This window comes from Gloeobacter violaceus PCC 7421, from assembly GCF_000011385.1.
GTDB classification, from domain to species: Bacteria; Cyanobacteriota; Cyanobacteriia; order Gloeobacterales; family Gloeobacteraceae; genus Gloeobacter; species Gloeobacter violaceus.
This window is the reverse complement of record NC_005125.1, coordinates 4118179-4576669: the sequence shown is the minus strand read 5'-3', so window position 1 is coordinate 4576669 and position 458491 is coordinate 4118179. Positions and strand designations below refer to the sequence as shown.

The window sequence follows — 458491 nt, the reverse complement described above, 5'->3', positions numbered from 1 at the left end:
AGGCGGTCAGGGCCGCGCACGGCCAGAACCAGCGGCGGTTCAGCCGCGCGAAGATCTCGGCTGAACCGGCCCACACTCCCACTGCAAACAGCAGGATGTACTGGGAGAAGTAGGCCAGTTGCAGATGCCAGAATTCGGCCCCAATCGGGTACATCAGCCGGGTGCAAAAGGACAGGACCGCCAGCAAAACGGCGAAGCCCGCCACCTGCCTGGCCGTCACCTCCTGCAGCAACGAACTGAGCCTTGGCCGCAAGCGCCGGACAAGCAGGTAGACCAGACTGAATACCAGCAATGTCTCTACAAACCACAGCGGACCGGGGGCGAAGTCCTTGACCAGCGGCGGTTCAAGCGCGAGATACTCAACGAAGCTGCCCTTGAAATCACCCTGGTAGACCCAGGCGACGTAATCAAGGGGTGGGCTGAGGAAGAGCGCGAAGAGCACCAGGGGAATACCCAGCCGTACACAGCGCTCCCGCAGGAAGGCGGCTTCCCCCTTGCGGGCCAGGGCAGCAGGCGTAAAGACGGCGGCCAACAGGAAGAACAGCCCCATAAAATAGAACTGATCGAGCGCGACGAACGTGGTCAGCAGCAGATTCACCCAGGCTTCGCCGGTGTGCTCTGTGTAGTACCACCCGCCGACGGCCCCGTAGGTGATCGCCACGTGATGGAGGATGACCAGCAGGCTCAGGCATCCCCGGACGCCGTCGAGGTAGCCGATACGCCCGGGCGGTGAGGCGGAGACGACGGTTGCAACGTTTTGCCTGTGCGCTTCCATCAATATTCAAGAAACATGCCATTTGAGACTAGCGCATACCGGGGTCTTGCCTTTGTGCAGGGAACAGCGTATTCAAGCGAGTGGGTTACCTGGGCCTCCCTGTTCAAAGATCCAGCCAGTTCTCGACGCTCAGCCCCGGTACGCGGGCGAATTCACGTAGATTGCCGGTCACCAGAATCAATCCGAGGGACAGCGCATGGGCGGCGATAAACATGTCATTGGAGCCAATCGGCGCTCCTGTCCTTTCGATAGCTGCTCGCAGGGTCGCGTAGTGTTGAGCGCCGGGAGACTCGAAGGGCAATATATCGAGCCCCGACAATACTGTCTCAAGCTGCGCAGACAGCCGTGTCGAGCCTTTCTTGACCGCGCCGAAGCGCAGTTCACCGGCGACAATAATGCTGGTACATACTTTATCTTCCCCAACTCGGGCGATGTGGGGAGCTACTGCGCCACCTGGATACCGGATCAAATTGGAAATGATATTGGTGTCTAGCAGATAGCGGTGAGTGTCCATCTCACAGATTCACGTCGTTGAGAGGCGGAAAATCGTCGATGTCGGGAAATTCCTCATCGAGGGGTTTTAAGGTTGCAAGGATAGCCAGCAGGGAGCGTCGTCTGACCGGCTCGACAATCAGCCGGTCGCCTTCTTTGCGAATGATGGCTTCGTCGCCGGGCAATTCAAACTCACGAGGAATTCGCAGAGCCTGATTGCGCCCATTTCTGAAAAGACGAACGTGACGTTCTGCATGCATGACGACCTCCTGGCCTTCCTGGCTGGCCTATGCCTGGACCTAGGCTAACATGGGCGTTCGCGGGCAAAGGTACAGGTAGGTATGAACCGAAAGCGCTTATCGCACCTGCACAAGCAATTGCAGAAATTGGCAGCTTACGGCCCCGACTGGGATGGGTACGGGGCGGCGCCCGTTTCGGGTCTTGCCCTTGCCGCCGCGGAGCAGTTTTTGCAAAGCGAATGGCTCGACGGCATCGCATCGGTCTATCGCCCTGCCATTGAGCCGCTGCACAGCGGCGGCCTTCGCATCGACTGGGCCACCACCGATCCCGAGGCCGAGGACGATGCGTACGTCGAGGTGACTATTGACGCACAGGGCCAGATCCACTGGCTTGCAGTGCTGGGCGAGGACACCCTCCAACTCGATGCCACAGTCGAGGAAGCGGCCGTTCGTACCGCCGAAACCCTCAAAACCTGAAAATAACGAAGCCACCGCCCGCAATCGCAAAATGCGCTCAGTACGGCCGCGCCGTCAAGTTAGCCTTCAGGCCGCACAGGAAGTTGAACCTCACTGCGCTTGCGCTCGGCTGGAACATAAGGCGAATCGTAGAGCAAGCGGCGGGCTGAGCCGGACACCTCGTAGCCGGGGTGGTGCATCAGCCACTCCCGCAATTGTTGCAGGCCCGCCCGAAAGCGTTCCCAGGAATACTCGCCCCGCAGACCCAGGCTGAGCACGGTCATCGCCGGATGATCCTCGACGGCAACGCCCTGGGCTGTCCGGCCGGGAGCAATCGCCAGACTACCGTACAGAAAAGAAACTTCGGCTTGGCCGTGTTCCCTCGGCTCGTCGAGGGCAATGGCTGGATAGCGTGCCTCCACGGGGGAGGTCATGGCGATCTCATTGGTGCTGATGTGCGCGAAAAGTGGGGCGAAGGCAGCCGATGTCGCCCCGGCGAGCGCCCCTTCGATACGGACGGTCGCAGACCGGTAGGGCGGGTAGTGTTTAATCTCGATCACCCCGGGCAGGGTGGGCGCCGGAAAACCCTCGGGCAGTTCGGCCATGGCATTCTTTCTCCAGTGGGTCGTTTGGCAGCGCTAGCTTTTTACCTGCGGAACGAACTCCAACGCGGCCGAGTTCAGACAGTACCGCAGTCTCGTGGGTGGCGGACCGTCCGTAAAGACATGACCGAGGTGGGCATCGCACCGCGCACAAAGCACCTCCACCCGGCTCATGCCATGGCTGAAATCCTTCTGGGTCGCGACGTTTTCTGCGTTTATTGGTGCGAGAAAACTCGGCCAGCCGGTGCCGGAGTCGAACTTGGCCTCAGCGGTGAAAAGGGGCAATTCACAGCAGACGCAGGTGTATTCCCCAGGTTGTTTGTGGTCGTAGAAAACGCCGCAAAACGGCCGCTCCGTCCCTTTTTGGCGCGTGATCTTATATTGCTCGGGCGTCAGTTGCTGCCGCCATTCTTGGTCACTTTTTAATACTTTTTGCATCGGTGTAACTCCTTGTTATGTTCACCGTTATCTGTCAATTCTAAAGCTCTAAGCGTAGGTTCGAATCCCGCACTGGATAGAATATTGCGAAAAGCTTCACTCAGAGACTGAGGGCTACGCCATTCATCCGCAGCCACTCTTTCGCTCGTAGTAATCGGGTATCATTTTGTCTACCTCATTCCGGAAAGCGACGAGCTGGTCGAGAAATAGTTTTTCATCAAGCTGATATTCTGACGATATTTTTCAAACCAAAGCGACTTACCGGTGACCCTGCCTAGACCGATGTCCTCAGGATAAGAGCGCACCTTTGTCTTCAAGCAATTTCTCCAGTCATCAAGAGCTAAGCGCATCTCCTCCACTTTTCAGCCGTTCTACATACTCAGCAAAGTGCGTATCAAGATTTAGGCCGGCACTTACTTCATCCTGTTGCAGATCGGATTCGGCTTGGCCGACCCTACGTACCCAATCATCATCAAGCAATTGTTCCATGTCAGCGTTCCTGTACTGGTGCGATGCTATGTTCGGCCTCAGCCAAACAGAACCCTTTCAAGTTTTAGTATCGCTTGTCGACGCTTGGTTTTGTCCATGCGCTTTAGATTGTGCAGCTTCCACTGTACAGCGGGAAGGCGCTCCGCCTCTGGCAGGGCAAATCTACTCCAATCGGCATCATCCCGCTTCACCGCCAGCAGGAAATGTTTATCCTCGTCAGTCAGCATCCGCCGTATCTGGCCGACCAGTTGGCGGCGCGCTTCCTCCAGTTCCTCAAGCTTTACTGGTTCCAGCGCCATACCGGCAAATTCCGCTGCGTAGGCCGGTTGTATGTTTTGCATCACAGGAGCGAGCAGTTCCACCATCGGCCGGTTGTGGCCCAGCAGGTAGACCAAAAAGGCATCTTTGAGTCTGGGGCTGATCCCCTCGTTCGCCAATAGAATCCGCACATCGAACAGATCCCGCGGGTGCTGGCGGTCAAGGGCAGCGCACAGCTTACCGGCGTACAGATCCTCGAAGCTCAGCAACTGTATCTTCGCGTACCCGAATTCTGAGCGTACCCGGTCAGCCACTTCACGCGCCTGGGATGGGTAGACACTGCCGCGCAGCACCGGTGTCACCTCGATTTTTACGGTGACTTCTGCCTGAGTCACCAAAAGCTTGATACGTTTATCGGTGCCCTTGAGCCTCTGTGCCCGCCCTGCACAACCTGGAACAGCCTTTTCTATTGCTGCCCTTATTTTCTCCAACGCCTGATCGATGGCTGCCAGACTGGTGTCACGATCCTGTACCGGCAGGTAGGCAAGGTCGATATCCACCGACAGGCGCGGCATGTCGCGCACGAACAGATTCAGTGCCGTGCCTCCCTTAAGCGCAAAACACTCCTGCTTTGCCACTTGGGGCAATAAGCTCACCAGTAGACGGACTTGCCTAGAAAAAGGGTTGTTCGGCTCCATCCGCCATCTCTCTCGGCACCGTGATTTCAAAGCACTTGTCGAATGCACCGCCTTTGACAATCATGCGCTTGCCGCTTCCCAGGTCCACACCCTGGGTATCGAGCGCTTGCTGCCAGGCATGGCTGTGACGGGCAGCGAACCAGAGAAAGAGCCGTTTGGCCTTTACATTGGTGCAGGCCAGCAACAATGCCCGGATCAAGTCGGGCCGCAGGGTAGCCGCCGACTCGAAGAATTTGTCCGCCACCTGAAAGTCCGCCTCATCGCTTACCTCGGCCAGCAGCTCCAACAACGCCAGTTCCGGTGTGCTGTAGCGGACAGGCCAGTCCCAGTGCCCAAAGGATCGGGTAGTCACGGCGTGCTCAGGTATCTTGGCAAACAGCTTCGGCCGGTGGTGCTCGAACCGATATGGAGCATCCAGCTTCTCCAGCCAGGTGGGTACCTTGTCCCCGTATAATGCGATCCGTTGCACGCCCCGCATGGGTAGGTAATGGGCCAGCCCTTGCAGTTCCAGTGCGCTACGCCCACCCACGTGCACCGCGTACCCCAACCCCTGCAGGGAGTAGACGATATGCTCCCACTTGAGCGGTGGCCCGGGCCTTCGATAGGCTCCCTGCGCCACCCTCTGCAATGCCTCGGATCGCAAATAACTATCCACCCGTGGGCGGTCGAATCCCCTTGCCTCCAGCCAGGCGCGATCGACAACCTGCCCCTCCGGTAGGCAGCTTTCAAGGGATTTACAGGACTTGACACTGTTCATTAGTTTAGAAAATGAGGATTTTGCATAATTTAATTATGCAGTTTCTCCAATTACTAAACCAGCAGAGGGTTCAAGTCCTGCTTGATTTATATATCAGAATTTTGCAAATCAAGCAGGACTTGAACTTTTACTCCGTGCGGCCGTCCAACTTCCGAAAGTAATTGACGTAGCCGACACGAGTAAGCCGTCAGGATTACACCGTTGGCCAGATGCGTTTGAATTCAAGCTCTTGCAGTGTGTTTTTGATGGATTTGTCTGGGTCGAAGACGGTGATCAGGCTATGGTCAGCGTGCTGGCGGACAGAATAGCCTGATGGTCGATGTTGAGAATCCCCACACCAAGCTGGACGACCCTCTGCGTTGGAACTGCAGACACCGTGTACAAGATCCCACCACTGGTTCGCTTCGCCCCTCCAGATCGACACAAAACTGCCAAGGTCATGCTGGGTTGTGGGCTTGAGTGACAATTGGTATTCGTGGGCCAACTGTCGGATTTGCTCGTGGAGCCTGTCGATCAAGGCATGCAGGCCAAGCTCGGGCGTGCTTGGCTGAACGGAGAATTGGCTCCCCCGGTAGCCATTGAAGCTGTTCATGGGGTGGGGTGGTCTGCGCCAGCCGGGGCCAAGGCCACCGATACGGCTGGCCAGTTCGAGCAGGTCGGTGATCAGCGGTTTGAGGGTATTGGCTTGCAGGCGGATCGTCCAGGTCTCAAAAACGCTCTCTGCTGAAACATTGGTATAGATGCCGCTTGGATGAACACTCATATAGCGACGGGTGAGAAAACTTGCCAGTGTCAATCTGGCGGGGCAGCCAAGTCCACCAAAGATGTAAACGGTCAATTTTTCGGCATCGTTGCGAGTCAGCCAATTGAGGGCAAGACGAGTAAAGTGTCCGCGCAGGTTGGCCCGTAGAACCTGAGGGCTCCATCGATAGAGGCCCTTCTGGCTGACTTCGGAATGTGTCAATAGGTTAGAGACGACTTTCTGAATCTGGCACAGAGCAGCTCGGCTGAGTTTCCGCTGAGGAAGCTGTACTGCTATCTTTGGGCTTGTTGATCCACACCGCCTCGGGCAGGGCCGGCGGCTCGGGGATCTTGCGGACGAAGCGGTCTGGATGCTGGGTATAGGCCGCCGCCAACACCTGCCGTCGTCGTTCTTGTCGTTGGTGCGCTTCGCCCGTGTGCAGGCTCGCAGGTGGCATCAGCCCGATCCCCGAATGGCAATGCTCATGGTTGTACCAGGCGAAAAAGCGCTGACAAAAAGCACGGGCATCTTCCAGCGAACCGAAGCGCTCAGGAAATTGCGGCTGGGGGTCGTTGGGGCAACGACCCTGGTACTTCATGGTCTTGAACTGGGATTCACTGTAGGGGTTGTCGTTGCTGACGTGCGGACGCGAATGGCTTTTGGTAATACCCAGGTCCGACAACAACACCGCCACAGTGCGACTGGTCATCGCCGCTCCTCGCTCGGAGTGAATCGTCAGCTGGTCACGGGCTATTCCTTCCCTGGTAGAGCTTTGGGCAATCAACTGTTCAGCAAGCTCTGCCGATTCCTGCGCTGCCACCAGCCAGCCGACCACGCAGCGACTGTAGACATCCAGCAACACATACAGATGATAATGCTGAGCTTTTTGTGGTCCTTTGAGCTTGGTGATATCCCAACTCCACAGTTGATTGGGAGCCGTCGCCAGTAACTCGGGCTTGCTGTAGAGCGGCTGGCGACGTTGGTGGCGCCGTTCGCGCACCTCGCCCGCTTCAGCTAATAGGCGATACATAGTGCGATAGGAACATAGATAAGTGCCCTCGTCGAGCAGCGTGGCGTAGATCTGCCGGGGGCTCTGGTCCACAAACCGCTCTGAACGCAGCACAGAAAGCACCTGTTGTTTCTCCTGTGCCTGCAAAGACCGTGGGGGAGCTGGGTGGGGCTTTTTCGGCTTTGGCTTATCGGCAGGCTTGGCGAAACGGTAGACCGAGGCGCGGTTGAGGTCAAGGGCCTCGGCAACCGCCTGGGGGTGATACTGGTCTACCAGTTGCTTGGCGACGGCGTTCAGCGGGTTCCAGGTGCGTCGCTGCTGGGGGTCTGGCTCAGGTCGAGACCCAGCAGCTCGGACGCTTTTTTTTGGATCTCCAGGAGCAACTCGGCTCGCTTGAGTTGGTTGTGCAATTGCTGGACGTGCTTTTGGAGTCGGGCGTTCTCGGCTTTGAGCCCGGTGTCGGCCGAGGACTTGGGACCGGCAGGCTGGTCTTTGAGGGCCTGGAGGGTGGCCTGTTTGCGCTGCTTGCGCCATTCGGCTATCAGAGAAGAATAGAGCCCTTCGCGGCGGCGGATGCTGCCCATCTGCCCAGGCTGGGAGGCTTTGTCGGTTTCTTCGAGGATCTTCAGTTTGTATTCGGCGCTGAAGTGTCTGCGTTCGGGTTGAGGCCGGACTTCGGTATCGGTCTTGCCAAAGCCGTTGGCGGTCGGAGAATCTGAGGATGGCATAGGCATGAGTAGGACTGCTGTGGTGGTTGTTCTTTTTCAGGAGTCATCTCTTTCTATATTGACACCCAGGGCACCGCCGAAGTCCTGAATGTCTATCAGCTGCGAGACTTGAGGAGCTTTCAAGCGCCGCTGCCAGTGCGAACCACTGTGAGCAGTGCTCTTACTACCGCCTTCTTCCTGGGCAAGATAGATAAATTCAACATTCTGATTTGTAAGGCGCTGCTCAATGCCCCACAGGTACAGAGCACTGCTTAACGCGGCGGTACCACTGCTGTGCTGAATAAGAATCTTATCGAAGATCGATCCGAAGGCGGCAAACGTAGCTGTCTCATTTTTATACTGAATATGTGTTTTCAAAACGCCATGTACCAGCTCCGCCATAGCCTCCCAATCTGCTACGCCATGACTAATTTCGGGTTTCACAGTTACTTCTACGGGCTGACAAATAAGCCCTTCTCGATGGCACCATTCCAGCAGTAGTTCACGCCACCAGTGACCATCTGAGATCGCAATACGCTGCCAGTCTTCCGGCGCTTGTCTGTTGCAATTTAACCACTGTGTCTGATCGGTCAGAAGAACGCAGAACGTATACTCTGCCTCTCCTGTCAGTTGCCTGTGCAATTCGCTCAGAAATCGAAAATTTACGGCATGGCGGCCTTCCGCGTACTTAGTCTTGCATTTTTGCGCCGCTTCGTTTATCTCTTCGTTCGAGTAGCAATTTCCGAGCCTATCTCTTGCATTGTTGCTGTCAATTTGTATATCGCTGTTGCCCAAAACCTGGACAATTAAACACTTTTGCATTTGGATATACCTTCAAGCGGCTCGTCCTGCTGCCGCTTATTTAGGAATTCTATGACATCTCGATAGGCTGCACACTTATCTTCGACTCAGCATCAACTGTGAGAACGCTTCCAGGCGGTACGCACTGCCACCCTCTAGAGGCAAACAGCGGTTCGGAAGCAATGATCGTCGCTTCCGGGAAAGTAGGGTCGTCTGCCAGCCAGTACAACGTGGGTGCCTCCGGGCGATTGGCGTAACGCGAAGCTACCAGCCGCTCGCCATCGGCGAAGATCAAATTCAAAGATACCGACACGGACTCTTTGGCGGCCCAAACAGCCAGGGTGCGGATCGATTCGGTAAGGGCGTCTTCGAGGGTGCCGCCTTGACGCTCCCAGGTGTTGAGCACAAAGGCAAAGACATGTTCGGAGTCGGTGCTGCCGTCGATCGCTTTGTAGAATGGATCGTCCAGGCTGTCGCGGATGGGGCGGTAAAGGGTCTGGCGAAAGTTCTGAATGAATCCGTTGTGCAGGCCCAGGATGCGCTCGAAGGCGAAGGGCTGGCAGTTGCTCAAGTCGACGGCCAGGCCGGGGGTGGCGCTTCTGACGTTGGCGAGCACACAGCTCGAGTGGACGTAGCGGCCGAGCGATCCCAGGTTGGCGTCGGCCCAGATGGGCTGGGTGCTGCGAAAACGAAACGGCCGACTGTCGCGCGCCGGGTCGTACCAGCCGAAACCAAAACCGTCGGCGTTGAGCAGGCCGGAGGTCATTTCCTTGGGCTGGTAGCTCTGCACGCAAAGCGAATGTTCGGGTTTTTCGATCAGATCGGCGAGGGCGACGGGTGCTCCCTGGTAGGCAAGTAGGCGGCACATAGTGGGTAGGTTCCGGTGTCGGGTGGTCAGCAGCGCACGGTCACTTTAAGTTGGCGCTGAATAGGGCCAGGCAGATCCAGCCTACGATCAACGCGCCGCCGCCGAAGGGGGTGACCGCCCCCAAAACGCGGATGCCGCTCCAGCTCAAAGCATACAAGCTGCCGGAGAATATCAAGATCCCGGCAATGAAAGCCGCACCGCTTGCGACCAACAGCGCCGGGGGTGGGTCGAAGCGGTTCACCAGCACCGCCACCAACGCCAGCGCCAGGGCGTGGAGGATCTGGTAACGCGCGGCGGTCTCGAAAATTTCGATGGCCCGCGCATCGAGCCGATCGCGCAGGGCGTGGGTGCCAAAGGCTCCGAGGGCGACCGCCAGACCCGCAAGCACGGCGGCGGTGGTCAAAAAGAGGCGAAACATCGGCAATTCAATCCACCACGACGGCACCGGCCAGATAATGTTCGATTTGCTCGCGGCAATCGCCGGTCAACCCTTCGGGCAGCGCTTCGAGGGCAAAAGCTGCCGCCCTTTCGATTTCCATCACGTCGCGAGGACGCATCTCACCTTCAACGAACACTTCCATGACGATACACAGACTATGAAAGCGCGGGTCGCGCTTCGGGTCCGAGTAGACCCCCGTGAGACGTCCAAAGCCGCGTACCCGAAGGCCGCACTCTTCGAGCACCTCGCGCACAAGCGCCGTCTGCACTTTTTCGTTGGTGTCGATCAGTCCCCCGGGCAGAACCCAACCGCCCCGGTGCTGCTTGACCAGCACCAACCGCCCGTCGGGCAAACGGGGAATGGCGCGCACGCCGACCAGCGGCCGGCTGAACAACAGACCGAGTACGGTGCGGGCGATGTACCAGAACGTCGAGATTCGGCCCGGTTTTGCGGCAGTCCCAACCAAATGACCCCCACAGAAGCTTTTCGGGCTCCAGTCTAACAACTCCCGAAGTCTGCCCTGGGAGGGAAGCTCAAAGAGAATTTCCCAAGCTATTCTCAAGTCAAGTCGGCGCCGATATCCATCGATTCGCGTTCGACAGCGTGACTCCGAAAATCAAGGGGACAAGTAATGCTTTTCATCAGAGCCGATGATAGTACATACGGCGATTCGGCCATCGCCGAGCGTTTTGATAATCAAAGCCTGATCAACGCCGACGACGAGAAGCTCGGCAGCGTCGACAAGGTCTTCGTCAACGTCAACGATGCCAACGACATCTACATTGAAGCCAACCTCGGCGGCGGCTTCCTGGGATTGGGCAGCAAAGAATTTCTGGTGCCCGTAGGCAAACTCACCGCCCGCAGCGACGGTCGCTTCTTTCTGGACATGCCCAAAGACGAGACGAAAATGCAGGGTCGCCTCGTCCCCGGCGACGGCCAAGCCTTTCTCGAAGGCATCCTTGCTCCTCCCTACGGCTACGCCGAGGGTCCGGGTACGGGCATCAAAGAAGCGATTGGCGGCGGTACCGGTCTGCCGGGCGGCAATTTCGCCGGCAACGTGGGCGACTACGGCGGGCGCCGGGTGACCAGCAACACCGTCGATGCGCACCAGGGCAAGATCACGGACCTCAAGGGTCACCGCCTGTACGAACCGGGTAACAACGAACAGTTCGGCACCATCGAAGAGGTCTACTGTGATCTGTCCACCGGTGAGCCGAAGCTGCTGAAGATCCGCTACGGCGGCGATGCCCAGCCCGGTGGCTTCTTCAGTTTGTTCGGCGGCGGCCACGATGTGCTGGTGTCGCTTGACGCGCTTGTCAGAACCGGTGAGGAGTACTACCTGCGCGATCAGCAGGTGGCGCGAGTCATGCACAGCGCGGACGCTGAGCGGCCCGACGAAGGCACCCCCGCGTTGGGGCTCTAGCGTACTGGTACAGAAGTACAGACCGGCTGCCTAGAAGTCAGCCGGTCTGCTTGCGTTTTGGGACTACTGCTACCTCTACCCACACTTGCCGGGGAGTGGCGACTTGTGCTGTGGCAGAATGCCTTCACGCATCGCAAACAAGAGTCGAGAAGACATTTCTCAAAATATAAAGTAAGGAGTGAATCTAGGATTAGCTTTTTAGAGTAGCATCATACCAAAGTGACAATAGATTCAGTCGGCGATTCAAGTTTGAAGAGTGAGCAATATGTCCTCCAGTCTTCCCGTTGATCCAGGCGGCGCGCTTACCAGGATATCTGAAGTGCCAGATTGGATTTTGCCGACCGCATCAGAACTCTACAAACGTCGCAAAGATATTCAAACTGTTTTCAAAAAAGTTTCTGAACTTTTTGGGAGAAAAACGATTGTCTTTTTGGGCATGAAGGGAGTTGGGAAAACAGTCCTTCTGGATTATGTGACTGGTAAAGCTTACGACAGGGGCTACTCTCCTCCGATGACCTCTACGAAAATTGAGGAAGGCAGGGAAGGGAGACTGGTATTGCGAGTGATACCAGGCAAAGAGACCCGCTATATGTTGGAAAGTGAGCTTTTTTTGGAGGAAACAAAGGTAGATGGAGTAGTCTATGTGGTCGCAAACGGTTTTGCTTCAATCCGAAATGAGCTCGCCAAAGCTTCTTTAATAGAAGACCAAAATGTAGACACCCTTGAGAGATATCGCGAACTCCAATTATCTTCTGAACTTCATGATTTAAAGGGAGTTTGCGAGCTTCTTCGTTCCTCCATTAGGCGCAATCAAAAACCAACATGGATGGTAGTAGCTGTAACAAAAGTCGACCTATTCTATAACTTTGCTGTTGAGGCAGCAAAATATTACTCACCCTATGGCAATAGCCAATTCGTAAAAACTCTACACGAACTTCAGCATCGAGTCGGGAGTGATAATTTCACGTGGAGTGCCTTGCCAGTATGCGGTTGGCTGGAAGATTTCACTTGGAACAATCAAACACAAGGCTCCGTGCTCAAGGGAGAACAGCGCGATCATTTTGAAGCTGCATTTGTATACCTTCCATCAATGTGCTGCTCAAGCCGTTCAATAAATGAATAAATTTACAGAGGGAGGCAATGCACCAGATAAAGAGTTTTACGAGCGCAGCGAAGTAGGACAACTTTTAGATCTGGTTGAAAAAATACAGAAAGATTTGCGTGAAAACAGCAGGAAGCTATCGAACAGTACGGCGTTACTCAACGGCCTCTATTGGCTGGTAATTATATCTGCTTTTTTGCTAGTGAAGGAGCTCGATCCAAAAGCGCTAAGTTTACAAGCGTTAAGCTCACCATCTGAGCAACTGACTTTATTTCTAGTTTTCATCGCTGCAACAGCTGTAGCAGAAATTGGTAAGCAATTGCTTCGCGGGGCTATGGGGCTTGATTCCTTGAAAAGACAGATATACATGGATCGCCGTGCTATGGGTGAAGTACTAGAGCTTTTACGCGAAATTGAACATGCAGTAGCAAAGCAAGAGGAATGGTCTGCGCTGAATCGTGCGTGGTTCAGATTAAGCGTTTCAAGATATGAAACTGATGCCTATGGGGAACTAGCCACTGGGGATTTAACACTTAGTGCTTTGTTCGGATGGATAATTGCTGCATTCGTTGGACGCAGTTCTCAAACAAGCAACTCAAGGGAAAAAAGCTGGAAGAACTAATAGGTTTTCCTAGCGCAATCACAAAGCAAAATATTGATGTTCACTGGGTCGTCTTTGGCTCCATACCCAATTTTTCAAGCAGCTTCTGATCGTGGGAGTGCTCGGGGTTGGGGGTGGTGAGCAGTTTCGGGCCGGTAAATATCGAATTGGCCCCGGCCAGGAAGCAAAGGGCCTGCAGTTCCTCGCTCATCTGCAGGCGCCCTGCCGAAAGGCGCACCATGGCATCTGGAAAAAGAATACGGGTCGTGGCAACCATCCGCACCAGGTCGAGCGGTTCGACGGGCGACGAGTCGGCCAGAGGGGTGCCCGCCACCGGTACTAGGCAGTTGATCGGGATCGACTCGGGAGTTGGGTCGAGGCTGCCGAGCGATTCGAGTAGCTCGAAGCGGTCTGTGAGCGATTCACCCATGCCCAGGATGCCGCCGCAGCACACAGAAATACCCGCCGCACCCACCGCCCGGATCGTTTCGAGCCGGTCCTTGTAGGTGCGGGTGGTCACCACCTGCGGGTAGTAGCCGGGGCCGGTGTCGAGATTGTGGTTGTAGGCGGTGAGTCCTGCCTGCTTCAGGCGTTCGGCCTGATGCGGTTTGACCATACCGAGGGTGCAGCAGACTTCCATGTCCAGTGCCGCCACCGAGCGCACCATCTCCAACACCCGCTCGAACGGCGGACCGTCTTTGATTTCTCGCCAGGCAGCCCCCATGCAAAATCGAGTCGAACCCGCCGCCTTGGCTGCCTGCGCCTCGGCCATTACCGCGTCGAGGGAACTGAGTTCCTGGGCTGCCAGGCCGCTTTTGTGGTGAACGCTCTGGGAGCAGTAGCCACAATTTTCGGGGCACAGACCGGTTTTGATGTTGCTGAGGGTACAAAGCTGCACTTCGCGCGGATCATGGTGGGCACGGTGGACGCGCTGGGCTTCGAAGAGCAAATCGGGCAGCGGCTGGTGATAGATCCGCGAAATCTCGGAGACGGTCGAGGGCATCGGCGCACGGCACATCGGAGCAGCAACAGCCTACCCGATCGCACGTCCCTATCCAAAGCAAACGACCCGCCGCCGCCCAGGATTGGGTGGTTGCGGGCCGCGTGAAAAATGCTCAAGGCGATCAACCCGCGAAGACGCGCTCCAGGTTCTTCTCGGCAAACTCCCAATTGATCAGATTGTCGGCGAAGGCGTTCTCGTAGTCGGGGCGCAGGTTCTGGTAGTCGAGGTAGTAGGCGTGCTCCCAGACGTCCATGTTGAGCAGCGGCAGCTTGCTCTCGTCGGTGATGGGGGTCTCGGCGTTGGGGGTCTTGGTGACCACCAGCTTCTCACCGTCTTTGACCAACCAGGCGTAGCCGCTGCCGAACTGGGTGGTACCGGCGGTGACGAACTGCTTCTTGAATTCGTCGTAGCTGCCGAAGGCATCTTTGATCATCTCGCCCAGCGTCCCGCCCGGCTCGCCGCCGCCGCCGGGGCGCATGCTGTTCCAGTAGAACGTATGGTTCCAGACCTGGGCGGCGTTGTTGAACAACGTCTTTTGTTCGGCATTTTTGGCGGCGGTACGGATGAGGTCCACCAGCGACAGCGACTCCAGCTCGGTGCCGGCGATCGCCTTGTTCATGTTGTTGAGATAGCCGGTGTGGTGCTTGCCGTAATGGAAGCTCAAAGTCTGAGCCGAAACGTACGGAGCGAGAGCGTTCTCGTCGTAGGGCAGCGGCGGGAGTGTATGAGCCATGGGGTCCTCTCTAATTGCCAATGGGTTCGGCATTCCTCCTAAGATCTAATAACACGCCGGTTCCGCTTTGGTCAGTGCTGTGCACGGCTGGCCGGACCCGCTTCTCAACCGTCCGGGTAGAAGCGCTATGCTGGTTCACGGTAGCCATACGGCGGTACCTTGCACGGGACTTTATGAGAATTTTGCAGACCCACGCCCTCAGAGGGCCGAACTACTGGAGCATCCGGCGCCACAATCTGATCGTCATGCAGCTGGATCTGGAGGAGTTGGAAGAAAAACCGACCAACTTGATCCCCGGCTTTGACGACCGGTTGCTCGCCCTGATGCCCAGCCTGATGCAGCATGGCTGCTCGGAAGGTCGCGACGGCGCCTTCATGGAGCGGGTGACCGAGGGTACCTGGATGGGCCACGTCATCGAGCACGTCGCCCTCGAATTGCAGACTTTGGCCGGCATGGACGTCGCCTTTGGCCGCACCCGCCAGACGAGCACCTATGGCGTCTACAACGTCGTGTTCTCCTACGTCGAGGAGGCGGCCGGGCGCTACGCGGCCCGCGCGGCGGTGCGCATCTGCCGCACCCTGGTGGCGGGGGAGCCCTATACCGAACTGGAGCAGGATATCCAGGAACTCAAAGAAATCCGCGAAGAAGTGCGCTTTGGACCGAGCACCGCCTCGATTGTCGAAGAAGCCCAGACCCGCGGCATCCCGCACATTCGCCTATCCGAGAAGTCGCTGGTGCAGTTGGGCTACGGCATCCATCAGAAGCGTATCCAGGCGACCACCACCACCAACACCAGCATCATCGCCACCGAGCTTGCCTCCGACAAAACCGCCACCAAGGGCATGCTCGCCTCGGTGGGCATCCCGGTCCCCAGGGGCACCACCGTTCGCCGTCTGGCCGACCTCGAAGAGGCCATCGAGGAGCTGGGCGGCTATCCGGTGGTGCTCAAGCCGCTTGATGCCAACCACGGCAAGGGCATCACCGTCGACGTCCGCGATCTGAAGACTGCCCAATCGGCCTACGACGCGGCGCGCGAATTTTCCAAAGAAGTGATCGTCGAGCAGTACATCACCGGCAAGGATTACCGGATCCTTGTGATCAACCACCAGGTGGTGGCCGTGGCCGAGCGCGTCCCTGCCCACATCACCGGCGACGGCCGCCAGAGCATCCATGAACTGATCGATCAGGTCAACCGCGATCCGCGCCGGGGCTTTGGCCACGAGAACGTGCTCACGCTCATCACCATCGACGAGATGACCCAGCGGATTCTGGATCTGCGCGGCCATACCCTCGACACGGTGCTGGCGGAGGGCGAAATCTGCTATCTCAAATCCACCGCCAACCTCAGCACCGGCGGCACCGCCATCGACCGCACCGACCTGCTGCACCCCAACAACGCCTTTTTGGCCGAGCGCGTCTCGCGCAACATCGGGCTGGATATCTGCGGCATCGACTTGATTTGCCCCGATATCTCCCAGCCCATCAACGAGGTGGGAGGGGCGGTGATCGAGGTCAACGCCGCACCGGGTTTTCGTATGCACATCGCTCCCAGCGAAGGGCTGCCGCGCAACGTGGCCGAACCGGTGGTCGACATGCTCTTTCCCCCGGGTGCCAAGACGCGCATCCCGATCATTGCCGTTACCGGCACCAACGGCAAAACCACGACCACGCGGCTGATTGCCCACATCCTGCGCGGTATCGGCCTGCGGGTCGGTTTCACGACCACCGACGGCGTCTACATCCAGAACCAGATGGTCATGAAGGGCGACATGACCGGCCCCTTTAGCGCCAAGCTGGTGCTCAAAGACCCGACCGTCGAAGCGGCCGTGATGGAGACCGCCCGCGGCGGCATCCTGCGCGAAGGGCTGGGCTTTCCGGTGTGCGACATCGCCGTGGTGCTCAACGTCACCGCGGATCACCTGGGGCTCAAGGGCGTCGAGACCCTCGAAGATCTGGCCCGCGTCAAGTCGGTGGTGCCCGAATCGGTCCACCCGGACGGCTTTGTGGTGCTCAACGCCGACGACGAGCTGGTGGCGGACATGGCCCACGACGCCAAAGCACCGGTGTCGTACTTCAGCCTCGACCCCCAGAGTCCGCTTATCCAGGATCATGTCTCCCGCGGCGGCATCGCAGCGGTATTCGAAGAAGGCCACGTCTCGATTCTCAAGGGCGCCTGGAAACTGCGCGTCGAGCGGGTGGTCAATATCCCGCTCACCCTATCGGGCCGGGCGGTCTTCATGATCCAGAACGTGCTTGCGGCCACCCTGGCGGCCTTTTTGCACGGTATCAAAATCGACGACATCCGCGCCGGGTTGGGCAGCTTCGTGCCCTCCCCGGCCCAGACGCCGGGGAGGCTCAACGTTTTCGACGTCAACGGTTTTGAGGTAATTGTCGATTACGCCCACAACCCGGCGGGCTACGAGGCCATCCAGCAGGTACTCGAGCGCATGGACAACCCCCGCAAAATCGGCGTCATCGGCGGCCCCGGCGACCGGCGCGACGAGGACCTGCGCAAATTGGGCTACCTGGCCGCGGGCATGTTCGATGCCGCCATCGTCAAAGAGGACGACGACCGGCGCGGCCGGGCTCCCGACGAGGCGGCGTCGCTGATTGTCGAAGGCATCAAGCAGCGCAACCCCGAATTTCCGTTCCAGACGATTCTCGATGAGGCGGAAGCGGTGGAGCATGCCCTGCGTAATGCCGCTTGCAGCGATCTGGTGGTGATCTTCCCGGCGGATGTGCAGCGGACGATTCAGATCATCAGTCGCGTCAAAGAAGAGTCTGACCCGGTGCGTCTGCCCTGAGCCGGACGGCCCGATAACGGCTGCGGGTCGATGCCCATCGCCCGCAGCCGTTCGGCCATGGCCTCCGCCCGGCGCTCCGCTTCGAGCCGCAAGCGATGCTCCCGCTCGGCCCGTTGCTCCGCCTCCAGTTGCCCTCGCTGCGCCTGCTCGACCAGCTCGCGCACCCGCTCGGGCGGGCTCGGTGAGGCGCCAGTAGATGCCGCAGTCCTGGCCGTCCGGATGGATTTGCCTCAGGCGTGGCTCGATCGAATCGGTGAGCAGCAGGCTCTGGAGGTGCTCCTGAAAATTTTTCACAAACGTGCCGTCCGACTCCGGCAACTGATTGTGAGCCGGCCGTGGTGGAATAGGAGAGTGCATAGGTCAAAGGCGAACTGCGCCGCGATCGTACTTTGGTGCAGGACACTCGTCCATGCACACGCGCATCCGGGCGATTTCGGCTATCATGCTTGTGCTTTTGCCGCCGGATTGTCCGGCACCCGACACCGCGATGTCCCCTGCCACCCGCACCCTACTCATTTCCTGCCCCGACCGCCGGGGAATCGTGGCCGCCGTCTCGCAGTGCGTGTTGGAGGCGGGGGGCAACATCTTGCGCTCCGACCAGCACACCACCGACCCGCTCGGGGGCATCTTCTTCATGCGCCTCGAATTTCTCTACGCGAACGCGCCTGCCGACGACGACGGCTTCGCCCGCTGCTTCGCGCCCGTGGCCGAGCGCTTTGCGATGGACTGGCGGCTGGTGCGCACGGGCGAACCCAAGCGCATGGCGCTATTCGTCTCGCGGCTGGACCATTGCTTTGTCGATTTGCTGTGGCGCCGGCAGTCGGGAGAACTGCCTGTCAAGATCCCGCTGGTGGTGAGCAACCACCCCGATCTCGAACCGGTGGCCGCCCAGTACGGTCTGCCGTACCATTACCTCGCGATTGACAAAACCAACCAGCCCGCCCGCGAAGCCCAGATGCTCAACTTGCTCGAAGGTGAGGTCGATTTCATCGTTCTGGCCCGCTACATGCGCGTACTGAGCCCACAGTTTGTGGAACGTTACGCCGGGCGGATTATTAATATCCACCACAGCTTCCTGCCTGCCTTCGTGGGCGCTTCGCCATACGAGCGAGCCTGCGAGCGGGGAGTGAAAGTGATCGGCGCCACCGCCCACTACGTCACCGAAGAGTTGGACGCGGGGCCGATTATCGAGCAGGACGTGGTGCGGGTCAACCATCGAGACCAGGTAGCCGATCTCAAACTCAAAGGCCGCGACATCGAGCGCGTCGTGCTCGCCCGCGCGGTCAAATGGCATGTTGAAGATCGCGTTTTGATCTATGGAAATAGGACCGTAGTTTTTGTTTGAGTTTATCTTGGCACTGAATCCTGTACTTTAAACATTTTCGCAGGCGGCAAATTGGCAGGAAATTTGGCTCCGTATCGGATGACCTGTCTTGCCGCATTGCGACAGTTACGGAGATTGATAAGTTGGAGCAGTTGGCCGGTGCCATTATCGATGCCGAAAATATCGAGGGCTTTACCGCCTACCTGGATTGCAACGCCTGAGATTTTGAGGAGCGGCTCAGATAGATCAATATCAGAGGCGGCCGCCGCCCGAAAGATTCAAGACGAGCACGCCAACGATGATGAGGGCGATGCCGATCAGGCGGGGCGCGTCGAGTACTTCGCGGAAGAGAACGACGCCGATGAAGGCGGTGGCCGCCGTGCCCACCCCGGACCAGATGGCGTAAACCACGCTCAGCGGCATCGCCTTGAGGGTCAGACCCAGCAAGTAAAACGCTGCGCCGTAGCCCAGTACTACCAGCAAACTTGGCAGGGGACGGCTGAAACCTTCCGACAATTTGAGCGCGCTGGAGCCGATCACCTCGCTGGCGATGGCGACAGCCAGCAGGATTAACGGATGCAAAGTCACCTCCCCCCAAAAAGCCCCTGACGGGCCAGACCAAACCATACCGCTTTCGGCGATGGAACGGGTGAAAATACCGCACCGGTCACTCCCAGCCACGGCTGCAATAGCCGTACCGGTTCTACCGGCCTCCCAAACCAGAGGCTAGACTATTCACGGCCGGCCTTGCCCCTGGGCGGTGAACGTTGTCACTCGCAGGGCTGGGCGGCTGTTGCTGTCAAGATACTTCCCGTGCTTCATCTGATTCGTCCAATTTGCGCATCGAGCGTCTTCGGCCTCGCCTGGGTCGAGGAGCGGTTGCTCGCGGTCGATCCCCACACCGGCTATCTGCTCGCTATCGATCCGTGCAGCGGCCTGGAGGTGATTGCCAATTCTCTGGCGGTGGGCGACTGGCTCGATGTCACCGGCATCGCCGCCGAAAACGGCGAACTGTGGGCTCTGCGCCAGGATGAGTTGATGCGGGTGGACCGCGAGGCGATGCGCCTCGAAATCGTCATGGATCTGCGCTACCGCGGCGAAGGGCTGGCGATCAGCGCCGATGAATGGTTTGTGAGCGTGTGCTCCGTTCAGCAGATTAGAGTGTACAGCCGCCTCACAGGCGATTGCGTGCGCACCTTCGACGCCCCCGGCACCGGCGAGGAGAGCCTCGTCTACGCGGAGGACCGCCTGTGGGTGTCCGACGCCGCCGAGCAAACGGTCTATTGCCTTGATCCCGAAAGCGGACAAGTACTCTCTAGCGCGCTGACGCCCTACGAGCAGCCCACCGGCCTGGCATTTGTGGCGGGATCGCTTTATGTCGCCTACTCCCAGGTTGAAGATTTCATCAAGCAGGAGCCCAACCGCTACAACCGCCTGGCGATCGACAGCCGCAGCAAGACCCTCATCCACCGGCTGCACATTTTTACCGAACCGGAAGGCCGCTATACTCTCTCCAACGGCTACCTGATGGAGGTGGTCTACTGCGAGGAGACCGCCGCCCTCGAACCGGCGGATCTCGAAAACGTCGTCTGGAAAATTGCCCTGCCCGCCGAATCGGACCGCCAAAAGCTTATCCGCGTCGAAGCCATCGGCCGGCCTTTTCGCGAGGAGGTCGAAGACGGCCAGCGCATCGCCGTCTTCGAGTTCGACAAGCTCGCTGCGAGCGAAGTGCAACTGTTTGGTTGGCGGGCGCTTTTAGAAGTGCGCGGCATCCGCTACCACGTCCCCGAAGCCTCGGACAACCCGTTTCCCGAGGAGTTCAAGGCCCACTATCTGGTAGATGACGGTTTTTTGACCATGGACGCGCGCCGGGTGCAGGAAGCCGCCCGCGAGGCGGTGGGAGATCGCACCGGGCCGCTTGCCAAGATGCTCGCCATCCGCGATTACGTCTACGACCGGCTCGACTACCGCATCCAGCGGGTCTCAGATAGTCCCGATGCGGTACTCGCCCGGGGCAAGGGTTCCTGCGGCGAGTACGTGGGGGTGCTCTTGGCCCTTGCCCGCCTCAACGGCATTCCCTGCCGGACGGTGGGCCGCTACAAGTGCCCGCCGCTGCCCGACTGCCGCCACTACCCGCTGATGCCCGAGTACAACCACGTCTGGCTCGAATTTTATCTAAACGGCCTAGGCTGGGTGCCGTGCGAATCGAATGTAGACGACACCGGCAGCCGCCCTTACCCGCGGCGCTACTTCATGGCTCTGCCGTGGTACCACATTGAACTAGGCAAAGGTGTCACCTTCGAAGCCACCAATGTGCGGGGCTATTCGCTGGCGGACCTGTCGCTCAACCACGTCCAGTGCACCATCCTCGAAGAGTTGCCCGCCCCATAGAACCGCCTAGAGCATCGGTCCAGAACCTAAGCCGCCTGTGAACGCCCAGCGGCTTCCTGTCGGGCTAGCACATGCAGATTGTGCACCACCGCCACCCGACGCAAATCGAATAGATTCTTGCGCACGCCCAGGTAACGGGCTCGGCGTCCCTGCCACTGACCGATGTGCGCCAAACTGTGCTCGACACTCACGCGCTCACGCAACTTCGCTCGACCCTCCTTTGTCTGCTGGCGTTCGCGCAACTCGACCAGCAGAAGTTCGTCCGGATGGATCGAGACACTGCGACCTTTGGGGCTGGTCGTGCAGCGTTCCTGTAGGGGACAGCGCCGACAGCGCGCGGCCGGAAACCGCACTTTCCCACCCACCTCAAAAGGCTGGGTGACGCCCTGTGGACAACGAATCCGCATCGCCTCCCAGTCGAGCACGAAGGCCGTCTTCTGGAAGTACGGCCCATTTCTAACCGGCCAGGCTTTGCAGTAAATACGCAAGTCTTCTGGACGAAGTCTGACCCACTCGCTGCTCAGATACGCCCGGTCGATGTGCAGTTCAATCAACTTCACCCGCTGAGGCTCCAGGTCCGCCTCGATGTCCCTTGTCACCGCCGCTTCCGGTCGGTTGGCCGCAGTAATGCCCACTGCGCGCACCAGGCCGCTGTCGATGTCTTTGAGCACGTGGCGCTTGTAGCCATCGATGCGCACCGCCCGGCTTTTGCGGCCGTGGCGCATCGCGGGGTCTTCGATGCTGATGCGCCGCTCGCGGCTGACTCCACGCCGAAGGACAAACTGTCCGCGCGAGTTGAGTTGTACGTCCTGCTGGTGGACTTGCTCGGCCGCTTGCAGACACCGTGCGACCCCAGCCTGAGGGGGTTGAGTTTGCCCGTCCAAGTAACTTTCCAGCGATTCGAGCGCCCCGAGCAGCCTTCCCAGAGCTTCGGCACATTCGTCCGGTTGACTCCAATCGATGTCCAGGGCAGCCTTCAAACTGCTGCCCGCGACGAGTGTGGTGCCTGTCTGCTCAGCCCATTGCGCCAGTCCCACCCCCGTCTGGCACACCATGATCCTCAATGCCTTGCGCATTGCATGGCCCAACAAATTAAAAGAATCCTCGACTCTCCCGGCTCCCCACAAAGGGCTCGAATCGAGGGCCGCCCGCAACGCCCGTGAGCCGAACCCGCCGTCGCTGGTGGCCAACTCGATGGTCCGCTCAATCAGGCGACGGTCGAGGCCGTGGGCGATGAGCGCTTGGCGGAAGCGTATCAGGGTGGCTTTGCCGAAGGGGGCTTCCTCGCAATCGAGGCAGTCGAGCACCATCTGCCACCGGCGGTCCATGGTGAGCACTTCAATGGTCTCGTCGTCGGAGATACCGGTGTAGGCCTGCAAGACAGTGGCCAGGGCCAGTTGAGCCGGTGGGATGGGCGGCTGACCGCAAGGGCTGTCTTTGTAGATGCCGGCCAGTTCGCTCTGGAAGGCGGCGTCGAAGAGTTGATGGCGGATGCGGCGCAGGAAAACGAACAGCTTGGCGCGACGGATACGCTTGAGGATAGCCTGCTCAGCGGGTGAGGGTTCCACTGGCGGCTGCCAGACAGAAGGCTGCATAGGCGAAGGAGGTAGAGGTCGTCTCCAGAAAAGAGGATGCGGCTTCTACCGTCAACTGCTGGTTCTGGACCGATGCTCTAGTCATCGGGTTCGGGCAACCTTGTGAATACTATGGACGTTTTTGGTCTGCTGCGCCTGCCACTGTCCACCTCGAGTTCCTTGGCATTGCTTTTACTGGTGCAAGGAGCAGTGCTCGCCCAGTCGCCATGCGAGCACCAGGTGGCTGCGCAAATCCAGTTGTTCCGCAGCAACGATGGAGAGGCTATTCGTGCGGCTGTGCGAACCCTCGGAAAACTCGGTGCTGCTGCTGTACCGGCACTGATGGAAACCTTGACCGACCAGCAAGAGGACAGAGGCGTCCGCCTTTCGGCTGCCCAGACACTTGGAAAGGTCGGCTCCGCTGCGGTGCCGCCCCTTATCGCGGCTTTAGAAGACCCGAGGGAGCAAGTTCGCATCGACGCGGCTTTTGCCCTGGGCCAAGTCGGTCCGGTTGCAGCTACAGCCCTTACCGAGGCTCTGCAGGCACAAAGCGTTATTCTGCGCCATTTTGCCGCCTTTGCCTTCCATCAAAATCCGCATCTGGCAGCCGCCGGTTCGCAAGATTTATTCGAGGCCACAAAAGACGAGCAGCCGCTGGTTCGGGCCAACGCTCTGAGGGCTCTATCGTCGATCCGACCCGTGGTGCCGCAGGTGGTGTCTGTGCTGTTGAAGGCACTCGAAGAGCGGGATGCGCAAGTTCGCACAGTAGCCGTACAGGCACTGGGCGAAATCCGCCTTGCTACCCCGGAAATCCTTACAGCTGTGAACGAGATGCTTCTTGATACAGACGAACGGGTCAGTCAAAGCGCGGTACGAACGCTGCTCACTCTGTCCAACTTGCCTTGATAATGTCGAGTACCCAAACCAAAAAAATCCCCCGGTCTACCACCTGGCAAGGGTGAAGAACCGGGGGAAGGCGGTACTCGATGCACTGGACACTTTAAAAATCGACACCTCGCTTGAGGTCGACGCCCTGCTCGGCGTAGTGCTTGTGGCAGACCATCTCGGAGTGGATGGTGGCAAGCTCGAAGTAGGCGGGCGGCTTGTAGCAGCGGCCGGTGATGATGATCTCGGTGTCGCGGGGCTTGCGCAGCAGCGCCTTGACGATCGGTTCGACCGGCAATAGTTCGAGATCCACCGTCGGATTCAGTTCGTCCAAAATGATCGTCTTGTAAAGCCCCGAGGCGATGGCCGCCTGGGCAATCTCCCAGCCGCGCTCGGCCTCGACGTAATCAATTTCCTGCTGTTTGCCGCGCCAGACAATCGCGTCGCGGCCGGAGCGGTGGTGGTCGATAAGATGCGGATAGCTCTGGTGCAAAGCGCGGATGGCCGCGTCTTCGGTGTAGCCTGTGCCGCCCTTGAGCCACTGCATGATGAGCACCCGGTGCGACAGGTCGCGGGAAATGCCCTGGCCAATCGCCTGCAAGGCCCGGCCCAAAGCTGAGGTCGATTTGCCCTTGCCGGCGCCGGTATAAATTTCAATCCCCGAGTCGCGGCCGTTGCCGTTGTGCTCGGGACGGCGGTGGGCGCGCATCTCCGAGTGCAAATTGGCCACTTCGAGAATCTCTTTGGGGGCGCCGCGGCCGGTAATGATTACCTCCAGATCCTGGGGCTTGTTGGAGAGGGCGCTCACCACCTCCGCTACCGGCAACAGACCCAGATCGAGCACCGGGTTGAGTTCATCGAGCACCAGCACCGAGTAGAAGCCCGAGGCAATCGCTCCCTTCGCGATGTCCCAACCCCGGCGCGCTTCTTTTTTGTCAAACGGAATCACCTGGTCCGGGCCGAAAAATTCGGCCCGGCCGGTGCGGACTTGATCAATCAGATGAGGGAAAGCACGACGGAGCGCCTCGATGGCGGCGTCCTCGGAATACTCGCGCCCCGGACCCTTGAGAAAACGCAGAAGCAGCACGCGGTTGTCGCGCTTTTCGGCGATCCCAAGACCGATCGAACGCAGCACCACCCCCAAAGCCGCCTGGGACTTACCCTTGCCCAGCCCGTCGTAGACGTGGATCTGGCCAATGGTGCGATCGGGAATGACCTGGGCTGTGAGAATGCCAATCTCCGCCATGGGTGTCTCTCTAGAAGTGTTGCGCCTGGCTGAACGGCCCCACTCTACCACGCCTGGGGCACATTTAGTATCCCAGCTTTGAATTTCTCCACATCTAGCGTCTCAAGGAAAAACCGTGCCGCAGCCTTCCCCAATGTAGCCCAGGGGCAGCCCGATGGGCGGCTCCCAAGCTCTAGCGCCCACCATCCACGCATCCCTTGACATATGCAACAATTTGCCTATAAAGTATCGATATGCAAATTGTTGCATCAGCCCAGTGGTTGGGCGATCGGGAGGGGTCATGGACAAGTCGACTTTGCGTGTACTGATTGCCCTGGAGCGGCGCTGGCTTTCTTTGAAGGCGGCGCTGTTGGGGACCACGGCCCTTGCCTTGCTGAATACCGATTGGTCGCAGTGGCTTCCCGCCGCCGAACCGGCCCGCGCGTTGCTCTCGGCGGTCCTGGGGATGGCGGCCCTGGCGCTGGTGACCATCGAAAGCAAGTAGCTGCGGCGTTCTTGCCGGGCTCAAGCCGCTCACATCCGCGCAGGTCCGGCAGTCGCCGATTTAGATCGCTGACCCGCGCATCGCCGGAGCGGCTGTAGAGCGCTCCTCAAGCTTGAACCGAGGCAGTGAGCGCGTCCATGCGCTCGATATCCTCAGGCCCCGGCTCCGGCGGCAGGAAATGCTTGAGCACCAGGATATGCTCCCAGAGCGCCTGGTAGAGATGGTGGAAGACCCAGGGCGGCAAGCCTCCCTCCGGCACCAGCAGCGTGTAGACCTGGGTGTAGTCGTCGTCGACGACCAAGTCGAGTGTTGCCGCCATCGTCGGCACCAGACCCACCCGCGGCAGCGGGTACGGCGCCTGCAGCGGGTGGGCGAAGTCGGCCTTGCCCGCCCGGTCAAAAGGGTACCAGGCGATCGTCATCGCCCCTTGAGCATCGCACTGAACGCGCACCAACCGCATCGCACACCTCCAAAGCGCTCGCCTGCCACCAGTCTGACAGAGCCCACGCCCGGCGGCGCATCCGAAGCTCGCGATCCCCCATGCCATAATGAAGTGTTTGCAAGCATTCACCATTTCTATGCCAGCCACGATCGCCGTCACCCACTTGGGCTGCGAGAAAAACCGCATCGACACCGAACACATGCTGGGGCTTCTGGCCCAGGCCGGTTACCAGATTGATTCCGACGAGGACAAAGCCGAGTACGTCCTGGTCAACACCTGCAGCTTCATCGGCCCGGCGCGCACCGAGTCGGTGCGCACCCTCGTCAACCTGGCGGAGCAGGGCAAGAAGATTATCATCGCCGGCTGCCTGCCCCAGATGTTCCGCGACGAATTGCTCAAAGAGATTCCCGAAGCGGTGGCTATCGTCGGCACCGGCGACTACCACCGCATCGTCGAGGTGGTCGAGCGCAGCCGTACAGGGGAACGGGTCAGCCTGGTGAGCGCCACACCGACGTACATCGCCGACGAGCATCTACCGCGCTACCGCACCACCACCGAGGCGGTGGCCTACCTCAAGATTGCCGAAGGCTGCGACTACCGCTGCGCGTTTTGCATAATTCCCCACCTGCGGGGCGACCAGCGCAGCCGCCCGATCGAATCGATCGTGGCCGAAGCGAAGCAACTGGCGAGCGAAGGGGTCAAAGAACTGATCTTGATTTCCCAAATCTCGACCAACTACGGCCTCGACCTCTACGGCAAACCCCGCCTCGCGGACCTGCTGCGCGCCCTTGGGGAAGTGGACATCCCCTGGGTACGGGTGCACTACGCCTACCCGACCGGCCTCACCGACGAATTGCTTACTGCCGTCGAGCAGACCGCCAACGTGCTGCCCTACTTCGATGTGCCCCTCCAGCACAGCCACCCGGAGGTGCTGAGGGCGATGAATCGCCCCTGGCAGGCCGACCTTAACACCCGGCTGTTGGAGCGTATCCGCGAGCGCCTTCCCGAAGCGACCCTGCGCACGACGCTCATCGTCGGCTTTCCCGGCGAGAGCGAGGCGCACTTTGCCCATCTGTGCGCCTTTGTCGAGCGCTCCGAGTTCGATCACGTGGGCGTGTTCGCCTACTCGCGCGAAGAGAACACCGCCGCCGCCAACCTGGAGGGCCAGATCCCCGAAGCGATCAAAAAGCGCCGCCGCCGCGATCTGATGCGCCTGCAGCAGACGATTTCCCAGCGCCGCAACGCCTCGCAGGTGGGCCGGGTGGTGCCGGTGCTCATCGAGCAGGAGAATACCCAGAAAAAAGTATGGCTCGGCCGTTCGGCACGCTTTTCCCCGGAGATCGACGGTCAGGTGATCGTCTGCGGCGGGGCCGCCCTCAACCAGTTGATCCCCGTGCGCATCACCGCCGCCACGCCCTACGATCTCTGCGGCGAAGTGTTCCAAGCCTGATACAAAAAGTTCTCCAAGAACACCCGGGATCGCTAGGGCGTGCTCTGATGGAGACTAAGGCGAGCACTATCGCCTGGATAAGTTGTCCTTATTCGAACCCTTCGCTATGCAACAGTCCCTGGACGGCCTGCCACCCGCAGGTACGCATCTCACCTGCTCCTACGCAAATCGCACCGGCGGTTTGCAGATTGTCCGCGTCACCAACGTTCCCGGCTGGTACTTTGAACGGGTCGTCTTCCCTGCCCAGACGATTCTGTTTTGCGCCCTGCCGGAGGCCCAGCTCGAAGTGTACACAGGCAGTCATGCGACGTGCCTGCTGGCGGATACGATCCCCTGCACCCAGCTGGAGATCCGCGAGATGGTCAGTTCGATCGCGGTTGCGGCGGATTGATAGGTGTCAGGTGTCAGAACGCGCCCTGACACCTGACCACTTAAGCATTCGCGCCGCTGACCACTTCCAAGATTTCCTGGGTGATGGAGGCCTGGCGCGCCTTGTTATAGACGATGGTGAGCGTGCTCAAAAGCTTTTTGGCGTTGTCGGAAGCAGCACTCATCGCCGTCATGCGGGCGGCCAACTCGCTTGCCGAAGATTCCTGCAAGGCGTGTAAAACTTCGCTGGTCAGATACAGAGGCAACAGCGCATCGAGCAACTGGGTAGGGTCTTGCTCGAAGATGGTATCGGCGGCAAATTCGGGTTCGGTGCGCACCTGTTGCTTTTCGCGGAGTACCTCGAAGCCGCCGCCTTTGGTGATGAGCTTGAAAGTCTCGTCCTCCTGGCCCAGGGCATCGGGGTCGAGGGGCAGCAGGGTCTGGACGGTCGGACGCGAAGAAATCAGCGAGACAAAGCGGGTGTAGACCAGTTCGACCTGGTCGTATTCGCCCGAGAGAAACGGCGCCAGGATGTCGTCGGTAATGAGCTGGTTGGCCCCTTCGAGGGGGGTATTGGGGTCGACGTTAGTGAGGGTCTTGGCGATCGGGAAGTTGGAGCGCCGGAAAAACGAGATGGCCTTGTTGCCCACCAGGTAGAGGGCGAACTGCTTGCCCTGCTGCTGCAACTCGCGCAAGTACTGCACGGTGCGGCGGATGATGTTGGAATTGTAGGCGCCGCACAGACCGCGGTCGCCGGCAATCACCAGCACCAGCACCTTCTGCACGTCGCGGCGCTCCATCAGCGGCGACTGGACGTCCTCAAAGCGCAACCGCGAGCGCAGCCGGAACAACAGACCCACCAGGCGGTCGGCAAAGGGCCGGCCGGCGAGCACCTGCTCCTGGGCGCGGCGGACCCGGGCGGCAGCCACCAGGCGCATGGCCTTGGTGATCTTCTGGGTATTTTTGACGGATTTGATGCGATCGCGTATACCACGTAGGTTCGGCACGGCCCGGCTCCTGGACGAAAATCTTCAAATTTTTTCATAATGGTACCATTACCGGGCACATTCAGGCCGCGCATCCATGCTGGCAAAACGCATCGTTCCCTGCCTCGACGTCAAGGCGGGCAGGGTGGTCAAGGGGGTCAACTTCGTCGGGCTGCGCGACGCGGGCGACCCGGTGGAACTGGCGAAGCTCTACAACGACCAGGGCGCAGACGAACTGGTGTTCCTGGATATTGCCGCCACCCACGAAGAGCGGGCAATCCTCATCGACGTGGTCTACCGGACCGCCGAGCAGGTGTTCATCCCCCTGACCGTGGGCGGCGGCATCGGCGATCTGGACACGATTCAGGCCTTGCTCGACGCCGGGGCCGACAAAGTGAGCATCAATTCCGCCGCCGTGCGCGACCCCGAACTGATTGCGCGCGCCGGCGAGCGCTTTGGTGCGCAGTGCATCGTGCTTGCCATCGACGCGCGCGCCCGCGCAGGCGGCGCGGGCTGGGAGGTCTACGTGCGCGGCGGCCGTACCCCCACCGGCCTCGACGCGGTGGCCTGGGCCGTCGAGGGCGAGCGGCGGGGGGCGGGGGAGATTTTGCTCACCAGCATGGACGCGGACGGCACCCGGGCCGGTTACGACCTGGCCCTCACCCGGGCGGTGGCCGAGGCGGTGCAGCTGCCGGTGATCGCCTCGGGGGGGGCGGGCAACTGCGAACACATCCGCACCGCCCTCACCGAGGGGGCGGCGCAGGCGGCATTGCTCGCTTCGCTGTTGCACTACGGCGAACTCACCGTGGAGCAGATCAAAGCGCACCTCGCCGCGCACGGCGTGCCCGTGCGACGGGGTTGATGTCGTCGGTGCTGCTGCGCAATCTGCCCATCGCCGTGGGCCTCCTGGGGGGCAGTCTGGTGGTGCTCAACCGGCTGTTGGGTACCGCGAACCTCGCCCCCGAGCAGACCCGCTCCGACGCACTGGGGCTTGCCATGGCGGCGGTGCTGGTGCTGGTGGGGCTTTTTTGGCAGCAGGTCCAGCCGGTGCCCCCGGAGGAAGTGCAACTGGTGGGTCAGCCTGTCGATGAGCGGTCGGAGCGCCTGGCCTATGCGGAAGCGGCACTGATGCTGATTCGGCGGTTGCTGCTGGAACACACCCGCGCCCGGGTGCTGCTCGTGTGGTGGCAGGGGGAGACGGCAATGCGCGCGGGCGTCTTTGAAGGACCATCCCCCTTCAAAGCCGGACCGATCGTCGAGCGGGTGCTGCGCACCGGCCAGCCGGTCTATCTGGTCGATTTGCGGCTGTTTCCGGGGCGGATCGAATTTGCGTATTTGCCTTCGAACCTGCAGGCGGTCGTCTGCCAACCGCTCGGCAATCGGGGCGTGTTGCTGGTGGGAAGTGCGGCACCCCGCAGTTTCTCCGAGCAGGAACTGGCCTGGATAGAAACCCTTGCGCAATTTCTCGATGAGCGATTGCGCGCAGCCGGATGAGCACTCAAAGCAGAAAGCTTTGCCCGGGCTGATCCCGAAATCTACTTACCGCATGCCGAGATTTACGCCAAAAGATGGAAGTGGCGTATTCGTACAGATTCGTACACTGGCACTGTGCAAGGTTTGAAGCCCATGGAGAGCCAGACAAGCATGACTGAAAGTACGCAAGATCGCATCAAGAGCGCTCTGCGCGAACTGGAGAGTGCCGGCCACCTGCCGATGAATGCCGGGCAACTGGTGGAGGAGTTGATGAAAGTAACCCACCTTGCCCGCAGCACGGTTTACCGTTATCAACGGCAGTGGCGCAAGCACGCCCGTCCGCCCCGCACGTCGCTCGATGAAGATCTGACCACGGCCAATCCACAGCAGCGGTTTTTGATCAGCATCCGCATGCCGGCGGATCTGCTGCGTTGGCTTAAAGCCGAGGGCGAAGTGCGCAACATCGGTTATCAGTCCCTGATTGTCGCTCTGCTCTACTGGAACAAAGAAAATCCACTGCTCACCGAGCAGTTCTGGGGCAGCGACGACGAGGAAGCAGAAGAGGACTCGTTGTGCACGACGGCCTGATTGCCAAGGTGTAGACGGATAGGTGAGGCCGAGAAGTCGCTTCCTGGCATTGCCGCCACATTTAGCCGTAGGCTGCCAGCACCTGGGCTGTGCGCTCGGCCGTCCGCTGCCAGCTGAACTGGCGTGCCCGCTCCAGGCCCTTGCGGCTGTAAGCGAGTCTGAGGGAGGGGCGCTCCAGGATATAGCAAATTTTCTCAGCCAGGCCACGGTAATCGTGCGCTGCAAAGCGCAACTCCGGCTCGGTGGTCATTTCCTCCAGGGCCGATCCCTGGGAGACCAGGGCTACCACCCCGGCCGCCATTGCCTCCAAAGGTGGCAACCCGAATCCTTCGCACAGCGACGGATAAACGAACAATTCGGCGTTGGCGTAGAGGAACGGCAGGTCGGCGTCGTCGACGTAGCCCAAAAATCGCACGTCCGGCCAGGGGGAAGCCCCCAACCCGGCAGCAGCGAAGATCGGGTGACCGCTACCTGCCACCAGCAGTTCGTAGCCCTCCAGGCCCAGGTGTTCGCGGGCAAAGGCAAAAGCTTTGAGCAGGGCAACGACGTTTTTGCGCGGTTCGAGCGACCCGGTGTAGAGGATGTAGGGGCGCACGATACCGTATCGTGCGCACAGCTCCGAACCCGGTGAGCGCAGGGCGGGGTGGAAGCGGTGGCTGACACCGTTGGGGATCACGGTAATTTTTTTTTCGCTGATGCCTGTGAAGCGGGTAATCTGCCGCCGGGAGTACTCGGAGACGGTGATCACATGGACGGCCCGGCGCGCCAGTGTCGGTATGAGCGCCCGGTAGTACAGCCTGAAAGCCGGTCGGTAGAACTGGGGGTAGGCCAGAGGAATCGCGTCGTGCAGCGTGATCACATTGGCCGGATGGCACAGCGGTGCCAGGTTGCAGGGATTGAACAGCAGCGTGCCCTTACCCAGGTGCGAGGGCAAAATCGCCTGCTCCCAGAGGTGGTGGTAGGCGAGCGTACCATGGGCCGGCTGCCGGACGTTGAGCGGCACGTACTCCGGCAGCCGGGCAACCACCTCCCGGCCGTAGCGCTCGACGCCACAGATGCGCGCTTTGTGCAGGAACCGGCCGTTGACGGCGATGGCAGACATCTTCAGGAGCGGGGCTTGCTGGAGCGCCGGGTGGAGAGGGATTGGAACCAACGGCGGGCGGTGCCGTTGCCGTTGGTGTGGGCCGCAGCTTCGGGCTGCCCTGGGACGGGGTCGGCCCCGTAGCGGTTGTAGTAGTAGTACTCGTCGTGGCCTTCGTTGGCGGCGATTGTGCCATTGACGATATGACCCAACAGCTCGATGCCGGGCCGCTTGAGGCTGTCGCGCACCTTGGCGAGCACGCGCTTGTTGGTGACGCCGGGACGCACCACCAGCACCAGTCCGCCACCGAGCGCCCCCAGTACCAGTGCATCGGAGGCGGCGGTGAGCGGCGGGGCGTCGAAGATGACGAGGTCGAACTGCTCGCTCCACAGGCCAAGCAGTTCGCCCAATCGCCTCGATTCGAGCAGGACTACCGGGTTGGGCGGTGGCGGTCCGGCGGTGAGCACCACGAGACCGGGTTGGGGGGTGGGGCGGACTGCCGTTTGCCAGTCGGCTTCACCCACCAGCAGCGTCGAGAGCCCCTGGCGGTTGTCGAGATCCCAGAGGGCGTGCTGGCGGGGTTTGCGCAGGTCGCCGTCCACCAGCAACACCCGCGCCCCTGCCTGGGCGCTCACCGCCGCAAGATTGGCGGCGGTGGTCGATTTTCCCTCCTGGGGGCTGGCGCTGGTGAGCACGAAGGCGCGCAGACCCCGCTCGCTACTTAAAAATTTGAGGTGGGTGCGGATCGAACGGTAGGCCTCGCTCACCGGCGAGAGCGGGTCGCGAAGCGCCATGAGCGGACCCCGGACGCTCTGGGCGTTCCAGCGCGGCACGCTTCCCAGAAGCGATGTGCCCAGAAGCCCCCGCGCTTCCTCGACGCTGCGCAGCGAGTCGTCAAAAAATTCGCGCGTGTAGGCGGCTAGCGCTGCGAGAATCAGGGCGAGCACTCCGCCCGCAGCCAGATTGAGCAGCGGCTTCGGCCAGGCTGGTATCTCCGGCACCTCGGCCGGTTCGATGAGCGTGGCGTTGCCGATGTTCTGCGCTTCGAGAATCCGGTATTCGTAGAATTTTTTCTGAAGTAGCCGGTAGGCTTCCTGGTCGGCCTCCACCTGCCGGGCCAGCCGGCGCTGGGACTCCTCCAGCCGGGGCAAAGCGGCCACCCGCGCGTCGTACTCGGCACTCACCCGGGCGAGCGCCTCGGTGCGGGTGCGGGCGGCCAGTTCTTCGACCCGGGCGGCGATCAGATCTTTGAGCAGTTGCTGGCGCACCGCGTCGAGGCGCGGCAGATCGTCGGGGACCGCCGCTGGCTCGGTCCTCCCGGTCCCCAGATTCGCATCGAGCAGCGAATCGGGCAGTCCCCGGCGGCCCAAAAGCCGGTCCGCCTCGCTCGCCAGCAGCGCCCGCAAGGCACCCCGCCGCTTGATAAGTTGCTCGACTTCGGGATAGCTGTCCTGGTACTGGGCGCGGGCCACCGCCAGCTTCGATTCGATCTCAAGCAAGGTCTTGCGCAAATCGCGCATCCCGTCGCTGCCGCTCAGGGCGCCGGCCACGAGCGCCTCTGGTTCAGAAAGACCGCCCATACGGGCGTCGATCGCCCGCACCCGCGCCCCGGCCTCCGAAAGGGCGACATCGGCCTGGGCCTGCTGGCTTCTAAATTCGGACAAAAGACGCACCGCCGCCTGCTGCTCCTCGGCGAGGGCGACGCTGCCGTACTGTTCTTTGAAAGAACGCAGTTTGCGCTCCGAGGCGCGCAGGCGCTGCTCCATCGCCGGCAGCTGCGCTTCGACGAAGCCGCGGGTCGAGGCGGCCTCCGCCCGATTTTGCTGCATGTTGAGGTCGATGTAATGGCGGGCGAGGGTGTTGACCACCCTTGTCGCCACCGCCGGGTCGCGGTCGCGGTATTTGATGACCAATAAGTCGGTGCGGCGCAATGCCTCCACTTTGAGGGCGCGCAAAAAGTCGGTGGTGGCGAGCAACTCCCCCGGCCGACGCGGATCGCCCAGTTGCAGATCGCGGATCACCCCGGCTGCCACCGGCCGCGATTGGAGGATCTCCGCCTGGGTGTCGAGGGGATTGCCGTAGGCGACCGAGCCCATCTGTCCAAGAGCACCGCGCAAGCCCACGGCCGTAGGGTTGTCAATCGCCGTGTCTTTCTGTTTGAACAATAAACGGCCCTGGGCTTCCCAGACCGGTGGCAGCGCAAAAGTCCAGACGGTAACAACCGTCACCACCGCCAGGGCCGTCCCCGCGGCGTAGGGCCAGTGGCGGTTCAAAATCCGCAAGTACTCGCGCAGTCCCACGCACTCTCCTCATCCATGCACCTGCAACCAAGAATTTACACCATGCGCAATGTATGCAGTCAAACACGCGACCTATCCGTATAACTTGCTGCAGTTGACTATGCAGCCTCAGAGGCTGCTTCCAGCTAGTTATGGGGGCATTTTTACGCCCGATCCGGTGCCGTTCCCCAGCCTTTGAAGTGGGTGATCGACAGCAGCGCACTGCACCACCGCCGCGCCTGCCAGTAAGTTTCGTGCTCGGCAAAGAAAAAGGCGTACCCCCAGGTTCCCGGCACGCTCGCCGCACTGTTGCAATAAAAAGAAACCTGTCCGCTCTCCAGACGGTAGAGCACCAGATGCCACGGATAGCCGCCCCGCCGCATCCGCCCCACCAGTTCCCCAAGAACCGGACCACCGGGGACGCCGGGGGCCAACGCCGCCGAGATCACTGCGAAGCGCTGCCCTTCGAGCGCTTCGAGCACATCGAAGAGCGTGCTGCCTGTGTCGATGTGCACCAGGGACGTCTGTCGGGGTACACCGCCCTCGTGCTGCAGAGCGGCGCGACCGGGAAGGGCGGCGGGATAGGCGTGTCGTTCGCTCTGCCGCGGTGCGAGGACGGCCGTCACCTCCGGCGCACCGGAACAGGCGGTGACGGCAAAGCCTGCCTCCTGCAACCAGTCGAGCACCTCGCCGCGCGGAGTGCCCACGGCCACCGCGCGGCGATCGGGCAGCATCCCGGCCAGGTGGGCAAAAAAACCGGCCTCCGGGGTGGCGGGGGCGTCCGCGTCCCAGACGACGATCGGCACCGGCAGATCGCCAGGTTGGGTTGGGCTTCGTCCTCGCCCACAGACCTCGCCCAGAGCGGCCATCTGTCCGTTCAGCTCGGTACGCCCATCTAGAAAGACGCGGTTTTGCAGCTGGAGCACCTCGATGATGTAGGCGGTGGCGTCCAACAGCGCCAGATGGTTGCGGTTGCTCAACTCCAGATACGCCAGGAAGGTATCTTTGAGTCGCTTTACCCGACCGGCCAACGCAGAGAGCACCTGTCAGTTCCTCCCATCGGTGGATGGACGGGCGGGCGGTGCTTTTCTGAGGAAGAGAATATCTTTTTGCAGCAACCGGCCGTCCGCGGGCGCGCGCCACTCCCCAGCGTCGTCGGCGTAGGCGAACCCCAACTGCGCGACGATTTGCAGCATCTCGCCCAGGGCCTTGCCGCCCGCGGCCCCCGCTTCGAGCGAAGTTTCGATTACCAGGGCGTCCACCCGCCGGAGCAGTTCGGTCGCCCCCTCCAGCACCAGGTGCTCGGCCCCTTGCACATCAAGCTTCACCAGGCCGCGGCCGGTGAGTTGCTTGGCGCGGGCGACGGCATCGAGGGTCGTGACCGCAACGGTGCGGCGGGTCTGCTGCTCCCCTGCATCCAAAAGCGAGCTGCCGTAAAGCGCACCGTCCACCAGCAGGGTCGTCTGGCCCTCCCGCTCGGCCGCGGCGGCTTTGACCCATTCAAATTCGGGGTGGGCTTTGATGTGCCGATCGCGCCCGGCCCGGACGTACTCGTCCAAAAGCGGCTCCACCAGCACGAAGCGCGCCTTCGGAAACAGCGGCTGCATGGTGTGGGACCAGATCCCCGAGGAACCGCCCACGTCCAGGACAAAATCGGGCACAAAGCGCGATCCGAGGCGGCGCAGCGCTTCGAAGGCGGCGCGCAGCTCCAGTTGCACCCCCTCGGGCACCGCCGGCCCGATATAAGGCGTCAGGTCCTCGGGAGCGCTGGGCAGGGCGCGCTCGAAGCGATCGTCGGCGGGTTCGCCGCGCTCGAGCGACTCGAACAGCCACGCGCCGACATCCCGGGCGGCAAAGGCGGGGGCGGCGGCGGCGGCCCGCTCGCGCACGGCGCGCTGGGTGGCGGGGTCGCACAACCGCTCGGCGGCGCGGCGAAAACTCGCCGCCTCATAGTCGGCCACCTCTCCGATACCGGTGCGCAGCACGAAGCCCGCCGCCGCGGTGCGGCGGCTGCCCAGCACCAGAATCGGAATCCCGGAGGCGGCCATCAAAAACAGCACCCGCGTAGGCAAGCTCAACCGGGCAATCGCCTGCTGGTCGTCATCCGCATCGAGGGTGCCCGAGGGCAGCACCGCGAACGGGTAGTTGGACAGTTGCGGCGCCAGTTCTTGTTCCGGCACGAAGCCGCGCAAGCGCAGTCCGTCGCGCTCCAGTTCGGTCGCACTCAGGTTGCGCCACGGGGGCAGACTCGCAAACCAGTCGAGCTTGAGCCCGGAGCCTGCCACCGTCCGCCGCAGCCGCTCCAGCCAGTGCTCGCCCCAGATGTTGCCGATGAGCACACCGGTCTTTGAGCCCAGGACGCTCGCCTCGGGCAGTTCCGGCCGGGTGCGCACCCGGCCCGGCTCCACCACCGGCGGCAGTACCCAGAACTTGAGGCCGTAGCGCTGGACGTAGGCGGCGCGCATCTCGGGGGAGATAGCCAGGCGCAAAGACGACTTGGCGAGCAACTCCGACATCAACCCGTCGGGGATGCCGTCGCCGTAGAGGGTGTGGTCGTCCATGATGTAGGTGCAAAGCGGCACGCCGAACAACTCTTTGATGGCGATGGCGGTGAGCGCGTCGCTCGCGTAGTAGGGAATGCACACCACCCGGCCGGCGGTACTGCCGCGCAGGGCCTGGATGACGTTGTAGAACACCAGATGGCGGCGGGCGTCTCTGTGGGCGATCAGGGTGCTGACCGCCCCGAATGCGTGCTCGCCGCCGTAGTCGTTGCGCGAGCGCACCGAGAGGATATTCGGGCAGCCGGCGAAGATGCGCCGCACCAGCACTCCGGTGCCGTGGCGCTCGTTGACTTCGTTGCCGGTGATCACCACATCGGCCGCGCGCAACAGCGCCAGATCGCGGGTGATGAGGGCGCGCAACTGCTCGGGGGGCGGATCTTCCGGCAGCACCATCTGGCTGCCCAACAGTTCGCGCAGGCGCTCGCGCGCCGTCGCCGTCTCGCCGGTGAGTTCGACAAATCTACTGAGCGGGTCCGATGCAGTCATCGCGGCACAACCATCGTCTGTCCGAGCTTAATCGATCAGCCATCGGAGTTCCCCGACACCTGGACACGCGAACCCGGCCGCGGCAATCCGGCCGCCTGCTGCAGGCGGTCCGCCAGCACCGCGTGCACCCCTTCGACGGTGCACTGACCGGCGGCAAAGGCGTGGGCGGTGCCGCTCGCGGCGCGCCACACCGCGGGCTGATCCGCGTAGTGGGTCACCGCTTCAATCAGGGCGGCCGGGTGCATCGCCCGGCGCACCGCCTCGGGCATCAGCGGGTTGAGAAACTGCTCGGTGGCCGAACCGTCCGCCAGGTAGGCCACGATCGGCAAGCCCGCCATCAGGTAGTCGGTCAGGCGCGAAGGAATCGAGTATTTGCTGTATTTGTCCTTTTCGGCGGGCCAGCAGGGACCGGGCAGGTAGGCGAGGTGACACTCGAGCAGGATCGATTCGACCTTTTCGTTGGGCACGTAGCCGCGGTAGACCAAGACCTCCTTGAGGCGGGCGGGCAGGTAGTTGCGGATCTGCGCCTCGGGGCCGGCGTAGACCAGTTCCAGTCGTGGATAGCGCCGGGACAACTCGTCCCAGGCCGCCGCCAGGCACTTGAGGCCCTCAGTGTAGTAGAGCGAACCGACCATGGCGATGCGCAGCGGCCCGCCGGATTGGGGCGGGCTTTGCACCGCTCGGCCGAGGCTGCGCACAATCGGAAAAATCTCGCAGGGAGGACTGGGGAACTTGCGCACCTCCCGGCGAATATTTTCGCTGAGGGCCAGCACCCGGCTCGCCCCGGCGAACAGGCGTCCAAAGCCCGTCATCGCAGCGGGGTCGAGGCCGCGCGGGTGCATCAGGTCCATGATATGCACGACGTAGGGGCAACCCAGTACGCCCAGCAGCGAAACGGCTTTGCGCGCGCTCGTCTCGTCGATGGCCACGACGTGGGCGACGTCGCAGCGGTAGTCCCGCTCAAGCAACCGCCGGTACTTGGCGCTGATTAGTTCGTTATGACGCCAGACCGAACTCATCCCCAAAAGCCCCATCACCTGCTCAAGCCGGCCCTTGCCGCGCGAGAGGGGCCACCAGTCGAATTGTTCTTCGAGCAGCAAAGACTTATCCGTCTCGCTAAACCCCGAGGCAGAGGACCAGTAAAGGTGGGTGTAATCTTCAAAGGCGAACAATCTGAGTAGTTGAACGCCGGTTCCGTGGCTGTTGGAAAGGGCAAAGGGTGTGACGATACAGATCTTCATGTGGTTTTGCCTGAGCCCCTCACCCCGCGCAACGTCTCCCCTGTCGCACACAATACCACTATTGAACCGGGAAGTTTAACCCAGCCGCCTCAAATTGGTTTGTGCAATTGGAGTCCGCTTGCCGTCCACCCACCAGCGTAGGGAGCCTCATCCATCGGAGTCGGCAAATCCCAAAGCCTGCTTCAGCTGAAACCAGCGACGGCGCAGCTTCCAGAACTTACTGCTTTTCATGCTGTCTACAGTTGCCCGAGTCTGCCGAAGTTCAGTCTGGACTTGTTTCAAATTAGCTTGGGTTTGCTCCAGGACAGCCTGGGTTTGTTCCAATGCGGCCTGGGTCTTCCGCAGTCCGGCCTGGAAATCTTCCAACTCCGTCCGGGCTGTTTGCAGGTGTGTTTTCCAAGTATCTTTTTCGACCTGGAACTGTTCTTGTAGGTTGAGAAGCCGGTGGCCAGTCGCCTGAATATCGGATCTCAATCTGCTATTTTCGGTGCTCGAATAGTGCTGACTTTTAACGACGACTTCGTAAGCATCTTGTGAAACACTGATATGATTCTCGATTAGCTCCGGCTCGACGCCAACCACGGCCAAATATCCTTCAGATCCCTCGATGGGTGAGAGCCGGTCGATATACTGGATTCCCAGGCCACTCTCAGGCAAAGGAGAACGGTAGGAGTCGAACTGAGAAAAACAACTTTTAGATTGAACCGGCTTGAGCAAGCAACTGGCTAAAACATTGTGTTGTCCCAAAAATACCGTTTCTCCAAAAACGTTGATCACGAGATCGCGAAACTGCTGAAACTTAAACTTGTGAAGATGAAATTCGCTAATCCAAGGAGAATCACGGTAGTCATTTGGGCAGGAAAGAAACAGTTGGCCACCGGGCTTGAGCAGTCGGCGCAGTTCCAGAAGAAAGTCTCTTGGCCGCAGCAGATGTTCAATTGTCTCAAAAGAAACAATCACATCGAAGGCGGCGTTCTCCAACTGGGGAACCGCGTGCGCATCGGACTGCACGAAGCGGACGGCCGGATGGCTATGGTGCTTTTGGGCATACTTGATTGCCTCGCTGTCGATCTCAACCGCCACAACCTCGGTTGCTCCCTGCAGTGCTAGATATTGCGAGCCGTAGCCACTGCCGCTGGCGATGTCGAGCACCTTTTTTCCCAAAGCAAATGGCGCCACAAAAGCGTAACGCACCATATGCTCTATCTGACCAAGAGCGAGTTCCTGGTCCAGTTGCTCGGTCATATGCCGCTCTCCAGTAAATGGGAGATCGGTGTTTTGGTCCTGCTTGGCAATCTCTGGCTCGAACATAGTGGTTCTTGTGGTCCTTCTGTACGGTGGAGTGCCCACAACCCCTGCCGACGCTCCCGCGAAAGCAGGCCGTCAATTTATCCATGCTTTTTCTGGCTGTTCCTGCCATTGTAAGCCCAGGTCTTTGGAGAGTACAGGCTTTTTGAGCACACAGGTAACCGTCACAGTCCGCAATTCTTCCAGGGACATTTGTGCGAAGCGGCCCTGCACTTGGCCCTCGAAGCCGTCGGGCAAGTCTTGCTTTACACATTCAAGCTCAAGAATTTCGAAACCCGCCTGCTCAAAGCACACTTTGAACTCCTGTGCCCTCAGTCTATTGACCAGACCGTCCGTCCAGGTTTCATCTTCCGCCAGCATCGACCATTCGTGGTACCGATGCGGCTCGGAGTATACGCGGTGGTCCCTGAGGTCGATCAAGTGAAAAGCGATACCCCCTTCGGCCATGAGCGCGAACATTTGCCTTGCAGCCATGGGAAAGTCCAGAAAATGTTCGAGCACAGCCCAAGAGGACATCAGTTGAATGCTTTTCTGCGGCACAGTCGGCTGTTGGATATCCATAACGGCATGCCGGAGTGCTACTTTCGACAGGCCGGCAGCCAGGTCGCCCCGCTTCAACGCAGCCAGTTCAAAGTGGTAGATCCGCTCCAGAAATGCGGAGCGTTCGATACCGGACCAGTGCCAGTCCGAAGGCCGTGCCAGAACATCGGTGAGCAATTCGTAGATCGCCTCGGCCGCTCGACCTATGTCTGCTTCAGAAATATCTACTGCAACATTGTCAACCGTGCCATTGATGTACATCGCAGCCGAAACACCGAAGGGATGGTGCACGCCACAGCCCATTTCACAATAAGATTTGCCGACAATAGAGGTATACTTCAGCAATGTAGTGCACACATTTTGGGCGACGATCCGGATATATTCTGGACCGTAACGCCAGAATGTATCCTCCATCAGGCTGCGTTTGGTCCGGGTATACACCTTGTCTAGATAAAAGTTTGTATCGACGTAGGCAAAAGCAGACAAGCCTTCGAGTGCTAGGCGCTTGGGCTCACGGTTTAATTTACGGAGAATGCCGTCAATTATGTTGTAAGGAATGTAAAGTGAATCCATATCAATTGGCGTTTGATTGATAACTGCTTGAATAGCGTTGTAGCGCTCTGATACAGAAATTTCAACCGCCTCCAGGTGTTCGGGAAGAGCATCAACGAGTCTTTTGGGAGTCGACCGAGCTCGGTGGCAACTCGACAAATAATCCAGCAACTGTTGGACGGCTCTGTGATAGTCCTCCGGCACTACTTGTGCTGTTTTTAGATAATCTAGGCTGGTCCTGGACAGGCTAAAGACTTCCGCTGCAATTTGTGCTGTGGATGCGTCGGTCGGCTTGAAGTTGTCTAAACAAACCTGAATAATTGCCGCTTGAGCATGTTCAGAGTCCGGGTGGCGCAAGCATACTTCAACAATCTCGAGAATTTCTGCTGAGGCGAGCGGGGCCAGTTTCAAATACATCAGTAAAATCTCAACCACCTGCCGAACCTCACCCTGGCGATCGGCCGCTGTTGCCCGACTTAAAAGTAGATTGATGATTCTCAGAATCTCAGAAAAGTTATCTTTAACGGTCAAATTTTGCAGCAGCGTTGAAGCTATTCTGTATCCCTCGCTGCTCGCAGAGCTTGAGCTTTGCAAGCGCCGTATTAAAATGTCGGCGATCCTCGATTCTTCGGTAGGCGAGTAATCGCTGAGTTTGAGGTTGCTCATCAGCGTCTCGATCGCTCTGTAAGCAAAACGAGGATAGCGCAACGCAAGCTTTCTCAGAAACGGTTGAATGCCTTGGGTTATCCGCTCTTTCAGCGTTTTTCGGGCTTCGTTCATAAATTCCCCTATCGGCAACCTTTTCTCCTTGGAAGCATATCACCCGCCGCTGCAGCCGGGCTTACCGCAAAAAGGGTACACGACGAAACGCTCTGTTGGGTCACTCGTCGTTCGGCAAACCGAGGCGCTGTTTTAGACTGAACCAGACTTTTCTGAACTTCCAAAATTTGCTGCTCTCCATCGCTGCGATCCGGAGCTGGGCCTGCCGCCACTGCGATTGCCAGTAGTCTGCCGCCGCAGCCGCTGCGGCACTTCCCTCGGCGGCTGCGGGAGCGGGCGGGTCCACAGAGGGAGTGGCAGGCGGTTCGGGCGCCGGCTCCGCGTGCGAATAAGCGGCCGGAGGCGCTATTTCCTGATAGAGCAATTGTTGCGCAGCAGAAAGCAGTACATAAAGCTGACGCCTGCTCCACTGGCCGGCATCGCCCCGGGCAAGGTAGTGGCGCAGGGCATACTGCTCTCGTAGGTGTTCCTTCGCAGTCAGAGCCGGCTCGGTTCGGGACTGGCGCTGGCAAAGCGGGTAGGGGTAGTAGGCAATCTTTCGTCCGTGAGCGAGCGCAGATGCAAGCATGCGACCGGTGTGTAGACCGTCTGGCCGAGTCAAGTTTGGTGCGTAATCGTCCAGCGCACCGACAGGAAGCAGCACACAGGCAGGCGCCTGTCCGCTTGTCTTCAGCAGTGCAGGAAGCGGGATCTGGGTCAGGTTCACAGCCCGATCGGGATTCCTCGAATCCAACACAGAGCAAGTAGCCATTTCAGCCTGGGCAGTCTGCAGAGTTTGAAGCAGTTGTTCTATTGCGAACGGCATCGCTACACTACTTGCCTCAAAAACAACCACGAACTTGCCGTTGATCATTTCTTTGAGACGCTTCCAGGTGACATCCACTTCGAGGGCATGGCTGGTTCTAAGCAACCCGATCCGTGGGAAAATCGCTCCGGCCTGCTGGAAGATAGAACTGTCCGCTTCGCAGCGAGAGAAGTTGCACAAGACCACAACTTCTAGATCCATGTGACTCTGGACACTGAGGCTGTGCAGACAATTCAACAATTGCTTGTCGGCTTGAGCGCAGCAGACGACAACGGTTACCTGCGGACAACCCACGCTGGGCGACGACAGAGGCTGTCGGGGAAAAGCCTGCTGAATGTAGGTGAGTTTCTGGGTTAAAAGACGCCGATTAATTTGCTCCAACTTTTCGTGCGTCGGTACGTTATGGGGCTGCGGGGGTTGGCACAGTACTTGTAGTATGGCATCCATCAGACCAGTGACATCCCTCGGCGCAAACCAATAGACGCCTTCTGTGCGTTCGAGCAGTTGCAGGGTTTCGCGAAAACCACCGGTGTCCGAAACAATCAGGCTGATGGGCAACTGTCCCATCTCCAAAGCTGTGTTGGGGAAGTTTTCTTGATTGCTGGTAAGACAAACAACTGGCGACGATAGTCCGCGAGTAAATGCAATAGCCTCCGCACTGGAGAAACCAGAGTAAACTGTATAGTGAATCTCGTCAGCCAGTTCCTGTGCGATGTACTGCCGGCTGTCGATGTTCTGGGGTCTGAAGGTTTCCAGGGCGACCACTCTGCCGACAAAATAAACCTCTATGCGCTCCTTCCAGTAGTCCGTCAGTTGTTTGAGCGCTTCGACGAAAGTGCATAATCCTTTTCGCTCTTCAAGACGACCAAAAAAGACGAGGGATCTTTTCTGAGTTCTAGGGGGCGTTTGCCGCTCGGATTCTATCTCGGAAATCGCAGGCTCTACGATGGGCACAAAATAAGGTTGATGTCGAGCGTGGGCCGTCGACCAGCCGTAGGATTCCACACGCTTCTTGAGTGCGTGCGATGGGAAAAATGCTAGGTCCGCACTTTCAAAGGCGGTTTGCTCAAGGTGGGATGCCTGCCAGTAGTAATCCAAATACTGAAGAACAAACTTGTCGTGGCTCTCATAAACCCACTCCAGGCAGCCGTGCATAGTGATTGCGACCAGACAATTCCGTCCGAGCAGACCGGCTTCTTTGGCTTGGATGGTCCGAAAAGCCGTTCCAAACAGTTCATGATGCTCCACGTAAATATGGGCCTCATCGAATGTGTGAACGATGGCCTGCGTAAACATCATGTGCAGGAAGCTTTCGTAGTCAAGCAACTGCGAATCGATCCTGGCATCGCCAAGGATGGACCTGTGTGACGACTGCAGATCGAGTACTTCCTCCGCTTCACTAGCAGAAAAGATGTGCTTGATTTCGGGTATTTTTGATTCGCCTCTAAATCGATGTTCACAGACCGAAATTAGCAGGATAATGTACCATCCATCCTCGGCTAGTTTGCGGCTCAAGGTTCGATAATAGGTCCCGATACCACCATTTCTTGACAATCCTTCTTGCTCTTTTCCTTCGAATTCCCTGGTGACCAGCAGAGCTACTTTCGCTGCGTTGCGATTCTCGAAGATCCCAGCAAACTCCGGTTTGAAGTAAATATCGCAGTATCGACCCAACCTCGGCCCTGTCATCTATTTATCTCCATTTCCCTCAACCGCCGCTGTGGCATCCAGTCCTCCTGCGGCGGATAGGTTGTCAGTATGTACAAGTAAGCCGCATACGTTGGACTTGCCGTGCTTGCGCAATCTTCTTGCATCGCTGCAGGAAGCCAGCCGGCAGCCAAGCGCCACAATGGCACAGTGCCTTGGATATCCTTCGCCTTCATACCCACATAGGTACCCGCTCCTGCTCTGAGAGCCTGCTGGACACCGCTTTCTTGGGCGCAGTCAGAGTGCATCGTAACTTGCAACGTCCCTGGAGTAAAGCCGTTTTTGCTTGCCGGAGCGCCGAAACAACTTGACGCCGCAGTCTGCTGGGACTAACCTGTGCAATGATGAATTCCTGTTGAAGAGTGACTGTACATAATACAATGGACGGTATGGGGCTTAAAGTGCATAGCTTACCGGACGATTTGCACCGCCCGCCAGGCAAAAATTTCTCCGTCCGCTTTCGGCACAATATCGTCCAATTATTGGGTGATCCCCAGGCTTCAAAAGTGGCAGTGCTCGTCACCAGTGAGTACGAAGGCATCTTTAAAAATGGCGGCATCGGTACATACTATAAAGTTCTAAGCGAGATGCTCGCCGCCGAAGGCTGGTATGTCATTTTAGTACTGTGCTTTACCGAAAAACACTTTGTCGGCACATCGGATCTTGTTGCTGTTAAGCATATTTTTTCTGCCGACGCCCTTGAGCAGGTGGTCCGCCTGCAACCTATGCACCATGAAATCCTGCATGATCTGCGCTACAACGAAACGGATCGGCAGGGTTTTGGTTGTTTGCTGCTGCTACAGGCTGTTATCGCCCACTTCCAAGGCGCTGTGGTTTATGTCGAATTTCCGGAGATGCTGGGTTTCGGTTTCTACACGGTTCAAGCCAAGCGGGCGGGTTTGCTCGGACCTAATTGCATCGTTGCCATCACACTCCACAGCGGATGTGAGTGGTTGTACGAAGCCCAGGACAAGCACCTTGAAGAAAATATCGACTGGTTCTGGTCCGTCTGCTGCCGAGAACAGGTCTCCTTCGAGCAGGCTGACCTCGCATTTTTTCCTTCACAGTTTCTAAAAATGAAATTGGAAAGTTACGGCTGGATGGTCGAGCGCGCTGTGCACATGCCCAACTTTGTCCCGGTTGTGCAGTTGCCGGTTCGGCAGGAAAGCCGTGGACCGGAAATTCCCAAAGGGAAGGTACCGTTAGTCTTTTTCGGTCGCCTGGAGGACCGCAAAGGTTTGTTTGTTTTTGTCCATTCGATCAAGCTCTTACCCTCTGTTTTGAGGGATACCCTTCACATTCTGTTCGTGGGCAAAGTTGTGCAGTTGCAATCCTCCCAACTCAGCCATCTCGACAGCCGCGAGTACATAGAGCAGGAACTGGCAGGCGTGGCCTCCTTTGGTATTTACACAGATCTCTACAGTCGAGAGGCCATCCAGTTCGTCTATTCTCTGCCGGAACCGCTCGTCTGCTTGGCGAGCCCCCAGGAAAACTTTCCCAATAGCAGCCTGGAGATGGGGCAGTTGCCTATCCGATTGGTCGTCTCCGATACGGGCGGTTTTCGGGAGACTTTGCAACTGATTGGCCGTTCGGCATCTGTCTACTGGTTCAAACCGAAAAACGCCCAATCACTGTGCCAAACACTCGTGCAGGCCCTGACCGATGCGCCGCAAACCATCGAATCCGCCGACGCAGCGCGTCTGAAGCAAATCAATCGTGAGTTGCTCGACCGCAAGGTCGGGTGTATCGACCGGGCGCTGCGGGCAGTCGAACACTCGATTGACGATGGACAGCCTATCGTCACCATCGCCATCGTCCCTCGACAATCCGGTGTCTATCTGTTGGATTGCCTTGCCGGTATCGAGGCCCAGACCTATTCCAACAGGCAGGTTGTCGTGCTTTGCACTACCCAGGCTACCCAACCGCTGCCGCAACTTTTGGAGCAGGCTGGAAGCTTGTATCCCAACTGTAAATTTGTCTATCTCGACTGCGACGATGCCATTTTGGAGGTCTGCAAATCCTTGCTGAAGGCCGAGCAGAACGGTTATTTCCTTGCCCTCGATGCGGACGACATTCTCAAGCCCTTCGCCATCGAGAGCCTGATTCTGGCTGCCAAGCGGGTGGACGCCGCGGTAGTTGCAAGCCCCGTCCCGCAGGGCAGCCACACCACCAGTGCCAGTTTTGCCGGCGGTTCGTTGCCGGGTATTCTCAATATGCCGGCCTCCGGCCCCGGCCGATGTCTGGCTTCTGTCCAGTTTCTCAAACGCCTTGGTCGGACCCAGGGCACGGACATCCAGGCCTGCAGCCGGGAGCTCATCGCTGCAGCCGCAGCCACCGGAGAAGTTGGCCTCTACTTTCCCTTTGCCCTGTGCGAACGCAAGCAGCCGCTGGTTGCGCCGCCGCAGTGGTACTTGTCGGGGCAGGCGCAATTTCAGCTGGAGCAATTGCTGGCGCAGGTGCCTGCCTCCGCCTGGCCCAAGCGCCAGATCCATCTGCTGGTCTCCGCTGTGCGCCAGCTGCTGCAGCTTTCAGCCAGCTTGCGCTTGCAGCTGCAGCAGGCGAAGGAGCAGGCGCAGCTGCAGAGCGAACAATTCCAATCAAAAGTTCAACAGCTGCAAGCTGATGTCCCTGCCCAACCGACACCCCAGCTGCCGCCGCCCGACAACAGCCTTCACCTGGCCAAGATCGAACAACTGGAGATCGAGATTGCCGCCATGCAGAGCAGCAAGTTCTGGAAGCTGCGCTCCCGGTGGTTCAAATTGAAAAAGCGCCTGGGACTGGCCATGGACGAATAGTGCCCGGCTCACTGCGGCCCGCGCGCCGGGCGATACCGAGATTGAATTGGCTTTTGCACAACTTTGATCAACGTCTTATAATGCTTACGCCCCCGCAAACCACACAGAAAAGCCTGAAATGTATGGCCGATAGCGACTACCCGATCATCTGGCCTGCGATCGAAGAGGAAATTGCCCCATTCTTGAAGTATTGCCGAGGAATCGTGCTCAATGCCGGCTCCGGCTGGCGGGCGGTCCAGTTGGGCCAGAAGCACCTCAGCATTGACATTGTTCCTGACAGCTGTCCGAATGTGATCGCCGATCTGCACGGCTTACCCCTACGCGACGATTGTGTCGATACGGTTGTGAGCATCGCCGTGCTGGAGCACACCCGCTTTCCATGGGTGGTGGCCCAGGAGTTTTACCGGGTACTGCGCCCGGGCGGGATGGGAGTGATTGCCGTTCCTTTTTTGCAACCTCAGCACAGTTCTCCGCACGACTACGTCCGCTTTACAGAAAGCGGATTGGTGGAATTGATGAGGTACGCCGGGTTCGAGGTGGTTGAGACCGCCCATGTCCATCATTTTGGCCAGACGATTGCCTGGCTTTTGTGGGAGTACCTGGAAGCCAACCGGCCCCACGGCTTTCTGCGTCCCCTGTGGCTGCGGTTCATCCGCGCACTCTCACAAGGCAAGTTGCTTAGGGGTAACAGCCCCAATACCCACAACACCCACTACGCAGTTGTGGTGAAGCCGGGGGGAGAAAGTACACCGCAAAGCTGCTATCGACAGGCCATCGAAAGTACCGAAGCGGATTGGTTCTATCCACTTCTGGCCTGTCCGCGGAGCCACCAGCCGCTTCTTGGCGATGGCCAAGCGCTCGTCTCGGCAGATCGCCAGTGGCTTTACCCCTTTCAAGAGGGCCGCCCCCAAGTGCTCCACGCTGAGGAAGCGGCTCCTACGATCTGTCAGGAAAGACATTGATGAACACGAGTGGATGGGCGGCCGGCGTGGGCTGCAGCGAATGGACCCCGACCTTCCAAGCGTCCTGGGACGAGGCCGGCAACGGCAGCAGGCCGGCGAAGATCGCTGTACTCGCCACCAGCGAGTACGAAGGCATCTATAAAAATGGCGGCGTCGGAACGTATTACAAAACCCTGAGCGAACAGCTGGCCGCCCAGGGCTGGCATGTCGTTCTGCTGCTTTGCGGGGGTTCGCAGACGTTTGGCGGCGGGTCTACTCTGCCTGCCGTCCGGCGCATCTACTCCACCCGGGAGGCCGAGCAGGTGCTGGTTCTCCAGCCGGTGCACGAAGCGCTCCTGGCGGCTTTCAAACCAGATGTCGTGCGCGAAGAGAGCTTTCGCTGCCTGCTGTTTGTCCAGGCAATTGCCCATTGCTTTGCGGACACGCCGATATTCGTCGAGTTCCCGGAGATGATGGCCCTCGGGTTTGACACCATCCAGGCGAAGCGGGCGCGGTTGTTGCCCAAGACCTGCACAGTGGCCGTTACCCTGCACGGTGGGCACGAATGGGTCTGCGAAGCGAACGAGCGATTCGACGATCAGAACCTGGATTATTTCTGGCAGGTAAGTGCCTGCCAGCAGTACACGTTCGAGAATGCGGACCTGCCCTACTTTCCTTCGTACTACCTGCGCGACCGGGTCGCCAGTTACGGTTGGCGAACGGAGCGCGGTATTCATCTGCCCTACTGCGCTCCGATCGTTCATTTGAGCGGCCCGCCCGTGTCGGCCGGGGAGCCCGTGGGGATCGGCCGCAGACCGCTGGTCTTTTTTGGGCGGCTAGAAGAGCGAAAAGGGCTCTGTACGTTCGTCGAGGCGCTCAAAATGCTCGACGAGCCAATCCGGCGGCAGCTGCACGTTTTATTTGTCGGCAAATCGGTCTTTTTGAACTCCCCGGAGCTGGTCAACCGCACAAGCGATGAGTACATCCAGGACCAACTTGCCGGTGTTGTCAGTTTTTCTATCCACTCCGATTTTTTCAGTAATCAGGCCATCCGCTTCATCCACGCGCTGGAACACCCGCTCGTCGTTCTGGCAAGCCACCAAGAAAACTTTCCCAACACGGCTTTGGAGATGGGACAGTTGCCCGTGCAACTCATCGTCTCAGATACCGGCGGTTTTCGAGAAACCCTGGGGCTTTTGGGGCGCTCGCAGGGAGTGCACTGGTTTTCACCCAAAGACTCGCGCTCGCTGGCTCGAGCCGCCAAGCTGGCGCTGGCCGAAACGGCACCGGTGCAGGATATCCCGGATGCGGTCAGATTGCAGGAACTCAACAAGAGCCTGACACAGCAAAAATTGCAGCACATTGCGCAGGTTGGTGCGCGACCGGCCGCCCTGAACCAGGATCGCGATGCCACCGTCAGTGCGCTCGTCCTCTGCCGGGAGGGCAGCTCGGCTCTGTCCACCTGCCTCCGGAGCCTGGATATCCAAACCCGGAAGCTGCAGGCGGTGGCCGTTCTGCTTGCCTGTCCAGTGGACAAAGATTTTCAAGCCCAGCTTGACACCCTGCCCCGGGACCGGTACACCTTCTTGCACTCGCCGGTGATGACAGCAACCGGGATACAGTGCCGCGACTGGTTCGCGCGCACCGGCAGCACCCATCTGCTGGTACTCGCGGCTTCAGACCAACTGTTGCCCGGCGCCCTCGAGGTGCTGCTGAGCGCGGCCGTCTCCGCTCAGGCGGTCTTCAGCCCGGCGCTCGCTCAAGCGAGGGCCGAGCGCGCCGTCAATGTGATTCCCGTTTCTCTAAACGGTCTGTTGCGGGCGGTGGAGCTTGCCTATCCCTGCGGCCTCTACGAGCGCCGTCTGGTCGAATCGCTCGCGCCGCTGGTGGCAGAAGGCCCCGCCGCCGGTCTGGAATGGCTGGCAGGAGCCGTTGCCGGCGGCGCGCAGATCGCCCATTATCCCTACCCGCTCTACACCTGCGGCCGGGCACCCGCAGCGCAGCCGGGGGCGGTTCTTGCGGTGAGGGAGCAGTTTTTTCTGCGCACCTGCCTTGCCCGCCTGCCTGTTCAAACATGGTCGCCTCGCGAATTCTTCTTGTTGTTGACGGCTTGGCAGCAGTTGGTGACTTCTCAAAAATCGGCGGCAGAGCAGTTGCAAAGCAACTATCGCGAGCTGGAGAGAGCCTGGAAGTACGTGCACAGCCTGCAGGAGTTCTACGCCGACTTGAAGCAGCAGTCCCAGGTCGAACGCGAAGGACTGCAGACAGAAATTGCCGCCATGGAAAGCAGCAAGTTCTGGAAGCTGCGCGGGCAATGGTTGCGGCTCAAGAAACTTTTGAGACCGACATGGCAAACACCCCCCCGCAGATAATCGCGGGCGACACCCTGCGCGTCGCGTCGCTGAGCACCTGGGATCTCCAGGGAGGAGCCGCCCGGGCCGCCTACCGGCTGCATCGGGGATTGCTGCAGCTGGGCCAGGATGCGACGCTCCACGTCCGCATTCGCCACTCCGACGACCCGAGCACGCGGGCTGTCTTGCCGATAGAAGCTTCTGCGCAACTGGAGACGCTCGACGATTTGGCCCGGGTGCAGGCGTACTACATCGATCACAACCGGACGGATCTGTCCAATACGATCTTTACGCTGCCCTATCCCGCCGTCGATCTCAGCAGCGTGGCCGCAATAACCTCCGCCGATATCCTGCACCTGCACTGGGTGGCTCGCTGGCAGTCGCCTGTGACCCTGAGCAAGCTTGTCGAAGCACACCGCAAGCCGGTGTTCTGGACTCTCCACGACATGTGGGCTTTCACCGGCGGCTGTCATTTCTCGGCAGGGTGCGAGGGCTATCGCGAGTATTGCCGCAACTGCCCGCAACTGCAGGACGATCCTTACCAGTTGCCGGCCATGCTGCTGCAGGACAAAATCGACTTTTTAGACGGCAAAAATTTTGTCGTGGTCGCCCCCAGCCGGTGGCTGGCCGATTGTGCAAGAGCAAGTACATTTTTTGCCCACAGCCGTATCGAGGTCATCCCCTACGCCCTCGATACGGCTATCTTCGCTCCCGTCGCCAAGCCGGAGGCAAAACTCGCCCTCGGCCTGGAGGCGCACTCTCAAGTGATTCTCTTTGGCGCCCACAACTGCACCGAGCGCCGCAAGGGTTTCTCCGAGATGATCGCCGCTTTGCGTCTATTTTTGAAGCAGCCGCAATTCCACGAACGCATCAAAAACCAGACCCTTCGGCTTTGGTGTTTTGGCTACATCGGCTCTTTGGATCTGGCGGATCTGCCGGTGGTGCACCTGGGCGAAATCCGCTCCGACGAGGAACTGCGGCGCATTTATGCTGCCGCCGACTTGTTCTGTTTGCCGTCGCTGGAAGATAACCTGCCAAACACGCTGCTAGAAGCGATGGCCTGCGCCACGGCAGTGATTGCCTTTGCTGCGGGAGGCACCCTCGACGTGCTGCAAGATCGCGTGCACGGTCGGTTGGTGCCGGTGGGCGATGTGCAGGCCCTGGCCAGGACGATCGGCGAGTGCCTGCAAGATCCCCAACTGGCCGAGTACGGCCGGCAGGGCCGCCGACTGATCGAGGCGCACTACGCGGGGACGACGGAGGCGGCCCGGTATCTGGAGCTGTACCGCGACGTGCTCTTGGATCAGCCGCGGTCGGTTTTACAGACCGCTACAGCCGCGCGGGATGCAGCAATCCAGGCGGCGGTGGAGACAACCAGCGGCCCGACTTTTGCCGCGATGGCCAAGCAGGTGCAGTCCGCATGCCTGAGGCTGGAGGTGCAGGATCTGCGCTCGCAGCTCGAGAAGACCCGGCAGCAACTGCATGAGACCTGGCAGGAACTAGAGGCGACCCGGAAGGATTACTGGGACTCGCAAGGTCTGCTGTGGCAGACGCGGGGAGAGCTCGACCGGAGCCACTATGCCCGGCAGGCGTTGCAACAACAAATCGCAGGCATGGAAAGCAGTAAATTCTGGCAGCTGCGCAACTCCTGGTTTGAGCTGAAAAATAAGTTGGGGATAGACACCGATATGTCTCCAGGCATTGAGGAGCAAAAGAAAGAACCGTGAGACGCCCTGGGCTGCCCGGCCGCTGAGCGACATCGGCAGATGGGGCACCCGGTGCGCCATGGCTTGCCGATGGACGCAGGTGATAAAGTGTTACCGCCCATAGGCGCACGCCATGCTGGATGAGCGACTCGTCAAGATTATCGAAGACAACGCCGAGGCGCGCTTGAAGCTCACCTCGCTGCTCGAACGGGTCACCGCCGAGCCGCCCAAGGCGCACGGCAGCGCCATGGATGTGATTATCACCCCCAACGAGGTGAACGGCCGCCACGGCACCGGGGTGCTCATCGACCGGCTGTTCGGCCATTGCCCGGATGTCCTTTCGATCCGTTCGCGCAATATCTATGGCGGCGAACAACGCTTTGGGGCGGTGGATCTGTGCCTTTCCCACCCGGAAGGGACGCGCCTGCAGGCGTTTTACAATGTCATGCGCGTCCTGGCGGGTATCGAACCGCGGCGCATCCTGTGCGTTCCTTATTATGTCGAAGATGTGATGACGGCCCTGGCGATCAAAGAATTGTTCGACGTGCCGCTCGCGGTCTGGGTGATGGACGACCAGAACATCTCGGTGCAGACGATCCCGGACGGACTGATGGGAGAGCTGTTGCGCAAGTCCGGTCTGCGGCTGGCCATCTCGCCCGAACTGCAGCGGGCCTACCAGGCCAAATACGACCTGCCCATGCACTTTGTGCCCCCCGTCGTCCCCGACGCCCTGCTGTCGCGCGAGGCGCGGCCACCCGCGCCGGATAGCACCGAGGCCCGCATCGGGGCAATCATCGGCAACATCTGGAGCGATCGCTGGCTTGCGATGTTGCGCGAGACGGTGCGCGGCACCGGGATCCAAGTCCACTGGTACTGGACGGGCGGCTCCTGGCTCGACCGGGAGCAGACCGACCGCGCCACCCTCGAACGCGACGGCATCTTGCTCAAGCCGCCCATCCCGACCGAGGCGGGCCTGGTGGCCGATCTGCGCGGCCGGATGTTTACGGTGGTCCCCTCCGGGACGCTCGATGCGTTCGACGACAACCCGGCCATCTCCCGGTTGAGCCTTCCCAGCCGCATTGTGTTCATTCTGGCCACGACCAACACCCCGATTATCGTGCTGGGCAGTCCCGAGACCGCCGCCGCCCGCTTTGTCACCCAGTGCGGCATCGGGACTGTGAGCGCCTACGAACCGGCGAGTTTTCGCCAGGCGGTCGAGTGGGTCACAGAGCCCGCCACCCAGCGCAGCTTGCGCGAGAACGCCGCGAGGCTTGCCCCCGCCTTTGCCGCCCGGGGCACCGACGAGTGGATCTGGGGGTCGCTCGCCGCGGGCCGTCCCATCGACGATCGCTTTGCCCGTCTGGGCGGGGCGGCCGGACGATGAACGGGGCGTCGGGGCCAGGCGTGAAACAGGAGCGTGGAATGGTTTCGTTTCTGGGCAGAATCAAAACGATCAAAGATCTGTTCTTAGATAAGCTCGACAGCATCCTCGAACGGGTCGAGGCCATCGAAGCCGCGGCAAACACGACGCTCAAGAGCGTGACGACTTCGCTGGAGGCAAGCACCTATCTAGTCGACAGCCAGAGCCGCGAGAGTCTCGATCAAGAGATGTTCCTTCAAAAAATTTCGGCCTTCCAGGCCTTTCAGGCCGAGGCGCAGCACAAGCAAGCCGAGCGTCTGACCGCCTCGCTGGAGAAACTGGCTGCGGGCCAGAACCCACTGCCGGGAGCGCCGGCCGAGCGGCTGAAACCGGGGGACACCCCCATCATCGTCCGTCTGACGGATTCGCCCCGGCCGGTGCTGGCGCTTGTTGCCCATCTGTACAGTTTTTTGCCTGCGCGCACGGCGGCGGTGACCGCCAAAGCCGACGACGATGCGGCGGCGTTTTTGCAGGAGGCGGGTTTCGCCCTCGAAGTTCTCGCCGCACCGCCGCGGGCGACGACCGCCGTGGGTCTGGTGCGGGTGGCTCCGGAGGCGAGTGCCCTGCCGCTGCTGCAGGATTTTGGCGAACTGGGTTGTGCTGTGGTGGCCTGCGAGTACGGCGACAAACCGGTTTTGAACTGGGAAGCGGGCGAGCAGGTGGCCCAGATGCGCAGGCGGGGTTACCACTGGCACATCGTGCTGTACACCACCGGCACCGATGGCGAAACTTCTTTTTATTGCAACCGGAATCTGGCGATCGAAAAGGGGCGCGGAGCGGTGCTGTTTTTTCGGGAGCACCCACTGTTCGCGCAGGCCCACGATTGGTGTCGGGCGGTGCTGCCTGCCACTTACTTGCGCTGAGTGGTCACTGGGCGATTTCGTCCCAGCGCTCGGTGTGCAGCACCACGCGGTAGTAAGGGAGCGTACCGGGGATCTCGATGCGCTCGGCGCTCTGGATCACCTGTTGGGCCTTGTCCGGGTCCGCCGACACCTCGACGCGCAGGCGATGATCCCCGCGAAAGATTCGCTTTTTGAGCAGGCTGCGGCCGTAGGTCCGGTCGATGTCGAAGGTGCGCTCGTTCAGATGCTGCCCCGCAAGGTGGCGGTCGATGATCCGCCTGTGCTCTTCGGCCAAGGGCAGGCTTTCCAGCCAGTCTTCGAGGTCGATGGTGCTCTGGCGCACCGCCGCGTCGACGGCCTGGCGCAGTTGTTCGCCCTGCCCGGATGGCAGTACCGACTTGAGATCGTTGTAGGCGCCCATCAGTCCCTTGAAGAGCCGGTCGGTGCGCGCACGGGCATCCAGGGCGAGCTTCGCCCCGAGCAGACCTTCGACAAAGAACTTCGCCACCGGCACCTCGGTGGGCACGCGCGTCTGGCGGTCGAGCAGGAGCATGTCGTACTCGGCGTGGCGCGGCTCCAGGGGCTGCACGAAGGCGCATTTTTGCAGCTTTTCGCGCTCGCTGGGCAACACGTCGCTTTCGAGGGCAAGCCGCACGTAGCGTCTACCGGTGGTCGCCTCGCGCTCGACGACGTGGCGAAACACTTGGGAAGGGTCCATCTTCAGCAGGGCCAGAAACCGGGGGACTTCGGGCCGCCCGCTGTCGGTATAAAACCCCGCCACCAGCACCCCCGGCGAGATGCTGCGGTTGCGCCGGATAATTTCGGCCAGTTGCCCGGCCAGTTTGCCCGAGCCGCCAATCAGATCGAGACCCTCGTGCAGCATCGCCCGGCACAGGGCGAAGGTCGCACAGCCGTTATCCGCTTCGAAGCGGCCCGCCCCGGCCACCGGGTCCTGCAGCGAGTTGCGGATGTGGTGGCCGAAGTATTCGACCAGACGGTCAGCGCCGTCGAGGGGCACATCTCGCTCGGAGAAAACGACGTTGTCGCGGTGCGGGTCCACCACATGAATGACCAGTTGCTGAACGCGAACCTCACCCGGGTAGCGCATCGAAGCTGGCCCCCTGTCCACAGCAATTAGAACGATTATCCCCCGTGCTTCCAAAAAAAGTAGCCGCGCACCGAAGTGGGCGGCTAGGGCAAGGAGTGGACTGCAGCAAACTCATGAGCGTCGCTACTTTTATTGACGCTGCGGGATCAATTCGCCCCTACCCACCGATGTCGAAGCGTCCGCCGATCCGAAAGGTGGTGCCGGGGGCGGGGTTGGCATCCAGGTATTCGTACTGGGTATCGGTGAGGTTGAAGACGCTGCCGGTGAGCGTAAAGAGCGGCGTGATCGGAATTTCGACGTTGAGGTCGAGGGTGAACCACGAGGGTACCCGGGTGCTGTTGTCCCCGCGAAAGCGGTACTTGCCGTCGTCGTAGCGGGCCAAAAGCGTGGCGGTCAGCCCCTTGTTGGCATAGGTGAGGGCGCCAATTGCGCTGTTGTAGGGGATGTTGTAATCCTGGTACTCCTTGAAGTTGGGATAGGTGAAACTATCGATGTCGTCGGAATAGTTGCCGTAGGGGCGCGCGTCGACATTCGTCCAGATCGCCCGAAGCTGCCACTGATCCGCAAAGCGCCAGTCGGCCGAAAATTCGATGCCGTTACCCCGGCGGCTGCCCAGGTTGATCGTCTGATCGATGATGATCGATTCGGTGGTGCTGCCCGGCGTAAAGTTCGGGTTCAGGAAAATTCGGCGCTGGAAAGTGTTGTCGACGTAGGTGCTGAAGTAGGTAAGCTTCACAAACAGGTTGCGCAGCGGGCTGTAGTCGACCCCCACGTCGAAGGTGATCCCCGTCTCGGGCTTGAGGTTCGGGTTGGGAATGCCGGTGTTCTGGCCGTAGGTGCCGGTGCTGATATACAGGTTGTTAAGGCTCGGGGCGTTGAAGACCTGGGAGTAGTTGCCCCGCAGCGACAGGTTATTGGCCAGGTTCACCCGCACCCCCGCCGCCGGGGTGAGAATCTGGCCGAACTGGTCGCTGTAGGTGTATCGCACTCCGAAGTTGGTCTTGAGCAGGTCGCTGAAGCTGATGTCATCGACGATAAAGATCGAAGTACGGCTGGTGGCGACGTCTTGATACGAAACCGTAAGCACATTAAAGTCGTCCCGGTCGGTGTTGGTCTGCACATAAATCCGGTCTTGCACGAAGTTGGCGCCGACGCTCAGGATCTGCCCAGGCGAGAGCTGGACATTGTAGGTGCTCTGGACTTCGAAGCGCTGGCCTTCGATATAAGGGCGAAACACCGGACCGACCTGCAGTTCGCCCACGCCGCTCGCGGTGGGACCGTTCGCTGCCTGACCGCCTAAGACGTCCGTGTTGTAGTAGTACAGGTTGGGCCGGAAAAAGTTCAGCGATTGCTTGTAGTACGCGAGGTAGCTGTTGACCGACTGCGAAGGCGAAATATCCCAATCCCAGGTCAGGGATGCCTCCGTTTCACTCAGGCTACGCTGCCTGAAAAACGAGTCGTCGCCCTGGGCTCTTTCTGCCTGCGGGAAGGCGGTGCCCGTTGGAACGGAAAGATTGCCGGCGTAATTTCGGGAGTAGTTGAACGGAAAAGCGAGGGTGGAGGAAGGGGTGACCGGCAGATAAGTCTGCACTGGACAGCGCACCTCCTGGCCCTGGGCGTTGAGGGGCAAAAAGCGCGCCGCCACGCCGAAATCGTTGTTGAAGTAGGTGCCGTTGGAGGTGGTGGTGGGGCCGGTAAAAAAGCCGCAGATGTTGTAGTCGAAGTAGCCGGGGCTGCGATCGCCGATGCTCAGGTTGTGCTGATTGAGGCGCAGGGTCAGTTTGTTGTCGGTGTCGGGTTTGAAGGTGAACTTGCCCATATAGTTGTCGTTGCCGACGTGGGAGAGATCGTTGATCCCCTGCACCTTGGTGGGTGGACCGACCTCGGGCTTGAGAAAACCGTAGAGATTCGTGCCGTTGGGCAAACTGCCGTCCCCGCAGGCTCGACCCAGGGGACCGACACAACTGGAACCAGTCACCACGTCGTTGGGGCCGTAAAACTGGGGCGAGGTGGGCAGCGTGAAGCCGAACGGGTAATTGTTGCCCGCGGCGATGCCGGTAAAGATCAAGTTGTAGGAAAACGTATCGTCGCCGCCCGAGTACTTGCCCACGAAGCGGTTGAACGAGTAGCTGCCGTACTGGTAGCTGAGGCTGAGTTTGGGCGGTCCCTTGGGCGTCTCGGTGATCAAGTTGATGACGCCGCCCACCGAACCGGAACCGTAGCGCAGCGTCGAACCGCCGGTGATCACCTCAATGCGCTCCAGGTCGTCGAGTACCAGCGCGGAGACATCCGAGCGGCCGTTAAAGGGCGATCCGAGGCGCACGCCGTCGCGCAACACCACATACTGGGTGTCGCCGAAACCGCGCAGGAAGTTGGCGCTCAAATTACTCTGGCCACCCAATGCCGGGGTGGAGTTGTTGAAGCCCGGAATCAATAGCAGCGCGTCGGAGACGGTCACCGCCCCTTGGGCCTGAAAATCTTCGCGCTTGATGACATTGACCGATTGGGTGGAATCGCGCGCCCGGGTGGGGCGCCGGGTCGCCGTCACCGCCACCTCGTCGAGAAAGTCGCCTTCGTCGGTCTGCTGGGCGGTGGCAGGCTCCTCCGCAGTAGCGGCCGGCGCAGGAGTTGGAGCGGCGGGGGGCGCCTGGCCCACCTGCGGTTCAATGACCGGCTGTGTCCAATCCCACGCGGACGGCACCGCCTTCAAATCGATCGCCTGGCGGCCGGTGTGCTCGCGCAGCAAATCCTGCGCGCGGATAGGCTCCGGTGCGCTCGCCCGCGCCAGTACCGGGGGGGGCACTTCGGCAGACACCGCGCTCGTCCACCCCACGGTGAACGAACCCGCAAGCAATACCAGCGCGCTTACAAACCGACTCTCCATTCCACTCCCGATTCTCTTGTTCATCCCGATTGCTCCTCACAAATCAATCAACCAATCTTGCTCGCGGACAGGCACACCAATTGGAAGCCGGGCAAACAGCTCTGCCATCGGCATATTCTGATGAAAGATTCCAAAATGGAATCGCTTTATCAACCTTCAAAGCACTAACGGGTGGGGGGACAGGAAGATAATTGCACCTGCAGTTAAACCGCTGTCGGCGCAAAAATCACACAGCCTGAGAGTTTGGCCTCTCAGGACGCGACCTACCTTCTCTTTAGTGGTTAACGATACCCATCACCCCTATGCGGTATTGTAGCCAAGACCACTGAGTAGCCAATTTGTGCAGCATCTCTGACATAAAAGGCGCCTGCCTGCAATGCTGGAATCGACTGGATAACCATTTGGAATTACAGATCTAAGTAACAGAAACCGGCCGCTTCCCGATCCGCCAGACTGCGGCGAGCATAAAGTACTGCAATACGGCTTCCAATTTCTGACCCCGCATGTACCCGGGCTGGGGAGCCGCGCCGGGTGCCGGGGCCGGTGGGATTGTGATAGCCTGCTACGGTTGGCGGAGGACCATGGCAACCCCCTTGCGTCTGGCACTCATCGGGCTGGGTACGGTCGGCAGCGGCGTCCTGCGTATTTTGCACGACACGGCCGGGCGCGACGCGCGGCTGGGCACGGTACAGGTAGTGGGTGTGGCCGTGCGCGATCTCGAAAGACCCAGAGACCTGCCGGTGTTGCCCCCGCTCACCGACGACCCGTTCTCACTGGTGCGCGATCCGGAGGTGGATGTGGTAGCCGAGGTGATGGGGGGAGTGGATCTGCCTTACCGGCTGTTGACCGCGGCGCTCAAGGCGGGCAAGCACGTGATCACCGCGAACAAAGCCTTGCTTGCCCGCCACGGCCAGGAGTTGTTCGCCCTGGCGCGCGCCCAAAATCGCCAGTTGCGCTACGAGGCGGCGGTGGGCGGCGGCATCCCGCTCATTCAACCGCTGGAGCAGTGCCTGGGGGCCAACCGCATCCACTCGGTGACGGCCATCATCAACGGCACGACCAATTACATCCTCACCCAGATGGCCACCCGCCAGATGGCCTACACCCAGGCCCTCGCCGAAGCCCAGGCCCTGGGTTACGCCGAGGCCGACCCGGCGGCGGACGTCGAGGGGGCCGACGCCCAGGAGAAGCTCACGATCCTGGCCAGCATCGCCTTTCGCATCCCGCTGCCGCCTCTGGAGGCGATTTACCGCGAGGGGATCACCGCAATCGATCTGCCCGATGTGATCAACGCCCAGCAGTTGGGTTTTGGGATCAAACTGCTGGCCCTGGCGGAGCGCTGCCCGGACGGACGGCTCGATCTGCGGGTGCACCCGACGCTGGTGCCGGTCGATCATCCCCTCAGCCGGGTGGACGGTGCCTACAACGCGGTGCTCATCGAGGCGGAACCGGTGGGGTCGATCATGTTCTTTGGTCCCGGGGCCGGGGGCGGTCCCACCGCAAGCGCGGTGATTTCCGATCTGATCAATATCCTCGCCGACCGGCCCGCCGGACCCACCCCCGCCGACTTTGCCCAACCGCCGCCTGGTTATCTATCCATCGACGAAGTCCAGACCCGCTTTTATATCCGCCTGCGCGCCCTCGACCGGCCGGGGGTGGTCGGCCATATCGGCCAGATCTTCGGTCGCCACTCGGTGAGCCTTGCCTCGATCGTCCAGAAGAACCCGCGCGGGGCCGCCGCCGAACTGGTGATCATCACCCACGACGTGGCGGAAGCGCGCCTGCGGGCGGCCCTGGCCGAGTTGCGCGCCAGCAGCGAGGTGCAGGATTTTTGCACCGCCATCCGGGTTCTGCCCGAGGGCTGAGCGATATCCCCCCGCCTGCAACGTCTATAAAGAACTGACTTGCCCCGAGGAGGTCTACGAGAAGATCTCCAGCTACCACGAACAGAAGGCCCGTTCGTAGCACAACGTGAATCGGCCGCTATCCTGAAGGGAGTATTCGCTCAGGCGACGGCAATGAACAGAAACAAATTTCCCTGGCGCGGCGCTCCCGACGCCGGCGTAGTACTCGGGACCATGGCAATTTTGTGGGCCATCAGCGTCGTGGTAGCGGGCTTCGTTGCCCAGTAGCTGCCCAGGAGAAGGGCTCAGCTTTGCGAATAGGAAGGGCCGTCCCAGTGGACGTTGCGCAGGATGGCCCGGCGCAGGTCCGTGTGGGTGACATCGGCTCCAGCCAGGTTCGCTCCGCTCAGGTCCGTGTCCACCAGGACGGCCCGCGACAGATCCGCCGCCCGCAGGCTGGCGCCGCTTAGATCCGCGCCGGTGCAGGTGGCGTCGATCAGGTGCGCCCCCTGCAAATCCGCCCCCGTCAGTCTCGCTCCGTGCAGATTGGCGTCGATGAGGACCGCGTGCTGCAGGCTGGCGCCCGTCAGCACAGCGCCGCTCAAATCTGCCCTTTCAAGTTTGCAATCGTCCAGGATCGCCCCGGCGAGGTCCGCTCCCTGCAGGGCGGCATCGGTGAGATCCGCTGCACTGAGATCCGCATGGGCCAGATTCGCCCCCTGCAGATTTGCCCCCCGCAGGTCGGCCTGCCGCAAGTTGGCCCGCGCCAGACGCGCCTCGGCAAGCATCGCCCCGGCCAGGTGGGTGTGCCGCAAATCGGCCATGCGCAGATCCGTCTTCCAGAAGCGCGCCTGCTCCAGGTCGGCCTGCTGTAGCTGTACCCCGCTCAGGTCCGCAAGCGAAAAATTGGCCCGCGATAGATCCAATCCTCCCGACAGATCGAGACCGGCGAGGTTGAGGCCCCGAAAGCGCAACGTTGCGCCCGCCGGGGTGTTGATGATGCTCAGGACAATCTGATGTCTTGCCAGTTCTGCCATCGTGCAACCTCTCAAGGGAACCGTGGGGTTCCGCCTGCCTCCGGCATCCCCACCTGGATTTGCTCATCGACTGTGCGCACTGGGTAAATGCGCAGGGGACGGACATGGTCGCCGAGGCGGGCAGCCAATTGCGCCGGATAGACCCGGCGCGGATAGAGATTCTCCCCGGTGCGCACGTCGTACTGGAAGTGGTGCCAGGGGCATTCGAGCACTCCCTTCCAGACCTCGGCCCCCGCCAGGGGCAGGTGCCGGTGGGGACAGAGGCCGTCCAGGGCGTATACATTGTCCTGCCCGTCGCGGACAAGAATCAGCTCCCGTCCCCCCACCAGCACCGGGTATACCCGGCCGGCCGGGATATCCCGGGTGTAGGCCACGGCGAGGTACTGCACCGGCCGCCTAGTTGTGGCCGTTCGGCACGACCAGGAAGCGGCTGGTGTAGGGCGATTCGCCTGGGGTGCCGCGCCGGAAGTGGCCGGAAGGCCCTTCGCCCAAAAATTCACTGAACCACGCTTCGTGCTCAATTTCCTCGTTCAAGATAGCCAGGGCCAACTCGTAGGTGCGGTGATCTTTGCCGAAGGTCATGTCGCAAATTTCGGTGTAGACGCGGATAGCGCACCGCTCCGCTTCGACTAAGACCCCCAGGAGCTGTCGGGCATCGTTTGGGTTGTCAGGCAGATACGCATCGGCGCAGGCCGCCATATCAGAAAAATCGCGGATGTCGCGGGGCAGATCTCCACCCAACTCGTAGATGCGCGGGAAAAGCGCTTCGAAGTGGTTGCGGTCCTCCAGGCGGGCATCCTCGATGATCTCCTTGAGTCCCTCACCTTCAAAGCCGATCGCGTGGGCGCGCAGCAGCGTGTAGTAATAGTAGGTTGTAAACTCCGCAGAAGCGGCGCGTACTAGCTTTGCGACGAGTTCATCGACGTTGACGCCGGATTTTTCTACCATCTCGCGTGCTACTTTGGCCATGATTTCAACTCCTTATTGGGCAATTGGAACTTGCCAATTCACAGATGCGATCCACCGACAGCGCTCCCAGGAACAATGCCCCAGAAGTCAATGGCTCTCTCGGCAAGAAATCAGACAGTTGTTATCGAATACAACCAGTCCATAGCTACCGGTCGTCATCGCGAAAAAGCAGGACACACAAAATGCCGGTGAACAACAGCGATGCGTTCGGTGGACAGGCTGCAGTTGAAGACACAACCTAATCTTGAATGAGTCTAATCAAACCGGCGCCGAAGTTGCAAAAAACTTAACCGAAGCGGGCAGCCTTCCGGCAAGGTCCGCCGAGTTCGCCCAAGGCGGGAGATCAAGCACGAAGTGTTCGGCGGTAGGTTTTGACCGCCTGGGTCTGGTTGTTGGGATCGACAAATGGGTTCAGGTTTGGCAAATCTAGTTGCGGCAAAAATCGGCTGCTTGCAATCGGCAGATACTCGGAGCCTTCGAGGTGATACAGCGAAAAAACGCCGTCCTGCCAGAACCACACCTCCGGCACCCGCAGTCCCGCGTAGACCCGCAGCTTGTCGATGCCGCCGCTGGTAATGACCACTTCGAGGGCAATATCCGGAATGTCGCCCATGGCGCCGACACAGTAGCATTCGTCCGGCTCCAGACCCCGCTGTCTGGCCGCTTTTTTGAAGGTCATCGAGCCGTACCCATTGAGATCGATATCCATTTCTTCCGCATAAGCTTCGATAAGACGCGCAATGGTAGTCTTCAGCGCCTCGTGCTCACGGGAGGTGGTCATGATCTCCAGTGTTCCTTCCAGATAGGTCATCCGCAATCCCGGGCGATCGGACAGGGTTGCTCCCAAGATCTCGTACTCCTGCCAGCTCACTCCGTAGAGGGTGAGTCGTTGCTCCGGCATGGCCGCTGTGGGATCGCGCAGTTCTGGGTGCATCATGTGGGGCCGGTCGTTTACTCCCAATCCTAGTGCCTGGCCGCCCAGAACCGCATGGCCGAACGTCGCCTCGGTGTCTCGACGGTCAAAAGTTCGCAGATCACCATCCGCTTTCTCTAATGCAGCCAATAAAAAAGCGGGCCACAGGCCCGCTTTGGGAACGCGATTGAAGAAGGGTTAGCGGCCAATCGTCAGCCTGTAGGAGCCGTCGGCGCCAACGCTCTGGGAGACCACGGAGTGGCCCGTGCGCTTGACTTCCGCCAGGGTCTTGTTGACGGCGTACTTCTGGTTGATCGAGTTGATGAGCTCGGTCTGGTTGTGCTTTTTGGCGACGCCCCAGAGATCGGCGATCAGATCGAAGGAGCCGTCGGAGTTGCGCGACCAGCCCAGGTCGTATTCGCCGTCAAGGGTGGCGACGATGTCGGCGCGCACGCGCTGGCCGTTGTAGCCGCGCACATCGGCGACGGTCTTGACGGTGATGCCGAGGTCGCGCAGCGAAGACTTGAGGATCTCAGCGTCGGTGATCTTGGTGCGGAGAGTGCTGAAATGAGACATGGTTTCCTCCTGAAGGAATGAAAGGTAAGCGTTGAAATGGAACCGGATGGTTAGCAATCGGATTGCTCAACAAGCGGGGCGACCACCTCCTGAATCAGTACCTCTGGGCATGTTTAGAACTCCATGCGCTGGTATTCAGCGACCATGGACGCGGCCGGGCGTGCCCGATGCCTGGCCCACTCCCTGAGCGCCGTCACCTGCTCGGTCGCCGTCCGAGACAGGGGCAGCGTCGACTTGAGCGCCGCGAGGATGTCGAACTGGGTAAATTCGCGATCCTGGGCGAAGGCGTCGTACATCGCAGCCACCATGCCTTGCTCGATCTCGGCTCCCGAGTAGCCCTCGCAGGCCCCCGCCAGCGAATCGATGTCGAAGCGGGCGATGTCCTCGCGCCGCTTGCCAAGGTGGATGCGGAAGATTTCTTTGCGTTCCTCGAAGTTGGGCAAGTCGACGAAGAAGATTTCATCGAAGCGGCCCTTGCGCAAAAACTCGCTCGGCAACCGCTCCACCCGGTTCGCCGTCGCCATCACGAACACCGGAGAGGTCTTCTCCTGCATCCACGTCAAAAACGAACCGAAAATCCGCATCGACGTCCCGCCGTCTGAGTCCGACGAACCCCCCGCCCCCGCGAACGCCTTGTCCACTTCGTCGATAAACAAAATCACCGGCGAAATCGATTCGGCCACCCGCAGAGCGTTGCGCAGGTTCGCCTCCGAACGGCCCACCATCGAACCGTCGTAGACCCGGCCGATGTCGAGGCGCAGCAGCGGCAGACCCCACAGCCGCGCGGTGGTCTTGGCGATCAGCGACTTGCCGCAGCCGGGCACCCCCAGGATCAGCATGCCCTTGGGTTGGGGCAGGCCGTACTGGCGGGCGCGCTCGGTGAAGGCGTCGGAGCGCTGGGTGAGCCAGCGCTTTAGCTCGGCGAGTCCGCCGACCGAGTCGATGGTGTCGTCGAATTCGAGGTATTCGAGGATGCCGTTGCGCTTGATGATCTGCTTTTTTTCGGAGAGGACGATGTCGACTTCGGCTTCGGTGAGTCGTCCGGAGACGACTTCGGCCTTGCGGTAGACCTTGTCGGCCTCGTCTTTGGTGAGCCCGAGGGCGGCTTTAAGCAGTTTCTCGCGCCCCTCGGTGCTCAGCCGCCGGGTGCGGGTGAAGCTGCCGTTTTTGAGGTGGGTGTTGAGCACTTCGTCGAGTTCGCCCATGGTCGGGAGCGGAAACTCGACCACCACCACGTCCTTTTCGAGTTCGACCGGGATGCGCTGCACCGGCGACATCAAGACGATCGCCTTGTTCATCCCCTTGAAGCCTGCAATCGCATCGCGCAGCCAGCGGGTCACCGAGGCCGACTCGATAAACGCATGGAGATCTTTGAAGATGAAGATGCCCGGCTCGCGCTGACGGGTGACCCACTCGATGGCCGCCTCGGGCGATACCGTGTTGTGCTGGGTGAGCGTGCGGGGACGGCCGTACTCGATGATGCCGTGGGTTACCGTCCACAAGAAGATCTTGCGCGGCGGCCTCAGCTGGGAGATGGCGGCGATAGCCTGCTCTGCGCGCTCCTCTTCCGGAGTCAGCAGATAGATAAGAGGGTAGTGAGCCTGGATGAGAACTTCTAACTCTTGCATGGCGATTCACCGCGTGGCCGGGAGGATCTCAGTGCACCAGGGACAACTCTTCGCGCTCCTGAACAGTGCCGCTTTCGGGAACGCCTGCCGCGGCTTCGGCGATGGACGCGTCGGCCAGAATCGCCTTGGTGCGCGGCAGGGCTTCAAGGTTGTCGGAGCGCAACACCACGGCGGTGCGACATTCCGGACATTGGTAGACCCGGTGGGCGCGGCCGTGGGTCGCCTCGACCGCCTCCGGGTGGGCCAGCATAAATTGCAAAGCGCGCTCGGCGAGCACCGACATCGGCTGCTCCTCGACGGCGGCTTTGATCTTGAGTTGGCGATGCAACTGCGGCGGCAGGTAGAGCGTGACTTTGTGCTTGCTGTCGTCCATTTCAAATCCCTTCATCGGGATGCAACTGACTGGGATGCCGCCCATACTACAGGCCGCAAACAGTATGACAGCACGAAGTTTATCAAACTTTACAAAGAAGTCGGTGAACGGGGATCGCCTGCGCCGGTAGCCTGTCAGGCGTTGGGGGTCTGCAGTAACCAGAAGCCTGCGATCTGGGGGCTGCCCTCCGCCGGTTGGACCGCCAGAAAGTGCAACCCGCGGCTTCCCGCGAGCCGCTCGGCGAACTGGCGTCCCCGCTCGCGCATGCCGGGGTCGTCGAAGGTGGCGAGGATCCAACGCTCGTCGAGGCCCGCCTCCAGTATCAGCCCGTCGATTTCCGCCCGGGTGTACTGCAGGCTCACCGGTTCGCGGGCGGCGAGCCAGGAGGCAAGGTCGCGGTCGCGCCTGGAAAACAAAAACACCCCGGGCACCGGCGCGTCGATACCGGCGAGGAGGGGCACTTCGAGGTAAGCAATCGGCAGTTGCCGCAGCTGACCCAGTTCGGCTCCCGGCAGGGCGCTAAATCCCCAGCGATCCGGAAGCCGGGCGTCGGGGATGGGGGCGGGAACGGCCTTTTGCTGAGGTACGCCGGGGGGCAGTGGGCGGTAGTCCGGCATCTGCGGGTACAGCGACTCCTCGCGTTCGGCGCGCCGGCGCTGCACCGCGATGGCCCGGCGGCTATGGCGCAGGGGAATGCCCAACCGGCGGCAGGCCGGTCCCGCCAGGTTGAAGGCGGCGGTGCGAAAGGCACGCATCTGCAAAGGCGGCCCGCCCCGGCTCGCCACCAGTTCTGCCAGTTGCGCTTCAAGCCACACCACGTTCGCTGCGTCTGCCGGACAAAATTGCGCGCGTAGCAGGCCGCCCTCGGCGGTGCAGACGAGCAGTTCCCAGCGCACCTGTCCATCGGCTCCCACCAGCGGACAGCGATAAAAATCCAGCTCCCACAGCTCCACGGTGCAACCATTTTTCGCGGGGGACCGCCGCGCTCCGTGCCACAATTTTAGGTGTCGGCGCGTCGCCGACGCTCAGCACCCCAAGGCCATGGAAACGATCACCCGCCCGCAACCGGCCATTCCCGAACCGCCGGTCTTTACCCATCCGGCCGAGGAGCGTCGCCACCTCAAGGAACGTCTGGCGGCCGCATTCCGGCTGTTTGCCCGCTACGGCTTCGACGACGGCATCGCCGGGCACATCACCGCCCGCGACCCCGGGCGGCCGGACCACTTCTGGGTCAATCCTTTCGGGATGTACTTCGGCCACATCCGCGTGCGCGACCTGCTGCTGGTCGACGCTGGAGGTGCGGTGGTCGAGGGGGACCGCCCGCTCAACACCGCCGCCTTCGCCATCCACTCGCAAATCCACGCCCATCGCCCCGACGTGGTGGCCTCGGCCCATTCCCATTCGATGTACGGCAAAGCCTGGTCCACCCTCGGCCGCAAACTCGACCCGCTCACCCAGGACGCCTGTGCGTTCTACGAGGACCACGGTCTGTTTGAAGACTACACCGGGCTCGTCCTCGACCCTGCCGAAGGGCGGCGCATCGCGGCGGCCCTCGGTCCCCACAAGGCGGTCATCCTGCGCAACCATGGCCTTTTGACCGTCGGCCGCAGCGTCGATGAGGCAGCCTGGTGGTTCATCGCCATGGACCGCTCCTGCCAGGTGCAGCTGTTGGCCGAAGCGGCGGGCGAGCCGGCGCTGATCGATCCGCACCAGGCCCGCCTCGCCTGCGGCCAGGTGGGCAGCCACCACCAGGGTTGGTTCAGCTTCCAGCCGCTCTTTGATCGCATCGTCCGCGAACAGCCGGATCTGCTCGAAAGTTGAGCGGCGCCGCCGGGCTGGGCCTGCACACTTCCACTGACACCCTGGGCCTTGCCCTCTGGGATGGGGCGAACTTGCGAACGCAATTGTTCGCGGAGGGACGCGCCCTTTCCGAGACGTTGCAGGTGCGGCTGCAGGATTTTCTAGTTCCCCGGAGTTTTAGTGAGCTGGGTTGGATCGCTGTCTGCATCGGCCCCGGCAGCTTTACGGCCACCCGGTTGGGGGTGGTGACGGCGCGCACCCTTGCCCAGGCTCTCGCTATTCCGCTTCTGGGCGTCAATGCGCTCGAAGCTCTGGCGGCGGCCCACCCAGGCCACGGTTCGGTGGCCGTCTGGCTGGATGCCCGCCGCGGCGACCGCTACGCCGCCCTTTACGAGCGCGCCGACAGTGTCTTGATAACTCTGCGGGAAGTAGAACTGGTCCTCGAAGCACACTGGGAAGCCTGGCAGGGCATCTTGCCGCCCGGTTGCCGGGTGATCGCGGGCGATGCTGTGCCCGAGCCGCCCATCGCCGCCTTGATGCATCTGGCACGCGCACGCTTCGAGGGCGGCCTGCGCCCCGGTTGGTTCGAGGTGGAACCTTTGTACGGGCGGGCAGCCCCCATCCACCCCGGAGCCATTGTTCCTGGACCTGATTGAGGAACGTTGCGTCCATGGCGGGTGTCGGGCGACGATGGACCGGAAAGTCTTGCGCAGGAGCAGGCGATGGCGATCCGGATCAGCGGGCGCAACCAGTTGCCGGGCAAAGTAATCGAATTGCTCCTGGGGGACATCATGGCCCAGGTCGTTGTGCAGGTGGGCGAATTTGTCGTCGAAGCGGTGATCACCCGCCGCAGCGCCGAGCAGATGGGGCTCAAAGTCGGCGACGAGGTGAGCGTGCTGGTCAAAGCCACAGAAGCGATGGTGATCAAGGAGATGCCTTAGATGCACTTTAGACTTCTGGTGGGATTTGTCTCGCTTGCGCTGGCGTGCTGGGGCCTGGGTGCTGCTGCCCAAGCGGCGGAACTCACGGTCTCGGCGGCCATCAGCCTCAAAGAAGCCTTCGGCGAGATTGCCGTTCAGTTTGAAAAAGGCCGTCCGGGCGACAAAATCAACTTCAATTTTGCCGCCTCCGGCGAGTTGTCCCAGCAAATTGAGCGCGGAGCGCCGGTGGATGTGTTCGCCTCCGCCGCCCTCAAGCAGATGAACGACCTGGACAAAAAAGGGCTGCTTCTGGCGGGCACCAACCAGCCTTTCGCCCGCAACCGGTTGGTGGTGGTGGTGCCGAAGGGGCAGACGAAGGTGGCTTCCTTCGAGCAACTGTCCAAAGTCGGCCGTCTGACCATCGGCAACCCCAAGACGGTGCCGGCGGGACAGTACGCCGCCGAGGCGCTCACCAAAGCAGGAATTTATGATACTTTACTTGCGTCTCAGAAGATCGTCTTCTCTGAAAACGTCCGCCAGGCCCTCGCCTACGTCGAGGACGGCAACGTCGATGCGGGGATCGTCTACGTCACCGACGCGCGCGCCAGCCAGAAAGCGGACGTTGGTTTTCTGGTGCCCGCGAACTACAGCGAGCCTGTGGTCTATCCGATCGCAGTCGTCAAAGACAGCAAACAGCCGGATCCGGCACGGGCATTTGTGACTTTTGTACTCAGCGCGCGGGGGCAGGAGATATTACTGAGCAAAGGCTTTTTGGGCGCAAACAAGTAGAGACAACGGTGGCCAAAAATGACAGACCCCTGGTTTTCGCTGCGGCTGTCGCTTGCCGTCGCCACCCTTGCCACCCTCATCGTCGGGGTGATCGGCACCGCCGCCGGTTATTTTCTGGCCAAATCCCGTTTCTGGGGCAAAGATTTGCTTGATGCCCTGTTCACCCTGCCGCTGGTGCTGCCGCCCACCGTCGTCGGCTTCTACCTGTTGGGCCTACTGGGCAAGCGCGGTTGGTTCGGACAGTTTCTGTTTGCCTGGACGGGTTGGGAGATTTTGTTTACGTTTCAGGCGGCGGTGATCGCAGCCACGGTGATGGCGATGCCCCTGATGGTCAAGACGGCGCGCGCCGCCATCGAGAGCGTCGATCCCGCCTACGAGCAGGCCGCCCATACCCTCGGCAAGGGCCGCTGGCGCACCTTTTTTCAAGTCACCCTGCCGCTCGCCTGGAAAGGGATCGCAGCCGGGCTGGTGCTCAGTTTCGCCCGCGCCCTCGGCGAATTTGGCGCCACACTGATGGTGGCGGGCAACATCCCCGGCAAAACCCAGACCATGCCCCTGGCCATCTACCAGACCACCCAGACGGGCGAAGACACTACCGCCCTGGTGCTGGTGGCGGTCCTGACCGCCACCTCCCTCGTGGTACTGGTGGCCACCAACCGCCTCGCCCAGGGGCGTCCATGGTAAAGCTCGCGGTGTCGATTCAAAAGCACCTGGGCGAATTTCGGCTGTCGGTCGATTTCGCCGTCGAGTGCGGATTGACGATCTTGTTCGGGCCGAGCGGCTGCGGCAAGTCGAGCATACTGTCGACCATCGCCGGACTGCTGCGGCCCGACAGCGGCCGGATTGCCCTGGGCGAGGAGGTATTTTTCGACAGTGCGTGCGGCATCCACGTCTCACCCCAGCGGCGCCGCGTCGGGCTCGTCTTCCAGAACTACGCCCTGTTTCCGCACCTCAACGTCGAGCGCAACATCTGCTTTGCGATCGACCGCGAGAGTCAAGATTTTCAGCGCAAACGTCTTCGAGAATTGCTGGCGCTGTTGCGCCTCGAAAGCCTGGCCCATCGCTATCCGGCGGAACTGTCCGGCGGACAGCAGCAGCGCGTGGCCGTGGCCCGCGCCCTGGCGCCCCACCCGCACCTGTTGCTGCTCGATGAGCCCTTCAGCGCCCTTGACCCCGAACTACGCGAGGAGTTGCGCGACGAATTGAAGCGGCTGCAAATCCAGCTTGCTCTGCCCATCGTGATGGTCACCCACACCCGCTCAGAAGCGCTCCAGTTGGCCGATACCGTCGTGCGCCTGGAGTTTGGGCAGGTGATGGCCCTGGGCAGCGCAGCGGCGGTACTCAGTCCCCCCCCCCGCACCGGCAACAACGCCCGATTTAGCTGGTAAGTTTTTTAGCTGCCCAGGGCAATATCGAGAAACATCATTACCACAAATCCCACCATCACCCCCACCGTCCCTTCGAGGTCAAAGCCCTGACGATGCGACTCCGGGATAATTTCGTCGCTGATCACAAACAGCATCGCCCCGGCGGCAAAGGCCATCCCCCAGGGCAAGATCGCCTGGGAAACACTCACCACGCTCGCCCCCAGTAGACCGCCAATCGGTTCGACCAGACCCGAAAGCAACGTCACCCACAGCGCGTAGCCCACCGAATAGCCCTGGCCCAACAGGGCGACGGCCACCACCAGCCCCTCGGGCATGTTCTGCAGACCGATGCCCACCGCCACCGGCAAACCTTCGGCGATGCTGCCGCCCCCGAAGCTGACGCCGACCGCCATCCCCTCCGGAAAGTTGTGCAGGGCGATAGCCCCCACGAATAACCAGATGCGCTTGAGACGCTCAGGACTGGGGTTGGCGCCCTCCGGGCCTTTGATGAAGTGCTCGTGGGGAAAGTAGCGGTTGGCCAGCCACAAAAATAGGCCGCCCAGCAGAATGCCGACCGCCATGATCAGAGCCGCGACGGGCCGGGAGTAACCCTGCTTGACGGCAATATCCGTGCCCGGCACGATCAGCGAAAAAGCGGAAGCGGCGAGCATTACCCCGCCGCCGAAACCCAGCAAAATCGACTGGGTCTTCTGGGAGAGCTTGCGGGCAAAGAGCACCGGCAAGGCCCCTACAGCCGTGGCGAGGCCGGCGATCAGACTGGCGAAGGTTCCGAGGAAGACTGGGTGCATGGCCTACATCGATTCGCGCGGCTCGATGCCGAGCAGGGTGAGGGTAGTGGCCAGCACCTGCCGCGTGGCGACAACGAGGCCGAGCCGAGCGTAACGCAAAGCAGGCTCCAGGTTCTCCGCCAGAGGTGGCAAAATCGGGCAGTGCTCGTAGAACTGGCTCACGTCGCTGGCCAGATCGTAGGCGTACTGGGTGAGCCGCTGGGGAGTCCGGTCGACGGCCGCAAAACGATACTCGTCCGGGGCGGCAAGCAACCGTAGCGCAAGAGTACGCTCCTGCGGGGTTTCGAGCCACAGTCCGCCGTCGGGCTTGAGAAACTCGAAGCGCTCAAGGATGGGCATCCCCCGCTCGGGGGCCTTGCGCAGAATGCTGCAGCAGCGGGCGTGGTTGTACTGGACATAGAAGACGGGGTTGTCGAATTTTTCGGACTGGGCCAGGTCGAGGTCGAAATTGACCGTGGTATTGAGCGATTGGCTGAGCAAGAACCACCGCCCGGCATCGACCCCCACTTCTTCGATCAGATCGTCGACGCTCACCAGTTCACCCCGGCGCTTCGACATGCGCATTTCTTCTTTTTGGCCGGTCTCGGGGTTGGTCTTGAACAGCCGCACCATCTGGCCGATCAAGATCTCCAGGGAGTCGGCCGGGTGTCCGAGCGCCTGGGCGACCGCCTTCATCCGCGGCACGTAGCCGTGGTGATCGGCGCCCCAGATGTTGATGAGCCGCCCGTAGCCGCGCTGGTACTTGTCCCAGTGGTAGGCGATGTCGGCGGCGAGGTAGGTGGTGTTGCCGTCGGCGCGCTTGACCACCCGGTCCATCTCGTCGCCAAAATCCGCCGCCTTGAAAAACAGCGCCTCGCCACCGCCGTCTTCTTCCTCGAAGGCGGCCGGGGCCTGCACCTTTTTGGAGCGGCCGGTAATTTCGCCGCTTTGCTCCTGGCGCGAGCGGGCCGCCCGGTAGAGCATCCCCCGCGCCTCCAGATCGGCAAGAGCCGCTTCGATGGCCCCCGCACAGTGCAGCGAGCGCTCGGAATACCAGCGGTCGAACTCGGTGCGAAATTGCTGCAAGGTGATCTTCTGCTGCTCCAACAGCCGGCCCTCGGCGTAAGCGCTGAACCACTCGACGGGTTCGCCGCCCAGGCTGTCGCCCTTGTCGGCCACCAGTTGCTCCGCCAGCTCCTTCAGATAGCTGCCCTTGTAGCCGCCGTCGGGCAACTCGACCGCCTCACCTAGAACCTGCAAATAGCGCTGCTTGAGCGAGAGGCCCAACAGCTGCATCTGGTTGCCCGCATCGTTGATATAAAATTCGCTATCGACTGTATAGCCTGCGAACTGCAAGATCCGCTCCAGGCTGGAGCCGAGCGCCGCCCAGCGCCCGTGGCCCAGGTGCAGCGGCCCGGTCGGATTGGCCGAGACAAATTCGAGCAGGATGCGCTCGGGCTGCTGCGGCACCGTCCGGCCGTAGTCACCCTTGAGTTCTAAGATGTTCTGCAATTCGACGGCCACGAACCGGTGGCCGAGGCGCAAATTGATAAAGCCCGGTTTTGCCACCTCGACGCCGATCTCGTCGCTTGCCAGGTAGGAAGCGATAGCCTCGGCAATGGCAAGGGGCGCCAGGCGACAGGGCTTGGCCAGGCTCATCGCCACCGGTGTCGCGTAGTCGCCGTGCTCGGGGACTTTCGGCTTTTCGACGACGACGGATTGGCGCGGGGGCAACTGGGTGAGTTGTCCCAGTTGCCCGGCCTCAAAAGCGGTGCCGAGAGCGGTGTAAATGCTCTCGGCGAGTTGTTGCTGCAGTGATAGGGCTGTCATACTCTTCCCGCCGATCGTGTAGATGGTGTGCGAGGACGCCTATGCGGGGGAAGGGCCACAGCAGCGGGTCCGGCCAGGGGGCTTAGCCCCCCGCAGTGCCGGTGTCAGTCTTCGTCTTCCTCTTCGACGAAGTCGTCGTCCCCGGCAAAGGCCACCCCCACCGTTCGCAGGCCAAGAGTGTCGTCGATGAGCTCGTCGTCTTCGATCACTTCTTCGGCTTCCTCGTAGGCGTTGAAGCCCGTGCCGGCCGGGATGAGCCGTCCGATGATCACGTTTTCTTTGAGGCCGCGCAGCCAGTCGGACTTGCCCTCGATGGCCGCCTCGGTGAGCACGCGGGTGGTCTCCTGGAACGAAGCGGCGGAGATGAACGAGTCGGTGTTGAGCGACGCCTTGGTGATCCCCAACAGCACCGGGGTGCAGTCGGCCGGGGCGCCGCCGGTCACCGCCATCGCCTCGTTGACCTGCTCGATTTGCCGCAGTTCCACCAGTTCGCCCGGCAGGAAGGTGGTGTCGCCGCCGTCCTCGACGCGCACTTTCGAGGTCATCTGGCGCACGATGATCTCGATGTGCTTGTCGTGGATCTCGACGCCCTGGGAGCGGTAGACCTGCTGGACTTCGTTGACCAGATAGCGCTGGACCGATTCGATGCCCTTTTGCAGACCCTCGCGCGCCGTGAAGATGCGCAGGATGTCGTGGGGGTTGGACGGGCCGTCGGTAATCGACTCGCCCGTCTGTACCTGCTGGCCGTCTACCACCACCAGACTCTGGCCGATGATCGGATAGTTGGTCACCCCGCCGTCGTCCTCGACGACGCTCACCTGATAAGACTCGTCGGGCATCTGGGTGATCTGCACCTTGCCGGGGCGCTCCACCAGCACACACATCTCCTTGGGTTTACGGCCTTCGAGCAGCTCCTCGACGCGCGGCAGACCCTGGATGATGTCGCCGGTCTTGGCCCGCTCGAACACCAACAGCGCCAGGTTGTCGCCGCGCTGGATGAGATCGCCGTCGACCACCAGCAAAATCGCACCGCCGGAGACCAGGTAGGGTCGGCCGATGCGCACGACGACCCGCCCGGATTCCGCCAGCACCACCTGGCCGGATTCGGGAGAGGCAAAATCCTTTGCCAGTTTGTCGCCGGCGCGCAACAGATCGCCGGGTTTGACCGTGAGTGTGCCCTCGACCGGCACATTCACCAGATCGCTCTGGGTGACCAGCAAAATGCGGCGCACGGTCTGGCCGACCCGGGAGATGCCGCGCACGGTACCGGCCTGCTTGGCGAGGATTTCGGTGCGGGCGATGATTGCCCCCGGTCCGATGCGCTCGCCGTCTTTGACCAGGATGTGGGTCAAAGTGGAGCCGTGCAGCAAGTCGGCCGCCACGTCGCGGCGGATGAGCAGCGTCTCCAAAATCACCAGTTGCAGCCGCACCATCGACGGGTCTTTTTCGTCGGGGACAAACTCGATATCGGCGGCCAGCTGTGCCGCCTGGTCGGTGATCTCAAGCACCAGCTGGGTCTTGAGCAGCTCGATGCCGTCGATCGCCTTGACCCGGTCGCCGTCGCGGTAAGGGATGCGCTGCATCCCGCGCAGGCGAATCGAGCTGCCCGCCTGCTGCGAAGCCTCCTGGCTGGGGGCATCCGGCTCGTCGGGCACCGGGAACTCCTCGACCGGCCTGAGCAGCACCGCGAGGCCCTCGGGCGTCTCCACCTGCTCGACGTAGCGCAAGTCGGTGGTCACCACCCCGGGGATCACCTCGGTACCCGGATAGGCAAAGGACTCGTGGGCAACTTTGAGGTCGCTGGGCGCATCGAGCAGGTGCAATTCACCGGGCTTGATCACCACCTCGCGCAGGATGTCGTTGCGCTGGGCAATCGCGACTACGCCGGAGGTGAGGCAGTAGATGTCCTTGACCACCTGCACACCGGCTTCGACGTACTGGCCGTCTTCGACTTCAAGCAGCGAGATGTCCTTGTTGACCTCGTGGGTCTCCTCCGGAATCCACAGCAGCGTACCGCCTTTGAGTACCTCGTAGCCCTGCTTGCCCCGGGCCTTGGCTACCTCCACCCCTTCGGAGTACTTGATGAGGCCGCCGGATTTGGTCATGTAGCGGTCGTCGACCCGCTCGGCCACCACCTGGCCATTGTTGACCTTGGTGCCGGGCGAGACTTTGAGGGCAAAGACCTGGCCGTTGTCGGTCTCCAGGCTGTAGTGCTCGCGGCCCTGGGACTTCTCCTCGTGGACGATGGCCTTGTCGAGCATCACCGAGGCGGTGATGATCTCGACCTCGCGCCCGCCCTTGGCATCCTGTTCTTTGAGGCGTACACCGCCGCCGTGCTCGGTGACCAGCCGCGTCTCGGCAATCACCCCCCCCTGCTCGACTTTTCCGCCGCGCTCCAGGGACGTCTCCGCCCCCGGCGGCAGGTTGTAGACTTCGCCGGAGAGCACCCACAAAAGGCCCAGTCGGCTTGCGTACTGGGTCTCGTTGCCTTGGCGGTCGGTTTTGACCTCAGGCACCAGGTCGGCAAACTTGATCTCCCCGGCCAGATCCGAGAAGACTTCTTTTTGGGCTTTTTCGGTGCTCTTGCGGGCGGTCTTGCCGACCAGGGCCAGTTCCGCGTACATCGTGCCCGCCTCGATGCGCTGGCCGTCACGCACCAGCAAAAGGGAGCCGGGGGTAATCGTGACGGTCTCTTTTTTGCCGTCGGACCCTTCGAGGGACATCGTGCCGGCCTGGTCCGCCTGATAGGCGTCGTCGCCGTGGCGGGTGCGCATCGGCCGGGCCTTGAGGGCGCTCGAGAACTTGATTTTGCCGTCGAAGGGCGCCTTGAGAGGCTTGGCTACCTCGCCTGTGAACACGCCGCCGGTGTGGAAGGTGCGCATGGTCAGCTGGGTGCCGGGTTCCCCGATCGACTGGGCGGCAATGATTCCCACCGCCTCGCCGATGTCGACCAGGTGGGAGTGGGCGAGCGACCAGCCATAGCACATGCGGCAGACCGAGCGGTTGGCTTCGCAGGTCAAGGGCGAGCGGACCATCACCGCATCGACCCCCGAGCGGGCGATGCGCGCGGCCGAATCGTAGTCGAACTGGGTGTTGCGCGGGGCGAGCACTTCGCCTGTGACTGGATGGACGACGTCGCGGCCGGCGACGCGGCCCACCAGCCGTTCCTCCAGCGAAACGATCATCTTGTCGCCGTCTCTGAGGCTGCCCAGGAAAATGCCCCGCTGGGTGGTGCAGTCTTCCTCGCGCACGATCACATCCTGGGAGACGTCCACCAGGCGGCGGGTGAGGTAGCCCGAGTCGGCGGTGCGCAGGGCCGTGTCGACCAGACCCTTGCGCGCACCGTAGGAGGAGATGATGTACTCGGTGACGTTCAGGCCCTCGCGGAAGTTGGCCTTGATGGGCAGGTCGATGATTTCGCCTTGCGGATTGGCCATCAGACCGCGCATCCCCACCAGCTGGCGCACCTGCGAGAGATTGCCGCGCGCCCCTGAGAAGGCCATCATGCCCACCGAGTTGAGGGGGTTGCGCTCTTGGAAGTTTTCTTTGACCCCCTCGGTGAGTTCTTGGGTGGCCCCCGCCCAGGTGTCGATCACTTTTTGAAAGCGCTCCACCTCGGTGATCTCACCGCGGGTGAAGCGTTCCTCGGCGCGCTGAATCTCGCGCTCGGCGGTCTCGAGAATATTGACTTTGCTGTCGGGCACCTGCAGGTCTTCGACAGAAATCGACACCGCCCCGCGCGTGGCGAAGCGGAAGCCGAGGTTTTTGAGGTTGTCCGCCAAAAGCGCCGTGCGCGCCGTGCCGTAATGGGAGAAAGCCCAGGAGATGAGCTTGCCCAGACCCTTCTTGTCGATTTTGCGGTTGATGAACTTGGGTTGCGGTTCTTGCGTCATGGCTTTTCCCTTCGCTAGCTGGCGACAAGCGTTTCTTGAATGACCTGGTTGAAGATGATGCGCCCGACGGTGGTGCGCACGAACTGCGAGAGCGCGTTGCCCTGCTCGTCACGGCGCACGCGCAAATCCTCGGGGTTGTCGGTTTCGACCTCGCCCTCAAAGCGCAGCCAGATCTTGGCGTGCAGGTCGATCATGCCCTGGTTGTAGGCGATCACGGCGTCTTCGCTGCTGCCGAAGTATTTACCGGAGCCTTTGGTGGCGTCGGGGTTGTCGACCGTCAGGTAGTAGCACCCGAGCACCATGTCCTGGGTAGGGGTGATGATCGGCCGACCGGTGGCAGGCGAAAGCACGTTGTTGGAAGCGAGCATCAACAGGCGCGCCTCCGCCTGCGACTCCAGCGACAGCGGCACGTGCACCGCCATCTGATCGCCGTCGAAGTCGGCGTTGAAGGCCGTGCACACCAGCGGATGGAGCTGAATGGCACGACCGGAGACCAGGATCGGTTCGAACGCCTGGATACCCAGGCGGTGGAGCGTGGGCGCGCGGTTGAGGAGCACCGGGTGGCCGGTGATCACCTCGTCGAGCACGCTCCAGATGCGCGCGTCGTTGCGCTGGATCATCTTTTTGGCGGCTTTGATGTTGTTGACCAGTCCGCGCTGGATGAGCTTGTGGATGACAAACGGCTGAAACAGCTCGATGGCCATCTCCTTGGGCAGGCCGCACTGGTGGAGCTTGAGCTTGGGGCCGACCACGATCACCGAGCGGCCCGAGTAGTCGACGCGCTTACCGAGCAGGTTCTGGCGAAAGCGCCCCTGCTTGCCCTCGATGATGTCCGAGAGCGACTTGAGGGGCCGGTTGTTGGCGCCGACCACCGTCCGGCCGCGCCGGCCGTTGTCGATGAGCGCGTCCACCGCCTCCTGGAGCATACGCTTTTCGTTGCGCACGATGATCTCGGGCGCCAGGATCTCCTGCAGACGCGCGAGGCGGTTGTTGCGGTTGATCACCCGGCGGTAGAGGTCGTTGAGGTCGCTGGTGGCAAAACGGCCGCCGTCGAGCTGCACCATCGGTCTCAGATCCGGCGGGATGACCGGGATGGCGGTCAGTACCATCCACTCCGGCCGCGAACCGGTGGCGATGAAGTTGTCGAGCACCCGCAGGCGCTTGATCAGTTTGGTGCGCTTCTGCCCCTTCGACTCGCCCAGATCTGCGCGCAGCCGCTCGGCTTCGGACTCCATTTCGATGGCCGCGAGCAGTTCGTGGATCGCTTCGGCCCCCATCTTCGCCCAACCTTCGGGCAGTTCCAGGCTCGAATCCTCGGCGAAGATCTGATCTTCGACCTCGATATACTGGTCCTCGGTGAGCAGCTGTTTGTAGTAGAGGTTCTCGGCGTTGCCCGGGTTGAGCACCACGTAGGCGTTGAAATAGACCACCTGCTCGACGTCGCGCAGGGGCATGTCGAGCAGCGTCGAAATATAAGAAGGAATGCCCTTCAGGTACCAGACGTGGGTGACCGGGGCGGCGAGCTTGATATAGCCCATGCGGTGGCGGCGCACCTTCGATTCGGTGACTTCGACGCCGCAGCGCTCGCAGACGATGCCCCGGTGGCGCACGCGTTTGTATTTGCCGCAGTAGCACTCCCAATCTTTGGAAGGCCCGAAGATGCGCTCACAAAAAAGCCCGTCCATCTCGGGCTTGAGGGTGCGGTAGTTGATCGTCTCGGGCTTGGTCACCTCCCCGACGACCTGGCCGTTGGGGAGGGTGCGCTGCCCCCAGGCCATGACCCGCTCCGGGGAGGCAATAGAGATCTTGATGTAGTCGAAACGCTGTTCCATCCTGGGCATGAGCTTCTACTCCCGAATCAATGCGCTGCCGGAGGCAAGGAGCCCAGCCAAAAGCAAAAGGCACCCCACACCGGCTTTGGATCAAACCTTATGCACGAACGCCAATCACCGAACCCCGTCGCCGGCGCCTGCGAAGCTTACTCTCGACCGATTTACTCTGAGACTCATGGCAGGTAGAGTAAGCACAAGGCGAAGGATGGCCGAGCAAACAGGGCATACGTTCCCTTCTATTAGGAAAGCTGGATATCTAATGTAAGTCGCGCAACGGCCAAGTGTCAACAGCTGTTACGCTGGATGCGCCTTGTTTCGTGATTTGCACGCCGATGTCCTCGCCCCTCGACTGGGATCTGGCCAGACAGCGCAGCGAGCTGCTGGAGTTGATGCGCACGCTCTGCTACCGCGAGGGCGACTTCAAGCTCTCCTCCGGCCAGAGCAGCAGTTACTACATCGACAGCAAAAAAGCGACGCTCCATCCGCTAGGTGCCCTGCTCGCGGGCTCGCTGCTCTACGAAAGGCTGCCCGAAGGCACGGCGGCGATCGGCGGGCTGACCCTCGGGGCCGATCCGATCGTGACGGCGGTGGCCGTGGTCTCGGCCCTGCGCCATCCCGCAGGCGGTGTGGGAGCCTTTATCGTGCGCAAGGAAGTCAAAAAACACGGCTCCCAGCAGTGGATTGAAGGGCCGAGCCTTGCTGTGGGCACACCGGTAGTGATTGTGGACGATGTAGTGACCACCGGCGCGAGCGGCTTGCAGGCAGCCGAAAAAGCTGAGGAGGCAGGCTTGAAAGTCGTCAAGATCCTGGCCCTTGTCGACCGCCACCAGGGCGGCGGAGCACTCTACGCCGGGCGCGGCTATCCATTCGAGGCGTTGTATTCGATCGAAGAATTTCGCAGCCGTTAGGCCGGTGTGCTACGTGTATTCTGCAAAGCGGTGCACCGAGTGCCATGCCCAAAGGCCGACCTTTCGACACATTGAGCGCCTGGCTGTACCTTTTGCCGGCCCTGCTGCTGTTGGGCTTGTTCGTGCTCTGGCCTGTGACCTACCTGGTCGGCCTCAGCTTCACCGACGGCTCGCTGCGCGACCCCCTATTCGTGGGCACCGCCAACTTTGAGCGGCTGTTGGGCAGTGAGAGCTTCCTGCAGGTGCTCGTCAATACGCTCGTATTTACTGCCGGTTCGGCGATTCCGAGTGTGGTGCTGGCGCTTCTGGTGGCGGTGGTGCTCTCGCGGTCGGTGCCTTTGCAGGGATTGCTGCGTTCCGCTTACTTTCTGCCCACGATTATCTCGCTGGTAGCGGCGGGGGTAGCATTCCGCTGGCTCTTCCACCCGCAAGGCTGGGTGAACGCGCTCGTCGCTTGGCTGGGAGCTTCGCCGGTCAGTTGGCTTTCCAGTCCCACCTGGGCGATGCCGGTGCTCATCTTCGTCGCCACCTGGAAGCAAATCGGCTTCAATGTCGTGATTTTTCTGGCGGGCCTGGGCGCGGTGCCCAAGAACCGCTACGAAGCGGCCGAACTCGATGGGGCCAACGGCTGGCAGCAATTGTGGTTTATTACCGTGCCGGGCATCCGGCCAACCCTCGTGTTCGCCACGATCACCACGGTCATTTTTACTTTTAGGAGCTTTGAGCCGGTCTACGTGATGACCGGCGGCGGTCCGCTCGGCACCACGAACATTCTGGTCTACTACGTTTGGGAGCAAGCCTTCGGTCTGTTCAACTTCGGCCTATCGGCCGCCGCCGCCACCTTGCTGCTGGTGGGAGTGCTGCTGGTGACCGCTATCCAGCTCTGGGCGGCAAGCGGCGAAGATTGACGAAACGCTCTTCGCGGGCCGCCAGAATGCACAACATGTTTGAACGCCGCTGTGTCTCACCGGCGAGGCTCTTGCGCACTAGTCCCGATTGACCGAGAATGCTACACATGCATTCCAGCCGTCGTTTTTCGCTTATCAGACTTTATTTGTCTTTTTAGGCTTGTTTGCCGGACGCCCAACACCGGCATAACTATCATTACAGATCCGCAGTAAGACAGCGTGCTCACAATATATTGACTACCACGACGAGAAGACAGGTGAAATCGATGCTGAGCAAAGTTCGCGTAGGAGTCTATGCCGCGTTTGACTACGCCAACGGTTTGCGCGTTGACCCCAAGGAAGGGCTTGTCGTAAACGGCTTCTGGCGTAGCGGTACAACCTGGGTTCTGGAGACCGCGATGAGTATGCTGGAGGCCAAAACGGTGTTCGAACCCTTCAGAATCCAGCACCTCCGTCAGTGCCTACGGGAAATCCATCCTCCCCGCAAAGATGTTCAATTTATCAGTTCCCTGATGCCCTACGCCTCCGATCGTCTGGTGGCCGGAACTGCCCTTTATGCCGTTGTAGAACAAGCTCTACTTGGCCAACTGGCCTACTCCCATGTCTCCAAGAGAAGTCAGGAGCAACGGCGCCTAAAGGAGTGCTTGCGCACGCGCGTGGTCACCAAGTTTACACGGGGTGCTCTGTGCTTGCGCGCTATCGCCAATACTTTTTCTGTTCCGATCCTGCACATCACGCGCGATCCACGGGCGGTAATCGCCTCAATTAAGACGCTCGGCAACGACTTCGCGAGAGGGGCGTTCCAGAATTTTGCCTTGCGTGCCCACCTATTGGAGGTCGACGACGGCCGTCGGGAGTACTTTAAGCGCTGGGCAAGCGATATCGAAGCGATCGACAAAACCAACGATTTCGGCCGTATCGCAGCCTATTACTGTTTGACTGAACGCCATGTCCTCGACAGTTTTCAAGGGGTGACTTCCGAGTTTGCCCACGTCCAGTACGAAAAACTGATTGGCGGCGGGCCACAGGCTTTGGCTGCGCTCCTCGAAAGCCTTGGGCTGGAAGCGCAGGCGTTGGGGGCCACCGCCCTGCTTCGCCCTTCCTCCACCGACTGGAGCTGGTCCCAGGGGAGCAAAAAGGTTTCCGGTGAACAACGGGTGTCGAGTTGGAAAAACAAACTCAGCGAGAGCGAACGCGGCCTCATCGAAGCGGTGGTTACCGCGTTCGGCATGCAGGAGCGGTTGCTCGTGTCCAGCTGAAGCGGACGCAGCTGTCTATTTAGGAATGGACGGGACGGGCGTCACAGACGGCACCGGCGGTACGGAGGGCACCGGCTTCATCATCTGCTGGCGCTTGCGAATGTCGACCATGACGGCTTCGGGTACCAACACCTTGTCGATTTTGTGAATGACGCCGTTGGTGGCCGTGATGTCCGCCTGCAGCACCCGGGCGTCATTGACGTACAAGCCGCCGTCGCGGGCGGTAAACTTCAATTCTGAGCGCTCCAGGGTGCGCAGGGGTTTCGAGTCGCGCAGTTGGGCCGCCAGAAACGGTGCGGTATCGGAGACGACGTGGTAGGTGAGTACCCTGGCGAGTAGGGCACTGTCGCTTTTGAGAATCTGGAGCACATCGGGAGGCACAGCGGCAAAGGCATTGTCGTCCGGTGCGAAGACCGTAAACCGTCCGAAGCCTCGCAAGTCTTCGACGATACCGACCTGTTTGACCAACTGCACCAGCGTCGTGAACGAACCATTGGCCACCAATGTATCGACAATGTCTATTTTAGCCTGGACGAGTCGCTGGGCAGAGACGGAATCGGCCTGGGGCGCCGGGACTGCATAGGCAAAGGTCGTACCGGAAGCGAGGGCGCCAAAGGGGGCCAACAGCGCCAGACCCATCCCCAGCTGGGCACAAAGACCGGTGACTTGCGATTGTGAAAACGGATGGATTCGCATGGATAGACTCCTCACTACGTAGAGCAACTCAGACTATCCAAGCATACCTAGAGCGATTGCCATCAGCCCTGCGATACAGGTCATCGCGAGCGCCCACATCCCGGAGCGCAACCAGGGCAAATTGGCAATGTAGAAAAGTCCGTGTCCGGCCCGAAAGGCTAGATAGGCCACGGCCAGCGTGTTGGCCAATTCACCGGTTTGTCCGCTTACCAGTACCATCAGCACCGCAGCGGTATAAAGTGCGAATCCCTCAAAAGCGTTCTGGTGCGCCCAAGTGGCGCGCTGGGCGTAAGGAGGAAGCTTGTCGAACGTCGCGCGCGGGGCAGCGTAATCGTACCCCACCTGCAGACGGCCAAGGGCGACCAGGACAAAGGGAACGTAGATGAGAGCCGCCGCTGCCGCCAGGCAGCCATAAAGCAAGAGGGGGCCGGACATGGTTGGTTTTGTAAAGAAATTCAACGCTCCTCATCAGTGTATCCAGACCGGACGTTTGTGGCTGATCCCCTTGTGGGTGGATCCGCTATGCTGGGAGGCTGATCGCCCGAAAGCGTCACGCGCGTGTCCCACGCCCTATGCCACCGCTTTATTGAGCACCGTCTGCTTGCCATCGTGCGCGCCGACTCGGCCCCGGCCGCCCTGGCCATCGGCCGGGCGGTGGTCACTGGCGGCTTCCGGTTGGTGGAGGTGACCCTCACCACCCCCGGCGCCGAGCAGGTGGTGGGCGAGTTGCGCGGCTCGGGCGGCGAGGTGTTGGTCGGCTGCGGCACAGTCCTGACCCCCGAGGCAGCCCGCCGGGCGATCGGATGGGGGGCACACTTTGTGGTCAGTCCCCACACGGACCCGGAAATTATCGCCACCGCCCATCAACTGGGCGCGCTCGCCATCGGCGGCGCCCTCACCCCGAATGAGATCGTGGCGGCCTGGCAGGCAGGAGCGGATCTGATCAAGGTGTTTCCGGTCGCCCAGGTGGGAGGGCTTGCCTACTTAAAGGCTCTGCGCGGGCCGTTTCCCGACCTGCCGCTCTTGCCCACCGGGGGCATCGGCGAGGATGACTATCTGGACTACCTGGCCGCCGGGGCGACCGCCGTCGGGGTCGGCCAGGCCCTCGCCCCCCAGGGTGAAGTGCGCGAGGGACGCTGGGGAACCGTCGCCGGTCGGGCCAGCGACTGGGTGATGCGTTTGGCCGAGGGCAACGGCTGTCTGGTTCCGGGGGAGCGCCGGTAAAATGGCGTTGGACACCTCGGCGGACTGGACATGCTTGGCAAGTTTTTCAAAAAGCCCGACGCGGAGCGCAACGACCGCGTGCCCCCCGGACAGTATCTGACCAACGGATTTCCGGTGCTGACCTACGGCCGCACGCCGGACATGGCCTCGTTTGTGTGGCGCTTCAAAGTCTGGGGACTGGCAAAAGAAAAAGTCTTCAGTTGGGACGACTTTGTGGCCACGCCCAAAAGCCAGTTCACCGCCGATTTTCACTGTGTGACGCGCTGGAGCAAGCTCGACGTGCAGTGGACCGGTATCCGGGTCACCGATTTTCTCAAACTCGTCGAAATCGATCCCAAAGCCAAGCATGTCCTCGCCCATTGCTACGGCGGCTACACCACCAACATCGCCTTCGAAGATTTTGCGCGCGAAGAAAATTTCTTTGCCTACGAGCTATTTGGCGAACCGCTACCGACCGAGCACGGCGGGCCGATGCGGCTGGTGGTGCCCCACCTGTACGCCTGGAAAAGCGCCAAGTGGATCAACGGCCTGGAATTTACCGAGCAGGAGCAACTGGGCTTCTGGGAAGTGAACGGCTACCACCGCCGGGGCGAACCGTTTGCCGAGGAGCGCTACAGCGGAATATAGGTGAAGTCAGCACTTATCGCCCACTCAATCCAAGTCATCTAAATTATTAAGTCCTCTCAAGAAGGAGGACTGCTTTTCAAAGCATCTTGAGCCCATTGTTGAGCTTTACTTAAATCAATGCTGGCATTCGTGGAGTAACATCGAGCATATGCTTTTTGCAGCAATGGAATGATGCTTGCCTTTGTTACTCTTGAACAAATATCGTCCTTGCATATTACATTTGATTTTAGCCTGTCTAGGATGACGTTTACTAGCTTTGTTCTGACCGATTGGTCTTCCAAATGCAAACAATAATGCATATTTGCAATACAGGAAAAAGTGTTCTGATCTGGCTCGTGCTTAATCATAACGCCTGCATCTTTCAAAGTATCTTGATGCAGCCTTAAACAAATCAATGTTTGTTGCTTTTCCCGTCGAGCAGCGAAACCGGCTTGAATATTTTCTTCTTCTGAATCAAACTGAGCTTTCCAAACAGATAGCCACCCTCTATCTACTGAGCGCGGCTCAAACTCTAGAGAAGCAGCCTCAACAGCAGTTGAATAAGCCTCGGGATCATCTGGAATCTGGAAAAGAGAGGGCTCTCTGCTCGGAAACCGTAAATAACTAATTGCTTTACATCGCCTCATCAAGCAATTCCCTTGCTCGCTCTGCCACCGTGGGATGGGCATCTCCTGAAAAGTTCTCTACCTGCTCCCAAGCGCCTGCATCGGCCAGACCAAGTACAACCCCCAGACGGATAAGAGGACTATCGTGTTTTTCAAGAGCCTTGTGTAAACTATCGATTTTCTGACTATTTGGATAAGATGCGGGGTTTGCGAAAAACAAGCGAGCAGCCATCGCACGAACATTGATGAATTCCGCTTTGCTCATCGCAATAATACCCAAAATATCGTCACGGCCACTTAACAAAGTATACAGCGCATTCTCTGCATGCAAAGCATCCTCTACGTCACTGCTTCGGATAATATCTTTAATCAAGTTTACTGCCTGTGCACGCAGCTCCTCAGCTACACGTACGCTTTGCGCAGCTCTGATTTGCTGATCAATTGCTTCTCTTTTTTCATCAAGCTCTCGGGCCGCCGAGGCTTGAGTTTGATAGCGCCCAGAGTGAGCTACTAATCCAGTAAAAGGCTGGTTGCTGCTCACAAGGAGAAATGACGCTGTAGAGATTCCCTTATGCTCGGTTTCTGAGTCGATTGTTGTAGGCATTAGTGGAATAGCCCTCTTGTGCGGTTGGTAATAGAAGCTTCAAATACTTGATTCTCTAGAGAATGCAGATTTTCCAATATGTCCCAAGGTATATCTGTATTTGCTATCTTGCTTGCAATCTCAATATCCAACAATACTGAAATAACATCAGGAATATTTTGCTGCATTAAAGCTTGATTAAGTGTGATAATCGGCGGCTGAGCTTGCGTTGGAAGTTGATAAGGCACTTGAATCTGCATTAAGTACCCGCTAAGCCCAACAGGCATGTCTGACGAGAGTTCTGGATACGTCCGAAAATAATCTCTAAAGTCTCTTATAGGTAACGGCAGATCAATTTTGTTGATGTACCTTACAGCAACTTGACTGACGTCTACTGCATCAACTGTTTTTAAGTAAATTCCCCACAAACGATGAGCCTCATCTCTCAGGTTTTCCCAAGAAATATAAGGCTCAAGTCGACTAAAGGTAAAGCTACTTACTTGAGCTTGAAGAATTTGCTTGTTGTCTGAACTTGCAAAGCGGTACCCAATGTGCTCTCTCTCAGCTTTTATCGGCTCTCTACTTAGCGTGACGTTGTCTCGGAACATGTCATCTTTTATCGGATAAGAATCAGCAATGTATTTACGTATTTCAAAAATACTTCCCATAGAGGGTTGCTTAGCAAGCTCAAACTGAAGATTAATGAGAGCTTCAATGATGGGTGGCTTAGGATATTGCCTGCGTTCAGACTGTTCCATCATTTTACCTCTATGAAATATTAAATTACCGTCAAAGCACTCTCGCGATCAACATAAATTGCTTCGCTGAAATTTTCGATTGGGTAGGGTTCTCTATTCTCGAAATGGGATCATGGTTTTCTGCCAATCGGTCGGCATTGTTAATCCGCTTCCTCTGCGTCCGTTTCGTCCCATTGGCCGAGTCGCTGGCGGGCGGTGCGCCGCGAGGTCTCGCGCAACTGCTCCTCCAGGCGCGGTACCGCGACGGCCTTGTCGCGGCGCAGCCCGCCGCGCAGGCGGATCGCCTCCTCCGGTTCGGCCGTTCGCCGCTGCTTCTGGGCGCTTACGAGCACCTCGGCGAGAAAATCCCGATACATCCCATAGCGCTCCAGGTTGGCCTCGCGCACCGCACAACCCGGCTCGTCGCGGTGCAGACAGTTGCGAAACTGGCAGCGGCCCAGGTACGGCCGAAATTCTGGAAAGTAACCGGCAAGTAACTCCGGAGCCAGGGTCAATTCAAGCTGATTGAATCCGGGCGCGTCCGCCACCAACGCCTCCGCGTTCAGGGCAAACAGCTCGACATGGCGGGTGGTGTGCCGCCCGCGGCCGAGGCGGGCGGAGATGTCCCCCACGCGCAACGCAAGACCGGGGTGCAGGTGGTTGAGCAAACTCGATTTGCCGGCACCGGAGGGGCCTGCAAGCACGTACGTACCCGCCAGTTCGGCCCGCAGCGCTGCTAGGCCCGCCCCGGTGCGCGCGCTCACCGGACGCACGGTGTACCCCCAACCGCCCACAGCGGCAGCGACACCGTCCACCGCCTCGGGGGGCACTTCGTCGATTTTGTTGAGGCAGACGATGACCCCCAGATCTTCCGCTTCGATATGGACCAAAAAGCGGCTCAGCAAAGCCGGATCGTAAGCCGGCTCCGACAAGGCAAAGACCACCAGCACGCCTGTGCAGTTGGCGATCGGCGGCTTGGAGAGCACCGAACGGCGCGCGCAGGTGGCGGCGATCACCCCCCGGCCGCTCGCGGAGTCGATCTCGGCCACCTCCACCCGGTCGCCCACCAGCACCGATTGGCCGGTTTTTTTGAGCCGGGCGCGGCGGGTGCACAGCACCATCCCCAGACCGTCGTCGAGCCGGACACGGTAGAAGTTGGCTTCCTGGGCCAGGACCGTGCCGGTGGTACCCATCGGTGCGCCTTAGTGAAATAGGTTGCCGATGCTGTCGATCAGGCCTTCGAGCCCCTCTTTTTTGGAGACTTTTTCGCCGCGGGCCTTGGCGAGCTTGGTGAGCAGTTCGCGCTCCTCGGCGCCCAGTTTGGTGGGAATGACCACCTTGAGCTGCAGGTAGTGGTTGCCGCGGCGGGTGGGATTGCCGATGCGCGGCACGCCTTTGCCGTCGAGGGTGAGTACCGTCTCGGGCTGCGTACCGGGGGGCACCACCACCGTCTGCGGACCGTCGACGGTCTCCACCGACATCTGCGAGCCCAAAATCGCTTGCAGATAAGAAATTTCGGCGATCGAATAGATGTCTTGCCCTTCGCGACGGAAGACCGGGTGGTTGCGCACGCTCACGTAGATGAACAGGTCCCCCGGCGGGCCACCGCGCATCCCGGCGTCGCCCTCGCCCTGCACCCGCAGGCGCGATCCGGCGTCCACCCCGGCGGGGATGGTGATCTTGATGGTGGTCTGCTTCTGGTTGCGCCCGCGCCCGCTGCAGGTTGGGCAGGGGCTTTCGATCACCTCGCCGGTGCCCTGGCAGTTGGGGCAGGCCGCCACCTGGGTAAACAGCCCAAAGGGGGTCCGCCGCGCCTGGCGGATCTGGCCCTGGCCGCCGCAGTTGCGGCAAGTCATAGGACCGGAGCCGGGTTTGGAGCCGGAGCCGCGGCAGGTCTCGCAGGTGATCAGGTGGTTGATGGTGATCTCTTTTTCGCCGCCGAAGATGGCCTCCTGAAATTCGAGCACCATGTCGTAGCGCAGATCGTCGCCGCGGGTGGGTCCGCCCGGCCGGGTGGCGCGCCGGCCGCCGGTACCCGCCCCGGCGAAGCCGCCAAAGAAACTCTCGAAAATATCGCTGATGTCGCCGAAGCCCGCCGCCCCTGCAAAATCCCCCGGGCCGCCGCCCACGCCGCCGTTGAGACCGGCCTCTCCGAAGCGGTCGTAGCGCGCCCGCTGATCGTCGTCGGAGAGCACTTCGTAGGCGCGCGAGAGCTCTTTGAACGTGTCCTCTGCCCCGGCGTCTTTGTTGACATCCGGGTGGTACTGGCGGGCCAGCTTGCGGTAGGCCCGCTTGATGTCCTCTTTGGAGGCGTCGCGGCTGACGTTGAGGGTTTCGTATAAATCTCTGGCCATGCTGGTTGGGCGGACCCCGGTTGCTTAGGAAATCCTTACATAGTCTAGTATCTCTACCGCCCGGAGGACCCGCAAGCCTGCCCAGGACAGCCACACCAACCCGTAAAGCTTGCTAGGACCGCTTTTCGAGCTGGCGGACATCGACAATACTGCCGCGCAGGATGTATTTGAAACCTTCGATTTCGATGGGGGTACCGATCTTGGCCTTCACCCGACCGATCACCAGACCGTCGCCGGTGGCGCTGGCATCGCCCGCGAGGGTGACCACGTAGTCCCGGCCGTAGGGATCGCCGGGATCTTGAATATTGCGGATTTCGGAGCCCACCACCACCGGCACCAGATGGGGGATCACCCGCACCCGCCGGATCGTCAGTTCCCCGGCCGGTTGGTTGCGGATAATCACCGAGGTCGGCTTACCCACCGGGAAGACATTCGGATCGCCGATGCTCAGCGAGCGGATGAGCATGTCCACCTCCACCGGCTGGTCGCCACCCTGGGTGGCAATTTGCGCCTGGCTGCCGCCGCGCGAGAGCAAAAACGCAAACAGCGCCAGGATCACAGCAGCCACCACCACCGCGTCGATGACGTTGATCTTGCCAAAAAGCCTGCCCTGCGGGTCGATAAGTGCCATGCCGCCGATATGCACCCTGCCTTTCGTGGCGCATCGTAGCACACCGGGCCATCGGTGCGGCTCCGGGGGCGCACCGGTCAATTTCGGCGCACACTGGCTGCACCCAATCTGGAAGTGATTCCACGTAAAAGGGATATACCCACATCATTGAATGCTAAAAGTATCGTAATCCTTCTCAATAGGAACGCATTCGTATGAGACGATACCTTGCGCTGAAGTTGCTGCCGGTCTGCGGGTCATGTTGTCTGCTGATCTCCCCGCAAACGGCATTGGGCGTGGAGCTTGCGGCAGCGCCGCCGGCACCTCAAGCTGCCGAATCGAGCAATGTTTACTTTGTAGGTGACTTTGAGAGCGGCGATTTGACTGGCTTCGACACCGAAATTTGTTGTAGCGATGCTGTTCTGGTGATCTCCGCTCCCAAAAAAGTCGGCACCACCGTCCCCCCGGTCAGGGCCGGGCGCTACGCCGCCCAGTTCAATCTGCGCAAGTCCGATCCGGACGTCTCCAGCAGCAGGCGGGCGGAGCTGCGTCTAGGCACCGTCAAGGCCGACTCCTCCCGCTGGTACGCCTTCAGCGTCTACTTGCCGGTCGATTGGGAGACGGACGAGGACTCCTACGACATCATTGCCCAGTGGCACGATTCTCCCGACTTCGACCTCGGCGAAACCTGGCGCTCCCCGGCGTTGAATCTGCAGGTGGCGGCGGGCAACTGGAAAATCAATCGGCGCTGGGATCCCAATCCCGTCACTTACGACAACACCCCCGGCCCGGGCGGCGGCACGGAGTCGATCGGCCTCGGTCCCTACAGCAAAGGGGTCTGGACCGACTGGGTGCTCCACGTCAACTGGTCCTACGAGGACAACGGCGTGCTGGAAGTCTGGAAAAACGGGGTATTGGTCCTGGCGCGCGAGGGTCCCAACACCTACAACGATCAAACAGGCCCCTATTTGAAGCTGGGCATTTACAAGCCCGATTGGAAATACGATCCTGCCGAATCGACAACCAGCAGTCGCACGCTGTATATCGACGAGGTGCGCATCGGCAACTCCAAAGCCACCTACGAGGAAGTTTCCCCCTAAGCAAGGACAGGTGCACAAAAAGCCCGCGGGAAGACGCGCCCCCCGCGGGTTACCTACAAGAAGTTTCGGTTACTTGGTCTCGGTGAATTCGGCGTCGATCACATCGTCGCCGCCGCGGGTGCCGGAGGTGCCGCCGCTGCCGGAGGGAGCGCCTTCGTCAGGACCCGCCGCCGCGCCGCTCGGGGCCGACTGCTGGTAGAGCTTGCTGCTCAGGTCGTAGACGGCCTGCTGCAGGTCGGCTTTGAGGCTTGCGACTTTGTCCATGTCCTCGCGGCTGAGCGCCTCGCGCAGATCCTTGATCAGCCCTTCAATCTTGCTCTTGTCACTGCTGTCGACTTTGTCGCCGAACTCGGTGAGTTGGCGCTCGGCCTGGTAGGCGAGCGAATCGGCCTCGTTTTTGAGGTCGACCGCTTCGCGGCGCTTCTTGTCTTCGCCTGCGAAGGACTCGGCCTCGTTGACCATCTTGGCGACGTCGTCTTTTGAAAGGGTCGAAGCACCGGTGATGCTGATGGTCTGGGCTTTGCCGCTCGCCTTGTCTTTGGCGGTGACGCTCAAGATGCCGTTGGCGTCGATGTCGAAGGTGACTTCGACTTGGGGAACGCCCCGGGGCGCGGGCGGGATGCCGTCGAGGCGGAAGCGGCCGAGGCTCTTGTTGTCGCCGGCCATCGAGCGCTCGCCCTGGATGACGTGGATCTCGACGGAAGTCTGGCCGTCGGCGGCAGTTGAGAAGGTCTCGGACTTGCGCGTCGGGATCGTGGTATTGCGGGGGATGATCGGTGTCGCCACACCACCCAGGGTCTCGACGCCCAGCGAGAGCGGGGTGACATCGAGCAGCACGACGTCGCGCACTTCACCGGACAGCACGCCCGCCTGGATGGCGGCCCCGACGGCCACCACCTCGTCCGGGTTGACGCTCTGGTTGGGGTCTTTGCCGATGATGCGCTTGACCAGTTCCTGCACCGCCGGGATGCGGGTGGAACCGCCCACCAGCACCACCTCGTCGATGTTCTCTTTGCTGAGTTTGGCGTCGCGCAGGGCCTGCTCGACGGGCTTCTCGACCCGGCGCAGCAAGTCGGCGCACAGGCTCTCAAACTTGGCGCGGGTGAGGCTCATGTCGAGGTGCTTCGCCCCGTCGGCCCCGGCGGTGATGAAGGGCAGATTGATCTGGGTCTGGGTGACGCCCGACAGTTCGATCTTGGCCTTTTCCGCCGCCTCGGTGAGGCGTTGGAGGGCCTGGCGGTCGGTGCGCAGGTCCACCCCTTCGAGCTTCTTGAATTCGTCGGCCAGATAATCGACGATCCGCCTGTCGAAGTCGTCGCCGCCCAGGTGGGTGTCGCCGGAGGTCGATTTGACCTCGAAGACGCCATCGCCCACTTCGAGGATCGACACATCGAAGGTGCCGCCGCCCAGGTCGAAGACCAGGATGGTCTCGTTCGCTTTTTTATCGAGACCGTAGGCGAGGGCGGCTGCCGTCGGTTCGTTGATGATGCGCAGCACCTCGATGCCGGCGATGCGGCCGGCGTCCTTGGTGGCCTGGCGCTGGGAGTCGTTGAAGTACGCCGGAACGGTGATCACCGCCTGGGTGATCTTTTCGCCCAGGTACTTGCTCGCATCGTCGACCAGTTTGCGCAGGACGAGGGCCGAAATTTCTTCGGGGGCAAAATCTTTGTCTTCGTTGGTGCTGTGCAGTTTGACGTTGCTGCCGTCGCGCACCACCCGGTAGGCCACCTGCTTGGCCTCATCGGTGATCTCGTCGTACTTGCGGCCGATGAAGCGCTTGACCGAATAGAACGTGTTCTCGGGGTTGAGAACGGCCTGACGGCGGGCCAACTGCCCGACCAACCGGTCGTGGTTCTTGGTGAAGGCCACCACCGACGGCGTGGTGCGCGAGCCTTCCGCGTTGGCGATCACGGTGGGCTGCCCCCCCTCGAGGACGGCCACCACCGAGTTGGTGGTGCCCAAGTCAATGCCTACAACTTTTCCCATGACTTCTCCTTACGGGCATCTCGCGCCTTGAATCTCTTCTTACCGTACCCGCCGCCGCCGGGCGGCCGGGTGCGGTCCTCCCCCGGGAAGGTGGCGTAATTCCCGCACCTCCCCTGGCGGATGCGGCGATTTTCGGGTGGGCGGTAGAATACAGCCAGCTCTATCGCTGCGGGTGCCATGGTCCCACTGTGGGATGAAAATCGGGGGTACCGCATCCCCTGGGTCAACTACGGCTTGATCGTTACCTGTATCGCAGTTTTTATCTACGAAATTTCGCTGGGCGAAAAGCAGCTTGAAATTTTTATCAACCAGTACGCAGCGGTGCCGGCGGTGATCGTGCCGGCCCTGGGCGCCATCTTTCAAGGCGATTTGGGGGCAGTCGGCCTGCTGGCGCCGCTGGTGACGGCGATGTTCCTGCACGGCGGCATTTTGCACCTGGCGGGCAACATGCTCTATCTGTGGATCTTCGGCGACAACGTCGAGGAGCGCATGGGCCACTTTGGTTATCTGGCGTTCTATTTGATTTGCGGCGTGGTCTCGATTCTGGCGCAGACCTTTCTAGAATCCGGCTCCAAGATCGCTTCACTCGGGGCGAGCGGGGCGATCGCCGGGGTGCTCGGAGCCTACATCGTCATGTTTCCGCGCGCCCCGGTACAAGGAATTTTTCCGCTCGGATTTATTCCTATCCCTTTCAAACTGCCGGCCGTCTGGTTCATCGGCATCTGGTTTTTGCAGCAGTTTTTGAGCACCCTCGCCACGGTCAACACCAGCAACGTCCCGGACATGGAAGAAGGCGGGGTCGCCTACTTCGCCCACGCCGCCGGGTTTGTGGCGGGCCTGGTGCTGGTGCGCGTCTTCGCGCGCGAAACGGACCCTTACAAGCGGCGCTAGGGTGCCTGGGGGGCAGCTTTGTCGGGCTTGGCCGCCGGGGCGAATGGTTTTGTTTCGGGTTTGGCACCAGGAGGGGGAGCGGGTGGCTTGGGCGGATTGAGGCGATTTTTGACGTACTCGCGCACCCGCTCTTTGCCCTCTTCGGGGGCGGCTTTTTCGGCCTGGGTGTAGAGCTTCTGGGCGTCGGCTTTGTTGCCCTTGGCCAGCAGCAGGTCGCCTTTGCCAATCAGGGCGCCGACATTATTTTTGTCGGTGGCCAGCACTTTGTCGTAGGTTTGCCCGGCTTTGTCGGCCTTGCCGGTCACCTGGTAGAGCTGGGCCAGTTGCAGGCGGACGTTCGGATTCTCCGGCTGCGCATCGGCGAGCCGCTCCACCAGCGGAATCGCCTTGTCGAACTGGAACTGCTGCAAATAGAGAGAGGCGAGATTGCTGAGGGCGTTGGGATTGTTCGGTTCGCGCTCGAGAATCTTTTGATAACCGGCAATTTCCTGGGCGGTGCGGGCCGGATCGGGCTGGTTCTGAGAGGTTGCGGCCGGGGCCGGGGCCTGCTCGGTCCCTGAAAAAATCGAAATGAGCGTAAAAAGGAGGGGGCCTACGAAGCCCAAGGTGCCCACGATCGCGATACCCAGAAGCAAAATTTTGCGGTTGTTGCTGGCCATGGTCCGCTCAAATCCTCGGAGGTGCGTGTGCAGGAATGGCGCCTGCTGGGAGGTATGCTACTTTTGGCCGCGGCCCTCTCCGTCCTGGTCAAGTATGTCCTGCCCGTCTGGATCCGGCAACCGGACCCACTCACAGTGTGGCTGCCCATCGCAGCCCCGGCGGCCCTCGTGGCGCTGTGGCTTTGGGCGGCAGGCCGCAAGCGTTAATTGATGTCCTATAGTCCCACCGGCCGGTTTACTCTAATAGGTGACGCGGCAGGGAGGCGGGAGATCATGCGGCAGGTGACGGCGATCATATTGGGGGGTGGGCGCGGCACCCGCCTGTATCCACTGACCAAACGCCGGGCCAAACCGGCGGTGCCCATCGGCGGCAAGTACCGCCTCATCGACATTCCGGTCAGTAACTGCATCAATTCGGGCATCCAGCACATCTACATCCTCACGCAGTTCAATTCCGCCTCCCTGAACCGCCACGTCTCCCAGACCTACCAGTTCTCGCGCTTCAGCGACGGCTTCTGTGAGATCCTGGCCGCCGAGCAGACCGACGAGAACCCCAACTGGTTTCAAGGCACCGCCGACGCGGTGCGCCAGTACCTGTGGCTGCTTGAACCCAGCGGTTCGACCGAGTATTTGATTCTTTCGGGCGATCACCTCTACCGGATGGATTACAGCAAGTTCGTCCGCCGCCACCGCGAGACCAACGCCGATGTGACGATTGCCGTGCTGCCCTGCGACCTTGAGCGCGCGAGCGACTTCGGCCTGATCAAAACCGACGCCGACGGCCGGGTGGTGCAGTTTACCGAAAAACCGAAAGGGGCCGAGCTTGAGCGCATGCGCGTCGACACCACCACCCTGGGGCTCACCCTCGAAGAAGCCGAGCGCCGCCCCTTCGTCGCCTCGATGGGGATCTACGTCTTTCGCCACGATGTGATGCTCAAGCTGTTGCGCGACGACCCAAGCCGCACCGACTTCGGCAAAGAAATCCTGCCCGCCTGCCTCGACGATTACAACGTGCAGGCGTACCTGTTCGACGATTACTGGGAAGATATCGGGACCATCGAGGCGTTCTACAAGGCGAATCTGGCCCTCACCAGCCAGAACGCGCCGCCCTTCAGTTTCTACCACCCGGCGCCGATTTATACCCGGCCGCGCTATTTGCCCCCCAGCAAGCTCATCGACTGCCAGATAGCCGAATCGATCATCACCGAGGGCTGCATCATCAAGCAGGCGCGCATCTTCCACTCGGTATTGGGTCTGCGCTCGCGCATCGAGTCGGGGGTGCGCATCGAAGATTCGCTATTGATGGGAGCCGATTTTTACGAGACGCCCATCCAGCGCGAGGAGTCGCTGCGCCGCGGCCTGCCGCCGGTGGGCATCGGCGAGCGCTGCGTGCTGCAAAAGGCGATCATCGACAAGAACGCCCGCATCGGCAACGACGTGCGCATCCTCAACAAGGAGCGGCCCGACTCGGCGGACCACCCCGAGCGGGGCTTCTACATCCGCCACGGCATCGTCATCGTCCCCAAGGACACCGTCATCCCCGACGGCACCGTGATCTAGTTCGACCCATGCGCCACGCTTTTCTCGAAGCCAACGACCTGCGCTTCCACTACGCGGAGCAGGGCATGCCCGACGCCCCCCTGGTGCTCTTGCTGCACGGGTTTCCCGACTTCTGGTACTCCTGGCGCCACCAGATCCCGGTCCTCGGCGAGCACTTTCGGGTGGTGGCCCCCGACCTGCGCGGTTATCACCTCACCGACAAACCCGCAGGCGGCTACGACCTGCTGACCCTCAGCGACGACGTGCGGGAGTTGATCCTGGCCTTGGGAGCCCGTGAAGCGATCGTGGTGGGCCACGACTGGGGCGGGGCGATCGCCTGGGTTTTTGCCCACCGCTGCCCGGCCATGTGCACCAAGCTCGTGATCCTCAACGCTCCCCACCCGCTGCGTTTTGCCGAAGAGTTGCGTTCTAACCCCCAGCAGCTGCTCAAAAGCTGGTACATTCTGTTTTTTCAGCTGCCCTGGCTGCCGGAGCGACTCATCGAATGGAACGATTACGACTTTATCGAGGCGGCCTTTCGCCACGCCGAGGTGCGCCCCGGCAGCTTCAGCGACGCGGAGATCCGCCGCTACAAGCAGGCGGCGGCGATGCCCGGGGCGATGACCTGCGCCCTCCAGTACTACCGCAGCGCCCTCAGCGCCCCGCCACCCCCTGAAACCTACAACCAACCGGTCGCCTGCCCGACTTTGCTCATCTGGGGAGAGCGCGATTTTGCCCTCGAGACCCGTCTCACCCGCAACCTGGAGCGCTTCGTGAGCGGTCCGTTGCAGGTCGAACGGTTGCCCGATTGCAGCCACTGGGTGCACCAGGAAGATCCGACCGGCGTCAATCAGCTATTGGTGCCCTTTCTCACCCAACCCGGTCGTCAGGCTATCTTCGATTGAGTCCAGCCGTTTGGGGAGGCCCCGCGTGACCGTTTCACCCGCCGCCGGATCGTTGCCCACCCAGGTGCCCGGCGCCCGGGGGCCGCTCGCCGTCTACTACGAGCACCCCCGCTGGTTCGAGCCGCTGTTTGCCGAACTGGAGCGCCGCGGAACCCCCTATCTCAAAATGCCCGCCGAGGGCCGTTTTTACGATCCGACTAATCTGGCGGCGGAGCGGGGGGTGGGCCTGCTCTTCAACCGGATGAGCCCGTCGGCCTACCGCCGCGGCGGCGGCCGCCACATCCACTACACCCTGGGCTGGCTGGCCCACCTCGAAGGGCAGGGTTTGCGGGTAGTCAACGGCGAGCGCGCCTTCAGACATGAAATTTCCAAGGCGCTGCAACTGTCGCTGCTGCGCGCTCTGGGCCTGCCTTTTCCCCGCGCCCACGTCTTCTGCCGGGCCGCGGACGCCCCCCGGGCGGCGGTGGGCCTGCGCTTTCCGGTGGTGGTCAAGCCTAACGTCGGCGGCAGCGGCGCCGGGGTGACCCGCTTCGACACGCCCGAGCAACTGGCCGAGGCGGCTTGCGGGGACGCCCTCGATCTGGGTCTCGATAGCGTCGCGCTGGTGCAGGAATTTCTTCCGGCCCGGGGCGACTTTATTACCCGGGTGGAGGTGGTGGGAGGCAAGTTTCTTTACGCCATTCGCGTGCATCTCACGGGCGAAACTTTTGATCTCTGCCCGGCGGACATCTGCCGGACCATCGGCGGGGAGTCCCTTGACATTGCCTGCCCGGTGGAAGCGCCCAAGGCGGGTTTGCGGGTAGAAGGCTACGAACCGCCGCAAAGTGTGATTGCCGATGTCGAGCGGATTGTGGCCGCGGCGGGAATCGAAGTGGGGGGAGTCGAGTACCTCGTGGACGACCGGGACGGACGGATTTATTACTACGACATCAACGCCCTGTCGAACTTTGTTTCTGACGGTGAGCGGGTGGTCGGTTTCGACCCGTTTGTCCGGCTGGTCGATTTTCTGGAGCGGGAGGGGGGCTTTGGGCACTAAGAAGATGCGCTTCGGCTACTGGCTGCCGGTCTTCGGCGGCTGGCTGCGCAACGTCGAGGATGAGAACATGACAGCCGACTGGCCCTACGTGCGGGATCTGGCCTGCCGCAGCGAGGGACTCGGCTTCGATCTGACCCTGGTGGCCGAACTGAACCTCAACGACATCAAGGGCATCCAGGCCCCGGCCCTGGACGCCTGGTCAACGGCGGCAGCCCTCGCGGCGGTGACCGAGCGGCTGGAGATCATGGTGGCGGTGCGGCCGACTTTTCACCTGCCGGCTTTGCTTGCCAAACAGGCCGCCAACATCGACCAGATTGCGGGCGGGCGTTTATCGCTCAACGTCGTCTCCTCCTGGTGGGCCGACGAAGCGAAAATGTACGGCGTGCACTTCGAGCAGCACGACGACCGCTACGCGCGCACCTCCGAGTGGCTGGAGGTGCTCGACGGCGTCTGGAGCCGGGATCACTTTTCTTATGCAGGCCGCTACTACCGGGTGGACGACAACGTTCTGCAACCGAAGCCCGCAAGCCGCCCTCGCCCGACGATCTATGCCGGGGGCGAATCGGAGGCGGCCAAGGATTTGATTGCCCGCAAGTGCGACGCCTACCTGATGCACGGCGATCCGCCCGAGCGGGTGGCAGCCAAGATCGCCGATATGACTGTCCGGCGCGAAAAGTTGGGGCTGCCGCCCATGACTTTCGGGGCAGCCGGTTACGCAATCGTGCGGGACTCTGAGCGCGAAGCGCAGGCAGAACTGGCCCGGATCACCGATGTACGCCAATCGGCCGCAGGCTTTGCCAACTACCGGCAGTGGCTATCCGGCACCCAGCTGGAACAGAATATGTCGATCGAAGAATATTCAGTCTCCAACCGCGGCCTGCGCACCGGCTTGGTCGGCACTCCCGAGCAGGTGGCAGAGCAGATTGAACGCTTCTTAGAAGCCGGGGTGGATCTGTTGCTGTTGCAGATGAGTCCTCAGCGCGAGGAGATGGAGCGCTTCAGCGCTCAGGTGATTCGCCCTCGGCTTCCGCGGACGACGGCCCAAGTAGTGCTCTGAAGCTGGTGATTTTGAGCTTGAAACGATGGTTTGCGGCCCAATCGGCGAGCATTCCGTCCGCTTGTGCAATCGAAAGCGCACCCGTTTGGATGAGAGTAACAACGATGTCCTGGGTGCGGAGGATCCGAAGCCGGGTAGAAGCGATGCCCGCTTCGCGCAGAGCGCGGTTTATTGCCTTGCGATCGTCTATGGCAAGGGCATATTTCCGGGATAGCGCAACGGCGATGGCCGCCCGCTCGCCCGCTCCTAGCCGATTGCCGATGGCCAGAAGCAAAAACACATGGACCTCGGTGGGATCAGTAACCCTCTCAAGCCCGATGTATCCGGCGGCAAGGGAAGCCTCGAAGCGTTTGTACTGCTGGGGATAGTCTTCAGAAATCTCCTCCGCAACATGATCGAGCACCAGGAAGCGAGAGGGATGGGTACCAATGAGGTCCATCCGGTCAACCTTCAGAAAATTGATGAGAACAGAGGTGTCGGCGACGATGGGCGTGTTGCCGGGTGAAGGCGGCTCCAGCTCACTCGGCACGGGTCGCTTCAGCAAGGTCGAGAAGTTCCTCCGAAGCTACGCCGAGTTTCCGGGCCAGTTCCCGCAGGCGGCCCCGGGAAATTTCCTCCTGACGGTACGCTTCGATGGCAAGCCGAGCCAGGTGGTGGCGCAGTTGTTCGTCGGCGGGTGGCTTACTCGGCGTTCCCGACTCGTGGGACAGGCTTTCGGTTGGTTCTTCAGACGCTCCGAGTAAGCGCATGTAGCGCCTGCCGTGATCCTTTTGTTCGATAAGCGCACTGCACTCGGAAGCACCAATGTGGCCCAGGCTCCTGAGCCTCCAGACGGCAGCCTCGTAGCTGACCTGAAAGTGACGGGCGATGGCGGCGATGTCTTGAAAGGTGATGGCCTGCGTACCTGGACGGGGCCGAATCTCTGCTTCCATCACCCCACCGGTTGCCGCGTCGAAGACCGTCTGAGTCGAACGGCTGGGATGCCCTTTGTGCAACCTGTGCAGCATGTCGGTCACTCCGTCTGCGGGCATCAAGAAGGCTGCGGCAAAGGCATTTGCCCGCTTTTCCACCAGTTCGGAGCTATTTTCTTTGCGCGTCGGCTGAACGGTCAAGGAGCGGTCCAACAATGCATGAGCGTACTCGTGCGCATAGGAAAAGCGACGACGGGTGAAGGGGTGAGCGCCGTTGACCAGGATGGCAAGACCGATGGAGGCGTGATGAAGATACAGGCCCGATAGCCATTCGGGCAATTCGGCAGCGGCAACCCACACACCCTGCTCGGCAATCAACTTGGCAATGTCGGCGACCGGCGCGTTGCCCAATCCCAGCCGTTGCCGCTCCACCTGGGCCACCCACACGCCTTGAGAGACAGCCTCACCGGCGGTATGCATCCGCAAGCTGTAGTTGGGCAAGGTGTCCTCTTGCTCGTAGCGAAGCAGGCGCCGCAAGCCGACGCCCTCCTGGCAAAGATCGAGGGTGCGTTCGACGGCCTGTCTGAGAAGGCTATCCTCAGCAAATTCCGGCACGATACGGAACAGGACAGTGGCAAGATCTTCCTCATCCGTCCGATCCATCAAGAAAAAAGTTACTGGCTGGTCGTACATCTGGGCTAGTCGCGTGAGTTCCAGTGTAGAGACTGCCCGCTTGCCGCTCTCCATATTAGTCACAGCCGTGCGCTTCAGCCCCAGGGCATCCCCGATCGTCTGTTGACTCAGGCCCCGTCTTTCGCGCGCAGCCCGCAAGCGCTCACCCAACTGCACAGCGTTCAATTTCATGTTGTGCCTTTTGTTGCACATAAGCTGGTGAATTCATCCATTAAAGTTCGTTTTTTGTACTATAGCGCGATTGGAGATTCACAGTGAGCTTCTTGAGCTGGAGCTACTCCTTATCTCTTGAGGGCGCAATTAATTGCTTGAGCGTATCGCTCGACCCAGGCACACTGGAATCGACTGCACGCCATTGATTCCGAGGTTGTGAGGCGCGTGTATGGAGGCAACGTTGTCCAGAATCGATAAGTACACTACCAGCATCTCCTTCGACGACTGGGGTCAGGGTGAACCGGCGGTGCTGCTGCTGCCCGGCTGGTGCGTCAGCCGCTCCGCCTTCGACGCCCTCGGCCAGGAAATCAGTCAGCACAGGCGCGTTCTCAACCTGGAGCTGCGAAGCCACGGCGAGTCAGAATCACTCAACAGTGATTTTTCCACAGCGGACCTGGTGGCCGACGCCCTCGCCCTGGTGGAGGCCGGCGGTGCGCGGCAGGTGATTCCTTTGAGCCTTTCGCACGCTGGTTGGGTGGCCATCGAGCAGTGCCGACAGCAGAACCAGGACCGGCAGGCCGTCCGCTCCTGCCTCCAGCAGAAAATGGGCGACAACTTCTGACGCCTGTCCGCGATTTGTCCACACCTGCAAAAGCTTGCCCCCGAGGCCATCCGGCCCCGGGTTTTTTCATCGCTACTTCGGTGAGGTGCGCACTTGCCAGAAACGCTCCACCGTCACAAACCGATAGCCGCGCGCCAGGAGCGTTGCCACGATGCGGTCGGTCGCGCGGGCGACATCGTCACCGGCCCCGTCGTTGCCGTCGTGGAGCACAATCAGCGAGCCGTTGCGCACCTGGGCGAGGGTGCGCCGCACGACAGTCTCGACGCCGGGCCGCTGCGAATCGTCCGAGAGCACCTGCCACATCACCGGACGGTATCCCCACCGGCCCAGAGCGGTGAGGACCGCCGGGGCGGCGATCCCGTAGGGCGGACGCACGTCGCGCAGGTGCCCCGGCTCCAGAGCGCAGGCTGCAGCGACCAGCGTGCGCGATTGCTCCAAACTTTCGCGCAGACCGGCGGTGCGCAAAAAAGGGCGGTGGTCGTACCCGTGCAGGCCGAGCCAATGCCCCGCTTCGTAGATGTCCCTGACAATCCCGGCGGACGCCGCCACCCGGTTGCCCAACAAAAAGAAACTCGCCTGCACCCGGTGGTGGGCCAGAACATTCAACAGCGGCGGTGTGTAGCGCGGATCCGGGCCGTCGTCGAAGCTGAGCGCCACCTCCGGCACACCCGGATCGCCTTGCCAGAGGCAATCTGGAAAAATGCCGCTCAAGAGCTGGTGTGCTGCCGTATAAAAGCCTGAGTACAGGTCCACTGGGATGCTTGCCACAAGAGTTACCCCCGCTCAGCCCAGGCCCAGTTCGCGCTTGAGCGCCGCGACGGAGGCCGGTTGCAGATAATCGCCGCAGCTGACCAGTTGCGGCGGGCGGACCAGATCGGCGCGCAGCTTCTCGATGAGTCGGGCGACCGGCCCGTAGCTTGCCTGATCGGTGACGATGAGCTGAGCGGAGCGGACGATCGCCCGCAGGCGAGGGGTGTCCTCCAGTTGCGTGGTCAACACCAGGACATCGTCGCCGTGCTGGCTGTGCAGAAACATCTCCACCGCATTCAACAAATCGGAACTGAGGCTTACCAGACCCAGGCAGCTGTCCTTGGGTAGAGCCGCCACCAACGCCAGTTCGCGGCTGAAGTCGGTGATGTCGAGGGGCAACACCCGGATCCCCCGCGGCTCGGCTGCCGCAGCGGCCCGGGCCAGGTGATAGCGGCTGGTGACCACGGTGCCGGCCCGGGTCTGTTCCAGCACCGCGTCGAGTTCTTCGAGGGCCACGCGCTGCACCGGGATACCGAGCGCCCGGTTCAACTCCCAACTCATCAACTCCCCCAACCCCAGATCCCGCGCCGGGGCTGCCACCAGCAGCACCGCCCCGCACCGCAGGCGCCAATCAATTTCCGCCAGAAACAAGCCCCGCGCCTGCTCCAGCGAACAGCCGCAGGCCAAAAGCGCATCGAGGCTCTTTTGCACCAGCGCACGCGCTTCGGGAAAACGCTCCAAGGCCGTGGCGCGTGCGCCCACTCCGCCCAGAGCCTTCACATAGATCCCGGAACCGGCCTGGGCTTCGACCAGACCCATTTCCTCCAACAAGTGATAGACCTTGCTGATCGTGTTGCGGTGCAGGCCGGTGATCATGGCGAGTTGACGGGTGCTGGGCAGCTGGTAGCCCGGCGGAAACTGGCGTGAGGCGATGGCAAAACTGATCTGATTGAGCAACTGGGTCGATGCCGGCACGTCGCTGTCGCTTTGGAGCTGAAATCGGAATTTCATTTGAATCTGCACAGGGCGGGCTTCCCTATTATCTGATCACAAAGTCGAATCCATGGCCGATTATCCAGCGAGCCGGCTCAAGAATAATATGTTGATAATCGGGTGTTTTCCGGCCTGACCCCTCGCCGCCGTCGACGGGGTATGGTGCAGAACAATCAGTGTTTTTACTGCTATAGGAACTGCGAATAATTCAGCTTTCAGAGGGTCGAAAGCCGAGTAAGCACTGCCGGTGGTTGGCACATTTTTGTACGAAATCCACGGAAATTTGCTCAAAATCGCCTTTTCTAACTCGCCCCGGCCAATTGCAGCTGATAAATTTGCGACGAATTCCTCCCCTTAGTCCGAAGAATTTATGCGTAAATCTCCTTCCAGCCTCGTGGTTCAAGCGATTGCATTTTTGACGGGCGTTTCGGCTTTTTCTGTGGGCCTTGGCACTGCTGTCGTGCAAAGCAGTCGTGCCCAGTCTGCAGATCCGGATATACTCGGCCATTGGAGCGCGACCAAAGATTGGGGTTTTGTCGCCATCCACGCCCACGTACTGCCCGACGGCAAGGTTCTCACCTGGGGTCGCGATTGGGACGAGAATCAAGTCGATGGCAAGACCACACAAGCGCGCGTTTGGGATCCGGTAAGCGACACTTTCGTCAACAACAACATCCTCAACAGCACCACCAACGTCTTTTGCTCCGGGCATGCCTTTTTGCCCGACGGGCGGTTGCTGGTCACCGGCGGCCATTTAGATGACGACCGCGGCCTGGTGGACACGACCATTTACGACCACATCACCCAGGGTTGGACCAAAGTCCAGGACATGATCGCCCGGCGGTGGTATCCGACGACCACCACTTTGGGCAACGGCGAGGTGCTCGTGATCGCCGGAACCTACGCGGGTTACCAGAACATCAATCAGATGCCCCAGATCTGGAAGACGACGGGGGGGTGGCGGGATCTTGTCGACGCCCAAAAGCTGCCGGACGGCACCAACTCGCTGAAGTACGGCTACTACCCGTATATGTTTGCCGCTCCCAACGGCCAGGTCTTCTACGCCGGTCCGGAGCCGGACACCCGCTACCTCGACACCACCGGTACCGGCCGCTGGATCCCGGTGGCGCACACGAACTTTAACGATACGCGCGACTACGGTTCGGCGGCGAGTTACGCTCCCGGCAAAGTACTCATCTCGGGGGGGGCCGGCGGCGACCTGTACGGCCCGCCCCCCACCGCCACCACCGAGATCATCGATCTGAACGCCGCCTCCCCGCTCTGGCAGCAGGTCGAATCGATGGCTTACCCGCGCCGCCACCACAACCTCACGGTGCTGCCGGACGGCACGATCCTCGCCACCGGCGGCAACAGTTCGCCCGGCAGGTACGAGGAGACCGCCCCCGCTCTGCCCGCCGAACTGTGGGACCCGGCCACCCAAAGCTGGAGCACCCTCGCAAGCATGCCCACTCCCCGCATTTATCACTCGATAGCGGCGCTATTGCCGGACGGCCGGGTACTCTCGGCAGGCGGCGGCCAGGGTGGCGAATCGGCCTACCGCCCGAGTGCAGAAATTTATTCGCCGCCCTATCTGTTTCGTGGGCCGCGCCCCACAGTGAGCGCCGCGCCGATTTCTGTGGGCTACGGCCAGGCGTTTACCGTCCAGAGCCCCGAGGCGGCCGATATCCGGCGCGTCACCTGGGTGCGTCTCTCCTCGGTGACCCACGCCTTCAATGAAAATCAGCGCTTCAACGAATTGACCTTCACCCGCTCGGGCAACACCCTCACCGTCACCGCCCCGGCAAACGGCAATCTTGCCCCCCCCGGGCACTACCTGCTCTATGTCCTCAACGCCGACGGCGTCCCCTCGGTGGGGCGGGTGGTACGTGTCGGCACCCTGGCGCCTGCCGGGGATTTTAGCGGCGACCGCAAATCCGAACTGGTCTGGCGCAACGGCGCCACCGGTCAAAACAGCCTCTGGCTGATGAACAACACGACCTTCACCCAGAGTGTGGCCCTGCCCGCTGTCTCCGATCCCAACTGGCTCATCACCGGCAGCGGCGATTTTGACAACGACGGCCGGCCGGACCTGCTCTGGCGCAATCGGGCCACCGGCGAAAACAACCTCTGGCTGATGAACGGCACCGTCTACCGCACCAAAGTCACCCTGCCGCTGGTGGGCACCGCCTGGCAGGTGGGTGGGGTGGGCGATTTCGACGGCGACGGGCGCCCGGACATTTTCTGGCGCAATCCGAGCACCGGCCAGGTGAGCGCCTGGCTGATGAACGGCACCCAGTACCTCGTCTCGCGGGCCCTACCGTCGGTAATCGACCCCAACTGGCAACTGGTGGCAGCAGGACAGTTCAACAACGACGCCCAGGCGGACCTGCTCTGGCGGCACAAGCAGACCGGGGCCAACAGCGTCTGGCTGATGAGTGGCACGGCACTGGCGCAGTCGGTAGCCTTACCGGCGGTCTCGACCGCCTGGCAGATTGGGGCGGCGGGCGATTACAACGGCGACGGCAAAGCGGACATCGTCTGGCGCGACACGACCACCGGCGCCAACGCCGTCTGGCTGATGAACGGCACGGCTTTTGTCCAGTCGGTGGGGCTGTCGGCGGTCGCGGCCGGCTGGCAACTGAGCGGACCGCGCTAGGGCGCTCCCTGTGCCAGTGGTCCGGGCGGCGCAGCGATCGGGCGCTCCCGGCGGCCCGGCACGCGCCCGGGTGGGGGACAGCTCGGTCAATGTCCAGGATGGGGTACCGCCGCGACCCACCTGTGGGATCGTGGCAGTATCGCCCGAGGAACCTCTGCTGTGCCCCCTAAGCCCGAACGCCTGAATCTGGCCCAGAAGCTCGCCTACGGGGCGGGGGACTTTGGTCCTGCCGTCACCGCCAATTTACTGGTCTTCTTCTGGCTGCCGTTTTTGACCGACGCCGCGGGCCTTGCCGCCGGTGCGGCGGGCAGCATTCTGGCCATCAGCAAAATCTGGGATGCGATCAACGACCCGATCGTGGGCGTGCTCACCGACCGCACGCGCAGCCGCTGGGGCAGGCGCCGCCCCTGGATTTTGCTGGGGGCCATTCCCTTTGGCTTCACCTTCTTTGCCCAGTGGCTGGTGCCCTTCGCGGGCAACGCGGGGGCCGCCTTCTGGTACTACCTGGCGATGGCGCTGCTGTTCAACAGCCTCTACACCGCCGTCAATTTGCCTTACACCGCCCTCACACCGGAGTTGACCGACGATTACGACGAGCGCACCGGTTTGTCGAAATTTCGCTTTGCTTTTTCAATCGGCGGCAGCCTGCTGTCGGGGGTGACCTTCCCGCTCATCCTCGCGGCCTTTCCCACCCGCCCCGCCTTCGGCAACGCTCTGGGGGCCGGGATCTGGGCGGTGCTCGCGGTGTTGCCGCTATTTTGGTGTTTCTTCGGAACGCGCGAGCGCTTCGCGACTCCTGCCAGCGAGCGCCTCCCGCTTGCCCGGCAATTGCGCATCGCCTTGGCCAACCGGCCCTATCTGGATGTAGTGGGAATTTATCTGTGTTCGTGGTTTGCGGTGCAACTGATCGCCACGGTGGTTCCCTACTACGTCCGCTACTGGATGAACCTGCCGGACAGCTGGTTGGCCGCAACGATCTTCGCCATCCAGGGCACGGCTCTAGCGATGCTGTTCGTCTGGAGCGCCCTCAGCGCCCGCCTGGGCAAGAAGCGGGTCTTTTATCTGGGGACAGGGTTTTTCTTGCTGGCGATGCTCGGCTTGATGTTGCTCAGCCCCGGCCAGGCGGTCTGGATGCTGGTTCTGGCGGTGGTGGCCGGGGTCGGCGTCTCGACGGTCTATTTGATTCCCTGGTCGATGCTGCCGGATGTGATCGACCTGGATGAACTGCAGACCGGCGAGCGCCGCGAGGGCGTCTTCTACGCGCTGTTGGTGCTGCTGCAGAAAGTCTGTCTGGCCGCCAGCCTGCTGCTGGTGGGGCAACTGCTCGAAGCGGCGGGCTTCGACGGCAAGGCCGCCGTCCAACCCGACAGCGCCCTGGTGGTGCTGCGGCTGGTCATTGGGCCGATTCCGGCGGCGGCGGCGGCGCTGGGTTTGTGGTTTGCCTGGCGCTATCCGATTACCCGCGAGCGGCACCGGCAAATTCTCGAAGCGCTGGCGGCGCGCCGCCCTGCCGCCTGAAGGTGCAAAAGTACCGCCGCCGGGCCGCACCATCCGGCGGCGGCATCGGTGTTAAGGTGTTCTCCATGGATGAGCTGGAGCGATCGTATTGGGTGCTTGGGCTGGAGTCTGGCGCTTCCCCGGAGGAAGTGAGCCAGGCTTACAAAGATCTGGTGTTCGTCTGGCATCCCGACCGCGTTCCGACCGAGAACACCCGCCTGCACCAGAAGGCTGTCGAGAAGCTCAAAGAGATCAATCGCGCCTACGAGCACCTGCGCTCGCACCGTCCGTCACCGCGCAAAGTCCATCAGGCCCACCAGACTCAGCCCGCCTCCAACTTCCGGCCGGTGTACCGGCCGAGCGCTTCGGCGACCCCTGCAAACGCCTACCGGCCGCGCCCTGCCCCACCGCCGCCGCCCCCGCCGCCCCCACCACCGCCCCCATCCCGTCCGGACATGAGCGGTGCGGATCTGCGCGGCGCCAATCTCAAAGAAAAAGATTTTGAAGGGCGCAACCTCAGTAACGCCAACTTGAGCGGCGCGGACCTCAGCGACGCGTTTTTGCACAAGATCAACTTGAGCGGCGCGGATCTATCCGGAGCCAACCTCTTTCGGGCGAATTTGCTGCGGGCGAATCTGCGCGGTGCCAACCTCCAGGACGCCCATCTGATTGGCGCGGACTTTAGCGGAGCGGACTTGAGCGGCGCCAACCTGCGCGGTGCCCAGATGAGTGCTGCCGGTCGATTGATGGTCAAGCTTACCGCCGCCATCCTCACCGGTGCAGTCATGCCCGACGGCCAGGTGCACGCCTGAGAAGCGCCGGGCCGGGAGTCGAGCTCGATCGACAATTCTGAAGATCTTCGGTCAAAATCTTTGATTCGCGCAGCCCATGGTATGGTGCGTTCTGAAAAACCGGTGAAATGTTGAGCCTGGCTCCGCCATGTCCGTGCCGCTCGATCAGCTGGGCTATGTATATTGCCGACGAAACCGGTCGATCTTCCCCGTGAGCTACTTTGCCGGACGAAGCAGTGTATATTGGCTGCGAAACCGGTTTACTCCCTCGAAAACATACTTACGGAAATGGCCATGATACCGAGACCTTTTCATAAACGAACCCTCTCAGGGTTGTCGGCGGTTGCGCTGCTGGCGACGTTGCTGCTTATCGGTGCCCACATCACCCAGGCCAGGACAGCGGCCGAGCGACCTGCTCCCAATACGCAGGCGCGCATCGGCGAAACTTTCGGCAAGCTGCCCATGCGCTTCGAGCCGAATGTCGGCCAGACCGATTCGCGGGTGCAGTACGTCTCCCGCGGTCCCGGATACAGTCTGTTGCTCGGCCCTACCGAGGCGGTTGTGCTCCTGGGCAGAGCGGATCGCTCCAAAAGCAAGCTGCGCTCCTCAATGACCGCCGCTGAGCAATCCGAGCCCAAGACGGCGGCCATCCGCATGCGCCTGGTGGGCGCCAATCCCAAGGCCCGGCTGACCGGCAAAGACGTTTTGCCCGGTAAGGTCAACTATCTGGCGGGCAAGGATGCCGGCAAATGGCACACCGATGTGGACACTTTCGAGCGGGTTGAGGCCCGGGGGGTCTGGCCGGGGATCGATATGGTCTATTACGGAAACGGCCGGCAACTGGAGTACGACTTTGTAGCGGCGCCGGGGGCGGACCCGGGACGGATCGCACTGGACATCTCCGGTGCCCGCAGCCTGCGTCTCGACGGCAACGGCGATCTGATTATTGCCACTGCCCTGGGTGAGATGCGTCAGCATCGGCCTGTCGTCTATCAGCAGATTGGTGGTCAAAAGCGCCAGGTGGCCGGTCGGTATGTGCTGAACGGCCGCAAAGTCGGCTTTGCCGTGGGCGAGTACGACCGCAGCCTGCCGCTGGTCATCGATCCGATCCTCAGCTACTCGACGTTTGCGGGTGGTTCCAACCAGGATGTCGGAAACGATGTGGTGCTCGGCAGCGACGGCAGCGTCTACATTGCCGGCTACACGCTTTCCACCAACTACCCTGTGGCGAGTGCCTACGACGGCGGCTTCAACGGCGGCTTCGACTTTGGGGATGCCTTTGTGACCAAGCTCGACGCCAATGGTGCAACGGTGGTCTATTCCACTTACGTAGGCGGCTCGGGTGACGATTTTGCTTCCGATCTGGCGGTGCTCAACAACGAAGCCATTGTCGTCGGCTCCACCGGTTTATCGGATTTTCCCACCACCGCGAACGCCTTCGACACGTCATTTAACGGCGGCCCCTACGACGGGTTCATTTTCAAGTTGAACGCTGCGGGCAACGGTCTGGTGTTCTCGACGTTTCTGGGAGGCACCCTTGAGGACAACGCCAACGGTGTCGCAGTAGGTAGCGGTGGCGGCATCTACGTGACCGGCAACACCGGCTCCTTCGATTTTCCGGTCACCGACGGCGTGGCCGACACCAGTTTCAACGGCGGTTCCGACTTATTTGTGACCCGCCTTGAGGCCGCAGGCAATGCTATTCGTTATTCGACCTTCACTGGGGGCACCCTGGCCGATTCCGGCAATGATATCGTCCTAGGGGCAAGTGAAAATGTCTACGTAGTCGGCACCACCAGCGGCGCCGGTTACCCGGTGATTCCCAATCCAGGCGTCTACGACGTCTCGTTCAACGGCGGCTTTGACGTGGTGGTAACCCGCTTCAACGATGTGGGCGTGCGCGTCTACTCGACCTATCTGGGCGGCACGGGCCAGGATTCCGGCAACGCCATCGCCCTGGGAAGCGACGGCAGCGTCTACGTAACCGGGTCAACGGCTTCTCCGGATTTTCCGACCACCAGCGGCGCTTACGACACCAGCTTCAACCTGCTGCCCGATGCATTTGTCACCCGCCTGAATGCCGGGGCCACCGCTTTGATCTATTCGACCTTTCTCGGTGGCACCCTCGGTGACGTCGGCCTCGGTATCACCCTCGACAGCGCCGGAAGCGCCTATCTCACCGGCTCGACGCTTTCGACCAATTTTCCGGTGACCTTCGGCGCCTACGACACCAGCTACAACGGCGGCACCTCCTTTGGCGACGTGTTCGTCTCCAAGCTCAACGTTCTGGGCGACCGGCTGCTCTACTCGACGTTTATCGGCGGCGCCACCGACGACTACGGCTCCAGCGTCGTCGTGGGCAGCGGCGGCCGGATCTTTATTGCCGGTGCCACCGCTTCGACCAAGTATCCCACCACCAGCGGCGCCTACGACACCAGCTTCGACGCCGTCACCGACGTGTTTGTCAGCAGATTTCTTGTTCCTGTAGATGGCGACTTTGGTGCCAACGACAACGCCGACATTGTCTGGCGCAACTTCGGCAGCGGGGCCAACACGGTCTGGGGTATGAACGGCACCGCTTTTTCCGCCAGTGTTCCGCTCGAAACCGTCGGCGATCTCAACTGGCGCATCGGCGGTACTGACGATTTCAATGCCGACGGCAAACTGGACATTCTCTGGCGCAACCAGGCTACCGGCCAAAATTCGGTCTGGTTGATGGACGGTACTACGCGCACCAGCACTGCAACGCTCACGGCGGTGGCCGACCTCAACTGGCAAATTCAAGGCTCCGGCGACTACACCGGCGACGGCAAGCCGGATATTCTCTGGCGCAACTTTACCACCGGCGCCAACACCATCTGGAAGATGAACGGCACCGACTTTGTCGAGAGCATCGCCCTACCGGCAGTGAGCGATCCCAACTGGCGCATCGGGGGGTCCGCCGATTTTACCGGCGACAGCAAGCCGGATATTCTCTGGCGCAACCAGGCCACCGGCGCCAACACCGTCTGGACGATGGACGGCACCGCTTTTGTCGCCAGCGTCACGCTCTCGGCTGTGGCCGATCTCAACTGGCGCATCGGCGGCACCGCCGACTACAACCGCGACGGCAAGCCGGACATTCTCTGGCGCAACTATGCCACCGGCGCCAACTCGATCTGGATCATGAACGGCACCACCTTCGTCTCCTCCGTCGCGCTGCAGGCAGTGAGCGACCTCAAGTGGGAGATTCAGGCGCCGCGCTGAGTGCTGAGCCGAATTTAACTGCTGCGAACGGCAGGGTATCCGCCCTGCCGTTCGAGCTTTAAAAAGCCCCGGATTTCCTGCCACATCGGCTCCAGGACATCGATCATGGCGTGATCGGTATCGTAGGGGCGCAAAGCGACGTTGGGCCGGGAGGCGGCAAAGGCGCGGCTGAGTTCGAAGTCCACCACTTCGTCGCGCCGACCGTGCAAGATCAGGGTCGGCACCGGTCGGCGCGGTTGCACTTCGTCGTATCCGAGGGCGTCGGTGAGCATCTCGAAGCCGAGCCGGCACTCGCGGCGGTAGGCATAGTGATAAACCGCGAGCTTGCCGCTGCGGCGCCATTCGGCCACCGCCGCCGCCCCGAGCCGCTCCTGCCACCGCCGGGCAAAACCGAAAGCCGGGGCCATCAAAACCAGCCGTTCGATGCGCGGATCGCGCGTCGCCTGCAGCACTGCCAGCAGTCCCCCCATGCTTGAACCCAACAAGGTGACCGGTCCTGTCAGACCTTCGAGGGTGCGCGCAATCACCGCCAGTTGTGAACTGATGGTCATCGCCTCAAAGGCGGGGGCGTTGAGATCCGGTTGGTGCAGATCGTATCCAAATTCGGCAAGCCGCCGCTTCAGGAAGCTGCCCTTGGTGGAATTGGGGCCGGAGGCGAAGCCGTGCAGGTAGACCAGGTGCATGGCGCGCCTACTCGATGGTGATGGCCCAGGTGCCCACGTAGCGGTAGATCGGGTTGGGTTCGGTGCCCAGAACGCGGGCGTTGAGTTTGTAGATGCCTTCGCTGCTCGGGTTGACCACCTGGCTCAGCACGAGTTGGATTTCTTCGGAGGCGGGAATCGGGCCGGCCAGCACCACGGTCAAGGCGCGCAGATCCCGATCCCAGTTCACATCCTCGACCGTGTAGGACTTGCCGGAGGTGCGAGAGGCCACTTCGACAAACTTGGTGTTGAACTGGCCATCGAAATCAGGACCGGCAATAACCTGCACCTCGCGCACGGCGATTTTTTGGGGTTTGATCCACAGGAAATAGCGGTCGGAGGTGTAATCGTGGGAGCGGTCCTCGACTTTGTAGTTGAGGATGAGGTCGGCGTCCTGCGCGCAGCCCACCAGGCAGAAGCCCGACTGCGCCTGTCCTGGTGACACCCCTGCCGCCAGAACCAAACTTGCCGCCACCAACCAGCGGAGCAAACGCTTCAGCACGGGATGCTTCTCCTTACTTTGTCCGAGGGCTATTTTAGCTGGTTTTAGCGAGAAGCCTCAGGCTGCTGCACAGGTTCAACACCGTCCGCAGCGGCCAAAACCCTCTGCCTAATCCGCGCTGAGCGCCCGCTCGTGGTTGGCAAACGAATAGAGTTTATGGCCTGTGAAGCTCAAGAGTGCCACACAGGCGGCGCTGATCAGCCGGGCCAAGGTCGCGTCCATCTGCACGTCGTTGATGAGCAGTTGCAACAGCCCCAGGTTGGCCAGCAGGCTGTTGAGGGCGACGGTGGCGAAGACCACGAATTGCCAGCGCCAGTTGTTCCAGTAGACACCGAACACGAAGCGCCGGCTCAGAACGAAGTTGGTGGTAAGCCCCCCGAAGAAACTGACGCACAGCGCCGCCACGTACCAGAGGCCGATTTGGGTGAGGGCCGAAAACACCGCCACGTCCACCACCGTTGCCAGACCGCCCGTGATCAGGTATCCCCCCATCTGGGAGCCGAGTTTGGCGATGGGCTCGGGTAGTTTCGGCCCCTGGGTCACCGGCCCCTGGGGGGCCGGGGTCGTTTTCTCGCCGGATTTGGCTTCTTCTTGATATTCGCTGTCGGAGTTGACCGACCAGAGATCGTGCTTGCCGGGATTTGCGACATTCTCAGCGGCGAGGATACCCATCAGCAAACTGTGATCCTGGTTGTTGTACTTGAAGGCTCCGTAGCGGCCCACCGCCTGCAAATTGGCAAACCGGCCCAGATAGTCCTGGATGGTGGCCAGGGCCTGCTTGTAATTGCCGGCGTAGATCGGATAGGTGCGCGGCAAGCGAACGACAAAACCGTCCGCGACCTTTTGTTTGCCCATCAAGCCGATCCGGCGCAAGTCGCGCTCGGCACGGGCGAGCAATTCGTGATCGGCCATCTTCCAAGTGCCGTCGAACTGGCACCAATATTCGCAACACAGCGGTGTCAAAGTCCGATCGCCCAGCATATCCTGCGACCAGTTGGCAAAATTGGTCACCCGCCCCAACTCGACGGTCGGATCGTTGATGTAGAGCCAGTTGTCCGGAAAGAGATTGCCGCCCTCGACGAACAAATACACCAGCACCGTGTTGCGAAATTTCAGCGAACGGGCCGCCGAGAGCACCTCCGGGGGGGCGGCCGGTTCCAGCTGCTGGACAAGCAACGACAGCGGAATCGAAGATATGACGGCGGAGCACTCGACCACCGCCTCCCGGCCGCTGTGGCGGTCCTTGAGGGTAAGGGCGGTAACCTGTTCGCCGGACCGGTGCAAGCCGACTACCTCGGTGTCGAGCAAAACTGTCTGACCGTGACCGGTCAGGTAGTCGGCGGTGCGCTCGTAAAGCTGCCCCGAACCCAGGCGCGGGAATTGAAACTGATCGATGAGGCTTTTGACCTTGCCGTCGTTGCCCAAAAGGGCGTTACGGACGGCCTTCAGCAGCGAAAGTCCCTTGATGCGCTGGGCCGCCCAGTCTGCCGAAATCTCGGTGCATTTGATGCCCCAGAGCTTTTCGGTATAACCCTCGAAGAAAATTTCAAACAGCCGCCTGCCGAAGCGGGCGCTCACCCACTCGGCAAAATGCTTGGGCCGGCGGTTCGGAAACAGTTGGGCCAGGGCGTAGGACAACACGATGCGGGCGCTTTCGACAAACCCCAGCGAGAAAAGCGCCTCGAAAGCCTTGAGCGGATAAGAAAAATATTTGCCGCCGTAGTAAATGCGTGTCAGCCGGTTGACGGTTACCTGCTCGGATCCGAGCACCTCATCCCAGAAAGCGAGCACAGGGGCGAGCTTGGTGAAAAAGCGGTGCGGACCGTAATCGAGAATAAAGCCTTTGTGTTCGATACTCCGGGCCAATCCGCCCACGCAGTGGTCGCGCTCGACGACCACGACGGGGTAGCCCAATTTGGTGAGCGTATAGGCGGCGGCAAGGCCCGCCGGCCCGCCCCCCAGGACATAAACGGGTGCGGAACCCTGGTCGAATTGGGACATGGCGGCTAATCTCAAAGCGGCAAAGGGTGCGGCGCGGCAGGTGGTAGGCTGCAATGCGCCCGACGGATTTGCAGGTGCGCACAAGTTTCCAACCACGCTAACGCGATCGCCCCGGAGCGGCCACCGGCCTCCCCTGCATTGATGAGCCTGTAGACTTTTCGGAAACGGCACAGGTGCAAGCGTGGCTCGGACAATCCTCCCCAGCTGGAAAGACGTTGCGGCAATCGTCGGGCTCGCCCTCGTCTGGTGCCTCCTCGCTCTGCTGGTCAATCCCGTGGGGAACTTTCCCCTCAACGACGACTGGGCCTACGCCAAGGCCGTGCAGTCGATTCTGGACCAAGGGGATTTGCAGCTTACCGACTGGGCACCCGCCAGCCAGATCGCCCAGGTGCTGTGGGGGTCGCTATTTTGCCTGCCCGGCGGTTTTTCCTTCACGGCGCTGCGCTTATCGACGCTCGTGCTCGCCTGGGTGGGGGCAGCCTCTACCTACGCCCTGGGGCGTGAACTGGGAGCCGGGCCGCCGCTCGCCTTGCTCGGGGCGCTGCTGCTGACGGTCAACCCAATTTACGTAGATCTGGCCTTCACGTTCATGACCGACGTGCCCTTCTACGCCTTCTGCACCCCCGCCATCTGGCTGTTCATCCGGGGGATCCGCACAGGTTCGAGCCTGAGCGTTGTCCTAGGAACGTTATTCGCCTGCGCCGCGGTGCTGACGCGCCAGTTTGCCCTGGCGTTGCCGCTTGCTTTTGCCGCGGGCTACCTGGTCAAGCACGGTCTGCGGGTAGGTTCGCTGCTCAAGGCGGCATGGCCTGCGGCGGCTGTAATGATAACTCTGGCAATCTACCAGGGTTGGCTTGCCGCTACCGGGCGGTTGCCCCAGACCTATAGCGAGCAGGCGGGCGAACTGGTGCGGATGCTCCTGAGTGCGGAGGGTCTGGGCCGCTCGGTCCGTTCGCTGGCGCAAGCGGCGCTCTACGTGGGGCTGTTTCTGGTGCCCTGGCTCATCCCGGTCGCCGCCGGCCGCTGGCGGCAACTGGCGGGGCGGGAAAAATGCTGGGCCGCCGGGGCGGGAGGATTGTTTGCAGCGGCGATGGTGGCCATCGCCGCCGCCGGCAAGACTTCGCTGCGCGACGCCCTGATTCCCCAGATTTTTGGTGGGGTGCTCTACGATTGCGGTGCCGGCTTTCCGATTCTCAAGGACACTTTTACCCTCTGGCTACCCCACATCCCGACGGCCCCGGTGGGTCTCTGGCTCGCCGTCACGACGCTCGGCGCACTCGGGGCAGGACTGATTGCCTTTGTGGCCGCCGGCTGCGACCGGAGCGAGCGATGGCGCCTTGTCTTCGCCTGGGTGGGCATCGCGCTCTACTTCGTGCTGATTGCCCCGCGCACCGCTTCCTACGATCGCTATTTGCTGTACTTTTTCCCGCTTGTCATGATCTTCGCCCGCGTACCGCCGCCGCGGGCTGTGCCCGGTGCCCTCTTCAGGGTCGCCCTGGCGCTGATTTTGGGCTACGGGGTGTTTGCCGCTGCGACCACCCACGACTACCTGGCCTGGAACCGGGTGCGCTGGCAGGTGTTGCGCTCGGCGATGGCGGAGGGTCGGCTCAGTCCCACCAATACCGACGGCGGCTTCGAGTTCAACGGCTGGTATCTGTACGACTCGAAGTACCGTGCCCAGCCGGGAAAGAGCTGGTGGTGGGTGGACCGTGACGAATTTGTCTTTGCTTTCGGACCCATCGACGGCTACACCATCTACGAGCGGCACCGTGTCGAGCGCTGGATGCCCGTCGGCGTCCAGGAAGTCTTTATTTTGCGCCGCTCAGGCCGTTGAGGCTGATGGGCTGGCGCGCCTTGCGCACCAGGTTGCTGTAGTTGTGGGCCTGGCGGGTCGGCTCCGGCAAACGGTACCCGCGGCAGCAGCGCAGCACCCATTCGACGGCACTGTCCAGACCCAGGCGGTGTCCGGGGGAGACATAGACCGGCTGCACGCGGCTGCGGGTGCGCACGGCTCGCCCCACCACTTCGCCGCGCCAGAGCAGGTCCGTGAGCGAACCGGCCGCTTCGGCCAGATCCCCATCCGCACGGCCCACCAGGATCGATTTGGCGCAGCCGATCGTGGGCAAATCGAGAAACAGACCCAGGTGGGAAGCGATCCCCAGACGGCGCGGGTGGGCGTAGCCGTGGCCATCCACGATCACCAGGTCCGGCTTCTGGGACAGTTGGCCGATGGCGGCAAGAATCGGTGGCGCCTCCCGAAAGCTCAACAATCCCGGAATGTAGGGAAAATCGACCGCCGCACTCACCGCCTGCCGGTCGACCACCTCCAGGCCCGGATAGCTCAGCACCACCACCACCGCGTGCACTAGAGCTTTCGGCTCGCGGGGGTTAAAGCTCACATCCACACCGGCGACGCGTTGCACCCCCTCGGGGTTGCCCGTGCGGACGGTCTGGACGGCCAGTTGTTTTTGCACTTCGATCGCCTGTTGAGGCGTAAGATTCCAGGAATGCATGGCTAAACTCGAGTCGGGTTCGTTCGGGACAGACACTTGGAAACTTTCAAAGAAGAGGCGACCGACATCCGCCGGTTCGGCTGCGTGGGCGACGGCAAGTTCGACAACTGGCAGGTGTTGCAAAAAGCACTCGCAGACGGCTGGACGAACCTTTGTATACCCGGAGGATACTGGCGGATCACCCGGCCGCTGGTCGTCCCGGCTTCGCTAACGCGCGGAAGCACCGTGCGCATCGCTGGGCCGAGCAACGCCTACTCCATTATCCTGTGCGACCTGCCCGACACTTACGCCGATCGCGGCGCCCTCGAATACTTCGCCAATGCAGAGGGCTTCTCCTGGGGGATCGTGCTCGAACACCTCCAGTTGCAGGGGAGCCACCGGGGCGGCCCCGCCCGCTGCCACGGCATCCACCTCAAGCAGATCGCCTATGCGCTCTGCACCGATGTCGCTGTCAACCGCTTCGACGGCGCCGGGCTGCTCATCGACAAGTGCCAGGACGGCGAATTTCGCAACCTGAATATTCAAGATTGCGGTCGCAGCGCGGGCGATCCCGCCGATCCGGCCCAGACGCTCTATTCGGCATTGCACCTGACCAACAGTGCGGTCCCGGGCGACGCCTGCAATATGCTGCGCTTCAACGCGCTGCAGTGCGAAAACAACCGCGTCTCGCCCTATATCTCGGTGCGTCTGGGGGTGGGCAACGGCCCGATCGGGATTTTTTTTTCCCAGGTGCACGGGGAGGTGCGCGAAGCCAAACAACAAGGCCAATTTGAATTTCTGCGCGCCGAGGGGGGCGACTTTCAGTTCGAGGGTATGGCGCTGGTAGGTTTCAAGACAGGCTTTGTCTTCACCGGCTACGGGGTCGCCACCTTTGCCAACTCCCGCAGCCTCTGCGGGATCCGCCACCCGACCCCCAATATCGTGGCAGGTTCGCTTATCTCCAATTGCGCCGGCGTGGGCAACCTCTACAGCAACGCCGTGCGGCCCGGCTTCAAAGTCGTCAACTCAGTGGTCGGCGATGTGCGCCTCGATTATCCGGGAGCAGCCAATCAGCGCTTCAGCCACTGCGATCTGGGCCGTGTCGCAGTCAACCAGCAGGGCGGCACGGGTCTCGGGGTGTACATCACCAGTTGCACCCTGGCCTCACTGGCTATCGATGCTGCCACCCACGGCCATTACGCCTTCAACGTGATTACGGGCGATCTCAGTTGCCGGGGCCAAAACGGCGACAACCATTTCTTGGACAACCGCGTGCTGGGCAAAACCTCGATCGCTCCGGGTAATACCGTTTACTCCCCGGCGGTCCGGCAGGCGGCCTCGCCGGTAGCGCTCGATCCGGATTGGGGTCCCCTGCAACCGGTCTTTGATCCGCCCGCCCGCTACAGCGCCCGCGAAGCCCAAAAACTTGCCCAATTGGTCAATCGTCTGCAGGTGTTGCTGAGGGCCGAAATCGCCCGCCGCCGCGATCTCGAAGCCCGCCTGATCGCCGCGCGACTGCTGGAGGGGCCGACAGCCGACTGAACCCATCTCGGATCAATCGATGCGAACTGCATGTCTGTATTTAACGCTTCTAACCCCAATCACGCGCGAAGGAAGCTGATAAAAACCGCATTTTTGCATTGCTCCCTTCCCCTCTATAGAGAGTATCAGCCCATTCAGACAGTATATCCAATCCATTGTCTGATATACTGTTACCCATTCTTGCAGCCCGGTTAGTCATGAACGTGCTTTTGTTCTCGCCCATTTTTCCCAAAACCTTCTGGTCCTTCGAGCGAGTGCTCAAGCTGATCGGTCGCAAGGTGTTGTTGCCGCCTTTGGGGTTGGTGACGGTGGCGGCGATGCTGCCGCAGGAGTGGAACTTTCGTCTGGTAGATCGCAACGTTCGCTTTGAGAGCGAGGCGGATTGGGCCTGGGCGGACCTGGCGATCATCTCGGCGATGATGGTGCAGAAGGACGATTTTTTGCACCTGATCCGCGAAGCGGTGCGCCGGGGAGTCAAGGTGGCGGTGGGCGGTCCCTACCCGACCTCGATTCCCGAGGATGCGCTCGAAGCGGGAGCCGACTATCTGGTGCTTGACGAAGGCGAGTTGACCATTCCGAAGTTTCTGGCGGCCCTGGCCGGGGGCGAGGGGAGCGGGGTGTTCCGGGCCGCCGAGAAGCCCGATGTCACCCTCACCCCGGTGCCGCGCTTCGATTTATTGGAACTGGACGCTTACGATTCGATGTCGGTGCAGTTCTCGCGTGGCTGTCCGTTTCAGTGCGAATTTTGCGACATTATCGTGCTCTACGGCCGCAAGCCGCGCACCAAGACCCCCGAGCAGCTGCTCGCCGAACTGCAGGCGCTGGTCGATCTCGGATGGAACCGCTCGGTGTTCGTCGTCGACGACAACTTCATCGGCAACCAGCGCAACGTCAAGCTCATGCTCAAGCAACTTGCCCCCTGGATGCAGGAGCGCGGATTTCCTTTTCGCTTTACCACCGAGGCCTCGATCAATCTGGCCGAAGACGACGAGTTGCTCGAACTGATGGTCGAGGCGGGCTTCGACTCGGTGTTTTTGGGCATTGAGACCCCCGACGAGGAGAGCCTCACCCTCACCCAAAAATTCCAAAACAACCGCAAACCCCTCGGCGAATCGTGCCTGAAGATCACCCGGGCGGGGCTGAGACTTTTGGCCGGGTTCATCATCGGCTTCGACAACGAAAAAGCCGGGGCGGGCGGCCGGATCATCCGCTTTGTCGAGCAGACCGCCATTCCCGACGCGATGTTCAGCATGCTGCAGGCCCTGCCCGGTACTGCGCTTTGGAGCCGCCTTGAAAAGGAAAACCGGCTGGTGGCCATGGGCACCGGCATGAACCAGAGCACTTTGATGAATTTCCGGCCCACCCGCCCGATCGAGCAAATTGCCGAAGAATACGTGGAAGCCTTTTGGGAGTTGTACGAACCGGCGCGCTTCATGCGCCGCTGCTACCGCCACGCTCTCGACCTGGGCATGCCCAAGGGCAAACGCCCCTTCAAAATGCCCGATTTACCCGAACTGCGCGGCCTGCTCAAGATCATCTGGCTGCAGGGAGTGCAGCGCCCCGAGACGCGCGTATTGTTTTGGTCGCAGTTGTGGAGCCTCCTGCAGCGCAACCCCCAGGCGTTGGGGCCGTACCTGACGGTGTGCGCCCACGGCGAGCACTTTTTCGAGTTCCGCGAGGAAATTCGCGGCCAGATCCGCACCCAGATGGATCGCACCCTGGCCACGGCAGGGCGCTGAGGATTTTTTTGGACCCAAGTTATTGCGCTTGCGGGTCCATCCGTCCGTCGCGGACGGCAAGGACGACCAGGCGTTGCGGCTCCCGCCTGTAGACAAGGACAAAGGGAGTACCGGAGATGGCGAACTCTCTGGTGCCTTCTATGCTCCCGGGCCTGCCCATGTCGGGAAAGACGGCGAGGTTGCCGAGCACGGCTTCCAACCGAGAGAGGGCTTTGGACTTGACTTCGGGGTACGACGCGGGGTAGTTGGCCCGCAGTGCCGCAAGATCCTCAAGAGCCGTGGGAGCCCAAAAAATGGCTACTCCCGCCATTTGTCGAACTCGGCCTGGACTTGTTCGGGCGTGGCAAACTCGCCACGATCCGCAGCGGCCATGGCCTCGCGGATGCGTCGCTCCCAATGGCGCTCCCGCGCCAGGTAATCTTCGATCAGCCGATTGATGATGAAGGAGCGGTCCCGCTCCTCACGCCTGGCGATGGCATCAAGCTCGACAAGTTTGTCGTCGTCGATGCGAAAAGAAATGTGCTTCGACACGCCAGCTCTCCGTGCTACGACGTATTTTTTGTTCGCACACGATAGCACAGAATGCAGTCTTTCCCAGTCGTTTGGATGACTGGCCTGCAGCGCAAACCCCCGAAAATAGTTCTCTAGATTTTGATCCAAACGCACCCCGGTTTGCACAGTCCCTTGTGAAAGCGTTGTACAAGGAGTTCAAGCCATGCAGCTTACCACCTCCAAATTGGCCTTGTCGGTGTTTGCTCGGCCCTCGCCCTTGGGCTCGGTATCTTGTCCATCTCTTCAGCAACAGCCGGCTGGTGCTGGTCAGCAGCGAGGAGCTGCCGAAACTGCGTGGCTTGACGGCCATCGGCCATAAAACCGCCGGCCGGTGAAATCTGCTCTGCTGCTGCCGGTTCGTCTTCACAGGCCTTCAGGACTCCTGTGCCCGCACCCGCGCCCTAGCAGGACGGTTGGACATGGGATGTCTCCAGTATTTTGGGTGAAGTGCGCACCGTGGGACTTCATTACTGCCTGCGCAATATCTGGAGAAAATGGATCAGGCAAGACGCGCAATCGCATCTCTCAAAGCCGCCGAATCTCATCCGGCTTACAAAGCCTGGCTTCTGTTATTGCCGTTTTGGTGCCCATGGTTATGGCGAGCAGCAGGTGTTGGACGACAAAGCGGCGATTACCTTGGGATTGGTATCGATCGAGATTGCTCGGTTCTTTGCGCCGCAAGCCAATAAACCGGACCCTCAGACGCGGTAGGCACCCACGGCATTCGGCTCGACCCCGCTCGGGTCTTTCGTTGCGGGCTCGGTCGATTCGAACGCCCTTTCAGCCAGGAACATCAAAAAGCCGATGTTCACCCAGAAGAAGACGTGCAGAAATTCGTAGCCGATGAACATATTGAGCACAATCCCGATAGCGCCCAACAGCAGAGCAAGCAGGCGCTCCCGCTGCTCGTCGTCCATAAGCGCCAGTGCCCGGAAAAAGTTGCCGAACAAGCGCGCAAGCATTGCCACGACCAGCCCGAAGCCGATCAAGCCGGTCTCTGCAAAAATCTTCAGAAAATCGAAGTTGGGATAGTAAGTCTTCGGCAGAAAATCCTTGTTGCCCATGGCCACATAACCGACGAACGGTCCGTACTGCCCGGCACCGATCCCCGTGAACAAATTCGCAAGAATAATCGACACCAGATTGCCTGCGTTCGAGGCACGCTCGACGACCGCGCCGCTCACCAATAGATCGTCAAAGGTATCGCTAAAGGTAGGAAGTGTAGCGATGTAGTAGCCCAGAGGCGGAAGCAGCACCGCGGCCCCCAAGACAATGCCCACCCGAAAGCGCTGGTAGACCCAGAACAGATAGAGTAACACCAGCAAAATTGAGACGATCGAAAATTTGGATTGAGAGATGGCCAGGGCCGCCGCTCCCAACAGAGCAATCGGCCAAAAACGCCCGATATAGCGTCTTGTAAGCATCAATAGCAGCGGCGTCAAAAAGACGATTGCAAACTGCTGCGGTTCGGCAGTAGTCCCCGCCAACCGGGGCAGCGCACCGCCGGTTTCCCATACTCCCAGGTAACCGCCGAAGGGGTGGGCAAGCACTTCGTTGTCCGTCGTAAAACCCTGGAAATAGAGAAATAGGAAACCATAGGCCGCCGCGATTGAAAGACCTCCTGAAAGCAACAGCAGCCGAATGAGCGTATTCTCAATTTGCGAATGGCGGCGCAGGGTGAAATAGACCACATAGGCCGAGGCAAACGAGGCAAGATATTTTGCTATATCCGAAGCGAACAGGGGCAGATCGAAGTAGGCGTTGAACACGTCCGGATTGCCCAAAAATCGCAACAAAAAGTCCACGCCCAGATAGACCACAAACAACACCACAGCCCCCAGGTATCCCCGGGCGAGCCGCCCCGGCCCGGGAGCGACATTGAACAGCAGTGCCGCAAGCACAACCACCAGCCCGAGCCAGCCCACCAGGCGCTGAATCGGCAGCACCACCCCCAACACGTCCTCGGGAATCCGCAGCCACACGAAGCAGTAGAGTGCCGCCAGCAGACAGCCAACCGTTCTGAGCATCCGAATCATCTTCAAGCTGGGCTCAGAATAGCAAATATCTCGCTGCTGGCTGCGTCCTATTGCTGGGCCGCCTCCGAGCCGACCAGAATCCCTGGCGCGTGCTCCAGCACGCGGCGCAGAAATTGGCCGGTGTAGGAATCTTCAACCCCCGCCACCTGCTCCGGGGTGCCGGTGGCCACGATCTGGCCGCCCTTGCGGCCCCCTTCCGGACCGAGGTCGATAATCCAGTCGCACACGCGCAGCATATCCAGATTGTGTTCGATGACGACCACGGTATTGCCGGTATCCACCAGCTTCACGAGCACGTCGAGCAATTTGTGCACGTCGTAAAATGATAGACCCGTGCTCGGTTCGTCGAGCAGATACAGCGTCTTGCCCGTCGAGCGGCGCGACAGTTCGGTGGCCAGTTTGATGCGCTGCGCTTCGCCCCCCGAGAGGGTCGGGGCGGGCTGTCCGAGGCGAATGTAGTCGAGCCCCACCTGCCGGAGCGTCTCCAGCTTGTTGATCGCCTTGGGGATGTTCTCAAAAAACTGGCAGGCTTCCTCGACGGTCATCTCCAAGACATCGGCGATCGTTTTGTTTTTGTATTTGACCTGGAGGGTCTCGCGGTTGTAGCGCTTGCCCTTGCAGACATCGCACTGCACATAGACATCGGGCAGAAAGTTCATGGCGATGACGTTGACGCCTTCGCCCTTGCACGCCTCGCACCGCCCGCCCTTGACGTTAAAGGAGAAGCGGCCCGGCTCGTAGCCGCGAGCCTTCGCTTCGATGGTCATCGAAAAGATTTCGCGAATGGCGTCGAAAGCCCCGGTGTAGGTGGCCGGATTCGAGCGCGGCGTGCGGCCGATGGGCGACTGGTCGATGACGATCACCTTGTCGAGGTGGGCGACGCCCTCGACCGCTTCGACGCCCACCGGCCGGGGGCTGGTGCGGCCGAAGTGGTGCTTGAGGTAGGGGTAGAGAATTTCGTTGATGAGCGTCGATTTGCCGGAGCCGGACACACCGGTGACACAGACGAATTTGCCCAACGGAATTTCGACGTCGACCGAGCGCAAATTGTTGCGCGACGCGCCCCGCATGGAAAGGCTCAGACCGTTGCCGCAGCGGCGGGCGGCGGGGGTCTCGATGCGCCGCCTGCCCGAGAGGTACGCGCCGGTGATCGACTCGGGGCAAGTCACGATGTCCTCGACGGTTCCCTGGGCCACCACCCGGCCGCCATGGACTCCGGCACCGGGGCCGATGTCGATTAAATGATCGGCGGCGCGCATCGTATCCTCGTCGTGCTCGACGACCAGAAGCGTGTTGTCCAGGGAGCGCAGCCTGAATAGCGTGCGCAACAGCCGCTCGTTGTCGCGCTGGTGCAGGCCGATCGACGGTTCGTCCAGCACGTAGAGCACCCCGGTAAGCCCCGAGCCGATCTGGGTGGCGAGGCGGATGCGCTGGGCTTCGCCCCCCGAAAGCGTGTTGGCCGAGCGATCGAGGGTGAGGTATTCGAGGCCGACATCGACCAGAAACTGCAGCCGGGCGCGAATTTCCCGCAATACCTCGTGGGCGATGCGCGCCTGCCGCTCGCTGAGGGTGAGCGTGTCGAGCATTCCCAGACAGGTGTCGATGGGCACCGAGGTAAATTCCAGAATCGAACGGCCCGCAATTTTGACTGCCGTCACCTGGGGCTTGAGGCGGGTGCCTTTGCACTCGGCGCAGGGCTGGGAGACGATGTACTGCTCAAGCTTGAGCTTGACCCGGTCGGAGGTGGCCTCCGCCAGACGGCGCTTGAGCCCCGGGATCACCCCTTCAAACTTGGTGAAGTAGCCGCGGGTGTTGTTGTAGAACGACTCGGCGTCCACGAACACCCGCTCCTCCGATCCGTAGAGGATCGTCTGCCGCTGGGTGCGGGTCAGCAGATGCCACGGGGAGGCGGGGGAGAAACCGAGTTGCTTGCCCAGGCTCTTGAGCAATTCGCCGTAGTAGGGATTGCTCGACTCCGCCCAGGGCAAAACGGCCTCGCTCACCGGTTTGGCCGGGTCGGGCACCACCAGATCCGGGGAGAATTCTTGGATGGCTCCCAAGCCGTGACAACTCGGGCAGGCGCCGTAGGGCGAGTTGAACGAGAACATCCGCGGCGAGAGTTCCTCCATCACCGAGCCGTGTACCGGGCAGGCGTAGTTGGCGGAGAAGACCATTTCGATGCCCACTTCGCTCTCGCTGTCGTGCAGGCCGTGGTGTCGGGAAATTTCCACCAGGCGCGCACGCTCCTCGTCGTCGCGCGGCAACAGTTCGACGACGACCGTCCCCTCGGCACGCTCGAGGGCGGTGGCGAGCGAATCGGCCAGCCGCTCGGCGATCCCCTCGCGCCGCACCAGCCGATCGACGACGATCTCGACGGTGTGGCTTTGATTTTTTTCAAGCTCGATCTTTTCGCCCAGTTCGTGGACGCGCCCGTCGACGCGCACCCGCACAAAACCCTCCGAAGCGAGGGCCGAAAGCAGCTTGGCGTGGGTGCCTTTTTTGCCGCGCACGACCGGAGCGAGCAATTGAAAGCGCGTGCCCTCCGGCAACTCGAGCACCTGATCGACAATCTGCTCAATGGTCTGCGGCTCGATGGGCAGACCGCACACCGGACAAAAGGGCTTGCCAGCCCGCCCGAACAAGAGGCGCAAATAATCGTAAATCTCGGTGACCGTGCCCACCGTCGAGCGTGGGTTGTGGGAGGTCGATTTTTGGTCGATGGAGATGGCGGGGCTCAGCCCGTCGATGTGATCGACGTCGGGCTTGTCGAGTTGGCCCAAAAACTGGCGGGCGTAGGCCGAGAGCGATTCGACATAGCGGCGCTGCCCCTCGGCGAAGATCGTGTCGAAAGCCAGCGAAGACTTGCCTGAGCCTGATACCCCTGTTATCACCACCAGCTGGTTGCGGGGAATCTTTAGGGAAATGTTTTTGAGGTTGTGCTGGCGTGCCCCCTGGACGTGAATGCAGTCTCTGCCGCCGTTGCCGTTCATCATCCCTTGCGCCCTGGTTGCAAAAATCTGAACAACGCTACCCAATGGTATCCGCCGCCGAAGCCGATGACAGAACCGGGCGTGCCGTCCAATGTACCACGGACATGGACGGATATTCACGAGCGCTGCTGTGCTTTCGATCGGCCGTTTCCGAGTAAAGGCGCGCGGGGCTCCCGATGGCCTGCCAAGGGCAGATTCGGCAGCCAATCCCACCGCCGCGGACCGCACCGTGCATCAAAAGCGCCGATTATCTCGGCGAATTCGGCAAGTTAGCCGAGCTACTTTGCTTGACTTCTTTGCCAGATGTCCTAGACTATCAAGGCGTTAGTAGTTTTACGAAGTTCACATATGCCTATAAAACACGCACCCTCTTGGCTCGACACGCACCTTGCGAAAACCTGGTTGAAGTGGTCCCTTGGCGTGTGCATCCCGCTGGCGGCAGCGGCCCTAATTCCGGCGACATCGGCGCTTTGGTCCCAGCCGGTTGCCGGACAGACCACCGAAGAAGACGTGATCGTCTCCGGCCCCGATAGCCGTCTGTTTGATCCGGAGTTCGACCAGGACGAAAACCGCTTCGTTTGGTCTGGCAACGACGGCAAAGTTTGGATTGGCAAAATCGATCCGGTAACGGGCAACTTCGATCCGCCCTCGGGCAAGTTTCGCCTCGTGGCAGAGGACGCCGCGCGTACTCTCGAGGTCGGCAATGGTCCAGAATGGGTCTACTCCAGTGTCGGCGATCAAATCACCTACACGGCCCTCGATGCCAACGATGTGCGCTTTCTGGCCAAGGCCAAGTGGGACGGCAGCAAGTGGGTGCCGTCTTTTCTGGAGGATGGCAAAAATGGCTTTGGACCGATCGGCAGCCTCGATAAGGGTGACCCGAAGCCGCGGATTTCTTTTCCCAAAGTAGTCAACAACGGTTCGGCCCTGATTCTTAAGTGGCGCGATCTTGACAATGCCGAGACCGAGGAGCGGGTGCCGGGCGAGCAGGTGCAGGGGTTGCGCTGGGTGCCCGGCAAGCGCCAGCTGACGGTCAACGCCGTGGTCAACGGCGTGCGCCAGGCGTTTTTGTACGATGTCGACACCAAAGTGTTCGAACAACTCACCTTCGATGCCGGCCCCAAAGAAAGCGTCTTTATGTGGCAGGCGCCGGAATTCGACAACGAATATATCTTCTTTGCCCTCACCAACGAGAGCAGCCTCGGGGTCTACCGCAAAATCGACGGGGTGTGGACCAAGATAGCCACGGTCAAACCGCCCTCTAAGGGCAAATTTGTTCAATCTCCAGAGCCGTTTGTGTACAACGGCAAGTCGTACTTGATTATGGCTTCCTCCAATAGCCCGCAATCGACAACCCGCACGGCCCTGACCGACATCTGGCTGGCGGGCATCGACTCGGCGGCACCCTTTTATTACCAGTGCAGCGACCCGTCGGAGAAGACCCGCAAAGACCCCGAGGTCTTTATCACCCAAAGCGGACCGTATCTTTACTACTCCGCGGTGCCCGCCCCCGGTGAAAGTGCAGTGATCTACCGCTGCGACACCAAACTCGGCCCCCCTCTTCCGTAGCTGTGCTGTCAAACGGCTTGCCCTGGAGCACGAAGGCACCGGGGCGCTCTGTTATTGGGACGGTCCAAGCCCGGTGTCGGTCCGCAAAATTGCCGGAGTCTCAGGGTCCAGAAAGACCAAAAAGTAAATATAGGGCCCGTTATCGGTGACAAACACTTCCGGATCGGTGCGCACCCGAGCCGTCGCATCGCTCAATTGCCGATAGAAGGGTGCGGTCGGGTCGATGCCCGCCAGCCAGATGTCGGTAGGAACGGTGCGGCTTTGCGAGTCTGAGGACGTGGAAGTGACCATGAACACATAGGATTTGCCGTTGTGGACCAGAGGCTCCGGCGACCAGAGATAATCGCCCGTCGAGGGGGGTTTGAGGGTTGCAAAGCGCGTCCAGCGCCCTTGAATCCGGCGGTAGAGCCCGAGGTGCGTCTCGTCGACAAGGGCCAGCAGCACCAGCGCGCCGCCAAATTCCGGCGCCTGCCAGAGAAAGGGAGCCTTTTTGAGGCCCGGATCGAAGGTGAGTTGCTCGGAGATCTGCCGGTCGATGTCGTAGGTAAACACCTGTCGCACACCGCCCGCTTCCTGAACAAAGACAACGGCGCGCCGGCCGGGGACCCAGCGGCTGCCCGGGTAGGTCGCTCCCGGCACCACCGTCTCGCTCGCCGGATTGGCCAGTTCGCGCCAGAAGCTCACCAGTCGGCCGCTAAGATCGCGACCGACGTAGGAGATGCGCGGGGCCGGGTCGGCGCGGTCGAGGCTGCCGAAAGGGCCGAAGCGGTCGGTACCGTTTTCCAGAATGTCCCCCGACCAGGTCTTGCCGCTGAAGCGGGCGCGGCCGAGGGCATAGCCCCCATCTTCGTCGTACTTGGTGTAGACGATCTGGGCGCCGGCCTGACCGTAGACCCACTCCGGACCATTGCCGACCACGTCGGCGGGCACTGCTCCGGTGTCGACGAGGACCGCTTTGCCGGAGGGGGGGATAAAATTGCCGCTCGCCCGGTCCACCCGCCCAATCCAGACACTGCCCTGGGCGTCGACCCAGGTAAAACGGCCGCTGGGTTGGTCGAATTCCGGGTCGATCACGCCGGGTTCGGAGACTTGCACGTCCTGCGTCGCGGACTGGGCTGTTGCCGATGTCTGGGTACAGGCGTTGCAGGCGATGACGGCCGGTAGAAGGGCCACGGCGAACCGCTGGGGGATACCGAGTGATACAAGCATCGGATCTATCCTCTTGCAGGTGCAAAACAGGTGGCGCTACCGGAGAACACCCAGACCGGCATTGCAGCGGAAGATTGCCGTAGTCTCGGGGTCGAGGTAGGCCAGGTAAAAAACAACTGGACCTTGTGCAGTCAGAAAAAATTCCGGATCTTTGCGGACCCTTGGCGTTGCATCGCTCAGTTGCCGGTAGAAGGGTGCCGCCGGCTCGATCCCCGCCAGCCAGATGTCCGTGGGAACCGTTTTGCTCGCCTGGTCCCGGCTGGTGGAGGTAGCCATGAAGATATAAGATTTGCCGCCGTAGACGAACACCTCGGGTGAAAAGAGATAGTTGCCTACCGCAGGTGGCTTGAGTGTGGCGATGCGGCTCCAAGCTTCCCCAAGTTTGCGGTAGACCCCGATGCTGCTCTGGTCTACCAGGGCAAACAGTAAATACTCACTGTTGTATTCCGGCGCCTGCCACAGGTAAACGGCTTTTTTCGCCCCGGCGTCGAAGGTGAGTTGTTCGCGCACTTGGGTGTCGATATCGTACAAAAACGCCTGGCGCCCGCCGTCCACCACGGCGCTGTAGGTCATCGCCCGCCGCCCGGGAACCCAGCGGATGCCGGGATCGGCGTCGGGGACCACCGTCTCGCTGGCCGGATCATCCAGTTGCCGCCAGAGGACTTGCTGCTGTGGTCCGGTGTAGGCAATGCGGGGTTGGGGATCACTTCTGTCGAGGCTGCCGATGGGCTGAAAACGGTTGCTGCCACCCTGGAGCACTTCGCTGCGCCAGCCCTCTGCACCGGCTCGGGCTCGGGCGATCGCCCTGCGCCGGGCCTGATCATATTTTGTAAAGACGATTTGTGGCCCGGAAGCGCTGTAGACCCATTCCGGACCGTTGACGACCGCGCCGAGGGGTACCGCCCCGGTATCCACCAGCACGCTTTGACCCGAGCGGGGAACGAAGTCACCCGTAGCCGGGTCCACATGGCCGATCCAGACGCTTCCGAAGGTGTCCACCCAGGTGAAGCGGGCCGCAAGCGAATCAAACTCCGGGTCGATCACGCCGAGTTCAGAGACCTGAACGTCGAGCGGTGCGGGCAGGGCGGCGGGTGCCCACGCCAGGGTTGCCAGGAAAAGCGCCAGAGCAGTTCCGACGCATTGCCGAGTGCACATTGAGGAATTCCTCCCATCGCAAAAAGGTTGTCAACCCAACGGATTGCAGGCGCAAAGCGGTGCCAGTGGGGTCAAAGCCCGGTCTCGCACCGGTAGATAGCCGAGGTGAGCGGCGTGAGAAAGGCTAGGTAGTAAATCATCGGACCATCGTCGGTGACGAAGACCTCCGGATCTTTGCGCACCCGGCTGGTCGCATCGCTCAGTTGCCGGTAGAAGGGGGCCTCCGGATCGATCCCCGCCAGCCAGATGTCCGTGGGAACCGTCTTACTTGCCTGATCCCGGCTGGTCGAAGCGACCATAAAGATGTAGGATTTTCCCTCGTACACCAGCAGTTCCGGCGACCAGAGAAAATTGCCTGTCGACGGCGGCTTCACCGTGTTGATCTTCGTCCAAACTCCGTCGATCTTGCGATAGATGCCAATCTCTTTTTCGTCAATCAGTGTAAAGAAGAGGTACTCGTTGCCGTACTCGGGTGCCTGCCACATGAAGATGGCTTTTTTGATGCCGGCATCAAAGGTGAGCTGTTCGAGCACACCGGCATCGACGTCGTACATAAACCCCTGCCGCCCGCTGCCGACTCTTTCGGTGAGCACCAGAGCCCGCTTGCCGTCGACCCAGCGCCCGCCCGGCGGTTGGGAACCGGGGATTACCTCTTCGGTGGACGGTTCGTCGAGCCCTCGCCAAAAAGTCACCTGTTTGCGGTTCTCATCGCGGCCGATATAGGAGATGCGCGGGGCCGGATCGCTGCGATCAAGACTGCCTATCGGTCCGAAGCGACCCTGGCCGTTCTCCAAAAACCCCCCGATCCAGACACCGTTCTGCTGAAGGGCGCGGCCGAGGGCGTAGCGGCTATTGTCGAACTTGGTGTAGACAATCTGCGGACCGGCACTGGTAAAGACCCACTCCGGGCCGTTGCCGATCACTTCAACGGGTACTGCCCCGGTGTCCACTGCGATGCTTTTACCGTCGAGGGGGTCGAAGTTGCCCGTCTGCGCATCAACATTGCCGATCCAAACGTCGCCTGCGCTGTCGACCCAGGTGAAGCGGGCGTTGGCCTGGTCGAATTCCGGGTCGATAATCGGTGCTTCGGTAATTAATATGTCGGTCGGTACGAACTGGGCAAATGCAGTTTTGTGTAGGCTAGTACCGCAGAAGATCGCGAAAGATAGTGACACAATAGCCGGCAATTTGTAGAAAGTATTCAGCATCGAGAAGGTGCCGTAGGGTTGACAAATACGGTGAATCGTGAGGGCGTAGTTTCTCCAGGCAATGGTGAACGGGTTGTCGGCGAGCTCAGGAAATTCAGTGCATGAGACGCCCGGTTTCCCGCCGATGGACAACCAAAGTGAGTATATTACAGACGCGCAAAATTCCTCACGGGGTCAGGAAAGTCCTGCCGCTTCACGGCGAGCCGCTGTTTGCATCCGCCGCAAGATCTTTACAAGATTTTTCTTCGCCCTTGCCGAGCGACGGTTTATGTTGATGAAATACAGACTTTCAACGAGAACGGTCAAGCATGTATCAGGGCACACAGAATCGTTGCTTTCCGACGTTCCCGGGCCGTTTATCCAATCGCGGACTGCGCTGGTCCCCCCGTCGGATCCCGGCGGTACTCGCCGCGGTGTGGGGCGTTTTGTCATGGCTGTCCACGGGTTACGCCCAGGAACTGGTCGAAGATGTGATTGTCTCCGATCCAACTGTGCGGCTGTTTGATCCGGAGTTCGATCAGGCGGGCGACCGCTTCACCTGGATCGCTCAGGACGGCCGCGTCTTCATCGGCTACGTCGATCGGGCAACGGGCAATTTTGTGCCTCCCAACGGAGCGGCGGTACTGGTGGGCGAAGGTGCGCTGACGGTGCCCAACGAGGTGGGCAACGGCCCGGAGTGGGTGTTCGAGAAGGAGTACGGGCCTCAGATCGTGTACACGGTGGCGACCGCCACATCCGGGCGGGTGCTGGCCCGCGCCCGCAAAGAGGGCGAGGTGTGGGTCTCCAGCGTGCTCCCGTTCGGCAACAACCGCTTTGCGCCCATCGGCAGCCTGGATCGGGGTGATAGCGTCCCGCGCATCTCTTACTTGCAACGAACGACCCAGCAGGCTACCACCGACATTCTCACCAAATGGCGCAATCTTGACGATTCCGGCAGCGAAGGGTTGGTCCCCGGCGACGACGTGCAGGGCCTGCGCTGGGTGGAAGGGCGGCGGGCGTTGACCTACAGCGCTGTAGTGGACGGCGTGCGTCAGGCGTTTTTGTACGATGTCGACACCAAAGTGCGCGAACAGTTGACCTTTGACAACGGTCCCAAAGAAAGCATCTTTATGTGGCAGGCGCCCGAATACGCAGAAGAGTATCTTTTTTTCACTCTCATCAATGAGAGCAGCCTTGGGGTCTACCGCAAGGTAAACGGGGCCTGGAGCAAGGTTTACTCGGTGAAGCCGCCGTCGAAGGGCAAGTTTATCCAGTCGCCTGAATTTCTCAAGCACAACGGCAAATCGTACCTGTTCATGGTCACCTCGGACAATCCGCTGTCCACCAACAAGGATCTGCCTTCCGACATTTGGCTTTCCGGAATCGACCCTGCTGCGCCCAATTTTCGCCAGTGCAGCGACCCGAGCGAAAAGGTGCGCAAAGATCCAGAGGTCTACGTCACCGACCTCGGTCCTTTTCTTTACTACGCGGCAAAGCCGGAGGGCGGCTCTTTTCCACTGATCTACCGCTGCGACACCGGGCTCGGTCCGAAGCAGTAAAAGCTACTTGCGGCGCAATTCGACCGCCCCGTTGCTAAATTCCGCCAGCCCGTCGGACTGCAGATAGGCACGGGCGCGCTCGTCGCCTTTGAGATAAGCGTCCCAAAAGGCGGCAGTAGCCACTTTGACATAGCCGAAGATGGCCGTCTGGTCGCCGCCGCGGGCGCGCGGGCCGCCGCCCATGCGTCCTCCTTCCATGCCGCCACCCCCTTGCCCGCCGCGCAGCCTCTCGCGCAGTCTTTCGCGCATCTGCGGGGGGAGATTGCCCATCCCGCCCGCCCCCTGGGCCGGCTCACCCTCCTCACCGGCGAAGCGGCCGGTGTAGGAGCCGTGGTTCGCCCCTTCGATCAGCAGGCCGTACTTGTCGCCGCGCGGGGCGAAAGTAAACGGTTCGAGCTTCTCCTGCGGCCCCTGGCCTGTGATCCCCCGGTCGAGCGAGCCGGTCACCGTCATCGTCGGGCGGTTCATCGCCTCCCACGAGCGCTCGGTGAGACCTTGCTGGCCGCTGCCCTGGGCGGAGAGCAACAGAATCGCCCGCACCCGGTTGTCTGCAAAGCTCACGGCCCGCCCGCCACCGGGAATATCGATGCGTGCGCCACCGATGAGCATGGCGCTAAAAGCCCCCAGCGAGTGGCCGCCCACTCCGATGCTGCGCGCATCGGGTTTGCCCTTGAGGTCGGGGATCTGCCTTTCGAGTTCTCCCAGGGAGCTGATCACAAAAGAAATGTCCCGGGCGCGGTTTTGCCAGGCCCCCGGATCATTGGCCAGGCGCTTTGCCGACTGGAGCATGCCGCCCGTTTGGGCCTGACCTGTGGCCCGCTGCAGGGCGATCGAATCGGCGTGGGTCGGATTGAGGCACACGTAGCCGCGGCTGGCCCAGAAGCGGGCGATCAGCGCTTTTTCTTTGCCGGAACCGCCCGAGCCGTGGGAGAAGACAATCACCGGGTAGCGCCCCGGTTGCTGCGGATAGGCCGCGTACACGGGCAGTTCCTTGCCCCGTTCGCGGTCGAAGAGCACCACCTGCTCAGCCTCAGCGACGGCGTAAGAGCCGTCGGCCAGCAAGGCTTCGCTTTGCAAAGCGAGGGCGACAGGGGCCGCCGCCGCCGGGATCGGCGGCAAAGCCGAACCGGCCAGCAAGCCCGACAGTGCCAGAAGGACAAAAAAGCGCATGTTATCTCTCCGATTGAATCTACAGGTGCGGACGCTGCGATGGGAATCGCGGTTCAGAGCCGACGTGTCTGGGGCGCGCTTGCGGCCAGGGCCTGCGTCCCGTCGCTCTGCCGGGTGGGGCGAAGATGCTGCCACAGTCCGAGGCCCCCCACGTAAGCGTATCCGAGCACGTAGAGCAACAAAAACGGCAGCATACCCCAGGCGCGCCCGTGGAAAGCCAGGAGTATTCCCCAACCGGCGTAGAGGCTCAGGGCGAGTTCCGCGAAACTTCCCCAATCGAGGGGGAGCCGGTAGCGCTTGTGCTCCCAGCGATCGCCCCTGGCCACCACGGCAAATTTGGGGGTGCGCCGAAAAGCGCCTCCCCGGTCAAAAAGGCCCGCGAGTACAGCGCGGCTATTCGAAAGCGACAACCCGGTCCCAAGAACCGCAAGCAGCGCTACCGCCGCGAGTGAGCGGCGCCAACCGCGCGGATCGAGATCGCGCCGGGCCGCCAGGTAGAGCGTCGGCGGCCCGAAGGTGGCAGGCACCATCAGCGTTCCCCAGACCAGGCTGAGCGGGTGCTGCCCCACCCAACTGACCGTCAACAGCGGCACTGAACACAGCACAATCCAGACCATCAGCGGATGGACCGCGTAGCCGGTCAGGTGCAACGCCGCCTGCAACTTCTGCATCGGGCTGCCCCCGCAGTCCATCACCCGGCCGAGCAATTTGCGGGCGCATTGGATGCTGCCTTTGGCCCAACGGTACTGCTGCATTTTGTAGGCGGCCATCGAGACCGGCAACTCGGCCGGGGCGACGATCCGCCCGTCGTATACCGCTTTCCAACCGGCCAACTGGCTGCGGTAGCTGAGGTCGAGGTCTTCTGCGAGGGTGTCGGCCTGCCAGCCGCCACCGGCCTCGATCGCCCGCTTGCGCCACACACCGGCGGTGCCGTTGAAATTGAAGTAGTAGCCGTTGGCGCAGCGCGCCTGCTGTTCGACGGCGAAGTGGCCGTCGATACCGAGCGCCTGCAACCTGGTCAACAGCGAATAGCCCGGATTGGTGTGTCCCCAGCGCGTCTGCACCAGCCCGACGCGCCCATCGGCAAAGTGCACCAGGGCGCGCTTCAACCAGTCCGGGGGCGGCAAAAAGTCCGCATCGAAGATGGCGATGTATTCACCGTTCGCTAGGGGTGTGGCGGCGGCCAGGGCGCCGGCTTTAAAGCCGTGGCGCTCTTTGCGATGCAAATGTTCGATACTGAAGCCGAGCCGCCGTTGCTCCTCGATGGCGGCGGCCAGCAGTTGGACCGTCTCGTCGGTGGAATCGTCGAGCACCTGGATGTGCAGGGCCTCGCGCGGGTAGTCGAGGGCGCAGGTCGCAGCGAGCAGGCGGCGACAGACGTACAGTTCATTGAAAACCGGCAGCTGCACCGTCACCAGCGGCCACCGCCCAGGAGAAGGCGGCACAGGCGGCGGCGCCCCGCGCCGGGCAGTCAGCCAGTAGGCATTGATCCCGTAGGTAAAAAGCCACAGGGCTGCCAGGCTGTTGAGCACCAACAGCGCAAAGGCCCAGATCTCAACCAGCGTGTTCGACGCTCCTGTGGACCGAGACGATGCGGTTCTGAGCATCGACGTACACCACCTGGGGTTGGTGGTGCTCCAGTTCAACGGCCGTGCCCTGGCCGTAGGCAAGGACAATCACCTGATCGCCGGCTGCTGCCAAGCGGGCCGCTGCACCGTTGAGGACCACCGCCCCGGAACCTTCGCTGGCCTCGATGGCGTAGGTGACCAGGCGCGCGCCGTTGTTGAGGTTGACGACGTGCACCTGTTCGTGGGGCAGGATACCCGCCGCCGCGAGCAAACGGCTGTCGACGCTGATCGAACCCACATACTCCAGACAGGCTCCAGTCACAGTGGCGCGGTGGATTTTGCCGAGTAGTACGGTGCGTAGCATTGGCTCCTGCCCCCTTTGTTGGTTTACGGCGTGTAGGCTGCGATGGCCTTATCCACCAGTTGTTGAGCCACCTCCACCCCCTGCCAGCCGGTGATCTCGGTCACCTTTTTTTCGAGGCGTTTGTAGGTGGCAAAAAATTCGGCAATCTCGTCGAGGCGGTGCTGGGCAATGTCCGAAAGATCCTTGACCCCTGCGTAGCGCGGATCTTTGACGGGCACACAGAGAATCTTCTCGTCCCCCTCGCCGCTGTCGATCATCCCGAGCACCCCGATCGGCCGCGCAGCGATAAGACATCCTGTAAAAGTCGGCTCGTCCATCAATACCAGCCCATCGAGCGGATCGCCGTCGTCCGCCAGCGTATTCGGGACAAAACCGTAATCGCCCGGATAGTACACTGCAGCATAGAGCACACGGTCGAGGGTAAAAATCCCCAGGTCCTTGTCGAACTCAAACTTGTTATGGGAACGTCCGGGAATTTCCACCAGAACGTTGATTAGGCCCTCCTTCGGGCGGGCGGGAATCTTACTCAAGTCGATCACGATACCCCCTTCGGATGCGTCCGATAGCCATTTTAGGGCATCGTACCAGGGGAGACGGACAAACTAAAGGAAGTTGCAATACGACGGAGCAGCCGCACTTTTCCCCAACTTGCCCACCAAAGATCACCGAATCGATGCGACCCATCAACAAGCCCAATTTGTGGAATTTCAGCAATTCAGTTTGCACAAGACGTCTTTATTACAACCCATCTTGATAAATCCAGTAAACACTAAGATTTACTGTAAATTTTGCTTCTTTAGTGCTTTAAAACACACATTCCAGCGAAACGGTGAAACAGGCATGATTGTGCCTCTTGTTGGGCTTGACAAAGCCGGGATACGCAACCAAAGTGAGTTCAAGAGCTTGCATAATGCGATGAAAGTATGATACCTATGCATCGGCGAGCGGCGGGGTTGCGGGGGCCTGCCCGTCCGAGTTGAAGGTTTGAGCTTGAAATTGGTGCCGAACGTACCTACCGGAACGCTGGGCAACGGTGTAAGTGGCTACAACCTGTTCTATTCGGGGGTGATTGAATTGTGTCCACCAAATAGCTCGTCAGGTAGCCCGACAAGCGCGTTGCCTTGCTTTGGTAGGTCGCATTTATTTGCTGGTCGTAGGTTGTTCCGGGGTTTGCCTTGAACTGTTTCTCAGAAAGATCGGACATTTTTTGGCACCCTCACCCAATCGACGCATATCACAGAGGATTTAGAGAAGATGAACTTTGCCTGCTTAGCGATAAGTCCTATTGAATTTACCTATCCCGGTATTGCCATTGCCACGGTGCGCGCGGGCGGAGTCGGCATTCTGGACAGGGAGTTCTGTCCGGACGGTGCGCTGCCGGTAGCCGCGGCCAGTCTTCGCAAGTTGCGCGAGGCGGCTGGAGCGGCGGGCGGCGTGTGCGGCCTGCGGCTTGCGGCAGGCCAGGTGGGTACGAGTGTCGAATTGCTGCGGGAGCTTCAAGGTCAACCCCACTGGCTGGTGATCAGCGCCTGGGAAGCGGAGGAACTTGCCGCCATCCTGGCGGGTCTGGGCGCGGTCGAGGGGCGCCGGGTGCTGCTGGAGGTCATCGATATCGAGCAAGCCGAGCGGCTTGCGCACGCCGCGGTGGCGGTGGACGGGCTGGTGGCCCGCGGCCACGAGTGCGGCGGCTGGGTGGGCGAGGATTCGGCGTTCGTGCTTGCGCAGAAGTTGTTGCAGGCGGGGTTCGGTCCGCTGTACGTGCAGGGCGGCATCGGGGTGCACACGGCGGCGGCCTGCCGGGTGGCGGGAGCGGCCGGGGTGGTGCTCGACGACCAGATGTGGCTGATGCCCGAATCGCCCCTTGATCCCGAGCGGCAGCGCCACCTGAACGAACTCAACGGCCAGGAAGCCGTTGCGTTGGGGGAGCGGCTCGACACGCCCTGCCGGGTGCTCTCGCGGCCCGGCTTTACGGCGATCTCTGCTTTGCAGGTGCTCGCCGAGCGCCTTGATCTGGGCGAGGATCGCGCCCAGTGCCTGCGCCAGTGGCGCATCGAGGCTGCAGAGCATATCGGCTGGGGCGATCCGGCTGCGACGGCCTGGCCGCTGGGGCAGGCAATCGGCCTAGCAGCAAGTCTGCGCGATCGCTTCCGCACCACCGGCCGCCTGGTGCAGGCCATCCTCAAGGAGAGTGCCAGGATCATCGAGACGGCTCGCCGCCTGCAGCCGCTCAAGGCCGCCTCGCCGCTTGCCGAATCGCACCGCACCGAGTACCCGATCGTCCAGGGGCCGATGACCCGGGTGAGCGACACGGCCGAATTTGCCGAAGCGGTCGCACGGGGTGGCGGCCTGCCGCTGCTGGCTCTGGCGCTGATGCGCGGCGAGCAGGTGCATGCGCTGCTCAGCAAGACCCGCTCCCTGCTCGGGGATCGCAGCTGGGGAGTGGGCATTTTGGGCTTTGTCTCCCACGCGCTGCGCGAAGAGCAACTCAAGGCCGTCAAAGAAATCAAGCCGCCCTTCGCCCTGATCGCCGGAGGGCGGCCCGACCAGGCAGCCCACCTCGAATCGATCGGCATCGCCACCTATATCCACGTGCCGGTGCCCCGCTTGCTCAAGATGTTCCTGGAGCAGGGCGCCTGCCGTTTCGTCTTCGAGGGGCGCGAGTGCGGCGGCCACGTCGGCCCGCTCAGCAGCTTCCTGCTCTGGGAAAGCATGGTGCAGATGCTGCTTGCCGAAGTCGGCCCCGACAAGGCTGGGCGCATGCACATTCTGTTTGCCGGCGGCATCCACGACGCGGCTTCGGCGGCGATGGTGAGCGCTCTGGCCGCTCCTCTGGCCGAGCGGGGCATGAAAGTAGGGGTGCTAATGGGCAGCGCCTATCTGTTCACCGAAGAGGCCGTCTCCTGCGGTGCTATCGTCCCGCAGTTCCAGCAGCAGGCCATCGCCTGCCGACGCACGATCAACCTGGAGACCGGTCCGGGCCATGCCAGCCGCTGTGCGGTGACGCCTTTTGCCCACGAGTTCTACCAGACGCGCCGCCGGATGCTCCAGGCGGGCAATTCGGCGGAAGAAGTCAAAAACGGCCTCGAAGATCTGACCCTGGGCCGCCTGCGCACCGCCTCGAAGGGTATGGTGCGCGGCCCCGCGGGCATCGAGGTGGTCGATGAACCAACCCAGATCAAAGACGGCATGTACATGATCGGCCAGGTGGCCACGATGCGCGACCGGGTCTGCACCGTGCGCAACCTGCACGCCACGGTGAGTGAAATCGGCAGCGAGCAGCTGGCCGGTTTTGCCGAGTCCGCAGTCGAAGCTGGCCAGGACGCCCACGCCAACTGCCCCTGCGACATCGCCGTGGTCGGCATCGGCACACTGCTGCCGGGAGCGCTCGACGGCCAGACTTACTGGGAAAACATCCTCAAAAAAGTGAGCACGATCAGCGAGATCCCGGCCCACCGCTGGGACTGGCGGCTCTACTTCGACAGCGACCGCAACAAGCGCGACAAGGTCTACTCGCGCTGGGGCAGTTTCCTGGAGGACGTGCCCTTTGACCCGGTGCGCTTCGGCATCCCGCCCAAATCGCTGCGCTCGATCGAACCGATGCAGCTATTGGCCCTGGAGGCGGTGCGCCAGGCGATTGCCGACGCCGGTTACGAGACGGGCGAGTTCGATCGCGAGCACACTTCGGTGATTTTCGGCATCGGCGGCAGCGTCGGCGACCTGGGTCAACAGTACGCGGCGCGCTCCGAGATTCCCCGCATTGTGGGCCACACCGATCCCGAGGTCTACGATCGCCTGCCCGAGTGGACCGAGGAGTCCTTCCCGGGTCTGCTGGCCAACGTCGTCGCCGGCCGGGTGGCCAACCGCTTCAACTTCGGCGGCTCCAACTTCACTGTCGATGCCGCCTGCGCCTCGTCGCTCGCCGCCATCCACCTGGCGGTGCGCGACTTGGAAACGGGCCACAGCGCAATGGTCATCGCCGGGGGCGTCGATACCAGCCAGGGGCCGTTCCCGTACTTTTGCTTCAGCAAGACCCAGGCGCTTACCCCGGGCGGCAAGCCGCGGCCCTTTGATCAGGCGGCCGACGGCATCGTGATCGGCGAAGGGCTGGCGATGGTCGTCCTCAAGCGCCTGGCTGACGCCGAGCGCGACGGCGACCGCATCTACGCGGTGATCAAATCGACCGCCGGTTCTAGCGACGGCAAGGCGCTCGGCATGACCGCCCCCCTGCCGGCGGGCCAGAAGCGCGCCGTGCAGCGGGCCTACCGCAAGGCCGGTTTCTCGCCCAAGACACTGGGGCTTTACGAAGCCCACGGCACCGGCACCGCCCTCGGGGATCGCTCGGAGCTGACCACCCTCACCGAGACGCTGGTGGCCGAGCAGGCGCAGAGCAAGTCCTGCGCCATCGGCTCAGTGAAGGTGCTCATCGGTCACACCAAGAGCACCGCCGGGGTGGCGGCTCTCATCAAAGCCTCACTGGCACTGCACCGGCGGGTGCTGCCCGCCCATCCGATCGACACGCCCCTGGCAGCGATCTCCGATCCGCAAAGCCCGGTCTATCTCCTCTCGGATGCACGCCCCTGGTTTGCCGAGGCGGGGCATCCGCGCCGGGCCGGGGTGAGTGCGTTTGGTTTTGGCGGCACCAACTTCCACGCCGTGCTCGAAGAGTACACCGGTGGCGGGCGCGCGTGCGCCCCCGGCGCCGACGGCTGGCCGCTGGAGCTGTTCGTCTGGCAGGCGGGCGGCAAGGACGCCTTGCTCAAGGACTTGCGCGCTATTCGGCAGGCGGCAACTTCTGGGGTGGACCATGCCCTGCGCGATCTGGCCTATACCTGCGCGCGCCAGGCCCAAACTCGCGGCGTTCAGCCGTTTCGCCTCGCTATCGTCGCAGGCAACCTCAAGGAGCTGTCCGAGGCTATCGAGCAGGCGGAGGCTGCCCTCGCTTCCTCCCAGCCGGTGGAGTTACCCGACCACATCCGCCTGGGCTTCGGTCCCGCCGTTCCGGCCGAGCGCGTCGCCTTCGTCTTTCCCGGCCAGGGTTCACAGTACCCGAACATGGGTCGAGAAGCCGCCCTCTATCGGCCGGAGTTGCGCGACAGCATCGAAGCGGCCGATGCGCTCCTGGCGGGCCGATTGCCACGGGCGCTGAGTGCCTTTATTTATCCGCCCGCCGCCCACGGCGAAGCCGACGAGACCCGCCAGCGGCAGGAACTCACCCGCACCCAGGTGGCCCAACCGGCGCTCGGGGCTATCGCAGCGGGTTTTCTCGATTTGGCGGCGAGTTTGGGTCTTGCACCGGCGGTGGTCTGCGGCCACAGCTACGGCGAGTACGCGGCGCTGCATGCGGCGGGCGTGCTCACGCGCGAGGATTTTCTGCGCCTGTCGGAGGTGAGAGGCCGGGTGATGGCCACCGCCTGCGGCGAAGGGGACGGAGCGATGGCGGCGGTGATGGCCGGCCGCGCGCGGGTCGAGGCGATCCTGGCCGAACTCGGCTGCAGCGGCGAGGTGATCGTGGCCAACCACAACGCCCCGAATCAGATTGTCCTCTCCGGAGACAGATCGAAGCTCCTCCAGATCGTCGAGCATCTTGTCGAGCAGGGCGGTAACGCCCGGATGCTCGACGTGGCGGGTGCGTTCCATTCGCCCCGGGTGCAGGCTGCCCAGGCTCCGATGGCGGAGGCGATTGAGCAGGCGGCGGTCCAACCGCCGACGCTGCCGGTGTACGCCAACGCCAACGCTCGCCCGTACCCGTCGGATCCCCAGGCCATCCGCGAACAGCTGGGCGACCATTTGCTCAATTCCGTCGAATTCGTCGAGCAGATCCGCGCGATGCATACCGCTGGGGCGCGGGTCTTTATCGAAATTGGTCCGAAGATGGTGCTCACCCGCCTCATCGGCCAGATTCTCACAGATAGCGAGCACACGGCTGTGTCCCTGGACGGTCAGGGCGGCGGTTTGCGGGGATTGCTGCTGGCCCTGGGAACGCTTGCGGCCAACGGTGTCAGTATGCGCTGGTCGGCGCTGTTCGACGGGCGCCCGGCCCAACTGATCAGCCCGGCCCAACTGGCTGCTTCCCAGCCGCCCAGATCCGCCACCGCCTGGCTGATCAACGGCGGTGTGGCGCGGCCCGCAGGCGAACCGATAGCCTACACCGGCATCAAACCCCCTTTGACACTGGAAACCGCCCCGCGGGTCACCGCCGTCGTCGCGCCCCGGGAGCAACCCGCTACCCCGCCGCCCCCGGCACCGGCAAAGCCTGCCGCCCCGGTTCAAGCCGCCACTACCCCGGCGCCGCCGTCCGCCCCGGCGATCACCGTCGTCAGCCACGCTGCCAACGGCACGGCGTCGGCCCCGGCTTCCGCCTCCCCCAATGGACGCACCAACGGTCACATGCCGGTTGCTCCCGCCGCCGCCCCTGTTTCTTCGGTTCCTGTTTCACCCGTCGCCCCCTCCGGCGCGTCGGCTGGACCGTCCAAGCTACCCACCACGCAAGGCAACTCCATGTCGAACGACCTCGCCCTGCAGGCCTACATGGCCTACCAGCAGACCATGCGCCAGTTCCTGGCGACCGAGGAGCAAGTGATGCGCCACTTCCTGCAGTTTGCCGCCGGCAGACCGCTAAGTGCGCCACCGGCTCCCGCCGCCCCACCCATGCTGAGCGCCATGGCCCCGGCGGCACCGGCGCTGCCTGCGCCCGCGCCCGTTGTGTTACCAACGGCTTCGCCTCCGGCCGCTCCAATGGCTCCACCGCCACCCACTCCCACTGCTCCGCTTACGGTTTACCCGCCTGTCCTCCCGGTTATGCCCGTGGCCAACGGTTCTGCAGCCCACGGCGCCCCGGCACCGGCAAAGAGTGCAAACGGTGCGGCCACTCTGGCCCCGGCCGCCCCGGCTGCAGTCGCCGCCGCCCCCGCCGTCCGGTTCGACCGCGAGGGATTGACGCGGATGATTCTGGAGTTGGTGAGCGAGCGCACCGGTTACCCGGCGGAGGTGCTCGGCCTCGATCAAGACGTCGAAGCGGAACTGGGTATCGATTCGATCAAGCGCGTCGAGATTATGGGGGCACTGCAAAAAGCGCTGCCCGTCGAGTGGACGGCGCCCTTGCAAAGCCAGATGGAGTCGCTGACCCGCGCCAAAACGCTCAACATCCTCATCGAGCAATTGCTCGCCCTGGGTGGTGCGGGCGCGTCGCCTGCCGTTGCTGCCCCGGCTGCAGTCGCCGCCGCCCCCGCCGTCCGGTTCGACCGCGAGGGATTGACGCGGATGATTCTGGAGTTGGTGAGCGAGCGCACCGGTTACCCGGCGGAGGTGCTCGGCCTCGATCAAGACGTCGAAGCGGAACTGGGTATCGATTCGATCAAGCGCGTCGAGATTATGGGGGCACTGCAAAAAGCGCTGCCCGTCGAGTGGACGGCGCCCTTGCAAAGCCAGATGGAGTCGCTGACCCGCGCCAAAACGCTCAACATCCTCATCGAGCAATTGCTCGCCCTGGGTGGTGCGGGCGCGTCGCCTGCCGTTGCTGCCCCGGCTGCAGTCGCCGCCGCCCCCGCCGTCCGGTTCGACCGCGAGGGATTGACGCGGATGATTCTGGAGTTGGTGAGCGAGCGCACCGGTTACCCGGCGGAGGTGCTCGGCCTCGATCAAGACGTCGAAGCGGAACTGGGTATCGATTCGATCAAGCGCGTCGAGATTATGGGGGCACTGCAAAAAGCGCTGCCCGTCGAGTGGACGGCGCCCTTGCAAAGCCAGATGGAGTCGCTGACCCGCGCCAAAACGCTCAACATCCTCATCGAGCAATTGCTCGCCCTGGGTGCTATCCCCTCCACGGCCGCCGAGGGGGGCCAAAGCCCAAAAAAATCCTCGTCCGCGGCTGAGGCCGCGCCGCGCTACCTGATGGAAGCGCGGACCCTGCCTCTACCGCGGACTGAGGGCCGCACCCTGAGCGGCCTGTTTTTGATTGCCGAGGACGAACTGGGAGTAGCGGGTGCCCTGGTGCCCGCTCTCCAGGCCGCCGGCGCGCGCAGCGCCTTGATCCCCGCCGCCGTGCTGCAATCGCCCGAGTTGCTCGGTGCCTGCGTGCGCGAGTTGCGCGAGCGCTTCGGCCCGGCGTCGGGTGTAGTGCACCTGACGGCCCTCGCCCGGCCGGGCTCGCCCCAGAGCCTCGCCGAGTGGCGAGTGCATACCCAGGTGCAGGCCAAGAGTTTCTTTCAAATGCTTCACGACTGCAGCGCCGATTTGCTCGCGGCTGGGGCGAACGCCCATGTCGTGGCCGCTTCCTACCTCGGGGGGCAACTGGGCCGGGGGGGTACCATCGGCCCCGGTCTTGCCGTCGGCGGAGCCGCCTGTGGATTTGTAAAAACCGTCGCCCAGGAATGGCCCGAGGCCCACGCCAAGGCCCTCGACTTCGACGAGAGCCAGAATCCGGCTCAGATGGCCGCGTGTATCGTAGCCGAACTGCTGGCGGCCGACAGCCGCCAGGAGGTGGGCTACCCGGGCGGACGGCGCACCGTTTTCCAGGCCACCCCGGCGCCCTTTACCGGCGATGGGCCACCCCGGCTGGTCCCGGGCCGCGACTGGGTGACGCTGGTCGTGGGCGGCGCGCGCGGGATCACCGCTGAGATCGCGGCGGACCTGGCGGCGACCGGCATGACCCTCATCGTCTGCGCGCGCTCCCCGGTTCCCACCCCCGAATCGGTAGAGACGGCGGGCATCGAAAATATCGCCACCCTGCGCAAGATCTTTATGACCCGGCTGCAGGCGTCCGGCCGCACCCCCACCCCCGCCGCCATCGAGCAGCAGGTGCAAAACCTGCTCAAGGAGCGGGCCATCTCCCGGAACCTGGCGCGCTTTGAGCAGTTGGGCGCCCGGGTGGGTTACCACAGCGTCGGCAGTGAGGCGGAGCTGATCGCGCTGGTCGAGGACATCTACGCGCGCTACGGTCGCCTCGACGCGGTGATCAACGGAGCGGGAATCATCGAGGATAAGCTGATTGCCGACAAGAGCTTCGAGTCTTTTAGCCGCGTCTTCGACACCAAAGTCGATCTCGCTTTTACTTTGACCCGCTGCCTGCGGCCGGAGACCCTCAAACTGGTGGTCTTGTTCAGCTCGGTGGCCGGCCGCTTCGGCAACCGCGGCCAGGTGGATTATGCCGCCGCCAACGAAGTGCTCAACCGCATGGCTTTTGAGATGCGCCGCCAGTGGCCCGCCGCCCGTGTGATCTCCTTTAACTGGGGACCGTGGGACTCGGGCATGGCGACCGAGGCCATCAAAGCCCAGTTCCGCAAGCGCAACGTCGTGCCGATTTCGCTACCGGCGGGCCGGCAGGCGTTCCTTGAGGAGTTGACCTATGGCCCGCTCGAAGATGTCGAGGTGGTAGTCGGCGAAGGTCCCTGGGAGACCGCCGAAGCCACCCGCGGCAACTTCAAGCCCGAGGCCGCGTCTACCACCCCGGTGCGGCCCTTCGCCCTGATTCGCACACCTTTTGTACTGCAACCCAACACCAGCGTCACCCTCGATCACACTTTCACCCTGGCAAGCGACCCCTACCTGCGCGATCACTCCATGGACGGCAAAGCGGTGCTGCCTGCGACGGTCGCCCTCGAATGGCTGGCCGAGTTCGTCCAGCACGCCTGGCCCGATCAGATCGTCTCGGAGGTGCGCGACTTGCGCGTGCTGCGCGGCGTCGTTCTCGATGCCGACAGCGGTGCAGGGGCGAGCAAGCGGGTGACATTGAGTGCCCGTGCCTCCGTCCACGCTGACGCCGACGCCCTTGAGGTGAGCGCCGAAATTTTCGATCCCGAGAAAAAAGCGCCGTTTTACCGGGCATTGGTGGTCATGCGCCCTCGGCTTGAAGGGGCCTCTGTTGGGGTGCCTGCGCCACTTGCGGTCGCGGGCAGTGCCCTCGACATCGCCACCGCCTACCGGGAGCACACGTTCCACGGCCCGCACTTCCAGTTGCTCACCGCCCTCGACCGCCTGGGCGAACAGGGCATCGACGCGCGGGTGCGACCGAGCGAGCCCGCCCGTTTCTTCGAGACCGCCGAGACCTTGCCGGCCTGGTTCTTCGATCCGGGTCTACTCGATACGATCCCGCAACTGGCGCTGTTTTGGGCGCGCACACACCAGGGATCTTTTGCGCTTCCCAGCCGTATCGGCCGGGTGGTCCGCTTCGACAGCGAGCCGCTGGTAGGCCCCATGCGCATTGCTTTTCGCCTCACCAGCGTCCACGATCACCAGATTGTTTACGACGCGACGGTGATCGACTCCCAGGGCCGGGTGCGTCTGCTGCTCGAAGATGGCGAGAGCAACTGCTCGCGCGCGCTCAACCGGTTGGCGAGGTGCCCATGAACCCCATCGAGCCCGTCGCCATCGTCGGCATGGCCGCGCTGTTTCCAAAGGCGGCCACCGTCGGCGATTTCTGGCAGAATATCGTCGACAAAGTCGACGCGGTGAGCGAAGCGCCTGCCTCCTGGGCACGGCACTACTTCGACCCGAATTCAAAAGAGCAAGACCGGATCTACACCTCCAAGGGCGGTTTTCTGGGTGAACTGGCCGAATTCGATCCGACCGAATTCGGGATCATGCCCAACACCCTCGATGCCGCCGAGCCCGACCACTTCATCGCCCTCAAACTTGCCCGCGACGCCTTGGCCGACGCGGGCTACCTCGATCGGCCCTTCAACCGCAAAAAAGCGGGGATCATCCTTGGCCACGGCGTCTACGTCAACCGGGGCCACATGGCGATGCTCCAGCAGACCCTGGTGCTGGACCAGACCATGGACACCCTGCGGCGGGTCTGTCCGGAACTGGGCGAGGAAGCCCTGGCCGCTGTGCACAGGGCTCTGCGCAAGAGTGCCCCGGCTTTTAACGCCGAGGTGGTGCCGGGCATGGTACCGAACGTGATCACCGGCCGGATCGCCAACCGTCTCGATCTGATGGGACCCAACTATCTGGTGGATGCCGCCTGCGCCTCGGGGCTCATCGTCGTCGAACTGGCCATGAAAGAACTGGCGAGCGGCCGGTGCGACCTGGTTTTGGCCGGTGGGGTGCAAGCTTCGCTGCCGCCGCAGTACAACATGGCCTTTTGCCAGTTGGGGGCGCTCTCGCGCACCAACATCCGGCCCTTCGATCGGGCGGCCGACGGCAACGTCATGGGCGAAGGCTGCGGCATTCTCGTGCTCAAGCGTCTGGCCGACGCCGAGCTGGATGGCGACCGCATCTACGCGGTGGTGCGCGGTGTCGGCAGCTCCAGCAACGGTAAAGCCCTCGGCATGCTCGCCCCGCGCCTGGAAGGCGAGGTGCTGGCTCTCGAAGAGGCGTACTCGCTTACCGGCATCGACCCGGCCTCGGTGGATTTGGTCGAAGCCCACGGCACCGGCATCCCGGTGGGTGATCGCACCGAGATGGAAGCACTCGCCCAGGTCTATGGAGCGCGCGAGGGAGACTTGCCCCGCGTCGGTATGGGTTCGGTCAAATCGATGATCGGCCACTGCATCCCGGCTTCAGGGGCAGCAAGCTTCATCAAAATGGCACTTGCTCTCTACCACAAAGTGCTGCCGCCGACGCTGCTCGATGCGGTCAATCCGGAACTGGGGGTCGAGAAGACACCCTTTTACCTGAACAATGCTACCCGGCCCTGGGTGAGCGCCAACCAGCGCCCCCGCCGCGCCGGGATCAACGCCTTCGGCTTCGGCGGGATCAACGCCCACGCCATCCTCGAAGAGCACACTCCCACCGGTCCCGATACGGTTTTGCACCGGCGCTGGCCCTCCGAGCTGGTAGTCTTCGCCGCGGACGATCGCCCGGGGTTAATCGCCAAGATCGAGCGCACTCTGGTTGTGCACCCCACCCTCCCGCTCGCCCAGATCGCCTGCAACCAGGCGGCCGGGACCGCCGGAGACTACCGTCTGGCCGTTGTCGCCAAGGACCGGGCGGATCTCCATAAAAAACTCAGGCAAGCCGTCGAGAAGCTCAAAGAACCCGGCCGCGTCCGTCTGCGCGGCGGTGTGATGTACGGCGAGGTCACCTCCGAAATGGCAGACGCGCAGACGGCGATGATCTTCCCGGGCGAAGGTTGCCAGTACCCGAACATGCTCGCGGATCTGTGTCTGCACTTTCCGGTGGTGCGCGAGTGGTTCGATTTTCTCGATTCGGCCCTGGGCGCAGATAGGCCGCACCCGCCCAGCCGCTACATCTTCCCGCCGCCCACGGCCATCGACGAGCAAGTCCAGGAGCAAACCCATCGGGCGATCTATCAGATGGAACTGGCCGTTGCCTCGGTGGCCACCGCCAGCATGGCCCTCTACGAACTGCTCCAGCAATTTGAGATCAAAGCGGATGTGATGGTCGGCCACAGCACCGGCGAACTCACCAGCCTCGTGGCCTCGGGCGTGGTACGCCTCACGGACCGCTCCCAGATGATGGAAAAGTTGCTGTTGCTCAATGGGCTCTACCAGCGGCTCGAACAGATGAATATCGTGCCGCGCGGGGCGCTGCTGGCCGTGGGGGCGGTCAAAAGCGACGATCTGCAGCAGGTACTGGCGGATCTCGAAGGCCGGTTGCATTTGGCGATGGACAACTGCCCGAACCAGGTGGTGCTTTTTGGGGACGAGCAGGCCGTCACCCAAGCCAGTGAGCGACTACAGGCTTCCGGGGCCATCTGCAGCCGCCTGCCCTTCGACCGCGCCTACCACACGCCGCTCTTCGAAGAGGCGGGCAAGGTATTGCGGGGCTTCTACGACGCCCTCGATGTCGGTCCCGGCCACACGCCGCTGTTCAGCTGCGCCAGCGTCGGGCTCTTTCCGGACGATCCGGAGGGCATCCGCACCCTCGGCGAGCGGCAGTGGCCCTCGCGGGTGCGCTTTCGCGAGACCCTCGAAACGCTCTACAGCCAGGGGGTGCGCCACTTCGTCGAGGTGGGACCGAGCGGCAACCTGACGGGTTTCGTGGACGATGTGCTCAAAGGCCGCGACTACAAAGCCGTGCCGGTCAACAGCCAGCGCAAGAGCGGCCTGGAACAACTTCAGCATCTGGTGGGTCAACTGTTCGTTTCGGGCAAGCACGTCAGCTTCGCGCCCTTTTATAGCCGCCGCGGGCTGCTTCCCCAGCCTCCGGCGCCGGGAGAAGCCCAACCGAAGCGCCGGGGCCGCGTTCTGGATCTGACGCTGCCGCACATGGAGTTGCCGCCGGATTTTGTGCTGCCCGAGCGGCAGGCTCCCGCAGTTCCCGTCCCTGCGCCCAAAGCAACCACCAACGGCTCGCATCCGCCGAGTCTGACGAGTCTAACCGCCGCGCCCGCGCCCGTATCCACACTCGCCCCGTCCCAGGAGCCGCCGGTAGCAGCCCTGGCCACACTCGAACGGTCAGTCCCGATTGCGGAGGATCCCCCTAATGTCCCCGCACCCATCCAGGCACCCGCCAACGGCCACGATCTGGGTGCCGCCGCGGTCATCGTCGACCACTTCGCCTTGATGCAGGAGTTTCTGGCAAGCCAGGACCGTATGCTCAGCGCACTACTGACCGGTGCGCCCGCCCAGACCGCAGAAATGGCCGTCAGCGTCGATCCCTGGCCGCTCTTGGGTCAGGTGATCCATCTGGACGTGCAGTCACTGGTTTGTCGCCGCCGCTTCACCATCGGCGAGGACATCTTCCTACGCGACCACACCCTGGGGGGAAACCCCTCGTCGCTGCAGCCCGCGCTGTTGCCCCTGCCGATTCTGCCTTTCACTACGAGCATGGAGCTTCTGGCGGAGGCGGCGGTGTATCTGGCCGGTGGAAACGGTGTGGTCACCGCCATGAGCGAGGTGCGCGGCTTTCGCTGGCTCGCCCTGGACCGCGGTGTCCTTACCGTCGAAGCGGTACTGCGGCGGCTTCCGGACGGCCGCTATCAGGCCCAGCTTTTTCAGTTGAGCGACGAAGATGCGAGCGTGCGGCTGCCGGCCTTCGAGGCGGTGATCGCAGTCGCCGCCGCCTACACAAGCTCCCCCGCCCCCCGCGACCTCGATCCCGGCGCGCTGTGGCCGCTCAGCGCAGAGTTGGCGGACGACCGGCTCTACAGCACCGGCATGTTCCACGGGCCGCGCTTCCAGAGCCTCAAGCACATCCACTGCTGCGGCGAACGGGGCATCCAGGCGGATCTGGGCGTCTGGGGCACCGGGGACTTTTTTGCCGACGGCCGCCCGGGCGTCTTTCAGCTCGAGCAGAGCCTGATCGACGCGGCGGGGCAGCTTGCAGCCTTCTGGCTCTCGCAGGATATCGACAGCCCCGATTTCAGCATGTTTCCGTTCCAGGTGCGCTCCTTCGAGCAGTTCGGAGCGTCCCCCCCGGCCGGTACAAGGCTGCTGTGCCGTTGCACTTCGCGCTACTTGAGCGAGAATGCCACCGAATCGCACCTCGATTACATCGATGGCGAAGGGCGCGTGCTCTACCGCCTCACCGGCTGGCAGAGCCGTTTCTTCCTCTCGCCGCCGCGCTACCAGGATTTTCGGGTGGCGCCGCAGGTGAACTATCTGTCCGAGCCCTGGATGCAGGCCGAGACCGGGCTATTTGTCCGGCGCTACGAGAATCCCGACGACTACCTCGAAGAGAGCTGGGAAATCTGGAAGCGGGTCACCGCGCACCTGATCTTGAACGAGGCGGAGCGCACCTACTGGTATGCCCTGCCCGAGCAAGGCCCCCGGCGGCGCGACTGGCTTTTGGGGCGCCTCGCAGCCAAAGAGGCGCTCAGGCAGTGGACCGAAGCCGCCTACGGTCTGCAACTCGCCCCCGCCGATTTCGAGATCCTGAGCAACGAACTGGGCAAACCCATGGTCTCCTGCCCGGCCCTGGCGGCCTTCGGTCCGCTGCCGGAAATCTCGATTGCCCACAGCGAGGGGCACGCGGTCGCGGCAGTCGCCTACGGCATGGCCCTGGGCATCGATTTGCAGCGCCTGGAGCGGCTCGGCTCCACCGACTGGCTCACCGCCGCCTTTGATCCGTCCGAACTGGCCCTGGTGAGTTCGCCTACGGAGCTGGCCCTCATCGGCCTCTGGTCTGCCAAAGAAGCCGCCGCCAAAGCCTTCGGCACGGGCCTGGAGGGGGAACCCCGGCGGTGGCAGGTGGTGGCGCGCAACCCGGAGGGTACCGAGATGACCGTCGTCCACGGCGAGCACCGCTTTAGTGTGCGGCTCTGGTACGCCCCCGACGAAGTTTTTGCCGTCTGCGGTTGGCAACCTTAACCATTCATTAGAGAGAGCTGATGACCGTCACACTCCAGAAAGTCGAAACCGAAATCATCGAAATATTGATGGAGATGACCGCGGATTGGGATCTCGATGTCGAGCAGATCCAGCCCCAGACCAGCCTGGTCGAAGAACTCGAATTTGCTTCGATCGACTACGTGCATCTGGTGGTGGAAATCGAGGAACACTTTCAGCGCAAACTCGATTTCAGCGAATTGATTTTGCGCGACGGCAAGTACGTCAGCGATATCTCCGTCCAGGAACTGGTCAACTTTGTAACCCGTAAACTCAATCAGGATTAGCCATGACTCGAACTTTAGCAATCGGTTTGGATGGGGCCACTTTTACGGTACTCGACCAGATGGTCGAAGAACTGCCCGGCCTCGGTCTGGCCATGCCCTTTATGAAAAAAATCTTCGAGCAGGGCTCCCGCTCCAAATTGCTCTCGACGCCCAACCCGCTCACCCCGCCCGCCTGGGTCTCGTTTATGACCGGGCGCACCCCCGGCAACCATGGCGTCTACGATTTCATCCGCATGGAAGAAAAGGGCGACGACGTCTTCTACACGCTCTACGACGCCCGCGACGTGCAGACCGAGATGATCTGGTCGATTGCCACCCGGGCAGGCAAAAAAGTGGTTGCCCTCAACTATCCGTTTACCGCCCCGCCCCGGCCCAACACCGGTTCGCTGGTGCCCGGTTTTACCCACTGGAAGCACCTGCGGCGCAGCACTTCGCCTCCTGAACTGTACGAACGCCTCAAAGAACTGCCCGACTTCAGCCCCAAAAACCTCGCCTGGGACTTCGAGCACGAAAAGCAGATCATGGAAGCGCTCAACCAGGGGGATCTGGCCGATTGGATCCGCTACCATATCCGCCGCGACGAAAACTGGTTCGCGGTGGCCAAGAAGCTGCTGGTCGAAGATAAGCCGGATCTGATGGCGGTCCTGTTTGACGGCACCGACAAACTCCAACACCAAATCTATTACTACCTCGATCCGAACTTGATCCCAGAGGAGCCGAGCGAAGGGTACCTCACCCTGCGCGCCCTCTCGTTCGAATATTTCCGCAAGCTGGATAGCTGGATTGAGCAACTGGTGGAACTGGCCGGTCCCGACTGTCAGGTGTTCCTCAACTCCGATCATGGCTTTACGGCCTCTTTTGAGGTCGTGCGCATCAACGCCTACCTCGCCCAAAAAGGCTACCTGGTGCTCAAGGCGGGCGATGGCAACGACGACGGCCGTCCCACCGCCTCCTGGTTTGCCAATGTCGATTTCACCAAGACGAGCGCCTACTGCCCGACCCCGTCGAGCAACGGCATCGTCATCCGCGTCGCCGCCAAACCCGGCGATCCTGGTATCGCGCCTGCGGAGTACGAAGCGTTTCGCGACCGGCTGATTGCCGATCTCGAAGCGCTCGTCGACCCGGTCACCGGCGAGCGGATCATCACCGCCGTGCGCAAGCGCGAGGACATCTACAACGGAGCGGCCTTGCCCGAAGCCCCGGATCTGACCCTCACCCTGCGCGATCACGGCTTCGTGTCGATCCGCGACGTGTACCCGGTGGTCGAGAAGCGGCCCGAACCGCTGGGTACCCACCACCCCGACGGGGTGTTTCTGGCCTACGGCCCCGGCATTCGCTCGGGCTTTGTGGGCGAGCGCCACAACATCCACGACGCGCCCGCCACGCTGCTCTACAGCCTCGGCCTGCCCATCCCCGACAACTTCGAGGGCAAGGTCACCGTCGACTTTTTCAACGACGATTACCTGATGGTGAACCCCGTGCGCACCGGCGAGGCGGCCCTGGCAGGCCAGGGTAAAACCGACGAAGCCAGCATCAGCGAAGCCGAAAAAGCGAAGCTGCTGGAGCAGCTGCAGATGCTCGGCTACGTCGAGTAATACCCCATGGGCAACCCCGAACCGCGGCCCGGCCTGCGCCTGGAAGATCTGCGCAAGACCTGCCGCAACGGCCTTGGAGACGGCTTCAACAGCTACGCCCACGCGATGGGCTGGTTTGAGGGCCGTCTCTACGTGGGCACCACCCGCGCCGTGCTGCAGAAGCTCAAGACGATGATTCCCCTGCAGACCGAATTCTGGCCCGTGGACGCCTCGGATCTGACGGCAACGGACTTCGAGGAGCGCGTCGCCCCCGCCGAGATCTGGCGCTTCGACCCGGTGAGCGACCACTGGGAGCGGGTCTTCCGCTCGCCACTCATCTTGGGATCCCACGGTCAGTACATCGCCCGCGAGATGGGCTTTCGCTCGCTCACCCTGTTTCAGGGCACCTCGGACAGCAAACCGGCGCTCTACCTGGGCAACTTCTCCCGCGCCCAGGGACCGGGGGCGCAGATCGTCCGCTCAGAAGACGGCGTCCACTTCGAGGCGGTCTCCGAGGGCGGCCTGATGGGGCTTGCCTTCACGAGCATCCGCCTGCTGGTGCCCTTCAAGGGCAAGCTCTTTACCGCCCCCACCGGCGCCAAGGGCGGCAACCAGAACGCGAGCGGCGTCTGCATGATCTTCGAGAGCGACGATCCGGCCAGCGGCATCTGGCGGGCGGTCAACGAACCCGGCTTTGGCGATCCGGGCAACCTGACGGTGTTTATCATGAACACCTTCGAGGATCACCTCTACGCGGGCACCTTCAACAACGCCGGTTTTCAACTGTGGCGCACCGACGCGGAGGGCACACCGCCCTACCGCTGGCAGTGCGTGATCGAGGGCGGAGCGGGCCGCGGTGCCCTCAACCAGGTGGCGGTGAGCTTGATTCCCTTCAAAGGCGCTCTGTACTTAGGAACGGGTATCCAGAACGGCGGCTGCGATCTCAAGAACAACATCGGCCCAGCCGGGGCTGAAATTTTGCGGGTGCACCCGGACGGCTCCTGGGATTTACTGGTTGGCGAGCGGCGCGCCGACGGCCGCTTTCCGGCCAGCGGCTTTACCGACGGCTTCAACAACGTCCGCAACGGCTACATCTGGCGGATGGGCGCCCACGATGGCTGGCTGTACGCCGGCACGATGAACTGGAGTTCGATATTGCGCTACATGAGCCCCGACATTGCCACCAGCGCTAAAGTCCGCCGGATTATCGAACTGATTGGCCTCGACAACCTGGTGGATGAAGAAGGCGGCTCGGAACTCTGGCGCAGCTGCGACGGCGAGAACTGGCTGCCGGTAGACCGGCGCGGTTTCGGCAATGTCTACAACTATGGCATCCGCAACATCGTCTCGACCCCCGCGGGCCTGTTCATCGGCACCGCCAACCCCTTCGGCCCCCGGGTCGCCGTCAAAGAAGACGGTCAGTGGACTTACACCGACAATTCCCTAGGCGGCTTGGAAGTCTGGCTCGGCAACCGTGTGCCTGTCCAACCGGCTGCGGGCATCCCCAAGGCGCTCGCTTCGAGCTTTAACGGTCGGAACGGACCTCTCACACAGCCGCTTTCTCAGGGGTAGAAGGCAACTGCAAACCTTCGCCGTCCTGTGAAGGAGCGGTCTTGACTCCACCTTTTGATACCAGCGGCAATTTGCCGCCGGGCATTCACCGAGCTGATTGGCCGGAGTTCGTGAACCGTTATACCTACAACGAAAGACGTCGCACTCTGGCCGGAGGATTGCTGGAGGCGCTGATACTGTTAAAACTGGCTGGTTGTAAAGCTGTCTACGTAGATGGCAGCTTTGTCGCCAGCAAAGCAATCCCCGGTGATTTCGACGCCTGTTGGGAACTGGACGGGGTTAATCTGGAAGTGCTCGATCCGGTTTTCCTGCGTTTTGAGGCCGGGGCGGCAAGCCTCACAGAGCGCTTCAGCGGCCAACTGTTCCCGGTTCTGGCGTCTAGCATTCTGCGCAGCGAGGACTTTTTCGATTTTTTCAGCCGCGACAGACAGACGCGCAAGCCCAAAGGCATCATCTCAGTCAACCTGGAGAGCCTGCCATGATCACCAATCGCCAGCAATACGAAAATACCCTGTACTGGATCAGCCAATTCGAAAAGGCCCTAGAGGAGTTGCCCGAAAAAGCGGCCCATTCCGGGCTGCTCCGACCGGCCGTCGAAGCGCAGGCCGGAGCCTACCGCTGCCAAATCGAGGATCTGCGACGCCAAATGCAGGAGTACGACCGTTTGCAGAGGGCGCCGGGATTCGCTCTGGAAAGTCCATCGCTTGGCGAATTACCGCACCGCCGCTTGAAGCCGACTCGGCGTCGGACAACCTCAGTCTCGCGTGTGCCCCACCGCCAGCGTATAGGCCGCCACACCGTCTACTACATCCGCCTGCTCTGCCGTTACCGCCCGGAGAGATCATCCTGAGGTGCCAGCTCCGACACCTGAAACCTGCTCTAGTATGAGTCCAAACGAAAGTGAATGGATATGTTGCTACTCGATGACTTATCCAGGTGGTTGAACATCGATGACCCGGAAGAACAACGCATCTTCGCCAATGTCACTTGGTCACAGTACGAAGCCCTGTTGGCAGAACTGGACGATAGTCTGGCGTATCGAGTGAATTACTTGGATGGAGTATTGGAAATTGTGGCACCGAGTCGGCGGCATGAAACCGGAAAAACACGCATCGGAACATTGCTGGAAATCTACTTTCTAGAAACCGATACCGAATATTTCCCCACAGGTTCCACCACCTTTCGCAACCCGGAGCAGCAGGTCGGCGCGGAGCCCGATGAAAGCTACTGCATTGGCACCGACAAAGAGTTTCCTGATCTGGTCATTGAAGTAATCGTCACCAGCGGCGGCATCGCTCGACTGGAACGTTTTCGTCGTCTCGGTGTGCGGGAAGTTTGGTTCTGGCAACATCAACGCTTCTTGATCTACCATCTGCGTGAGGATTGGACTCCATTTGCTCAGACTTTTGGCTACGAAGCCATCCATCACAGTGAGCTGCTCCCTGATTTGGATTTGGAATTGTTGGGTGAATGTATTCAGAATCCAAATCCGCTGGCAGCAGCGAAGGCATTTCGTCAGAGAGTAGAAAATAAACGAAATCAGGTATAGAAGCCAATCGCAACCTGAAAGTTGCAACCACCAACAGCCATTACGAATACATCACATCAACCCGCTCGGCGGCAAAACCCGGCAGCACCCGCTGCACCCGGCGTCCATCGAGAAGCAGATGGCGTTCCAGGACCGCAGCAATCACCGAGCGAAAGTCCGTGGTCACCGGCAGATCGCGCCCCTCAAAAAGTCGGTCGGCGGCAAGCCCCGGCCACCCGCCATAAATTTTGCCCCCTTTAACGGCCCCGCCGGCCAGCCACAGCACGTTGCCGTAGCCGTGGTCGGTGCCGCCGTTGCCGTTCTCGCGCACGGTGCGCCCGAATTCGGAGATCACCGCGATCGCCGTGCGTTCAAAAAGCGGTCCCAGTTCGGTGGCGAAGGCGGCGAGCCCCTGACCGAGCGCCCGCAACCTGAGGGCCAACTGGCCCTGATTGGTACCCTGGTTGATGTGGGTGTCCCAGCCGCCCAGGGCCATAAAGCCCAATTGCACATCCGGGTTGTGCACCATCAGCTGCGCCAGGCGCCGCGCATCCCCCGCAAAAGCACCCCCCGGCAGTGGTGCGCCGTTGCTCGCCGCGTCGTCCTCACCGGTGGCGGACAGACTTTCCTGGATCACCCGCCGGGCGTTGCGGCCCTCGCGGTAGGCGTGGCTGAGCGGATCGGAGCCGCTGTAGAGCGCGTCGAAAGCCGCCGCCACCTGCGGCCTGTCGAGGGGCTGAGCGCGGGTGGCGGCGCGGCCGGGAGCGAGGCTTGCCACCGGCTCCTCTCCCGCCAGGATGCGCGGCAGGGTCGAACCGAGATGGACCGCCCGCACCGAGGCGGTCGAAGCGGGCAAAACGGAGAGCAACCGGTTCATCCAGCCGTCGGCAGCACCTTTGAAGCCGGGGGCAGCGCTTTCCATCACTTCCTGTGCGTCGAAGTGGGAACGGTTGGGTGCAGGTAGACCGCAGGCGTGTACAAAAGCGAGACTGCCCCGCCGCCACAGAGGCAGCAAGGCTTCCAAAGCCGGGTGCAGACCGAAGTGGCCGTCTAAATCGATAGCTCCGTCCGGCTTACCGGGCCGGGGCACCGCCAGCCGCGGTCGCGCCCGATAGTAATCCCCATCGCCGTGGGGAACAACGACGCTCAGACCATCGAGCGCCCCGCGCAAAAAGACGACCACCAGCCGTCGGTCCCGGTCGGGAGCGGCCTGCACCCGGACGGCCCAGCCGGTAGTCCCGAGGGAGATAAGCGAGCCGAGGCCCGCCTGGATCAATGCGCGTCTGGGGAGGATCATCGCCGGCACCTAATAGGACATCATCTCGGGGCTACCCAGAATCAAAGCCGAGCGCAGCGCCGACGGACTTCTGGCGAGGATTTGCCGGGTTTTGGCTGAAAAGGGAGTGCCCAGTACAAGAGCGAGGGCATCCGGGTCGAGGGGTACACCCAATTGCGGCCACTCAGCAGCCACAGCCAGGTCCGCCGGTGCTGCGTCAACAGCAGCGACAGCCGGCAGCCGACCTGCAGCCAGGATGGTTGCAAAGCTCAAGCGGCGGGTCATCGCCTCCGGACTCAACCAGGCGGTGCGGGTGTTTTTGTAGCCGTCTGGAGTCTGACAACCAAATAGCGGCATTCCCAGTTGCGTCAGTGGACCCGTTAAGGCGAGGGGTTGCTCCAGGGGCATCCCGGTGGCCCGCACCGCCGAAATCACATAGCGGTAGGGCGTTTTGAATTTGGCGCCGAATAACTCGCGGCTGTTCCAGAATTCGAGGCTCTCGAAAAGAGTGGCAAGCACCGCCCGAATATCGCCCCCACTTTCGTCGAAGCGCACAGCCAGACGGCCTACCAACGCCGGGGGCGGCTCGTCGGCCACAAACGCCTGGGCGAGCTTAAAGGCGATGCGGCGGGCGGTGGCGGGGTGGCGGGCCAGCAGGTCGAGCGCCTGCAGACCCTCCTCGAATCCGCCGCCGCGGATGGTGAGTCCAAGCAACACCTTGTTCCCAGGATCGTGGCGGCTCGCGTCGAAGCAAAAGGCACCGCTGGAGGCGATGCGCTGCGCCGGGCACAGTCCCCAGCCGGTAAAAACCCGCGCCAGTTCGGTGACGTCGTTCTGGCTATAACCGCCATTGACGCCGAGGGTGTGCAGTTCCAACAGCTCGCGGGCATAGTTCTCGTTGAGACCCAACCGGCGGCCCCGCGCCCCCGGTGTGCCGGGACCGGTGTTCTGCCAGTTGTCGAGGTAGAACAGCATCGCCGGGTGGCGGGCGGTCGCGGCAAGCAAATCCGAAAAACGTCCCAAGGCGTCGGGGCGGATCGCCTCCTGCTCGTAGGAACCTACCCACAGGCGCGTAAGGCCCTTGTTGGCGTAGACGTTAAAGTGATTGAACCAAAAATCGGTCATCACCTCCTGCAACTGCCGGGGGCTCTCCACAGCCCGCAATAGCCGCGCCTCCATCGCCTGGCGGGCGACGCCGCCCAGCCGCCGACGGTAAGCTTCTCTGGCTTGCTCCAGTTCACCAGACGCGGGAGCGGCCGAGCGGCGGCCGAGCGCTGAATTGCTGCCCGGCGGCGGACCGAAGGTGCGGGCCAGATCGGCGCTGCTCATGCGCTGCGACTCCAGGCCCGCCAGACGCGACAGCAGCGAAGCGGGTTCGGGGATGGTTTCGGGCCACAGCTGCTGCTGGATGTAGCGCTCGACTCCCAGGGCGCTCACCCGCTCGATGTCCCCGGGCCGCGGCCCGTACCCGAGCCGGTTGAGCACGTGCAGCACCTGTGTATTGGAAGCGGTCTGCGCAGCGACAGCCGGGGCGTATGTCGCCCCACTCAGCACCGCCGCCGCCAAGATTGTACTGCCCAAAAATCGCCAGCCTTTCATCGCCCTTTGTCGTCCGGGTTTGTACCGTCCAATCCCGCCCGTTGGACGCTGGGCGCTGCTTACGGGTTCAATCCCGCCAACCGGTCCGGGGTGTTGTTGTGTTGCCTCGGCTACAAGTACGCTGCAAGCGTTGGCTGTACTGTACAAAAAGTGTCCTTTGAGACTTTTCCGATGTCTTTATTCGCGCGCCGGTCGCCTTTGATTTCAAGAAGACACGCCGCCGGTGCATTCTCGATCCGGACCGGGCTGTTGGGCCTGGGGCTTGCCGCTACTCTGGCGCTGGGCGCACTGCCCGCTGTTGCCCAGGCCGATTTTGCCACTCCCCGGGTCTTCCCGGCGGCCAATGAACCCTACGCCCTTGCCGCAGGCGACCTCGACAAGGATGGCGACCTCGACGTGGTCACCGCCAACGGCGCCACGGGCAACGTCACAGTTCTCAAAAACAACGGCAATGCCACTTTCAGCGCCGCCGACTTCGCCACCGGCGGGCCACCGGTTGCCGTCGCCCTGGGCGATGTCGATGGCGACGGCGACCTGGACATCGTCGCCGCCAAAGAGAGCAGCTACCCGAATTACACCAGCGGCGCGGTGGTGCTTAAGAACAACGGCAACGCCACCTTTGCCGCCCCGGTGACCATCGGCGTGAGCAACGCTCCCGCAGGTATCGCCCTGGGCGATCTGGACGGTGACGGCGACCTGGACATGGTCACCGCCAACCGGGGCGGTTACCCGGATTACAACGGCAGTGCCTCGGTGCTCAAAAACAACGGCAGCGGCAGTTTTGCCGCTCCGGTCAACTTCGGGGTCGGCAAGAACGCCAACTCCGTCGCCCTGGGCGACCTTGACAAAGACGGCGATCTCGACGTGGTCACCGCCAACGGCGGCTCCAGCAACGTCTCGATTCTCAAAAACAACGGCACCGGCAGCTTCGCCGCCGCTGTGGGCGTCGCAACGGGTAGCGCGCCCTACGCGATTGCCGCGGCCGACTTCGACAAGGACGGCGATCTCGACCTGGTGAGTGCCAACTTTGGTTCCGACAATCTCTCGGTGCTCAAAAACAACGGCAACGCCACCTTCGCCCGCACCGACCTCACCGTGGCCGACCAGCCCTACGCCGTCTCCGTGGGCGATCTCGACGGCGACGGCGACCTGGACATTGCCGCCGCCACCTTCGGCACCGACAATGTCGTCTCGATTCTCAAAAACAACGGCACCGGCACCTTTGCCGCCGCCACCGCCGTGCCCACCGGCGGCTTTACCACCCGCGTGCTCACAGGCGATCTCGACAAAGACGGCGATCTCGACCTGACGCTGGCCAATCAGTTTACCGTCTACGTGTCGGTGATCAAAAACACGGGCAACGCCACTTTCGCCAGCACCCCCAACTTTGCGGTGGCCGGTTTTCCGGCCGCTGTCGCCGTGGGCGATCTCGACAAGGATAAGGACCTGGACTTGATTGCCGCCAATCGGTTTTTGGCGAATGTGACAGTCCTCAAGAACAACAGCGGCACCTTCAGCGACGGCGGCGACTTCGGCGTCGGTGGCTCACCCTACGCCGTCACCACGGGCGATCTCGATAAAGACGGCGATATTGACGTCGTGGTAGCCAGGCGCTTTCCCGATGGTGTCGCCGTGTTGTTGGGAAATGGTACAGGCAGCCTCGCCGCTCCCGTCGGCCTGACTGTCGGCGCCACTCCCAGTGCCGTCACCGTGGGCGACCTCGACAAAGACGGCGACCTCGACATCGTCGCCGCCAATTTCGGCACCGACAATATCTCGATTCTCAAAAACAACGGCAACGGCAGCTTCAGCACCGCTACCAATTTTGCGGCGGGCGACAGCCCGATCGCGGTGGTCCTGGGCGATCTCGACAAAGATGGCGACCTCGATGTCGCCACTGCCAACTTCAATGCCAACAGTGTGGCGATTCTCAAAAACACCGGCAGCGGCAGCTTTGCCGCCCCGGTCAGCTTTGCGCTCAACCCGGACTCCAGCACGCCGACCGTTCCCTATAGTTTGGCTGCGGGCGACTTCGACGGCGACGGCGACCTGGATATCGCTACTGCAAACGTCTCCGGCAACGTGTCGATTCTGAAAAACAACGGCGACGGCAACTTTGCTCCGGCGGTGCTGCTGGCCCTCGGAGGCACCCCCAACGGTGCAGTGGTGGGCGATCTGGACGGCGACGGCGATCTCGACTTGGCGGTAACCAACGGCAGCAACCTGACGGCCTTGCTGGGCAGCAGCGGCACCTTCACCGCAGTGCCCAACTTCGCGACCGGCGACAACCCGATTGCTGTGGCCGCGGGGGATTTCGACGGCGACGGCGATCTTGATGTGGCGACGGCGAACTACTTCTCCGACAACGTTTCGGTGCTCTCGAACACGACCTCGCGGCTCACACCGGAAGACATACTCTGGCGCAACACCACCACCGGACAGAACACCGTCTGGTTGATGAAGGGCACGACTTTGCTGACTACCCTTGCCTTACCGACGGTGGGCGATCCGAACTGGCGCATCGGCGGCAGCGCTGATTTCAACGGTGACGGTCAGCGGGACATCCTCTGGCGCAACGCCGTTCTCGGCATCAACCGGGTCTGGATCCTCAACAACGGCGTCTACACCAGCTTTATCGACCTGTCGGGGGTGAGCGATCCCAACTGGCAGGTGCAGGGGGTGCGCGATTTCACCGGTGACGGCAAAGCGGATATTCTCTGGCGCAACGGAGCTACCGGGGCGAACACCATCTGGCGGATGGACAGAACCACGTTTGTAGCGAGTGTCGCACTGCCGACGGTGGCCGATCCCAGCTGGGTGATGGGCGGCACGGGGGATCTGACCGGCGACGGCAAGACGGACATTCTCTGGCGCAACGGCGCCACCGGAGCGAACACCGTCTGGCAGATGAACGGCACCGCCTTTGTGGCCAGCATCGCCCTTACAAGCGTCACAGATCTCAACTGGCGCATCGGCGGCAGCGGCGACTACAACGGCGACGGCAAGGCGGATATTCTCTGGCGCAACGGCGCCACCGGGGCGAATACCGTCTGGCTGATGGATAGAACCACCTTTGTATCGAGCGCTCCGCTCACGTCGGTGGCTCCCACCGGCTGGCAGATTCAGGGACCGCGCTGAGGGGTTTGTGACTTGCCGCGTGCGAATCAGCGGGCTTGCCGACGGCGCAACAGCCACTTTTCAGCCTCGACAGCCAGGAGCAGCGTGCCGCCCAGCCCGACGCACAACAAAAAGTCGACGGGCGACAGCGGGGTAAGTCTGAGAAATATGTCGCGCAGCGGCGGCACGGTGAGGGCAGCCACCTGCAATAGGACAATCAGGAAGATGACCAGCACCATCAGCCGGTTGGTGAACAGTCCCAAGCGCCAGAGCGATTCGTGGCTCGAACGGGTCGCAAGGGCCTGAAAAATCTGCAGGAAGGCCAGGGTTGTGAAGATCATCGTCTGCCACTGGGGCAGTCCCTGCAGGTAGTACCCGTAGCCGACCGCGAGGGTGACGGCGGCGATGAATCCGCCGACCCAAGCCACCTGCCAGCCCATGCCGTCGCTGAAGACGCCGTCGGCGGGCGAGCGGGGCGGGCGCTGCATGACGCGCTTTTCTGCCTGTTCCACTCCCATGCTGAGGCCCAAAAGCCCGTCGGTCATCAAATTGAGCCACAGAAGCTGCAGCGGCAAGATGGCGACGGTGCTTTCGAGCGGTTGACCCGTCAGAAAAAATGGCATTGGCCACAGGAGCATCACGCCCACCTTGCCGACGTTGCCCGCAACGGCGAACTTGATAAACCGCCGCAGGTTGTCGTAAATCATGCGGCCTTCTTCGACCGCCGCCACGATCGTGGCGAAATCGTCGTCGAGGAGCACCATATCCGCCGCTTCCTTGGCGACGTCGGTGCCGGTGACGCCCATCGCCACACCGATGTCGGCTTTTTTGAGCGCCGGGGCGTCGTTGATCCCATCGCCGGTCATCGCGACGATGTGCCCCTTGCGCTGCAGGGCTTCGACAATTTTGAGCTTGTGTTCGGGCGTCACCCGGGCGTAGACCGAGACCGTCTCGACATCGGCGGCGAGTTGCTCGGCGGACATGCGGCTCAACTGCTCACCGCTGAGCACCACGCCCCCGTCGGAGATGCCCAGTTCGCGGGCGATACTGCAGGCGGTCAGCGGGTGATCGCCGGTGATCATCACCGGGCGGATGCCCGCGCGCAGGCAAGTCTGCACCGCCTGGCGCACCACCGGCCGCGGCGGATCGATGAGCCCCACCAGCCCGACAAAGACCAATTGCTCTTCGAGGGCGTTGGCGCTCACCGGTTCGGCCAGCGGCCGAAAGGCCACCCCCAGCACGCGCATCCCGTCCCGGGCCAGGGCTTCCTGCTGCGAGCGGATGTGGGCGGCCCTCGCTTCGTCCATCGGCACCGGCCGCTCGCCGTCCCACAGGTTGGTGGCCAGGGGCAGCAGGCTGTCCGGGGCTCCTTTGGTGAAGACGACGTAGGGAGTACCGGCCATCGCCGCGAGCCGAGCGGCCGCCTGAGGCGGACCATCCGCCATCGAGCGGGCAAACCGGTGCAGGGTGCTCATCCGCTTGCGCTCCGAATCGAAGGGCAATTCCGCCACCCGCGGCAGTGCCCGGCGCAACTCGGCCATCGCCAGTCCGGCCTCGACCGCCGCCGCCAAGAGCGCCCCCTCGGTCGGGTCGCCCACCGGGCCGTCCGGCTGCCAGACGGCGTCGTTGCACAGGGCTCCTGCCGCCAACAGCAATTCGAGGGCGGCGGGGGAGTCCCCAAAACCACCGCTCTCCCCTCGCCGGAGGCAGCGGCCCGCAACGCAGGCCGCAGTGGCGCTCATGCGGTTTTCGGTGAGCGTACCGGTTTTGTCGGAACAGATGGTCGTCACCGAGCCCAGGGTCTCGACCGCCGGCAGTTTGCGGATGAGCGCCCGGCGGGCCAGCATCCGTTGAGCCCCCAGAGCGAGGGTGAAGGTGACGACGGCGGGCAATCCCTCGGGAATAAAAGCAACCGCCACGCTGATGGCCGTCAGGATCATCCCATCGAGCGGCTCGCCCGCGCTCAGACCGACGGTCATGATCAGCCCCGCCACGGCGATTCCGGCGGCGGCCAGTTGCTTGCCGACCGCGTCGAGGCGCTGCTGCAAAGGCGTCAGTTCCGCCTTTACTTCCTGAATGAGCGTGGCAATCTTGCCCAGTTCGGTGCCCATGCCGGTCTCGACCACGACAGCCCTGCCCCGGCCGTAGGTGACGACGGTGCCCATGTAGCCCATATTCAGCCGGTCCCCCAGGGGCACATCGGCGCGGGCCAAGGGGGCGGTGTCTTTTTCGACCGCCTCGGATTCACCGGTGAGGGCCGCCTCCTGCACGCGCAAATTGGTGCACTCGATGAAGCGCACATCCGCGGGCACCAGGTTGCCCGCCTCCAGCACAATCACATCGCCCGGCACCAGTTCGCGGGCACCGACGGTGCGCAAAGCGCCGTCGCGCCGAACGCGCACATCGGGGACCGCCAGCTTTCTGAGGGCGGCAATCGCCTTTTCGGCCCGGTAATCCTGCAGGAAACCCAACACGACGAACAGGACCACGATGGCGAGGATAGCCCCTGCCTCCAGCCATTTGCCCAGCACCAGGGACAATCCCGCTGCCCCCAATAAAATCAGTACCATCACAGCGCTGAGCTGCTCCCAGAGGATTATCCACGGCGAGCGTGCTCCGCGATCCACCAGTTCGTTGGCACCACCTTCAGCCAACCGCCGGGCCGCCTCGGCACCCGGCAGGCCGCGCTCGGCCTCCGTGGCCAGTGCAGCGAGCACCTGCTCCACCGGCAGGCAGTGCCAACCGTCCGGCCGGCAGACCGGGGTGCTAGGTTCCATCGGAGTGTTGCGCATCGCATCGTCTCCCGAAGTCACGGCAGTGGACGAGCGGCTGGGGTCCGTACCGCTCAGGCGCTCGCCTTGAACTGCGCGCGCGGGGCGGCGACCAGTTGCTGCAGCACCAATACCGCGCAGGATAGCGCAGGATTTGGCTAAGATCGATTTGCCTCGGTGGCGACCAGTTGCTGCAGCACCAAGACCGCGCAGGGGGCGTGGTGGACGACGTGGTTGCTGACGCTGCCCAGGAACAGTTCGCTCAGGCCCGAGCGGCCCCGCCGACCCAGCACGATCAGATCCGCGCTCCACTCCTTGGCCATTTTGCAAATCGCGTGCTCGGGGCTACCCGCATACTGGGCATGGTTTGCCTCGACACCGGCGGTCCTCGCCTCCTCCACCAGGGCGGTGAGTTTCTCGAGGCTCTCTTTTTGCATCGTCTCGCGCAATTCTAGATACCGCTCGAAGGCGGTCGCGCCGATGAGTGCATAAAAATCGCCCGGGGCGGGGGTGGGATTGGCCAGATAGTTGTCGTCTTCGTAGGTGAGCACGTGCAAAATCAGCAACTGCGCCCCATGCAGGCGGGCGACTTCGAGCGCGTCTTCAAAAACCTTGCGGCCTGCCGGGGAACTGTCGATGGCTGCCAGTACTTTGCGAAACATGGTGCGCTCCTTTCGATGCAATGCAATCGGCCCTTGTGTCTCCACCGTAGGCAGCAATGGTGAAAAACCGGAGAAGGCTGCCTGCAACCCGCCTGGGGCAAGCCGTGCGGCGCAATGAGTCATATCGGCTCCGCAAACCTGAAGCTTGCTCTAGCCTTCGCGTCGGGCATTCCAACCCAAAAGCGCTTCGAGCTGATCGGTGAGGCCCATCGGATCAAAGGGTTTGGCAATCACCCCAGCCACCCCCAGTTCGGCGAAGCGACGCCTGTCGGCGCTCTGCACTTTGGCGGTGAGCAGCACCACCGGGATCGAACGGGTGGCAGCTTCGGCCTGCAGCCCGGCAAAAGTCGACACCCCGTCCATCTCCGGCATCATCACATCGAGCAAGATGGCATCCGGATTGCGGCTTGTCGCCAAGGCGATCCCTTCTGATCCCGACTCGGCAGCAACAATTTCCCAACCGCGGGTCAATTCCAGAGTCAGCTGAATCACTTCGCGGATATCCGCCTCGTCGTCGATGACCAGGATGCGCTTCATCCGGCCTCCCCGGCCTGCTCGCGGGCGATACGCGCCAGCAACCTTAAAACCTGATGCTCGAACTCGACAGGCGGGATGCGGCTTTTGGTAAAAAACAGGGTCGGCCCGAGTTTGAGCCGTTCGCGCTGGGCTTCATCGATTTCCTGGACGGTATAAACCACCAGCGGCATCAACCGCAGACGGTCGTGCTGCCTAAGGCGATTGACGACCGCGAAGCCGTCGCCGTCGGTCAGGAGCAGACCGAGCACCAACAAGTCGGGGTGGTGGTCCAAACAAAAAGCGAACGCCTCGGATGCGGTGCGGGCGTGGAGAGTCTGCACGCCATAGCGGGCGAACATCACGGTAAGGACGTGGGCCAGTTCGAGATCGTCCTCGACCACCAAAACCTTCAAAGCACTCTCATCCGTATTGGGGATGTCGGCAGAAGCGGAGGTATCCGGAAGGGCGGGCGTTTCGCCGACGGCCAACGGCAGGGTGAGCACAAAGGTGCTGCCTTTGCCGGGGGCACTTTCCGCCCAGAGCCGACCGCCGTGCTGCAAGACGATGCTGCGGCAGATCGCCAGACCCAGGCCGGTGCCGCCTTTTTTGCGCGAATCGCTCGCGTCGACCTGCTGGAATCGCTCGAAGATGCTTTCGAGTTTTTCCGCCGGGATGCCGCGCCCTTGGTCGACGACCCGCACCTGCACCTGCGGCCCATCGCACGCGGCGCTCACCCGCACCGTCGAACCCGCGGGAGAGAACTTGATGGCATTGCTGATCAAATTGGTAAATGTCTGGATAAGGCGGTCGGGATCGGCCCAGAGCGGTGCGGATTTGCTCTCACAGAGCAGCATTACCCCGCCTTGCTGGGCCATTGACTGCATCAGGTCCGCCGATTGGGTGAGCAATTCGGCCAGATCGCAGCGCCGGCGCACCAGAATCACCTTGCCCGATTCCATGCGCTCGACGTCGAGGATGTCGTTGATAAGCCGCACCAGCCGGTCGGTGTTGGCAATGGCAATATCGAGCATGCGCCGGCCTTTTTCGGACAGCGGCCCCAACAACCCGCCGGTGAGCAACCCGAGTGCCCCGCGGATAGAGGTGAGCGGGGTGCGCAGTTCGTGGCTCACCACCGAGACAAATTCGGCTTTGAGCCGCTCGACGGCCTGCCTTTCGGTAATGTCGCGAAAGGTGATCACCGCCCCCAGGGTTTGCCCCTGCTCGAGAATCGGGGTGCTCACGTACTCGACCGGAAATGACGAGCCGTCCCGGCGGCCGAAGCAAATACTGCCCACCCGGTGCACAGAGGCGTCGATAAGCGACGCGTAAAGCGGGATGTCGCTCATCCGATAGGCGGGTGGCGCAGTCCACCCACCGGGCAACCGCTCGTGAAAGGGTTGGCCCAGCAGTTCGTGCACCTCGCAGCCCAGCATGCGCGCCCCGGCCGGGTTGACGAACGCCACCCGCCCCTGCAGATCGAGGCCCACGATCCCCTCGCCCGCCGAATTCAAGATCAGTTCGTTTTGGTGGCTCAACAGTTCGATCGCTTTTTCGGCGCGGCGGCGCTCGGCCAGTTCACCATGCAGCCGGGCGTTGGCGGTGCTGAGGTCGTCGGTACGCTCGGCGACGCGCCTTTCAAGTTCGTCTTTGGCCTGGCGCAGGGCTTCCTCGACGCGCTTGCGCTCGGTGATGTCGTTGCGGATGGACACGTACTGGTAGGAGTGACCGCGGTGGTCTAGAAACGGCACGATCGTCGTGTCCACCCAGTAGATTGAGCCGTCCTTGGCCCGATTGCGGATTTCGCCTCTCCAGACTTTGCCCCCCGCGATCGTCTGCCAGAGGTTCTCGAAAAATGCCGACGGATGGAAGCCGGAGTTGACAATCCGGTGGTTCTGGCCCAAAAGCTCGGCGCGGCTGTACTGTGAGATTTCGCAGAATTTGTCGTTGACATAGACGATCAGCCCCGCCGCGTCGGTGATCGCCACAATCGACGATTGATCGAGAGCAAACTTGATGTCCGCCAGCTCCTTGAGCAGCGTGGCGTGCAGGTTGGCGGGCGAGGGGGAGGATTCGTTCATTACAGGGAGCGTCTGCGTTCAAGACGGTTGAGAATGCGCATAGCCAGATTCGGACCGGAGACGGGTTTGGCCACAAAGTCGTCGGCTCCGCCGGCCCAGGCGCGCTCGACGGTCTCTTCGTCGGTATGGGCGGAAAGAAACAGCACCGGCAGCCACTGCCACTGCGGGTCGCCGCGCACGATCCGGCATAATTCGATGCCGCTCAGGTGGGGCATCTCGACGTCGAGCACCAGCAAATCGGGTCGAAAGGATTCAAGCTGCCGCCAAAATTGCAGCGGGTCGGCCAGGGTGAGCAGCTGCAATCCCCAGGGAGCAAGCAGAGCGCGCAGGGCGGCGAGCAGCGGCGCATCGTCATCGACGATCATCACCTTGGCGGTGCGGCGGCGGGCGCGCTCGAGCACCCGTTCGACGGTGCCGACCACCCGCTCCGGTCCGACCGGTTTTTCGAGAAATGCACGGCTGCCGAGCCGGGTGGCCTCGATGCGCTCCTCAAAAGAATGGCGATCGCTGAGCACCAGCGCCGGGATGGGCGGCCGGCGGGCGGCGAGTTCCCCCAAAAGCGACCAGCGCGCCGCTTCGTCCGCCGCCGGCAATCGCTCCGCCAAGGCCGGGTGCAAGTCGAGCACGACCAGATCTGGGCGATGGTGCTCCATCCAAACGTGCGCCGCCTCCACGCCGCAGACGACATCGAGCAGGAACACCTCCCGCGCGGCGGCCTGCAGTGCCTGGGCAAGCGGTTGGTCCGGGTCGACGGCGAGCACGCGCGGATGATTCTCGGGGGAGCGCTCAGGGGCGGGGGCGGCGCGTTCCAGTTCGCGCTGCAGGGCGACGAGCCCCTCGGCAAAGCGCAGCGCCCGCTCGCGGGTGAGGGACAGCCCCGGCTGCAAAGCTTGCTCCATCGAGCGCGCCAGGCGCGAACCCTCGCTAAAACCAAAAGTCCCCAGCGAGCCTGCAAGCTTGTGGGCTTCGTGCTCGGCCTGCTGCCTGAGCGCATCGTCGAGGCGTGCTTCGAGCATGGCGAGGCTCGCGCGCTCCAGCACCGCCACGCGGGCCAGTACATTGGCTTTGCTGCGCTCCCAGACCCCGGCCAGGGCCGAATGCAGTTTCTGGCGCATCGAAGCGGGCGAGACGGCCACTGTGAGCGCTTCGGCGTCGGCGCCTGCCTGGGGTTTGAGGCGGTATCCCAGGCCGTAGACCGTTTCGATGAGGTCCGCGGGGGCGCCCACGGCGCGCAATTTGTGGCGCAGTCCCTTGACATGGGCTTTGACGGTATCTTCCTCGGGGGGTTCTTCAAAAGGCCAGAGGTGATCGACGATGGCACGGCGGCTGTAGACCCGCCGCCCACCGCGCAAAAACAGCTCCAGCAAGTTGTACTCCTTGGGGGTCAGGTGCAGCGGCTGTCCCTGATAACTCACCTCGCAGGTGTTCGGATCGAGGCGCAACGGTCCCCACTCGAGTACCGGCGGCAAAGCCGCTCCCCCCCGGCGCAACAGCGCCCGGATGCGCGCCGCCAGTTCAGAAAGATCGCAGGGTTTGACGACATAATCGTCCGCTCCGGCATCGAGGCCCGCCACCTTGTCGGTGCTCGCATCGAGTCCGGTCAAAAGCAGCACCGGCATACGGTGCCCCTTCGAGCGCAACCGGCGGCACAGGCTGATCCCATCCAGCTTGGGCAGCAGCACATCGAGCAAAATCAAGTCGTAGTTGCCCAGTTCGATCAAGTTCCAGGCCGTCTCCCCGTCGCCCGCGACGTCCACCAGGTGGCGCTGGTGCACCAGAAACTCCCGCAGCGCCTCGGCTACGGATTCGTCGTCTTCCGCCAACAGCACTTTCATACCAACCTGGCGCGCTCGAACCTCTTCCACGCTACCCCGGCGGCACGTGCTCTGCGCTCGCGCAACAAAGCCTCAGCCCGCCGTCTATTTTCTACTGCGCTCCGGTTCGCGATCGGCGAAGCTTTGCGCAAAATTTCACAATTCGCGCTTCGGGCTAAGATCAGCTCGTTACGCCCTGGGCATTCTAGTAGCGAAGCGTGCCCGTCGAACGATGCAACCTGCTGCCACCACGGCCGAGCCTGGCCGGCAATCCCCTTTACCCGCCCTCGCCGTCGAAGGATTGAGTAAATCCTTTCGCACCGGTTTCTGGCTCAACCGGGTCGTCTCGCCGTTGCGCGGCTGCACTTTAGAGGTGTTTGCCGGCGAGACTTTTGGGTTGCTCGGTCCCAACGGTGCCGGCAAGACCACGCTGCTGAAGGTGCTTTTGGGCATCGTGCGCCCGAGTGCCGGAAAGGCCACACTATTGGGTCAGCCGCTGGGCGACGCAGCCGTCAAAGCGCGCCTCGGCTATCTGCCGGAGAACCCCTATTTTTATGAGTACCTGACGGGCGAGGAGACGCTGCGCTTTGTGGGCGAGCTCTTCGGGCTGTCCGGGGGCGTGCTCGCCGGGCGCATCTCTGGGTTGCTCGACCGGGTGGGTCTTTCGCGTGAGGCCGCCAGGCGCCCCCTGCGCAAATATTCCAAGGGCATGCTTCAACGCATCGGCCTTGCCCAGGCGCTCATCAACGACCCGCAACTGGTCTTTCTCGACGAGCCGATGTCGGGGCTCGACCCCGCCGGCCGCCGCCAGATCCGCGAGATCATCCTGCAGTTGCGCGCCGAGGGCAAAACGGTTTTTTTCAACAGCCATATCCTTACCGATGTCGAAGTGCTCTGCGACCGCATCGGGCTGTTGGTGCAGGGCGCACTAGTCAGCTGCGGCAGCCTGGGTGAGCTATTGGGCACCGAGCAGACCTACAGCGCCGAAGTGGCGGGTGCCAGTATTGCCCAGCTCTCCCACCTGCTCAGCCATAGCGAGCAGTGCGGCGAGCGGGTGCGGGGACGGCTGAAGGTGCCGGTGGCCCAATTTACGGCCCAACTGCCGCCCCAGGCAGTGTTGATCGACCTCAAACTGGAGCGACGCTCGCTGGAAGAATTTTTTCAGGCCAAAGTCGCCGAGCACCAGGGCCGTGTTCTCGATACCTGACGGTGCGACACTGGAACATGTGCGTCGTGACTGGCGGCAAAGCGATGATACGGCTTGATTTTGAAGTTTCAGAGGATGTGGCGGAGCGGCTGCGTTCCCAGGCGGAGCGCAAAGGTCTCAGCCTGTCCCAATACCTCATCGAACTGGTTACCGACGCCGTTGAAGCCGAAAAGGACTGGCCCGCAGGGTATTTCGTGCGCCTGGCCGGTGTTTGGGCAGACGCACGCTTCGAGGAACCGGAAGAACTGCCCTACGAAAAACGCTCCTGGAAAGACTTTTAAGCTTCCCGGGTAAAACGCGGATGAGCCGAGTCGTATCTTTCGAGCACTTCGCCAATCTCGACGGTCCAGGAGGCCATCGTGCGCTGCCCGTCGCGCAGTTTTGCCAGTATATGTTCGGGGTGATCGCGCCAGCGGTCAAGCGCCGGGGTTGAGGCAAATTCGATCAGGGTGAGCACTTCGCCGTCGAAGGCCAGATAATCCCGATGGGCGATAAATCCGTCGATGGCACTCAGCACGCCCGCCAAGTGGGCGATCGCATCTTCCATGCGGCATCCGGCGCAGAAATCAAATCTACTTCCAAGCTGGTCGTGGTATCGACCCCACGCTGGCGCAAACCTGCAGCCACTGCGTTGCTGACGTTTTCATCCAAATGAAACCGAATCGTTCTTGACATTCGGATCTTTCAGTTTTTGCTGCACAAGTGAAGTCGTCTGCGCTTCCATCTCCCGGGCAAAGATTTCATCTCCTGCAATTTGTTGTTGAATTTCCTGTAGATGATCGTGATAGTAAGTGAGGGCGGCATAGACATCGGCAAGGGTAATACTTGGATGGTGCAGGATGATCTCATCCGGAGACATGCCCATCCGTTCATGGCAGAGTACAATATCCTGCACCCTGATCCGATGACTGGCAATGCGGGGTCTGCCGCCACAAACCCCCGGCGTAATTTCGATGTGTTCGGAGATCACCGGCACCATACATCACCTCCGTCTTTCGACTGCCTCAACGCTATCACAGGGTTTTGAAGCAGTCCTTACTCGAAACGCTGCGGCAATGCAAGCGGATAGAGATGCTCACTCAGGAGCACATCGAGGCTGAACGGCGGCGCCAGGCGGCTTACCGTCCGCTCGATGCCCAGGCTGCGCAGCGCCATGCGGGTGGCTTCGGCGCCAAGTAGGCTTGCGAGCGTGCTCTGCTCGCCTTCGAGTCGCTCAAGGGCTACCGTGTCGGGAGCAACTTTCGCTTTTTCCGCCGCCAGGGCAATGGCCGTATCGATGCCGCCCAATCGGTCCACCAGCCCTAATTCGAGGGCTTTGCGACCCAGCCAGGTACGGCCCTGGGCGAGTGCTTCCATCTGGGGGACCGTTTTGTTGCGGCCCTTGGCGGCAAGGGCCACGAAGCGGCGGTAGCTTGAGAGCAATTCCTGATCGAAGATCTTTGCCTCTTCGGGGTTGAGCGGCCGGTTGCCGCTTAAAACGTCGGCGCGTGCCCCGCGCTTGAACACTTCCGGGGTGAGGGTGAGGTCGCGGTTCAATTGCTCGACGTTAGGGATTACCGCGAAGATGCCGATCGATCCCGTCTGGGTGGAAGGCTGGGCGACGATCGCACTGGCGTCCATTGCGATCCAGTAGCCGCCGCTCGCGGCCGAATCGCCCATCGAGACGACGACGGGCTTTTTGGCGCGCAACCGTTCGACTTCCCGGCGCACCAGGTCGCACCCCAGACCCGCCCCACCGGGGGAGTTGACCCGCATCACCACCGCCTTGATGTCCTCGCGCCGGCCCGCTTCGCGCAGAGCCTTGATGAGCGGTTCAGACCCCTGCACCGGCCCTCCGGAAAGCGGATTGACAGGGCCGCTGCCCCCGGAGACCACCAAGCCCTCGGCGACGATATAGCCAATTTTGTTCGGCCCCCGGTTGAGACCCAGTTCCTCCAGGCTCACACGCGCGTACTCGGTGGCGCTCACTTTCGGCAGATCTTTATCCGCTGCGATGCCCGCCTGCTTTTTGAGGCCCGCCTCTACCTCGTCCCAGTAAGCGATGCCGTCGATGAGCTTGTTGGCGAGTGCCCATTCAGCGGTGGGCCGGTTGGTGTCGATGAGCCGGCGCACTTCGGATGCGGGGAGCTTGCGGGCGGTAGCCACGGCGCCCACGAAAGTCTCGTACTGCTCGGTGAGGTTGAAGTTGATCATCTCTTTGACCGGCTCGCTGAATGCCGGCTGGCCGAAGGTCTCGCCGCTGACGGATTTATATTTGCCGTAGCGAAAGTACTGCACGCCGATGCCAATTTTGGCAAGCAATCCCGGCAGGTGGGAGTTGGAACTGACTAGGCCGTTCATCTCGAAGCCGCCCGTGGGCGGCAGGTAAAAGCGGTCGAGGGCAAGCGCCAGGTAATACCCCCGCTCGCTTATTCCCTCGGCGTAGCCCACGGCAAATTTGCCGGTTTGGCGAAATTGCATCAACGCCTCTCGCAATTCTTCAACTCTCGCCCAACCCAAGCTGGTGCCGTCGAGGCGCAGCACCACCCCCTTGATGCGCGTGTCTATTGCCGCTTTTTTGAGGTTGTCGAGCGCATCTTTAAAAGTCAGGGCAGGGGTACCCAACAGCCCGGCGATCGGGTCTTCGGAGGCTTTTTCCGGCAGATCGCCGGAAAGTTTGATTTCCAGTACCGAGTTGTCGGCAATCTGCGGCCCACGGCCCAACAGCAGCAACCCCAGCACGGCCACAACCACCAGCACCACCACAAGAGCGCCAATCACCGCGAGGATGCGCCCCAGCCAGACCCCGATTTTTTTGAGGGTACCCACGTTCTTCCCGCCAGGACCAACAGGGCGATCGTAACAAAGCGACGCAGTATCCCGGCCATTGCCAGATCGTGAGTGAACCATAATCGTGCCGCGGGGCAGCGTCGACGTTGTTGGTGACACGACCACTTTGGCGGATTTTTCGACAGGCCCGAGTTTACCTGAGCCGATGCGAAGATAGAAGGGTTGAATGAGTTCGAGCTGGCATGAACGTCCCCGAAAAGATCTACGAACTGGTCAAGACTCTGCCGGAACCGCAAGTCAGTGAAGTCCTGGATTTTGTAGAATTTCTGCAACACAAACTGCAAAATACGACGACGACATCCCAGCCACCCTCATTGCCCAACGAAGCACCAACCGAACAAAAAAATTCTGTTTCGCAAACTTCTTTTCCTGATCTGCAGCCTTTACCGGTACTGGACGGTTATGTTCCACAAGGCTGGAAAGACGCGACTTACGAATGAAAACTACAGACCTGGTATTTCTAGATGCGGGTTTGTTTATAGGAGCTTTAATGAGCGCGGATCTGCGCCATGACGAGGCTCTTCATATTGTGGAAGCGGCCCGCAGAGGGGAAGTCGAAGCTTGTACGTCAGTGGGAGTCTTGAGCGAGGTGTACGCCGCCCTGACCTGGGTTGGCGCACGCCCTCCACAAACTCCTGAAGTTGCTTGTAGTTCTGTTGGTCTGTTGGTGCAGCCACCTTCAAAAATCAGGATATTGGAAACCAATTTGGCAGCGCGCTTAAAATGTTGGAAATGTCCGCGAATCATAACCTGACAGCTCGAAGAATTCATGATGCCAGACATGCGGCAACTGCATTGGTGTCCGGAGTGAGCAAGATCTACACCTATGACATTCAAGATTGGCAACTATTTCAATCTGAAAACATTTCAATTGTCGGCCCGCCATCGGTCATTTCTGCGTAAATTATTCCGACCGTTTTTCGTGGTGCTCGCCCCAGGTACACAGTGCCTCCAGCACCGGTAACAGGGTGTCGCCGTGGGGGGTGAAGGCGTATTCGACCTGCGGCGGCACGCTGCGCAGGACGGTGCGGCGGACAATCCCGTCTTTTTCCAGCTCTTTCAGTTGTGAGATAAGCATTTTCTCGGAAATTTCCGGAATCGATCGCCGCAATACGCTGTACCGCTTGGCGCCGTTGCGCAGGTGCCAAAGTATCAAGATTTTCCATTTGCCCCCCAGGACGTCCAGGGTCGCGCGCACCCACTGGGTGCCCTCCAGCTCCGTTCGCTCCACGCCGCGCCTCCGCCTATCCCGACTTCGACTTACTTTTCGGTAAGTACTTCCATTATCGTAAGCCGCAAAATAGGATGGTGATCGTCAAGAGCGAGGGTTGGCGCATGTCTTCGTTGCAAGGAAAGGTGGCCATTGTCACGGGGGCGTCGCGCGGCATCGGCCGGGCCATCGCCGAGGGCCTCGCAAGCAAAGGGGCCTCGGTTGTCGTCAACTACGCGGGCAGCAAGGACAAAGCCCGGGAAGTGGTGCAAACCATCGAGGCGGCGGGTGGGCAGGCGATCGCCGTCCAGGCGGATGTCAGTCGCGTCGAGCAGATCGACGCGCTGTTCGACGAAACGTTTGCGCGCTTCGGGCGGCTCGATATTCTTGTCAACAACGCCGGGTTGTCGATCATGAAGCCGATGGTCGACATTAGCGAAGCGGAATTCGACAGGCTGTTCACCCTCAACGCCCGGGGGGTGTTCTTTGCTCTGCAGCGGGCCGCCGCGCGCATGGCGGCGGGCGGCCGTATTGTGAGCGTCACCACCGGCGGCACCGCGACCGGTGCCGCCGGCGCCACGGCCTACGCCGGCAGCAAAGCGGCCATCGAAGGATTCAGTATGTCGCTCTCAAAAGAACTGGGTGCGCGCGGTATCACGGTCAATACGGTCATGCCTGGACCCACGGATACCGAGATGTTCGAGGCGGCGGCCCCGCTGGAGATGAAAAAAATGGCCGAGCAGATGTCGCCCTTTGGGCGGCTCGGCGAGCCGCGCGATGTGGCCGACGTGGTAATCTTTCTGGCAAGCGAGGAGGCGCGCTGGGTGACCGGACAGCGCATCAGTGCCAGCGGCGGAGCCATTTGAGCAACTAGCGGGAGACGGCGGCTGCCGGAGCGGCTTCTTCGCTCTCCAGGCGGGCGATGCGCTCGTCGAGCCGGGCGAAGAGCTTAGCCAGACCGCTTGTGGGATCGCGTCCGATGACATCGATGGTCACAGGCCGGTTTTTGCCGTCGAGCACTTCTTCAAAACGCACGAACAGCCGGTCCGCCAGCTCCTGGCCACCCTCGATCGTGTCTGGAATCGGGATGCCCTGGTCTTTGAGCAGCCGCTGCAGGGCGACCAGCCGCTCTGCTTCGTCGCGGCCGGGGGCGGTCAATTCCGCTTCAAGCGCGGCTATCTGCTTTTCCAGTTGCAGGTTACCGGGCGGATCCCAGTTGCCGCGCCGCTCCAGGCGATTTTTCAGCGAAAGTTGATAGGCGCGAGCGGCCAGATCCGGTTCGACCAGGGCCAGCAAAGCAATCGAATTGGGCTCGCTCAAAATTCCCATCAGGGTGTTGACCAGATCGGCGCCGTTGCGCCGCAGGATCTTCAGCACCCGGGGATCGGCGATGTCGATGTCGGGATTGCTCGCAGCGACGGCCGCCAGCAGCTTGTCGAGGTTGGGCTCCGTCGAGATCACCCGGTTGTAGACGCGGCGCACCACCGAACTGATAAAGGGCATTCGCTGCTGTTGGCCCGTCACCAGCCCCACTACAAAGCCGAAGCCCTCGCGCGCTTTGTTGCGACCCGCGTCGCTTCCTAGGTCCACCGGATAGGGACCGATCGGTGTGCGCACCGTGAAGTTCGGATTGAGGGCGCTCCACAATCGGCGGCCTGTGAGTTTGCGCTCCAGTTCACCGGCACTGTCCGTCTCGATGCGAATGTCGAGGGTGGGGGGTTGGCCCGGCTGGGCGCCGACCGGTGGCGCCAAAACGGCCAGCATGGCAAACAGGACGGCGGCTTGTCGGTGCATGGCGGGGTAGGGTTGCGACGCTGCTGCCAACGTAGCACGGCCCTTTTACTCCCCGTTTGGGTTCCCCCCGCGGGTAGAACCGGCTGCAGCGGTTTCGCGGGAAGCTAAAGGGCGGATGCGAGCGGACCCTTGTATGCAAAAGCACTATGACCTGGTGGTTCTGGGCACTGGCGTGGCCGGTTCCTCCGTCGCCAAACGCTGCCGAGAAGCCGGCTGGAAGGTCGCTGTTGTCGATTCGCGGCCCTTCGGCGGCACTTGCGCCCTGCGCGGCTGCACGCCCAAAAAAGTGCTCGTTCAAGCCGGGGAACTGCTCGATCGGTGGCGGCACCTTGCGGGCAAGGGCCTGCGTGCCGAGGAGGCCCGCATCGATTGGCCGGAGTTGATGCGCTTCAAGCGTTCGCTCATCGAGCCTTTGCCGGCCGCGCGCGAGGCGGAGTACGCCGAGGCGGGCATCGAGTCCTACCACGGCGTGGCCCGATTCGTCGGGGCGACCGCGCTTGAGGTGGAGGGCGCCCACCTGCAGGGAGAAAAGGTGCTCATCGCCACCGGGTCGCGGCCGGCCACCCTCGGCATCGAAGGGGAAGAGCACCTTGCGAGCTCGGACGATTTTCTGGAACTGGGCACGTTGCCGCGGCGCATTGTGTTTGTGGGCGGCGGCTATATTTCGATGGAATTTGCCCACCTCGCCGCCCGCGCTGGTTCCCAGGTGCACGTTTTGCACCAGGACGAACGCCCGTTGGCCCCGTTCGATCCCGATCTGGTGGATCGGCTCATCGAAGCGACGCGGGAACTGGGTGCGCTATGCCTGTGCCACAAGGTCAAGGCGATCGAAAAAACCGCCCAGGGCTTGCTGGTGCACACCGACGGCGACGGCGGCCCCTACGCGGCGGACTTGGTCGTGCACGGCGCGAGCCGCGTCCCAAACGTCGAGGCGCTGGATCTCGACGGGGCGGGCGTCGAAGCCGGCAAAAAAGGCATCAAAGTGAACGCCCACCTGCAAAGCGTCTCCAACCCGGCGGTGTACGCAGCCGGAGATGTAGCCGACGCCCCCGGTCCGCAGTTGACCCCGGTGGCCGGCCTGCACGCCGAGACGGTTGCCGAGAACCTGTTGAAGGGCAACACCCGCTCCCTTGAACAAGCCGTCTTTGCCAGCACAGTGTTCACAGTGCCTGCCCTGGCGGGGGTGGGTTTGCTGGAGGAGCAGGCGCAGGCGCAGGGGCTTCACTACCGCGTGCTGCAGGCCGACCACCGCGATCGGCTCGCCGTCCGCTCCCTTGCCGCTCCCTACGCAGCCCACAAAATCCTGGTCGAGGAGCCGGGCGGACGTATTTTGGGGGCCCATCTGCTCGGCCCCTTTGCCACCGAGATCATCAATGTCTTCGCCCTGGCCATCCAGGCGCAAGTCGACATCGACCAACTGCGGGCCACCCACTTTGCCTACCCAACCGGCAGCTCCGAGATTTTTGCGATGCTCTCAAAAGGCTGAACCGGACTACTGTCGCAACTCAATCCGACTGCAGAGCGCTTGCTGACCCCTGAGAGCTCCCTCTGCAGTACACCCGTCAACTGAAATGCCGCCACGGTCCATCACGCCATCCGAATTTTCTTAAACCAATAATAATATTGAATTTTTTCGATACTTGTCATAGCAAACATAGAAGAACTGCTCTGGCCGCTTCGACCGTGAGAACTTTCTCACAATGTGTTTAGCGGCACTTTTACCGTGTATTCGGTGTTCCTGGCGACCTGGAAAAATTGTGGTTCGCTCCTATGCTCTGTTTTGTTCCACGTTCGTAGCTAGGAGTCTTCTATGAAATTTGGCTTACAATTGTTTAATTTGACGTTGCCTGTGGCCCTCGCGCTCCCGTTGTCTTTGGCCCACCGGCCGCAGCCGGTCGGTGCCTTGGAAAGCGCGGGTACGCCTTCTGAGGCACCCCAGGTCGTGTTCGAGGCAAACAAAGGCCAAAGCGCTCCCCAGGTCAAATTCCTCTCGCGCCACCGCGATTCGAGCTTATTCTTGACTGCCGCCGAAGCGGTGGTCGCCCTGCGTACCGACAAAAAGACCGCTACGGCATTGCGCCTGCGGTGGCTGGGGGCCAACCCCAATCCGCAGATGGTCGGTGTGCAGCCGCAGGCGGGGGTGAGCAACTACTACTTGGGCAGCGAGCCGCAGCGTTGGCAGACGAACGTCGGTCATTACGCCAAAGTCCAGTACCGCTCGGTGTACCCGGGTATCGACATGGTCTGGTACGGCCAGAAGCGCGAGTTGGAGTATGACTTTGTCGTACAGCCCGGCGCCGACCTCCGTGCCATCCGCCTCGAACTGCAGGGGGCTGAGCGCCTGGAACTCGACAGACAGGGAGATTTGCTGCTGCGCCTGCCCGGCGGCGCAACGCTCAAGCAACCCCGGCCGTTGGTGTACCAACAGATAAACGGCAAGCGCCGGGCCGTTGAGGGCCGCTATGTTTTGGCGGGTCGTGAAACCATCGGCTTTGTTGTGGGTCGCTACGACCGCACTCAACCGCTGGTGATCGACCCGGTGCTGCGCTACTCGACCTATCTCGGGGGTAGCGGTGAAGATCTAGGCGACGCCTTGGCCGTCGACCGCACCGGCAGCGTCTACGTGACCGGCGAGAGCTTCTCGGCAAACTTCCCGACCACGGCGGGCGCTTACCAGCTTTCCCCGGCAGGTGGCGGCGATGTGTTTGTGACCAAATTGAACAGTGCCGGGAGCGCCCTGGTCTACTCCACGTTTATCGGCGGCAGCGCTTCGGAAGTCGGTGAGCGGGTCGTCGTCGACCGGCAGGGCAACGCCTATGTTGGCGGCACGACCGCTTCGCCCAATTTTCCGACCACCGGCGGGGCTTACCAGACGGCCTCCGGCGGCGGTGAGGATGCCTTCATCGCCAAGCTCGACGCGAGCGGCGGAGCGCTGGTCTATTCCACCTACCTGGGTGGCAGCGCCGACGATGCAGGCGATGAAATCACCTTAGACAGCACGGGCAACGTCTTGATCGCCGGTGTCACCGCCTCAACCGACTTTCCGGTGAGCGCAGGCGCCTTCCAGAGCGCCATTGGCGGCGGCGAGGACGGCTTTGTCGCCAAGTTGAACCCGGCAGGCAGCGCGCTTGTTTACTCCACTTTGCTGGGGGGCAGTGAAGACGACGTTGCCGACGCCATCGACCTCGATTCGGAAGGGAACGCCGTGGTGACCGGTGTTACGGCATCCCCCAACTTTCCGCTGAGCGCCCGCGCCCTGCAGCGGCGGCTGCGCGGCGACACCGACGCCTTTGTCAGCAAATTCAATGCCGACGGCAGTGCCCTGGTCTTTTCGACCTACCTGGGCGGCAACGCAGATGAAGAAGGCGACGAAATCGGCGTAGACAGCGCAGGCAACGTCTACATCACCGGCATCACCAACTCCGCCAACTTCCCCGCCACCCCCGGTGCCTACCAAGGAACCATCGGCGGCGGCGAGGACGCTTTTGTGGCAAAGCTGAACCCGGCGGGTACAGCCCTGGTGTACTCGACGTTCCTGGGCGGCAGCGCCGACGATGCGGGCGACGGCATCGCCGTGGACCAGGCCGGCAACGTCTACCTGACCGGCCAGACTTTCTCGGCGAATTTTCCGGTGACTGCGGGCGCCTTCCAGCCGACCATCGGCGGCGGCGAGGACTCGTTTGTCACCAAGTTCGACGCCGCAGGCAGCAGCTTGATCTACTCGACGTTTCTAGGCGGCAGCGGCTCCGATGCGGCCGATGAAATCGTTGTCCAGGCGGGCAATGCCTTTGTCACCGGCTCGACCGATTCGCCCAACTTCCCCACCACCCTCAGGGCGTACCAGAAGGCCCTGAGCGGCGGCAACGACGCGTTTGTCGTCAAGATCACCGACCCGGCGCCCTAGGGTCGGTTTTTGAGCACGGGCGGGCGTCGGAGGTTGACCCACGACGTCCGCTTTTTAGTTGTCCATGCCGTTGCGGCGGATGTAGTCGCGCCGCGCCTGCTCAAGCAAAGCTACCATAAGCTGCTGGGCATCCTGCACCGTGCCGTGCTCGCGCCACTCGGCGCTCAAGGTGCGCAGCAGCTTGTCGAGCAATTGCCGGGTGAGCCGCTCGCCTTCGGGGTCGGCTTTGAGCACGCCGTTGGCCGCACCGTAGGCGGCGTTGAGTGTGACGTTGACCAGGCCGCTGGTGAGCCGGTTGGGCAAGGGAAGCGACTGCTTGATCGAGTGGGCAAGCAGTTGCTCCAGTTCGGGCCGCACCTGGGGGAGCACTTCTTTGACGACCATGGCGGTTTGTTCTTTGACAAAGCCGTCGATGGCGGTGGGTGGGTCGTTGGAGGCGCGCGGGGCAGCCTGGGCAGCCCGGGGGAGCATGGCGGTCAAGTCGGCGGTGCGCACCACATCTTGCACTTGGGCGAGGACCTTGACCACCACCAAGTCGGTCACCTCGTCGGCGATCGCCATCGAGTAGCGGTGAATAATTCCAGCGATCGGAGAGGGGAAAATGCCCAGCCGCTCCAGGCGATCGCCGTAGGTAAAGACGCGCGCCAGGGCGAGCCATCCGAGGTGCACGCCGGGGATCAAGTTGACGGCAGGCAAAAGATTCAGCACATCGAAGCTGTTCTCGGAAAAGCAGCGCTGCCAGGTCCAGCGCGGGTGGTTGCGGTAGGTGACAAAGGTGCGCAACATCAGTTCCAGGGCGAAGATTCCCATAAACCAGACATCGACCCGTCGGAAGTACCAGTCCACAAATTCGCCGTCCTCGCCGTGGTTGCGAAAATAGTTGACGGCAAACAGAGGGCGCAACTGCTTGTCAAAAAATTCCAACTGCTGCGCCCGCCGCGTGGGAGTCATATTTTGCCCGCTCCAGAAGCGCAAAAACGACTGCTTGGAGGAACTGTCGCCCACATGGCGGCGGATACGGTTTTTGATGCGCTCCAGCGTGCCCTGCTTGCCCACCAGTGCAAAAGGGCTGTCATCGACAATCTGGGCGCTCAATATCCGCAAGACCGGCAGCAGTGCCGCTTCGCGCGTGACGTCCCCGGCGTCCGCCGCCGCCTTGTAGGCATCGACCGTGCGCAGGTACCGCTCGGTGATCCGGTGGGGTTCGATACCCTTCATCGGATCGTACAGACGGACCAGTTCGGGCACCCTGGGCACATAAAAATCGCGCAGCTGTACATAGCTCAGATCAAAGATCACCCAGACGAGGTTGACGGTGGCCACCGCCAGAAAAAGCCATTCGAGCGGCCAGAAGAGGACACCGCGCCAGGAAACATCGGGTTTAGTCGCCACGGGGAGCAATACGCAGAGTTCGGCAGTTCCAATTTAAAGGTAAGAACGCATGCATCAATCCCCCGGCAGTCGGGTTTGCTTCCCGGCGCCCGTCGTCAGTACCGATACAGTCATACACCCTAGCTGTCCTGCGCGTCGATGCCAATCTGGCGAATCTGGTTGATGGTGGCCTGCTCCAGGCTTCGGCGCGTATGGATGACGCCCTTTGGCTGTCCTGTCGTCCCGGAAGTGTAAAAAATCGCAGCGGGATGGTCGGCCACCATGTCCGGCCACGCGGGCGGTGGGCCTTCAACCGCCAAATTTGCTATCCATCCTTGCGCCCCTAGCGATTGTGTCAAATGCACCTGCGCAGCCGTTGCCTGCGCAGGTGCCGCCTGCTGGTATTGCTCGTAGAGGGAGGGCTCGGCGAGCAGAACTTGGGCACCGCTGTGGTTCATCACGTAGCGGACCAGATCCGCCCCGAAGCGTATATTGATCGGAACTGCAACGGCACCGATCTTGAAGCAAGCGTAGTAGCACAGCACAATCTCGGGGCAGTTCGGCATCAAAAAAGCGACGCGATCACCGGCCTGAACGTTCCACTTCAGCAACGCGGTAGCCAGGCGGTCAACAAGTTTATTTAGTTGCATGTAAGTATAGGATTCTTCGCCAAATACGAGAGCATTTTTTGACTGCAAACGAGTATCGACTTTGTCCAGAGCGTTAGACAGCACGACGGGCTCCTTGAGCTAAAATCCAAAGAAAAGAAATGCCAGAATAATATTTGCCAGCAAGAATACAACGGGAAACGCGATGCGAGAGGCGCGTGTAATCGACGCCGCCCTGGCGGGCTGGCTCTCAACTTTTAGATAATGCTGAACGGTAACTTCAATGACGGCCACAAAATAAAATAGGTAAATCATAAAAATAATTGCCCCCGTGTAGGTCATGTAGGGGGTCTTTGGAAGATTGGTTTCTACCAGAATATTGAAGGCGATGTGGGCGATAAGCGTCGAGACCACCAGCGTTACATTCGCTTCGTAAGAAGTAGACCAGAAGGCAGTCCAGGAGATAAATAAAATAAACAGCATCGGCAAAATGATGTTGGGAATGTACGAAAAATATTGACGAGAAATCCGCAACTGGTAGTCCAGTTTCGATTCAAGCCTGTCTTCCAGAGCGAAGTTTGCAGGCTTCACCACGGCGGTAAAGCTTTCGATATCCCATCCCGTCAAGAACACATCGTCGTTTTTGCCCACTTTTTCTAGGTCGACCGCAAGCACGATATTGCGGGTGTCGACCGAACGGACGATCAAGTAAATGTGTAAAGTCTGCGAATCAAAAGGATAGCGGCGAAAATCCAGCGGCGAGAGAACTCGGGCAGAGAAGCGTTCCAGATACTGTACCGTCCCGTCCGGGCTTACCGAAATATCCACCACATCGGCGTCGCGGGCATTTTCGACATTGACAAAGCGGATCTCCGGTATCCAGATCGCTTCGGGTTCGTAGGTTTTGACGCGAACGCCGCTGCGGACCGGATCAAACGCCAGGCGCCTGTCCTTCCAGCTCAAACTTAAAAAGGCATTCACCTTGAAGGTTTCTGCTTTGTCGTCGAGGCTGTAGCACTCGATCAGGTAGATGCCCGTGTTCACGGTGAGCGGCTCATCGGCAATGGGCGGGGGCGGCGAGACCATATCCTGGCCCCAAACCGGTGGGGAGAACCACAACAAACCTATCTGCACCACCGCAACTGCAGCCATCGGTTGCCATAGCATACGACTTGCAGCGATGGACTCTGAAAGTTTGGGCCGCCAGCCGGTCGGGAACATCCCGGCGGACCTCCTGGTTGAAATTCGATAGGTCAGATATACCCCAATTCGGACTTAAAGCCAGTCCGCAGGACCAGATCTTTGACATTGTTAACCTGGCCAGGGTAGGTGCCCCCAAATAAGCGAAGCGGGCTGGATAGCCCGCTTCTGCAGATAGGCTGTACAGGAGGATCAGGCCGATTCGGGTTTGGGCAGCGAACTGGGCAGAATCAGCAGCTCGGAGGTGGAGCGCTTCTCGACCATCTCGCGGGTGATCACGCACTTGCGGATGTCGGCGCGCGAGGGCACCTCGTACATCACTTCGAGCATCAGCTCCTCGACGATACCCCGCAGAGCCCGTGCCCCGGTCTTGCGCCGGAAAGCTTCCTGGGCGATGGTCTTGATCGCGTCGGGTTCGAAGACCATTTCGACGCCGTCCATGCGCAGCAGGCGCTGGTACTGCTTGAGCAAGGCGTTCTTGGGTTCGGTGAGAATCTCGATGAGGGCTTCCTCGTCGAGGGGTTCGAGCACCGCCACCATCGGAATGCGGCCGATAAATTCGGGAATCAGGCCGAATTTGACCAGATCGTCGGGTTCGAGAGCCTTGAGCGATTCGACCAAGCGTTGTTCGCGCTTCTGGGGCTCGCCCGCCTGTACAAAGCCCATCGCCCGCTTACCGATGCGCTGCTCGACGACGCGCTCCAGACCGACAAACGCTCCTCCGCAGACAAACAGGATGTTGGCCGTGTCGATCTGGATGTATTCCTGGTAGGGATGCTTGCGCCCACCCTGGGGAGGGACGTTGGCGACGGTGCCTTCGAGCATCTTGAGGAGCGCCTGCTGGACGCCTTCGCCCGACACGTCGCGGGTGATCGAAGGGTTCTCGGACTTGCGGGCAATCTTATCGATTTCGTCGATGTAGATGATGCCGCGCTGGGCGCGCTCGACCTCGCCGTCGGCCACCTGCAGCAACCGCAGCAGGATGTTCTCGACATCCTCGCCCACGTAGCCCGCCTCGGTGAGGGTAGTGGCATCGGCAATGGCGAAGGGCACATCGAGCAAATCGGCCAGGGTCTGGGCCAAGAGCGTCTTGCCGCAGCCGGTGGGGCCGATGAGCAGAATGTTGGATTTTTGAATTTCGACCTCGTCGCCACTCTCTTCGAGCTTCGAGCTGAGGCGCTTGTAGTGGTTGTAGACCGCCACCGAGAGGATTTTCTTGGCCTCTTGCTGACCGATGACGTGCTGGTCGAGGTAAGACTTGATCTCCTGCGGCTTGGGGATCTTCTTGAGGGAAGTGTCCCGGCGACTGGAGCGCGAGGCTTTGACCTTGGTCGGTTGGGGCTGGGGCTGGGTCGCCCCTTCAAACAGTTCCTCGTCGAGGATCTCGTTGCACAGTTCGACGCACTCGTCGCAAATGTATACCCCCGGCCCGGCGATGAGCTTTCGAACCTGCTCCTGGGACTTGCCGCAGAAGGAGCATTTGAGATGGGAGTCGTACTTGGGCATGGGGCAGCCTGGGTGTTGAGGAAACGAGGTTTCAGGAGTTGGGTTGCGCCTCGGGCTCGGTGGCCCCGGCGGCAACTTCGGGGGGAGCGTCTTCGCCCGAGCCCGGCTCAATCGCCTCACCCGGCAAAGTCAACTCTATTGTAGAGTGCTCCGCGAGCCACTCCAAAATCTTCTCCGTAAGCATTTCTTCGCGCGCAAATTCGGCCAGGGCCTGCTCGGAGACTTCCTCCTCCAGTTCGCTGCGCAACTCGACGATGCGCGCAGCCACCTGCTCCTCTTCGACCACGATATTTTCGGCGCGGGCCACTTGCGCCAGGGCCAGGGTGCGCTTGAGGCGATTTTCGGCGTCAACTCTGAGCGTTTCGCGTACCCGGGGCATGTTCTCCTCGGTGAAGATGCGGCTGGGGTCGATGCCCTGCTGTTGGAGGTTGCGAAAGCTCTGCTCGGCTAGAAACTGCACTTCGCGGTTGACCAGCGTCTCAGGTAAGTCGACGGTCGTCTCGGCCACCAGCGCCTTGATGATGGCGGCGTCGCGGTTGGCGCGGGTCTTCTCCGCCGCCTGCTCCTGCTGCTGCTGCTCCAGAAATGCGCGCAGTGCTTCGAGAGTCTCAAATTCGCTGATGTCACCGGCAAAATCGTCGTCGAGGACGGGCAGCTCTTTGATCTTGAGATCTTTGAGACTGACGGCGAATTTGGCATCGACCCCCGCCAGTTCCTGCTGCGGGTAATCGTCGGGAAAGCGCAATGCAAGCTCGGTGCTCTCACCAATCTGCATACCGATGATTCCCTCGGTGAAGCCGGCGATGAGCCGACCCGGCAGCAGTTCGACTTCGAAATCGGTGGCTTTACCCCCGACGATCTCGTTGCCGTCCGCCGCCTTGGTGCCCGCAAAGTCGATCACAGCGGTGTCGCCGACCTCGGCCGCCCGACCCTCGACGGGGACGAGCACGGCGCGTTGCTCGCGGTACTGCTCGAGCTGATCATCTACCTGCTTGGCCTCGTAGGGCACTTCGCTGTAGCGCACCGTCAGGCCGGTGTAGGTGCCCAGCTGGACCTCCGGTTGCACATCGACGGCGGCTTTGAAGCTGAGCGGTTCTCCCGGCTGGTAGCGGCCGAGCAACTCCTCGAACGAATCGCGCAGTTGCAGGTTGCCCAACGAAGCAATCGACTCCTGTTCAATCGCCTCTTTGAGGGAGCTGTCGATCAGATTTTCGAGCGCCTGCGCCCTGAGGCGCTCCTTGCCGTAGAACTGCAGCACCAGCTGGCGCGGGGCTTTGCCGGGGCGAAAACCGGGGATGCGGGCGGTGCGCATGGTGTCGCGCACCAGTTTCTCGTAAGCTTGCTTGGATTTTTCGCCTTCGACCTCGACATTGAGGCCCATCTGGGAGCGCGGGAGCTTCTCTTGCGTGACTTTCATCGAAATGGCAGGTAACAAAAGCGGACGATGATCTTAGCCGGATTCATGGGCGACCAGCCAGAGGCTAATTGTACACGCTCCCCGGCGCAAAGGCCGGAGTCTTCATTTTTCCTGGCGGCGGCAGCCCGAAGGTTGGGTCCGCGAGCGTTTAAAATCAAGGTTGCAAACGGCACTATATGGCAGAGCGATGGCAGAAAACGAGCGCACCACCGAGAACTTCCAACCGCAGGATCCTTCCTATGCAGAGGCCGCAACCACCGAGGCGTCCGCTGCGGAAGCGACGGGATTCATCGCCCGCATCGACCAGCTCGCCGCCGAGAACTCCGACCTGCAAAAAAAACTCGCCGACTACGAGCAAAAGTACACGCGGCTGATGGCCGACTTCGACAATTTCCGCAAGCGCACCCAGCGCGAAAAAGACGAACTGGCCTATTTTGTTTCCGCCAAGCTCCTCAAGGACATCCTGCCGGTCTTCGACAACTTCGATCGCGCCCGCGCCTTCGCCCAGCCCGACAACGAGCGCGAAGAGAAGCTGCACAACAGCTACCAGCAGGTTTACCGGCAGTTTCTCTCGGTACTCGAAAAGATGGGGGTGACGGCCATGGAGGCGATCGGTCAGCCGTTCGACCCGGCCCAGCACGAGGCCATCCTGCGCGAAGAATCGGCCGGGGTGAGTCAGGAGACGGTCGTGGCGGAGTTGCAAAAGGGCTATTTGCTCGCCGACAAGGTGCTGCGCCCGGCCATGGTCAAAGTGGCGATCCCCGAAGCGGGTTCCTAGCTGCGGGCAGTTAAGAATTTCGGTGGCCTTCCCGCGCCTTGCAGCGCAGGGTGATAACCTGTTGAGGTCCAAAAGCGGGAAAGTCCGGTGCGATCCCGGTACTGTGCCGCAGCTGTAATGGGCTTCCCAAGTCAGAATGCCGCCTTTGGACGTTGCCTCCGGTTATTCGCCTGCGTTGCACAGGAATGGGGTTATTCATGCACGACACGGTCCATCCTTTGTTGCTCATCGGCCACGGCACCCGCGATGCCGATGGGCGCGAGACGTTTCTGGAATTTGCCGCCGCTTACCAGCACTTCGACCCGGCCCGGCCGGTGGTGCCCTGTTTTTTGGAGTTGACCGCTCCGTCGATCCAAGCAGGGGTCGATCGCTGCATCGAGCTGGGTTACCGCGATTTGACCGCGGTGCCGCTGCTGTTATTTGCCGCCCGCCACAATAAGTTCGACGTCACCAACGAACTGGACCGCGCCCGCGAGCGCCATCCGGATCTGGTGGTGCACTACGGCGGCCATCTGGGCATCACCGCGGGCCTCATCGAACTGTGGCAGGAACGGCTCGCCCGTCTCGACGAACACAGCGACATCCCGCGCTCCGAGACGCTGCTGTTGTTTGTCGGGCGCGGTTCGTCGGACCCCGACGCCAACGGCGACGCCTGCAAGATGGCCCGCCTGCTCTGGGAAGGGAGTGGCTATCTCGGGGTCGAAGTCTGCTTTATCGGCATCACCCATCCCCGCCTGGAGCAGGGATTCGAGCGCGCCTGGACCTGGGGGGCAAAGCGCGTCGTCGTACTGCCGTACTTTTTATTTACCGGTCTACTCGTCAAGCGCATCCAGGAGACGGCCGCCCTCCAGCAAACGTTGCATCCGCAAGTCGCAGTGCAGGCTCTCGATGAAATCGGCCTCGACCCGGTGCTTTTTGAATTGCTGCGCAGACGCGAGCAGGAGGCGCGCGAGCAACGGGTGGCGATGAACTGCGAGATGTGCAAATTCCGCCGCGCCGTAAGCGCCGTTCACGGCTCCGGTCACGCCCGTAATCACGGGCATAGTCATTCCCATGGGCACGACCACAACCATGACCATCCGCCCGCGGATCCCTACGCCGATCTGAGTGCTTACCACGGACTTGCCTGGCAAGCACCTTAGTGTGTCGAGCACTGGGCTTGCACTTGTCTGGCGGATCAGAAGAGAGAGCCCAATAGAGTCGGTGCGATAGGGTAAATCGGATCTGTCAAATATTTTGTGTAAGTGAATTTGTCATACCTTTAGCCTTCCCTCGAACTCAATCGTCAGCCGGTTTAGTGCAGGACGCCAATCCCGGATCGGCATCGTCCATTTCTTCATCTGGTTCTGGATCGCCAGATACACCATCTTCATTACCGACTCGTCATTCGGCATGATGTGGTGGTTGCGACTCACCTTCCGAATCGTCATGTTCAGTGATTCTATCGCATTCGTCGTGTAAATCACCTTTCGAATGTCCTCACCAAACCGGAATATCGGGATCACCCGCACCCAGGGTCGTTGGGGCAACGACCCCCAGTTCTCTCGCCACATCCGACTGACGCTTGAATACTGCTTGTCCCACTTCTCACTCAAAAGTTCCAGGGGCGTTGGGACAACGCCCCCCAGATGCAACTCCGCCTCTTCTTCCGTCGCGGCACTGTAGATAGACCGTAGGTCTGCACACAATGATTTGCGGTCTTTCCACGACACATATTTGCACGAATTGCGCACCATGTGTACCATGCACAACTGCACCAAGCAACCGTGATAAACCGATTCAATTGCCTCCGGTAAACCGGTCAGTCCATCCACACAGGCAATCAAAATATCCTTCAGGCCCCGGTTGTTCAGTTCCGTCAGGATCCCCAACCAAAACTTTGCCCCTTCATGGGCCGAAAGCCAGAGCCCTAAAAGCTCCTTGCGTCCCTCCAGGTCTACGCCCAGAGCCAGGTAGACGGCTTTATTCACCACCCGACCGTTGTCGCGTACCTTCACCTGCAGGCAGTCAAAATAAGCAATCGGGTAGACGGTTTCGAGTGGACGATTCTGCCATTGCCGCACCTCGTCCATCACCGCATCGGTCACGTTCGAGATCAGCGTTGGGGATACTTCGACCCCGTACATCTCCTGCAGTTGGGCTTGAATATCACGGGTCGTCATTCCGCGCGCATACAGCGCCAGAATCTTCTCATCGAGTCCCGCCAGGCGTGTCTGACCACCCGTTGATCCAACGGGTGTGACCTTTGCGCACAACGACCGGCTCGAACTCGGCGTTGCGGTCGCGGGGGATGTGGAGTTCGACTGGACCGCATTCGGCCTGGAGGGTCTTCTGACTTTTGCCGTTTCTGGAGTTGCCGGTACCTTTGCCGGCGGCTTCGTGCTTCTTGTAACCGAGGTGAGTTTCCATCTCGGCTTCGAGAGCGCGTTCAATGACGGCCTTGGTCAGTTGCTTGAGGAGGCCGCCCTCACCGAGGATAGTTTGCGGGTCGGTGCCGTCGTAATCTTTGAGTAGTTCGTCAAGAATCTCTTTGCGGATGGTCATCAGCTCCTCCTGCCTGAGAGAGTATTGTACTTTCTTTGCTGCGACCACTTACACAATTTAGTTTACAGACCCACTGCAGGCTCTGGGAATCGATCCAGACACCCTCTGAACAAGCCACGGACCGCCCGCTATGCCCACTCTAGAAGCCTTTTTTGCCGTGTCGATCACTTCTGCCGACGCTTCGAGCCGCTCTTTGACCAACAATTGCTCGACGATGGCCTGCGACACCGGCGACGACCATACCGGCTCTGCCCCAGCGAAATCCTGACAATTCTAATGGCCTTCTACCAATCCGCCTACCGCCATTTCAAGGCCTTCTACACCGAGAGGGTCTGCGTTTACTGGCGAGACGCTTTTGCTGGACTGGTCAGCTACGCGCGCTTCGCCCTTATGGATGCCCGCCACCCTCCTGCCGCTCAGTGCCTACCTGCGCCACTGTTTTGGCCGGTGCACCGGCATCAGTTTTATCGATTCGACCCCGTTTGCCGTCTGCCATGGGCGCCGCGTCCACGCCCACAAAGTCTTTGCCGGTCTGGCCGCTTGGGGCAAAAGCACTTTCCCTGCTGCTTCGCTCTGCAGCAATTGGATGCTCAGGGCCGTCACCCTTCCTCCGACTTTGACAGATCAGGGTTAGAGCAGGTTTCAGGTGTCAGGGTAAAAAGTGCTGCCCAGCAAGGTTCTCAGCCGCACGGCTGTTTTGATGCGACTCAAAAGCGCTCTAAACGGGAGGCAGTGCACTCGTGCTGGTCTGGGCTGCCGCCCAACCGAGGTAGCTTTCAGCAACGCGCACCGCTTCGAGGGCGACAATCTCAGGCACATCGTAGGGGTGCAACTCGCCTAGAGCCACTTCCAGCACCGCGTAAAATTTAGCGGGCACTTTGAGCAGGAGCAACTGTTCGGTCTCAGTCGAAAGCTTGTCCTGCCAGATGAACACCGAGACCATCGGCGGCAGCAGTTGGGCGCAGGCAACAAGACGGCGTTCGACCAGGGTACGGGCAATGGCAATCCCGCTTGCGTGGTCCGGAACGGTGGTGAGCACCACCAGCAGCGCGCCTTCCACTAGCCCCCCATAATGCTGAAGCCGCAGTCGACGTAGATGGTCTGGCCGGTGATGGCGGAGGCCAGATCGCTTGCCAGAAACAGCACCGTATTGGCCACTTCTTCCTGGCGGACCGCCCGCTTGATGGCGGACATCTCTTCGGTTTTGTGGATGGCCTCGTGGATGTTGCCGACACCCGAGGCGGCGAGGGTGCGGATAGGGCCGGCGGATACGGCGTTGACCCGCAGGTTTTTGGCCCCCAGTTCGGCGGCCAGGTAGCGGGTGTTCGCCTCCAGGGCGGCCTTGGCCGGCCCCATCACGCCGTAGCCGCTCATCGCCCGCACCGACCCGATGTACGTCAGCGTCAAAATGCTGCCCCCTTCCGGCATCAGCGGCGCGGCTTGACTCGCCAGGGCGATGAGCGAAAAGGCGCTCACCTCCATCGCCAGGCCGTAGCCGTCGCGGGTAACGCCGGTAAACGGTCCCTGCAAGTCTTCTTTGTTGCCAAAAGCCAGGCAGTGCACCAGAATGTCGAGCTGTCCCCACTTCTGGGCAATCGTCTCGAACAGCGCGGCAATCTGCTCGTCGCTGCGCACATCGCAGGGGGCAAAGATCTCGGGGGCGAGCGGAGCGCTCAATTCGCGCACCTTGGCCTCGAAGCGGCCTTTTTCGTCGGGCAGGTAGGTGACCGCGAGCGCTGCCCCGGCGGCGTGAAAAGCCTGGGCGATCGCCCAGGCGATCGAGCGGTTGTTGGCGATACCGGTGATGAGCGCCTTTTTGCCGGCGAGGGTGATCACGTCCGTTCTCCTGTGGTGTCGCGCCGAAGATGGTGTTCCGGGAAGTAGCGCCGGGGGAACTGATCGCCCAGGTCGACTTCGAGAATCGGCCATTTGAGCCCTTCGGTCGGCTCAAGACGGGCGGTGACTACCCCGCGCCGGTCCTTGAGGGCGGTGCCGTGCAGGCGCGGATTGACGTAGGCGACGCGCACCCGTTCTCCCACCTGCAAGGCCACGACACCCCTTCCCCGATAAACCCGATCGGCATCTTAACACCGATGCCCACCGCTCCCGGTGCGGCCTATCTACCATTGACACTGCCGCCGCCCGTTTCTGATAATGGGAAGGCTTAAAAATTTGCGGTCGTGGCGGAACGGTATACGCGCTAGCTTGAGGTGCTAGTGGAAGCAATTCCTTGAGAGTTCAAATCTCTCCGACCGCATAGGTTCACCCATTGGTGCCTCAGACCATGCCGGATCTGCCGCCCCTGACGGAAGCGACCTTCTGGGACATTCTCGAAGAGCGGCTGCCCGACGCGGCGCTCAACGCCCTGCTGTGGCAATGCCTGGGTTACCGGCAAGACGCCTCGGGAGCCTGGGACAATTCCGGGGTGGAGCCATCCTGGCGCAACGACTACCCGGAGCCGCCCGATTTTATCGACAGCCGCCCGGCTACCGTCAAGCTCACCCGCTCGATCCCGGCGGCCGACAAGCAATTGCTTAAAGAACAACTGGGTTTTGGCGGCTATCAAGTCTCAGAACTCAACCCCCGGCGCACCCGCCGGGCCACCGCCGTCAACTGGCTACTTAGCCACTTGCGGCGAGGTAGAAGAGAATCGACGAGGTGATTGTTGGCTTACTTGTCGGATACAGATCAATCCGTTGAAATAAAGCCTACAATTTGCGAAAATCCTCCAATATTATTCATCACAAGAGTCAAATCGGTAGAGCTTAACCTAAAGCACTAAAAATTCTCGGGTAAATAACGTTGAGCAGATACAGACGAGGATAGACAAGGCGGTGCTATGCCACTTCTTCGCGTAAATGCTGGTACACAACTTTGAATTGGTCGCTGTATACATCGGGCATCTCGCGAATGCATCCGTCTGCGTTGCTGAATTCGACCAAATAAACATCCGAAGACAAAATTTCTACAATCGTTCCCCTTTCGCCACGATACAAACCGCACTTGGGTAGATCCTCGATCAGTTCGACAACATCCAGCAGGCGGGCAGGGATATTCACTGTCCTATCCTCCTTCTTTGCACGGTCTAGCAATGAGAGCTTCAACCACTTCCGGCTGTTTTTCGAGCAATAATGACGCGGGTGTTCAACCCACCCAAATCTGAATGAGAAGCGTGCAACCAGATGCGCATTTACTCTATCGAGTCGTCGAGCAACGCGCGCAGGCGGGCAATAACGCCAAAGATTTAGTCCGATGTTTCCAAGTTGTCATGCGGCAACGAAGTAACTACATTTACTCCATTCTCGTATCTATGTGTGAGCACTTCTCCCTCCTGTGTCACACTGATAGGGCCTTTGGATTTGATCGCTGCTAGAATATCTTCACCCTGCTTGCGGATGGTATTAGACAGATGCTCTATAAACTCACGCTTAGCAATCTCTTGCCTTAATATTTTGACATTGCCAGTATATGCATTAATTCCGGCTACACAATAATCGTAAATTATGTTGAATGCCTTGACCAATTCTTCTCCATCATTTAGATTTGTAATTTGAGGACTAAAATCGCGTTCTATTTCGTTGGCTTGGTGTACCATAGAGCGCACAAGTCTTAAATCTAAATCTAGGAAACTGACTTTACTCAAGTTGTGAGCAAATTCGTTGCGTATTTTACGCAAACAGTGCGCTGCCGTTGTTAATCTTGGAGGGACAAAGTTTAAAGATTCTAGTAGATTAACCTTCGCCGAGAAGGCAAAATCGTTTTCTTTGAGCTTTGAGTATTTGGGCAAAAATGCTTCAAGAATCTTATCTATCCTATCCTCAACTACTAGAGCAGTGACGATGGCAAGCAGGCGGTGATCCTGAAGTCCTTGAAGTTTCTTGTATAGCTCGGGAAGGTCTTGACTCAGTATGTATTCCGTATCATTGAAGGGCTTATCAAATAAGCTCTCTTCAGGCAATCCATCAAAATAGTATCTCTCGTTATTATCAACCATATGAAAAACCCGCGCAAATCACAGCTTGCTTAAGCATATCAACTTTCAAGTGTACGCAAATGGAGGCTGTGCTATGTGTTGAACTTAGCCTTGAGAAGTCCCCCTGAATCTCAGGCTTCCGGCAAGCAGTCAAAGCCCTCCCCGTTTCGGACAATGTAGCTTGTGTGCACTGCGGCTGACTGGCCATACGGCGCTGTCACTTTGAGATTTAGCACGTACCGTTGGCCAAGGGGAGACGACAAAGCAGGAATTGCATTTAATATTTGCGCCTCAATAAAGTTTTTGGAACGCAGCCACCTAGCATCTTCGACAGTCAATCCGAGGACCGCTGCAAAAACAAAGGCCTTGTGCATACCATGTGGATGAGTGGGGTCAAAGCTGTAGGTGCGTAGCTTCAATGTATCGATCCAGAGCGGTTTTCAGTTGGACGTAAAACGGCGAAGAAGCCAATGATCTTCTGCAGCAAGCCTTTCTAGTTGGCCCGTCCCACATTCGATCGAAAACCGCTCTAGACACGCTCCGGGTTCGGTAAGCTTACACCCGATGATCCCCCTGCAATTGCTAAGTGCGCACCACGACCACCGTGCAGTCGCTGCCCTTGGCGACGGTTTCGGGGATGTTGCCCCGGATGGCCTGGCGCAGCAGGCTCTCGCGGCTCGCACCAATAATCACCCCGTCGAAGTGGCCTTCGGAGGTGCACTGAACGATGGCCTGAGCAACGGATTTTGAGAACAAAGGCAAGGCGCGCACGGGGTAGCCCAACGAGCGGCCGAGGCTCTCGGCGTCCGCATCGAGTAGACCTGTGTCGTGGGCCGGATTGTCGGGGGCGAAGACCTGGCAGACGGCGATCTCGCTCTTGCCGGGGCCGCGGCGCAATAAGGCGGGCAGAATCTTAATGGCCTCCTGGGCGTTGGGGCCGCCGCCGATGGGCACCAGCCAGCGGCGCGGGATCGCGTCGCCTTTGAGCTTGACCAGGAGCACCTCGCATGGCGCCTGGCGGATGATCGTGTCCACGGTGTTGCTGAAGATGCGCTCCGGGGAGGTGTTCACCCCCCGCCAACCCATCAGCACCAGGCCGATGCGCCGCTCTTTGACCGTTTCGAGCACCGCCTGGGCGATATCGTGGGCGACGCGCACCTGGGTGTGTACCGGCACCCCGACGGCGCGACCGGCGCGCACGGCCTGGCGCACGAGGTTGACTGCCGGGGCCACTGCCACCGGGGTGCTGGAGGGTGCGCTGGTGCGGGGTACGGCGATGACGTGCAGACACTCCAGTTCGAGGTTGCGCGCGCGGGCGATGGCCAGGGCAAATTCCAAAAGCGCCGGGGCGGTGTCCGGATTGGCCAGGGGCAACAGCAGGCGACCGCCTCCCAAGGCCGGAGCGCGGGTCTGGTAGACCACGTAGGACGGGTCGGGGCGCGGACCCACCGCCTGGGTGTCGCCACTGAGCAAATCCGCCTCGGCGCGGATGATGTCGCTGCGGGTGATGATCCCTACCAGCTTGGCCTCCTCGACCACCGGCAGGCGGCTCAATTCGTAGCGATTGAGCAAATAGAGCACCTCTTTGAGGCTGTCGCGGGGAGTGACGGTGACCGGCTGCGGCGTCATCAGTTCGCTGAGCGGGGCGGTGGGCGGCAGATTGCGCGCCGCGATCTTCATCAGATCGGTCTGGGTGACGATCCCCACCAGCTTCTCGTCCTTGACCACCGGAAAGCCCCGGTGGTGCGAGCGCGAAAACGCCTGGGACACTTCGCTGAGGGGAAGCGTGCTCTCCAGCGTCTCCAGGCGCGTCTGCATGACATCGCCCGCCGCCAGTTGAGCGAGCAGCTTCTCGTCGCTCACCGCCTCCTCGCCCAGACGGATGCCGTTCCAGGCCAAAAGTTGGTCGTAGATCGAGCCTTCGTTGAGGCGCTCAGCCACCAGCGAAGCGACCACGCAGACGACCATCAAGGGCAGCACCAGGTTGAAGTCGTTGGTGATCTCGAAAATAATGATCACCGCCGTAATCGGCACGCGGGTCACCGCACAGAAAAATGCCCCCATCCCGACCAGCGAGTAGGTGATGGGCGCGTTGACGGCCAGGGTGCTGTAGGAGAGCGTGCCCACCAGCGAACCCAGGGCAGCCCCCAGCACCAGCGAGGGGGCGAACACGCCGCCCGGTGCCCCGGAGCCATAGGCGATGAGTGTCAGCACAAACTGGGCCACGAAGGCGAGGGCGGCGAACTGCCAGGGTTCCTGCGCGCCGATAATCAGCCCGCGCAACGCTTCGCCGTCGCGAAAGACCGCAGGTAGCAGCGCCAGGCTCCCGCCCATAACCAGTCCGGCAAGGCCCACCCGCAAAGGCATGTTCAGACGCAGCACCCGCCGGTTAAAGGTAAGGCTCGCGATTAGCCCCCGGTTGTAGAGCGCTCCGAGCACCCCCGCCATCACCCCGAGCAACAGATAGAACGGGATCTCCTGAACCGTAAAACCGGTCTGAAAATCGGCCATGCTCGATTTGAGGTCGAAGCTGAAGCCCCCCAGGACCCGCGAGAGCACCGCGCCGATAAACGAGGCGAGGATGGCCACCCCCAGGGTGAGGCCCGAAACGTTCTGCAGCAGTTGCTCGACAACAAAGATCACCCCGGCGATCGGGGCGTCGAAGGCGGCGGCCAATCCCGCTCCCGCCCCGGCGGCCACCAACTGGCGGCGGTAAGCGGGGGAAGTGGGCACCCAGCGGCTGAGCTGGTTGGCCAGCGCCGCGCCGATCTGAATGGTCGGGCCTTCGCGCCCGAGCGGAAACCCTGAACCCAGCGTCACCATCGTGCCCACCAGTTTGACGAGGGCGACGCGCAGATCGAGCGCCATCGGCACGCGGGCAAGCACCGCCTTGACCTGGGGGATGCCGCTGCCGGAAGCTTCCGGAGCGAAGCGCTCCACCAACCAGCCGGCCGTCACTCCCCCCAAAAGCCCGAGCAGCGGCAACACCCACCAGCCGAATGATCCCGCAGCGTCGAGGCGCCAGTGGCTGAGGAGGTCGGCGCCCTGCTTGAGGATGACCGCCGCGAGCCCCGCCACCAGACCGATCAGGCACGCTTCCAGCGTCGCGAGGCGCTGGGGACGGAGCAGTTGCCGAAAATTCTGCAGCCAGGATTGCATAGGACCGGGGAAGCCGTCCGCCTTCTAGCCTAAACCCGCCCATGCTTCTCTCGCAGTGGCCGGGTACAGGGTGCACCGTCTAGCTGAGGTCGATCTGGTTGGCGCGGCGCTGGCGCATCACCTCGTAAAGCATGATCCCACCTGCCACCGAAGCGTTGAGGCTGGTAGTCTTGCCCGCCAGCGGAATCGAGACCATGTGATCGCAGTGGCGCTGGGTGAGTAGCGAAATGCCCTTGCCTTCGGAGCCCACCACGACTACCAATGGCCCATCCAACTTCAGTTCGTAGAGCGCCTGGCTTGCCTTCTCCTGGGTGCCGACGACCTGATAACCCGCCTCCTTGAGGCGTTCGATGGCCTGGTTGAGGTTGGTGACCCGGGCGATGGGCAGGTGCTCCACCGCCCCCGCCGCCACCTTGGCCACCGTCGCCGTCACCCCCACCGCCCGCCGCTGGGGCAAGATGATCCCCTGAAAACCGAACGCCTCGGCGGAGCGGATGAGCGCCCCCAGATTGTGGGGATCTTCGATGCCGTCGGCGGCGAGCAACACCGGGTCGGGCCGCTCCACGAGCGAAGCGATCAATTCCTCGAATTCGACGTAGGGATGGGCGGCGGCCTGGGCGGCGACGCCCTGGTGGTTGCCCCCGGCGGTGAGCTGATCGAGCCGGCGCGGCTCGACGATGTCGATCACCGCCCCGCCGGCCTTGGCCGCGTCGAGCAGCCGCAAAAAGCGTGGGTCGTAGCGCAACTTCTCGGTGAGCCAGACGCGGTTGAGGGGACGGCTGTTCTGCAGAGCAGCGAGCACCGACTGTTTGCCGTAGAGCAGTTCCGCCTCGTCGCTCTCGACTACGGTCGGGGCGGCTTCAGGGGCCATGCGGGTCTTGATGGTCTTGGGGGCGCGGCTCCCGGCCCCGGTCGGCGTGATGTCTTTGACTTTGGCCGTTCGGGTCGCATCGCGCGGCCGTTCGGGTCGGGACACCTCGCCTGTGGCTTTACGCACCAGTTTGGCCGGGCGCTTGGTTTTGGGTTTGGCGGCGGAGTAGGGCTTCGCCTTGGTGCTCGGGCGCTTAGGCCTCTGGGGACGGGGTGTCGGGGCCATGGTGGTGTTGAAACTCATCGCACAGGTGAAGGATGACCCCGAGGCGGTCGCGGTCAGCCAGAAACAAATATCCTAACAAAGCCTCGAAGGCCGTGGCCAAACGGTAGGTGGCCGGGTCGAGGCGCCGCGGGACCGTCCCCCCGGCGTTGCGACCGCGCCTTAGCCAGTCGGCCTCCTCCACCGTCAGGTGCGGGGACAGGCAGGTCGCAAGCTTTGCCTGGGCAGAGGCCCGCACACAGGCGACGGTGTCGCCGTGCAGCCACTGGAGGCGGCGGGGGGGGAGCAGCACCCGCGTGCGCACGTGCAGTTCCCAGACCGCGTCGCCCAGGTAGGCCAGCGCCTCCAGCGACAGCGAGCGGATCTGGACGGGATCCAAGGGCTACTTTCCGGGAATGTGCCCGAGCGCTTCTTCGAGGGAATTGCGCAGCGACAAAAACTGCTCCAGGCGCACCAGTCTCACCGTCTGGGTGACCCGCGGGTTGGCGACGATCTGGAAAGTACCGGGAACTCCCTGCACTTTTTTGGCCAGCTGCACCAGTGCCCCGAGGCCGGAGCTGTCGACAAAATCGATCTGTGACAAGTCCAGGACGATGTTGGGCGAGCCTTCCTCGATGTACTTGTTCATCACTTTGCGGAAGACGGGTTCCGAGAAGGCGTCCAGCTGACCAATCAGGCGAAAAAGCTGGTAGTTTTCGCCTTCATCGCGGGTGCCCCTCAGGCTCACCGTCAGGTTGATCGGCTCAGGAATGGCCTTCCCTCCAACAGAGCGCTTTCAGGCTAACACTATAGGATGAGACTCCCGCAGCTGTCTAGCGTGCCGGGCGCTACTGCAAGTCGGTGTCGATGCGCTGCAACCGCAGCAGCACCCGCCCGAGGGCGAAGGACAGCAGACCCGCCAGGCCAAAGGCGGCGATCGCCTCGAGAATATGGTCGGCGGTGTAGAGCACGACCGAACAGATGAGAAAAGCCGCCAACAGCACGCTGTAGATGCCGCCGATGGCCGCCGAGTTGAGCCGCTTGAGCAATCGCTCCGTCTCGATCGACTTGGTGCGCACCCGCAGTTCGCCGCGGTCGGCCCGCTCAAGCGTTTGCTCGATGCGCCGGGGCAGGTTGACGGTCATCGAGCTGACCTGGCCCACCTGCTGGCCGAGCTGGTTGAATAATTCGCGCATACCGAATTCTGAATTGACAGCCATGAGCTGATCGGCAAAAGGCTGGGCCACGTCCATAAAGTTGAAATCGGGATCGAGGCCCTTGCCCAATCCTTCGAGGGTCGAGACGGCCCGCAACACAAACGTGAAAGTCGCCGGAAAGCGAAAGGGCTGCTCGTAAGCCATTTCGTAGATGTCGTCGGTCAACTCCGCAAAGTTGAACGACTGCAGGTTGTAGGGCTGGTTGACGAAGTTGGTGAGCAAAAATTCGATCGAGCGGCGGATGGGCACCCGGTCGGCACTTTTCTTGATGGCCCCCAGTTCGATGAGCGAATCGATCACCTTGTCGGCATCGGATTGGGCCACCCCAAGAAAGGTGTCCATGAGCTTCTCTTTGGTGCCCGGCTGGATGTGGCCCATCATGCCGAAGTCGTAAAAAATCAGCGCCCCGTCGTGGCGCACGGCGATGTTGCCCGGGTGGGGATCGGCGTGAAAGAAGCCGTCGTTGAGCAGCTGCTGCAGGTAGGAGCGCGCCCCGATGCGCGCCAGCGACCGCCGGTCGAGCCCCGCCGCCTCCAGCGCCTCGTAGTTGCTGATTTTGATGCCCGGCAAATATTCGAGGGTGAGCACCCTGGGGGAGGAGTAGCGCCAGTAGACCCGCGGCACACAAATTTCGGGGCTGTCTTTGAAGTTGCGGCGGAAGGTGTCGGCGTTGCGCCCCTCGTTGAGATAGTCGATCTCCTGCATGAGGATGCGGGCGCACTCGTCGTAGATGGGCACCCACTCGCGCCCGCCCCGGCCGTAGCGCGGGTGATTCTGCAGGTACTGGGCGATGCCGCGCAGGATACCGAGATCGACATTGAACAGCTTTTCTAGGCCCGGCCGCTGCACTTTGACGACGACATCTTCGCCCGAGTGCAGCTGGGCTCTGTGCACCTGACCCAGGGAAGCGGCGGCAATCGGAGTCGGATCAAAAAATTGAAAGACCTGGGGGATCGGTTTGCCGAACTGGTCCTCGACGATCTCGACGACCTGTTCGTAGGGAAAGGCCGGTACCTCGTCCTGGAGTCTGGAGAGTTCTTCGATATATTCTTTCGGGAACAAGTCCGCCCGCGTCGAAAACAGTTGCCCGACCTTGATAAAAGTCGGCCCCAGTTCGAGCATTGTCTCGCGCGTCCAGATGGCCCGCATGCGCTGGCGGCGCGAGCGGTTTTCTTCGCTGTCGCCGCTGCGGTAGGTCCACTTTTTGCTGTCCCACCAGCGGTAGAACAGAATCAACAAAAAGAAGCCCCAAATATCGATCACGCGGCGGGTGCGCGAGTAGTTGACTCGATTCCAGCGATAGTTCTTAGCAGAAGAAGGCGGCGCCGACACGATCACGAATGGGTAGCGGAGGGGGACAGGGACTTCACGTGGCTTCCTGGTTGCGGAAGCGCTGCAATTCCGAGCGCAGGCGGGCAACCTCCGCCCGCAACTCGTCGATATTGCGCTGGACATCTTTGGAAGCCGCCGGGGTGCGCGCCGTGTAGCCCTCGGCGCTCAAGTCCGCCAGCGTCTCGGCCTGTTCGGCCTCGGCGCGGGTGATTACCGCCTCGGTAAATTGCCGCAGCCCGTCGCGCCAATCCGCCTCGGCTTTGCCCACTTCACTCAGCACATCGGTGACGGCATCTTCAAGCTTTTCAAGCAAAATCTCGGCCGTTGCCCTACCGATAAAAAAAGTCCGGATCCACGGATCGCTCACTTTGCCACTCCATCGATGCGCCCGGCCTGCGAGTTGCAGTCACCGCCGATCCAGCCCAGAAGCCGGCGGCCGGATTTACCCCTCGATTTTACCCTACAAGCTTTGTCCTGGCGGTGAGTGCATAGACTGAGCCCTGGCCGGCGGTCGGGGCTTTGTACAATCCACCGGGCTGCACTGCCCGTAATCCCTGCAGAACCCGCACGCAATGCCCACCTATAGTTGAGCCATGGCCGAGATTCGCGACCGCTTCGCAGGCACTGTGTCCGGCAAAATTTATCTTTGGTTGGCCGTCTTCATCTTTGGTCTGGCCAATCCGGTGGTCCGCAAATTGACCGAACTGGGCACCCAGTATCCGGTGGAGGGCCGCAATCCGATTTCGCTGTGCAACGTTCTGTTTGTCGGCAATCTATGTGCGCTGCCGGTGCTGTTTGCTGTCTACCGCAGCGACTGGACGCCGGGCAATCTGGGACGCTTGAGCCGCCGGGAATTGTCACTGCTGCTCATCGTTGCTCTGCTTGCCGGTGCCCTCGCACCCGCCTTGATCTTCCAGGCGCTTTCGCTGGCGATGGTCAGCAGTGTGCTGTTCGTCAGCCGTATCGAGACACCGCTGCTATTGGCGCTGTCGGTGTGGCTGTACGGCGAGCGCCTTAACCGCTACCAGAGCATCGGGGCGCTGATGTGCTTTGTAGGCGCGTTGGTACCGCTGCTGCTGCCCTCCGGCGGTGTCCCGACTTTCTCGATGGCCGAAGATCTGTGGAGCTTCGGGATGGGAGAAGGGTTCGCAGCCCTGGCCGCCGTCGCCTCCGCCGTCGCCACCATCCTCAGCAAAAACAGCCTCGCCGCGGTACCCCCCGGCATTTATCTGGTCGTGCGCTCAGCTTTGGGAGCGGTGATTTTCTTTTTCGTCGCCCTGGTTCTGTATGGACCGGAACACTTTCAGGACGCTTTCTCGCCGGTCCTGTGGCAGTGGATGCTCCTGTACGGAGCCGTCATCGTCGCCCTCGGGCAGTTGCTCTGGTTTTCCGGCCTCAAGCGCGCCGCCATCCTCGATGCTTCTTTGATCAGTTCATTCATTCCGGCCATTGGTACTGTGGGAGCCTACTTTCTGCTGGGCGAAGTGCCGGACGGCATCCAGTACTTCAGCGGTACCCTGGTGATCGCCGGTTTGCTGCTCAGCCAGTGGGGTTCGCGGCAACCCCAGGCGGCTTCGAGCCCCGAGATGCTGGAACCCATCGGCGGCTTTAAAGGCATGTGAGCGCTCCGACAGCAACCGGCGGGGGTGATAGAATCGCTTCGCTTGCGGCGGCCGGGGGATCAGCCCGGCCTGAATGGGGAAAGCGTGGTGAGAATCCACCGCTGTGCCGCAACTGTGATGGCGATTGTGCCTGAGCCAGGATGCCCGCCGAGAGTGCTTCACGTCCCATTTCCGCGTCCCACGGATACAAGGAGCAGCAATGATAAATCTGTTGATTCACGGCCTGGTGCTCGCCGACCACGGCAACGTGTTCAACCACATCGCCGAGGGAAGATTCGACGAAATCTTGACCACGCCCCTCGACTGGTTCATCCTCGCGATGATGGTCATCTTCGCGGCGCTCGGCGCGATGATGGTCGTGCGCTGGGCTCGCCGTCGGCCGTCCAACCGATAAACGGCTCTACGGGGAGCGGTCGGCAAACAGGATAACGGCCGCTCCTGCCAAGCATAAAAGTGCCCCGGCCAGATCCCAGCGATCCGGCCGGGTACCTTCTACCAGCCACAACCACACCAGCGACGCCGCGATATAGACACCGCCATAGGCCGCGTAGGCCCGACCGGCGTAGGTCGCCTCCGAGCGCGTCAAAAGCCAGGCGAATACCACCAGCGACACCAGGCCGGGGGCCAGCCAGAGCGGATTTTTACCCAGGCGCAATACCGACCAGAACGCAAAACAGCCGCCAATTTCGGCCGCCGCCGCAAGCCCAAACAGCAGCAGAGCCATCGGCCGCGCTCAGCCCCCGCCCGCCAGCAGCACATCCAACAGGTGCGGCAGCGTATCGGTCAACAAAAACGTCACAAGCGCCGCCCCGATCCACACAGAGGCACCCGGCCGCACTCGCGGGCACTCCACCGCCGAGCGCCGGTGCATGGCGATGAGCCGCTCGACGCGCCGCTCGATGCCCGTGGAACCCTCCAGGGTGCTGGCCGGCAGCGGCACTGAGCCGGTCTGCGCCTCGGCCACCTTCACCAGCGCGCTCGCCAGCTGCAGCGGCGCGCCCGTCAGGGCAGCCGCCCATTCGTCCGCCACCGCCTCGCGCTCCTCGAGCAACCGCTCCCAGCAATACCGGCTCGTGGGCAGCCAATAAGCTCCCCACAGCAATCCCCGGCCGATCGCGGCCACAAGGTTGTCCCGGCGCCGGGCGTGGGCCAACTCGTGCGCCAGTACCGTGCGCAGCTCCCCTTCGGTAAGTGTGTTGAAGTACCAACTCGACAAAAACAGCACCGGCCGGTACCAACCGACTAGAACTGCGACCGGTCGGCGGGTGAGTAGCCGCCGCACGCGCAATCCCCGGCCGGCCGCCTGCCGGGCCAGCGCGTCGGCCCAAAGCTGCGTCCGCCGGGCCTGGGCATCGTCGCAGGCACAGCTTTCCAGCCGCTGGCCCAGCCGCTGGTGCCGCAGGGCATACTCGGCGCAGCCCGCCGCCGTAAGACCCACAGTCCAGATGAGCCACCAGGCGGGCGGCGACTGGAGCACCTGCCAACCGACCAGTGGCAGGCCGTGCTCTCCGCCTAAGTAGAGATCCTCCAGCAGGTGCCAACTGAGCAGGCAACCGATCAAGACCGGCAAAAACAGACCCAGCAGATACGCCTGTTGCCTGCCGGGGGAGGGGCACTCCGTGCGCAGCCGCCAACAGAGCGACAGGTACGCTCCCAGGGCGCTCGCCACCGCCCCTGCCAGCGGCAGAAACCAGGCGTGGGTCATGAGTTCTCCTCGGCACTCAGCGCATCGAGTTGCTGCCGCAAGCGCGGCAAAGACGCTTCATCGGTGTCCAACCGCCGCTGCATCAGGGCCGCGGCCGTGTCCGGGAAAGCCGCAAGGATGTTGTCGATGACGTGCCCGAGGGTCTGGTGCAGAAAGTCCTCGCGGCTCGTCGTGGGCAGGTAGATGCGCGCCTTGCCTTCTTTGGCCACCACCTGCAATAAATGCTTTTCCACCAACGCCGTCATCGTGCAGACGATCGTGCTGTAACTCAAATCTTTGCCTGAGGGCAATTGCGGGTGGATATCCTTCGCGAGCACCGGCTGCCCCTGTGCCCAGACCGCTTCCATAATTTCTGCCTCCAGATCGCCCAGGACTTTTTTGAGGCCCTGCTGGTTGGGGCGGAAAATGGCGTGAACGTTCGTCAGATCCACGGGCCGACACAAGTGAAGACTACCCGCCAGCTTACCCCAACCGGTGGGCTGCGCTGCCGAGAAAGCGCTGGACATGCAAATGGTTTTCATTATTTTTTCACAATGCCCATTTCCATTAATTTGAACAGGGTTCAAAATTAGAGGAGTGGACGCGCCGCCGGTTGTCGCGGTCTTAGCGTCCCCAAGGAGAGACGCCAGGTGCGCAGCAAAGCGGCAAGGATTTTGATGGTGGCGGTGCTGATGGGAGCGGCGGTGAGCGCTCCCGTGGAAGCCGGCGACGAGCGGGGTCACGGGGAGACGACTTTCGCTCCGCAGGAAGTGGCCGGTGGCGGCGAGGTGCGCATCGAGCCGCAGATGCAGCGGGCATTGGGTTTAAAGGTGGCTGCCGTGGGCGAGCGACCGGTGCGGGCGGGGCTGGCCGTCAACGGTCAAATCGAGGCGATCCCCGGCCGTTCTTCTGAGATCAACGCCCCGGTGGCGGGCCGGGTCGTGCGCCTGCAGGTGCAGCGCGGCCGGGCGGTGCGCGCGGGCCAGCCCCTGGCGGTGCTCGATAGTCCCGAGGTGCGGACCCTGGCGCTTGAGGCGGAGCGCGAGCGCGCCCAGGCCCGCTCCGAGGTGGACCGGCTCAGCGCCGGGGTGCAGCTGGCCCACCAGAACTACGAGCGGGAAAAAGAATTGGTGGCACTGAAGATCTCCGCCCGCCGCGAATTTCAGCAGGCCGAGGCCGCTTTGCGCGCTTCGGAGGCGGATTTGCGGGCGGCCCGTTCCCGGCTCGCCCTCAGCGGGGCGGCCTTGAGCACCCGGCTTGCCCAACTGGGGCAAAGCGGCGTGCGTGCGCGCTCGGACGGCACGGTGGTGCTCTTTGCACCGATTGTCGGGGTGGTGGCAGATCAGCAGGTGACGGCGGGGGAAGCCGTCGAACCCGGCAAGGCGCTCTTTCGGATTCTCGATGCGACGCAAGTCTGGGCAACCGCCCAGGTCTACGAAAAAGATCTGGGGCTGGTGCGGGCGGGTCGGTCCATCGAGGTGACGACCCAGAGCTATCCGGGCAGGACGTTTCGCGGCCGCATCGAGAGCATCGACCCGGCGGTGGACCCCCAAACGCGCACGCTCGCGGTGCGGGCGGTGCTCACCAACCCGGAGGGGCTGTTGAAGCCGCAGATGTACGCCCGGTTGCTCCTGGTAAGCGACGGGGCGGCCCGGCCCGTATCGGTCGTGCCCCGCTCGGCGGTGCTGACGGCCGACGGTCTTTCGGTGGTCTACCGCAAAGCGGGAACGGACCGCTTTCGGCCGGTGCCGGTCGAATTGGGCCGCAGCTTCGAAGAGGCGGTGGAGGTGCGCGCAGGCGTGCGCGCGGGCGACGAAGTGGTCGTCGAGCGCGTTTGGCAGTTGCGCGCCCAGAGTTTGAAGCAGCAGGGGACGGGTGTCGGCGGCGACGAGCACAGCCAAAAGAAAGCATCGAAGCCATCCACGGCCCGGACCGCGGCGCCCGGGCCGGACGGCGAAATCCCCGCGTGGATCTGGCTTGCGGCAGCGGTGGCACTGACGGTCCTGGGTTTTCTGGCCGGTCTGCAGGTGGCGGGCCGCCGGGGCGGGCAAAGCGCGGGCGTCTCGACCGGCGCACTCCCCAAGCCCTAGGAGGCGGCGATGCTCAATCGGTTGATTTTGCTGTCGCTCGGCGCCCGCTGGCTGGTGGTGCTGGGGGCGGTGGCGGTGCTGGGCCTGGGCATTGCCACCGCCGTGCGGCTGCCGCTCGATGTGTTTCCGAATTTTGCCCCGCCGCAGGTGGTCCTCCAGACCGTCGCCCCCGGCCTGGCGCCGGAGGAAGTCGAATCGCTGGTGACCCTGCCGCTCGAAAGTGCACTGAACGGCACACCGGGTCTTGCCGACATCCGCTCCAGTTCCGCCGTCGGTCTTTCGACGCTCACCCTCATCTTCGAAGGCAATACCGACATCCTGCGCGCCCGCCAACTGGTGAGCGAGCGGGTGCAGCAGGCGGTCCCCCGTCTGCCCGAGGGGGTGGATGCTCCGCTGCTGCTACCGGCAAGTTCCCCGGTGGGCGTGATTTTGCGCTACGCGCTCATAGTCGATCCAAACGCGCCCGGGCCGGAGCGCACCGATTTGCTGCAACTGGCCACCCTGGCCAACTGGCCAATCCGCAACCGGCTATTGGCCATTGCCGGCGTCACCAACGTGCTTGCCATCGGCGGCGGCGAGATGCAGTACCAGGTGCTGGTAGACCCGGACCGGCTCAAGCAATTTGGCGTCACGCTGGGCCAGGTGAGCGAGGCGGTGCGCGAAGCCAACCTCAATGCGCCGGGCGGCTTTTTACTGTCGCCCGACCGGGAAGTGGTCATCCGCGCGATAGGACGAATCGCTTCGCTCGCGGATCTAGGCGAGTCGGTGGTGGCCGTGCGCTCCGGCGTGCCTGTGCGCATCGCGGAGGTGGCCCGCGTGCAGACGGGTTCAGGGGTCAAGCGCGGCGACGCGTCTTTTAATGGACAAGCGGCGGTGATCGTGACGGTGGTTCGCCAGCCGTTTGCCGATACTCCCACCGTGACGCGCGCGGTAGAAGCGGCCATGGACGACATCCGGGCCACGCTGCCCAAGGACGTGCGGGTCACCACGACTTTTCGCCAGGAAGATTTTATCGACAAGTCCGTGGGCAACGTGCTCGAAGCGCTCAGGGACGGTGTGATCATCGTGGCGGTGGTGCTGGTGCTGTTTTTGGGCAACTGGCGCACGATGCTCATCACCCTCACCGCCCTGCCGCTTTCGATCGCCCTGGGACTATCGCTGCTGGCCGCTTTCGGCGTCGGCATCAACACCATGACGCTGGGGGGACTCGCCATCGCCCTGGGAGAAGTGATCGACGATGCGATCATCGACGCGGAGAACGTCTACCGCCGCCTGCGCGAGAACCAGGCGCGTCCGCAGCCGCAGCCGCCTTTGCAGGTGGTCTTCGCCGGTTCGGTCCAGATCCGCGGCTCGGTGGTCTTCGCCACACTGATCCTGTGCGTGGTGATTGCGCCGCTGTTTACGCTCACAGGCATCGAGGGCCGCGTCTTTGCGCCGCTGGGCCTCGCCTACGTCTTTTCGCTGCTCGCTTCGCTGTTGGTGGCGCTCACGGTGACCCCGGCGCTGTGCTATGTGCTGCTTGCCGGGCGACGCCTGCCGGACGGCGAGACGCGGCTGGTGCGCTGGCTCAAGCGGCTGTACCGCCCGGTATTGGGCTGGAGCCTGCGCCACCCGGCGCCCATCCTGGCGGGGTCGGCGGTGCTGTTGGCGCTGTCGCTGGCCATACTTCCCTTTTTGGGGACGACGTTTTTGCCGGAATTTCAGGAGCGCAGCCTCACCATCCGCGTCGCCCAACTGCCGGGGGCTTCCCTCGCCTCGACCCAACGTTTGGGGATGGCCATGGAAAAAGCGCTGATGGCCATCCCCGAGGTCGAGACGGTGCAGTTTCGCGCCGGGCGGGCTATCGGCGACGACGACGCGGGGGGTGTCGATTTCGGCGAACTGGATGTGCAGTTGATCCCAAAAGTCCAAAGCTATCCAGAGGCGGTCGAGCGCGTCCGGCAAGTGCTGGAAAAGTTTCCCGGGGTGGCGCTCAACGTCGGCGGCTACATCTCCCACCGCATCGACGAGACCCTCTCGGGCACCCGCTCCGCGGTGGCAGTCAAGATCTTCGGCCCCGATCTCACCGTATTGCGCGCCAAGGCCGCCGAGGTCGAACAGGCGCTGCGGACGGTGAGCGGCGTGGTGGACTTGCAGGTGGAGCCGCAGGTGCCCGTCGAACAGTTGTCGGTGCGCTTCGACCGCGTTCGAGCGGCGCGCCACGGCCTCACGGTCGGGCGGTTGGCCGGGACTCTCGAGACGGCCCTCAACGGCCGGGCCGTCTCCCAGGTACTCGAAGAGCAGCGGCTTTTTGATCTGGTGGTGTGGCTGGCGCCGGAGGCCCGCGACCGACCGGACAAAATCGGCGAACTGCTCATCGACACGCCTACAGGTCAGAAGATTCCGCTCGCCCAGGTGGCGAGCATCGTCACGAGCACCGGCCCCAACACGATCAACCGCGAAAACGTTTCGCGGCGCATCGTCGTGGCCGCCAACGCCGACGGCCGCGACCTCGGCTCGCTCATTGCCGAGGCCAGGACCAACATCGCCCGGCAGGTGCCACTACCGGCGGGCTATTACATCGAGTACGGCGGCCAGTTCGAAGCCCAACAGCGCGCCACCCGTGAGCTGCTCATTTTCGGTGCTCTGGCTCTGGGGGGTGTGGCAGTGCTGCTGTTTCTGGCGGTGCGCTCGGTGCGCTCGACGCTGCTCATCCTCGCCAATCTGCCGCTTGCCCTCATCGGCGGCATCGTGGCGGTCTGGCTGGGGGGCGGGGTGCTCTCGGTCGCCTCGCTGGTGGGCTTTATCACCCTGTTTGGCATCGCCAACCGCAACGGGGTGATCCTGGTCACCACCTACCAGCAGCGGCTAGCCGCCGGAGAAAGTTTCGATGAGGCCATCGAAGAAGGCTCGATCGAGCGTCTCTCGCCGGTCCTGATGACCGCACTGACGGCGGCCCTCGCCATGGTGCCCTTGATGTGGGGGGAACCGGCCGGTAAAGAGATCCTCCAACCGCTCGCAGTGGTCGTCTTCGGTGGGCTGTTTACTTCCACGGCCCTGACGCTGGTGGTGATCCCGGCGTTGTTCGAGCGCTTCGGCGAGCGCACCGCCCCTGCCCTCTCGCAGCAGGAGCGCGAGGCTCTCGGCCTGGATGGCATGCTGGTGGAACGGTCCTAGGGGAAACACCGAGATGGGAAGCGGACACGACCACGCCCATGCCCACGGACCCGCCGACCACAACCGCGCCTTTGCGATCGGCATCGCCTTGAATGTCGGTTTCGTGGTCATCGAGGCGGTCTACGGGATCCTGGCGGGCTCCCTGGCGCTGCTGGCGGACGCCGGGCACAACCTCAGCGACGTGCTGGGGCTGGCCCTCGCCTGGGGGGCGAGCGTGCTCACCACCCGCCACCCCTCGCCGCGGCGCACCTACGGGCTTAGGCGTTCGTCGATTTTGGCCGCCCTGCTCAATGCCGTCACGCTGCTGGTCGCCGTGGGGGCTATTGCCTGGGAGGCCGTCATCCGCCTGCAAGATCCCGGTCCGGTGGCGGGAGGCACCATCGTCTGGGTGGCGGCCGTCGGTGTGCTCGTCAACTCGGTGAGCGCCTATTTGTTCGTGAAAGGTCAGGCAGATCTCAATGTGCGGGGGGCCTTTTTGCACCTCGCCTCCGACGCGGCCGTGTCGCTGGGGACCGTGTTCGCTGGGGCCGCCATTCTGTTGACGGGGTGGGCCTGGCTCGACCCGGTCGTGAGCCTGGTGATCGGTGTTGTGATCGTGGTGGGCACCTGGGGGCTGTTGGTGGACTCGCTGAATTTGGCCCTCGACGCGGTACCCGAGGGGATCGATCCCGAGGTGGTCAAAGCGTACCTGCAGAGTCTGCGCGGAGTGGGCGAAGTCCACGACCTGCACATCTGGGCGATGAGCACCACCGAAACGGCCCTGACCGCCCACCTGGTAATCCCGGGCGGATTTCCCGGCGACGCCTTTCTGGCCGCCACCTGCCGCCAACTGCACGATCGCTTCGGCATCGAGTATGCGACATTGCAGCTCGAGACGGGCGATCCTGCCCATCCCTGCTGTCTGGCCCCGGATACCCAGGTTTGAAATCCCAGAGGCGAGCCGCTCGGAGATTGTTGATGGACGAGACCGCAACCACCGCTTTTCCCTACCGCAAGATTCTCGTGCCCTGCGCCGACGAGGTCAGTGCCGCAGCGGCAATCACCACCGCCGCCGCTCTAGCGACGGTATTCGACAGCGAAGTGCTGGTGCTGCACGTCGTTCACCCCAGGGAGTACCTCGATTACGCCAAAGAGCACATTCACGATCGCGTCGCTCCCCTACCGGTCAATGCCTTGCAAAGCTTCGAGCGCAAGCTCGCCCCGGTGCTGGAGCGCTTTGCCGCGGCCGGGGTGTCGGCCGGGCTGTACCTGGAAACCGGCGATCCCGGCAGCAAAATTTGCGAATTGGCCGCGGCGCAGCGGGCGGATTTGCTGGTAATGACCCGCAGGAGCCTCGGTTTTTGGGATCGGCTGGTGGGCGGCAGCGTCACCGAGTATGTCCTGCGCCACGCGCCGTGCTCGCTGCTGATTGCCCATTAATCGAACCCGACGCACGGCCTGGGGAGGCAATGTTGCAGCAGGGCAACGCCCATGCCCTTAGCGCTCGGCTTTGGCCGCCCCGGCTCCTGTCGCACCCACCGTCTGGCGCTCGCGCCACCAGACCAGCAGGGCCGCCGCGATGAAGATGCTGGAGTAGGTGCCCACTACAAAGCCGATGATCAGCGCCAGGGCGAAGTAGCGGATACTCTCGCCGCCGAAGATCGACAGCGGCAGCAGCACCAGCAGGGCGGCGATGTTGTTGTTGACCGAGCGCACCCAGGTCTGGTTGACCGAGTCGTTGACGATGTCGGGGAAGGGTTTCTTGCGCGAGAGGAACTTCAGATTTTCGCGCACGCGGTCGAAAACGACCACGGTGTCCTGCACCGAGAAGCCCACGATCGTGAGGATGGCGACCACGAAGAGCGTGTCGACTTCGATGCCCAAAAGCAGTCCCAGAATGGCGAAGACGCCCATCGTCGCAATGACGTTGTGGAACATGGCGACGGCGGCGCAAATGGCGTAGTCGAGCTGAAAGCGAAAGGCCAGGTAGACGAGGATGGCCGCCAGGGCGAGGGCCAGCGACAACAGGCCGTTAAATAGCAGTTCCTGGCCGAGGGTGGGGCCGACGCTCTCGATGCGCTCCAGCTGAAAGTTGCCCAGATCGGCTTTCAGGGCGTCCTGAAGCTTGCTGCGCTCCGGCTGGCTGAGGGGCCGGGTACGCACGGCGATAGTGTCTGAGCCGATTTGCTGGACGACACTGTTGGGATAGCCCGCCTCGCCCACCTCGGCGCGCACCTTGGCGATGTCTGGAATCGCCTTCACAAATTTCAGCTGCAGCAGCGTGCCGCCGGTGAAGTCGAGGCCCAAACGCAGGGGACTGCCCAGGGTGAGCAGCGAAATGACCATGGCGACAAGACCGATACCCAGTCCGATGCCGGAGGCGGTAAACCACTTGGACTTGCTCTTGGCGACTTCAATTTTCATGGGCGCACCGCCTTGGCAGGAACGTCACTAACCCCGAAAAGCGCCGGTTTGCGCAGCGCGGGAAAATTCAAGATCGTCAGCAAAAAGGTGCGCGAGCAGGTGACCGAAGTGAACAAATTGACGATGAGGCCGATGGCCAGGGTGAGGGCGAAGCCCTTGACCAGCCCCGTGCCCAGCCAGAAAAGCACCGCACAGGAGATGAGCGAAGTGGCGTGGCTATCGAAGATGCTTGTGAAGGCTCGCGAGAAACCGGCCTCGACCGCGGTAAAAAGCTGCTTGCCGGCGCGCAGCTCCTCTTTGGTGCGCTCGAAGATCAGCACGTTGGCGTCGACGGCCATGCCGATGGAGAGGATGAAACCGGCGATGCCCGGCAGGGTGAGGGTGACCGGGATCAGCTTGAAGATGGCAAAGGTGGAGAGCCCGTAGATAATCAGAGCCATATCGGCGATCAGTCCCGGCAGACGGTAGTAGGCCACCATGAAGATGAACACCAAGAGCGTGCCCGCGATGCCGGTGTAGAGGCTCTGGCGCACCGAGTCGGCGCCGAGGGTGGCGCTGACCGTCCGGTTTTCGATAATTTCGACGGGCACCGGCAGGGCGCCGGCTTTGAGCTTGATGCCCAGTTCGCTCGCCTCCTGGGCGCTGAAGTTGCCGGTAATCACCGCCTTGCCGCCGGTGATGCCCCGGTCGACAAATTCGACCCCGACCGTCGGGGTACTGATCGGTTTTTCGTCGAGAAACACGCCGAGCCGGCGGCCGGTGCCGGCTAGTTCGCGGGTGATGCGGGCAAATTTTTCGCCCCCAGGACCGGTAAATTCGAGGGCCACCTCCCAGCCGTTGCCGCTCTGCAGCGCCTGGGGAAAGGCGTTGGTCAGATCCGCGCCGGTCAGATCGGTCTTTTCGAATTCGCCGTTGGGCGCTTCTTTGCGAAATTCGAGCTGGGCGGTGTCGCCCAGAAGCCGCTCGGCCTGGGTGGGATCTTTGACGCCGGGAAGCTGCACCAGGATCTGGTCGCTGCCTTTGAGCTGCACGACGGCCTCCGAGACCCCGAGCCCGTTGACCCGCTGCTCGACGACGGCGGCGACGCCTTTCATCACTTCCTGGTCGATCGTTTTGACTTTGTCGGTGGGTTTGGCCAGCAGCGTCAACTGGCTACCCCCCTGCAAGTCGAGACCCAGCACCGTCGGCCGGGTGGCCACGATCAAAATCGAGCCGACGATGACGACCGCAACCAGGAGCAGCAATAAAGTTCTTTGACGCATAGCAGGGCGCAACGGTAACGCACTTTATCCTAGCGTTCTGTGGATCGGCCCGGCCAGCTAGCCCGGCCGGCCCAGTTCCTCGACCAGCCGCTCTGTCCGCCAGGCGAACACCCCTTCGAGCACCGGCCGCAGCAGCGGTCCATCCAGCAGCGGGTTGAATTCGAACAGAACGCTTTCGACCACCAGGGTCCGATCGGGGGTCAGGGCGCTAAAAGCATGGGTGTGCTCCCAAAAGCGAAACGGTCCACTCACCTGCCGGTCGACAAAGCGCTCGGGCGGTTCGAAGCGGACAATCTCGACCTGCCAGTCGATGGCCGCCAGATGCGGCACCAGCGACAGGCGGACCGTGAAGCGGCTGCCGAGCCCGTAGGAAGGGGGTTTGTCGAGCACTTCGACCATCGGGTAGGGCAGGGAAACGCGCTCCAGCAGTCCGAGATCCTGGTGGGCGGCCCAGACATCGGCAATCGGGCGACTGACGACGGCACTGCTTTCGAGGCGTTCCATGGGGTGTGGGGTGTCCGTTACGAAACGCGCTGCTGGCGGTTTTGCTGGCGGCGCTTGTACCAGTGCAACAAAGCGCGGCCGAGGCGCTGGGAGGAGTGGCGGATGGTGCCGCTTGCGTGATCCTCGTCCATGACATTGGCAAGCACGATCTGCAAACCCATCAGCGCCAGATTGTCGCGGTCGACCGTCACCGGCTGCGACTGCTGCTTGGCGTAGCGATCGAGGTTGCGGGTCGGGGTATCCTTCTGGACCATCACCGCCTCAAAAAACGGTCCCCCCGCCGCCACTTCCAGGGCGCGCACGTGGTCGCTTACCGAATAGCCGTCGCTCTCCCCGGGCTGGGTCATCACATTGCAGATATAGATCTTGTGGGCACTGCTCGCCTTGAGGGCCTGGGCAATTTCGGGCACCAGCAAATTGGGCGCGATGCTGGTGTAGAGCGATCCCGGCCCAATGATCACCAACTCGGCCTCCCGAATCGCCGCCGCCACCTGCGGCAGGGCGCGGGGTGCGACCGGTGTGCAGCCGATGCGGACAATTTGACCGCCCGCGTGGGAGATGTTCGATTCACCCTCGATGTGGCGGCCGTCCTCCAGATCTGCCCACAGGGTCATGTTGTCGAGGGTGGCGGGCAGCACCCGGCCGCGGATGGCGAGGACCTTCGAACTCGCTTCGACGCCCTTCTCGAGATCGCCGGTAATTTCGGCCATCGCCGTGAGAAACAAATTGCCGAAGGAATGACCCGCCAGACCTTCGCCCAGCTTGAAGCGGTACTGGAATAGCTCGGTGAGCAGTTTTTCTTCGTCGGCCAAAGCCGCCAGGCAATTGCGCAGATCTCCCGGCGGCAACACGCCGAATTCCTGGCGCAACCTGCCGCTGGAGCCGCCGTCGTCGGCGACGGTGACCACCGCCGTGATGTTCGTGCTGTAGCGCTTCAGCCCGCGCAGAAGGGTCGAAAGACCCGTGCCGCCGCCGATAGCCACGATCTTCGGTCCCCGGCTGAGGCGGCGGCGCTGGTAGAGTCTTTCGACCAGGTTGTCCTGGCCCTCCGGCACCAATACCTCGGTAATCGAACTGAGGGTGAGCCTGAGGCCCATCACCACGCACAGCAGCCCGACCGCCAGGACGAGCGGACCACTGATGTCGTTGGGCAACAGATCGGCGAGCCCCTGCACCAAGCCCCACAAAAAGCGGCTGCTGTAGAAGATGGGCCGCAGATCCACCCAGATCGCCAGCCCCAAACTCACAAAGATGGTGCCGATCACCACCATGCCCAGCCAGCGCTTGACGCGCATACCGGGGTACAACCATTTGCCGAACTGGCCCGTGAGCTTGCTCACACGCAAAGCGCTCATCGACTCAACTCCTGCAGGCGATTGACCGCCAGATCGCGGTGGGAGGGGCGGCAGGCAAAACCTTCTGCCGCCAGATCGCCGCTGAGGCGCTCGACAAAGGCCACCGAGCGGTGCTGCCCGCCGGTGCAACCGATCGCAATCAACAGCTGACTCCTGCGGTCCTGGCGGTACTGATGCAACAAAAAGCGCAAAAATTCGAGCAGCGACCGGTAGGTCGCCTGGGACTGCTCCGAGGCGAATACATACTCTGCCACCCCGACATCGAGACCGGTGAGCGGCTTCAGAGCACTCTCGTAATAAGGATTGGGTAAAAAGCGAATATCGAGCACAAACTGGGCGTCGGCGGGCACACCGCGCTTGAAGCCGAAGCTCATCACCGTCACCGGCAACTCGGTTGGCCGGCCACCGACAAGCGCCCCCAGATGCACCCGCAACTGGGCAAGCTCGAGCGGGCCGGTATCGACGACTTCGTCGGCCAAGGCGCGCACCGGCTCGAGGGCGGTCCGCTCGGCGCGGATGGCGGCGAGCAAACCCTTGCCATGGTCAAACCAGGGGTGAGGACGCCGGGTGAGGGCATAGCGGCTCAGTAACACCCCTTCCGGGCAATCGAGATGCACATGCACCGTCGTGCGGGCAAGGGAACGCAGGGCGACGCGCGCGGCAATGAGCCCCGCCTGCGCATCCGCCTCCGGCCGTGAGGCCAGACACAGCACCAGCCGGGGGGCAATCGGTGCGTAATGCTTCAAAAATGTCGGCACCAGCTCGGGCCAGACGTGATTGAGGCACAGATAGCCCAGATCTTCGAAAATGCGGATGGCCTCAGTCCGCCCCGCTCCGGCGGGCGAGGTGAGCAAAACCGTGTCAACAGGAGAACCTGGCGCGCTGAAGCTAGTCATGATCGGCACATCACTCGCAAAATATTGTACGGTATCGGCGCAAACATCCCTCAGACAGGGAAACACCGAACCTGCTGAGTGAGTAATCGCTCCGCAGCGAAACGCGCTATAATAAGTATGATGCAGGCTGATTAAGTTAAGTTAAGAAAGATTCAAACATAAGACAACAAGGATTACGGATGCCACGTGTGCTTGTCATAGACGACGACCCTGCAATTCTGGAACTTGTCGCTTTCAACCTGGAGATGTCCGGGTACGAGGTGCTTGAGGCACCGGACGGGCACAAGGGCCAGGCGTTCGCTCTGCAGATGCTGCCGGATCTGATTGTGCTCGATTTGATGCTGCCGCAGGTCGACGGTCTAACCATCTGTCAGCGTCTGCGCCGCGACGAGCGCACCGCAGAGATTCCGATTTTGATGCTTACGGCCCTCGGTCAGATCAAGGACAAAGTCGGCGGCTTCAACGCCGGGGCCGACGATTACATGACCAAGCCGTTCGAGATCGAGGAGCTCCTGGTGCGGGTGCGGGCCTTGTTGCGGCGCACCGACCGGATGCCCCAGGCGGCACGCCACGCCGAGATCCTCTCGCTGGGACCTCTGACGCTCATTCCGGAGCGCTTCGAGTGCATCTGGTTCAACAAGCCCATTAAGCTCACCCACCTTGAATTTGAGCTGCTGCACTGCCTGTTGCAGCGGCACGGCCAGACCGTTTCTCCGAGCGAGATTCTGCGCGAAGTCTGGGGGTACGACCCGGACGACGATATCGAGACTATCCGCGTGCACATCCGCCACCTGCGCACCAAGCTCGAACCGGATCCGCGCCACCCGCAGTTCATCAAGACCGTCTACGGTGCCGGCTACTGCCTCGAGGTTCCCCAGGCTATCCAAGACGGCCAGATGATCCACCAGCCTGCGGAATAAATTTGCGAGCGGCCTGCCGGTTTACCTGGGCTTGCGGTTGGATACACTGTTGAAGGCGTGGCGCCACCCGATGGGTGGCGCCAGTCTTTAGTTTTTTTTTCGCACGCTTTGTCGGCGCCCCATGCTACTCAATGATGGCTAGATGCTTGCTGAACAAGAAATTCTGGATTGTCTTCCTTTCGGACTGGTTGTAACCGACCGGGAGGGCCGTGTCCTCCTGTGGAACGATGCGATGGAAAGCCTGACAGGGACGAAGGCTGCCGATGTGCAGGGTGGGTGGATCCAATGTTGGTCGGCGGAAGTGGCCGAGATCGGTACCCAGGGCCACGTTTTTTTGCGCAACGGCGAGGAACAGAGCTTCAGCCTCAGCGTGCGCACCGCCGTCAGCCGCGAGGGACATCGGGTATGGGTGTTCATTCCCGACAGCCGCCAAGAGCTGGATCAGGCCCAAACCGACTTTGTCTCGACCGTTTCCCACGAACTGCGCACGCCGCTCACCAGCATCAAAGGTTTTGTCGACACGCTCCTGCGCTCGGGATCGCAGCTGAGCGAAGCGCAGCACCGCCGGTTTTTGCGCATCATCAAAAACCAGGCCGACCGGCTCACCCGTCTGGTCGAGGACATTCTCACCGTCTCGCGCATCCAGTCGGGGCGGCTCAAGAATTTGCCCCAGAGGCTGGATTTGGGAGAAATGATCGACCGCGTCTTCGAGAATCTGGCGCAAAAGTACGCAGCGCAACGCATGCGCCGGGAGTTGCCCGGCGCCCTGCCTGAGGTCTGGGCCGATCAAGACCGCCTGGAGCAGATTCTCACCAACTTGATCGACAACGCCCTCAAGTACTCCGAACACGGTGCGCCGGTGTGCGTGAGCGCCGATCTCGACCCGGAAGATCGCAATGTGCTCTGGATTGCCGTGCGCGACCTGGGCATCGGCATTCCCGAAGAGAACCTCGACCAGATCTTCAACCGCTTCAGCCGCATCGACTCGCCCCTCACCCGCGAGCGCGAGGGTACGGGGCTCGGGCTTTATATTACCAAGTCCTTGGTCGAGAGTCTGGGGGGCACCATCCACGTCGAGAGCCGCTACGGGGTGGGCAGCACCTTCACGGTGAGCCTGCCCGCCGTCCAGGCCGGGGCGATCGAACCGGGCGAGGAAGGTTGGCATGCCTGAGCAGCGCGAACAGCGATTGCCTGAACTTTTGGGGTCGGCCGAGAACGCACTGCTCGACCAGTTTTTGCACTGCGGGGACTGGGCGCTTTTGTATGTCGACTTGCGCAACTTCCGGCTTTACAACCAGCTGTACGGGCGCGTGGCGGGCGAGCAGATGCTTGTCGCCCTCGCGAGCACCCTGGAGCAGTGCATCGACGATCACAGCGTTCTCTACCGGCTCGGGACGCAGGAATTTCTGGTGCTCACCGAGAACACCCAGGCCGAGGCGCTCGCCGGCAGCGTCTGTCAGCACTGGGGCAAGGTCTCGACCGGGTTTTACACCCGCCAGGATCGCCAGCGCGGCTTTATGGTCGGTACCGACCGCCACGGCATCGGTCGGCGCTGTCCGCTGGTGGCGGTCAATATCGGTATCGTCCCTTCGACCGCCCAGACCGATCGCTCGCTGGCGGAGATCTTTTCGAGCGCCCTGGAGAGCAACCTCCAGGCTCAGGCGGGGGTCGACTGCAGCTACTGCGTCGCGGCCCCGTCGGCCCCTCAGCATGTGGCGGGGACAGGCCCCCACCGGGTGCTGGTGGTCGAGCCGGACGCGGCCCTCGCCTACCTGTTGCAGACCACCCTGGAGATGCGCGGCTACGAAGCGGCGGTCACCAGTTCCGGCCAGGAGGCTTTCAAACTCGCCGTCACCAACCCGCCGAAGGTGATCATCCTCGACCTGTTCACCTCCGACTTGCCGGCCGGGCCGTTCTTGTGTCAGGAGTTGCGCCGCCAGCCGGAACTGAAAAACACGTTGCTCATCGTGGCTGCCACCAACGCCGATCGCGAGGAGTCGCTCGCGGCCGGGGCCGACCTGTTCGTGCCCAAGCCTTTTGAATTGAACGATTTGTTGGGCTGGATCGACCGGCTCATCGAAGAATCGGCCAAGATGGTCGATCTTCCCAACGCCGATCGGCACTTTCGCAGCTTCCGGCGCTAGCGCCATTTACGCTTTGAGAGCCTGCGGTCGAGGCTTTTGGGGGGTTAGGCTGTCGGCAGAGTAATGGTTCGGAGTGAGGATTCGGATGGATACAACCTATGCGAAGGACTTCGACCTCTGGCTTCGGCAGACCGTTCGACTACTGCGCGAGCGACGCTGGCAGGAAATCGATCTGGAGCCACTGATCGAGGAGATCGAAAGTTTGGGCAAAAGTGAACGGCGCGCCATTGCCGGCCAGCTGACGCGCCTGCTTCTGCACCTGCTGAAGTGGCAATACCAACCCCAACGCCGCTCAGACAGTCGGCTCGATTCGATTTCAGACGCGCGTACCCAGATCGAACTGGTTACCCAGGATAGCCCCAGCCTCCGCGATTACCCGGCCGAGCAGCTTGAGCAAAGCTACGGCCGGGCTCGGCAAAAAGCGGCCACCCAAACTAAATTGCCGCTTTCGACCTTCCCCGAGCAGTGCCCCTATGCCCTACCTCTAGTCTTAGATGACAGTTGGTTACCAGAAGAACGGGCGTAAGTCAGCGTATCAGGCGCTTCCCACCCGCTGCGCGCGAGCCTGCAGATCCTCGACGCAGCGGCGCATCTGGATGGCCATCTGATCGGCACTTGCGTGGTAGCGCCGTCCGTGGCCAGGCAGAACCCACTCGAAGCGGTAGCGGGCCAGGGTTTCCATCGAGCGCACCAGTTCGCTGCGCGAGTACCAGCAGTAGTCCCAAAAGCCGACCAGCTGGTGGCGGTGCTCCGACCAGGCGAGGTGATCGCCGCTGAAGCAGAACTGCTCGCGCAGCAGCAGCACCGTATGCCCGGGGGTGTGACCGGGAACGGGCAAGATGGTGATTCCCGGGGCAAAGACGATCGGGTCCGCTCCCTCCAGAACGATTTCGACGTCGCGGGTGGAGGCGGTGAGGTCGTCCCGGTGCATGATCCGTTCGCAGCCGAAGTGTTCGCGCAAGCGGCGGTGGTCGGCTACATCGTCGCGGTGGGTGAGGTAGAGGTGGCGCACCCCTCCCAGCGTCTCCAGGCGCTTCACCAGCGGCGGGGCGAAGCGGGGCGAATCGACGAGGATATTGCCCTCGGGCCGGCGGATCAGATAACTTGCCGCTCCGTAGGACGATTCGGCGTGGTAGCCGCAGTAGTGCACTTCGTCTTCGATCGCAAGCGGAAAATCCGCCTGGGCCGCCTGGATGTCCGCCGGTTTGTGGACGGTGCCAATGGAAGCGGTGGGGCAGGCCAGAAGCGCGTGCAACGCCCGGCGTCGCTCGCTCTCGTTCGTAGGCTGGTGGTAGACCGCCGATTGCGCCCCGGCCTCGCGAAAAGTCTCGGGTGCCACCCAGCGGCAGGTGTCGCAGTCGATGCAGGTGCTGTCGACGTAAAATTCGCCCTCGGCGTTCTCTTTTCGACGCCTTTCAAGAGTCGCCATGGTGGGCCTCCTGAAAACTCCAGCATAGCTTTCGGTGAGCTGGGTCTAGGGGTGTGGCTCAAGCAGGCTCGCGGTCTTGTCGCACCAGCGCATCAGCGCCTCGCTGGTCTCCAGACCGTAGCTAATCACACTACGCCAGTAGATGGCGTCGGGCAGGTGGGTAAATTGTGTATCCACCACCTGCAGCAACGCGAGAAATTCGCCGTGCTGTTGCCTCTGGTGCCGGTGAAAGCGACGCAGGTGGGCCAGGCAATCCGCCGGGGTCATCTGCCGGCCGAAAAACAGTTTCAACAGCAGTTCGTTGCGCTCGGTGGCCGATTCGACCGGCTCCTGCAACCAACCGACCAATTGCTCCCGGCCACCGTCGGTGAGCGCGTACACGTAGCGATCCGGCTTGCCTTCCTGGCGCTCGACCGTCCGGGTGGCCAGACCCTCCTGCACCAGCTGCCGGAGGATGGGATAGATCTGGCCGTAACTTTCGCTCCAGAAATGCCCGATGCTCGCCGCGATTTTCTTGCGGATGTCGTAGCCCGACATCGGCTGCAGGCTCAATAGTCCTAAGATCGCATACTTGCTCTTGTTCTTACTGCCCATCGCTCCCGCGCCCGTCCTCCACTGCCGATGCGTCCTTTCCCATGGTCAGCTAGAGGCGGCCGGTTGACCAACCGCTTGCCTTTTTGTACTTTAGATATATATCTAGAAGATATAAGCAAAGGAGTGCAATTGTGCGGGCATTCGTGACGGGGGGAACCGGACTGTTGGGCAGCAACCTGGTGCGCCTGCTGGTGGAGCGGGGGCATGCGGTGCGGGTGTTGGCCCGCGATCCCGAGCGGGCGCGGCGGGTGCTGGGCGAGCTGCCGGTAGAAGTGGTCGCGGGCGATCTGGCCGAGGTGGACGGGTTTGCCGGTCACCTGGCCGGTTGTGATGTTCTCTTTCACGCGGCGGCCTACTTTCGGGAGTACTTTCAGCCGGGCGATCACTGGCGGCAGTTGGAACACCTCAACGTGCGCTCGACGGTCGCGTTGCTCAAGGCGGCCGAGCGCTGGGGCGTTCAAAAAGCGATTTACGTCAGTTCCTCAGGGGTGATCGGGCCAAGGCCGGACGGGCAGCCCGCCGACGAGTCGGACCTGCCGGGAGCGCTTGCCATCGACAATCTGTACTTTCGCAGCAAAGTGCTCGCCGAGGCGGAGGTGTACCGGTTTTTAGCCCATCACGACCTTTCGGTGACGCTCATCTTGCCGGGTTGGATGTTCGGTCCCGGCGACAGCGCCCCCACCGAGAGCGGCCAGTTGGTGCTCGACTTTCTAGAGGGCAAACTGCCGGGGGTGCTGGAGATTCCCGGTTCGGTGAGCATCGCCGACGCGCGCGACGTGGCCCTCGCCATGCTGCAGGCCGTGGAGCACGGTCGCAGTGGCGGGCGCTACATCGTCTCGGGCGAGAGTTACGACTTTGTGCAATTGATGGAGAGCCTCGCCCGGGTGAGCGGGAAGACCACCCCGGCCCTGCGCATTCCCTACAGCGCCGCTCTGGCGATCGCCTGGGTCTCGCAGAACTTTGCAAAGCTCAGTGGCGGCAAGACGGTGCTCACCACCAGCGGCCTGCGCACGCTGGCCGATTCGGTGCGCCTCGACAGCGGCAAAGCCCAGCGGGAACTGGGCTTTGTGGCCCGGCCGCTGGAGGAGACCCTGCGCGACGAGGTCGCTTGGTTCCGCACCCGGGGCAAAGTTGCGGCCGGCCGCTAGACGAAGCTGCGGTCGACATAGCACCAGCGCCAGTCTTCGCCGGGCTCGAAGGAGCGCACGATCGGGTGGCCGCTTTGCTGATAATGTCGCAATCGATGTACAGCATATTTTTCGAGGGCCTGGCATTGGAAGTTGTACTGCGAATCGCGCGGAGCGAGCATTGGAATCAATATGCATTCTTAATTTCGCGAATCCTCTTGACACTTGTTTTTTTTCGAATATAGTTTCGCTGTCTCTCGGTATACACTATCTTCAAGTGGGGACAACGGGATGAAGATTTCGAGAAGATTGGCCACATCATTCATTTTAATTGGGATGCCCCTGCTGCTATCCAGCAGGGCGGCTTCCCAAAGCAAACTGCAAATATATATCAAGAACATTAACGATGGAACGTACTCACCAGGCGACGCGTTTTCATTGCCGGGAGGAGGGTACGACCTTGTACTGAGTGGCAGTGCTTCTATTTTTGCCACTGTCTATGACACGGGTGGCGATGGCCATTACACCGGTGCCACAACACCAACTTATGGTAACCACTCGGTTTGGGGTCCTGTATCCAGTGGTATGTTCATGAACACAACCGCTATTCTTACTTGTTCCGGACAAACGTGCCCAGTGCCAAACTAAACTGATTGTTGCAATCGGCTAAAGTTGCATCAGTCAGAATCTTCGATCCTAACCTGTATTGACTTCGAGGTTCGAGAAAATGAAGAAATTTGCAGTTGCTTTGATTACCGCGGCCCTGAGTTTTCAAGCCATTGGGGCCAACGCTCAACCTAGAATTCCGACTAAAATCTTCGATACGGTCACCCGAACGTACAGTGAGGGATCCATTTTTATCACTGTCGGTAAAGAAGCGGAGCTTTACGACGAAAATGGACAACTGCTGGAAAAGCTGCCCTTTAAAAGAAGAGTCACTGTCGGAAAAGAAGGGCCTACAGTTTCAGACTACGTTGGGGAAAATTACGTACTCACCTTCGATGAAGTGCGCCCTTCCCTATCGACTGCAGCACACTACCCCGGCGCCCGAGAAAAACAAAAAAGTTGAATTCCGAGCCTTTTGCAAGGAGCGATGGAGTATGCTCCAAGTGCCGCTCTAGCTTGCTCCGCAGCTTTCAGAGCGGGAACTATTGACGGCTATCGGAGCGGATTCAGGACTCGGGAGCTAGCATGGTCAGGTTATTAGACGTTTCCTGCTACCAAAGCCGCCCTTTCACTAAAGTCGCCGTGCGGACATTCCTCAAAGCATGCGAAAGCAATCTTTGAGGAATGTCCGCACAGAGCAGCAGCTTTTTCTGTTCAGTTGTTCGCCTCTGCGTATTCTTGGGTGTCAAACCGAGCCCCATCACAGCTGCTTTTTGGTTCGCGGCTTGCCTGGTTGCAAGTCCAAGCATTGATGATTACAAGCTGCAGCTATACGAAGCTGCGGTCGATATAGCACCAGCGCCAGTCTTCGCCGGGTTCGAAGGAGCGGACGATCGGGTGGCCGGTATCCACAAAGTGGCGGGTGGCGTGTTTATTTTTGGATGAATCGCAGCAGCCGATGTGGCCGCAGCTCAGGCACTCGCGCAGATGCACCCACCGCTCGCCCATAGCGAGGCATTCCTCACAGCCGTTGGCGCTCGGGGTGACGGTGCGGATTTGATCGGTGTGCTTGCACTTGGCCATGGTTCCTCCCGACGGTGGCGACAGAGCGCCTATGCAAAATTGTGCCGTATGGCTGCGTGCGGCACCAGTGCGTAAGATGGGCGCAAAGCCAGCCGCTGGAGCGCCGGAATGTCCGCCTACGTAAAATCGCCGCAGAACATCGTGTATCCGAGTGGGGATGGCGAACCTGTGGCTGAGACTTTTGTGCATCTCTATGCCCTGCTGACCATTCTCGAAGTGCTCAAGCAGTACCTCGAAGGGCAGCAAGCCACGGTATTGGCCAACCAGTTTTTGTATTTTATCGAGGGCAATCCCCGTGCCCGGGTCGCCCCCGACGTGATGGTCATCATTGGCGTCGCCCCCGGCGGCCGGGACAACTACAAACTCTGGGAAGAAGGTGGGCAGGTACCCGCCGTCATCTTCGAGATCACTTCCAAGGGCACCCAGGAGAAGGACAAAGCGTTTAAGAAAATGCTCTACGAACAGCTCGGGGTGCACGAGTACTGGCTGTTCGACCCGAAGGGGGAGTGGATAGCGGGGCAATTGCAGGGGTACCGGCTGGTGCCGGTGGAGGTGGACGGCGAGCAAGAAGAACTCTACACCCCGATCGTCGACAGCCGGATTGTTCCGCTCGGGTTGCGCGTCGCAGTGGACGGGCAGTTACTCGCCTTTTTCCGCGAAGACACGGGAGCGAAGTTATTGTTGCCCTCGGAGCTGCATGCCGAGCTGAGGCGCACGGCGGCCTTACTTGAGCAGGAGCACGGACGGGCCGAACGGGAGCGGGAGCGGGCCGAACGGCTGGCGGAGTACCTGCGCCGCCAAGGAATCGACCCGGATTCGATCGCCTGAGAACAGCCCGCAAAAAACCGGCGCCGCATGGGGTGGCGCCGGGACAGGGAAAAGCGGAGACAAAAAACGCTCTAGAGCGGCCGGTAGGTGCGGTAGTTCATGCTCGGGAAGATGTTGTCGACCGTTTCGACTTTCTGCAGCCACTCGCTGTCGACCTTGCCCTGGTGGATCGCTTCAAACAGACGATTGAAACGCAGCAGGTGCGACCGGGTGCGGCGCACGGCGTAGGGGACCATGGTGCCGGTGCGCATGATGAAGGCCCAGTCGGAGGATTGGGCGAGCAGCACCTCGCGGGCCGCCTGGTTGAGCACGCGCCACTCCAGTTCGTCGGCCGGCTCGCGTCTGGCCAGGTCAATCATCCGCTCGGTGGCCTTGTGCAGGTGCGGGTAGACCCAGGCGTTGGTGTCGTTGAGCCAGAACTCGTGAAAACCCTTGGCTCCCCAGCTCGACTGGGCCGGATGGCAGACCTGCTGGGTCGGATTGGCGCGCAGGTAATCGGCCAGGTGGGTCATCTGGTAGGTGTTCTGGTCGTAGTAGGACTTGCGGAACAAATAGTTCAAAAACCACGGCCCCTCGTACCACCAGTGACCAAAGAGCTCGGCGTCGTAGGGGGAGACGACGATGGGCGGGCGGCCCATCACCCCGTGCAGGTACTCGATTTGCTGGCCGCGGTTGAACATGAAGTTGTTCGCGTGCTCGGCGGCTTTTTCGCGCGCCCAGTAGGGGTCGTAAAGTTCTTTGCCGCCCATGTCGCCCTGGCGGCTGGTGATCTTGTGGTATTTGATGCCGACGTTCTTGCGGGTGCCGTTGGGCTGGATGTAGGGCTTGATGTACTCGTATTCGGCCTCGTAGCCCAGGTCTTTGTAAAATTCGCGGTAGGACGGGTCGCCCGGGTAACCCACCTCCGAACTCCAGACTTGCTGGGACGATTCGTAGTCGCGGCCGAAGGCGGCCACGCCGGTGGTGGTAAAGATGGGAGCATAGGCGCCGTAGCGCGGCCGGGGCTTGGCGTAGAGCAGACCGTGGGCGTCGGTGAGAAAATAGCGCAAACCGACATCGGCCAGCATCCGCTCAAGCCCGGTGTAATAGGCGCACTCCGGCAGCCAGATCCCCTTCGGTTCGCAGCCAAAGCTTTCGCAATAGTGATCGAAAGCCGTCTTCAGTTGCGCCCAGACCGCCTGCGGGTACATCTGCATCAAGGGCAAATAGCCGTGGGTGGCGCCGCAGGTAATAATTTCGAGATTGCCCGAATCTTGGAACGGCTTGAAGGCACTCACCAGATCGCCGTCGTAGCGCGCCCAGGTGGAGCGGGCGGCGGCAAAAAATTCTTCGTAGTGGTGGGCCAGGTAGTTGAGGTGCCCGTGGGTTTTGGTGCGCTCCAGTTCCTTTTGGGTCAGCTGCTCCAGCTGTGTCAGGTGCAGCTCGAATTTTTCCTGCAGGTACGGATCGCGCAACATCGAGACCAGGGGCGGCGTCATCGACATGGTGAGCTTGAAGTCGATGCCGTCGGCGCGCAGGCCCTCGAACATGTTGATAAGCGGAATGTACGTCTCGGTGATGGCTTCGTAAAGCCACTCTTCCTCCAGGACGTAGTCGCTTTCCGGATGGCGCACGAAGGGCAGATGGGCGTGCAGAACAAGTGCCAGATAACCCAGGGGCATGGCGGAACCTCGAAGTAAATAGTCAAAAGTCGGCGGGTGGCCGGGGCGCGGTTCGCCGCGCCCCGGTGGGCGAAGCGCTTAGTACGCTTCGATTTTCATCTCGGTTTTGGTGTTGGTGTGGCGCAGGGGCGTCTGGCGCATAAAGCGCATCGTGATCGCCCGGCGCTGCTCGCCGTCCACCGCCACCGCCTCGATTGGGAAGTTCATCAGCCCGTCGGGGAAAGCGTACTGGAAGCGGAAGGTGCCGTCGGGGGCGAGATCAATACGCTGGCCGCCGATGGTGACCGAGGCGTCCGGTTCGGTGGCGCCGTAGATAATCAGCTCGGCGTCGGCCACCAGCCAGAAGCCGCGGGCGCGGCCGGGCGGCACCGAGGCGCCGGAGAAGAGGGCGCCGGAGAAGAGCGCTCCGGAGAACAAACCGAGCCCCGAAGGGGTGATAAACGAACTGATCGCCATCTCCGAGAGCGGCACCTGCTGGTGGGAGCCGAAGAGCGAGCCGGTCACCGCCGCTTCCATACCGCCCGCGTACTCGAAGAGCGCCTCGTGGGGCGTCAGGCCGTAGCCGCGAGTGAGGCCGCCGCCCTGCAGCGCCGGGGCTGCCGCGTAAGGAGGCACCAGCGTATAGACGGTTTTGCCCTTGAGGTCCATGTCGAAGGGAATGGTGACAAACCGGTCGTCGATCCAGTCGGATGGGTACATCGGCGGAATGCGCACCGAGGCCGAGCGCGCCGCCACCAGCCAGCGCCCCTCACCGGTGCGGTAGCCGATGTCGATCACAAAGTCACGGTCGCTGATCGGAATTGGAATGTACCACTCGCGGGCCAGTTCGTCGCAGGGAAATTCCTGGACGCTGTGGCTGTTGTAGCCGTTGAAGCTGACATCGGTGACGTCGTAAAGGCGCAATGAAAGCTGTTGGCCGCCCTGGCGGCGCAACTCCTCGCGGTGCTCGTTGGGCACATCCCAGTAGACGTAGGCCCACTGCGGGTCGCGGGGCAAAATCACAATGCGGCTCTCGCCGTAGCCTTCGGGGAGATCCCCGAGATCTGCGTCGATATCCGAGAGGTCTTCGATTTCCATCTCCGACGCGCCAACGCGAAACTTGCTGTCTTCCACTTCTGCCTGGGCCTCCAAACCGCGAGTACGTCTGCCTGTTTGTTGCTGCAATTGAGCTTCGTGAATCGCCTCCAGCAGTTCCGTCTTCGTCATGCGGCTGTAGCGCGAAACTTTGTACTGCTGGGCCACCGCCCGCAGCTGCCGGAGGGTCATCTCTTCGAGGGACCACTGCTCATTCGGGGACATAGCAAACTCCCTAGCTGCGCAAAACCGTCACTTGCAAGCGCGCAAGGGCTCCAGGAGGAACCGCTGACGGGGTGATCCCGATGGGGATCGAGGTTTGGTTCTATAGTGCCAGGCATTTGTACTTAGATCAAGTCCTTGATCCCGGCGGGGATCACAACCGGCCCTGCCGCTGGCGTAGGATGGATCCGTTCGCTTGTGTTTTCCTGCCCATGCCCTACCAGGAGATTTCCGTCGCCGAACTCCAGCGCAAACTCGCTTCGCAGGCCGAAGGCACCCAGTTTGTCGATGTGCGCGAACCGGAGGAATTAGAGCAATCCAGGCTCGACGGCTTCATCAACCTGCCGCTGAGCCACTACCAGGAATGGTCGATGCGCCTGGGCGAGATTCTCGACCCGCAAAAAGAGACGATCGTACTATGCCACCACGGCATGCGCTCCGCCGACATGTGCTCGTTTTTGTTGCGCCGCGGCTACGAGAACGTCAAGAATGTCCAGGGCGGCATCCACGCCTACTCGCTGTACGTCGACCCGAACGTGCCGCGCTATATGTAGGAGCCTGCCCTTGCCCGCCCCGCAAGCCCTCAGCCGCCGCGCCGCTCTTGTGGTTCCGCTCGAACCGGTGGCCACCTACATTCGTATCCACGGCTACGCGGCTTTTGTGGCGGCCGTCGAAGCGGCGCAGACTTTCGAAGCGCTCCCCGAAACACTCCAAACGCTGATCCTCGAAGCGGAGCGGCGGGCGGGGGCGCGGGTCGATCCGGAGACAGGCTTCTGGCGACCCTAAGAGGCCACGATCGGCGTCGGCACGGCCAAGTTGAGGCTGAAACGCTCGAAACGCAGTCCTACCAGCGGTTGGCGCAACTGCAGCAGATGATAGGGGCTCTCGTCGGGGGCCTCGGCGCGCATCTCGAAGCGCACCGCCGCCGCCCCACCCTCGAAATGGGCGGCCGTGCGCAAGAAGGTGTCGCTTTTGTAGGTGATCAAATTGAGCCCCCCAAATTGCAGCGGCACGCTCAGATCCTGCAGGGCGTCGCGCACCCCGGAGAGCCATTCGGGAAGATCGATGGTGTGTAAGGGCAGCGCCTCGGTGCAACTGGCCGTCACCAAAGCCGGCAAGTCGGGAGAGCGGCGGACGGCGAAATCGGCCCGGCCGGGCTGCCAGGTGTACTCGAAGGTGCGCAGCTGCTTGGGCAAACCCCACTGGAAGCGGCCGTTGCGCAACGACACTTCCGAATCGACGTCCATCGCCGCCACCCACTGCGAAATCACATCGCCCGAGCGCACCAGCGCCGGAGCGATCACCAGTTCGTTGTAGGGTCCAATGGGTGCCTCATCGTAGGCGATCAAGGCAACCATGCCCAGGGTGTAGCCGGGCCAGGTCTGCAAAATCTCCAGCCCGGCGGGCACGAAGGATCGCACGGCCTCCACCGGAAACTGGGCCAATTCGAGCGCCGCCTGTCCCCCTACCTGCCAGGGGGGCGTCACCAACTGGGGGTCGTCCATGGGCACATCGAGGCTCGGATCGCTCGGGGTGCCCGTGCCCGGCACGCCGATATCAGGCAGCGAAAGATTGCGCAGTCCCGAAAACAACTGATCGATCATGGTGACTTTACCTTGCGGCGGTACTTATCAGTTTAGCGGCTGGTAGGGAGCGCCAGAGCCTCGCGGGCGCGCTCAACCACGGCACCGAGGGCGCCGGGGGCAAAGGGGGAGACCAACCCGGCCGAGCGAACCAGTTCCTGGAAGGGTGCTTCACCCCCCCGGCGGCACAGCGCCACGTAATCGGCGAGTGCCCCTGCGTAATCGCTCTGGGCCTTGGCCCAGAACTGCAGCGCGCAGCAGCCTGCGAGGGTGTAGTCGATGTAATAAAAAGGCGATCCGTAGATGTGCCGCTGCAACTGCCAGCGCCCGCCCGTCACCGGGTAGGCCAGATCCCCGTAGTCGCGCCAGGGCAGATAGCGCCGCTCCATCTCCAGCCACATCTGTCTGCGCTCGGCCGGGGTCGCCTCCGGATGGGCATAGACCAAGTGCTGAAAGTGATCGACCGCCACGCCGTAGGGCAAAAACAGCAGCGACTCGGCGAGGTGAATGGTGCGGAAGCGCTCGGCCTCGGATCCGAAGAAGCGGTCCATATAGGGCCAGGTGAGAAATTCCAGACTCATCGAGTGGATTTCGCACGATTCGAGCGTCGGCCACAGGTAGTCGTAGACGGGAGTATCACGGCTTTGCCAGTTCTGGAAAGCGTGGCCCATCTCGTGGGTGAACACTTCGACGTCGTGCTTGGTGCCGTTGAAGTTGGCAAAGATAAACGGCAGCCCGTGGGTTGGAAAGCTCGTGCAAAAGCCGCCGCCGGCTTTGGCGGGGCGGTTTTTGAGATCGAGCAGATGGCAATTCACCAGGGTCTGGAAAAAATCTCCGAGCGGTTCGGCCATCGCGCCGAACATGGCGCGCGCCTGCTCAATCATCCAGTCGTGATCGCCCAGGGGAGCGGGATTGCCCTTCGGATCGAAGACCGGCTCGTCCCAGAAGTAGACCCGCTCGACTCCCAGATTTTGCGCCTGGCGGGACACCAGTTGCTCGGCCAGCGGCACCACGCTCTGAGCCACCTGGTCGCGGTAGCGGGCCACGTCCTGGGCGTCGTAGTCGATGCGCTGCATGCGCCGGTAGCCCAGAGCGATGTAATTGTCAAAACCCAGCTTGCGGGCCATGGCGTGGCGCAGGCGCACCAGTTCGTCAAAAATGCGGTCGAGGGCGCCCGCGTGCTGTTCAAAAAATTGCCAATTCACCCGCTGGGCGCGGTGACGCAGCTCGCGATCGGCGTGCTGGGTGTATTTGCCGATTCCTTCGAGGTTGAGGGTCTCCCCTTCGAAGTCGAGCTTGGCCGAGGCGAGTAGTTCGGTGTACTCGGCCGCCAGGCGCGCCTCGGCCACCAGATCCGCTTCGATGGCCGGGTCGAAGGTAGTGACATCCGCCTCCCATAGGGCGAAGGCTTGAAGGCCAATGTGCGCTTCAAAGTCCGCCCGGCGGGGATCGCCGAGCAGTTGCCGCTTTAGTTGCACCTCCAGGTCGGTCAATCTGGGCGACAGCTCGTCGCAGTAGTCGCGGGCCTGTTTGGACTCGGGGTTGGCGGTGTCCTGGCTGAAGCGCAGGTAGGCGAGGGCACTCCAGGAAGCGAGCCGCCGCCTGAGCGCGTCCCAACGGCCAAAGGCGCTTTGCCAATCGCTCTGGGAAAGCCCCCGGTGGATCTCGTCGTACTCGGAGGCCACCTGCTCGTAGGTCGGCACCTCGGTTTGAATGTCTGAAAAATCCACTGGCTCCGCCATCGCCGTCCTCCCTCAACCAGAAACTCCCTGATTTTCCTACCGTAGCTTTTCAGAGGTAGTGGGCGCAGGCGCCTGGGTGGGCGGAGTTTTGCTGGTCACCGGTTTGTAGAGCAGCAGGGTCGCCCCAAAAAACGCAAAGCTCACGAGCAGGCCCATCACCACGCCGATGGCGAGTTTCTTGCTGAGGGGCCGCTCTTCGTATTGGAGCAGATCGTCGAACCAGGCGGGGTTGCCGCGCGGCAGGCCGTCGTCGTCGGATGGCGAGGGGCGCATGGGGGTCTCCAGAAACGCACATTTCATCGTAGACCCGCTTTAGCGCCGCGGCGGCGCCCCCGCCTGCCGCATCGACAGACCGATGCGGCCTAAGGCTGTGTTCACCTCCAGCACGCGCACCCGGACAATTTGCCCGACTTTGACAACGGCCTTCGGATCGGCCACGAAGCGGTCGGCCAGTTGCGAGACGTGCACCAGTCCGTCCTGATGCACACCGATGTCGACAAAGGCGCCGAAGTTGGTGACGTTGGTGACCACTCCCTCCAGTTCCATACCGACGACCAGATCTTTGAGTGCGTTGACGCCCTCTTTGAAGGTGGCGTACTGGAAGGCGGCGCGCGGGTCGCGGCCGGGTTTTTCGAGTTCGGCCAGAATGTCGCGCAGCGTGGGCTCGCCGACGGTGGGACCGGCGTAGCGGTTTAGATCAGCCGACTGCAAGTGTTTGGGAATCTCGGCGATGCGGTCGAGGGGAATGCCCAGATCGCTCGCCATCGCCCGGACCACCGGATAGCTCTCCGGGTGGACTGCTGTGTTGTCGAGGGGGTTGTCGCCGTCGCGGATGCGCAGGAAACCGGCCGCCTGCTCGAAGGCTTTGGGGCCAAGCTTGGTGACCTTGAGCAGTGCGCGGCGGTTTTTATACGGGCCGTGGGTGTCGCGGTAGATCACGATGTTGTGGGCGACGGCAACCCCGATCCCCGCCACAAACGTCAGCAGTTCGGCCGAGGCGGTGTTGAGGTCGACTCCGACGTGGTTGACGCAGCTTTCGACCGTCTCATCGAGCTTGCGCTTGAGCAATTTTTGATCGACGTCGTGCTGGTACTGGCCGACGCCGATCGACTTGGGATCGATTTTGACCAGTTCGGCGAGCGGGTCTTGCAGCCGCCTGCCGATGCTGATTGCCCCGCGTACCGTCACGTCGAGGTCCGGAAATTCGGCGGCGGCCACTGCGCTCGCCGAATAAATCGACGCCCCCGCCTCGCTCACCATCACCTTGAGGGGCTGCGGATCGAGCGCAGCAATTACCTCACCCACAAAGGCGTCGGTCTCGCGGCCACCGGTGCCGTTGCCGACGGCAATCAGCCCGATGCGGTGGCGGGTGATCAGATCTTGCAGCACCCGCGCCGCCTGGGCGCGCTGGCCTGCCCCCTGGTGAGGAAAAATTGCCTGGTACTCGATAAAGGTGCCCGTGGGGCCGAGGACCGCCACTTTGCAGCCGGTGCGAAAACCCGGATCGATGGCCAAGGTCGGCAATCGGCCGGCGGGGCTCGCCAGGAGCAATTCGCGCAAGTTGGCCTCAAAAGTCTGAATCGAGGCGAGGTCGGCTTCTTGCTTTTTGAGGGCGCGCACTTCGCCGGTCAAAGCATTTTTGAACAACCGCTCGAAGGCGTCCTGGAGCATCTGCTGCCAGAAGCGGCGCAAGGCCGGCTCGCGGGTGCGGATTTCGCGCGCCTCGAGATAGTCGAGCACAGCGCGCTCGTCGAACTCCAGATCCAGCGCGATCACCCCTTCCGCCTCACCCCGAAACAGCGCGAGCAGATTGTGGGGAGCGACACTGCGCACCGCTATTCGGTAATCGCGGTACATCTCGAACTTGGTGGAGCCCGGCGGGAAGTCCGGCTTGATGCGGGCGGCGAAATGCCCGGATTTGAGCAGATATGCGCGCACCCAGGCGCGCAAAGGCGCCCGCTCGGCTGCCGCCTCCGCCAGAATGTCCGCAGCTCCCGCGAGGGCTTCCTCGGCGCTTGCCACCGCTTCGCCCACGTACTTTACCGCCTCAGCTTCCAGGTCGACCGCCGGAGCGTCGGGGCGATTGAGGGCGGCAAGCCGATCAGCGAGAGGCTCCAGCCCCTTCTCGCGCGCCGCGGCGGCGCGGGTGCGCCGTTTGGGCCGAAAGGGCAGGTAGAGATCCTCCAGTTCGCTCTTTGTTCCGCATTGAACGATGCGTTTTGTCAGCTCGTCGGTGAGCTTGTCCTGCTCGCCGATACTCGCGAGGATAACCGTCTTGCGCTCCTCCAGTTCACCCAGGTAAGCGTGCCGCTCGGCCAGTTCGCGCAGTTGCACCTCGTTCAGGCCGCCGGTGCGCTCCTTGCGGTAGCGGGCCACAAACGGGACTGTCGCTCCCTCGGCAAAGAGTTTGAGGGTGTTTTCCACCTGGGTCGGGGCGAGGGAGAATTCCCGCGCCAGCACTTGGACAAGATTCGAAGCCATGGAGCCGGATTATTGTGTCATGCTGTTTCTGCCCAGCCATTTTAGCCGTCCACCTTGCCGCCTCCCGCAGCATTGTGTACAATTGTCCTTAACAGCCAAGCAAGCAGGAAACTCCCTATGGTAGCGACACAGCCCAAGAACGGGATGCAGGCGGAGGCATCGGCGGTGCCCACCAACCCAGGGGTGACCGAGTTGTCCAAATCGCGCCAGCGCCAACCCCAAGAGAACAACACCGAAAAAGCGATCAAAGAGATCAAAAACCTGATCACCCTCAAGCTCAAGGTCCAGCAGGGCCGCAAGCAGGTGGCGGGGGTGCGCGAGGCGATCGGACGGCTCTTTTCCGATGAAGAACTGGCCGAGGCCGAAGCCCAGCAGTTGCTTGAGCAGATCGACGCGCTCGGCGATTACATCAAACTGCGCCAGCAGTACCGCCTGGCGCGCGAGAAAGCCCGTCCCGCCCTCGCGTTGCTCGAAGAAAGCGAGATCAGCGAAGACGAGATTCTCGAATTTAATTGAGGTCCGTTTCGCCGCCTGTGCCCGATTCGGCCATGGGCGGCCATAAATCACTCAGCGAACGCATCCAGCGGGTGAGCGCCTCGCGCAGCGCCAAAAATCCCCAGCCGTTCTTGGCGGAGATGAAGATCGCGAGGGGATATTCCTGCTCGGCGAAGGCGCGTACCTGGGAGCTGACCCGGTCGACTTTGTTGAAGACCAATAGTTGCGGTCCGGTGGCGATGGGCAGGCTTTCGAGGATGTGCTGCACCGCCTGGATATGGTTCATCCAGGCCGGGTTGGACAGATCGACCACGTGCAGCAGGGCGTCGGCCTCGGTGACTTCTTCGAGGGTGGCCCGAAAGGCGTCGATGAGCTGCGGCGGCAGATCGTGGACGAAGCCGACCGTGTCTGTGAGCAGCACCGCGTCGCCGGTGGGCAACTCCAGGCGGCGCGTGGTCGGATCGAGGGTGGCAAACAGTTGGTCCGCCACCAGGGTTCCGGCGCCGGTGAGGGCGTTGAGCAGGGTCGATTTGCCGGCGTTGGTATAGCCCACCAGGGCGAAGACGGGCACTTCCTTGCGCTGGCGGCGGGCGCGCATGCGGGCGCGGTGGGCCTGAAGGTCATCCACTTCGCCCTGCAATTTGGCGATCCGGCGGCGGATCACCCGCCGGTCGGTCTCCAGTTTTGTTTCACCGGGGCCGCGGGTGCCGATGCCGCCGCCCAAGCGCGAGAGGGCCTCGCCCTTGCCCGTCAGGCGCGGCATCAGATATTGCAACTGGGCCAGTTCCACCTGCAGCTTGCCCTCGTGGGAGCGGGCGCGGCGGGCAAAAATATCGAGAATCAGTTCGGTACGGTCCACCACGCGCACCCCCAGGGCGAGTTCCAGGTTGCGCGCCTGGCTGGAGGTCAGTTCGCGTCCGCAGACGACCAGATTGGCCCCCAGTTCCTGGACGCTCAGGGCTACTTCTTCGAGTTTGCCCCGACCGATCAAAGTCGAGGGGTCGGGCTGTTCACGGCGCTGGTAAAAGACTTTGAGTACCTCGCCGCCTGCACTGGTGACCAGTTGCACCAGTTCGGAGAGTTCTTCTTCCATGGCGCGCTGGCTGGTGCGCGTCGAGAAAAAGTCGATGAGCAGCACCCGCTCGCGGTCGCTCTCGACTACCCGCGCCGTCCACTCCCGGCGAAATTCGTCTTCGAGATCGCCTAGAAATTCGTCAAAGTCCTGGTTGCTCACCTGGCCCAGCGGTTGGGGCGTCGAGACTACCCACTTGGCGAGCGGGTCCGGCACCAGGTTGGCGATGTGCACGCGCTGGACAAAGCCGCTCAGCCCGCCGCCCTGGCGCCGATAGCCCTGGATGGCCACATCGAGAATCACCAGCGCGTCGAGCCGCTGCAGGGCAAGGGCGGTGAGATCGCCGCGGCTGGGGCCGTCGCCATCGAGGCGGGTCGCCACGCAGCGCAGGCCGCTCAGGCGCTCGGCACCCTGGCGCGGCAGTTCGTCCGGCGAAAATTGGGTTTCTTTGGGGGTGCCGACACCGACGCGCACCACCTGGCCTCTGCGGTTGGCGTAGACGCACAGGGGCGTCTCCAGCTCCGCACTCAGGGCGGCCAGCCGCTCAGCAAACTCAGGGCTCAAAAAGCGGTTCACGGGGAACGGCCGGCTGTACAGGCGGCTGAGTTGCCTTAGTTGGGCAGGCTTGAGACCTTTGTGCGGACCGTAGATTTTGTCTATGGCTGGTTCTCTGAAAGCGGTAATCGTGGAATCGATGGCCACATTATAACCACCTCACCGAGGCGATCCCCAGGGTATTGAGGTGTGTTGGTCGATATCGTTGATCGCGCAAAAATGCGGTCGCGCTACCGTCAATTTTTTAAGCCCGTCGTGGCGATGCCGCGCACCAGTTGGCGCTGGCCAAGGGCGAATAGCACGATCACCGGCAGCGAGCCAATCACCGTCGCCGCCATCAGCAGCGAAAAATCGGTGGCGAATGTCTCCTGGAAACGGCTGAGGGCCAACTGCACCGTGAGCAGATTGCCGGCCGGTGCGAATACCAGCGGCTTGAACAGGTCGTTCCACTCGGCAATGAAGGTGAATAGTCCTAAAGTCACCAGCGCCGGGCGCGACAGCGGCAGCAAAATTTCCCACAGCACCCGCAGGCGGCTCGCGCCGTCGATGTAGGCCGCTTCTTCGAGGGCAAGCGGTACGGTGAGGAAAAATTGCCTGAGCAAATAGATACCGTAGCCGTTGGCGGCGGTGGGCAAGACCAGCGCCCAGAAACTGTTGACCAGCCCCCCGGCCCTGAGCACCAGGAAGATCGGCACCACCAGCACCTGGTAAGGAATCACGATCGTGGCGATCACCAGCAGCAGCACGCCGCGCTTGCCGCGAAAATTGAGCCGGGCAAGGGCGTAACCCGCGAGGGCTGAAGTGAGCACCTGCAATAACGTCACCATCCCAGCCACCAGAGCCGTGAGGGCGAAGGCGAGCAAAAAATCGGCCTGCGCCCAGGCCGCACGGTAATTGCCGAAGTTCCAACGGCCGGGATCAAGGCTCGCCACCAACCCGCCCGGCTGCAGCGAGCTGACCACCACCAGGACCAGGGGCAGCAGAATGATCCCTGCCCCCACCACCACCGCCAGCCAGCCGAAAGTGCGCATAGCGATCTATTGAACCACCCGTCGATGGTGTCCGCTGCTTTGTACCTGCTTTGTAGTGACGTACCCGACGCTCATGCTTTGCATAGAGCGCGGGGCTTCCCGCCTAAATAGCTAACGGCCGCCGCCCGGCCTCCGGGGCGGTTGCTCCACTCCCAACCAGTCGAAGGTGTCGATAAGTTCGTCTTTGCTCACGGTGAAACGCCCGTCGTCTTTGCCGTCTCGGGGGCGGCCATTCGCACCTTTGGGTTCCTCGCGGCCCCAGGGATTTTGCATTTCTACCTGCCCATCTTCGTAGCCGACCACGGCGTAGGCGTGGTTGTCCGGCAGGACAATCCCGCCGTTTTGCTTTTCGTCCTCGTTGTCGCTGAGGCTGGCAAGGGCCAGCCGGTCGTCTTCGAGGGCCGATTCCAGAGCGCTTAGAGCCTCGGCTCGGTGTTCGCCGTCTAGAGTGATCGCAGTGGAATCGTTGCCGGTGACGGCGCGGATCGTGTTTTCGAAGTTGTTGCCGTCGCCGCTCAGGCCCGCCTGCAGGACGGCTTTTTCGTAGACCGCCTGCCAGTCGCCATTCTCGGCGCGGCCGAAGTAGGCGCGCTCGGCGTCGGTGAGGGGGGCTACCTTCTGCTCGCCGCTGCCGAGTTCGACGCTGAAGCTGCCGTCTGCGTTTTGCCCAAAGCGCTCCTGAACCGCCTCGGGATCTTGAGAAAGTTCGCCGATCAGGGCCGAGAGCGGATTGCAGGTGCCGGCGTTGCCCTGCTTGACATCGGCCGCCTCGATGGTGCCGTCGCCGGTAAAGAGCCCCTGGCTACGGGTTTGATCGCTGAGTCCTTCGATGTAGTTGTCGGTGCGCAGGAAGTAAGCTTCGGTGAGCTTGCGGTTCTCGTCGTCCTCGCCAAGCCGGGTGTAGGCGAGCAAATCCGCCTGGCTCATTCCTTTAGGGTCTTCCGACCACGGAAAGCGGCCGTCGTCGCTCAATGCGCCGATATTCCAGGTGTCGGCCTGCCCCTGCATCGAGCGCAACGTGCCCAGGGTTGCCGCATCCTGGCCCTCGATGCTCGGATCGCTCATCAGCTGGATGGTTTCGGTCTTTTCTACCAGGCCGTCGTCATCGAGATCCCAGTTGTCAAAGTTGCGGTAGGCGCCGTGGGCAAAGCTGTGCTGCTCGACGACGGGCACCTGCGACGGATCCGCTGCGGTGGTGGTTTCGTTTTGGGCTTGATCTGCCGCTGCGACCCGGTCCTGGGCCTGGGCGATAAACCAGTTGTTGCCCTGGGTGTCTTCGAGGGTGTCGCGACCATGCCCGGCGTGCAGGACATCGTCCCCTTCGCCGCCGGTAAGCTTGTCGTCGCCGTCGCCTCCGTCGATCGTGTCGTTGCCCTCGCCGGCGTCGATCGTGTCATTGCCCAGACCGCCGCGGATCAGATCGTCGCCCCGTTCGCCTGCAATGGTGTCGTCGCCGCCGCCCCCGTCGATCGTGTCATCGCCCCGGCCGCCGTCGATGGTCTCGTTGCCGTCGCCACCCTGGATCGTGTCGCTGCCATTGCCGGCTTCGATGGTAAGGTCGGCCTGGACCGCCGCGTCGATGGCGAAGGTATCTCCTCCGGCTCCTCCCCGGAGGGTGAGGTTGTCAGCTTCCTCGCCCAGGTACGATTTGCTGAAGCCGGATTGGGTCGAGACTGTGACGCCGTCGACTTGCCGCAAAATGCCCAGCCCCAGAAATCCGTCGTCGTAGTGGGCCTCGACGACAAGTTCGTCGCCGAAGCTTGCCCCCTGCACCGTGATATCGCCCTCGGCGTCGCGGGTCTCCCGAAAAAGCGTGTTGCCGTCGTCGTCCTGCTGTTCGCTGAGAATTTCCGGGGCCGCCTGCGGCCCCTCGGATTCGAGGCTCGCAAGCAGCTGCGGCTCCTCGGGTTCCGGTGCTTCGAGCGCCATCGCCGGCTCGTCCATTTCCCCAGGCGATGCATCTTCTTCGTGAAATTCTTCTTCTTCTTCGGGCATCTGCCGCTCCCTGACAACCGCCCGGCTACTAGGGTTTAAACCGGCGTGGGCAAGTTCCAGCGATCGAGCCAATCGTCGATCGCTGCCAAGAGCCGTTCGGAGTCGATACCGGCAAGCTCAGCGGCGATGGCCAGACCGCCCGCGCCTACCCCTTCTTTGACGTAGCCGCGCTCGTAAGCCTGCAAAGCCGGATGGCGGGAGTGCGAAAAGTCGAGCGCCGCGGCCAAAAGCGGCACCACCCCGATGCGCGCCGCCAACAGCGCCGCATCGGCGGTCGGATCGGCGGCCACCCAGCGGGTGGTACCCACCGCTATCTGCTCCGGCCGCCAGCCAAGCCCCGCCTCCGCCGCGAGGCGCTCGGCCACCGCCGCCACCGCAAGCATCTGTGTCCCTCCGGCAAGCAGCACCGGCACCCGGTGGCTCGCCGCGATTGCCATCCCGGCAATGGCCGGTTGGGCGGGGTCGCCCAGGGCGGCAAGAATCGCCAGGGCAGAGGCATCGATTGGCAAATCGGCTTTTTGAAGGGCCAAGTCCACCAGCGCCCCCTTTTGGGTGTGGTTGCAGCGGGGATGGGAACTGCTCACCAGCCCGTCGGCGGCATGACCCAGGGCGCGCAGCACCGCGAGCGCCGTCGTCGTCCCGCCGGCCACGCACTCGCCGATGGCCAGGTAGCCGCCCTCGTCCGCAAGCCGCTCGCCCCAGGCGAGACCCTGAGAAAATAAGTGAGCGACCGTATCGGGTGCCAGGGCTCGGCCGGTGCTCAGGCAGCGGGCCGGTGAGCCGCCCAGGTGGACCGCATCTTTGCAGGTCTCGGGCAGTCCGGCGTCGAATACCCGTACCGGCAGTCCCAACAGTTCCACCACCGCGCGGCTAATCACCACCGGCGAAGGGTACCCTTCCGGGGCACTGGGCAGGCGCGCCGAGCGGCCCGCCAGCAGCACCTCGCCGTCGCCCAAGGCAGTAAAGCGGCGGGCCTCAGGTGTCAGGCCCGCCGCCGAGATGCCCGGAATCAAAGCGGTCTCCGTAAAACCCAGCACGCAGGCAAACTGCGGACGAATCCCCGTCAGGCGCTCCGTCCACCGCCGTCCCCGCTCGGGATCAAAACAGTAAATGACCATGGGCAAAATTCTGGCACCGATCGGCCGACGTGGGCACGCCGCACCCACGTCCGACGGCAACCCCTCCCCAGTTGCTCGTGGGCACCCGATCAACATCAGGGTCCTCTTGCGGCCGGTTTAGCCACCGGGGCAGGGTTGGGGCTGACCACCACGGTGGTGAAGGCCTCCGGCTGCAGCAGGCGGTTGGCCACCCGGCGGATGTCTTCGACTTTGAGCGCTTCTAAAGAACGCACGAAGCGGGTGGGGTAGTCGCGGCCGAGGCCGTAGATGGCTTCTTCGAGCAGCAGATTGGCCACCCCGGCGTTGTCGGTGAGGGCCAGCGGAAAGCGATCGATAAGCGAGCGGCGGGCGCGCTCCAGTTCGGCCCCAGTGGGGCCGTCTTTGCGAAAGCTGGCCAATTCTTCGTTCACGGCGGCCACCGCCCGCTCGACGTTGGCCGGGTTGGTCTGCATCTGGATGGTAAAGGGGCCGGCGAGTTCGCCGGGGGCGTAGCGGGAGTAGACGCCGTAGGTGAGGCCCAACTGGTCGCGCACGCGGGCGCCGAGGCGGCTCGAAAGCGTGTTGCCCCCGAGGATGTCGTTCATCACCAGCACCGCGTAATAGTCCGGGTCGGTGCGGGCGATGCCGACACCGCCCAGGATCACTTGCGCTTCGCGCTTGCCGGGCAGGACCACCGCCTCGCGGCGCAAGGCCGGGGTGACCGGGGCGGCCTTCAACTCGGGCGCCGGTCCTTCGACTTTCCAGTCGCCAAAATGGGTGCGCACCTGCTCAATAACCCGCTGCGGATCGACGTCGCCCACCACCGTCAAAATAAAGTCCTGGGGCCGGTAAAAGCGGCGGTGAAAATCGAGCAGATCCGCGCGGGTGATCGCCTTGAGCGAAGCTTCGGTGATCTGGGTGTGAAACGGGTGCGCCGGCGGGTACAGCAGCGAGTAAAACGTGCGCTGGGCCACCCCCGCCGGGCTGTCCAGGGTGTTGGCAAGGCTGGTGAGGTACTGGGCGCGCACGCGCTCGAATTCTTTTTCAGGAAAGACGGGGTTGCGCACCACATCGGCGCCCAGCGCCATCAGCAGGTCGAGATCTTCAGCGAGGGCCGCAGCTTGCATCAGGGTGTTCTCGCGGCGGGCCTGGAAACCCAGGCGGATACCCTGATCCTCCAGCAACATCGCCAATTCGTCGGCGCTGCGGGTGCGGGTGCCCTCGTCTAAGAGCGCGCTCACCATACCGGCGATCCCGGCGCGCTCGGGATTTTCGAAGGCCGAACCCGCCTGGAAGCGGCCCAACACCGACACGGTGGGCGCACTCGGGTTGCGCAGCACCTGCACGCGGATGCCGTTGGGCAAAGTCGCCTCCACCGGCCGCGGCTCACGCACCGGACCGGATTTACCCAGGGCGGGCAGGTAGCGGCTCACTGCGTCAAAATCCACCGGCTGGCCGCTCGCGTAGGAGGTGACTTGGGTGGTCTCGGGCGTGCCTTGAGGAGCGGCAGCCGCACCGTCGGTGGGGATGAACACCCCGACGGTGCGGTTGGTGGGCTCGAAGTACTTCTGCAGCACCCGCTGAATATCCTTGGAAGTCACCCGGTCGATCTGCTGCAAGTAGGTATCCAGTTTGCGGTAATCGCCGAAGGTGGTCTGAAAGGAACCGAGCAGGTTTGCCTGGGCTTCGATCGAATCTTTGCCCAACAGCAGGCTGACGCGCACCTGCTCGCGGGCGCGGGCCAGTTCCGCCGCAGTGACGCCTTGGCTGCGGACCTCGGCGAGGGTGGCATCGAGGGCTTTGAGTACAGTTTCAGGATCCTGGCGGGGGGTGATGCTGAAGCTGTACCAGCCGGGGTCCCTTTGGGTCGACTGGCTGCCCCCGGCCCCGGTGGCAAGGCCCGTCTCGACGAGCGCTTTAAAGAGCCGGCCGCTGCGGCCGTTGGTGAGAATCGTGTCGAGCACGTCGATTGCCGGCACGTCGGGATCGTTCGCGGCGGGGGTGCGGTAGAGCACCTGCAGGGCGGGCACCCGGCCGGGACGGCGCAACTCGACGCGCTGCTCGGCGCTCTGGGGCGGCTCGACCGGGGGCACCAGCGGCTTGAAACCGGCTATCGGTTCAATCGGCCCAAAGTGGCGGCGCACCTTTTCAAGCAGCCGGGCGGTCTCAAAATCGCCCACAACGATGAGCGTGGCGTTGTTGGGACCGTAGTGGCGGCGGTAAAAATCGCGCACCTGATCGACCGTGAACGCCTCGACGTCTTTGCGCTCGCCAATGGGTGTGATGCGGTAGGGATGACGATTAAAAGCCTTGGCGAGCACCATTTCGTTCAGTACTGAGCGGGGATTGTTCTGGCGGCCGTCCAGTTCGGAGAGCACGACGGTCTTTTCGCCGGCGAGCGACGGGGCGTCGATCACCGCGCCGCGCATGCGGTCGGCCTCCAGTTGCAACAGCGCCTCCAGCTTGTCCGAACCGGCGGTGGCGTAGTAGGCGGTCTGATCGAAACTGGTAAATGCGTTGGCATCCGCCCCCAAGGCGTTGAACAGCCGACCGAACTGCACCGGGCGGGCTTTGGTGCCTTTGAACATCAAGTGCTCCAGTTGGTGGGCCAGACCCGTGCCGCCGGGCGCCTCGTCGCGCGATCCGACACCGTACCAGACTTGCACGGTGACGGCGGGGCTGGTGCGGATTTCTTTGGTAAGTACCCGCAGACCGTTGGGCAAGATCGTCTGCTGCACCTCGGCGGCGAGGGCGGGCGCTGCCGCCCACAACACCAGAAGCACACACCAGAACCAGGGAATTGTTTGCATCGTCGCCATCGCGCGCAAGCCTGAGCTAAGATGGCGCCCGATTTCGCGATGTTCCCCGTTCGCTGCAGGTGGGTCCGTGAAGCACAGCCTGATCATCTGGTTTGCCGGTTTTCTTCTGTGGGTTTCACCCGCAGTGTACGCGCACTCCGTACCACGCACCGAGGATGGCACAACCCCTGTCCGCCTTGCCCAGGTGGACAGGGGGCGCTACGAAGCGCAGCAGCGCTTCAACGAGGCCGGCGCCAAGGCCGACCGGGGCGATTACGCCGGAGCGATCGCCGACTATAACGAGGCGATTCGCCTCTATCCGCAGTACTACCAGGCCCTGGGCAAACGCGCCGACACCCGCTTGAAGATTGAGGACCTGCAGGGTGCCGTCGCCGACTACAAAGCGATGCTGCGCGTCTACCCCAACGACATCGGGGTCTACCACAACCTGGCCAAAGCCTATTTCAAACTCAAAAACTACCCCGATACGGTCATCTATACCGGCGAAGCGCTCAACCGCAACCCCGGCATGATCGACGTGCGTCAGCTGCGCGCCCGGGCGCTGGTCAGGCAGGGGGAATTTGCCCGCGCCGTGGCCGATTACAACGAAATTCTCCAGAACCAGCCGGAGGAAGCGGCGGTGCTTGCCGATCGCGCCCGGGCCTACCAGCGCCTGGGAGATTATCCCCGGGCGTTCGACGATTTCAACGCGGCCCTGCAACTCAACCCGAAGCTTGCGGACGTCTATGCCTACCGCGCCGCGATGCGCCTCGATCAGGGGTCGAATCTGGCGGCCCTTGAAGATGGCGACCAGGCCATCAAGCAGGGGGAAAAAACCGCGTTGATCTACTTCGTCCAGGGCAACGCCCGCTTCAACCTCGGCCAGGCTGCCCAGGCGGAAGCAGCCTACCGCGAGGGCGAGGCGTCACCCTTTGGCCAAGCGGCGGATCCCGACGATTTCGATTACAAACTGCGCGCCGACGCCCGGCTCAATCAAAAGCGCTACAAAGAAGCCCTGGCCGATTACACCGAGGCGCTCAAGCTCAACCCCAGCTACCCCGAGGCTTACTTTAAGCGCGGCAGCTTGCGGGTGACCATCGAAGATCGCGCCGGAGCGATTAGCGACCTGCGCCAGGCCCGGCAATTATTCACCGGCCGTGGCGACACCCTCAACGCCAAGCGGGCCGAGACGCTGCTGGTGAAGCTGCAGGCGGCACCCACCTCCTAGTCGCCCGCGGTGCCACAATTGAACTGCTCCCATCGACAGTCAGGATGAGCCACGCTTACCCCCGGGATCTGGCTTCCTTCGTGCTCAAGCACTGGAGCCGCGGCGAGGCGCAAGCCGCCGAGCAGACCCCGCTGCCGCCTTTGAATGTGCTCGAAGAAATCCTTTCGACGAGTTATCAGGCCAGTTTGCTGGTCGATGAGCAGCGCCCCGTCACCTTCCGGCTGATCTTTTGCGAACCGGTCGATTTGCCGTCGGGGGACGGTCCGCCCCAGGGGTTGCACCGCCTGCTGTTCGACGAATTGCAACCGTTTACCCCCCACGATCTGCGGCGGCTCTCGCCCGCAGCCACCTTCGACCGCTCGCTCATCGGCGTTTGCCTGGACGGCGAAGGCGAACTGAAAATCTGGGGTATTGCCCACTCGGGTCTGCGCTGGCTGCGGCCGATGCGCGGCGGGCGCGCCCCCGGCAGGCCGCTGCCCCCCGCCCTGGTAGTCTGCACCAGCGGGCGGGGACGCCTCGAGGTGTGCAGGGGCTCCGCCGCCATCGCCCAGCTCAACGAGGGCCGCTTGCTCTCGGCGGCAACAAACGTCTTCGACTCGCTCTGGCTGCCGGCCGGTTTTACCGAGGTCAGAAGCGAACTGATTGCGCAGCACAGCGAGGCGCGCGAGCGCTCAGGCGAACCCTGGGCCACCCTGGACGGCCGGACTATCCAGTCGCTCGGCCAGAATATCGTCAAGCGCATCATCGCCACGATCCGCACCCGCCACCACGGCGGCATGATTATCTTTGTCGATCCCGAGCGCGCCCAGACGCTTACCCAGAAAAACCCCTATCTAAGTTTCAAGTACGGCTTCAAGCCGGAGGAGCCGCGGGCACGCTTTCGCACGCTGCTGCTGAAGATCATGAACGCCCTTGCCGCCCTCAACTGCGGCAGCGAACGGCCGGTGGGCTGGCGCGAGTACGAGCAGAGTAACAACCCGCTTTTGGCCACCCTCGACGAGGCGCTCTTCGAGACCGCCCACTTCGTGGCGGACCTGGCCGCCGTCGACGGGGCGGTGGTGGTGACCCGGCGCTTCGAGCTGTTGGGCTTCGGTGGGTTTATCGCCTGCGACAATGTCGATGTGCGGGTGGTGGCACGCGCCCTCGATCTCGAAGGCGAGCAGGTGAGTTTCGAATCGACCGCGAGCGTCGGTACCCGCCACCGCTCCGCCTACCGCCTGTGCCACCAGTTGCACGACGCGATGACCATCGTCGTCTCCCAGGACGGCAATGTACGCTTCGTGCGCTGGAACGACGGCTTTGTCACCTGCTGGTCGCAGCAGACGTTGCTCGAACTCAACGAATTTTGAGAACCGTCCCGGCCGGGTTAGCCTAAGAACGTTCCCGACTCCAGCGCGCGGTGTCTCGAGTTCTCCAGCCCCTGCGCACCGGTTTTGCCAACCATCCGCTGTGGCGGCTTTTGGCCTATGGCCGGACCTACCGCACCCGCTTCCGGCAGGCGGCCGGCTGCTCGGTGCTCAACAAAATTTTTGATCTCGCCCCGCCTGTGCTCATCGGCGCGGCGGTGGACGCGGTGGTCGAGCAGCAAAATTCGTGGCTGGCCCGCCTTGGGGTTGCCGACGTCTTCGGCCAACTGGCGCTGCTGTCGGCCCTCAGTGCCGCAATCTGGGCGCTCGAATCGCTCTTTGAGTACTTCTACGGCAGGTTGTGGCGCAACCTTGCCCAGGACATCGAGCACGAAATGCGCCTAGACGCCTACGCTCACCTGCAGCAGCTCGAACTTGCCTACTTCGAGGAGCGCAGCACCGGCGGGCTGCTGGCCGTCTTGAACGACGACATCAACCAGTTGGAACGCTTTTTGGACAGCGGCGCCAACGAAGTGCTGCAGGTGGTGACCACGGTCTTGGTCATCGGCGGCGTCTTTTTCTATCTCGCCCCAGCGATCGCCTGGCTGGCGATGCTGCCGATGCCGTTTATTCTCTGGGGATCGATCGCCTTTCAGAGACTGCTTGCCCCCTACTACGCCGAGGTGCGCGAAAAAGTCAGCCTGCTGAGCGCCCGCCTCGCCAACAATCTGGGCGGGATCACGACAATCAAAAGCTTTGCAAGCGAAGCGTTCGAGCTCGAACGCCTGCGCGCCGACAGCGACGCCTACCGCCAGAGCAACCGTCGCGCCATCGCCGTGAGCGCCGCCTTCGTACCGCTTATCCGGATTTTGATCTTGATTGGGTTTGTGGCCACGCTGCTGTTCGGCGGGATGGCGGTGGCGGCGGGCAGCCTTTCGGTCGGCAACTACAGCGTGCTGGTGTATCTGATCCAGCGGCTGCTCTGGCCGCTGACGCGCCTGGGCCAGACGCTGGATCTTTACCAGCGGGCGATGGCCTCGACCGCCCGGGTGCTCGACTTGCTCGACACTCCCATTGCTGTCCACGGCGGGAACCAACCGCTCCCCGCCGCCGCGGCGCGCGGCGCGATTGTGCTTGCCGGGGTGAACTTTGCCTACCGGAGCCGCAAGCCGGTGTTGGAGAATTTTTCCCTGGCGATCCCCGCCGGGAAGACGACGGCCATCGTCGGTCCCACCGGCTCCGGCAAGAGCACGCTGGTCAAACTGCTGCTGCGGCTGTACGAACCCACGGCCGGGGCGATCACCCTGGACGGACGCCCCCTGGGCGATATCGCCCCGGCCGATCTGAGGCGGGCGGTGGGCCTGGTGAGCCAGGAGGTGTTTCTCTTTCCCGGAACGGTGCGCGAGAACATTGCCTACGGCAGCTTTGACGCCTCGCCCGAGCAAGTCGTCGCGGCGGCCAGGGCGGCGGAGGCCCACGGATTTATCGGCGAGCTGCCCCAGGGATACGACACGGTCGTGGGCGAGCGCGGCCAGAAACTCTCCGGCGGACAGCGCCAGCGCCTCGCCCTGGCGCGCGCCATCCTCAAAGACCCGCCGATTCTCATCCTCGATGAAGCCACCTCCGCCATCGACAACGAGACGGAGGCGGCCATCCAGCGCTCGCTGGAGCGCATCACCCGGGGGCGCACGACGATCGTGATCGCCCACCGCCTCTCGACCGTCCGAACCGCCGATTGCATCCACGTCATCGACCGCGGGCGCCTCGTCGAGCACGGTCGCCACGACGACTTGCTCCGCCAAAGTGGTCTGTATGCGGCGCTGTGGCGGGTGCAGACCGGCGAGCGATCCCCCTAGGGCGTCTCCCCTGCATCCAGCCCGGCCCCGGCAAGCGTATTGTAGGGGTGGTGCACGGAGCTGCCCTTGAAGACGTTCTGCCTGCTGAGCATCGGACAGAGGGGGGTGGGCAAAACCGTCTTTCTGGCCGGCAGCTACGCCGAGTGGCGGCAGACTCAGGAGGCACGGCCCGCCGCCTGGTTCGACTGCGACGACCAGACCTCCCGCCGCCACCTGGAGCAGGTGCTCGCCTACATCGGGCGCACCGGCCACTATCCGCCCGCGACCATCAAGGTCACCGATTTTCACTTTCACCTGCGCGTGCGCCACTGGAGCGGCCAGAAGACCCTCTGTCACTTCGACTGGCAGGATATCCCGGGCGAGCTGTGCGAGCAGCCCGACGGCCGCCTGCGCGCCATGGTGCTCAATTCCCACGGCTGCTGCGTTTTTCTCGATGCCCTGGCGTTGTACAACCGCGACGACTACGCGGACCGGCTGCAAACCATCCTGGAAATGGTCAAATCGATCGCGCTGCTCGCGGCCGAGGCGGGCTTGCCCTACGCCTTCGCCATTGTTCTCACCAAGTGCGACTTGCTCGCCGCGGGGGGCGGCGGCCGCGGCCGACTGATCGCCCGCCTTGCCCCGATGACCGGTTGGCTGGCCGCCCGCCGCATCGACTGCCGTCTTTTTTTCGTCGGCATGCCCTTGGTCCGGGAGGCCCAGCGGGTCGTTCTGCGGCCGGTGGGCGCGACCGAGACGCTCGTCTGGCTGGTGGGACGCATCGTGGATCTGCACAGTCCGGCCGGCCGGACGCCCTGGGCAGCGGCCCTGCGCACCTGGGTGCGCAGCTTGCGCGGCGAGCGCCCCCCCCCGGAGCCCGGTATCTTGGGTCGCCTGGCCCAGCGGCATCCGCCCCCGCCCTCGGCCGGGGACGGCATCGAACCTTCCCCACCGGAGAGCGCCGGAGGCAGTTGATGGAGCTGCAGCGTCCCTTTCGCCGCTACCGCTGCTCGGTGCAACGCGGCCTCGACCGCTGGCCGCAGCCGGGAAATATCCTGCTGAATGTACCGGAACTGGGGCCGGGCAGCCGCTGGTTCGTCTGTCCGCGCTGTGAGCACAAGTGGTCCCTCACCCCCGAGGACATCCTCGCGGGCACCGACGAAGCACCGACGCTGCTGGGAGAAGCCGTCTGCCCCGCCTGCGGCGCCCATTACCACATCGAGCAGGGGCGCATTCGCCCACTGCCCGACATCGAACTGCGCCGTTAAGGAATCCTCACAAAATGTGTAATTTGCTACAAAGTACTTGTTTTTGAGTAGAATTGGAGTGGTGATAGATGGGTAGGCGCAGATGAAACTTTGGGGAAAAAGCGAAGGCACACGCATCAGCCACTTTCGCCGGTTGCAGTTAGAAAACTGGAAACGGCAGCTCGATGGGCGCATCGTCAGAGCGCAACAGAGCGGCGACAAACGGTTGCTGACGGCGCTGCAATCTGAGCAGCAATATCTAGAGCGCTGCTGGTAGCGGTAGGCGTTCAGCTCTTAAGACCTATAACGGCCGAGGAATCGATTCCTCGGCCGTTTTGATGAGCGGTGCCGTCGATAAAAAGCGGCTCCCTGAGCCAGGAAGCCGCAACGGCTGAGTGGAAGACCGCGGTGGGGAAGTCGCGAAGCTTTTTATTCGCGAATAACATTCTCGGGGCTGGTCGCGTCGGAGGGATTGGGCTTGTTGGGCCAGCGCTTTTGATCCGGCGTCAGGTCCGGCACGACGTCGGGCTTTTTCGCGGCTTCCCAGCCGGGCGGACGCTTGGAGTTGTACCAGGCGATTGAGCCGAAGGTAACCGCAACGATAAATCCGACAACCAACAAAACGATGGGCAAACTTTCCATAACCGAAGATTCCGTTTTGACACTGCCACGTTATCAACGTGGGAGCTGACATTCATCAATCTACTGACAGAACGTGATAGAACGGTCGCTAGCCCGCAGGACTGAGAAGGACAGATGTGCCGCAATGGCGTACATTGAATCCCAGAGGGGCCAATCGGAGACAACCGGCCATGGGTGTTCGCCGCCGATTTATTCTGGGGGGTGTGGCCGTTGCCGCTTTTGGAAGTTTTGCAGCGCAGGCCGCCGATCCTCCTCGAGCATTGCCTTTGGTAGTGTTGCCGGAGGCTGTTCTTTTTCCGGGGCAGCCGCTCACCTTGAGCATCGTCCAGCCCCGCGACCGCAAGATGATGGGCGCGGTACTCAACGGCGACGGACGGCTGGGGGTCGTGCTTAAAACCAACGACAAACCCGCCGCGATCGGTTGCACGGCCGATATTCTCTACATCGAGCAGCTCGGTGGCGGCGGTTTTAATATGCTTACCCAGGGCGGGCGGCGCTTCCGGGTCGGCTCCTATACCCAGCGCGAGCCGTTTTTGCTGGCGGCGGTCGATTGGCTTGCCGAGGGACCGTCCGGCAAAGAGTTGGAGCCGCTGGTTATCGAGACTAAGCAACTGCTCCAGGACGTGGTGGGCCTCTCGAGCGAAGCGCTCAAGCGCACGGTGGACCTACCCAGACTGCCGAGCGAACCCAGGGAATTTTCTTATTGGATGGCTAGTCGCTTCTACGGCGCTCCGAGGACGCAACAGATGCTTCTGGAGATCCCCGATACGGCGGAGCGGCTGCAAAAAGCCAAAGCAATCCTGCTCAATACCCGCCAGGAATTGATCGCGAGCCTGCAGCGGCAAAGCGGCCGTACCCGTGCCGCCGACACGCCCACCCCCGGCGAAGCCAAAATCGCCCTAGGCGGCAGCGATCCGATCTCCTTTTCGATGCTCATCGGCAGTGACTTCCTGCAGGGGGTTGTGCTCAGCGACCGGCTGTTGCTCACCCGCCGCAAAGGTGGTGCCGCCGAGGTCGGTACGCAGATCCGGCTCACCCCTGCCCAGCAGCAGCAATTTTTCAAGCTCTGGATCGCTTTTGTCAAGGATGTCGAAGCGGGTGCCTACGCCCGGGCGGACAAAAAACCCGCCCAACCGTTGCCTCTCAACGGCTGGCTGAGAGAAGTGATCTTTGCGAGCAGCACCCCGGACCGGGCCGAACTGCTCGCCGCTCTCCAGAAAACCCAACCCTGAATCAGCCTCTTTCTTGGGAGGGACAGCCACAGCCGCACTTCCCACCTGGGGAAGACGAAGCTCGCGCCACCCGAATGGGATGATATCGGGGTGTGCATTACAGTTCCAAACCGATGACCAACCCGCAGCCCGCCCCCTTGCCCCTCTGGCAGAAAGGGCTCGACTTACTCAAAGAAACCGGCCAGGAGTGGTCGAATGACAAGGTGCCGCGTCTGGCGGCAGCCCTTGCATACTACACATTCTTTTCGCTGGCACCGCTGTTGGTGGTGGTGATCGCCGTCGCCGGGTTTTTTCTGGGTCCAGATGCGGTGCGCGGTCAGCTCGACAACCAGATTGCCGGTCTGGTAGGCCAGCAGAGCGCGTCGGCCATCCAGGAACTGGTCAAAAGCGCCTACCATCCCGCCTCGGGGTTCACCGCCACCGCCATCGCCCTTGGCGCCATCCTCTTCGGCGTCTCGGGGCTGTTCGGCGAGTTGCAAGACGCCCTCAACACTATCTGGGGCGTGGCGCCCAAGCCCGACCGCAGCTGGGTGGAGGTGGTCAAGCAGCGCTTCGTCTCCTTTTCGATGGTCTTCGGGATCGCTTTTTTGATGTTGGTGTCGCTGGTCGTCAGCGCCGTCGTCAGTGCCGTCACCGGCTACTTCGGCGCCTTGCTGCCGATGCCCGGCTTCGTGCCGGGATTGGTGGACGTGCTGGTTTCAGTTGCGATCACGACGCTCTTATTCGCGATGATTTACAAGGTGCTCCCGGATGTCAAAATTGCCTGGCAGGACGTCGCCATTGGTGCTGCGATGACGGCGATCCTGTTCGTACTGGGCAAGTCGCTCATCGGGCTTTACCTGGGCCAGAGCAGCTTCGGCTCCAGCTACGGGGCGGCGGGCTCGCTGGTGGTCGTGCTGGTGTGGGTCTATTACACAGTCCAAATTCTTTTTTTCGGGGCCGAATTTACCAAGGTCTTTGCCAAGAAGTACGGCTCGCAGATTGTACCTTCCGACAATGCCATGCCCATCGAGCAAAGCGTGCTCGCCCGCCAGGGCATCGGCCCGAGCCAGTACTCCCAGGCAGTCGAAGCGCCCGCCGAGCCGGCGGCCCTGCCTGCTTTGCAGGCCGTCGGTGCTGAGGCGAGGCTCGGCCCAGACGCACGACATTCTGCAGGCCGACCGGAACCTACCAACCCACTCAAGCGTGCTGCCGCGTTCGTCTTAAGCTTCCTCGTGCTCACAAGGCTTCGGAAATAGCTCGAGTTTCAGCCTTGCTGTTCATGTAATGGCTCTGTTGATCGATATGTGAGCAGCACCGGACGATGGTGGGGCTTCAAAGCTTGGCCCAAGGGGTTGGCTGCAGGCATACTAAGCTCAGAACAACGTCAGCACCAGCGGTTGCTCCGGCCGGGCGTAGCCGGCACTTTCAGGGGGCAACTGGCGTGGATTGGACAGATCGCACTGGGATCGGTAGCCGCAGCGCCGACAGTGGCTGCCGGGTTTGGGCTCCCAGTCGCCGCCGTCCAATAAATTGGCCACCAGCCGCTGGGCCTTCTCCAGGGCGTAGCGCTGGTGATGGGGCTGGACGGCAAAAGTGAGCTTCTCGCCGCTCAACAAGTAGTAATGGCTCACCGTGCGCAACGCCTGTCCGTACTGGGCGCCGATGCCCAGGATGTAGCACGACAGCTGCAAATCCGCCTCCAACTGGCTCAGCGAGCGTACTTGGCGGGCAGTCTTGAATTCCACCAGATCGATACCCGCTACCCCTCGGCGGTCGGGCTCGCCCCACAAAAGCAGGTCGTAGCGCGATTCGAACTGCACATCCACCCGATCGAGCACCAGGCTGTGGCGCAGCCGACCTTCGCTGGCAAAGGGCCTGGGCGGTTCCGGCCGGCGCACTTCCTGCAGGTAATAACTTTCGAGGGCATGCCAGCCGCTCGTCTGCTCCGGCTTCTCCAACTCGCCGCCCCCCTGGCGCCACAACCGCTCCAGGTGACCCAGCGACCGATCCCCCCGCCGCCCCAGCCAGTCCTGCCAGAAGCGACCCAGTGTCGCGTGCAGCAAAATGCCCAGCCGCTGCCGCCGACCGCCGCCACCGGGTTCCGGATAGTGATAGCGGTACTTCCAGGCGTAGGCGCGCGGGCAGGTGGCGTAGCGGACCAGGCGCGAGGCGGATAGCGGCAGACTCATAAATGTAGCGCCCCGAAAAAAGGCTTTCTCTAATACACACTATATATGGTCCAGCCTTCGGGATCGTGCGCAGGCGTTCATGCCGCTCCGAAGTGCCGGAGCGGTAGCTTGCGCGACGGCTGACGCCTCAGCCGTCCTGTATTGGCGATGCTTTAGCCGAAGCGGTAGCCGAAGCCCCGCACCGTCACCAGATATTCGGGATGGCTGGGATCGGCCTCGAGCTTCTCGCGCAGCCAGCGAATATGGACATCGACGGTTTTGCTGTCGCCCATGAAATCCGGTCCCCAGACCCGCTCGATGAGCTGCTCGCGCGACCATACCCGGCGCGGGTTGCGCATGAATAGTTCCAACAGACGAAATTCTTTAGGAGAAAGATCGACTTCGACGTCGCGCACGCGCACCCGGCACTCTTGCGTATTCATGCACAGATCGCCGCAGCGCAGGACAGCGCTGTTGTCCTGGGTCTGGGTGCGGGTATGGCGGCGCAGCACCGCCCGGCAGCGGGCAATCAGCTCGCGCATCCCAAAGGGCTTGGGTAGATAGTCGTCGGCACCCACTTCGAGGCCCACGACCCGGTCGGTCTCGGTGCCCTTGGCGGTGAGCATCAAAATCGGCACGGCGTTACCCTCGCGGCGCAGCAAACGGCACAGATCAAGGCCGTTGAGATGGGGCAACATCAAGTCGAGCACGATCAAATCGACTTTATCGGAGTTGCGGACCAAATCGAGCGCCTGGCGGCCGTCCTCGGCCAGCACGACGCTGTAGCCTTCCTCGCCAAGGGCCATGCCCACCGTTTCGCGGATGAGTTCTGCGTCGTCGACCACCAGTACCGTCTGGTGGCGCATCGTTGCATCCATGCCTGTTCCTCTGGGAGCGACATCATCCTACCATCCGGCGCGAAGCGCTCAAGACTGCTTGGGGGGGAAGGTGCTGTAGTCTAGAGTGGGGAGCCCATTGGGTTGTGGATGGGAGAGTGAAGGTCTTTTGGTTCAGCCGTTGCCGACGATCGATGCGCACACGCGTGCCCTCAACCAGGGCAGCCCACTGATCATTATCGGTGGCGCCGAGGACAAAGAGCGCGAAAAAAGTATTCTCAAGGCCTTTCTGGCCCGGGCCGGCGGCTCCGAGGCGAGGTTACTCCTCGTGCCGAGCGCTTCGAGCATGCCGGAAATTCTGGCGGAGGTCTACCGGTTGCTGTTTGTGCAGTTGGGGGCGGCTTCGGTGGAGGTGCTCAACATCACCAACCGCTTCGAAGCCGAACTGGACGAGAACGTGGCGCGGCTGCACAACAGCACGGGACTCTTTATGACCGGCGGCGATCAGGTGCGCCTGTGCAAGCTTGTCGCCGGCACGGCCCTGGCCCGCGCCATGCAGCAGGCTTCAACCGCCGGGCGGCTGGTGATCGCAGGCACCAGCGCCGGGGCATCCGCCATGGGTGAGTGCATGATCGCCCGCGGCTACAGCGGTGAGCCGCCCAAGCGCAACATCGTGGAACTTTCCGAGGGACTCGGCCTTCTTAAAGATGTGATCGTCGATCAGCACTTTCACAACCGCAACCGTCTACCCAGGTTGATGACCGCGGTGGCCTCCCAACCTCACTGCATCGGCATCGGCATCGACGAGAACACCGCCGTGGTGCTGCACGGCGACGGCATCCTGGAGGTGATCGGCGAGGGGACCGTCACCGTGGTGGACGGCAGCGAATTGGTCTACAACACGATCAACGACATCCAGTCCTACCAGCCGCTCAGCGTCGGCAACTTCCGCATCGCGGTGATGGCCCAGGGGCTGCGCTACAACCTCCGTGAACGCCAAACGCTCTAAATTCCTGCTCGTCCTCGCAGCACTCGCCCTGGCCGGCTGCACCTCCACCGACGCCGGGCCGCTGTTTTTCGGCAAGCTCGTGCCCCCCACCGATAACGTGTTGCGGGTGGGCAACGGCGCCGAACCGCGCTCGTTCGATCCGCACAAATCCTCCGGCATCCCCGAATCGCACATCTTCGACAACGTCCACGAGGGCCTCACCGGCTACGATCCGCGCACCCTGGCGCCGCGGCCGGCCATGGCACGGCACTGGCAGGCCGATGCGAGCGCCGGGGTCTGGACGTTTACCCTGCGACAGGACGGCCGCTTCAGCGACGGCACTCCGATTACCGCCCGCGACTTTGTCTGGACCTGGCGGCGGATCGCCACCCCGGACACCGCCTCGCCCTACGCGAGCTTTATGTACTACGTCAAAAACGGCCAGGCGGTGGCAGAAGGCAAGCTGCCGCCTGAAAAGCTCGGGGTGAGCGCCGTGGACGAGTACACACTGCGCGTCGAGATGGAGAAGCCCACGGCTTTTTTCGCCAAGATGACGCCCCACTACGCCTTTACTGTCCTGCCGCGCCACGCAATCGAAAAGTACGGCGATCTCTGGACGCGCCCGAAAAACTTTGTCGGCAGCGGACCATTTGTGATCGCCGAGGCAGTGCCCTACAGCCAGGTGGTGCTCAAGAAAAATCCCCTCTACTGGGATAGCGGCCGAGTCAGGCTCGACAAAGTGGTGCTGATCCCCGCCCAGGAGGAGTCTCAGAACGCCAATCTCTACCGCGCCGGTGAGATCGACGTGGTCTTCAGCAACTATCTGCCGGCACCGTTCATCCGCAAACTGCGCACTTACCGGGACTTTCAAGGCGGAGCCCAATTCACCAATTACTACTACAGCCTCAACGTCAAGCGCGGTCCGCTCAAGGACGTGCGGGTGCGCCGCGCCCTCAATCTGGCTCTTGACAAAAAAGCGATTGCCGAGCGCTTCGTCGGGCGCGGCGAGAAACCGGCCGCGACCTTTGTTCCCCCCGGCGTACCGGGCTACGTCCCGCCCCCCGGCCCCGGCTACGACCCCGAAACGGCACGCCGTCTGCTTGCCGAGGCGGGCTATCCGGGCGGCAAAGGATTTCCGGTCCTCACGCTCTACTACAACACCCAGGAGAACCACCGCACGGTGGCCCAGGCCGCCCAGCGGATGTGGAAGGAACAATTGGGCATCCGCATCAATCTGCAAAACGAAGAGTGGCAGACCTTCCAGGCCCGCCGCGAGCGGCGCGACTTCGATGTGGCCCGCGACTCGTGGGTGGGCGATTACATCGACCCGAGCACGTATCTCGACTTGTTGTCCCGCGATACCCTCCAGAACCACCCCGGCTGGGTGGACCCGAAGTACACCCGCCTGATGAACCAGGCGAACGCCGAACCGGACGAACAAAAGCGCAACTGCCTGCTGCGAGAAGCCGAAGCCTACCTGATTGACCAGATGCCCGTGATCCCCGTGTATTTCTACGCCCTGGCTTATATGAAAAAGCCCTGGGTGGCAGGCTGGTACCCCAACTTGCTCGATCAGCACCCCTTCAAGTACGTTTCGATTGACCGCGACTGGCCCCAGCGCCGCCTTGCCCGCCAACCCTAGCGACCCACCCGCCGATGCTGAACTTTATTCTCCGACGCCTACTGTTTGCGATCCCCGTGCTGCTTGTCGTGGTCACGATCAGCTTCTTTCTGGTGCGGCTCGCTCCCGGCGGTCCGTTCATGGAGGAGCGCGCCTACCCGCCCGCGGTGATCGAAAAGCTCAACGCCAAGTACGGTCTGGATAAACCTCTGCACGAACAGTACTTCAACTACATGCAGCGGGTGGTGTTGCATTTTGATCTGGGTCCTTCGACACGCTACCTCGATCGCACCGTGGGCGACGTGATCGCCCAGGGGCTTCCCAACTCGATGATTCTGGGGGGAACCGCCTACCTGACGGCCCTGGTGCTGGGCATGGGGGCCGGGATCGTCGCCGCATTGCGCCAGAACTCCGGGGTGGACTACGGGGCGATGGCCGCGGCGGTGCTGGGGGTATCGGTTCCCAACTTCGTGCTCGGACCGCTGCTGGTCATTGTGCTCTCCCTCACGCTCTACTGGCTGCCCCCGGCGCGCTGGGGGGATCTCTCGCACCTGATTTTGCCCGCTCTCACCCTCAGTGCCCTCTACACCGCCTACATCGCCCGCCTCACCCGCAGCGGTCTGGTGGAAGTGCTCCGCTCCGACTACATCCGCACCGCCCGCGCCAAGGGCCTGCGCGAGAGCGTCGTGCTGTTGCGCCACGCCCTGCGGGGCAGTATTCTGCCGGTGGTTTCCTACTCGGGACCGGCCCTCGCCTTTTTGCTGGGCGGCACAATTGTTGTGGAAAAACTTTTTTTGATCCCCGGCTTGGGTAACTTCTTTATCGAAGCCGCCAACGCCCGCGACAGCTTCATCGTCGTCGGAGTGACGCTGGTGGTCGCCACCTTGCTCATCGTCCTCAACCTGGTGGTCGATATCGTCTACGCCCTCATCGATCCACGCATCGCCTATAAATAATCCCCATGCAAACCCCGGTAGAACCCACCGCAGCTACGCTCGCCCCTGAGTCCTTCGAACTGGTCCGGGGCACCAGCCTCTGGCAGGACGCCCGGCGGCGGCTTGTCAAGAACAAACTGGCAGTGGCGAGTGCCGTCGTCTTTGCGATCATCCTGGCAGCCGTCCTGGTCGGTCCGGCGATCATCTCGATGACCTGGGGCTACACCTACGACCAGACCAATCCCGAAACCGTCTACCAGGCGCCCAGCCCGGCCCACTGGTTCGGCACCGACCAACTCGGCCGCGACATCCTGGTGCGCTCGCTCATCGGCGGTCAGATTTCGCTGTTGGTGGCGGTGGTGGCCTCGGTAGTCAGTTTATTGATTGGCGTCACCTACGGCGCCATCTCGGGCTACCTCGGCGGCAAGGTGGACGAGGCGATGATGCGCTTTGTCGATATTCTCTATTCGCTGCCGGACATTTTTCTCATCATCGTGCTGCTCGCGTTTTTCAGCAAAGACCTGATCGTCCTCTTTGCGATGCTGGGAGCGATTTCCTGGCTCACCATGGCCCGGATCGTGCGCGGCCAGGTGCTCTCCATCAAAAACCGCGAATTTGTCGAAGCGGCCCGCGCCATCGGGGTGAGCACCCCCAAAATCATCTTCCGGCACATCGTGCCCAACACCCTAGGGCCGGTGATCGTTTATACGACATTGACCATTCCGAGCGTCATGCTCACCGAGGCGTTCTTGAGCTTTCTGGGCCTTGGGGTGCAGCCGCCTCTTTCCAGTTGGGGGACGCTGGTGCAGGAGGGGGTGGGGGCGATTTCGGTCTATCCGTGGCACCTGATCTTTCCGGGGTTGATGATGACGGTGACGCTCTTTAGCCTCAACTTTTTGGGCGACGGCCTGCGCGATGCCCTCGATCCCCAATCGCGGGCCGACTGATGGCTGGACCGCTGCTTTCTGTGCGCAACCTGCAGACCTCGTTTTTTACCCGCGAGGGCGAGGTGAGGTCAGTCGACGATGTGTCTTTTGATCTCGAAGCCGGGCAGACGCTGGGGATCGTGGGCGAATCGGGCAGCGGCAAATCGGTGACGAGTCTATCGATCATGCGCCTCATCCCGACGCCGCCCGGGCGCATCAAGGGCGGTCAGGTGTTCTTTGACGGCCAGGACCTGCTCAGACTGAGCGATCGAGAAATGCGCGCCATCCGCGGCAAGCGCATCGCGATGATCTTTCAAGATCCGATGAGTTCGCTCAATCCGTTTTTGCGCATCGCCCGGCAACTGACCGAAATTTCCGAGCTGCACCTGGGGCTCGACCGGCGCGCCGCCCGCAGGCGGGCCATCGAGATGCTCGAACTGGTGGGCATCCCCGACGCTGCGCGGCGCATCGACGACTATCCCCACCAGTTTTCCGGCGGCATGCGCCAGCGGGTGATGATCGCCATGGCCCTTTCGTGCGACCCGCAGCTGCTGATTGCCGACGAACCGACCACCGCCCTGGATGTCACCATCCAGGCGCAGATTCTGGAATTGATCAAAGACCTGCGCAATCGCCTCGGGACCGCCGTGATCTTGATCACCCACGACCTGGGTGTGGTGGCGGGCATGGCCGACCGGGTGGCGGTGATGTACGCGGGCAAAATCGTCGAATCCGCCCCGACGGACAGCCTTTTTGCCCGGCCCGCCCACCCTTACACCCAGGGGCTTTTGCGTTCGATGCCGGATCCTTTGCAGGAGGTCGCCGAGTTGTATCAGATTCCCGGCCTGCCCCCCGACATGACCTGCCTGCCGCCGGGGTGCGCCTTTGCCCCCCGCTGCCCCCACGCCGCCGAGCTGTGCGCCCAACCCCCCGAAACGGTGGCGGTGGGAGCGACTCACCGCTCCGCCTGCTGGCTCAACGTTCGGAGTGAGACCCGTGCCTGAAAACGTCTCTTCGCTGATTGCCGTGCGCGATGTGAAAGTCCACTTTCCCCTGGATTCGGTGGGCTCCCTGGGGCGGCTGTTGGGCCGCCCCCCCGCGCGGGTGGTCAAGGCGATCGACGGCGTGACGCTCGACATCCAGCCGGGGGAGACGCTGGGTCTGGTGGGCGAATCCGGGTGCGGCAAATCGACCCTCGGCCGGGCCATCTTGCAACTGGTGCGCCCCACGGCGGGCCGCATTTTCTTTAAAGGCACCGAGCTGACCGGCTTGAATGCCCGCCAGCTGCAGCAAATGCGCCGCCGGATGCAGATGGTCTTTCAAGATCCCTACGCCTCGCTCAACCCGCGCATGACCGTGGGGGACATCATCGCCGAACCCATCGAGATCTTCGAGCCCCTGCGCGGCGAAGCGCTCCGGCGGCGGGTGCAGGAATTGATGCGCACCGTTGGTCTCAACCCCGCTTTTGTCAAGCGTTATCCCCACGAATTTTCGGGCGGTCAGCGCCAGCGCATCGGCATCGCCCGCGCCCTGGCGGTGGGACCGGAATTTATCGTGGCGGACGAACCCATCGCCGCCCTGGACGTCTCCATCCAGGCACAAATTCTCAATTTGCTGAGCCAGTTGCGCCGCGACTTTGGCCTGACGACCCTGTTTATTTCCCACGACCTGCGGGCGGTGCGCCACATCAGCGATCGGGTGGCGGTGATGTACCTGGGCAAGCTGGTGGAGGTGGCCGACAGCCGCGAAATCTACCGCCGCCCTTTGCACCCCTACACCCAGGCGCTCATCTCGGCTGTGCCCGTTCCCGATCCGGCCGTCGAGAAAACCCGTCGGCGCATTGTGCTCACAGGCGATGTGCCCAGCCCGATCAACCCGCCCGTCGGCTGCCGCTTCCACACCCGCTGCCCCTACGCCCAGGAGCGCTGCCGCGCCGAGGAGCCGCCCCTCGTCGATACGGGCGGTGGCCATCAGGCCGCCTGTTTTCTGCTGGAGGAGGTTTCCTCGGGCGGTGCCGCGCGCGATTCGGCTGCGTAGGGCAGGTGCCAGGGGCCGTTCAGGTCTGCGGATCGACACCCAGAGAGCGCAAGCGCTCTGCCAGGCGTTGCGCTTGCGCTTCAGCCTGCTCGGCGCGCTGCCTTTCTTGCTCGGCGCGTAAGCTTTCGCTCTGTGCTTGTCGCTCGGCCACTTCGGCACGCTCTCGCTCCTGCTCGGCGCGCTCTCGCTCCTGCTGCGCCCGTTCCGTCGGGGTCGGGATCACCTCCCCTTCGCCGGTGACGAGCCGCAAACGACCCTCGTACACCCCGAAGTACAACCCCAGCTGCGCGCTCCACAGCCGACCCTGCTCGTCCACCTCCAGCGGCACGTACCGGCCTTCGACCAGGTGAAAACCGCACAGCTCGCCACTCTGCGGGTCGAACCAAAAATACTCCGGCACCCGCAGCACGTCCTGGTAAATCTGTTTTTTGAGCCCCCGATCGACCTCCGCGGTCGAGTCCGACAAGATTTCTGCAATCACATTGGGCAGTCGGCCGCCTTCTTCCCACACCGTCCAGCTGCGCCGCTCCCGACGTTCGCAACCGAGCACCACGAAAAAGTCCGGCCCCCGAAAATCCTCGGACTTGCGCTGGGTGAGGCTGTAGTAGATCGTCAGGTTGCCGGAGCAATAAAAGTCCTGCCGGTCGCACCAGTGGCCTTCGAGCGCGTCGATGAGCAGTTGCATCTGCTTGCGGTGCCAATCGGATTCCATCGGCGGCTCGTCGCTCCACAGGTCGGTGGGCGGCCAAATAACGTCCGCCGACACTTGCGGCTGGTACATAGGCAGGCCCTCCGTCGCACTGGCGCCATTGTAGCCCGCCTCCAGGGCGCTACTGTGGAAGGCGGTCAGGGGCTTGCCAACCTGCCGTTCGCGCACAAAAATGTCTGGACTGTCGCTTTCGGGTCGAATGCCCCGGCTTGCGGCAATTTCCCTGGACCCCTGGCAGACTCGGTCGCTTGAGATTGGCTTGCGCTCATGGGCCGGAGATGTTTTTGAGCACCCCGAAGCCAAACGCGAACTGGTTGTCCACGACCAGATCCGCGTCCGCGTCGCCGTCGAGATCGCCGCTCAAGATCTGCCGGATGCTGCTGCCGCCCACCCATCTGTTTTCCGCTCCGAAGCGCCCCCGGCCGAGATTGGGAAGTGTGACGGCCACCTCGCCGCCCACCGCCGCCAGATCCGGGTCGCCGTCGCCATCAAAATCCGTCGCCACCGCCGCCGCCGGCGCAATGCTCAGCGGCACCCGCCCGGACAGTTCAAAGCGACCGTTGCGGTTGCGCAGCAGGGCGAACGACCGGGACGTTCCTTGGGGCAACGCCAGATCGAGATCGCCGTCGCCGTCAAAGTCGAGAATGGCGAACCGGCCCGAACTTCCTCCGACTTCAGCTTCTCGGCTCGTTGGGAAAGTGCCGTCGCCGTTATTGATAAGTGAGATGACTTGCGAGCCGCTCACCCCAACTAGATCCAGGTCGCCGTCGCCATCGAAATCCCCGGTTTGCAAGAAATTCAGGGCGATCCCACTAACCGTGGTGGCTGCTGCGAAACTGCCTTCGCCATTGTTGAGCGCCACGGCGGTAAAGCTACCGCCGGATACAGCCAGATCCAGGTCGCCGTCGCCGTCCAGGTCCGCTGGAGCGATGGCGCCCGGAATGCCGGGGGTGTCCAGTACGCCGACATCCGCGAAGGTGGCATCGCCGTTATTTTTGCGCAGATTCACGCTTTCGTAGTAACTGCTGGCGTCCTGCAGATCCAGATCGCCATCTCCATCGATATCTCCTAGGGCGAGGGTCGTGATCCGAAAAACGCTCGGGCCGGACGGTCCGCCCACAAAAGTACCGTCGCCGCGATTTAGAGAAATCGCCCCCGAGTAATAGGGATAGCCAAACAGCACATCGAGATCCCCATCCCCGTCGAGGTCACCCAGCTCGATTATTCCGGAACGCGCGTCTCTGAAAGTTTCGGCGTTGAAGCCGAAAATGGGCGCCGCCTGCAGCTCACCCTGTCCATCGTTCGCCAACAGCCTGAGAGCGTTGCTGCCGCCGGTCACCACGTCGGTATCGCCGTCAAGATCGATATCTGCCAGCAAAATTCCACTGCCGTTGCCCGAGGCGAAGCGGGCCAGCTCGCCGAACCGACCGCTGCCGTCGTTGCGGCGCAGTGCCACTGCTCCGTCGCGGCTGTTGAAGGCCGCAATGTCCAAATCTGCATCGCCGTCGATATCACCCAGAGCCAATCCACCGGCGTTGGGACTGGTGCCCAGGTTGAAGTATTCCTGGAGTGCGAAGTTGCCGACACCATTGTTCACCAGCGTTTGCGCCCCAACGCTGCCGTAGCCGAAAGAGTATACCCGAAGCTGCTCTGTGAGCACCGCCAGATCCAGGTCGCCGTCGCTATCGATATCACCAAACTGCAGGGCGGTTGGATCAAATACGGAAGTGTCCGTCAGTGTTATGGAGTTTCCGAAACTGCCGTTTCCATTGTTTTTGAGCAGCGTGACCGTGTCGGGAGCGTAGTAATCGCCGCCGACATTGCCCACCGCCAGATCTAGATCGCCGTCGCCGTCCACATCCCCGGCAGCTACCGAACGGGCGGCATCGCCGCCGGAATCGAAGGTGAGCGCGGAGCCGAAGTTCCCGTTACCGCTTCCCGGCAACACCGAAACAGTCCCTGCCGGTGAGATCTGATTGGCAACTGCCAGATCCTGGCGGCCGTCGCCGTTGAAGTCGCCCACCGCAAGCCCCACGGGCTGTTCCCCGGCGGCAAAACTGACGGGAACAGCAAAACGCGACCCACGCCTGCCGAGCAGCACAGAAACCGTGCCGTCCGTGCGGTTGGTAAGTGCCAGATCCGGGTCTCCGTTGCCGTCGAAATCGCCAGTTACCAGAGCGCCCGCATCGCCCGTTCCAACTTCGTAACTGCCACCGGGCGAGAAATTACCGCCGGACCGGTTGAGCAACACCGACACCCGATTGGGCCTGTTGCCGTCTCCCACACGGCTGAGCGCCGCCAGATCCGGGTCTCCGTCGCCGTCGAAATCCGCCGTTGCTACCGCCAGGGCATTCTGGACCTGAAGTGTCGCAGCAAGCGGCAGCTCGCGCGCCGCGACAAAAGCAATCTCAGCCGCCGCGGCAGCGGAGCCTACGGTTAACAGGGCAGCCGCAATACCGCTACAGCAGCAAATCGAAGCGAGGGGCAACTTCTTCCATTGCAGTCGAAATGTAGGCAGCACCGTACAACTCCTTAAAGGCAATAAGTTCGATGTTGGTAAGTCTATTGACAGTCAGCTCGATCGACGGCAGCAAAGGGATGCCCCAGACCGCAATTAAAAGAACAAATTAGCGATGTTCCAGCAGTGAACACCGGCAACAGAGCAAAAAGTACAAACCAGTTGCCGCAGAGCCGTTGGCGTACCGGACGGCGATTTTACTGGGTCACAATCCTGTTAGTTCTGGCGCTTGAGATTTATGCACCCGGCTCACCGCTGTCCCACTCCTGGCAGAACCCCATACCGTTGGTGCCAGTCAGCCGACGACCTGCAGGTTCGAGTTTCTGAAATCCCAAGGCAACGGGTCCGGATATCGGCACGAAGCGCAGGCCGAGCCTACTGCTCCACCAGGGCTTTCGGCAACTGCGCTTCGACCGCTTTGATCTCATAGCGCCAGAAATCTTCGGCCATCCGCACGTTCGGGAAAATCGCCTCCGCCTCGGTGCGCAGGGCGGCAAGACCCGCCTCGTAGCGGGGGCTGAAGTGGGTGAGGATGAGCTGGCGCACCTTTGCTTCGCGGGCGACCCGGGCGGCCATCGCCGCCGTCGAGTGCAGGCCGCGCTCCGCCAGGTTCAGATCCGCTTCGCAGTAGGTCGCTTCGTGGATGAGCACGTCGGCTCCCAAAGCCAGCTCGATGGCGCTGGGGGTATAGATGGTATCGGAGCAGTAGGTGAGCTTGCGGCCCTTGCGCTCGGGGCCGACCAGGGTGCGCCCGTCCACGGTGCGGCCGTCGGGAAGCGCCACTGTACGGCCCGCCTTGAGCTGGCCGTACAGTGGCCCAAAGGGAATACCCAGCTGGGCGGCCCGCTCAGCGTCGAAGCGGCCGGGCTGGTCGTGTTCGATGACGCTGTAGCCGAAGGCCGAGATCCGGTGCTTGAGGGCGTTGGCAAGCACCGTAAAGCCCTCCTCGCTCAGCACCAGACCCGGCTCGACGGTCTGAAAGTGGATTGGATAGTTGATGTGGGTGTCGCTATAGCGCAGGGTGGCGCGCACGTACTCCTGCAGTCCCGGTGGGCCATAGAGCTTCACCGGTGTCGTCCCGGCGCTGCCCAAAGCGCGGCTGGCAAGCAACCCCACCAACCCGAACAGGTGATCCCCGTGCAGGTGGGTGAAGAAGACTTTCTCCAGCTGGCTGAGGCGCAAAGGCGTGCGCAAGACCTGGTGCTGGGTGCCCTCGCCGCAGTCAAACAGCCACAGGCTGGAGCGCTGCGGCAACTGCAAAGCGATCGACGTGACGTTGCGCGAGCGGGTGGGTGTGCCGCTGCTGGTTCCCAAAAATGTCAGCAACATCCCTCAGTTGTAACAATTTTGGGGGACTGTACCGCTACGGAACGGCAGGCGCGTCCTGGCGATCGGGACGGCTCGCTTTGGTAGAACCGGCCGCGCGGGTAATCTCGACTTTAAAAGGCGGCTTGGCGCTTTCGGGCAAAAACACTTCTATACTCACCGGATGCATGCCCACAGGTGACGCTGCGGTTTTGCCGTTGAACTTTGACCCGAGTAATACCAAAATATAATATATGTTGATATCGCGTCCTGGAAACTCGGCCATGCAAAAAAATACGAGCGTCACCCTCGGGGAGCATTTTGAAGCGTTTATCGCCAGGCAGATCGACAGCGGGCGTTATGCCTCCGCCAGTGAAGCGATCCGCGCCGGACTGCGATTGCTCGAAGAGCATGAGATAAAGTTTGCGGCTCTACGCCGCGCTCTGCAAGACGGTGAGAGCAGCGGTTTGACCGATTATTCTTTGCACGGTTTGCTCGAAGAGCTTGACCAGGAACACGCTGTCTGATGCCGGTTTTTCGGCTTACTGAGCTGGCGGTGCAGGATTTGCGATCCATTGGCCGCTACACCGAGGCCACCTGGGGGCGCGCAACGGAACAACTACCTTGCCAAACTGGATGCATCCTTTCAGCTTCTGGCGCAGGAGCCGCAACGGGGAAGAGCCTGCGATGAGCTTCGGCCCGGATATCGCAAATACCACGTGGGACGGCACCTGATTTTCTACCGTGAATCTGAAGCGGGTTTAGAAATCATCCGAGTTTTGCACGAACGCATGGACATAGATTCCCACCTTGAAGATGGTTGAGCGCACAAATAGATTCAAGGACACCTTCAGGTTGGACCAGCCAGGTAGAGCAACAATCAATTTTATGGCGTGGCGGTATCGGCCACCCCGGCGAGGCCGTCGCGGTAATCGGCGTTGGCGAAGACCGACGATCCATTCGGATCGCCCGGTTCGCTGGAGACGAGATTGCCCAAGCCGTCGATGAGACGGCGCAGATTGGTGCGAAACTGCGGGTCGCCGGTCAGTTCGTCGAGATCGGTGGTGATCTTTTTGATGTTGTCGAGGGTGGCGCGGGCGGAATCGAGGGTAGAGCGCAGCGACGCCACCGTGGCCGGGTCGGAGATGGCGACGCTCAAGCTGCGCAGATTGGCCACCGCCTCGTTGGTGTTGCTCACGATCTGATCGAGCCGTTCGGGGGTGATACTGCCGCTCAATTGGCCGGTAAGTTGGCTCACCTCTGCGCTCGCCCGGTTGAGGTTGGCCAGCGTCTGGGAGAGCGAGGCGCGGTTATCCAGCAAAATGATATCGACATCGAGCAGAGTTTTTTCGAGCGCCTGGGCGGCCCGACCGAAGGCGGGCACCTCCCGGCTCGCCGCCCGGGCCGTCTCGGCAAGCGCGTCAAAATCCTTGGCGGCCGTGCGCGACAGGCTGCTCAGGTTGTCGGCGGTCTGGCCGAATTTGACGACGGTGGTCTGCAGACTGTCGAAGAAATCTTGATCCAATCGGGTAGCCAGCGCATCGAGCGAGCGCACCAGTTCCTGAAAGCGGGGCGGCGTGCGGCCGATCACCGACGACTGGGGACAGACCAGCGGCTCGGAAGCGACGCTCTTTTCGCAGCGCTCGTTCAGGGTCTCGACGGTCGTGTTCGGCGGCACCACCGCGGTGTCCGACGGAAAAATTTCAACGAACGTCTCGCCGATCAAACCGCTTTGGGAGACTACGAACTGGGAATCTTTGGGAATAAAGACGTCGGGCCGGTCGATGAGTACGTCGGCCTTGACGCTGCTGATGCCGGGGATCGTCGCCTGCACCTGGCCGACGCGCACACCCCGCAGGCGCACCGGCGCACCGACATTGAGACCGTTCGCGTCGCGAAAAGTAATCGTAAAGCGGTACCCGCCCTGGCGAAACCCTCCGGAAAGCCACAGATAGAGCCCCACGAAGATGCCGACGCCGACAAGGATCAGCAGCCCTACCAACCCCTCACGAATGCCCCGTCTATTCACTGGTCACTCCTTGTCTGCTCTCTACTGGATCGGCCCGTCGATCTTGCCGTCAAAAAACTGGCGCACATAAGGATCCTGGCACGCGTCGATTTCGGGGGCTTGACCCTCCCAGCGCACCTTGCCCTGGTAGATCAGCAAAATGCGGTCGGCGGTGCTGCGGATGGTCGTTTCCTGGTGGGTGATCACTACATAACTATCGCAGGATCCCCGCTGCTTCAGGGAACGAATCAAATTCTCGATCACCGTCGAAGCGATTGGGTCGAGCCCGGCGGTCGGTTCGTCGTACAGCAACAGCTGCGTCTCGTCGTCGGGGACTGTCGGATCTTCCATTATCGCGCGGGCAAACGAGACGCGCTTGCGCTGACCACCGGAGAGTTCCGCCGGCATCTGCCGGGCGAGCACCGGGTCAAGTCCCACCATCTCCAGTTTTTCGCGCACCAGTTCGCCAATTTTTGTGCGCGGCAACTTCGAGTGCTCGTAGAGCAAAAACCCGACGTTTTCTTCGACAGTGAGCGAATCGAACAGCGCCGCCTGCTGAAAGACCATACCGACCTGGATGGGCTTTCTCTGAAGCTGTTCGGCCTGCAGCGGCAAGCCGCCGAGCAACACCTCTCCGGAGTCCGGCTCCAACAAGCCGCACATCAGCCGCAAGATGGTCGATTTGCCGGTGCCCGACGGCCCGACAATCACCAGAGCCTCGCCGTAATGAACCTTTAAATCGAGACCGTCCAGGATACGCTGAGTGCCGAAGGACTTGCTGACGCCGCGAAATTCGATGATGGGCTTACGGGCCGGTGGGGACTGGCTCACTGAGCTTCTGTTAAACACAAAGTTACCGCCTATTCTACATCCCGCCCGGCGTCGGCCGTGGACATGTTTCCGTTGGCAGAGGTAGACGATGCCCGCCCCTGGCATGATCAAAAGGCAGTTGATGAGGTTGAACCGCGATGAACACGCGTCATATAGTGCTTAGCACCTTGCTCGCGCTGTCTCCTATCCTTCTGAGCCAGGGCAACGCGCAGGCGCAGGCGATGACCGGTGAGACAACCACCACGACTACGACCACCACGACGCAGCAGGGTACTGCGAGTGATCCTTCGCTCTACACCAGCCCCTATATCCCCCGGCCCGAATCGTCGCTCATCGACGTTCAGGACCAATACATCGCCGACGGCAAGGTGATGATCAAACAGGTCAACAGCCCCGACATCGGCTGGCTGATCATCCACGAGAACGACAACGGCCAACCGGGGGCAATTCTGGGCTATGTCGAGCTGGCCGCGGGCACTAACAAGAACATCGCGGTGCCGATCAGCCGCCAGCCCAAGAGCAAAAGCGCCTTCGCCGCCGTCCATGTGTTGCGCGAACGTCGGGCAAACAACGTGCTGAGCCGTTTCGACCCGACCGTTTATGCGCTGGCCCGCTCGCCCAAATCGTCGATCGCATCGTTCAATATCTACCCGTACCGGACGGGCTACGTCGACCCGAGCGCCACTTCGGTGAGCACCTCCTCCTACAGCAGCACGACGACCACGACGACCGGCGAACCTGCCGTCAAACCCAAGTAAGTTCCCATACATTAACCTTCAAAAAGGGGCCGTTTGGCCCCTTTTTTGTCCCGGTACGGCGCTTAGCGTGGCCCGGCAATTTCCCACTGTCCGCCCGGCCCGGCCGGAGCAGCGGCGGTCGCCGTGCGCTCGGTGCCGTTCATGATCCAGAAGACGCTTTCTCCCGAGTCCGCCCGGCGCCAGAGGATGTCAACCTGACCGTCGCCGTTGTAATCGGCAATGCTGCCCACCTGCCACTGGGGCGGCGCCTCGCCGATGGCCACCGTGCGCACCACTTGGGTGCCGTTCATCAGCCAAAGACTGTTGGCACCGCTTACCCGGTTGCGCCAGAGTACATCCGCGCCGCCGTCTCCGTCGAAATCACCGACTCCCGCGATCAACAGATTCGCCCCGGCCTGATCCGGCAGCGGCTTCTGTGAGCGGCGGTTGGCCGCGTCCATCAGCCAGAGGGTGTTGCGCCCGGTGGCCGGGTTGCGCCAGAGAATATCGGCGCGGCCGTCGCCGTCGAAATCGCCCGTGCCTCCCACCTGCAACCGGCGCGCCACCGGCTCGGTGCGCATCGCCACGGGCTGCGCTTTGCCTGCCCGGCTGAGGCGCCACTGCAGCAACTCGCCGGTGGCCTGGTTGTGCCAGAGCAGATCCGACAGCCCGTCGCCGTCAAAATCGCCGCTGCCCACCAGGCGCCAGTCGCGGCCGGGAGATTGGCCCAAGGCCAGTTCGCGGCCCTTGCGGGTGCCTTCCATAAGCCACAGACGGACCTCGCTGCCGCCGACCCGGCTCCAGAGCACATCGGGCCTTCCGTCGCCGTTAAAATCACCGCGTCCCGCACCGCCCACGGCCCCCGATCCGAAGGCATACGGCCGCTCGGCCTCGCGGGTGACCGATTCGCCGCGACTTTTGAGGGTGACCGCGAGGCGGGCATTCCTTTCTCGGTCTCCCCGCTTGACGGTGTAGCGGCCCTCGTAGATGCCCCGCTCCACCTCCTGCATGGGGAGCCCCTGGGCGATCCCCTGGACGCTGAAGCTCGCTTCGGCGCCGGGGGTACCCTCGGCGCGCACGACAAGCTCTTCGCCCGCCTGCACCACCCGCCGGTCTGGTTGCACGACAACGCGTTCGATGGCGAGTTGCCCGCGTCCCGCACCGCCCCCACCGGCCGGGGCGAGCGAGCCGATATTCAGCGGCGGCAGGTCGCGGCCGGAGCGCGAGAGCGTCTGGTACATCAGGGCGGCCACCTCGCCGCGGGTGGCCAGGGCGTTGGGCTTGATCACCGCCGGGTCGGGAAAATTGACAATGATCCCCGACTCCGCCGCTTTGGTGACGCTCGGCCGCGCCCAGTCGGGCACCGCCTGCACGTCGGTGTAATCGTCCAGGTTTACCGAGGTGCGCCCACCTTTATCCCCGAGGGCCTTGGCAAGAATGACCAGGGCCTGGGCGCGGGTAATGCGCTCCTCCGGCCGGAACGACCCGTCCGGAAAACCGGTGACCAGACCGCTGTTGCTCACAGCGGCGATCGCCCCGGTCGCCCAGTAGTTGGCCGGCACGTCATTGAAAGCCGGGCCGCCGCCCCCGGCAGGCAGATCCAAAGCCTTGGCGGCGATGGCCGCGAACTGGGCGCGGGTAATCGCGTCGTTGGGCCGAAACGAGCCGTCCGGAAAGCCGCCGATGAACTTGCGATCCGCCAGAGTCGAAACGTACGGTTCCGCCCAGTACCCGGCCGTATCGCCAAAATTTGCCGCCTGGGCAGCCACAACCGTCAGACCGAGGGCAAGGCCGATCGCTGCCCCTGCTTCGCAAAACTTGTCCATGCGTTATGCTCCTTCTGCACACAAAAGGGGTGCCCCCCGCGCAACTTGCGCGGACGCCCCCCTCGGATAAGCATGCCGCATCCGCTAGTCGGCGTCACACCGCCAAAGAGAGAAAATGGCTGCTGTTGACTTAGATCCTGCACCTGGGCAAAATCGTCAGCAGGCACGTCGATTTTGGCACTAAAGTATTGGGGGACGTTTGCCTCGTCACGGCCGATCAGGAGATCGAGGCAGCACTCCCGAACGAAGACCAAACATGAATATCGCTGGGCGGTTACTCCCATCAACAGATAGATGGAGAAGATATAACAATGACTAAGATGCGCGCCATGATCGTACCTGAAGCGGGCGCGAAGTTTCAGATGATCGAGCGGGATTTGCCCGTACCCGGGCCGCGGGAGGTCCGGCTGAGCGTCAGCGCCTGTGGCGTGTGTCACAGCGACTCTGTGACGGTCGAAGGGACGATGCGGGGCATCGCCTATCCGCGCGTGCCCGGCCATGAGGTGATCGGCACGATCGAGGCGCTCGGGCCAGAGGTGCTCGGCTGGGAGGTGAGCATGCGCGTCGGCGTCGGTTGGTTCGGCGGCTCGTGTGGGTATTGCGCGCACTGCCGACGCGGCTCGGCGTTCGCCTGCGAGACGGTGAGCGCCGTCACCGGTGTGACCCGCGACGGCGGCTACGCGACCCACATGCTGGCCGATGTCTCCGCGCTCGCCCATGTGCCGACCGATCTCGACGTGGTCGAATCGGCGCCCTTACTGTGTGCCGGTATCACCACCTTCAACGCGCTGCGCAATTGCGGTGCGGGGCCGGGCGAGTTGGTGGCGATCCACGGTATCGGCGGGCTCGGTCATCTCGGTATCCAGTTCGCCGCGCGCCAGGGCTTCCGCACCGTCGCCGTCAACCGCGGCCGCGACAAAGAGGAACTCGCACGCTCGCTCGGCGCGCACGAATACATCGACAGCGAAGAGGGCGATCCCGCCGCCGCACTGCTGGCGATGGGCGGGGCAAAGGCGATCCTCGCAACCGTCACCAGCGAGAAAGCGATGCAGGCGCTCGTTGGCGGTCTCGGACCCAACGGCACGATGATGCTCATCGGTGCAGTGCCCACCCTCACTGTCAACCCGACAGAGTTACTCCTCAAGCGCGCCGCGGTGAAGGGCTGGTATTCGGGCACGGCGGCCGATTCGGAGGATACACTGCTGTTTAGCCATCGCAACGGGATCACCTCCATGAACGAAATCTACCCGTTCGAGAACGCACAGGCTGCATACGATCGGATGATGAGCGGCAAGGCGCGCTTTCGCGTCGTCCTTTCGATGGGGGTGTAACAACTCGCGCCGTCATCGTGCAAGCGCACCAAGACGGCTGCGGCTTGGTACTGTAGAAGATTGCAGGCAGCCAGAGAACGCTTGTCTATTGGTTCATCGTGATTTACAAGCATCCTCTTTGAGCGCTTTTCAGTTGAACAAACACTCGCCAACCGCTTGCAAACCCTGGTGAACAAGCGTTTTAACCCTGACACCTGATACCTGCTCTAGCGATTGATATTGATTCCCTGGGTCCACACCTGGGTGGTGGCGCTGCCATTGGAGCCGCGCAAGGTGACTGCCAGGCGCAGATCGCCGCCCTGGTCGCCGCGTTTGATCACGTAGGAGCCCTCATAGATGCCGGGCTGTTTTTCTTCCATCGGCACCGCCGCAGCGATTCCCGGCAGGGTAAAATTCGCCTGCCCCCCCGGTGTTGCAAAGGCGCGCACCGACAGCTCGTCGCCTGAACGGAACACATTCAATTCGGGCTGCAGCACCAAGCGCTCGATCGCGACCCGTTCGGCGGCCGCCCGCTCCTCGCGCGGCACCGTCGGCCGGTCGTCGCTGCCCACTACCCCGATATCGAGGGGCGGCAGGCTGATCCCCAGGCGAATCAGCGTCTGGTACATCATGGCGGCCACCTCGCCGCGGGTGGCGACCGTGTTGGGCTTGATGACGTTCGGGTCGGGGTAGCTCACGATGATCGAGGCGGCGGCGGCTTTTTCGATGCCCGGCTTTGCCCAGTCCGGCACCGCCTCGGCATCGGTGTAGCCGGCGAGGGCGCCTTCGGTGTTGTTCCGGGAGAAGCGTCCAAGCACCTGCGAGAAGATCACGATCGCCTGGGCGCGGGTGAGCAGATCCTCGGGGTGAAAGTTACCGTCGGGAAACCCGCTTGCCAGACCCCGGTCAGCCACAGTTGCAATCGCTTTGGCCGCCCAGTAGTTGGGGGAGACGTCTTTGAAGGTCAGGCTGCTCACCTGGCTTTCAGGCAGGTCGAAGGCCCGGGCGGCCATCGCCGCGAGCTGGGCGCGGGTGACCGGCGCATCGGGACGAAAGGTATCGTCCGGGAAGCCGGCAACAAACCGGCGGTCGGCCAGGGTTTCGACGTAGGAAGACCCCCAGTACCCGGCGATGTCCTTGAATTCCGCCGCCTGGGCTCCAGTTGCCAAAGTCGCGCAGACAACCAGCCCTACTGTCCCTTGCCATCCATTTTTCATACCTTCCAAACTCTCTATCCTGGGAGTTCTATCCATCCAGTTTTACCGCAAGCCACTATTTCTCCAGACAATTTACTTCCTGGACATCAGGGGCCGACCTGAAAAAGGCTTGTATGCAATCAGTGAGACCCGATATAAAACTGCGCCGATGCTTGCACTCCAATGGTGGCAATGTGCACCGCGGCTTCTATTGGGGAAGAAAAAGGCTGCTTAATCGCATCAGAATGCTTAAAACCTCGTACAGATCGTTGCCTGGGTTCAACAGAGAGTAGGGCCTGGAAAGGTTGTACTCGGGTGTGCCGTCTTGGGTGAGTCTCACGAAGAGGTAAGATTCGCCGTTGGTAATCATCCCAAACGTCGGCTCTTTGAGACTGGGATTGACAAGCATATAAAAAAGCGCTTGGGGCAGTCCTTCAGTGACGTTAAAGCCCATTTTTTTGGATTCGATGACCAGGATCCACAGTCGCCCACTAACCACCAGAACATCGATGCGCCCACGGATGATTACTCCCTCATCTTCGGCAGCAATCTCGATAGAAGCTTCGGTTTCGAGCCGAAAGGGTGCGTCGCACAGCCCCGCCAGTTCGAGTAGCGGTGCGAGCATGGTGAGTTTGACCGTCTCTTCGGCTACCCCGTACTGGGCCAGGTAGCGGTGGCGCTGCTTGAGCAGATCCAATTTGTGAACTTGCCCATCGCTCAGAGCGGGCAATTCCTCTTGCCACTGCACAGAAGCGGCATCGCTTTCAATCCAGTGCAGACCGAAGCGCTGCTGGAGGTCCACAAGTCGCAGATTCTGGGCCTGAATCGTCTGTACCATGACCGGACCGCTCGTCTTGCCTCCAGTCTAGCCCTCGAAGCGGATCCCGGCGGCCTCCATGCGGCCGATCGCCTCGCGCATGCGCTCGTCGGGAACCGTGAGGGCGATCCGGAAGAAGCCCTCTCCGTGCTCGCCGTAGCCGTTGCCCGGCGGGACGATGATCCCGCACTTATCGAGCAATGCCCCTACAAATTCGACCGACGAGCCGAAGGATTTTGGGATGGGCGCCCAGACATAAAGGGTGGCTTTGGGGGCTTCGAGGGGCCAGCCGAGCGAGCGCAGGCCCTCGACGATGATGTTGCGGCGGTTCTGGTAGACGGCCATCAGTGCGTGCAGCCGCTCGTCGTCGAGGCCGAAGGCGGCAATCGCCGCCTGCTGGATAGCCTTGAACACGCCTGAGTCGATGTTGGTCTTCACCTGGCCGAGCCCGGCGATGCCCGTCCGGTTGCCGATCACGAAGCCGACGCGCCAGCCGGTCATGTTGTAGGCCTTCGAGCACGACAAAAATTCGATGGCGACATCGCGGGCGCCAGGCACCTGCAGAATGCTGGGCGGTTTGTAGCCGTCGTAGGCCATCTCGCTGTAGGCGTTGTCGTGGCACACGAGAATGTCGTGCTTTTTGGCAAAGTGGACGACTTTTTCAAAAAATTCGAGCGAGGCGACCGCTCCGGTGGGGTTGTTGGGGTAGTTGAGCCACAGCAGTTTCGCCTTGCGGGCCACTGTCTCGGGCACCGCCTCCAGATCCGGCAGAAGCTGGTTTTCGGGCAATAGCGGCATCGCAAAAAATTCGCCCCCGGCAAAAATCGTCGAGGTGCGGTAGACCGGGTAGGCCGGATCGGGGATGAGGGTGTAATCGCCCGGATCGACGAAGGCCAAGAACGTGTTGTGGATCGCTTCTTTGGAGCCGATCGAAGAAATCACCTCCGTATCCGGGTGGAAGCCGCCCACGCCGAAGCGCCGCTCGAACCAGGCCGCCGCCGCTTCCCGATAAGCTTTGGTGCCCTTGTAGGGCGGGTAGTTGTGGGTGGAGGGGTCGTCGATGGCCGCGTGCATCGCCTCCAGTACCACCGGGGGGGTGGGTTTGTCCGGGTCGCCGATGCCCATGTTGATGATGTCCACGCCGCGGGCGACGGCCTCGTCGCGGCGGCGGTCGATTTCGGCAAACAGATAAGGCGGGATGCGATCGAGGCGGGCGGCAGTCTTCATGGGCACCAACGGCAAACGGACTGCGCTATTGTACCGAGTCGCTCAACCCAGGGCAAAGGGCGCCAGGGCATGGGCCAACTCCTGGCTGTCGCGGTGGCGCTCCTGGGGGAGGTAGGCGGTGGCCTTGGCGATCACCGCCGCGAGCGGCGCTTCGATTCCGGCTTCCTCCAGACCCACCAGCCGCCGCTCGCGCGGGTGGTAGAAGCGGCCCGGAAACTGGCGGGTGAGCAAAAATACCAGCGTCATCCCGACACCGTAGATATCCGACTGCAGGCAGGGCCGTCCCCGCCCCTGCTCCGGCGGGCTGTAGCCGGGGGTGGCGATGCGCGTGCCCTGCCTGCCGCCGGCCAACTTGACCGCGCCGTAGTCGATGAGCACCACCTCGCGGGGGTTGTAGCGCAAGATCAAATTGGCGGGCTTGATGTCGCGGTGGATGACCGGCGGTTGCAAGCCGTGCAGGTAGACCAGCACGTTGCACGCTTCGATCATCCAGCCTGCCGCCTGGGCGGCGGAACGGGGCTGCACCTGCTCAAGGGTGAGGCCGTGGATCATCTCCATGACCAAATAATGGCGTTCGTCGCTGGAAAAATAGTCGTAAAAGCGGGGGATGCCGCCGTGGTCGAGTTCTGCGAGCACCTGCGCCTCGCGCAAAAATAGTTCGCGCGCTTTGGCCTTGCGCGAGAGATCCGCGTCGATTTCCTTGAGCACCGCAAGCCGGTCGTTCTGATGGTTGAAGACCAGATAAGTCGTGCTCATGCCCCCCTGGGCGAGGGTGGCGACCCGCTCGTAGCGGTGGCCGCTCTCCGGATTTTCGAGCACTTCGCCGCCTGCGAGCAAGCGGCCGCAGACCGGGCAAAAGCGCGTCAGGCCGCCATGCCGTTCGCAGCACTCTGAGGGCACCTTGCTCCTGGCCACGCTTGCTCCTTTGACACAACGATGCGGGTTCTAAGGGGGGGACGGTTTACCCCCGTGTAAATGTAAAGGGGACAAACCGCCAGGGCGCTGCACCGACTTCGGTCGCACCTTGCGGGGTGCACCAGGTAGGCATACCTGTTGTGTGGCGGCGCTTTAGGCGCCTATCCCCCCCGAGGGTTGCGCAGATCTTGCGAGCGCGGCGGCCCGGGCGCAAAGGTGGTCCACTGCCCCTCACCGGGGTCGGCTTTGGGTCTGGGTGCGGCCTTTGGCGGGGCTTGCACCTGGCTCTGCTTGTGGATCTTGCCGATTTCTTCGACCCAACGCTGGCGATCTTTGTGTTCGAGGTCCACAATCGCGTCCGGCGGCCAGTGAAAGTGAAAGGCGATGTAGGCTACCTCCTCGTAGAGCCGGTCGGAGGGGTAGCCGATTATTCCCCCGATAGGGCGAGCTCCACCGCGAAGCGACTGTTGCACTGGGGACACTGGGCCGCGATGTGGACGTTGCCCTGCTGATTGAGCCGGTTGTACAGCTCGCGCAGGTAGGCGATGTCCCGGGTAAATAGGTTCTCGAGCGCCTCGGGGGTAATCGCCGCGAGGGTACCGAGGCGCACGATCACCCGCGAGAGCATCACAAGCACCCCGTAGGCCGGGTTGGCCTGCACCCGGCTGTCCTTTTGCACAGCCATCTCGTCGCGGGCGGTGGCCAGGCGCATGGTGCCCTGGCGGTGCAGTTCGTCCCCCTCGCCCAAAAGGCCGCGCGGCAGTGTAAAGGCAAACTCGCTTTGAAATTCCTGGCTCATGGCACTGTGCCCGATCGGCAATGGTTACGGTGCGCTCGCGGACTTGTTCGCCTCCGGCACCAGCCCGTTGATTTGTCGGTAGAAGTTTTGCAGAAAGTTAAGATCGCCTGCGAAGAAGCCTTCGACGACGGCGGGGGTCACCTCCGGCAGCGCACCCAACTGCACGATCACCCGCGAGAGGATGATGATTGTGGCGTAGGCGGGGTTGGACTTGACCCGCGGATCGCGCAGGGGCGCGATCTCGTCCATGGCGGTCGACAGGCGCATCAAGCCTTTGCGGTGCAGGTTGCCGTCGGGATCGAGATATCCCTTGGGCAAGGTGAACTCGAACTCCGTCTGGATGGCCCCCATCTCACATCACCCGTTTGAATTCTTCGACCGCCAGTTCCACCTCTTCGAGGGCAAAATCGCCGCTCGAAGCATCGAGACCCGGACGGTTGGTTTCGATGTAGGAAAACTTGCCCGAGGCCGGGCCGAAACTGGTCGGCCAGGCCCCATCGAAGTCGAAGCGCGCGGTCGGGTCTCCGGATTGAGTGTACATCGTCAGCGACCCCGCGCGCCGCTGGGCCGCCCATCCCCCTTGCTCGACGGCATAAAACCAGTTCCACAGGACAATCGAACTCGACATCCCCCGGCGGAGGATCAAGGTGGTGCGCTGGGTGTTGCCCGGCATTTTGGTGCCGACCACCAGCCCATGCTTGGCTACCCCCCAGCGCTGGGGCGTCGCCTCGTAGATATCCACCACCGGCTGCTTGGCCCGGATACCCCGGCATTCAAGAAAAATCGCGTCCGCCTCGGTGCTGCCGTCGAGAATCAGCTCCAGATAGAACCGGCAGGCGGTCAGAAACTCATAGCTCGGCGCGGCCATGGCGTTTACCTACCGCTAGAGATCGCCCAGTTCGCGGCCGATCGTGTTCATCTCCTCGAACTGCAAATCGACCGTCTCCACCGCCATCTCGCCGCTGGCCGCCCCGAACATCGGGCCGACGTAGGAGACCGGGTAGGTGTTGACCAGTTCGTAGCGCACCACCTCGGTGCCGTCCTGGGTGAAACCGGCGATCCAACAGAGTTTGCGGTTTTCCTTCCAGGTGTTGCCGGTGCTGGTGTGCTGCTTGTTGCAGTCGCGGTACCACTTCTGGATGGCGTTGTCCTGGTTCATGACCAGCTTTACTTTCATATTCTGAAAGGTCTGGCGGGTCGGGGTGGCCTGGCGGACGTGCATACCGCTTTTCTTGGCACCGATCGGTTCGTTTTTGCCGGCGATGGGACTTGCGGCGTTGATGTTGCTGACCGCCAAAATCGCCCGATCCTCGATGCTCTCCGCGGAGAAGTAGTAGTGTGTGGCTACTAGATACTCTTTTTCCGGGGCGACCATAGTGAGTGTTCCTCCGTTAACGAAAGTGTGGGGTGCTTACAGGACGCGCTTGATGCCTTCGTGGACCAGTTCGATGGTCTCGGTGGCCATCTGCGGGGAGTTGGCGCCAAAATCCGGGCCGCCGTACTTGCAGGGGTAGCAGTTGATGATTTCCCAGCGCGCCTGCATCGTGCCGCCCTGGTCGTAGGCGGTCACCGAGGCGGACTTGCGGTTGAGCTTCCAGGAGGAGCCGCCCGCGTCGTTTTTGTTGCACAGTTCGTACCACTGGTAGAGATCGACGTCGTTGGTGGCAACCAGCTTGGCGATCACGTGGGTGAACTTTTCGGTGGTCGGGCTGACCTGGCGGGCCTTGGCCCCGCTTTTGCTCGAACCGTGCACCGACTCGGCGCCGCCCACGGGCGACTGGGCCACCAGGCCGCGGATTTCGCTGATCATCTTGTCGGTGATCCCGTCGGCTTCGAAGTAAAACTTGCAGGATGTAAGAAACTCTCCAGGCATGGTCGTGCTCCTATCGTTGGTAGTAAGTGATTGCGCTTGGGAGCCGTCGGCCACCCCCTAGGGATGGCCGACGGCCGTGGGCGACTGCTAGACGATGTCTTCGTCCTCCGAGCCGTTCCACTGGGCGATGCGGAAGACGATAAATTCCGCCGGCCGCACGGGGCTGACGCCCACTTCGATGTACAGGCGGCCCAACACCATCGTCTCAGGGGTATTGAGCTCTTCGTCGCACTTGACATAGAACGCCTGCTGGGGCGTGGCGCCAAAGAGCGCCCCCTCGCGCCAGATGCGCTCCAGGAAGTTGGAGATCGTCCGCTTGACGCGCATCCAGAGGTCCTGATCGTTCGGCTCGAAGACCGCCCACTGCGTGCCCAATTCGATCGACTTCTCGATATAGCTAATCAGGCGACGGACGCTGATGTAGCGCCATTCGGTCTTGTCGGGCTCGACGAGGGTTCTCGCACCCCAGATGCGGATGCCGCGGTTCGGAAAACTGCGGATGCAGTTGATCCCCAGCGGGTTGAGCAGCTCCTGCTCGCGGAAGTTGGTGTCATAACCCAGGCCGATGATGCCCCGCGGCACCTCGTTGGCGGGAGCCTTGTAGACGCCGCGCGCCTCGTCGGTGCGCGCCCACACCCCCATGATGTGGCCGGAGGGCGGCACCAGGATGGGCCGGCCGCCGTTTCTCGGGTTGGCCACCTTCACCCACGGATAATACAAAGCGGCGAACATCGAGCGGCGGTTGAAGGCGGCGAGCCACTGGACCACTTCCTGCGGTTTGACGCGGTCCGGGGGCGGATCGAGCACCACCATGCGGTTGGGCGGGTTGGGCACATCGCCGTTGGCGGACCCTTCGCACATGCTGATCATCATTTCCATGATCCCGTGCACCTGTTCGAGATCCAGCAGGTTGGCCTCGTAGGCGCGCATCAGGTCCGGGCAGGCGATCATCGTGATTTCGTCGATTTCGAAGATACCGCGCACGCCGGTGCGCTCGTCGCGCAGACCCTCGACATCGCGGGCGAAGCGGTCGATTGTGGAGGCGACCAGAGGCGGGCTCAGTTCGTACTGGCCGTTACCCGGGCGGCGGGCCAGGGGTCGGCCGGTCTGGGCCAGATCTTCGAGGGCGATAAACTGCGAAGTCTGCAGGGCGGTCGCGACGTAGGTCGCCACCTGGGTCTGGGGGTCACGGTCCATCGTCAGGTTGTCGAAGCGCTCGAGGATCTGGTCGCCCCGGCGGACGGTGACGGTGAAGTATTCCCCCGTGTTGACCGGCTGCTCGCCTTCGCTGCCGTCGGGCAGGGCGCGCGGGCCGCTGTCGGCAATCTGCACGGTCACCGAACCTTGCTGGGCCGCCTCGCTCTTGAGGCTGAGGCGCAGCGACGGACGGTTGCCGCGGCTTTGGACGGCCAGGCCGGTCTCGCTCATCGGTTGGGGCGTGCCGGGCTTGGGGCCGGGCAGTTGGGTGCCGATGCTCGTAATCCAGCAGCGACCGCCGCCATTCTGGAACCAGCCATAGACGGCGAAGGGCAGATAGGCGCCAAAATCGGTAAACCCGTCGGAGCCGGGGCGGGCGAAGTAGCCGATGAACTGGGTCCAGTTGGTCACCAGCATCGGCTTGTACGGCTCAGCGCCGCCGCGTACATCCTCGGTGAAGCCGACAAAACCCGCCACCGCCGTGGCCACGCCTTCGATCGGGCGGCTACCGCGGTCGATTTCCTCGATGTATACACCGGGGGCGAAGTAATCCAGTCTAGGCATGAGTGAACTTCCTGTAGGTAAGGTGTCGGGACGGCGCGGTGTCGGCCGCGCTTCGCTAGCTCGGAGTCAGAAGAATCTCCTTGAAGGTGTAGCTTTGGGAGTCCACCAGCACGTTGCACCGTTGGGTGTGAAAGCCGGGGCAATCCAACTCCAGGACGTAATGGCCCAGCGAGAGATTGTCGAAGTAGAACAATCCCTCCTGGTTGCTCGTGGCCGCCTTCTGGGTGCCTGAGATCACCACCCGGGCGGCGACCAGCGGTTCGGTGGTGGCAGCACTTTTGACCACCCCGGCGACACTCACCCGCTTGGTGCGCACGGCGTCGGCGTGTCCGTCGGCGGTCGCCGAGCGCAAGCGGGTGATCCGCTCCCACACCAGCGGCACCGGGGCCGCGGCGTTCGGGTTGACCGGGGCGGTGATCGTGACCATCAACGCCGGGCGCAGGGGCGCCCCCAACGCCAGCCAGAGCGTAGCAATGTCGAGGGGACGCACCGCGCAGACCGTCATCGTCAGGTTGCCGAAGCCCCGCAAAGCCGGCGCGAGCAAGTCCTCGCGCAGCGCCCGGTGGCGCAACAGCAGGCTGAGCGCTTCGGAGAGCAGATGGTGTTCCCCCAGGGCGGTGCGATCCCAGGCGGTGATGAGAAAGGAAGCGTCGAACCAGATGGGCAGCCATCCCACCGAGGCCATCGGCCGTTCGTCGACATAGCGGCGATCGACCTGGCGGCCGGAGTGGGGGACGTGACCGTTCTCGCGCAGGTCGTAGAAGTAGACGTTGAGGCCCTGCTGACCCGACTTTGCCTGCCGCTCGCCGGGCGGGGCAAAGTCGATCTGCTCGGTACTGGTGAGGGACGTCCCCCCTGCCAGAATTTCGGCCAAGGTCTGACTCAGGGCAGTGATCATGCGCTGTCGGCTGTGGTATCCGCACAGAAATTAGGGAGCGAGCCGGGCCGGCGTTTATTCGACTTTGGTCGAAGATTTTGCGGCCCGCGCGGACATCCTCCGGCGGCGTTTTTCACCGGAACCGCTATACTCATGGCACCGGCGGCCCGGTGTCGGCCGGTTTTTTCCCTAGCATCCCCTTGCCGCACTGTCCGCCACCGACACCCGATACCCGCCCCATCGGTAGCCGCCTCACCCATGAAGGTCTCACTCTCCCCCGTGCTCGCCGCTTCCCAGGCAGCCGCCGGTTCCACCCCCCCCTCCTCCCAGTTGCACAGCCTCTGCCAGTTGCAGGCGGAGCATCTGGCAATGGCCCACGCTCTGGTATGCGTCTTGATCGCTTACTACGATCCGCACACCGGCACCCAGCGGCGCGTCACCCACACCGCCCAGGGTCCGCAGGGACTGCCGCGCGAGGCGCTCGCGGCCATCGCCGGGGAAGAATGGTCGACAGGGTCATTGCCGGTCGCTACCGTCAGCGCCATCGAGATCGCCAATCTGCCGGGCTGTGTCTATATTTGTCCGCTGGTACAGCGCGAACCACACCCCGAATTTCAGCTCATCGTCAGTGGACAGCCCCTGGACGCCGCCCGCAAACAGGCGCTCGAGCAGGCCGCCGCGCTATTTACCCGCCACCTGGAGCTGTACCAGCGCTGCACCCGCCAGCAATCGGAAATTCAATTGTTGGAGCAGGTCGTCCAGCGCACCGGCCACCAGTTGCGCAATCCCCTGGCCCTGATCGGTCTGTACGCGGAGAATCTCTGTTTGGGCCTGGAGGAAGGCTCAACCCGCGAGCAGGCCCAGATTATCCGCGAGACGGTCAAAGAGCTGAACGCCAATCTGACTGAACTAGTCTATTGCGGCCAGGGAGCGCGTCTGCGCATGGGCTTTCAAGATCTGCGCGCCTTGATGGCCCAGAGCGTCGAGGCCATCGGCCCGTGGCTTGAGCGCAAGTGCCTGCGGGTGCGCTACCCCGACAGTTCACTGTTGTTTGCCTGCGACCGGCTGCAGATGAAGCAGGTTTTCGACAATCTGCTGAGCAACGCCGTGCACTTCAGCCCCGAGGGCGGCACGATCACCTGCCACTGGCGCTCGTTTCAAAACGAGGTGCTCATCGAGATTGCCGATCAAGGCCCAGGACTTTCAGCGCAAGATCTCCAGCACGTGTTCACCCCGTTCTATTCGCGCCGCCCCGGCGGCACCGGGTTGGGGCTCGCCATCGCCAAAAAGATCGTCCTGGATCACCAGGGCAGCCTCTGGGTGCAAAATCTACCCACCGGCGGCGCCCAATTTTCCCTAGGTCTCCCTCGCGGCATCCATTGAACTGCCGACGCCGAGGAGGTCCGCCTTGACCGTCCAGACCATCCTGCCCATCTTGCTCGTCGACGACGAATTGCGCTTTCGTCAGGGTCTGCGCACGCTGCTCAGTTTCTACAGCGCCACCGGCACCACCACCTTTGAGATCGTGGGCGAGGCGGCCACCGTCGATCAGGCGCTGACCCTCATTCACTCCCAGCGCCCGGCCCTGGTGCTTTTAGATCTCGAACTGGCCCAAGGAGACGGGGTGGAGTTGCTCACCCGCCTCAGGGGGAGCGCTTTCGCGGGCAAGGTGCTGGTGCTCTCGGCCCACCAGGAGGACGACTGGGTCTTTCGCGCCATGCAGTCGGGCGCGTCGGGCTATGTCTTCAAGACCCACCTGGCCGCCCAGCTGTGTGCCGCCATCACCACGGTCCTGCGCGACGAAATCTATTTGCCCCCCGAGGTGGCGACCCAGTTCTTCCGGCTGTTCCACTACTACGCGGGGCATACCGTGCAGTCGCGCTCGCGCATTCACCTGACCGAGCGCGAGCAGGAAGTGCTCCACTGGCTGGTGCGCGGCGCCTCCAACGACGAAATCGCCCGCAACCTCTACATCACGATTGCCACAGTCAAAGCGCACCTTTCGGCCATCTTCGAAAAACTCCAGGTCACCAGCCGCACCCAGGCCATCGTCGCCGCCCTCAAACTCGGCCTGGTGCAGGCTTGATAGCGCTACAGTAAAAAGTAGCGAGGACACAGCGAGCATGGAGAGCGGATCCGTTGCGCTTACCCACGAAGAAAACGAAGCCTTAGATAGAATTGCTCAGCAGACGGGAAAGACTTCCGCAGAGCTACTTCACGAGGCCCTTGCCGAATTTATCGCCCGATTTTCTGCGGCACATCGCCGACAGTTGCTCCAGCAAGCGCAGGGCATGTGGAAAGATCGCGACGACCTGCCGGTTCTTAGGGAGCTTCGCCGGGAATTCGACCGTCCTGAGGATTGAACGGTGGCTCCCTCGCCCGAAAAGCTGTTGATCGATACCGACGTGTTGATCGATTACCCACGCGGCAAGGACTGTGCCTTGTGAGTGAACTAGTTCCCATCTTTGGCACCGACAATCCCGACTGCCGGGGCGATGTCGTTTTTGTCCACGGCCTGAACGGCGACGCCCGCAAAACCTGGCAACCGGAGAACCAGCCGGATCGCTTCTGGCCCAACTGGATAGGTGAAGATGTCGATGGGGTAGGGGTCTGGTCGCTAGGGTACCCGGTCAATGCTTTCGCCTGGAAAGGAGCAACTATGCCCTTGGCGGACCGGGCAGTCAACGCGTTGGTGGCACTGGAAACTGGTGGGGTAGGCATGAATCGGCCGGTGGTATTCATCGCCCACAGCCTGGGCGGCTTGCTGGTCAAGGAGGTGCTCAGAAAAGCCGCAGACGGCAGCGTGCCGGAGGGCCGACTGTTGGCGCAGAACACCCGGGGGGTGGTGTTTCTGTCGACGCCGCACTCAGGTTCCAATCTGGCCGACTTCGTCGCTTATTTGAAATTCCTGTTGCCCAGTGTGAGCGTCGATGAGTTGCGCACCCAGGAGCCGCGCTTGCGGGAGTTGAATACCTGGTATCGCAACAACGTCGTACAGCTGAGCGTCAAGACGCAGGTTTATTGCGAACGCAAGCCGACACCGGCGGGGCGCAACTTCTTTGGCCAATGGGTCAACCTGATGGTGGTGGATGCTGCCAGTTCCGATCCGGGCATCACCGGGGTGACAGCGGTGCCTATGGACGACGATCACCTCTCGATCAGCAGGCCGACCCGGGATAGCACCCTTTACAAACGCACCAAAGAGTTTGTCGGTCTGTGCCTGCTTACGCCAGGAGCCGTCTCCCCCACACCCGTCAGTCGGGACTCAGATGCCGGGTCCGAAAGAGTCTCTCCGGACAGCCGCTCACCCGGTGTGCAGAATGAACCCATGAACTGGCCGCAATCCGGCAAGGCGGAGCGCCTGGAGCTCAACCGAAGGCTCAACGGCATCCCGCCGCAGCAGTTCAATATGTTGCTGTTTGCTCTTGAGCCCCCCGCCGGGCTGGTGCCGCCGATGCCGGCCCCTCAAGGGGACCGGGTTTCGGCGCTTTTGGGGTGGGCGGAGGGACCGGGGGGGTGTGGGTTGCCGCAAGTGCGGGCAGTTTTGGAGGCGATTCTAAACCCTTCGTAGCCCCTCCAGAACAAGGCTGAATTTGAAGCGAGCATCGGCCGAGGCATTATGCAAAGGGTGCTCTGCTGGAATGCCCGAGGCTGGCACCGGTGAGGATCAGCCGAGTTGCTCCAGAACCTCAAGCACGGCCTGTAACCCGCATCCGCTTTCGCTTTCCGCCCAAACCAGCAGCTGGTAGACCCTATCGCCGTGCGGTGCATTTTGCGGTGGGAGTATACCGGGCGCAACTTTCAGCACGAAGGCAAGCATATTTAGTTGTTGGTACGGCAAGCGGTTGAGCCTCTCGAAAAGCAGCAGCCGTTGGGTAACAGAGGCAAGGGGTCTTGCGGCGGGCGGGGAGGAGTAGACCACGGGATTTGCCGCGGCTCCTTCCGCTGCAAACTCCCGAATATGTTTGACGATAAGCTCGTCGCCCCGCTCGGGGGCAATCACCCCTTGCTCGATAAGCCACAGGGTCAGTTCGATCCGACGCTTGAGCACGGAGCGGGGATCTTCGGGGCCGCCGGTCATCTACGTCGTATCTGGGGTGGGTTGCTCGACACTAGGCCCAGCCTTCGGCCACGTCCTGCGCAAGCCCCACGGATTGGCCAGTCCGTTCGTCTATGAGCGCTGCTTGCCGTTGCAGCGATTCGGCTTCTTGTGCTTTGCCTTGATCCCGGTACAGCAGCGACAGGTTGTGCAGGGTGCCTGCCACATCCGGATGGTTCTCTCCCAGGGCGTACTGTCGGAGCGACAACGCCCGTTTGAGCAATTCCTCGGCTTGTTGGTCGTTACCCGAACGGCGTTGCAGTTCGGCCAAGTTGTTCAGGGCGGTAGCAACATTCGGGTGATCAGGCCCCAAGAACTTGACAAACAGTTCAAGAGCCCGCAAATACAACCGCTCCGCCCCAGCAAGATCCGAGCGAGCCAACCGCAGTTGCGCCAGATTATTCAGAACAATCGCGACATCAGGATGTTCCGACCCGGACAGCCTTTCTCGCTCTTTCAAGACCCGTTCAAAAAGGTTTTGCGCTTCCTCAAGACGGTTTTGGTCACGGTAAAGCACTGCTAGATTGTTGAGGGTCGTCAGTGTATCGGGGTGATGCTCTCCCAAGAGATCTTGTTGTACCGCAAGCGCCTGTTGGTACATCTCCACCGCTTCCCAAAGGCGGCCCTGGGCATGGTAGACCGCCGCGAGGTTGGTCAGGTTGGCTGGGTAGTCGGGGCTCTTCCCACCGGACAAACGTTCGTTTTGCCGCAGCGATTCCAAGCACAAGTCCTCGGCCTGCCCGTAATCGCCCTGGGCCAGGCGCAGCTTTGCAAGGCCAGCAGTGGCGCGGGAAAGCTGGCCGAATCGCTCGGGCAAGCCCTTCAGCACGTGCAGAACTTCGGAGTACAGCCCTTCCGCCGCGGCGAAATCGCCCTGACTCCGACGCAGATCGGCAAATTGCGTGAGCGCAGTGGCCAGGATCCCAGTAGCCTCCTCGGAACCGCTTTCCCGCGCGGCATCGAGCGCCCGGGCAAAAAGCCCTTCCGCCTCGGCGTACTTGCCCTGGTATTGGCAAAGCGTCGCCAAATCCTTCAGGTGGCGTGCGATGGCGTCGCTTTTGCCGCTTCTAGAGACCGCCCAGACCGACCCGAGCGTCTTGCGCATCCAATATTCCGCATCGGCATACCGGCCCTGGGCCGCGTAAAACGTGCCCAGAAACTCCCCGTACCCGATTCCCTTCTCCCGGACAAACTCCCCGGTTCGTTCCAGAAGCGCCGCCTCGTCCCCAAGCTCGAAGACCAACTGCCGCGCCGCTTCCAGTTGCAGCGGCTCGCTCAGTTCCCGCTGGGAAGCCTGGGCCAGAAGCTGTAGGGCCTTCTCGGCAGATAGTGGGCGATCAAAAGTTGCTTCGCTCGCAGCGGATTGATCGTGCATGGATGCCACAGAGCGGTGTTCCACGAGTATAGCCTGGAGCCTGCCAAGGAACGTTGCAGGATAGACTGTATTGGACAAAAGCACACAGAAAATCAAAGTCCCGAATGGTGCCGCCCGCCTCCCCCTTCGAAGAACGCCTGAACCTGGTGCGCCGGATGAATGCTTTGCCATTGGCGGCCTTCAATGAACTAGTTTTTGCCCTTTCCCCGCCGCCGGGGCTGTTGCCACCCCCGTCTGCACCCCAGTCTGATCGCGTATTCGCTTTGATGGAGTGGGCTAAAGGTACTGACGGCTGTGGTCTGGGGCAGGTAATCAGAGCATTGGAGATGGGATCTCCATGGGCCTCTCAGGGGCAAACGAGTGTTTACCCGGAGAAGCTCTGGAATGTGCCACACGGACGGAACCCCTTTTTCACCGGACGCGATGCACAGCTCAACAAATTGCACGAAATCCTACAAAAAGCAGGGAAAGCTGCCCTTAGCGGCATGCCCGGGGTTGGCAAGACTCAGTTGGCTATTGAGTATACCTATCTTTGCCGCGATGAGTACCAACATGTGTTCTGGGTGAAGGCGGAGACCGATTCAGAGCTGATGGCTAGCTTCGTCGAAATTGCCACTTTGCTAAATCTTCCCACGCTCCGACAGGACGACCAATCCCAGATCGTCAAAGCAGTGAAAAGATGGTTGGAGCAGAACGATGGGTGGTTGCTTGTAGCGGACAACGCCGACAACTTGTCAATGGTCCAGAAGCATTTGCCTGGTGCCCACCAGGGGCGCATACTCTTCACCACCAGGGATTCTGCCACTGGACAGCTACAGTGTATTAAGGTCGAGAAATTCAAGCCCGAAGATGGAGACGGTGCGCTGTTGCTACTGTGCCGTGCAAAGCTTCTCTGTCAGGGTGCAAATCTAGATGACGCTGCTTTAGAGGAACGCGAGCTAGCAAAGCAGATCGACCGCGAGATGGACGGTTTGCCGCTGGCTCTAGATCAAGCTGGAGCGTACATTGAGGAAGTGCCATCAAGCTTAGCTGAGTACCTGCAACGCTATCGACAGGCGGGAGACCAGTTACGGAAAAGACGTGGGGATCTGGCACCCGATCATACTTCGGTAACGGTGACTTTCAATCTCGCAGTAAAGCAGATCGAGTTGCAAAATCCGGCAGCGGCACAGTTGGTTCGCGCGTGTGCATTCTTGTCACCGGACGCTATTCCTGAAGAAATATTTACAGCCAATCCCACAGTGTGGGAGGAGCCGTTGCGAATTTCTTTGGAAGGCCCTGTTACTTTCAACAATGTGTTTCGAGAAGTGACGCGGTTTTCATTGCTATCACGTGATGTCAAGAAAAGACTGCTTGGCATCCATAGATTGGTGCAAGAAGTAATTCTCGACAGCCTTAGTGCCGATAAAAAACGCTTTTGGGCAAAGCGAGCAGTACTGGCAATCGAGCAAGTATTTCCAGATCCTAGAGCCAGGGCAGCATGGAATGAGTGCGAACGGTTACTCAGTCAGGCAAAGATCGCAGCTAAACACATCGATCGTTGGAAGTTTCGCCATAACTCAGCATTTAATCTACTAGACAATATGCAACGTTACCTAGGCACAATGAGCCGTTATGCTGAAGCGGAACAAATAAGCATGAATGCGGTCCGATTTTTAGAAGATTTGGAAAATTTAAACATTCAACCTTTGATATCAAGCTTGCTCCATTTGGGCGATAGCTACCTGAAACAAGCTAAATTTTTCGAAGCTAAATGTACTCTTGAAAAGGCGCAAAAAATGTCCCTTCATATGTTAGGTGATCAGCATTTATTGACGGCTAATTGCTTTAGCTTTATGGGAGAGTTATCCCTAAGACAAGGATGGCTCTCAGAAGCTGAAAAGCTGTTTTCGCGTGCGCTCAATGTAAACGTATTTGGTAAAAATCATGCAGCGACAGCCAAGACCCTGAGCAATTTGGCAGTGGTAATTGACCGGATGGGACGCCCGGCTGAGGCAGAGTCACATGCGCGTGTAGCTCTGTCAATTGCTAAAACAGAATTGGATCCAAAAGATTTCTTGACAGCTGCGATCCTGCACACCCTCGGCGAGCTTCTGATGAACTTAGGAAACTACCAGGAGGCGGAAGCTACGATGCTGCGTTCCCTTGCAATCATTGAGGAGCAGCTAGGTCCTGAGCACTCGTACAAAGCGACTGGCATGATTAATTTGGCTTTGCTCCACGAGTGTAGAGGCAACTACCCCGAGGCAGAACGGTTGACCCGCAAAGCCCTTACGATGCGGATCAGAATATTTGGTTCATGCCACCCGGATGTAGCCCAAGCAACCAATAACTTGGGTTTGCTAATGATGAAGCAGTCGCATTTTTCCGAAGCTAAGGAGCTGTTCGAAAGTGCTTTGAATCTTAATAAGAAAATACTTGGATCAGGACACTTTGAGGTTGCGTTAAACATGCACAACCTCGCTTGGGCATGCGAGGAACTAGGGGAAATTGCGGAAGCTGAAGAGTTATACAATCGCTCTCTACGATTGCACCAGGCTATTTATGGAGAGGACCAGGATCATCCAGACATTGCGAGGACTCTCAACAATCTGGGCGGACTGAAAATGCGCCTTGATAAACTTGAGCAGGCTGAGGCACTCCTGCGCGAAGCGCTTGCCATGGAACAACGGCTGTTCGGACCTAATAATGTAGCCCTTGTTGAAGAGCTTCTGAGTCTGGCAAATCTATTGCTAACACTGGGCAACCCTGTGGAGTCCGAGGAATTTTACGAGAGAGCACTAAAAATTTGCACAGCCTCACTACCCCTCAACCACCAGCACACTCGTCTGGCACACATCGGCCTTGCCAATTCGCGCCGTGTTCAGGGTAAACACTAGGAAGCCGATGCGATAGGGCTGCCGATTATTGCATATCTGTTACTATCGAGGCGACCCAAACTGTCAGACTCAGGCAGCTAGAATAGCGGCGACGACCGGGCAAGAAGAATATGCAGCAGGCGGCGGGTGAGCGCGTGCGCTGGACGGCGGCGGACCTGGAATTGCTGCCAGACAACGGTAATCGCTATGAGATTGTTGAAGGGGAGTTGCTGGTGACGCGAGCGCCGCACTGGAAGCACCAGCAAGTTTGCCTGCGCATCGGAGCAGCCCTGGACGTCTGGTCCAACCGCACCGGCCTCGGTCAGGCGGCGGTCGCACCGGGAATTCTCTTTAGCGAGGCGGACAACGTCATTCCGGATGTCGTCTGGGCAAGCACCAGTCGATTAGAAGCATTGCTCGACGAAGCGGGGCACCTGGTGGGTCCCCCCGAACTGGTGGTCGAAGTCCTCTCACCGGGGGCCGACAACGAGCGGCGCGACCGGGAGTTGAAGCTCAAGCTCTATTCGCTGCGCGGGGTGCAGGAATATTGGCTGGTCGATCGCCGAGTTGGGTGCGTCGAGGTGTATCGTCGGGAGAAGGCGATGCTAAAACTGGCCGGTACGTTTCTGGTGGGCGATACGCTCACCAGCCCACTGCTTGCAAACTTCGCCTGCCCGGTCGGCCCGCTGTTCGCTTGAAAAAGCTGCCGATCGCCCTTTCCGGCACCGCGACTTACCCAAATCTGTGCCGCAGTCGACACGCGTCGTGCACGCACTGGATGAACAAGCCCATCCCACCCACAAAGTCTCGTTCTCAGTGGTGCCACTAAGTCCGGGGGGTGTCGGGGGGCCGGCAGCCCCTCGACGCGGGGAGGAGGAGAGCGCGAGAGGGGAACCCGAAGGGGGTTCCACCTCTCGCCCCACAGACCCTCGTGCCAAGCCAACTGCCAGAAGCAAACCGTTGCAACCGTATTGTGTTTCGAGTTGCTCCGTCGGTCGCGAGATTGAACAAGCGAACTCAATCGTTCGATTCTCGCTCGATGCAGTAGTCGTAGGCGTCGTCCCTGGCTGCGTCCTGGTAATGTTCGGCATGGGTGTTGGAGAGCTGGTCGGTCATAAACAAGCCATCGCGCAGATCGTAGATGAGATCGCCCACCGTTTCGGCCAGACCCTCAGGTTCACCGCCGGTCTGTTCCCGGCAGTACTCTTCTTCGGAGCCGGTGAGGTAAGCGCCGTCGCCGTTCTGGTTGGAAGCGTCCGCCAAAAGCATGTCGCCATCGGAGTACATCGCTCCCTCGACCGAGTCGCCTTCGCCTTCGTAATTCGTATCGCCTTGTTCGTACATCTGTCCGGGATCATCGAACAGTTCCAGTTCGGGATCGATGGGGTCGTAGTTACTCACAGCCGCTCCAGTTCAATATCGACCTTTGCCGCTAGGGAACGTTTAGAAAATCGATCACGGCCGCATTCGCCACAAAATCCGCACCACGCTTTTGAACCGCCGCACCCAGGCATCGACACGCTGCGACAGAGGCAAGGGAGTCGCCGCTTTATCCTGAAGCAATTGCACTTTTTGTTCGATATCCAGGCTCGCGTAGCTGCCCATCGCCTCGACAAGGGCTTGAACGGTGGCAATGGAAGCATCGGCGCCAACGTGCAGAACATAAGAGTCCTGAGGATCGGCGTCGGTGCCTTTGCAATGAACTTCGCCGCGAAAACCGCGTCGCGAAGCGTCCCACCACACCCATGCTTCGTGACAACGCGGATCGAAGGCAGCAAGTTTGTAGCGGACCATCGTTTCCCCTGGGTTATGGGGCACCGCCTTGGTGGTGGACACCTGGTCCACAAGTAAAGATAAACCAGAATTCGGCGGGTTTCTGATTTTTTCTGGTTAGCGTGGAGATAGTTTCGCTGCGTGTGTCGTCGGATGAGTGCTTCTGATTGGATCAAGCGGGGGATGAAAAAGGCTCAAGCTGGCAATTACGACGGAGCTATCTCCGACTATACCCAGGCCATTCTACTGCAGTCGAACTGCCCCGAGGCGTACTGCGGCCGGGGTAACGCCTACTACCGCCTCAACAACAAAATCCGGGCGCTCGAGGATTATACCCACGCCATCACCCTCAAGCCGGAATTCAGCGAAGCGTATTTCAATCGGGGCACCGCTCGCTCCCAACTGGGAAACAGCCAGGGGGCGCTCGAAGATTTTAGTCGGGTCGTGCACCTGAGCCCGCGCGACGCCAAAGCCCACTTCAACTGGGGCAACGCCCACTACCGGTTAGGCCATAAGCAGGAAGCGATCGAGGGGTACTCCCGGGCTATTCAGTTGCAGCCGGATTACGCAGAAGCCTACAGCAACCGGGGGCTGGCCCACTGCAAGATGCAGGCGGTAGGTACAGGGCTGCTCGATCTGCACAAAGCAGCCACCCTGTACAAAACCCAGGGCAATATGAGCCGCCACTGGCAAACCCAGCAGACGATTGCGAAATTCCACTCCGACAGCGCCAGCGCCACCCAGGTGCGTGGAGAAAGCGCGCGCTGAAAAAGCGCGCGACTTTTTGAACCTAGCGCTGTTATACCGCCGCCGTCTCGGTCTTTTCGCTTTTGATCTTGTTGAGCAGACCGCCCGCCAGGATCACTTCGCGCTCGCGCTCGGTGAGCTGGGCGTCGGCCCGGAAGTTCGTGCCCTTGGTGAGGTTGGCGACGGTGAAGTGGCCGGTCGTCAGACCCTCGGCAATCCCTTCGAGGCGCAACTGGTCGCCTTGATCGACCCCGTCGTGGTCGGCCTCGTCCGCAAAGGTGAGCGGCAGGATGCCGAAGTTGATCAAGTTGGCGCGGTGGATGCGGGCGAAGGACTTGACGATCACCGCCCGCACGCCCAGGTACATCGGGGCGAGGGCGGCGTGTTCGCGCGAGGAACCCTGGCCGTAGTTGCTCCCGCCCACGACCAACGAAGGGCCGGCGGCCCGGGCGCGCTCAGGAAAAGTCGGATCGACGCGCATAAAGACGAACTCGGCGATGGCCGGGATATTGGAGCGCAAAGGCAAAACCTTGGCCCCCGCCGGCATGATGTGGTCGGTGGAAATATTGTCCCCCAGTTTCAATAAAACGGGCGCCTCCAGCGTAGCGGTGGGCGGTTCGCCAAGCGGCACCGGCTTGATGTTGGGACCGCGCAGCACCTCGACGTCTTTGCCGTCGGCGGGCGGGAAGACGAGCATGTTGTCGTTGATGAGGAACTGCCCGGGGGTGGCCATGGCAATCGGATCGATGCCCAGCGTGCGCGGGTCGGTGATCTCGCCGGTGAGGGCACAGGCGACGCAGACTTCGGGGCTCGCCAGATAGACCAGATCGTCGGCGGTGCCGGAGCGGCCCTTGAAGTTGCGGTTGAAGCTGCGCACCGAGACACCGCCGGTGGGAGGGGCCTGACCCATGCCGATGCACGGCCCGCAGGCCGATTCGAGAATGCGGCAACCGGCGGCAATCAAGTCCGCGAAATAGCCGTCGCGGACGATCATCTCGAAGACCTGCTTGGAACCCGGGGTGACCGTCATCGAGACGTTCGGATGCACGCGCCTGCCGCGCAGCAACAGCGCGGCGGTGGCCAGATCTTCGTAGCTGGAGTTGGTGCACGAGCCGATGCACACCTGCACCACGGGTGTCCCCGCCACTGCGCGCACGCTCACGACGTTGTCGGGGCTGGAGGGACAGGCGGTCAGCGGCTCCAGGGTGTCGAGGTCGATTTCGACCGTTTCGTCGTAGGTGGCGTCCGGATCGGCGGCGAGGGGCACCCAGTCGCCTTCGCGGCCCTGGGCGGCCAGGAAGCGATGGGTGACTTCGTCGGAAGGAAAGACACTGGTGGTTGCCCCGAGTTCGGCACCCATGTTGGTGATCGTGAAGCGATGGGAGACGCTCAGCGAGGCGACCCCCGGACCGGTATATTCGACGATGCGGCCGGTGCCGCCCTTGACGGTGAGCCGCCGGAGCATCTCCAAGATGACGTCCTTGCCCGAGCACCAGGGCTGCAGGGTGCCGGTCAGTCTTACCCCCAGCACCTTCGGCATCGGAATAAAGTAAGGCTCGCCCGCCATCGCCACCGCCACGTCGAGCCCGCCCGCGCCGATGGCGAGCATGCCGAGGCCGCCGCAGGTGGGCGTGTGCGAATCGGAACCCAGCAGCGTCTGAGCGGGCACCGCGAAGCGCTCGCGGTGCACCTGGTGGCAGATGCCGTTGCCCGGGCGCGAGAAGACGATGCCGTATTTCTGACCCACCGACTGCAAATAGCGATGATCGTCGGCGTTCTCGAAGCCCGTCTGCAACATGTTGTGGTCGATGTAGGAAACCGACAGCTTCGTGCGCACCCGCGGCAATCCCATCGCTTCGAACTGTAGATAGGCCATCGTGCCGGTGGCATCCTGGGTCAGTGTCTGGTCGATGCGGATGCCGATTTCGGAGCCTGGCCGCAATTCGCCGCTCATCAGGTGGGCTTGCAAGATTTTACAGGTCAGATTCATCGCGGGTGTCTCGCTACGCTTGCGGGTCTGGGCATCACTTTCTAGTCTAAGCGCGCCTCCAGATCCGTATCGGAAGCTGCCATTTTCAGAAAGAAACGCCGGTGGGTGATAAACTGCGAGACGTTACGTAAATTTACGGATTTTCCCGTCCTATGGAAGCACCCGCCACCACCGGCAATCCCGTCGAGATCGTCCTGGGCGTTCCGGGGCCGTGGCCGGATACCGATCAGATCGGTCGGGCGATCATCGGCAGCAGCGAGCGGCTGTTTTTTGCCGGGGCGGTGCTCATCGACACCCAGAGCGATCTGATCGTCGAGCTGGAGGTAGTCGAACACGACCCGGATCTGCGGCGCGCTTTTGAATTGTCGGCCAACGGCCACCACAGCGAGGCGTTGCTCGAGGCGATCGACGCCCACACCTTCACGCTCTACCTGGTCGGGCCGGGCGGTTCGGTGGATGCCGCCCAGAAGATGATGGACGTCGCCGGTGAAATCTGCAAAGCGGGCGGCCTTGCCGTCAAAGTCGAGTCGTCGGGCCTCTCCCACAGCGCCGAGGGCTGGCGGGAACTGATCGGCAAAAAGGGAATGCTCGCCCTTTTTGAGGGCTACGTCACCCTGGTGCGCGGCGACGACCTGTTCTACTCCTGCGGCATGCACAACTTGGGCGCGCGCGACGCCTCGGTGCCGGGCTCGCTGCCCCCGGACGAGGCGGCGGTGGCCTTGCAGGGATTCGCGCAGTATCTGTTGTTGGAAGATCCGAAGCTCGAGAGCGGCGGCACCTTCAGCCCCGGTCCGGAGTACCCCACCTACCGCCTGGAGGCCGAACCGTGTACGGTCTTTGCAGAGGGCGATTTGTTGTTTAATCCCTTCGGCTGGTGGCGATTGACGCCGGTGTAACGGGTGTCTTCCCAACCTCTAAAGCACAGACAACTTTTTCACTTTCCCTCTTCAGAAGCGGCGTCTGATCTCTTCTGCTCGGCTTGCAGTTGCGCCTGGCGGCGGGCATGAAACTGACCGATCGGGCTTTCCTCATAGTCTCGGTCAAACATTTCCTGCAGTATTTGGATTTCCTCAGCAGACTTGCGCAGTTCCGCTGCCGCCGCCAACATCTTTTCGCGCGCTTGGCGACGTGTCTCGGCGTCTGGAATCGGCGGCATCGGCTTGTCGTTCATGGAAAACTCCAGCTTTGTTGGGCTTCGCGGATGCTCTGGGTCAGACCGACGGCAAACTCTGCCAGCAGAGCACCACCGCCACCGTGGCGGCGTACAGCCCCAACCAGCGCAGGTGCGCTTCTCCCTGCGCCCGCCAACCGACAAAAAGCAAGTAGCCCGTGAGCGCCATCAAGAACACCGGCGGCAGGACATTGCCCTTGCCCGCGTTGATGAGCACCTCCCAGCAGGCCAGAGCCGCGATCAAAATGCGCGCGTAGAGCGTGGGCAGGGCAATGCCCGCATCCTGCACTCCCAGAAAAAACGAAGGGAAACGAGACACCAATCCCTGAAAGTTCCAGGCGATCAGTGCCAGCGCTGCCCAGACGGCCGCCTCCGCCAAAATGTCTGCGTTGACCACCGCTTGAGCCCCCCGGTTGCTTTGCGGGTCATCCTACCACGCTCGGACAGTGTATGATTGTCCATATTGCGAAACCGGCCGGATCGCAGCCCCAGATATGGTGTGGTCTGAGCCTTTTGATCGGAGTTTTCACGCTACAATAATTTCCCTTCACCGGCACGATCCCCGTGAGCGCCCCGCAGTTACACCCACGCACCATCGACGAGGTCCGCGCCAAGGCGGATCTGGTCGATGTCGTGTCCGAGCGGGTAGTCCTGCGCAAGGCGGGGCGCGACTTCAAGGGACTGTGCCCCTTTCACGAGGACCGCAGCCCCAGTTTTTATGTCTCGCCGGGCAAGCAGATCTATAAGTGCTTTGCCTGCGGCGCCTCGGGCGACGTGTTCAAGTTCGTTATGGAACTGGACAAGTCCGCCTTTGGCGAGGTGGTGCTGGAACTGGCCCGCCGCTTCGGCGTGCCGGTCCAGACCCTCAAGCCCGAGCAAAAAGCCGAGTACACCCGCAAGCTCTCCAAACAGCAGCAACTGGGCGAAATTCTCGAACTGGCGGCCCAGTTTTATAGTTACGCCCTCTGGGGCGAGCGCGGAGCGGCGGCGAGGCAGTATCTGCTGGAGGCGCGTGCGCTCAGCGAAAAGACGATTCGCCAGTTTCGCCTGGGCTTTGCCCCCGAGGGCTGGCAGTCGCTTTATACCTACTTGGTCGACCAGAAGCGCTTTCCAGCTTCGCTGGTGGAAGAGGCGGGGCTGATCATTCCTAGAAGCAGCGGCCAGGGTTATTACGACCGCTTTCGTCACCGACTGATCATTCCTATATGCGATCTCAAAGGCAAGGTGATCGCCTTCGGGGGGCGGGCGATGGGCGACGAGCAGCCCAAGTACCTCAATTCGCCCGAGACGGAACTCTTTAACAAGGGTCAGACGCTCTACGCCCTCGATCAGGCGCGCGAGTCGGTGGGCCGCACCGACGGGGCGATCGTCGTCGAAGGGTACTTCGATGCGATTGCCCTGCACCAGTCGGGGATCAGCCACGTGGTGGCCACGCTCGGCACCTCGCTGCGGACCGACCAGATCAAGCAGCTGTTGCGCTACACCGAATCGAAGCGCGTCGTGCTCAATTTCGACGCCGATGCGGCGGGGGTGCAGGCTGCCGAGCGTGCGATTGCCGAGTTGCGGCCCCTGGTGGTCAAATCCGGTGTGCAGCTGCGGATCGTGGCGCTGCCGGCGGGCAAGGACCCGGACGAATTTTTGCGTTCCCACCCGCCCCAGGAGTATCTGAAGCTTGCCAGTGAAGCGCCTTTGTGGATCGACTGGCAAATCGAGCGGCTGTTTGCCGGGCGGGATCTGAGCTTGGCCGCTGATTTTCAGCAGGTGAGCCAGGGATTGGTGGAACTGCTGTCGGGTCTGCTCAGTTCGATGACCCGGGCGCACTATATCCACCTCATCGCCGGACAGCTTTCCCAGGGCAACGGCCGGCTCGCTTCCCAACTCGAAGACGAACTGCGGCGGCGCATCCGCACCCATCGCTGGGGCGGTGGGGACGGCAAGTCCAAAAAAAAGCGCGAACCGTTTCCGCCCGCCTGTTTTCAGGCCGAGGTGCAGCTCATCCAGATCTATTTGCACTTTGCGGAGTACCGCGAGGACATTCACCGCGGCCTCGACGAGCACGATCTCGAATTTTCGGTGCTGCACCACCGCCAGCTGTGGCAGAAGATACTGCAGTTGCGCGAGGAAATTGGCGAGGACGACGACGTGGTGGTGGCCTTGCGCACGATGTACGCGGGCGATCCTGAACTCAATCAGCGCCTCGGGCAACTGCTCTGGCTCAACGAACACAACCGCATCGCCCTGATGCGGCCGCGCATGGTGATTCGGGCGGGCCTTGCCACGCTGCAGCTCGATCGCTGCGAGCGGCGCTACAACTACCTCAACCAGCTGTGCGACGAAGCGGAGCGGCGCGGCGCCTGGGAGGAAGCCGACTACTTCGTCGAGCAACGCAACGCCGAATACCACCGCATCAACGACCTCAAGACCCACCTTACGCTCAAGCTTGGTGAGATATCTGAAACCGCTGTCTGGCAGGAGTCCTGAGTTGGAGCGATTTGGGGTGGCCCAGATGTCGGCAGGCCGATGAGAAATCTTGATGGTCAACGATTTTTAACCCGACGCCTGATATTTGGCGGTTGGTTTTGCACGACAATCTGTGGGTGCGAGAGGCGGAACCCCCTTCGGGTTCCCCTCTCGCGCTCTCCCCCTCCCCGCGTCGAGGGGGTGCCACCCCCCCGACACCCCCCGGACTTAGCGGCATGGTTAGGAACGAGAATTGGCGGGTGGGATCGGTTTATTCTTCCAGGGCCTGCACGACGCGTGTCGACTGCGGCGAAGGGGATGGCTCGTCGCTGGGCTGCAGTTGTTTGGATCATCCTTCATACACTAGCCCCCACGGGAAGAGCCCAGTCTTAGTCTGCTGCCTCTTTCAATAGCGAGATCACCCAGGCGGCGGCGATACTCCCCAGCACAACCACCTCGAGGGCGACGAGCGTGGAGGCGGGCAACCGGCCGGGTAGTCCCAAACGCAGGCCGGACCACCAGGCCCTCACCCGGGGAGGCCACAGGGCGGGGCTGTCCTCGGCACGGTAGCGCCAGTTCACCATCGACAGCAACAACGGCACTCCGCCCACCTTCGCGTGGATGAGTACGTGGAGCGCGACGCAGACGACGACCACCAGCCAGCCGCTCAGGTGAACGTAGTACCAGGCGTGGTCGAGTTCTCCTTTGGGCAACCACTTCTCGTCCATCATCTTGCCGCTAAACAGCGAGAGGGTGAGGGCGAGCAGTGTGAGTGTATTCAACACCTGGCCCAGGCTGTACCACCACGCCGGTCGCCCCACCCGGCCCAGTTTTGCGAGCGTATCCGGTTGAACCAGTCGCTTCTGGCCCTGGTGGAATGCGTAGAGGGCAAAGGCCGGGAAGATGAGCAAGCCGATCAGTCCAAAGGTGCCATGGATGCCTTCTATCTCCTCGAACCTGGGCAGCGGCACCCTTCCCCACCTGCCGTCGTAGGTGTCGTAGGTCCAGAAAGCAGTTATAATCGCTCCCACGACAAAGAAGCCGGTTAATGCGTGAAGAATGCGCAAAAGCAGCGGCTGATAGGGTTGCAATTGTTTCATGAGTATCGAGGCAAGTAATCTGAATGACTGGAGGCTTTCTTACTCGTTACAGTCTATCAGCCGCTGACGAATGTACCTAATGCAAATTGCATAGACTGTCCTTCGCCTTGATAAAATGGAGGGCATCTCCCTCCCGAAAGTTCGGCAGCTCCACGCCACCCAGGCGAGAAAATGAGCGCATATAGACAAATAATCACATTCCGCAGCTTTTTTCAAAGCGGCGAAATCACAATCAGCACTTTAGGCAGGGACCGCTCGGGCAAAGTTCAAGGCAGGCTTGAGAATTGCATTAAGTAGCTGGACGCGCTGGAGGATGATAATGGGAAAAATGGCAGCATCGAGGCACAAAGCACCCATGGAAACGCGCTACAACCCCCACGCAATCGAACCGCGCCGGCAAAAGCAGTGGGAGGAGGCGCCGCACCTTGCAATGGATGGGCGGCCCAAATTTTATGCGCTCTCGATGTTTCCGTATCCCTCCGGCGCGCTGCACATGGGCCATGTGCGCAACTACTCGATTACCGATGTGATCAGCCGCTACAAGCGCATGCGCGGCTTCAACGTGCTGCACCCGATCGGTTGGGACGCCTTTGGGCTGCCCGCCGAAAATGCCGCCATCGACCGGGGCATCCACCCGGCCCAGTGGACCGAGCAAAACATCGCCCAGATGCGTGAGCAACTCAAGCGCCTGGGCTTTGCCTACGCCTGGGAGCGGGAAGTGGCCACCTGTTCACCTGCGTACTACCGCTGGACCCAGAAATTGTTTCTTGAATTCTGGAAGGCAGGACTCGCCTACCGCAAAGCGGGCGTCGTCAACTGGGATCCGGTCGATCAGACGGTGCTCGCCAACGAGCAGGTCGATGCGGAGGGCCGCTCCTGGCGCTCGGGAGCACTGGTAGAGAAGCGGCCGTTGGAGCAGTGGTATCTGAAGATCACCGACTACGCCGAGGAGTTGCTGCAGGCGCTGGGTACGCTCGGGGATTGGCCCGAGCGGGTGCGGGTCATGCAGGAAAACTGGATCGGCAAGTCGGTGGGAGCAGAACTGTGTTTTCCGATTAACGGGGAGCCCGAGGGGATTCGCGTGTTCACCACCCGGCCGGATACGGTCTACGGCGTCACCTATCTGGTGCTCGCCCCGGAGCACCCGCTGGTGGAGCGCATCACGGCACCCGAGCGGCGCGAGGCGGTGCGGGCTTTTGTGGCCCAGGTCCAGAGCGAGAGTGAAATCGAGCGGGTGAGCGAAGACCGGCCCAAGCAGGGGGTGTCTACCGGGGCTGTGGCCCTCAATCCGTTTACCGGCCAGGCGGTGCCGGTCTGGATCGCCGATTATGTGCTCTTTGAGTACGGCACCGGTGCGGTGATGGGCGTGCCCGGCCACGACGAGCGCGACTTTGTCTTTGCAAGCCAATACGAACTTCCCATCCGCCTGGTCGTGCAGGCCCCGGACGGCTCGCTCACAGAACCGCTGCGGGCGGCTTACACGGAGGTGGGCGTGCTGGTAAATTCCGGTCCCTTCAACGGCCTCGATTCACCCACAGGCAAGCTCAAGATCGTCGAATACGCCGAGCAGCAGGGCTGGGGCAAAGGCCGCGTGCAGTACCGGCTGCGCGACTGGCTCATCTCGCGCCAGCGCTACTGGGGCTGCCCGATTCCGATGGTCTACTGCCCCGAGTGCGGTGTGGTGCCGGTCCCTGACGAGCAATTGCCGGTCGCATTGCCCGGAGATGTCGAATTTAGTGGTCGCGGCCCCTCGCCCCTGGCCAAGCTCGAAGGCTGGATCTGTGTCGATTGCCCGCAGTGCGGCGCCCCGGCGCGGCGCGAGACCGACACGATGGACACGTTTATCGATTCGTCGTGGTATTTTTTGCGCTTTGCCGACGCCCGTAACGGGGCCGAGCCCTTTTCGCGCGAGGCGGTGGACTACTGGCTGCCGGTGGACCAGTACGTGGGCGGCATCGAGCACGCGATTTTGCACCTGCTCTATTCGCGGTTTTTCACCAAAGTTCTGCGCGATCGGGGATTGCTGAGTTTCGACGAGCCGTTCAAGCGCCTGCTCACCCAGGGCATGGTGCTGAGCAATGCCTTCGTGGACCCGGCCACCAAAAAGTACTATCCGCCCGACCAGGTGGAGGAGCGCGGCGGCGCATTTTTTGCCCGGCCGGATGGCACGCCCCTGGTGTGCGCGATGGAGAAGATGTCCAAGTCCAAGTACAACGGCATCGACCCGCTCACGGTGCGCTCCGAGTACGGGGCCGACACCGCCCGCTTGTTCGTGCTTTTCAAGGCACCCCCGGAGAAAGAATTGGAGTGGTCCGACGCCGATGTGCGCGGCCAGTACAGTTTTTTGGGCCGGGTGTGGCGGACGGTGTACGAGTTTGTGAGCGGCGAGAAGCCGGATAGACCCGTCGGCGAAGCCCAGGAGCGCGATTTGCGCCGGGAGGTGCACCGGGCTATTCAGCAAGTGGGAGGCGACATCGAACAGTACAAGTTCAACACCGCCATCGCCGCGTTGATGAAGCTCAACAACGCCATGGCCGACTACCCGAGCGGCCAATCGCCCGCCTACAAAGAAGGCGTCTACGTGATCGTGAAGCTGCTGGCTCCTTTTGCGCCCCACATCGGCGCCGAGCTGTGGCAGGCTCTGGGTGAAGCGGGGGATATTCACACTTCGGACTGGCCCGCCCTCGACGAATCCGCCCTGGTCGAAGAGACGATCGTCCTGGTGATCCAGGTGAACGGCAAGAAGCGCGACGATATTCAGGTACCCGCTGCCGCCAGCGAGGGTGAATTGCAGGAACTTGCCCTGGCAAGCGAAGCGGTGCGCCGCCACACCGACGGCAAGGCGATCAAGAAGGTGATCGTCGTGCCGGGACGGCTGATCAATCTGGTGGTGGGCTAATCTTTGCAGGAAGCAGGCCGATGACGATGACTGTTGCAGATGTCGAAAAGCTCCAGAGCCTTTACCCGGACCACAAAATTGAATTGCGCGACGGGGCGATTACGATTATGAGCCCTGCGGACGCGACCTCGGGACTCATCGGTGTCGAATTCTCGGCGCAGTTGCGCAACTGGGTGCGGCCCCGCAAACTGGGCTTTGTTTTCGACTCCAATTCCGGCTTTCGCCCTCCCAACGGCGATCTAACGGCCCCAGATGTGTCCTTCGTCTCGCGGGAGCGGCTCAGACGTGTGCCTCGCACCTACGCGCCGGTGGTACCGGATCTGGTGGTAGAGGTCAAATCGAGCACCGACCGCCTCCGCCCGTTGGTGGACAAGTTGCAGTCTTACCTGGAGTTGGGGGCCCGGGTGGGTATTCTTGTCGATCCCGATCAGCAGCGGGTGAGCGTTTACCGACCGGAGCAGGAGCCGGTGATTCTCGAGGGCGGTGATATCCTGTCGCTCAACGAGTTGCTGCCTGGTTGGGAACTGGCAATTGCGGATCTGTGGCTGGTGGAATTTGACGAACTCTAGAAGCGGGCGGCCGTTTGGCATGGACGAAGATCCGACCCGGCGCTTACTAACCCAGTGGCTGCCGTCGCGGCGCTTCGAGCGTGCCCCGGAAACCATCTTTGACGGTAGCCACGACAAGCCTGCCCACTTCGACGGCGAAGCGCTCAAAATCTTGAGCTGGAATGTCGCCAAGAGCAACCATGACCGCCGCTTCACCCGGGAGTTTCTGAGCATTCTCGAACGCGAGCAGCCGGATATTGTGTTTTTGCAGGAGGTGCGCGTCGACGCCGAGACCATGCGGGCGGTAGATCTGGCGGGCATGCACTGGAGCGTGGCACCCAACTACAAAGACACCCACCTGAACGCCTATTCCGGGTTGCTCACCGCCGCGCGGCCCGCTCCTATCGGTCAGCGCGTTGTGCTCACCCACGACACGGAGCCATTGGCCGGCACCCCCAAAGCCTCGCTCCTCACCGAATACCCGCTACCCGGGCGCTCCCGCAAGCTGCTTGCCATCAATAGCCACCTCATCAACTTCGTGGATCTGCCGTCCTTCGGCGCCCAGTTAAGGCAACTCGAAGCGATTGCAAGCCGCCACCGGGGGCCGATGGTGTTGGCGGGAGACTTCAACACCTGGAACGCGCCGCGGGTGGAGTTGCTGGAGGAAATAGCCCGCCGGTTGGGGCTGAAGGCCGTCACCTTTGCCCCCGCCGATCGCTGGCTGGTCAAACGCTTTTTGCTCTCCGCCCCCCTCGACAACATCTTCTTTCGGGGCCTCAGCGAGAAGGCGAACGCCACCCGGGTGCTCCGGCGCACCACCTGCTCCGACCACCGGCCGATTCTTACTGAACTGACCTGGGACGAGGAGACCGACTGAAATGCTCGCTCAGGAGGCGACACTTTTTAGCCTGCTGGTCCTTGCTGTCCATGGGCTGGGGATTGCCAACGCCGCCCATGCCGTGATGCATGTGCGCTCATCTCGGGGGGCAGTGGCCTGGAGCATTGGGCTGATTACTTTTCCGTGGCTCGCCATCCCGCTGTACTGGGTCTTTGGGCGCAACCGCTTTTTGGGCTACGCCGAGGCCATCCGTACCGCCTACGAGCAGCACCACCGCCGCATCGACAGAGCCTACGACGGCCTGCTGGAGCATCGAGCACAGCTTCCTGCGCGCTTGGCCCCGGTGGAACAACTGGGCGAACAACTCGCCAGTCTGCCGTTTTTGACCGGCAACACCGCCCGGTTGCTCATCGACGGCCGCGAAACGTACGACGCGATGCTCTCGGCCATTGCCGGGGCCGAGCACTATGTGTTGTTGCAGTCGTACATCGTCGAGGCGGATCGCTCGGGTGAAGTGTTCAAACAGGCGCTCATCGAGCGGGTCGGGGCCGGAGTGCGGGTGTATGTGCTCTACGACGAAATCGGCAGCAACCACCTGCCCCGTTCCTACATCGACGATTTGCGCCGCCACGGCGTCGAGGTGAGTGCCTTTCACAGCACCAAGGGTTGGAAGAACCGGCTGCAGATCAACTTTCGCAACCACACGAAGATCCTGGTGGTGGATGGTCGGGTCGCCTGCGTGGGCGGACTCAACATCGGCGATGCATATCTTGGAGAGGGCAAAAACCCGCAGCTGCGCCCCTGGCGAGACACCCATTTGCGCCTCACCGGTCCCGCCGTCCAGTGTTTGCAGTTGATTTTCCTGCGCGACTGGTACTGGGCGACGGGCGAATCGCCGCCGGTCGAATGGCGGGTGCACGCCGAGCGGGAAGCGGGGGCGGCGGCCCTGGTGCTGCGCACCGGTCCGGCGGACAGCTTGCCCGCCTGCACGCTGTTTTTTGTGGATCTGATCCAGCAGGCCCGCGAGCGCCTGTGGCTTGCCAGTCCTTACTTCGTGCCCCCGGAACCGGTGTTGCTTGCCTTGCAACTGGCGGCGATGCGGGGAGTCGATGTGCGCATAATGCTCCCGGAGCATCCGGATCACCTGCTGGTCTATCTGTGTGCCTTTTCGTTCTACGACGACCTGGCCCGCACCGACATCAAGCTCTACCGCTACCAGAAAGGTTTCATGCACCAGAAGGTGATCCTGGTGGACCGCGAAATTGCCGGGGTCGGCACCGCCAACCTCGACAACCGCTCGTTCACCCTCAACTTCGAGGTAATGAACTACATTGTGGATCCCGATTTTGTGAAAAGCGTCGAAGCGATGCTGATGGCGGATCTGGACGTCTGCCGCCAGGTCGATTACCGGGAATACCGCCGCAAACCTTTGTGGTTTCGCCTCGCGGTGCGCATTTCCCGTCTCCTGGCACCGGTGCTGTAGCGCATAATCGTTCCCAGCCTCCCGCAAAGGTGCAATGGAGCGATTCGCAAGGAGTGTTATGCAATCGAGACCGTGGCCGCTGCTGCCGGTGTGGGCGGCGCTGATCCCTGCCGTGACGCTGTTGGCCGCCCCGAAAAGCCTGGCCCAGAACTGCCCTGCGCCCGCAGTACCCCTGACTCCTATCTTCCAGATCCAGGGCAAGGAGGGGGCCAGTTCCCTGGCCGGTCAGGCAGTGGTCGTCGAAGGGATCGTCACGGGCGACTTTCAGCCCGGCAACCAGTTGGGCGGGTTTTATCTTCAGGAGCGCGTCGGGGACGGCGATCCGGAGACTTCCGACGGGATTTTCATCTTCGTGCCCCCGGCCAATCCGCTCTCCAAAAAAGAAGTGGCCGCGGGGGATCGGGTGCGGGTGAGCGGTGCGGTCAAGGAGTTCGGTCCCCAGGGCCGCACCCTGACTGAGCTCGACCGGGTGAGCGAAGTGCTTGTCTGCGAGGGAGGTCAGGGCGTTGAACCCACGGCACTCGCCCTGCCGGTGGGTACTCCCGGCCAATTGGAGCGCTACGAGGGCATGTTGGTGCGCCTCGCCCAGACCCTCACCATCACCGACACCAACGAACTGGGCGAGCGGGGCGAACTGGTGCTCTCGGCGGACGGACGGCTGTTCGTCCCCACCAACGGCCAGGGGGGCAGCAGCGAACTGAATGCCCGCCGCCGATTGGTTCTTGACGATGCGAGCAACCTGCTCAACCCGAAACAGATCCCCTACTTCACCGGCACCGACAAAAGCGGCACCCGCCGCCTGGGCGACACGGTTGCGGGGCTCACGGGCATTCTCACCAGCGGCTTCGGCACCTACCGCCTGCAGCCGACCGCCCCGCCGGAATTTGTCCAGGCCAACCCGCGCACCGCGGCTCCTGCCCCCGTGGGGGGCCGCCTGAAGGTGGCCAGTTTCAATGTGCTCAATTATTTCACGACCCTGGGCAGCCGGGGAGCGGCGAACGACAAAGAGTTCGAACGCCAGCAGGGTAAAGTGGTGGCCGCCTTGAAAGCGATCGACGCCGATGTGGTCGGGCTCATCGAGATCCAGAATAACGGCCTGATCGCCCTCGACAACCTGACCGCCGCCCTCAACAAAGCCTACGGCCGCACGGTCTTCGACGTGGTGATCCCGCCTTTGCGCGGCACGGGCACCGACGACATTCAAGTGGGGATCATCTACAAGCCCGAGCGGGTGAAACCGGTAGGCCCGTCCCGCAGCGACCCCGAACCCATCTTCGACCGGCCGCCTCTGGCCCAGACATTTCAGGCCCGTCGCAGCGGTCCGCGCAGCACCTTCACGGTGGTGGTCAACCACTTCAAATCGAAGGGCAGCTGCCCCGACCCCGGCCCGGACGCCGATGCCGACAAAGGCCAGGGCTGCTGGAACCTCAGACGGGTGGCCCAGGCCCGCAAACTGCTCGCCTTCGTGAAGACCCTGAACGATCCTGACGTATTGGTGGTGGGGGATCTCAACGCCTACGGCGGCGAAGACCCGATCAAGGCGCTCGGTGCGGGCGGGCTGGTGAGTCTCAATCTGCGCATCCCGGCGGCGGAACGCTACTCCTATGTCTTCGAAGGCCAGTCGGGCTACCTCGACCATGCCCTGGCCACCCCCAGCCTGGACAAACAGGTGACCGGCATCACCGAGTGGCACGTCAACTCCGACGAACCGCCCGTCATCGACTACAACACCGAGTACAGCCGCCGCAACCCGGCCGCCAAAAAGGACGACCGCTACGAGCCGACGCCCTACCGTTCCTCAGACCACGATCCGGTAGTTGTCGGATTGGAATTAAAGGCAGACGGGCGGCGTTAGCAGATCAATCTTGCATAACTATCCCTGATCTGTCACATAGGGATTTTTCAACGAAAGCACGGCCTTTCAGCTCACGAAGATTCAACGTTTCGCCCGTGTTTGACAGATCAGGGCTATGGCTGTCGCCATTTAAGTTAGGACGCAGCCTGTTTGAGAACGGCATCCATCGCGTTGCGCAAATGCCCGCAATCACGTAACCGTTTGCGAATCCGACTTTTCAACCACGCCCAGCACTTCTCAATGCGGTTCAGGTCGGGGGAATACGGGGGTAAATAGAGTACGTGGGCACCGGCCGCTTCAATCAATGCGGCAATCCGGCCACCATGATCAAACGTGGCGTTATCCAGAATCACCCACTCGCCAGGCTGCAACACAGGAATCAAGCAGCTCTCCAGCCAAATTTCAAACACGGTCCGATTGCAAGCTCCTTCGACAGTGAACGGGGCGATCAGCTGACCGGCTCGATAGCCCGCAATCATGTTGATGCGACCTTGACGACGACCTGCTTTCAGTCCGTAAAAGCGCTCCCCCAACGGCGACCAACCGTATCCGTAATCGTCGCGCTCGTCCATGCCGGACTGATCGACATACACCAGGTGCGCGGCTTTCGGGTCCGGCAGAAGCTCTAGGAATGCTGAGCGTTTCGCCTCATCGCGTTCGCGATACCCGTAGGTCTTTTTTTTCGGGTGATGCCAAGCTTGTGCAACGCCCGCGAAATCGTGCGGCTACTGATCTGTCCATCCCACAGTTGCGCCATCTCGGCCTGGGTTTTGTCGCCATGTGCTTCTACGAAGGCCCGAAACTTTTCCCAGTCGGTAATTTTCTGACCCTTATGGGATGCCGGTCTGGGCTTTGCCTGGACATCTCCGGTTTCTGCCTTGCGCTGAGACCACAAGTTGATGGTGTTGCGACTGATGTCGAACAGCTCGCTGGCTTCACTTTTCTTGAGACCGTTGAGTTCGATGGCTTGCAGGACTTTTTGGCGGAAGTCGTAACTGTAGGGTTTTGCCATGGCCGGTCGCCGAGAGACTACTGGTAGTTATAGCCTATGTCCTAATAAAGTTGGCGACAGCTATATGTGTTGGAGTTGCTGCTGATTGAGCCAGTCACACAATTGTTCAAATCCGGTGGGGGAATTTTGGAAGCTCTTGGAGCGCAACTTGCCCGCGACGAGCAGCGCAGCCTGAAAGGACAGCTTCGCAATGTCGATTCCCAAAACAGCCTCATTCAATGGAAATACCTCCTGTTCAGATACGAGCACAGAGCTGCATGGAGTAAGTACTTGTTCGGACCATCCTTGTGCATGCAAGAGCAATAGCGAGAATTGTCTTAAGATACCGTCCGCTCTGAGGGAACAAGTGTGAGGGGCGGACGCTCCTCTCCCGAGCGGGCGCGTAGCCAAAGGATGTCAGCAGCGTTCCGGTCCCCGCCTACTCTGGTTGCCCTGAGTAGATTTTATCGAGAGATCTCCCGACCCCAAGAATATACAAGGATGTCAAAAAAAAAGGCGGTCCACGAAGCACGTGGACCGCCTTTCGCTCTATTTTTTGCGACCTGGCCGCAGGAGGTTTGAAGCTTTTTGGCTGGTGCTTTGCGGCTGGGAGTCGTGCTTTTGCTGGTTGAGGGCGAGGTTGGCGAGGTTTGGCTGCGAGGACTGCTCGATCGTTTGGGAGTCAATGCCCATCGCGTTCAGTCCCTGGGTGGCGATCGGGTCCTGGAAGTGTTTGGCGCCGCCGGCCAGGGCGTGCGCCGCCAGCTGGGGACTGTTTTTAAGGGCGTAGTTTTCGGCACCGGGAACGCCCATGCGCAGATCCTGCATGGCCTGCTGGGACTGCTTGGCTATATGGCTGTCGCGGCCCAAAGCCCCCATGTTGGTGGCAAATTCGAGCGCCTGACCGCCGGCTTTGATGGGAAGACCGATGGGTGCGCCCACGCCGCTTAAAGTCACGCCGTCCCCGGCGGTGCTCACGCCGTAAGCGGTCGTCTGCACGCCGTCGCGGAGGGTCAACTCCTGCATCCGGCCGTGGGCCGCCTGCAGGGCGTCGGTGTAGGGGCTGTTGTCGGCCTGGGCTGTAGCGGAGACCTGGCCCAGATCGTGGGCCTGCTTGCCGTGCCCGATACCCTGGGCGGCGGTGTAGAGAGTCTGGGGACCGTAACTGGCGATGCCCAGGCCGGGGATAGCCCCCACCGCCACCGACTCACCCGCGTGGGCGGCGATTCTGGTCGCATTGGTGGCAGTTTTCAAAGCACTAATGCCGGAGGAGATACCGCCGTCCATCAATCGATTGCGACCGACCTGCTGTTTGGCCGGGTCGCTGCCGTTTTGCCAGCCGTCGTACCCCTGTACCGCATTGGCGGCGTTGCCGACGGTGCCGGCCAGATCCGAGACGCCGCTACCCACCTGGCCGATGACGCCGGTCACCGGCGGTACCGCCGTGGTCCCCGCCCAACCGGCCGGGTTGCCGACTCCCGCCGCCCCGGTCCGCAAGGCTTTGCCCCCGTGCTGGACGTACTCGTTGCCGTTTTTGACCGCGTTGGCGTTGGCGGCGAGGGCGCTGCTGCTGCCGGGGGCAGCCTGGGCAGCCAGGTAATCTTTCATCGCCATGTCGGTGATCATCCCCACCTCGCTGTTGCGGATGGGCTGGTACTCGGCGGGCACGGTGGAATCGGCGAAGTGTTGTTGGCGCGCTTCCAGTTCGTAGCGCTCCGGGCGCAATTCGTAGTCCCAGCGGCCCATATCCTGCTTGATCTGCTCCTGGGCAGCCTCAAGCCGCGGTTCGGTGTCGCGCATGTAGTCGTAGTAGCGCTGCTCAGATTCGCTCATCGGCCACTCGACGCGGTCTCCCGGTCCAGGTTGGCTGATGTAGGGGTGATTATCAAGTTCAAGATTGAGGGGAGCGTCGGTATTGAAAGCTTGGTCGATCGACTGCCCGAACCCATCCATATCCAGCTGGCGAGGGGTTCCGTCGAAGTCCTGGTAGTCGTTTGCACTATCAAAATCCGGGCTGTTGAAGGCGGATCTGTCCGCCGGATCGTTTTCTGAAAAAGTCTCAAATCCCCCAAGCGGATCGCGACTATCGCCATCGATCGCATCGCTGTCCGGGCCCATGCCCGCCGGGTAGTCCGGGTGAGGGTCCATCGGGTCGTCCGCGTACCAGCCCGGCTCGCGCGTGTCGGCTTCGTTCGTATCGAGGGCCTCCCCGTCCGCCGAACTCGCAAACCTCTGGCCTTCATCATCAAAGCTGTCGAGATAGTCCGTCTGGTCGAGGTACATCTGGCGGACATCGTCGAGGTCGCCAAGGGAGTAGTTGTCTTCCATGGTTTCTGGCTCCTGGTGTCGGGAGGGCCGCAATTGCCTCCTTGCCAAACAAAGCGACACCGGTCGGCTATCTAGCTCACCCCCGCCGCCACGGTTGTTGCCGATTGGCCTGGAGCGCCTTGGCGGCGGTGTTCGAAGCGGTTTTGGGGTAGATAAAAAAAGCCAGACCCTGGCAGGCAACGGTTTTCAGACTGACATCTGACACCTGCTCTAAGACTCTGCGCTCTCCGCAGCGATCACCCGCTGGCGCATCGCCTCAACCTGGGCTTTGAGCTGCGCCACGAGCTGCTCGAATTCGCCATCGCCGCGCAGTCTTTCAAAAACCGGATCCAGCTTGAGCCAGCGGTAATCCCGCCACCCAGCTTTGATCGCCCGGCGCAACCAGCGCAGCGCTGAGCTTTTGTCGCCCTGCACCGCGTACGCCGCAGCCAGATCGAAAGGATAAAAATAGTACTCGTTGCCGCCGTCGATCGCCTCGCGGTCGATCTGAAAACTGCGCGCGAGCAGTTGGGCGGCCCGGGTCGGCTGGCCCTCGCGCCGGGCGATATCGGCCAGGATGGTCGTCGATTGCAACTGTCCGCTCTCGCCGTCGAGGCGGTCGGTAATCTTGAGCACTTTTTCGTAGTGCGCTTTGGCTTCGGACCAGCGCCCGGCGAAGCGCTCGGCATCCCCCGCAGCAGTCAGGCCGAACACTTCCTGCGGGTCGCGCGCCAGGATCTTTTGGGCAGTCTTTCGGGCCTCGTCGTACTGACCGCGCAACTTGTGCAGGGTACTCAGATACGACAGGGCATACACATTGTCGGGTTGAATACTCACTGCCGCTTCCAGCGCCCGTCGCGCCCGGGCGTCTTCTCCAAGAATCGTATAAATCATGCCAAGGTTCGGATAGCCGTTGCGGGTCGGATTGAGCGCGATCGATCGTTTGCTCCACCGCACCCCTTCTTCGAGATTGCCCATCGCCGCACTGAGGCCGCCGTAGGCGCCTGCCACCACCGGCAGGCTGGGGTTGAGTTCGGCCCCCCGCTTGAAGGAAGCGAGCGCCTGACGATACCGCCCCCGACCGTAGTAATAGCTGCCCAGGGCCTTGTGCGCCTGGGACAAATTTGGATCGAGTACCAGTGCCTTTTTGATCGCCTTGAGCGATTCGGCTTCCCAGCGCTCCTCCTGGCCGTAGCGGGTTGCTTTGCTGCCGTAGGCGCTTCCCAGGCCCGCGTGGGCTAGGGCATAGTTCGGATCGAGGGCCAATGCCCGCTTGAACAGCTCGATAGCCAGGTCATTATCCGCCCGGCTGCGTCGGCCCAGGTAGTCGCGGCCTTTGAGGTAGTAGTCGTAGGCGGTGATGCTGGCGGTCGGCACCTGGGTGAGGCGCAGCTTTTCGGTGGCGCTCAGTCTGGCCTGCAGCCGCCGGGCGATCTGCTCGGAGACTTCCGCCTGGATAGCAAAGACATCTTTTAATTGCCGCTCATAATCTTGCGACCACAACTGCTGGCCGGTTGCCGGGTCCACCAGTTGGCTTACGATGCGCACCCGGTTACCGTTGCGGCGTACGCTGCCCGTCAGGATCGTACCTGCTCCCAACTCCCTGGCAACCTCGCGCAGCGCTTTGGTGGTGCCCCTATATTGCATCGCAGCCGAACTGGCGATCACCGTCAGGTCGGCAATCTTTCCCAACTGGTTGGTGATGTCGAAGGTCATGCCGTCGCTGAAATAAGCGCTGCGGCTGTCGCCGTCGATATTGGCAAAGGGCAAAACGGCAATCGTGCGCGCTGCGGCGGAGGCGGGACTCCCGAAGTTGCTCGTCCACCAGAAGCCTCCGACCCCCAGCGATACAGCGAGCACCCCAATACCGGCCGCAATTGCCGCCGGCTGCCGCAGCCGGCCGGTTAGGGCTGGGCGCGGGGCTTTGGGGGGAAATGACAGCGGCCCGCTTGCCGGGGTATGGTCTGCCAGATAGCCGCGAATTGCCTCGGCCATCGCCAGCGCGGAGGTGTAGCGGTCGGCAGGGGCTTTGGCCAGGGCACACAGCACCAGCGGATCGATGGACCCATCAATCTGAACTTTTTGAGGATCCGCGAGCAGTCCGGCGTCGGTGCCTGCGGCAACCGCCCGGCTGGGTGGTACGGCCGCCTGTTCGCCGAGCGTCCAGAGCATTTCATCGAGGGGACCGACATTCAACCCCGCCGGCCGGCGAGCGGTGAGCAACTCGTAGAGCACCACCCCCAGGGAGAATACATCGCTGGAAGGTCCTGCCGCTTCCCCCCGGATCTGCTCGGGCGAAGCGTAGCTGGGGGTGAGCATTCGCCATTCCGTCGCGGTCTGCTCGGCTTCCGGTGCCTGCTCGTCCAACAGCTTGGCAATGCCGAAGTCGAGCAGCTTCGGTTCACCTGCTCCATCAACCAGGATGTTGCTTGCTTTGAGATCGCGGTGGAGCACCTGGAGGGTGTGGGCATGGTGCACCGCCCGGCAGACTTTTTCGATGAGCGCCAGCCGCTCCCGCACCGGCAACTGCTGCTTGCGGCAGTAGCAGTCGATTGGTTCGCCGTCGATGTACTCCATCACCAGATACGGAAGCCCTTCTTCGCTGGTGCCGCCGTCGATGAGCCGGGCGATGTGCGGATGTTCGAGGTTGGCGAGGATCTGCCGTTCCTGGACGAACCGCTCCAACAATAGCGGCGCCCCCCGGCCCGGTTGCAGGACTTTGATAGCGACGCGCTTGCTGAAAAGACCGTCGGCGCGCTCAGCGAGGTAGACCACCCCCATGCCGCCCCGACCCAGCTCCCCCACCAGCCGGTAGGCCCCCAAACGGCGACCGGCGACCCAGCTTACATCTGTTGGGGACCGATTGGCCAACAGCGATTCCAGGGGTGAGCCGAGAATCGGCGTGCTCAAAAAACCGTCCTGCTGGTCGTGGGCGGCGAGCAACTTATCCAGACACTGGCGCAGTTGCGGCTCCAGGCGCAGAGCATCGAGGTAGGCGAGTCGGTCGGTCCCCTGGCGATCGAGGGCAACGCTGAGTGCTTCTCGGATCTGTTTCCACTGTTCGGGTGTCATGCTCCCAGTGGCACGGTAGCAGTAGGCAGCTTTCGGGGTGGTTTAGTATCCACCTCTAGAGGCTGTGCCGGTAGTGACAGTGTATACGCGACAGGCACGCGCAGGGAAGGTGTCGAAACCGGCAACCGGTTTGTGCCCCTAGTGCAGGTACAGCTGACCGTTTGGGAAATTGGCGATGGAACCTTCTGCGAACGTTACCCAACTGCTGCTCGACTGGCGCAACGGGGATCAGCAGGCGCTGATCCAACTGACGCCTTTGATTCACAAGGAACTGCACGGGCTGGCCGCCCACCTGTTGCGCGCTGAGCGTTCCGGTCATACGCTCCAGGCCACGGCCCTGGTCAACGAAGCGTATTTGCGGATGGTCGATCAAGGGGGTGTGGCCTGGAGCAACCGCGCTCATTTTCTGGCGATTGCCGCCAAATCGATGCGGCGTATCCTCGTCGAGCACGCCCGCGCCCACCGGCGGCTCAAGCGCGGTGGCGGGGCGGTCAAGGTTTCGCTCGATCGGGTGGCCGAGCCGGCTGCTGCGGAGCGCGACGAGGAACTGCTCGTGCTCGACGAAGCGCTCGACGCGTTGGCCAAAGTTGACCCCCAGCAAAGCCGGCTGGTAGAACTGCGCTACTTCGGCGGGCTGACTATCGAGCAAACCGCCGAGGCGCTCGCCCTATCCCCCGCCACGGTCAAACGCCACTGGAATATCGCCAGGGCCTGGCTGCACTGTTGGATGAGCGGCGATGCCGCCGAGCGCGATGCGCTGTCTTCTTAGGCCCGACGGGAGTCTGCGACCACACGCTTAATCAACCGATAAACAATAATGGGTAAGCTTTGGGTTTGTTTCCGGGCCGAGAGGGACAGGCATGCAAGATTGGACAATCGAAGACAGCGCCGAGCTGTACCAGATTCACGGTTGGGGGGAGCCCTACTTCAAGATCAACGACAAAGGGCACGTCGCTGTGATGCCGCGCGGCGAGGGCAACGGTGAGATCGACCTGTTCCACCTGGTGCAAGACATCCAGAAGCGCGGCCTGAACATGCCGATGCTGATTCGCTTCTCCGATATCCTGGCCGACCGCATCGCCCGCCTCAACGCCTGCTTTGTCGAGGCCATCCGCGAATACGACTACCCGGGGATCTACAAAGGCGTCTACCCGGTCAAGGTCAACCAGCAGCGCCACGTCGTCGAGGAAGTGGTCGAATTTGGCCGGCCCTTTCAATATGGTCTGGAAGCAGGTTCCAAGCCCGAACTGCTCATCGCCCTGGCCACCCTCAAGACGCCGGGGGCCTTGATTATCTGCAACGGCTACAAAGACAGCGAATATATCGAGACGGCGCTGTTGGCCCAACGGCTCGGCCACACCCCTTTCGTGGTGATCGAACGCTTTCACGAGTTGACGCTGCTCATCGAAGCGGCCCAAAAGCTCGGCATCCGTCCGCTCATCGGTGTGCGGGCCAAGCTTACCGCCCGGGGCATCGGGCGCTGGGGCGATTCCACCGGCGATCGAGCCAAATTCGGCCTGAGCGCCGGGGAGATCATGGAGGTGGTGGCCCAACTCAAAGCCGCCGACTTGCTTTCCTCGCTGCAACTGCTGCACTTTCACATCGGCTCGCAAATCTCGGCCATCAACGTGATCAAGACGGCCCTGCGCGAGGCGTCCTGCGTCTACGTCGAACTTGCGCAGATGGGAGCCCCCATGCAGTACTGCGACGTGGGCGGGGGGCTGGCCATCGACTATGACGGCTCGAAGACCAACTTTCGCGCCTCCAAAAACTACAACATGCAGGAGTACGCCTACGACGTGGTGGCCGCCTTCCAGGACGCCTGCCGCACCAAGAACGTGCCGGTGCCGACCCTGGTGAGCGAGTCGGGTCGGGCGATCACCAGCCACCAGTCGGTGCTCGTCTTCGATGTGATGGGGGTGAGCCACCTGCAATTCGGCGAACCGGAGCCTCCCGCCCGCAACGAGCACTCGATCATCCGCAACCTCTACGAGACCTATACCCAGATCACCCCCGACAACGTGCAAGAAGCCTTCAACGACGCTTCGCAATTTAAAGAAGAAGCCCTCAGCCTTTTTGCTCTGGGCTACTTGGGCCTGGGGGAACGCGCCCGGGCCGAGCGGCTCTACTGGGGCTGCTGCGAGAAGATCCTCAACCTGGTGCGCGAACTCGACTACATCCCGGACGAGCTGGCGGACCTCGAGAAGAATATGGCTTCGACCTACTACTGCAACTTCTCGGTCTTCCAGTCCGCCCCCGATAGTTGGGCCATCGACCAGCTCTTTCCGATCATGCCCATCCACAGGCTGGACGAGGAGCCCAAGGCCCGCGGCACCCTCGCGGATCTCACCTGCGACAGCGACGGCAAAATCGACCAGTTTATCGACCTGCGCGACGTCAAGGGCGTGCTCGAACTGCACCCGGTGCGGCCGGAGGAACCCTATTACCTGGGGATGTTCCTCAACGGTGCCTACCAAGAAATTCTGGGGGACATGCACAACCTGTTCGGCGACACCAACACCGTTCACATTCATCTCGCCTCCGACGAGCCGGGCGAGCAGAGTTACCGGCTTGAACACGTCGTCAAGGGCGACACGATGACCGAGGTGCTCAAGTACGTCCAGTACGACCACGAAGCGATGCTGGAGAGTATTCGCCGCGAGACCGAGCAGGCGCTCAGGGAGCGGCGCATCACCCTGAGCGAATCGCGGTTGTTGCTGCAGCACTACGAGCGCTCCTTGAGCGGCTACACCTACCTCACCAACGAACTCCAGGTCGAACTGGCCGCGCGCTAGGGTGGCGGGATCGCCCGCCCGAAACTGCTGGACGAGGCGCTCGTCCGGCTTGCCGGGGTGATTGGGGCTGAGTGCCAACTGCGTCAGTACCGGATTGCGTTATATTTTGCGCAATCATGCGCTTGAGCCGGGAAGCTGCCGGATCGGCCTTTCAAATTGATTAGGTTGTCCCTAAGACCAGGAGATTGCGCCGCTTGCTGTGATTTTTGTCCAGCAGACCGTGGCGGCTTAGGACGCCAAGCGAGATGCAGCACAGCGAACCGTCCAGCCGGCAATCGCTCCCACCGCTCGCCTATCAGGAAGAAGCGTCCGGCTGGGATCCGCTCGCCTTCTGGGACACCCCTGCCGCCGCTGCGTCTGAAGAGCCCTGGGAAGACGACCTCTGGGACGAGGAAGCATTCAAACCTCTTATTGAGGTCGAGCCAGCTGCACTGGAAGAAGAAACTGAACCCGACCCGGCAGAGGCCGATGTCGAGTGTTGCGCGACAATTACCTTGGCTGACGTTCGGTAGGTAACCCCGCGCAGCCGGATCGGCGACTCTTGCTCCATCGTCTCGTTATCGATGGGGCTAGGTTGTGCCTGGAAAGTACATCACCACTCAACAGGTCAAACTGTTCATGACGCTGCGCAATCAGGGTGCCCAGCAGCAAACTGCTGCGGCCAAAGCCGGCTTTTCGACCCGCACTGCTCACCGTATTGAGCAAGGCACCCACCAGCCCCATCACTGTCAGCCGCGAAGTTACAGAACCCGTCCGGACCCGTTGGCCGAGGTCTGGCACTCAGAACTGATACCCTTACTGCGCCGCACGCCCAGCCTCAAGCCGATGACGCTGTGGGAACACCTGCAAAAGCTCTACCCCGGCCAGTATCCGCGCAAAGTCCTGCGCACCCTGGAGCGACGGGTGCGTGAATGGCCGGCTCTCGAAGGACCACCTAAGGAAGTCATGTTCCGCCAGGAACACCTGCCGGGGGTGATGGGGCTGTCCGACTTCACAAAGCTCAAGCAGGCGGTTGTCACCATCGGCGGTCGGCCATTTACTCACCTGCTCTACCACTTTCGCCTGGCCTATAGCGGCTGGAGCTATGTACAAGTTGTCCAAGGCGGTGAGAGCTTCGCCGCTTTGTCCGAGGGGTTGCAGAATGCACTGTGGAAGTTGGGCGGCTGCCCCGCCGAGCACCGCACCGATAGTCTTTCGGCCGCTTTCCACAATTTGCTGCCGCGCACCATCGAGGATCTGAGCCTTGCCTACGACGGGTTGTGTCTGCACTACCGCATGGCCCCCAGCCGCAATAATCGGGGAAAGGGCCACGAGAACGGCTCAGTTGAATCGTCCTCAGGGGCGTTGCCCCAACGCCCCTGAGGTCACTTCAAGCGGCGGCTGGTGCAGGCGATGCTCTTGCGCGGCTCGTTCGACTTTGCCTCGGTGGCCGAGTATCAGACGCTCATCGACGAAGTGATTGACAGGCTCAATGCCCTGCACCAGAGCGAGTTCGAGTCGGAGCGCGTACAACTGTCGGCGTTGCCGGACGACCGCTACGCCGACTATCGGGTGGTGCTGACGAAGGTCAGTTCCTCGAGCACCGTCTGCGTGCGTTGCATCCTCTACTCGGTGCCCTCGCAACTGATGGGTCATACCCTGCGCATCCACCTCTATCACGACCGGCTGGTCGGCTACCTCGGCTGCCGACAGGTGTTCTCCTTAGAGCGGGTGTATGTTGCGGCCGATTGCGCCAAGCGCCGAGCACGCTCCATCGACTACCGCCACGTGATTGACAGCCTGCACAAGAAGCCCCGGGCTTTTGCCAGTTGCCAGTACCGCGATGAATTGTTGCCGGACGGGCACTACCGCCAACTGTGGAGCCGCATGGTTGAGCAGTTTGACCGGGACATGGCCTGCAAATTAATGGTCAGTGCCCTGTATCTGGCGGCGAAGCTGGACTGTCAGGCAGCGGTGGGGGCTTACCTGGAAAGCGAACTAAGCCGCGGTACCCTCAGCTTGAGCCGACTGAGGAGCAGATTCGAAGCCAGGCAGGAGATTGTTTTACCGCACAGTAGTTTTGACCAGCACTCGCTAGCGGACTACGACGCCCTGTTGCCAACCAGTTGTGGGAGTGCAGGCCGATGAGCGAGGCGAGTCTGGAGGTGCTGTTGAAGGCATTGCGCCTGGGCTTCATTGGTGAACAAGTCGAGCGCATCGAGGCACAGGCCGTAGCCGAGGGCTGGAGCCACAGCCGCTTCCTCAAGTGCCTATGCGAATTTGAACACACCGAGCGGGAGAACCGCAGATTGGCGCGCTACCTCAAGGATGCTCGACTGCCCGTGGGCAAGAGCCTATCGGGATTCGACTTTGCCGCTTGTACGAAACTCGAACGCCGCCGGGTGCAGCAGTTGGCAGCGGACAGCACCTGGGTCAAGCGGGCGGAGAATGTGTTGCTCTTCGGCCCGAGCGGAGTGGGAAAGACGCACCTGGCGGCCGGAGTCGGTCTGGCGATGGTCGAGAAGGGCATCCCCGTGCGCTACTTCACAGCCACCAATCTGGTGCAGCTACTCCAGCAGGCAAAGCTCAACCTGGCTCTGGAGAAGCAGTTGGTGCGTCTGGACCATTACCCGGTTGTGGTCATCGACGACATCGGCTACGTCAAACGCAGCGAGTCCGAGAGCAGCGTGCTCTTCGAGTTGATTGCCCATCGGTACGAAAGGCACAGCCTGGTGATAACTTCCAACCACCCGTTTCGCGATTGGGACCAGATCTTCAGTGACACGACGATGACGGTATCGGCCGTCGACCGGTTGGTGCATCATGCGACGCTCATTGAAATTGAGGCGGAGAGCTACCGCAAGAAGGCAGCCCAGGCCAGACAGCAGCGTCAGTCGGCCACTTGAGACAAGTTCAATAAGTGTCTATAGATTACTAATTGACGCGGCTAATTGTCGCAGCGGATCTGCGACAATTAGCAGTTGCGCAAAATGATCATCGCCTGCAGCCAGGATAATCGACGACATCAGACTATCTAGTTGACGCCGTACAGCGAAACGCCTGAAAATCACCAATCGCCTGTAAGGCCGAACCAATCACCGGCACAAAGCCCAACCAACCGGGCACTCCCACCGACCGGTCAATCTGCTCGGCCGCCAGGTGCTCGCCGGGCTGCCGCCGGCGGTGCTGACGGTTCCAAAAGGACTGTAACCGTAGCCGGTCTTCACCGAGGGGCTGCTGCCCCCGGCCACCGCCGCCGCCACCGAACCGTTCAGGGCATCCTTGAGGTAATACTCGTCGGCACTGCCCGTGCGGCTGGCCAGCACAGAGTCCAGACCCAATGCCACCAGCTTTTTTGACCTCGGGCCGCTCACTGATGGCCAGCACCACCGCTAGCACGCAATTTTCTGCCTCAAGCGTTGGAGCGGCAAAAGGCGCAATCACCTGCCCAGTGGCCACTTCCCGATGGACTATCAACGACAGCGTACCGTGAGGAATGTACTCAAATTCCTTCTTGACGGGCTCGCCCGGCCGCATCGGTTTGTCGGGATGTAGCCGCTCCAGGGCTTGCACGCCGTTCATCTCGTCGGTGCTGTAGACCACCGCGTTCTCGGCCAAAAGCCCGGGGGCTTGCTGGTACAAAGCGCAGATATGCCGAACTTTATCGTCAAAATGCTCGTCGTGCTTCGCTGTCAGCCAGGCGCGCACCCGGTGCGGTTGGGGGTCGTTGGGGCAACGACCCTGGAGATCCCTTTTTTGAGCAGACGGGCGGCATGGCGGGGTGAAAAATCGCACTCAAGATGCCGCGCCCGACGATTTGTGCTGCCAGTTCCCGCGGCGACCATTGGGTAATGGGCCGCCCGGAAGCCTCGGGCAACTCGCACGCCAAGGCGACAATTTGACACAACTGCTCAGCAGTGATGGCGGAGGGCTTGCCGGCCCTCGGAATATCTTTGAGGCGTTCCTCGATGCTCAGTTGCTGTACTAGGGGGACGCAGTACTGATAATCGGCCCTCTTGGGCTTTCCACAACTGCTTCCTCATCCGTACCCGAGAACGGAGTTACAAAATCACGGTTTAGTTAATCAAATTTAACTTTACTTTTTTTGACTTTTGGTCTAATAATTGTGCTGCACATATTGCATTTACTCAAGAAGAACGATATGAAATTTTCACATTCCTTGACTATGGCTTCGATCGTCTCTTCCGTCCTTCTGACCCTCAGTTCGACGGCTCTAGTTTTTCCGCTTAGTGCGCAGACCCTTACTATCCTCCAGGAATTTGTAGGCAGCGATGGTGCCCAGCCTGCCAGTGGTCTTGTAGACGGTCGTGACGGCCGCTTTTATGGAACGACCCAACATGGCGGTGCAAGCGGTAATGGAACAATTTACAGCGTCACTTCAGCAGGAGAGTTCGCTTCTTTGTATTCATTTTCGGGAGCAGAAGGGGCTTTGCCGTACGGCGCGCTGACCCTTGCAAACGATGGCAACTTTTACGGTACGACGATTTTCGGAAACAGCACTTCTGGCAACTTTGGAACAATTTATCGGCTCACTCCGACAGGACAATTCACCACAATCTATACATTTGCCGGAGCGGACGGTGCAAACCCCAAAGCACCGCTGGTGCAAGGCGCAGACGGCAGCCTGTACGGAACGGCAGAGGCAGGTGGGGAAGGCGATTGCCAGGGGAGCACGAGTACACCCGGTTGCGGTACCGTCTTTCGTATTGCCCCAGGCGGGCGAAATTTGACGTTGTACCGCTTCAAGGGTGAGGACGATGGTGGCAGGCCGATCGCGGGCTTGGTTCGAGGAAGTGACGGCAATTTCTACGGAACAACACTCCGGAGTGAGGGTCCTTGCGACTGCGGCACGGTTTATCGAATTTCTCCTCACGGGAATTTCACATTACTGCACACCTTTACAGGTGGAATCGACGGTGCTTTTCCTACAGGTGAACTGGTACAGGCACCGGACGGCAGTTTGTATGGGGTCACCTCCACAGGTGGAGCATCCGGATTCGGCACCGTCTTTCGTCTTTCAAAACGTGGAAAACTGACAACGGTTTACGCGTTCACCGGAGGCTTCGAGGGTGGGAACCCGACGGCGGGATTGACCAGGGGCAAGGACGGTTATTTTTACGGTTCGACCGGTATTGGCGGTAGCAACAATGCCGGTACGATCTACAGAATTACTCCCAAAGGCGTGCTTTCAGTGCTGTACATGTTTGCATTTAATTCTGCAGCAGGAGGAAGCACACTTCCTAGTCGACTCATCCAAGACGACAAGGGTGATCTCTACGGTGCCACCTTTTTTGGCGATCAACCGTGTTCTTTTTCGCCCGCCGGTTGTGGAACGGTTTTCCGGTTGACTCCTGCAACTGTCGGTTTTGAAGTTGCCGGGCATAGCGAAGTCGGGGGTAAGACCGCAAGGGAGAAAAACAAAGTTCTCGACAAATTCCGCTAACTAAGCTGCGCAGTTGGGCGAGAGCATAGTATTGGCGGCTGGCCAGGTTAGCTTGAAGCAGTCCGCGCCGGAGACAGGCATGTTCATCTACCTGGGCAAAGTGCTGCCGCTGTTGTTCTACCCGCTGGGCCTCAGCCTCGTACTCACGATTGCTGCTGCGACAGCAATCCGCTTTGGGCGGACAAAACTGGCAACCTGGCTGTGTGGGGCAATCGTCCTGTGGCTGGGCTCCTTTAGCGCTCCCGCTGTGGCCGACGCGCTCCTGTGGTCACTCGAATCGCAGTATCCCGAGGTGCCCGTAGAGAATAACCCCTCGGCCCAAGCGATCGTCGTTTTGGGCGGGGCGCTGCATCTGCCGAATGCGCGCCACCGCACCTACGAGCTAGCAGAATCGAGCGACAGGGTGCTCCACGCCGCCCGGCTATTCAAGGCGGGCAAAGCGCCGGTGGTGCTGATGAGCGGCGGCAACCCGCCTTTTCATACCAGGCCCGACCAACCCCCCGAAGCGACCCAGATGGCCGCCTTCGCCCGGGAACTGGGGGTACCGGCAGGGGCTATCCTCACCGAGGAGCGCTCCTGGAATACGTTTCAAAACGCCGCCTTCAGCGCCGAGGTGCTCAAGGCGCGGCGCATGACACGGATTTTGCTGGTCACCAGCGCCAGCCACATGCCCCGCTCGGTCGCCATCTTCGAGCGCGCCGGGTTCGCGGTGATCGCAGCCTCGACCGATGTGCGCAGCGGCACGGACCTCGACGACTGGCTGCTCGCCTGGTTGCCCAGCGCTGCGGCGCTCGAAAGTTCGACCCTGGCCCTGAAAGAATGGGTCGGTCTACTCGTTTACCGGCTGCGGGGTTGGGCTTGAGGCGGAGACACTGCCCATCTGCTGCACCAGCACGAACGACTGCATCCCTTGCAGAACCGCCATTTCGCGAAACACCTGGGTGAGCTTGGCGTGGGCTTCGTCGCTGAGGGTAGGTTCCAGACGCTTGAGCAGGTCCGTCACCCGCTCGCCCTGGATCTGGATCTCTTCCTGGTCGATGCGGCCGTCGGCGATGGCGCGCTGCCACGACTCCATGCGCTGAAAAAACTGCACCGAGTAGATCTCGTTGGTCTCCTCGTTGAACCAGGTGTCGGGCAATTCGGCGGGGGCAGCAGCTTCGGCGGGGGCAGATGCGACCGGGGAGCTGCCCGCCGGGAGCGCCGCTTCGATCGCTTCCCAGATGTCCTTGTCGAGGCGGTACTGCTCCCAGGTGCCCCAGGCGGCGGGCAGCACCAACGGCAAAAAGAGCAGCAGGCCGATCCCGGCTACGAAGAGCTTGTCGCCCCAGGCACCGCCCCCGATGTTCACTTCGAGAGTGTCCCCCGGCAGCGGTTTGATTTGCACGGTCAGGGCCGCAGCGAGCCCCACCGCCACCCGCCAAAAATCGTCGCGGTAGCCCTGCACGATCTGGCCACCGCCCGCCGTAGCAAACGACTGGGTTTCGAATTCTTTTTCAACGAACCAGGTGCGCACCCTCTCGGCGAGGGCCTCGGCCGTGATCCCCGGCGCACTGTAGGTACGGGTTTGCATGGTGAATGTCCTCAGGAGGGGGTCAGCTTGACCGGGTGAAACTGGGGGGCGGGAACTTGCACCGGCACTTCGACCGCTCCGGGCAGACGCCCGGCGATGTGTTCCCAGAGCTTGTCTTCGAGGTTGTCCTGCTTCCAGACGCCGTAGGCGGCGGTAAAGGCGAGGGGAGCAAACAAAAACACCCCCGCAAAGCCGGCCAGAAACTTGTCCACCCAGCTGCCCGCACCGATGGCCACGGTGAGCGCCCCGTCCGGCTGCGTACCGACCGTGACGGTGAGCGCCGCCGAAAGCCCCACGATAAAACGCAGAAAGTTGTCCTTGCGCCCCTGGATCACGTAAGTCCCCTCCGGACCGGCGAAACTCTGCGCCTCGAACCCTTCGGAGCGAAACCACGACTCGATGGCCGTCGCCAGGAATGAGGGCGAAGTATCGGGAATCTTGTACGCCTTGACTTTCATGTTTCCCCCTTGGCAGCCGTCCGCAGCGAAGCGGAGACGGCGGAAGTCTGCATCGCCCCCAGCACGGCCATTTCGTAGAGAGTCTCGGTGATCGTCCGCCGTTCGGCCGCGTCCACCAGCGGCTCCACCTCTTTGAGCAACCCGATCACCCGTTGCGCCTGCTCACGAATTTCTTCGGGGGTGATGACGCCGTCGGCGATCGCTTGTTGCCAGGACTCCATGCGCTGAAAATATTCCGACAGGTGCGTCAGGCCCTGCCCTTCATCGAACCAGCTCATCCGCGCGGAAGCTTCTTCCATACCGTCCTTCTGCGAACATTCACAGAGCATCCTACCGCAACAAACCGGCGCGCAAACCTGCCCGAGAGACTGAACCGACCTGGGGCGGGGCTGGTAGAGTTGGAGCCATGGTAGAGGACATCTGGCTGCCCCCGGCCACCGACGTGGAGTCCGAAAGACGCTGGCTCGCGGGGGCGCTGCTCGCCTGGCTCGACCGCGAATTTCTGGCCGAGGCGATCCACCCCCACATTGCCGAGCGCGCCGCATCGATTTACGCCCGCCAGCGTCTGGAGGGCGAGGATCTGCTCGCTTCCATCCACATTGTCCTGCTTGCCGAGATGCGCCACGACGATTATGCGATGACCGCCTGCAGCGAATTTGTCGTGGCCAACGCCGTGGCGGAGTTGCTCATCGCCCGCCTCGAAGGAAAAAGCTGATGCACCACGTCTCGATCCGCACCGCCGACATTTTTCGCGCGATGGCCTTTTACGAACTCCTCGGTTTCACCGTCGAGGTGCGCTTCACCACCGGCATGACCCTCGCCTGTTGGCTGACAGGCCCCCTGGGCCGCATCGAACTGATTCAAATTCCCGAACCCAAACCCGCCCCCGAAAGCTGGTTCGACGAGCACTACACCGGTTACTACCACACTTCATTTGAAGTCGAGGATGTACCCGCGCTCGTGGAGCGCCTGCAACAGGCGGGCGTCCCGGTCCTGCTCGAACCCCGCCCGCAGCAGATTGGCGATCGGACCTTCACAGTTGCCTTTGTAGTAGACCCCGACGGCCTGCCCATCGAACTGCTCGCCCCAGCCTCATCGGCCACAGTTTAAGGCGGCCCGGGCACCCGGGCCGCCGCGGCGCCTCACGACCCCCCCTTCCCAAGGGGGGGGCAGGGGGGGGATCCCCCCCACCCCAGCCCATAAGTGTCGGCGCGCACCCGCGCAACCAGCCGCTCAATCCCGCGATTGCTCAAGATGGTGGCCACTCCGGCCACCATCAGCGCTTTGACCTCTTCGCGCGAGATTTTGACGGTGCCGCCGCTGGTGAGCATCGCCGTCGAGCGGGTAATCTCGCGCAGCGTGGCGTAGGCGAACAGCAACGGCAGGATGCAGAACAGACGAATCGGCACGGCCCGCCGGGGGATGGCAAGCAAATAGACGAGGGCGGCGTCGAGATCCGCCCAGGCCAGCGCCACCAGCGAGGCGATTGCCGCCCGGTTCTGCTCAAGACAGTGCGGGCTGAGCAGGGTCTGCTGGCTGCTGCCGTGCTCGCGCAGCGATTGCTCAGGCACATAGATCGAATTTTCGTGCTCGGCGTCCCAGGCGATGTCCTTGAGAATATTGACCGTCTGGAGCGCCTCGCCGAAGGCCTCGCAATGCTCGAGCAGAGCCGTGTACTTGGCCCGATCGACGCTTGGGGCGTGGGCATGCCACAGGTCGGTGAGCAGATGCCCTACCGTTCCTGCGACGTAATAGCAGTATTCGTTGTATTCTTCGAGCGTCTGGATGCGGATGCCGTGGGGATAAAGGGCGACAAACTTCTGCATCCCTTCGACCATCTCGCCCACCCAGCGCTTGACGATTTGGCGCGAAGGAGCGGGTACGCCCTCGAACAACTCGAAGACCAAATCGGTGTGGTGGACCAGCTCGACGTGGGCCGCCTCGCCGCTCACCGATTGCGCCAGAGTCGGAAACTTCCTGGCTGTCTCAACCTCGTCAAAACCCGCCATAAATTCGCCCAAAAGCCGCACCTTCTCGCCCGCGCTCGCCGCCGGATCGTCTTCGATCGTGTCGGCTATCCGGCACAGCAAGTAAGCGGTGAGGACAGCCCTGCCCAGTCGACCCGGTAAAAAGCGGATGCTAATCGCGAAAGTCCTGGAGACTCGGGGAAGAATTGCGTTGCAAAACAGCAAAGCAGATTTTTGACCCCCGGTTGCCCCATGGGTACCTTGCATTGTTCTTCACCCCTGCACACACCATCTAGGAATTTTACGATGAGCTTACCGGATTTGTTATCTGATCGCGCGCATACCCGACCTTCGCTCAACCACCTCAGCCGCGACACAATCGCAACAAAACCGGTTCGTTTCTGCCAGATTGAGCAGTGAACTCGCGCCGGGCTTGCCGGCCGCATTTAACTGAGCAGGCGGCGGTAGCGGCCGAGGGCACTCAGGGGAAAGTGCTGCTGATAGAGGTGATACTTCAGGTAAAAATGCCCCGGAAAACCGGTGCCGGTGAAGTAGGGCTCGTCCCAGCTGCCGTCCGCTTTTTGGGTTTCCACCAGATAGGCAAGGCCGCGTTCGAGGGCGCTGCTGTCGCTGAAGCGGGCCACCCGGCTCGCGTCGATGAGGCCGAGCAACGCCCAGGCAGTCTGGGAAGCGGTGCTCGGTCCCTGGCCCATCAAAGTGCGATCGACATAACTCCCGCAGGTTTCCCCCCAACCGCCGTCGGTGTTCTGGCAACCCCGCAGCCAGGCGGCAGCGCGCTCGATGGCCGTGCGTTCGGCCGGGGCGAAAGCGGCCAGGGCCGAGAGCACGCCGCTGGTGCCATAGAGATAATTCACCCCCCAGCGGCCGAACCAGCAGCCCTCCGGCTCCTGGGTGCGCCGCAGATAATCGAGGGCGCGCTGGGCACCGGCGGCCGCGGGAATCAGGCGGCAGCGGCCGTACATCTCGAGGACGCGGGCGGTGACATCGGCGGTGTTCGGGTCGATCATCGCCTTGAGATCGGCGTAAGGAAGGCTGTTGAGCCAGTGGGCGTCGTTGTCGATATCGAAGGCCGCCCAGCCCCCGCCCCGGCACTGCATCGAGGCCACCCAGCACACCGCCCGGGCGATCGCCTGGCCCTTGGCGGTCTCGTCGGCCAGCCGCACGGCGTCGAGGGCCATCACCACGACGGCCGTGTCGTCCACATCCGGGTAGAAGCGGTTGTCGAACTCGAAAGCCCAGCCGCCGGGCGGACCGGTCCGGTTTTTGACCGCCCAATCGCCGTAGTCGAGGATCTGCTTCTTCAGCAGCCAGGTGCCGGCCGCCGCGAGGGCCGGGTGATCCGGGGGCAATCCCGAATCGACCAGGGCGCGCATGGTCAGGGCTGTGTCCCAGACGGGGGAGACGCACGGCTGCAGGCGATAGGTGCTTTCGGTCTCGATGGCGAAGCGATCGACCGCGGCCATTCCCCGCTCGACCACCGGGTCGTGGGGATCGTAATCGAGGCAGCGCAGCGCCAGCAGCGAATTGAGCATCGCCGGGATGATCCCACCCCAATCACCGGTCGCCTCCTGGCGCTCGAGCACCCAGCGCTCGGCGGCTTTCAGCCCTTCTTCGCGCAGGGGAACCGCCCCCAGGCTCTCGGCGAGCTTGAAGCCCCAGTCGAGATCGACAAACAGATTCGCCCACCAGTCGCTCGAACTGCGGGGCAGATCGAAGCGGGCCTGGGCGCGTCCTTCGACAAATAGCTCGTCGAGGGTAATGGCCGGCTCGACGGCAAAGACCGGCTTGCGGTCGAAGACGATCAGCAGCGGTACCGTGCTGCCGCGCGCCCAACTGGACATCTCGTAGATATTGACCGGAAAGGCCTCAGGTAGCAGCATCACCCAGGGCGGAATCGACGGGACGCCGCGCCAGTCGTAGCAGCCGATGAGCGCCAGATGGATCTTGGTGAAGATGCGCGCGCGGCTGATGCCGCCTTTGGCGAGGATAAATGCGCGGGCGCGCGCCAGGGCGGGGTGATCGGCGGTGAGGCCCAGCAGCTTCAGGGCCATGTACGCCTCGATCGATGTGTTCAGATCGCCGCCGTCGCCGTAGAACAGCTCCCAACCGCCGTGGGCGCGCTGCTCAGCGAGCAGGTGGGCGGTCGCCTTGGCGAGGGGACGGCCGGTGTCCGTGCGCCAGATTTTGTGCAGGAGGACCACCTCGGCGGTCATCGACACGTTCGACTCCAGTTCGGCCCACCAGTAGCCCGGGGAGTACTGCCGAGCCAACAGGTACGCCTGGCTCGCTTCGATCGCACTATCTAGGTGCTTTTTTTCGATGCGCGGTTGGACTTGCATTTTTAACTGTTCCGTTCACTCCTGTCGCAGTTATTGTACGGTTCTAGAACAGTGGGAATGCTTGCGGTGGATAGTTTTTCTGGGTTGGCGGGCCTGGCTCTGGCTGCGGCGGTCGGTTGGGCAGGATTGCTGGGTTGGCGCGGCGGGTTCTGGCGCTGCGACGAGGTGCTCGATCCGGACACGGGGGATCTGCCGCAAGGGCTTCTGCCGCCGGTGGTGGCGGTAATTCCGGCGCGCGACGAGGCGGAGGTGTTGGGTGAGACGCTGCCTTCGCTGTTGACCCAGAACTATCCGGGGCTGTTGCATATCGTGTTGGTGGACGACCGCAGCGGCGACGGCACCGGCACATTGGCGGAAGAACTGGCCCGCGCGTACGGCCGCGAGGACCGGCTGACGGTCGTATCGGGGGAAACGCTCCTGCCGGGCTGGAGCGGCAAGCTCTGGGCCATCGAGCAGGGTCTGCGCCGCGGCGAAGCCCTGGAGCCCGAGTACTGGCTGCTCACCGACGCCGATATTTGCCACCACCCCGACAATCTGGCCGCCCTGGTGCAAAAGGCCCAACAAGAGAAGCGCGATCTCGTCTCGCTGATGGTGCGCCTGCGCTGCCGCGATGCGTGGGAAGTGCTGCTCATTCCGGCGTTCGTGTTTTTCTTTCAAAAGCTCTACCCGTTTCGCTGGGTAAACGATCCGAGCGATTCCACCGCCGCGGCGGCCGGGGGCTGCATTTTGGTGAGGCGCACCGCGCTGGATCGTGCCGGCGGGATCGCCGACATTCGCGACTGCCTGATCGACGATTGCGCTCTGGCAGCGCAGGTGAAACGCACCGGCGCCAACCTCTGGTTGGGGCTGACCCGGCGCACCCGCAGCCTCAGGTCCTACACCGGCCTTACAGAAATCTGGAAGATGGTGGCGCGCACGGCTTTCACCCAACTCGACTACTCCCCCGCGTTGCTGGTGCTCACCGTGGCGGCGATGGCGCTGCTGTACCTGGTGCCTCCGATCGCTTTTTTGGCCGGGTGGCTCACGGCCAGCCCGCTGCTGGTAACCCTTGGGGGGGCGGGGTGGCTCGCCATGGCCGTGGCCTACTGGCCGACCTTGCGCTTTTACGAATTGCCGCCCTGGCTTGCCCCGGCTCTTCCCGCCATCGCCGCGCTCTACACGGCGATCACCGTCGATTCGGCCTGGCGCCACTGGCTGGGGGAGGGTGGATCCTGGAAGGGTAGGGTCTACCCAAACGCCCGCCGCCGTGACTGACGCCGATTTGTCGCTGTCCTCGCTTTACCGCGAACTGGTGCGGGTCGCCCCCCGCGTCTACCTGCCCTTGTTGGTGCTGCAATGGATCGCTCTGGCGGCCAACCTCGCCGTGGGGAGCCTGCCGCAGGGACCGGTGCGCGGCGCCACCCAGGCCCTGGTGCCGCTGGTGCTCGACCCTGTCCTCACCGGCACCAGCCTCGCCTACGCCCACCAGGCGCTCACCGGCACAGGCGACCGTCACTTTGGAGCGGCCTTCAGTCGGGGAGTGCGCACCTGGCCCAAACTCATCGCCACCAGCATCCTGACAGTGGGAGCGGCCATGCTTCCCACCGCCTGGCTTTTTTACTTTGCCTACCGCCGCTTCGAGGCGGCGCTGCTGGCGGGTGCCGCCTTCTGGGAAGTGGCAGTGCCTTTTGGAGCGATGATTGTCCTGGCGGTACCGGGAATATACCTGGGGGTGCGTCTTTTTGTGACGGTGCCCTTGCACTTTGTCGAGGAGCACGGGGCTCTCTCGCCCTTGCCCAGAAGCTGGCGGCTCACCGAGGGGCACTGGTGGGCCGCCGCCCTGGCGTTTATGCCCCTGGGATTGCTGGTCGCCTTGCTCGCTTTGCCCCTGAGCTTCGCACTTGTGGGCACGCCGTGGGCCGAGCGCCTGCTGCCGGGCAACGCCGCCATCGCCGGGATCGGCCCGGCTTTGCGGCTGGTGGGTCCCCTGGGCTGGACGCTCTATATGCTCTTTTGCCTGCGGCTAATCGCCTCAGGCCCCGCCGTCAGGGCGTAGCTTCCGGCGGACGGCGGGCGAGGGAAGCCTGCTCGTAGGCGTAGGCGTACTGGATCAGCTGCGGCTCGCTGAAGGCCTTGCCCAGGAAGGTGATGCCGATCGGCAGCCCGCCTGTGGCGTAGCCCGCCGGGACGATCACCGACGGATACCCGGCAGCCGCGCCGACGAACGAGCCGTAATAAGTCGGAAACAACAGCGCGTCGAGGTCATACTTCGCGATGGTGGCATCGATGCCCTCGGTTTTGGCGAGCAGCCTCTTCTCGGCAAGGGCGTCGCGATAGCCCTGGGCGGTGATCGGGGTGCCGTCCTGCAATCGGCGCTGTTGGCTGTCGACCAGCAGTCCCTGGCCGTACTTGAGGGCCACTTCGCGTTTGCGGAAATTGAAGTCGATCACTTCGGAAAGCGTGTCGATCGTGGTACCGGGCTTGACCTTGGCCAGATAGGCATTGAGATCGCGCTTGAACTCGTAGGTCAGGACGGTGATCACCGACGGGGAGGCAAACAGCGCGTCGGTGGTGGCGATCGGCGCATCGACGATCACCGCTCCCTGGGCGCGCAGCACGGCGAGGGCCTGATCGAAGGCAGGACGGGTCTCCGGACCCAAAAAATCAAGATATTCCGGGGGCAGGCCAATGCGTACCCCCACCAGACCATCCAGTTTAAGAAAAGTTCGGTAATCGGCCGGGATCTGGCCCACGCTGCTCGCGGTCACCGGGTCGGCCGGGTCGTACCCGGCAATGGCACCAAGCAGCACCGCCGCATCGGCCACCGTGCGGGTCATCGGTCCTGCCACATCCTGGCTTGCCGAGATCGGGATGATGCCGGTGCGGCTCACCAGGCCCACGGTCGGCTTGATCCCCACCAGCGAATTGAAGCTGGAGGGACAGAGAATCGAGCCGGAGGTCTCGGTGCCGATCGAAATGGCCGTCAGGTTCGCCGCCGTCGCCGCCCCCGAACCGGCGCTGGAGCCGCAGGGGGTGACCGTGGGCACACCGTTGTCTTCGAGGGCCGGAAAGTACGGATTGAGGGTCTGGCCGCCCTGGGAGCTGTAGCCCGAGGGCATGTAGTAGGACATGAAGTTGGCAAACTCAGTCAGGTTGGCCTTTCCCAACAGCACCGTCCCCGCCTCGCGCAGACGGGTGGCGATAAAGGCGTCCTTTTGGGGCAGCGAATCGACGAGCGCCACCGAACCGGCGGTGGTGAGCATCCGGTCGTCCGTGGCGATGTTGCCCTTGAGCAGTATCGGAATGCCGTGTAGAGGTCCGCGCACCTTGCCCGCCCGCCGCTCGGCGTCGAGCGCGTCGGCGATGGCGAGCGCGTCCGGGTTGATTTCGAGCACGGCGTTGATCTTTGGACCCTGCTTGTCGTAGCAGGCGATCCGATCGAGGTAGCCCTGGACAATCCGGCGCGAGGTGAGCGCCCCGGAGGCCAGGGCCTTCTGCAGAGCGGCCACCGTCGTCTCCGCCAACGGCGGACCGGCAGGCGGGCAGGTGGCGGCGAACGCCCGGCCGGTACCCAGTAAAATCGACAGCCCGCCCGCGGCCGCCATCGTCGCGAAGCCTGGTTTCCTCAACACCATAGAACCCCCAGCAGCTTGGATTGCTGGATATCCATACCACGTTCGGTAGACCGAATACAGCAATCGCGGACACCGCAAAGCGGCGGGAAAGTCTACTGCGCTAGAATGTTATCCAGACGACAAAGTTGCGTCTGCGGTGCTATAGAGTGGTCCAAATTCCACCCGATATCCATGGCAAACCTGCCCGAGTTTCTGTTCAAAACGTTCGAAAATCCGGACGCTGCCGGATACGGCCGCCGGGTGACCTACACCCCGGCGGCGGACATTGCTGGTTGGCTGCTTGCAGCCACCGGCGAAGCGCGCCTTGCCGAGCTGGTTTACAGCGCCCACCTGCAGGCGTATTTCTATCGCTGCGAGGATGGGCGGGACCGGGCGGTACAGGAGGAATTCGGTCTGGTATTGCAGCCGAGCCGGGCCCGCTATTGATAAGCACCCGCCGGAGTGCTCCGGCGGGTGCTAAAAATGTGAACGCCTAGGGGCGAATACGACCGTTAGCCCTTGGGCAGCAAAACTTTGTCGATCACATGGATGACGCCGTTGTCGGCGGCAATGTCGGCCTTGGTGACGCGGGCCTCGTTGACCATCACCTGCTGTCCCTGGGTCTGGATCGAAATCGACTCACCCGCCACAGTCGCGACGTTGCCAGGCTTGATGTCGCTAGACATCACTTTGCCGGAGACGACGTGGTATTTGAGAATATTCGCCAACTTGGACTTGTTCTCCGGCTTGAGCAGATCGTTCAGAGTACCGGCAGGAAGGCTTTGAAAGGCATCGTCGGTGGGAGCAAAGACGGTGAAAGGACCACTGCCCTTCAGCGTGTCCACCAGATCGGCGGCGGTCAATGCCTGCGCCAGGGTCTTGAAGGTGCCTGCTTGAACGGCCGTATCAACAATGCTTGCCATGCGCTGCTCCTTGTCATTTGTATTCAACGCTACTAATTTACCTCTAGGGAGTGGGCGCGAAATCTGCCCATGTGGGGATTTGTGACCGTCGTTACTCACTTATGCTGATCTGAATAGCAGAAGCTGTGATCAAGATAGCGCTGCATTCTTAATATCAATCCGGGCCCAATAACCGCCTGGCGACCGTCTGTAATACCCGCAACGCGATCAGCGAGCCGCCCACCAGCCGAGCCCCGGCGATGGGAGAGCGCACGAGGGCGGCGGCCAGGGCGAGCGGTTGCAGGCCGCCTGTGCAATCAAACGCGCCGCTGAGATCCGGCAGATCGCCTGCGGCACCGTCGCTCACCACCCGCACCACCCCGACCGAGATGCCCGCCGGTCTTAGGGCTTCAAGGACGGTGTAACTTTCCATATCCACCACCCGGACTGCGAATTGCCGAGCGAGGGCTTGCTTCTCGGCAGCAGAGACAATCACCCGGTCGGTGCCCAGGGCACTGACCAACCGCGCCCGTTCAAGGCGCGAGAGTGAAGACTGCACCAGTTCGGGGTCGCACGCAAGGGTGGCGGCCTCCGGCTGGACCGGGCGGCAGTCACGGTAGACGACCACCTGCCCGACGGGCAACTGCTCACTCAAGCTGCCGCACAGGCCCATAGACCAGATCCGGCTGCCGTTTCGGCAGGAGAACTCGCTCAAAAAGCGCTTCACCGCCGTCGGGCCGGCGGGAATGGCAATCACCACAATGCTGCTGTCTGAAACGCCCTGGCGTACCGCCTCGTACTCCGCCCCTCGGGGCACCAGGATGAAATCGGCTGCGATCACGGCCCCAATCCAAGATACAATTGCAAAATTCTTTGCACGCGCCGCAGTGGGTCGGCTTCGAGTTGGCCGAGGTACTGAACCAACCGTTGCTTGTCGAAGGTGGCAGGATCGATGCCGATGACATAACTTTTTTGCTTCAAGCCATTTTGAAGCGAAGGCTCGACAGCGACAAGCACCGACAGCATTTTCGGGTTGTTTGGCTCGCGCGAAGTGAGCGGCAGCATCGTCAGCTTGGTGCGCCCGTTGAAGGGAGTAGCGGAGACGATGAGCGCCGGACGAGTCTTCTGAATTTCGCTTCCCACCGAGGGGTCGAATCTCACAAACCAGAGGCTTCCCAGTCTGTAAGCATCGCCTGCTGACATTCGTTATCCCACGACAAGTCGGACCCATCCAGCAAAAAGGCCGCTTCCACCATCGTTTCGACTTCGGTGCGCCTGCGCCATTCCTGAAGCAGTGATTCGATCAACACACTGCGATCGGTAACGCGCTTGTCCATATATTCCAACAGTTCATCCGGCAAAGAGATGGAAAACTGCATCGAAACGACCGATTACGTCACCCAAGTTAACACGGGTTCGTCCTCAAAGACGGAGAGCGCCTCAACACCAGCCCAGTTCCTGGCCGCCGGAGTCGAACGTCCAGGTGAGGGGCCGATCGAGATTGTTAAGGCCACGCAAACGCAACGTATCGCGAATCGAGCCGTTGAGCATCAGCAGGCAGTAATACTGCCGGGCGTCGGCCGGGCAGGTGACCTCCGGCGGCATCACCAGCAACTCCAGCAACTCGTTGGTCCGGCGGTGAAACTTGCCCACCAGCCGCCATTCTTTGTGAAAATGCTCGGGTTTGACGGTAACGACGATCTTGCGATTTTGCGAGAACATGGAAGCCTCCGACGCTGCGAGCCGGAAGGCGGTGGGCCGAGATTTGCTTGACATCGCCACTACCGACTTTCAGGCGGTGGCGATGTCGAACGGCAGACCCAACCCCGCCGGTGGTTCGCGCATTATAGTGAGCTGCTCTCGAGCGAGATCAACTCGAACACAGTCTGTAACGATTTCTCCAATTTGTCAGGCCGCATGGTGGGTGAGCGGCGGGCGGAAGCGGCGCAGGCGCAGGGCGTTGCTGACCACAAAGAGGCTCGAAAAACCCATTGCCGCCGCTGCAAGCACGGGGTTGAGCAGCCAGCCGAGAGCCGGATAGAGCACCCCTGCCGCCACCGGAATCAACAGGACGTTGTAGGCAAAAGCCCAGAACAAGTTGACCTTGATGTTGGTCAGGGCGGTGCGGGCGAGGGCAATGGCGTTGGGCACACCGCCCACGTCGCCCGCCATCAAGATCACCTCGCCGGTCTCGATGGCGATATCGGTGCCGGTGCCGATCGCGATACCGACGTCGGCCTGGGCGAGGGCCGGGGCGTCGTTGATGCCGTCTCCCACGAACGCCACCGTCCGGCCGGCGCTTTGCAACTTGCGCACCGTTTCGGCTTTGGCGTCCGGGAGCACTTCGGCGATGACCGTTTCGATGCCCAGTTCGCGGGCGATGGCCTCGGCGGTGCGGCGGTTGTCGCCGCTTACCATCACCACTTCTAGACCCTGGCGGTGCAATTGCTCGACAGCGGCGCGGCTTTCGGGTTTGATCGGGTCGGCCACGGCGAGCACGGCCGCAAGCCGTCCATCCACGGCGGCGTAGATCGGGCTTTTGCCCGCCGCGGCAAGGGCGACGGCCCGGGAAGCCACCGCGTCTGTGGCGACGGCGAGGCGACCCATGTAGCGTTCGGACCCCACCTGCACCCGGCGGCCCTGCACCATCGCCTCGATGCCGTAGCCGGGGACGGCGGCGAAGCGCTCGGCCTCGGGCAACGCAACATCGCCCACCGCGGCCGTCAGCGCCCGCGCCAGCGGGTGTTCGCTCATCGATTCAGCCGCAGCCACCAGGATCAAAACCTCCTGGCGCTCGAAACCGGGCTGGGCCAGAAAATCGGTCAATTCCGGCCGGCTGCGGGTGAGGGTGCCGGTCTTGTCGAGGGCCACCACCTGCACGTTTGCGAGCGTCTCCAGGGCCGCACCCCGCCGGAAGAGCACACCCAGTTCGGCCGCTTTGCCGGTGCCCACCATCACCGAGGTGGGGGTGGCAAGGCCCATGGCGCAGGGGCAGGCGATAATCAGCACCGCCACCGTATTGACCAGGGCGAAACCGACGGCGGCGGGGCCGCCGAAGACCACCCAGAGCACGAAGGTAAGCGCGGCGATGACCAGCACGACGGGCACGAAGTAGGCCACAACTCTATCCGCCAGCCCCTGGATGGCCGGTTTGGATGCCTGAGCGGTCTCCACCAGCCGCATAATCTGCGCCAGTACGGTCCCGGCTCCCACACGGCTTACCCGGAAGCGAAAGGCGCCGTTCTGGTTGATCGTCCCCCCCACGACCGCCGCCCCTTCGCCCTTGGCCACCGGCAGCGGCTCGCCGGTGATCATGCTCTCATCGACGTAGCTGGCGCCTGAGATCACCTCGCCATCGACCGGCACCTTCTCGCCGGGCCGCACGGCGACCACATCCCCCACCGCGACCGCCTCGACGGGCACCTCCTGCTCGATGCCGTCGCGCACCACCCGAGCGGTGGGCGGCTGCAGGTTCAATAGGCGCTTCATCGCCTCGGAGGCGCGCCCCTTGGCCAGCGACTCGAAGTAGCGGCCCAGCAAAATCAAGGTGATCACCACGGCACTCGCCTCGAAATAGACGTGGCCGGTACCCGCCGGAAACCACCCCGCAAACAGCACCGCCGTCGCACTGTAAAAGTAAGCGGCGCAAGTGCCGATCATCACCAGCGCGTTCATGTCGGGCGCCCCATGGCGCAGGCTCGCCCAGCCGCTGCGGTAGAATCTCAGCCCCGGCCCGAACTGCACCGGGGTGGCCAGTGCGAACATCAACCAGCGCCAGACGGCTTCGGGAGCGGCGGCCATCATCGCCGTCTCCAGGGCCGGCCAGAGCATCGGCAACATCGCGAGGACCGCCAGCGGCACGGCGAAGGCGGCCGAGAAGATCACCGATGCCTTCAGTGCTTCTGTTTCCAGGGTGCGCGCGTCGGTATTGGCAGTATCGGCGGCGGCAGGAACTTTGAACCCTGCTGCTTCGATGGCCGCGCGCAAGTGCGCCGGTTCGGCGGGCGGCACATAACTCACCTGTGCCCGTTCGGTGGCCAGATTGACGCTCGCGGCCACCACCCCGTCGATCCCCCCGAGCACCCGCTCCAACCGGCTGGCGCACGAGGCACAGGTCATCCCGCGCACTTCGACTTCCAGGGACTTACTCATCCTATCCCCCCCAGGAGGGTCAACTTCCTTTGTTCTTGAATGTCTACCGCCATGATAGCAGCGCAAAAGCCCTGTGTTCGGTTCAAGTAGGCCAAAAGCGCTTGTCGCCGGAGCCAAGACAGCAGTAGAATAATTTTATACCCTCCCCAGGGGGGTCAACGGTAGAGGAGGTTGAAGACATGGCCATCGAGTTGAAGATTACCGGCATGACCTGCGCCGGTTGTGAGGCGGGCGTCGCCCGGATTCTCCAGGCGCAGCCGGGTGTTGCGGCCGTGACGGTGGATCTGAGCACCGGACGGGCAATCGTCGAAGGGGACGCCGACCCTGAGCGGCTCACGGCGGCTGTCGACGCCCAAGGGTTTGGAGTGGAAGTGGTGGGGGCACGATGAGCAAAAAAGCCGTCCAGGGTGCAACCCACCATCTGTGCATGCCGGTGGAAAGCCGCAAACAGGCGGCCCGCCGGCTTGCCATTGCCAAAGGTCATCTTGAGAGCATCCAGAAGATGCTCGACGACCCCGAGATCTACTGCATCGATGTGCTTCGCCAGCTCAAGGCGGTGCAGGGAGCCCTAAGCCGGGCCGGGGAGGTGGTTCTGCGCGGTCACCTCGAAGCGCACGTCACCACCGCCCACGAGCGGGGCGACCAGGGCCGGATCGTCGAAGAATTGATGGAAGCGCTCAAGTACCATTGATGAGCCGGGCAATCGATTCGCCGCACGCGCCGCCTTTGCCGCGATAATCGAAAGACCGGACCCAGTGCAAGGAGAAACAATGGCAGAGCAATCGGACCCCCAACCGAAAGGCTTCGGCAAACCCGTCGAGCCCGCCAAACCTGCCGCGCCCAAGCGCCGTCGTGCGGCACCGCGGCTGAGTGACGAAGAATTTCAGGCGCGCCGCCGCTACGAGGCAGCTGAGAAAAAAGGCGAGCCGACCTTTGAAATTTTCGTGCGCGAGTCCGGCCAGGACGAGTGGAAGGCGGCCGGAGCAATCGCTGTTGCTTCTAATCTCGTCGAGCAGGCAATTTTCGATTCCGAAGAAAAACTGCGCCAGAGCGCCCTCAGGCAGTACGCCGCTTTGCGCAAGGCCACCAATCCACTGGAGTACGGTTTTAGGCGCAAGGAATTTCCCGACGACGCGATCCAGCCGGCCCAGCGCCCGAAACCCAACTTGATCAACAAGTTCCGCAGCTTCCTGAACAGCAAGTTCGGCGATGCGGTCAAGGACAGCAAAGTTAAGGGCAGCAAAGGCAACAAGAAATAGGCTAACTTTTCGCCAGTTCGCGTTCGATATCGGCGACCAGTTGCGGATCTTCCGGGCCGATACCGCTGCGGTAGCGGCCCACGATCTCCCCCGATTTAGCGATTAAAAACTTTTCAAAATTCCAGGACACTTCCCCCGCAGGCTCAGCCGCTTCACTCAGGCGGACGTAAAGGGGATGCTTGTAGTAGCCGCGCGCACCCACCTTGTCGAACAGCTCGAAGCTGACATCGTAGCGGCTGCAAAACTCGGCAATCTCGGCGTTGGAACCCGGCTCCTGCCCTCCAAAGTCGTTGCAGGGAAAGGCCAGTACCCGCAACCCGGCATCTTTATAGCGGCGGTAGAGCTTTTCGAGGCCCGCGTACTGGGGCGTGTAGCCACAGTAGGAAGCGACGTTGACGATAAGCAGCACCTGACCTTTGTATCTGCCAAGGGAACGGGCCTGCCCATCTACTGTCTGGACGGTGATATCGCTGACGGTAGCCACTGAAATCTCCGCTTTCGCTTACAGCCTCCAGATGCTACCACCGAACAAACGCTTCGGCCGAATTTACAAGTAAGCCACACATTTTGGCACTACATACGATGCACAAATATAATTATTTTCGGCTTTGCAATGCTGTGTGCGATCAGGAGTAGAAAGAGGAGCCGGAGCGGCCGTCCTGCAGTCCCATCATGTAGACGATCTTTGCAACATTCATCGTCAGGTTGGTAAGCTTGAGCGACAGCAGCGGATCGAGCGGCTCGGTGGTATCGAGCATTAGCATTTCGATCGAGCTGCGTAGCGTCTCGGGCATATCTTTGGCGGTTTCAAGGTAATCCATGGCCGTGGCCCTGTGCGAGTTCGTGAGTCAAAGTTAGTGCTCAGAAGGCAGCTATCCCCTCTGCCGATGGACACAATGCTTTCTCCTTCCGGTTGCATAGCTGTCGGGCTTTTCAGTACAGCTCGTAGAGCAAAAGGGTGCACGCCAGCGACCCGTTGAACACCGGCAGACGGCGCGAAGGGCGCAGGCCGATCTGCTTGGCCAGTTCGCGGTTGCCGGTCAGAATGCCCGCTTGCCAGCCTTTGAATCGCTGTTTGAACACGTCGCCAAGGCTGGAATAGAGTTCGCCCAACGCCGATGCCTCCCCGAGGCGCTCGCCGTAGGGCGGGTTGCAGAGGATGACACCCCGGTCGCTCGGCGCTTCGAGGTGCGCAAGTTCGGTGGCGCTCCAGGTGACGAGTTTTTCGACCCCGCAGCGGCGGGCGTTCTCCCTGGCCAGTTGCAACACCTCCACATCGCTGTCGCTGCCTGCTATCGGTGCAGACAATTGGGTGCGCTGCATGGACTTCGCCTCGGCGCGCAGGCTTTCCCACAGCGGTTGGTCAAAGTCCGGCCAGCCCTCGAAGCCGAAACGGTCGCGAAACAAGCCCGGAGCAATGGCGAGCGCTTTGGTGGCCGCTTCGAGCGGCAGCGTTCCGGAACCGCAGAGCGGATCGACAAACGCCTGGGCGGGATCCCAGCCGGCAAGCTCGATAAGGGCCGCGGCCAGGGTTTCTTTGAGGGGCGCCGCCCCCATCGCCGGGCGGTAGCCCCGCCGGTGCAGGCTCTCGCCGGAACTGTCGAGACTGAGCACGGCGCGATCGTTGTCGATGTGGATGTTGAGCCGCACATCGGGCCGGTGAGCATCGACGCTCGATCGCCTGCCCGTGCGGTCGCGCTGCTGATCGACGATCGCGTTTTTGACCTGCAGGGCGGTGAAGTGGGTATGGTTGAGCCGGGCATTGCCGCCGGTGGCATCGACCGCGAGCGTCGCCTCCACCGGCACGTAGCGCTGCCAGTCAATTTTTTGGACGGCCCGGTAGAGTCGCTCGCGGTCCGGTGCCGCAAATTCGGCGATGGGCGCCAGCACCCGAAAGATCGTGCGCGCCCAGAGGTTGACCCGATACAGCAGCGCTCGATCCCCCCGGAACTGCACCCCGGCAAAGGCCGCTTCCACCCGCTGCGCCCCAAGTCGCTCCAGTTCGGCGGCGGCGACCGCTTCGAGGCCGCGGGCGACGGTGGCAAAGTAGCGTTCCACAGCGTCTATTCGGCCAGATCGCGGCCGGAGCGGGCGCGCTTGATGGCGGAGCGGCGTTTTTTCGCTTCGAGATCGCGCAATTTGGCCGCCCGGGGTTTGCGGGTCGGTTTGCGGGGAGCCCGAACCCGCTGCAGATCGGCGAGCTTGGCGGCCATGCGCTCGAAGGCCACTTCCCGGTTCTGGTGCTGGGAGCGCCGCTCGGTGGCGCTGACCACGACGCCGCTTGGGCGGTGGGTCAGCCGCACGCCGCTTTCGGTCTTGTTGCGGTGCTGTCCGCCGGGTCCACTGGCAATCACAAATTCCAGAGTACAGTCGCGCTCCAGCGCCTCCCGGTCGAGGGGATATGCGGGCAAATCGCGCTCGTGATTCCGAATCAGTTCCATATTTACAGGCTAGCAGGAACGTCTAAGGGATGGGCTGCTAAGCGATGCTGCCGCGCTTGCGCGCTTCTTTGCGCGAGACGCGCACGTCGTTGAGGCCGGCTTTGAGCAGGGCGGCTTCGAGCATCGCAAAAAAGCGCGCCCGGTCGCCCCCCTGCACCACCGCCCGGTTGTGGGCCTCGGCCAGCGCCACCGGATAGCCGAAACCTTTTTCGACTTGAGCGAGGCACGCTCCCAGCACCCGCTCGCGCAACTCGCCGTCGAGGGCCACCCACGCGGGCATCTCGACGCGGGCGATCTCCGAGCCGACGTGCAGATAACAAAAGTGGACGCGGTGCGGTCCGTAGTGCTCAAGAATGCGGGAGGTACTCGCCCACAGGCCCGAGCGCTCGCCGGAAGCGAGCAATTTGTCGAAAAGCCGCCGGTCGCTCAGACCGTGGAGGATGCCGCAGGGGGCGCCCCGGCCGGTGTTGCCCGTGCAGTGGCGGTCGCAGTCCGGGTCGGGATGGGGGCACAGTTGCAGGCGCAAAAAATTGATCGCGTCGCCCGAGCGCGACGAACTGATGTAGCCCGCCACCGGGATGCGCCGTTCGCGCAGCCGCTCCCAGGCGGCCAGCATCGGTTCGAGAATCGCCTGCTGGTGTTTGGTGGAGACCTGCTCAAGTTGCCAGTAGATAAGGGAGCCGTCCACCAGCGCCACAGCAGGACGTTCGCCCGCGCCGCAGTCGAGGGCCACATCGGCGAGCACTTCCATCTCGGCTCTGGAGCGGCGCAGGGCAAGCGACTCCTCGGTGTTGAGCCCCCAGGGGCCGTACAGATCCTCTTCGCGGTAGAACACCTCCGGCTGCGAATCGAGCAAAGGCCGCTCGCCGGTGCCGTAGTGCAGGCAGACTTTGCCGACGTTGATGAGCGAGCAGTAGGCAATCTCGTGGTGGCTCGGCGCAATCTGCGAACCGTCGGTGGCAATCACCGTGTGCACGGGCGGTGCCGGGACGACCGGATGGTTCTCACCGAGCGGTTCGACCGGCTCGCCCACCAAAAACGTGATCTTGGAGCGCACCTCGGCGGTGCGGGCAATCACCGCCTGCTGGTTCTGCCGGACCCAGCCGAGCACGCGGTCGGCTTCTTCGAGGCGGCGCGAGGCGCGCTGCGCTTCCTCGGCGAGCTGGCGGCTCACCCCCTGCATCTGGCGTGCAATCTTCAGAAAGTCCAGCATGGCGCTCAAAATGTGGTAGTTGTGGACAGTTGTTATCCGTAAGCTACCGCCTTCGGCCCCCAAACGCAAGCGCCGGAGCGCTTTTCGTGCCAAATTTGGCCGTGCCGCCCGCCGGTGTGGGTACGATAAATGTGAATCGTCGGCAGCACCGCGCTATGTCTACCGCCAAACTCACCTGCGAATGGCTGGATTCGCTCCAGTCGATCGACCCGCACGAATGGAACACCCTGGTGGGGGACGGCTCGCCGTTTCTGGAGTGGGAGTGGCTGAGAAGCATGGAACTCGCCGGCTGTGTCTCGCCGGGCGAGGGCTGGCAGCCGGTCCATCTGGTGGCCCGGCGCGGCGGCCGGCTGGTGGGAGCGGCGCCGCTTTATCTCAAGGGCCACAGCTACGGCGAATTCGTCTTCGACCACGCCTGGGCGGATGCGGCCGGACGCATGGGCTTGCGCTACTACCCGAAGCTGATGGGGGTGACGCCTTTTACCCCGGCTGCGGGCTATCGCTTCTTGATGCACCCGGGCGAGGAGCCGGGCGCGCTGATGAGCGGCATCACCCAGGCCATCGACACCTTCGCGCGCAACAACCGCATCTTGAGTGCAAGCTTTTTGTACGTCGCCCCGCGCGAGCGCGAGCGCTTCCAGGCCCAGGACTGCCTGGAGCGCATCACCCACAATTACCAGTGGGTCAACGGCGGCTACCGCGACTTCGACGAGTACTTGCAGCGCTTCAACGCCAACCAGCGCCGCAACATCCGCCGCGAACGCGCCGCACTGGAGCGAGAAGGATTGACTTTTACCACCTACACCGGCGACAGCATCCGGGCGGATCTCTTTGGGCTGATGTACAGGCTCTACGACGACACCTGCAGCAAATTCATGTGGAGCAGCAAGTACCTCAACCGGCGTTTTTTTCAGCTCATCGCCGAGTGCTTCGCCCACCGCACGGTCTTTATCGCCGCCCACAAGCAAGCAGATATCCTCGCCATGTCCTTCAACATCCGCAAGGGCAACCATCTCTACGGCCGCTACTGGGGCTGCACCGAGGAGGTCAAGTTCCTGCACTTCAGCACCTGCTACTACCAGCCGGTGGAAGCGGCTATCGAGATGGGCCTCAAAGTCTTCGATCCGGGGGCGGGCGGGCAGTTCAAAATGCGCCGCGGTTTTGCCGCCACCCCCAACTACAGCCTGCACCGCATCTACCATCCACGCTTTCGGCAAATCCTCGAAGACCACCTCAAACAGGCCAACCGCGCCACCCTCGAAGGTATCGACGATCTCAACAACGACCTACCGATGAAGGAACTGCCCGAGTCGGCCATCGAGATCTGAGCCGAAGATCCTCAATTTCGGCAGATCCCGTAGAATGTAAGTGAACGTGAATTTATACCTACTCGATCACCATGCCTGAGACCCGCGTGTCTAGCGAATCCCTCTCTGACCGGGAGATGCAGATTCTGGAATTGGTGGCCCAGGGCCATACCAATGAAGACATTGCGGAAGTTTTGGAGATCAGCAAACGTACGGTGGACAACCACGTGAGCAATATTCTTCAGAAGACCAAGACCAAAAACCGTGTCGAGCTGGTGCGCTGGGCTTTGCAGTGGGGCAAAGTCTGCATCGATGAAGTCAACTGCTGCAGCCTGCGCTATGGTAACGGTCCGGCCGCCGGCTGAAAAGATGCGTCTTTATCTTCCGGGTTGGCCCTTTGCCAGTTGCCGCGAGTGCGCCGTGCATATCGCCCAATTGGGTGTCGAATCGCAGATCGTGCTGCGCACCAGTCCGGTCTTCGACAGCCACCTCGACCAGATCGAGTGCATTGAATTTACCTGTCCACCGACGTCTTGCGGGCTCAAACGCCTTGCGGGCATCCTCGAATTTTATTTGGGCCGCTATTACCAGACCCCCGACACCCGCCGCGACACCGCCCGGCTGGTGCGCGGAACTCAAGAATTCGCCCTCACGCGCGGGGTGCCGGTGCGCTGGCTTTTTGGCGTCAATTGACACTTCTTGTCAAGCAGCCGTTATTCCAACAGCAAGCGCCGAAGCAAAGAGATAAATAAGCCGACCATACTCGGCCAGATCAGAGTAGATAGAAAAGAACGTTCTTTCCTGCAGATCGGTCGCATCTGACCGATTCGGCGGCGGATCATCTCCGCCAGTCTGTAAGCACTGCGATCGAGCTTTCCTTCATGAATCAACAGGTCAAATCCAGTCCAGGAACGGCTCCACTTCATTAATTGTTCAGGGTTTCGGACTTGGAGAAGACCTACGGTGCGAGGTAGCAACGTCGGTGCCGCCAAAGTCGCAAGTACGAAGTCTAGCTTAATGAGCGGTGTATTCAACTTGGCAAGCTCTGCAGAAGGCTCTTTCAGCAACAGACCTACACTTGGTCCACCACCAAAGTAAGTAACATCAACAAACTCGATGCTCTCCCATAGAATATTTAAGTTGTCCATTTGCAATCCGCTTTTATCGATAAGGATTGCGCGCAAAAGATTCTTCGACCCTAAAAGCTGGAAGCAAAAAAATGTTAAACAAACTGCACCCAAAAACCTATCCCATCCTGTTCCGACTATGACGGCTGCCAAGCTGGCAGAGCTCATCAGCAGCAAGATGACAAACACAGCCAGCCTGATTGCCAACGGGGGACGAATAATGATGGACATTCGCTACTCTTCGTCCTGTCGCTTATCACGACACTCGGCTTGACTCCGCTTAGCTTCATCAATGCCAGCATTGTAGAGAGTGTTCCCGAAAACAGTGCCTGCAATACCCCCGAGAATTGCCCCAGCAGGACCGCCCAGTATTGTAGCGCCAGCTTCGCCGATAATGCCCATCCGACAGCTGCTCCACCCGCTCCAGTCAATCCTGAGAAACCAACTTTTACATTGTCAGTCTGACTTCCGTCATAATCAGTTTTGTCACAGCCGAGCGAGTTGGGCTGCAGGCCGGTAGCGTAGTTGCCGGTTTTCGGATCAAATTCGGCACTTAGATCTACTGTATATCCTTGTGCAATCCAATTTTCATAGGATGGCTGTTCACCGTCTTCTTCGTCTGATATTTCGACTACATTGTCGGCATAACTGTTCAGTTCAGTGTCTTGCAACTGCAGGATGTCATTAGGATTGTCAGATTCTTGGAAACTAAAATTAGCAGCCTGCTGACCTGGCTCCAGATCGCTGTAAGCGACATCAAAATCATACCAAACGTCATCTGAAATTGCTATTTCGGAGTCTTCCTGGACATAACTGCCCCAGTCAGCTGCAAATGAGTTTGCATCATTTTCCATGAGGGCTTCACAAAACGCTTTCTGAGGCATACATACTATAATCTAGGCTGTCAAGCGACCGCATCCTTGCATTTAAAGGCTTCTAGCCCCTAAAGGTCTGCCTCCAACAAGTATCTCTTCTCAGGTGGTGTACTCGGCGTTGATCTTCACATAGTCGTAGCTGAGATCGCAGCCCCAGGCGATGCCGTTTCCGGTTCCGGGGCCGACCTGCAGATGCACTTCGACGGTGTCTGAGCCTTTCAAGTAGTCCGACGCGGCAGCCCGATCAAAAGCAAGCGGCTGGCCCACCTCCATCAAGGCAAAGGCTCCAAGGCGCACCGCAAGCGCCGCCGGGTCAAATTCAACCCCCGCCCGTCCGGCTGCCGCCGCGAGTCGGCCCCAGTTGGGATCATTGCCGAACATCGCCGATTTGACCAGCGAAGAACTGGCGACGGTGAGGGCGATCTTGCGCGCCTGGGCGTCGTCGCCGGTGCCTGCCACCTGCACCTCGATGAGCTTGGTCGCCCCCTCGCCGTCGCGCACGACTTTTTTGGCCAGATCCACGCACACCGCGCTCACCATCTGTTCGAGTAGGCCTGCTTCCGGACTTGCCGCATCGAGTATGCGGGGATTTTTCGCTTCGCCGCTCGCCAGCGCCAGCAGCATGTCGTTGGTGCTGGTATCGCCGTCGACGGTGATCTGGTTGAAGGAGCGGTCGGTGGCTCTGGCCACGATCTGCCGCCACAGGTCGATATCCACCGAGCAGTCGCTGGTGATGAAGGCCAGCAACGTCGCCATCTGCGGGTGGATCATCCCTGAACCCTTGGCGATGCCGCCCACGTGCACGGTCTTGCCGCCGATGAGCGCGCGCACCGCGCAGGATTTGGCCACCAGGTCGGTGGTGAGGATGGCTTCGGCCGCCGCATCGGAGCCGGTCTCGGTGGCTGCATCGACCAGAGCCTGGGCGGCGGTGCGGATTTTTTCGATGGGCAGCGGCACCCCGATCACCCCCGTAGAAGCCACCAGCACCTGATCGGCGCTGAAGCCGAGCGCACGGGCAAAGACCTGGGCGGTCTCGATGGCGGCCTCCTCGCCGGCTTTGCCGGTGGCGGCGTTGGCGTTGCCGGAATTGACCACGATGGCGCAGGCTTTGCCCCGCTGCTGCAGCAAATTGCGGTTATAGGCCACTGGGGCGGCTTGAACCAGGTTGGTGGTGTATACCCCGGCCGCCGCCGAGGGGTTCTCCGAATAGATGAGCGCCAGATCCGTTTTGCCGCTCGGTTTGATGCCGCTGGCGATGCCGCCCGCGCGAAAGCCCTTTGCTGCGGTCACCCCGCCATCGATCCACTCGAAATCCGCCATCGCCGCCCCTCGCGCAAGCACTCCGCAGCGATTATAAAGCGCCGATAGACCCGCAAGGATTTATCGCGCCACCGAGATCGTGGCGACCACCGTGCCGAAGGTACGGTCGGTGTTGACCACCCGCAGCCGCACCGCCTGGATGTTGACCAGAAAAGCCGGCAGCACCAACAACTGCGATTGCTTGGGTTGCAAGTCCGCAGAGGAGACCCCCAGCACCGTCGAACGCTCGTCGAACATGTTGGAGGTGACATCGAGATAAGCGGTCGCCTGCACCTCCGAATTGACGATGGCCGAGACGCTCTGGGCGCCGAAGGCGGGCAGGAACTGACCGATGAGCGGGTCACCGGGACTGCAGGTGGCGTTAATTTGCTGGGAAGTGGTGCCCAGCACCCGCGGCGGGTAGTTGATCACCCGCTGGGCGCGGGCCGCGACAGGCCAGAGCCACCCCGCCGCCAAACACAAGACCAGGTCGCGGCGATTCAATTGCCCTCCTCCTTGTGCGCGGCGCGGGCCTCCTCTTCGGCGCGGATCTCGTCGATGAGACGGGTGATGCGCGCCCCCCGCTCCAGCGACCGATCCTGCACAAAGGCAATCTCGGGCGTATAGCGCAGGCGGATGCGGTGGCCGATTTCCTGGCGCACAAAGCCGGTCACCTCCGCAAGGGCCATCATCGTCAACTTCTGCGCCTCGGGGGTGCCGAAGATACTCACAAAAATTTTGGCCTGGCGCAGATCGCCCGTCACTTCGACATCGGTGACGCTCACCAGGCCCGCTCCCACGCGCGGATCTTTGATCTGCCCCCTGAGCAGCATGTCGCTCACCTCGCGCTTGATTAACTCGCCTACTCTCGCTGGTCGGTGCGTCTTCATCGGTGGCCCCTCCTCAAACGTAGCAACTGTAACAAAAGATGAATAAGTTGACGCTATGATGGCATCTAAGTATATTTGCGCAGGTAATCACTAGTGCAGCAGCCGATCAAAACTCCAGAAATGCTTGAGCTGGCCGCGGAGAAGATGTTCCTGGACGTCACGGAGCCGTTGGATTCGTTCATCAGCTTGAAGCTCCTGCAGGTGGTCCGCAGTCTGATTCGGATCTCCTACACCATGGGACATCAGGACGCCACGCGACTGGGTGCCAACGGAGCGCCCTGCGCGGTGTGTCCGCACAAGGGGGATGGCTAGCGGACTAATCGAGCATCAGCATCGCGCGCACCGTCAGAACGACGAAGGCAACGAAGCCGACGAGGAACAAAATAGCCAGTGCCCCGCTGAGGCGTTTGCGAAACAGCGGTTTCGCCCAGCCGAAGGCGGCGAAGAAGATACCCAAGAGCGCCCCGGCCAGAAAGGTCGGGTACTTGGCAATCGTCTTGAGGAAGTCCTGGTTGGCCATGCTTTTATCTTAGGACAGCAGCAGGCGGCGGACCAGCCAGCCCGCTCCAGCGGCGAGCAGTACGCCGATCGCCTGACCCAGCAGCGGCAGCAGCGAGAACTGGACGACCGCCTGGGCGAGGGTCGGCCCCACCGGCAGGTGCACCAGCAACCCGGCGAGCCCGCCAATATGGACGATGGCCAGACCCGCCAGGGCACTGGCGGCAAGCCAGTTGAGGTTGGAGCGGCAGCGGAAGGCAAGCACTCCGGTGAGCGCAGCGGCGGGTACAAAGGCAAGCAGGTAGCCGGATTGGGGTTGGGTGAAGTAGCCAATGCCCCCCCCGCCGGTAAAGACCGGAAAGCCCGAAAATCCTAGAGCCAGGTAGGCCATCTGGGCAAGTGCCGCCGCCACCGGTCCGCCGACGCAGCCCGAGAAAAGCACCGCCGCGATTTGCAGCGAAAACGGATAGCCAGGCTCGAAGTACCATTCGACTGCGGGCGGCCAGCTGCCGAAGGCGATCGACTGCGGGAAGCGGTCGGGCAACTGCACGCGGCAGAGGGTGCCGCCGACGGTGAGCACCAGACCGACTAGAGCCCAGATCACTTCGACGGGGGTGGGAAGCGGCAACCACCGCTTGCGCGGCAACGGCAGGCCGAGGGTGGTACGGATGCCGGGTATCGGGCGATCCGATTGAAAGTTCATGGGCGGATAACTTGAAGGGGACCCGCCTCATTATCGGGTGCTGTACGGGAGAATACAACAGCAGGAGGCATTTGATCGATGGCAAACGAACAGCATCTAGCCCGGCTCAAGCAGAGCATTCCCACCTGGAACCAGTGGCGTCAGCGCACGGGCATCCGACCGGATTTCACCGGGGCGGACTTGAGCTGGCTCGATCTGGGCGGGGCGGATCTGCGAGACGCCGATTTGAGTTGGGCCAATTTGCATAAAAGTGTCCTGGCGCGCGCCAATCTGGCCGGAGCGCTCCTTCGGGAGGCAAACCTGGACGGAGCCAATCTGCGCGGGGCGAATTTGCGCCTGGCGAACCTGACGGCAGCAGTGCTCGGAACGGTGGATCTGGAGGGTGCGCGACTATTCGATACGGTGCTTGCCGATGTCGAACTGGGCGAGGTGCAGAATCTAGAAAACTGTGTGCACGACGGGCCGAGCGTGCTCGATCACCGCACGCTCGAAAAGTCGGGCAAGGTGCCCGTGGTGTTCCTGCGCGGCTGCGGCCTGAGCGAACCGCTGATTGCCTTCGCCCCAACCTTGAGCGCCCAGGTCTTGCCGCCGAGTTGTTTTATCAGCCACATCAGCCGGGATCAGGCGTTTGTCGATCGGTTGTCCCGCGATCTGCAGACGATGGGAGTGCGCTGCTGGCGCGCTTGCGAGGAAAGCCACGGCCGGGCGAAGCGCCGAATCGGCATCGACCAGCCCCTGCGGCGCGGGGAGCGGCTCTTGGTGGTTCTTTCTGAGGATTCTCTCCAAAGCGGCTGGATCGAGCAGGAGGTCGAGGCGGTGTTTCTGCGCGAGAACGAGGAAAAGCACGAAATCATCCACGCGCTGCGCGTCGACGGCGGCATGGGCCAGACGGCGATGGGTTGGCCTGCGATGCTCTACAGCAGCCGCAGCATCGTCGACTTTCGCGGCTGGAACGAAAAACCGGTCCACTACGCCGAGGGTCTGGAGCGGCTGGTCTGCCAGCTGTTGGGCTCAACGACCCAAAGCGGCGTGGGTTAGCTTGTCCTCACTCGGCAAACTGGCCGTCGGGTACCGGACCTGCGGGAGCCGGGCGGGCGTTTTTGCCCCAACTAAAGCGCTCCTGGAAGCGGTCGAGATAGAGATAGATAACCGGGGTGATGTAAAGGGTCAGCCACTGCGAAAAAAGCAAGCCCCCCACCACCGCCAGACCCAACGGCTGGCGCGTCTCGGCCCCGGCCCCAAAGCCGATGGCGATCGGGATAGCCCCCGCAATCGCTGAAACCGTCGTCATCATGATCGGCCGAAAGCGCACCAGCGCCGCCGCGTAGATGGCGTCCTCCGGCCGCTTGCCGTCCTTGCGCTGGGCTTCGAGGGCAAAGTCGATCATGATAATCGCGTTTTTCTTGACGATCCCCACCAGCAGCAAGAGCCCCACAAATCCGTAGACATCGAGATCGAAACCGAACAGCATCAGCGTGAGCAATGCCCCGAACCCGGCCGAAGGCAGCCCGGAGAGGATCGTCAGCGGATGGATGAAGCTTTCGTAGAGGATGCCCAGCACGAGGTAGATAACCAGGATCGCCACCGCCAGCAACAGCCCCAGGTTCTGGGTGGAGGACTGGAAAGCCTCGGCGTTGCCCTGGAAGCTCGTGGCAATCGTATCGGGCAACGTTTCGGCGGCGCGGCGCTCGATGATGGCTGACGCTTCGCTGAGGGAGACGCCCGGTTTGAGGTTGAAGGAAATGGTCGCGGCGGTGAACTGGCCCAGGTGGTTGACTGAGAGGGGGCCGACGCCCGGGGTGAGTTTGGCCACCGTCGAGAGGGGCACCAGCCGGCCGCCGGTCGAGCGCACGTACAACAGCGAGAGGGCCTCCGGATCTTGCTGGTACTGTGGGTCGACCGAGAGGATCACCCGGTACTGGTTTGTGGGGGCATAAATCAACGAGATCTGGCGCGAGCTGTAGGCGTTGCTGAGGGTGCGCTCGATCTGTTCGGCGGTGATCCCCAGCGAGGAGGCTTTGTCGCGGTCGATCACCAGATTGATCTGGGGGTTCTTAAGCTGCACGTCGGAGGTGACATCCTGCAGTTGGGGCACCTCGCGCAGCTTTGCCTCCAACATCGGGGTATAGCGGTACAGCTCGTCGGTATCGGTGCTCTGCAACGTGTACTGGTAGAGACTCTTGCTCTGCTGGCCGCCAATGCGGATGGCCGGAGGCTGCTGCATGAACACGCGAATCCCGGTCACCTGGGCAAGCTTCGGCCGCAACCGCTGGATGACGTCCTGGGCGCTGTCGCGCTCGGAGCGCGGCTTGAGGCGCACGAAGACCCGCCCGGCGTTGCTGGCACCGGCGGGACCGCCCGAGCCGACGCTCGCATTGGTGCCGTCGATAGCCGGATCCTGGCGCAGGACCGCCACGACCTGCTGCTGCTTGCGCGCCATGTCGGCAAAGGAGATCCCCTGGGCGGCCTCGGTGGTGACGATGATTTGACCGTTGTCCTCGCTGGGAATGAAGCCCTTGGGAATGGCGTTAAACAGGTAAACCGTAGCCGCCAGCACCGCCGCCGAAGCGAGCATCGTCAAGACGCGGTGACGCAGCACCCACTGCAAACTGCGGTCGTAGGCGCGGGTGAGGGCGTCGAAGGCTCCCTCGGAAATTTGATACAAACGGCTGCGGCTGGACGGGTGTACCGATTCGGCCCGCAGGAAGCGGCTGCAGAGCATCGGGGTGAGGGTCAGCGAGACGAACCCCGAGACGAGAATGGCAGTGGCGATGGTGATCGCAAACTCGTTAAAGAGTCTGCCCAGGATGCCTCCCATAAAGAGCACCGGCAAAAAGACCGCCACCAGCGACAGCGTCATCGAGATGATCGTAAAAGTGATCTCACGCGAACCGTTGAAAGCCGCCTCCATGGGGCTCTCACCCATCTCCTGACGGCGGACGATGTTCTCGAGCACGACGATGGCGTCGTCGACCACGAAGCCTACCGAGAGGGTGAGCGCCATCAGCGAAAGGTTGTTGAGGCTGAAGCCCAACAGATACATCACCGCGAAGGTGGCCACCAGCGACAGCGGCACCGCCAGACTCGGGATGATCGTGGCTGAGAGGTTGCGCAGGAACAAGAAGATCACCAGCACCACCAGGCCGATGGCGAGCACCAGCGTGAACTGGACGTCCTCGACCGAGTGGCGGATCGACTCGGATCGGTCGAAGACGATGTCGAGGTTGACCGCCCCGGGAATCTGGGAGCGAAAGGTCGGCAGCAAGGCTTCGATGGCATCGACGACCGCGATCGTATTGACACCGGGCTGGCGCTGCACCCCCAGGGTGATCGAGCGCGTGCCGTTGTACCAGCCGGCCACCTTGTCGTTCTCGACGCTGTCGATCACTTTGCCCAGCTGTTCGAGGCGCACAGGCGAGCCGTTGCGGTAAGCGACCACCAGCGGCCGGAAGGCTGCGGCGTTGAGCAACTGGCCGTCCGATTCGATCGTAAAGGCGCGGTATTTGCCGTCGACGTAGCCGGTGGGCAGGTTGGTGTTGCCGGTGCGGATGGCGCTTTCGACTTCGTCGAGGCCGATACCGCGCGCGGCAAGGGCGTTGGGGTCCACCTGGATGCGCACGGCGTACTTCTGGGCGCCGAAGACCAGCACCTGCGCCACGCCGCTCACCATCGAAATGCGCTGGGCGATGAGCGTCTGGGCGTACTCGTCCACCCGCCACAGCGGCAGCGTCGGCGAATTGAGCGAGAGGATCATGATCGGCTGCTCCGCCGGGTTGACCTTGCGGTAACTGGGCGGCGTGGGCAGTCCCGGCGGCAACTGCGAAGCGGCGGTGGCAATCGCCGTCTGCACATCCTGGGCGGCGGCGTCGATATCGCGCTCCAGATCGAACTGGAGGGTGATTTGCGTACTGCCCAGCGAACTGGACGAACTCATCGAATCGAGGCCCGGGATCGCCGAGAGCTGACGCTCCAGAGGTGTGGCTACCGCTGCGGCCATCGTCTCAGGACTGGCACCGGGCAAACCGGCGGATACCTGGATGGTCGGAAAATCGACGTTCGGCAGATCGTTGACCGGCAGGAGCCGGTAGGCAATCAGGCCGAAGAACAACACCCCGAGCATCACCAGCGTCGTGGCGACGGGGCGGCGGATGAACACTGCCGAGAAGTTCACGGACGCGGCTCCTGGGTGGTGGACGGGGTAGAGGCGGTGGACGCGGTTTTAATGGTGTCGCCCGGCTTCAGTTGCAGCTGGCCGTCGGTGACGACGGTCTCCCCAGGTGCGACTCCCCGGTCGATGAGCGCGTCGCCGCCTACGGTACGGCTGCTCGTCACCACCCGCAGGTCCACCGTCCGGTCGGGCTTGACCACATAGACGTAGGTACCCTGCTGACCGGTCTGTACCGCCTGGGTGGGCACCACCACCGCGTTCGGCTGGGTGGTGAGGGTGAGGGTGACGTTCATGAACTGGCCGGGAACCAGGTAGTTGTCCTGGTTCTCGAACGTGCCGCGCAGGCGAATGGTGCCTGTGGTGCTGTCGACGGCGTTGTCGATAAAGCTCAAGTACCCCGTCACGGCGCGACCGGCTCCGCTGGGCGGCACGGCGACGACTTTGAGGCGGGCCTGGGCCTGGTAGCGCTTGATGGCGGGCAGTTCCCGCTCAGGGACCGTAAAGCTCACATAGATCGGGCTCACCCGATTGATCACCACCAGCGGTGTAGTGTCGTTGGCGCGCACCAGGTTGCCGGCGTAGACCGCGAGGCTGCCGGTGCGTCCGGCAATCGGGGCACGAATCTCGGTGTAGCCCAACTGAACGCGGGCGCTCTCGACGGCGGCACGGCTCGCGCGCACCACCGAGCGGGCGTTGGCCACGGCCGCTTCGCTCGCGCGCACGGTGGCGGCGAGGGCCTCGGCGTTGGTCTGCACCTGGTCGAACTGCTCCTGGGAGACCGCCCCCTGGGCCACCAGCGACCGGTAGCGCTGCACCTGGGTCCGGGCGGTGCGCAATTGGGCGCGATCGCGCGCCACCGCCGCTTCCGCCTGGGCGACTCCCGCCTGGTCGCGGCTCAGTTGCGCCTCGGCCTGGGCAAAGGCCGCCGCGTTCGGACGGGCATCCACCGTAAAGAGCAGAGCACCTTTCTGGACGTACTGGCCCTGCTCGAAGACGACGCGGGTGAGGGTACCTTCGACCTGGGAGCGCACGGCGACGGTGTTGTAGGCTTCGACGGCGCCGATGGCGGCAATCGCGATCGGCACTGCTTTTTGGGTCGCTACCGCTGTGGCCGCCGGCACCGCTTTGCGTCCCGCCTGGGCTGCGGGCGACTCCGCCGGTTTGTCCCCTGCAAAGAACCGAAACAGGACAATCCCCAGTACGATGAGCGCGAGGCCCACGACGATCGGCACCCAGTTGCGCCGTTCGCGCTCGGAAACCGGGGGGAGGTCGGCGCGTTGGGGAGCGCGGGATTCGCGGGTAGAATCGGCCATGGTGAGCGGGGGTTCGCGTGCGGTGGTCTGAAAGGTGATGCCGGGATGCTGAAAAATATGCGGACCGGCCGCACGAAAAGCCTGTGAGGAGAACAACGCCTTACCTACGGCGCTGTCGTCTGCATCACCGGGCACGCGGCGACCTGCCTTTGGATCTTACCAGGGGGCAGCTGCTGAGCGCCTCTACCCCGACTCGGAAGCGCGCTTGGCGGGTTGAACATCGAAGATGACGAGCAAATCTGTGGTATTCTAGGAAAGCTTGAATTTTTCGGAATCACCATGCCCCTGACCCAAGATCGCAAGCAGGAATTGATTGGCACCTACCAGGTCCACGAAACCGACACCGGTTCGCCGGAGGTGCAAGTGGCAATGCTCAGCGATCGGATCAACCAGTTGACCGAGCACCTGCGCAGCCACCCCAAAGATTTTTCCTCGCGGCGCGGCCTGCTCAAGCTCATCGGCCGACGCAAGCAATTGTTGGCTTATTTGGCGGCCAACGAAGCCGACCGCTACCGCGCCCTGGTCGATCGCCTCGGCCTGCGCCGCTAGCATGGCATTCGAGCAGGCGCTTTTTGCCGCTTCGCTGTTTCCGTATCTCGCTTTTTTGTGGTTTGCCACCCGCTCGGGCCGCTTTCCGAAGCTGGCCCTCTATGGTTTTTACGGCACCCTCGTCTTCGTGGCGGTGACGATTCCCGCCGGACTCTATAGCCGGTTTGTCCTGGGTCAATCGCTCGCCAATGTCGACTGGCTGCACGGGACGGCCGAATCGCTGCTCACCGTGGCCAACATTCTGGTGGTGCTCGGGTTCAAGCAGGCCCTCGAACGCAGCGGCAAGAGCGCGGAATAGCGCGGCCCGGGGATACTATGGGACTGTGTTGAAGAAGGTGGTGGCCATGGATGAGTTGAGTCCGATTGTGCGTTCTTTGACCGACCAGCCGCTGGGGTTTTTGAGCGGTTTTGTGGCGGGTGTGTTTCGGATGAATCCGATGGAAGACCCGGTCAAAAGCTGGCTGACCGAACAGCTCAACCGCAGCGAAACGGGCTACGGCACCGCTGGCGGCGGTTTCACCAGCACCAACGGCAACAACAAAGGCCCCCAGTCGATCTCGATCGAATAGGAGAGAGCCGGTGAAGGCAAAACTTGCTGCGGCGGTGGCGGTGCTGATGGTGGCGGGGACTGCCGCCGTCAGTGCCGAGACGGTCACCCGCGAGGTACCGGCCTTTTCGCGCATCGAGGTGCGCGGCTCGACCGATATTGACGTGCGCGCCGGTGCGAACCAGTTGGTGGTGCTCCTCGAAGGCGCCCCGGGGGTAATCGAGCGCATTGTGACCGAAGTCAGCGGCGAGACGCTGGTGATAAGCGGCCCGCGCGGCAGCAGCATGAACATCGGCGGGCGCGGACCGCGCGCGCTGATCCGGGTGCCACAGCTCCAGTCCATCACGATCTTGGGTAGCGGCGACGCGCGCCTGAGCGGTATCCGCAGCGACACCTTCAGCGTGTCGATCGCCGGCAGCGGCGATGTGGTGGTCGCCCCGGCCGAGGGACTCTCCACGGTCGATCGGCTGCAGGTGGATGTGGCCGGTTCCGGCGACGCCAACCTCGCGGCCCTGCGCGCCCGCACCGCGGCGGTGAGCGTCGCGGGCTCGGGCGACGTGCAGGTCTATACCACCGAAGCGCTCGACGCGAGCGTCGCCGGCAGCGGCGATGTCTTCTACAGCGGTAACCCCCAGCGCGTCAACCGCAAAGTCGCCGGCAGCGGCACGATCGTCTCGCGCTAACTGCCCAGTCCAATTTTTCGGAACTTCCCATGCCGTACACCTTCCGGCGCCGGTGGCTCGTTCTCGCCCTGTGGTTCGTGGGGCAGGCTCCGGCTTGGTCCCAGCCGCCTCAGGATTGGCTCGAACGATACCAAAAGGTCCTACAGGCGCTCGAAGCGCCTTCTGAGCGCCGCTTCGAGCAGCAAATTCAGACGTTTGGGTGGCAGGAGGGGATCACCACCGGCGAATTTGTCTTTCGTGCCGATGGCGGCTGGGAGGCGAATCTGACCGAGGGCGACCAGTTCTACAAAATCGCCCACAACCGGCTGAATCTGGTCACCCAGTCCGACCGCCTCAAGCTCTACAGCGAGTACATCGAGCGCCCCGAGCGGGTGGCTCCCCACGCGATTGTGGACCTGGGCGCCACCGCCGAAACCTACCGCGTCGAGACGGTCGAGACGACCCGCCTTGGTGCGGGCGAAGCGGTCCGGCTTCGCCTCGTGCCCCTTGCGGGCGGCCCTCTGCGTGAACTGTGGCTCGACGCCGCCACCGCCCTGCCCCGGCGGGCGGTGATCTACCTGGCCGGAGTCTGGGGTTCGGCCGATTACACGGTCGATTTTCAGCCGGTGGAGCGCTACTGGCTGCCGGAGCGCTCCCGCATGCAGATCAAAATGAATTTCTGGGTGCCGGTCGGCTTCACCCGCCGCGCCTTCGCAGGCCCCGTCGACATTGGGACCACCTACCGCGACTACCGCTTCGGCGATACTGCTCCTCTGCCGGCGGTGCCGACTGCCGTTGCCTCGAAACCCGCCCTCGCCGCCACCGGCACGACCGAAACCCAACCGACGACCGGCCAACCCCTGGGCAAACCGCTCGAACTGAGTGTCTCCACCCAGAAATCCACCTCGGTGCTGGCCGAGCGCATCGCCCAGTTCAATCTCAACAAACCGGATCTGAGCAATCCGCTTACCCGCATCAACGTCTTTGTCACCTTGAAGATGGGAAGCCAACAACTGCTGCTGTATTTGTTTCGCTTTAACAGCAAACAGTCGCTGGTGCCCATCGAACCGGTCAATTCCCAGAGTGATACGATCAAGCTCTTCGGAACCGGCAGTCCTTAGAGCGTTTTGCATTTGAAGACAACGTTCAAAAGTTCGGATATCTGCAAACAGGTGTTGATAAGCGGAACAGTGTTGATCTACAAAAGCGATAGCACCATAAGGTTCTCTTGGAGTCGTCATGACCGCAAAGCCCTCCAGCAAGAGGTTTGCGGCAACCACTGCACCCAGTTTGACAGTTCAGGGTCAGTTCTCGACTCTGATTTTTTTCAACGTTACCGAGGTACCCCACTCCCGGCGCGGACGGGCGTGACAAGGGCTGCTTTCGATCTGATCGATCGCCTGGCGCTGGCGCTCCTCGTGCCCCTCTAGAAAAGCGTCGGGGTCGAAGTGGGGATCGCACTGGTTGAGCAAGTAGCGGGCATTGAGCCTGAGATCCCGGTTTGTCCAGATTCGGACGTTGCCTTGGCCGTCGAGGGCCAGATTGAGCCCCTGCAGGCAAAGCGTGCACCGGGAACCCTGGTGCTCGAAGCGCAGGTTCCACAGACAAAACCAGAGAAATTTGAGCAGGTCCATGGGTGCTCCTGAATTAGCCGATAAACGTGTCGGGGCTGGCTCCTGTGCAGGCGCCCGCGCAGCTGTTGGCGTCGCTGAGTCGGTGGGCGGAGATGCCTTCGTGAAAGACGGTCGTCGAGCCGCCCACGGTCGTCGCTCCGCAACTGACGCCGTCGCCGATGACGGAGACCAGCAGGCCGTTGCAGAATGTTTTTGTGCACAGCATCGCCGAGATGGTTCCGGTCGGGGTGATACAGGGAGGAATCGCCGGGCAGGATTCCGGGTCTCCCATGCGGGCTTGCGCCAGACCCATAAGATCTCCGTAGTGACTGGGCTATCCCTTTGTTTAGGGACAACGCCCCCCGGTCCTTAGTGCTGTGGAGTACCGCCAATCCAAAAAACCGCCTTCCCCGTACACCCAGCAGATTCGGCCAAGCCGCGACCCAAGCCACGTCCAACCAGGAGAAACACGATGCCCACCAAAGTCTTTAAATCGGAAGCCGAATGGAAAAAAATTCTGACACCCGAACAGTTTTTGATCACGCGCAAAAAAGGCACCGAGCGGGCCTTTACGGGTAAATATCACGATACTAAGCAGGCAGGCATCTACCAGTGCGTTTGCTGTGAAACACCCTTGTTTTCGTCCGCTCAAAAGTACGACTCGGGAACGGGTTGGCCCAGCTTCTGGGGTCCTGTCAACCCGAAAAACATCGCCACCAAAGCCGATTTCAGTCTTTTTATGCGGCGCACCGAGGTGCTCTGCGCGGTGTGTGACGCCCACCAGGGCCATCTCTTCAACGACGGTCCGCCCCCGACCGGCTTGCGCTACTGCATCAATTCCGCCGCGCTCAAGTTCGTCAAATTGCCATTGGTGAGCCGTCTGGGCCGGGGTTTTATTGAATACCTCACAAGCCAGGCCTGATGGCTGCTTTTTGTACAAACACGGTGCAGAAAAGAATCCGGCAGTTGTTCAAGGGGTGACAAAGTAGCTTGAGAACCAGACTGGACGAGCATTCCAGGCATCGCTATACAGAAAAATGGACTCGGGATGTCGCCCAAGTCCATCTCCAAAATTATTTGTCCTCGATCCAGGTGCGGATCTCTTTTTGCAGCCACTCCTGCTCGACCGGACTCAAAAAGAGCGTAAATTTCTTTTCCTCACCCCAGAACCGCCAGACAAACTTGTCGCGGCCAAAGATAATGTCCGCCTGCTGCCGGCTACGAACGTCGACGAGCCGGCCACGGGTCTTTTTGTAGGGAAGTAAATTCCAGAAGCGCTGGGAGATAGTGAGGTTCAACCCGTCGGTCTCGATACGGGTGCGCGTCGAACCGACAACCCACAGTTCCCCAAGCCACGCGGCCGTCAACATGGCAAACATTAGACGGGGAATCCAGGGAAGCCAGGATGTAGAAGAGTTCTCCTGATTGAAACTCAGGAACATTTGCGGAAACTGGAGAGCCATTTGGGCAAGGGCGACATAGAAATCCCGCAACTGCAGCCGCCGACCTTCAACCTCGATGGTGAGTCGTTCGGCAGTTCGCTTCAGGGCAATGCAGCTGCCGGTTGGTTGACCGCTCACTGTCGGCACAGGCCGATTTTCCTGCCGATCGAGTGCTTCGTGGGCGGCGCAAGCACTCGCAAAACGGTACTGCAAATCGGGATCGAGCATTCGCTCCAGCCAGGGCTTCAGACCGGCGCTCGCCCTCTCCCCCAGGCGGATCCGAAAGTTCTCGCGGGGCAGTTCCCCAGGATTGATCCCGGTGAGCAAAAAAAGCAGCGTCGCCCCGAGGCCGAACAGATCTGACGCAGGGACCGTGCGGCCCTCGAACTGCTCCGGGGGCATATAGCCGGTAGGTGCCCACCACCGTCATCGTTTTCTCGGGAGCGCTTACCGCCTGTACCGCACCAAAGTCGATCAAATAAATTCGTCCGTCTTCGCCCCAAATGAGATTGGCGGGGGTGAGGTCGCGATGGATCACCGGCGGCGACTGTCGGTGCAGATAGATCAAAATTTCAAGCACCTCGGCGGCAATGGTGCGTACTTCAGCCTCCGGCAGGGGACCGAGGTTGCGCACACTTGCCTCCAGCGACTGGCCGGGGATGAAATCCTGGATGAGACAAAAGTAGTTGCCCTCCGGCTGCTCCCACCAGAAGGCGTCGCGCTGGCGGGGGATGCGGGAGTGGGAAAGTGACTGCAGCGTCTCAGCCTCGCGCTCGAAAAGCTTAAAATCTTGCCACAGCGCACCCTCGCCGAAATAAAGCGCCTTGAGCGTCACGGTTTGTCCAGTCTTTTCCTCCGCCGCAAGCCAGGTCTGCCGCGTTCCGTTTGCTCCCAAAAGGCGCACCGGGCGGTAACAATTCTGGACCACCATCGATTCGACGATAGGCATCGGTCAGGTGTATGAGCCCGGTCGTTCTTTTTAGTATATTGGCTGCTTTGCGGCTTGCCTAGGCAGCGAGCGGCTAAGCACCCGCGGGCACATCGTACAGACCGCGCTTATGAATGTAAGAGACCACTTGCTCAGGCAGGAGTGCTTCCCAGCCGGCCCGGCCCGCGGCGAGTTGCTCGCGCACCCGCGTCGAGGAAATGTCGCACTCGAAATCCGAAAGCGGGACGAATACCGCCCCGAAGCGCTCGGTGAGATCCGCCATCGCCTGCTTGGGATCCGCTCCGCTGCCGGGGCGGGGTACCACTATCCAGCGGCAGCGGGGGATAAGTTCGGCGGCGCGATACCAGCCCGGCAAATCGGCAAGACCGTCCTGACCCAGCAGCCAGTGCCATTGCGCTTGCGGGTACTGCTCCTCCAGAAGCCTGAGGGTGTCGATCGCGTAAGAAGGGCCAGGTCGGCGCGCGTCCACCAGCGACAGTGCCATACCCGCCTCTCCGGCAATGGCCAGACGCACCATCTCGACGCGATCGCCGATCGAGGCACCCCCGGCCAGGGGTTTGTGGGGCGGTTGAGCCGCCGGTACCCAGAGGATTTGATCGAGCCCGCAGCGGTCGCGCGCGGCGCGGGCCATGGCGAGGTGTCCCCGGTGGACCGGATTGAAGGTGCCGCCGAAGATACCGAGCCGTTCGCCCATCGGTTAGCTTGCCGTGCCCGTCAGCGAAAAGGCGCGCGCCGCGGTGATCTGCACATCGACCAGTTGGCCGCGCAGTTTCGCAAGTTCGCCCGCAAAAAAGACCAGGCGGTTGGTGCGGGTGCGGCCCACCACCTGGGAGCGGTCGCGGGGGTTGGTCTCTTCGACCAGCACCTGCTCGGTGCGGCCCAGATAGCGCTGGGAGCGCTCGAAAGCTTTTTGGGCCACCAGCCGGTTGGTACGCTGCAGGCGGTCCTGCTTGACTTCGTCGTCCAATTGCCCGGGCCAGCGCGCCGCCGGGGTGCCCGGGCGGGGCGAATAGGCCGCCGTATTGAGGGCGTCGAATTCCAGTTCGTCCACCAGGCGCAGGGAATTTTCAAACTGCGCCTCCGTTTCGCCGGGAAAGCCGACGATGAGGTCCGCCGAGATGGCGGCGTCGGGCAGGATGGCGCGGATCTTTTCGATGATGGCGCGATATTTTTCGTGGGTATACCCCCGGGCCATGCGCCGGAGCACTTCGTTGTCGCCCGACTGAAAAGGAATATGAAAGTGCTCGCAAACTTTCGGCAATTCGGCACAGGTGGCAATCAGTTCGTCGCTAAAGTAGCGCGGGTGGGAAGTGGCGAAGCGCAGGCGTTCGATGCCCGGCGCGTTGTGGATAAAGCGCAGCAGTGAAGCCAGGTTGGTGCCGATGTCGCGGCCGTAGGCGTCGATATTTTGGCCGAGAAGCGTCACTTCTTTGTAGCCCGACGCGCCCAGTTCACAAATTTCGGCTTTGATCGCCTCGGGAGTGCGCGATTGTTCGCGCCCGCGCACCGAGGGCACGATGCAGTAGGTGCATCCTTCGTTGCAGCCGTAGATGATGTTGGCCCAGGCGGTGACGGCGCTGTCGCGGCGGGGCTTGGTGATGTCTTCGAGAATTTCGATGGGCTCGGTGGCCACCACCTGCTCACCCTCGGCCACCCGCTCGAGCAAATCCGAAAGGCGATTGACGTGCTGCGGCCCCATCACCAGATCCAGTTCCGGCACGCGCCGGAGCAATTTTTCACCCTCCTGCTGGGCCACACAGCCCGCCAATACCAGCGTGATGTGCGGGTCGCGCTGTTTGCGCCTGGCCTGCTGACCCAGGTAGGAATAGACCTTTTGCTCGGCGTTGTCGCGGATGGTGCAGGTGTTGAACAGGACCAAGTCGGCCGTGTCGCTTTCATCGACGATCCGGTAGCCCAGGTGGGTGAGTGCCCCGGCCATGCGCTCGGAGTCGGCCTTGTTCATCTGGCAGCCGAAGGTGACGAGGCAGGCGGTTTTGCCCTGGGGGTTGGTGGTGGATTCCATGGCGAAATGGGGGCGGGTTGCGGACACCCTCCAGGCTACTACTTTCATCGGCCGACTGCCCAAGCCTGTTATTCTTGAAAGGATCAGCCTACGCGAGGTACAGGGTCTCGATGGAAAAAAAGCGGGTGGTGGTGACCGGCGTCGGCGCGGTGACGCCTCTTGGCAACACGGCGGCCGACTTCTGGGAAGGCTTGCTCGCAGGCCGTTCCGGTGTGGCACCTATCAGTCTGTTTGACCCGAGCCGCCACGACGCGCGCATCGCGGCCGAGGTCAAAAATTTTGATCCCCACCAGTACCTCGAGAAAAAAGAAGTCAAGCGCACGGTGCGCTTTACCCAGATGGCGGTGGCCGCGAGCAAGCAGGCGGTCGCCGACGCGGCTCTTGCCATCAACGAGTTCAACAGCGAACAGGTCGGGGTGATTATCGGCAACGGCACCGGCGGCATGGAGTGGCTGGAGCAGCAGGACGGCATCCTGCGCGAGCAGGGACCCAACCGCGTTTCACCCTTTATGGTGCCGCTGTTTATCGCCAATATGGCCGCCGGCTTCACCGCCATTCAGCTGGGCGCCAAAGGCCCCAATTCCTGCACCGTCACCGCCTGCGCCGCCGGCTCCAACGCCATCGGCGACGCTTTTCGGCTTATCCAGTACGGCGAAGCCCAGGCGGTGATCTGCGGCGGCACCGAGGCGTGCATCACCCCGCTGGTGGTGGCGGGCTTCGCCGCGTCGCGCGCCCTTTCGACCCGCAACGACGAACCTGAAACAGCGAGCCGGCCTTTCGATTTAAACCGCGACGGCTTTGTGATTGGCGAGGGGGCGGGCATTCTGGTGCTCGAAGAACTCAGCCACGCCCTGGCGCGCGGCGCGCGCATCTACGCCGAAATCTGCGGCTACGCGATGACCTGCGACGCTTATCACATGACCTCGCCCGCACCGGCCGGCGAAGGGGCCGCTCGGGCCATCCGGCTGGCGCTCAAGGATGCAGGCGTGTTCCCGGACCAGGTGAGCTACATCAACGCCCACGGCACCAGTACGCCCCTCAACGACACCAACGAGACCCAGGCGATTAAGACCGTGCTGGGAGAGGCTGCCTACAGCGTGGCGGTCAGTTCCACCAAATCGATGACCGGTCACCTGCTGGGCGGATCCGGGGGCATCGAGGCGGTGGCCACGGCTCTGGCTGTTTACCACGACATCGCGCCGCCCACCATCAACCTTGAGACCCCCGACCCGAGCTGCGACCTCGACTACGTGCCGGGGGTCGCCCGGACGATGCCTATCGAGGTGGCTCTATCCAATTCCTTCGGCTTCGGCGGCCACAACGTCACCCTGGTATTTAGAAAGTTCCGCGAAGCCTAGGAAAGCCTCCCGAACCGGTCGTTCCAGACATTACAATGGCGGCAATTCCCAGATGGGGAGCGTACTGTGGTGATGCCCGTTGCTTCCGAATTTTCAGGTTCGCCCTTCGAGCCTTTTGCCCCTCCGCCAGTCGATTTGTGGAGCGATGAGCCACCGATGGAGTCCGACCGCCACCGCAAGCAGATGGACCTGCTCATCCGCTCTTTGGAGTGTTGGTGGCAGGACCGACAGGACTTCTATTGCTCGGGTAACCTGACGATTTACTACAGCCTCACCCAGCGCAAGTCCGAGGATTTTCGCGGGCCGGACTTTTTTGTGGTGCTCGGCTGTGAGCGGCGGGAGCGGCGCAGCTGGACGGTCTGGCAAGAAGGAGGCCGTCTGCCCAATCTGATCGTCGAAATTTTGTCCGCCTCGACGGCCGCCATCGACAGGGGCCTCAAAAAGCAAATCTACCAGGACGTCCTGCGGGTGCCCGAGTATTTTTGGTTCGATCCTGAAGCTCTGGAGTTGTGCGGCTTTCATCTGGTCGAGGGTCAGTATGAGCCGCTGGAGCCGGATGGGCACGATCGGCTGTGGAGTCGGCAACTGGAGCTATACCTGGGAAGCCACAACACTCAACTGCGCTTTTTCACGCCCAACGGTCAGCTGGTGCTCCTGCAGGAAGAATTGGTTGCCCTGCAAGCCGAGCAGGCCGTCCAGATGGCTGAACAGGAGCGGCAGGCCAGAGAACAGGCCGTCCAGATGGCTGAACAGGAGCGGCAGGCCAGAGAACAGGCCGTCCAGATGGCTGAACGCGAACGGCAATCGCGAGAAAGGCTCGCCCGGTACCTGCGGGAGCAAGGGATCGATCCCGATACTCTTTAGAAGTGCCTATCTTCCGCTCAATTTCTCAAGAGCAACAGGAAGCAATCCACCCGCCGCTTCCAAAGCAGTTGCACAGGAAGCCGGATCCTGATTGCTCCAGTGCATCAGCAAGGCGACTTTCACCCGCAGGCCGCTCGCTTCGAGCAAAGCGAGGGCGGCGGTGCGCTCAAGCTCCGTGAGGGTAGTCAGGATGCGCACGGCCCGGTCACGCAGCTTCTGGTTGCTGACCGCCACATCGACCATCAAGTTGCCATAGGTCTTGCCGAGGCGAACCATCGCCCCAGTCGAAAGGATGTTGAGCACCAGCTTGGTGGCGGTGCCCGCCTTGAGGCGCGTCGAACCGGCGAGCACCTCCGGCCCCACCGGCACCCGAATTTCGATGTCCCAGCGCTCGGGGATCTGGTTTGTAGGTACACAGGCTACGAAGATCGTGACGCCCCCCAGCGAACGGGCGTAGGCAAGGGCACCGCTCACGTAGGGAGCAGTGCCCCCGGCGCTGATACCCACCACCACATCCGCAGCACTCAGAGCGCGCCCCGCAAGCTCGGCGGCTCCCGCCTCGGGGTCGTCCTCGGCCCCTTCGACACTACGGGTGAGGGCGGCCGTTCCCCCGGCAATGATCCCTTGCACCTGCTCGGGGTCGGTACAAAAAGTCGGCGGGCACTCGCTTGCGTCGAGCACCCCGAGCCTTCCGCTGGTACCCGCCCCGACGTAAAACAGACGCCCCCCGCCGCGCAAGGCGGCAGCGGTGAGATCGATCGCCCGGGCGATGGCGGGCGCGGCAGCCCGCACGGCCGGCACCACCCGCTCGTCCTCGCGGCAGAACAACTCAACCAGCGACGGGCTGTCGAGCCGGTCGAGTCGGGCACTATCGGGATTGACTTGCTCGGTGACAAGATGCGCGCGCTCGGGCAGCCGTTCGTCCATAGCCTGATGCCTTATAACTTTCAGGGAGTAAACACTCAAATATAGTCTCCATTTTGTCAACGCCTGAAAGGCATCACTGGACGCTTTGCAATGCCTTCACTGTATAGAAAACTTAATGGTCCGCTTGGACTTGAAATGCAGAATCACTCTAGAATGCAAAAGTCTCGCTCCCAGAATGTTTCGAGTTGGAGGACGGTGCTGATGACACTCAATTATCAGGAAGATTTTCTTGGGATCGATCGGTTCTTTCAAGAAGCGACATACCACGACCAGACCGATTTGAACGCGGCCTCGTCGATCGAAGTGGAGATCTACGAGCACGAGTGCATGTATCCGACCTTTGCCGAGATCGCCCGCCAGTCGGGAGCGAGCGAAGTTGCCGGCATGTTCGAGGCGATCGCCCGCGAAGAAAAGGAGCACGCCGATCTGTTGCGCGAACTCTATCCGCAGTTGGAGATTAAAGATTCCCCCGAGACCGCCGAGGCGCGGCGGCTGGTGGGTGAAATCGAAGCCCAGATGGCCGTGGTGAGCACCGACCCGCGCGGTCTGCGCCGGGCGTTGGAAACCGCCCTGGAGGTCGAATCGATCGAGGCCACCAAGACCTACCCGGCCTTCGCCCGTCTCGCGCGCGAGCAGGGCAAAGAGGAGATCGCCCAGCGCTTCGATTCCATCACCGAAAGTGAGCAGCGCCATATGCAGTGGGTGCAGCGCGCCCTCGATCGGCTGGTCAGCGCCTGATCTGCAAGCTCTGTGATGCCCAATGCCCGGCGCTTGCGCGCCGGGCATTGGGCATCAGGGGTAAAACCCGATGGCGGGCAGCCCCAGCATCTCCTCCCAACCCTGGGTAAGATTCATCGCCTGGATCGCCTGCCCGGACTGGCCCTTCACCAGATTGTCGAGGGCAGAGAGCACCACTACCCGCTCGGTGCGCTGGTCGACTTCCAGGCCGATAAAGCAGGTGTTCGTGCCGCTTGCCCACTTGGTCTGTGGATAGATGCCGCTACCCAGTACACGCACGGCCGGCGCCTGGCGGTAGAACGCTTCGTAGATAGTGAGCATGTCTTCGCTCACCAGCCCCGGATCGCGCAATTGGGCATAGAGCGTCACGAGCATTCCTCGCGCCATCGGGATCAAATGGGGGGTGAACTGCACCTGCACGCGCATACCGGCCAGATCCGAGCAAACTTGCTCGATCTCCGGGATATGGCGGTGGCGCGCGACGCTGTAGGCCGCCACGCTGCTGTCGGCCTCGGCAAAGAGCGAACCGGTCTTGAGGGCGCGCCCGGCCCCGGAGACACCGGATTTGGCGTCGATAATCAAGCTGCGCGGATCGATCAGCCCTTGCTTGAGCAGGGGGGCGGCAGCCAGCAACGAAGCGGTCGGGTAACATCCCGGGCAGCCCACCAGCCGGGCGGTGCGGATGCGCTCGCGGTACAGTTCCGGCAGACCGTAGACCGCCTCGCGGGCCACCGCCGCGTCGTGGCGATCGCCGCCGTACCAGGACTGATAGGTTTCGAGATTGACAAACCGGTAATCCGCCGAGAGATCGAACACCCGCAAGCCACCGGCGAGCAGCCCCGGCGCCAGGGTGTGGGCGATGCCGTTGGGGGTGGCCAGAAACACCACCGAGCACGCCTCGACGATTCGATCCAGTTCGACCGCCTCGCACACGCGATCGATGCGGTGCGCCAACTGCGGATACAGTTCACCAAAGGGCGTGCCGGCGTTCTGGTTCGCCCCCAAATAAGCGATCTCAACGCGCGGGTGATCCAGTAGCAGGCGCACCAGCTGTACCCCACCGTACCCGGAGGCGCCCACGATCCCGACACGCAATTTTTCGGCCATAGATACCCGCCCGGAAGCTGTTGTCCGGCCATCAGTGTAATGCCTGCGCTCGATTTCGCGACCGCTGCCGGTCAAGCCCACTACACCGGCCCACCCGAAAATGGCCCCACAGTGTCGGTTTACCCTCAAGAATTTACTTTTGTTGACTGTCTTTGGAGCCAATCCTCACGGCATAATAGGGAGAATTACTTATTTGGGCCCATCCTATGGAAACACTGATCTACGGAAGCTATGTCGTTGCCATTGGTGGGGCCATCCGCGCCATCGACGGCCGCATCATCAACGCGCTGGCGCTGCTTCCCGACGATCAGTACCGTCCCTTGCTCGGTTGGCTGCTGGGGGTGCTCTATATCTGTCTAGGTTGGGCCTTCACCGAACTGGTGCATATCTTCGACGCCCCGGTCATCGGCCTGTCGGTCGCCTGGATTGGCCTGAGCTGGTGGCTGATCGACCGCCACCTCAAAGACCCCGACGCCCAGGAGCACGCCTACGCCTGGACCGGCCGCCACCTGATGCTCTCGGGGGCCTTTTTCTTGCTGTTGTGGCTGGAGCGCAGCATGATCGACGGCCTCGGCCTCTAAAAAAAGCCGATCACCGAGACGGTGGCGACGGCGTACTCGCGGTCGTGGCTGAAACTGACCTGCCAATCGAGCCGACCGAAGCGCTCCACCAGGAGAACCGCTCGCCCGTTTAAACAGATGGTCGGCTCTCCCGAGGCGAGCCGCACCACTTCGATGTCGCGGTAGCCCACTCCCCGCCAGCCCGTACCCAGGGCCTTGGTCACCGCCTCCTTGGCCGCCCAGCGCCCCGCCAGCCGGTTGGCCCGGTGCGGCTTCGATGCCAGACAGTAGTGCTGTTCGCCTTCGGTGTAGACACGATTAAGAAACTGTTTGCCGTAGCGCTCCAGCATTCCCTCGATGCGGGGAATGTGCACCAGATCGGTGCCGATGCGGTGCAAAAACGTCTGGCCGGCCATGTTACTCATATTTGATGGATTGCTCTGTGCTGTGCGGCGATTATTCTGTGAACTGTCACCGGGAACTTCATCCGAATCCCACAGTTTCTAACAGCTTAACGAATGATAAATCTTTAGCGCGCCCGACAGGATTTGAACCTGTGTAAGGCGACTTAGAAGGTCGCTGCCTGATCCTCTAGGCTACGGGCGCATGAATTTACTATAGCGAGTCAATTACTTTCATTCAAAGCCGCCACCGCTTCGATTTCGACTTTCACCCCCTGGGGTAAAGCGGCGACCGCCACGCAGGAGCGCGCGGGCAGGTGGTCGGTAAAAAATGTCTGGTAGACACGGTTGAGGCCGGCAAAATCGGCCATGTCGATCAGAAACACCGTCACCTTGATCACCTGGCCCAGATCGCTGCCTGCAAGCTTGAGCACGTTGTGCAGGTTGGTGAGCGTCTGGTGGGCCTGGGCTTCGATGTCGCCGGTGACGACTTCGCCACTATCGGGCACCAGGGGGATCTGGCCGGCGGTGTAGACCAGTCCCCCGTGGATAACGGCGGGAGAGTAGGGGTAGGGGTTGTGCTCGCCGCGGATGATCTTCACGGGGAAACCCGCTCGAACACACAGGCTTGCTCGACCGCTTCGACGATGGCGCGCACCTGGGCAACCATGGCCACCTCGTCGCCCAGGCGGTTGACCGCCGAACCGACGCCGACGCCCGACGCGCCGCAGGCGAGGGCCATGGGCACGGTGACCGCCGAAAGACCCGAGGCGCACAGCACCGGCACGCCCACCGAGCGCGAAATTTCGTAGGCCGCAGCCAGGGTGGGAGCGGCCTTCTCCACCAGACCCAGGGTGCCGGGGTGGGTGGGTCGGCTGCTGGTGCCGCCTTCGGTCTGGATGATATCGGCGCCCAGCGCTTCGAGCTGCACCGCCAGACTGACCTGTACATCGAGGCTCAGGGTGTGGGGGACGGTCACCGAGAGCATGACGTCGCAACCGAGCAGGTCGCGGCTGCGGCGGGCCAGATCGAGCACCGCCTCGGCGTCGAAGCGGACCCCACGGGCATAAAAGCTGTCGAAGTTGCCGATCTCGACGCAGTCGGCACCGCTGCGCACGGCCATCAGCAGGCCCTGCGGTTCGACGGCGGAGACGCACACGGGCAAATCGGTGCTGCGGCGCACCAGGCGAATCAGTTCGGCGTCACAGGCGATATCGACGAAGGTGGCCCCTCCCCGCTCGGCAGCGCGGACGATCTGGACGACGCGGGCGCTGTCGAAGTTGTTGAGCCCGGCAATGATCTTGACGGCTCGTTTGGCTTGGAAGGCCTGCTGGAGGATGGCAACCATCGGATATGCTCCTGTGCAAAGTCTGGGTTATTGTAATTGATCCGCCCAAATCAGGGCAATAATGTGGAGAAAGCCTGCGGGCGGTTCGGGCTCTTCGCAAGCTTGGGAGAAGGGGCGTGCTTTTAACCCTGCTGCTGCTACTGTTGGTCGTCTGCCTGGGTGTGCAGTTTTTCGTCATCCAGCAGACTCTCAAGCAAACCGACCAGCAGTTGGAAGACATCCAGCGGGCGATGACCCAAACGCGTCTGGCCCCCGGCACCCAGCCCTACTGCCGGACCTGCCGCTACTACGGGTCGAACCGCTATATTGTCTGTGCGCTGCATCCGGAGGGTTGGACCGACCTGGAGGCCGGGCGGTGCGTCGATTTTGATGGGATCGCCTGTGACGAAAAGCATCATAACAAGTAGCCGCCGCCGGTTTCTCCAGGTTCTGGGGGGCTTGGGGATTTTAGCCATCCCGGCTGGGGCGGCTCCGGCCCTGGGGCCGACCATTGAGCGCTACGCGGCCACCTTGCCCGGAGGCTACGGCGCGCGGGCGGTGCTAAAAGCCGGGGCCACCTGGCAAAGGGGGCGCATCGTGCTGGTGGGCCGCGCCCTCGAAGCGCGCGACCGGGCGGCGCTCGAAGCGGCTTTTTCCCGTCTCGGTCCGGTGGATAACCGTATGGAAATTTTTCCGTTCAAAGCAATGGGCGCGCGGGCCTGGGGGGCAGTGCGCTCCTCGGGAACGGACCTGCGCGCCGAACCGGACGCCGGATCCGAACTGGTTTCCCAGGCGCTGCCCGGCGACACGCTCAAAGTGCTTGCGCGCAGTGGCGACGGGCGCTGGTACCAAATTTTGCGCGAGTGGGACGGCTACGTGGGCTGGATTCCCGCCGAGCGGGCGGTGCTGTGGACCGGTGCCGAGCGGCAGACCTGGCAATCGGCACCGCGCTCAATGCTCATGCGCTCGCTGCCCGGTTTGCCGCGCGGCAGCATCGTCGCAGGTGCCGACGGCCTGCGCGGGCGCACTGCCGAGGGCCGGGAAGTGACAATTCCAAGTGAGGCCTTGCGCCGCATCGAACCTGGCGAGGTACCCACAGCGGCGCGGGTCGTCGAGTTGGCCCGGGTGCTGCTGGCCGATCAGCCCACCCGCTACCTCTGGGGGGGCACGCTCGACCGCGCCCTCGACTGCAGCGGCTTCAATCAAACCGTCTACCGGATGGCCGGGGGGGCGATCCCCAGAGACTCCTACCAGCAGCAGGCGGCCAGTCGGCCGGTGGCACCGCGCGCCGAAGACTGGCAGAAGCTGGAGCCCGGGGATTTGCTGTTTTTTAGTGAGAAGCGCAGCCGCGCCACCCACACCGGTATTTACGTGGGCGACGGCCGCTTCGTCCATGCTTCGAGTCACAACCAGGGCATCGCCGAAAATTACCTGATGGGCGAGAGCGAATACGAGCGCTTCTTGCGGCGGATCTACTTCGGCGCCGGACGGGTGGTCTAGACACCCGATGGATCTTCAGGCTGAAAAACGTTCGATCGAAGCTATCTACCAGGAGCGTTTGGAGCGCTTCGGTGCGGCGCGGCGGCTGTACGAGCGGCGCACCGGGCGGATTGCCAACGCCCGGGTGGCGGTGTTTTTGATCGCCCTGGCCTTTGTGATCGTGGGGCTTGCCGACCGCAACGCTTTTCAACCGCTGATGCTCACCTTGGCGGCGGCGGGCGCCGTGGGCTTTGTCGGGCTGTTGGTTTTGTTTGGGCGCAACGAGAGGGAGCTGCGACGCCTCGAAGCGCTGGAGGAAGAGAATCGCGAAGCCCTCGCCCGTCACCGCCGCGACTGGCAGGCGGCACCGGTCCCCGAGACGCCCGAATTTGCCGAGCAAGCCACTTTCGCGCGCGATCTGGATCTGTTCGGGCACGCCTCGCTGTTTCAATTGACCTGCACCGCCCACACACCGATGGGCCGGAGGCTTCTGGCGCGCTGGCTGCTCGAACCGGCCGGGCCGGCGGCGATTGCCGGGCGGCAGCGGGCGATTGCCGATCTGGCCCCTTTGCTCGACTGGCGGCAGGATCTGGCGGCCGCCGGTCGGTTCCTCGCCCAGAAGCCCCCCGACCCGGCGTCCTTCGTGGCCTGGGCGGAGGCTCCATCCTGGCTCGACCAACGTCCCTGGCTTGTCTGGGTGGCGCGGCTGTCGGCCGCTGCCACGGCGGCGCTCATCGCGCTGCAGGCGGCGGAAGTTTTGTCGTTGCCGCTGTGGCTCGGACCTTTGACGCTCAATATTGTCCTAAGCGGCATCTACACCGCTTCGATACATCAAACCTTCGCCGCGGTTTCCAACCGCTCCGGCAGCGTGCGCGCCTACGCGGGGCTCTTCGCGGCGCTGTCGCGCCTTGAATGCCGCGACGAAACCCTCAAATCCCTCCAGGCCGAAAGCCTGAATGCCGAGGATCGCCTGCGCAAGCTCGATACGCTCGTGGGCTGTTCGGATCTGCGCTTCTCGCAACTGATCTACCTGGCGGTGCAGTGGATTACCCTCTGGGACGTACACGTGCTGGGCTTGCTTGAAAGCTGGCGGCGGCAATCGGGGGACCGGGTGCGCAGCTGGCTTGAAGCGCTCGCCCAAATCGAAGCGCTCGCCTCCCTCGCCTCCCTCGCCCACGACCAGCCGGAGTGGGTGTTCGCCGAGGTGGACACGCGCTTGCAAGTCATTGCTGCCGGGCAACTGGGCCATCCACTCATCGGCGAAGCGGTGCGGGTCGCCAACGATGTCACCCTCGGTCCTCCCGGCACGTTTTTGCTGGTGACCGGCTCGAACATGTCCGGCAAAAGCACTTTACTGCGATCCATCGGCCTCAACATCGTGCTCGCTCTGGCCGGGGCACCCGTGTGCGCCCGCTCGCTGAGGCTGCCGCCGGTGACGCTCAAGACGAGCATGCGCGTGCAAGATTCGCTCGCAAGCGGTCTGTCGTTCTACATGGCCGAGCTGCAGCGGCTCAAAGAAGTAGTCGACGCTGCCCGGCCTGCGGAGCGTCCGCTGCTGTACCTGCTCGATGAAATTTTGCTCGGCACCAACTCTGCCGAGCGGCAGGTGGCCGTGCGCCGAGTGCTCAGCTTCCTGCTGGGTCGCGGCGCCCTGGGGGCCATCTCCACCCACGATCTGGCCCTGGCCGATCTGCCGGAATTGGCTGCGGCCGCCCGCACGGTGCACTTTCGCGAACATTTCGCGGCGGGGGCCGCAGGACCGGTGATGACCTTTGACTACCGCATGCGCCCCGGCGTCGCCCCGACCACCAATGCCCTCAAACTGCTGGAGTTGGTCGGCCTGGGCGACCCCGAAGATAACCGACCCGACGACCGGACCAACGTATAGCCAATCTCCTCGACCGACCAACGCAATTGGTCGTCGGTGCAACCTCTACCATCCCTAAGGAGCATGGGCTGTCTACTTTGTGTGTTTTCGATGGTATGGGATTTTTCCCTGGCTTTTCTCAAGATTTTTTAAAGTTGTGCTAAGTTATCCAACGGGACCATTGGACAAAATCGTGATATTTCTGTCGACGAGCCTGCATCCAGCTTGGTCTGAATTGTCGTAGTATCTTTATCGACATCGAACAGTCCCTTCCTCGCATCACACAGGCAGATCATCATGAATGTAAATAAATTGGCATCTATTATTATTATTTCGTGGATAGTGCTGTTGGGTAGTTCTACTGTCGTTTTGCCGCAGACGGCGGGCACAACGCTCAGTTTTTCGGCACCCGTCTCCACCACCATCCTCGATAAAGATGGCCAGGGCACCGGATTTACCTCCGTGCAACCGAACACGGCCGGCAACCAGTACGATGCCGGCCGCATCGACCTTGACACGGCATCGGGCAACCTGAAAATGACCGCCACCCAGGGAAGCAACGCCACCGCCAATAATCTGGTCAATGGATTGCAGGTAGCAGCCGACACCACGGTTCCGTTTACCGTCACAGCCCGCCTCAAAGGCCCTCTGACCAATCTGGCCAGTGCCTACCAGCAGGGGGGAATCTTCCTGGGCACCAATCAGGACAACTACGTCAAACTGGTCATCGTCAACTCCGGCAGCGGCACGGGCAGCCTCGGTCTGCAGTTCTATCAAGAACAGAACGCCGTGCGTCAGAGCGTCGGTGGCGGTCAGCTTCCCCAGGTGAGCGGCCTCAATTGGGCGGCGATCGACACACTGGATTTGTTTTTGAAGGGCGACCCGGCCACCGGCAAGATTACCGCCAGCTACCGGATCAACTCCGATAAGGCTACGCCGGTTGAGCTTTCCCAGATCTTCCAGCCCGCCTCGCCCGGCACGTTTTTTGCGGCCTCCTCGGCGATGCGGGCGGGTATTCTTGCCTTCACCGGCGGCGCGCCGGAGGTGACGGTCAGCTTCGACAGCTTCGCCGTCCAGTATCCCCAGATGGTCAACGATCTATCCCTGAGTCCATCCCCCGACCGCGGCGGCGGGGCGCGCCTGACCGGTCAGGAGGTCGCAGGCGACATTTACGTCTTTCTCGATGCCGGCTCCGGCAACGGTATCTCCAAGGTGTCTTTTTACATCGACGATCCTGACCGCACCGGTCCCCCCGCCCGGGTCGAAAGCGTTTTTCCATACGACCTCGCCGGCACCGCGACCAACGGCCAGGCCAAGCCCTTCGACACACGCACGCTGGCTGACGGCGAGCACACGTTTACCGCCACCCTTGCCCTCACCGACGGTACCCAGACGGTCAAAAGCGGCAAGGTTCGTATCGTCAACGGCGCCAGCAGTTGTCTACCGATCACGACGCTGCCCTGCTCGGAGGTGCTGGTCAACCTGCCCTACCAGTTGAATTTCATCCAAAGCCAGGGCAAGCTCCTCGATAAAAACGGCGTCGGTACCGGCTTCAGCGTCGTCGATCCCGCCGACAAAGGTACGGGCTACTTGCCCGCCAAGCTGCTGATCGACCAGCAGGCGGGGCTGTTCAAAATCACGACCACCGCCGGCCTCGCCTTCGAAGCGAGCAACTCCCAGGACAATGCCCTGGCGGTGGGCATCGATGCCCCCAGCCAGATTTCGATTATCGGCACCACGCTGGTGAACCCGCCGGCGGGTACCGGAAACTTCGAGCAGGCCGGTCTATGGTTCGGAAATGATCAAGACAACTATCTAAAGCTGGTGGTCATCTCCACCCCAGGCGGCACGCAGATTCGCTACGACATGGAAGTCGGCGGCAAGCTGACGGCCAGTTTATCCACCCCAGGCTCGCTGAACTTGAGCGGCGCCAGAGTCGGACTCGAACTGCGCGCCGACCCGGTCGCCAAGACCATTTCCGCAAGCTACAGCCTCAACGGCACCACCCCGCTCGCCATGGGCACTTTTACTCCCCCCAACGACTTCTTCAGCTTCGACGCGGCCACCATCGACCCGACCATCGGCACCAAGAGTTTCGGCGGCATTTTTGCAAGCCAGCGCAACGGTCCTGCCGCTCTCACCTACAGCTTCGACGACTTTGCGGTGATCTCCGGCTCGGCGCCGCCGCCGCCCAGTGGTTTTGAATTTACGCGCACCTCCTTCCCGTCGCCGGGCGGCCCCACCGGGATGGTCTGGGGCCCGGACGGCAGGCTATACGTGGCGGAACTGTTCGGCACCATCCGCGCCTTTACCCTGAGTCCGGACAAACTGCCTGTCAGCGAACAATTCATCACTTCGCTCATCGACCAGCAGGGCGACCGGCTGCTGTTGGGGATCACCGTCGATCCGGCTTCGACGGTGGGCAATGTCATTCTCTGGGTGACCCATTCGAGCCCTTCGACCAACCAGGGCATCATCAATTCCGCCAAGGTCACTCGTCTTTCAGGCACCAACTTCGCCACCGTCGAAGACAAAATCACCGGGCTGCCGCGGGCGCTCAACAACCACTCCACCAACTCGCTGCACTTCGGCCCGGACGGCAAGCTCTATATTTCCGTAGGCGGCAACACCGCCGCCGGAGCCCCCAACAACGCCGGCACCGAGTTTGGCAATCGCGAGGAGCAGCCGCTCTCAGCAGCGATCTTGGTGGCGGACGTCAAAAGCGCCGGCTTCGACGGCTCCTGCGAGAACACCAGCGACCCTTATGGACCCCCCCCCTGCAGCGTCGTGACGCACGCGACGGGTCTGCGCAACTCTTACGATTTTGTCTTCCACAGCAACGGCAACCTCTACGCCACCGACAACGGCCTGGGGGTGACCGGCACCTACCCGCCCTCGCCCACCCCACCCTGTCTGGGCTTCGGCGATCCCGCCCCGGTGAACGAAGGCGGCGACAACCCCGGACTGCAGCCGGACCTGCTGCACTGGGTGAAAAAGGGAAAATACTACGGCCACCCCAATCCCCGCCGTAATGAGTGCGTCTTTAAAGACGGCAGTTACCAGCGGGTGCCGCCCCTACCCAACTGGGAGCCGCCTTTCTTCCAATTGGGCACCAACAAATCGGCCAACGGCATCATCGAGTACACCGCCGGGGCGTTCTGCGGCGCGCTCAAGAACAACCTGCTGACGGTCAATTACTCCAACGGCGACGATCTCACCCGCATCGTGCTTGCCGGCGACGGCAAATCGGTGATTTCCTCCCAGAGCCTCATTGGGGGCTTCGATGAACCGCTGCCGATTGCCCAGAGTCCGGACGGGACGATCTTCGTGGGTGAACTTAGCGGCGGCAAAGTGACCGCTCTTACTCCCAAGAGCGCAGCGTGCACTGCACCATAAGCACGTACCCACCTTGAGGCGGCTTTCAGTTGTGCAGACAACGGCCAGTCGGAAACACCCCCCGGACTTCACGGTGAGGTGGGCAGGAAACTTTGTGGGTGGGCTTGGCGGTTTTCCAGTGCGTGCATGCTTTGCGTGTCGACTGCGGCACAGTCCAAGGTGAGTCACGGTGCAGAGGAGTGTGGTTGGCAACAGTGGATAAAAGAAAACTCCCACGCCTGGGGGCGCGGGAGGGGGCATCGAACCAGAAACAAGGAGGAGTAAGAGAGGACGGAGGGGGGAAGGAGGGAAATCGACGGGGGCTTGGGGGGAGAAAGCAGCGGGAAAATTTAAGCTAGCTCGGCGCTTTGCGTCCAGATCCATGAACCGAGCAAAGCGGCGAGGGCGAGCAGCACCAGCGGCACTGCACCGGTGGCATAAAACGGCATCTGGCCGGTGGTGGCGGCGAGAACCAGCGTCAGGCAACTGATGAGCGGAATGGCGATGCCGACGGCGGCTCCGAGAATCTGCAGGGCGTAGAGGCGGTGGCGGCAGTGGCTGGTCATGGCGTCTCCTGGTGTGGTTCGATGAGTCGATTATTCCCTGCCCGCCCCCACAGCCGACATGGCACAGCGGGCAGTCCCGGTTGCGCTCGATGGCAATCGCGGACGCCAATGTGGGCAATAGTGCCTGTCTGCCCACCAGAGCAGCGCGCGCAAGATTACGCCAAAGCCTTGAAATTGCAAAAAATCCTTTCGTCCTCTACTGGTGGTTGAAGCTGCGTCTGGTCACAGAGCACATTGGATTTAAAGCTGCTTCTCTTTCCAGTAATAGCTGGCCGGTGTTGCAGAAAGGGGGGTGTTCATACTACAAAAGCCCGAGGTCTTCTAGCCGTCGCGCGCCGTGGACGATGCGCTCAATACGCACTTGAGCATTAATCTCGCGATAGAAAAGTAAATAACGCCTGTGAACCATCGCCCGGATACCCGCTCCCAGTTTCTCCCGTTGCGGGTAGCTCGCGGGGAACTGACCAATTTTGCGGCAGTGCTCGCGCAGATCACGCACGAACTGCAGAGCACGCTTGGGGATCGTCCGTAGCGATGGCGTCGGTTATTTCTTCGAGTCTTTCTCGGCGAAAGGTGAGAAGACAACCTCCATCAAGGCTCACAGGCGGCAGACGGGTCGCCATAGCGTGCTTCGAGGCGGTCGAACACTGCGTCGGCGGACTGACCCAGGCCGCTCTCGGCCCCGTCGCGGATGAGTTGGCGCATCTCCTCCAGCTGCATCTGGCGCAGTTTCTCCTGGTCTTCCAGAAGCCGGAGGCTGGCACGCACGACCTCGCTGGCGTTGGTGTAACGGCCACTGTCTATCTGCAAGCGGATAAACTGCTCGAAGTGTTCACCGATGGCATAACTGGACGGCATGGCTGTCTCCCGGTCGCTTCCGCGTCCAACCTAGCAAAGCTGATAACTGTTAGCAACAGTTGATAAAGCTCTAGCCGGTGGTTCAGCCTGATTTTGTGTCCCATTGCAACGCAAGTAGACTTTTCAAAAGCGGGCAAGAGACCTGAGCACCTCGGACTTCAAAGGAGACGGAGCTCGGTCATGGACGGATGTGCGATAGGATTCAGTGCACTTGCGTGTGCGTAGACTGTGACCTGCGAAGCGAAGGGATAGCCGATGAGTGTGTCCAAATTGACGGTGAAGACGACCGTGGTTGATATCGACGGCGATGAGATGACCCGGATTATCTGGGAGATGATCCAGCAGAAGCTGCTCAGGCCGTATCTGGAGATGACGATCGAGCGCTACGACCTCGGCATCGAAAACCGTGACGCCACCGACGATCGGGTGACGGTGGAGGCGGCCGAGGCCGTTATGCGCCACGGCGTGGGTGTCAAGTGCGCCACGATCACCCCCGACGAAGCACGCGTCAAAGAGTTCGGCCTCAAAAAAATGTGGAAGTCCCCCAACGGCACCATCCGCAACATCCTCGGGGGGACGGTCTTTCGCGAGCCGATCATCTGTCGCAACATCCCGCGATTGGTGCCCGGCTGGACACGGCCTATCGTCGTCGCCCGCCACGCCTTCGGCGATCAGTACCGGGCCACCGAGTACCGCGTGCCGGGGCCGGGAAAACTCAAACTCGTCTTTGAGCCGACCCAAGGGGGCGAGCCGGTCGAGCAGACGGTTTTCGATTTCGCGGACAAAGGCGTCGCCCTGGGCATGTACAACCTCGATGTGTCGATCGCCGGGTTTGCCAGGGCCTGCTTCAACTTTGCCCTGACCCGCAACTGGCCGGTGTACCTGTCGACCAAAAACACGATCCTCAAAGTCTACGACGGCAACTTTAAAGACATCTTCCAGAGCGTCTACGACAGCGAATTCAAGGCCGCCTTCGCGGAGCGCGGTTTGAGTTACGAACACCGCCTGATCGACGACATGGTGGCCGCCGCCCTCAAATGGTCGGGCGGGTTTGTCTGGGCCTGCAAGAACTACGACGGCGACGTGCAATCGGACGTGGTGGCGCAGGGCTTCGGCTCCCTCGGCTTGATGACTTCGATTTTGCTCACTCCCGACGGCAAGTCGGTCGAGACCGAGGCCGCCCACGGCACAGTTACCCGCCACTACCGCCTGCACCAGCAGGGCAAGCAGACTTCCACCAACCCGATCGCTTCGATTTTTGCCTGGAGCCGGGGACTTTGGTACCGCGGCCAGTTCGACGGTACCCCGGAGATTTGCGCTTTTGCCGAATTGCTGGAGCACGTCTGCGTCGAGACGGTCGAGGCGGGCGAGATGACCAGGGATCTGGCGCTGCTGGTGAGCCCCGAGCAGCCGTACCTCACCACCGGCGCATTTATCGACGCCGTCGCCCGCAGGCTCGACGCCGCTTACGCAGAACGCTTCGCCGCCTGACGCGGTCCTTCAACTGCCACCGAACCGGCAAGCGGTTCATCTACCGTGGATAGCGATGACTTGGGAAGCGATGGATATTGCCTTCGGGCGGGAGGTCTGTTGCGATCTGCCCTCGGCGCAAAAGCGCGAATGGCTGGTCACCAACGGTCTGGGCAGTTACGCCTGCGGCACGGTGGCGGGGCTTTTGACCCGGGGCTATCACGGATTGCTGATTACCGCTCTCAAACCGCCTTTGGGCCAGACTTTGCAGGTGGCGAAACTCGACGAGACCGCCCAGTACGACGGGCGGAGCTATCCGCTGTTTGCGAACCGCTGGATCGACGGTGTCAACCCCGAAGGGCAGGTGCACATCGAGCGCTTCAGTCTCGACGGGGCGATTCCCCACTGGCGCTTTGCCTGCGCCGACGCCCTGGTGGCCAAACAGATCTGGATGCAGCCGGGGGCGAACACCACCTACGTCCGCTACCGCCTGCTGCGCGCCACCCAACCGCTCACCCTTTCTCTCAAGGTGCTGGTCAACTATCGCAACCACCACGGCCGCACCCGGGCCGGAAACTGGCAGATGGACATTCAGCCGGTTGCGGACGGCATCAGGGTGAAGGCTTTCGACGGGGCGGCGCCCTTCTGGGTGAAAGCGGCAGGAGCGGTGTTCATCCCCAGCCACTACTGGTACCGGCAATTTTTTCTGAGTGCCGAGCACGAACGGGGACTTGAACCCCTCGACGATCACCTGTGCGCCGCCACGATCGAATGCACGCTGCAACCTGGTCAAGAACTGACTATCGTAGCGAGTGCTGAGTCCGAGGTGAACCTTGACGGTCCCCAGTGCCTCGCCGAGCGCATCACTTACGAGCAAAACCTCTTGCAGGCCTGGAAAAGCGCGGCCCCGGACAGCGGCGCGGATCCCGACTGGGTGGCCCGGCTGGTGCTCGCGGCGGATCAGTTCATTGTCGAGCGTCCCCTGCCCGGTACTGCGCCCGGCAAGACGGTGATCGCCGGGTACCCGTGGTTCAGCGATTGGGGGCGCGACACGATGATTGCTTTAAGTGGGCTCACCCTCGCCACCGGCCGGCCGCAGGTGGCCGAAGCTATCTTGCGCACGTTTGCCCCCTTCGTGAGCCGCGGCATGCTCCCCAACCGCTTTCCCGATGACGGCTCGCCCCTGGGAGAAGGCGATTACAACACGGTGGATGCGACACTCTGGTACTTCGAAGCGATCCGCGCCTACACGCAATCGACTGGCGATGAGCGGCTGCTGAGCGATCTGTTCCCGATACTGGCCGATACGGTCGATTGGCATCGCCGGGGTACCCGCTTTCATATTCGGCAAGATCCGCTCGACGGCCTGCTCTATGCAGGCGAGCACGGGGTGCAGTTGACCTGGATGGATGCGAAGGTGGGCGATTGGGTGGTCACCCCCCGCATTGGCAAATCCGTCGAGGTCAACGCCCTCTGGTACCATGCTCTGTGCACCATGGCCGATTTTGCCCGCCAGTTGGGCCGGTCCGCCTCCGAGTACGACGCAATGGCCAAGCGAACCCGGCGCGGGTTCGAGCGCTTCTGGAATCCGGGTGCCGGCTACTGCTTCGATGTGCTGGAGGGGCCGGGCGGAGATGACCCAACTTTGCGTCCCAATCAGCTGTTGGCCGTCTCGCTGCCCAACAGCCCCCTGGGCAACGGATACCAGCGCGCCATCGTCGATGTCTGCGGTCGCACACTGCTCGCCGGATGCGGCCTGCGCAGCCTCGCCCCCGGTTCGCTTTTTTACCAGGGCCGCTACGGAGGGGATCCGAGATCCCGCGACGGGGCCTACCACCAGGGCACCGCCTGGGGCTGGCTGCTCGGAGTGTTCGTGCAGGCCCACCTGCGCGCCTACGGCGACCGGGCGCAGGCGCGGGGCTTTCTGGAGCCCATCGCCGATCACCTACGCGACGCCGGGCTGGGGACGGTGAGCGAAATTTTTGACGGGGAGGCGCCGATGACTCCCAAAGGCTGCATCGCCCAGGCCTGGTCGGTGGCCGAAATTTTGTGCGCCTGGCAGCGCAGCCGCTAATTTATATCGGTAGCGGGAGTACTCTGGAGGCGCAGCGGGGAGAATCCACCTATGGAACGGGAGCGGATTCGGGCACTGGTCGAGCAGGCTCGACAAGCCTGGCTCGCAGCCGATGGTGAAGCGTTCGCAAACTTGTTTACCGAGGACGGGCTGTTCGTGGTGCCGGGCCAGCGCTGGCAGGGTCGAGAGGCGATCCGCAAGGCCGTGGAGCAGTTCGCCGAAAATTACTCGCAAATCCAAATCGACCTGCAACAGATCGCCGTCGACGGAGAGCGAGCGGTCATCGAGTGGACTTGGGAAGATTTCAGCATATCCACCAAAAAGCGCACCCGGGCGGAGGACGCTATCGTCGTCGACTTCAGCAACGGCGCCATCCGCCGCTGGCGCGAGTACATCGACGCCGAGACACCCAAGCAGCCCGACTAAGGCAGGTTACCAAAATGGAAAGGGCTGATGCAGCTTCCCAATCCCGAGCAGGCGGTCGTCGATACCGAGCGTAAGCTGCGTGGCTACTGCCTCAACCTGATGCACGACACCGGTAGGCACAAGGCCCGTGTCTTCGCTGCCACCTTGGGACTGACCGCTGCCAATGCCGAACTGTTGCGCGATGCCATCTTGGCCGCCATCGTCACCCACAAAGCGATCGAGCGGGGGTCAACCCTGTTCGGGTCGTTGTACACAGTAGATTTTGGGATGACCGGTCCCGCCGGCCGAGCGACGGTGCGGACCAACTGGCTCGTGGAAAATGGGACTGACTTCGCCCGCTTGACCAGTTGTTTTGTGATGGAGGACTGAACATGGACGACATCCAATTGTTGGACGTGGTTCGCTTGAGGGTGGATTTGCCAGTTGAGCACTTGGCGGCTGGGACGAAGGGTACTGTGGTCGAAGTCTTCTCCCCCGATGACTTCCTGGTGGAGTTTGCCGACGGGGACGGTCGTACACTGGCGATGCCAGTCCTGCGGCGCGAGCAATTGCAGGTCGTCTGGTGGTCCACTGATCGGTCACAAGGCGCTGCCTGAGCCACGAGCGGCCTCAAGATCCGCCGGGTTTGACCAGTAATTTGCAACCAAGGCCGTCCGGATATCCGCGAATCGCACCGCACCGCCCACTGCCTTAGGTGCTCAGTCTTCAGCAAATTTTCAGGACTCTCGACAGCTGTACTCCGCAAGCAGCCAGGTGAGCGAGTGCAACTTGAGCAGAAAGCGGCTTCTCGATGCCCTCCGGGTAGGCGTCGCTATCTGTCCCTGGACCTATCCTACGAACGCAGCACCTCGAAGTGGGTCAGCCCCTCGGGAAGCTCGTATGCGACGCGCAGTTGCTCGACCACGGCCGCCGGTGGCCCCTGGCGGCACCAGTCGATGAGCCTTTGCACAGCGGCGGGTGGGCCTTCGAAGACCGCCTCCACCCGACCGTCCGGGAGATTGCGCACCCAACCGGCCACGCCCTGGCGTTGCGCTGCTTCGCGGGTAGCCGCCCGAAAGTATACCCCCTGCACTTTGCCGCCGACCCAGACATGGGCGCGTACTGCCGTTGCCACGCTCAGAGTACCTGGGTGACTTCGCTCAGGGAGTGAACCAGGGCGAGCGATGCTTTGGTGGGGTGTCGCTGCCGGTGCATCAGCAACCGAAAGGGACGTCTGAGGCGCACACCTTCGGGGGTGCGCAGCGTGCCGAGTTTGACTTCGCGGGTGACTAAGAGTTCGGAGATGACCGCCACCCCGGCCCCGGCCTCCACCGCCGCTTTGATCATCTCGCCGCTCGGCAACTCCAGGGCGATGGGCAACTTGTGGGGATCGATCCCCTCCAGTTCCAGTTCGTCCTCAAAAAGCACCCGTGTGCCGGAACCGGTCTCGCGCACCACCCACTGCACCTCGGTGAGATCTGCAAAGGTGATGTGTTCTTTTTCCCACCAGGGATGCGAGCGCCCGACGATGAGCACTAGGTGATCGCCTGCGATCTCCTCGTCGGTCAGTTGTGCGTTGGGTTCGGTCTTGCCCTCGACCAGCCCCAGGTCGGCGGAGCCCTCCAGCACCTGGCGGGTAATGTTGGGGCTGCTGTCGATAGTCAGGCGCACCTGGATGCCCGGATAGACCTGATGAAAGCGGTGCAGGCGGATGGGCAGCCAGTAGTTGGCAATCGTCTGGCTCGCGGCGATAAACAGCTCGCCGCGCTCAAGACCTTTGAGTTCCTGCAAAACCCGCTGGGTGTACTCGACTTGCTTCATGATCTTGCGCGCCTGCTCCAGCAGCAACCGTCCGGCTTCCGCCAGTTCGACGTGGCGGCCGACACGGTGAAACAGCGGCACGGCGTACTCGCCTTCGAGCGAAGCGATGGCGGCGCTAACCGCCGGTTGGGTCAGATGCAAAGTTTGGGCAGCGCGCGTAAAGTGCAGGTGCTCGGCAACGGCGATAAAGATGCGCAACTGTTCGAGGGTCATCCGGCAAGGGGGGGCTAACTGAACGTCAAACTGTGAACCAATACCGCCAGCACGATCGCGGCAATTCCAACGTACAGAATGTTGCGGCGGCGCGCAAAGGTGACCAGTTCGAGCACCACCCCCACCACCGGCGTCGCAAGCACCACCAGCAGACCCAACTGCATCAGGCCGCGGCTATCGAGGGCGCGGGCCGATTCGACGATCGCAGACAGGCTGCGCAACTCGTCCGGTTCGGAGTGAAAGACTCCGTAGTCGGGAATGCTTGCTCCTTCGCCCGTCAGGTACAACCCACCGCCAACGGCGACGATCGCAGCGGAAATCAGTACCCCGGTGCGCAGCAATAGACCCATCTGCTTCTGCAGCGCGCGATCACCATCAGAGCGCTCCATCGACGAACCTCCCGCCGAAAGCCCCGGCGATCATTTGAACGGCCAACAGCGCAATCACCCCGGCGAACACCGGCCGCAAGAGCTTCGGTTTAGCGGCAATGAACACCCGTGCCCCGAGCAGCGATCCCACCAGCACCCCGAGCATCACCGGCATCGTCAGTCCCGGATCGATATAGCCCCGACTCAAGTAGACCCCGGCGCTCGCGGCGGCGGTCACCCCGATCATGAAGTTGCTGGTGGCGGTGGAGACTTTAAAGGGCACGCCCATCACCTGATCCATCGCCAGCACCTTGAGCGCCCCCGAGCCGATGCCCAACAAACCCGAGAGCATCCCCGCCACCCCCATCAGACCGAATCCGAGGCCCACCGAGCGCACCCGATAGGATTGCGGCCCGGCGGTGTCCGGGTACTCACCCTCCAGCTCGAGTACCCCCGCCAGTTTGTCCTGCGCTCGGGTCTCGGAGCGCGGCTGCGGCGGACGCGCCGAGAGGTAGGCCGACAGCAACAGCGCCAGACCGAACAGCACCGCAATTGCCGCGGTGGGTAGCTGCAGGGCGAGCACCGCCCCGCCCACCGCCCCAAGGGTGGTAGCCAATTCCAACACCAGAGCGATCCGAATATTGGCAAAACCCTGCTTGAGGTAGACCGCCGCCGCCGCCGAGGAAGTGGCCGCCACCGACACCAGCGACGCACCGATCGCGTAGTGGATATCGACTCCAAATACCAGCGTCAACAGCGGCACGATCACCACGCCCCCGCCCAGACCGGTGAGTGCTCCCAGAAAACCCGCCAGCAGCGCGCCTATCCAGATGAGCCCCGTCAACGCCAGGATCGTCACAACCGATGCCCTACACAGTTCTTTACTTCCAGGGTAGGCCGGGCTCATTCATTAATCAAATTGTTCTTTTCTGTCAAATCAACAAATCTAATTAATCGATGCCGGAGGCCGCGGCGCGATCTCCGATTGGCGCAGCGCTTCGATATTGTGGCAGGTGAACGTGTCGAGGCCGCTGTGCCGTTCGATCAGCTCGACAATCTGCCCGTCGGGATTGCCCAAGAACCACTGGCGCAAAACGCCGTCCTCAACGGGATCGGGGGTACGGGGCCAAAATCCGTGCTCCAAACCCCAGTGAAGGGCGGCGGCGCGCATGTCGCGGTGGGGAGTGGTGCGGATGGCGAGGTGGTGCACATGATTTTCGCCCCGCACTTGCATCAGCCGAGCGTGCTGATCTGCGGACCGATGCGGGCAGGCCACCACCACCAGACCGTTTGCCATCGCCACACTCGCCATGTGAAACCACAGGTCCGTATCCAGCCGCACCTGCGGACACCCCTTGCAAAAATCCTCCGGAAACAGGCCCGGCCCCTCGCACAGCCGTCCGCCAGCTGCCTGCAACTCATCCACGAACTGCTCGAAAGTCGGGCGATCGGGCTTGAGCACCACGACGTGATCGATGTCCACCGCTTCGCCAAAGAGTTTGCAGCAAAACGACCAGTCTCGAAAAAAGCCCGCGCTCCGGCAATCCGGCCGGTAGAACAGCAGCCCCCCCACTTGCTCGAACGGTGTCGCCATCGAGTGTAAAATCCGATACCCTTTCCAGGGTATGCGAAGCGCCATCGACTGCAGAGAGTTGCTGATCAAAAACGCGGCTCCCGGGAGGTTTCCTTCCCGAGAGCCGCGTCGATGGGATTGCTTCGGGCTATTCAGCCGGGACTTCGTTTTTAGCCGGGACGGCGGCAGGTTCGCCCTTGCCGCCTACAAACCGCTCACGGATGGAGACGAGCACGATGTAGAGAATCGGCACCACGAACAGGCTCAAAAACGTCGAGATGATCATGCCGCCGAAAACCGCCGTGCCGAGCGACTGGCGGCTCGCCGCCCCGGCGCCGGAGGCGATCACCAGGGGCCAGATGCCTAGGATGAACGCGAAGGAGGTCATCAAGATGGGCCTGAGCCGCTCGCGGGAAGCCTCCAGGGCCGCATCGACGATCGACATGCCTCTTTCGCGTGCCTGGTTGGCAAATTCGACGATCAAAATCGAGTTTTTGCTCGCCAGGCCAATCAGCATCACCAGGCCGATCTGGCAGTAGACGTCGTTGGCTATCCCTCGAAACGACAGCGCCAACAATGCCCCGAGTACTGCCAGCGGCACCGCAAGCAGGATGATGAACGGTTCTACCAGGCTCTCGTACTGGGCGGCGAGCACCAGATAGACAAACAAAATCCCGAGGGCAAAAATAAAGGGCGCCAGGCCGCCGGAGACTTTTTCCTCCAGCGAGATGCCTGACCACTCGAAGCCCATGCTGGCAGGCAACGTCTCTGCCGCCAGTTTCTCCATCGCCGCGATCGCCTGGCCGGAACTGAATCCCGGGGCGGCGTTGCCGGTGATTTCGACGTTGCGAAACAGGTTGTAGTGGGTGACGATCGAGGGTGCGGTCACCGGCTCGGTGCTCACCAGTTCGCCCATCGAGACCATGCGGCCGGAGGTGGAGCGCACGTAAAGGGCACGTATGTCGCGGGGGTTGGCGCGGAATTTTTCATCGGCCTGCACGTAGACGCGGTAGGTGCGGCCAAACAGGTTGAAGTCGTTGACGTAGCGCGATCCGAGATAGGTCTGCAGGGTGTTGAAGATCTCCGAGAGGGGCACGTTCAAAGACTTGGCCTTGTTGCGGTCGACTTCAATGACGATCTGGGGCGAGTTGGGGTTGAAGGTGGTAAACAGCCCCTGCAGGCCGGGGGTGGCGTTGCCCTTGGCGATCAGTTCCTGGGCGGTGGCCGAAAGCGCTTCGATGCCGTTGTTGCCGCGGTCTTGCAGCTCAAAAGCAAAGCCGCCAAAGGCGCTGAGGCCCTGGATGGTGGGAGCGTTGAAGGGAATGACGAGCGCTTCTTTGATGCCCAGCAGTGGTCCGCGCACCCGGTTGATAAACGGCAGCATCTGCTCCTCGGGCTTGTGCCGTTCGGACCAGGGCTTGAGGGTGGTAAAGATGACGCCGCTGTTGGCGGCACTGCCGCTGAAGCCGAAGCCGCCTATTGCGAAGGTGCCCTCCACCTCCTCCTGCGCCAGCAAAATCTTCTCCACCTGGCGCATCACGTCGCTGGTGTAGTTGATCGAGACCCCCTGCGGCGCCTGGACGAGGGTGATGAAGTAACCCTGGTCTTCTTCCGGCAAGAAGGCGGTCGGCACCTTTACAAATAACCACGCCGTCAGGCCGAGCAGGCCGATAAACACCAGCACCACCACTGTCTTGAAGCGGGTGAGTATCTCCAGCACCCGCAGATAACCGTTTTTGAACGCCTCAAAGCCGCTGTTGAACCAACGGAACAAGAAAAAGCGCGACTCGCCCACCTGCCCGGTCGACAGCAACGCCGCCAGGGCCGGGGTGAGGGTGAGGGCGTTAAAAGTCGAAATGACGATCGAAAAGACGATGGTGAGGGCGAACTGCTTGTAGAGCTGTCCGGTGGTCCCCGGGAAGAAGGCCACCGGGACGAACACCGCCATCAGCACCAGGGCGATGGCGATGACCGCCGCGGTCACCTCGCGCATCGCGTCGGAGGCGCACTCTTTGGGGTCTTTGCACTGCTCTTTGCTGGTTCGGGCGATATTCTCGATGACGACGATGGCGTCGTCGACCACCAGTCCTGTGGCCAGAGTCAGACCAAACAACGTCAAACTGTTGATCGAAAAGTCGAACAGCTTCACGAAGATAAAGGTACCCACCAGCGAGACTGGGATGGTGATGGCCGGGATGAGGGTGCTCTTCCAGTCCTGCAGGAAGATGAACATCACCAGCACCACCAGCAGGATGGCGATGATCAAAGTCTCGATCACCTCCGCCGCCGATTCTTCGATAAAGTCGGTCGTATCGAAGGCTACCCGGTACTGCACGCCGGGCGGGAAGCTCTTTTCGAGTTCTGCCATGCGCGCTTTGACCGCCTTGCCGATGTCGAGGGCGTTGGAGCCGGGAATCGGATAGATGCCCAGGCCGACGCCGTCCTGGCCGCGAAAACGCAAAAACGAGTTGTAGTTTTCGGCGCCCAACTCGGCGCGGCCGACGTCTTTGAGGCGGGTGAGCGAGCCGTCGGCGTTGGTGCGGATCACCAGGTCGGCAAATTCGCCCGGTTCCTTGAGCCGCCCGAGCACCCGCAGGCCGATCTGAAACGTCTGGGACTTGTCGAGAGGCGGCTGGCCGATCGACCCGGCCCCCACCTGGACGTTCTGCTCGTTGACGGCGTTGACGACATCCTGGGCGGTGAGACTGCGGGCGGCGAGGCGGTTAGGATCGAGCCACAGCCGCATCGAGTAGCGCCGCTCACCGAAGATCTGCACATTGCCGACGCCGGGGACGCGCTTGAGGGCGTCCACTAAGTACAGGTCAGCGTAGTTGCTCAACAAATCGTTGGTGTATTGGCCTTTTTCGGAGTACAGGCCAATCCCCAGCAAAGGCGCTCCCGACTGCTTGCTGATCTGCACCCCTGTCTGCTGAACCAGACTGGGCAGTTGCGGCAGCACCGTCGAGATCCGGTTTTGCACATCGACGGCGGCGATGTCCTTGTCGCGCTCCAGCTCGAAGGTGACGACGATCGTGCTCACTCCCTGGTCGCTGGAGTTGGAGGTGATGTAGCGCATGCCCTCCACGCCGTTGATTTGCCGCTCCAGCAAGGTGGTGACCGTCTCTTCGACCACCTCCGCCGAGGCGCCGACGTAAGTGGCAGTGACCGTCACCTGGGGCGGGCTGATCTCCGGGTACTGGGCGATGGGCAGGCTGGGGATGCTCACCAAGCCGGCCAGCAAGATGATGACGGCGCACACCCCGGCGAAAATTGGCCGACGGATGAAAAAATCGACGAACATACCTGGCTCCTTGGCGACGGGTTCGTGGGATCAGGGCTGGGCGACGATGGGGGCGCCGTCGGTCAGCTTCAACGTTCCGGATACGACAATGCGTTCGTTGGCTTTGAGGCCCGATTTGACCTGGTAGTCGTTGCCCTGGATGTCGCCAAGGACGACGGGACGCTGGCGGGCCACCAGCTTGCCCGCCTCCGGCGCCTGGGCGACAAAGACGAAGTTCTGGCCCGCCACCCGCGAAATGGCGGTGGCCGGCACCAATACCCCGGGCTGCTTGTTCCAGATCACCCGCGACTGCACGGTCTGATCGGCGCGCAACTGGCCCTGGGGGTTGTCGTAGAGTGCCTTGACCAGTACCGCCTGGTTGCCGGTGTCGATGTTGGGGGCGATAAAAAAGATACGGCCGTTGCCCACGACTTTGCCCTGGTTATCGAGCAATTCGATGCTCATTCCCTTGCGCAACTGCACCGCCCGCTCCTGGGGAATGGCGACGTTCACCTCCAGGGGCCGGTTCTCGGTCACCGTCAAAAGCCGGGTGTCCGTCCCGACATAATCGCCCACTTTGACCGGGATATCGCCCACAGCGCCGGCAAAGGGGGCCTGGATGGCGTAGAACTGCGCCTGCACCTGCTGTTGGCGCAGACTCGCTTCGGCCTGCTTGAGGCCGCTTCTGGCGCGGGCAACTTGGGCCTGCTGGGCTTTGATTTGCGAATCGATGGCATCGACGTTCGCTTTGGCCGTCTCGTAGCTGTCCCGGTATTGATCGACCGTGATCTGGCTGACAGCGCCTTCGGTGCCCAACTGGGTGTAGCTGTCGAACTGCCTTTTTTGAAAGCGCAGATTTGAAAGGCGCGACTGGCGATCGGCCTGGTTGGACCTGAGCGTCTGCTCGGCGCTGTCGAGCTCGGCGCGGGCGGAGCGCTGGGCCGCCTCAAAGCTGGAGACGTTGGCCTGCTGCTCGCGCGCGTCGATCTGGACGAGCGGCGTGCCGGCGGCCACCGCCGCACCGGCGCGCACATAGATATTGGTCACCTGCCCGGCCACCCGCGGCTGCATCGTGACCGACCGACGCGAGATGAGCGTGGCGACATAATTGGTCGAATCGACGACTGTGGCGGAGTTCACCGTCGCCACCTGCACAGGCACACCCTGGGGGGGCGGTCCCTGCTGGGCCTGGCTCTCGCCGCCGCCGCCGCAACCGCCGAGTGTTGCTATCAGCAATACACCCGTTGCAAACTGCAGACCTGTGTGCTTCACCCTGCCTCCCCTATTGGGTGCTCCAGCACCCGACTTGATTGGACTTTGCTGCTACATCTTCTAAGTTTTCGATAAAAACAGGCTCCCCGGAAATACTGGCGCCATCTCGACAGGTAAGCCTCCGACCCATGCACTATAGCCTAACGACAACGGACAGACGCTCACCATTGGGCGAGCGTTGAACTTGCCCCCGGCCAATTGGTCAGCGGCAGCCTATGCCTTTCAATAGATACAGGCCCGCCAAGCCCATCGTCGCAGCTGTGCAGCTTCGATCAACTTACCAAAGTGACCGCCACCCGAGTACCCTGCCCGGGGACACTTTCAAGCCGCAGGTCGGCGCCGATCCGCTCGGCGCGCTCGCGCATGCCGACCAGACCGAAGCGATCGGTACCGACGCGATCGGGGTCGAACCCCCGACCGTCGTCGGCCACCACCAGACGCACCTGGGGACGCTCGTAATCGAGTTCGACGTGCACGCGATTTGCCCGGGCGTGGCGCAGGGCGTTGGAGAGGGCCTCCCCGGCAATGCGCAACAGCTGGTTTTCGGCCTCCGCCGGGAGGGCGAAGGGGGTGCCGCGCACCTCGCAGCGGGCCTCGGTGTGGTTGTCGTAGATGCTTTGCTGCAGCAGGTCAGCCAGGGCCTGACCCAGATCGCCCTGTTCGAGCAGTTGGGGCCGCAGGGCGCGCACGGAGCGGCGCGCCTCCGCCAGGCTCCGGCGCGCCAGGGTGCGGGCGCGATCGATGTGATCGCGCCCGTCGAGCGGATCGGCGACACCTGCGTCGGTGGCCGCCTGCAGTTGGACGACGATGCCCGCCAGTCCCTGCATGAGTGTGTCGTGCAGTTCGCGGGCCATGCGGTTGCGCTCTTCGAGCACCGCCGATCGGCGGCCTTGCTCGGCCAATCGCGTCAATTGCACCGCCAGGGTGGCCTGGTGGGCAAGGGCCTGGGCCAGCTCGATCTCCTGGCTTAAAAATACCCGTTTCTCGGTGCTGCAGACGCTGAAGGAGCCGATTACCCGGTCCGCCAACACCAGCGGCACAATCAACATGGTCTGGATGCCGCCGCGCGCCGCCGCCCACTCCCGAAACGGCACACTGACCGGGTTGTTGGGAACGTCCTCGAGCACCAGGCAGCGCCGGTGCAGGTAGACCTGCTGGTAGACTTCGCAGTCGCGCGCCTCGCTCAGCGGTTTGCCGCAGGCGCCGGGATGATCGGGCTGATCGGCTCCCATCAAAATGCGGCCGTGCCAGGACGTCATGTGCATCACCGACAGGTCGTCCTCGAAATCCGTGAGCCAGAATTCCGCCAGGGGCACCCCCAACTGGGTGGCGATGGTGGTGAGCACCTGGCCTAGAAAGCTATCGAGCATCGGCTCCGCCGCCAGCGCCCCCAAAGTATCGACCAGAGCCTCGATCTGGCCGCGGGCCAGCAACTCGGCGCGCTTGAGGTCGCTGACGTCCTGGTGGATGAGGGCCACCTCCCGCACGGTGCCGTCGGCATCTTTGATCGGATACAAAAATGCCTGCGCCCAGTGCTCCTGGCCCGCCGGATGCAACGCGGCGGCGTTGTAACAGATGGGCGGCATCAGCGTCGATTCGCCGGCAAAGGCCCGCTCGACGTAGGGCATGACGCCAAGCTGGATGAGCTGCGGATCGCGCAGCACCGAGTAGTCGCCGTCGATGCGATCGAAACCCCACATGCGCCTGAAGGCGTCGTTCACACTCAGCACCCGGCCGTCGAGGGCGTAGAGCACCATGCTCAAAGGCGACTGCGCGAAGAAGCGATCGAGGCGGGCCTGCGGAGCGGCAGCCTCGGGGAGCACTTCGAGGGTGACGACGGTGCCCCTGGCCCAATCGCCATCGACGAGCGGCGCGCGGGTGTAGCGGGCGGCAAAGGTGCTGCCGTCGCCGCGGATAAACCGGGCGACGGCCGGTGGCTCCTGCAGTCCAGGCGGCGGGCAGAACGGGCATTCGCGCCAATCGCTCACCCCCAGGATGAGCCGGGCGATAAATTGGCCCGCCAGCAGATGGGGGGGGTAGCCGAACAGCTCAGCCGCCGCCCGGTTGATATAGGTGCACCGCCCGCGGCGATCGACGCTGAAAATGGGCGCGGGGGCAGCGTCGAGCACCAGTCGCAAGGGCGTATCGGCAACCGGATCCTGTCTGACAAACATACAGTTCGACGCTGGGTAGCTTTGTCTACCATAATCTAGCGACCCCGGTACCCTACCCACAAGCACTGCTCAGGTCTTTTCAGCCAAGAGCAGGGCACAACCGGGATCAAACAAACCGCTCGGGTAGAGGGTGACGGTCTTCTCGCCCTCGACGCGCAAAGCTTCGGACTGGGCCACAAAGGCACGGCCGCACTGCCGGGCGGTGTAGACGCGGATCACAAACTGGTCGCTGGTGCAGCCGACGGCGGTCAGCGCCTGACCCGGATCGATCTCCTGGCGCAGGATGCCTGCCAAGCGGCCGACATTTTCGACTTCCACAAAAGCCGCCGCCGCCATCTCATTGACCACCCGCAGCGTTGCAAGGCCCGTTTGCCGACAGGCCGCCGCACTCGGCGGGGACTGGGCGTGGGTCGGCTGGGCCGCAAAGGCCGCTACCCACGCCAGAAGCCCAAGGACGTTTTCGAACCGCATGCGTTGATGAATCCCTTCTCATGTCTTTCTTATATCGGGCTCAGCGAGGTTTTCAACACTGGAAGGAAAGCCAGGGAAGCCGGCGCGGGTTCAGCGAGGCGATCCCCCGGCGATCCCGCCCCGGTGGCGGGATCAAGATCGCCATGTCTTAGGAGGTCACGATGTCGATTCTGAAGTTGTCGCACGGCTACTGGGGTGCGGGTGCCCTGGCGGTCCTGGCGGGTTTGCTTTTGGCGGCCCAGCCGGGCCGGGCCGTCAAAGTCGGTGACGGTACCGTCTACTTTACGAGTGTGCCGCGGCTGGTCAACACGACCGCTTACAACCGCATGATTAATTTTCGCTCGAACCTGTACTTCACGATCGCCGTGCCCGCCAACGCCGGTGAACCGTTGCAGCGCGTCGACGTCGATCTGGGCGACCTTGGCCCCGAGTACTACCCCGATCTGGGGCGCACCGAGGTGGTCAACGCCGAAGGCTCCGAGCGGCGCTACGCCCTCGACAAAGTCGTGATCACCGGCGATCGCTTTCAGCCGAGCGTCTCGGTGCGCCTCGCCGAGCCGGTCGAGCCCGGCAACACGGTGGTGGTCGGCCTGCCCATCTATCTGGCTTCGCGCATCGGCGGCACGCAGCTATTCGGAATCACGGCCTTCCCGCCGGGTGAAAAGGCCCACGGCCAGTTCCTGGGTTATGGGCACATCCGCATCGACGACAACTAAGCGCTCAGCGCCAATAGCACGACCGTCGAGCGCGCCCCGCCCCGGTAGGCACCCGCGAGCACCGGGGGGGCGTCGGGGCGCCCGGCGATATCCTCCGGAGCAGGTCGGGCCGTATCGACGATGCGGTGCCAGATGAGCCCCGGCGGGGGGGTGGCAATTCGAAGTCGAGTGCCTCCCAGTAGGCGTTGAGCAGCACATGCAGATGCTCCCCCGCTCCCGGGTAGTGCAGGCCCAGCGCCGTGATTGCGAGCTATTTTGGCCGATCACTACCACTCTTCGGCAAGCAGGTCCAGTGTCGGTCTCATGGGCCGCCGGCAGCGGTGTCCTCAAATCGGTGTAAGGTTAACGACAGGAGCCGGCCGAGCCGACCGGTACGATGATGTCATCAGGAAGCTCCGGGTCTTCCGAGCGCACCTCACTGCCGTCTTTGTGCTACTTGCATGGATATTAAAACCGTTGCCACGACCCCGTTCAGCGATCAGAAGCCGGGTACTTCCGGTCTGCGCAAGAAAGTGCCGGTCTTTCAGCAGCCGCACTACTTAGAAAACTTTGTCCAGTCGATTTTCGATAGCCTGGAAGGGTATGCGGGCCAGACGCTGGTTTTGGGGGGCGACGGCCGTTACTTCAATCGCGAAGCAATCCAGATTATCCTCAAGATCGCGGCGGCCAGCGGCTTCGGCCGTGTGCTGGTGGGCAAGGACGGCATCTTCTCGACCCCGGCGGTCTCCTGCGTCATCCGCAAAACCGCCGCCTTCGGCGGGATTATCCTTTCGGCGAGCCACAATCCCGCCGGCCCCCACGAAGATTTTGGCATCAAGTACAACGTCGGCAACGGCGGCCCAGCTCCGGAGAAGGTGACCGAGGCGATTTACGCGCGCACCAAAACCATCGATCACTACCAGATCCTCGACGGCCCGGATGTGGATCTGGGCAAGCTCGGCACGTTCGCCCTCGGCCCGCTCACCGTCGAGGTCATCGATCCGCTCACCGACTACATCGAATTGATGGAATCGCTCTTTGATTTTGGGCGGATTCGGGATTTGCTCGCGGGCGGCGAATTTCGCCTGTGCGTCGACTCGATGCACGCGGTGACCGGTCCCTACGCCCACGCCCTGTTTGAAGACCGCCTGGGAGCCCCGGCGGGGACAGTGCACGGCGGCACGCCCCTCGAAGATTTTGGCGGTGGACACCCGGATCCCAATCTTGTCTATGCCCACGAACTGGTCGAGATTCTCTTTGGCGAGGACGCGCCCGATTTTGGAGCCGCCTCCGACGGCGACGGCGATCGCAACATGATCCTAGGGCGGCACTTTTTTGTCACCCCCAGCGACAGCCTCGCGGTACTGGCCGCCAACGCCAAACTGGTGCCGGGTTATCAAGCCGGGCTTGCCGGGGTGGCGCGCTCGATGCCCACCAGCCAGGCGGCCGACCGGGTGGCGGCCCAACTGGGCATCGACTGCTACGAGACGCCCACCGGCTGGAAGTTCTTCGGCAACCTGCTCGATGCAGGCAAGGCGACCTTGTGCGGCGAAGAGAGTTTCGGCACCGGCTCAGGTCACATTCGCGAAAAAGACGGCCTCTGGGCAGTGCTCTTCTGGCTGAATATCCTGGCGGTGCGCCGGCAGTCGGTCGAGCAGATCGTCCGCGAGCACTGGCAGATTTATGGGCGCAATTACTACTCGCGTCACGACTACGAAGCGGTCGATTCCGCCCAGGCCCAGGCCCTGATCGAGCACCTGCACGCGCAGATGCCCCACCTGGCGGGCAAAGCCTTCGGAAGCTACGAGGTCGCGTACACCGACGACTTCAGCTATACCGATCCGGTGGACGGCAACGTGAGCAAGAACCAGGGCATCCGGGTGGGTTTCACCGACGGCTCGCGCGTCGTCTTTCGCCTCTCGGGCACCGGCACCCAGGGGGCGACCCTTCGGGTTTACCTCGAAAGCTTCGAGCCCAACATCGCCAAACACAACCAAGATCCGCAGCAGGCCCTGGCGGGACTCATCACCATAGCCGAGGAACTGGCCCAGATCCGCAAGTTCACCGGCAGGGATAAACCGACCGTGATCACCTGATTTCGGCATTGTCATCCCAAAGCGAAAACGAATAGCATGTGGACGCGCCGTTGAGAAAGTTTGGTACCGGCGATGTCCATGCAAACCGTGATCGGCATGCTTCGAGAAGAAGTGTCAGCTAAACTTGCGACCCATCCGCCGACGGCCGAGTTGATCGTTCAGGATCCGAAACTGCTTTTCGGCAAACCTACGGTTTTCGGTACCCGCCTTAGTGTCGAATTGCTCTTGGAAGGGCTCGCTGGCGGCCGCACGCCGGAACAGCTGATGCGCAGCTACCCGACGCTTTATCCCGAGGGGCTCGAAGCGGCAATTGCCTTCGCAGAAGGGTTACCTGCAATGCATCCCCTTGCGGGTCTGCTCGCCCAATACCGTGCGCTTTGTCGCTGACGAGAACGTGAAACGGGAGATCATCGAGCGTCTTCGTCGAGACGGGCACGAGGTCTTCTCGATCTTCGAAAGTGTGCGCGGTCTGGTCAATGGCGAAGTGCTGGCCCTGGCTAACCGTCAGGACGCTGTGCTTATCAGTGCGGACAAAGACATGGGCGAACTGGTCACCCGTTATGGGCAACCGGCAGTCGGCGTCCTGCTCACACGGCTGCCCGATCACCGATTTACTGACGACGAGCAAGCGGAACTGCTTGCCGGAGCGATTGCCGAGTGCGGACCATTATTGCGTGGCTCTCTTGCCATCGTTAAGCCCGAAGGCACCCGCATCCGTCCGCTGCAACAGCAGTATTCAGGACCAAAACTGGAAGCCTGACATGTGGACATGGTGTCAGGTGCCAGGTCTAAGCACCCCCGACATCTAACCTGTGCAGCGGTCGCAGCGACCGCAGGGCGGACTCGCGGCTTCGCCGAAGGCCGCCATCAAAAATTGCCAGCGGCAGCGGCAGGTGCGCACAAAATCCTGCACGCCCGCACCCATTTCAGGCGGCCGGGTGGGAGGGGTCTCGACCAGGCGGTAATCAAAGGGTGTCTTCCACACCAACCGGCCCCGCTCGTGCAGCAAAGCAAGGCTGAGGGCCAATTCGGGGCGGTACTCGCCTTCTGCGGGCAGGCGGGCGAGGGCTTTTTCGGCGGCCTGCCACTGCTCGCGGCGATTCGCAGCAAAGTGACGATGCAGCAGCCGGTCGGTCGGATCGAGCCAGCCGGTTGGTTCGCTCGCAAGCAGCAGGGCCGTCGCCGCTTCACCGTCGCGCCCGGCGCGGCCGATTTCCTGCAGGTACTCTTCGAGGCTGGGCGGGGTGTGGGCATGGATCACCCAGCGCACGTGCGGGGCGTCCACCCCCATGCCGAAGGCGTTGGTGGCCACCAGAAACTGCAGACGGCCCGCAAGCCAGTCGCGCTCGGCACTGCGGCGTGCGGCGGCTCCCAGGCCGGCGTGGTAATGGGTTGTCCGGTAACCTGCTTTTGCCAGTTCGAAGGCCAGCTTCTCGGTGCCCGCGCGGGTGCGCAGGTAAACCAGACCCGAGGTATCGGGTCTGGAAGCCAAAAAAGCGCCGACCGCACCGCAGCGCTGGCGGGTGGTGTACATCCAGCGCACCCGGATGGCCAGGTTTGGCCGGTAGGGTGCGATCACCAGCCGCACCGGGTCCACCAGGCCCAGCCAGCGTTCGATGCGGGCGCGGTCGGCGGGGGCGGCGGTGGCGGTAAAGGCGCACAGAGGCGGATGGCCGAGGGCGCGCCGCGCCGCCCCGAGGCGGTGGTAGTCGGGGCGAAAGCTGCTGCCCCAACCGGTCAGGCAGTGGGCTTCATCGAGCACCATCCGGGCAATCGGGCACCCTTGCAGCCTGGCCCAGGTCGGCGGACTGAGGAGCGTCTCGGGCGAGAGGTACAACAAGGCCCAGCGGCCGGTCTCGATGCCCGCCAGGCTCTCGGAGCGCACCGCCGCCGATTGCTCGCCGTGCAGGCAGGCGGCGGCCACCTTGAGCGAGCGCAACCGCGCCACTTGATCTTCCATAAGCGCCACCAGCGGCGTCACCACCAGCGTCGTACCCGACCTCAGCAGCGCCGGCACTTGAAAGGCGACACTCTTGCCGCCGCCGGTGGGCAGCACCGCAAGCACATCCCGGCCGCCAGCCACCGCCTCGACGATGGGCCGCTGTTGGGGGCGAAAGTCGGCGTAGCCCCAGAGTTTTTGCAGGACTTGGCGGGCGTCGTGCATGGCGATGAGTTTCGCCCCAGGGGATAGCGCCGGTTGCCCCCGGGGCGGTCCCCCCGGGCAAGTCGCCGCCGCACAGTCTGGCACCTGCAAATCGAGGCTCTAGAATAAGGTGCAAACCTGCCGCTGTGCCATGGTCGCCTCCGCCCCCGTGCTTTTTGAACGCAAACAGGTATTTGCGCTGGATCTGCCCTTCGCTCAGCAGATCCGGCTTATCAATCACCGCTTCGAACCGCGCTGGCGCCATGCGGAACAGGAGGTGACGATCCTGACGGGCCTGCACGGCGACGAGCTGGATGGCGGCTATATCTGCCACCGGCTGTCGCAGTTTTTGCAGCGGCTGCCGGTGGGTTGGCGGCTGGAGGGGGCCGTCAATCTGCTGCCCAGCGCCAACCCGCTGGCGGGCAGTCTGGGGGAGCGCTTCGTCCCGGAGGCGGGCAGCGATCTCAACCGCATCTTTCCCGGCGATCCCGACGGCAGCGAGTGGGAGCGTCTGGCGGCGGCCATCTTTGCCATCGCCGGCCGCTCGACCGCCTGCTTCGACATCCATAGTTCCAACAGCTTTCTGGAGGAATTGCCCCAGGTGCGGGTGGTCCACGAGCCGCGCCTCATCGAGTGGGCTAATTGCCTCGGCCTCGATGTGGTCTGGAGCCATTCTCAGCACAACTGGATCGCAGGCACGGTCGCCCAGGCGCTTTTCGAGCGGGGAGTCCCGGCCCTGGTAATCGAACTGGGGACAGGCCGCCGCATCCACCGGGGTCATTGCGAGCGCGTCTTTCAGGGAATTTTGCAGTGGATGCTCGCCGTCGGCGTGCTGAGCGGCGGACCGGTCGTCGCTGTCCCCAACCGGCCGCTGCAGGCAAACGAGTTCAACATCGTCTACATCAACGCCGAGACGGGCGGTCTGTTCTTGCCGCGCCCGTCGCTGAACCTGGGCGATCGCCTCAAGCGCGGCAGCCGCGTGGGCCAGGTGATCGACCCGCTGAGCGGCCAGGAGGCGGAGGTGATTGCGCCGCTCGACGGCCATCTGTTCACGCTGCGGGTGCATCCGCTGGTCTACGCCGGGTCGCTGGTGGCCCGGCTGGTGCACCTCTAAACCATGCAAAAATCCCTCGGGCCTTTGCTTGTCCCCTTTGGCGGTCCGCTCAACGTCGCGATGCAGGAGTTCGGCCGCGGCCGACCGGTACTGAGCGTCGTGGGCGGCCTGCACGGCGACGCTTACAACGGTGTCTACACCTGCCACCTGCTCATCGAGTGGCTCAGGCGCCAGGAGCTGCGCCAGGGGCCTTACCAGTTGCGGGGCAAGGTGCGGGTGCTTCCGGCCGTAAACCCGCCGGGGCTGCTGCTGGCCAGCCGCCACTGGCCCTTCGACAACACCGACCTCGACCGGGTCTTCCCGGGCTATGCCCAGGGGGAGACCACCCAGCGGCTGGCCAGCTGGGTCTTCGAGCAGGTGCGCCACTCCGACTGCTGCGTCGAACTGCACGGGCCTGAGAACCACCTGGCCGAATGGCCCCGGGTGCAGGTCTACCACAGCCAGCCGCGCGCCCTCGATCTGACCAAGACCCTCGGGCTGCCGGTCGTCTGGGTGCGCCGCCACTCCACCGCCAAGACGGCCCACTGCTACGAGTTGCCGGTGCGCACCCAGGGCACCCTCGCCCACAACCTCTCCCAGGCGGGGGTGGATGTGCTGGTGATCCGCGCCGGGGGCGGCCAGGCGATCGAGCCCGAGTACTGCACCCGGGTCTTCGCGGGGCTGGTGCGCCTGATGCTGCATATGGGGATCGTCCTCGGCCCGCCGCCGGAACCGCCCGGAACGGCATCCCCCCGGGTGGTGACGGGCACTGCTGTGCAACCGGTGCACTGCCGGGCGCCGGGGTTGTTCGTGTCCGCAGCGGCCCTGGGCGACAGCCTCGCCGAGGGTGAAGTGCTCGGGAAGGTGGTCGATCCGTTGCGCGGCGAGACCCTGGAGCGGGTGCACACCCCCGAGCCGGGATTGCTGATTGCCCTGCGCACCCATCCGGTCGTCATGCAGGGTGCGCTGGTGGCCTGCCTGGTGCGCGACGGCCACTGACTAATTTGCCGGCGATGTCGAAATAGCCGCCCCTCGCCCGTCATAGAAGTGAGCACGGCAGATGGGCCGTGCGGCAAACCCAATCGCAAACACCGGAGTACAGCCATGCAGTACATGATCATGACCTACGAAGAACCGGCGGCTTTCGAAGCGCGCACCGACGCCCAAAAAAGCCAGGCGTACTGGGGATCCTGGGCGGCCTACGCCCAGACGCTCAAAGAGTCCGGCGTCATGGTCGGCGGCAACGGGCTGCAGCCGCCCCACGCCGGTACGACCCTGCGGTTGCAAAACGGCCAGCGGCAGATCCAGGACGGTCCCGGCGACTGGCCGAGCAGGCCCAGGCGGACTCCGAGCGGGACGTCTTCCCGGACGACCGGCTGAAGTTGCTGTTCATCTGCGCGCACCAGGCGATTGCCGCGGGTGCGCGCACGCCGCTGATGCTGCAGACGGTGCTCGGTCTTGACTACTAGTCGCAACAGCTTTACAGTGGCCACGATGTCAATAACGTTGCTGGGTCTACCGTTTCCCAGCCTTAGGGCCTCAGGAAATCATTGTTAAACGTTGCGTAGGAGGGTGGTTGGCGTGGGCAACAAGGCGCACTCCGGGCGTGCCGGACGATTTGTCCTGGCCACATTGTCGGGCGTTATTGCTCAAGCTTCGCAAGTGGCTGCAATCCCTACTGCCACTCAAAGCGAGCAGACCATTCCACGCCTGGCAGATCTAGAACCGATGCAAACCGGGGCGCAGGGGTTGTTCGAAAGCCCCGTCGCTCAGGCGGAACCGGGCACCCAAAAGCCCCCGACCAGCCCGGAAGATCTCGACGAAGTGACGGTGACCGGCACGCGCAGCTACCGGCGCTCGCGCTCTTCGACGGCCACCAAGACCGATACGGCCATCCTGGATGTTCCCCAATCGATCCAGGTGATCCCCCGGCAGGTGCTCGAAGACCAGCGCATCGTCCGCGCCGGCGACGCGCTGCAAAACGTCAGCGGCATCGTCAATCTAGGCAGCTACTCCGGCTATTCCGACTCCTTGCTTATTCGCGGCTTTGAGGCGGCCGGCTTCGACGGATCTTTCTTCCGCGACGGTGTGCCCTACTTTCAGTTCGATTACGTCGAGACCGCCGACCTGGAGCGCATCGAGGTGCTCAAAGGGCCGGCCTCGGTGCTGTTCGGCCAGGGCCAGCCGGGCGGGATCGTCAATCTGGTGAGCAAACAGCCGCAGGCCAAACCCTACTATTCCGCTGCGCTCACCGCCGGCTCCTACAGCGACTACCGGGGACAGCTCGACCTGTCCGGACCGCTCAACGCCGGGGGCACACTGCAGTATCGGCTCAACGCTTTTTACCAGAATGCCCGCAGCTTCCGCGACTTTGTGCGCAACGACCGCAGCGTCCTCACCCCGGCCCTCACCTGGCAAATCAGCCCCCAGACGGCCCTGCGCTTCGACAGCTACTTCATCAACGAAGCGCGCACGATGGACGACGGCATCCCGGTGATTGGCCGCTCGGTGGCGAATGTGCCCATCGGTCGGTTTCTGCACGAACCTTTCAGCAACTACCGCAAAGACGAGTACGGTCTGGGCTACAGCCTGGATCACCGCTTCAGCGAGAACTGGTCGCTCAGGCACACGGCGCGCTACCAGAACGTGAGCCCGGAGCGGTACTATCCGTTTTCGCTGGAATTGAACGAGCAGACCGGAGAACTGTCGCGCCTCGCTTACTGGGCGGCGGGCAACTACAACCGCATCTTTGCCAATGCCGATGTCGTGGGCCGCTTCAACACCGGTTCGATCGCCCACAGGCTGCTTTTTGGCGTCGAGTACCGCCGGGGCCGAGAGTCTCCAATCTTCAAGACCTCGGAGTTGTACCCCTCTATCAATATCTTCAACCCGGTCTACATCGACCAGGCTTACGCCAAAACCCCGGATTTCTTTCGCGACGACGACGCCACGACCCTGGCCGCCTACATTCAAGATCAAATCGATCTGCTGCCCAACCTGAAGTTGCTCGCCGGGGTTCGCTTCGACACCTACCGGCAATCGCGCTCCGAAAACGACCTCAACCAGCCGCGCAGCGTCTTCGTGCAGACCGACGGAGCCTGGAGCCCGCGCGTCGGTCTGGTCTGGCAGCCGGCACCGGAAGTGTCGCTCTATGGGTCGTACACGCGCTCTTTCGTGCCGCAATTCGGCACCTTCCGCAACTTCAACGGCGCCGCCTTCCGGCCGGAGACCGGTACCCAGTGGGAGGTGGGCGTCAAAACGGAACTATTCGACAAAAAACTGAGCCTAACTCTGGCCGCCTACGATCTGCGCAAACAGAATGTCGTGACCGCCGATCCCACCAACCCCCTGGTCTCGATCCAGACCGGGGAGCAGACGAGCCGGGGCATCGAATTCGACGCGAGCGGCGAAATCCTGCCGGGCTGGAACGTGATTGCCTCCTACTCGCTCATCGACGCGGTGGTCAGCGCCGACAACAGTTTGCCCGTGGGCAACACCCTGGCCAACGTGCCCGCCAACACCGCCAGTTTTTGGAGCCGCTACAACCTGCAAGGCGGCGATCTCAAGGGTCTGGGCTTTGGTCTGGGGCTATTTTATGTAGACAGCCGGCCGGGGGATCTGCTGGGCAGCTTCACGCTCGACAGCTACGTGCGCACCGACGCTGCTTTGTACTACCGTCCCGGCAACTGGCAGGCGGCACTCAACTTCCGCAATCTGTTCGACGTGCGCTACTACACCGGCGGTTTTCGCACCGGCGTGCAGCCGGGAGCGCCGTTCACGGTGCTCGGCACGCTGTCGATGGAACTATGACGGCGCTCGAGGCGGACTGCTCAAGCTTGCTGGAGAGTTTCGCGCAACCTTTGCACGGCGCGCGGGTGGGTCGTGCGCGTTCCCAGGAGCACCAGCTCGGTGAGATATTGCACGGGAAAACCGGGCAGCACCCGGCTCGCTTGCGCCGGTTGGTACTGCCCGTCCACCAGGTGGAACACGGCGAGCGGCTCGCCGGCCCAGCGCCAAAGCTCGGGAATGTCCAGGGTCTGGTAGATCGGCCGACGGGTGAGGGAAGTGCTGGTGATATCGACTTCGATGGCCAGGTCCGGTGGGGGATCTTGCCTGAAATCCAGGCGGTCCCGGCCGGCAACGGCACCCAGATTGGCAATGTAGAAGCAACTATCCGGTTCGATGCCCTTGCCCAGATCTTCGCGGTTCATCGTTATCGACCCAAGGTCCTGGACTTCCACGCCTGTCCAATCGCCCCAGGCTTCTACCAGACGGCCCAAAAGCCGGTTGACGCTCTCGTGCACGGGCAGGGGGCTCATGATTTCGAGGGTGCCCTTGCTGTAGGCAAGCCGCACGCCCCGATGATCCCCCAGAGCCTCCAGCAATTGCTCGTACAGGCTCCAAGGAATGTTGTGCAGCACCACCCGCTGTTCACCGATTTGCACGTTCTGAAGACCTATGCCGACCGCTGCCGCCAGACTAGCACCACTGTGGGAGTGAATATTCGTGACCAAGCCAGATTACCGATGGCTCCTGCTCGGGTTGCTGCACCCTCTCATTCTCGCAGCCCCGGGGCAGGCTCAGAGTACGGCCGTCCCGCGGCTGTCGCAACTGCAGCCGGTACAGACCGCAGCGCAGGGGTTGTTCCCAAGCGCTATGGCTCAGGCGACGCCCGAGCCCGCGGCACAACGGCGAGAGGACGACGCTGAGGAACTGGAGGAGGTGACGGTGGAGGGCAATCGGGGCTACCGGGTCCCCGATGCGACGACTGCCACCCGCACCGATACGCCCATCCGCGACATCCCCGCCAACGTCCAGGTCATTCCCCGGCAACTCATCGAGGATCAAGGGGCAATCCGCCTGTCCGATGCCCTCAGAAACGTTAGCGGCGTCAGCTTCGGCCAGGACTTCGGCGGACAGGGAGCGGAGTTCAACGCCCGGGGATTTCGGCTCAACGAGTACCGCAACGGCTTTCAAGAAGCCGACTTGTTTGGTACCCTCACCGACTTCGAGACGGCGGGTATTGAGCGCATCGAGGTGGTCAAGGGGCCGGGGTCGGTGCTGTTTGGTTCGGCCGATCCCGCCGGAACGATCAACATCATCACCAAGCGGCCGACGCTCACCCCCTACGCCGCCGTCAACCTGACCGTCGGCAGCTATGATCTTTACCGCCCGACGCTGGATGTCTCAGGCCCGCTCACCCCCGACGGCGCGCTCGCCTACCGCCTGAATATCGCCTACGAAAATTCGAAAAGCTACCGCGATTTTGTCCGCAAGGAGCGCGCCTTTATTGCTCCCGTGCTCACCTGGAAACCAGGTCCGGATACGACCATCACCTTCGAAGGCGAATTTCTACGCTACGTGCGGCCCATCGACCGGGGGCTAGTGGCGCAGGGTGACGGGGTGGCGCCGGTGCCGGTGAGCCGCTTTTTGGGGGACCCTCATGCCCCTAACATCTCCGAGGAATGGCGCGGCTACCTTTATTTCGATCAGCGCCTTGCCGAGAATCTTAACTGGCGCAGCGTCTTTCGCGCCGGGGCGACGCGCGCGTTCTACCGGTCGATTGAGTCGGACACGCTGCTTGCGGACAACCGCACCCTCACCCTCTTCGGCGGCGTCAGCCAGCAGAATCAGGAACTGTACACCTTCCGCAACGATCTGGTCTGGAAGTTCGCCACCGGCTCGATTCGCCATACCCTGCTTGCAGGCTTCGAGTTCATTCGAGGTTACGGTTGGTTTGGCAACGACCGGCCCTTCGCAGGCAATTTGAACATCGATATTTATAATCCGGTCTACCAGTTTAACTACGCTGTCCCGAGCCCCTCCGCATTGAACTACGACGGCTACCTCAACACCTTCGGCATCTACCTGCAAGATCAAATTGCCGTCGCCGACAACCTGAAAGTGCTGTTGAGCGGACGCTTCGACAACTTCAGCTACGGCGACAGATACAACGATCCATCCTTCAACACCGTCGCCGTCGCCCGGGATTTCTCGCCGCGCGTCGGCATCGTCTACCAGCCGATTCCTGAAATATCGCTGTACGCTAATACCGGTCGCTCCTTCGCGCCGCAGTTCGGCCTCAACGCCACCGGCACGCCATTTTTGCCCGAGCGGGGCACCAATTACGAGGCGGGCTTGAAAGCCGAGTTTCTGGGCGGACGGATGGCCACCACCCTGGCGGTTTACCGGATCGAAAAAGACAACGTCCTGACGGCCGATCCGAGCGATTTTCGCTTTTCGCTCCAGGTGGGTCAACAGCAAAGCAGTGGCTTCGAATTCGACATCGTCGGCGAGATCTTGCAGGGCTGGAATGTGATCGCTTCCTACGCCTACACCGACGCGCGCATCACCCGCGACAACACCTTCCCGGTGGGCAATCGGCTGCCCAGGGTGCCCTACAACACCGCCAGCCTCTGGACAACCTACCGCATTCCCGAAGGCCCGCTGCGGGGGTTGGGTTTCGGTGCGGGCGCCTTTTTTGTCGACAACCGCAGCGGGGATCTCGACAACACCTTCGAAGTACCCGGCTACACCCGGGTGGACGCGGCCGTCTACTACAACTTCGGTAACATCAAGACCGCCATCAACCTCAAAAACTTGCTCGACGTGCGCTATTTCGAAGGGGTGCAAGCCCGGCGCAACGTACCGCCCGGGGCACCCTTCACCATGCAGGGCACCCTTTCGCTGGAGTTTTGACAGGGTGCGCCGCGCACTGGAGAACGGTTGATTTAAGATAGCGGCAAGCAGCGGATGCACCCAAGCCATGGTCCTTTCTCCCGAGACAATCGTCTACCCGGACTCCGACGGCAAACCGATGGCAGACAATACTGAGCAGTTTCGCTGGATTGTCTACATCAAAGAAGGTCTAGAGTGGTTGTTTGCAAGCGATCCCAATGTGTTTGTGGCGGGGGATTTGCTGTGGTACCCGGTAGAAGGTAATCCCAGGCTGTGCCAGGCTCCCGACGTCCTGGTCGCCTTCGGCCGGCCCAAGGGCAAACGCGGCAGCTACCGGCAGTGGCTCGAAGCGGGCGTTGCACCGCAGGTGGTCTTCGAGGTGCTTTCTCCAGGCAACGGCGTCTCCGAGATGACGCGCAAGTTTCAGTTCTACCAGCACCACGGCGTCGAGGAGTACTACCTTTACGATCCCGAGGGCGGCACCTTGGACGGCTTTGTGCGCGAAGGAGCAGCGCTGCTGGGAATTGATCCCATGCATAGTTGGGTGAGCCCCAGATTGGGTGCGCGCTTCGAACTGGGCGAGCGGGGTGACTTGTGCCTCTGGCGGCCGGACGGAACCCCGTTTGAAAGCTACGTAGAAATGGCGGCGCGCGCCGAGCAGGAGCGGCTACGAGCTGAGCAGGAGCGGCAACGCGCCGAGCAAGAACGGCAGCGCGCCGAGCAGGAGCGGCAACGCGCCGAGCAAGAACGGCAACGCGCCGAGCAAGCCGAACAGCAAGCGCTACGCTTGGCACAGCGCTTGCGCGAATTGGGCATCGACCCACAGGCTTGAGCTGCCAATCCACAAACTATTGACATCTGTTCTCAACAGGCTTACCCTGGCCATTGGGTTGCGACTCGCCAAGCTGACCGGGCTCCCCCTGCGGAGTTGCCGTTGTTACTGGCTTCTTTTGGGATACCGCGAATACGGGGCGTCCACATACCGTGATCCACTGCCGTTGCCGCGCCGGGAATTGTTGCTTTGATTTTGCAAGTGATACCAGGCGTTGACTCGATCTGACCATTCGACTGGAACGCCCAATTCATCGTGAACCGAGCACCTCATGAACACGCGCAAGTTCGTCTTTACCCTGCACCAGATCGCGGGTCTTGTCTTCGGCCTAATTTTGCTGATTATTGGCCTGACCGGCAGCGCCATTGTCTTCTGGAAGCCCATCGACCAGGCACTCAACCCCACGATGTACCAGCCGGGAGCGGCACCGGCTTCCTCGCTCGAAAGGTTGATGGCGGCGGCCCAGAAGGCCCACCCGAACTTGAAGCCCGAGGGTGTCTCAGTTCAGGAGAACCACGTCTACTCCGTCAGTTTCACCACCCCCGAGAAGCAATACCTGGAGGTGGCGGTCGACCCGGTGAGCTACGAGGTGCGCGCCTCACGCGTCTGGGAGCACAGCCTGGTGGGTGTACTCTACCGGCTGCACTACACGCTTTTGGCCGGTGAAGTTGGAGGCTGGATCACCGGGATTGCCGCCGTCGCGCTTCTGGCTTTGGGAATCACCGGGGTAGTGCTCTGGCCGGGCTGGAAAAAACGGCAAGCGGGAACCAAGCTCCGCTGGAGCGCCAACAGCCGCATTCTGTCCTACGACCTGCACAAGCTCACCGGCATCACCACTTCGGCGTTCATGGTCATCCTCGGACTCAGCGGCGCCTACTTCATGTTTAATGCGCCGTTCAAAGCGGCCGTCTACGCCCTCACCGGCACCCCGCAAACCAAAGAGCCGATGTCCACGATCGCAGCCGGAGCGCCGCTTTCGCCGGATACTGTGCTGGCAAAAGCGCGGCCGGTGCTGGCGGGAGCCGAGTTTGAGGGACTGCGTCTGGCAGTCAAACCCACCGACACCGTCGATGTCTTCGGGCGGTTCAAGGGAGAAGGACCGGTCCGCGAACGGCTGCACATCCACCTCGACCAGTACAGCGGCCGGGTGCTGCAGGTGGAGGACGGCCGCAAGCCCAACACGGCCGACTTTCTGCTCGGCTGGCTGGCCACCTTGCACTTTGGCCACTACGGCGGGTTGTTCACCCAAGCAATGTACGTCTTTGTTGGCCTTGCCCCCGGGGGCCTCTTTTTAACCGGCTTTTGGCTGTGGCTGAAGAAACTGCGCCGACCTGCCGCCCACAAGGCTCGCTCGCCGCAGGCTGCCCCCACCCGTTAGCGAAGCAAGAAGTGCTCGATCAGGTCGTTCCTGGCAGCCGCATGCTGAGTGACTTGCGGCATCAGCGCTGTTTCTTTCGTGCTTCCAGCCTGGCCAAGGCTTCCTTGCGAATGCCGCTCCAGTCCGCCGCCGTCAATTCACTTTCGGGGCTGTTCAGTCCTTCCAAACAGTTTTGCTTCAAGCTGTTCTTCAGCTTTGCGTTTTTCATCGGCGCGGATCAGCTCGCGCACATAACTTCTGAATTTGTTCGTAGAAGGCAAATCGTCGGCGGTTTTTTGTCTTTACTAAAGACAGCACGTCAGCACCTCGGCCGTCCGCCGGGCAGTGCGATCCCATCTGAATAGACTGGCCCGAGCCAGTCCCTGAACCTGCAATTGGTGGCGCAAACCGGGCTCATTAAGAATCCGGTGCATAGCCGCGGCAATGGCTCCAACGCGGTAGGGGTCGACCAACAAGGCGGCATCGGCGGCGATCTCGCTCAGCGACGCCAGGTTGGAGGTGATGACTGGCGTGCCGCAGGCCATTGCCTCCAATACCGGCAACCCGAATCCCTCCCAGAGCGTTGGAAAAAGTAGGGCGACGGCTCGCTCGATGAGCCCGGGCAACTCCATGTAGGGGACGTAATCGAGAAAGCGCACCCGCCCGCCCAGGTTCAGGTGTTGGACACGGGCGAGAAGCTGCGGGTACTGGCGGGTATCCCGCGGACCGGCGATCCAAAATTCGCACTCGCGATCTTTGAGGCAGGCGAGCGCCTGGAGCATCCGATCGAGGTTTTTGTGCCGGTCCTGGCGGCCCAGGTACAAAAAGTAGTTGGCCGGGGCGAGCCCGCGCGGGTAAAAGTGCGCCGCGTCGTGGGCAAGCGGGATCGCAGTGAGCTTTTTAGCAGCAATGCCGTAAAAGCGCACGATGTCGGAGGCGGTGGCTTCCGAATCGCAGAGGATGTGTTCGCTGTTGTGGAGCACCTGCGGCACGTAGTACTGGAAGTAGCGGGTAAGTAGGGCCGGGAACGGCCCCGGAAACCGCAGCGGTATGAGATCGTGCACAGTCACCACCGAGCGGCAGTGCCGTGCCAGTGGCGCTTCCGGCAGCGGCGAGAAGAGCAAGTCCGCTTTGTGGGTGCGGTAGAGGGCCGGAAGACGGATTTGCTGCCATGCCAGCCGCGCCAGGTGTGCCCACCGCCCGCCGTCGGAAGCAAGGGCCGGGGGCACAAGGCAGCAGGGAAAAGGTTCGAGCGGTCTGGGGGAAAACAGCGTCACCACGTCGTCCCAGCGCAGGTGCGCCAGTAAATTGAGGGCATAGGTACCAAGGCCCGTCGGCCGGGTAGGCAGAAACGCCAGATCGATGCACAGGTGCGCCACCGCCGTTACACCGCTCCCCGACGGATCAGCGTCCAGTGCCGGTCGGAACTCATCGCCACCTGCGCCCCAGTCAGCCCCGCGGCTCGGGCCTGTGAGGCCACTTCCGCCGGGATGAGCGCCGCTTGGAGCGACTCGGCGAACAACCGGCGCTGATCGTCGTCACAACCGGCCGCGTACTGTTCGACCAGGGCGTCGCGCCTAGACAGGCTGTCCGGACGGGCCAGATCGCGCACGAAGAGCACCCCCCCCGGCGCCAGCAACCGGGCGCAAGCCTGCCAGAAAGGGGCCGGCTGCGGCAAGTGGTGCACCAGACTGTTGGAGAACACGCAGGCAAAGCGGGCCGCGCCGAGCGCCGGGGCCTTTGCATCCCCATGCACCAGGGTGATGCGTCCCGCCAACCCCGCAGCCTCGACGCGCCGCCGGGCGATGGCAAGCATCGGCGCAGCCAGATCGACCGCGGTGATCCGGATATCCGGTCGCTCGCTCGCCAACAGGACCGGCAGGTGGGCGGGACCGGTGCCCAGATCCAGCCAGGGGCCGTCGGCAGGTCCAAGGGCGAGCACATCGGCCACAAAACGGGCATTGACCTCGCCGTGGTCCATGGCGTCGTAGGCCTCCGCCTCCGCCTGCGAATCCATGACTTCCGGTTCGAGCACCCGCTCAAGCATGGATGAGATCGGGAAAGACCTGCTGCACCGCCGGGTGGATCAGACGGCTGTGGGCGATGTTGATGCCTAAGGCAAGGGCCGGATCGCGCTCGGTGGCCTGCGGATATCCCAGTTCCGCCAGTTTCATCACGTAGGGGAGTGTGGCGTTGTTGAGCGCCTGGGTGGCCGTCCAGGGCACCGCCCCGGGCATATTGGGCACGCCGTAGTGGACGACGCCTGCTTCGAGGTAGACCGGTTCGGAGTGGGAGGTGGGTCTGAGCGTCTCCACACAGCCGCCCTGATCGACGGCCACATCGACGATCACCGAGCCGGGATTCATGCGGCCCACCACCTCGCGGCTGACCAGCTTGGGGGCACGCCGCCCGGTCACCAGCACCGCTCCAATCAGCAAATCCGCCCCCGGCACCATCTGTTCGATGGTCCGGCGGGTGCTGAAGAGCAGTTCGACGCGCGAACCGAACAGATCTTCGAGGTAGGCGAGCCGGTCGAGGTTGACATCGAGAATCGTCACCCGTGCCCCCATGCCGACGGCGATGCGGGCCGCCTCGGTGCCGACGATACCGCCGCCCAAGATCGCCACATGGCCCGCGGCCACCCCGGGCACCCCACCCAGGAGTACGCCGCGGCCACCCTGTTGCTTCTCCAGAAAGCGCGACCCGAACTGCACCGCCAGACGGCCCGCGATTGCACTCATCGGCGTGAGCAGCGGCAGGCGCCCGTCGGCCAGGGCCACGGTCTCGTAGGCGATGCAGGTGGCTCCTGAGTTGAGCAACGCCTCGGTCAACTCGCGGCTCGCCGCCAGATGCAAATAAGTAAAAAGAATCTGGCCCTTGCCCAGCAGGGCGTACTCCAGGGGCAGGGGCTCTTTGACTTTGACGATCATCGGCTGGGCGTAGACCTCCGCGGCGGTCTCCACGATGCGGGCACCGGCCTCCAGATAGTCCCGGTCAGTAAAGCCGGATCCCTCCCCCGCCCGCGCTTCGATAGCCACGCTGTGGCCCTGATCGCTCAAAGCGCGCACCGCCGCCGGAGTCAAACCGACCCTGAATTCCTGATCTTTGATTTCTTTGGGAACGCCGATGTGCATAGTGGACGCCGTCGCTAGCTCAAGGTGTCTTTGAGAACCGTCCTGGCAGCCAGATGCTTGAGGGTGGTCTGCAGAATGTCGATCTCGCGCTGGAGACGCCGGGCAGTATCTTGCAGTTCCAATAGCGCCTGCTGTTCTTCGGAAGCACCGTAGAAGCTGCCCCCAATCCAGTAGGAAAGTTCGAGGGGCTCCTCCGGAAGTGTCGGCAACTGGAGCGGTTTCTCCATCAGCTTACTGGAGAGGCGCACCACATCGGCGAGCAGTTTTTTGGCTTCCTGGGTCAGGGCGCTGAGATCGCCTTCGACCGGCTCGTCGTCGATCCACTGCACCAGACCCACCCGGTAGGGTTTCTGGCGGGTGTACTCCAGAACCCGAAAGCGCTTGATCCCCACGGTCAAAACGTTCATCCGGTCGTCAGGCAGGCGGTCGACCTGGGTGATTTCGGCGCAGCTGCCGACCCGTGCCGGCTGCTTGGTCTCTTGATCCCACAGCAGCACCCCGAAGCGGCAGTCGGTGTCGAGCACCGTGTTCATCATCATCCGGTAGCGCGGCTCGAAGATGTGCAGCGGCAATGGCCGTCCTGGAAACAGCACCACATCCGGCAGCGGAAAGAGCGGCAATTCCTGTACGGCGAGTGAGAAGGAAAGACTCATTATTGACCAAACTCCAAACGGGCTTTTTGGACGAGCTCGACGGTGATGAGGTCAACCTCGCTCGCGCGGGCCAATTCCTCAATGCGAAGACGGGCCTGGGACCGGACGAAATAAGGAATCTTCCGCAGTTTGACCAGCGCCTCCGGCGTCCACACCAGTTCGCCTGTGATCCCGGCAATGCGGGTGTGAGGAAATTCAGGATGCACGCTTTTTCTCCTTCGTTACTTTATTGTAATCCCGGCTTCACATCCCGCATGGCCCCGCCGCCAACATGGACAAAAGTCCTCAGATGCAATAAAATGATGGCAGGCCATCAATAAATTCGATGAAGCGGCGGCAGCCACAAGAACGCCGTCGGCGGGCGGATCTACCCATGGTGTTTGCAGGCGGGTTCCCACAGTCGGCAGTTGACGACCCGGGGGAGTCCAAATAAAGTGTTCGTTATTGCCCAACTGCATCTTGCCCCACTAGATGCGGAGTTGGTCATCCGATTATTTGCAGGAGCGAGCACCATGGGTATGGACGGGGTGGGAAGTCTTGAGCAGGGTATGGCTCTGTCGGAGTCCCAGAGGGCGGTTCTGCAGAAGTATCTGATCGGCGAGGAGCGTACCTGGGAGGATGTCTGCCGCCGCGTGGCGCGCTTCGTGGCCGGGGCCGAAAAAACCCCTGCCCTCCAGCGCGAGTGGCAGGAGAGGTTCTTTTCGATCTTGGCGCCGATGAAGATGTTGCCGGGCGGCTCGATCCTGGCCAACTCCGACCACGGCACCCACGGTTTGCTCAATTGCTTCGTGCTCTCGGCCGAGGACAACATCCAGGAGATCGCCAAACTCGTCACCGATGCCGTCTTGACCACCAAGTTCAGGGGCGGTGTCGGGATCAACATCGGCGCGCATGGCCAAAAGGGCTACATCCGGCCCAAAGGCACTCCCTTCGCCGACGGCAAGGCCCTCGGCCCCTGCGCAGTGCTCGATATGGTCTCGGAGACTTCCAAGAAGATCACCACCGGGAACAAGTGTTTTGCGGCGGGGACGCTCCTACACACCGAGCAAGGCTACGTGCCGGTCGAGCAGGTGGTGGCCGGGGTCGGGACCCGCGTCTGCACCCACCAGGGATTTCGCAACATCAGCGAGCGCTTCGACAACGGCGAGGCGGAAGTCTTCCGGGTCACCACCCGCAAAGGTTACAGCGTCGAGGTGACCGCCAATCATAAGATGGCCCGTCTGGACGAGAACGGCGATTTGTTGCTCGACGAGTTGAGCCACTTGCAGGTGGGCGACAACTTGCTGCTGCTTTTAGGCAGCAACCCGGTTACTGAGAAAGTGCGCCTTCAATGCATTCCGGCAGGCTACCGCTCATCGATAGAGATCGCCCAACCGCCGGAGCTAGACGAGCAACTCGCCTACTTGCTCGGTTATGCCTACGGCGACGGCTGCGTGGGCCGGGGTGCGACCTATAACTATTTGAGTCTGGCAGTTTCCCACACCTACCCCAACGTTCGCGATCAATTGGCGGCCATCATCCGCGAAAAATTCGGCCTCACCACCAAGATCTACAGCGGCAGCGGCGCTGTCTGGAACTTGCTCGTGCACTCAGCCAATCTGCTCGATTGGCTCAAAGCCAACGGCCTACTGAAGCAAAAAGCTGCCGATCTAGCAATGCCGGAAGCGATATTGCGCAGCCCCAGCTCGGTGGTCGGCGCTTTCTTGTCCGGGTACTTCGACGCCGATGGCTGCGTGCGCGGCGGCAAAGGTGGGTACGGATTCGACTGCACCAGCAAAGCGTTCGTCGGCGCGGTGCAGTTGCTCCTGCTTGCCGAGGGCATCGTGAGCAACCTGCACACCACCGATCGCTCCCGGCAGGGCTGGCGGACGATCTACAGGCTCAACGTCTGCGGCACCGAATTCAAGCGGCGCTTCCAGACGCTGTGCTGCCGGAGCGCCAAGGTGGTGCACTCACCGATGGTCCTGGGTCGGGATGGCACCGGGGGCTATCCGCCCGCTTTGGTGCGGGGGGCGTCCTACCAGCGCGTCGTGGCCGTTGGCGGCAAGCACCTGCTCTACACAGCCCTGCTCAAGGTGATTGAGAAGACCCGGACGGCCGGCAAACAGGCCCTTGCCGAATCGCTGTGTCAGCACGTCAACTACTTTCCGGACCCAATCGTGGCGATCGAGTCTGTCGGAACCCAGCGAGTTTACGACATCGAAGTAGAAGGCATGCATCTACTTTCCGGAAACGGCATCTACACGTCCAATTCCCGCAGGGGAGCTTTCATGTTCTCCATGCACTGGAAGCACCCGGACGTCTGGGAGTTCATCCAGGCGAAGACCCAGTCGGTCATGGACGCTCGTGTAGCCCGCGACTTGATCGAACGGACAGCGGATTTAGCTGTGGATAAAGGTCTGTCCGATGTTGAAAAAAATGCCCGGCTAGACCAGCTCAAGCAGGAATTGACCGACACCTGGACTGAGACGCACCTCTCGCCCAAGGGCACCCGCGATCGCCGCTGGCACAACGCCAACATCTCGGTCCTGGTCGACGACGAATTTTTCGACAAACTCGACGAGGGCAATCCCGGTGTCGTTGATCTGTGGAATCAGATTGCGCAGTACGCTCACGATACCGCCGATCCTGGCTTGCTTCTCAGCGACAATGCCAGGCGCCGCTCACCAATAAAAAATTTCATTACAACTACGAACCCTTGCGTGACGGCCGACACCTGGGTGCATACCGGCGACGGTCCCCGCCAGGCGCGCGATCTGATCGGTGTCCAGCACAGCACCTACGTCAACGGGGAGCTATTCAGCACCACGAGCGCCGGTTTTTTTGCCACCGGTGTCAAGCCGGTGCTGCGCCTGCGCACCAAAGAAGGCCACCAGTTGCGGCTTACGGGCAATCACCAGGTGCTCAAGCTCACCGCCCAGACGCGCCACCGGCAGTACACCGAGTGGGTACCGGCGGAACAGTTGAATCCTGGAGACCGGGTGATGCTCCACGACCACCGCGGTCTGCAACCGTGGGACGGCCCCGGCGACGCCGAAACTGGCTGGCTTCTGGGGACGCTGGTGGGCGACGGCTGCTTTGTGCGCGACAACAACGGCACGCTCTGCGCGAAGCTCAGTTTCTGGGAAGCTTCCGCCCCCGAAATGCCCGGTCGCGCCGTGACCCTGGCGACGAGCCGCGCCAACGTCGGCCGCAAGCTCGCAGGCACCATCAACGCCCAGGGCGTGGCAAGTGTCCAATCTTCGGGTTTGGCCCGGCTGGCTGCCACCTTCAAGATCGTTCCCGGCTGCAAGCGGGTGACGTCCCGGGTCGAGCAGGGAAGCTTTGAATTTTATCGCGGCTTCCTGCGGGGGCTGTTCGACGCCGACGGCAGCGTGCAAGGCGATCAGCAAAAAGGCGTCAGCGTGCGCCTCAGCCAGAGCGACCTGCCGACGCTCGAAGCGGTACAGCGGATGCTGCTGAGACTCGGAATCGCCTCGGACATTTACAAGCGCCGCGAAGCCCAGGTGCGGATGCTGCCCGACAGCCGCCGCCAAAGCGCACCCTACCCGTGCAAGAGCCAGTACGAACTGGTGATCGCGAAGGACAACCTTCAAGTCTTTGCGCAACTGGTTGGCTTCGAGCACCCGGCCAAAGCCGCTCGCCTGGCCAAACTGGTGGATACCTACAGCCGCACGCCCAACCGCGAACGGTTCAGCGCCACCGTCGAATCGCTCACACCCGACGGGATCGAGGAAGTGTATGACTGCACCGTCCCGGGGCCGGCCCGCTTCGACGCCAACGGTCTGGTGGTACACAACTGCGGAGAAATCTGGTTACCCCCGAACTCGGCGTGCAACCTGGGATCGATCGTGATTTCCAAGTTCATGCACCGCACCGAGCGGGGCGTCGAACTCGATTGGGAAGACCTGGCCCGCACGGTCGAAATCTCGACGCGCTTTTTGGACAACGTGCTCGATGTGGCCGAATTTGCCACCCCGGCCCAGAAGCACAACGTCCGCAACGTCTTTCGGCAGTTGGGACTCGGGATCATGGGTTGGGCCGACTGGCTGAAGGCCCGCCGCATTCCTTATGACTCCGAGGCGCACCTTCGAGAGATCGACAAAGTCGGCCGCTTCATCGCTGAGCGCGCCTACCGCACCTCCGAGGCGCTTGCCGCCGAAAAAGGCGCCTGCGGTATCTGGGAGGAGATCAAAGATGTGCGCCCCGGCAACCCCTTCGAGCGCTGGAGGGACTCCACCGGCCGCGTTCTCAGTGGCGACGAGGCGGCAGAGCGCGCCGAAGCGCTGACCCAGACACCTCGGCGCAACTCGACGGTGCTCTCGATTGCCCCCACCGGTTCGATCGCGCAACTGGCCTCCTGTTCGTGGGCCTTCGAACCCGACTTCGGGCTCACGATCTGGAAGCAGGTCTACGTGGACGCCTCTAGTTCCCAGCAAAACTGGGTGCAGATCCCCAGTCCCTACGTCGAGGCGCTGGGTCTGGGGGAGGCAGATCGCCAGATCGTGCTGCAGACCGGCTCGCTGCAGGGCACCGCCTTCGCGGCGGCGCACCCTGAAGAAGCCGCCGCCTTTAAAATCTCGCGTGAGATCTCCTGGCAGTGGCACGTGCTCGCCCAGAGCCGCTGGCAAAACTGGGTGGACAGCAGCATCAGCAAGACGATCAACTGCAGTCGCGAGACCACCGTCGAAGAAATCAAGGAGATGTACCGCTTCGCCCAGCGCAACGGCCTCAAGGGGATCACCGTCTACCGCGAGGGCACCCTCGAATCGGAACCGGTCAAAATCGGCGCCATCGACCAAAACGAGCCGGCCGCAGCTGCGCAGCCCGTGGCACCGACGGCCGACGGCAACGGTAACGGCTATGTCCCTGCCCGACCCTTCGCCACGGGCGCAGCGCGCCCTGCGATGCTGGACGAAGAGGTCTCCCAGGCGGCCTCACTCATCGGCATCCACTACGACGAAGGCCCAATGTATCTGAGTGAGGAGGCTCCGGTCGACGACTGGACCAGCAGCCAGTTCAAGGGCGGCTGCGGCGGCGGGGTACTCCACTACCAAGTGTGGATCCGCGAGAACGGCCGCCGGTTGCTAGTGGTGCGCTCAGACTCCTACTCGATGTGCTTCGTGAAAAGCTGAGCACCTCGCCCGCAGTTATTCACAAAACCTCACCTGCCGATCACAGGTGAGGTCTTTCATTGTGGTCGTTGAGACTTGGTAAGCAATGGGAAGAATCCAGGGTACATATTGTGTTGATCGGGTATACTAATCACACTTTCTAACATGCGGCCTGCAGCTGCTGTGCTTTAGGCAGCAGACCACAGCGCTACCCAATCCATTCATGGAAATGCAGAACACAGGTATACCTCTTTTGCCAATTCAGGATATGGCTGCTCGGCATTACGGTTTAATGCCGTCCACTGCCGAGCATTACCTGGATGCCGCCCGGGTGTGTTTAGATTTGCATCATATCCCTCCGAAAGAATTTACACTGGGAAACGGCAAGTTGGAAATGGTTATGGTTGCAACAGTCCAATGGCAACCCACAGACGACAGATGCAGGGCAGCTTGGGCCAACAAAGATGACGCAACGCGAGACGGAGCATACCCTTTTGCGCTTGCAGCAGTTGAACTTGTTTACGGCTTGTTTGCAATTAGCCGCGCAGAAACGAAAACGGGAGCTGATTACTATATATCTCCCGGTGGAGATATTGATGATTTAGAGAATTGTTTCCGGCTCGAAGTATCAGGTACCAATTCTGATAAGCCCGAAGTTGGCAGGCGCCTTAGCCAAAAGATTCAGCAGACAAAGGACGGTAACAGCAACTTACCAGCACTAGCTGCTGTTGTTGGTTTTAAAGCTCAGCTTATTGCCATTCAGAAAGTTGAAGATTCGTCATGAGTTGGTTAACCTACCACAGAAGAAGCGAGGAGCTAGCCACTTCAGCGCAGGTGGCGATAACATCACACGAATTTGAGCAGGCACAGCAACTTTATATTGATGCAGCAATAGCTGAGATGAATGCTTATGCTTCACTAGAGCCAACCAAAACACGAACCTTAGGAATTACTGCAGTAAGCGCAGCATCGCTTTTGTTTAAAGGTCATGACTTTGCGAGAGCAAAATCATTCATACACAAATGTTTGTCAACGCAAAACATGCCGCCTTTCGCAGCTGAAAAGCTAGAAAATTTACTGCAAACAATTTGGTCCGAGGAGAGCCGTGTTAAGTCAGGAGTTGAGTTCATTAGAGGTGAAGTGCTTGTATCTGTAAGCGGAGGCGAGGTTGTATACGGAGGGGCTCCGCTTGATTTGATTCTGAACAAAGTCGAAGAAGTAGGAAAGCTGTTTTACAGAACCATAGAAATGCTCATGGGCAGGGATTTTCGCAGAAGAGGCGCCCCTAGCATAGAAGTACAAGAACAGTGTAAACCTTGGCTGTTCCAGGCACCTGCGGGAAGCTACCAATTCGCTGTTCGTGTTCAGAAACCCAAACAACTATCGTTGTTTCCTAATGGCTTGCCTGAAGTAGAAGAGATCACTCAGAAGTTTCTTAACATTGTAGAAGCAGGCTCTCAAGGCGACCAAGAACAACTAACTGTGATCATCCCTGATGAGCAGTATATTGATGCTCCCAAGTATAGAGACGCTTTTTTGAGATTGACAAGAAATCTTGCTCCCGCGCCATCAAACAATTCATTTCAACAACTTGAGATTAAATCGTCAGACAGTTTAGACAGTATACCTGTGGTTCTAGTGCAAAGCTCCCGAGAGGCTATAAATAGAGCAATAAAAAAGGAAAAACTTGCCAAAGAACCTCATTCATCTGCTCAATATGAATCTGTTTCGCTTCGCGGAGTACTGAGAGGTCTACAACTGGACGAGGATTGGATGGAGGTAAGCTTAGAGGGGGGTAGTTCAGTTAAAGTTTATGAGATTAGGGATGTCATTGATGACGTCGTTGGCCCCATGGTCAATAGACAAGTAATTGTCGATGTATTGAAAGATATATCGAGATTGGAAGAGCGTTATTTGTACAGAGATATTCAGCTAAATGATTAATTGTTAACGCCGTCAATCTCATTGTGTTGTCCGAGGCTTTCCTAACATCCATCACTCAGAAAAAAGTTAGGCACCCGCGCCAAAGATGCAAACACCCCCGGATCGTTAGGTCCGGGGGTGTTTGCCATGGAAAAGTAGGAATAGTTAGTACTTGACGGAGCAGCCGTAGGGGCGGGTGGTGGCGACGGTGACGGGCTTGCCGGCCATCGCTTCGGTGAGGGCGGCGGCCACGTAGTTGGTCTGGGGCTTGGTGGCGGCGTCGGTGGTCGGCTTGTCGTCGATGGCGCCGTTGTAGATGAGCTTGCCTTCTGGGTTGATGATATACATGTGCGGGGTGGTCTTGGCCCCGTACAGCTGGCCAATCTTGCCGTCACCGTCCAGCAGGATCGCCTTGGGGGCGGCACCTTTTTCTTTGACTAGGGTGTTCCACTTCTCAGCAGGATAGTTGCCCTGCTTGCCGGCGGCGGAAGAATTTACCGACAGCCAGACCACGCCTTTGCCTGCGGCCATCTTCTGCATCTCCTGCATCGCCTGGGTGCTGTACTGCTTGACGACGAAGGGGCAGTCGTAGTTGGTCCACTCCAGGACCACGTATTTGCCCTTGAAATCGGTGAGCGCATGGCTCTTGCCGTTGGTGTCGGCGGCGGTGAAGCTGGGGGCCGGCTGACCGACCAGGGCGTCGGCCTGCACCGTCGAGACGTTCGCAGCGACCAGTGCCAGGCTCAAGGCGGCCATCACAAACGCTTTCCTCTTCATTCGCAGTCTCCTGGTAAGAAGTTCGGGATTTATGACAATTCTTGAAGTGCCTTCACGATGATATCCGGAGTGAGCACTTCGGGCAAAATCCGGGGCGGGGCACCGGCGGTTGGGCCATAGAGCACATAGAGAGGGACGCCGCTGCGGCCAAATTGTGCCAGCGCCTGGGCAATCGCGGCATCGCGCTTGGTCCAGTCGGCTTTGAGCATCACAAAGCCGCCCCTGGCAAAGGCTTCGCGCACCTGGGGCGAGCTGAAGGCGACGCGCTCGTTGACCTGGCAACTCAGGCACCAGGCGGCGGTGAAATCGATGAATACCGGCGTGCCGGCAGCGCGCAGGGCGGCTACCCGCTGTGGGGAGAATGCTTCCCAACGGATGCCCTCGGAGGGAGTTGCCGTCGCCTGGGTCGGTCCGGAGGAAGCGGCGGACTGCTGCTCGACTCCGACCAGAGCAACGCCCAGCGCCCCGACGATCCCGAGGGCGGCGAGCACCCGGGCGGTCAGGCGGGTGGGGGCAGGAGCCGCCATGTGGCCCCATTTGCCGAGCGCCCAGGCGGCGGCTCCGAGCACCACCAGGGCGGCCAGCAGCGCCGCCAGAGCACTCACCCCGGCCTGCAGGCCCAGTACCCAGCCCAGCCAGACGACGGTGCCCATCAGCAAAAAGCCCATCGCCTGCTTGAAGGTCTCCATCCAGGCACCCGGCTTGGGCACGAAGCGCAGGAGCGCAGGCGAGAGCGAAAGCAGCAAATAGGGGCTCGCCATGCCGAGGCCCAGGGCGGTGAAGACCAGCAATGCTGCCCAGACAGGTTGGGTGAGGGCATAACCGAGGGCCGAGCCCATAAACGGGGCGGTGCAGGGGGTGGCGACGGTAGTGGCGAGCACCCCGCTAAAAAACGAACCGCCCAGGCCGCCGGCCGGACCGGCTCCCCCCAGGCGGGTCAGCGAAGTACCCACCTCGAAGATGCCAAAAAGATTCAATCCGAACAAAAAGAGCACCGCGCAGAGGATCACCAGAAAAGGCGGCGACTGCAGCTGGAAGCCCCACCCCAGTTGTTCGCCTCCGGCGCGCAACAGCAGCAATCCGCCGGCCAAAAGCCAGAAGGAGGCGAGCACCCCGGCGGTAAAGGCAAGGCCGTAGCGCCAGGCGTGGCCTGTGCGCGCCTCCTGCACGAAACCCAGCACCTTGATCGAGAGCACCGGCAGCACGCAGGGCATCAGGTTCAAGATCATCCCGCCCAAAAAAGCGAAACCCACCGCCACCAGCAGCCCGGCCAGATCCGGCGCCCCGGCGCTCAGCACGGCGGCGACCGGTTCAAGGGCGACCCGGACGCTCAGAGCCTGCTCCGACCCAGCGCCGCGCCAACCGGCAGGAGCCACCAGCACGCCCGCAATGCGCTCAGGGGTCGCCGTCGAGACGGCGGAGCGCTTGAGCTTGAGCAAAAAGCCGTCGGGACGCACTTCGAGCACCTGGGGGGCCGCCGGTTCAATCAGCAGGTCTTGCTCCGGGAAAAAGGTCACCGGACCGATTTCACCTGCGAACCACTCGGGCCGGGTGGCGCGCAGGATGAGCTGCCCCTCCTGCACCGCCGCGCGCAGCTTCCAATCGGCAATGGTCACCGGCAGACGGCCGCGGGCGGCAGCGATCGCATCGGCGTGGACCGACGGTGCAGTAGCCTCCGCCTGAACCGGCAATTCGAGGGCGACGGTGCCCGCCCCCGGTAGGCACTCTACTTTGCACTCCAGCCACTCGGCTTTGGCGCGCAGCGCCAGTTTTGCTCCGGGCTTGAGATCCGCGGGCGCCTGGATTTCGCTCAGCAGATAGACCGTCCCCTCGTATCCGTAACTTGCGAGAGGCGGGGCGGCGATGCGCTGGGGATAGGGCCAGCGGAGGGGACCGGCCTGTATCCCGGCGGGCTGTTGCCATTGCAGCGTGGTCGCCGTGCCCGAGTCCCCCGGATTGAGCCAGTAGGTGTGCCACTCGGGATCCATCTTCAGGCGCAGCGCCACCCAAAAAGGCCGGCCCGGCTGGACCGAGCGCACCTCCGAGATGAGTTCAGCCTCGGTATGGGCGGAGCGCACCGGGATAGCGGCTACCGGCACGGTGAGGACCGCAAACCCGACCGCAAACCAAAACATCACAAAAGTCAACCAGCGCATATTACAAACCGCAGCGCGACAGCATCGTGAGGAACGTTATAAAGCATCCGTCACGGCCGATGGCCGAGAGGTGACCCGCCGGGGCGGCGGTCGTAAAAGTCAAATTGGCGTCCTGGACCCATTCGCCCCCGAAACGCCAACCCACCCGCTCCACGAAGCGGTCGTAGTTGGCGTTGAAGGTAGCTGCGGCGGGCGGACCGGCCTCGCCGGAAATTTCTTGCCAGAGGCGCTTCTGGGCGCTGAAGCCGAGGCGCTCGGCGCTCGCTGCCGCCCACACGCGGTCAACGGCCCGCACGTCGTCACAGGAAAGCTTCTGGATCGCGGGCACATCCAGCCAGCCCACCTCCTCGCGGCCCACCGAGCGCAGCAGCAACAGCCGCGTCTCCTGCTCGGCCTCCCGCCAGTTGCCGGTGCGCAGTACCTCGACGAGGCGGGTGTAAGGATTGCGCGAGGTCAGCTCGGCCCCGGCAGGTGCGGCCAGGACGGCCGACAGGCACAAGGCGGTGAAAACCTTGAATGACAAAGGCATCGATCCTATCCGCAACGCATCCACCCGCCAGTATCGCCCGCACGGACACCTACTGCCCAGGGCCGCCGTATCGGGCAAACAAAGATCAGCGGGTAACCAGTTGACAGCGTTGTCAGCAGAATGGTTCTTTTACTTTGTCAATTGGGCCGCCTACCACCAGATCCACAAGGGCGAAGGAGCCGAACCGCTGCGCTCGGCGCGGGCACTCTGGTACTACGGCTACTCCCTCACCCGGTTGGTAGGCGGCCTTGCCGGCGGACAGTCCAATTCGCCCGGCTTCACCGCCCACGGCGTCTCGTCGCTCGCCATCGATTTGACCCCCGAGTCCTTTATCGCGGCGTGCGTCACCCAGCAAAATGCCCGCATGGGTGTCTTCGACCCACGGCTTTTGCGACCGCAGCTGATGCCCGCCCTCGCCGGTTTCACCTCCGAGGTGCTGCGGCTGTTCAACCCACAAAAGAGCCATCCGCAGTCGCACTCGGCTTAGCAAAAGACAAGCGGATCTCTTTCTGGGGGCTTAGTCTCTAAGGGAGGCAAAGCTGATATACTTGGTTGCAATATTTCTCAATCTGCTCTTAACCGGGCCTTCAACTGCTCCTTACCTGTTGCCTATACGCTGTCTACAGTGTGCGAGGAGGACGAATGCTCCAAGCGATCGCGGTGGCCTGGCTACTGCTGTTTGTCGGCGATTTTGTTTCCACCTTTTGCTACCACGTTCCTGAGCACGTCTTCGGTAAATTGCACGTCAGCGTGCACCACGCCCCCCGCAAAAACTTCCGCCACTACGCCGTGCTTTCCGGCCGACCGAGCGTGGTCGCCGACGGCCTCCTGGGGGCCTTGCCCTACATCGCCCTTTCTGTGCTGCTGTGGTCCTACTCCTGGCAGGGCGTCCTGTTGGGGATGATCTTCGGCCAGTTCCACGTCTGGTGGCGGCACACGACGGCCCTGGGCTGGCGCACGCCCGGCCCGATCGCCTGGCTGTGCCGGTGGCTTTTGATTACTACGCCCGAGCAGCACTGGCGTCACCACCACAACAGCACCATCGGCTACGGCGACATCTTCACAGTCTTCGACACCCCGGCGCGCTGCATGCTCAAGCAACTGCGGCGCTGGCGGGCACGCTACCGCTACTTTCTGGTCTCCGCCGGCTGAGTAGCCGATTGCTCAAAGTCCTTCGGATAGAACCCGTAGGCGATGGCGGCCCCCAGGGCGAGCACCCCGGCGATCGGTCCCACCAGCTGGATGCCCAGCGGTTGGCCCGGGCTGTAGCCGAACTGCGACTGCAAAAAACCGAGCAGCGCCGCCGCCAGGCCGTAGCTGAGCTTGATGGCCAATCCCTGCAGGCCGAAAAACAAGGCTCCTTTGGCTTCCCCGCTGGATTTTGCGTCCTGCTCGACCTGCTCGGCCACCATCGGGTTTTGCACCACCGAGAGGATGGCCAGCGGAAAACCGAGCGAGGCGAAGAGCGACAAGGCCCACTGCTCGGCGCTCAAAGGCCCGACCGAGCGGCCGACCGTGGCAAGCAGCGGCAGGAGCACCGCGAAGCTGCCGGTGGCGAGGATCATGCTCCTGCGCTTACCCAGCCGCGGCACCACAAAGCGCAACGCCAAAAGCGACGGCACCGTCACCAGAAAAATCGCCCCCAAAAACAGCGACAGCCGGGCCGCTTCCTGTCCCAGCAGCACCGTTACAAAAAAGATGGCTGCCAGGCGCACCGTGTTGAACCCGAGCCAGAAGAGCGCCTGGGCCACCACCAAGATCCGAAAGCCGGGGTTGCGCACCAGCACCTGCCCCATCTGGGCGAGCACCAAACGGGAGCGCTCCATCTGCAGCGAGCGGACCGACAGCAGCGGCACCAGCATCAGGGCCATGGCCAGGGCGATAAACAGCGTCGCCATCAGCGCAAGCCGGTTGTCCAACCACCCCAGCGCCGGGCCGGAGAGCACCTGACCCACGAACACACCGGCCAGCAGCACCAGCGCCTGGCCGTTACTCACGCGCACGCGGCGCTCGTCGTCGCGGGCCAACTGCGGCAACAGTCCGAGGTACGGCACGATGTAGCTCGACTGTGCCACCAGGGCGAGGGGCAACAGCGCAAAGAGCAGCGCGGCGTTGAGCGGCCCGAGGCCCGGACCCGGCGCCCAGAATAGCGCCAATCCCGCCCCGCCGAAGACCAAAGTCCCCACCAGCAAAAACAGCCACGGCCTGCCGCTGCGGTCGGCCCCGAATCCGGCCAGGGGGTTGGCCACCGCCTCGCAGATGCGCGCCGCCAAAAGCGCCAGCCCAAAGACGGCCGGAGCGACCAGCGGCCCGCCCGGGGCCGTCTGGGCGGTAAACAAAAATATCAGCCACGTCTGCAGGACGGTGTCGAGGATCGCGTAGCCGCCCACACCGACGAGGTAGGGCCAATCGCGCGATTGGGCCGGGGCGGGAATTTGCACAGGGGCGCTCATGTCGATCAGAATGCGCTGGCTACCCCACCGATTGCAGTCGCTTGGGCGACACTCGGAGGATAGTAACTCGTTTCTTTAGACCCGCGGGCGATCCGCCTGGGGATGGGCGGAGTAATTACTGTGAATCCGTGATTACAAGGTACCATTCATGAAAAAACAGTTGCTGGCAGCTTCGCTGACCGCTGTCGGTGTGCTCCTGAGCCTTTACACGGCCTCGGTAAGTGCCTCAGAATACCCGCAAGTGAAGCGCTTCACACTGGAAACTTTCGATCCGTTTACAACCTGCTTTCCTGATGCCTCCGCCACCGTCACCTTCATTGCAAGCGAAGAAAAGCGCGGTGTCGATTCGCTCAAGATCAAAGTTGCAGGCTTGAAGGCAAACACCCCCTTCGCTTTGTTTTTGACGGAGTTGGCCGAACCGCCCTTTGGCCAGGCCCAGTACATCGCCGACTTTACCACCGACAAGTCAGGTGCGGGTTCGGTGAGCACCTCGACGATCATCGAGGAGGCTTTCTCCCTGGTGCCGGACGCCTCCGGAGCCGTTTCCCGCAAGGAGCTGAACCACGTCGTCTTCTGGTTTGCCAATCCTGAAGATGACGATGAGTGCTTCACCGACGGCAGCACCGGCTTTGTCACTCCCTTCGACGGCGACGGTGAAGCCGGTCTGGCGGCAATGTCCTCGAAGAATGCCCTTCCCGAGGCACCGCTTCCCTAAACGTCTGTTTTTTAGCTAAATCGAATCGTTCATCCCATTCGATTTCAGGATCTATCCTGGATCGGATGGGATGAATTTGCATGCATGAACTATTTTGTCAACTGCTAATTGTCGAAGATCTGGTTTGCCGGTGCATATTCGCCGATGAATAAAGCTAGGACTGAATAGAGCTAAAACATTGCAATATCGGCGAGGTATCTTAGATGAAAGTGAATCCCCTGCTTTCGCTGAACTACAGGCTTTACAGCTTAGGCTGGAACAGCCGCCTTCACAGACCCCTGCCACCGATCCAACGCCTGGCCTTCGCGATCTTTTATGACTTTCGACTCGGCTACGCCGAGGCCCACCGCTGGGCTGCCGAACCATCCGCCCAAAGAAGCACCCGCTAAGTGATGACTGGAACTATGCATAGACGAACATTGATCGCCGGGGCGGCAGCCACAATTGGACCGACCCTCTGGCTACCGAAAGCCTTAGCGAAGGGCGCACTAGAAAAACCAAAGCTCAAAGTCGGTTTTATCGCACTCATCGACTGCGCACCACTGGTCATCGCCCGCGAGCGGGGCTTTTTTGAGCGCCACGGTCTCGATGTCGAGCTCTCCAAAGAGGAGAGCTGGGCGAGCGTGCGCGAGGGACTGATCACAGGACGCCTGGATGCCTCCCACGCCCTGGCGGGCACGCCGCTGGCGGTGCAGTTGGGCGCCGAAGGCAAGGCGCCTGCTCCGCTGATAACCGCTATGTCCCTCGACCTCAACGGCAACGCCATCACCTTTTCCAAGCGCCTCTGGCAGGCCGGGGTGCGCAGCGGCGCGGATCTCAAAAAAATCATCGCCACCGGCAAGGTGGGCCGCACCCTCACCGGAGCGATGGTCTCCGCCTCCTCGATGTACAACTACAACCTCTGCTACTGGTTGGCCCACCACGATATCCACCCCTACCGCGATGTGCGCCTGATCACCCTGACCCCGGCCCAGTTGATTGCCAATCTCGAAGCGGGCAATATCGATTTTTTCTGCGTCACCGAACCGTGGAACACCCGCGCCCACGCCGAGGGCGCCGGGTTTACGGTCATTGCCGATCGCGACGTGTGGGGCGGTCACCCGGAGAAGGTGCTCGCCGTCATGGAGCCCTGGGCAAGGACGCACCCCAACACCCACCTCGCGTTAGTCAAAGCGCTCCTTGAAGCCTGCCGCTACTGCGACGAGCCGGCCCATCGCCAGGAGGTGCTGCGCACCCTGTCGCTACGCACCTACCTGGCAGCGCAGCCTTTTTTGCTCGAACCCGCCCTGAGCGGTCGTCTGGACTTCGGCGGCTTCGACGGCGAAGGCAAGGCGACCGCCAGCCTGAAGGATGTACCGGATTTTGTCGTGTTCTTCAAACGGGATGCGGACTACCTGGTCGGAAACGATCAAGCCACCTTCCCCTGGAAGTCCCACGGCCTGTGGATTTTGACCCAGATGGCGCGCTGGGGGCAGATCCCGGCGATCCCGGCCGGGGTGGATAAATTGCTTGACCGGGTCTACAGGGTAGATATTTACCGGCAGGCGGCGGCGGAGCTGGGGATCAAGGCTCCTGCCCAGGACTATAAATCCGAAAACACCTTCATCGACAGGCGGCGGTTCGACCCGTCCAACCCGGTTGCGTATCTTGACAGCTTCGAGATCGCTGCGCGCGCTTGAGGACGGATCGCCTACCGGCACCATTGGTCTCGTCATGCTTGGATGAGGTGTCAGCACGCGCTCCCTGGCACCTGATCCTTCGGCTGGAAAATATGGGCCGCCGCCCGCTCGTCTGCCGGCCCCGGCGATAGGATGGACGGTGCAGTTTGGAAGGACAATCGATGTGGCGAAGCGGCGTTTTGGCGGGACTGGCGGCGGGGCTCGTTCTGCCGGGCCTAGTGTCTGCCCAGGCGGACATCCAGAACAACTACAACGGGGCGTACCTGGAGGGACGCTCCGTTGCCGAACAGAACCTCAAGCAGGCCCAGTTCTACAAAGCCAACCTGCGGGGAGTCGACTTCAGCAGCAGCGACCTGCGCGGAGCCAGCCTGTTTGCGGCGAGCCTGCGGGGCGCCAATTTCAACAAAGCGCGCCTGGATGACGCCGAGTTGTCGAACGCCGACTTGCAGGGGGCGAAGCTCGACCAGGCGGTGCTGGCCGGTGCGTATATGACTGCTGCCAGGCTCAAGGACGTCTCCGTCGACGGCGCCGACTTCACCGGGACGATCATCAACAACCAGCAAAAAACCTACCAGTGCGGCCGGGCCACCGGGACCAACGGCCTCACCAAGCGCCAGACGCGCCGGACACTCGGCTGCTAGAGCCGCAGGGGCGGATTAGAACTGGAAGGTGGCGCGCAGCGTGCCGATGGTGAGGCCGTTGCTGTCGCGGGTGTTGGCGGGCTGGATGACGAACTGGAGGTCGGGGGTGATGCTGAAGCGGTCGCTCAACTGCAGGCGGTAGTAGACCTCGATGACGTTCTCGATCCCGGCGGTGGCAAAGTCGAGGCCGTTGTACTGGCCGCCGGTAAAGCGGATGGGCTGACCAAAGATGGCCCCCGCCGCGTTCCCCGCCGCCAGCAGGTTCGGAAAACCGAGACCCACCTGGTAGGTGGTGCCGGTGACGGTGTTGAAGGTGCTCTCGGCGGGCCTGCCGTTCAAATTGGACCAGAGCTGTCCGAAGCGGCCGAACAGCACGACCTGCGGCACAATCGCCCACTCGGCGCTCACCCCCAGAATGTCGCTGTTGGAGCCGTTGGCCAACTCCCCCAGGCCGGTGGCAAAGAGTGTTCCCAGCTCGGTGAGGCGCACGTACTGCAGCTTGATAAACGCAGTCTTGCTCGGGTTGAACTCGAATTCGGTGGCAATCACGTTGGTGCCGCCGAACAGGCCCGTGCTGCCGAAGGGGCCGGCGATCGCCGAACCGCCGGTGGTGGCGAAGTAGATGGCGCGCCAGGCGAGGTTGCCGGTGATGTCCCAATCGAAGCCGCCGCCCGGGCCGGTGAAATAGAAGGTCACCATCGGGTTGTTGATGGTGAAGCCGCTCGAAAAGTCGGTCTCTTCGTTGGAGAAGGAGTTGGTGTCGATAAATTCGTAAATGTCGACGCGCGGGCCGATAAAGGCGCGAAACCCTTCTGAGAAGTTGTAGAGATAGCGGACCTTGTCGATGGAGACCGGCGCTGCACCGTCGACGCGGCCGTTGGGTGTGGAGGCGTCGTAGGCGACATTGCCCGGACCGAGGGCGTAGAAGAGCGTACCGAAGTTGCTCGCCTGGTTGGGGAAAACGGCTCCGAGATCCTGGCCGGTGACGCCGCGCAGGCGAATCAGCAGTTCGTCTTTGCCGGTGATCGAGGCACGCAGATTGAGGGTGGTGCGGGCGACGAAGCTGACGTTGGCCGAGGCGGCCGGGATCGCCCTTAGCGGTCCGAGAAACTGGGAAAAGGCCGAATCGCCGAAGGGCCCCGTGGCGGCACTCGGCGTCAGGACCGTGTTGCTGCCGCCCCCACCGCCGCCGGTGACCGCCATGACCACCGAACCGTCCAGTTTGGCGTTGGCTGAAAACAGTTTGCTCTCGATGTCGCGGGTCTTGGCCTCCAGAGCATCGACCCGGCCGCGCAAAGCCGCCAGTTCGTTGCGAAATTCCTCCTGCAGCCGCTGCAGATTCGTCAGGTCTTCTTTGGTCACCTTGTTGCCGCTCGATGCGGCGAGCAATTCGTTGACTTTTTCAAGACAGGCGTTGAGGCCGGCGGCAAATTCGTAGCGCGACAGCGGCCGATTGCCCAGATAGGTCCTGTCGGGATAGCCCTCCAGACAGCCGTAACGCTCGACGACGCTCTTGAGCGCCTGGAATGCCCAGGAATTGGGATCGACATCGCTCAACTCCGAAACCGAATTGACCTGGGCCAGACCCGGGCCAAAAATCTCGCGGGTGTAGCGGTCGATCTGCTCGAGATCGCCGGTCTGGGCAGAGGCGGCATCACTGGAGAACACCATCGACGCAGCACCGAATGCACCGATGGCAAACAGCTTCCATCGAACCATGGATTACTCCTCACAACCTACCGATTCAAGGGTTTATCCTACATCTGGTTATACGGAGATTAAGAAGGAATTCAGGCTACAAGTAAAATCAAAATTACACATACAAATAAATTGCAATGACACACAAAAACCTTTCAAAGAAGCAATCAATCTGCAACTATTTAAATGCTATTCCTAAAATTTTAGCGACAATAATCTATTGAAAGTTCCCCGGCGAAACCATAGATAAGTTTGTGGCGCGGTGCGGGGCTGATTGGTGACGTTCAGACAATTTTCCAGCTTAGGGCTTGGGGTGCCAATCCTCGATTCACAGTGATGCAGTATCGATTGGCACTCTGAGCTGTGCTTGCGCCCAAAGATATCCGGCACATGCAATTATTGAGCGCGCAGCCACAAAGCATCGTTACTCAGTTTTAAAGTATTACAGTGCTACAATCGAGCTGCTGGTACACCCGATTGTGACTGGGGGTTGGATGAAACCGTCGAGCGATGGGGCAATCGCGGAGGTGGCGGGTTATTTTCGGGTGCTTGCTGAGCCCACGCGGCTAAAAATTCTGGCGGCGCTGCGCGGCGGACCGATGAGTGTCGGCCAGGTGGTCGAGGCGACGGCCGGCACCCAGGCCAATGTCTCCAAGCACCTGCAGATTCTGTTGGACGCCGGTATGGTCAGCCGCCGGGCGCAGGGGACAAGCGCCATCTACACGATCATCGATCCCTTGATTTTTGCTCTGTGCGAACAAGTCTGCGACACCCTGGCCGAGCGCCTGGAGGCGCAGGCTGCGGAGCGCGCTTCGCGGTTGCGCTCCGCAGTCCGCTAAATCCGGGGTATTCACGCATTGCCTGTGCCTGGTGGTCCTGACGACGGCCTCAACCCCAGGCGGTAGCGCAGCGTGGCATGGACGACCTTGTAGGACACCTCCAGGCCGCACTCGTTTCTGAGCCAGGCCTGTACCTGTTTGTAGCTGTTAAAGCCCTGGGCCGCCTCCAGGTAGGCGACCAGTTTGTCCAGGACAGTGCCGCGGATGCCGGCAGTCCGACCGCCGCCGCTCTTGGGGGACAACAGCCGACGAAGCCCTCCCCGCCTGTAGCACTGCAGCCAGCGATAGACCGTCGAAGGATTGCGGCCGACAAAGGCGGCAAGGTCGCGCTCGCAGCCCATCAAACCCGCTTTGTACAGATACAGCACCTGCAGGCGCTCTTTGCCCCTTGTCGAAACACACTCGCGCAACAAGCGAGAAAGCTCCTGTACACTCTCAGCAATTTCAAAACCGGACAGCCTTGGCATCGGCCCCCACACCAGCGTGACCGGAGACATTGTACAGGGGTGTTGCATAACAAAAAGGAAAAATTAATAACTAAATCAGTAAAAGTATTGCCCCGAGAGCATTTCAAGCGAATGTGCCTTGCAACACATCAACGTGGTCTCGAATCGATTGGATAGTCTAATCAAGCATTTCAGAACAGGAAAGCGCGATTTCAGCAATTCGTAACTTCCGCCCTATATTCGCCACTTCACTAATTTGGTGGAAGAACATGCTATCTTTTGAGCGTTATGCTCAGCCCGAGCCCTCCCTCGTTCGTTCAGTTGACAGCACGAAGAGTGTTTAGCAATGGACCAGGGTTAGGCTGGCGGGACTGTTTCTGTTTTTTGTTCTGGTAGCTGTGTGCACTGGCGTACCGACTCTGTTTTCCCTTTTCGCCGCCTACGTGTAGTCCCTAGAGGAACGCCGAGTCGATCATTTGAAGCACAGGGCCTTCGTGGCACAACGAAGAATCCTTGGCCGCAGAAGCAGAGAAATTTCACTCGATGCAGGAGAATAATTGTGATTATCTTGAAACCTATGCTTTGCTGCAAATCATGTAACCGTCTTGTAACGCCAGATATGCATTCAACGTCATCAAAGTTTCGTTGTGACGTCGTCCCTTCCGAAAGCTAGTCCAGACAGTGATTGATCTGGCCTGGCGCTACTCTTCCTATTGAAATATTGAGTGCAGCTCTCGATTGTCATCAACCGGGTCGTTGCTCTTGGCCAATCACTCATAGTTGGGCCTGAAGGCTCCTTTTTGTGCTTGCTTGCCGACAGTTAATCTCGGTAGACAGCGGATATTGTTCGCCCAATAATGGAGGAAATATGTCTGAACAAGCACGGCTTACAACAGCCTCGTGCAGGCTTAAACATGTCCAATTTGCCCTGCTGTTTAGCGCAGGCATTCTTTTCGCAAACCTCGACGCTGTCCAGGCGGAAATCAACCAAAGTGCTCTGCCCATTCCAGTAACCTCGGGATTTGCAAGCGACCGCTTGCTTACAGAAAATGGCTCAAACACGAGCGTCGGCACCTGGAAAATTGCCCAGGCTACAACGATCACCTTGAGCGGCATCGGCAACGGACAGGTGTTAGCACCGGATAGTGTGATCTATGTCGAGGCAAAAGTCTCCGGTCCGAAGCCGTCGGAGGTCCAGTTTTTGTTGGACGGCAAGATCGTCGGCACCGAATATGTTTCGCCCTATTTTCTTGGGGGAGACAATTCTGGAAAACCCAACGGCTGGAGTCTAAATGGACTTGCCGACGGCAGCCATACCTTGCAAGCAAAAGCAATAGTCAGCGGCAACACATATACCTCTTCTACGGTTAGCTTTAGCGTTGGGGCCGCCAGTTCCACCGTTACCGTCAATCTCAGCGGACTTAGCGATGGGCAGAGCATTGCTGAGACCAGTAAGCTTTTCGTTGAAGCGACAATCTCCAGTTCCAAAAAAGCAAAAAAAGTTGATTTTTACATCGATAATCGGTTGGTATGGACAGAAAACAATGCGCCCTACTGGTTGGGGGGCAACTCCGGTAACACCGTCAACGGCTACTCGGTTTCCAGCCTTACCACCGGCAGCAGCCACAGTCTGTTCGCCAGAGCCTCCGTCGACGGGATGACCTACGACTCTGCAGCGATCGGGTTTACGGTTTCACCGAGCGGCGGGGGCAGCACCGGCGGGGGCCTGTCGTGGTCGAGCGATTACGACACCCCCAGTGCCGACAACCTGGACGGTGTGAGCACCGACGACATCGTGGGCTACATCGGTAAACCCAGTACGAGCGGCGGCTGGGAAGACGACGAAAACCCGAAGACCGCCTGGTTCAAGTCCGAGGGCGACCAGTTGGCCCTGCGCGAGGCGGTGGTCGATTTCTACCGCAGAAGCGGTCACGACCTCAGAAAAACCAAGGACCAGATAGACGCCTGGAAGCCCTCCACCTGGTCGAGCCAGATGCAGGGTGACGGGTTGCCGCCGTACCTGAAGCCCCTGTCGATCGATTCGTACTTCTACAAGCAAGTCCCCGGCAAGGCCGAATGGCCCCATCTGCTTATCGACAGAGCCCGCTTCAAAGACGGCAAGCCCTGGCGGAAGATCAACTTCGGCACCACCGACAGCGACGACTCCAACGGCACCGGCCATATGTACGGCGAGCCCGCCGACCCCGTGCGCCAGGCGATGGTGGGCGACGGCGACGGTTCCACCGGCGATTGCCCCGACGTCTACTACAATCCCTACAGCGGCGGTCCGCGCGGGGACGGCACCGTCCGGCTCAAAGATGCGATCAACCCGGCGGTGCGCTCGGGGGGCAACACCAACAACGGCCCGGTCACCCCCGACAACTCCAACGACTCGGTGGTCCACCACGTCTTTAAAGAATCGGACGGCAGCTATTGGGAGACCGAGTACTACCACTACCGTCCCGGTTGCGGCAGCTACGACGGCGATACGGTCAGCCGCTACGGGGAGCCCATCAACCGGCTGCCGCACCTCGGGGACAAAGCGGGGGGCTACAACGCCGCGAAGGTCACTGGGGTGGGCGGCACGATGCACGACAGCGAACTGTTGGACAATGCCGATATCGGCCATGCGCTGATGGGTGCGACCGACTGGATCATGGCGGCGCTGGTCTATCCGGGCCGGGGCATGGACGGCGGCTACCAGTCGGACAAGGCCAAGGGCCTCAACCAGGGGTATCTGCCCTACGGGGCGCTGGTGCGGTTGGATCCGGATCTGACCAACGCCGATATCGACAATTTCGTCCTGGCGAACGGCAAGAAGCTCGATACCCTGACCAAGAAGATCCTGCGGGCGCTGCGCGATTACGGCTGGTACGTCTCCGACACGGGCACCCGCGACATGGACATCGAAGCGAACGTGCAGGGCGACCGGCTGCCCAGGCTCCGGGGCGATTACTATACCGAGCTGGTGGAATTCATGAATGCCCACAACCAGTACGTCGTGCCGCCGCCGGTGCGTCCCACCAGTGATTCGGGCAATTGAGCGCAGAGCGTTTCCGGCCCGGCGGCGACTGCCGGGCCGGATGCGCTATCCTGCCAGAGCAGAGGTGGGTTTGCCATGCTTCAAGCGTTGCGCGCTCAACTGGATCTCGACGGCCGCGTCTATTTCAACCACGGCGGGCAGGGTTTATTGCCCGAATCGAGTCTGGAACGCCTGATCTGGTGCTATCGCCACTGGCGGCGGTGCGGGCCATTTTCGCAGCAAGCCGAGCGGTTGGCGGCAGAGCAGGTGCAGCGCACCCGTGAAGCACTGGCGACCCAACTGGGGGTGGCAGGCAGCACCCTCAGTTGGGCCGAAAGCACCAGCCACAGCCTCAATATCGCCCTGTGGGGCTTGGACTGGCGCCCCGGCGACGGGCTGCTTGTCTCCGACTGCGAGCACCCGGGAGCGCTCGCCCCCGCCTGCCGGGTGGCCGAGCGCTTCGGGCTGCAGCGGCAGAGTGTGGCGCTCTCGCCGGCGGCGGATCCGCTCGCGGCGGTGGAGGCGGCCCTCCAACCGAATACGCGGCTGGTGCTGCTTTCGCATGTGCTCTGGAACAGCGGCCGGGTGCTGCCGGTGGATCAGATGACCCGGCTTTGCCGCGAGCGGGGGGTGCTGGTGCTCTGGGACGGTGCCCAGGGAGCGGGCGTGCTGCCCCTCGATTACTCCCAGGTCGACTTGTACGCCTCCACCTGCCACAAATGGTGGATGGGTCCGGCGGGCACGGGGTTTCTCTACGTCAGCGAGCGGGTGCGTCCTCGTTTGCAACCGACCTACGTCGGCTGGCGCAGTGCCGAGCGCTATTGGCCGGATCCGGTCTGGTATCCGGACGGCCGCGCCTTCGAGGTGGCGACGATCCCAGTCGAGTTGCTCGCAGCGCTTGAGCAGTCGCTTGCGCTGCACGCCCAGGCGGGATCCGCCGACCTGCGCGCCCGGGCCATCCGGGATCTGGCCGGGCAGTTGTGGGAAAGGCTCAAAGCCGACCCGCAGGTGGAACTGTTGGCCGAGCAACCGCCGGAGGCGGGACTGGTGTGCTGGCGCCCAAAAAGGGCGCTCACCTTCGCCGATCTCAGAAGTCGGGTGCAGTGGCTCGAAGCGCGTGGAATCTTTGTGCGGGCCATTCCCCAGCCGCTGTGTCTGCGCGCCTCGGTGCACTACTTCAACACAACCGGGGAGATCGCCGCACTGCTTGAGGCGCTCGAGCGGCTCGATTGATCCGGGCGCGCGGTTGCCTGGGTCGGACAGATGCCCTTTGATGGGAGGAGTGTATTGTTGACCGACGATGGGCAAGCGTTCTTTGCAATCTTCAAAACGATGGGCGTGCGGTTGGCTTGTGGGCGTGGCGCTGCTTTTTGGTGCCTTTCCGGCCGCTGCTCAACTTGATGTCCCGGAGCCTGTCCGCTTTCCCGGACAGGTGGTGCTCGACACGCGGGGCATCTTTACGCTGGGGGCTGCCGACGCCGAGGCGCTCGCGGCGCGCACCGCCCTGGTGCAGGCCCGCCTCAACGAGGTGCTGGCCCGCCGCAGCGACCCGCCCGTGGCGGCCAAAGCTCTCGGCGGCAACTGGCAGGTGCTGCTGGGAGACGCGCTGCTGGTGACGATCACCGCCGCCGATACCGCCAAACACAACACCTCCGCCCGCGCCCTGGCCCAGGAGTGGGCCACCTCACTGCGCCAGGTGCTTCAGGACCAGCAGGCCCTCGCCGTCCACCGCGAATTTAACAGCGCCCCCGAGTGGATCAGCTACGGCCAATTCGGCTATGTCCGCACCGGCGAACGCCGCATCGAGGCTAGCGGTCTGGTCAGTTCCGGCTACATCTTCAAGCGCAACACCATTTTTCTGGGCAGCCGTGAGATAGAACCCGAACAGGTTTATCTGCGGGAGGCGGACGGCAGCTTTGCCGTCTACGAAAAACTGCGCTCGCCGCGCTCGACGCCCCCGGCCCTCGAGAGTACCCCCGACTGACGAGGCCATCCATTTTCGGGGGTGCCTGCGCTTTCTGTGCTGCTTCCTCACAATGGTTAGAGAACGGGCAGTGCGATGGATGCTGGAGAACCCTGCCGATCAGATACGCGGGCGGATAGATGATATCTATCGCTTTGAATCGCGTCGCGTCTTCGCAAGCCTCATCCGTCTGCTGGGGGACTTTGACCTGGCCGAGGAGGCCATGCACGAAGCCTTCACCGCCGCCGTCGAGCAATGGCCACGGGACGGCCTACCTGCCAACCCGCGAACATGGTTAGTGTCGGTGGGCCGCTTCAGGGGGATCGATGCCCTTCGGCGGCGCACCCGCTTCGACGCCTCGGTTGACCAACTCGCCCGGCAACTGGACGCCCACGCCACTGCGCCCGGTGGAGACGAGGATGTCGAGGACGACCGATTGCGCCTGATTTTTACCTGTTGTCATCCTGTCCTATCCAGCGAAGCGCAGGTGGCGATGACTCTGCGGGAAGTGTGTGGGCTGACGACCGAAGCTGTCGCAAGTGCCTTCCTCGTTGCTCCCGCCGCCCTGGCCCAGCGGATCGTGCGTGCCAAAGCGCGGCTGCGCGAGGCGTCCATTCCGTACCAGGTGCCGTCTACGGCCGACCTGCCTGAACGCTTGGACAGGGTGCTCCAGGTGATCTACCTGGTGTTCAACGAGGGATACCTGGCCTCCTCCGGTGACGCCCTGACGCGGGCGGATCTTGTGGAAGAAGCCCTTCGTCTGGGGCGACTGCTCCTGGAACTTCTGCCGCAGGCCGAGGTGGCGGGGCTCCTCGGCCTGCTGCTGTTGCAAGAATCGCGCCGCGCCGCACGCACTTCGTCGACGGGCGATGTGGTCCTGCTTGAGGATCAAGACCGTACCCTCTGGAACCAGCCGCAGATCGCCGAGGGCAGGGCGCTGGTGCAGCAGGCCCTGGCGTCGGGCCGGTTCGGTCGGTACACGCTCCAGGCGGCCATCGCGGCGGTGCACGCCACAGCACCGAGTGTTGAGGCAACCGACTGGGCCCGGGTGGTTGCCCTCTACGACCTGCTCGCCCAAGTCGAACCGTCGCCGGTCATCGACTTGAATCGGGCGGTGGCGGTGGCGATGCGCGACGGCCCCCTGGCGGGGTTGGAGCTGATCGACGCCCTCCTATCCCGGGGAGACCTGGCGCACTACTACCTCGCCCATGCGGCGCGGGCCGACCTGTGTCGGCGGCTGGGCAGGACCGCCGAGGCAAAGACGTCCTACCGGCGCGCCCTCGCCCTGGTGAAACAGGAAGCCGAGCGGCGCTTCCTCGAAAGACGCCTGCGGGAGATGGGCTGAACGAACGGTCCTTCTACGGAAAAAATCTGCCCGCAGTGTCGATTGGGCGAGTTCCAGTTCGACTAGGTAGCAGAGCAAGGGTTGAGACGCGGTCTTCTGCGACCGGCAGCCCAGTTCGGAAACTGCGCATACAGGGAGATTGAGTAATGAAAGTCATGGTTCTCATCAAAGCCACCCAGGAGTCCGAGGCTGGTGTGATGCCCAGCGAGCAACTGCTGACCGAGATGGGGCAGTACAATGAAGCACTGGTCAAGGCGGGAATTATGCTCGTCGGCGAGGGGTTGCATCCCAGTTCCAGGGGAGCGCGCGTGCGCTTCTCCGGCACCAGTCGCAGTGTCATCGACGGACCTTTTACGGAGACCAAGGAACTGATTGCTGGTTTTTGGATCTGGCAGGTGAATTCGATGGAGGAGGCCATCGAATGGGTCAAACGCTGTCCCTGCCCGATGGAAGGCGAATCTGAGATCGAGATTCGCCCGGTCTTCGAGGCTGGCGACTTCGGGGAAGCCTTCACGCCCGAACTGCGGGAACAGGAGGAGCGGCTCCGCAGCGAGGTCAAAAAACTCGGCTACGTCTGAGCAGAACATCTCGCCGGGGCCTCGATAGGCCAGGCCACCCGCTAGCCCCACCCACTGCGGACAAAGGGACTCGGATCACTTCCCGAGCCCCTTGTCCCTACCACGTACCTGCCCCTGGACAGCGGCATCTGGTGTCGCGTCTCAGAATAAATGACGCAATTTGGCAGGTAATACCCGTGAAGCGGCGATCGAGTGTCCAAGGGCCAGCTAACGCCCCAAATCAGCGGCGGCAGTTCCCTTTCACAATGCACCAGCGGTTTTCGTCCGTCCGCTGCATTTGGATTGTTAGCGGTAGTTGCTATAAACTTTAACGGTCTAAGGACAAGCAACTAAATTGATATTACAATAATTGAGAGACAAAATAATTATGGAATTCAACCCAAACAACAATGTTGTTAAACTCTGTCTTCAAGGTATGGGCATGGAAGAAAAAGGCAAACCTGAAGAAGCAAGTAAACCGTTTTTTCAAGCCTGGAACGAAGCGACAAACGACTTTGAAAAATTTATTTCAGCTCATTATGTAGCCCGACATCAAAAAAATGTTTCCGATAAATTAAAATGGCTCGAAATGGCTTTGCAGTTTGCATTAAAAATAAATAACGACACTGTTAAGAGTGCTTTCCCTTCTCTATATTCAAACATTGCCAAATGCTATGAGGACTTAAGCGACCCTGACAAGGCAAAAAAGAATTATGAATTAGCAACTTCGTTTAAGGATAAACCTTCTGACAAAGGCCCTTTTTATCATGGGACGAAAGCAGATTTGCAGGTTGGCGATTTGCTGACAGCAGGGGGCAGTTCTAATTACAAACCTGAACTCAAAATGAATCACATTTATCTCACAGCCCTTGTTAATGGGGCGGGACTAGCTGCTGCATTAGCAAAAGGCGATGGACGTGAACGTGTTTATATCGTTGAACCGACAGGGGGTTTTGAAAATGACCTGAATGTTACAGACAAAAAATTTCCGGGCAATCCGACACGCTCATATCGCTCCCAAGCACCATTAAAAATCGTTGGCGAAGTAACAGATTGGGTGAGACAAACACCTGAGGAACTCCAAAAATGGCGTGAAAAGTTGGACAATAACAAAGGAGAAATTATTAATTAATTTCTGAGATGCCCATACCCTGCTCATAAAACAACGAACCGCTAACAACCGCATCCAGTCCTTAAACTTGTTTTTCGAGGCAATTTGCAAATCCGAAAGCGCCCAGAAATTAGTCCGTTGAGGCAATAATTTCAGACTTATCTGTAATTGGAAAGCGCATCAGCGTTCTGGGAATTTATTGTCCAGAAAGCAGTTTTGATTACGGAGTATGTTTTGGAAGCATTAAAAGTGCAACGTATATCGAATTGATGGAATGGGAGGCAAAAAAAGCGTTGCAACGCTTGCAAGAATCTGGTCAAATCACAGTGATTGTGCAGGATAATTATTCAGTGCATCGCCATTGGCGTGTACGGGAGAAATGGCCGCAATGGCAAGAGCAGGGATTGTACATTTTCTTTTTGCCGCCGTACAGTCCGCAGTTGAATGACATCGAAGGGGAGTGGTTGCAAATCAAACGTCACGGGATGCAAGGTCGAAGTTACGAGATGGAATACGAACTGGGTGTGGCGGTGATCGAGGCGATAGACGGCCGCTACCGTCACAAGGGATATGCGTGCGAACGCTACCTTTTTAATTGACCCGTCTACTTAGGTTCAAGATGGATATTCCCCAGGCATTGCCAGGATTACCACTCGCTTTGCTTCAACCGCAGACAGTAAGCGACGTTCTGTGCCTAGAGCCACCGGGCGAAATCGACAGAACCGAACTCGCGGTCCCCGAGGACCACGATCGATTTGGAGCGGAAGAATCGGAAAACAGGTCGAAGAACACTTCTGCGCTCAGCCAAACTGGAATTGCCGTCATGATTAAGTAGCCGCCAGTAAATGGGGATGGCACGTTTTTGCCAGATGAGAGCAACCATCAGCAGATTGTACTTGTACCAGTTGGTGCGGTCGAAAGCGAGGATAAGGCGATGAGGATTATCGGCAAAGCGGTTGATAATCAGGGCAAGCAAGGGCAGCCAGAGGCGCCAGATGTTGAGTTGGGGAAGCAGCAGAAAGCGTTGGATGGCTTTGCGCCTGCTGTCGGTCTTGATCGTCAGGGGAAGCGCCTCGGCAAGTCGTTGGATGCAGAGGTGCTGTTGACATTGGAGAGTATGGACAAGAAGCTGAAGGAAGATGACCTGGTCTTCGGCAAGTCGATGTTTGAGGAAGTGTTGGTAGAATAAAGGCAACATAATTTGGATATGGGGTTTGCCCACAGTGGCAAGCCCTTCTTCTTTAGGTTACAGGCATCAAAGCGAGATGGTGCAGGCGTTTCAGCCTTTCTGTCACCCCGTCAACAATAAATGACTGCAATTGTGATTAAAACGATGCTTATCGTCGGTGCCAGTCGAGGAATTGGGGCCTACGTGGCAGCGCACTATGTCAATCGTGTCGAGCATCTATGGACTGTATCGCGCACAACCTCACCGGTGGGTCGGTGGCTCCAAGCGGATGTGTCCAAACGCGAAGATATCGCCCGGATTGGTGCGGCAATGGGGAAAGAGCCGCTCGACGTTCTGCTTTATCTTGGCGGTGTTTGGGAGAAGGGAGCTTTCACAGACGCCTACGACTTTGAGGGAAGTCCACCGGAGGAGACGGCCTTCGTGCTTTCGGTAAACTTAACAGCGCCAATCCTGCTAGTCCAGACTCTCCTCCCCAACCTTCAGCGGGCGGCCAATCCGCGGGCGGTGTTCATCGGTTCGCTGTCCGCACTCGACAACACCGCGACACGAGAGGTCGCCAACTCAGCCTCGAAGTACGGCCTGCGCGGAGCCGTGCAAGCGATGCAAATCAACCTGCGCCCGCACGGCATCGGGCTGACGGTGATTAACCCAGGCAATGTCGCCACCCCCGAGGTCGAGGCGGATATTGCCGAGGGACGCTTTGGCGAACAGCAAGCGATTCCACTCGCAGACCTAGCAGCAGTGATCGACTGTGCCCTCGCAATGTCCCCAGCATCGACCATCACTGAAATCAATCTTGCCCAGCGGCGACCCGCGGTGTCCTGAGAGCCCGTCGGCAAGGAGTGCCGCCTCCAAATCGTCAGGGCATAGAGATCCTGCCAAGCAGGGGCATTATCTGTGGATTAGACGGGTCTGTTTGGATTAGCCGCCTAGCAGACGGATATTCTGGAAAAAACTGCATCACAAATTATATTTGCAACACAGCCCCCCGAGAACCAGGAAGTTCTCCTGCGGCACCTGTTGGATTTTCGCGCCGGTCTGGTGCCCATCGACCCGGTGCTGTTTGGGCAGTGGCGCTCGCAGATGGAAGCCTGGCAGACGAGTCAACCGTTGCGCTTTGAAGTCGGTGTGCGCCGGGTCGAAAGGTGCTTGAGGCCCGGCGGCCGGACCCCCGGACTGGTCGCACAACTGCAAGAGGACTACACCCTTTTACAAATTGCCTGGATGGTCGCCGAGGCGGCCCGCAGGCAACTGTGAACGGTTTGGGGGCCTCACCCCTGGAGCGAGACCCCCGGACACACCGGACAAGTTCACGCTCTACGGTGCCGACCGGCCGAGGCCACCGTCCACGGGTCTGCCCCGGTCGACGATAGCCGCGTTAAGGCAGGCCACCTCGATGATGGGCTCCCCGTTGGTAACGCCGCTTTTCAGCGTGCCGATGGGTGCCGGTTCGTCATTGCTGCAGGCGTTGGTCTGGGCGGTGTCGGTGGTGTAGAGAATCAGCGATTGGCCGGCCGGCACAGAAAAGGGGATGGCCGGGAAAGCGTAGCCACCCAGGTTCACCCCGGCGGTTCCACCCGCTGTCACCAGCGCGCGCAGTTGGCTTTCGAGGGCGCTTTGCTCCCAACCCGGCACGCCGGATAGGGCCGGGGCCACGAACAGCGACAGCGTCGGGGTTTGCCCGACCGTGTAACCGATGTCGAAGGAAAACAACGGCGTCGGACTGCCCGCCGATACCTCGTCCGGGGCCACGGCAAAAGCCATGTCGTAGTGGAAGGTGGTGCTGGCCGAGGACAGTTCGTTGTCCCTCGACCCGGACATGGTCAGTGTCTCCAGCGAGTGGACGATATCGGTCGAGAAGGCTTCGCCGGTTTCGCTGCCCACCACCAGGGGATCTTTGAACGATCCCTTGGCGTCGGCGGTGCCGTTGTTGTTGGCCACGGTCCTGGCCGCTACTCTGTATGTTTTGTCCGTGTTATTTTTTGCAGTGAGTCCCGCACCACCCTCGGCGGTGGTGTTACCGGCGACGGCTTTCGCGCTGCGGGCATCGTTCACTTTGTTGATGGCGTCGTAGACGTCGTCGCATCCGCCTTTTTTCGGGGGCTTGGCCGCCGGATCCGCCTTGGGGTCCTCGTCGGTCTGTTTGGCCTGTCCTTCTGTGGCCTTGGCACAGCCGAAGCCTTCGTCTTTGCCTCCCAGCAAAGCGGTTGTTGTGGTGGCCCTGAGTTCGTTTCCGGAAGCCGACACGGTCGTCGCCGTGGCCCCCGCCAGGGCGGGGACGCCCGGCAGAAGGATGCCACCGAGGGCGAGGGTGCCCGCGCAGCACCATTGCAACAGCATGCGTCGCATCATTATCGTCTCCTTAAGAAGGGAAGGGACAACCGGGCAATATCCGGTCGTTCGCCTTCATCCTCGAAAGAAACCTTGTCCACATCCAGGCCAATCGCCGCCCAATCGTTGACTACTCGCCCGTGAACTGTTCAACGGTTGCCCATGACGTGGCATTGACCTTGGCAGGTTTTCACGAATATTCCACTCAACCCATCGGACGGTTCCGACGGGCCTGCGGTTTTCGTCTGGGGGACATGCGCAACCGCTCGCTGGTGCCCTCCACGCCACCGGGGCCTCCGGACGGGGGGAAATTGAGCGTGACCCGGTCTGCTAATCCAGGATCGCCGCCAGGGCTTGCTCAGTGTCGCCCAGATCCAAAAAGAGATGGTCAGGGCGGTGCGAGGCCAGTTGCGCTTCATCAAAGCGGCCCGTGGCCACGGCGATCGACTTTGCCCCCAGATGGCGACCGCAGGCGACATCGTTGGGGGTATCGCCGATGATCACGATCTCCTTGCCCCTGAAATGGTGGCCGGTGAGTTTGCGGGCGTTCTCGACGGCGATCTCGGGCAGCAGGCAGCGCTCGGGGGCGGCGTCGCCGAAGGCTCCCAGTCGAAACGGCTCGGCAAGGTCCACCCGCCGCAGTTTCAGCCAGGCGGCCGGTTCGACGTTGCCGGTGAGCAGGCCGATGACCACCTCGCTACGGTTCTCTAGAGCCGCCAACAGCGGCACGATCCCGGCGTAGACGTGCGGATGGCAAGCCGCGAGAGCCGGGGTGAATCGCTCCAGATAGTTGTCCCAAACCCGCGGCAGCAACGGCGCCACCTCCCCCGGCCAGCCGCCGGTGCGCTCAAGCAGTTCGACCACGATCTGGGTGTCGGTCTTGCCGCTCATCGAGTAGCCCGCCGGGTCGATTTGCCGTTCGAACACGGCCTCCATCGCCGCGAGCAACGCCCGCGAACCGACGCCATGGACGTTCAGGATCGTCCCGTCGATGTCGAACAGCACCAGTCTTTCCACAGCCGCCTATCGTGCCACACCGCACCGCTGGGCGGCAAGCGCTTGCAGGTGCGGCGCGATCGTTGAAACTGAAAATAGAGGAGCGACACCGCCCCCAGGAGGTCCGGCCATGGCCAACACTTACTATCTGCACCCCAAAGACCCGCAGCCCGAACGCCTCGGGCGGATTGTGCAGGCGCTGCGCGCTGGGGCCGTCTTGCTCTATCCCACCGACACCACCTACGCCATCGGCTGCGATTTGCTCCACAAGGGCGCCATCGAGCGGGTGCAGCGCATCAAGCGCCTCAGCAACGACAAGCCGCTCACCTTTTTGTGCCCGTCGCTTTCGAACGTGGCCACCTACGCCCGGGTTGGCGACGACGCCTACCGCCTGATGCGCCACTTGCTCCCCGGTCCCTATACTTTTTTGCTGCCCGCCACCCGCGCCCTGCCGAAGCTGGTGCTCGATCCTAAACGCCGCACCACCGGCATCCGAGTCCCCGACCACCCGCTCTGCCAGGCGCTGCTTGCGGGATTGGGCAACCCGCTCATCTCCACTTCCGCCCGCTCGGCGGATGGGAGCGAAATCCGCTACGAATACGAACTATTCGAAGCGCTCGCCCCGGTGGTCGATGGGATCGTCGAATTGGACCCCCCGGCCCAGGACGGCCTGCTCCTCACCCAGGTCTCGACGGTGATCGACCTGAGCGGGGAGCAACCTGTCGTCGTGCGGCGGGGACTCGGCTGGGAGCGGGCGGCCACCTTTTTGCAGCGGGCCGGGTACGCCCCTGAGCCCGCCTGAGGGCACTTGGAGAGGATTTCGTTTTACAGCCGGACTCCCGGGGGCTATGCTCTAAAGTTGGCATGGTGCCTGAGCGGTGTTGTGAGGAGTATGGCAAATAGTGATCCCCCCTGGCTGCAGTCCGTGGCCGATGCCTTTGATCTAGGCCGGCCTCTGCGTCTGGTGCGGTTGCAGATTGGTCAAATTCAGCAGACCTGGCGTCTTGAGACGACCGCAGGCCGCTACATCTGCCAGAGCCTCCATTTGGCTTTCGCCAAAGCGGTGACCGAGGACGCCCAGGCGGTCAGCGCCTACCTGCGGCGCCAGGGATTTGTGATTCCCGAGTTTCTGACCACCCGCGCGGGCGAGCTGCACTTCGAGGGCGAAGGCGGACGCTGGCGGGTGATGACCTGTCTGCCCGGCGTCTCCCACCGCACCGCTCCTGACCCGGTCTACCTGCGTCAGGCGGGCCAGGTCGCCGGAAAGATGCACCGGCTGTTGGCCGGCTTCGAGCACAGCTTTCGCTTTCAGTTGCCCAACTTCCACAACACCCCCCAGATCCACCGGCAGCTGCAGGCGTGCCCGTGCGACAGCAAAGTCGAAGCGGAGTGGGCCTATCTGCTCGAAAGCGTACCGGCGCTGCTGTTGCCCGCCGGTTTGCCCAGGCAGATCATCCACGGCGATCTGAAGCTGACCAATTTTCTGTTCGACGAGCGCGGAGGGGTGGTGGGCATCGTCGACCTCGACACGTTCATGTACCACAGCCTCTACGTGGAGCTGGGCGACGCACTGCGCTCGTGGTGCACCGCCGGAGAAACCTTCAACCTGCAGTTGCTCGAAGCGAGCCTGAGCGGTTATGCCCAATCGGGCGCCTGCGAGGCGCTCGACAGTACCTACCTGGTGGCCGCCGTCAAGCTCATCACCCTCGAACTGGCGATGCGCTATTTGAAGGATTACTTTGACGATTGCTACTTCCAGTGGGATCCCGAGACGTATCCGAATCGCCGCGAGCACAATCTGGCGCGCTGCCGCCGACAAATCGCCGTCTACCGGGATCTGCTGGATAAAGAAGCAATCGTTCACAGTATGGTCCAGCGTTTGCTTGACACTATGACTTTGACCAAAACTTGGTAGTCGAGGTGACCAATTAATGGCAGTTCAAGGGCTTGGGATCGGCATTTTCTCGTTCCTGGATTTGCCCCTTCACAAGGGTCGATGGAACCATAAGATAGCAGCGAGTCGGATTGGCGGCTATGAAGTGGCCGCCAGTCCCGATTTTGCACCCGTGTCATGCCCGCCTTGGGTCGGGATGCCAGTGAAATACGCCCTCGCCAGGGTGAGAGGCGTGCCGGTGCTGGTCACGGCGGAGGGTTGCAAGCTCGTGCCGCACATCGATGCCCAGGAGTGGACCTTCCACGTCCAACCACAGCTCTATTTCAAAATGCTTGAGCAATCACATAGGAGCGGTTTGGTACTTTGTAAATCATTACAATGTCATGCTGAACGCTTGAGCATGACTATGCATGACTACCGATTCAAGTTTTCTACGCAGATGGCTTCTTTGCCACCTCAAAACTATTCCCGAAGAGGCTATGCGCCCTCTCGCGCGCAGAGCTAAACTCAGTCAGCCAAAATCCGGCCGGTGAGAAAACGCTTCAAGAGTCCATCTCATGCATGTTCTGTTGGTCTACCCGCGCTTTCCCCGCTCCTTCTGGTCCTACGACAGCCTCGTTCAGATGATGGGGCGGCGGGCAATCATGCCGCCCCTGGGACTGATCACAGTCGCTGCCCTGTTGCCTTCCAGTTGGGAAGTGCGTCTGGTCGATTGCAACGTGCGTGCTCTGTCGGAGGCCGACTGGCGGTGGTGCGACCTGGTCATGCTCTCGGCCATGCTCGTCCAAAAAGACGACTTCCAGGCGCTGATCCGCAAGGCGAAGCAACGCGGTAAACCAGTGGCAGTCGGCGGTCCCTACCCGACTTCCGTGCCTGAGGAGGCCCTCGAAGCCGGGGCCGATTACCTGGTTTTGGACGAAGGCGAGATGACCATTCCTCAATTCGTCGCCGCCATCGAAAAACAGCTGCCCCGGGGAGTCTTTCGCTCAACGGTCAAGCCGGACGTCTCCCAGACGCCCATACCCCGATTCGACCTGCTCGAGCTTGGGGCCTACTATGCGATGTGCGTACAGTTCTCGCGGGGCTGCCCCTTTATGTGCGAGTTCTGCGACATCACCAGCCTCTACGGCCGGGTGCCGCGCACCAAAACTCCCGCCCAAATGCTCGCAGAACTCGATTGCCTCTACCGGCTGGGCTGGCGGGGCCAGGTGTTCATGGTCGACGACAACTTTATCGGCAACAAGCGCCGCGTCGGAGAGCTGCTGCTTGCCCTCATCCCCTGGATGCAGGCGCGGCGCTATCCGTTCGGCTTTTTTACCGAAGCCTCCCTCAACCTCGCCCAGGAAGGCGAGCTGTTGGACTTGATGGTCCGGGCCGGTTTCTGGTCGGTGTTTTTGGGAATCGAGACGCCGGATACCGAGAGTCTGGTACTGACCAAGAAGCTCCAGAACACCCGCCAATCCCTGGTGGAAGCCTGTCGGGCGATCAACCGGGCGGGACTGGAAATCATGGCCGGCTTCATCGTCGGCTTCGACGGCGAGAAAGCCGGGGCAGGCGAGCGCATCCGCGCCTTTGTGGAGGTGACGGCCATTCCCCGGGCAATGATCGGCCTGCTCGGCGCGTTGCCGCACACCGACCTGTGGAAGCGCCTGGAGGCGGAGGGCCGGTTGACCGGCATGTCTCTGGGCGAGCAGAGCCACCTGATGAACTTTATTCCCGACAGGCCCCTAGATCAGGTCGCAGCTGAATATCTACGGGCGCTCTGGGAACTCTACGAGCCGCGGGACTATCTGCTGCGCACCTGGCGGCAGTATCGGCAGATCGACGAGCACCGCCGTCCCCACTACAACACACCCACGGGCATGTCGGCGGTGCAGTTGCTGAGATTTTTGGGGCAACTTGTCTGGCGCCAGGGAATTCGCCGGGCCGAGACCCGGGGTTTGTTCTGGCGGCAATTGATCGACATGGTTCTGCGCAAGCCCCGCCTGGTGTTCGAGTACATGGGCCAGTGCGCCGCCGCCGAGCATTTCTTCGAGTACCGGCAAGAAGCCCGCAGCCATATCATCGCCGAGTTGGGTTTCGATCCGCTCGACTCAACATCGCAAGGAAAAGCGGTCGAGATCAAAGCCAAATCCGGCACTCCCACTACCGGATGAGCTTGCTGACCTCGGACCGCAATCGCTTCTCCAACTAACGGGCTAGCTTGTCCGGTCGCAGGTTCAGCAGCTCCTGGGGAGAAGCCAGCAGATCGATCCCTACATAGAAGATTTTTCCTTCCGGGTTCAGGGCAAACCGCCAGGCAATATTCATCGCAACGTTGACGCCAAACCAGGGAGTCTGAACTTTGCCCGTAATCTTCAACTGCTTGGACCCATCGCCCAAGACCTGACTGATGCCCTGCTGCGGCATCAGGGTCAGGCCCTTGGCCTCTTCGCGCATGTAGGCAGCGATTGCCTGATGGCCGACTATCGGTTCTCTGAACGGCGGCTGCAGGGCGCCGTCGGGAGCAAACAGAGCAACGGCGGCATCGAAGTTATCGGTATTCATCGCCTCAAAGTAAGCCAACACCACCGGTTCTTTGATGCCTTCAATGTGGGGCTTGGCAGCGGCGACCGGCTCGGTGCGGATGAAATCGAATTCGACCGGTTCTGCAGCAACCTTGGCGATGGAAGGATCGTACCCCATGTTCACCACGATGTCGCGCAGGATCTGAATTTGCTGGCCGCCATCCAACTGTTTGAGGGTCTCGAACAGCTCCTGTCCTTGGGAAGACAACTCGTAACCGTACTGAATAGGGGCGACCAGACCGTCTGCCATCCACCGGGCCAGCTGATACCAGAAACCAAGCTTGGTGTTGGCGCTGTAGGAGCTATAAGAACGGCTGATAGGGGAGTCGGCCCGTCTGACAAGATCGAACATCACCTGCGTCTGCTCGGGACCACTCATCCGCTGGATGCGATCGAGCAAATCTTCGATCAAGAACATACTTGAGGCGCTGAGGGCGGCGGGTGTAATAGATTGACCCGTCTCTGTGTAGGCGTACCACAGTAAGGCCAGCTGGTCCTCCGTACTCAGTTGATTGAACTGGTCGAGGATGGCTGGAATCGGACTGGGGGAACTGTTCCCCGAGAACATTGCCTGTGCTGACTCGATGGTGAGTACCATGATCAAAATCTCCAAAGTTGCTGATGAATAAATTCTGCCAACTAAATGAGAAGCCTAGCCTAGCTTAGAATGACACGACCTAACAGTCGGCTCCCAGTGGCAAACAGTTACTTTAAGTCGCAATGGTCTCTTCGCAGGCTCCTTGGTAGGTAAGGTTGGCCAGCTGCTCAATGAAGTCTGGTGAATTTTAGAGAGACGAGGAGGTTGAGCAGTTCTATGGGACCAAGCGTCAACCGTCAGAGGCACTCGGGAGCAGGTCGGGTACCCGCATAGACATCGGCTCGTTCGTAGCCGATTCCCAGGAAAAGTCGTCAGGTATGGCGAACCTCTCACACGGCCTACTGTACTGCCATCGCTTCAGTTATGTGAATTTATTTAATGAATCCATATAATAATCAATCTTCCGCGGATAGGTCAGGGGGCTACGGCCTGATGATGGGATGCACGAGCTCACCCCCGATATAGCATCCGGCATTCACATCTCCTGCGTTTCAGGGTCCTCGGCTATCAAGAATAGTCTGTCGAAACTCAAATCGCTGCTCGCTTATCCGCCGACAATCCGGGTGGTGTGCGCCGAGAAGCCCTTGCACTGGAGGGCTTGAATGAGCGAGCTGTCGTTGCTGACACGAAATTGGGGACCGAAGCGCACGAGTTTGTGGCGTTGGTCGGTCTTCACCGAAGCGATCACCGCAATGTGAGCAGTTTCGTTCTGGTGCGCCTGCAGCACATCGCGGATCTGGTGCCAGGTCTGTAAATCGGCGCGCGCTTCGAGGTCAATGACCACCATGCGCACTTCTTCGACGGGTTCGGCGTCTTGAATGATCAGTTGCGGCCGGTCGTCGCGCATATCTATCTTTGCCCAGAGCATCAAGCGCGCGTCGGGAATAAAATAGCCGCCCACCCGCTCGTAGGTTTTCGGAAAGACCACGGCCTCCGTTGAGCCGGTCAGATCCTCGATCTGCACGATCGCCATCCGGTCGCCTTTTTTGGTGACGACGTTTTTGACCTCGCGCACCAGGGCGATGGCGCTCACGGTGCTCTCAGCCCGGCAATCGGCCAGATCCGCGAGGTTGACCGGGGCGAGCAGCCGGGCACTTTCGCGCACCGCCTTGAGCGGATGATCGGAAATATAAAAGCCCAACAGCTCCCGTTCGAATTTGAGTTTGTCCGCGGGCGGCAGATCCGGTGTCGGCGGAGCACTGGGAGCGCTTTGATAACCGGTTGGGTTGCGATCCCCGCCACCTGAGAGTGCATCAAAAAGATTGAACTGTCCGAGGGCACGGTCGCGGGCACGGTCCTGCGCCCAATCGACCACCTTTTCCATGTCGGCAATCAACTGTCCCCGATTGGACGAAAACGCATCGAACGCCCCGGCTTTGATCAGCGATTCGAGGGCGCGCTTGTTGATTACCCGCATGTCCACCCGATCGCAAAGATTCGCGAGGTTCTTGAACGGACCCTGACTGTCGCGAGCGTCGAGCAACGCCTGGATCGCTCCTTCACCGACGTTTTTGACCGCTCCCAATCCAAACAGAATGCTCTTCTCTTGGGGCGTAAAATCGAAACCCGAACGATTGATATCCGGCGGTTCAATTTCAATACCCATGCCCATGCAGCTTGCGATATATTTTTGTACCTTGTCCTGATCGCCTTTGACCGAACTGAGCAGCGCAGCCATGTACTCGACCGGGTAGTGCGCTTTTAAATACGCCGTTTGGAAAGTAACATAACCGTAAGCTGCAGAATGAGATTTATTGAAACAGTACTCCGCGAACACAACCATCTGCTCAAACAACTCATCTGCTACTCGGCTGGGCACGCCGTTCTTGGCAGATCCATCCACGAATATGGAACGATGCTTCTCCATCTCTTCGCGCTTTTTCTTGCCCATTGCTCTTCGAAGAAGGTCGGCTTGACCGAGGGTATAACCACCTAATTCTTGGGCAACTTTCATGATCTGTTCTTGATAGCATAGAACACCATAAGTCTCTTTCAGTATCGGTTCCAGCAGTGGATGCAAATATTCTATTTTTTTGCGGCCATGTTTTCGGTTGATAAATTCTGGGATAAGCCCGGCGTCCAGTGGACCAGGACGATAAAGAGCAAGAATTGAAGAAATATCCTCAATATTTGAAGGGCGCAGATCGCGCACAACTGCCTTCATTCCTGAGGATTCAAGTTGAAAAATACCCTCCAGATCTGCCTTACCCAGTAGTGCATAGGTTCCGGAGTCTTCCAGCGGCAGATTGTCCAGGTCGATGCGGACCCCCCGGTAACGCTCAATCAACTCCTGGGCGCGATGGATCATCGTCAGGTTTCTAAGCCCCAGAAAGTCCATCTTGAGTAGGCCCAGATCGGCGATGTCCTCCATGTAGTACTGGGTGATCACCTGGCCGTCGTTGTTGCGCTGCAGAGGCACCAACTCGTCAAGGGGCACACTCGAAATCACCACCCCGGCGGCGTGTACGCCGAAGGTTTTGTTGGTGCCCTCGATGCGCATGGCGAGTTCCACCCATTTTCTGACCCGCTCGTCGCCCTCGTAGGACTGCTTGAACTCGGGGGCAGGGGTTTCCTCGGAGATCATCTTCTTGAGCGGGACGGGTTTGCCGCGCACGACCGGGATGAGCTTGGCAAGCTTGTCTGCCTCACTATAGGAAATGTCGAGCACTCTGGCGACATCCTTGAGCACCGCTTTGGAGGTGAGGCGGTTGAAGGTGATGATCTGCGCCACGTACTGCTCGCCGTACTTCTCGGTGACGTAGCGAATCAGTTCGTCGCGCCGCTCGATGCAAAAGTCGGTGTCGATGTCGGGCATCGACTTGCGCTCCGGGTTGAGGAAGCGCTCAAAAAGCAGGTTGTAGCGCACCGGGTCGATGTTGGTGATGCGAAGCGCATAAGCCACCAGGGATCCGGCCGCGCTGCCCCTACCCGGACCCACGGCGATGCCGTGGTCGCGGGCGTACTTGATGTAGTCCCAGACCACCAGAAAGTAGGTGGCAAAACCCATCTGCTCGATGATCCCCAGTTCGTACTTGAGCCGTTCGCGGTAGTCCGGGGCAATTTCGCTGCCGAAGCGCTCGCGCATGCCCTCCCAGGTCACCTGCTCCAGGTAGCTCTCGGCGGTGTGGCCATGGGGGATCGGAAAGCGCGGCAGGCGCGAATCTCCCAATAGTTCGCGGTCATACTTTTCGACTTTTTCGGCGATCTCCAGAGTGGTGGTGAGCGCCTGGGCGATCACCTCGTCGCTCAGGTGGTCGCGAAACATACCCGCCATCTGCTCGGCACTTTTGAGAAACTCGGTGCCGGTGTAGCGCATGCGGTTCTCTTCGACCACCAGCTTGCCCGTCTGGATGCACAACAGCGCGTCGTGGGCGTCGACATCCTCGCAGGAGGTAAAGTGCGAGTCGTTGGTGGCGATTACCTTGATGCCCAGCTCGCGCCCAAGGTGGACGACGGCGACGTTGACGACGCGGTCCTCGCGCTGGCCGTGATCCTGAATCTCCAGATAAAAATCGTCGCCAAAAAGGTCTTTATACCACTGGGTGGTACGGCGGGCCTGCTCGAACTGGCCGGCCAGGATGAGCTGCGGGATTTCGCCCCCCAGACAGGCGGAGGTGCAGATAATCCCCTCGTGGTACTGAACGAGCATCTCCTTGTTCATGCAGGGCCGGGAGAAGATCCCTTTGCCCTGCACTCCGTCCAGATGCGAGATCGTCACCAGCTTGACGAGGTTCTTGTAGCCGGTGAGGTTCTTGGCCAGCAGAATCTGGTGGTAGCGCCGGTAGCGGCGGCTCTTGTCGCGGATGTCGCCGTTAATCACGTACCCTTCGGTGCCCACGATCGGCTTGAGCCCGGCGGCGCGGCATTTTTTGATTAGCTCGATGGCCCCGTACATTACCCCGTGATCGGTGATCGCGATGGCCGGCATCTCCAGGCCCTTCGCCCGCTCGATGAGGTCCGGCACCTGGCTGGCACCATCCAGCAAACTGTAGTCGCTATGGGTGTGGAGATTGACGTACTGCATGGCAAGACACTATGGGCACAGGTCATTATCCTACAGGGGCACTAAATCTGGATCAATCGGCAAGTGGCCCGGGGCCGTTATGAACATGTGTTTACAATCGATTGTAGTGCAGCCGGTTCCACCTGACGAGGGAGACCGGTAGGCTCTGCAAATTACTACCATGGTGTAGTGCGCTTTATCGCACCGATGCCGAGTTCTCCCCACACCCTCACTCACCATGAAAAAACTGCTCTTGCTTGGCATACTGGCCCTGGGAATCGTTGCCGCCCCCGCCCAGGCGCAGTACTACCCCTCCGACTACGGCCCGGGATACCAGTACAACCAGGGTTATTCCAACGGCAACGACAGCCGCTACACCCAGGGATACAACGACGGCTACCGCTGCGGGCGCTACGAAGATTGCGCAGGTGCCCGACCCAGCCAGTACTCGCGCTCCGGCTACTCCTCTTCCGGTTACAACACTTACGGCCGCTCCGGCTACAGCAACTACGGCCGTCCCCAGAGTCTCGAAGGCGTGTTGATTCAGCAGGGGCTCAATATGCTGTTGCGCTCTGTGCGCTAATTTTGCCCTTCATGCCAATCGATTTATCATAGGAGATTGGTGTCGCCGGGGTAAACACTGCCTACACAGTCAAAAATGCCAACCCGGACGTCAAAGCCAAGCAGCTCGCAGGCATGCTTGACAAACCGGGATCGCTCAAAACGCCAAGGTTCGCGCCGCCTTTGAACAGTTGCGCCGGGAGCTGCATATCGAATGACAGGTGTTGGCAAATCGCGGATTTTCAAGAAATAAAGATTTCAATGCCCGAGGCCAGCGGGTGTGCAGCCAGCTCCTTGTGATTATGCTTGTAGAGCATAATTACAATCGCTACGGTTATTGTATCTGTATCCTCATTGACGCGTTTGCTTCTCAAACAGGACTTGTGCCGCTCGTAAAGTTTTAAATATGGAAATCTCGCATCTGTACCAACTCGCCCAGCGCCTTTTGTCATCTGCGCCACCGGGGCAAGGTCACTCCGAACCGCAGTTGCTGGTTGGCGGGCTGCCCGAGGAGTTCCCAAGTCAAATTTCTATGCCTGAAAGCACGCGCCTCCTTGGCAGTCTGGTTCAAGAGTCCGGTCGGTTCCAGGTCGTTCTCGAAACGGAGCTTTCCCCAGACAGCATCCTCGACTACTACAGGAGGGCTGTTGGTGCAGTCGGTGGACGCGAATTAAAAATGGCAGTACCTCTAATGAGTGGAACGGCATCTGTCGGCTCGACGGGCACTGCGAGGTTCCGCTTGCCCGTTGGAAATCGATTGTTGGTGGTGGTTGCCTCTTTAGTTGGGGAACGCTTGACGGACGTGCGGTTGCACTTGCTCGGCGGGCAAGATGATGAGCGCAGCGGGAGTGGGACTTTCAATGTTGTGGATGCACCAACTGTGGGAGGGCAATCCACCGTCTGGTCGACGATTGGCCTACCGTTTTTGGAGCCGCCTGCTGGAGTCGAAGAGTTTTCCACGTTTCACGGTCTTGATTCGATGGGTCGGTTCCTGACTCTGACGTTGTCGATACATCTAGCTGCACAGGCACTGGCAAGTCATTTTGGAGAGCAACTCACACGCGCAGGTTGGCGGCAAAGTTCTCGAGGCGCGAACGGTCAATCCGCCTGGAGCACCTGGGAGGTAGCGGATGGAGCGAACCAAGTCCGCGGTTATCTTTGCATTCAAGAGTGGCCGGGAACGGCTGCGCGGCGCTTAGTTTACCTTCGAATCGAACGCTGATGAACCCCAGCCGCCCGAACCGGTCGAAATTCTAAGGCACAGACGACGCAGCAGCGGAGACTAAGTAGGCGCCCTTAAAAACACCGAGCCACTGCCGCTAAAACCCAGAGGACAGACCGCTGTCTCGCTGAACCTTCGCTCTAGTCGAGGGCACTTACTTCGTCAAGGATGGTTCAAGGGGTGACAGAGTATGGGCAAAGGCTCGCCTGAAGGGCATTTGAGCTTCTGGCACCCGCATGGCTGAGTGCCGTTTTCGACCCTCGTCCCGCATCCGGGGAACGGAGGAATCCGGTTTTCAGGCTTTGTCTATGGCGAGTCTGGTCAACAAGCAGGCACAACTTGAGCAGACCCACATCGCTCAAACCTTCTGTGGGCAAGGATCTGAAGGATGTCTGTCACCCCTTGAACAAGGACAAAGCCCAGCAGCGCCTCGTCCGTAGGGGACTTGCCTACACGATTAGGCAGCCAGGCGGCCTCAAGTCGCAACCAGCTATCGGAAACGGGGTGCTCACCGAAGATCCACGCGTGGCGGGGACCATCCACCGCGCCGACGCTGTCCTGCTTGCCTGTCTCTGTGTAGAATCGGCCCGCGCCAGCAACCGGGTGCTTTCTGCCATCGACCGCCAGATGGCGTATGGTGGTGGGGATTTCGAGGTGTTCGAGCCGTGATCGAAAAGACCGGAGATCCTCTAAAGGCGGTGTCCCAGGACGCCCCGAGCTGTTTTACCGCCATCATCTCCCCGGCCGACCGCGTGCAGGTGCTGGCCGAGGCGCTGCCCTACATTCAGCGCTTTGCCGGTAAGACGATCGTCGTCAAGTACGGCGGTGCGGCAATGGTCAAAGAAAACCTGCGCGACCTGGTCATTCGCGACATCGTGTTTCTGGCCACCGTCGGTATCAAGCCGGTGGTCGTCCATGGCGGCGGGCCCGAGATTAACAGCTGGCTGGAGCGGCTCAACATTCCGGTGCAGTTTGTGGGCGGCTTGCGAGTGACCGACAAGATCACCATGGAAGTGGTGGAGATGGTCCTCGCGGGCAAAGTGAATAAATCGATCGTCCAGATGATCAACCAGGCGGGCGGCTCGGCGGTGGGTCTTTGCGGTCGCGACGGCTCGATTATCGAGGCGCGTCCCCACCAGAGCGCCCAACTGCAGCCGGACATCGGCTTTGTGGGCGATATCCAGAGCGTCAACCCCAAATTGATTCAGTCGCTGCTCAAAGAAGGTCACATCCCGGTGCTTTCCAGTGTGGCGAGCGACGAGAACGGCCAAGCCTACAACATCAACGCCGACACCGCCGCCGGGGAACTCGCAGCGGCCCTCGATGCCGAGAAATTGATTCTGCTCACCGATACCCCGGGGATTTTGCTGGACAAAGACCATCCCAGGTCGCTGATTCGAAAACTGGACATCTACCAGGCCCGCAAACTGATCGCCGAAGGCGTCGTGGACGGGGGCATGATCCCCAAAGTCCAGTGCTGCGTGCGCGCCCTCGCCCAAGGGGTTCGCGCCGCCCACATCGTCGATGGTCGGCAGATGCATGCGCTCTTGCTGGAGGTGCTTACCGATCAGGGCATCGGCAGCATGCTGGTTGCCTCGGAACTTGTTTGATTGGACGATCAAATTTTGTCAGGATCGACACCTTGATTGCGAAGATACGCCGCCAGGCGTTCCGCTCTTTCTTCGGGGGAAGGGAACCTTTGCCCGTCTTCACCAAACCAGTACAACCATTCGCGCTCCCAGCCATTGAACCGTCCACGCCCCCGTCCCAGGCTCAGCCCGATACCCTCCAGCCAAACGGGCTCCCCTGTAAGGCGGGTGAAGGTGCCCTGATTCAATTCGTAGATTTCGAGCGGCTCGCGTTTGCGCCGAAGATTTGGATTGTAGATGGCATAGTATCGGACACCAAGTTCTGCATAGTCCCTGAGCTTGCGGTTGTATTCACCGCGATAGGTTCTGGAGACGACTTCCAAAACCAGAATCGGGACAACCTCACCTTCTTCCCAGAGCACATAGCTGGGTCGTCCGTTCTCCCCCTTGAATCTCGACACGCCCACGCACAGAAAGCCGTCCGGCACGATTGGGGGTTCGTCCGGAGCGTAGTAGACGGCCATGTCGATGCCGAAAAACCAGTCTTCGCGGTGCTTCCACAGGGCGGCCAGGATGATCTTCAACAGGGTCGGGACAGAATCCTGAAGTTCATTGTCCACGGGAGTCTCATCGGAATCCGGCAGTTGCGCAGAAGAAGGCAGATGCTCAACAAGCGGGTCGTACTGCACCGTGGGGACCTCGAAATGCCGGATAGCCCCATTTTGGCAAGGGCGGCAAATTGAAGCTAGCTAGAGGAATGCGGGGCCGGCCATCCCCCGCCTCGAATCTCTGTCGCTGGGTATCAAAGCTTGACTTCGATATCGACGCCCGCCGGCAAGTCGAGGCGCATCAGCGCGTCGATCGTCTTTGCCGAGGGTTGGTAAATGTCGATGATCCGGCGGTGGGTGCGCGTCTCGAAGTGCTCGCGCGAATCTTTGTCGACGTGCGGCGATCTGAGAACGCAGTAACGGCGGATGCGCGTGGGCAGCGGAATCGGCCCCACGGCGGCGGCGTTGGTGCGGTTGGCCGTATCGACGATCTTTGAGCAGGATTGATCGAGCAGGCCGTGATCGAACGCCTGCAGACGAATGCGAATTTTTTGCTGGGTCAGCGCCATGGCTTGGAATCCTCAGAGCAAAGGGTGGGGCGAGATCGCCCCACCCTTTGCGGGTGAATCTACTTTACTTCAGGATCTTGGAGACAACGCCCGCGCCCACGGTGCGGCCGCCCTCGCGGATGGCAAAGCGCATGCCGTCCTCGATGGCGATTGGGTTGATCAGTTCAACGGTCATCTTGATGCGGTCGCCAGGCATCACCATCTCGGCGGACTTGCCTTCGTCGTCGGTGAAGGTGACGATGGTGCCGGTCACGTCGGTGGTGCGCACGTAGAACTGCGGGCGGTAGCCGGCGAAGAAGGGGGTATGGCGGCCACCTTCTTCTTTGCTGAGGATGTAGACCTCGCCCTCGAACTGGGTGTGGGGGGTGATCGAGCCGGGCTTGGCAAGCACCATGCCGCGCTCGACGTCCTCTTTTTTGATCCCGCGCAGGAGGACGCCGATGTTGTCGCCCGCCAGGCCCTCATCGAGGGACTTCTGGAACATCTCCAGACCGGTGACGGTGGTGGAGCGGGTCCCGCGGATGCCCACCAACTCGATGGTCTCGCCGACTTTGACCTTGCCGCGCTCGATGCGGCCGGTGGCGACAGTGCCGCGGCCGGTGATCGAGAAGACGTCTTCGACCGCCATCAAGAACGGCTTGTCGATCGCCCGCTCGGGAGTGGGGATGTAGGCGTCCACCGCGTCCATCAGCGAGTAGATGCAATCGACCCAATCGTCCTTGCCGCGGATGAGCTTCGGCTCGGAGGCCATCTTCTCGAGGGCCATCAGGGCCGAACCCGCCACGATCGGGACGTCATCGCCGGGAAAGTCGTACTTAGAAAGCAGCTCGCGCACTTCCAGTTCGACCAGTTCCAGCAATTCGGGGTCGTCGAGCTGGTCTTTTTTGTTCAAGAAGACGACGATATTGGGCACGCCGACCTGACGGGCAAGCAGGATGTGCTCGCGGGTCTGGGGCATCGGACCGTCCGCCGCCGAGACCACCAGGATGGCACCATCCATCTGGGCGGCGCCGGTGATCATGTTCTTGACGTAGTCGGCGTGACCGGGGCAATCCACGTGGGCGTAGTGGCGCTTCTCGGTCTCGTACTCGACGTGGGCGGTGTTGATCGTGATGCCGCGGGCTTTCTCTTCGGGGGCCTGGTCAATTTCGTCGTACTTCTTGGCCTTGGCGCGGCCGAGCGCGGCCAGCGTCATGGTGATGGCCGCCGTCAGCGTCGTCTTGCCATGGTCGACGTGACCGATGGTCCCGATGTTGACGTGCGGTTTATTCCGTTCGAACTTAGCGCGAGCCATGGGTTTCCTTTCCTCTAGTTAAGCGTTCCCTTTGTTTTTGGCGATGATCGTCTCGGCGACGTTGCGCGGCACTTCTTCGTAATGGCTGAACTCCATCGAGAAAGTACCACGACCCTGGGTCTTGGAGCGGATGTCGGTGGCATAACCGAACATCTCGGCCAGGGGCACCCGGGAGGTGACCTTCGAGACGCCTCCTTCGTTGTCCATCGACTCGATCTGACCGCGGCGGGCGTTCAGATCGCCCATCACATCGCCCAGGAAGTCGCCGGACACTTCGACCTCGACCTTCATCATCGGTTCGAGCAGCACAGGCTGCGCCTTTTGAGCCGCTTCCCGCAGCGCCAGCGAACCGGCGATCTTGAAGGCCATTTCGGAGGAATCGACGTCGTGGTAGGAGCCGTCCACCATCGTCACCTTCACGTCGATGAGCGGGTAGCCCGCGATCACCCCCGACTCGCAGCGCTCCTTCATGCCCTGCTCGGCCGGACCGATGTACTCCTTGGGCACGACGCCGCCGACAATCTTCGAGACGAACTCGAAACCCGTACCCGGCTCACCCGGTTCGAGGTTGATGACGACGTGACCGTACTGACCCTTGCCGCCGGTCTGACGCTTGTAGAGGCCCTCGACATTATTGACCGCTTTGCGAATCGTCTCGCGGTAGGCCACCTGCGGCGCACCGACGTTGGCCTCGACCTTGAACTCGCGCAGCATGCGGTCCACGAGGATCTCGAGGTGCAGTTCGCCCATCCCCGCGATAATCGTCTGGTTGGTCTCCTGGTCGACGTGGACCCGGAAGGTCGGGTCTTCTTCGGAGAGCGACTGCAGCGCCTTGGAGAGCTTGTCGAGGTCGGCTTTGGTCTTGGGCTCGATGGCTACCGAGATCACCGGTTCTGGAATAAACAGCGATTCGAGGATGACCGGCGAATCTTCGGTACACAGCGTGTCGCCGGTGAAGGTGTCCTTGAGGCCGACCACCGCGCCAAGGTCGCCCGCGCGCAACTCGTCCACCTCGATGCGATCGTCGGCCTTGAGCACGATGAGCCGCGAGATGCGCTCCTTCTTGTCCTTGCTGGCGTTGAGGGCGTAGCTGCCTTTCTGGAGAATGCCCGAGTAGACGCGCACGAAGGTGAGCCGTCCGTAGGGGTCGGCCATGATCTTGAAGGCCAGAGCCGAGAGCGGCTGGCTGTCGTCGGCGCTGCGCTCGACCTCGGTACCGTTGGGCAGCAGGCCCTTGATGGGCGGGATGTCGAGGGGCGAGGGCAAATAGTCGAGCACCGCATCGAGCATCTGCTGCACGCCCTTGTTCTTAAAAGCCGAGCCGCAGAGCATCGGCACGATCGTGTTGGCGACGGTGCCTTTGCGCAGAGCAGCCTTGATCTCAGCCTCGGTAAGCTCTTCACCGCCGAAGTACTTCTCAAGCAGCACATCGTCGGTCTCCGAGACCGCTTCGATGAGCTTGGCGCGGTACTCCTGCACCAGTTCCTCCATATCAGCAGGGATTTCCTCAACCCGGATATCGGTGCCGATGTCGTTGCCGTAGACGTAGGCCTTCATGCCCACCAGATCGACGATGCCGCTCAGGGTGTCCTCGGCGCCGATGGGTAACTGAATCGGCACGGCGTTGGCCCGCAGCCGGTCGCGCACCTGGCTGTAAACCTTGTAGAAATTGGCGCCGGTGCGGTCCATCTTGTTGACGAAGATAAAGCGCGGCACGTTATAGCGGTTGGCCTGGCGCCAGACGGTCTCGGTCTGGGGTTGCACGCCACCCACCGAGCACAGCACCGTGATCACCCCATCCAGCACGCGCATCGAGCGCTCGACTTCGATGGTGAAGTCGACGTGGCCGGGGGTGTCGATGATGTTGATCTTGTGCTCCAGGGCACCGGGCAGGGGCTGGGTGGGATTTTCGGGGTCGCGGCGCGTCCAGGCGGTGGTGATCGCCGCTGCGGTAATCGTGATGCCGCGCTCGCGTTCCTGGGCCATCCAGTCGGTGACGGTGTTGCCCTCGTGCACCTCGCCAATCTTGTGGATTACCCCGGAGTAGAACAGAATGCGCTCGGTCGTGGTAGTCTTGCCAGCATCGATGTGTGCTGCGATGCCGATGTTGCGTACCCGCTCCAGGGGAATGTTGCGTGCCACGGTTACCTCCTCGCATTCACCGCGAGTTCGAAAAGTTCTGTAACAATCCTAGCCCAACTGCCCACACCATTGGCGTCGCTTGCACAGCAAACCGCCATCGCTTACCGGTTAGTAACGATAATGGGCAAAGGCTTTGTTGGCCTCGGCCATGCGGTGCGTCTCTTCGCGCTTGCGCACCGCCGAACCGGTGTCGTTGGCGGCGTCCATCAGCTCGTTGGAAAGCTTGTCGACCATGCTCTTGCCCGAGCGCTTGCGGGAGAACTGCACCAACCAGCGCAGCGCCAGGGACGTGCCGCGCTCCTGGCGCACCTCCATAGGCACCTGGTAAGTCGCACCGCCGACGCGGCGGGCCTTGACCTCGATGCGGGGGGTGCAGTTGAGCACCGCCTGGTTGAACACGTCGAGCGGCTCGCGCCCGGTGCGCTCCTGCACGCGTTCAAGCGCCGAGTAGAGGATGCGCTCGGCGGTGGCCTTTTTGCCTTCCTTCATCAGCTTGTTGGTCATCATCGTCACCAGCCTGGATGCGTAGAGCGGATCGGCGGTGACAGGACGCAATATGGCGCGGGTACGGCGGGACATAGGTTTTGGTGGTTGCGGTGGAAAGATTAACGTTTCTTACCGGCGGGAGCGGCGGCCTGTCCCGGTTTGGGACGCTTGGTTCCGTATTTGGAGCGGCTCTGCATACGGTTTTTGACCCCGGCGGTGTCCAGGGTGCCGCGGATGATGTGATAGCGAACGCCGGGCAAGTCCTTGACGCGACCGCCGCGGATCATTACCACGGAGTGCTCCTGCAGGTTGTGGCCGACGCCCGGGATGTACGCCGTCACTTCAAAGCCGCTGGTCAGGCGGACGCGGGCTACCTTGCGCAGGGCCGAGTTGGGCTTCTTGGGCGTGGTGGTGTACACGCGCGTGCACACCCCGCGCCGCTGGGGGCAGGCCTTGAGGGCTGGCGACTTGGTTTTGCGCTGGGCAATCCCGCGCTCACGGCGAATGAGCTGGGCGATCGTGGGCATGATTTCGGTTAAAGTCAACGAAGACTTAATATAGCCAGCGAAAGAACCCTTCGTCAACTAAGAATTGTTGCACGGCGTGCCCCAGGAGCGGTCCGCCGCCGCCGGTGCGTTGCCTTGCCACTGCCTGAGGTGTGACCTAAGATTGCGGTACTCAAGGGCATAGGTTCTGGGTCGCACCCGTGAAGCCAGAAAAAATCGATCTCCAGGTGGAGTATCCGTGTCCGCGCTGCAAACGGGGGAGGCTGCAGGCCATTGTCCTCACCGAAGCGTTTGGCTGTGACCGTTGCAGCCAGATATTCGGCCTCTCGCCGGATGGGTTGGTGCTTGAACAGCTTTCGACCAGCTACCCCTACAAAAAAGCTTGGCAGTGGATCGGGGGAAACTGGCGCGATCAAAACCGTTCTTTGACGGACAACTACTTCCCCTTTATTCTGGTTGCCCTGGCTTTGATCCCTCCAGTCTGGCTGCCCCTGGTGCTCCAGTCGCGTTCGGGCTTTGGAGCGCTTGCGATTACGGTGGTGTTGACGCTGATCGTGCTGATCTTCTGGCTGGCCCGCCGTTCTAGACCCTAGAGATCACTACAGTTCTTGCGGAAACCTTTGCAGGTGGAATCTTCGCTTTACGAAACCCTCAAAGTCACGGCGCAGCGGGCACAGCGCTCGACGATGGCGCTTGCTCAAGTGCCTTCAGGAATCAAAAACAAGGCGCTACGCGCCATGGCCCGTTCGCTGCGCACCGCCCACAGCGAAATCCTCGAATCGAACACGACGGATCTCGAATTC

Annotated in this window: 434 protein-coding genes, 2 tRNA genes, 3 pseudogenes and 2 riboswitches (2 of these 441 running past the window's edge); of the genes and pseudogenes, 202 read left to right on the top strand and 237 right to left on the bottom strand. The window is 61.8% G+C overall.

Annotation, left to right across the window (positions count from 1 at the left end; genetic code table 11):
- The 3 genes from GLL_RS22370 to GLL_RS22360 form a co-directional block, all read right to left on the bottom strand.
- Positions 1 to 775: the 5' portion of an acyltransferase family protein gene (locus GLL_RS22370; protein ID WP_011144327.1), read on the bottom strand. The gene continues 386 nt to the left of window position 1, outside the view; the window shows 775 of its 1161 coding nt (coding positions 1-775); it begins with the start codon at positions 773 to 775; its stop codon lies off the left edge, out of view.
- Between the two features lie 103 nt (positions 776 to 878).
- Positions 879 to 1289, bottom strand: coding sequence for a type II toxin-antitoxin system VapC family toxin (locus GLL_RS22365; RefSeq protein ID WP_011144326.1), 411 nt, complete (start codon positions 1287 to 1289; stop codon positions 879 to 881).
- 1 nt (position 1290) lies between these two features.
- Positions 1291 to 1527 (bottom strand): antitoxin, encoded by a 237-nt coding sequence (locus GLL_RS22360; RefSeq protein ID WP_011144325.1) that lies wholly within the window; start codon positions 1525 to 1527, stop codon positions 1291 to 1293.
- A gap of 81 nt (positions 1528 to 1608) precedes the next feature.
- On the opposite strand from GLL_RS22360, the gene GLL_RS22355 reads away from it, so the two are divergent.
- Complete coding sequence (locus GLL_RS22355) at positions 1609 to 1983, top strand: hypothetical protein (protein WP_011144324.1); 375 nt, start codon at positions 1609 to 1611, stop codon at positions 1981 to 1983.
- A gap of 59 nt (positions 1984 to 2042) precedes the next feature.
- Here the strand turns inward: GLL_RS22355 and GLL_RS22350 are convergent, their stop codons facing one another.
- The 11 genes from GLL_RS22350 to GLL_RS22300 form a co-directional block, all read right to left on the bottom strand.
- The gene (locus GLL_RS22350; protein WP_011144323.1) at positions 2043 to 2567 is read right to left on the bottom strand and encodes a heme-binding protein; all 525 of its coding nucleotides are present in this window, start codon (positions 2565 to 2567) and stop codon (positions 2043 to 2045) included.
- A gap of 33 nt (positions 2568 to 2600) precedes the next feature.
- Positions 2601 to 3002 (bottom strand): peptide-methionine (R)-S-oxide reductase MsrB, encoded by a 402-nt coding sequence (gene msrB / locus GLL_RS22345; protein ID WP_011144322.1) that lies wholly within the window; start codon positions 3000 to 3002, stop codon positions 2601 to 2603.
- A gap of 333 nt (positions 3003 to 3335) precedes the next feature.
- Complete coding sequence (locus GLL_RS22340) at positions 3336 to 3491, bottom strand: hypothetical protein (RefSeq protein ID WP_164929512.1); 156 nt, start codon at positions 3489 to 3491, stop codon at positions 3336 to 3338.
- A gap of 38 nt (positions 3492 to 3529) precedes the next feature.
- Positions 3530 to 4447, bottom strand: a complete 918-nt coding sequence (locus GLL_RS22335; RefSeq protein ID WP_011144321.1) for a nucleotidyl transferase AbiEii/AbiGii toxin family protein — start codon at positions 4445 to 4447, stop codon at positions 3530 to 3532.
- Positions 4422 to 5204 (bottom strand): type IV toxin-antitoxin system AbiEi family antitoxin domain-containing protein, encoded by a 783-nt coding sequence (locus GLL_RS22330; protein WP_011144320.1) that lies wholly within the window; start codon positions 5202 to 5204, stop codon positions 4422 to 4424. Before GLL_RS22330 ends, GLL_RS22335 begins: the two co-directional genes overlap by 26 nt.
- A gap of 193 nt (positions 5205 to 5397) precedes the next feature.
- On the bottom strand, positions 5398 to 6168 hold the full coding sequence (locus GLL_RS22325) for a hypothetical protein (RefSeq protein WP_164929511.1): 771 nt from the start codon (positions 6166 to 6168) through the stop codon (positions 5398 to 5400).
- 4 nt (positions 6169 to 6172) lie between these two features.
- Positions 6173 to 7683, bottom strand: a protein-coding gene (locus tag GLL_RS22320) for an IS3 family transposase (RefSeq protein ID WP_407920004.1) whose coding sequence is annotated in 2 segments (ribosomal slippage) — positions 6173 to 7314 and positions 7314 to 7683 — 1512 coding nt in all. Because the reading frame shifts where the segments join, the coding sequence is not laid out codon by codon here.
- A gap of 36 nt (positions 7684 to 7719) precedes the next feature.
- Positions 7720 to 8484 (bottom strand): hypothetical protein, encoded by a 765-nt coding sequence (locus GLL_RS22315; RefSeq protein WP_011144316.1) that lies wholly within the window; start codon positions 8482 to 8484, stop codon positions 7720 to 7722.
- A 49-nt stretch (positions 8485 to 8533) separates the two neighbouring features.
- On the bottom strand, positions 8534 to 9331 hold the full coding sequence (egtC, locus tag GLL_RS22310) for an ergothioneine biosynthesis protein EgtC (RefSeq protein ID WP_011144315.1): 798 nt from the start codon (positions 9329 to 9331) through the stop codon (positions 8534 to 8536).
- A gap of 40 nt (positions 9332 to 9371) precedes the next feature.
- The gene (locus GLL_RS22305) at positions 9372 to 9749 is read right to left on the bottom strand and encodes a DUF423 domain-containing protein (RefSeq protein WP_011144314.1); all 378 of its coding nucleotides are present in this window, start codon (positions 9747 to 9749) and stop codon (positions 9372 to 9374) included.
- A gap of 7 nt (positions 9750 to 9756) precedes the next feature.
- Positions 9757 to 10236 (bottom strand): NUDIX domain-containing protein, encoded by a 480-nt coding sequence (locus GLL_RS22300; protein ID WP_197530075.1) that lies wholly within the window; start codon positions 10234 to 10236, stop codon positions 9757 to 9759.
- Between the two features lie 165 nt (positions 10237 to 10401).
- On the opposite strand from GLL_RS22300, the gene GLL_RS22295 reads away from it, so the two are divergent.
- From GLL_RS22295 to GLL_RS22285, 3 genes are all read left to right on the top strand, one after another.
- Positions 10402 to 11193 carry a PRC-barrel domain-containing protein gene (locus GLL_RS22295; RefSeq protein WP_011144312.1) on the top strand — a complete coding sequence of 264 codons (792 nt, stop codon included), beginning with the start codon at positions 10402 to 10404 and terminating at the stop codon, positions 11191 to 11193.
- Positions 11194 to 11449: 256 nt separating this feature from the next.
- On the top strand, positions 11450 to 12316 hold the full coding sequence (locus tag GLL_RS22290; RefSeq protein ID WP_164929510.1) for a hypothetical protein: 867 nt from the start codon (positions 11450 to 11452) through the stop codon (positions 12314 to 12316).
- Positions 12309 to 12917: a hypothetical protein gene (locus tag GLL_RS22285; RefSeq protein ID WP_164929509.1), complete on the top strand. Its 609-nt coding sequence runs from the start codon at positions 12309 to 12311 to the stop codon at positions 12915 to 12917. Before GLL_RS22290 ends, GLL_RS22285 begins: the two co-directional genes overlap by 8 nt.
- 40 nt (positions 12918 to 12957) lie before the next feature.
- Here GLL_RS22285 and bioB read toward each other — a convergent pair whose 3' ends face one another.
- Together bioB and GLL_RS22275 are read right to left on the bottom strand one after the other, a co-directional pair.
- Complete coding sequence (gene bioB / locus GLL_RS22280) at positions 12958 to 13914, bottom strand: biotin synthase BioB (RefSeq protein ID WP_011144311.1); 957 nt, start codon at positions 13912 to 13914, stop codon at positions 12958 to 12960.
- A gap of 106 nt (positions 13915 to 14020) precedes the next feature.
- A complete protein-coding gene (locus tag GLL_RS22275; RefSeq protein WP_011144310.1) occupies positions 14021 to 14632 on the bottom strand; it encodes a superoxide dismutase in 612 nt (203 codons plus the stop codon).
- Positions 14633 to 14805: 173 nt separating this feature from the next.
- Here GLL_RS22275 and cphA point away from each other — a divergent pair, with 173 nt between their 5' ends.
- Positions 14806 to 17436, top strand: coding sequence for a cyanophycin synthetase (gene cphA, locus GLL_RS22270; protein WP_011144309.1), 2631 nt, complete (start codon positions 14806 to 14808; stop codon positions 17434 to 17436).
- On the opposite strand, the gene GLL_RS23070 is transcribed toward cphA, so the two are convergent.
- Both GLL_RS23070 and GLL_RS23865 read right to left on the bottom strand, forming a co-directional pair.
- The gene (locus tag GLL_RS23070; protein WP_197530074.1) at positions 17385 to 17600 is read right to left on the bottom strand and encodes a hypothetical protein; all 216 of its coding nucleotides are present in this window, start codon (positions 17598 to 17600) and stop codon (positions 17385 to 17387) included. The genes cphA and GLL_RS23070 overlap by 52 nt on opposite strands.
- Positions 17590 to 17793: pseudogene (locus GLL_RS23865) on the bottom strand (Uma2 family endonuclease); the annotation flags it as partial. The gene GLL_RS23070 and the pseudogene GLL_RS23865, both read right to left, overlap by 11 nt.
- 130 nt (positions 17794 to 17923) lie before the next feature.
- On the opposite strand from GLL_RS23865, the gene purU reads away from it, so the two are divergent.
- Both purU and GLL_RS23860 read left to right on the top strand, forming a co-directional pair.
- A complete protein-coding gene (gene purU / locus GLL_RS22260) occupies positions 17924 to 18781 on the top strand; it encodes a formyltetrahydrofolate deformylase (protein ID WP_164929787.1) in 858 nt (285 codons plus the stop codon).
- A 17-nt stretch (positions 18782 to 18798) separates the two neighbouring features.
- A complete protein-coding gene (locus GLL_RS23860; protein ID WP_407920003.1) occupies positions 18799 to 18981 on the top strand; it encodes a DUF4351 domain-containing protein in 183 nt (60 codons plus the stop codon).
- A gap of 31 nt (positions 18982 to 19012) precedes the next feature.
- Here the strand turns inward: GLL_RS23860 and GLL_RS22255 are convergent, their stop codons facing one another.
- Positions 19013 to 19387 (bottom strand): DMT family transporter, encoded by a 375-nt coding sequence (locus GLL_RS22255; protein WP_193345475.1) that lies wholly within the window; start codon positions 19385 to 19387, stop codon positions 19013 to 19015.
- Positions 19388 to 19573: 186 nt separating this feature from the next.
- On the opposite strand from GLL_RS22255, the gene GLL_RS22250 reads away from it, so the two are divergent.
- A complete protein-coding gene (locus GLL_RS22250; protein ID WP_197530072.1) occupies positions 19574 to 21151 on the top strand; it encodes a transglutaminase domain-containing protein in 1578 nt (525 codons plus the stop codon).
- A 26-nt stretch (positions 21152 to 21177) separates the two neighbouring features.
- On the opposite strand, the gene GLL_RS22245 is transcribed toward GLL_RS22250, so the two are convergent.
- The gene (locus tag GLL_RS22245; RefSeq protein ID WP_011140155.1) at positions 21178 to 22746 is read right to left on the bottom strand and encodes an IS1182-like element ISGvi6 family transposase; all 1569 of its coding nucleotides are present in this window, start codon (positions 22744 to 22746) and stop codon (positions 21178 to 21180) included.
- Entirely contained in the window at positions 22700 to 22831 is a 132-nt protein-coding gene (locus GLL_RS23540) for a hypothetical protein (RefSeq protein WP_269446201.1), read from the bottom strand. Before GLL_RS23540 ends, GLL_RS22245 begins: the two co-directional genes overlap by 47 nt.
- Before the next feature lie 26 nt (positions 22832 to 22857).
- Here GLL_RS23540 and GLL_RS22240 point away from each other — a divergent pair, with 26 nt between their 5' ends.
- Positions 22858 to 23631, top strand: coding sequence for a HEAT repeat domain-containing protein (locus GLL_RS22240; RefSeq protein WP_164929507.1), 774 nt, complete (start codon positions 22858 to 22860; stop codon positions 23629 to 23631).
- Positions 23632 to 23725: 94 nt separating this feature from the next.
- On the opposite strand, the gene GLL_RS22235 is transcribed toward GLL_RS22240, so the two are convergent.
- Complete coding sequence (locus GLL_RS22235) at positions 23726 to 24856, bottom strand: cob(I)yrinic acid a,c-diamide adenosyltransferase (RefSeq protein WP_164929506.1); 1131 nt, start codon at positions 24854 to 24856, stop codon at positions 23726 to 23728.
- A gap of 280 nt (positions 24857 to 25136) precedes the next feature.
- On the opposite strand from GLL_RS22235, the gene GLL_RS22230 reads away from it, so the two are divergent.
- Complete coding sequence (locus GLL_RS22230; protein WP_164929505.1) at positions 25137 to 25340, top strand: hypothetical protein; 204 nt, start codon at positions 25137 to 25139, stop codon at positions 25338 to 25340.
- 106 nt (positions 25341 to 25446) lie between these two features.
- Here GLL_RS22230 and GLL_RS22225 read toward each other — a convergent pair whose 3' ends face one another.
- A complete protein-coding gene (locus GLL_RS22225; protein ID WP_164929504.1) occupies positions 25447 to 25800 on the bottom strand; it encodes a hypothetical protein in 354 nt (117 codons plus the stop codon).
- Between the two features lie 118 nt (positions 25801 to 25918).
- Here GLL_RS22225 and rimO point away from each other — a divergent pair, with 118 nt between their 5' ends.
- Both rimO and GLL_RS22215 read left to right on the top strand, forming a co-directional pair.
- On the top strand, positions 25919 to 27232 hold the full coding sequence (gene rimO / locus GLL_RS22220) for a 30S ribosomal protein S12 methylthiotransferase RimO (protein ID WP_011144301.1): 1314 nt from the start codon (positions 25919 to 25921) through the stop codon (positions 27230 to 27232).
- A 106-nt stretch (positions 27233 to 27338) separates the two neighbouring features.
- Complete coding sequence (locus GLL_RS22215) at positions 27339 to 27623, top strand: DUF1830 domain-containing protein (protein WP_011144300.1); 285 nt, start codon at positions 27339 to 27341, stop codon at positions 27621 to 27623.
- Between the two features lie 40 nt (positions 27624 to 27663).
- Here GLL_RS22215 and GLL_RS22210 read toward each other — a convergent pair whose 3' ends face one another.
- The gene (locus GLL_RS22210; RefSeq protein WP_011144299.1) at positions 27664 to 28608 is read right to left on the bottom strand and encodes a F0F1 ATP synthase subunit gamma; all 945 of its coding nucleotides are present in this window, start codon (positions 28606 to 28608) and stop codon (positions 27664 to 27666) included.
- A gap of 76 nt (positions 28609 to 28684) precedes the next feature.
- Between GLL_RS22210 and hisF the strand changes: the two genes are divergently transcribed.
- The 3 genes from hisF (at position 28685) to GLL_RS22195 (ending at position 30648) form a co-directional block, all read left to right on the top strand.
- Complete coding sequence (gene hisF / locus GLL_RS22205; protein WP_011144298.1) at positions 28685 to 29449, top strand: imidazole glycerol phosphate synthase subunit HisF; 765 nt, start codon at positions 28685 to 28687, stop codon at positions 29447 to 29449.
- Positions 29449 to 30081 (top strand): cofactor assembly of complex C subunit B, encoded by a 633-nt coding sequence (locus tag GLL_RS22200; RefSeq protein ID WP_011144297.1) that lies wholly within the window; start codon positions 29449 to 29451, stop codon positions 30079 to 30081. The genes hisF and GLL_RS22200 overlap by 1 nt, the downstream gene beginning before the upstream one ends.
- A 150-nt stretch (positions 30082 to 30231) precedes the next feature.
- Complete coding sequence (locus GLL_RS22195; protein ID WP_164929503.1) at positions 30232 to 30648, top strand: hypothetical protein; 417 nt, start codon at positions 30232 to 30234, stop codon at positions 30646 to 30648.
- Between the two features lie 61 nt (positions 30649 to 30709).
- On the opposite strand, the gene GLL_RS22190 is transcribed toward GLL_RS22195, so the two are convergent.
- The 8 genes from GLL_RS22190 to GLL_RS22155 form a co-directional block, all read right to left on the bottom strand.
- Entirely contained in the window at positions 30710 to 31750 is a 1041-nt protein-coding gene (locus tag GLL_RS22190) for a glycosyltransferase family 4 protein (RefSeq protein WP_011144295.1), read from the bottom strand.
- A gap of 2 nt (positions 31751 to 31752) precedes the next feature.
- Complete coding sequence (locus GLL_RS22185; protein WP_011144294.1) at positions 31753 to 34029, bottom strand: GumC family protein; 2277 nt, start codon at positions 34027 to 34029, stop codon at positions 31753 to 31755.
- Positions 34030 to 34172: 143 nt separating this feature from the next.
- Positions 34173 to 35051, bottom strand: a complete 879-nt coding sequence (locus tag GLL_RS22180; RefSeq protein ID WP_011144293.1) for a hypothetical protein — start codon at positions 35049 to 35051, stop codon at positions 34173 to 34175.
- Positions 35052 to 35054: 3 nt separating this feature from the next.
- On the bottom strand, positions 35055 to 37055 hold the full coding sequence (locus tag GLL_RS22175; protein ID WP_011144292.1) for an FkbM family methyltransferase: 2001 nt from the start codon (positions 37053 to 37055) through the stop codon (positions 35055 to 35057).
- A 35-nt stretch (positions 37056 to 37090) separates the two neighbouring features.
- The gene (locus GLL_RS22170; protein ID WP_164929502.1) at positions 37091 to 38296 is read right to left on the bottom strand and encodes a glycosyltransferase family 4 protein; all 1206 of its coding nucleotides are present in this window, start codon (positions 38294 to 38296) and stop codon (positions 37091 to 37093) included.
- 147 nt (positions 38297 to 38443) lie between these two features.
- Positions 38444 to 39541 carry a class I SAM-dependent methyltransferase gene (locus tag GLL_RS22165; RefSeq protein WP_164929501.1) on the bottom strand — a complete coding sequence of 366 codons (1098 nt, stop codon included), beginning with the start codon at positions 39539 to 39541 and terminating at the stop codon, positions 38444 to 38446.
- Between the two features lie 138 nt (positions 39542 to 39679).
- Entirely contained in the window at positions 39680 to 41476 is a 1797-nt protein-coding gene (locus GLL_RS22160; RefSeq protein ID WP_011144289.1) for a class I SAM-dependent methyltransferase, read from the bottom strand.
- Between the two features lie 100 nt (positions 41477 to 41576).
- Entirely contained in the window at positions 41577 to 43970 is a 2394-nt protein-coding gene (locus GLL_RS22155; protein WP_011144288.1) for a glycosyltransferase, read from the bottom strand.
- Between the two features lie 398 nt (positions 43971 to 44368).
- On the opposite strand from GLL_RS22155, the gene GLL_RS22150 reads away from it, so the two are divergent.
- The 6 genes from GLL_RS22150 to GLL_RS22125 all read left to right on the top strand — a co-directional run bounded on the left by GLL_RS22150 (position 44369) and on the right by GLL_RS22125 (position 54064).
- Positions 44369 to 46783, top strand: coding sequence for a glycosyltransferase (locus GLL_RS22150; RefSeq protein WP_164929500.1), 2415 nt, complete (start codon positions 44369 to 44371; stop codon positions 46781 to 46783).
- A 122-nt stretch (positions 46784 to 46905) separates the two neighbouring features.
- A complete protein-coding gene (locus tag GLL_RS22145; RefSeq protein WP_164929499.1) occupies positions 46906 to 47745 on the top strand; it encodes a methyltransferase domain-containing protein in 840 nt (279 codons plus the stop codon).
- A complete protein-coding gene (locus tag GLL_RS22140; protein WP_011144285.1) occupies positions 47745 to 50096 on the top strand; it encodes a glycosyltransferase family 4 protein in 2352 nt (783 codons plus the stop codon). Before GLL_RS22145 ends, GLL_RS22140 begins: the two co-directional genes overlap by 1 nt.
- Entirely contained in the window at positions 50072 to 51802 is a 1731-nt protein-coding gene (locus GLL_RS22135) for a glycosyltransferase family 4 protein (protein WP_164929498.1), read from the top strand. The genes GLL_RS22140 and GLL_RS22135 overlap by 25 nt, the downstream gene beginning before the upstream one ends.
- Before the next feature lie 112 nt (positions 51803 to 51914).
- Complete coding sequence (locus GLL_RS22130; protein WP_011144283.1) at positions 51915 to 53165, top strand: hypothetical protein; 1251 nt, start codon at positions 51915 to 51917, stop codon at positions 53163 to 53165.
- 38 nt (positions 53166 to 53203) lie between these two features.
- Positions 53204 to 54064: a hypothetical protein gene (locus GLL_RS22125; RefSeq protein ID WP_164929497.1), complete on the top strand. Its 861-nt coding sequence runs from the start codon at positions 53204 to 53206 to the stop codon at positions 54062 to 54064.
- A 4-nt stretch (positions 54065 to 54068) separates the two neighbouring features.
- Here GLL_RS22125 and GLL_RS22120 read toward each other — a convergent pair whose 3' ends face one another.
- Both GLL_RS22120 and GLL_RS22115 read right to left on the bottom strand, forming a co-directional pair.
- Positions 54069 to 55151 carry a nucleoid-associated protein gene (locus GLL_RS22120; protein ID WP_164929496.1) on the bottom strand — a complete coding sequence of 361 codons (1083 nt, stop codon included), beginning with the start codon at positions 55149 to 55151 and terminating at the stop codon, positions 54069 to 54071.
- A gap of 157 nt (positions 55152 to 55308) precedes the next feature.
- On the bottom strand, positions 55309 to 58035 hold the full coding sequence (locus tag GLL_RS22115) for a TonB-dependent receptor (protein WP_231848274.1): 2727 nt from the start codon (positions 58033 to 58035) through the stop codon (positions 55309 to 55311).
- A gap of 581 nt (positions 58036 to 58616) precedes the next feature.
- On the opposite strand from GLL_RS22115, the gene GLL_RS22110 reads away from it, so the two are divergent.
- Positions 58617 to 59900: a homoserine dehydrogenase gene (locus GLL_RS22110; protein ID WP_011144279.1), complete on the top strand. Its 1284-nt coding sequence runs from the start codon at positions 58617 to 58619 to the stop codon at positions 59898 to 59900.
- Between the two features lie 284 nt (positions 59901 to 60184).
- On the opposite strand, the gene GLL_RS22105 is transcribed toward GLL_RS22110, so the two are convergent.
- The 8 genes from GLL_RS22105 to GLL_RS22070 form a co-directional block, all read right to left on the bottom strand.
- Positions 60185 to 60916 (bottom strand): pentapeptide repeat-containing protein, encoded by a 732-nt coding sequence (locus GLL_RS22105; protein ID WP_011144278.1) that lies wholly within the window; start codon positions 60914 to 60916, stop codon positions 60185 to 60187.
- Between the two features lie 11 nt (positions 60917 to 60927).
- Positions 60928 to 61305, bottom strand: a complete 378-nt coding sequence (locus tag GLL_RS22100) for a Rieske (2Fe-2S) protein (RefSeq protein WP_011144277.1) — start codon at positions 61303 to 61305, stop codon at positions 60928 to 60930.
- A 7-nt stretch (positions 61306 to 61312) separates the two neighbouring features.
- Positions 61313 to 61885, bottom strand: a complete 573-nt coding sequence (gene dps, locus GLL_RS22095) for a DNA protection during starvation protein (protein ID WP_011144276.1) — start codon at positions 61883 to 61885, stop codon at positions 61313 to 61315.
- A gap of 343 nt (positions 61886 to 62228) precedes the next feature.
- Positions 62229 to 62822: a Uma2 family endonuclease gene (locus GLL_RS22090; RefSeq protein ID WP_011144275.1), complete on the bottom strand. Its 594-nt coding sequence runs from the start codon at positions 62820 to 62822 to the stop codon at positions 62229 to 62231.
- Between the two features lie 174 nt (positions 62823 to 62996).
- Complete coding sequence (locus GLL_RS22085; RefSeq protein ID WP_011144274.1) at positions 62997 to 63374, bottom strand: DUF1257 domain-containing protein; 378 nt, start codon at positions 63372 to 63374, stop codon at positions 62997 to 62999.
- A 113-nt stretch (positions 63375 to 63487) separates the two neighbouring features.
- Positions 63488 to 65002 (bottom strand): stress-responsive protein Ycf46, encoded by a 1515-nt coding sequence (locus GLL_RS22080; protein ID WP_011144273.1) that lies wholly within the window; start codon positions 65000 to 65002, stop codon positions 63488 to 63490.
- A 28-nt stretch (positions 65003 to 65030) separates the two neighbouring features.
- A complete protein-coding gene (locus GLL_RS22075) occupies positions 65031 to 65390 on the bottom strand; it encodes a hypothetical protein (RefSeq protein ID WP_011144272.1) in 360 nt (119 codons plus the stop codon).
- 119 nt (positions 65391 to 65509) lie between these two features.
- Positions 65510 to 66328: a Tab2 family RNA-binding protein gene (locus GLL_RS22070; protein WP_011144271.1), complete on the bottom strand. Its 819-nt coding sequence runs from the start codon at positions 66326 to 66328 to the stop codon at positions 65510 to 65512.
- Position 66329: 1 nt separating this feature from the next.
- On the opposite strand from GLL_RS22070, the gene GLL_RS22065 reads away from it, so the two are divergent.
- The 6 genes from GLL_RS22065 (at position 66330) to GLL_RS22040 (ending at position 70272) form a co-directional block, all read left to right on the top strand.
- Positions 66330 to 67196 carry a class II aldolase/adducin family protein gene (locus tag GLL_RS22065; protein ID WP_011144270.1) on the top strand — a complete coding sequence of 289 codons (867 nt, stop codon included), beginning with the start codon at positions 66330 to 66332 and terminating at the stop codon, positions 67194 to 67196.
- A complete protein-coding gene (tsaB, locus tag GLL_RS22060) occupies positions 67193 to 67831 on the top strand; it encodes a tRNA (adenosine(37)-N6)-threonylcarbamoyltransferase complex dimerization subunit type 1 TsaB (RefSeq protein ID WP_164929495.1) in 639 nt (212 codons plus the stop codon). Before GLL_RS22065 ends, tsaB begins: the two co-directional genes overlap by 4 nt.
- 66 nt (positions 67832 to 67897) lie before the next feature.
- The gene (locus GLL_RS22055) at positions 67898 to 68116 is read left to right on the top strand and encodes a TOBE domain-containing protein (RefSeq protein ID WP_197530071.1); all 219 of its coding nucleotides are present in this window, start codon (positions 67898 to 67900) and stop codon (positions 68114 to 68116) included.
- Positions 68117 to 68884 carry a molybdate ABC transporter substrate-binding protein gene (gene modA, locus GLL_RS22050; RefSeq protein WP_011144267.1) on the top strand — a complete coding sequence of 256 codons (768 nt, stop codon included), beginning with the start codon at positions 68117 to 68119 and terminating at the stop codon, positions 68882 to 68884.
- An 18-nt stretch (positions 68885 to 68902) separates the two neighbouring features.
- Positions 68903 to 69568, top strand: coding sequence for a molybdate ABC transporter permease subunit (gene modB, locus GLL_RS22045; protein ID WP_011144266.1), 666 nt, complete (start codon positions 68903 to 68905; stop codon positions 69566 to 69568).
- Positions 69562 to 70272 (top strand): ATP-binding cassette domain-containing protein, encoded by a 711-nt coding sequence (locus GLL_RS22040; RefSeq protein WP_011144265.1) that lies wholly within the window; start codon positions 69562 to 69564, stop codon positions 70270 to 70272. Before modB ends, GLL_RS22040 begins: the two co-directional genes overlap by 7 nt.
- A 5-nt stretch (positions 70273 to 70277) precedes the next feature.
- Here GLL_RS22040 and GLL_RS22035 read toward each other — a convergent pair whose 3' ends face one another.
- From GLL_RS22035 to rpoC1, 4 genes are all read right to left on the bottom strand, one after another.
- Positions 70278 to 71060, bottom strand: coding sequence for a ZIP family metal transporter (locus GLL_RS22035; protein WP_011144264.1), 783 nt, complete (start codon positions 71058 to 71060; stop codon positions 70278 to 70280).
- A 3-nt stretch (positions 71061 to 71063) separates the two neighbouring features.
- Positions 71064 to 72869 carry an arginine--tRNA ligase gene (locus tag GLL_RS22030; RefSeq protein WP_011144263.1) on the bottom strand — a complete coding sequence of 602 codons (1806 nt, stop codon included), beginning with the start codon at positions 72867 to 72869 and terminating at the stop codon, positions 71064 to 71066.
- 104 nt (positions 72870 to 72973) lie between these two features.
- A complete protein-coding gene (locus GLL_RS22025) occupies positions 72974 to 76762 on the bottom strand; it encodes a DNA-directed RNA polymerase subunit beta' (RefSeq protein WP_011144262.1) in 3789 nt (1262 codons plus the stop codon).
- 14 nt (positions 76763 to 76776) lie between these two features.
- Positions 76777 to 78603 carry a DNA-directed RNA polymerase subunit gamma gene (gene rpoC1 / locus GLL_RS22020; protein WP_011144261.1) on the bottom strand — a complete coding sequence of 609 codons (1827 nt, stop codon included), beginning with the start codon at positions 78601 to 78603 and terminating at the stop codon, positions 76777 to 76779.
- A gap of 323 nt (positions 78604 to 78926) precedes the next feature.
- On the opposite strand from rpoC1, the gene pyrE reads away from it, so the two are divergent.
- The 3 genes from pyrE (at position 78927) to GLL_RS22005 (ending at position 81669) form a co-directional block, all read left to right on the top strand.
- On the top strand, positions 78927 to 79502 hold the full coding sequence (gene pyrE / locus GLL_RS22015) for an orotate phosphoribosyltransferase (protein WP_164929494.1): 576 nt from the start codon (positions 78927 to 78929) through the stop codon (positions 79500 to 79502).
- 44 nt (positions 79503 to 79546) lie between these two features.
- On the top strand, positions 79547 to 80410 hold the full coding sequence (locus tag GLL_RS22010) for a carbohydrate ABC transporter permease (RefSeq protein ID WP_011144259.1): 864 nt from the start codon (positions 79547 to 79549) through the stop codon (positions 80408 to 80410).
- Between the two features lie 266 nt (positions 80411 to 80676).
- Positions 80677 to 81669 carry a sulfotransferase gene (locus GLL_RS22005; protein WP_164929493.1) on the top strand — a complete coding sequence of 331 codons (993 nt, stop codon included), beginning with the start codon at positions 80677 to 80679 and terminating at the stop codon, positions 81667 to 81669.
- Between the two features lie 15 nt (positions 81670 to 81684).
- On the opposite strand, the gene GLL_RS22000 is transcribed toward GLL_RS22005, so the two are convergent.
- Positions 81685 to 82365: a fasciclin domain-containing protein gene (locus GLL_RS22000; protein ID WP_197530070.1), complete on the bottom strand. Its 681-nt coding sequence runs from the start codon at positions 82363 to 82365 to the stop codon at positions 81685 to 81687.
- Between the two features lie 33 nt (positions 82366 to 82398).
- Complete coding sequence (locus tag GLL_RS21995; RefSeq protein ID WP_011144256.1) at positions 82399 to 82800, bottom strand: MAPEG family protein; 402 nt, start codon at positions 82798 to 82800, stop codon at positions 82399 to 82401.
- Between the two features lie 123 nt (positions 82801 to 82923).
- Here GLL_RS21995 and GLL_RS21990 point away from each other — a divergent pair, with 123 nt between their 5' ends.
- Together GLL_RS21990 and GLL_RS21985 are read left to right on the top strand one after the other, a co-directional pair.
- Positions 82924 to 83589, top strand: coding sequence for a bifunctional 4-hydroxy-2-oxoglutarate aldolase/2-dehydro-3-deoxy-phosphogluconate aldolase (locus tag GLL_RS21990; RefSeq protein ID WP_011144255.1), 666 nt, complete (start codon positions 82924 to 82926; stop codon positions 83587 to 83589).
- Positions 83590 to 83619: 30 nt separating this feature from the next.
- Positions 83620 to 84216 carry a sulfite oxidase-like oxidoreductase gene (locus tag GLL_RS21985; RefSeq protein WP_011144254.1) on the top strand — a complete coding sequence of 199 codons (597 nt, stop codon included), beginning with the start codon at positions 83620 to 83622 and terminating at the stop codon, positions 84214 to 84216.
- Between the two features lie 56 nt (positions 84217 to 84272).
- Here the strand turns inward: GLL_RS21985 and GLL_RS21980 are convergent, their stop codons facing one another.
- The 6 genes from GLL_RS21980 to GLL_RS21955 form a co-directional block, all read right to left on the bottom strand.
- Entirely contained in the window at positions 84273 to 84842 is a 570-nt protein-coding gene (locus GLL_RS21980) for a hypothetical protein (protein ID WP_164929492.1), read from the bottom strand.
- Complete coding sequence (locus tag GLL_RS21975) at positions 84829 to 85362, bottom strand: hypothetical protein (RefSeq protein WP_164929491.1); 534 nt, start codon at positions 85360 to 85362, stop codon at positions 84829 to 84831. Before GLL_RS21975 ends, GLL_RS21980 begins: the two co-directional genes overlap by 14 nt.
- 62 nt (positions 85363 to 85424) lie before the next feature.
- On the bottom strand, positions 85425 to 86165 hold the full coding sequence (locus GLL_RS21970; RefSeq protein ID WP_164929490.1) for a TIGR04255 family protein: 741 nt from the start codon (positions 86163 to 86165) through the stop codon (positions 85425 to 85427).
- Between the two features lie 137 nt (positions 86166 to 86302).
- Complete coding sequence (gene rsgA / locus GLL_RS21965) at positions 86303 to 87334, bottom strand: ribosome small subunit-dependent GTPase A (RefSeq protein WP_011144252.1); 1032 nt, start codon at positions 87332 to 87334, stop codon at positions 86303 to 86305.
- A gap of 9 nt (positions 87335 to 87343) precedes the next feature.
- Entirely contained in the window at positions 87344 to 88495 is a 1152-nt protein-coding gene (gene dnaJ / locus GLL_RS21960; protein ID WP_011144251.1) for a molecular chaperone DnaJ, read from the bottom strand.
- Between the two features lie 112 nt (positions 88496 to 88607).
- Positions 88608 to 89126 carry a DUF4330 domain-containing protein gene (locus tag GLL_RS21955; RefSeq protein WP_011144250.1) on the bottom strand — a complete coding sequence of 173 codons (519 nt, stop codon included), beginning with the start codon at positions 89124 to 89126 and terminating at the stop codon, positions 88608 to 88610.
- A 194-nt stretch (positions 89127 to 89320) separates the two neighbouring features.
- On the opposite strand from GLL_RS21955, the gene GLL_RS21950 reads away from it, so the two are divergent.
- The gene (locus GLL_RS21950; protein WP_011144249.1) at positions 89321 to 90205 is read left to right on the top strand and encodes a polysaccharide lyase; all 885 of its coding nucleotides are present in this window, start codon (positions 89321 to 89323) and stop codon (positions 90203 to 90205) included.
- Between the two features lie 69 nt (positions 90206 to 90274).
- On the opposite strand, the gene dnaK is transcribed toward GLL_RS21950, so the two are convergent.
- Positions 90275 to 92191 carry a molecular chaperone DnaK gene (dnaK, locus tag GLL_RS21945; RefSeq protein WP_011144248.1) on the bottom strand — a complete coding sequence of 639 codons (1917 nt, stop codon included), beginning with the start codon at positions 92189 to 92191 and terminating at the stop codon, positions 90275 to 90277.
- Between the two features lie 177 nt (positions 92192 to 92368).
- Between dnaK and GLL_RS21940 the strand changes: the two genes are divergently transcribed.
- Positions 92369 to 93082 (top strand): rhomboid family intramembrane serine protease, encoded by a 714-nt coding sequence (locus GLL_RS21940; RefSeq protein ID WP_011144247.1) that lies wholly within the window; start codon positions 92369 to 92371, stop codon positions 93080 to 93082.
- On the opposite strand, the gene GLL_RS21935 is transcribed toward GLL_RS21940, so the two are convergent.
- Positions 93079 to 93741: a tetratricopeptide repeat protein gene (locus GLL_RS21935; protein ID WP_011144246.1), complete on the bottom strand. Its 663-nt coding sequence runs from the start codon at positions 93739 to 93741 to the stop codon at positions 93079 to 93081. The genes GLL_RS21940 and GLL_RS21935 overlap by 4 nt on opposite strands.
- A gap of 54 nt (positions 93742 to 93795) precedes the next feature.
- On the opposite strand from GLL_RS21935, the gene GLL_RS21930 reads away from it, so the two are divergent.
- From GLL_RS21930 to GLL_RS21910, 5 genes are all read left to right on the top strand, one after another.
- Positions 93796 to 93948, top strand: coding sequence for a hypothetical protein (locus GLL_RS21930; protein ID WP_164929489.1), 153 nt, complete (start codon positions 93796 to 93798; stop codon positions 93946 to 93948).
- Positions 93949 to 94014: 66 nt separating this feature from the next.
- On the top strand, positions 94015 to 95301 hold the full coding sequence (locus GLL_RS21925; RefSeq protein ID WP_011144244.1) for a glucose-1-phosphate adenylyltransferase: 1287 nt from the start codon (positions 94015 to 94017) through the stop codon (positions 95299 to 95301).
- Positions 95302 to 95309: 8 nt separating this feature from the next.
- Positions 95310 to 96185: an alpha/beta fold hydrolase gene (locus GLL_RS21920; RefSeq protein WP_011144243.1), complete on the top strand. Its 876-nt coding sequence runs from the start codon at positions 95310 to 95312 to the stop codon at positions 96183 to 96185.
- Between the two features lie 64 nt (positions 96186 to 96249).
- Entirely contained in the window at positions 96250 to 97221 is a 972-nt protein-coding gene (locus GLL_RS21915; protein WP_011144242.1) for an ATP-grasp domain-containing protein, read from the top strand.
- Positions 97222 to 97225: 4 nt separating this feature from the next.
- Positions 97226 to 98278 carry an LLM class flavin-dependent oxidoreductase gene (locus GLL_RS21910; RefSeq protein WP_164929782.1) on the top strand — a complete coding sequence of 351 codons (1053 nt, stop codon included), beginning with the start codon at positions 97226 to 97228 and terminating at the stop codon, positions 98276 to 98278.
- Here GLL_RS21910 and GLL_RS21905 read toward each other — a convergent pair.
- Together GLL_RS21905 and GLL_RS21900 are read right to left on the bottom strand one after the other, a co-directional pair.
- A complete protein-coding gene (locus GLL_RS21905; RefSeq protein WP_197530068.1) occupies positions 98220 to 98822 on the bottom strand; it encodes a hypothetical protein in 603 nt (200 codons plus the stop codon). The genes GLL_RS21910 and GLL_RS21905 overlap by 59 nt on opposite strands.
- Positions 98797 to 100053: a helix-turn-helix domain-containing protein gene (locus GLL_RS21900; RefSeq protein WP_164929488.1), complete on the bottom strand. Its 1257-nt coding sequence runs from the start codon at positions 100051 to 100053 to the stop codon at positions 98797 to 98799. The genes GLL_RS21905 and GLL_RS21900 overlap by 26 nt, the downstream gene beginning before the upstream one ends.
- A 223-nt stretch (positions 100054 to 100276) precedes the next feature.
- On the opposite strand from GLL_RS21900, the gene GLL_RS21895 reads away from it, so the two are divergent.
- Positions 100277 to 100657: an alpha/beta fold hydrolase gene (locus GLL_RS21895; RefSeq protein ID WP_164929487.1), complete on the top strand. Its 381-nt coding sequence runs from the start codon at positions 100277 to 100279 to the stop codon at positions 100655 to 100657.
- Positions 100658 to 100729: 72 nt separating this feature from the next.
- Here the strand turns inward: GLL_RS21895 and GLL_RS21890 are convergent, their stop codons facing one another.
- Positions 100730 to 101425: a polysaccharide deacetylase family protein gene (locus tag GLL_RS21890; RefSeq protein WP_011144237.1), complete on the bottom strand. Its 696-nt coding sequence runs from the start codon at positions 101423 to 101425 to the stop codon at positions 100730 to 100732.
- 15 nt (positions 101426 to 101440) lie between these two features.
- A complete protein-coding gene (locus GLL_RS21885; protein WP_011144236.1) occupies positions 101441 to 102418 on the bottom strand; it encodes a GntR family transcriptional regulator in 978 nt (325 codons plus the stop codon).
- A 442-nt stretch (positions 102419 to 102860) separates the two neighbouring features.
- On the opposite strand from GLL_RS21885, the gene GLL_RS21880 reads away from it, so the two are divergent.
- The 4 genes from GLL_RS21880 (at position 102861) to GLL_RS21865 (ending at position 110590) form a co-directional block, all read left to right on the top strand.
- On the top strand, positions 102861 to 105056 hold the full coding sequence (locus GLL_RS21880) for an FG-GAP-like repeat-containing protein (protein ID WP_164929486.1): 2196 nt from the start codon (positions 102861 to 102863) through the stop codon (positions 105054 to 105056).
- A 159-nt stretch (positions 105057 to 105215) separates the two neighbouring features.
- Positions 105216 to 106574 (top strand): MFS transporter, encoded by a 1359-nt coding sequence (locus GLL_RS21875; protein ID WP_011144234.1) that lies wholly within the window; start codon positions 105216 to 105218, stop codon positions 106572 to 106574.
- 65 nt (positions 106575 to 106639) lie between these two features.
- Positions 106640 to 107365 (top strand): pentapeptide repeat-containing protein, encoded by a 726-nt coding sequence (locus tag GLL_RS21870; protein WP_011144233.1) that lies wholly within the window; start codon positions 106640 to 106642, stop codon positions 107363 to 107365.
- A 273-nt stretch (positions 107366 to 107638) separates the two neighbouring features.
- The gene (locus GLL_RS21865) at positions 107639 to 110590 is read left to right on the top strand and encodes an FG-GAP-like repeat-containing protein (RefSeq protein ID WP_164929485.1); all 2952 of its coding nucleotides are present in this window, start codon (positions 107639 to 107641) and stop codon (positions 110588 to 110590) included.
- Positions 110591 to 110604: 14 nt separating this feature from the next.
- Here the strand turns inward: GLL_RS21865 and GLL_RS21860 are convergent, their stop codons facing one another.
- From GLL_RS21860 to GLL_RS21850, 3 genes are all read right to left on the bottom strand, one after another.
- Positions 110605 to 111273 (bottom strand): YqiA/YcfP family alpha/beta fold hydrolase, encoded by a 669-nt coding sequence (locus GLL_RS21860; protein WP_011144231.1) that lies wholly within the window; start codon positions 111271 to 111273, stop codon positions 110605 to 110607.
- A gap of 7 nt (positions 111274 to 111280) precedes the next feature.
- On the bottom strand, positions 111281 to 111793 hold the full coding sequence (locus GLL_RS21855) for a DUF2808 domain-containing protein (RefSeq protein WP_011144230.1): 513 nt from the start codon (positions 111791 to 111793) through the stop codon (positions 111281 to 111283).
- Positions 111794 to 111901: 108 nt separating this feature from the next.
- Entirely contained in the window at positions 111902 to 113794 is a 1893-nt protein-coding gene (locus GLL_RS21850) for a GtrA family protein (RefSeq protein ID WP_164929484.1), read from the bottom strand.
- Positions 113795 to 113975: 181 nt separating this feature from the next.
- Here GLL_RS21850 and GLL_RS21845 point away from each other — a divergent pair, with 181 nt between their 5' ends.
- The gene (locus GLL_RS21845) at positions 113976 to 115628 is read left to right on the top strand and encodes a glycosyltransferase family 39 protein (protein ID WP_011144228.1); all 1653 of its coding nucleotides are present in this window, start codon (positions 113976 to 113978) and stop codon (positions 115626 to 115628) included.
- On the opposite strand, the gene nfi is transcribed toward GLL_RS21845, so the two are convergent.
- Positions 115603 to 116307, bottom strand: coding sequence for a deoxyribonuclease V (nfi, locus tag GLL_RS21840; RefSeq protein WP_231848273.1), 705 nt, complete (start codon positions 116305 to 116307; stop codon positions 115603 to 115605). The two genes, GLL_RS21845 and nfi, sit on opposite strands and share 26 nt — an antisense overlap.
- 36 nt (positions 116308 to 116343) lie before the next feature.
- On the opposite strand from nfi, the gene GLL_RS21835 reads away from it, so the two are divergent.
- Together GLL_RS21835 and GLL_RS21830 are read left to right on the top strand one after the other, a co-directional pair.
- Entirely contained in the window at positions 116344 to 117828 is a 1485-nt protein-coding gene (locus GLL_RS21835; RefSeq protein WP_164929483.1) for a hypothetical protein, read from the top strand.
- Positions 117829 to 118025: 197 nt separating this feature from the next.
- Positions 118026 to 119567: a B12-binding domain-containing radical SAM protein gene (locus tag GLL_RS21830; protein ID WP_011144225.1), complete on the top strand. Its 1542-nt coding sequence runs from the start codon at positions 118026 to 118028 to the stop codon at positions 119565 to 119567.
- A gap of 19 nt (positions 119568 to 119586) precedes the next feature.
- On the opposite strand, the gene GLL_RS21825 is transcribed toward GLL_RS21830, so the two are convergent.
- The gene (locus tag GLL_RS21825) at positions 119587 to 119877 is read right to left on the bottom strand and encodes a type II toxin-antitoxin system RelE/ParE family toxin (protein ID WP_011144224.1); all 291 of its coding nucleotides are present in this window, start codon (positions 119875 to 119877) and stop codon (positions 119587 to 119589) included.
- The gene (locus tag GLL_RS21820; RefSeq protein WP_164929482.1) at positions 119865 to 120098 is read right to left on the bottom strand and encodes a CopG family ribbon-helix-helix protein; all 234 of its coding nucleotides are present in this window, start codon (positions 120096 to 120098) and stop codon (positions 119865 to 119867) included. The genes GLL_RS21825 and GLL_RS21820 overlap by 13 nt, the downstream gene beginning before the upstream one ends.
- Positions 120099 to 120557: 459 nt before the next feature.
- Between GLL_RS21820 and GLL_RS21815 the strand changes: the two genes are divergently transcribed.
- Positions 120558 to 120830: a hypothetical protein gene (locus tag GLL_RS21815; RefSeq protein WP_164929481.1), complete on the top strand. Its 273-nt coding sequence runs from the start codon at positions 120558 to 120560 to the stop codon at positions 120828 to 120830.
- Here the strand turns inward: GLL_RS21815 and GLL_RS21810 are convergent.
- Both GLL_RS21810 and uvrA read right to left on the bottom strand, forming a co-directional pair.
- Positions 120818 to 122146, bottom strand: coding sequence for an O-antigen ligase family protein (locus tag GLL_RS21810; RefSeq protein WP_164929480.1), 1329 nt, complete (start codon positions 122144 to 122146; stop codon positions 120818 to 120820). The two genes, GLL_RS21815 and GLL_RS21810, sit on opposite strands and share 13 nt — an antisense overlap.
- Before the next feature lie 56 nt (positions 122147 to 122202).
- The gene (uvrA, locus tag GLL_RS21805) at positions 122203 to 125148 is read right to left on the bottom strand and encodes an excinuclease ABC subunit UvrA (protein ID WP_011144220.1); all 2946 of its coding nucleotides are present in this window, start codon (positions 125146 to 125148) and stop codon (positions 122203 to 122205) included.
- A gap of 399 nt (positions 125149 to 125547) precedes the next feature.
- On the opposite strand from uvrA, the gene GLL_RS21800 reads away from it, so the two are divergent.
- The gene (locus tag GLL_RS21800; RefSeq protein ID WP_164929479.1) at positions 125548 to 126714 is read left to right on the top strand and encodes a hypothetical protein; all 1167 of its coding nucleotides are present in this window, start codon (positions 125548 to 125550) and stop codon (positions 126712 to 126714) included.
- A gap of 51 nt (positions 126715 to 126765) precedes the next feature.
- Here GLL_RS21800 and GLL_RS21795 read toward each other — a convergent pair whose 3' ends face one another.
- From GLL_RS21795 to GLL_RS21785, 3 genes are all read right to left on the bottom strand, one after another.
- Positions 126766 to 127923: a hypothetical protein gene (locus GLL_RS21795; RefSeq protein ID WP_011144218.1), complete on the bottom strand. Its 1158-nt coding sequence runs from the start codon at positions 127921 to 127923 to the stop codon at positions 126766 to 126768.
- A gap of 36 nt (positions 127924 to 127959) precedes the next feature.
- A complete protein-coding gene (locus GLL_RS21790; protein WP_011144217.1) occupies positions 127960 to 129078 on the bottom strand; it encodes a hypothetical protein in 1119 nt (372 codons plus the stop codon).
- 71 nt (positions 129079 to 129149) lie between these two features.
- On the bottom strand, positions 129150 to 130253 hold the full coding sequence (locus GLL_RS21785; RefSeq protein WP_164929478.1) for a hypothetical protein: 1104 nt from the start codon (positions 130251 to 130253) through the stop codon (positions 129150 to 129152).
- 458 nt (positions 130254 to 130711) lie between these two features.
- Here GLL_RS21785 and GLL_RS21780 point away from each other — a divergent pair, with 458 nt between their 5' ends.
- Entirely contained in the window at positions 130712 to 131824 is a 1113-nt protein-coding gene (locus GLL_RS21780; protein WP_231848272.1) for a hypothetical protein, read from the top strand.
- A gap of 3 nt (positions 131825 to 131827) precedes the next feature.
- Here GLL_RS21780 and GLL_RS21775 read toward each other — a convergent pair whose 3' ends face one another.
- The 4 genes from GLL_RS21775 to GLL_RS21760 are packed head-to-tail and all read right to left on the bottom strand — an operon-like array spanning position 131828 to position 135462.
- Entirely contained in the window at positions 131828 to 132994 is a 1167-nt protein-coding gene (locus GLL_RS21775) for an alpha/beta hydrolase family protein (RefSeq protein WP_011144214.1), read from the bottom strand.
- Between the two features lie 53 nt (positions 132995 to 133047).
- On the bottom strand, positions 133048 to 134601 hold the full coding sequence (locus tag GLL_RS21770; RefSeq protein WP_197530067.1) for a cellulose synthase family protein: 1554 nt from the start codon (positions 134599 to 134601) through the stop codon (positions 133048 to 133050).
- A complete protein-coding gene (gene panD, locus GLL_RS21765) occupies positions 134549 to 134926 on the bottom strand; it encodes an aspartate 1-decarboxylase (protein ID WP_011144212.1) in 378 nt (125 codons plus the stop codon). Before panD ends, GLL_RS21770 begins: the two co-directional genes overlap by 53 nt.
- Before the next feature lie 23 nt (positions 134927 to 134949).
- Positions 134950 to 135462 carry an inorganic diphosphatase gene (locus GLL_RS21760; RefSeq protein WP_164929776.1) on the bottom strand — a complete coding sequence of 171 codons (513 nt, stop codon included), beginning with the start codon at positions 135460 to 135462 and terminating at the stop codon, positions 134950 to 134952.
- A 112-nt stretch (positions 135463 to 135574) separates the two neighbouring features.
- On the opposite strand from GLL_RS21760, the gene GLL_RS21755 reads away from it, so the two are divergent.
- The 9 genes from GLL_RS21755 to GLL_RS21715 all read left to right on the top strand — a co-directional run bounded on the left by GLL_RS21755 (position 135575) and on the right by GLL_RS21715 (position 155138).
- Complete coding sequence (locus GLL_RS21755; protein WP_164929477.1) at positions 135575 to 135853, top strand: hypothetical protein; 279 nt, start codon at positions 135575 to 135577, stop codon at positions 135851 to 135853.
- A gap of 327 nt (positions 135854 to 136180) precedes the next feature.
- On the top strand, positions 136181 to 145270 hold the full coding sequence (locus GLL_RS21750; protein ID WP_011144210.1) for a type I polyketide synthase: 9090 nt from the start codon (positions 136181 to 136183) through the stop codon (positions 145268 to 145270).
- Positions 145267 to 150138: a type I polyketide synthase gene (locus GLL_RS21745; protein ID WP_164929476.1), complete on the top strand. Its 4872-nt coding sequence runs from the start codon at positions 145267 to 145269 to the stop codon at positions 150136 to 150138. The genes GLL_RS21750 and GLL_RS21745 overlap by 4 nt, the downstream gene beginning before the upstream one ends.
- A 20-nt stretch (positions 150139 to 150158) precedes the next feature.
- Positions 150159 to 150443, top strand: coding sequence for an acyl carrier protein (locus GLL_RS21740; protein ID WP_011144208.1), 285 nt, complete (start codon positions 150159 to 150161; stop codon positions 150441 to 150443).
- A 2-nt stretch (positions 150444 to 150445) separates the two neighbouring features.
- Entirely contained in the window at positions 150446 to 152038 is a 1593-nt protein-coding gene (locus GLL_RS21735; RefSeq protein WP_011144207.1) for an alkaline phosphatase family protein, read from the top strand.
- A gap of 6 nt (positions 152039 to 152044) precedes the next feature.
- Positions 152045 to 153589 carry a hypothetical protein gene (locus tag GLL_RS21730; RefSeq protein WP_011144206.1) on the top strand — a complete coding sequence of 515 codons (1545 nt, stop codon included), beginning with the start codon at positions 152045 to 152047 and terminating at the stop codon, positions 153587 to 153589.
- 41 nt (positions 153590 to 153630) lie between these two features.
- Positions 153631 to 154071 (top strand): DUF6932 family protein, encoded by a 441-nt coding sequence (locus GLL_RS21725; RefSeq protein WP_164929475.1) that lies wholly within the window; start codon positions 153631 to 153633, stop codon positions 154069 to 154071.
- A complete protein-coding gene (locus tag GLL_RS21720) occupies positions 154068 to 154439 on the top strand; it encodes a hypothetical protein (RefSeq protein WP_011144204.1) in 372 nt (123 codons plus the stop codon). The genes GLL_RS21725 and GLL_RS21720 overlap by 4 nt, the downstream gene beginning before the upstream one ends.
- Before the next feature lie 60 nt (positions 154440 to 154499).
- Positions 154500 to 155138, top strand: coding sequence for a Uma2 family endonuclease (locus GLL_RS21715; protein WP_164929474.1), 639 nt, complete (start codon positions 154500 to 154502; stop codon positions 155136 to 155138).
- 40 nt (positions 155139 to 155178) lie between these two features.
- Here the strand turns inward: GLL_RS21715 and GLL_RS21710 are convergent, their stop codons facing one another.
- Positions 155179 to 156414 carry a DUF1501 domain-containing protein gene (locus tag GLL_RS21710; RefSeq protein ID WP_164929473.1) on the bottom strand — a complete coding sequence of 412 codons (1236 nt, stop codon included), beginning with the start codon at positions 156412 to 156414 and terminating at the stop codon, positions 155179 to 155181.
- 9 nt (positions 156415 to 156423) lie between these two features.
- The gene (locus GLL_RS21705; RefSeq protein WP_011144201.1) at positions 156424 to 157992 is read right to left on the bottom strand and encodes a DUF1800 domain-containing protein; all 1569 of its coding nucleotides are present in this window, start codon (positions 157990 to 157992) and stop codon (positions 156424 to 156426) included.
- A 171-nt stretch (positions 157993 to 158163) separates the two neighbouring features.
- Between GLL_RS21705 and GLL_RS21700 the strand changes: the two genes are divergently transcribed.
- Positions 158164 to 161130, top strand: a complete 2967-nt coding sequence (locus GLL_RS21700; RefSeq protein ID WP_011144200.1) for an FG-GAP repeat domain-containing protein — start codon at positions 158164 to 158166, stop codon at positions 161128 to 161130.
- A gap of 26 nt (positions 161131 to 161156) precedes the next feature.
- On the opposite strand, the gene GLL_RS21695 is transcribed toward GLL_RS21700, so the two are convergent.
- From GLL_RS21695 to GLL_RS21675, 5 genes are all read right to left on the bottom strand, one after another.
- Positions 161157 to 163901 (bottom strand): cation-translocating P-type ATPase, encoded by a 2745-nt coding sequence (locus GLL_RS21695; RefSeq protein WP_197530065.1) that lies wholly within the window; start codon positions 163899 to 163901, stop codon positions 161157 to 161159.
- Positions 163902 to 164038: 137 nt separating this feature from the next.
- The gene (locus tag GLL_RS21690; protein WP_011144198.1) at positions 164039 to 164542 is read right to left on the bottom strand and encodes a universal stress protein; all 504 of its coding nucleotides are present in this window, start codon (positions 164540 to 164542) and stop codon (positions 164039 to 164041) included.
- A 150-nt stretch (positions 164543 to 164692) separates the two neighbouring features.
- Positions 164693 to 165079, bottom strand: coding sequence for a response regulator (locus GLL_RS21685; RefSeq protein WP_011144197.1), 387 nt, complete (start codon positions 165077 to 165079; stop codon positions 164693 to 164695).
- Complete coding sequence (locus tag GLL_RS21680; protein WP_011144196.1) at positions 165076 to 167136, bottom strand: ATP-binding protein; 2061 nt, start codon at positions 167134 to 167136, stop codon at positions 165076 to 165078. Before GLL_RS21680 ends, GLL_RS21685 begins: the two co-directional genes overlap by 4 nt.
- Positions 167136 to 168971, bottom strand: coding sequence for a response regulator (locus tag GLL_RS21675; protein WP_011144195.1), 1836 nt, complete (start codon positions 168969 to 168971; stop codon positions 167136 to 167138). The genes GLL_RS21680 and GLL_RS21675 overlap by 1 nt, the downstream gene beginning before the upstream one ends.
- Before the next feature lie 211 nt (positions 168972 to 169182).
- Here GLL_RS21675 and GLL_RS21670 point away from each other — a divergent pair, with 211 nt between their 5' ends.
- Together GLL_RS21670 and GLL_RS21665 are read left to right on the top strand one after the other, a co-directional pair.
- Positions 169183 to 170157 carry an ABC transporter ATP-binding protein gene (locus GLL_RS21670; RefSeq protein ID WP_011144194.1) on the top strand — a complete coding sequence of 325 codons (975 nt, stop codon included), beginning with the start codon at positions 169183 to 169185 and terminating at the stop codon, positions 170155 to 170157.
- A 44-nt stretch (positions 170158 to 170201) separates the two neighbouring features.
- Positions 170202 to 170438 (top strand): hypothetical protein, encoded by a 237-nt coding sequence (locus tag GLL_RS21665; protein WP_164929472.1) that lies wholly within the window; start codon positions 170202 to 170204, stop codon positions 170436 to 170438.
- Here GLL_RS21665 and GLL_RS21660 read toward each other — a convergent pair.
- The 3 genes from GLL_RS21660 to sppA all read right to left on the bottom strand — a co-directional run bounded on the left by GLL_RS21660 (position 170435) and on the right by sppA (position 172965).
- Complete coding sequence (locus GLL_RS21660; protein ID WP_011144192.1) at positions 170435 to 170704, bottom strand: hypothetical protein; 270 nt, start codon at positions 170702 to 170704, stop codon at positions 170435 to 170437. The two genes, GLL_RS21665 and GLL_RS21660, sit on opposite strands and share 4 nt — an antisense overlap.
- Positions 170705 to 170800: 96 nt before the next feature.
- A complete protein-coding gene (locus tag GLL_RS21655) occupies positions 170801 to 171136 on the bottom strand; it encodes a DUF433 domain-containing protein (RefSeq protein ID WP_011144191.1) in 336 nt (111 codons plus the stop codon).
- A gap of 56 nt (positions 171137 to 171192) precedes the next feature.
- Positions 171193 to 172965 (bottom strand): signal peptide peptidase SppA, encoded by a 1773-nt coding sequence (sppA, locus tag GLL_RS21650; protein ID WP_164929471.1) that lies wholly within the window; start codon positions 172963 to 172965, stop codon positions 171193 to 171195.
- 203 nt (positions 172966 to 173168) lie between these two features.
- Between sppA and GLL_RS21645 the strand changes: the two genes are divergently transcribed.
- Positions 173169 to 173426, top strand: a complete 258-nt coding sequence (locus GLL_RS21645) for a DUF2281 domain-containing protein (RefSeq protein ID WP_011144189.1) — start codon at positions 173169 to 173171, stop codon at positions 173424 to 173426.
- Positions 173423 to 173740 carry a type II toxin-antitoxin system VapC family toxin gene (locus GLL_RS21640; protein ID WP_164929470.1) on the top strand — a complete coding sequence of 106 codons (318 nt, stop codon included), beginning with the start codon at positions 173423 to 173425 and terminating at the stop codon, positions 173738 to 173740. The genes GLL_RS21645 and GLL_RS21640 overlap by 4 nt, the downstream gene beginning before the upstream one ends.
- Positions 173741 to 173890: 150 nt before the next feature.
- Here the strand turns inward: GLL_RS21640 and GLL_RS21635 are convergent, their stop codons facing one another.
- Entirely contained in the window at positions 173891 to 174217 is a 327-nt protein-coding gene (locus GLL_RS21635; RefSeq protein WP_011144188.1) for a winged helix-turn-helix transcriptional regulator, read from the bottom strand.
- Between the two features lie 104 nt (positions 174218 to 174321).
- Here GLL_RS21635 and GLL_RS21630 point away from each other — a divergent pair, with 104 nt between their 5' ends.
- Positions 174322 to 175062 (top strand): SDR family oxidoreductase, encoded by a 741-nt coding sequence (locus GLL_RS21630; protein WP_011144187.1) that lies wholly within the window; start codon positions 174322 to 174324, stop codon positions 175060 to 175062.
- Positions 175063 to 175066: 4 nt separating this feature from the next.
- Here GLL_RS21630 and GLL_RS21625 read toward each other — a convergent pair whose 3' ends face one another.
- Positions 175067 to 175990 (bottom strand): hypothetical protein, encoded by a 924-nt coding sequence (locus tag GLL_RS21625; RefSeq protein WP_011144186.1) that lies wholly within the window; start codon positions 175988 to 175990, stop codon positions 175067 to 175069.
- A 133-nt stretch (positions 175991 to 176123) separates the two neighbouring features.
- Here GLL_RS21625 and GLL_RS21620 point away from each other — a divergent pair, with 133 nt between their 5' ends.
- Together GLL_RS21620 and GLL_RS21615 are read left to right on the top strand one after the other, a co-directional pair.
- The gene (locus GLL_RS21620; protein WP_011144185.1) at positions 176124 to 177476 is read left to right on the top strand and encodes a dihydrolipoyl dehydrogenase family protein; all 1353 of its coding nucleotides are present in this window, start codon (positions 176124 to 176126) and stop codon (positions 177474 to 177476) included.
- 324 nt (positions 177477 to 177800) lie between these two features.
- The gene (locus GLL_RS21615) at positions 177801 to 179894 is read left to right on the top strand and encodes an SBBP repeat-containing protein (protein ID WP_011144184.1); all 2094 of its coding nucleotides are present in this window, start codon (positions 177801 to 177803) and stop codon (positions 179892 to 179894) included.
- A 54-nt stretch (positions 179895 to 179948) separates the two neighbouring features.
- Here GLL_RS21615 and GLL_RS21610 read toward each other — a convergent pair whose 3' ends face one another.
- The 5 genes from GLL_RS21610 to tig form a co-directional block, all read right to left on the bottom strand.
- Positions 179949 to 181286 carry a hypothetical protein gene (locus GLL_RS21610; protein WP_011144183.1) on the bottom strand — a complete coding sequence of 446 codons (1338 nt, stop codon included), beginning with the start codon at positions 181284 to 181286 and terminating at the stop codon, positions 179949 to 179951.
- 119 nt (positions 181287 to 181405) lie between these two features.
- Positions 181406 to 181999, bottom strand: a complete 594-nt coding sequence (locus GLL_RS21605; protein ID WP_011144182.1) for a class I adenylate-forming enzyme family protein — start codon at positions 181997 to 181999, stop codon at positions 181406 to 181408.
- Between the two features lie 15 nt (positions 182000 to 182014).
- On the bottom strand, positions 182015 to 183094 hold the full coding sequence (locus tag GLL_RS21600) for a proton-gated ion channel (RefSeq protein WP_011144181.1): 1080 nt from the start codon (positions 183092 to 183094) through the stop codon (positions 182015 to 182017).
- A gap of 171 nt (positions 183095 to 183265) precedes the next feature.
- A complete protein-coding gene (clpX, locus tag GLL_RS21595; protein WP_011144180.1) occupies positions 183266 to 184579 on the bottom strand; it encodes an ATP-dependent protease ATP-binding subunit ClpX in 1314 nt (437 codons plus the stop codon).
- Between the two features lie 31 nt (positions 184580 to 184610).
- Positions 184611 to 185996 carry a trigger factor gene (gene tig, locus GLL_RS21590; protein ID WP_011144179.1) on the bottom strand — a complete coding sequence of 462 codons (1386 nt, stop codon included), beginning with the start codon at positions 185994 to 185996 and terminating at the stop codon, positions 184611 to 184613.
- 187 nt (positions 185997 to 186183) lie between these two features.
- Between tig and grpE the strand changes: the two genes are divergently transcribed.
- Complete coding sequence (gene grpE, locus GLL_RS21585) at positions 186184 to 186774, top strand: nucleotide exchange factor GrpE (RefSeq protein WP_011144178.1); 591 nt, start codon at positions 186184 to 186186, stop codon at positions 186772 to 186774.
- Between the two features lie 30 nt (positions 186775 to 186804).
- Positions 186805 to 186937: riboswitch (cobalamin riboswitch) on the top strand.
- A gap of 34 nt (positions 186938 to 186971) precedes the next feature.
- Entirely contained in the window at positions 186972 to 187916 is a 945-nt protein-coding gene (locus GLL_RS21580; RefSeq protein ID WP_197530064.1) for a sirohydrochlorin chelatase, read from the top strand.
- A gap of 111 nt (positions 187917 to 188027) precedes the next feature.
- Here GLL_RS21580 and GLL_RS21575 read toward each other — a convergent pair.
- Positions 188028 to 189318, bottom strand: a pseudogene (locus GLL_RS21575) (IS256 family transposase).
- 130 nt (positions 189319 to 189448) lie between these two features.
- On the opposite strand from GLL_RS21575, the gene GLL_RS23355 reads away from it, so the two are divergent.
- Both GLL_RS23355 and GLL_RS23350 read left to right on the top strand, forming a co-directional pair.
- A complete protein-coding gene (locus GLL_RS23355; protein WP_231848271.1) occupies positions 189449 to 189586 on the top strand; it encodes a hypothetical protein in 138 nt (45 codons plus the stop codon).
- Between the two features lie 126 nt (positions 189587 to 189712).
- Positions 189713 to 189952, top strand: a complete 240-nt coding sequence (locus tag GLL_RS23350; RefSeq protein WP_011144176.1) for a transposase — start codon at positions 189713 to 189715, stop codon at positions 189950 to 189952.
- A gap of 84 nt (positions 189953 to 190036) precedes the next feature.
- On the opposite strand, the gene cutA is transcribed toward GLL_RS23350, so the two are convergent.
- The 3 genes from cutA to GLL_RS21555 are packed head-to-tail and all read right to left on the bottom strand — an operon-like array spanning position 190037 to position 191369.
- The gene (gene cutA / locus GLL_RS21565) at positions 190037 to 190378 is read right to left on the bottom strand and encodes a divalent-cation tolerance protein CutA (RefSeq protein WP_011144175.1); all 342 of its coding nucleotides are present in this window, start codon (positions 190376 to 190378) and stop codon (positions 190037 to 190039) included.
- Positions 190378 to 191154: an enoyl-ACP reductase FabI gene (gene fabI, locus GLL_RS21560; RefSeq protein ID WP_011144174.1), complete on the bottom strand. Its 777-nt coding sequence runs from the start codon at positions 191152 to 191154 to the stop codon at positions 190378 to 190380. The genes cutA and fabI overlap by 1 nt, the downstream gene beginning before the upstream one ends.
- Positions 191151 to 191369, bottom strand: a complete 219-nt coding sequence (locus tag GLL_RS21555; RefSeq protein WP_164929468.1) for a hypothetical protein — start codon at positions 191367 to 191369, stop codon at positions 191151 to 191153. Before GLL_RS21555 ends, fabI begins: the two co-directional genes overlap by 4 nt.
- A 123-nt stretch (positions 191370 to 191492) precedes the next feature.
- Between GLL_RS21555 and GLL_RS21550 the strand changes: the two genes are divergently transcribed.
- Both GLL_RS21550 and GLL_RS21545 read left to right on the top strand, forming a co-directional pair.
- Positions 191493 to 191575, top strand: a tRNA-Leu gene (locus tag GLL_RS21550).
- A 27-nt stretch (positions 191576 to 191602) separates the two neighbouring features.
- Entirely contained in the window at positions 191603 to 191980 is a 378-nt protein-coding gene (locus GLL_RS21545) for a DUF1823 family protein (RefSeq protein ID WP_164929774.1), read from the top strand.
- A gap of 175 nt (positions 191981 to 192155) precedes the next feature.
- On the opposite strand, the gene GLL_RS21540 is transcribed toward GLL_RS21545, so the two are convergent.
- The 9 genes from GLL_RS21540 to GLL_RS21505 form a co-directional block, all read right to left on the bottom strand.
- Positions 192156 to 192377 carry a DUF4926 domain-containing protein gene (locus GLL_RS21540; RefSeq protein WP_011144171.1) on the bottom strand — a complete coding sequence of 74 codons (222 nt, stop codon included), beginning with the start codon at positions 192375 to 192377 and terminating at the stop codon, positions 192156 to 192158.
- 185 nt (positions 192378 to 192562) lie between these two features.
- Positions 192563 to 193312 (bottom strand): DUF4145 domain-containing protein, encoded by a 750-nt coding sequence (locus tag GLL_RS21535; RefSeq protein WP_011144170.1) that lies wholly within the window; start codon positions 193310 to 193312, stop codon positions 192563 to 192565.
- Positions 193313 to 193422: 110 nt separating this feature from the next.
- Positions 193423 to 193710 carry a DUF6883 domain-containing protein gene (locus GLL_RS23855; protein ID WP_011144169.1) on the bottom strand — a complete coding sequence of 96 codons (288 nt, stop codon included), beginning with the start codon at positions 193708 to 193710 and terminating at the stop codon, positions 193423 to 193425.
- Positions 193711 to 193873: 163 nt separating this feature from the next.
- Positions 193874 to 196450, bottom strand: coding sequence for a chloride channel protein (locus tag GLL_RS21530; RefSeq protein ID WP_011144168.1), 2577 nt, complete (start codon positions 196448 to 196450; stop codon positions 193874 to 193876).
- A gap of 79 nt (positions 196451 to 196529) precedes the next feature.
- The gene (rlmB, locus tag GLL_RS21525; RefSeq protein ID WP_011144167.1) at positions 196530 to 197546 is read right to left on the bottom strand and encodes a 23S rRNA (guanosine(2251)-2'-O)-methyltransferase RlmB; all 1017 of its coding nucleotides are present in this window, start codon (positions 197544 to 197546) and stop codon (positions 196530 to 196532) included.
- Positions 197515 to 197922 (bottom strand): Mini-ribonuclease 3, encoded by a 408-nt coding sequence (locus GLL_RS21520; protein ID WP_164929467.1) that lies wholly within the window; start codon positions 197920 to 197922, stop codon positions 197515 to 197517. Before GLL_RS21520 ends, rlmB begins: the two co-directional genes overlap by 32 nt.
- 3 nt (positions 197923 to 197925) lie before the next feature.
- Complete coding sequence (locus GLL_RS21515; protein WP_197530063.1) at positions 197926 to 198270, bottom strand: STAS domain-containing protein; 345 nt, start codon at positions 198268 to 198270, stop codon at positions 197926 to 197928.
- Between the two features lie 100 nt (positions 198271 to 198370).
- Positions 198371 to 200194: an ABC1 kinase family protein gene (locus tag GLL_RS21510; protein ID WP_164929466.1), complete on the bottom strand. Its 1824-nt coding sequence runs from the start codon at positions 200192 to 200194 to the stop codon at positions 198371 to 198373.
- Complete coding sequence (locus GLL_RS21505; RefSeq protein ID WP_011144163.1) at positions 200106 to 200438, bottom strand: DUF6825 family protein; 333 nt, start codon at positions 200436 to 200438, stop codon at positions 200106 to 200108. The genes GLL_RS21510 and GLL_RS21505 overlap by 89 nt, the downstream gene beginning before the upstream one ends.
- Before the next feature lie 226 nt (positions 200439 to 200664).
- Between GLL_RS21505 and GLL_RS21500 the strand changes: the two genes are divergently transcribed.
- Both GLL_RS21500 and GLL_RS21495 read left to right on the top strand, forming a co-directional pair.
- A complete protein-coding gene (locus GLL_RS21500; RefSeq protein ID WP_011144162.1) occupies positions 200665 to 201693 on the top strand; it encodes a DMT family transporter in 1029 nt (342 codons plus the stop codon).
- Positions 201694 to 201721: 28 nt separating this feature from the next.
- A riboswitch (cobalamin riboswitch) is annotated at positions 201722 to 201860 on the top strand.
- Positions 201861 to 201892: 32 nt separating this feature from the next.
- A complete protein-coding gene (locus GLL_RS21495) occupies positions 201893 to 202087 on the top strand; it encodes a hypothetical protein (protein WP_011144161.1) in 195 nt (64 codons plus the stop codon).
- Between the two features lie 6 nt (positions 202088 to 202093).
- Here GLL_RS21495 and GLL_RS21490 read toward each other — a convergent pair whose 3' ends face one another.
- From GLL_RS21490 to GLL_RS21480, 3 genes are read right to left on the bottom strand one after another with little or no spacing between them, the layout of a single operon-like run.
- Entirely contained in the window at positions 202094 to 202417 is a 324-nt protein-coding gene (locus GLL_RS21490) for a YnfA family protein (protein ID WP_011144160.1), read from the bottom strand.
- 9 nt (positions 202418 to 202426) lie between these two features.
- The gene (locus GLL_RS21485) at positions 202427 to 203398 is read right to left on the bottom strand and encodes a M56 family metallopeptidase (protein WP_011144159.1); all 972 of its coding nucleotides are present in this window, start codon (positions 203396 to 203398) and stop codon (positions 202427 to 202429) included.
- Positions 203395 to 203829, bottom strand: a complete 435-nt coding sequence (locus GLL_RS21480; protein WP_164929465.1) for a BlaI/MecI/CopY family transcriptional regulator — start codon at positions 203827 to 203829, stop codon at positions 203395 to 203397. Before GLL_RS21480 ends, GLL_RS21485 begins: the two co-directional genes overlap by 4 nt.
- 198 nt (positions 203830 to 204027) lie before the next feature.
- Here GLL_RS21480 and GLL_RS21475 point away from each other — a divergent pair, with 198 nt between their 5' ends.
- Genes GLL_RS21475 through GLL_RS21460 form a run of 4 tightly spaced genes read left to right on the top strand, consistent with a single transcriptional unit; the run spans position 204028 to position 210042 of the window.
- Positions 204028 to 205467: an efflux RND transporter periplasmic adaptor subunit gene (locus GLL_RS21475; protein ID WP_011144157.1), complete on the top strand. Its 1440-nt coding sequence runs from the start codon at positions 204028 to 204030 to the stop codon at positions 205465 to 205467.
- Between the two features lie 9 nt (positions 205468 to 205476).
- Positions 205477 to 208623 carry an efflux RND transporter permease subunit gene (locus GLL_RS21470; protein WP_011144156.1) on the top strand — a complete coding sequence of 1049 codons (3147 nt, stop codon included), beginning with the start codon at positions 205477 to 205479 and terminating at the stop codon, positions 208621 to 208623.
- A 13-nt stretch (positions 208624 to 208636) separates the two neighbouring features.
- Entirely contained in the window at positions 208637 to 209548 is a 912-nt protein-coding gene (locus GLL_RS21465; RefSeq protein WP_011144155.1) for a cation diffusion facilitator family transporter, read from the top strand.
- Between the two features lie 32 nt (positions 209549 to 209580).
- Positions 209581 to 210042, top strand: a complete 462-nt coding sequence (locus tag GLL_RS21460; protein ID WP_011144154.1) for a universal stress protein — start codon at positions 209581 to 209583, stop codon at positions 210040 to 210042.
- Between the two features lie 57 nt (positions 210043 to 210099).
- Here the strand turns inward: GLL_RS21460 and secF are convergent, their stop codons facing one another.
- The 5 genes from secF to rapZ are packed head-to-tail and all read right to left on the bottom strand — an operon-like array spanning position 210100 to position 215043.
- Entirely contained in the window at positions 210100 to 211026 is a 927-nt protein-coding gene (secF, locus tag GLL_RS21455; RefSeq protein WP_011144153.1) for a protein translocase subunit SecF, read from the bottom strand.
- Complete coding sequence (gene secD, locus GLL_RS21450; protein WP_011144152.1) at positions 211023 to 212288, bottom strand: protein translocase subunit SecD; 1266 nt, start codon at positions 212286 to 212288, stop codon at positions 211023 to 211025. The genes secF and secD overlap by 4 nt, the downstream gene beginning before the upstream one ends.
- A 57-nt stretch (positions 212289 to 212345) precedes the next feature.
- Entirely contained in the window at positions 212346 to 212792 is a 447-nt protein-coding gene (locus GLL_RS21445; protein ID WP_011144151.1) for an SRPBCC family protein, read from the bottom strand.
- Positions 212793 to 212809: 17 nt separating this feature from the next.
- Positions 212810 to 214147, bottom strand: coding sequence for a gluconeogenesis factor YvcK family protein (yvcK, locus tag GLL_RS21440; protein WP_011144150.1), 1338 nt, complete (start codon positions 214145 to 214147; stop codon positions 212810 to 212812).
- Positions 214144 to 215043, bottom strand: a complete 900-nt coding sequence (gene rapZ, locus GLL_RS21435) for an RNase adapter RapZ (protein ID WP_011144149.1) — start codon at positions 215041 to 215043, stop codon at positions 214144 to 214146. The genes yvcK and rapZ overlap by 4 nt, the downstream gene beginning before the upstream one ends.
- 179 nt (positions 215044 to 215222) lie before the next feature.
- Here rapZ and GLL_RS21430 point away from each other — a divergent pair, with 179 nt between their 5' ends.
- The 4 genes from GLL_RS21430 (at position 215223) to GLL_RS21415 (ending at position 218633) form a co-directional block, all read left to right on the top strand.
- Positions 215223 to 215963, top strand: a complete 741-nt coding sequence (locus GLL_RS21430; RefSeq protein WP_011144148.1) for a response regulator transcription factor — start codon at positions 215223 to 215225, stop codon at positions 215961 to 215963.
- Between the two features lie 142 nt (positions 215964 to 216105).
- Positions 216106 to 217134, top strand: coding sequence for an ATP-binding protein (locus GLL_RS21425; protein WP_011144147.1), 1029 nt, complete (start codon positions 216106 to 216108; stop codon positions 217132 to 217134).
- Entirely contained in the window at positions 217127 to 218107 is a 981-nt protein-coding gene (locus GLL_RS21420) for a response regulator (protein WP_011144146.1), read from the top strand. Before GLL_RS21425 ends, GLL_RS21420 begins: the two co-directional genes overlap by 8 nt.
- A gap of 85 nt (positions 218108 to 218192) precedes the next feature.
- Positions 218193 to 218633 carry a DUF29 domain-containing protein gene (locus tag GLL_RS21415; protein ID WP_164929464.1) on the top strand — a complete coding sequence of 147 codons (441 nt, stop codon included), beginning with the start codon at positions 218193 to 218195 and terminating at the stop codon, positions 218631 to 218633.
- Positions 218634 to 218642: 9 nt separating this feature from the next.
- Here the strand turns inward: GLL_RS21415 and GLL_RS21410 are convergent, their stop codons facing one another.
- Positions 218643 to 219536: an MBL fold metallo-hydrolase gene (locus GLL_RS21410; protein WP_011144144.1), complete on the bottom strand. Its 894-nt coding sequence runs from the start codon at positions 219534 to 219536 to the stop codon at positions 218643 to 218645.
- A gap of 45 nt (positions 219537 to 219581) precedes the next feature.
- On the bottom strand, positions 219582 to 220130 hold the full coding sequence (locus GLL_RS21405; RefSeq protein ID WP_011144143.1) for a PadR family transcriptional regulator: 549 nt from the start codon (positions 220128 to 220130) through the stop codon (positions 219582 to 219584).
- Between the two features lie 131 nt (positions 220131 to 220261).
- Here GLL_RS21405 and GLL_RS21400 point away from each other — a divergent pair, with 131 nt between their 5' ends.
- A complete protein-coding gene (locus GLL_RS21400; protein ID WP_011144142.1) occupies positions 220262 to 221278 on the top strand; it encodes an SDR family oxidoreductase in 1017 nt (338 codons plus the stop codon).
- Here the strand turns inward: GLL_RS21400 and GLL_RS23850 are convergent.
- Positions 221275 to 221376 (bottom strand): annotated as a pseudogene (locus GLL_RS23850) (UBP-type zinc finger domain-containing protein); the annotation flags it as partial. The gene GLL_RS21400 and the pseudogene GLL_RS23850 sit on opposite strands and share 4 nt — an antisense overlap.
- A gap of 608 nt (positions 221377 to 221984) precedes the next feature.
- Between GLL_RS23850 and GLL_RS21390 the strand changes: the two are divergent.
- A complete protein-coding gene (locus GLL_RS21390; protein WP_011144140.1) occupies positions 221985 to 222326 on the top strand; it encodes a hypothetical protein in 342 nt (113 codons plus the stop codon).
- A 365-nt stretch (positions 222327 to 222691) separates the two neighbouring features.
- Here the strand turns inward: GLL_RS21390 and GLL_RS21385 are convergent, their stop codons facing one another.
- Complete coding sequence (locus GLL_RS21385) at positions 222692 to 222946, bottom strand: ubiquitin carboxyl-terminal hydrolase 14 (RefSeq protein ID WP_011144139.1); 255 nt, start codon at positions 222944 to 222946, stop codon at positions 222692 to 222694.
- Positions 222947 to 223054: 108 nt separating this feature from the next.
- Between GLL_RS21385 and GLL_RS21380 the strand changes: the two genes are divergently transcribed.
- The gene (locus tag GLL_RS21380) at positions 223055 to 223774 is read left to right on the top strand and encodes a Uma2 family endonuclease (RefSeq protein ID WP_011144138.1); all 720 of its coding nucleotides are present in this window, start codon (positions 223055 to 223057) and stop codon (positions 223772 to 223774) included.
- Between the two features lie 71 nt (positions 223775 to 223845).
- Here the strand turns inward: GLL_RS21380 and GLL_RS21375 are convergent, their stop codons facing one another.
- Both GLL_RS21375 and GLL_RS21370 read right to left on the bottom strand, forming a co-directional pair.
- Positions 223846 to 225435, bottom strand: a complete 1590-nt coding sequence (locus tag GLL_RS21375) for a glycoside hydrolase family 57 protein (protein ID WP_011144137.1) — start codon at positions 225433 to 225435, stop codon at positions 223846 to 223848.
- A gap of 78 nt (positions 225436 to 225513) precedes the next feature.
- Positions 225514 to 226734, bottom strand: coding sequence for a DUF4912 domain-containing protein (locus GLL_RS21370; protein ID WP_011144136.1), 1221 nt, complete (start codon positions 226732 to 226734; stop codon positions 225514 to 225516).
- A 209-nt stretch (positions 226735 to 226943) separates the two neighbouring features.
- Here GLL_RS21370 and GLL_RS21365 point away from each other — a divergent pair, with 209 nt between their 5' ends.
- Entirely contained in the window at positions 226944 to 227285 is a 342-nt protein-coding gene (locus GLL_RS21365; protein WP_164929463.1) for a rhodanese-like domain-containing protein, read from the top strand.
- Positions 227286 to 227295: 10 nt separating this feature from the next.
- Positions 227296 to 227517, top strand: coding sequence for a hypothetical protein (locus GLL_RS21360; RefSeq protein ID WP_164929462.1), 222 nt, complete (start codon positions 227296 to 227298; stop codon positions 227515 to 227517).
- On the opposite strand, the gene GLL_RS21355 is transcribed toward GLL_RS21360, so the two are convergent.
- From GLL_RS21355 to GLL_RS21340, 4 genes are read right to left on the bottom strand one after another with little or no spacing between them, the layout of a single operon-like run.
- Complete coding sequence (locus GLL_RS21355) at positions 227514 to 228335, bottom strand: acetoacetate decarboxylase family protein (protein ID WP_011144133.1); 822 nt, start codon at positions 228333 to 228335, stop codon at positions 227514 to 227516. The genes GLL_RS21360 and GLL_RS21355 overlap by 4 nt on opposite strands.
- A gap of 32 nt (positions 228336 to 228367) precedes the next feature.
- Positions 228368 to 230056, bottom strand: a complete 1689-nt coding sequence (locus GLL_RS21350; RefSeq protein WP_011144132.1) for a M3 family oligoendopeptidase — start codon at positions 230054 to 230056, stop codon at positions 228368 to 228370.
- A 36-nt stretch (positions 230057 to 230092) separates the two neighbouring features.
- A complete protein-coding gene (locus GLL_RS21345; RefSeq protein WP_164929461.1) occupies positions 230093 to 230329 on the bottom strand; it encodes a hypothetical protein in 237 nt (78 codons plus the stop codon).
- Positions 230330 to 230368: 39 nt separating this feature from the next.
- Positions 230369 to 232537, bottom strand: coding sequence for a Tex family protein (locus GLL_RS21340; protein ID WP_011144130.1), 2169 nt, complete (start codon positions 232535 to 232537; stop codon positions 230369 to 230371).
- Positions 232538 to 232654: 117 nt separating this feature from the next.
- On the opposite strand from GLL_RS21340, the gene GLL_RS21335 reads away from it, so the two are divergent.
- Positions 232655 to 233053: a hypothetical protein gene (locus GLL_RS21335; protein ID WP_011144129.1), complete on the top strand. Its 399-nt coding sequence runs from the start codon at positions 232655 to 232657 to the stop codon at positions 233051 to 233053.
- On the opposite strand, the gene hflX is transcribed toward GLL_RS21335, so the two are convergent.
- The 5 genes from hflX to GLL_RS21310 all read right to left on the bottom strand — a co-directional run bounded on the left by hflX (position 233046) and on the right by GLL_RS21310 (position 241592).
- The gene (gene hflX / locus GLL_RS21330) at positions 233046 to 234806 is read right to left on the bottom strand and encodes a GTPase HflX (RefSeq protein WP_011144128.1); all 1761 of its coding nucleotides are present in this window, start codon (positions 234804 to 234806) and stop codon (positions 233046 to 233048) included. The genes GLL_RS21335 and hflX overlap by 8 nt on opposite strands.
- An 89-nt stretch (positions 234807 to 234895) precedes the next feature.
- The gene (locus tag GLL_RS21325; RefSeq protein WP_011144127.1) at positions 234896 to 235690 is read right to left on the bottom strand and encodes a carbohydrate ABC transporter permease; all 795 of its coding nucleotides are present in this window, start codon (positions 235688 to 235690) and stop codon (positions 234896 to 234898) included.
- A 111-nt stretch (positions 235691 to 235801) separates the two neighbouring features.
- Entirely contained in the window at positions 235802 to 237685 is a 1884-nt protein-coding gene (locus GLL_RS21320; protein WP_011144126.1) for a C2 family cysteine protease, read from the bottom strand.
- A gap of 35 nt (positions 237686 to 237720) precedes the next feature.
- Positions 237721 to 238803 (bottom strand): nicotinate mononucleotide-dependent phosphoribosyltransferase CobT, encoded by a 1083-nt coding sequence (gene cobT, locus GLL_RS21315; protein WP_231848270.1) that lies wholly within the window; start codon positions 238801 to 238803, stop codon positions 237721 to 237723.
- 95 nt (positions 238804 to 238898) lie between these two features.
- Complete coding sequence (locus tag GLL_RS21310; RefSeq protein ID WP_164929460.1) at positions 238899 to 241592, bottom strand: M16 family metallopeptidase; 2694 nt, start codon at positions 241590 to 241592, stop codon at positions 238899 to 238901.
- A gap of 76 nt (positions 241593 to 241668) precedes the next feature.
- Between GLL_RS21310 and GLL_RS21305 the strand changes: the two genes are divergently transcribed.
- From GLL_RS21305 to GLL_RS21280, 6 genes are all read left to right on the top strand, one after another.
- Entirely contained in the window at positions 241669 to 242808 is a 1140-nt protein-coding gene (locus GLL_RS21305) for a tetratricopeptide repeat protein (RefSeq protein WP_011144123.1), read from the top strand.
- Between the two features lie 44 nt (positions 242809 to 242852).
- The gene (locus GLL_RS21300) at positions 242853 to 244157 is read left to right on the top strand and encodes a putative sensor domain DACNV-containing protein (RefSeq protein ID WP_011144122.1); all 1305 of its coding nucleotides are present in this window, start codon (positions 242853 to 242855) and stop codon (positions 244155 to 244157) included.
- A gap of 50 nt (positions 244158 to 244207) precedes the next feature.
- Positions 244208 to 246010, top strand: coding sequence for an ABC transporter ATP-binding protein (locus tag GLL_RS21295; RefSeq protein WP_011144121.1), 1803 nt, complete (start codon positions 244208 to 244210; stop codon positions 246008 to 246010).
- Positions 246011 to 246076: 66 nt separating this feature from the next.
- On the top strand, positions 246077 to 246964 hold the full coding sequence (locus GLL_RS21290; RefSeq protein WP_164929459.1) for a hypothetical protein: 888 nt from the start codon (positions 246077 to 246079) through the stop codon (positions 246962 to 246964).
- The gene (locus tag GLL_RS21285; RefSeq protein ID WP_011144119.1) at positions 246964 to 247257 is read left to right on the top strand and encodes a hypothetical protein; all 294 of its coding nucleotides are present in this window, start codon (positions 246964 to 246966) and stop codon (positions 247255 to 247257) included. The genes GLL_RS21290 and GLL_RS21285 overlap by 1 nt, the downstream gene beginning before the upstream one ends.
- A gap of 82 nt (positions 247258 to 247339) precedes the next feature.
- The gene (locus GLL_RS21280; protein ID WP_164929458.1) at positions 247340 to 247513 is read left to right on the top strand and encodes a hypothetical protein; all 174 of its coding nucleotides are present in this window, start codon (positions 247340 to 247342) and stop codon (positions 247511 to 247513) included.
- Between the two features lie 152 nt (positions 247514 to 247665).
- Here the strand turns inward: GLL_RS21280 and psb35 are convergent, their stop codons facing one another.
- Positions 247666 to 247878 carry a photosystem II assembly protein Psb35 gene (gene psb35 / locus GLL_RS21275; RefSeq protein ID WP_011144118.1) on the bottom strand — a complete coding sequence of 71 codons (213 nt, stop codon included), beginning with the start codon at positions 247876 to 247878 and terminating at the stop codon, positions 247666 to 247668.
- Between the two features lie 170 nt (positions 247879 to 248048).
- On the opposite strand from psb35, the gene GLL_RS21270 reads away from it, so the two are divergent.
- Positions 248049 to 249110: an LON peptidase substrate-binding domain-containing protein gene (locus GLL_RS21270; RefSeq protein ID WP_164929457.1), complete on the top strand. Its 1062-nt coding sequence runs from the start codon at positions 248049 to 248051 to the stop codon at positions 249108 to 249110.
- Between the two features lie 113 nt (positions 249111 to 249223).
- Positions 249224 to 250348 (top strand): YihY/virulence factor BrkB family protein, encoded by a 1125-nt coding sequence (locus GLL_RS21265; RefSeq protein ID WP_164929456.1) that lies wholly within the window; start codon positions 249224 to 249226, stop codon positions 250346 to 250348.
- A 117-nt stretch (positions 250349 to 250465) separates the two neighbouring features.
- Here the strand turns inward: GLL_RS21265 and GLL_RS21260 are convergent, their stop codons facing one another.
- Entirely contained in the window at positions 250466 to 251281 is an 816-nt protein-coding gene (locus GLL_RS21260; protein WP_011144115.1) for a PD-(D/E)XK nuclease family protein, read from the bottom strand.
- Positions 251282 to 251433: 152 nt separating this feature from the next.
- Positions 251434 to 252138, bottom strand: a complete 705-nt coding sequence (locus GLL_RS21255) for a response regulator transcription factor (RefSeq protein ID WP_011144114.1) — start codon at positions 252136 to 252138, stop codon at positions 251434 to 251436.
- Between the two features lie 127 nt (positions 252139 to 252265).
- Here GLL_RS21255 and GLL_RS21250 point away from each other — a divergent pair, with 127 nt between their 5' ends.
- Genes GLL_RS21250 through GLL_RS21225 form a run of 6 tightly spaced genes read left to right on the top strand, consistent with a single transcriptional unit; the run spans position 252266 to position 258603 of the window.
- A complete protein-coding gene (locus GLL_RS21250) occupies positions 252266 to 253105 on the top strand; it encodes a cyanophycinase (RefSeq protein WP_164929455.1) in 840 nt (279 codons plus the stop codon).
- Entirely contained in the window at positions 253086 to 254726 is a 1641-nt protein-coding gene (locus GLL_RS21245; RefSeq protein ID WP_011144112.1) for a peptide ABC transporter substrate-binding protein, read from the top strand. Before GLL_RS21250 ends, GLL_RS21245 begins: the two co-directional genes overlap by 20 nt.
- A 14-nt stretch (positions 254727 to 254740) precedes the next feature.
- On the top strand, positions 254741 to 255661 hold the full coding sequence (locus tag GLL_RS21240; RefSeq protein ID WP_011144111.1) for an ABC transporter permease: 921 nt from the start codon (positions 254741 to 254743) through the stop codon (positions 255659 to 255661).
- Between the two features lie 5 nt (positions 255662 to 255666).
- A complete protein-coding gene (locus GLL_RS21235; protein WP_011144110.1) occupies positions 255667 to 256587 on the top strand; it encodes an ABC transporter permease in 921 nt (306 codons plus the stop codon).
- Positions 256587 to 257570: an ABC transporter ATP-binding protein gene (locus tag GLL_RS21230; RefSeq protein WP_011144109.1), complete on the top strand. Its 984-nt coding sequence runs from the start codon at positions 256587 to 256589 to the stop codon at positions 257568 to 257570. The genes GLL_RS21235 and GLL_RS21230 overlap by 1 nt, the downstream gene beginning before the upstream one ends.
- Positions 257554 to 258603 carry an ABC transporter ATP-binding protein gene (locus GLL_RS21225; protein ID WP_011144108.1) on the top strand — a complete coding sequence of 350 codons (1050 nt, stop codon included), beginning with the start codon at positions 257554 to 257556 and terminating at the stop codon, positions 258601 to 258603. The genes GLL_RS21230 and GLL_RS21225 overlap by 17 nt, the downstream gene beginning before the upstream one ends.
- Positions 258604 to 258622: 19 nt before the next feature.
- Here GLL_RS21225 and GLL_RS21220 read toward each other — a convergent pair whose 3' ends face one another.
- The 4 genes from GLL_RS21220 to GLL_RS23535 form a co-directional block, all read right to left on the bottom strand.
- The gene (locus GLL_RS21220) at positions 258623 to 259384 is read right to left on the bottom strand and encodes a Uma2 family endonuclease (RefSeq protein WP_164929453.1); all 762 of its coding nucleotides are present in this window, start codon (positions 259382 to 259384) and stop codon (positions 258623 to 258625) included.
- A gap of 193 nt (positions 259385 to 259577) precedes the next feature.
- Complete coding sequence (locus tag GLL_RS21215) at positions 259578 to 261833, bottom strand: FG-GAP repeat domain-containing protein (RefSeq protein WP_011144106.1); 2256 nt, start codon at positions 261831 to 261833, stop codon at positions 259578 to 259580.
- A gap of 372 nt (positions 261834 to 262205) precedes the next feature.
- Positions 262206 to 263159 (bottom strand): ribonuclease Z, encoded by a 954-nt coding sequence (gene rnz / locus GLL_RS21210; RefSeq protein ID WP_011144105.1) that lies wholly within the window; start codon positions 263157 to 263159, stop codon positions 262206 to 262208.
- Between the two features lie 34 nt (positions 263160 to 263193).
- On the bottom strand, positions 263194 to 263316 hold the full coding sequence (locus tag GLL_RS23535) for a hypothetical protein (RefSeq protein ID WP_269446166.1): 123 nt from the start codon (positions 263314 to 263316) through the stop codon (positions 263194 to 263196).
- Positions 263317 to 263419: 103 nt separating this feature from the next.
- Here GLL_RS23535 and GLL_RS21205 point away from each other — a divergent pair, with 103 nt between their 5' ends.
- Together GLL_RS21205 and GLL_RS23845 are read left to right on the top strand one after the other, a co-directional pair.
- Positions 263420 to 263662: a type II toxin-antitoxin system ParD family antitoxin gene (locus GLL_RS21205; protein WP_011144103.1), complete on the top strand. Its 243-nt coding sequence runs from the start codon at positions 263420 to 263422 to the stop codon at positions 263660 to 263662.
- A 48-nt stretch (positions 263663 to 263710) separates the two neighbouring features.
- On the top strand, positions 263711 to 263959 hold the full coding sequence (locus tag GLL_RS23845; protein WP_011144102.1) for a type II toxin-antitoxin system RelE/ParE family toxin: 249 nt from the start codon (positions 263711 to 263713) through the stop codon (positions 263957 to 263959).
- Between the two features lie 62 nt (positions 263960 to 264021).
- Here GLL_RS23845 and GLL_RS21195 read toward each other — a convergent pair whose 3' ends face one another.
- Both GLL_RS21195 and GLL_RS21190 read right to left on the bottom strand, forming a co-directional pair.
- Positions 264022 to 265164: an MlaD family protein gene (locus GLL_RS21195; RefSeq protein ID WP_011144101.1), complete on the bottom strand. Its 1143-nt coding sequence runs from the start codon at positions 265162 to 265164 to the stop codon at positions 264022 to 264024.
- Positions 265165 to 265185: 21 nt separating this feature from the next.
- The gene (locus tag GLL_RS21190; protein ID WP_011144100.1) at positions 265186 to 265974 is read right to left on the bottom strand and encodes an ABC transporter ATP-binding protein; all 789 of its coding nucleotides are present in this window, start codon (positions 265972 to 265974) and stop codon (positions 265186 to 265188) included.
- Positions 265975 to 266111: 137 nt separating this feature from the next.
- Between GLL_RS21190 and GLL_RS21185 the strand changes: the two genes are divergently transcribed.
- Complete coding sequence (locus GLL_RS21185) at positions 266112 to 266732, top strand: DUF7282 domain-containing protein (protein ID WP_011144099.1); 621 nt, start codon at positions 266112 to 266114, stop codon at positions 266730 to 266732.
- A gap of 62 nt (positions 266733 to 266794) precedes the next feature.
- Here the strand turns inward: GLL_RS21185 and GLL_RS21180 are convergent, their stop codons facing one another.
- Positions 266795 to 268537: an S-layer homology domain-containing protein gene (locus tag GLL_RS21180; protein ID WP_011144098.1), complete on the bottom strand. Its 1743-nt coding sequence runs from the start codon at positions 268535 to 268537 to the stop codon at positions 266795 to 266797.
- Positions 268538 to 268848: 311 nt separating this feature from the next.
- Between GLL_RS21180 and GLL_RS21175 the strand changes: the two genes are divergently transcribed.
- On the top strand, positions 268849 to 269868 hold the full coding sequence (locus GLL_RS21175) for an alcohol dehydrogenase (protein WP_011144097.1): 1020 nt from the start codon (positions 268849 to 268851) through the stop codon (positions 269866 to 269868).
- Positions 269869 to 270074: 206 nt separating this feature from the next.
- Here the strand turns inward: GLL_RS21175 and GLL_RS21170 are convergent, their stop codons facing one another.
- The 12 genes from GLL_RS21170 to GLL_RS21115 form a co-directional block, all read right to left on the bottom strand.
- Complete coding sequence (locus GLL_RS21170) at positions 270075 to 271064, bottom strand: S-layer homology domain-containing protein (protein WP_164929452.1); 990 nt, start codon at positions 271062 to 271064, stop codon at positions 270075 to 270077.
- Between the two features lie 187 nt (positions 271065 to 271251).
- Positions 271252 to 271881, bottom strand: coding sequence for a type I restriction endonuclease (locus GLL_RS21165; protein WP_011144095.1), 630 nt, complete (start codon positions 271879 to 271881; stop codon positions 271252 to 271254).
- 27 nt (positions 271882 to 271908) lie between these two features.
- Positions 271909 to 273087, bottom strand: coding sequence for an LL-diaminopimelate aminotransferase (gene dapL, locus GLL_RS21160; protein WP_011144094.1), 1179 nt, complete (start codon positions 273085 to 273087; stop codon positions 271909 to 271911).
- A 42-nt stretch (positions 273088 to 273129) separates the two neighbouring features.
- Positions 273130 to 274002 carry a serine/threonine protein kinase gene (locus GLL_RS21155; RefSeq protein WP_011144093.1) on the bottom strand — a complete coding sequence of 291 codons (873 nt, stop codon included), beginning with the start codon at positions 274000 to 274002 and terminating at the stop codon, positions 273130 to 273132.
- A gap of 161 nt (positions 274003 to 274163) precedes the next feature.
- Entirely contained in the window at positions 274164 to 274475 is a 312-nt protein-coding gene (locus GLL_RS23065; protein ID WP_164928409.1) for a DUF6760 family protein, read from the bottom strand.
- On the bottom strand, positions 274430 to 274801 hold the full coding sequence (locus tag GLL_RS21145; protein WP_011144091.1) for a phage tail assembly protein: 372 nt from the start codon (positions 274799 to 274801) through the stop codon (positions 274430 to 274432). Before GLL_RS21145 ends, GLL_RS23065 begins: the two co-directional genes overlap by 46 nt.
- Before the next feature lie 24 nt (positions 274802 to 274825).
- On the bottom strand, positions 274826 to 275152 hold the full coding sequence (locus tag GLL_RS21140; protein WP_011144090.1) for a hypothetical protein: 327 nt from the start codon (positions 275150 to 275152) through the stop codon (positions 274826 to 274828).
- A 1-nt stretch (position 275153) separates the two neighbouring features.
- Entirely contained in the window at positions 275154 to 275669 is a 516-nt protein-coding gene (locus GLL_RS21135; protein WP_011144089.1) for a phage tail protein, read from the bottom strand.
- A gap of 15 nt (positions 275670 to 275684) precedes the next feature.
- A complete protein-coding gene (locus GLL_RS21130; RefSeq protein WP_011144088.1) occupies positions 275685 to 276176 on the bottom strand; it encodes a phage tail protein in 492 nt (163 codons plus the stop codon).
- Between the two features lie 36 nt (positions 276177 to 276212).
- Positions 276213 to 276674, bottom strand: coding sequence for a phage tail protein (locus GLL_RS21125; RefSeq protein WP_011144087.1), 462 nt, complete (start codon positions 276672 to 276674; stop codon positions 276213 to 276215).
- Positions 276675 to 276761: 87 nt separating this feature from the next.
- Entirely contained in the window at positions 276762 to 278435 is a 1674-nt protein-coding gene (locus tag GLL_RS21120) for a phage tail sheath family protein (protein ID WP_011144086.1), read from the bottom strand.
- Between the two features lie 55 nt (positions 278436 to 278490).
- On the bottom strand, positions 278491 to 279333 hold the full coding sequence (locus GLL_RS21115; RefSeq protein ID WP_011144085.1) for a Pvc16 family protein: 843 nt from the start codon (positions 279331 to 279333) through the stop codon (positions 278491 to 278493).
- Between the two features lie 237 nt (positions 279334 to 279570).
- Between GLL_RS21115 and GLL_RS21110 the strand changes: the two genes are divergently transcribed.
- The 4 genes from GLL_RS21110 to GLL_RS22910 all read left to right on the top strand — a co-directional run bounded on the left by GLL_RS21110 (position 279571) and on the right by GLL_RS22910 (position 282883).
- Positions 279571 to 280695: a sensor histidine kinase gene (locus GLL_RS21110; RefSeq protein ID WP_164929451.1), complete on the top strand. Its 1125-nt coding sequence runs from the start codon at positions 279571 to 279573 to the stop codon at positions 280693 to 280695.
- A 25-nt stretch (positions 280696 to 280720) separates the two neighbouring features.
- Positions 280721 to 281398 (top strand): response regulator, encoded by a 678-nt coding sequence (locus GLL_RS21105; RefSeq protein ID WP_011144083.1) that lies wholly within the window; start codon positions 280721 to 280723, stop codon positions 281396 to 281398.
- Between the two features lie 37 nt (positions 281399 to 281435).
- Positions 281436 to 281675 (top strand): hypothetical protein, encoded by a 240-nt coding sequence (locus GLL_RS21100; protein WP_011144082.1) that lies wholly within the window; start codon positions 281436 to 281438, stop codon positions 281673 to 281675.
- Positions 281676 to 281755: 80 nt separating this feature from the next.
- Entirely contained in the window at positions 281756 to 282883 is a 1128-nt protein-coding gene (locus GLL_RS22910; RefSeq protein WP_011144081.1) for an esterase/lipase family protein, read from the top strand.
- 96 nt (positions 282884 to 282979) lie between these two features.
- Here the strand turns inward: GLL_RS22910 and GLL_RS21090 are convergent, their stop codons facing one another.
- A complete protein-coding gene (locus GLL_RS21090; protein ID WP_011144080.1) occupies positions 282980 to 283393 on the bottom strand; it encodes a hypothetical protein in 414 nt (137 codons plus the stop codon).
- A 31-nt stretch (positions 283394 to 283424) separates the two neighbouring features.
- Positions 283425 to 284864 (bottom strand): tetratricopeptide repeat protein, encoded by a 1440-nt coding sequence (locus GLL_RS21085; RefSeq protein WP_164929450.1) that lies wholly within the window; start codon positions 284862 to 284864, stop codon positions 283425 to 283427.
- 26 nt (positions 284865 to 284890) lie between these two features.
- On the opposite strand from GLL_RS21085, the gene GLL_RS21080 reads away from it, so the two are divergent.
- Complete coding sequence (locus GLL_RS21080) at positions 284891 to 287665, top strand: tetratricopeptide repeat protein (protein WP_164929449.1); 2775 nt, start codon at positions 284891 to 284893, stop codon at positions 287663 to 287665.
- A 110-nt stretch (positions 287666 to 287775) separates the two neighbouring features.
- A complete protein-coding gene (locus GLL_RS21075; protein WP_011144077.1) occupies positions 287776 to 288342 on the top strand; it encodes a Uma2 family endonuclease in 567 nt (188 codons plus the stop codon).
- 319 nt (positions 288343 to 288661) lie between these two features.
- Here GLL_RS21075 and GLL_RS21070 read toward each other — a convergent pair whose 3' ends face one another.
- Positions 288662 to 289045, bottom strand: coding sequence for a hypothetical protein (locus GLL_RS21070; protein WP_011144076.1), 384 nt, complete (start codon positions 289043 to 289045; stop codon positions 288662 to 288664).
- Between the two features lie 54 nt (positions 289046 to 289099).
- Positions 289100 to 289480, bottom strand: coding sequence for a hypothetical protein (locus GLL_RS21065; RefSeq protein WP_164929448.1), 381 nt, complete (start codon positions 289478 to 289480; stop codon positions 289100 to 289102).
- Between the two features lie 90 nt (positions 289481 to 289570).
- On the opposite strand from GLL_RS21065, the gene GLL_RS21060 reads away from it, so the two are divergent.
- Positions 289571 to 290185 carry a tetratricopeptide repeat protein gene (locus tag GLL_RS21060; RefSeq protein ID WP_164929447.1) on the top strand — a complete coding sequence of 205 codons (615 nt, stop codon included), beginning with the start codon at positions 289571 to 289573 and terminating at the stop codon, positions 290183 to 290185.
- Between the two features lie 31 nt (positions 290186 to 290216).
- Here the strand turns inward: GLL_RS21060 and GLL_RS21055 are convergent, their stop codons facing one another.
- The gene (locus tag GLL_RS21055) at positions 290217 to 292154 is read right to left on the bottom strand and encodes an aconitate hydratase (protein WP_011144073.1); all 1938 of its coding nucleotides are present in this window, start codon (positions 292152 to 292154) and stop codon (positions 290217 to 290219) included.
- Between the two features lie 152 nt (positions 292155 to 292306).
- On the opposite strand from GLL_RS21055, the gene GLL_RS21050 reads away from it, so the two are divergent.
- Positions 292307 to 293050, top strand: a complete 744-nt coding sequence (locus GLL_RS21050; protein ID WP_011144072.1) for a DUF4261 domain-containing protein — start codon at positions 292307 to 292309, stop codon at positions 293048 to 293050.
- Positions 293051 to 293088: 38 nt separating this feature from the next.
- Here the strand turns inward: GLL_RS21050 and GLL_RS21045 are convergent, their stop codons facing one another.
- Positions 293089 to 293325: a hypothetical protein gene (locus GLL_RS21045; RefSeq protein ID WP_011144071.1), complete on the bottom strand. Its 237-nt coding sequence runs from the start codon at positions 293323 to 293325 to the stop codon at positions 293089 to 293091.
- Positions 293326 to 293365: 40 nt separating this feature from the next.
- The gene (locus tag GLL_RS21040) at positions 293366 to 293722 is read right to left on the bottom strand and encodes a hypothetical protein (RefSeq protein WP_011144070.1); all 357 of its coding nucleotides are present in this window, start codon (positions 293720 to 293722) and stop codon (positions 293366 to 293368) included.
- Positions 293723 to 293889: 167 nt separating this feature from the next.
- On the opposite strand from GLL_RS21040, the gene dnaG reads away from it, so the two are divergent.
- Complete coding sequence (gene dnaG, locus GLL_RS21035; RefSeq protein WP_011144069.1) at positions 293890 to 295806, top strand: DNA primase; 1917 nt, start codon at positions 293890 to 293892, stop codon at positions 295804 to 295806.
- Between the two features lie 368 nt (positions 295807 to 296174).
- Here the strand turns inward: dnaG and GLL_RS21030 are convergent, their stop codons facing one another.
- Positions 296175 to 296885, bottom strand: coding sequence for a cytochrome b/b6 domain-containing protein (locus tag GLL_RS21030; RefSeq protein WP_011144068.1), 711 nt, complete (start codon positions 296883 to 296885; stop codon positions 296175 to 296177).
- Positions 296886 to 297240: 355 nt separating this feature from the next.
- On the opposite strand from GLL_RS21030, the gene leuS reads away from it, so the two are divergent.
- The 5 genes from leuS to GLL_RS21005 are packed head-to-tail and all read left to right on the top strand — an operon-like array spanning position 297241 to position 304508.
- The gene (gene leuS, locus GLL_RS21025; RefSeq protein WP_011144067.1) at positions 297241 to 299784 is read left to right on the top strand and encodes a leucine--tRNA ligase; all 2544 of its coding nucleotides are present in this window, start codon (positions 297241 to 297243) and stop codon (positions 299782 to 299784) included.
- A 20-nt stretch (positions 299785 to 299804) separates the two neighbouring features.
- Entirely contained in the window at positions 299805 to 300353 is a 549-nt protein-coding gene (locus tag GLL_RS21020; protein ID WP_011144066.1) for a Uma2 family endonuclease, read from the top strand.
- Between the two features lie 19 nt (positions 300354 to 300372).
- On the top strand, positions 300373 to 301209 hold the full coding sequence (locus tag GLL_RS21015) for an endonuclease/exonuclease/phosphatase family protein (protein WP_011144065.1): 837 nt from the start codon (positions 300373 to 300375) through the stop codon (positions 301207 to 301209).
- A 1-nt stretch (position 301210) separates the two neighbouring features.
- Positions 301211 to 302653, top strand: coding sequence for a cardiolipin synthase (cls, locus tag GLL_RS21010; protein ID WP_011144064.1), 1443 nt, complete (start codon positions 301211 to 301213; stop codon positions 302651 to 302653).
- A 58-nt stretch (positions 302654 to 302711) separates the two neighbouring features.
- On the top strand, positions 302712 to 304508 hold the full coding sequence (locus tag GLL_RS21005; protein WP_164929446.1) for an ExeM/NucH family extracellular endonuclease: 1797 nt from the start codon (positions 302712 to 302714) through the stop codon (positions 304506 to 304508).
- A 134-nt stretch (positions 304509 to 304642) separates the two neighbouring features.
- On the opposite strand, the gene GLL_RS21000 is transcribed toward GLL_RS21005, so the two are convergent.
- Positions 304643 to 305520, bottom strand: a protein-coding gene (locus tag GLL_RS21000; protein ID WP_197530059.1) for an IS630 family transposase whose coding sequence is annotated in 2 segments (ribosomal slippage) — positions 304643 to 305188 and positions 305191 to 305520 — 876 coding nt in all. Because the reading frame shifts where the segments join, the coding sequence is not laid out codon by codon here.
- Between the two features lie 66 nt (positions 305521 to 305586).
- On the opposite strand from GLL_RS21000, the gene GLL_RS20995 reads away from it, so the two are divergent.
- Complete coding sequence (locus GLL_RS20995) at positions 305587 to 305826, top strand: hypothetical protein (protein ID WP_011144062.1); 240 nt, start codon at positions 305587 to 305589, stop codon at positions 305824 to 305826.
- Between the two features lie 222 nt (positions 305827 to 306048).
- On the opposite strand, the gene GLL_RS20990 is transcribed toward GLL_RS20995, so the two are convergent.
- A complete protein-coding gene (locus GLL_RS20990) occupies positions 306049 to 307827 on the bottom strand; it encodes a hypothetical protein (RefSeq protein WP_011144061.1) in 1779 nt (592 codons plus the stop codon).
- A 210-nt stretch (positions 307828 to 308037) separates the two neighbouring features.
- Positions 308038 to 310878 (bottom strand): serine/threonine-protein kinase, encoded by a 2841-nt coding sequence (locus tag GLL_RS20985; RefSeq protein ID WP_011144060.1) that lies wholly within the window; start codon positions 310876 to 310878, stop codon positions 308038 to 308040.
- A gap of 175 nt (positions 310879 to 311053) precedes the next feature.
- Here GLL_RS20985 and GLL_RS20980 point away from each other — a divergent pair, with 175 nt between their 5' ends.
- The 6 genes from GLL_RS20980 (at position 311054) to istB (ending at position 316558) form a co-directional block, all read left to right on the top strand.
- Entirely contained in the window at positions 311054 to 311647 is a 594-nt protein-coding gene (locus GLL_RS20980; RefSeq protein ID WP_011144059.1) for a sigma-70 family RNA polymerase sigma factor, read from the top strand.
- 91 nt (positions 311648 to 311738) lie between these two features.
- Positions 311739 to 313673 carry a biosynthetic arginine decarboxylase gene (speA, locus tag GLL_RS20975; protein ID WP_011144058.1) on the top strand — a complete coding sequence of 645 codons (1935 nt, stop codon included), beginning with the start codon at positions 311739 to 311741 and terminating at the stop codon, positions 313671 to 313673.
- Between the two features lie 245 nt (positions 313674 to 313918).
- Positions 313919 to 314185, top strand: coding sequence for a hypothetical protein (locus tag GLL_RS20970; protein WP_011144057.1), 267 nt, complete (start codon positions 313919 to 313921; stop codon positions 314183 to 314185).
- A 64-nt stretch (positions 314186 to 314249) separates the two neighbouring features.
- A complete protein-coding gene (gene istA, locus GLL_RS20965) occupies positions 314250 to 315035 on the top strand; it encodes an IS21 family transposase (protein WP_011144056.1) in 786 nt (261 codons plus the stop codon).
- A gap of 30 nt (positions 315036 to 315065) precedes the next feature.
- Positions 315066 to 315800: a hypothetical protein gene (locus GLL_RS20960; protein WP_164929445.1), complete on the top strand. Its 735-nt coding sequence runs from the start codon at positions 315066 to 315068 to the stop codon at positions 315798 to 315800.
- Complete coding sequence (gene istB, locus GLL_RS20955) at positions 315797 to 316558, top strand: IS21-like element helper ATPase IstB (protein ID WP_011144054.1); 762 nt, start codon at positions 315797 to 315799, stop codon at positions 316556 to 316558. Before GLL_RS20960 ends, istB begins: the two co-directional genes overlap by 4 nt.
- 124 nt (positions 316559 to 316682) lie before the next feature.
- On the opposite strand, the gene GLL_RS20950 is transcribed toward istB, so the two are convergent.
- Together GLL_RS20950 and GLL_RS23840 are read right to left on the bottom strand one after the other, a co-directional pair.
- Entirely contained in the window at positions 316683 to 317360 is a 678-nt protein-coding gene (locus GLL_RS20950; RefSeq protein ID WP_164929444.1) for a hypothetical protein, read from the bottom strand.
- On the bottom strand, positions 317320 to 317622 hold the full coding sequence (locus tag GLL_RS23840; RefSeq protein WP_407920002.1) for a helix-turn-helix domain-containing protein: 303 nt from the start codon (positions 317620 to 317622) through the stop codon (positions 317320 to 317322). Before GLL_RS23840 ends, GLL_RS20950 begins: the two co-directional genes overlap by 41 nt.
- Positions 317623 to 317778: 156 nt before the next feature.
- On the opposite strand from GLL_RS23840, the gene GLL_RS20940 reads away from it, so the two are divergent.
- Together GLL_RS20940 and GLL_RS20935 are read left to right on the top strand one after the other, a co-directional pair.
- Entirely contained in the window at positions 317779 to 319116 is a 1338-nt protein-coding gene (locus GLL_RS20940; protein ID WP_011144052.1) for a choice-of-anchor tandem repeat GloVer-containing protein, read from the top strand.
- Between the two features lie 79 nt (positions 319117 to 319195).
- Positions 319196 to 319978 carry a YdcF family protein gene (locus GLL_RS20935; RefSeq protein ID WP_011144051.1) on the top strand — a complete coding sequence of 261 codons (783 nt, stop codon included), beginning with the start codon at positions 319196 to 319198 and terminating at the stop codon, positions 319976 to 319978.
- On the opposite strand, the gene GLL_RS20930 is transcribed toward GLL_RS20935, so the two are convergent.
- The 3 genes from GLL_RS20930 to GLL_RS20920 are packed head-to-tail and all read right to left on the bottom strand — an operon-like array spanning position 319946 to position 321443.
- Positions 319946 to 320686 carry a hypothetical protein gene (locus GLL_RS20930; RefSeq protein ID WP_011144050.1) on the bottom strand — a complete coding sequence of 247 codons (741 nt, stop codon included), beginning with the start codon at positions 320684 to 320686 and terminating at the stop codon, positions 319946 to 319948. The genes GLL_RS20935 and GLL_RS20930 overlap by 33 nt on opposite strands.
- Positions 320687 to 320697: 11 nt before the next feature.
- Positions 320698 to 321144 carry a hypothetical protein gene (locus tag GLL_RS20925; protein WP_011144049.1) on the bottom strand — a complete coding sequence of 149 codons (447 nt, stop codon included), beginning with the start codon at positions 321142 to 321144 and terminating at the stop codon, positions 320698 to 320700.
- Positions 321141 to 321443 carry a hypothetical protein gene (locus tag GLL_RS20920; RefSeq protein ID WP_164929443.1) on the bottom strand — a complete coding sequence of 101 codons (303 nt, stop codon included), beginning with the start codon at positions 321441 to 321443 and terminating at the stop codon, positions 321141 to 321143. The genes GLL_RS20925 and GLL_RS20920 overlap by 4 nt, the downstream gene beginning before the upstream one ends.
- Positions 321444 to 321550: 107 nt before the next feature.
- On the opposite strand from GLL_RS20920, the gene GLL_RS20915 reads away from it, so the two are divergent.
- Positions 321551 to 321859 carry a hypothetical protein gene (locus GLL_RS20915; RefSeq protein ID WP_011144048.1) on the top strand — a complete coding sequence of 103 codons (309 nt, stop codon included), beginning with the start codon at positions 321551 to 321553 and terminating at the stop codon, positions 321857 to 321859.
- Positions 321859 to 322254: a VOC family protein gene (locus GLL_RS20910; RefSeq protein ID WP_011144047.1), complete on the top strand. Its 396-nt coding sequence runs from the start codon at positions 321859 to 321861 to the stop codon at positions 322252 to 322254. The genes GLL_RS20915 and GLL_RS20910 overlap by 1 nt, the downstream gene beginning before the upstream one ends.
- A 32-nt stretch (positions 322255 to 322286) precedes the next feature.
- On the opposite strand, the gene GLL_RS20905 is transcribed toward GLL_RS20910, so the two are convergent.
- Positions 322287 to 323378 (bottom strand): phytoene/squalene synthase family protein, encoded by a 1092-nt coding sequence (locus GLL_RS20905; protein WP_011144046.1) that lies wholly within the window; start codon positions 323376 to 323378, stop codon positions 322287 to 322289.
- Positions 323379 to 323557: 179 nt separating this feature from the next.
- A complete protein-coding gene (gene shc, locus GLL_RS20900) occupies positions 323558 to 325471 on the bottom strand; it encodes a squalene--hopene cyclase (RefSeq protein WP_011144045.1) in 1914 nt (637 codons plus the stop codon).
- Between the two features lie 57 nt (positions 325472 to 325528).
- Between shc and GLL_RS20895 the strand changes: the two genes are divergently transcribed.
- Complete coding sequence (locus GLL_RS20895) at positions 325529 to 326725, top strand: glycosyltransferase (RefSeq protein ID WP_011144044.1); 1197 nt, start codon at positions 325529 to 325531, stop codon at positions 326723 to 326725.
- The gene (locus GLL_RS20890; RefSeq protein ID WP_164929442.1) at positions 326718 to 327506 is read left to right on the top strand and encodes a hypothetical protein; all 789 of its coding nucleotides are present in this window, start codon (positions 326718 to 326720) and stop codon (positions 327504 to 327506) included. The genes GLL_RS20895 and GLL_RS20890 overlap by 8 nt, the downstream gene beginning before the upstream one ends.
- Here the strand turns inward: GLL_RS20890 and GLL_RS20885 are convergent.
- Entirely contained in the window at positions 327496 to 329055 is a 1560-nt protein-coding gene (locus tag GLL_RS20885; RefSeq protein WP_011144042.1) for an amidase family protein, read from the bottom strand. The two genes, GLL_RS20890 and GLL_RS20885, sit on opposite strands and share 11 nt — an antisense overlap.
- A gap of 201 nt (positions 329056 to 329256) precedes the next feature.
- Here GLL_RS20885 and GLL_RS20880 point away from each other — a divergent pair, with 201 nt between their 5' ends.
- Complete coding sequence (locus GLL_RS20880; protein WP_164929441.1) at positions 329257 to 329511, top strand: hypothetical protein; 255 nt, start codon at positions 329257 to 329259, stop codon at positions 329509 to 329511.
- 65 nt (positions 329512 to 329576) lie between these two features.
- Here GLL_RS20880 and GLL_RS20875 read toward each other — a convergent pair whose 3' ends face one another.
- The 6 genes from GLL_RS20875 to GLL_RS20850 all read right to left on the bottom strand — a co-directional run bounded on the left by GLL_RS20875 (position 329577) and on the right by GLL_RS20850 (position 334118).
- The gene (locus GLL_RS20875) at positions 329577 to 329987 is read right to left on the bottom strand and encodes a fasciclin domain-containing protein (RefSeq protein WP_164929440.1); all 411 of its coding nucleotides are present in this window, start codon (positions 329985 to 329987) and stop codon (positions 329577 to 329579) included.
- A 154-nt stretch (positions 329988 to 330141) separates the two neighbouring features.
- Positions 330142 to 330807 (bottom strand): hypothetical protein, encoded by a 666-nt coding sequence (locus tag GLL_RS20870; protein ID WP_011144039.1) that lies wholly within the window; start codon positions 330805 to 330807, stop codon positions 330142 to 330144.
- Entirely contained in the window at positions 330804 to 331127 is a 324-nt protein-coding gene (locus GLL_RS20865) for a type II toxin-antitoxin system PemK/MazF family toxin (protein WP_011144038.1), read from the bottom strand. The genes GLL_RS20870 and GLL_RS20865 overlap by 4 nt, the downstream gene beginning before the upstream one ends.
- Positions 331124 to 331345 carry a hypothetical protein gene (locus tag GLL_RS20860; RefSeq protein WP_011144037.1) on the bottom strand — a complete coding sequence of 74 codons (222 nt, stop codon included), beginning with the start codon at positions 331343 to 331345 and terminating at the stop codon, positions 331124 to 331126. The genes GLL_RS20865 and GLL_RS20860 overlap by 4 nt, the downstream gene beginning before the upstream one ends.
- A 61-nt stretch (positions 331346 to 331406) precedes the next feature.
- The gene (locus tag GLL_RS20855) at positions 331407 to 331688 is read right to left on the bottom strand and encodes a hypothetical protein (protein WP_164929439.1); all 282 of its coding nucleotides are present in this window, start codon (positions 331686 to 331688) and stop codon (positions 331407 to 331409) included.
- 186 nt (positions 331689 to 331874) lie between these two features.
- Positions 331875 to 334118: a heavy metal translocating P-type ATPase gene (locus tag GLL_RS20850; protein WP_011144035.1), complete on the bottom strand. Its 2244-nt coding sequence runs from the start codon at positions 334116 to 334118 to the stop codon at positions 331875 to 331877.
- A 179-nt stretch (positions 334119 to 334297) separates the two neighbouring features.
- Here GLL_RS20850 and GLL_RS20845 point away from each other — a divergent pair, with 179 nt between their 5' ends.
- The 3 genes from GLL_RS20845 to GLL_RS20835 all read left to right on the top strand — a co-directional run bounded on the left by GLL_RS20845 (position 334298) and on the right by GLL_RS20835 (position 335377).
- Positions 334298 to 334507, top strand: a complete 210-nt coding sequence (locus GLL_RS20845; protein ID WP_011144034.1) for a heavy-metal-associated domain-containing protein — start codon at positions 334298 to 334300, stop codon at positions 334505 to 334507.
- A complete protein-coding gene (locus GLL_RS20840; protein ID WP_011144033.1) occupies positions 334504 to 334809 on the top strand; it encodes a metal-sensitive transcriptional regulator in 306 nt (101 codons plus the stop codon). The genes GLL_RS20845 and GLL_RS20840 overlap by 4 nt, the downstream gene beginning before the upstream one ends.
- 79 nt (positions 334810 to 334888) lie before the next feature.
- Positions 334889 to 335377: an HHL1-like protein gene (locus GLL_RS20835; RefSeq protein WP_164929438.1), complete on the top strand. Its 489-nt coding sequence runs from the start codon at positions 334889 to 334891 to the stop codon at positions 335375 to 335377.
- Between the two features lies 1 nt (position 335378).
- On the opposite strand, the gene GLL_RS20830 is transcribed toward GLL_RS20835, so the two are convergent.
- From GLL_RS20830 to GLL_RS20810, 5 genes are all read right to left on the bottom strand, one after another.
- The gene (locus GLL_RS20830; RefSeq protein WP_011144031.1) at positions 335379 to 335861 is read right to left on the bottom strand and encodes a glutathione peroxidase; all 483 of its coding nucleotides are present in this window, start codon (positions 335859 to 335861) and stop codon (positions 335379 to 335381) included.
- Positions 335862 to 336003: 142 nt separating this feature from the next.
- Entirely contained in the window at positions 336004 to 336198 is a 195-nt protein-coding gene (locus GLL_RS20825; protein ID WP_011144030.1) for a hypothetical protein, read from the bottom strand.
- 112 nt (positions 336199 to 336310) lie between these two features.
- On the bottom strand, positions 336311 to 337435 hold the full coding sequence (locus tag GLL_RS20820; RefSeq protein ID WP_011144029.1) for a THUMP domain-containing class I SAM-dependent RNA methyltransferase: 1125 nt from the start codon (positions 337433 to 337435) through the stop codon (positions 336311 to 336313).
- A gap of 5 nt (positions 337436 to 337440) precedes the next feature.
- Positions 337441 to 337818, bottom strand: coding sequence for a peptide chain release factor family protein (locus GLL_RS20815; protein ID WP_011144028.1), 378 nt, complete (start codon positions 337816 to 337818; stop codon positions 337441 to 337443).
- A gap of 37 nt (positions 337819 to 337855) precedes the next feature.
- The gene (locus tag GLL_RS20810) at positions 337856 to 339031 is read right to left on the bottom strand and encodes a DNA double-strand break repair nuclease NurA (protein WP_011144027.1); all 1176 of its coding nucleotides are present in this window, start codon (positions 339029 to 339031) and stop codon (positions 337856 to 337858) included.
- 155 nt (positions 339032 to 339186) lie between these two features.
- Here GLL_RS20810 and GLL_RS20805 point away from each other — a divergent pair, with 155 nt between their 5' ends.
- The 3 genes from GLL_RS20805 (at position 339187) to GLL_RS20795 (ending at position 341031) form a co-directional block, all read left to right on the top strand.
- The gene (locus GLL_RS20805) at positions 339187 to 340359 is read left to right on the top strand and encodes a GNAT family N-acetyltransferase (RefSeq protein ID WP_011144026.1); all 1173 of its coding nucleotides are present in this window, start codon (positions 339187 to 339189) and stop codon (positions 340357 to 340359) included.
- Positions 340360 to 340430: 71 nt separating this feature from the next.
- Positions 340431 to 340703 carry a helix-turn-helix domain-containing protein gene (locus GLL_RS20800; RefSeq protein WP_011144025.1) on the top strand — a complete coding sequence of 91 codons (273 nt, stop codon included), beginning with the start codon at positions 340431 to 340433 and terminating at the stop codon, positions 340701 to 340703.
- A 4-nt stretch (positions 340704 to 340707) separates the two neighbouring features.
- Complete coding sequence (locus GLL_RS20795; protein WP_164929437.1) at positions 340708 to 341031, top strand: hypothetical protein; 324 nt, start codon at positions 340708 to 340710, stop codon at positions 341029 to 341031.
- Between the two features lie 20 nt (positions 341032 to 341051).
- Here GLL_RS20795 and GLL_RS20790 read toward each other — a convergent pair whose 3' ends face one another.
- From GLL_RS20790 to rbfA, 5 genes are all read right to left on the bottom strand, one after another.
- Positions 341052 to 341696 (bottom strand): hypothetical protein, encoded by a 645-nt coding sequence (locus GLL_RS20790; RefSeq protein WP_164929436.1) that lies wholly within the window; start codon positions 341694 to 341696, stop codon positions 341052 to 341054.
- Complete coding sequence (locus tag GLL_RS20785) at positions 341633 to 342319, bottom strand: hypothetical protein (RefSeq protein ID WP_164929435.1); 687 nt, start codon at positions 342317 to 342319, stop codon at positions 341633 to 341635. The genes GLL_RS20790 and GLL_RS20785 overlap by 64 nt, the downstream gene beginning before the upstream one ends.
- Positions 342320 to 342439: 120 nt before the next feature.
- Complete coding sequence (gene argJ, locus GLL_RS20780) at positions 342440 to 343660, bottom strand: bifunctional glutamate N-acetyltransferase/amino-acid acetyltransferase ArgJ (protein ID WP_011144022.1); 1221 nt, start codon at positions 343658 to 343660, stop codon at positions 342440 to 342442.
- A 60-nt stretch (positions 343661 to 343720) separates the two neighbouring features.
- Positions 343721 to 344143, bottom strand: a complete 423-nt coding sequence (locus GLL_RS20775) for a hypothetical protein (RefSeq protein WP_164929434.1) — start codon at positions 344141 to 344143, stop codon at positions 343721 to 343723.
- On the bottom strand, positions 344140 to 344529 hold the full coding sequence (gene rbfA, locus GLL_RS20770) for a 30S ribosome-binding factor RbfA (protein ID WP_011144020.1): 390 nt from the start codon (positions 344527 to 344529) through the stop codon (positions 344140 to 344142). Before rbfA ends, GLL_RS20775 begins: the two co-directional genes overlap by 4 nt.
- A 93-nt stretch (positions 344530 to 344622) precedes the next feature.
- Between rbfA and GLL_RS20765 the strand changes: the two genes are divergently transcribed.
- Positions 344623 to 344841: a hypothetical protein gene (locus tag GLL_RS20765; RefSeq protein ID WP_164929433.1), complete on the top strand. Its 219-nt coding sequence runs from the start codon at positions 344623 to 344625 to the stop codon at positions 344839 to 344841.
- A 4-nt stretch (positions 344842 to 344845) separates the two neighbouring features.
- Here the strand turns inward: GLL_RS20765 and GLL_RS20760 are convergent, their stop codons facing one another.
- Both GLL_RS20760 and GLL_RS20755 read right to left on the bottom strand, forming a co-directional pair.
- The gene (locus tag GLL_RS20760) at positions 344846 to 345049 is read right to left on the bottom strand and encodes a DUF751 family protein (protein ID WP_011144019.1); all 204 of its coding nucleotides are present in this window, start codon (positions 345047 to 345049) and stop codon (positions 344846 to 344848) included.
- 9 nt (positions 345050 to 345058) lie between these two features.
- Positions 345059 to 345730 (bottom strand): biotin transporter BioY, encoded by a 672-nt coding sequence (locus tag GLL_RS20755; protein WP_011144018.1) that lies wholly within the window; start codon positions 345728 to 345730, stop codon positions 345059 to 345061.
- A 78-nt stretch (positions 345731 to 345808) separates the two neighbouring features.
- Here GLL_RS20755 and GLL_RS20750 point away from each other — a divergent pair, with 78 nt between their 5' ends.
- A complete protein-coding gene (locus GLL_RS20750; RefSeq protein WP_011144017.1) occupies positions 345809 to 346768 on the top strand; it encodes a toll/interleukin-1 receptor domain-containing protein in 960 nt (319 codons plus the stop codon).
- A gap of 7 nt (positions 346769 to 346775) precedes the next feature.
- On the opposite strand, the gene GLL_RS20745 is transcribed toward GLL_RS20750, so the two are convergent.
- Positions 346776 to 349901, bottom strand: coding sequence for an efflux RND transporter permease subunit (locus GLL_RS20745; protein ID WP_011144016.1), 3126 nt, complete (start codon positions 349899 to 349901; stop codon positions 346776 to 346778).
- Positions 349898 to 351346 carry an efflux RND transporter periplasmic adaptor subunit gene (locus GLL_RS20740; protein WP_011144015.1) on the bottom strand — a complete coding sequence of 483 codons (1449 nt, stop codon included), beginning with the start codon at positions 351344 to 351346 and terminating at the stop codon, positions 349898 to 349900. Before GLL_RS20740 ends, GLL_RS20745 begins: the two co-directional genes overlap by 4 nt.
- A gap of 144 nt (positions 351347 to 351490) precedes the next feature.
- Here GLL_RS20740 and rpsO point away from each other — a divergent pair, with 144 nt between their 5' ends.
- The 5 genes from rpsO to GLL_RS20715 are packed head-to-tail and all read left to right on the top strand — an operon-like array spanning position 351491 to position 354090.
- Positions 351491 to 351760: a 30S ribosomal protein S15 gene (gene rpsO, locus GLL_RS20735; RefSeq protein WP_011144014.1), complete on the top strand. Its 270-nt coding sequence runs from the start codon at positions 351491 to 351493 to the stop codon at positions 351758 to 351760.
- A gap of 1 nt (position 351761) precedes the next feature.
- Positions 351762 to 352058, top strand: a complete 297-nt coding sequence (locus GLL_RS20730; RefSeq protein ID WP_011144013.1) for a DUF3593 domain-containing protein — start codon at positions 351762 to 351764, stop codon at positions 352056 to 352058.
- Between the two features lie 46 nt (positions 352059 to 352104).
- The gene (locus GLL_RS20725) at positions 352105 to 352329 is read left to right on the top strand and encodes a hypothetical protein (RefSeq protein ID WP_197530057.1); all 225 of its coding nucleotides are present in this window, start codon (positions 352105 to 352107) and stop codon (positions 352327 to 352329) included.
- A gap of 10 nt (positions 352330 to 352339) precedes the next feature.
- Positions 352340 to 352990: a head GIN domain-containing protein gene (locus GLL_RS20720; RefSeq protein WP_011144011.1), complete on the top strand. Its 651-nt coding sequence runs from the start codon at positions 352340 to 352342 to the stop codon at positions 352988 to 352990.
- A 29-nt stretch (positions 352991 to 353019) separates the two neighbouring features.
- Positions 353020 to 354090, top strand: coding sequence for a hypothetical protein (locus GLL_RS20715; protein WP_011144010.1), 1071 nt, complete (start codon positions 353020 to 353022; stop codon positions 354088 to 354090).
- A 183-nt stretch (positions 354091 to 354273) separates the two neighbouring features.
- On the opposite strand, the gene GLL_RS20710 is transcribed toward GLL_RS20715, so the two are convergent.
- Together GLL_RS20710 and GLL_RS20705 are read right to left on the bottom strand one after the other, a co-directional pair.
- The gene (locus GLL_RS20710; protein WP_011144009.1) at positions 354274 to 354603 is read right to left on the bottom strand and encodes a hypothetical protein; all 330 of its coding nucleotides are present in this window, start codon (positions 354601 to 354603) and stop codon (positions 354274 to 354276) included.
- 13 nt (positions 354604 to 354616) lie between these two features.
- Entirely contained in the window at positions 354617 to 354895 is a 279-nt protein-coding gene (locus GLL_RS20705) for a PAAR domain-containing protein (protein ID WP_011144008.1), read from the bottom strand.
- A gap of 159 nt (positions 354896 to 355054) precedes the next feature.
- On the opposite strand from GLL_RS20705, the gene msrB (GLL_RS20700) reads away from it, so the two are divergent.
- The gene (msrB, locus tag GLL_RS20700) at positions 355055 to 355504 is read left to right on the top strand and encodes a peptide-methionine (R)-S-oxide reductase MsrB (protein WP_011144007.1); all 450 of its coding nucleotides are present in this window, start codon (positions 355055 to 355057) and stop codon (positions 355502 to 355504) included.
- A 151-nt stretch (positions 355505 to 355655) separates the two neighbouring features.
- On the opposite strand, the gene GLL_RS20695 is transcribed toward msrB (GLL_RS20700), so the two are convergent.
- From GLL_RS20695 to miaB, 4 genes are all read right to left on the bottom strand, one after another.
- Positions 355656 to 355952, bottom strand: coding sequence for a hypothetical protein (locus tag GLL_RS20695; protein ID WP_164929432.1), 297 nt, complete (start codon positions 355950 to 355952; stop codon positions 355656 to 355658).
- A 139-nt stretch (positions 355953 to 356091) separates the two neighbouring features.
- Positions 356092 to 356973 carry a serine/threonine protein kinase gene (locus GLL_RS20690; RefSeq protein WP_011144005.1) on the bottom strand — a complete coding sequence of 294 codons (882 nt, stop codon included), beginning with the start codon at positions 356971 to 356973 and terminating at the stop codon, positions 356092 to 356094.
- A 73-nt stretch (positions 356974 to 357046) separates the two neighbouring features.
- The gene (gene nadD, locus GLL_RS20685; RefSeq protein ID WP_011144004.1) at positions 357047 to 357667 is read right to left on the bottom strand and encodes a nicotinate (nicotinamide) nucleotide adenylyltransferase; all 621 of its coding nucleotides are present in this window, start codon (positions 357665 to 357667) and stop codon (positions 357047 to 357049) included.
- A gap of 3 nt (positions 357668 to 357670) precedes the next feature.
- Positions 357671 to 358996 carry a tRNA (N6-isopentenyl adenosine(37)-C2)-methylthiotransferase MiaB gene (gene miaB / locus GLL_RS20680; RefSeq protein WP_011144003.1) on the bottom strand — a complete coding sequence of 442 codons (1326 nt, stop codon included), beginning with the start codon at positions 358994 to 358996 and terminating at the stop codon, positions 357671 to 357673.
- Between the two features lie 110 nt (positions 358997 to 359106).
- Here miaB and fabF point away from each other — a divergent pair, with 110 nt between their 5' ends.
- Together fabF and GLL_RS20670 are read left to right on the top strand one after the other, a co-directional pair.
- Positions 359107 to 360354 carry a beta-ketoacyl-ACP synthase II gene (fabF, locus tag GLL_RS20675; protein ID WP_011144002.1) on the top strand — a complete coding sequence of 416 codons (1248 nt, stop codon included), beginning with the start codon at positions 359107 to 359109 and terminating at the stop codon, positions 360352 to 360354.
- A 72-nt stretch (positions 360355 to 360426) separates the two neighbouring features.
- On the top strand, positions 360427 to 361218 hold the full coding sequence (locus GLL_RS20670) for a Uma2 family endonuclease (protein ID WP_164929431.1): 792 nt from the start codon (positions 360427 to 360429) through the stop codon (positions 361216 to 361218).
- 6 nt (positions 361219 to 361224) lie between these two features.
- On the opposite strand, the gene murQ is transcribed toward GLL_RS20670, so the two are convergent.
- Complete coding sequence (murQ, locus tag GLL_RS20665) at positions 361225 to 362145, bottom strand: N-acetylmuramic acid 6-phosphate etherase (protein ID WP_011144000.1); 921 nt, start codon at positions 362143 to 362145, stop codon at positions 361225 to 361227.
- 201 nt (positions 362146 to 362346) lie between these two features.
- On the opposite strand from murQ, the gene GLL_RS20660 reads away from it, so the two are divergent.
- Positions 362347 to 362883 (top strand): rubrerythrin family protein, encoded by a 537-nt coding sequence (locus GLL_RS20660; RefSeq protein ID WP_011143999.1) that lies wholly within the window; start codon positions 362347 to 362349, stop codon positions 362881 to 362883.
- A gap of 54 nt (positions 362884 to 362937) precedes the next feature.
- Here the strand turns inward: GLL_RS20660 and argC are convergent, their stop codons facing one another.
- Positions 362938 to 363990 carry an N-acetyl-gamma-glutamyl-phosphate reductase gene (gene argC / locus GLL_RS20655; protein WP_011143998.1) on the bottom strand — a complete coding sequence of 351 codons (1053 nt, stop codon included), beginning with the start codon at positions 363988 to 363990 and terminating at the stop codon, positions 362938 to 362940.
- 206 nt (positions 363991 to 364196) lie between these two features.
- Here argC and GLL_RS20650 point away from each other — a divergent pair, with 206 nt between their 5' ends.
- Complete coding sequence (locus tag GLL_RS20650; protein ID WP_011143997.1) at positions 364197 to 364571, top strand: hypothetical protein; 375 nt, start codon at positions 364197 to 364199, stop codon at positions 364569 to 364571.
- Here the strand turns inward: GLL_RS20650 and acpS are convergent.
- The 4 genes from acpS to GLL_RS20630 all read right to left on the bottom strand — a co-directional run bounded on the left by acpS (position 364568) and on the right by GLL_RS20630 (position 366299).
- A complete protein-coding gene (gene acpS / locus GLL_RS20645) occupies positions 364568 to 364975 on the bottom strand; it encodes a holo-ACP synthase (protein WP_231848269.1) in 408 nt (135 codons plus the stop codon). The two genes, GLL_RS20650 and acpS, sit on opposite strands and share 4 nt — an antisense overlap.
- 108 nt (positions 364976 to 365083) lie before the next feature.
- Positions 365084 to 365156, bottom strand: a tRNA-Arg gene (locus tag GLL_RS20640).
- 19 nt (positions 365157 to 365175) lie between these two features.
- Positions 365176 to 365553, bottom strand: a complete 378-nt coding sequence (locus GLL_RS20635; protein WP_011143995.1) for a Rid family detoxifying hydrolase — start codon at positions 365551 to 365553, stop codon at positions 365176 to 365178.
- On the bottom strand, positions 365550 to 366299 hold the full coding sequence (locus tag GLL_RS20630; RefSeq protein WP_011143994.1) for a DUF561 domain-containing protein: 750 nt from the start codon (positions 366297 to 366299) through the stop codon (positions 365550 to 365552). The genes GLL_RS20635 and GLL_RS20630 overlap by 4 nt, the downstream gene beginning before the upstream one ends.
- A gap of 116 nt (positions 366300 to 366415) precedes the next feature.
- Between GLL_RS20630 and GLL_RS20625 the strand changes: the two genes are divergently transcribed.
- From GLL_RS20625 to GLL_RS20610, 4 genes are all read left to right on the top strand, one after another.
- Positions 366416 to 366706 carry a hypothetical protein gene (locus tag GLL_RS20625; protein WP_011143993.1) on the top strand — a complete coding sequence of 97 codons (291 nt, stop codon included), beginning with the start codon at positions 366416 to 366418 and terminating at the stop codon, positions 366704 to 366706.
- Complete coding sequence (locus GLL_RS20620) at positions 366681 to 367778, top strand: SH3 domain-containing C40 family peptidase (RefSeq protein ID WP_164929430.1); 1098 nt, start codon at positions 366681 to 366683, stop codon at positions 367776 to 367778. The genes GLL_RS20625 and GLL_RS20620 overlap by 26 nt, the downstream gene beginning before the upstream one ends.
- Before the next feature lie 7 nt (positions 367779 to 367785).
- Positions 367786 to 369645, top strand: a complete 1860-nt coding sequence (locus tag GLL_RS20615) for a MutS family DNA mismatch repair protein (RefSeq protein ID WP_011143991.1) — start codon at positions 367786 to 367788, stop codon at positions 369643 to 369645.
- A 327-nt stretch (positions 369646 to 369972) separates the two neighbouring features.
- On the top strand, positions 369973 to 373020 hold the full coding sequence (locus GLL_RS20610; protein ID WP_164929429.1) for a PQQ-dependent sugar dehydrogenase: 3048 nt from the start codon (positions 369973 to 369975) through the stop codon (positions 373018 to 373020).
- 329 nt (positions 373021 to 373349) lie between these two features.
- Here the strand turns inward: GLL_RS20610 and GLL_RS20605 are convergent, their stop codons facing one another.
- The 3 genes from GLL_RS20605 to GLL_RS20595 form a co-directional block, all read right to left on the bottom strand.
- Complete coding sequence (locus GLL_RS20605) at positions 373350 to 373565, bottom strand: hypothetical protein (protein WP_011143989.1); 216 nt, start codon at positions 373563 to 373565, stop codon at positions 373350 to 373352.
- 301 nt (positions 373566 to 373866) lie between these two features.
- The gene (locus GLL_RS20600; RefSeq protein WP_269446195.1) at positions 373867 to 374073 is read right to left on the bottom strand and encodes a type II toxin-antitoxin system RelE/ParE family toxin; all 207 of its coding nucleotides are present in this window, start codon (positions 374071 to 374073) and stop codon (positions 373867 to 373869) included.
- Between the two features lie 83 nt (positions 374074 to 374156).
- Positions 374157 to 374423 (bottom strand): type II toxin-antitoxin system ParD family antitoxin, encoded by a 267-nt coding sequence (locus GLL_RS20595; RefSeq protein WP_011143987.1) that lies wholly within the window; start codon positions 374421 to 374423, stop codon positions 374157 to 374159.
- A 261-nt stretch (positions 374424 to 374684) separates the two neighbouring features.
- Between GLL_RS20595 and GLL_RS20590 the strand changes: the two genes are divergently transcribed.
- The 5 genes from GLL_RS20590 to GLL_RS20570 all read left to right on the top strand — a co-directional run bounded on the left by GLL_RS20590 (position 374685) and on the right by GLL_RS20570 (position 378989).
- Positions 374685 to 375914, top strand: coding sequence for an NADP-dependent isocitrate dehydrogenase (locus tag GLL_RS20590; protein WP_011143986.1), 1230 nt, complete (start codon positions 374685 to 374687; stop codon positions 375912 to 375914).
- Between the two features lie 70 nt (positions 375915 to 375984).
- Positions 375985 to 377967: an amylo-alpha-1,6-glucosidase gene (locus GLL_RS20585; protein ID WP_011143985.1), complete on the top strand. Its 1983-nt coding sequence runs from the start codon at positions 375985 to 375987 to the stop codon at positions 377965 to 377967.
- A gap of 51 nt (positions 377968 to 378018) precedes the next feature.
- Complete coding sequence (locus GLL_RS20580; protein ID WP_011143984.1) at positions 378019 to 378393, top strand: SgcJ/EcaC family oxidoreductase; 375 nt, start codon at positions 378019 to 378021, stop codon at positions 378391 to 378393.
- Between the two features lie 27 nt (positions 378394 to 378420).
- Positions 378421 to 378762 (top strand): DUF6883 domain-containing protein, encoded by a 342-nt coding sequence (locus tag GLL_RS20575; protein ID WP_011143983.1) that lies wholly within the window; start codon positions 378421 to 378423, stop codon positions 378760 to 378762.
- Between the two features lie 2 nt (positions 378763 to 378764).
- Positions 378765 to 378989, top strand: coding sequence for a DUF4926 domain-containing protein (locus GLL_RS20570; RefSeq protein WP_011143982.1), 225 nt, complete (start codon positions 378765 to 378767; stop codon positions 378987 to 378989).
- A 236-nt stretch (positions 378990 to 379225) separates the two neighbouring features.
- Here the strand turns inward: GLL_RS20570 and GLL_RS20565 are convergent, their stop codons facing one another.
- The 9 genes from GLL_RS20565 to GLL_RS20525 form a co-directional block, all read right to left on the bottom strand.
- Positions 379226 to 379507 carry an acylphosphatase gene (locus GLL_RS20565; protein ID WP_011143981.1) on the bottom strand — a complete coding sequence of 94 codons (282 nt, stop codon included), beginning with the start codon at positions 379505 to 379507 and terminating at the stop codon, positions 379226 to 379228.
- Positions 379508 to 379509: 2 nt separating this feature from the next.
- Positions 379510 to 380406 (bottom strand): LysR substrate-binding domain-containing protein, encoded by an 897-nt coding sequence (locus GLL_RS20560; RefSeq protein WP_011143980.1) that lies wholly within the window; start codon positions 380404 to 380406, stop codon positions 379510 to 379512.
- Positions 380407 to 380420: 14 nt separating this feature from the next.
- Positions 380421 to 380795 (bottom strand): DUF1634 domain-containing protein, encoded by a 375-nt coding sequence (locus GLL_RS20555; protein ID WP_011143979.1) that lies wholly within the window; start codon positions 380793 to 380795, stop codon positions 380421 to 380423.
- A complete protein-coding gene (locus GLL_RS20550) occupies positions 380782 to 381633 on the bottom strand; it encodes a sulfite exporter TauE/SafE family protein (protein WP_197530055.1) in 852 nt (283 codons plus the stop codon). The genes GLL_RS20555 and GLL_RS20550 overlap by 14 nt, the downstream gene beginning before the upstream one ends.
- Before the next feature lie 87 nt (positions 381634 to 381720).
- On the bottom strand, positions 381721 to 382368 hold the full coding sequence (locus GLL_RS20545; protein WP_164929428.1) for a hypothetical protein: 648 nt from the start codon (positions 382366 to 382368) through the stop codon (positions 381721 to 381723).
- 127 nt (positions 382369 to 382495) lie between these two features.
- On the bottom strand, positions 382496 to 385648 hold the full coding sequence (locus tag GLL_RS20540) for an efflux RND transporter permease subunit (protein WP_011143976.1): 3153 nt from the start codon (positions 385646 to 385648) through the stop codon (positions 382496 to 382498).
- 30 nt (positions 385649 to 385678) lie between these two features.
- Positions 385679 to 386899, bottom strand: coding sequence for an efflux RND transporter periplasmic adaptor subunit (locus tag GLL_RS20535; protein WP_011143975.1), 1221 nt, complete (start codon positions 386897 to 386899; stop codon positions 385679 to 385681).
- 272 nt (positions 386900 to 387171) lie between these two features.
- Positions 387172 to 389073 (bottom strand): sensor histidine kinase, encoded by a 1902-nt coding sequence (locus GLL_RS20530; protein ID WP_164929427.1) that lies wholly within the window; start codon positions 389071 to 389073, stop codon positions 387172 to 387174.
- Between the two features lie 69 nt (positions 389074 to 389142).
- On the bottom strand, positions 389143 to 389544 hold the full coding sequence (locus tag GLL_RS20525) for a hypothetical protein (RefSeq protein WP_011143973.1): 402 nt from the start codon (positions 389542 to 389544) through the stop codon (positions 389143 to 389145).
- A gap of 161 nt (positions 389545 to 389705) precedes the next feature.
- On the opposite strand from GLL_RS20525, the gene GLL_RS20520 reads away from it, so the two are divergent.
- The 4 genes from GLL_RS20520 to GLL_RS20505 all read left to right on the top strand — a co-directional run bounded on the left by GLL_RS20520 (position 389706) and on the right by GLL_RS20505 (position 393095).
- Positions 389706 to 390260 carry a DUF2808 domain-containing protein gene (locus tag GLL_RS20520; protein ID WP_011143972.1) on the top strand — a complete coding sequence of 185 codons (555 nt, stop codon included), beginning with the start codon at positions 389706 to 389708 and terminating at the stop codon, positions 390258 to 390260.
- Positions 390261 to 390700: 440 nt separating this feature from the next.
- The gene (locus tag GLL_RS20515; RefSeq protein ID WP_011143971.1) at positions 390701 to 392335 is read left to right on the top strand and encodes an alpha-D-glucose phosphate-specific phosphoglucomutase; all 1635 of its coding nucleotides are present in this window, start codon (positions 390701 to 390703) and stop codon (positions 392333 to 392335) included.
- Between the two features lie 78 nt (positions 392336 to 392413).
- Complete coding sequence (locus GLL_RS20510) at positions 392414 to 392722, top strand: DUF433 domain-containing protein (protein WP_231848267.1); 309 nt, start codon at positions 392414 to 392416, stop codon at positions 392720 to 392722.
- Positions 392706 to 393095, top strand: coding sequence for a DUF5615 family PIN-like protein (locus tag GLL_RS20505; RefSeq protein ID WP_011143969.1), 390 nt, complete (start codon positions 392706 to 392708; stop codon positions 393093 to 393095). Before GLL_RS20510 ends, GLL_RS20505 begins: the two co-directional genes overlap by 17 nt.
- A gap of 45 nt (positions 393096 to 393140) precedes the next feature.
- Here the strand turns inward: GLL_RS20505 and GLL_RS20500 are convergent, their stop codons facing one another.
- Positions 393141 to 394583 carry a RecQ family ATP-dependent DNA helicase gene (locus GLL_RS20500; protein WP_011143968.1) on the bottom strand — a complete coding sequence of 481 codons (1443 nt, stop codon included), beginning with the start codon at positions 394581 to 394583 and terminating at the stop codon, positions 393141 to 393143.
- Between the two features lie 46 nt (positions 394584 to 394629).
- Here GLL_RS20500 and GLL_RS20495 point away from each other — a divergent pair, with 46 nt between their 5' ends.
- From GLL_RS20495 to GLL_RS20480, 4 genes are all read left to right on the top strand, one after another.
- Positions 394630 to 395592, top strand: a complete 963-nt coding sequence (locus tag GLL_RS20495) for a M14 family metallopeptidase (protein ID WP_164929426.1) — start codon at positions 394630 to 394632, stop codon at positions 395590 to 395592.
- Positions 395593 to 395595: 3 nt separating this feature from the next.
- Positions 395596 to 396570, top strand: coding sequence for a M14 family metallopeptidase (locus GLL_RS20490; protein ID WP_011143966.1), 975 nt, complete (start codon positions 395596 to 395598; stop codon positions 396568 to 396570).
- 105 nt (positions 396571 to 396675) lie between these two features.
- Positions 396676 to 396951, top strand: a complete 276-nt coding sequence (locus tag GLL_RS20485; protein WP_011143965.1) for a YciI family protein — start codon at positions 396676 to 396678, stop codon at positions 396949 to 396951.
- A gap of 282 nt (positions 396952 to 397233) precedes the next feature.
- On the top strand, positions 397234 to 399381 hold the full coding sequence (locus GLL_RS20480; RefSeq protein WP_164929425.1) for a TonB-dependent siderophore receptor: 2148 nt from the start codon (positions 397234 to 397236) through the stop codon (positions 399379 to 399381).
- 20 nt (positions 399382 to 399401) lie between these two features.
- On the opposite strand, the gene GLL_RS20475 is transcribed toward GLL_RS20480, so the two are convergent.
- Positions 399402 to 400016 carry a Uma2 family endonuclease gene (locus GLL_RS20475; RefSeq protein ID WP_011143963.1) on the bottom strand — a complete coding sequence of 205 codons (615 nt, stop codon included), beginning with the start codon at positions 400014 to 400016 and terminating at the stop codon, positions 399402 to 399404.
- A 61-nt stretch (positions 400017 to 400077) separates the two neighbouring features.
- Here GLL_RS20475 and GLL_RS20470 point away from each other — a divergent pair, with 61 nt between their 5' ends.
- From GLL_RS20470 to GLL_RS20460, 3 genes are all read left to right on the top strand, one after another.
- The gene (locus tag GLL_RS20470; protein ID WP_011143962.1) at positions 400078 to 402270 is read left to right on the top strand and encodes a TonB-dependent siderophore receptor; all 2193 of its coding nucleotides are present in this window, start codon (positions 400078 to 400080) and stop codon (positions 402268 to 402270) included.
- 67 nt (positions 402271 to 402337) lie between these two features.
- Entirely contained in the window at positions 402338 to 403081 is a 744-nt protein-coding gene (locus GLL_RS20465; protein ID WP_011143961.1) for a Uma2 family endonuclease, read from the top strand.
- A gap of 271 nt (positions 403082 to 403352) precedes the next feature.
- Positions 403353 to 404459 (top strand): PepSY-associated TM helix domain-containing protein, encoded by a 1107-nt coding sequence (locus GLL_RS20460; RefSeq protein WP_011143960.1) that lies wholly within the window; start codon positions 403353 to 403355, stop codon positions 404457 to 404459.
- 61 nt (positions 404460 to 404520) lie between these two features.
- Here GLL_RS20460 and GLL_RS20455 read toward each other — a convergent pair whose 3' ends face one another.
- The 6 genes from GLL_RS20455 to GLL_RS20430 all read right to left on the bottom strand — a co-directional run bounded on the left by GLL_RS20455 (position 404521) and on the right by GLL_RS20430 (position 408431).
- Positions 404521 to 404667, bottom strand: a complete 147-nt coding sequence (locus GLL_RS20455; protein WP_231848266.1) for a hypothetical protein — start codon at positions 404665 to 404667, stop codon at positions 404521 to 404523.
- Positions 404668 to 404743: 76 nt separating this feature from the next.
- Positions 404744 to 405817 carry a glycosyltransferase family 4 protein gene (locus GLL_RS20450; RefSeq protein WP_011143959.1) on the bottom strand — a complete coding sequence of 358 codons (1074 nt, stop codon included), beginning with the start codon at positions 405815 to 405817 and terminating at the stop codon, positions 404744 to 404746.
- A gap of 5 nt (positions 405818 to 405822) precedes the next feature.
- Positions 405823 to 406455 carry a class I SAM-dependent methyltransferase gene (locus tag GLL_RS20445; RefSeq protein WP_197530054.1) on the bottom strand — a complete coding sequence of 211 codons (633 nt, stop codon included), beginning with the start codon at positions 406453 to 406455 and terminating at the stop codon, positions 405823 to 405825.
- A 22-nt stretch (positions 406456 to 406477) separates the two neighbouring features.
- Positions 406478 to 407572 (bottom strand): alanine dehydrogenase, encoded by a 1095-nt coding sequence (gene ald, locus GLL_RS20440; protein WP_011143957.1) that lies wholly within the window; start codon positions 407570 to 407572, stop codon positions 406478 to 406480.
- A 14-nt stretch (positions 407573 to 407586) separates the two neighbouring features.
- Positions 407587 to 408225 carry an LON peptidase substrate-binding domain-containing protein gene (locus GLL_RS20435; RefSeq protein WP_011143956.1) on the bottom strand — a complete coding sequence of 213 codons (639 nt, stop codon included), beginning with the start codon at positions 408223 to 408225 and terminating at the stop codon, positions 407587 to 407589.
- Positions 408225 to 408431 (bottom strand): PCP reductase family protein, encoded by a 207-nt coding sequence (locus GLL_RS20430; RefSeq protein ID WP_011143955.1) that lies wholly within the window; start codon positions 408429 to 408431, stop codon positions 408225 to 408227. Before GLL_RS20430 ends, GLL_RS20435 begins: the two co-directional genes overlap by 1 nt.
- Positions 408432 to 408659: 228 nt before the next feature.
- On the opposite strand from GLL_RS20430, the gene GLL_RS20425 reads away from it, so the two are divergent.
- From GLL_RS20425 to GLL_RS20415, 3 genes are all read left to right on the top strand, one after another.
- Positions 408660 to 413360, top strand: coding sequence for an LAGLIDADG family homing endonuclease (locus GLL_RS20425; protein ID WP_011143954.1), 4701 nt, complete (start codon positions 408660 to 408662; stop codon positions 413358 to 413360).
- A 202-nt stretch (positions 413361 to 413562) separates the two neighbouring features.
- Positions 413563 to 414123, top strand: coding sequence for a hypothetical protein (locus tag GLL_RS20420; RefSeq protein WP_197530053.1), 561 nt, complete (start codon positions 413563 to 413565; stop codon positions 414121 to 414123).
- Positions 414120 to 415283, top strand: a complete 1164-nt coding sequence (locus GLL_RS20415; RefSeq protein ID WP_011143953.1) for a hypothetical protein — start codon at positions 414120 to 414122, stop codon at positions 415281 to 415283. Before GLL_RS20420 ends, GLL_RS20415 begins: the two co-directional genes overlap by 4 nt.
- A gap of 144 nt (positions 415284 to 415427) precedes the next feature.
- Here the strand turns inward: GLL_RS20415 and GLL_RS20410 are convergent, their stop codons facing one another.
- Genes GLL_RS20410 through GLL_RS20400 form a run of 3 tightly spaced genes read right to left on the bottom strand, consistent with a single transcriptional unit; the run spans position 415428 to position 418724 of the window.
- Positions 415428 to 416039 carry a thioredoxin family protein gene (locus GLL_RS20410; protein WP_011143952.1) on the bottom strand — a complete coding sequence of 204 codons (612 nt, stop codon included), beginning with the start codon at positions 416037 to 416039 and terminating at the stop codon, positions 415428 to 415430.
- Between the two features lie 29 nt (positions 416040 to 416068).
- The gene (locus GLL_RS20405) at positions 416069 to 418174 is read right to left on the bottom strand and encodes a protein-disulfide reductase DsbD family protein (RefSeq protein ID WP_197530052.1); all 2106 of its coding nucleotides are present in this window, start codon (positions 418172 to 418174) and stop codon (positions 416069 to 416071) included.
- A gap of 22 nt (positions 418175 to 418196) precedes the next feature.
- Complete coding sequence (locus tag GLL_RS20400) at positions 418197 to 418724, bottom strand: GUN4 domain-containing protein (protein ID WP_164929424.1); 528 nt, start codon at positions 418722 to 418724, stop codon at positions 418197 to 418199.
- Positions 418725 to 418833: 109 nt separating this feature from the next.
- On the opposite strand from GLL_RS20400, the gene GLL_RS20395 reads away from it, so the two are divergent.
- Together GLL_RS20395 and GLL_RS20390 are read left to right on the top strand one after the other, a co-directional pair.
- Complete coding sequence (locus GLL_RS20395; protein ID WP_164929423.1) at positions 418834 to 419211, top strand: hypothetical protein; 378 nt, start codon at positions 418834 to 418836, stop codon at positions 419209 to 419211.
- A gap of 155 nt (positions 419212 to 419366) precedes the next feature.
- Positions 419367 to 419876: a sterol desaturase family protein gene (locus GLL_RS20390; protein ID WP_164929422.1), complete on the top strand. Its 510-nt coding sequence runs from the start codon at positions 419367 to 419369 to the stop codon at positions 419874 to 419876.
- Here the strand turns inward: GLL_RS20390 and GLL_RS20385 are convergent.
- On the bottom strand, positions 419852 to 421177 hold the full coding sequence (locus GLL_RS20385) for an MFS transporter (RefSeq protein WP_011143947.1): 1326 nt from the start codon (positions 421175 to 421177) through the stop codon (positions 419852 to 419854). The two genes, GLL_RS20390 and GLL_RS20385, sit on opposite strands and share 25 nt — an antisense overlap.
- Before the next feature lie 148 nt (positions 421178 to 421325).
- Here GLL_RS20385 and GLL_RS20380 point away from each other — a divergent pair, with 148 nt between their 5' ends.
- From GLL_RS20380 to GLL_RS20370, 3 genes are all read left to right on the top strand, one after another.
- The gene (locus tag GLL_RS20380) at positions 421326 to 421892 is read left to right on the top strand and encodes a hypothetical protein (RefSeq protein WP_011143946.1); all 567 of its coding nucleotides are present in this window, start codon (positions 421326 to 421328) and stop codon (positions 421890 to 421892) included.
- A 404-nt stretch (positions 421893 to 422296) separates the two neighbouring features.
- On the top strand, positions 422297 to 423571 hold the full coding sequence (locus GLL_RS20375; RefSeq protein WP_164929421.1) for a CmpA/NrtA family ABC transporter substrate-binding protein: 1275 nt from the start codon (positions 422297 to 422299) through the stop codon (positions 423569 to 423571).
- A gap of 161 nt (positions 423572 to 423732) precedes the next feature.
- The gene (locus GLL_RS20370; RefSeq protein WP_011143943.1) at positions 423733 to 424212 is read left to right on the top strand and encodes a pentapeptide repeat-containing protein; all 480 of its coding nucleotides are present in this window, start codon (positions 423733 to 423735) and stop codon (positions 424210 to 424212) included.
- A gap of 15 nt (positions 424213 to 424227) precedes the next feature.
- Here the strand turns inward: GLL_RS20370 and GLL_RS20365 are convergent, their stop codons facing one another.
- Positions 424228 to 425931, bottom strand: coding sequence for an iron uptake porin (locus GLL_RS20365; protein WP_011143942.1), 1704 nt, complete (start codon positions 425929 to 425931; stop codon positions 424228 to 424230).
- 473 nt (positions 425932 to 426404) lie between these two features.
- Between GLL_RS20365 and GLL_RS20360 the strand changes: the two genes are divergently transcribed.
- Positions 426405 to 426749 (top strand): ArsR/SmtB family transcription factor, encoded by a 345-nt coding sequence (locus GLL_RS20360; RefSeq protein ID WP_164929420.1) that lies wholly within the window; start codon positions 426405 to 426407, stop codon positions 426747 to 426749.
- An 11-nt stretch (positions 426750 to 426760) separates the two neighbouring features.
- On the opposite strand, the gene GLL_RS20355 is transcribed toward GLL_RS20360, so the two are convergent.
- Positions 426761 to 427216 carry a helix-turn-helix domain-containing protein gene (locus tag GLL_RS20355; RefSeq protein WP_011143940.1) on the bottom strand — a complete coding sequence of 152 codons (456 nt, stop codon included), beginning with the start codon at positions 427214 to 427216 and terminating at the stop codon, positions 426761 to 426763.
- A gap of 847 nt (positions 427217 to 428063) precedes the next feature.
- On the opposite strand from GLL_RS20355, the gene GLL_RS20350 reads away from it, so the two are divergent.
- From GLL_RS20350 to GLL_RS20305, 10 genes are all read left to right on the top strand, one after another.
- Positions 428064 to 430238, top strand: a complete 2175-nt coding sequence (locus tag GLL_RS20350; RefSeq protein ID WP_164929419.1) for an Ig-like domain-containing protein — start codon at positions 428064 to 428066, stop codon at positions 430236 to 430238.
- Positions 430239 to 430313: 75 nt separating this feature from the next.
- Positions 430314 to 431450, top strand: a complete 1137-nt coding sequence (locus GLL_RS20345; RefSeq protein ID WP_011143938.1) for an aminotransferase class V-fold PLP-dependent enzyme — start codon at positions 430314 to 430316, stop codon at positions 431448 to 431450.
- Between the two features lie 124 nt (positions 431451 to 431574).
- Entirely contained in the window at positions 431575 to 432201 is a 627-nt protein-coding gene (locus tag GLL_RS20340) for a hypothetical protein (RefSeq protein ID WP_164929418.1), read from the top strand.
- 79 nt (positions 432202 to 432280) lie between these two features.
- The gene (locus GLL_RS20335) at positions 432281 to 433525 is read left to right on the top strand and encodes an RNA polymerase sigma factor (RefSeq protein WP_011143936.1); all 1245 of its coding nucleotides are present in this window, start codon (positions 432281 to 432283) and stop codon (positions 433523 to 433525) included.
- Between the two features lie 146 nt (positions 433526 to 433671).
- Complete coding sequence (locus tag GLL_RS20330; RefSeq protein ID WP_011143935.1) at positions 433672 to 434103, top strand: YciI family protein; 432 nt, start codon at positions 433672 to 433674, stop codon at positions 434101 to 434103.
- A 640-nt stretch (positions 434104 to 434743) separates the two neighbouring features.
- Entirely contained in the window at positions 434744 to 435214 is a 471-nt protein-coding gene (gene arr, locus GLL_RS23835; protein WP_407920001.1) for an NAD(+)--rifampin ADP-ribosyltransferase, read from the top strand.
- A gap of 125 nt (positions 435215 to 435339) precedes the next feature.
- Complete coding sequence (locus tag GLL_RS20320; protein ID WP_164929757.1) at positions 435340 to 435792, top strand: transposase; 453 nt, start codon at positions 435340 to 435342, stop codon at positions 435790 to 435792.
- A gap of 263 nt (positions 435793 to 436055) precedes the next feature.
- Positions 436056 to 436382: a hypothetical protein gene (locus tag GLL_RS20315; RefSeq protein ID WP_164929416.1), complete on the top strand. Its 327-nt coding sequence runs from the start codon at positions 436056 to 436058 to the stop codon at positions 436380 to 436382.
- Between the two features lie 120 nt (positions 436383 to 436502).
- Complete coding sequence (locus tag GLL_RS20310) at positions 436503 to 437207, top strand: SDR family NAD(P)-dependent oxidoreductase (protein ID WP_011143931.1); 705 nt, start codon at positions 436503 to 436505, stop codon at positions 437205 to 437207.
- Positions 437208 to 437402: 195 nt separating this feature from the next.
- On the top strand, positions 437403 to 437639 hold the full coding sequence (locus GLL_RS20305) for a hypothetical protein (protein WP_164929415.1): 237 nt from the start codon (positions 437403 to 437405) through the stop codon (positions 437637 to 437639).
- A gap of 60 nt (positions 437640 to 437699) precedes the next feature.
- Here GLL_RS20305 and GLL_RS20300 read toward each other — a convergent pair whose 3' ends face one another.
- Positions 437700 to 438734, bottom strand: coding sequence for a hypothetical protein (locus GLL_RS20300; RefSeq protein ID WP_011143929.1), 1035 nt, complete (start codon positions 438732 to 438734; stop codon positions 437700 to 437702).
- Positions 438735 to 439043: 309 nt separating this feature from the next.
- The gene (locus GLL_RS20295) at positions 439044 to 439730 is read right to left on the bottom strand and encodes an HAD family hydrolase (protein ID WP_011143928.1); all 687 of its coding nucleotides are present in this window, start codon (positions 439728 to 439730) and stop codon (positions 439044 to 439046) included.
- Between the two features lie 109 nt (positions 439731 to 439839).
- On the opposite strand from GLL_RS20295, the gene GLL_RS20290 reads away from it, so the two are divergent.
- The 3 genes from GLL_RS20290 to GLL_RS20280 all read left to right on the top strand — a co-directional run bounded on the left by GLL_RS20290 (position 439840) and on the right by GLL_RS20280 (position 443759).
- Positions 439840 to 440511, top strand: coding sequence for an L-threonylcarbamoyladenylate synthase (locus GLL_RS20290; RefSeq protein WP_011143927.1), 672 nt, complete (start codon positions 439840 to 439842; stop codon positions 440509 to 440511).
- Positions 440512 to 440601: 90 nt separating this feature from the next.
- Positions 440602 to 441624, top strand: a complete 1023-nt coding sequence (locus tag GLL_RS20285; protein WP_164929414.1) for a phosphotransferase enzyme family protein — start codon at positions 440602 to 440604, stop codon at positions 441622 to 441624.
- 536 nt (positions 441625 to 442160) lie between these two features.
- Positions 442161 to 443759: a B12-binding domain-containing radical SAM protein gene (locus tag GLL_RS20280; protein WP_011143924.1), complete on the top strand. Its 1599-nt coding sequence runs from the start codon at positions 442161 to 442163 to the stop codon at positions 443757 to 443759.
- A 34-nt stretch (positions 443760 to 443793) separates the two neighbouring features.
- Here GLL_RS20280 and GLL_RS20275 read toward each other — a convergent pair whose 3' ends face one another.
- Positions 443794 to 444768: an orange carotenoid protein N-terminal domain-containing protein gene (locus GLL_RS20275; RefSeq protein ID WP_164929413.1), complete on the bottom strand. Its 975-nt coding sequence runs from the start codon at positions 444766 to 444768 to the stop codon at positions 443794 to 443796.
- Between the two features lie 544 nt (positions 444769 to 445312).
- Positions 445313 to 448792, bottom strand: a complete 3480-nt coding sequence (locus GLL_RS20270; RefSeq protein ID WP_011143922.1) for a DNA polymerase III subunit alpha — start codon at positions 448790 to 448792, stop codon at positions 445313 to 445315.
- Positions 448793 to 449009: 217 nt separating this feature from the next.
- Between GLL_RS20270 and GLL_RS20265 the strand changes: the two genes are divergently transcribed.
- The 4 genes from GLL_RS20265 (at position 449010) to argB (ending at position 452164) form a co-directional block, all read left to right on the top strand.
- Positions 449010 to 449354: a hypothetical protein gene (locus GLL_RS20265; protein WP_011143921.1), complete on the top strand. Its 345-nt coding sequence runs from the start codon at positions 449010 to 449012 to the stop codon at positions 449352 to 449354.
- 384 nt (positions 449355 to 449738) lie between these two features.
- Positions 449739 to 450554, top strand: coding sequence for a hypothetical protein (locus GLL_RS20260; RefSeq protein WP_164929412.1), 816 nt, complete (start codon positions 449739 to 449741; stop codon positions 450552 to 450554).
- Between the two features lie 339 nt (positions 450555 to 450893).
- Entirely contained in the window at positions 450894 to 451223 is a 330-nt protein-coding gene (locus GLL_RS20255) for a hypothetical protein (protein WP_164929411.1), read from the top strand.
- A 29-nt stretch (positions 451224 to 451252) separates the two neighbouring features.
- Entirely contained in the window at positions 451253 to 452164 is a 912-nt protein-coding gene (gene argB / locus GLL_RS20250) for an acetylglutamate kinase (RefSeq protein WP_011143919.1), read from the top strand.
- 8 nt (positions 452165 to 452172) lie between these two features.
- Here the strand turns inward: argB and GLL_RS20245 are convergent, their stop codons facing one another.
- From GLL_RS20245 to rpsL, 6 genes are all read right to left on the bottom strand, one after another.
- Positions 452173 to 452832, bottom strand: a complete 660-nt coding sequence (locus GLL_RS20245; RefSeq protein WP_011143918.1) for a Uma2 family endonuclease — start codon at positions 452830 to 452832, stop codon at positions 452173 to 452175.
- A gap of 113 nt (positions 452833 to 452945) precedes the next feature.
- On the bottom strand, positions 452946 to 453260 hold the full coding sequence (rpsJ, locus tag GLL_RS20240) for a 30S ribosomal protein S10 (protein ID WP_011143917.1): 315 nt from the start codon (positions 453258 to 453260) through the stop codon (positions 452946 to 452948).
- Positions 453261 to 453324: 64 nt separating this feature from the next.
- Complete coding sequence (gene tuf / locus GLL_RS20235; protein ID WP_011143916.1) at positions 453325 to 454554, bottom strand: elongation factor Tu; 1230 nt, start codon at positions 454552 to 454554, stop codon at positions 453325 to 453327.
- 18 nt (positions 454555 to 454572) lie between these two features.
- Positions 454573 to 456696, bottom strand: coding sequence for an elongation factor G (gene fusA, locus GLL_RS20230; protein ID WP_011143915.1), 2124 nt, complete (start codon positions 456694 to 456696; stop codon positions 454573 to 454575).
- Between the two features lie 108 nt (positions 456697 to 456804).
- Complete coding sequence (gene rpsG / locus GLL_RS20225) at positions 456805 to 457275, bottom strand: 30S ribosomal protein S7 (RefSeq protein WP_011143914.1); 471 nt, start codon at positions 457273 to 457275, stop codon at positions 456805 to 456807.
- Positions 457276 to 457301: 26 nt separating this feature from the next.
- Positions 457302 to 457709, bottom strand: a complete 408-nt coding sequence (gene rpsL, locus GLL_RS20220) for a 30S ribosomal protein S12 (RefSeq protein ID WP_011143913.1) — start codon at positions 457707 to 457709, stop codon at positions 457302 to 457304.
- A 179-nt stretch (positions 457710 to 457888) separates the two neighbouring features.
- Here rpsL and GLL_RS20215 point away from each other — a divergent pair, with 179 nt between their 5' ends.
- Both GLL_RS20215 and GLL_RS20210 read left to right on the top strand, forming a co-directional pair.
- Positions 457889 to 458281, top strand: coding sequence for a hypothetical protein (locus GLL_RS20215; protein ID WP_011143912.1), 393 nt, complete (start codon positions 457889 to 457891; stop codon positions 458279 to 458281).
- Between the two features lie 33 nt (positions 458282 to 458314).
- Positions 458315 to 458491, top strand: the 5' portion of a protein-coding gene (locus tag GLL_RS20210; RefSeq protein ID WP_011143911.1) for a glutamate-5-semialdehyde dehydrogenase. The gene runs 1083 nt beyond the window's last position; only the first 177 of its 1260 coding nucleotides appear in the window; its start codon is at positions 458315 to 458317; the stop codon falls past the right edge of the window.

Coding starts and splice junctions, on each gene's coding strand:
- GLL_RS22365 (WP_011144326.1), bottom strand. CDS start 1,289: ATGGACACTCACCGCTATCTGCTAGACACCAATATCATTTCCAATTTG.
- GLL_RS22360 (WP_011144325.1), bottom strand. CDS start 1,527: ATGCATGCAGAACGTCACGTTCGTCTTTTCAGAAATGGGCGCAATCAG.
- GLL_RS22355 (WP_011144324.1), top strand. CDS start 1,609: ATGAACCGAAAGCGCTTATCGCACCTGCACAAGCAATTGCAGAAATTG.
- GLL_RS22350 (WP_011144323.1), bottom strand. CDS start 2,567: ATGGCCGAACTGCCCGAGGGTTTTCCGGCGCCCACCCTGCCCGGGGTG.
- msrB (WP_011144322.1), bottom strand. CDS start 3,002: ATGCAAAAAGTATTAAAAAGTGACCAAGAATGGCGGCAGCAACTGACG.
- GLL_RS22340 (WP_164929512.1), bottom strand. CDS start 3,491: ATGGAACAATTGCTTGATGATGATTGGGTACGTAGGGTCGGCCAAGCC.
- GLL_RS22335 (WP_011144321.1), bottom strand. CDS start 4,447: ATGGAGCCGAACAACCCTTTTTCTAGGCAAGTCCGTCTACTGGTGAGC.
- GLL_RS22330 (WP_011144320.1), bottom strand. CDS start 5,204: ATGAACAGTGTCAAGTCCTGTAAATCCCTTGAAAGCTGCCTACCGGAG.
- GLL_RS22315 (WP_011144316.1), bottom strand. CDS start 8,484: ATGCAAAAGTGTTTAATTGTCCAGGTTTTGGGCAACAGCGATATACAA.
- egtC (WP_011144315.1), bottom strand. CDS start 9,331: ATGTGCCGCCTACTTGCCTACCAGGGAGCACCCGTCGCCCTCGCCGAT.
- GLL_RS22305 (WP_011144314.1), bottom strand. CDS start 9,749: ATGTTTCGCCTCTTTTTGACCACCGCCGCCGTGCTTGCGGGTCTGGCG.
- GLL_RS22295 (WP_011144312.1), top strand. CDS start 10,402: ATGCTTTTCATCAGAGCCGATGATAGTACATACGGCGATTCGGCCATC.
- GLL_RS22285 (WP_164929509.1), top strand. CDS start 12,309: ATGAATAAATTTACAGAGGGAGGCAATGCACCAGATAAAGAGTTTTAC.
- bioB (WP_011144311.1), bottom strand. CDS start 13,914: ATGTGCCGTGCGCCGATGCCCTCGACCGTCTCCGAGATTTCGCGGATC.
- GLL_RS22275 (WP_011144310.1), bottom strand. CDS start 14,632: ATGGCTCATACACTCCCGCCGCTGCCCTACGACGAGAACGCTCTCGCT.
- cphA (WP_011144309.1), top strand. CDS start 14,806: ATGAGAATTTTGCAGACCCACGCCCTCAGAGGGCCGAACTACTGGAGC.
- purU (WP_164929787.1), top strand. CDS start 17,924: ATGTCCCCTGCCACCCGCACCCTACTCATTTCCTGCCCCGACCGCCGG.
- GLL_RS22255 (WP_193345475.1), bottom strand. CDS start 19,387: ATGGTTTGGTCTGGCCCGTCAGGGGCTTTTTGGGGGGAGGTGACTTTG.
- GLL_RS22245 (WP_011140155.1), bottom strand. CDS start 22,746: ATGCAGCCTTCTGTCTGGCAGCCGCCAGTGGAACCCTCACCCGCTGAG.
- GLL_RS23540 (WP_269446201.1), bottom strand. CDS start 22,831: ATGACTAGAGCATCGGTCCAGAACCAGCAGTTGACGGTAGAAGCCGCA.
- GLL_RS22240 (WP_164929507.1), top strand. CDS start 22,858: ATGGACGTTTTTGGTCTGCTGCGCCTGCCACTGTCCACCTCGAGTTCC.
- GLL_RS22235 (WP_164929506.1), bottom strand. CDS start 24,856: ATGGCGGAGATTGGCATTCTCACAGCCCAGGTCATTCCCGATCGCACC.
- GLL_RS22230 (WP_164929505.1), top strand. CDS start 25,137: ATGGACAAGTCGACTTTGCGTGTACTGATTGCCCTGGAGCGGCGCTGG.
- GLL_RS22225 (WP_164929504.1), bottom strand. CDS start 25,800: ATGCGGTTGGTGCGCGTTCAGTGCGATGCTCAAGGGGCGATGACGATC.
- rimO (WP_011144301.1), top strand. CDS start 25,919: ATGCCAGCCACGATCGCCGTCACCCACTTGGGCTGCGAGAAAAACCGC.
- GLL_RS22215 (WP_011144300.1), top strand. CDS start 27,339: ATGCAACAGTCCCTGGACGGCCTGCCACCCGCAGGTACGCATCTCACC.
- hisF (WP_011144298.1), top strand. CDS start 28,685: ATGCTGGCAAAACGCATCGTTCCCTGCCTCGACGTCAAGGCGGGCAGG.
- GLL_RS22200 (WP_011144297.1), top strand. CDS start 29,449: ATGTCGTCGGTGCTGCTGCGCAATCTGCCCATCGCCGTGGGCCTCCTG.
- GLL_RS22195 (WP_164929503.1), top strand. CDS start 30,232: ATGACTGAAAGTACGCAAGATCGCATCAAGAGCGCTCTGCGCGAACTG.
- GLL_RS22190 (WP_011144295.1), bottom strand. CDS start 31,750: ATGTCTGCCATCGCCGTCAACGGCCGGTTCCTGCACAAAGCGCGCATC.
- GLL_RS22175 (WP_011144292.1), bottom strand. CDS start 37,055: ATGACTGCATCGGACCCGCTCAGTAGATTTGTCGAACTCACCGGCGAG.
- GLL_RS22170 (WP_164929502.1), bottom strand. CDS start 38,296: ATGAAGATCTGTATCGTCACACCCTTTGCCCTTTCCAACAGCCACGGA.
- GLL_RS22165 (WP_164929501.1), bottom strand. CDS start 39,541: ATGACCGAGCAACTGGACCAGGAACTCGCTCTTGGTCAGATAGAGCAT.
- GLL_RS22160 (WP_011144289.1), bottom strand. CDS start 41,476: ATGAACGAAGCCCGAAAAACGCTGAAAGAGCGGATAACCCAAGGCATT.
- GLL_RS22155 (WP_011144288.1), bottom strand. CDS start 43,970: ATGACAGGGCCGAGGTTGGGTCGATACTGCGATATTTACTTCAAACCG.
- GLL_RS22150 (WP_164929500.1), top strand. CDS start 44,369: ATGGACGGTATGGGGCTTAAAGTGCATAGCTTACCGGACGATTTGCAC.
- GLL_RS22145 (WP_164929499.1), top strand. CDS start 46,906: ATGGCCGATAGCGACTACCCGATCATCTGGCCTGCGATCGAAGAGGAA.
- GLL_RS22140 (WP_011144285.1), top strand. CDS start 47,745: ATGAACACGAGTGGATGGGCGGCCGGCGTGGGCTGCAGCGAATGGACC.
- GLL_RS22135 (WP_164929498.1), top strand. CDS start 50,072: ATGGCAAACACCCCCCCGCAGATAATCGCGGGCGACACCCTGCGCGTC.
- GLL_RS22130 (WP_011144283.1), top strand. CDS start 51,915: ATGCTGGATGAGCGACTCGTCAAGATTATCGAAGACAACGCCGAGGCG.
- GLL_RS22125 (WP_164929497.1), top strand. CDS start 53,204: ATGGTTTCGTTTCTGGGCAGAATCAAAACGATCAAAGATCTGTTCTTA.
- GLL_RS22120 (WP_164929496.1), bottom strand. CDS start 55,151: ATGCGCTACCCGGGTGAGGTTCGCGTTCAGCAACTGGTCATTCATGTG.
- GLL_RS22115 (WP_231848274.1), bottom strand. CDS start 58,035: ATGGAGAGTCGGTTTGTAAGCGCGCTGGTATTGCTTGCGGGTTCGTTC.
- GLL_RS22110 (WP_011144279.1), top strand. CDS start 58,617: ATGGCAACCCCCTTGCGTCTGGCACTCATCGGGCTGGGTACGGTCGGC.
- GLL_RS22105 (WP_011144278.1), bottom strand. CDS start 60,916: ATGGCAGAACTGGCAAGACATCAGATTGTCCTGAGCATCATCAACACC.
- dps (WP_011144276.1), bottom strand. CDS start 61,885: ATGGCCAAAGTAGCACGCGAGATGGTAGAAAAATCCGGCGTCAACGTC.
- GLL_RS22090 (WP_011144275.1), bottom strand. CDS start 62,822: ATGATGCACCCAGAACTGCGCGATCCCACAGCGGCCATGCCGGAGCAA.
- GLL_RS22085 (WP_011144274.1), bottom strand. CDS start 63,374: ATGTCTCATTTCAGCACTCTCCGCACCAAGATCACCGACGCTGAGATC.
- GLL_RS22080 (WP_011144273.1), bottom strand. CDS start 65,002: ATGCAAGAGTTAGAAGTTCTCATCCAGGCTCACTACCCTCTTATCTAT.
- GLL_RS22075 (WP_011144272.1), bottom strand. CDS start 65,390: ATGAAGGGATTTGAAATGGACGACAGCAAGCACAAAGTCACGCTCTAC.
- GLL_RS22055 (WP_197530071.1), top strand. CDS start 67,898: ATGGCGATCCGGATCAGCGGGCGCAACCAGTTGCCGGGCAAAGTAATC.
- modA (WP_011144267.1), top strand. CDS start 68,117: ATGCACTTTAGACTTCTGGTGGGATTTGTCTCGCTTGCGCTGGCGTGC.
- modB (WP_011144266.1), top strand. CDS start 68,903: ATGACAGACCCCTGGTTTTCGCTGCGGCTGTCGCTTGCCGTCGCCACC.
- GLL_RS22040 (WP_011144265.1), top strand. CDS start 69,562: ATGGTAAAGCTCGCGGTGTCGATTCAAAAGCACCTGGGCGAATTTCGG.
- GLL_RS22035 (WP_011144264.1), bottom strand. CDS start 71,060: ATGCACCCAGTCTTCCTCGGAACCTTCGCCAGTCTGATCGCCGGCCTC.
- GLL_RS22030 (WP_011144263.1), bottom strand. CDS start 72,869: ATGACAGCCCTATCACTGCAGCAACAACTCGCCGAGAGCATTTACACC.
- GLL_RS22025 (WP_011144262.1), bottom strand. CDS start 76,762: ATGACGCAAGAACCGCAACCCAAGTTCATCAACCGCAAAATCGACAAG.
- rpoC1 (WP_011144261.1), bottom strand. CDS start 78,603: ATGCCCAGGATGGAACAGCGTTTCGACTACATCAAGATCTCTATTGCC.
- pyrE (WP_164929494.1), top strand. CDS start 78,927: ATGTCCTCGCCCCTCGACTGGGATCTGGCCAGACAGCGCAGCGAGCTG.
- GLL_RS22010 (WP_011144259.1), top strand. CDS start 79,547: ATGCCCAAAGGCCGACCTTTCGACACATTGAGCGCCTGGCTGTACCTT.
- GLL_RS22005 (WP_164929493.1), top strand. CDS start 80,677: ATGCTGAGCAAAGTTCGCGTAGGAGTCTATGCCGCGTTTGACTACGCC.
- GLL_RS22000 (WP_197530070.1), bottom strand. CDS start 82,365: ATGCGAATCCATCCGTTTTCACAATCGCAAGTCACCGGTCTTTGTGCC.
- GLL_RS21995 (WP_011144256.1), bottom strand. CDS start 82,800: ATGTCCGGCCCCCTCTTGCTTTATGGCTGCCTGGCGGCAGCGGCGGCT.
- GLL_RS21985 (WP_011144254.1), top strand. CDS start 83,620: ATGCTTGGCAAGTTTTTCAAAAAGCCCGACGCGGAGCGCAACGACCGC.
- GLL_RS21980 (WP_164929492.1), bottom strand. CDS start 84,842: ATGAGGCGATGTAAAGCAATTAGTTATTTACGGTTTCCGAGCAGAGAG.
- GLL_RS21970 (WP_164929490.1), bottom strand. CDS start 86,165: ATGATGGAACAGTCTGAACGCAGGCAATATCCTAAGCCACCCATCATT.
- rsgA (WP_011144252.1), bottom strand. CDS start 87,334: ATGGGTACCACCGGCACGGTCCTGGCCCAGGAAGCCAACTTCTACCGT.
- dnaJ (WP_011144251.1), bottom strand. CDS start 88,495: ATGGCCAGAGATTTATACGAAACCCTCAACGTCAGCCGCGACGCCTCC.
- GLL_RS21955 (WP_011144250.1), bottom strand. CDS start 89,126: ATGGCACTTATCGACCCGCAGGGCAGGCTTTTTGGCAAGATCAACGTC.
- GLL_RS21950 (WP_011144249.1), top strand. CDS start 89,321: ATGAGACGATACCTTGCGCTGAAGTTGCTGCCGGTCTGCGGGTCATGT.
- dnaK (WP_011144248.1), bottom strand. CDS start 92,191: ATGGGAAAAGTTGTAGGCATTGACTTGGGCACCACCAACTCGGTGGTG.
- GLL_RS21940 (WP_011144247.1), top strand. CDS start 92,369: ATGGTCCCACTGTGGGATGAAAATCGGGGGTACCGCATCCCCTGGGTC.
- GLL_RS21935 (WP_011144246.1), bottom strand. CDS start 93,741: ATGGCCAGCAACAACCGCAAAATTTTGCTTCTGGGTATCGCGATCGTG.
- GLL_RS21930 (WP_164929489.1), top strand. CDS start 93,796: ATGCTACTTTTGGCCGCGGCCCTCTCCGTCCTGGTCAAGTATGTCCTG.
- GLL_RS21925 (WP_011144244.1), top strand. CDS start 94,015: ATGCGGCAGGTGACGGCGATCATATTGGGGGGTGGGCGCGGCACCCGC.
- GLL_RS21920 (WP_011144243.1), top strand. CDS start 95,310: ATGCGCCACGCTTTTCTCGAAGCCAACGACCTGCGCTTCCACTACGCG.
- GLL_RS21910 (WP_164929782.1), top strand. CDS start 97,226: ATGCGCTTCGGCTACTGGCTGCCGGTCTTCGGCGGCTGGCTGCGCAAC.
- GLL_RS21900 (WP_164929488.1), bottom strand. CDS start 100,053: ATGAAATTGAACGCTGTGCAGTTGGGTGAGCGCTTGCGGGCTGCGCGC.
- GLL_RS21885 (WP_011144236.1), bottom strand. CDS start 102,418: ATGAAATTCCGATTTCAGCTCCAAAGCGACAGCGACGTGCCGGCATCG.
- GLL_RS21870 (WP_011144233.1), top strand. CDS start 106,640: ATGGATGAGCTGGAGCGATCGTATTGGGTGCTTGGGCTGGAGTCTGGC.
- GLL_RS21865 (WP_164929485.1), top strand. CDS start 107,639: ATGATACCGAGACCTTTTCATAAACGAACCCTCTCAGGGTTGTCGGCG.
- GLL_RS21860 (WP_011144231.1), bottom strand. CDS start 111,273: ATGCACCTGGTCTACCTGCACGGCTTCGCCTCCGGCCCCAATTCCACC.
- GLL_RS21850 (WP_164929484.1), bottom strand. CDS start 113,794: ATGTCCCAATTCGACCAGGGTTCCGCACCCGTTTATGTCCTGGGGGGC.
- nfi (WP_231848273.1), bottom strand. CDS start 116,307: ATGCATTCCTGGAATCTTACGCCTCAACAGGCGATCGAAGTGCAAAAA.
- GLL_RS21830 (WP_011144225.1), top strand. CDS start 118,026: ATGAACGTGCTTTTGTTCTCGCCCATTTTTCCCAAAACCTTCTGGTCC.
- GLL_RS21825 (WP_011144224.1), bottom strand. CDS start 119,877: ATGGCGGGAGTAGCCATTTTTTGGGCTCCCACGGCTCTTGAGGATCTT.
- GLL_RS21810 (WP_164929480.1), bottom strand. CDS start 122,146: ATGCTCAGAACGGTTGGCTGTCTGCTGGCGGCACTCTACTGCTTCGTG.
- uvrA (WP_011144220.1), bottom strand. CDS start 125,148: ATGATGAACGGCAACGGCGGCAGAGACTGCATTCACGTCCAGGGGGCA.
- GLL_RS21795 (WP_011144218.1), bottom strand. CDS start 127,923: ATGCTTGTATCACTCGGTATCCCCCAGCGGTTCGCCGTGGCCCTTCTA.
- GLL_RS21790 (WP_011144217.1), bottom strand. CDS start 129,078: ATGTGCACTCGGCAATGCGTCGGAACTGCTCTGGCGCTTTTCCTGGCA.
- GLL_RS21775 (WP_011144214.1), bottom strand. CDS start 132,994: ATGCGCTTTTTTGTCCTTCTGGCACTGTCGGGCTTGCTGGCCGGTTCG.
- GLL_RS21770 (WP_197530067.1), bottom strand. CDS start 134,601: ATGCTCAGAACCGCATCGTCTCGGTCCACAGGAGCGTCGAACACGCTG.
- panD (WP_011144212.1), bottom strand. CDS start 134,926: ATGCTACGCACCGTACTACTCGGCAAAATCCACCGCGCCACTGTGACT.
- GLL_RS21750 (WP_011144210.1), top strand. CDS start 136,181: ATGAACTTTGCCTGCTTAGCGATAAGTCCTATTGAATTTACCTATCCC.
- GLL_RS21745 (WP_164929476.1), top strand. CDS start 145,267: ATGAACCCCATCGAGCCCGTCGCCATCGTCGGCATGGCCGCGCTGTTT.
- GLL_RS21740 (WP_011144208.1), top strand. CDS start 150,159: ATGACCGTCACACTCCAGAAAGTCGAAACCGAAATCATCGAAATATTG.
- GLL_RS21735 (WP_011144207.1), top strand. CDS start 150,446: ATGACTCGAACTTTAGCAATCGGTTTGGATGGGGCCACTTTTACGGTA.
- GLL_RS21730 (WP_011144206.1), top strand. CDS start 152,045: ATGGGCAACCCCGAACCGCGGCCCGGCCTGCGCCTGGAAGATCTGCGC.
- GLL_RS21720 (WP_011144204.1), top strand. CDS start 154,068: ATGATCACCAATCGCCAGCAATACGAAAATACCCTGTACTGGATCAGC.
- GLL_RS21715 (WP_164929474.1), top strand. CDS start 154,500: ATGTTGCTACTCGATGACTTATCCAGGTGGTTGAACATCGATGACCCG.
- GLL_RS21710 (WP_164929473.1), bottom strand. CDS start 156,414: ATGATCCTCCCCAGACGCGCATTGATCCAGGCGGGCCTCGGCTCGCTT.
- GLL_RS21705 (WP_011144201.1), bottom strand. CDS start 157,992: ATGAAAGGCTGGCGATTTTTGGGCAGTACAATCTTGGCGGCGGCGGTG.
- GLL_RS21700 (WP_011144200.1), top strand. CDS start 158,164: ATGTCTTTATTCGCGCGCCGGTCGCCTTTGATTTCAAGAAGACACGCC.
- GLL_RS21695 (WP_197530065.1), bottom strand. CDS start 163,901: ATGCGCAACACTCCGATGGAACCTAGCACCCCGGTCTGCCGGCCGGAC.
- GLL_RS21690 (WP_011144198.1), bottom strand. CDS start 164,542: ATGTTTCGCAAAGTACTGGCAGCCATCGACAGTTCCCCGGCAGGCCGC.
- GLL_RS21685 (WP_011144197.1), bottom strand. CDS start 165,079: ATGAAGCGCATCCTGGTCATCGACGACGAGGCGGATATCCGCGAAGTG.
- GLL_RS21680 (WP_011144196.1), bottom strand. CDS start 167,136: ATGAACGAATCCTCCCCCTCGCCCGCCAACCTGCACGCCACGCTGCTC.
- GLL_RS21675 (WP_011144195.1), bottom strand. CDS start 168,971: ATGAAAGTGCTGTTGGCGGAAGACGACGAATCCGTAGCCGAGGCGCTG.
- GLL_RS21670 (WP_011144194.1), top strand. CDS start 169,183: ATGCAACCTGCTGCCACCACGGCCGAGCCTGGCCGGCAATCCCCTTTA.
- GLL_RS21665 (WP_164929472.1), top strand. CDS start 170,202: ATGATACGGCTTGATTTTGAAGTTTCAGAGGATGTGGCGGAGCGGCTG.
- GLL_RS21660 (WP_011144192.1), bottom strand. CDS start 170,704: ATGGAAGATGCGATCGCCCACTTGGCGGGCGTGCTGAGTGCCATCGAC.
- GLL_RS21655 (WP_011144191.1), bottom strand. CDS start 171,136: ATGGTGCCGGTGATCTCCGAACACATCGAAATTACGCCGGGGGTTTGT.
- GLL_RS21645 (WP_011144189.1), top strand. CDS start 173,169: ATGAACGTCCCCGAAAAGATCTACGAACTGGTCAAGACTCTGCCGGAA.
- GLL_RS21640 (WP_164929470.1), top strand. CDS start 173,423: ATGAAAACTACAGACCTGGTATTTCTAGATGCGGGTTTGTTTATAGGA.
- GLL_RS21630 (WP_011144187.1), top strand. CDS start 174,322: ATGTCTTCGTTGCAAGGAAAGGTGGCCATTGTCACGGGGGCGTCGCGC.
- GLL_RS21625 (WP_011144186.1), bottom strand. CDS start 175,990: ATGCACCGACAAGCCGCCGTCCTGTTTGCCATGCTGGCCGTTTTGGCG.
- GLL_RS21620 (WP_011144185.1), top strand. CDS start 176,124: ATGCAAAAGCACTATGACCTGGTGGTTCTGGGCACTGGCGTGGCCGGT.
- GLL_RS21615 (WP_011144184.1), top strand. CDS start 177,801: ATGAAATTTGGCTTACAATTGTTTAATTTGACGTTGCCTGTGGCCCTC.
- GLL_RS21600 (WP_011144181.1), bottom strand. CDS start 183,094: ATGTTCCCGACCGGCTGGCGGCCCAAACTTTCAGAGTCCATCGCTGCA.
- clpX (WP_011144180.1), bottom strand. CDS start 184,579: ATGCCCAAGTACGACTCCCATCTCAAATGCTCCTTCTGCGGCAAGTCC.
- tig (WP_011144179.1), bottom strand. CDS start 185,996: ATGAAAGTCACGCAAGAGAAGCTCCCGCGCTCCCAGATGGGCCTCAAT.
- grpE (WP_011144178.1), top strand. CDS start 186,184: ATGGCAGAAAACGAGCGCACCACCGAGAACTTCCAACCGCAGGATCCT.
- GLL_RS21580 (WP_197530064.1), top strand. CDS start 186,972: ATGCACGACACGGTCCATCCTTTGTTGCTCATCGGCCACGGCACCCGC.
- GLL_RS23355 (WP_231848271.1), top strand. CDS start 189,449: ATGCCCACTCTAGAAGCCTTTTTTGCCGTGTCGATCACTTCTGCCGAC.
- GLL_RS23350 (WP_011144176.1), top strand. CDS start 189,713: ATGCCCGCCACCCTCCTGCCGCTCAGTGCCTACCTGCGCCACTGTTTT.
- GLL_RS21545 (WP_164929774.1), top strand. CDS start 191,603: ATGCCGGATCTGCCGCCCCTGACGGAAGCGACCTTCTGGGACATTCTC.
- GLL_RS21535 (WP_011144170.1), bottom strand. CDS start 193,312: ATGGTTGATAATAACGAGAGATACTATTTTGATGGATTGCCTGAAGAG.
- GLL_RS21530 (WP_011144168.1), bottom strand. CDS start 196,450: ATGCAATCCTGGCTGCAGAATTTTCGGCAACTGCTCCGTCCCCAGCGC.
- rlmB (WP_011144167.1), bottom strand. CDS start 197,546: ATGGCCCCGACACCCCGTCCCCAGAGGCCTAAGCGCCCGAGCACCAAG.
- GLL_RS21510 (WP_164929466.1), bottom strand. CDS start 200,194: ATGTCCAGCGCAATATCGACGAGTTGCGGGCGGAGGTTGCCCGCCTGC.
- GLL_RS21500 (WP_011144162.1), top strand. CDS start 200,665: ATGGCCGAGATTCGCGACCGCTTCGCAGGCACTGTGTCCGGCAAAATT.
- GLL_RS21495 (WP_011144161.1), top strand. CDS start 201,893: ATGATAAATCTGTTGATTCACGGCCTGGTGCTCGCCGACCACGGCAAC.
- GLL_RS21490 (WP_011144160.1), bottom strand. CDS start 202,417: ATGGCTCTGCTGCTGTTTGGGCTTGCGGCGGCGGCCGAAATTGGCGGC.
- GLL_RS21485 (WP_011144159.1), bottom strand. CDS start 203,398: ATGACCCACGCCTGGTTTCTGCCGCTGGCAGGGGCGGTGGCGAGCGCC.
- GLL_RS21470 (WP_011144156.1), top strand. CDS start 205,477: ATGCTCAATCGGTTGATTTTGCTGTCGCTCGGCGCCCGCTGGCTGGTG.
- GLL_RS21465 (WP_011144155.1), top strand. CDS start 208,637: ATGGGAAGCGGACACGACCACGCCCATGCCCACGGACCCGCCGACCAC.
- GLL_RS21460 (WP_011144154.1), top strand. CDS start 209,581: ATGGACGAGACCGCAACCACCGCTTTTCCCTACCGCAAGATTCTCGTG.
- secF (WP_011144153.1), bottom strand. CDS start 211,026: ATGAAAATTGAAGTCGCCAAGAGCAAGTCCAAGTGGTTTACCGCCTCC.
- secD (WP_011144152.1), bottom strand. CDS start 212,288: ATGCGTCAAAGAACTTTATTGCTGCTCCTGGTTGCGGTCGTCATCGTC.
- GLL_RS21445 (WP_011144151.1), bottom strand. CDS start 212,792: ATGGAACGCCTCGAAAGCAGTGCCGTCGTCAGTCGCCCGATTGCCGAT.
- yvcK (WP_011144150.1), bottom strand. CDS start 214,147: ATGAGCGCTTTGCGTGTGAGCAAGCTCACGGGCCAGTTCGGCAAATGG.
- rapZ (WP_011144149.1), bottom strand. CDS start 215,043: ATGACTAGCTTCAGCGCGCCAGGTTCTCCTGTTGACACGGTTTTGCTC.
- GLL_RS21430 (WP_011144148.1), top strand. CDS start 215,223: ATGCCACGTGTGCTTGTCATAGACGACGACCCTGCAATTCTGGAACTT.
- GLL_RS21425 (WP_011144147.1), top strand. CDS start 216,106: ATGCTTGCTGAACAAGAAATTCTGGATTGTCTTCCTTTCGGACTGGTT.
- GLL_RS21420 (WP_011144146.1), top strand. CDS start 217,127: ATGCCTGAGCAGCGCGAACAGCGATTGCCTGAACTTTTGGGGTCGGCC.
- GLL_RS21415 (WP_164929464.1), top strand. CDS start 218,193: ATGGATACAACCTATGCGAAGGACTTCGACCTCTGGCTTCGGCAGACC.
- GLL_RS21410 (WP_011144144.1), bottom strand. CDS start 219,536: ATGGCGACTCTTGAAAGGCGTCGAAAAGAGAACGCCGAGGGCGAATTT.
- GLL_RS21405 (WP_011144143.1), bottom strand. CDS start 220,130: ATGGGCAGTAAGAACAAGAGCAAGTATGCGATCTTAGGACTATTGAGC.
- GLL_RS21390 (WP_011144140.1), top strand. CDS start 221,985: ATGAAGAAATTTGCAGTTGCTTTGATTACCGCGGCCCTGAGTTTTCAA.
- GLL_RS21385 (WP_011144139.1), bottom strand. CDS start 222,946: ATGGCCAAGTGCAAGCACACCGATCAAATCCGCACCGTCACCCCGAGC.
- GLL_RS21380 (WP_011144138.1), top strand. CDS start 223,055: ATGTCCGCCTACGTAAAATCGCCGCAGAACATCGTGTATCCGAGTGGG.
- GLL_RS21375 (WP_011144137.1), bottom strand. CDS start 225,435: ATGCCCCTGGGTTATCTGGCACTTGTTCTGCACGCCCATCTGCCCTTC.
- GLL_RS21370 (WP_011144136.1), bottom strand. CDS start 226,734: ATGTCCCCGAATGAGCAGTGGTCCCTCGAAGAGATGACCCTCCGGCAG.
- GLL_RS21365 (WP_164929463.1), top strand. CDS start 226,944: ATGCCCTACCAGGAGATTTCCGTCGCCGAACTCCAGCGCAAACTCGCT.
- GLL_RS21355 (WP_011144133.1), bottom strand. CDS start 228,335: ATGATCGATCAGTTGTTTTCGGGACTGCGCAATCTTTCGCTGCCTGAT.
- GLL_RS21350 (WP_011144132.1), bottom strand. CDS start 230,056: ATGGCGGAGCCAGTGGATTTTTCAGACATTCAAACCGAGGTGCCGACC.
- GLL_RS21345 (WP_164929461.1), bottom strand. CDS start 230,329: ATGCGCCCCTCGCCATCCGACGACGACGGCCTGCCGCGCGGCAACCCC.
- GLL_RS21340 (WP_011144130.1), bottom strand. CDS start 232,537: ATGGCTTCGAATCTTGTCCAAGTGCTGGCGCGGGAATTCTCCCTCGCC.
- GLL_RS21335 (WP_011144129.1), top strand. CDS start 232,655: ATGGTAGCGACACAGCCCAAGAACGGGATGCAGGCGGAGGCATCGGCG.
- GLL_RS21325 (WP_011144127.1), bottom strand. CDS start 235,690: ATGCGCACTTTCGGCTGGCTGGCGGTGGTGGTGGGGGCAGGGATCATT.
- GLL_RS21320 (WP_011144126.1), bottom strand. CDS start 237,685: ATGCCCGAAGAAGAAGAAGAATTTCACGAAGAAGATGCATCGCCTGGG.
- cobT (WP_231848270.1), bottom strand. CDS start 238,803: ATGGTCATTTACTGTTTTGATCCCGAGCGGGGACGGCGGTGGACGGAG.
- GLL_RS21310 (WP_164929460.1), bottom strand. CDS start 241,592: ATGCAAACAATTCCCTGGTTCTGGTGTGTGCTTCTGGTGTTGTGGGCG.
- GLL_RS21300 (WP_011144122.1), top strand. CDS start 242,853: ATGAGCCACGCTTACCCCCGGGATCTGGCTTCCTTCGTGCTCAAGCAC.
- GLL_RS21285 (WP_011144119.1), top strand. CDS start 246,964: ATGGAGCTGCAGCGTCCCTTTCGCCGCTACCGCTGCTCGGTGCAACGC.
- GLL_RS21280 (WP_164929458.1), top strand. CDS start 247,340: ATGAAACTTTGGGGAAAAAGCGAAGGCACACGCATCAGCCACTTTCGC.
- psb35 (WP_011144118.1), bottom strand. CDS start 247,878: ATGGAAAGTTTGCCCATCGTTTTGTTGGTTGTCGGATTTATCGTTGCG.
- GLL_RS21270 (WP_164929457.1), top strand. CDS start 248,049: ATGGGTGTTCGCCGCCGATTTATTCTGGGGGGTGTGGCCGTTGCCGCT.
- GLL_RS21265 (WP_164929456.1), top strand. CDS start 249,224: ATGACCAACCCGCAGCCCGCCCCCTTGCCCCTCTGGCAGAAAGGGCTC.
- GLL_RS21260 (WP_011144115.1), bottom strand. CDS start 251,281: ATGAGTCTGCCGCTATCCGCCTCGCGCCTGGTCCGCTACGCCACCTGC.
- GLL_RS21255 (WP_011144114.1), bottom strand. CDS start 252,138: ATGGATGCAACGATGCGCCACCAGACGGTACTGGTGGTCGACGACGCA.
- GLL_RS21240 (WP_011144111.1), top strand. CDS start 254,741: ATGCTGAACTTTATTCTCCGACGCCTACTGTTTGCGATCCCCGTGCTG.
- GLL_RS21235 (WP_011144110.1), top strand. CDS start 255,667: ATGCAAACCCCGGTAGAACCCACCGCAGCTACGCTCGCCCCTGAGTCC.
- GLL_RS21230 (WP_011144109.1), top strand. CDS start 256,587: ATGGCTGGACCGCTGCTTTCTGTGCGCAACCTGCAGACCTCGTTTTTT.
- GLL_RS21220 (WP_164929453.1), bottom strand. CDS start 259,384: ATGTACCAGCCGCAAGTGTCGGCGGACGTTATTTGGCCGCCCACCGAC.
- rnz (WP_011144105.1), bottom strand. CDS start 263,159: ATGTTGCTGACATTTTTGGGAACCAGCAGCGGCACACCCACCCGCTCG.
- GLL_RS21205 (WP_011144103.1), top strand. CDS start 263,420: ATGCAAAAAAATACGAGCGTCACCCTCGGGGAGCATTTTGAAGCGTTT.
- GLL_RS21185 (WP_011144099.1), top strand. CDS start 266,112: ATGAACACGCGTCATATAGTGCTTAGCACCTTGCTCGCGCTGTCTCCT.
- GLL_RS21180 (WP_011144098.1), bottom strand. CDS start 268,537: ATGGACAAGTTTTGCGAAGCAGGGGCAGCGATCGGCCTTGCCCTCGGT.
- GLL_RS21175 (WP_011144097.1), top strand. CDS start 268,849: ATGACTAAGATGCGCGCCATGATCGTACCTGAAGCGGGCGCGAAGTTT.
- GLL_RS21170 (WP_164929452.1), bottom strand. CDS start 271,064: ATGAAAAATGGATGGCAAGGGACAGTAGGGCTGGTTGTCTGCGCGACT.
- GLL_RS21165 (WP_011144095.1), bottom strand. CDS start 271,881: ATGGTACAGACGATTCAGGCCCAGAATCTGCGACTTGTGGACCTCCAG.
- dapL (WP_011144094.1), bottom strand. CDS start 273,087: ATGAAGACTGCCGCCCGCCTCGATCGCATCCCGCCTTATCTGTTTGCC.
- GLL_RS21145 (WP_011144091.1), bottom strand. CDS start 274,801: ATGAGCCAGGAATTTCAAAGCGAGTTTGCCTTTACACTGCCGCGCGGC.
- GLL_RS21140 (WP_011144090.1), bottom strand. CDS start 275,152: ATGGGGGCCATCCAGACGGAGTTCGAGTTCACCTTGCCCAAGGGATAT.
- GLL_RS21135 (WP_011144089.1), bottom strand. CDS start 275,669: ATGGCCGCGCCGAGCTATGAGTTTCTGACCGCCTGCCGGTTCTATCTG.
- GLL_RS21130 (WP_011144088.1), bottom strand. CDS start 276,176: ATGGTCGCCCCGGAAAAAGAGTATCTAGTAGCCACACACTACTACTTC.
- GLL_RS21125 (WP_011144087.1), bottom strand. CDS start 276,674: ATGCCTGGAGAGTTTCTTACATCCTGCAAGTTTTACTTCGAAGCCGAC.
- GLL_RS21120 (WP_011144086.1), bottom strand. CDS start 278,435: ATGCCTAGACTGGATTACTTCGCCCCCGGTGTATACATCGAGGAAATC.
- GLL_RS21115 (WP_011144085.1), bottom strand. CDS start 279,333: ATGATCACTGCCCTGAGTCAGACCTTGGCCGAAATTCTGGCAGGGGGG.
- GLL_RS21110 (WP_164929451.1), top strand. CDS start 279,571: ATGAAGGTCTCACTCTCCCCCGTGCTCGCCGCTTCCCAGGCAGCCGCC.
- GLL_RS21100 (WP_011144082.1), top strand. CDS start 281,436: ATGGAGAGCGGATCCGTTGCGCTTACCCACGAAGAAAACGAAGCCTTA.
- GLL_RS21090 (WP_011144080.1), bottom strand. CDS start 283,393: ATGACCGGCGGCCCCGAAGATCCCCGCTCCGTGCTCAAGCGTCGGATC.
- GLL_RS21080 (WP_164929449.1), top strand. CDS start 284,891: ATGGTGCCGCCCGCCTCCCCCTTCGAAGAACGCCTGAACCTGGTGCGC.
- GLL_RS21075 (WP_011144077.1), top strand. CDS start 287,776: ATGCAGCAGGCGGCGGGTGAGCGCGTGCGCTGGACGGCGGCGGACCTG.
- GLL_RS21060 (WP_164929447.1), top strand. CDS start 289,571: ATGAGTGCTTCTGATTGGATCAAGCGGGGGATGAAAAAGGCTCAAGCT.
- GLL_RS21055 (WP_011144073.1), bottom strand. CDS start 292,154: ATGAATCTGACCTGTAAAATCTTGCAAGCCCACCTGATGAGCGGCGAA.
- GLL_RS21050 (WP_011144072.1), top strand. CDS start 292,307: ATGGAAGCACCCGCCACCACCGGCAATCCCGTCGAGATCGTCCTGGGC.
- GLL_RS21045 (WP_011144071.1), bottom strand. CDS start 293,325: ATGAACGACAAGCCGATGCCGCCGATTCCAGACGCCGAGACACGTCGC.
- GLL_RS21030 (WP_011144068.1), bottom strand. CDS start 296,885: ATGAAACAATTGCAACCCTATCAGCCGCTGCTTTTGCGCATTCTTCAC.
- leuS (WP_011144067.1), top strand. CDS start 297,241: ATGGAAACGCGCTACAACCCCCACGCAATCGAACCGCGCCGGCAAAAG.
- GLL_RS21020 (WP_011144066.1), top strand. CDS start 299,805: ATGACGATGACTGTTGCAGATGTCGAAAAGCTCCAGAGCCTTTACCCG.
- GLL_RS21015 (WP_011144065.1), top strand. CDS start 300,373: ATGGACGAAGATCCGACCCGGCGCTTACTAACCCAGTGGCTGCCGTCG.
- cls (WP_011144064.1), top strand. CDS start 301,211: ATGCTCGCTCAGGAGGCGACACTTTTTAGCCTGCTGGTCCTTGCTGTC.
- GLL_RS21005 (WP_164929446.1), top strand. CDS start 302,712: ATGCAATCGAGACCGTGGCCGCTGCTGCCGGTGTGGGCGGCGCTGATC.
- GLL_RS20990 (WP_011144061.1), bottom strand. CDS start 307,827: ATGGAAGACAACTACTCCCTTGGCGACCTCGACGATGTCCGCCAGATG.
- GLL_RS20985 (WP_011144060.1), bottom strand. CDS start 310,878: ATGACACCCGAACAGTGGAAACAGATCCGAGAAGCACTCAGCGTTGCC.
- GLL_RS20980 (WP_011144059.1), top strand. CDS start 311,054: ATGGAACCTTCTGCGAACGTTACCCAACTGCTGCTCGACTGGCGCAAC.
- speA (WP_011144058.1), top strand. CDS start 311,739: ATGCAAGATTGGACAATCGAAGACAGCGCCGAGCTGTACCAGATTCAC.
- GLL_RS20970 (WP_011144057.1), top strand. CDS start 313,919: ATGCAGCACAGCGAACCGTCCAGCCGGCAATCGCTCCCACCGCTCGCC.
- GLL_RS20960 (WP_164929445.1), top strand. CDS start 315,066: ATGCTCTTGCGCGGCTCGTTCGACTTTGCCTCGGTGGCCGAGTATCAG.
- istB (WP_011144054.1), top strand. CDS start 315,797: ATGAGCGAGGCGAGTCTGGAGGTGCTGTTGAAGGCATTGCGCCTGGGC.
- GLL_RS20935 (WP_011144051.1), top strand. CDS start 319,196: ATGTTCATCTACCTGGGCAAAGTGCTGCCGCTGTTGTTCTACCCGCTG.
- GLL_RS20930 (WP_011144050.1), bottom strand. CDS start 320,686: ATGCAAACCCGTACCTACAGTGCGCCGGGGATCACGGCCGAGGCCCTC.
- GLL_RS20925 (WP_011144049.1), bottom strand. CDS start 321,144: ATGAAAGTCAAGGCGTACAAGATTCCCGATACTTCGCCCTCATTCCTG.
- GLL_RS20920 (WP_164929443.1), bottom strand. CDS start 321,443: ATGGAAGAAGCTTCCGCGCGGATGAGCTGGTTCGATGAAGGGCAGGGC.
- GLL_RS20915 (WP_011144048.1), top strand. CDS start 321,551: ATGGTAGAGGACATCTGGCTGCCCCCGGCCACCGACGTGGAGTCCGAA.
- GLL_RS20910 (WP_011144047.1), top strand. CDS start 321,859: ATGCACCACGTCTCGATCCGCACCGCCGACATTTTTCGCGCGATGGCC.
- GLL_RS20905 (WP_011144046.1), bottom strand. CDS start 323,378: ATGCAAGGTACCCATGGGGCAACCGGGGGTCAAAAATCTGCTTTGCTG.
- shc (WP_011144045.1), bottom strand. CDS start 325,471: ATGCAAGTCCAACCGCGCATCGAAAAAAAGCACCTAGATAGTGCGATC.
- GLL_RS20895 (WP_011144044.1), top strand. CDS start 325,529: ATGCTTGCGGTGGATAGTTTTTCTGGGTTGGCGGGCCTGGCTCTGGCT.
- GLL_RS20885 (WP_011144042.1), bottom strand. CDS start 329,055: ATGGCGGCCGCGGGCGGGCTGTCGATTTTACTGGGTACCGGCCGGGCG.
- GLL_RS20880 (WP_164929441.1), top strand. CDS start 329,257: ATGGCAAACCTGCCCGAGTTTCTGTTCAAAACGTTCGAAAATCCGGAC.
- GLL_RS20875 (WP_164929440.1), bottom strand. CDS start 329,987: ATGGCAAGCATTGTTGATACGGCCGTTCAAGCAGGCACCTTCAAGACC.
- GLL_RS20860 (WP_011144037.1), bottom strand. CDS start 331,345: ATGCAGTTTTCCATCTCTTTGCCGGATGAACTGTTGGAATATATGGAC.
- GLL_RS20855 (WP_164929439.1), bottom strand. CDS start 331,688: ATGTTCTCGCAAAATCGCAAGATCGTCGTTACCGTCAAACCCGAGCAT.
- GLL_RS20850 (WP_011144035.1), bottom strand. CDS start 334,118: ATGAGTAAGTCCCTGGAAGTCGAAGTGCGCGGGATGACCTGTGCCTCG.
- GLL_RS20845 (WP_011144034.1), top strand. CDS start 334,298: ATGGCCATCGAGTTGAAGATTACCGGCATGACCTGCGCCGGTTGTGAG.
- GLL_RS20840 (WP_011144033.1), top strand. CDS start 334,504: ATGAGCAAAAAAGCCGTCCAGGGTGCAACCCACCATCTGTGCATGCCG.
- GLL_RS20835 (WP_164929438.1), top strand. CDS start 334,889: ATGGCAGAGCAATCGGACCCCCAACCGAAAGGCTTCGGCAAACCCGTC.
- GLL_RS20825 (WP_011144030.1), bottom strand. CDS start 336,198: ATGGATTACCTTGAAACCGCCAAAGATATGCCCGAGACGCTACGCAGC.
- GLL_RS20815 (WP_011144028.1), bottom strand. CDS start 337,818: ATGGAACTGATTCGGAATCACGAGCGCGATTTGCCCGCATATCCCCTC.
- GLL_RS20810 (WP_011144027.1), bottom strand. CDS start 339,031: ATGCTGGACTTTCTGAAGATTGCACGCCAGATGCAGGGGGTGAGCCGC.
- GLL_RS20805 (WP_011144026.1), top strand. CDS start 339,187: ATGTCTACCGCCAAACTCACCTGCGAATGGCTGGATTCGCTCCAGTCG.
- GLL_RS20800 (WP_011144025.1), top strand. CDS start 340,431: ATGCCTGAGACCCGCGTGTCTAGCGAATCCCTCTCTGACCGGGAGATG.
- GLL_RS20795 (WP_164929437.1), top strand. CDS start 340,708: ATGCGTCTTTATCTTCCGGGTTGGCCCTTTGCCAGTTGCCGCGAGTGC.
- GLL_RS20790 (WP_164929436.1), bottom strand. CDS start 341,696: ATGTCCATCATTATTCGTCCCCCGTTGGCAATCAGGCTGGCTGTGTTT.
- GLL_RS20785 (WP_164929435.1), bottom strand. CDS start 342,319: ATGGAAAATGATGCAAACTCATTTGCAGCTGACTGGGGCAGTTATGTC.
- argJ (WP_011144022.1), bottom strand. CDS start 343,660: ATGGCGGATTTCGAGTGGATCGATGGCGGGGTGACCGCAGCAAAGGGC.
- rbfA (WP_011144020.1), bottom strand. CDS start 344,529: ATGAAGACGCACCGACCAGCGAGAGTAGGCGAGTTAATCAAGCGCGAG.
- GLL_RS20760 (WP_011144019.1), bottom strand. CDS start 345,049: ATGGCCAACCAGGACTTCCTCAAGACGATTGCCAAGTACCCGACCTTT.
- GLL_RS20755 (WP_011144018.1), bottom strand. CDS start 345,730: ATGAACTTTCAATCGGATCGCCCGATACCCGGCATCCGTACCACCCTC.
- GLL_RS20750 (WP_011144017.1), top strand. CDS start 345,809: ATGGCAAACGAACAGCATCTAGCCCGGCTCAAGCAGAGCATTCCCACC.
- rpsO (WP_011144014.1), top strand. CDS start 351,491: ATGCCCCTGACCCAAGATCGCAAGCAGGAATTGATTGGCACCTACCAG.
- GLL_RS20730 (WP_011144013.1), top strand. CDS start 351,762: ATGGCATTCGAGCAGGCGCTTTTTGCCGCTTCGCTGTTTCCGTATCTC.
- GLL_RS20725 (WP_197530057.1), top strand. CDS start 352,105: ATGGATGAGTTGAGTCCGATTGTGCGTTCTTTGACCGACCAGCCGCTG.
- GLL_RS20715 (WP_011144010.1), top strand. CDS start 353,020: ATGCCGTACACCTTCCGGCGCCGGTGGCTCGTTCTCGCCCTGTGGTTC.
- GLL_RS20710 (WP_011144009.1), bottom strand. CDS start 354,603: ATGGACCTGCTCAAATTTCTCTGGTTTTGTCTGTGGAACCTGCGCTTC.
- GLL_RS20705 (WP_011144008.1), bottom strand. CDS start 354,895: ATGGGTCTGGCGCAAGCCCGCATGGGAGACCCGGAATCCTGCCCGGCG.
- msrB (WP_011144007.1), top strand. CDS start 355,055: ATGCCCACCAAAGTCTTTAAATCGGAAGCCGAATGGAAAAAAATTCTG.
- GLL_RS20695 (WP_164929432.1), bottom strand. CDS start 355,952: ATGTTGACGGCCGCGTGGCTTGGGGAACTGTGGGTTGTCGGTTCGACG.
- GLL_RS20690 (WP_011144005.1), bottom strand. CDS start 356,973: ATGCCTATCGTCGAATCGATGGTGGTCCAGAATTGTTACCGCCCGGTG.
- nadD (WP_011144004.1), bottom strand. CDS start 357,667: ATGGGCGAACGGCTCGGTATCTTCGGCGGCACCTTCAATCCGGTCCAC.
- miaB (WP_011144003.1), bottom strand. CDS start 358,996: ATGGAATCCACCACCAACCCCCAGGGCAAAACCGCCTGCCTCGTCACC.
- fabF (WP_011144002.1), top strand. CDS start 359,107: ATGGAAAAAAAGCGGGTGGTGGTGACCGGCGTCGGCGCGGTGACGCCT.
- GLL_RS20670 (WP_164929431.1), top strand. CDS start 360,427: ATGCCCGTTGCTTCCGAATTTTCAGGTTCGCCCTTCGAGCCTTTTGCC.
- murQ (WP_011144000.1), bottom strand. CDS start 362,145: ATGGACGAACGGCTGCCCGAGCGCGCGCATCTTGTCACCGAGCAAGTC.
- GLL_RS20660 (WP_011143999.1), top strand. CDS start 362,347: ATGACACTCAATTATCAGGAAGATTTTCTTGGGATCGATCGGTTCTTT.
- argC (WP_011143998.1), bottom strand. CDS start 363,990: ATGGCCGAAAAATTGCGTGTCGGGATCGTGGGCGCCTCCGGGTACGGT.
- GLL_RS20650 (WP_011143997.1), top strand. CDS start 364,197: ATGGAAACACTGATCTACGGAAGCTATGTCGTTGCCATTGGTGGGGCC.
- acpS (WP_231848269.1), bottom strand. CDS start 364,975: ATGAGTAACATGGCCGGCCAGACGTTTTTGCACCGCATCGGCACCGAT.
- GLL_RS20630 (WP_011143994.1), bottom strand. CDS start 366,299: ATGGTTGCCATCCTCCAGCAGGCCTTCCAAGCCAAACGAGCCGTCAAG.
- GLL_RS20615 (WP_011143991.1), top strand. CDS start 367,786: ATGGATCTTCAGGCTGAAAAACGTTCGATCGAAGCTATCTACCAGGAG.
- GLL_RS20605 (WP_011143989.1), bottom strand. CDS start 373,565: ATGACCAGCCACTGCCGCCACCGCCTCTACGCCCTGCAGATTCTCGGA.
- GLL_RS20595 (WP_011143987.1), bottom strand. CDS start 374,423: ATGCCGTCCAGTTATGCCATCGGTGAACACTTCGAGCAGTTTATCCGC.
- GLL_RS20585 (WP_011143985.1), top strand. CDS start 375,985: ATGGATATTGCCTTCGGGCGGGAGGTCTGTTGCGATCTGCCCTCGGCG.
- GLL_RS20580 (WP_011143984.1), top strand. CDS start 378,019: ATGGAACGGGAGCGGATTCGGGCACTGGTCGAGCAGGCTCGACAAGCC.
- GLL_RS20575 (WP_011143983.1), top strand. CDS start 378,421: ATGCAGCTTCCCAATCCCGAGCAGGCGGTCGTCGATACCGAGCGTAAG.
- GLL_RS20570 (WP_011143982.1), top strand. CDS start 378,765: ATGGACGACATCCAATTGTTGGACGTGGTTCGCTTGAGGGTGGATTTG.
- GLL_RS20560 (WP_011143980.1), bottom strand. CDS start 380,406: ATGACCCTCGAACAGTTGCGCATCTTTATCGCCGTTGCCGAGCACCTG.
- GLL_RS20555 (WP_011143979.1), bottom strand. CDS start 380,795: ATGGAGCGCTCTGATGGTGATCGCGCGCTGCAGAAGCAGATGGGTCTA.
- GLL_RS20545 (WP_164929428.1), bottom strand. CDS start 382,368: ATGGCGACACCGTTCGAGCAAGTGGGGGGGCTGCTGTTCTACCGGCCG.
- GLL_RS20540 (WP_011143976.1), bottom strand. CDS start 385,648: ATGTTCGTCGATTTTTTCATCCGTCGGCCAATTTTCGCCGGGGTGTGC.
- GLL_RS20530 (WP_164929427.1), bottom strand. CDS start 389,073: ATGTTTGTCAGACAGGATCCGGTTGCCGATACGCCCTTGCGACTGGTG.
- GLL_RS20525 (WP_011143973.1), bottom strand. CDS start 389,544: ATGCGGTTCGAAAACGTCCTTGGGCTTCTGGCGTGGGTAGCGGCCTTT.
- GLL_RS20520 (WP_011143972.1), top strand. CDS start 389,706: ATGTCGATTCTGAAGTTGTCGCACGGCTACTGGGGTGCGGGTGCCCTG.
- GLL_RS20515 (WP_011143971.1), top strand. CDS start 390,701: ATGGATATTAAAACCGTTGCCACGACCCCGTTCAGCGATCAGAAGCCG.
- GLL_RS20510 (WP_231848267.1), top strand. CDS start 392,414: ATGCAAACCGTGATCGGCATGCTTCGAGAAGAAGTGTCAGCTAAACTT.
- GLL_RS20495 (WP_164929426.1), top strand. CDS start 394,630: ATGGTCGCCTCCGCCCCCGTGCTTTTTGAACGCAAACAGGTATTTGCG.
- GLL_RS20490 (WP_011143966.1), top strand. CDS start 395,596: ATGCAAAAATCCCTCGGGCCTTTGCTTGTCCCCTTTGGCGGTCCGCTC.
- GLL_RS20485 (WP_011143965.1), top strand. CDS start 396,676: ATGCAGTACATGATCATGACCTACGAAGAACCGGCGGCTTTCGAAGCG.
- GLL_RS20465 (WP_011143961.1), top strand. CDS start 402,338: ATGGTCCTTTCTCCCGAGACAATCGTCTACCCGGACTCCGACGGCAAA.
- GLL_RS20460 (WP_011143960.1), top strand. CDS start 403,353: ATGAACACGCGCAAGTTCGTCTTTACCCTGCACCAGATCGCGGGTCTT.
- GLL_RS20455 (WP_231848266.1), bottom strand. CDS start 404,667: ATGAAAAACGCAAAGCTGAAGAACAGCTTGAAGCAAAACTGTTTGGAA.
- GLL_RS20445 (WP_197530054.1), bottom strand. CDS start 406,455: ATGGATTCGCAGGCGGAGGCGGAGGCCTACGACGCCATGGACCACGGC.
- ald (WP_011143957.1), bottom strand. CDS start 407,572: ATGCACATCGGCGTTCCCAAAGAAATCAAAGATCAGGAATTCAGGGTC.
- GLL_RS20435 (WP_011143956.1), bottom strand. CDS start 408,225: ATGAGTCTTTCCTTCTCACTCGCCGTACAGGAATTGCCGCTCTTTCCG.
- GLL_RS20420 (WP_197530053.1), top strand. CDS start 413,563: ATGGAAATGCAGAACACAGGTATACCTCTTTTGCCAATTCAGGATATG.
- GLL_RS20415 (WP_011143953.1), top strand. CDS start 414,120: ATGAGTTGGTTAACCTACCACAGAAGAAGCGAGGAGCTAGCCACTTCA.
- GLL_RS20410 (WP_011143952.1), bottom strand. CDS start 416,039: ATGAAGAGGAAAGCGTTTGTGATGGCCGCCTTGAGCCTGGCACTGGTC.
- GLL_RS20405 (WP_197530052.1), bottom strand. CDS start 418,174: ATGTTTTGGTTTGCGGTCGGGTTTGCGGTCCTCACCGTGCCGGTAGCC.
- GLL_RS20400 (WP_164929424.1), bottom strand. CDS start 418,724: ATGCCTTTGTCATTCAAGGTTTTCACCGCCTTGTGCCTGTCGGCCGTC.
- GLL_RS20390 (WP_164929422.1), top strand. CDS start 419,367: ATGCTCCAAGCGATCGCGGTGGCCTGGCTACTGCTGTTTGTCGGCGAT.
- GLL_RS20385 (WP_011143947.1), bottom strand. CDS start 421,177: ATGAGCGCCCCTGTGCAAATTCCCGCCCCGGCCCAATCGCGCGATTGG.
- GLL_RS20380 (WP_011143946.1), top strand. CDS start 421,326: ATGAAAAAACAGTTGCTGGCAGCTTCGCTGACCGCTGTCGGTGTGCTC.
- GLL_RS20375 (WP_164929421.1), top strand. CDS start 422,297: ATGCATAGACGAACATTGATCGCCGGGGCGGCAGCCACAATTGGACCG.
- GLL_RS20370 (WP_011143943.1), top strand. CDS start 423,733: ATGTGGCGAAGCGGCGTTTTGGCGGGACTGGCGGCGGGGCTCGTTCTG.
- GLL_RS20365 (WP_011143942.1), bottom strand. CDS start 425,931: ATGGTTCGATGGAAGCTGTTTGCCATCGGTGCATTCGGTGCTGCGTCG.
- GLL_RS20360 (WP_164929420.1), top strand. CDS start 426,405: ATGAAACCGTCGAGCGATGGGGCAATCGCGGAGGTGGCGGGTTATTTT.
- GLL_RS20355 (WP_011143940.1), bottom strand. CDS start 427,216: ATGCCAAGGCTGTCCGGTTTTGAAATTGCTGAGAGTGTACAGGAGCTT.
- GLL_RS20350 (WP_164929419.1), top strand. CDS start 428,064: ATGTCTGAACAAGCACGGCTTACAACAGCCTCGTGCAGGCTTAAACAT.
- GLL_RS20345 (WP_011143938.1), top strand. CDS start 430,314: ATGCTTCAAGCGTTGCGCGCTCAACTGGATCTCGACGGCCGCGTCTAT.
- GLL_RS20335 (WP_011143936.1), top strand. CDS start 432,281: ATGCTGGAGAACCCTGCCGATCAGATACGCGGGCGGATAGATGATATC.
- GLL_RS20330 (WP_011143935.1), top strand. CDS start 433,672: ATGAAAGTCATGGTTCTCATCAAAGCCACCCAGGAGTCCGAGGCTGGT.
- GLL_RS20310 (WP_011143931.1), top strand. CDS start 436,503: ATGACTGCAATTGTGATTAAAACGATGCTTATCGTCGGTGCCAGTCGA.
- GLL_RS20300 (WP_011143929.1), bottom strand. CDS start 438,734: ATGATGCGACGCATGCTGTTGCAATGGTGCTGCGCGGGCACCCTCGCC.
- GLL_RS20290 (WP_011143927.1), top strand. CDS start 439,840: ATGGCCAACACTTACTATCTGCACCCCAAAGACCCGCAGCCCGAACGC.
- GLL_RS20285 (WP_164929414.1), top strand. CDS start 440,602: ATGGCAAATAGTGATCCCCCCTGGCTGCAGTCCGTGGCCGATGCCTTT.
- GLL_RS20280 (WP_011143924.1), top strand. CDS start 442,161: ATGCATGTTCTGTTGGTCTACCCGCGCTTTCCCCGCTCCTTCTGGTCC.
- GLL_RS20275 (WP_164929413.1), bottom strand. CDS start 444,768: ATGGTACTCACCATCGAGTCAGCACAGGCAATGTTCTCGGGGAACAGT.
- GLL_RS20270 (WP_011143922.1), bottom strand. CDS start 448,792: ATGCAGTACGTCAATCTCCACACCCATAGCGACTACAGTTTGCTGGAT.
- GLL_RS20265 (WP_011143921.1), top strand. CDS start 449,010: ATGAAAAAACTGCTCTTGCTTGGCATACTGGCCCTGGGAATCGTTGCC.
- GLL_RS20260 (WP_164929412.1), top strand. CDS start 449,739: ATGGAAATCTCGCATCTGTACCAACTCGCCCAGCGCCTTTTGTCATCT.
- rpsJ (WP_011143917.1), bottom strand. CDS start 453,260: ATGGCGCTGACCCAGCAAAAAATTCGCATTCGTCTGCAGGCGTTCGAT.
- tuf (WP_011143916.1), bottom strand. CDS start 454,554: ATGGCTCGCGCTAAGTTCGAACGGAATAAACCGCACGTCAACATCGGG.
- rpsG (WP_011143914.1), bottom strand. CDS start 457,275: ATGTCCCGCCGTACCCGCGCCATATTGCGTCCTGTCACCGCCGATCCG.
- rpsL (WP_011143913.1), bottom strand. CDS start 457,709: ATGCCCACGATCGCCCAGCTCATTCGCCGTGAGCGCGGGATTGCCCAG.